Source organism: Mesorhizobium sp. B1-1-8 (assembly GCF_006442795.2).
GTDB lineage: Bacteria > Pseudomonadota > Alphaproteobacteria > Rhizobiales > Rhizobiaceae > Mesorhizobium.
In genome coordinates, this window is sequence record NZ_CP083956.1 from 2,034,203 (window position 1) to 2,490,389 (window position 456,187).

The 456,187-nt window shown below is 62.9% G+C and carries 430 protein-coding genes, 2 tRNA genes and 12 pseudogenes (1 of these 444 only partly in view); 227 read left to right on the forward strand and 217 right to left on the reverse strand.

Going from position 1 to position 456,187, the window contains the following annotated elements:
- Positions 1-49 precede the first annotated feature (49 nt).
- On the forward strand, positions 50-1,429 hold the full coding sequence (gene ltrA / locus FJ974_RS09950) for a group II intron reverse transcriptase/maturase (RefSeq protein WP_226891292.1): 1,380 nt from the start codon (positions 50-52) through the stop codon (positions 1,427-1,429).
- A 232-nt stretch (positions 1,430-1,661) separates the two neighbouring features.
- A complete protein-coding gene (locus tag FJ974_RS09955) occupies positions 1,662-2,207 on the forward strand; it encodes an adenine phosphoribosyltransferase (protein ID WP_140537195.1) in 546 nt (181 codons plus the stop codon).
- 199 nt (positions 2,208-2,406) lie between these two features.
- On the opposite strand, the gene FJ974_RS09960 is transcribed toward FJ974_RS09955, so the two are convergent.
- The 6 genes from FJ974_RS09960 to FJ974_RS09985 all read right to left on the reverse strand — a co-directional run bounded on the left by FJ974_RS09960 (position 2,407) and on the right by FJ974_RS09985 (position 7,084).
- The gene (locus FJ974_RS09960) at positions 2,407-2,877 is read right to left on the reverse strand and encodes a MaoC family dehydratase (protein ID WP_140537197.1); all 471 of its coding nucleotides are present in this window, start codon (positions 2,875-2,877) and stop codon (positions 2,407-2,409) included.
- Positions 2,874-3,335 (reverse strand): MaoC family dehydratase, encoded by a 462-nt coding sequence (locus FJ974_RS09965; protein WP_140537199.1) that lies wholly within the window; start codon positions 3,333-3,335, stop codon positions 2,874-2,876. The genes FJ974_RS09960 and FJ974_RS09965 overlap by 4 nt, the downstream gene beginning before the upstream one ends.
- Before the next feature lie 334 nt (positions 3,336-3,669).
- Positions 3,670-4,773 (reverse strand): redox-regulated ATPase YchF, encoded by a 1,104-nt coding sequence (gene ychF / locus FJ974_RS09970; protein ID WP_140537200.1) that lies wholly within the window; start codon positions 4,771-4,773, stop codon positions 3,670-3,672.
- Positions 4,774-4,866: 93 nt separating this feature from the next.
- The gene (pth, locus tag FJ974_RS09975; protein ID WP_140537324.1) at positions 4,867-5,589 is read right to left on the reverse strand and encodes an aminoacyl-tRNA hydrolase; all 723 of its coding nucleotides are present in this window, start codon (positions 5,587-5,589) and stop codon (positions 4,867-4,869) included.
- 39 nt (positions 5,590-5,628) lie between these two features.
- Complete coding sequence (locus FJ974_RS09980) at positions 5,629-6,273, reverse strand: 50S ribosomal protein L25/general stress protein Ctc (protein ID WP_140537202.1); 645 nt, start codon at positions 6,271-6,273, stop codon at positions 5,629-5,631.
- A gap of 373 nt (positions 6,274-6,646) precedes the next feature.
- Positions 6,647-7,084 carry a MarR family winged helix-turn-helix transcriptional regulator gene (locus FJ974_RS09985; protein WP_140537204.1) on the reverse strand — a complete coding sequence of 146 codons (438 nt, stop codon included), beginning with the start codon at positions 7,082-7,084 and terminating at the stop codon, positions 6,647-6,649.
- A gap of 146 nt (positions 7,085-7,230) precedes the next feature.
- Here FJ974_RS09985 and FJ974_RS09990 point away from each other — a divergent pair, with 146 nt between their 5' ends.
- The gene (locus FJ974_RS09990; RefSeq protein ID WP_140537206.1) at positions 7,231-8,094 is read left to right on the forward strand and encodes an alpha/beta fold hydrolase; all 864 of its coding nucleotides are present in this window, start codon (positions 7,231-7,233) and stop codon (positions 8,092-8,094) included.
- Positions 8,095-8,170: 76 nt separating this feature from the next.
- Here the strand turns inward: FJ974_RS09990 and FJ974_RS09995 are convergent, their stop codons facing one another.
- Positions 8,171-9,412 (reverse strand): MFS transporter, encoded by a 1,242-nt coding sequence (locus tag FJ974_RS09995; protein WP_181177247.1) that lies wholly within the window; start codon positions 9,410-9,412, stop codon positions 8,171-8,173.
- Positions 9,413-9,524: 112 nt separating this feature from the next.
- On the opposite strand from FJ974_RS09995, the gene FJ974_RS10000 reads away from it, so the two are divergent.
- Positions 9,525-10,367: an AraC family transcriptional regulator gene (locus FJ974_RS10000; protein WP_140537209.1), complete on the forward strand. Its 843-nt coding sequence runs from the start codon at positions 9,525-9,527 to the stop codon at positions 10,365-10,367.
- 32 nt (positions 10,368-10,399) lie between these two features.
- Here FJ974_RS10000 and FJ974_RS10005 read toward each other — a convergent pair whose 3' ends face one another.
- The 8 genes from FJ974_RS10005 to FJ974_RS10040 form a co-directional block, all read right to left on the reverse strand.
- Positions 10,400-11,335: a ribose-phosphate pyrophosphokinase gene (locus FJ974_RS10005; RefSeq protein ID WP_140537210.1), complete on the reverse strand. Its 936-nt coding sequence runs from the start codon at positions 11,333-11,335 to the stop codon at positions 10,400-10,402.
- 223 nt (positions 11,336-11,558) lie between these two features.
- Complete coding sequence (locus tag FJ974_RS10010; RefSeq protein WP_140537212.1) at positions 11,559-12,158, reverse strand: hypothetical protein; 600 nt, start codon at positions 12,156-12,158, stop codon at positions 11,559-11,561.
- Positions 12,159-12,213: 55 nt separating this feature from the next.
- Positions 12,214-13,365 (reverse strand): M24 family metallopeptidase, encoded by a 1,152-nt coding sequence (locus FJ974_RS10015; RefSeq protein WP_140537213.1) that lies wholly within the window; start codon positions 13,363-13,365, stop codon positions 12,214-12,216.
- Positions 13,365-14,153, reverse strand: coding sequence for a peptidoglycan editing factor PgeF (pgeF, locus tag FJ974_RS10020; RefSeq protein WP_140537215.1), 789 nt, complete (start codon positions 14,151-14,153; stop codon positions 13,365-13,367). Before pgeF ends, FJ974_RS10015 begins: the two co-directional genes overlap by 1 nt.
- A 98-nt stretch (positions 14,154-14,251) precedes the next feature.
- Positions 14,252-15,319 (reverse strand): class I SAM-dependent methyltransferase, encoded by a 1,068-nt coding sequence (locus FJ974_RS10025; protein ID WP_140537216.1) that lies wholly within the window; start codon positions 15,317-15,319, stop codon positions 14,252-14,254.
- Positions 15,316-16,200 (reverse strand): prolipoprotein diacylglyceryl transferase, encoded by an 885-nt coding sequence (gene lgt / locus FJ974_RS10030; protein ID WP_140537218.1) that lies wholly within the window; start codon positions 16,198-16,200, stop codon positions 15,316-15,318. The genes FJ974_RS10025 and lgt overlap by 4 nt, the downstream gene beginning before the upstream one ends.
- A gap of 96 nt (positions 16,201-16,296) precedes the next feature.
- Complete coding sequence (locus tag FJ974_RS10035; protein ID WP_319023057.1) at positions 16,297-16,503, reverse strand: type II toxin-antitoxin system RelE/ParE family toxin; 207 nt, start codon at positions 16,501-16,503, stop codon at positions 16,297-16,299.
- Positions 16,504-16,594: 91 nt separating this feature from the next.
- Complete coding sequence (locus FJ974_RS10040) at positions 16,595-16,855, reverse strand: type II toxin-antitoxin system ParD family antitoxin (RefSeq protein ID WP_140537219.1); 261 nt, start codon at positions 16,853-16,855, stop codon at positions 16,595-16,597.
- A gap of 139 nt (positions 16,856-16,994) precedes the next feature.
- On the opposite strand from FJ974_RS10040, the gene FJ974_RS10045 reads away from it, so the two are divergent.
- From FJ974_RS10045 to FJ974_RS10060, 4 genes are all read left to right on the forward strand, one after another.
- A complete protein-coding gene (locus FJ974_RS10045) occupies positions 16,995-17,297 on the forward strand; it encodes an accessory factor UbiK family protein (RefSeq protein WP_140537221.1) in 303 nt (100 codons plus the stop codon).
- Between the two features lie 315 nt (positions 17,298-17,612).
- Entirely contained in the window at positions 17,613-18,113 is a 501-nt protein-coding gene (locus tag FJ974_RS10050) for a YbjN domain-containing protein (RefSeq protein WP_140537222.1), read from the forward strand.
- A gap of 18 nt (positions 18,114-18,131) precedes the next feature.
- Complete coding sequence (locus FJ974_RS10055; RefSeq protein WP_140537224.1) at positions 18,132-18,491, forward strand: tRNA-binding protein; 360 nt, start codon at positions 18,132-18,134, stop codon at positions 18,489-18,491.
- Positions 18,492-18,648: 157 nt separating this feature from the next.
- On the forward strand, positions 18,649-19,161 hold the full coding sequence (locus FJ974_RS10060; RefSeq protein WP_181177248.1) for an alpha/beta hydrolase: 513 nt from the start codon (positions 18,649-18,651) through the stop codon (positions 19,159-19,161).
- 43 nt (positions 19,162-19,204) lie between these two features.
- Here the strand turns inward: FJ974_RS10060 and FJ974_RS10065 are convergent, their stop codons facing one another.
- The 4 genes from FJ974_RS10065 to FJ974_RS10080 all read right to left on the reverse strand — a co-directional run bounded on the left by FJ974_RS10065 (position 19,205) and on the right by FJ974_RS10080 (position 23,306).
- Entirely contained in the window at positions 19,205-20,227 is a 1,023-nt protein-coding gene (locus FJ974_RS10065; RefSeq protein ID WP_140537227.1) for a glycosyltransferase family 4 protein, read from the reverse strand.
- A 274-nt stretch (positions 20,228-20,501) separates the two neighbouring features.
- Positions 20,502-21,917 carry an ATP-binding protein gene (locus FJ974_RS10070; RefSeq protein WP_140537228.1) on the reverse strand — a complete coding sequence of 472 codons (1,416 nt, stop codon included), beginning with the start codon at positions 21,915-21,917 and terminating at the stop codon, positions 20,502-20,504.
- A 149-nt stretch (positions 21,918-22,066) separates the two neighbouring features.
- Positions 22,067-22,786, reverse strand: a complete 720-nt coding sequence (locus tag FJ974_RS10075; protein ID WP_140537230.1) for a response regulator — start codon at positions 22,784-22,786, stop codon at positions 22,067-22,069.
- Positions 22,773-23,306, reverse strand: coding sequence for a MarR family winged helix-turn-helix transcriptional regulator (locus tag FJ974_RS10080; protein WP_140537232.1), 534 nt, complete (start codon positions 23,304-23,306; stop codon positions 22,773-22,775). Before FJ974_RS10080 ends, FJ974_RS10075 begins: the two co-directional genes overlap by 14 nt.
- Positions 23,307-23,566: 260 nt before the next feature.
- On the opposite strand from FJ974_RS10080, the gene FJ974_RS10085 reads away from it, so the two are divergent.
- The 3 genes from FJ974_RS10085 to FJ974_RS10095 all read left to right on the forward strand — a co-directional run bounded on the left by FJ974_RS10085 (position 23,567) and on the right by FJ974_RS10095 (position 25,725).
- Positions 23,567-24,460: a branched-chain amino acid aminotransferase gene (locus FJ974_RS10085; protein ID WP_140537234.1), complete on the forward strand. Its 894-nt coding sequence runs from the start codon at positions 23,567-23,569 to the stop codon at positions 24,458-24,460.
- A gap of 147 nt (positions 24,461-24,607) precedes the next feature.
- The gene (locus FJ974_RS10090) at positions 24,608-24,925 is read left to right on the forward strand and encodes a hypothetical protein (RefSeq protein WP_140537236.1); all 318 of its coding nucleotides are present in this window, start codon (positions 24,608-24,610) and stop codon (positions 24,923-24,925) included.
- Between the two features lie 158 nt (positions 24,926-25,083).
- Positions 25,084-25,725: an MBL fold metallo-hydrolase gene (locus FJ974_RS10095; RefSeq protein WP_140537237.1), complete on the forward strand. Its 642-nt coding sequence runs from the start codon at positions 25,084-25,086 to the stop codon at positions 25,723-25,725.
- 70 nt (positions 25,726-25,795) lie between these two features.
- Here FJ974_RS10095 and FJ974_RS10100 read toward each other — a convergent pair whose 3' ends face one another.
- From FJ974_RS10100 to FJ974_RS10110, 3 genes are all read right to left on the reverse strand, one after another.
- Positions 25,796-26,200: a BA14K family protein gene (locus FJ974_RS10100; RefSeq protein ID WP_140537239.1), complete on the reverse strand. Its 405-nt coding sequence runs from the start codon at positions 26,198-26,200 to the stop codon at positions 25,796-25,798.
- Positions 26,201-26,397: 197 nt separating this feature from the next.
- Positions 26,398-26,610 (reverse strand): cold-shock protein, encoded by a 213-nt coding sequence (locus FJ974_RS10105; RefSeq protein ID WP_006202521.1) that lies wholly within the window; start codon positions 26,608-26,610, stop codon positions 26,398-26,400.
- A gap of 229 nt (positions 26,611-26,839) precedes the next feature.
- Positions 26,840-27,052: a cold-shock protein gene (locus tag FJ974_RS10110; protein WP_006202520.1), complete on the reverse strand. Its 213-nt coding sequence runs from the start codon at positions 27,050-27,052 to the stop codon at positions 26,840-26,842.
- Between the two features lie 462 nt (positions 27,053-27,514).
- Between FJ974_RS10110 and FJ974_RS10115 the strand changes: the two genes are divergently transcribed.
- Positions 27,515-27,901, forward strand: coding sequence for a Kazal-type serine protease inhibitor domain-containing protein (locus FJ974_RS10115; protein ID WP_140537241.1), 387 nt, complete (start codon positions 27,515-27,517; stop codon positions 27,899-27,901).
- 75 nt (positions 27,902-27,976) lie between these two features.
- Here FJ974_RS10115 and FJ974_RS10120 read toward each other — a convergent pair whose 3' ends face one another.
- Entirely contained in the window at positions 27,977-30,844 is a 2,868-nt protein-coding gene (locus tag FJ974_RS10120) for an ATP-binding protein (protein WP_140537242.1), read from the reverse strand.
- Positions 30,845-31,092: 248 nt separating this feature from the next.
- Here FJ974_RS10120 and FJ974_RS10125 point away from each other — a divergent pair, with 248 nt between their 5' ends.
- Entirely contained in the window at positions 31,093-32,727 is a 1,635-nt protein-coding gene (locus FJ974_RS10125; protein WP_140537244.1) for a tetratricopeptide repeat-containing sulfotransferase family protein, read from the forward strand.
- Positions 32,728-32,762: 35 nt separating this feature from the next.
- On the opposite strand, the gene FJ974_RS10130 is transcribed toward FJ974_RS10125, so the two are convergent.
- From FJ974_RS10130 to FJ974_RS10160, 7 genes are all read right to left on the reverse strand, one after another.
- Positions 32,763-33,116: a DUF1428 domain-containing protein gene (locus FJ974_RS10130; RefSeq protein WP_140537246.1), complete on the reverse strand. Its 354-nt coding sequence runs from the start codon at positions 33,114-33,116 to the stop codon at positions 32,763-32,765.
- Between the two features lie 109 nt (positions 33,117-33,225).
- Positions 33,226-33,642, reverse strand: coding sequence for a VOC family protein (locus tag FJ974_RS10135; protein ID WP_140537247.1), 417 nt, complete (start codon positions 33,640-33,642; stop codon positions 33,226-33,228).
- A 244-nt stretch (positions 33,643-33,886) separates the two neighbouring features.
- Positions 33,887-34,063 (reverse strand): hypothetical protein, encoded by a 177-nt coding sequence (locus FJ974_RS10140; protein ID WP_140537249.1) that lies wholly within the window; start codon positions 34,061-34,063, stop codon positions 33,887-33,889.
- Positions 34,064-34,202: 139 nt separating this feature from the next.
- Positions 34,203-35,729 carry an ABC-F family ATP-binding cassette domain-containing protein gene (locus tag FJ974_RS10145; protein WP_140537250.1) on the reverse strand — a complete coding sequence of 509 codons (1,527 nt, stop codon included), beginning with the start codon at positions 35,727-35,729 and terminating at the stop codon, positions 34,203-34,205.
- Between the two features lie 292 nt (positions 35,730-36,021).
- Positions 36,022-36,357, reverse strand: coding sequence for a hypothetical protein (locus FJ974_RS10150; protein WP_140537252.1), 336 nt, complete (start codon positions 36,355-36,357; stop codon positions 36,022-36,024).
- A 43-nt stretch (positions 36,358-36,400) separates the two neighbouring features.
- Positions 36,401-39,541: an excinuclease ABC subunit UvrB gene (gene uvrB, locus FJ974_RS10155; RefSeq protein WP_140537254.1), complete on the reverse strand. Its 3,141-nt coding sequence runs from the start codon at positions 39,539-39,541 to the stop codon at positions 36,401-36,403.
- A gap of 108 nt (positions 39,542-39,649) precedes the next feature.
- A complete protein-coding gene (locus tag FJ974_RS10160; protein WP_140537255.1) occupies positions 39,650-40,897 on the reverse strand; it encodes a hypothetical protein in 1,248 nt (415 codons plus the stop codon).
- 153 nt (positions 40,898-41,050) lie between these two features.
- Here FJ974_RS10160 and FJ974_RS10165 point away from each other — a divergent pair, with 153 nt between their 5' ends.
- Positions 41,051-42,100, forward strand: a complete 1,050-nt coding sequence (locus FJ974_RS10165; protein ID WP_140537257.1) for a CapA family protein — start codon at positions 41,051-41,053, stop codon at positions 42,098-42,100.
- 126 nt (positions 42,101-42,226) lie between these two features.
- On the opposite strand, the gene FJ974_RS10170 is transcribed toward FJ974_RS10165, so the two are convergent.
- From FJ974_RS10170 to FJ974_RS10185, 4 genes are all read right to left on the reverse strand, one after another.
- On the reverse strand, positions 42,227-42,748 hold the full coding sequence (locus tag FJ974_RS10170; protein WP_140537258.1) for a hypothetical protein: 522 nt from the start codon (positions 42,746-42,748) through the stop codon (positions 42,227-42,229).
- Positions 42,749-43,572: 824 nt separating this feature from the next.
- A complete protein-coding gene (locus FJ974_RS10175; RefSeq protein WP_140537260.1) occupies positions 43,573-44,490 on the reverse strand; it encodes an NAD(P)-dependent oxidoreductase in 918 nt (305 codons plus the stop codon).
- On the reverse strand, positions 44,487-45,701 hold the full coding sequence (locus FJ974_RS10180; protein ID WP_140537262.1) for a mandelate racemase/muconate lactonizing enzyme family protein: 1,215 nt from the start codon (positions 45,699-45,701) through the stop codon (positions 44,487-44,489). Before FJ974_RS10180 ends, FJ974_RS10175 begins: the two co-directional genes overlap by 4 nt.
- Positions 45,698-47,314 carry a GMC family oxidoreductase gene (locus tag FJ974_RS10185; RefSeq protein WP_140537263.1) on the reverse strand — a complete coding sequence of 539 codons (1,617 nt, stop codon included), beginning with the start codon at positions 47,312-47,314 and terminating at the stop codon, positions 45,698-45,700. Before FJ974_RS10185 ends, FJ974_RS10180 begins: the two co-directional genes overlap by 4 nt.
- A 189-nt stretch (positions 47,315-47,503) precedes the next feature.
- Here FJ974_RS10185 and FJ974_RS10190 point away from each other — a divergent pair, with 189 nt between their 5' ends.
- Both FJ974_RS10190 and FJ974_RS10195 read left to right on the forward strand, forming a co-directional pair.
- A complete protein-coding gene (locus tag FJ974_RS10190; RefSeq protein WP_140537265.1) occupies positions 47,504-47,899 on the forward strand; it encodes an acyl-CoA thioesterase in 396 nt (131 codons plus the stop codon).
- A gap of 116 nt (positions 47,900-48,015) precedes the next feature.
- Positions 48,016-48,219: a hypothetical protein gene (locus FJ974_RS10195; protein ID WP_140537266.1), complete on the forward strand. Its 204-nt coding sequence runs from the start codon at positions 48,016-48,018 to the stop codon at positions 48,217-48,219.
- Between the two features lie 169 nt (positions 48,220-48,388).
- Here the strand turns inward: FJ974_RS10195 and FJ974_RS10200 are convergent, their stop codons facing one another.
- The gene (locus FJ974_RS10200) at positions 48,389-48,757 is read right to left on the reverse strand and encodes a winged helix-turn-helix transcriptional regulator (protein ID WP_140537268.1); all 369 of its coding nucleotides are present in this window, start codon (positions 48,755-48,757) and stop codon (positions 48,389-48,391) included.
- A gap of 90 nt (positions 48,758-48,847) precedes the next feature.
- On the opposite strand from FJ974_RS10200, the gene FJ974_RS10205 reads away from it, so the two are divergent.
- Positions 48,848-49,453 carry an NADPH-dependent FMN reductase gene (locus FJ974_RS10205; RefSeq protein WP_140537270.1) on the forward strand — a complete coding sequence of 202 codons (606 nt, stop codon included), beginning with the start codon at positions 48,848-48,850 and terminating at the stop codon, positions 49,451-49,453.
- A 57-nt stretch (positions 49,454-49,510) separates the two neighbouring features.
- On the opposite strand, the gene FJ974_RS10210 is transcribed toward FJ974_RS10205, so the two are convergent.
- Positions 49,511-49,921: a winged helix-turn-helix transcriptional regulator gene (locus FJ974_RS10210; RefSeq protein ID WP_140537272.1), complete on the reverse strand. Its 411-nt coding sequence runs from the start codon at positions 49,919-49,921 to the stop codon at positions 49,511-49,513.
- 97 nt (positions 49,922-50,018) lie between these two features.
- Here FJ974_RS10210 and FJ974_RS10215 point away from each other — a divergent pair, with 97 nt between their 5' ends.
- Positions 50,019-50,996 carry a quinone oxidoreductase family protein gene (locus tag FJ974_RS10215; RefSeq protein WP_140537274.1) on the forward strand — a complete coding sequence of 326 codons (978 nt, stop codon included), beginning with the start codon at positions 50,019-50,021 and terminating at the stop codon, positions 50,994-50,996.
- 31 nt (positions 50,997-51,027) lie between these two features.
- Here the strand turns inward: FJ974_RS10215 and FJ974_RS10220 are convergent, their stop codons facing one another.
- The 4 genes from FJ974_RS10220 to FJ974_RS10235 all read right to left on the reverse strand — a co-directional run bounded on the left by FJ974_RS10220 (position 51,028) and on the right by FJ974_RS10235 (position 54,825).
- Positions 51,028-52,338, reverse strand: a complete 1,311-nt coding sequence (locus FJ974_RS10220) for a hemolysin family protein (RefSeq protein WP_140537275.1) — start codon at positions 52,336-52,338, stop codon at positions 51,028-51,030.
- A 137-nt stretch (positions 52,339-52,475) separates the two neighbouring features.
- Entirely contained in the window at positions 52,476-53,300 is an 825-nt protein-coding gene (locus FJ974_RS10225; RefSeq protein ID WP_140537277.1) for an extensin family protein, read from the reverse strand.
- A gap of 96 nt (positions 53,301-53,396) precedes the next feature.
- Positions 53,397-54,383 carry an extensin family protein gene (locus tag FJ974_RS10230; protein ID WP_413468338.1) on the reverse strand — a complete coding sequence of 329 codons (987 nt, stop codon included), beginning with the start codon at positions 54,381-54,383 and terminating at the stop codon, positions 53,397-53,399.
- 16 nt (positions 54,384-54,399) lie between these two features.
- Positions 54,400-54,825, reverse strand: coding sequence for a DUF3775 domain-containing protein (locus FJ974_RS10235; protein ID WP_140537279.1), 426 nt, complete (start codon positions 54,823-54,825; stop codon positions 54,400-54,402).
- Positions 54,826-55,020: 195 nt separating this feature from the next.
- Here FJ974_RS10235 and FJ974_RS10240 point away from each other — a divergent pair, with 195 nt between their 5' ends.
- On the forward strand, positions 55,021-55,557 hold the full coding sequence (locus tag FJ974_RS10240; protein WP_140537280.1) for a tetratricopeptide repeat protein: 537 nt from the start codon (positions 55,021-55,023) through the stop codon (positions 55,555-55,557).
- A gap of 274 nt (positions 55,558-55,831) precedes the next feature.
- Positions 55,832-56,305 carry a transcription elongation factor GreA gene (greA, locus tag FJ974_RS10245; protein ID WP_140537282.1) on the forward strand — a complete coding sequence of 158 codons (474 nt, stop codon included), beginning with the start codon at positions 55,832-55,834 and terminating at the stop codon, positions 56,303-56,305.
- A 138-nt stretch (positions 56,306-56,443) separates the two neighbouring features.
- Here greA and waaC read toward each other — a convergent pair whose 3' ends face one another.
- Genes waaC through rfaD form a run of 3 tightly spaced genes read right to left on the reverse strand, consistent with a single transcriptional unit; the run spans position 56,444 to position 59,345 of the window.
- On the reverse strand, positions 56,444-57,418 hold the full coding sequence (waaC, locus tag FJ974_RS10250; RefSeq protein ID WP_140537283.1) for a lipopolysaccharide heptosyltransferase I: 975 nt from the start codon (positions 57,416-57,418) through the stop codon (positions 56,444-56,446).
- On the reverse strand, positions 57,415-58,422 hold the full coding sequence (gene waaF, locus FJ974_RS10255) for a lipopolysaccharide heptosyltransferase II (RefSeq protein ID WP_140537285.1): 1,008 nt from the start codon (positions 58,420-58,422) through the stop codon (positions 57,415-57,417). Before waaF ends, waaC begins: the two co-directional genes overlap by 4 nt.
- Positions 58,395-59,345: an ADP-glyceromanno-heptose 6-epimerase gene (gene rfaD, locus FJ974_RS10260; RefSeq protein ID WP_140537286.1), complete on the reverse strand. Its 951-nt coding sequence runs from the start codon at positions 59,343-59,345 to the stop codon at positions 58,395-58,397. The genes waaF and rfaD overlap by 28 nt, the downstream gene beginning before the upstream one ends.
- A 152-nt stretch (positions 59,346-59,497) precedes the next feature.
- On the opposite strand from rfaD, the gene FJ974_RS10265 reads away from it, so the two are divergent.
- From FJ974_RS10265 to FJ974_RS10280, 4 genes are all read left to right on the forward strand, one after another.
- Complete coding sequence (locus tag FJ974_RS10265; RefSeq protein WP_140537288.1) at positions 59,498-60,130, forward strand: LysE family translocator; 633 nt, start codon at positions 59,498-59,500, stop codon at positions 60,128-60,130.
- A gap of 137 nt (positions 60,131-60,267) precedes the next feature.
- Positions 60,268-61,752 carry a D-glycero-beta-D-manno-heptose-7-phosphate kinase gene (gene rfaE1, locus FJ974_RS10270; RefSeq protein ID WP_140537329.1) on the forward strand — a complete coding sequence of 495 codons (1,485 nt, stop codon included), beginning with the start codon at positions 60,268-60,270 and terminating at the stop codon, positions 61,750-61,752.
- Between the two features lie 8 nt (positions 61,753-61,760).
- Positions 61,761-62,333 carry an SIS domain-containing protein gene (locus tag FJ974_RS10275; protein ID WP_140537289.1) on the forward strand — a complete coding sequence of 191 codons (573 nt, stop codon included), beginning with the start codon at positions 61,761-61,763 and terminating at the stop codon, positions 62,331-62,333.
- The gene (locus FJ974_RS10280; RefSeq protein ID WP_140537291.1) at positions 62,326-62,973 is read left to right on the forward strand and encodes a D-glycero-alpha-D-manno-heptose-1,7-bisphosphate 7-phosphatase; all 648 of its coding nucleotides are present in this window, start codon (positions 62,326-62,328) and stop codon (positions 62,971-62,973) included. The genes FJ974_RS10275 and FJ974_RS10280 overlap by 8 nt, the downstream gene beginning before the upstream one ends.
- Positions 62,974-63,447: 474 nt before the next feature.
- On the opposite strand, the gene FJ974_RS10285 is transcribed toward FJ974_RS10280, so the two are convergent.
- Entirely contained in the window at positions 63,448-63,924 is a 477-nt protein-coding gene (locus FJ974_RS10285) for an Lrp/AsnC family transcriptional regulator (RefSeq protein ID WP_140537292.1), read from the reverse strand.
- Between the two features lie 252 nt (positions 63,925-64,176).
- Here FJ974_RS10285 and trxB point away from each other — a divergent pair, with 252 nt between their 5' ends.
- Complete coding sequence (gene trxB, locus FJ974_RS10290; RefSeq protein WP_140537294.1) at positions 64,177-65,151, forward strand: thioredoxin-disulfide reductase; 975 nt, start codon at positions 64,177-64,179, stop codon at positions 65,149-65,151.
- 71 nt (positions 65,152-65,222) lie between these two features.
- Positions 65,223-66,119 carry a LysR family transcriptional regulator gene (locus tag FJ974_RS10295; RefSeq protein WP_140537295.1) on the forward strand — a complete coding sequence of 299 codons (897 nt, stop codon included), beginning with the start codon at positions 65,223-65,225 and terminating at the stop codon, positions 66,117-66,119.
- Between the two features lie 15 nt (positions 66,120-66,134).
- Here FJ974_RS10295 and FJ974_RS10300 read toward each other — a convergent pair whose 3' ends face one another.
- From FJ974_RS10300 to FJ974_RS10310, 3 genes are all read right to left on the reverse strand, one after another.
- Positions 66,135-66,632, reverse strand: a complete 498-nt coding sequence (locus FJ974_RS10300; protein ID WP_140537297.1) for a methyltransferase family protein — start codon at positions 66,630-66,632, stop codon at positions 66,135-66,137.
- 782 nt (positions 66,633-67,414) lie between these two features.
- On the reverse strand, positions 67,415-69,466 hold the full coding sequence (locus FJ974_RS10305) for an elongation factor G (RefSeq protein ID WP_140537298.1): 2,052 nt from the start codon (positions 69,464-69,466) through the stop codon (positions 67,415-67,417).
- A gap of 151 nt (positions 69,467-69,617) precedes the next feature.
- Entirely contained in the window at positions 69,618-71,147 is a 1,530-nt protein-coding gene (locus tag FJ974_RS10310; protein ID WP_140537299.1) for a putative bifunctional diguanylate cyclase/phosphodiesterase, read from the reverse strand.
- A gap of 299 nt (positions 71,148-71,446) precedes the next feature.
- Here FJ974_RS10310 and FJ974_RS10315 point away from each other — a divergent pair, with 299 nt between their 5' ends.
- A complete protein-coding gene (locus tag FJ974_RS10315; protein ID WP_140537301.1) occupies positions 71,447-71,842 on the forward strand; it encodes a cupin domain-containing protein in 396 nt (131 codons plus the stop codon).
- A gap of 57 nt (positions 71,843-71,899) precedes the next feature.
- Here FJ974_RS10315 and FJ974_RS10320 read toward each other — a convergent pair whose 3' ends face one another.
- A complete protein-coding gene (locus FJ974_RS10320) occupies positions 71,900-73,102 on the reverse strand; it encodes a pyridoxal phosphate-dependent aminotransferase (RefSeq protein WP_140537302.1) in 1,203 nt (400 codons plus the stop codon).
- A gap of 204 nt (positions 73,103-73,306) precedes the next feature.
- Here FJ974_RS10320 and FJ974_RS10325 point away from each other — a divergent pair, with 204 nt between their 5' ends.
- From FJ974_RS10325 to FJ974_RS10335, 3 genes are all read left to right on the forward strand, one after another.
- Complete coding sequence (locus FJ974_RS10325; RefSeq protein WP_140537304.1) at positions 73,307-74,194, forward strand: EAL domain-containing protein; 888 nt, start codon at positions 73,307-73,309, stop codon at positions 74,192-74,194.
- The gene (locus FJ974_RS10330; protein ID WP_140537305.1) at positions 74,191-75,051 is read left to right on the forward strand and encodes an EAL domain-containing protein; all 861 of its coding nucleotides are present in this window, start codon (positions 74,191-74,193) and stop codon (positions 75,049-75,051) included. The genes FJ974_RS10325 and FJ974_RS10330 overlap by 4 nt, the downstream gene beginning before the upstream one ends.
- Before the next feature lie 84 nt (positions 75,052-75,135).
- Positions 75,136-75,744: a glutathione S-transferase family protein gene (locus FJ974_RS10335; RefSeq protein ID WP_140537307.1), complete on the forward strand. Its 609-nt coding sequence runs from the start codon at positions 75,136-75,138 to the stop codon at positions 75,742-75,744.
- A gap of 51 nt (positions 75,745-75,795) precedes the next feature.
- Here the strand turns inward: FJ974_RS10335 and FJ974_RS10340 are convergent.
- From FJ974_RS10340 to FJ974_RS10350, 3 genes and pseudogenes are all read right to left on the reverse strand, one after another.
- Positions 75,796-76,045 (reverse strand): annotated as a pseudogene (locus FJ974_RS10340) (type II toxin-antitoxin system RelE family toxin).
- Positions 76,042-76,242 carry a hypothetical protein gene (locus tag FJ974_RS10345; protein WP_140537331.1) on the reverse strand — a complete coding sequence of 67 codons (201 nt, stop codon included), beginning with the start codon at positions 76,240-76,242 and terminating at the stop codon, positions 76,042-76,044. Before FJ974_RS10345 ends, FJ974_RS10340 begins: the two are co-directional and overlap by 4 nt.
- Positions 76,243-76,489: 247 nt before the next feature.
- Positions 76,490-76,702 carry a cold-shock protein gene (locus FJ974_RS10350; RefSeq protein ID WP_140537332.1) on the reverse strand — a complete coding sequence of 71 codons (213 nt, stop codon included), beginning with the start codon at positions 76,700-76,702 and terminating at the stop codon, positions 76,490-76,492.
- Between the two features lie 286 nt (positions 76,703-76,988).
- On the opposite strand from FJ974_RS10350, the gene FJ974_RS10355 reads away from it, so the two are divergent.
- A complete protein-coding gene (locus FJ974_RS10355) occupies positions 76,989-77,315 on the forward strand; it encodes a hypothetical protein (protein WP_140537309.1) in 327 nt (108 codons plus the stop codon).
- Between the two features lie 10 nt (positions 77,316-77,325).
- Here the strand turns inward: FJ974_RS10355 and FJ974_RS10360 are convergent, their stop codons facing one another.
- A complete protein-coding gene (locus FJ974_RS10360; protein ID WP_140537310.1) occupies positions 77,326-77,895 on the reverse strand; it encodes a methylated-DNA--[protein]-cysteine S-methyltransferase in 570 nt (189 codons plus the stop codon).
- A gap of 167 nt (positions 77,896-78,062) precedes the next feature.
- Here FJ974_RS10360 and FJ974_RS10365 point away from each other — a divergent pair, with 167 nt between their 5' ends.
- From FJ974_RS10365 to FJ974_RS10405, 9 genes are all read left to right on the forward strand, one after another.
- The gene (locus FJ974_RS10365) at positions 78,063-79,010 is read left to right on the forward strand and encodes a lytic transglycosylase domain-containing protein (protein ID WP_140537312.1); all 948 of its coding nucleotides are present in this window, start codon (positions 78,063-78,065) and stop codon (positions 79,008-79,010) included.
- A 354-nt stretch (positions 79,011-79,364) separates the two neighbouring features.
- On the forward strand, positions 79,365-80,633 hold the full coding sequence (locus FJ974_RS10370; protein ID WP_226891545.1) for an ABC transporter substrate-binding protein: 1,269 nt from the start codon (positions 79,365-79,367) through the stop codon (positions 80,631-80,633).
- Between the two features lie 29 nt (positions 80,634-80,662).
- Positions 80,663-81,577 carry a carbohydrate ABC transporter permease gene (locus tag FJ974_RS10375; RefSeq protein ID WP_140537336.1) on the forward strand — a complete coding sequence of 305 codons (915 nt, stop codon included), beginning with the start codon at positions 80,663-80,665 and terminating at the stop codon, positions 81,575-81,577.
- 1 nt (position 81,578) lies between these two features.
- Positions 81,579-82,403: a carbohydrate ABC transporter permease gene (locus FJ974_RS10380; RefSeq protein WP_140537313.1), complete on the forward strand. Its 825-nt coding sequence runs from the start codon at positions 81,579-81,581 to the stop codon at positions 82,401-82,403.
- A 138-nt stretch (positions 82,404-82,541) separates the two neighbouring features.
- Positions 82,542-83,285 (forward strand): DUF899 family protein, encoded by a 744-nt coding sequence (locus tag FJ974_RS10385; RefSeq protein WP_140537315.1) that lies wholly within the window; start codon positions 82,542-82,544, stop codon positions 83,283-83,285.
- A 143-nt stretch (positions 83,286-83,428) separates the two neighbouring features.
- A complete protein-coding gene (locus FJ974_RS10390; protein ID WP_140537317.1) occupies positions 83,429-83,992 on the forward strand; it encodes a DUF4142 domain-containing protein in 564 nt (187 codons plus the stop codon).
- A gap of 339 nt (positions 83,993-84,331) precedes the next feature.
- The gene (locus tag FJ974_RS10395; RefSeq protein ID WP_140537318.1) at positions 84,332-84,796 is read left to right on the forward strand and encodes a cupin domain-containing protein; all 465 of its coding nucleotides are present in this window, start codon (positions 84,332-84,334) and stop codon (positions 84,794-84,796) included.
- 235 nt (positions 84,797-85,031) lie between these two features.
- Positions 85,032-85,424: a Rid family hydrolase gene (locus FJ974_RS10400; protein ID WP_140537320.1), complete on the forward strand. Its 393-nt coding sequence runs from the start codon at positions 85,032-85,034 to the stop codon at positions 85,422-85,424.
- Positions 85,425-85,642: 218 nt separating this feature from the next.
- On the forward strand, positions 85,643-86,686 hold the full coding sequence (locus tag FJ974_RS10405) for a branched-chain amino acid ABC transporter substrate-binding protein (protein WP_181177249.1): 1,044 nt from the start codon (positions 85,643-85,645) through the stop codon (positions 86,684-86,686).
- A gap of 1 nt (position 86,687) precedes the next feature.
- Here FJ974_RS10405 and carB read toward each other — a convergent pair whose 3' ends face one another.
- From carB to FJ974_RS10420, 3 genes are all read right to left on the reverse strand, one after another.
- Positions 86,688-90,191 (reverse strand): carbamoyl-phosphate synthase large subunit, encoded by a 3,504-nt coding sequence (gene carB / locus FJ974_RS10410; RefSeq protein ID WP_140537323.1) that lies wholly within the window; start codon positions 90,189-90,191, stop codon positions 86,688-86,690.
- Positions 90,192-90,484: 293 nt separating this feature from the next.
- Complete coding sequence (locus tag FJ974_RS10415; RefSeq protein ID WP_140531839.1) at positions 90,485-91,282, reverse strand: SH3 domain-containing protein; 798 nt, start codon at positions 91,280-91,282, stop codon at positions 90,485-90,487.
- Positions 91,283-91,425: 143 nt separating this feature from the next.
- Positions 91,426-91,782 carry an ArsR/SmtB family transcription factor gene (locus FJ974_RS10420; protein ID WP_140531837.1) on the reverse strand — a complete coding sequence of 119 codons (357 nt, stop codon included), beginning with the start codon at positions 91,780-91,782 and terminating at the stop codon, positions 91,426-91,428.
- Between the two features lie 206 nt (positions 91,783-91,988).
- Between FJ974_RS10420 and FJ974_RS10425 the strand changes: the two genes are divergently transcribed.
- Positions 91,989-93,167 (forward strand): MFS transporter, encoded by a 1,179-nt coding sequence (locus FJ974_RS10425; protein WP_140531835.1) that lies wholly within the window; start codon positions 91,989-91,991, stop codon positions 93,165-93,167.
- 35 nt (positions 93,168-93,202) lie between these two features.
- Here FJ974_RS10425 and FJ974_RS10430 read toward each other — a convergent pair whose 3' ends face one another.
- Positions 93,203-93,667, reverse strand: coding sequence for a MarR family winged helix-turn-helix transcriptional regulator (locus FJ974_RS10430; protein WP_140531833.1), 465 nt, complete (start codon positions 93,665-93,667; stop codon positions 93,203-93,205).
- Between the two features lie 181 nt (positions 93,668-93,848).
- Between FJ974_RS10430 and FJ974_RS10435 the strand changes: the two genes are divergently transcribed.
- Entirely contained in the window at positions 93,849-94,643 is a 795-nt protein-coding gene (locus tag FJ974_RS10435) for an SDR family NAD(P)-dependent oxidoreductase (protein WP_140531831.1), read from the forward strand.
- Positions 94,644-94,820: 177 nt separating this feature from the next.
- On the opposite strand, the gene FJ974_RS10440 is transcribed toward FJ974_RS10435, so the two are convergent.
- A complete protein-coding gene (locus tag FJ974_RS10440) occupies positions 94,821-95,420 on the reverse strand; it encodes a LysE family translocator (protein WP_140531829.1) in 600 nt (199 codons plus the stop codon).
- Positions 95,421-95,519: 99 nt separating this feature from the next.
- Here FJ974_RS10440 and FJ974_RS10445 point away from each other — a divergent pair, with 99 nt between their 5' ends.
- Entirely contained in the window at positions 95,520-96,386 is an 867-nt protein-coding gene (locus FJ974_RS10445) for a LysR family transcriptional regulator (protein ID WP_140532044.1), read from the forward strand.
- Between the two features lie 47 nt (positions 96,387-96,433).
- On the opposite strand, the gene FJ974_RS10450 is transcribed toward FJ974_RS10445, so the two are convergent.
- From FJ974_RS10450 to FJ974_RS10460, 3 genes are all read right to left on the reverse strand, one after another.
- The gene (locus FJ974_RS10450) at positions 96,434-97,084 is read right to left on the reverse strand and encodes a dihydrofolate reductase family protein (RefSeq protein WP_140531827.1); all 651 of its coding nucleotides are present in this window, start codon (positions 97,082-97,084) and stop codon (positions 96,434-96,436) included.
- Positions 97,085-97,178: 94 nt separating this feature from the next.
- On the reverse strand, positions 97,179-98,021 hold the full coding sequence (locus FJ974_RS10455; protein ID WP_140531825.1) for a protein-L-isoaspartate O-methyltransferase family protein: 843 nt from the start codon (positions 98,019-98,021) through the stop codon (positions 97,179-97,181).
- Between the two features lie 38 nt (positions 98,022-98,059).
- Complete coding sequence (locus FJ974_RS10460) at positions 98,060-99,409, reverse strand: Nramp family divalent metal transporter (RefSeq protein WP_140531823.1); 1,350 nt, start codon at positions 99,407-99,409, stop codon at positions 98,060-98,062.
- A 219-nt stretch (positions 99,410-99,628) separates the two neighbouring features.
- Between FJ974_RS10460 and mntR the strand changes: the two genes are divergently transcribed.
- The 3 genes from mntR to FJ974_RS10475 all read left to right on the forward strand — a co-directional run bounded on the left by mntR (position 99,629) and on the right by FJ974_RS10475 (position 102,675).
- Positions 99,629-100,084, forward strand: a complete 456-nt coding sequence (gene mntR, locus FJ974_RS10465) for a manganese-binding transcriptional regulator MntR (RefSeq protein ID WP_140531821.1) — start codon at positions 99,629-99,631, stop codon at positions 100,082-100,084.
- 143 nt (positions 100,085-100,227) lie between these two features.
- A complete protein-coding gene (locus tag FJ974_RS10470) occupies positions 100,228-101,151 on the forward strand; it encodes a neutral zinc metallopeptidase (protein WP_140531819.1) in 924 nt (307 codons plus the stop codon).
- Between the two features lie 255 nt (positions 101,152-101,406).
- Complete coding sequence (locus FJ974_RS10475; protein WP_140531817.1) at positions 101,407-102,675, forward strand: TCR/Tet family MFS transporter; 1,269 nt, start codon at positions 101,407-101,409, stop codon at positions 102,673-102,675.
- Positions 102,676-102,687: 12 nt separating this feature from the next.
- Here the strand turns inward: FJ974_RS10475 and carA are convergent, their stop codons facing one another.
- Complete coding sequence (gene carA, locus FJ974_RS10480) at positions 102,688-103,890, reverse strand: glutamine-hydrolyzing carbamoyl-phosphate synthase small subunit (RefSeq protein WP_140531815.1); 1,203 nt, start codon at positions 103,888-103,890, stop codon at positions 102,688-102,690.
- Between the two features lie 275 nt (positions 103,891-104,165).
- On the opposite strand from carA, the gene FJ974_RS10485 reads away from it, so the two are divergent.
- A complete protein-coding gene (locus FJ974_RS10485) occupies positions 104,166-104,615 on the forward strand; it encodes a GatB/YqeY domain-containing protein (protein WP_140531813.1) in 450 nt (149 codons plus the stop codon).
- Positions 104,616-104,630: 15 nt separating this feature from the next.
- Here FJ974_RS10485 and FJ974_RS10490 read toward each other — a convergent pair whose 3' ends face one another.
- Positions 104,631-105,638 (reverse strand): hypothetical protein, encoded by a 1,008-nt coding sequence (locus FJ974_RS10490; RefSeq protein WP_140531811.1) that lies wholly within the window; start codon positions 105,636-105,638, stop codon positions 104,631-104,633.
- A 130-nt stretch (positions 105,639-105,768) separates the two neighbouring features.
- On the opposite strand from FJ974_RS10490, the gene FJ974_RS10495 reads away from it, so the two are divergent.
- A complete protein-coding gene (locus FJ974_RS10495) occupies positions 105,769-106,326 on the forward strand; it encodes a GNAT family N-acetyltransferase (RefSeq protein WP_140532042.1) in 558 nt (185 codons plus the stop codon).
- A gap of 12 nt (positions 106,327-106,338) precedes the next feature.
- Here FJ974_RS10495 and FJ974_RS10500 read toward each other — a convergent pair whose 3' ends face one another.
- The 3 genes from FJ974_RS10500 to FJ974_RS10510 form a co-directional block, all read right to left on the reverse strand.
- The gene (locus FJ974_RS10500) at positions 106,339-107,520 is read right to left on the reverse strand and encodes an MFS transporter (protein WP_140531809.1); all 1,182 of its coding nucleotides are present in this window, start codon (positions 107,518-107,520) and stop codon (positions 106,339-106,341) included.
- A 178-nt stretch (positions 107,521-107,698) separates the two neighbouring features.
- Positions 107,699-107,914: a DUF2061 domain-containing protein gene (locus FJ974_RS10505; protein WP_140531807.1), complete on the reverse strand. Its 216-nt coding sequence runs from the start codon at positions 107,912-107,914 to the stop codon at positions 107,699-107,701.
- Positions 107,915-108,020: 106 nt separating this feature from the next.
- A complete protein-coding gene (locus FJ974_RS10510) occupies positions 108,021-109,685 on the reverse strand; it encodes a Na/Pi cotransporter family protein (RefSeq protein ID WP_140531805.1) in 1,665 nt (554 codons plus the stop codon).
- Positions 109,686-110,050: 365 nt separating this feature from the next.
- On the opposite strand from FJ974_RS10510, the gene FJ974_RS10515 reads away from it, so the two are divergent.
- The 8 genes and pseudogenes from FJ974_RS10515 to FJ974_RS10545 all read left to right on the forward strand — a co-directional run bounded on the left by FJ974_RS10515 (position 110,051) and on the right by FJ974_RS10545 (position 117,402).
- Complete coding sequence (locus FJ974_RS10515) at positions 110,051-110,422, forward strand: RcnB family protein (protein ID WP_140531803.1); 372 nt, start codon at positions 110,051-110,053, stop codon at positions 110,420-110,422.
- Positions 110,423-110,567: 145 nt separating this feature from the next.
- Positions 110,568-112,505, forward strand: a complete 1,938-nt coding sequence (gene dnaG / locus FJ974_RS10520) for a DNA primase (protein WP_140531801.1) — start codon at positions 110,568-110,570, stop codon at positions 112,503-112,505.
- Between the two features lie 425 nt (positions 112,506-112,930).
- A complete protein-coding gene (gene rpoD / locus FJ974_RS10525) occupies positions 112,931-114,961 on the forward strand; it encodes an RNA polymerase sigma factor RpoD (protein ID WP_140531799.1) in 2,031 nt (676 codons plus the stop codon).
- 122 nt (positions 114,962-115,083) lie between these two features.
- Entirely contained in the window at positions 115,084-115,605 is a 522-nt protein-coding gene (locus FJ974_RS10530; RefSeq protein WP_140531797.1) for a hypothetical protein, read from the forward strand.
- A pseudogene (locus FJ974_RS30390) lies at positions 115,575-115,667 on the forward strand (RNA polymerase sigma factor RpoD); the annotation flags it as partial. The gene FJ974_RS10530 and the pseudogene FJ974_RS30390, both read left to right, overlap by 31 nt.
- Positions 115,668-115,860: 193 nt before the next feature.
- A complete protein-coding gene (locus tag FJ974_RS10535; RefSeq protein WP_140531795.1) occupies positions 115,861-116,154 on the forward strand; it encodes a GYD domain-containing protein in 294 nt (97 codons plus the stop codon).
- A gap of 59 nt (positions 116,155-116,213) precedes the next feature.
- Entirely contained in the window at positions 116,214-116,594 is a 381-nt protein-coding gene (locus FJ974_RS10540; RefSeq protein WP_181177052.1) for a thiol-disulfide oxidoreductase DCC family protein, read from the forward strand.
- Between the two features lie 136 nt (positions 116,595-116,730).
- Complete coding sequence (locus tag FJ974_RS10545) at positions 116,731-117,402, forward strand: PadR family transcriptional regulator (protein WP_140531793.1); 672 nt, start codon at positions 116,731-116,733, stop codon at positions 117,400-117,402.
- A gap of 83 nt (positions 117,403-117,485) precedes the next feature.
- Here FJ974_RS10545 and FJ974_RS10550 read toward each other — a convergent pair whose 3' ends face one another.
- Positions 117,486-117,746, reverse strand: a complete 261-nt coding sequence (locus FJ974_RS10550; RefSeq protein WP_140531791.1) for a YiaA/YiaB family inner membrane protein — start codon at positions 117,744-117,746, stop codon at positions 117,486-117,488.
- A 51-nt stretch (positions 117,747-117,797) separates the two neighbouring features.
- Positions 117,798-118,475 (reverse strand): PspA/IM30 family protein, encoded by a 678-nt coding sequence (locus tag FJ974_RS10555; RefSeq protein WP_140531789.1) that lies wholly within the window; start codon positions 118,473-118,475, stop codon positions 117,798-117,800.
- A gap of 177 nt (positions 118,476-118,652) precedes the next feature.
- On the opposite strand from FJ974_RS10555, the gene FJ974_RS10560 reads away from it, so the two are divergent.
- Both FJ974_RS10560 and FJ974_RS10565 read left to right on the forward strand, forming a co-directional pair.
- Positions 118,653-119,294 carry a TetR/AcrR family transcriptional regulator gene (locus tag FJ974_RS10560; RefSeq protein ID WP_140531787.1) on the forward strand — a complete coding sequence of 214 codons (642 nt, stop codon included), beginning with the start codon at positions 118,653-118,655 and terminating at the stop codon, positions 119,292-119,294.
- A 52-nt stretch (positions 119,295-119,346) separates the two neighbouring features.
- A complete protein-coding gene (locus FJ974_RS10565; RefSeq protein WP_140531785.1) occupies positions 119,347-119,637 on the forward strand; it encodes an HlyU family transcriptional regulator in 291 nt (96 codons plus the stop codon).
- A gap of 73 nt (positions 119,638-119,710) precedes the next feature.
- On the opposite strand, the gene FJ974_RS10570 is transcribed toward FJ974_RS10565, so the two are convergent.
- Entirely contained in the window at positions 119,711-120,355 is a 645-nt protein-coding gene (locus FJ974_RS10570; protein ID WP_140531783.1) for an FMN-dependent NADH-azoreductase, read from the reverse strand.
- Positions 120,356-120,466: 111 nt separating this feature from the next.
- Here FJ974_RS10570 and FJ974_RS10575 point away from each other — a divergent pair, with 111 nt between their 5' ends.
- The gene (locus FJ974_RS10575) at positions 120,467-121,414 is read left to right on the forward strand and encodes a LysR family transcriptional regulator (protein ID WP_140531781.1); all 948 of its coding nucleotides are present in this window, start codon (positions 120,467-120,469) and stop codon (positions 121,412-121,414) included.
- Positions 121,415-121,423: 9 nt separating this feature from the next.
- Here the strand turns inward: FJ974_RS10575 and FJ974_RS10580 are convergent, their stop codons facing one another.
- Entirely contained in the window at positions 121,424-122,017 is a 594-nt protein-coding gene (locus tag FJ974_RS10580; RefSeq protein ID WP_140531780.1) for a TetR/AcrR family transcriptional regulator, read from the reverse strand.
- A gap of 65 nt (positions 122,018-122,082) precedes the next feature.
- Between FJ974_RS10580 and FJ974_RS10585 the strand changes: the two genes are divergently transcribed.
- Positions 122,083-122,553, forward strand: coding sequence for a VOC family protein (locus tag FJ974_RS10585; protein ID WP_140531778.1), 471 nt, complete (start codon positions 122,083-122,085; stop codon positions 122,551-122,553).
- Here FJ974_RS10585 and FJ974_RS10590 read toward each other — a convergent pair.
- Positions 122,513-123,463 (reverse strand): S1C family serine protease, encoded by a 951-nt coding sequence (locus tag FJ974_RS10590; protein WP_140531776.1) that lies wholly within the window; start codon positions 123,461-123,463, stop codon positions 122,513-122,515. The two genes, FJ974_RS10585 and FJ974_RS10590, sit on opposite strands and share 41 nt — an antisense overlap.
- Before the next feature lie 170 nt (positions 123,464-123,633).
- Here FJ974_RS10590 and FJ974_RS10595 point away from each other — a divergent pair, with 170 nt between their 5' ends.
- From FJ974_RS10595 to FJ974_RS10605, 3 genes are all read left to right on the forward strand, one after another.
- The gene (locus FJ974_RS10595) at positions 123,634-124,509 is read left to right on the forward strand and encodes a S1C family serine protease (protein ID WP_140531774.1); all 876 of its coding nucleotides are present in this window, start codon (positions 123,634-123,636) and stop codon (positions 124,507-124,509) included.
- Between the two features lie 8 nt (positions 124,510-124,517).
- Positions 124,518-125,165, forward strand: a complete 648-nt coding sequence (locus tag FJ974_RS10600) for a helix-turn-helix transcriptional regulator (RefSeq protein ID WP_140531772.1) — start codon at positions 124,518-124,520, stop codon at positions 125,163-125,165.
- Between the two features lie 119 nt (positions 125,166-125,284).
- Complete coding sequence (locus FJ974_RS10605) at positions 125,285-126,151, forward strand: SDR family oxidoreductase (protein ID WP_140531770.1); 867 nt, start codon at positions 125,285-125,287, stop codon at positions 126,149-126,151.
- A 278-nt stretch (positions 126,152-126,429) separates the two neighbouring features.
- Here FJ974_RS10605 and FJ974_RS10610 read toward each other — a convergent pair whose 3' ends face one another.
- Entirely contained in the window at positions 126,430-128,634 is a 2,205-nt protein-coding gene (locus FJ974_RS10610; RefSeq protein ID WP_226891548.1) for an OmpA family protein, read from the reverse strand.
- Between the two features lie 197 nt (positions 128,635-128,831).
- Between FJ974_RS10610 and FJ974_RS10615 the strand changes: the two genes are divergently transcribed.
- Complete coding sequence (locus FJ974_RS10615; RefSeq protein WP_140531766.1) at positions 128,832-129,278, forward strand: YcgN family cysteine cluster protein; 447 nt, start codon at positions 128,832-128,834, stop codon at positions 129,276-129,278.
- Positions 129,279-129,535: 257 nt separating this feature from the next.
- On the forward strand, positions 129,536-129,889 hold the full coding sequence (locus FJ974_RS10620; RefSeq protein ID WP_140531764.1) for a hypothetical protein: 354 nt from the start codon (positions 129,536-129,538) through the stop codon (positions 129,887-129,889).
- A 128-nt stretch (positions 129,890-130,017) separates the two neighbouring features.
- On the opposite strand, the gene FJ974_RS10625 is transcribed toward FJ974_RS10620, so the two are convergent.
- Complete coding sequence (locus tag FJ974_RS10625) at positions 130,018-130,728, reverse strand: SIMPL domain-containing protein (RefSeq protein WP_140531762.1); 711 nt, start codon at positions 130,726-130,728, stop codon at positions 130,018-130,020.
- A 225-nt stretch (positions 130,729-130,953) separates the two neighbouring features.
- Here FJ974_RS10625 and FJ974_RS10630 point away from each other — a divergent pair.
- Positions 130,954-131,029 (forward strand) — tRNA-Ile (locus FJ974_RS10630).
- Between the two features lie 107 nt (positions 131,030-131,136).
- On the opposite strand, the gene xerC is transcribed toward FJ974_RS10630, so the two are convergent.
- From xerC to FJ974_RS10650, 4 genes and pseudogenes are all read right to left on the reverse strand, one after another.
- Positions 131,137-132,327, reverse strand: a complete 1,191-nt coding sequence (gene xerC, locus FJ974_RS10635; RefSeq protein WP_140531760.1) for a tyrosine recombinase XerC — start codon at positions 132,325-132,327, stop codon at positions 131,137-131,139.
- A gap of 29 nt (positions 132,328-132,356) precedes the next feature.
- The gene (locus FJ974_RS10640) at positions 132,357-132,578 is read right to left on the reverse strand and encodes a helix-turn-helix domain-containing protein (protein WP_140531758.1); all 222 of its coding nucleotides are present in this window, start codon (positions 132,576-132,578) and stop codon (positions 132,357-132,359) included.
- A gap of 62 nt (positions 132,579-132,640) precedes the next feature.
- Positions 132,641-132,892 (reverse strand): hypothetical protein, encoded by a 252-nt coding sequence (locus FJ974_RS10645; RefSeq protein WP_140531756.1) that lies wholly within the window; start codon positions 132,890-132,892, stop codon positions 132,641-132,643.
- A gap of 354 nt (positions 132,893-133,246) precedes the next feature.
- Positions 133,247-134,436 (reverse strand): annotated as a pseudogene (locus FJ974_RS10650) (helix-turn-helix domain-containing protein).
- A 354-nt stretch (positions 134,437-134,790) separates the two neighbouring features.
- On the opposite strand from FJ974_RS10650, the gene FJ974_RS10655 reads away from it, so the two are divergent.
- The 3 genes and pseudogenes from FJ974_RS10655 (at position 134,791) to FJ974_RS10665 (ending at position 136,229) form a co-directional block, all read left to right on the forward strand.
- Positions 134,791-135,759 carry an ArdC family protein gene (locus tag FJ974_RS10655; RefSeq protein ID WP_140531754.1) on the forward strand — a complete coding sequence of 323 codons (969 nt, stop codon included), beginning with the start codon at positions 134,791-134,793 and terminating at the stop codon, positions 135,757-135,759.
- Positions 135,747-135,836: pseudogene (locus FJ974_RS10660) on the forward strand (DUF2958 domain-containing protein); the annotation flags it as partial. The gene FJ974_RS10655 and the pseudogene FJ974_RS10660, both read left to right, overlap by 13 nt.
- A gap of 189 nt (positions 135,837-136,025) precedes the next feature.
- Positions 136,026-136,229 carry a hypothetical protein gene (locus FJ974_RS10665; protein WP_140531752.1) on the forward strand — a complete coding sequence of 68 codons (204 nt, stop codon included), beginning with the start codon at positions 136,026-136,028 and terminating at the stop codon, positions 136,227-136,229.
- Between the two features lie 484 nt (positions 136,230-136,713).
- Here FJ974_RS10665 and FJ974_RS10675 read toward each other — a convergent pair whose 3' ends face one another.
- Entirely contained in the window at positions 136,714-136,899 is a 186-nt protein-coding gene (locus tag FJ974_RS10675; protein WP_140531750.1) for a hypothetical protein, read from the reverse strand.
- Between the two features lie 401 nt (positions 136,900-137,300).
- Between FJ974_RS10675 and FJ974_RS10685 the strand changes: the two genes are divergently transcribed.
- The 7 genes and pseudogenes from FJ974_RS10685 (at position 137,301) to FJ974_RS10715 (ending at position 147,584) form a co-directional block, all read left to right on the forward strand.
- Complete coding sequence (locus FJ974_RS10685) at positions 137,301-139,427, forward strand: ParB/RepB/Spo0J family partition protein (protein ID WP_140531748.1); 2,127 nt, start codon at positions 137,301-137,303, stop codon at positions 139,425-139,427.
- A gap of 90 nt (positions 139,428-139,517) precedes the next feature.
- Positions 139,518-140,024 carry a hypothetical protein gene (locus FJ974_RS10690; RefSeq protein ID WP_140531746.1) on the forward strand — a complete coding sequence of 169 codons (507 nt, stop codon included), beginning with the start codon at positions 139,518-139,520 and terminating at the stop codon, positions 140,022-140,024.
- Positions 140,005-140,273: pseudogene (locus FJ974_RS10695) on the forward strand (DUF6117 family protein). The gene FJ974_RS10690 and the pseudogene FJ974_RS10695 overlap by 20 nt, the downstream one beginning before the upstream one ends.
- A 172-nt stretch (positions 140,274-140,445) precedes the next feature.
- Entirely contained in the window at positions 140,446-144,765 is a 4,320-nt protein-coding gene (locus FJ974_RS10700; protein WP_140531744.1) for a strawberry notch family protein, read from the forward strand.
- Positions 144,765-145,817 (forward strand): toprim domain-containing protein, encoded by a 1,053-nt coding sequence (locus FJ974_RS10705; RefSeq protein WP_413468349.1) that lies wholly within the window; start codon positions 144,765-144,767, stop codon positions 145,815-145,817. Before FJ974_RS10700 ends, FJ974_RS10705 begins: the two co-directional genes overlap by 1 nt.
- Positions 145,818-146,133: 316 nt before the next feature.
- Positions 146,134-147,063, forward strand: coding sequence for a DUF2493 domain-containing protein (locus FJ974_RS10710; protein WP_140531739.1), 930 nt, complete (start codon positions 146,134-146,136; stop codon positions 147,061-147,063).
- Between the two features lie 353 nt (positions 147,064-147,416).
- Entirely contained in the window at positions 147,417-147,584 is a 168-nt protein-coding gene (locus tag FJ974_RS10715) for a hypothetical protein (protein ID WP_181177046.1), read from the forward strand.
- Between the two features lie 149 nt (positions 147,585-147,733).
- On the opposite strand, the gene FJ974_RS10720 is transcribed toward FJ974_RS10715, so the two are convergent.
- The 5 genes from FJ974_RS10720 to FJ974_RS10740 are packed head-to-tail and all read right to left on the reverse strand — an operon-like array spanning position 147,734 to position 152,446.
- The gene (locus FJ974_RS10720) at positions 147,734-148,633 is read right to left on the reverse strand and encodes a 5'-methylthioadenosine phosphorylase (protein WP_140531737.1); all 900 of its coding nucleotides are present in this window, start codon (positions 148,631-148,633) and stop codon (positions 147,734-147,736) included.
- Positions 148,634-148,652: 19 nt separating this feature from the next.
- Complete coding sequence (locus tag FJ974_RS10725) at positions 148,653-149,444, reverse strand: ABC transporter permease (RefSeq protein WP_140531734.1); 792 nt, start codon at positions 149,442-149,444, stop codon at positions 148,653-148,655.
- A gap of 3 nt (positions 149,445-149,447) precedes the next feature.
- Entirely contained in the window at positions 149,448-150,338 is an 891-nt protein-coding gene (locus FJ974_RS10730; protein ID WP_226891550.1) for an ABC transporter permease, read from the reverse strand.
- Positions 150,335-151,375 carry an ABC transporter ATP-binding protein gene (locus FJ974_RS10735; protein WP_140531732.1) on the reverse strand — a complete coding sequence of 347 codons (1,041 nt, stop codon included), beginning with the start codon at positions 151,373-151,375 and terminating at the stop codon, positions 150,335-150,337. Before FJ974_RS10735 ends, FJ974_RS10730 begins: the two co-directional genes overlap by 4 nt.
- Positions 151,376-151,402: 27 nt before the next feature.
- Positions 151,403-152,446 carry an ABC transporter substrate-binding protein gene (locus FJ974_RS10740; RefSeq protein WP_140531729.1) on the reverse strand — a complete coding sequence of 348 codons (1,044 nt, stop codon included), beginning with the start codon at positions 152,444-152,446 and terminating at the stop codon, positions 151,403-151,405.
- A 137-nt stretch (positions 152,447-152,583) separates the two neighbouring features.
- Here FJ974_RS10740 and FJ974_RS10745 point away from each other — a divergent pair, with 137 nt between their 5' ends.
- Positions 152,584-153,735, forward strand: a complete 1,152-nt coding sequence (locus FJ974_RS10745) for a LacI family DNA-binding transcriptional regulator (protein ID WP_226891551.1) — start codon at positions 152,584-152,586, stop codon at positions 153,733-153,735.
- A 297-nt stretch (positions 153,736-154,032) separates the two neighbouring features.
- On the opposite strand, the gene FJ974_RS10750 is transcribed toward FJ974_RS10745, so the two are convergent.
- On the reverse strand, positions 154,033-154,803 hold the full coding sequence (locus tag FJ974_RS10750; protein WP_226891553.1) for a GntR family transcriptional regulator: 771 nt from the start codon (positions 154,801-154,803) through the stop codon (positions 154,033-154,035).
- Positions 154,804-154,938: 135 nt separating this feature from the next.
- Between FJ974_RS10750 and FJ974_RS10755 the strand changes: the two genes are divergently transcribed.
- The 10 genes and pseudogenes from FJ974_RS10755 (at position 154,939) to FJ974_RS10805 (ending at position 167,907) form a co-directional block, all read left to right on the forward strand.
- On the forward strand, positions 154,939-155,526 hold the full coding sequence (locus FJ974_RS10755; protein ID WP_140531726.1) for an amino acid synthesis family protein: 588 nt from the start codon (positions 154,939-154,941) through the stop codon (positions 155,524-155,526).
- On the forward strand, positions 155,519-157,315 hold the full coding sequence (locus FJ974_RS30290) for an alpha/beta fold hydrolase (RefSeq protein WP_140531723.1): 1,797 nt from the start codon (positions 155,519-155,521) through the stop codon (positions 157,313-157,315). The genes FJ974_RS10755 and FJ974_RS30290 overlap by 8 nt, the downstream gene beginning before the upstream one ends.
- The gene (locus FJ974_RS10770; protein WP_140531721.1) at positions 157,312-158,349 is read left to right on the forward strand and encodes an LLM class flavin-dependent oxidoreductase; all 1,038 of its coding nucleotides are present in this window, start codon (positions 157,312-157,314) and stop codon (positions 158,347-158,349) included. Before FJ974_RS30290 ends, FJ974_RS10770 begins: the two co-directional genes overlap by 4 nt.
- Positions 158,350-158,361: 12 nt before the next feature.
- A complete protein-coding gene (locus FJ974_RS10775; RefSeq protein WP_140531718.1) occupies positions 158,362-159,834 on the forward strand; it encodes an aldehyde dehydrogenase in 1,473 nt (490 codons plus the stop codon).
- Positions 159,835-159,900: 66 nt separating this feature from the next.
- On the forward strand, positions 159,901-160,905 hold the full coding sequence (locus tag FJ974_RS10780) for an ABC transporter substrate-binding protein (RefSeq protein ID WP_140531716.1): 1,005 nt from the start codon (positions 159,901-159,903) through the stop codon (positions 160,903-160,905).
- A gap of 61 nt (positions 160,906-160,966) precedes the next feature.
- Entirely contained in the window at positions 160,967-161,827 is an 861-nt protein-coding gene (locus FJ974_RS10785; protein WP_140531713.1) for an ABC transporter permease, read from the forward strand.
- A 1-nt stretch (position 161,828) separates the two neighbouring features.
- Positions 161,829-162,629: an ABC transporter permease gene (locus tag FJ974_RS10790; RefSeq protein ID WP_140531710.1), complete on the forward strand. Its 801-nt coding sequence runs from the start codon at positions 161,829-161,831 to the stop codon at positions 162,627-162,629.
- On the forward strand, positions 162,626-163,699 hold the full coding sequence (locus tag FJ974_RS10795) for an ABC transporter ATP-binding protein (RefSeq protein ID WP_140531707.1): 1,074 nt from the start codon (positions 162,626-162,628) through the stop codon (positions 163,697-163,699). Before FJ974_RS10790 ends, FJ974_RS10795 begins: the two co-directional genes overlap by 4 nt.
- 159 nt (positions 163,700-163,858) lie before the next feature.
- A pseudogene (locus FJ974_RS10800) lies at positions 163,859-164,436 on the forward strand (tyrosine-type recombinase/integrase).
- 300 nt (positions 164,437-164,736) lie between these two features.
- Entirely contained in the window at positions 164,737-167,907 is a 3,171-nt protein-coding gene (locus FJ974_RS10805; RefSeq protein WP_140531704.1) for a CheR family methyltransferase, read from the forward strand.
- 3 nt (positions 167,908-167,910) lie between these two features.
- On the opposite strand, the gene FJ974_RS10810 is transcribed toward FJ974_RS10805, so the two are convergent.
- Complete coding sequence (locus FJ974_RS10810) at positions 167,911-168,249, reverse strand: response regulator (protein ID WP_181177045.1); 339 nt, start codon at positions 168,247-168,249, stop codon at positions 167,911-167,913.
- A gap of 1,046 nt (positions 168,250-169,295) precedes the next feature.
- On the opposite strand from FJ974_RS10810, the gene FJ974_RS10815 reads away from it, so the two are divergent.
- The 12 genes from FJ974_RS10815 to FJ974_RS10870 all read left to right on the forward strand — a co-directional run bounded on the left by FJ974_RS10815 (position 169,296) and on the right by FJ974_RS10870 (position 178,152).
- On the forward strand, positions 169,296-169,622 hold the full coding sequence (locus FJ974_RS10815; RefSeq protein WP_140531698.1) for a DUF736 domain-containing protein: 327 nt from the start codon (positions 169,296-169,298) through the stop codon (positions 169,620-169,622).
- Between the two features lie 192 nt (positions 169,623-169,814).
- A complete protein-coding gene (locus FJ974_RS10820) occupies positions 169,815-170,075 on the forward strand; it encodes a DNA -binding domain-containing protein (protein ID WP_140531695.1) in 261 nt (86 codons plus the stop codon).
- 123 nt (positions 170,076-170,198) lie between these two features.
- Positions 170,199-170,510 carry a transcriptional regulator domain-containing protein gene (locus FJ974_RS10825; RefSeq protein WP_226891554.1) on the forward strand — a complete coding sequence of 104 codons (312 nt, stop codon included), beginning with the start codon at positions 170,199-170,201 and terminating at the stop codon, positions 170,508-170,510.
- The gene (locus FJ974_RS10830; RefSeq protein WP_226891555.1) at positions 170,419-170,964 is read left to right on the forward strand and encodes a DUF2285 domain-containing protein; all 546 of its coding nucleotides are present in this window, start codon (positions 170,419-170,421) and stop codon (positions 170,962-170,964) included. The genes FJ974_RS10825 and FJ974_RS10830 overlap by 92 nt, the downstream gene beginning before the upstream one ends.
- A 127-nt stretch (positions 170,965-171,091) precedes the next feature.
- Positions 171,092-171,373 carry a helix-turn-helix transcriptional regulator gene (locus tag FJ974_RS10835; protein WP_140531689.1) on the forward strand — a complete coding sequence of 94 codons (282 nt, stop codon included), beginning with the start codon at positions 171,092-171,094 and terminating at the stop codon, positions 171,371-171,373.
- Positions 171,374-171,457: 84 nt separating this feature from the next.
- A complete protein-coding gene (locus FJ974_RS10840; protein WP_140531686.1) occupies positions 171,458-171,976 on the forward strand; it encodes a DUF2840 domain-containing protein in 519 nt (172 codons plus the stop codon).
- Positions 171,973-172,515 carry a S26 family signal peptidase gene (locus tag FJ974_RS10845; protein WP_140531683.1) on the forward strand — a complete coding sequence of 181 codons (543 nt, stop codon included), beginning with the start codon at positions 171,973-171,975 and terminating at the stop codon, positions 172,513-172,515. The genes FJ974_RS10840 and FJ974_RS10845 overlap by 4 nt, the downstream gene beginning before the upstream one ends.
- Positions 172,516-172,584: 69 nt before the next feature.
- On the forward strand, positions 172,585-172,920 hold the full coding sequence (locus tag FJ974_RS10850) for a DUF736 domain-containing protein (protein ID WP_140531680.1): 336 nt from the start codon (positions 172,585-172,587) through the stop codon (positions 172,918-172,920).
- 3 nt (positions 172,921-172,923) lie between these two features.
- Positions 172,924-173,697, forward strand: coding sequence for a lytic transglycosylase domain-containing protein (locus tag FJ974_RS10855; protein ID WP_140531677.1), 774 nt, complete (start codon positions 172,924-172,926; stop codon positions 173,695-173,697).
- A gap of 243 nt (positions 173,698-173,940) precedes the next feature.
- A complete protein-coding gene (locus FJ974_RS10860) occupies positions 173,941-175,695 on the forward strand; it encodes a relaxase/mobilization nuclease domain-containing protein (protein WP_140531675.1) in 1,755 nt (584 codons plus the stop codon).
- A 22-nt stretch (positions 175,696-175,717) separates the two neighbouring features.
- Positions 175,718-177,706: a conjugal transfer protein TraG gene (locus tag FJ974_RS10865; protein WP_140531672.1), complete on the forward strand. Its 1,989-nt coding sequence runs from the start codon at positions 175,718-175,720 to the stop codon at positions 177,704-177,706.
- A 5-nt stretch (positions 177,707-177,711) separates the two neighbouring features.
- Entirely contained in the window at positions 177,712-178,152 is a 441-nt protein-coding gene (locus FJ974_RS10870; protein ID WP_140531669.1) for a CopG family transcriptional regulator, read from the forward strand.
- A 110-nt stretch (positions 178,153-178,262) separates the two neighbouring features.
- Here the strand turns inward: FJ974_RS10870 and FJ974_RS10875 are convergent, their stop codons facing one another.
- Together FJ974_RS10875 and FJ974_RS10880 are read right to left on the reverse strand one after the other, a co-directional pair.
- Positions 178,263-179,573 (reverse strand): type II toxin-antitoxin system HipA family toxin, encoded by a 1,311-nt coding sequence (locus tag FJ974_RS10875; RefSeq protein ID WP_140531667.1) that lies wholly within the window; start codon positions 179,571-179,573, stop codon positions 178,263-178,265.
- A complete protein-coding gene (locus FJ974_RS10880) occupies positions 179,573-179,827 on the reverse strand; it encodes a helix-turn-helix domain-containing protein (RefSeq protein WP_140531664.1) in 255 nt (84 codons plus the stop codon). Before FJ974_RS10880 ends, FJ974_RS10875 begins: the two co-directional genes overlap by 1 nt.
- Positions 179,828-180,160: 333 nt before the next feature.
- Here FJ974_RS10880 and trbB point away from each other — a divergent pair, with 333 nt between their 5' ends.
- Genes trbB through trbE form a run of 4 tightly spaced genes read left to right on the forward strand, consistent with a single transcriptional unit; the run spans position 180,161 to position 183,542 of the window.
- Entirely contained in the window at positions 180,161-181,144 is a 984-nt protein-coding gene (gene trbB, locus FJ974_RS10885; protein WP_140531661.1) for a P-type conjugative transfer ATPase TrbB, read from the forward strand.
- Complete coding sequence (locus tag FJ974_RS10890) at positions 181,141-181,473, forward strand: TrbC/VirB2 family protein (RefSeq protein WP_140531659.1); 333 nt, start codon at positions 181,141-181,143, stop codon at positions 181,471-181,473. The genes trbB and FJ974_RS10890 overlap by 4 nt, the downstream gene beginning before the upstream one ends.
- A complete protein-coding gene (locus tag FJ974_RS10895) occupies positions 181,473-181,754 on the forward strand; it encodes a VirB3 family type IV secretion system protein (protein ID WP_140531656.1) in 282 nt (93 codons plus the stop codon). Before FJ974_RS10890 ends, FJ974_RS10895 begins: the two co-directional genes overlap by 1 nt.
- Positions 181,755-181,763: 9 nt before the next feature.
- Positions 181,764-183,542 carry a conjugal transfer protein TrbE gene (trbE, locus tag FJ974_RS10900; RefSeq protein ID WP_226891556.1) on the forward strand — a complete coding sequence of 593 codons (1,779 nt, stop codon included), beginning with the start codon at positions 181,764-181,766 and terminating at the stop codon, positions 183,540-183,542.
- On the opposite strand, the gene FJ974_RS10905 is transcribed toward trbE, so the two are convergent.
- The 3 genes from FJ974_RS10905 to FJ974_RS10915 form a co-directional block, all read right to left on the reverse strand.
- A complete protein-coding gene (locus FJ974_RS10905) occupies positions 183,457-183,987 on the reverse strand; it encodes an SOS response-associated peptidase (RefSeq protein WP_140531654.1) in 531 nt (176 codons plus the stop codon). The two genes, trbE and FJ974_RS10905, sit on opposite strands and share 86 nt — an antisense overlap.
- 147 nt (positions 183,988-184,134) lie before the next feature.
- The gene (locus FJ974_RS10910; protein WP_140531651.1) at positions 184,135-184,320 is read right to left on the reverse strand and encodes a hypothetical protein; all 186 of its coding nucleotides are present in this window, start codon (positions 184,318-184,320) and stop codon (positions 184,135-184,137) included.
- Between the two features lie 39 nt (positions 184,321-184,359).
- Complete coding sequence (locus FJ974_RS10915) at positions 184,360-185,094, reverse strand: hypothetical protein (RefSeq protein ID WP_226891557.1); 735 nt, start codon at positions 185,092-185,094, stop codon at positions 184,360-184,362.
- 111 nt (positions 185,095-185,205) lie between these two features.
- On the opposite strand from FJ974_RS10915, the gene FJ974_RS10920 reads away from it, so the two are divergent.
- Entirely contained in the window at positions 185,206-185,523 is a 318-nt protein-coding gene (locus FJ974_RS10920) for a hypothetical protein (RefSeq protein WP_140531646.1), read from the forward strand.
- A gap of 678 nt (positions 185,524-186,201) precedes the next feature.
- Here the strand turns inward: FJ974_RS10920 and FJ974_RS10925 are convergent.
- From FJ974_RS10925 to FJ974_RS10940, 4 genes are all read right to left on the reverse strand, one after another.
- On the reverse strand, positions 186,202-186,519 hold the full coding sequence (locus FJ974_RS10925; protein ID WP_140531643.1) for a YMGG-like glycine zipper-containing protein: 318 nt from the start codon (positions 186,517-186,519) through the stop codon (positions 186,202-186,204).
- A 181-nt stretch (positions 186,520-186,700) separates the two neighbouring features.
- Positions 186,701-186,964, reverse strand: a complete 264-nt coding sequence (locus FJ974_RS10930; RefSeq protein ID WP_140531640.1) for a type II toxin-antitoxin system HicB family antitoxin — start codon at positions 186,962-186,964, stop codon at positions 186,701-186,703.
- A gap of 614 nt (positions 186,965-187,578) precedes the next feature.
- Positions 187,579-188,397 (reverse strand): SDR family NAD(P)-dependent oxidoreductase, encoded by an 819-nt coding sequence (locus FJ974_RS10935; protein WP_140531638.1) that lies wholly within the window; start codon positions 188,395-188,397, stop codon positions 187,579-187,581.
- 474 nt (positions 188,398-188,871) lie between these two features.
- On the reverse strand, positions 188,872-189,543 hold the full coding sequence (locus FJ974_RS10940; protein WP_140531635.1) for a DUF1236 domain-containing protein: 672 nt from the start codon (positions 189,541-189,543) through the stop codon (positions 188,872-188,874).
- 288 nt (positions 189,544-189,831) lie between these two features.
- On the opposite strand from FJ974_RS10940, the gene FJ974_RS10945 reads away from it, so the two are divergent.
- The 8 genes from FJ974_RS10945 (at position 189,832) to FJ974_RS10980 (ending at position 199,904) form a co-directional block, all read left to right on the forward strand.
- Positions 189,832-190,557, forward strand: coding sequence for a GntR family transcriptional regulator (locus FJ974_RS10945; RefSeq protein ID WP_140531632.1), 726 nt, complete (start codon positions 189,832-189,834; stop codon positions 190,555-190,557).
- 3 nt (positions 190,558-190,560) lie between these two features.
- Complete coding sequence (locus FJ974_RS10950; RefSeq protein ID WP_140531630.1) at positions 190,561-191,598, forward strand: ADP-ribosylglycohydrolase family protein; 1,038 nt, start codon at positions 190,561-190,563, stop codon at positions 191,596-191,598.
- Entirely contained in the window at positions 191,595-192,578 is a 984-nt protein-coding gene (locus FJ974_RS10955; RefSeq protein ID WP_140531627.1) for a PfkB family carbohydrate kinase, read from the forward strand. The genes FJ974_RS10950 and FJ974_RS10955 overlap by 4 nt, the downstream gene beginning before the upstream one ends.
- 39 nt (positions 192,579-192,617) lie before the next feature.
- Positions 192,618-193,679, forward strand: a complete 1,062-nt coding sequence (locus FJ974_RS10960) for an ABC transporter substrate-binding protein (protein WP_140531624.1) — start codon at positions 192,618-192,620, stop codon at positions 193,677-193,679.
- Positions 193,680-193,743: 64 nt separating this feature from the next.
- On the forward strand, positions 193,744-194,616 hold the full coding sequence (locus tag FJ974_RS10965; RefSeq protein WP_140531621.1) for an ABC transporter permease: 873 nt from the start codon (positions 193,744-193,746) through the stop codon (positions 194,614-194,616).
- Entirely contained in the window at positions 194,616-195,404 is a 789-nt protein-coding gene (locus FJ974_RS10970; protein WP_140531619.1) for an ABC transporter permease, read from the forward strand. Before FJ974_RS10965 ends, FJ974_RS10970 begins: the two co-directional genes overlap by 1 nt.
- Positions 195,404-196,468: an ABC transporter ATP-binding protein gene (locus FJ974_RS10975; protein WP_140531616.1), complete on the forward strand. Its 1,065-nt coding sequence runs from the start codon at positions 195,404-195,406 to the stop codon at positions 196,466-196,468. The genes FJ974_RS10970 and FJ974_RS10975 overlap by 1 nt, the downstream gene beginning before the upstream one ends.
- 721 nt (positions 196,469-197,189) lie before the next feature.
- A complete protein-coding gene (locus tag FJ974_RS10980) occupies positions 197,190-199,904 on the forward strand; it encodes an EAL domain-containing protein (protein ID WP_140531613.1) in 2,715 nt (904 codons plus the stop codon).
- Positions 199,905-200,552: 648 nt separating this feature from the next.
- On the opposite strand, the pseudogene FJ974_RS10985 reads toward FJ974_RS10980, so the two are convergent.
- Positions 200,553-202,381: pseudogene (locus FJ974_RS10985) on the reverse strand (acyltransferase family protein).
- 1,010 nt (positions 202,382-203,391) lie between these two features.
- Positions 203,392-204,216 carry a hypothetical protein gene (locus FJ974_RS10990; protein ID WP_140531611.1) on the reverse strand — a complete coding sequence of 275 codons (825 nt, stop codon included), beginning with the start codon at positions 204,214-204,216 and terminating at the stop codon, positions 203,392-203,394.
- 215 nt (positions 204,217-204,431) lie between these two features.
- Here FJ974_RS10990 and FJ974_RS10995 point away from each other — a divergent pair, with 215 nt between their 5' ends.
- Positions 204,432-205,619 carry an FkbM family methyltransferase gene (locus FJ974_RS10995; RefSeq protein ID WP_140531608.1) on the forward strand — a complete coding sequence of 396 codons (1,188 nt, stop codon included), beginning with the start codon at positions 204,432-204,434 and terminating at the stop codon, positions 205,617-205,619.
- 110 nt (positions 205,620-205,729) lie between these two features.
- Here FJ974_RS10995 and FJ974_RS11000 read toward each other — a convergent pair whose 3' ends face one another.
- The 3 genes from FJ974_RS11000 to FJ974_RS11010 are packed head-to-tail and all read right to left on the reverse strand — an operon-like array spanning position 205,730 to position 212,875.
- Positions 205,730-208,030, reverse strand: coding sequence for a glycosyltransferase family 25 protein (locus tag FJ974_RS11000; protein ID WP_140531606.1), 2,301 nt, complete (start codon positions 208,028-208,030; stop codon positions 205,730-205,732).
- Positions 208,027-209,109 carry a hypothetical protein gene (locus FJ974_RS11005; RefSeq protein ID WP_140531603.1) on the reverse strand — a complete coding sequence of 361 codons (1,083 nt, stop codon included), beginning with the start codon at positions 209,107-209,109 and terminating at the stop codon, positions 208,027-208,029. The genes FJ974_RS11000 and FJ974_RS11005 overlap by 4 nt, the downstream gene beginning before the upstream one ends.
- A 25-nt stretch (positions 209,110-209,134) precedes the next feature.
- On the reverse strand, positions 209,135-212,875 hold the full coding sequence (locus FJ974_RS11010) for a glycosyltransferase (RefSeq protein ID WP_140531601.1): 3,741 nt from the start codon (positions 212,873-212,875) through the stop codon (positions 209,135-209,137).
- A gap of 1,016 nt (positions 212,876-213,891) precedes the next feature.
- Here FJ974_RS11010 and FJ974_RS11015 point away from each other — a divergent pair.
- Complete coding sequence (locus tag FJ974_RS11015; protein WP_140531598.1) at positions 213,892-214,206, forward strand: hypothetical protein; 315 nt, start codon at positions 213,892-213,894, stop codon at positions 214,204-214,206.
- A 91-nt stretch (positions 214,207-214,297) separates the two neighbouring features.
- Positions 214,298-214,741 (forward strand): annotated as a pseudogene (locus FJ974_RS11020) (DUF4347 domain-containing protein); the annotation flags it as partial.
- A 3,906-nt stretch (positions 214,742-218,647) separates the two neighbouring features.
- On the opposite strand, the gene FJ974_RS11025 reads toward FJ974_RS11020, so the two are convergent.
- Complete coding sequence (locus tag FJ974_RS11025) at positions 218,648-218,896, reverse strand: hypothetical protein (RefSeq protein ID WP_226891670.1); 249 nt, start codon at positions 218,894-218,896, stop codon at positions 218,648-218,650.
- A gap of 54 nt (positions 218,897-218,950) precedes the next feature.
- Between FJ974_RS11025 and FJ974_RS11030 the strand changes: the two genes are divergently transcribed.
- The 6 genes from FJ974_RS11030 to FJ974_RS11055 all read left to right on the forward strand — a co-directional run bounded on the left by FJ974_RS11030 (position 218,951) and on the right by FJ974_RS11055 (position 227,051).
- Positions 218,951-219,115, forward strand: coding sequence for a hypothetical protein (locus FJ974_RS11030; protein ID WP_226891671.1), 165 nt, complete (start codon positions 218,951-218,953; stop codon positions 219,113-219,115).
- Positions 219,116-219,393: 278 nt separating this feature from the next.
- Positions 219,394-221,700 (forward strand): peptidase domain-containing ABC transporter, encoded by a 2,307-nt coding sequence (locus FJ974_RS11035; RefSeq protein WP_140535568.1) that lies wholly within the window; start codon positions 219,394-219,396, stop codon positions 221,698-221,700.
- The gene (locus FJ974_RS11040) at positions 221,654-223,120 is read left to right on the forward strand and encodes an HlyD family type I secretion periplasmic adaptor subunit (RefSeq protein ID WP_226891559.1); all 1,467 of its coding nucleotides are present in this window, start codon (positions 221,654-221,656) and stop codon (positions 223,118-223,120) included. The genes FJ974_RS11035 and FJ974_RS11040 overlap by 47 nt, the downstream gene beginning before the upstream one ends.
- 1 nt (position 223,121) lies before the next feature.
- The gene (locus FJ974_RS11045) at positions 223,122-224,852 is read left to right on the forward strand and encodes an SEL1-like repeat protein (RefSeq protein ID WP_140535571.1); all 1,731 of its coding nucleotides are present in this window, start codon (positions 223,122-223,124) and stop codon (positions 224,850-224,852) included.
- Positions 224,853-225,063: 211 nt separating this feature from the next.
- Complete coding sequence (locus FJ974_RS11050) at positions 225,064-225,264, forward strand: exopolysaccharide production repressor protein (RefSeq protein ID WP_226891614.1); 201 nt, start codon at positions 225,064-225,066, stop codon at positions 225,262-225,264.
- A gap of 1,298 nt (positions 225,265-226,562) precedes the next feature.
- A complete protein-coding gene (locus FJ974_RS11055; protein WP_226891560.1) occupies positions 226,563-227,051 on the forward strand; it encodes a dienelactone hydrolase family protein in 489 nt (162 codons plus the stop codon).
- 322 nt (positions 227,052-227,373) lie between these two features.
- On the opposite strand, the pseudogene FJ974_RS11060 reads toward FJ974_RS11055, so the two are convergent.
- Positions 227,374-228,572 (reverse strand): annotated as a pseudogene (locus tag FJ974_RS11060) (IS256 family transposase).
- 499 nt (positions 228,573-229,071) lie between these two features.
- Here FJ974_RS11060 and FJ974_RS11065 point away from each other — a divergent pair.
- The 3 genes from FJ974_RS11065 (at position 229,072) to FJ974_RS11075 (ending at position 230,372) form a co-directional block, all read left to right on the forward strand.
- A complete protein-coding gene (locus FJ974_RS11065) occupies positions 229,072-229,263 on the forward strand; it encodes a hypothetical protein (RefSeq protein WP_226891562.1) in 192 nt (63 codons plus the stop codon).
- Positions 229,264-229,459: 196 nt separating this feature from the next.
- A complete protein-coding gene (locus FJ974_RS11070) occupies positions 229,460-229,621 on the forward strand; it encodes a hypothetical protein (protein ID WP_181177210.1) in 162 nt (53 codons plus the stop codon).
- A 541-nt stretch (positions 229,622-230,162) separates the two neighbouring features.
- Positions 230,163-230,372 (forward strand): hypothetical protein, encoded by a 210-nt coding sequence (locus FJ974_RS11075; protein WP_140535577.1) that lies wholly within the window; start codon positions 230,163-230,165, stop codon positions 230,370-230,372.
- A 7-nt stretch (positions 230,373-230,379) separates the two neighbouring features.
- Here FJ974_RS11075 and FJ974_RS11080 read toward each other — a convergent pair whose 3' ends face one another.
- A complete protein-coding gene (locus FJ974_RS11080; RefSeq protein WP_140535580.1) occupies positions 230,380-230,628 on the reverse strand; it encodes a DUF982 domain-containing protein in 249 nt (82 codons plus the stop codon).
- A complete protein-coding gene (locus tag FJ974_RS11085) occupies positions 230,629-230,853 on the reverse strand; it encodes a hypothetical protein (protein WP_226891563.1) in 225 nt (74 codons plus the stop codon). It abuts the gene before it with no gap.
- A 664-nt stretch (positions 230,854-231,517) separates the two neighbouring features.
- Here FJ974_RS11085 and FJ974_RS11090 point away from each other — a divergent pair.
- Positions 231,518-231,694 (forward strand): hypothetical protein, encoded by a 177-nt coding sequence (locus FJ974_RS11090; RefSeq protein WP_181177211.1) that lies wholly within the window; start codon positions 231,518-231,520, stop codon positions 231,692-231,694.
- A gap of 1,190 nt (positions 231,695-232,884) precedes the next feature.
- On the opposite strand, the gene FJ974_RS11100 is transcribed toward FJ974_RS11090, so the two are convergent.
- Entirely contained in the window at positions 232,885-233,445 is a 561-nt protein-coding gene (locus FJ974_RS11100) for a hypothetical protein (protein WP_140535586.1), read from the reverse strand.
- Positions 233,446-233,691: 246 nt separating this feature from the next.
- Here FJ974_RS11100 and FJ974_RS11105 point away from each other — a divergent pair, with 246 nt between their 5' ends.
- Positions 233,692-234,867: a Fic family protein gene (locus tag FJ974_RS11105; RefSeq protein WP_140535589.1), complete on the forward strand. Its 1,176-nt coding sequence runs from the start codon at positions 233,692-233,694 to the stop codon at positions 234,865-234,867.
- Positions 234,868-235,471: 604 nt separating this feature from the next.
- Positions 235,472-235,669 (forward strand): hypothetical protein, encoded by a 198-nt coding sequence (locus FJ974_RS11110; protein ID WP_140535592.1) that lies wholly within the window; start codon positions 235,472-235,474, stop codon positions 235,667-235,669.
- Between the two features lie 793 nt (positions 235,670-236,462).
- On the opposite strand, the gene FJ974_RS11115 is transcribed toward FJ974_RS11110, so the two are convergent.
- Positions 236,463-237,491, reverse strand: a complete 1,029-nt coding sequence (locus FJ974_RS11115; RefSeq protein WP_140535595.1) for a LacI family DNA-binding transcriptional regulator — start codon at positions 237,489-237,491, stop codon at positions 236,463-236,465.
- 352 nt (positions 237,492-237,843) lie between these two features.
- Between FJ974_RS11115 and FJ974_RS11120 the strand changes: the two genes are divergently transcribed.
- From FJ974_RS11120 to FJ974_RS11185, 14 genes are all read left to right on the forward strand, one after another.
- On the forward strand, positions 237,844-239,457 hold the full coding sequence (locus tag FJ974_RS11120; RefSeq protein WP_140535598.1) for an extracellular solute-binding protein: 1,614 nt from the start codon (positions 237,844-237,846) through the stop codon (positions 239,455-239,457).
- Positions 239,458-239,538: 81 nt separating this feature from the next.
- The gene (locus FJ974_RS11125) at positions 239,539-240,399 is read left to right on the forward strand and encodes a carbohydrate ABC transporter permease (protein WP_140535601.1); all 861 of its coding nucleotides are present in this window, start codon (positions 239,539-239,541) and stop codon (positions 240,397-240,399) included.
- Positions 240,396-241,352, forward strand: a complete 957-nt coding sequence (locus FJ974_RS11130) for a carbohydrate ABC transporter permease (RefSeq protein ID WP_140535604.1) — start codon at positions 240,396-240,398, stop codon at positions 241,350-241,352. The genes FJ974_RS11125 and FJ974_RS11130 overlap by 4 nt, the downstream gene beginning before the upstream one ends.
- Positions 241,349-242,434, forward strand: a complete 1,086-nt coding sequence (locus FJ974_RS11135; RefSeq protein WP_140535607.1) for an ABC transporter ATP-binding protein — start codon at positions 241,349-241,351, stop codon at positions 242,432-242,434. The genes FJ974_RS11130 and FJ974_RS11135 overlap by 4 nt, the downstream gene beginning before the upstream one ends.
- 3 nt (positions 242,435-242,437) lie before the next feature.
- Complete coding sequence (locus FJ974_RS11140; RefSeq protein ID WP_140535610.1) at positions 242,438-243,499, forward strand: ABC transporter ATP-binding protein; 1,062 nt, start codon at positions 242,438-242,440, stop codon at positions 243,497-243,499.
- 35 nt (positions 243,500-243,534) lie between these two features.
- Positions 243,535-244,623 (forward strand): Gfo/Idh/MocA family protein, encoded by a 1,089-nt coding sequence (locus FJ974_RS11145; protein WP_140535613.1) that lies wholly within the window; start codon positions 243,535-243,537, stop codon positions 244,621-244,623.
- Between the two features lie 77 nt (positions 244,624-244,700).
- Complete coding sequence (locus FJ974_RS11150; protein ID WP_140535615.1) at positions 244,701-245,615, forward strand: sugar phosphate isomerase/epimerase family protein; 915 nt, start codon at positions 244,701-244,703, stop codon at positions 245,613-245,615.
- A gap of 68 nt (positions 245,616-245,683) precedes the next feature.
- The gene (locus tag FJ974_RS11155; protein ID WP_140535618.1) at positions 245,684-246,628 is read left to right on the forward strand and encodes a substrate-binding domain-containing protein; all 945 of its coding nucleotides are present in this window, start codon (positions 245,684-245,686) and stop codon (positions 246,626-246,628) included.
- 129 nt (positions 246,629-246,757) lie between these two features.
- The gene (locus tag FJ974_RS11160) at positions 246,758-247,708 is read left to right on the forward strand and encodes an ABC transporter permease (RefSeq protein ID WP_140535879.1); all 951 of its coding nucleotides are present in this window, start codon (positions 246,758-246,760) and stop codon (positions 247,706-247,708) included.
- A 2-nt stretch (positions 247,709-247,710) separates the two neighbouring features.
- Positions 247,711-248,487 carry an ATP-binding cassette domain-containing protein gene (locus FJ974_RS11165; protein ID WP_140535621.1) on the forward strand — a complete coding sequence of 259 codons (777 nt, stop codon included), beginning with the start codon at positions 247,711-247,713 and terminating at the stop codon, positions 248,485-248,487.
- A 4-nt stretch (positions 248,488-248,491) separates the two neighbouring features.
- Entirely contained in the window at positions 248,492-249,673 is a 1,182-nt protein-coding gene (locus tag FJ974_RS11170; protein ID WP_140535623.1) for an aldose 1-epimerase family protein, read from the forward strand.
- Between the two features lie 82 nt (positions 249,674-249,755).
- Positions 249,756-250,838: a fatty acid desaturase family protein gene (locus FJ974_RS11175; RefSeq protein WP_140535882.1), complete on the forward strand. Its 1,083-nt coding sequence runs from the start codon at positions 249,756-249,758 to the stop codon at positions 250,836-250,838.
- Between the two features lie 25 nt (positions 250,839-250,863).
- A complete protein-coding gene (locus FJ974_RS11180; protein WP_140535626.1) occupies positions 250,864-251,178 on the forward strand; it encodes a MocE family 2Fe-2S type ferredoxin in 315 nt (104 codons plus the stop codon).
- Positions 251,179-251,210: 32 nt separating this feature from the next.
- Positions 251,211-252,011, forward strand: a complete 801-nt coding sequence (locus FJ974_RS11185) for a 3-methyl-2-oxobutanoate hydroxymethyltransferase (RefSeq protein ID WP_140535628.1) — start codon at positions 251,211-251,213, stop codon at positions 252,009-252,011.
- A 340-nt stretch (positions 252,012-252,351) separates the two neighbouring features.
- Here FJ974_RS11185 and FJ974_RS11190 read toward each other — a convergent pair whose 3' ends face one another.
- From FJ974_RS11190 to FJ974_RS11205, 4 genes are read right to left on the reverse strand one after another with little or no spacing between them, the layout of a single operon-like run.
- Positions 252,352-252,525 (reverse strand): hypothetical protein, encoded by a 174-nt coding sequence (locus FJ974_RS11190; protein ID WP_181177212.1) that lies wholly within the window; start codon positions 252,523-252,525, stop codon positions 252,352-252,354.
- Positions 252,526-252,557: 32 nt separating this feature from the next.
- Positions 252,558-253,685: a WD40 repeat domain-containing protein gene (locus tag FJ974_RS11195; RefSeq protein WP_181177213.1), complete on the reverse strand. Its 1,128-nt coding sequence runs from the start codon at positions 253,683-253,685 to the stop codon at positions 252,558-252,560.
- 14 nt (positions 253,686-253,699) lie between these two features.
- Positions 253,700-254,008: a hypothetical protein gene (locus tag FJ974_RS11200; protein WP_140535634.1), complete on the reverse strand. Its 309-nt coding sequence runs from the start codon at positions 254,006-254,008 to the stop codon at positions 253,700-253,702.
- A gap of 11 nt (positions 254,009-254,019) precedes the next feature.
- Positions 254,020-254,496, reverse strand: a complete 477-nt coding sequence (locus FJ974_RS11205) for a hypothetical protein (protein WP_181177214.1) — start codon at positions 254,494-254,496, stop codon at positions 254,020-254,022.
- A gap of 550 nt (positions 254,497-255,046) precedes the next feature.
- Between FJ974_RS11205 and FJ974_RS11210 the strand changes: the two genes are divergently transcribed.
- The 9 genes from FJ974_RS11210 to FJ974_RS11250 all read left to right on the forward strand — a co-directional run bounded on the left by FJ974_RS11210 (position 255,047) and on the right by FJ974_RS11250 (position 264,842).
- Positions 255,047-256,720, forward strand: a complete 1,674-nt coding sequence (locus tag FJ974_RS11210; protein ID WP_210240718.1) for an aromatic/alkene/methane monooxygenase hydroxylase/oxygenase subunit alpha — start codon at positions 255,047-255,049, stop codon at positions 256,718-256,720.
- Positions 256,721-256,820: 100 nt separating this feature from the next.
- Positions 256,821-257,879 (forward strand): NADH:ubiquinone reductase (Na(+)-transporting) subunit F, encoded by a 1,059-nt coding sequence (locus tag FJ974_RS11215; RefSeq protein WP_140535640.1) that lies wholly within the window; start codon positions 256,821-256,823, stop codon positions 257,877-257,879.
- Between the two features lie 52 nt (positions 257,880-257,931).
- Positions 257,932-258,990, forward strand: a complete 1,059-nt coding sequence (locus FJ974_RS11220; RefSeq protein WP_140535643.1) for an aromatic/alkene monooxygenase hydroxylase subunit beta — start codon at positions 257,932-257,934, stop codon at positions 258,988-258,990.
- Between the two features lie 17 nt (positions 258,991-259,007).
- Positions 259,008-259,376: an MmoB/DmpM family protein gene (locus FJ974_RS11225; protein WP_140535648.1), complete on the forward strand. Its 369-nt coding sequence runs from the start codon at positions 259,008-259,010 to the stop codon at positions 259,374-259,376.
- 87 nt (positions 259,377-259,463) lie between these two features.
- On the forward strand, positions 259,464-260,486 hold the full coding sequence (locus FJ974_RS11230) for an amidohydrolase family protein (RefSeq protein WP_140535651.1): 1,023 nt from the start codon (positions 259,464-259,466) through the stop codon (positions 260,484-260,486).
- Between the two features lie 5 nt (positions 260,487-260,491).
- Complete coding sequence (locus FJ974_RS11235; protein WP_140535654.1) at positions 260,492-261,289, forward strand: iron-sulfur cluster assembly protein; 798 nt, start codon at positions 260,492-260,494, stop codon at positions 261,287-261,289.
- A gap of 77 nt (positions 261,290-261,366) precedes the next feature.
- The gene (locus FJ974_RS11240) at positions 261,367-262,998 is read left to right on the forward strand and encodes a molecular chaperone GroEL (protein WP_140535657.1); all 1,632 of its coding nucleotides are present in this window, start codon (positions 261,367-261,369) and stop codon (positions 262,996-262,998) included.
- Positions 262,999-263,037: 39 nt separating this feature from the next.
- Positions 263,038-264,081 carry an NAD(P)-dependent alcohol dehydrogenase gene (locus tag FJ974_RS11245; RefSeq protein ID WP_140535659.1) on the forward strand — a complete coding sequence of 348 codons (1,044 nt, stop codon included), beginning with the start codon at positions 263,038-263,040 and terminating at the stop codon, positions 264,079-264,081.
- A 71-nt stretch (positions 264,082-264,152) separates the two neighbouring features.
- Positions 264,153-264,842, forward strand: coding sequence for an MIP family channel protein (locus FJ974_RS11250; RefSeq protein ID WP_140535662.1), 690 nt, complete (start codon positions 264,153-264,155; stop codon positions 264,840-264,842).
- Between the two features lie 76 nt (positions 264,843-264,918).
- On the opposite strand, the gene FJ974_RS11255 is transcribed toward FJ974_RS11250, so the two are convergent.
- The 3 genes from FJ974_RS11255 to FJ974_RS11265 all read right to left on the reverse strand — a co-directional run bounded on the left by FJ974_RS11255 (position 264,919) and on the right by FJ974_RS11265 (position 268,038).
- Positions 264,919-266,940 (reverse strand): sigma-54-dependent Fis family transcriptional regulator, encoded by a 2,022-nt coding sequence (locus FJ974_RS11255; protein WP_226891564.1) that lies wholly within the window; start codon positions 266,938-266,940, stop codon positions 264,919-264,921.
- Between the two features lie 146 nt (positions 266,941-267,086).
- Positions 267,087-267,560: a hypothetical protein gene (locus FJ974_RS11260; protein ID WP_140535668.1), complete on the reverse strand. Its 474-nt coding sequence runs from the start codon at positions 267,558-267,560 to the stop codon at positions 267,087-267,089.
- A gap of 172 nt (positions 267,561-267,732) precedes the next feature.
- The gene (locus tag FJ974_RS11265) at positions 267,733-268,038 is read right to left on the reverse strand and encodes a ribbon-helix-helix domain-containing protein (protein ID WP_140535671.1); all 306 of its coding nucleotides are present in this window, start codon (positions 268,036-268,038) and stop codon (positions 267,733-267,735) included.
- 220 nt (positions 268,039-268,258) lie between these two features.
- Between FJ974_RS11265 and FJ974_RS11270 the strand changes: the two genes are divergently transcribed.
- The gene (locus FJ974_RS11270) at positions 268,259-268,654 is read left to right on the forward strand and encodes a VOC family protein (protein ID WP_140535674.1); all 396 of its coding nucleotides are present in this window, start codon (positions 268,259-268,261) and stop codon (positions 268,652-268,654) included.
- Positions 268,655-268,835: 181 nt separating this feature from the next.
- On the opposite strand, the gene FJ974_RS11275 is transcribed toward FJ974_RS11270, so the two are convergent.
- The 5 genes from FJ974_RS11275 to FJ974_RS11295 form a co-directional block, all read right to left on the reverse strand.
- On the reverse strand, positions 268,836-269,615 hold the full coding sequence (locus FJ974_RS11275) for an SDR family oxidoreductase (protein WP_140535676.1): 780 nt from the start codon (positions 269,613-269,615) through the stop codon (positions 268,836-268,838).
- Positions 269,608-270,498, reverse strand: coding sequence for an aldose 1-epimerase (locus tag FJ974_RS11280; RefSeq protein ID WP_140535679.1), 891 nt, complete (start codon positions 270,496-270,498; stop codon positions 269,608-269,610). The genes FJ974_RS11275 and FJ974_RS11280 overlap by 8 nt, the downstream gene beginning before the upstream one ends.
- Before the next feature lie 13 nt (positions 270,499-270,511).
- The gene (araH, locus tag FJ974_RS11285) at positions 270,512-271,462 is read right to left on the reverse strand and encodes an L-arabinose ABC transporter permease AraH (protein ID WP_140535681.1); all 951 of its coding nucleotides are present in this window, start codon (positions 271,460-271,462) and stop codon (positions 270,512-270,514) included.
- An 11-nt stretch (positions 271,463-271,473) separates the two neighbouring features.
- Positions 271,474-272,985, reverse strand: coding sequence for an L-arabinose ABC transporter ATP-binding protein AraG (gene araG / locus FJ974_RS11290; protein ID WP_140535684.1), 1,512 nt, complete (start codon positions 272,983-272,985; stop codon positions 271,474-271,476).
- Positions 272,986-273,069: 84 nt separating this feature from the next.
- Positions 273,070-274,059: an arabinose ABC transporter substrate-binding protein gene (locus tag FJ974_RS11295; RefSeq protein ID WP_140535686.1), complete on the reverse strand. Its 990-nt coding sequence runs from the start codon at positions 274,057-274,059 to the stop codon at positions 273,070-273,072.
- Positions 274,060-274,312: 253 nt separating this feature from the next.
- Between FJ974_RS11295 and FJ974_RS11300 the strand changes: the two genes are divergently transcribed.
- Positions 274,313-275,002, forward strand: coding sequence for a FadR/GntR family transcriptional regulator (locus FJ974_RS11300; protein WP_226891615.1), 690 nt, complete (start codon positions 274,313-274,315; stop codon positions 275,000-275,002).
- Positions 275,003-275,012: 10 nt separating this feature from the next.
- Positions 275,013-276,161 carry a galactonate dehydratase gene (dgoD, locus tag FJ974_RS11305; protein ID WP_140535690.1) on the forward strand — a complete coding sequence of 383 codons (1,149 nt, stop codon included), beginning with the start codon at positions 275,013-275,015 and terminating at the stop codon, positions 276,159-276,161.
- Between the two features lie 108 nt (positions 276,162-276,269).
- On the opposite strand, the gene selD is transcribed toward dgoD, so the two are convergent.
- Positions 276,270-277,319, reverse strand: coding sequence for a selenide, water dikinase SelD (gene selD / locus FJ974_RS11310; RefSeq protein WP_140535887.1), 1,050 nt, complete (start codon positions 277,317-277,319; stop codon positions 276,270-276,272).
- 217 nt (positions 277,320-277,536) lie between these two features.
- Between selD and fdnG the strand changes: the two genes are divergently transcribed.
- The 9 genes and pseudogenes from fdnG (at position 277,537) to FJ974_RS11355 (ending at position 288,026) form a co-directional block, all read left to right on the forward strand.
- Positions 277,537-280,623, forward strand: coding sequence for a formate dehydrogenase-N subunit alpha (fdnG, locus tag FJ974_RS11315; protein ID WP_140535692.1), 3,087 nt, complete (start codon positions 277,537-277,539; stop codon positions 280,621-280,623).
- 12 nt (positions 280,624-280,635) lie between these two features.
- Entirely contained in the window at positions 280,636-281,586 is a 951-nt protein-coding gene (gene fdxH / locus FJ974_RS11320; RefSeq protein WP_140535695.1) for a formate dehydrogenase subunit beta, read from the forward strand.
- Positions 281,573-282,277 (forward strand): formate dehydrogenase subunit gamma, encoded by a 705-nt coding sequence (locus tag FJ974_RS11325; RefSeq protein WP_140535697.1) that lies wholly within the window; start codon positions 281,573-281,575, stop codon positions 282,275-282,277. Before fdxH ends, FJ974_RS11325 begins: the two co-directional genes overlap by 14 nt.
- A 101-nt stretch (positions 282,278-282,378) precedes the next feature.
- A complete protein-coding gene (fdhE, locus tag FJ974_RS11330; protein WP_140535700.1) occupies positions 282,379-283,296 on the forward strand; it encodes a formate dehydrogenase accessory protein FdhE in 918 nt (305 codons plus the stop codon).
- A 7-nt stretch (positions 283,297-283,303) separates the two neighbouring features.
- A complete protein-coding gene (gene selA, locus FJ974_RS11335) occupies positions 283,304-284,725 on the forward strand; it encodes an L-seryl-tRNA(Sec) selenium transferase (RefSeq protein WP_140535702.1) in 1,422 nt (473 codons plus the stop codon).
- Positions 284,712-285,501, forward strand: a pseudogene (locus FJ974_RS11340) (tetratricopeptide repeat protein). Before selA ends, FJ974_RS11340 begins: the two are co-directional and overlap by 14 nt.
- A pseudogene (gene selB / locus FJ974_RS11345) lies at positions 285,498-287,327 on the forward strand (selenocysteine-specific translation elongation factor); the annotation flags it as partial. The pseudogenes FJ974_RS11340 and selB, both read left to right, overlap by 4 nt.
- Positions 287,328-287,450: 123 nt before the next feature.
- Positions 287,451-287,543, forward strand: a tRNA-Sec gene (locus FJ974_RS11350).
- Between the two features lie 42 nt (positions 287,544-287,585).
- Positions 287,586-288,026 (forward strand): hypothetical protein, encoded by a 441-nt coding sequence (locus FJ974_RS11355; RefSeq protein WP_140535737.1) that lies wholly within the window; start codon positions 287,586-287,588, stop codon positions 288,024-288,026.
- A gap of 458 nt (positions 288,027-288,484) precedes the next feature.
- Here FJ974_RS11355 and FJ974_RS11360 read toward each other — a convergent pair whose 3' ends face one another.
- Both FJ974_RS11360 and FJ974_RS11365 read right to left on the reverse strand, forming a co-directional pair.
- Positions 288,485-289,612, reverse strand: coding sequence for an NAD(P)/FAD-dependent oxidoreductase (locus FJ974_RS11360; protein ID WP_140535740.1), 1,128 nt, complete (start codon positions 289,610-289,612; stop codon positions 288,485-288,487).
- 53 nt (positions 289,613-289,665) lie between these two features.
- Positions 289,666-290,667, reverse strand: coding sequence for an SIS domain-containing protein (locus tag FJ974_RS11365; RefSeq protein WP_140535743.1), 1,002 nt, complete (start codon positions 290,665-290,667; stop codon positions 289,666-289,668).
- Between the two features lie 100 nt (positions 290,668-290,767).
- Here FJ974_RS11365 and FJ974_RS11370 point away from each other — a divergent pair, with 100 nt between their 5' ends.
- From FJ974_RS11370 to FJ974_RS11390, 4 genes are all read left to right on the forward strand, one after another.
- Positions 290,768-291,622: a PfkB family carbohydrate kinase gene (locus FJ974_RS11370; RefSeq protein ID WP_140535746.1), complete on the forward strand. Its 855-nt coding sequence runs from the start codon at positions 290,768-290,770 to the stop codon at positions 291,620-291,622.
- Positions 291,623-291,790: 168 nt separating this feature from the next.
- Positions 291,791-292,627: an ABC transporter substrate-binding protein gene (locus FJ974_RS11375; RefSeq protein ID WP_140535889.1), complete on the forward strand. Its 837-nt coding sequence runs from the start codon at positions 291,791-291,793 to the stop codon at positions 292,625-292,627.
- A 78-nt stretch (positions 292,628-292,705) separates the two neighbouring features.
- Positions 292,706-294,235 (forward strand): amino acid ABC transporter permease/ATP-binding protein, encoded by a 1,530-nt coding sequence (locus FJ974_RS30295; protein WP_140535749.1) that lies wholly within the window; start codon positions 292,706-292,708, stop codon positions 294,233-294,235.
- Between the two features lie 110 nt (positions 294,236-294,345).
- Positions 294,346-295,446 (forward strand): LacI family DNA-binding transcriptional regulator, encoded by a 1,101-nt coding sequence (locus tag FJ974_RS11390; protein ID WP_140535752.1) that lies wholly within the window; start codon positions 294,346-294,348, stop codon positions 295,444-295,446.
- Positions 295,447-295,664: 218 nt separating this feature from the next.
- Here the strand turns inward: FJ974_RS11390 and FJ974_RS11395 are convergent, their stop codons facing one another.
- From FJ974_RS11395 to FJ974_RS11495, 21 genes are all read right to left on the reverse strand, one after another.
- Entirely contained in the window at positions 295,665-296,798 is a 1,134-nt protein-coding gene (locus FJ974_RS11395; protein ID WP_140535755.1) for a substrate-binding protein, read from the reverse strand.
- A gap of 90 nt (positions 296,799-296,888) precedes the next feature.
- Positions 296,889-297,161 (reverse strand): hypothetical protein, encoded by a 273-nt coding sequence (locus FJ974_RS11400; protein WP_091581466.1) that lies wholly within the window; start codon positions 297,159-297,161, stop codon positions 296,889-296,891.
- Positions 297,162-297,251: 90 nt separating this feature from the next.
- Positions 297,252-298,829 carry an HD domain-containing phosphohydrolase gene (locus FJ974_RS11405; protein ID WP_140535758.1) on the reverse strand — a complete coding sequence of 526 codons (1,578 nt, stop codon included), beginning with the start codon at positions 298,827-298,829 and terminating at the stop codon, positions 297,252-297,254.
- A gap of 280 nt (positions 298,830-299,109) precedes the next feature.
- Positions 299,110-299,922, reverse strand: coding sequence for an NAD-dependent epimerase/dehydratase family protein (locus FJ974_RS11410; RefSeq protein ID WP_140535762.1), 813 nt, complete (start codon positions 299,920-299,922; stop codon positions 299,110-299,112).
- 3 nt (positions 299,923-299,925) lie between these two features.
- A complete protein-coding gene (locus FJ974_RS11415; protein ID WP_140535767.1) occupies positions 299,926-301,128 on the reverse strand; it encodes a pyridoxal phosphate-dependent aminotransferase in 1,203 nt (400 codons plus the stop codon).
- Positions 301,125-302,744 carry a hydantoinase B/oxoprolinase family protein gene (locus FJ974_RS11420; protein WP_140535772.1) on the reverse strand — a complete coding sequence of 540 codons (1,620 nt, stop codon included), beginning with the start codon at positions 302,742-302,744 and terminating at the stop codon, positions 301,125-301,127. The genes FJ974_RS11415 and FJ974_RS11420 overlap by 4 nt, the downstream gene beginning before the upstream one ends.
- Entirely contained in the window at positions 302,741-304,837 is a 2,097-nt protein-coding gene (locus FJ974_RS11425; RefSeq protein ID WP_140535776.1) for a hydantoinase/oxoprolinase family protein, read from the reverse strand. The genes FJ974_RS11420 and FJ974_RS11425 overlap by 4 nt, the downstream gene beginning before the upstream one ends.
- Positions 304,834-306,504 carry a thiamine pyrophosphate-dependent enzyme gene (locus FJ974_RS11430; RefSeq protein WP_140535779.1) on the reverse strand — a complete coding sequence of 557 codons (1,671 nt, stop codon included), beginning with the start codon at positions 306,502-306,504 and terminating at the stop codon, positions 304,834-304,836. The genes FJ974_RS11425 and FJ974_RS11430 overlap by 4 nt, the downstream gene beginning before the upstream one ends.
- A 98-nt stretch (positions 306,505-306,602) precedes the next feature.
- Positions 306,603-308,027, reverse strand: a complete 1,425-nt coding sequence (locus tag FJ974_RS11435) for an FAD-binding oxidoreductase (RefSeq protein WP_140535781.1) — start codon at positions 308,025-308,027, stop codon at positions 306,603-306,605.
- Between the two features lie 50 nt (positions 308,028-308,077).
- A complete protein-coding gene (locus FJ974_RS11440) occupies positions 308,078-308,842 on the reverse strand; it encodes an amino acid ABC transporter ATP-binding protein (protein ID WP_140535785.1) in 765 nt (254 codons plus the stop codon).
- A 12-nt stretch (positions 308,843-308,854) separates the two neighbouring features.
- Positions 308,855-309,934: an amino acid ABC transporter permease gene (locus FJ974_RS11445; RefSeq protein WP_140535789.1), complete on the reverse strand. Its 1,080-nt coding sequence runs from the start codon at positions 309,932-309,934 to the stop codon at positions 308,855-308,857.
- A 3-nt stretch (positions 309,935-309,937) separates the two neighbouring features.
- Complete coding sequence (locus FJ974_RS11450; protein WP_140535794.1) at positions 309,938-311,101, reverse strand: ABC transporter permease subunit; 1,164 nt, start codon at positions 311,099-311,101, stop codon at positions 309,938-309,940.
- A gap of 82 nt (positions 311,102-311,183) precedes the next feature.
- On the reverse strand, positions 311,184-312,212 hold the full coding sequence (locus tag FJ974_RS11455; RefSeq protein WP_140535797.1) for an amino acid ABC transporter substrate-binding protein: 1,029 nt from the start codon (positions 312,210-312,212) through the stop codon (positions 311,184-311,186).
- A gap of 84 nt (positions 312,213-312,296) precedes the next feature.
- Positions 312,297-313,247: a LysR substrate-binding domain-containing protein gene (locus FJ974_RS11460; RefSeq protein ID WP_140535801.1), complete on the reverse strand. Its 951-nt coding sequence runs from the start codon at positions 313,245-313,247 to the stop codon at positions 312,297-312,299.
- 83 nt (positions 313,248-313,330) lie between these two features.
- Positions 313,331-314,080, reverse strand: coding sequence for an SDR family NAD(P)-dependent oxidoreductase (locus FJ974_RS11465; protein WP_140535806.1), 750 nt, complete (start codon positions 314,078-314,080; stop codon positions 313,331-313,333).
- A gap of 10 nt (positions 314,081-314,090) precedes the next feature.
- A complete protein-coding gene (locus FJ974_RS11470; RefSeq protein WP_140535808.1) occupies positions 314,091-314,801 on the reverse strand; it encodes an SDR family oxidoreductase in 711 nt (236 codons plus the stop codon).
- Between the two features lie 290 nt (positions 314,802-315,091).
- Positions 315,092-315,880: a FadR/GntR family transcriptional regulator gene (locus FJ974_RS11475; RefSeq protein ID WP_140535811.1), complete on the reverse strand. Its 789-nt coding sequence runs from the start codon at positions 315,878-315,880 to the stop codon at positions 315,092-315,094.
- Positions 315,881-315,936: 56 nt separating this feature from the next.
- On the reverse strand, positions 315,937-316,284 hold the full coding sequence (locus FJ974_RS11480) for a RidA family protein (RefSeq protein WP_140535814.1): 348 nt from the start codon (positions 316,282-316,284) through the stop codon (positions 315,937-315,939).
- Between the two features lie 14 nt (positions 316,285-316,298).
- Positions 316,299-317,105: an SDR family NAD(P)-dependent oxidoreductase gene (locus FJ974_RS11485; protein ID WP_140535817.1), complete on the reverse strand. Its 807-nt coding sequence runs from the start codon at positions 317,103-317,105 to the stop codon at positions 316,299-316,301.
- Positions 317,098-317,910 carry a shikimate dehydrogenase family protein gene (locus tag FJ974_RS11490; RefSeq protein WP_140535821.1) on the reverse strand — a complete coding sequence of 271 codons (813 nt, stop codon included), beginning with the start codon at positions 317,908-317,910 and terminating at the stop codon, positions 317,098-317,100. The genes FJ974_RS11485 and FJ974_RS11490 overlap by 8 nt, the downstream gene beginning before the upstream one ends.
- Positions 317,911-317,914: 4 nt before the next feature.
- Positions 317,915-318,805: a 2-hydroxy-3-oxopropionate reductase gene (locus tag FJ974_RS11495; RefSeq protein ID WP_140535825.1), complete on the reverse strand. Its 891-nt coding sequence runs from the start codon at positions 318,803-318,805 to the stop codon at positions 317,915-317,917.
- A gap of 113 nt (positions 318,806-318,918) precedes the next feature.
- Here FJ974_RS11495 and FJ974_RS11500 point away from each other — a divergent pair, with 113 nt between their 5' ends.
- Positions 318,919-319,683 carry an HpcH/HpaI aldolase family protein gene (locus tag FJ974_RS11500; protein WP_140535828.1) on the forward strand — a complete coding sequence of 255 codons (765 nt, stop codon included), beginning with the start codon at positions 318,919-318,921 and terminating at the stop codon, positions 319,681-319,683.
- Positions 319,684-319,697: 14 nt separating this feature from the next.
- Positions 319,698-320,915, forward strand: a complete 1,218-nt coding sequence (locus FJ974_RS11505) for an NAD(P)/FAD-dependent oxidoreductase (RefSeq protein WP_140535831.1) — start codon at positions 319,698-319,700, stop codon at positions 320,913-320,915.
- Between the two features lie 354 nt (positions 320,916-321,269).
- Here FJ974_RS11505 and FJ974_RS11510 read toward each other — a convergent pair whose 3' ends face one another.
- Entirely contained in the window at positions 321,270-321,473 is a 204-nt protein-coding gene (locus FJ974_RS11510; protein ID WP_140535836.1) for a CsbD family protein, read from the reverse strand.
- Between the two features lie 431 nt (positions 321,474-321,904).
- On the opposite strand from FJ974_RS11510, the gene FJ974_RS11515 reads away from it, so the two are divergent.
- Entirely contained in the window at positions 321,905-322,342 is a 438-nt protein-coding gene (locus FJ974_RS11515) for a DUF2267 domain-containing protein (protein ID WP_140535839.1), read from the forward strand.
- Between the two features lie 133 nt (positions 322,343-322,475).
- Here FJ974_RS11515 and FJ974_RS11520 read toward each other — a convergent pair whose 3' ends face one another.
- Positions 322,476-322,913 carry a CBS domain-containing protein gene (locus FJ974_RS11520; RefSeq protein ID WP_140535841.1) on the reverse strand — a complete coding sequence of 146 codons (438 nt, stop codon included), beginning with the start codon at positions 322,911-322,913 and terminating at the stop codon, positions 322,476-322,478.
- Positions 322,914-323,239: 326 nt separating this feature from the next.
- Here FJ974_RS11520 and FJ974_RS11525 point away from each other — a divergent pair, with 326 nt between their 5' ends.
- Entirely contained in the window at positions 323,240-324,523 is a 1,284-nt protein-coding gene (locus tag FJ974_RS11525) for an Nramp family divalent metal transporter (RefSeq protein WP_140535844.1), read from the forward strand.
- Between the two features lie 127 nt (positions 324,524-324,650).
- Positions 324,651-325,235, forward strand: coding sequence for a sigma-70 family RNA polymerase sigma factor (locus FJ974_RS11530; protein ID WP_140535847.1), 585 nt, complete (start codon positions 324,651-324,653; stop codon positions 325,233-325,235).
- A gap of 9 nt (positions 325,236-325,244) precedes the next feature.
- Here the strand turns inward: FJ974_RS11530 and FJ974_RS11535 are convergent, their stop codons facing one another.
- From FJ974_RS11535 to FJ974_RS11590, 12 genes are all read right to left on the reverse strand, one after another.
- The gene (locus tag FJ974_RS11535; protein WP_181177216.1) at positions 325,245-325,421 is read right to left on the reverse strand and encodes a hypothetical protein; all 177 of its coding nucleotides are present in this window, start codon (positions 325,419-325,421) and stop codon (positions 325,245-325,247) included.
- Positions 325,422-325,605: 184 nt separating this feature from the next.
- A complete protein-coding gene (locus tag FJ974_RS11540; protein WP_140535849.1) occupies positions 325,606-325,824 on the reverse strand; it encodes a hypothetical protein in 219 nt (72 codons plus the stop codon).
- A gap of 64 nt (positions 325,825-325,888) precedes the next feature.
- Complete coding sequence (locus FJ974_RS11545) at positions 325,889-326,803, reverse strand: class I SAM-dependent methyltransferase (RefSeq protein ID WP_140535892.1); 915 nt, start codon at positions 326,801-326,803, stop codon at positions 325,889-325,891.
- Positions 326,800-327,789, reverse strand: a complete 990-nt coding sequence (locus FJ974_RS11550; RefSeq protein ID WP_140535852.1) for a GNAT family N-acetyltransferase — start codon at positions 327,787-327,789, stop codon at positions 326,800-326,802. The genes FJ974_RS11545 and FJ974_RS11550 overlap by 4 nt, the downstream gene beginning before the upstream one ends.
- Positions 327,786-328,850, reverse strand: coding sequence for a glycosyltransferase (locus tag FJ974_RS11555; RefSeq protein WP_140535855.1), 1,065 nt, complete (start codon positions 328,848-328,850; stop codon positions 327,786-327,788). Before FJ974_RS11555 ends, FJ974_RS11550 begins: the two co-directional genes overlap by 4 nt.
- Positions 328,847-329,605: a PIG-L deacetylase family protein gene (locus FJ974_RS11560; protein ID WP_226891567.1), complete on the reverse strand. Its 759-nt coding sequence runs from the start codon at positions 329,603-329,605 to the stop codon at positions 328,847-328,849. Before FJ974_RS11560 ends, FJ974_RS11555 begins: the two co-directional genes overlap by 4 nt.
- A gap of 94 nt (positions 329,606-329,699) precedes the next feature.
- Positions 329,700-330,632, reverse strand: a complete 933-nt coding sequence (locus FJ974_RS11565) for a beta-xylosidase (RefSeq protein ID WP_140535895.1) — start codon at positions 330,630-330,632, stop codon at positions 329,700-329,702.
- Positions 330,625-331,386 carry a TIGR04290 family methyltransferase gene (locus FJ974_RS11570; protein WP_140535860.1) on the reverse strand — a complete coding sequence of 254 codons (762 nt, stop codon included), beginning with the start codon at positions 331,384-331,386 and terminating at the stop codon, positions 330,625-330,627. Before FJ974_RS11570 ends, FJ974_RS11565 begins: the two co-directional genes overlap by 8 nt.
- A gap of 2 nt (positions 331,387-331,388) precedes the next feature.
- Positions 331,389-332,189: a sugar phosphate nucleotidyltransferase gene (locus FJ974_RS11575; protein WP_140535863.1), complete on the reverse strand. Its 801-nt coding sequence runs from the start codon at positions 332,187-332,189 to the stop codon at positions 331,389-331,391.
- Positions 332,189-333,289 (reverse strand): glycosyltransferase, encoded by a 1,101-nt coding sequence (locus FJ974_RS11580; protein WP_140535864.1) that lies wholly within the window; start codon positions 333,287-333,289, stop codon positions 332,189-332,191. The genes FJ974_RS11575 and FJ974_RS11580 overlap by 1 nt, the downstream gene beginning before the upstream one ends.
- A 13-nt stretch (positions 333,290-333,302) precedes the next feature.
- The gene (locus FJ974_RS11585) at positions 333,303-333,899 is read right to left on the reverse strand and encodes a histidine phosphatase family protein (protein WP_140535867.1); all 597 of its coding nucleotides are present in this window, start codon (positions 333,897-333,899) and stop codon (positions 333,303-333,305) included.
- Positions 333,896-334,999, reverse strand: coding sequence for an inositol-3-phosphate synthase (locus FJ974_RS11590; protein ID WP_140535898.1), 1,104 nt, complete (start codon positions 334,997-334,999; stop codon positions 333,896-333,898). Before FJ974_RS11590 ends, FJ974_RS11585 begins: the two co-directional genes overlap by 4 nt.
- A gap of 234 nt (positions 335,000-335,233) precedes the next feature.
- Here FJ974_RS11590 and FJ974_RS11595 point away from each other — a divergent pair, with 234 nt between their 5' ends.
- From FJ974_RS11595 to FJ974_RS11620, 6 genes are all read left to right on the forward strand, one after another.
- Positions 335,234-335,686 carry a c-type cytochrome gene (locus FJ974_RS11595; protein WP_140535869.1) on the forward strand — a complete coding sequence of 151 codons (453 nt, stop codon included), beginning with the start codon at positions 335,234-335,236 and terminating at the stop codon, positions 335,684-335,686.
- A 92-nt stretch (positions 335,687-335,778) separates the two neighbouring features.
- Complete coding sequence (locus FJ974_RS11600; RefSeq protein WP_226891568.1) at positions 335,779-336,852, forward strand: c-type cytochrome; 1,074 nt, start codon at positions 335,779-335,781, stop codon at positions 336,850-336,852.
- Between the two features lie 424 nt (positions 336,853-337,276).
- Positions 337,277-338,110 carry a cytochrome c oxidase subunit II gene (gene coxB / locus FJ974_RS11605; protein ID WP_226891570.1) on the forward strand — a complete coding sequence of 278 codons (834 nt, stop codon included), beginning with the start codon at positions 337,277-337,279 and terminating at the stop codon, positions 338,108-338,110.
- Positions 338,107-340,020: a cytochrome c oxidase subunit I gene (gene ctaD, locus FJ974_RS11610; RefSeq protein WP_140537175.1), complete on the forward strand. Its 1,914-nt coding sequence runs from the start codon at positions 338,107-338,109 to the stop codon at positions 340,018-340,020. The genes coxB (FJ974_RS11605) and ctaD (FJ974_RS11610) overlap by 4 nt, the downstream gene beginning before the upstream one ends.
- Positions 340,021-340,617, forward strand: a complete 597-nt coding sequence (locus FJ974_RS11615; RefSeq protein WP_140537173.1) for a cytochrome c oxidase subunit 3 — start codon at positions 340,021-340,023, stop codon at positions 340,615-340,617. It begins immediately after the preceding gene.
- Positions 340,599-341,549, forward strand: a complete 951-nt coding sequence (locus FJ974_RS11620; protein ID WP_226891571.1) for a cytochrome c oxidase assembly protein — start codon at positions 340,599-340,601, stop codon at positions 341,547-341,549. Before FJ974_RS11615 ends, FJ974_RS11620 begins: the two co-directional genes overlap by 19 nt.
- A 28-nt stretch (positions 341,550-341,577) precedes the next feature.
- Here FJ974_RS11620 and FJ974_RS11625 read toward each other — a convergent pair whose 3' ends face one another.
- The 9 genes and pseudogenes from FJ974_RS11625 to FJ974_RS11665 form a co-directional block, all read right to left on the reverse strand.
- Positions 341,578-341,736: a DUF3309 domain-containing protein gene (locus FJ974_RS11625; protein WP_140537172.1), complete on the reverse strand. Its 159-nt coding sequence runs from the start codon at positions 341,734-341,736 to the stop codon at positions 341,578-341,580.
- A 421-nt stretch (positions 341,737-342,157) separates the two neighbouring features.
- Positions 342,158-343,129 (reverse strand): annotated as a pseudogene (locus tag FJ974_RS11630) (UDP-glucuronic acid decarboxylase family protein); the annotation flags it as partial.
- Positions 343,130-343,152: 23 nt separating this feature from the next.
- On the reverse strand, positions 343,153-344,262 hold the full coding sequence (locus FJ974_RS11635) for a glycosyltransferase (RefSeq protein ID WP_140537168.1): 1,110 nt from the start codon (positions 344,260-344,262) through the stop codon (positions 343,153-343,155).
- The gene (locus FJ974_RS11640; protein WP_140537167.1) at positions 344,259-345,353 is read right to left on the reverse strand and encodes a glycosyltransferase; all 1,095 of its coding nucleotides are present in this window, start codon (positions 345,351-345,353) and stop codon (positions 344,259-344,261) included. The genes FJ974_RS11635 and FJ974_RS11640 overlap by 4 nt, the downstream gene beginning before the upstream one ends.
- Positions 345,350-346,480 (reverse strand): glycosyltransferase, encoded by a 1,131-nt coding sequence (locus FJ974_RS11645; RefSeq protein ID WP_140537166.1) that lies wholly within the window; start codon positions 346,478-346,480, stop codon positions 345,350-345,352. Before FJ974_RS11645 ends, FJ974_RS11640 begins: the two co-directional genes overlap by 4 nt.
- 2 nt (positions 346,481-346,482) lie before the next feature.
- Complete coding sequence (locus FJ974_RS11650; protein WP_140537164.1) at positions 346,483-347,583, reverse strand: glycosyltransferase family 4 protein; 1,101 nt, start codon at positions 347,581-347,583, stop codon at positions 346,483-346,485.
- Complete coding sequence (locus FJ974_RS11655) at positions 347,568-348,860, reverse strand: TIGR04295 family B12-binding domain-containing radical SAM protein (protein WP_140537163.1); 1,293 nt, start codon at positions 348,858-348,860, stop codon at positions 347,568-347,570. Before FJ974_RS11655 ends, FJ974_RS11650 begins: the two co-directional genes overlap by 16 nt.
- The gene (locus tag FJ974_RS11660; RefSeq protein ID WP_140537162.1) at positions 348,857-349,930 is read right to left on the reverse strand and encodes an NAD-dependent epimerase/dehydratase family protein; all 1,074 of its coding nucleotides are present in this window, start codon (positions 349,928-349,930) and stop codon (positions 348,857-348,859) included. Before FJ974_RS11660 ends, FJ974_RS11655 begins: the two co-directional genes overlap by 4 nt.
- The gene (locus FJ974_RS11665; RefSeq protein WP_140537160.1) at positions 349,927-351,033 is read right to left on the reverse strand and encodes an NAD-dependent epimerase/dehydratase family protein; all 1,107 of its coding nucleotides are present in this window, start codon (positions 351,031-351,033) and stop codon (positions 349,927-349,929) included. The genes FJ974_RS11660 and FJ974_RS11665 overlap by 4 nt, the downstream gene beginning before the upstream one ends.
- A 179-nt stretch (positions 351,034-351,212) precedes the next feature.
- Here FJ974_RS11665 and FJ974_RS11670 point away from each other — a divergent pair, with 179 nt between their 5' ends.
- Together FJ974_RS11670 and FJ974_RS11675 are read left to right on the forward strand one after the other, a co-directional pair.
- Complete coding sequence (locus FJ974_RS11670; protein WP_140537159.1) at positions 351,213-351,485, forward strand: hypothetical protein; 273 nt, start codon at positions 351,213-351,215, stop codon at positions 351,483-351,485.
- A 191-nt stretch (positions 351,486-351,676) separates the two neighbouring features.
- On the forward strand, positions 351,677-351,916 hold the full coding sequence (locus FJ974_RS11675; RefSeq protein WP_140537158.1) for a hypothetical protein: 240 nt from the start codon (positions 351,677-351,679) through the stop codon (positions 351,914-351,916).
- Between the two features lie 338 nt (positions 351,917-352,254).
- On the opposite strand, the gene FJ974_RS11680 is transcribed toward FJ974_RS11675, so the two are convergent.
- Positions 352,255-352,485 carry a hypothetical protein gene (locus tag FJ974_RS11680; protein WP_140537156.1) on the reverse strand — a complete coding sequence of 77 codons (231 nt, stop codon included), beginning with the start codon at positions 352,483-352,485 and terminating at the stop codon, positions 352,255-352,257.
- 155 nt (positions 352,486-352,640) lie between these two features.
- Between FJ974_RS11680 and FJ974_RS11685 the strand changes: the two genes are divergently transcribed.
- Complete coding sequence (locus FJ974_RS11685; RefSeq protein WP_140537155.1) at positions 352,641-353,066, forward strand: hypothetical protein; 426 nt, start codon at positions 352,641-352,643, stop codon at positions 353,064-353,066.
- A gap of 141 nt (positions 353,067-353,207) precedes the next feature.
- The gene (locus FJ974_RS11690; RefSeq protein ID WP_140537154.1) at positions 353,208-353,810 is read left to right on the forward strand and encodes a diguanylate cyclase; all 603 of its coding nucleotides are present in this window, start codon (positions 353,208-353,210) and stop codon (positions 353,808-353,810) included.
- A gap of 293 nt (positions 353,811-354,103) precedes the next feature.
- Here FJ974_RS11690 and FJ974_RS11695 read toward each other — a convergent pair whose 3' ends face one another.
- Entirely contained in the window at positions 354,104-354,307 is a 204-nt protein-coding gene (locus FJ974_RS11695; RefSeq protein ID WP_140537152.1) for a DUF2934 domain-containing protein, read from the reverse strand.
- Positions 354,308-354,474: 167 nt separating this feature from the next.
- Here FJ974_RS11695 and FJ974_RS11700 point away from each other — a divergent pair, with 167 nt between their 5' ends.
- From FJ974_RS11700 to FJ974_RS11720, 5 genes are all read left to right on the forward strand, one after another.
- Positions 354,475-354,792, forward strand: coding sequence for a hypothetical protein (locus FJ974_RS11700; protein ID WP_140537151.1), 318 nt, complete (start codon positions 354,475-354,477; stop codon positions 354,790-354,792).
- 302 nt (positions 354,793-355,094) lie between these two features.
- Entirely contained in the window at positions 355,095-355,358 is a 264-nt protein-coding gene (locus FJ974_RS11705) for a hypothetical protein (RefSeq protein ID WP_140537150.1), read from the forward strand.
- A gap of 216 nt (positions 355,359-355,574) precedes the next feature.
- Positions 355,575-355,736: a hypothetical protein gene (locus FJ974_RS11710; RefSeq protein WP_181177243.1), complete on the forward strand. Its 162-nt coding sequence runs from the start codon at positions 355,575-355,577 to the stop codon at positions 355,734-355,736.
- A gap of 192 nt (positions 355,737-355,928) precedes the next feature.
- Complete coding sequence (locus FJ974_RS11715; RefSeq protein WP_140537191.1) at positions 355,929-356,735, forward strand: nucleotidyltransferase; 807 nt, start codon at positions 355,929-355,931, stop codon at positions 356,733-356,735.
- A complete protein-coding gene (locus FJ974_RS11720; protein ID WP_140537149.1) occupies positions 356,728-357,474 on the forward strand; it encodes a metallophosphoesterase family protein in 747 nt (248 codons plus the stop codon). Before FJ974_RS11715 ends, FJ974_RS11720 begins: the two co-directional genes overlap by 8 nt.
- 71 nt (positions 357,475-357,545) lie before the next feature.
- On the opposite strand, the gene FJ974_RS11725 is transcribed toward FJ974_RS11720, so the two are convergent.
- The 3 genes from FJ974_RS11725 to FJ974_RS11735 all read right to left on the reverse strand — a co-directional run bounded on the left by FJ974_RS11725 (position 357,546) and on the right by FJ974_RS11735 (position 362,766).
- Positions 357,546-358,514 (reverse strand): alpha/beta fold hydrolase, encoded by a 969-nt coding sequence (locus tag FJ974_RS11725; protein ID WP_140537147.1) that lies wholly within the window; start codon positions 358,512-358,514, stop codon positions 357,546-357,548.
- A gap of 668 nt (positions 358,515-359,182) precedes the next feature.
- The gene (locus FJ974_RS11730; protein ID WP_140537145.1) at positions 359,183-360,274 is read right to left on the reverse strand and encodes an FAD-dependent oxidoreductase; all 1,092 of its coding nucleotides are present in this window, start codon (positions 360,272-360,274) and stop codon (positions 359,183-359,185) included.
- A 35-nt stretch (positions 360,275-360,309) separates the two neighbouring features.
- Positions 360,310-362,766, reverse strand: coding sequence for a membrane-bound PQQ-dependent dehydrogenase, glucose/quinate/shikimate family (locus FJ974_RS11735; RefSeq protein ID WP_210240722.1), 2,457 nt, complete (start codon positions 362,764-362,766; stop codon positions 360,310-360,312).
- A gap of 186 nt (positions 362,767-362,952) precedes the next feature.
- On the opposite strand from FJ974_RS11735, the gene FJ974_RS11740 reads away from it, so the two are divergent.
- The 12 genes from FJ974_RS11740 to FJ974_RS11795 are packed head-to-tail and all read left to right on the forward strand — an operon-like array spanning position 362,953 to position 374,749.
- Entirely contained in the window at positions 362,953-363,609 is a 657-nt protein-coding gene (locus FJ974_RS11740; RefSeq protein WP_226891572.1) for a cytochrome c3 family protein, read from the forward strand.
- The gene (locus FJ974_RS11745) at positions 363,593-366,568 is read left to right on the forward strand and encodes a TAT-variant-translocated molybdopterin oxidoreductase (protein ID WP_140537141.1); all 2,976 of its coding nucleotides are present in this window, start codon (positions 363,593-363,595) and stop codon (positions 366,566-366,568) included. The genes FJ974_RS11740 and FJ974_RS11745 overlap by 17 nt, the downstream gene beginning before the upstream one ends.
- Entirely contained in the window at positions 366,561-367,919 is a 1,359-nt protein-coding gene (gene nrfD, locus FJ974_RS11750) for an NrfD/PsrC family molybdoenzyme membrane anchor subunit (protein ID WP_140537139.1), read from the forward strand. Before FJ974_RS11745 ends, nrfD begins: the two co-directional genes overlap by 8 nt.
- Positions 367,916-368,443: a DUF3341 domain-containing protein gene (locus tag FJ974_RS11755; protein WP_140537136.1), complete on the forward strand. Its 528-nt coding sequence runs from the start codon at positions 367,916-367,918 to the stop codon at positions 368,441-368,443. Before nrfD ends, FJ974_RS11755 begins: the two co-directional genes overlap by 4 nt.
- Entirely contained in the window at positions 368,440-368,985 is a 546-nt protein-coding gene (locus tag FJ974_RS11760; RefSeq protein ID WP_413468339.1) for a c-type cytochrome, read from the forward strand. Before FJ974_RS11755 ends, FJ974_RS11760 begins: the two co-directional genes overlap by 4 nt.
- Positions 368,982-370,097 (forward strand): hypothetical protein, encoded by a 1,116-nt coding sequence (locus FJ974_RS11765; RefSeq protein ID WP_140537132.1) that lies wholly within the window; start codon positions 368,982-368,984, stop codon positions 370,095-370,097. Before FJ974_RS11760 ends, FJ974_RS11765 begins: the two co-directional genes overlap by 4 nt.
- Before the next feature lie 40 nt (positions 370,098-370,137).
- Entirely contained in the window at positions 370,138-370,536 is a 399-nt protein-coding gene (locus tag FJ974_RS11770) for a hypothetical protein (protein WP_140537129.1), read from the forward strand.
- Positions 370,533-371,282 (forward strand): SCO family protein, encoded by a 750-nt coding sequence (locus FJ974_RS11775; protein ID WP_140537125.1) that lies wholly within the window; start codon positions 370,533-370,535, stop codon positions 371,280-371,282. Before FJ974_RS11770 ends, FJ974_RS11775 begins: the two co-directional genes overlap by 4 nt.
- Entirely contained in the window at positions 371,279-372,232 is a 954-nt protein-coding gene (coxB, locus tag FJ974_RS11780) for a cytochrome c oxidase subunit II (RefSeq protein WP_140537122.1), read from the forward strand. Before FJ974_RS11775 ends, coxB (FJ974_RS11780) begins: the two co-directional genes overlap by 4 nt.
- Entirely contained in the window at positions 372,229-373,872 is a 1,644-nt protein-coding gene (ctaD, locus tag FJ974_RS11785) for a cytochrome c oxidase subunit I (RefSeq protein WP_140537119.1), read from the forward strand. The genes coxB (FJ974_RS11780) and ctaD (FJ974_RS11785) overlap by 4 nt, the downstream gene beginning before the upstream one ends.
- Entirely contained in the window at positions 373,869-374,504 is a 636-nt protein-coding gene (locus FJ974_RS11790; protein ID WP_140537117.1) for a cytochrome c oxidase subunit 3, read from the forward strand. Before ctaD (FJ974_RS11785) ends, FJ974_RS11790 begins: the two co-directional genes overlap by 4 nt.
- On the forward strand, positions 374,501-374,749 hold the full coding sequence (locus tag FJ974_RS11795; protein WP_140537114.1) for a cytochrome C oxidase subunit IV family protein: 249 nt from the start codon (positions 374,501-374,503) through the stop codon (positions 374,747-374,749). Before FJ974_RS11790 ends, FJ974_RS11795 begins: the two co-directional genes overlap by 4 nt.
- Positions 374,750-374,876: 127 nt before the next feature.
- Here FJ974_RS11795 and FJ974_RS11800 read toward each other — a convergent pair whose 3' ends face one another.
- The 4 genes from FJ974_RS11800 to FJ974_RS11815 all read right to left on the reverse strand — a co-directional run bounded on the left by FJ974_RS11800 (position 374,877) and on the right by FJ974_RS11815 (position 379,489).
- A complete protein-coding gene (locus FJ974_RS11800; RefSeq protein ID WP_140537111.1) occupies positions 374,877-376,076 on the reverse strand; it encodes a mandelate racemase/muconate lactonizing enzyme family protein in 1,200 nt (399 codons plus the stop codon).
- A 9-nt stretch (positions 376,077-376,085) separates the two neighbouring features.
- Positions 376,086-377,444: a mandelate racemase/muconate lactonizing enzyme family protein gene (locus FJ974_RS11805; protein ID WP_140537109.1), complete on the reverse strand. Its 1,359-nt coding sequence runs from the start codon at positions 377,442-377,444 to the stop codon at positions 376,086-376,088.
- A 119-nt stretch (positions 377,445-377,563) separates the two neighbouring features.
- Complete coding sequence (locus FJ974_RS11810) at positions 377,564-378,730, reverse strand: mandelate racemase/muconate lactonizing enzyme family protein (RefSeq protein ID WP_140537106.1); 1,167 nt, start codon at positions 378,728-378,730, stop codon at positions 377,564-377,566.
- A gap of 48 nt (positions 378,731-378,778) precedes the next feature.
- Positions 378,779-379,489: a GntR family transcriptional regulator gene (locus FJ974_RS11815; protein ID WP_140537103.1), complete on the reverse strand. Its 711-nt coding sequence runs from the start codon at positions 379,487-379,489 to the stop codon at positions 378,779-378,781.
- Between the two features lie 214 nt (positions 379,490-379,703).
- Here FJ974_RS11815 and FJ974_RS11820 point away from each other — a divergent pair, with 214 nt between their 5' ends.
- The 6 genes from FJ974_RS11820 to FJ974_RS11845 all read left to right on the forward strand — a co-directional run bounded on the left by FJ974_RS11820 (position 379,704) and on the right by FJ974_RS11845 (position 386,185).
- Positions 379,704-381,185, forward strand: coding sequence for an ABC transporter substrate-binding protein (locus FJ974_RS11820; protein WP_140537101.1), 1,482 nt, complete (start codon positions 379,704-379,706; stop codon positions 381,183-381,185).
- Positions 381,186-381,261: 76 nt separating this feature from the next.
- Positions 381,262-382,221: a carbohydrate ABC transporter permease gene (locus FJ974_RS11825; protein ID WP_140537098.1), complete on the forward strand. Its 960-nt coding sequence runs from the start codon at positions 381,262-381,264 to the stop codon at positions 382,219-382,221.
- Complete coding sequence (locus FJ974_RS11830) at positions 382,218-383,108, forward strand: carbohydrate ABC transporter permease (protein ID WP_140537096.1); 891 nt, start codon at positions 382,218-382,220, stop codon at positions 383,106-383,108. Before FJ974_RS11825 ends, FJ974_RS11830 begins: the two co-directional genes overlap by 4 nt.
- A gap of 9 nt (positions 383,109-383,117) precedes the next feature.
- Complete coding sequence (locus FJ974_RS11835) at positions 383,118-384,215, forward strand: ABC transporter ATP-binding protein (RefSeq protein ID WP_140537093.1); 1,098 nt, start codon at positions 383,118-383,120, stop codon at positions 384,213-384,215.
- A gap of 33 nt (positions 384,216-384,248) precedes the next feature.
- Complete coding sequence (locus FJ974_RS11840) at positions 384,249-385,412, forward strand: mandelate racemase/muconate lactonizing enzyme family protein (RefSeq protein WP_140537090.1); 1,164 nt, start codon at positions 384,249-384,251, stop codon at positions 385,410-385,412.
- 23 nt (positions 385,413-385,435) lie between these two features.
- Positions 385,436-386,185: a ribonuclease activity regulator RraA gene (locus FJ974_RS11845; RefSeq protein ID WP_140537088.1), complete on the forward strand. Its 750-nt coding sequence runs from the start codon at positions 385,436-385,438 to the stop codon at positions 386,183-386,185.
- A 39-nt stretch (positions 386,186-386,224) separates the two neighbouring features.
- On the opposite strand, the gene FJ974_RS11850 is transcribed toward FJ974_RS11845, so the two are convergent.
- From FJ974_RS11850 to FJ974_RS11875, 6 genes are read right to left on the reverse strand one after another with little or no spacing between them, the layout of a single operon-like run.
- The gene (locus FJ974_RS11850; protein ID WP_226891573.1) at positions 386,225-386,725 is read right to left on the reverse strand and encodes a sarcosine oxidase subunit gamma family protein; all 501 of its coding nucleotides are present in this window, start codon (positions 386,723-386,725) and stop codon (positions 386,225-386,227) included.
- A complete protein-coding gene (locus tag FJ974_RS11855) occupies positions 386,718-389,666 on the reverse strand; it encodes a sarcosine oxidase subunit alpha family protein (protein WP_140537085.1) in 2,949 nt (982 codons plus the stop codon). The genes FJ974_RS11850 and FJ974_RS11855 overlap by 8 nt, the downstream gene beginning before the upstream one ends.
- Positions 389,659-389,940: a sarcosine oxidase subunit delta gene (locus FJ974_RS11860; protein WP_140537082.1), complete on the reverse strand. Its 282-nt coding sequence runs from the start codon at positions 389,938-389,940 to the stop codon at positions 389,659-389,661. Before FJ974_RS11860 ends, FJ974_RS11855 begins: the two co-directional genes overlap by 8 nt.
- 12 nt (positions 389,941-389,952) lie before the next feature.
- The gene (locus tag FJ974_RS11865) at positions 389,953-391,209 is read right to left on the reverse strand and encodes a sarcosine oxidase subunit beta family protein (protein WP_140537080.1); all 1,257 of its coding nucleotides are present in this window, start codon (positions 391,207-391,209) and stop codon (positions 389,953-389,955) included.
- Between the two features lie 9 nt (positions 391,210-391,218).
- Positions 391,219-392,367, reverse strand: a complete 1,149-nt coding sequence (locus FJ974_RS11870; RefSeq protein ID WP_140537077.1) for a M24 family metallopeptidase — start codon at positions 392,365-392,367, stop codon at positions 391,219-391,221.
- Positions 392,368-392,404: 37 nt separating this feature from the next.
- A complete protein-coding gene (locus tag FJ974_RS11875; protein WP_140537074.1) occupies positions 392,405-393,595 on the reverse strand; it encodes a M24 family metallopeptidase in 1,191 nt (396 codons plus the stop codon).
- 234 nt (positions 393,596-393,829) lie between these two features.
- Between FJ974_RS11875 and ehuB (FJ974_RS11880) the strand changes: the two genes are divergently transcribed.
- The 6 genes from ehuB (FJ974_RS11880) to FJ974_RS11905 all read left to right on the forward strand — a co-directional run bounded on the left by ehuB (FJ974_RS11880) (position 393,830) and on the right by FJ974_RS11905 (position 398,933).
- A complete protein-coding gene (gene ehuB, locus FJ974_RS11880) occupies positions 393,830-394,693 on the forward strand; it encodes an ectoine/hydroxyectoine ABC transporter substrate-binding protein EhuB (protein WP_226891574.1) in 864 nt (287 codons plus the stop codon).
- Between the two features lie 56 nt (positions 394,694-394,749).
- Positions 394,750-395,478: an ectoine/hydroxyectoine ABC transporter permease subunit EhuC gene (gene ehuC, locus FJ974_RS11885; protein ID WP_140537069.1), complete on the forward strand. Its 729-nt coding sequence runs from the start codon at positions 394,750-394,752 to the stop codon at positions 395,476-395,478.
- Positions 395,475-396,134 (forward strand): ectoine/hydroxyectoine ABC transporter permease subunit EhuD, encoded by a 660-nt coding sequence (gene ehuD, locus FJ974_RS11890; protein ID WP_140537067.1) that lies wholly within the window; start codon positions 395,475-395,477, stop codon positions 396,132-396,134. Before ehuC (FJ974_RS11885) ends, ehuD (FJ974_RS11890) begins: the two co-directional genes overlap by 4 nt.
- A complete protein-coding gene (gene ehuA, locus FJ974_RS11895) occupies positions 396,131-396,910 on the forward strand; it encodes an ectoine/hydroxyectoine ABC transporter ATP-binding protein EhuA (protein ID WP_140537064.1) in 780 nt (259 codons plus the stop codon). Before ehuD (FJ974_RS11890) ends, ehuA (FJ974_RS11895) begins: the two co-directional genes overlap by 4 nt.
- On the forward strand, positions 396,907-397,644 hold the full coding sequence (locus FJ974_RS11900; protein ID WP_140537062.1) for a GntR family transcriptional regulator: 738 nt from the start codon (positions 396,907-396,909) through the stop codon (positions 397,642-397,644). Before ehuA (FJ974_RS11895) ends, FJ974_RS11900 begins: the two co-directional genes overlap by 4 nt.
- 155 nt (positions 397,645-397,799) lie before the next feature.
- Complete coding sequence (locus FJ974_RS11905; RefSeq protein ID WP_140537059.1) at positions 397,800-398,933, forward strand: acyltransferase family protein; 1,134 nt, start codon at positions 397,800-397,802, stop codon at positions 398,931-398,933.
- Between the two features lie 95 nt (positions 398,934-399,028).
- On the opposite strand, the gene FJ974_RS11910 is transcribed toward FJ974_RS11905, so the two are convergent.
- The 8 genes from FJ974_RS11910 to FJ974_RS11945 all read right to left on the reverse strand — a co-directional run bounded on the left by FJ974_RS11910 (position 399,029) and on the right by FJ974_RS11945 (position 406,344).
- Entirely contained in the window at positions 399,029-399,511 is a 483-nt protein-coding gene (locus FJ974_RS11910) for a MaoC/PaaZ C-terminal domain-containing protein (RefSeq protein WP_181177244.1), read from the reverse strand.
- Positions 399,508-400,581: a Gfo/Idh/MocA family protein gene (locus FJ974_RS11915; RefSeq protein WP_140537054.1), complete on the reverse strand. Its 1,074-nt coding sequence runs from the start codon at positions 400,579-400,581 to the stop codon at positions 399,508-399,510. The genes FJ974_RS11910 and FJ974_RS11915 overlap by 4 nt, the downstream gene beginning before the upstream one ends.
- Positions 400,574-400,903 (reverse strand): L-rhamnose mutarotase, encoded by a 330-nt coding sequence (locus FJ974_RS11920; protein WP_140537051.1) that lies wholly within the window; start codon positions 400,901-400,903, stop codon positions 400,574-400,576. Before FJ974_RS11920 ends, FJ974_RS11915 begins: the two co-directional genes overlap by 8 nt.
- 11 nt (positions 400,904-400,914) lie before the next feature.
- Positions 400,915-402,027 carry a mandelate racemase/muconate lactonizing enzyme family protein gene (locus FJ974_RS11925; RefSeq protein ID WP_140537049.1) on the reverse strand — a complete coding sequence of 371 codons (1,113 nt, stop codon included), beginning with the start codon at positions 402,025-402,027 and terminating at the stop codon, positions 400,915-400,917.
- Positions 402,028-402,032: 5 nt separating this feature from the next.
- Positions 402,033-403,130, reverse strand: coding sequence for an ABC transporter ATP-binding protein (locus FJ974_RS11930; protein WP_140537046.1), 1,098 nt, complete (start codon positions 403,128-403,130; stop codon positions 402,033-402,035).
- A gap of 5 nt (positions 403,131-403,135) precedes the next feature.
- On the reverse strand, positions 403,136-404,002 hold the full coding sequence (locus FJ974_RS11935; protein ID WP_140537043.1) for a carbohydrate ABC transporter permease: 867 nt from the start codon (positions 404,000-404,002) through the stop codon (positions 403,136-403,138).
- Positions 404,003-404,019: 17 nt separating this feature from the next.
- Entirely contained in the window at positions 404,020-404,919 is a 900-nt protein-coding gene (locus FJ974_RS11940) for a carbohydrate ABC transporter permease (protein ID WP_413468350.1), read from the reverse strand.
- A 105-nt stretch (positions 404,920-405,024) separates the two neighbouring features.
- Positions 405,025-406,344, reverse strand: coding sequence for an ABC transporter substrate-binding protein (locus FJ974_RS11945; protein WP_140537041.1), 1,320 nt, complete (start codon positions 406,342-406,344; stop codon positions 405,025-405,027).
- Between the two features lie 169 nt (positions 406,345-406,513).
- On the opposite strand from FJ974_RS11945, the gene FJ974_RS11950 reads away from it, so the two are divergent.
- On the forward strand, positions 406,514-407,299 hold the full coding sequence (locus FJ974_RS11950) for an IclR family transcriptional regulator (RefSeq protein ID WP_140537038.1): 786 nt from the start codon (positions 406,514-406,516) through the stop codon (positions 407,297-407,299).
- Between the two features lie 63 nt (positions 407,300-407,362).
- The gene (locus tag FJ974_RS11955) at positions 407,363-408,202 is read left to right on the forward strand and encodes an amidohydrolase family protein (RefSeq protein ID WP_140537036.1); all 840 of its coding nucleotides are present in this window, start codon (positions 407,363-407,365) and stop codon (positions 408,200-408,202) included.
- 6 nt (positions 408,203-408,208) lie between these two features.
- On the opposite strand, the gene FJ974_RS11960 is transcribed toward FJ974_RS11955, so the two are convergent.
- The 8 genes from FJ974_RS11960 to FJ974_RS11995 all read right to left on the reverse strand — a co-directional run bounded on the left by FJ974_RS11960 (position 408,209) and on the right by FJ974_RS11995 (position 415,775).
- Positions 408,209-409,180 (reverse strand): ABC transporter permease, encoded by a 972-nt coding sequence (locus FJ974_RS11960; protein WP_140537034.1) that lies wholly within the window; start codon positions 409,178-409,180, stop codon positions 408,209-408,211.
- A 1-nt stretch (position 409,181) separates the two neighbouring features.
- Positions 409,182-410,132 (reverse strand): ABC transporter permease, encoded by a 951-nt coding sequence (locus FJ974_RS11965; protein ID WP_140537031.1) that lies wholly within the window; start codon positions 410,130-410,132, stop codon positions 409,182-409,184.
- Positions 410,129-410,872, reverse strand: coding sequence for an ATP-binding cassette domain-containing protein (locus FJ974_RS11970; RefSeq protein WP_140537029.1), 744 nt, complete (start codon positions 410,870-410,872; stop codon positions 410,129-410,131). The genes FJ974_RS11965 and FJ974_RS11970 overlap by 4 nt, the downstream gene beginning before the upstream one ends.
- Positions 410,865-411,602: an ATP-binding cassette domain-containing protein gene (locus FJ974_RS11975; RefSeq protein WP_140537027.1), complete on the reverse strand. Its 738-nt coding sequence runs from the start codon at positions 411,600-411,602 to the stop codon at positions 410,865-410,867. Before FJ974_RS11975 ends, FJ974_RS11970 begins: the two co-directional genes overlap by 8 nt.
- A gap of 88 nt (positions 411,603-411,690) precedes the next feature.
- A complete protein-coding gene (locus tag FJ974_RS11980) occupies positions 411,691-412,878 on the reverse strand; it encodes an ABC transporter substrate-binding protein (protein ID WP_140537024.1) in 1,188 nt (395 codons plus the stop codon).
- A gap of 25 nt (positions 412,879-412,903) precedes the next feature.
- Complete coding sequence (locus FJ974_RS11985) at positions 412,904-414,049, reverse strand: extracellular solute-binding protein (protein WP_140537182.1); 1,146 nt, start codon at positions 414,047-414,049, stop codon at positions 412,904-412,906.
- A gap of 17 nt (positions 414,050-414,066) precedes the next feature.
- Positions 414,067-415,221, reverse strand: a complete 1,155-nt coding sequence (locus FJ974_RS11990; RefSeq protein WP_413468340.1) for a CaiB/BaiF CoA transferase family protein — start codon at positions 415,219-415,221, stop codon at positions 414,067-414,069.
- A gap of 2 nt (positions 415,222-415,223) precedes the next feature.
- Positions 415,224-415,775, reverse strand: a complete 552-nt coding sequence (locus tag FJ974_RS11995) for a MaoC family dehydratase (protein ID WP_140537022.1) — start codon at positions 415,773-415,775, stop codon at positions 415,224-415,226.
- A 200-nt stretch (positions 415,776-415,975) separates the two neighbouring features.
- On the opposite strand from FJ974_RS11995, the gene FJ974_RS12000 reads away from it, so the two are divergent.
- A complete protein-coding gene (locus FJ974_RS12000; protein ID WP_140537019.1) occupies positions 415,976-417,070 on the forward strand; it encodes a lactonase family protein in 1,095 nt (364 codons plus the stop codon).
- Positions 417,071-417,653: 583 nt separating this feature from the next.
- Positions 417,654-418,070 (forward strand): lysozyme inhibitor LprI family protein, encoded by a 417-nt coding sequence (locus tag FJ974_RS12005; protein ID WP_140537016.1) that lies wholly within the window; start codon positions 417,654-417,656, stop codon positions 418,068-418,070.
- A 123-nt stretch (positions 418,071-418,193) separates the two neighbouring features.
- Here the strand turns inward: FJ974_RS12005 and FJ974_RS12010 are convergent, their stop codons facing one another.
- Genes FJ974_RS12010 through FJ974_RS12020 form a run of 3 tightly spaced genes read right to left on the reverse strand, consistent with a single transcriptional unit; the run spans position 418,194 to position 421,393 of the window.
- Positions 418,194-419,561, reverse strand: a complete 1,368-nt coding sequence (locus tag FJ974_RS12010; RefSeq protein WP_226891575.1) for an epoxide hydrolase family protein — start codon at positions 419,559-419,561, stop codon at positions 418,194-418,196.
- Positions 419,480-420,013: an NADH-quinone oxidoreductase subunit B family protein gene (locus FJ974_RS12015; RefSeq protein WP_140537014.1), complete on the reverse strand. Its 534-nt coding sequence runs from the start codon at positions 420,011-420,013 to the stop codon at positions 419,480-419,482. The genes FJ974_RS12010 and FJ974_RS12015 overlap by 82 nt, the downstream gene beginning before the upstream one ends.
- A 27-nt stretch (positions 420,014-420,040) precedes the next feature.
- Positions 420,041-421,393 carry an NADH-quinone oxidoreductase subunit C gene (locus tag FJ974_RS12020; RefSeq protein WP_226891577.1) on the reverse strand — a complete coding sequence of 451 codons (1,353 nt, stop codon included), beginning with the start codon at positions 421,391-421,393 and terminating at the stop codon, positions 420,041-420,043.
- Between FJ974_RS12020 and FJ974_RS12025 the strand changes: the two genes are divergently transcribed.
- Positions 421,394-421,609 carry a hypothetical protein gene (locus tag FJ974_RS12025; protein WP_226891578.1) on the forward strand — a complete coding sequence of 72 codons (216 nt, stop codon included), beginning with the start codon at positions 421,394-421,396 and terminating at the stop codon, positions 421,607-421,609.
- On the opposite strand, the gene FJ974_RS12030 is transcribed toward FJ974_RS12025, so the two are convergent.
- The 7 genes from FJ974_RS12030 to FJ974_RS12060 form a co-directional block, all read right to left on the reverse strand.
- Complete coding sequence (locus tag FJ974_RS12030; RefSeq protein WP_140537009.1) at positions 421,574-423,028, reverse strand: hydrogenase 4 subunit F; 1,455 nt, start codon at positions 423,026-423,028, stop codon at positions 421,574-421,576. The two genes, FJ974_RS12025 and FJ974_RS12030, sit on opposite strands and share 36 nt — an antisense overlap.
- Positions 423,025-423,687, reverse strand: coding sequence for a hydrogenase-4 component E (locus tag FJ974_RS12035; protein WP_140537006.1), 663 nt, complete (start codon positions 423,685-423,687; stop codon positions 423,025-423,027). Before FJ974_RS12035 ends, FJ974_RS12030 begins: the two co-directional genes overlap by 4 nt.
- Positions 423,687-424,643, reverse strand: a complete 957-nt coding sequence (locus FJ974_RS12040) for a respiratory chain complex I subunit 1 family protein (RefSeq protein WP_140537004.1) — start codon at positions 424,641-424,643, stop codon at positions 423,687-423,689. Before FJ974_RS12040 ends, FJ974_RS12035 begins: the two co-directional genes overlap by 1 nt.
- Positions 424,634-426,652 carry a hydrogenase 4 subunit B gene (gene hyfB, locus FJ974_RS12045; RefSeq protein ID WP_413468341.1) on the reverse strand — a complete coding sequence of 673 codons (2,019 nt, stop codon included), beginning with the start codon at positions 426,650-426,652 and terminating at the stop codon, positions 424,634-424,636. Before hyfB ends, FJ974_RS12040 begins: the two co-directional genes overlap by 10 nt.
- A complete protein-coding gene (locus tag FJ974_RS12050) occupies positions 426,649-426,957 on the reverse strand; it encodes a helix-turn-helix domain-containing protein (RefSeq protein WP_140537001.1) in 309 nt (102 codons plus the stop codon). The genes hyfB and FJ974_RS12050 overlap by 4 nt, the downstream gene beginning before the upstream one ends.
- A 322-nt stretch (positions 426,958-427,279) precedes the next feature.
- Entirely contained in the window at positions 427,280-428,260 is a 981-nt protein-coding gene (gene ftsZ / locus FJ974_RS12055; protein WP_140536999.1) for a cell division protein FtsZ, read from the reverse strand.
- Between the two features lie 273 nt (positions 428,261-428,533).
- Positions 428,534-429,442 carry a dihydrodipicolinate synthase family protein gene (locus FJ974_RS12060; protein WP_140536996.1) on the reverse strand — a complete coding sequence of 303 codons (909 nt, stop codon included), beginning with the start codon at positions 429,440-429,442 and terminating at the stop codon, positions 428,534-428,536.
- A gap of 188 nt (positions 429,443-429,630) precedes the next feature.
- Between FJ974_RS12060 and FJ974_RS12065 the strand changes: the two genes are divergently transcribed.
- Complete coding sequence (locus FJ974_RS12065) at positions 429,631-429,915, forward strand: KTSC domain-containing protein (RefSeq protein WP_140536994.1); 285 nt, start codon at positions 429,631-429,633, stop codon at positions 429,913-429,915.
- 15 nt (positions 429,916-429,930) lie between these two features.
- On the opposite strand, the gene FJ974_RS12070 is transcribed toward FJ974_RS12065, so the two are convergent.
- Positions 429,931-430,212, reverse strand: a complete 282-nt coding sequence (locus FJ974_RS12070) for a hypothetical protein (protein ID WP_140536991.1) — start codon at positions 430,210-430,212, stop codon at positions 429,931-429,933.
- 145 nt (positions 430,213-430,357) lie between these two features.
- A complete protein-coding gene (locus tag FJ974_RS12075) occupies positions 430,358-431,371 on the reverse strand; it encodes an ATP-dependent DNA ligase (protein WP_140536988.1) in 1,014 nt (337 codons plus the stop codon).
- A gap of 149 nt (positions 431,372-431,520) precedes the next feature.
- Here FJ974_RS12075 and FJ974_RS12080 point away from each other — a divergent pair, with 149 nt between their 5' ends.
- The gene (locus tag FJ974_RS12080) at positions 431,521-432,129 is read left to right on the forward strand and encodes a cysteine hydrolase family protein (protein ID WP_140536986.1); all 609 of its coding nucleotides are present in this window, start codon (positions 431,521-431,523) and stop codon (positions 432,127-432,129) included.
- Positions 432,130-432,145: 16 nt separating this feature from the next.
- Here FJ974_RS12080 and FJ974_RS12085 read toward each other — a convergent pair whose 3' ends face one another.
- The 7 genes from FJ974_RS12085 to FJ974_RS12115 form a co-directional block, all read right to left on the reverse strand.
- Complete coding sequence (locus FJ974_RS12085; RefSeq protein WP_140536983.1) at positions 432,146-432,589, reverse strand: PPC domain-containing DNA-binding protein; 444 nt, start codon at positions 432,587-432,589, stop codon at positions 432,146-432,148.
- Positions 432,586-434,211: a DHA2 family efflux MFS transporter permease subunit gene (locus FJ974_RS12090; RefSeq protein WP_226891580.1), complete on the reverse strand. Its 1,626-nt coding sequence runs from the start codon at positions 434,209-434,211 to the stop codon at positions 432,586-432,588. The genes FJ974_RS12085 and FJ974_RS12090 overlap by 4 nt, the downstream gene beginning before the upstream one ends.
- On the reverse strand, positions 434,208-435,416 hold the full coding sequence (locus tag FJ974_RS12095) for an HlyD family secretion protein (RefSeq protein ID WP_140535027.1): 1,209 nt from the start codon (positions 435,414-435,416) through the stop codon (positions 434,208-434,210). The genes FJ974_RS12090 and FJ974_RS12095 overlap by 4 nt, the downstream gene beginning before the upstream one ends.
- 246 nt (positions 435,417-435,662) lie before the next feature.
- Positions 435,663-436,763, reverse strand: coding sequence for an alcohol dehydrogenase family protein (locus FJ974_RS12100; protein ID WP_140535030.1), 1,101 nt, complete (start codon positions 436,761-436,763; stop codon positions 435,663-435,665).
- Between the two features lie 11 nt (positions 436,764-436,774).
- Entirely contained in the window at positions 436,775-438,154 is a 1,380-nt protein-coding gene (locus tag FJ974_RS12105; protein ID WP_140535033.1) for an aspartate aminotransferase family protein, read from the reverse strand.
- 179 nt (positions 438,155-438,333) lie between these two features.
- On the reverse strand, positions 438,334-439,827 hold the full coding sequence (locus FJ974_RS12110) for an NAD-dependent succinate-semialdehyde dehydrogenase (RefSeq protein ID WP_140535036.1): 1,494 nt from the start codon (positions 439,825-439,827) through the stop codon (positions 438,334-438,336).
- A 137-nt stretch (positions 439,828-439,964) separates the two neighbouring features.
- Entirely contained in the window at positions 439,965-440,456 is a 492-nt protein-coding gene (locus FJ974_RS12115; protein ID WP_140535039.1) for an Lrp/AsnC family transcriptional regulator, read from the reverse strand.
- Positions 440,457-440,540: 84 nt separating this feature from the next.
- On the opposite strand from FJ974_RS12115, the gene FJ974_RS12120 reads away from it, so the two are divergent.
- From FJ974_RS12120 to doeB, 10 genes are all read left to right on the forward strand, one after another.
- The gene (locus FJ974_RS12120; RefSeq protein WP_140535041.1) at positions 440,541-441,926 is read left to right on the forward strand and encodes a PLP-dependent aminotransferase family protein; all 1,386 of its coding nucleotides are present in this window, start codon (positions 440,541-440,543) and stop codon (positions 441,924-441,926) included.
- A 136-nt stretch (positions 441,927-442,062) separates the two neighbouring features.
- Complete coding sequence (gene ehuA / locus FJ974_RS12125; protein WP_140535044.1) at positions 442,063-442,848, forward strand: ectoine/hydroxyectoine ABC transporter ATP-binding protein EhuA; 786 nt, start codon at positions 442,063-442,065, stop codon at positions 442,846-442,848.
- Between the two features lie 167 nt (positions 442,849-443,015).
- Positions 443,016-443,816 carry an ectoine/hydroxyectoine ABC transporter substrate-binding protein EhuB gene (gene ehuB / locus FJ974_RS12130; RefSeq protein WP_413468351.1) on the forward strand — a complete coding sequence of 267 codons (801 nt, stop codon included), beginning with the start codon at positions 443,016-443,018 and terminating at the stop codon, positions 443,814-443,816.
- Positions 443,817-443,974: 158 nt separating this feature from the next.
- A complete protein-coding gene (ehuC, locus tag FJ974_RS12135; RefSeq protein WP_140535280.1) occupies positions 443,975-444,634 on the forward strand; it encodes an ectoine/hydroxyectoine ABC transporter permease subunit EhuC in 660 nt (219 codons plus the stop codon).
- A 16-nt stretch (positions 444,635-444,650) separates the two neighbouring features.
- The gene (gene ehuD / locus FJ974_RS12140; protein WP_140535050.1) at positions 444,651-445,310 is read left to right on the forward strand and encodes an ectoine/hydroxyectoine ABC transporter permease subunit EhuD; all 660 of its coding nucleotides are present in this window, start codon (positions 444,651-444,653) and stop codon (positions 445,308-445,310) included.
- A gap of 5 nt (positions 445,311-445,315) precedes the next feature.
- Complete coding sequence (gene eutA / locus FJ974_RS12145; protein ID WP_140535285.1) at positions 445,316-446,092, forward strand: ectoine utilization protein EutA; 777 nt, start codon at positions 445,316-445,318, stop codon at positions 446,090-446,092.
- 4 nt (positions 446,093-446,096) lie between these two features.
- Positions 446,097-447,104 carry a hydroxyectoine utilization dehydratase EutB gene (gene eutB, locus FJ974_RS12150; RefSeq protein WP_226891581.1) on the forward strand — a complete coding sequence of 336 codons (1,008 nt, stop codon included), beginning with the start codon at positions 446,097-446,099 and terminating at the stop codon, positions 447,102-447,104.
- A complete protein-coding gene (locus FJ974_RS12155; RefSeq protein WP_140535052.1) occupies positions 447,101-448,093 on the forward strand; it encodes a cyclodeaminase in 993 nt (330 codons plus the stop codon). Before eutB ends, FJ974_RS12155 begins: the two co-directional genes overlap by 4 nt.
- A 135-nt stretch (positions 448,094-448,228) precedes the next feature.
- Entirely contained in the window at positions 448,229-449,407 is a 1,179-nt protein-coding gene (doeA, locus tag FJ974_RS12160; protein WP_140535055.1) for an ectoine hydrolase DoeA, read from the forward strand.
- 5 nt (positions 449,408-449,412) lie between these two features.
- A complete protein-coding gene (gene doeB, locus FJ974_RS12165; RefSeq protein WP_140535058.1) occupies positions 449,413-450,414 on the forward strand; it encodes a N(2)-acetyl-L-2,4-diaminobutanoate deacetylase DoeB in 1,002 nt (333 codons plus the stop codon).
- Between the two features lie 30 nt (positions 450,415-450,444).
- Here doeB and FJ974_RS12170 read toward each other — a convergent pair whose 3' ends face one another.
- The 4 genes in view from FJ974_RS12170 to FJ974_RS12185 are tightly spaced (at most 53 nt apart) and all read right to left on the reverse strand, a layout consistent with a single transcriptional unit that may run on beyond the window.
- Positions 450,445-453,114, reverse strand: a complete 2,670-nt coding sequence (locus FJ974_RS12170; RefSeq protein WP_140535060.1) for a nitrate reductase — start codon at positions 453,112-453,114, stop codon at positions 450,445-450,447.
- Between the two features lie 3 nt (positions 453,115-453,117).
- The gene (nirD, locus tag FJ974_RS12175) at positions 453,118-453,447 is read right to left on the reverse strand and encodes a nitrite reductase small subunit NirD (RefSeq protein WP_140535063.1); all 330 of its coding nucleotides are present in this window, start codon (positions 453,445-453,447) and stop codon (positions 453,118-453,120) included.
- Positions 453,448-453,500: 53 nt separating this feature from the next.
- Complete coding sequence (gene nirB / locus FJ974_RS12180; protein WP_140535065.1) at positions 453,501-455,951, reverse strand: nitrite reductase large subunit NirB; 2,451 nt, start codon at positions 455,949-455,951, stop codon at positions 453,501-453,503.
- A 16-nt stretch (positions 455,952-455,967) separates the two neighbouring features.
- On the reverse strand, positions 455,968-456,187 hold the 3' end of the coding sequence (locus FJ974_RS12185; RefSeq protein WP_140535068.1) for an MFS transporter. It continues 1,082 nt past the right edge of the window; 220 of the gene's 1,302 nt are visible here — the last part of the coding sequence; the start codon falls outside the window, past its right edge — the gene reads right to left on this strand; its stop codon occupies positions 455,968-455,970.

Genomic DNA, 456,187 nt, shown 5'->3' on the forward strand with positions numbered 1-456,187 from the left:
GGGCTCGAACGGTTGGAAGGACGAGTAGGACGGAGTTCTCGCATTGGCCATGCGGCGGAAAACCCAGCTTGAGCTGGCCTTCTCCGAGATGGGAGCGGGTGAAGCCCGCGACCGCTCTGGGGCAGGGACCGAAGCCCGTGCGGCGAACGCCGCCTCCGAAAGCCCGGCGGCGATGGCCGGACCGTGCATGGAAGCGATTGTCGAGCGCGACAATCTGAGGAAGGCGCTGGCGCAGGTCCGGCGCAACAAGGGAGCGCCGGGGATCGACGGCATGAGTGTCGAGGCCTTGGCGCTGCATCTGAAAGACCACTGGCCCGAACTTCGTGCCCAATTGCTCGAAGGCTCCTACAAGCCGCAACCGGTGCGGCGCGTCGAAATCCCGAAGGCGTCCGGCGGCACCCGTCCGCTCGGCATCCCGACAGTGCTCGACCGCTTTATCCAGCAGGCGGTGATGCAGGAGCTGCAGGACGCATGGGATGACGGGTTCAGCGCGTCGAGCTACGGGTTCCGACCCGCACGCTCGGCACATCAGGCGGTTGCCGCGGCGCAAGCGTTCATCGCGTCGGGCCACCGCATCGTGGTGGACATCGACCTGGAGAAGTTCTTCGACCGGGTCAACCACGACATCCTGATGGGGCTGGTGGCCAAGCGGGTATCCGATCCGCGCCTCCTTCGTCTGATCCGGGGCTTTCTGACCTCGGGAGTGCTCGAAGGCGGGCTGGTCGGCCCAATCGATGAGGGAACGCCGCAAGGCGGCCCGCTCTCGCCGCTGCTGTCGAATCTGATGCTGGACGAACTCGACAAGGAACTGGAGCGACGCAAGCATTGCTTCGTGCGTTACGCCGACGACTGCAACATCTATGTGCGCAGTGTGCGGGCGGGTGAACGGGTGATGGCCAGCGTCGAACGCTTCCTCGACAGGCGTCTGAAGCTGAAGGTCAACACGCACAAGAGCGCGGTCGCCCCGTCGCACCGGCGCAAGTTCCTCGGCTTCAGCTTCACGGACGAGAAGACGCCAAGGCGTCGGATCGCGCCTGAGGCGGTCGCCCGGTTCAAGGAGCGCGTGCGGGTGCTGACGATGCGGACGCGGGGCGCAAGCCTCGTGCTGATAGCCAAGGAGCTGTCGACCTATCTGAAAGGATGGCGCGGCTACTTCGGCTTTTGCGAAACCCCGTCGGTGCTGCGCGACCTCGACCGGTGGATCAGGCGAAGGCTGCGATCCATCGCATGGAAACAGTGGACGCGCGGGCGCACCCGCTTCGCGGAGCTGCGGCGCCGGGGTGTCGGGCGCGAGCTGGCGGCACAAACCGCCGGCAGTGCGCACGGTCCCTGGCGCATCAGCAACAGTCCCGCGCTCGCCATTGCCCTGCCAAATGCTTTCCTCGCAAGCATCGGCCTCGCTTCCATCGAACCCGCCAAGACCGCATAACCAATCGAACCGCCCTGTACGGACCCGTACGCAGGGTGGTGTGGGAGGGGAGGAGCCGCGAGGCTTCCCCCTATCCCGATTGAACCGCCGAGACGGCGAGAGGTCGATCATTTGCCAGACAATTTTCCGGCAAGCCCGTTACAACGTGGTAGCCGTTGTCCTTCGGGGCGGCTACGATCGACCTGTTCATGTCATTGCTCGAATCTCAGACCCAAGGGCCGGGAGCTGCCTGATGAAACCGTCGCTCGAAGACACGCTGCTTGCCTCGATCCGCACCATCCCCGACTATCCGAGGCCCGGCATATTGTTTCGCGACATCACCACGCTGCTTGGCGACGCGCGCGCCTTTCGCCGCGCCATCGACGAATTGGTGCATCCCTATGCCGGCCTGAAGGTCGACAAGATCGCCGGCATCGAGGCGCGCGGCTTCATCCTGGGCGGCGCCGTGGCGCACCAGCTTTCAGCCGGCTTCGTGCCGATCCGCAAGAAGGGCAAATTGCCCTACGAGACCGTGCGCGTCGCCTACAGCCTCGAATATGGGCTGGACGAGATGGAGATGCACAAGGACGGCGTTTCGCCGGGCGAGAAGGTGATCCTGGTCGACGACCTGATCGCCACCGGCGGCACGGCGGAAGCGGCGGTGAAGCTCTTGCGGCAGATCGGCGCCGACATCATCTCGGCCTGCTTCGTCATCGACCTGCCCGACCTTGGCGGACGACAGAAGCTGGAGGCGCTCGGCGTGCCGGTAAGGACGCTGATCGGGTTCGAGGGGCATTAGTCAATTTAGTGAATAGTGAATAGTAAATAGTGAATAGTGAATAGTGAAAGATGGATATTCAGTGGTAAGCGCTCACTACTCACTACTCACTACTCACTACTCACTACTCACTACTCACTACTCACTACTAATACTAACTACTCACTACTCACTACTAATACTAACTACTCACCATTCACCATTCACCATTCACCATTCACTACTCCACCTTCACCAGCACGGCGCTTTCGAACTCGATGACCTTGTCGCCGGTCGAATCGAAGGCTTCCGAGCGCAGCGTGAGCAGGTTCCAGCCGGGGCGTGCGGCGAGCGGGCGGTGGGCAAGCGCGGTTCGGGTGAAGGTCACCGTCTCGCCGGCGTAGACGGGCTTCAGCCATTTCAGGTTGCGGAAGCCGGGCGAGGGGCCGAACTCGGGCTTGGGGCCGGGGCCGGTCCAGCGGACGCCTTCAGTCTCCATGCGCTTTTCGAGGTTGTATTTCATCCAGGTGGCGGCGGTGTGCCAGCCGGAGGCGCAGAGACCGCCGAGCACGCTCTTCTTCGCCGCCTCCTCGTCGACATGAAAAACCTGGGGATCGTATTTGCGGGCGAAAGCCTTGATTTCTTCCACGCCGAATTCGTGCGCGCCCAGAGTTACCGCTTCGCCGATCAGGAAATATTCGTCCAATGTCACGCGGCGGCCTCGCGGGTCAAAAACATGCCGGTGTTCTCCAGCTCGAAGACGCATTCGCCGCGCTGGTTGACCAGCTCGCTGTGCATGGTGACGAGGCCGAGCTGAGGCCGCGACTTCGACTGGCGCTTGGAAAGTATGGTGACCTTGCCGGTCAAGCGGTCGCCGGCCAGAACCGGCTTCTTCCATTTGACGTGGTCGATGCCGGGCGAGCCTTGCGAGGTCGAGTCGAGCAGGAAGGCGTCGCACAACAGGCGCATGAACATCGCGCAGGTATGCCAGCCCGAAGCCGACAGCCCGCCGAGAATGCTCGCCTTGCCGGCCGCCTCGTCGAGGTGCATCGGCTGGGCATCGAATTCTGAGGCGAATTCGATGATCTCGGCCGCGCTGACGGTCTTGCTGCCGAGGTCGAGCGAGGCGCCTTCGACGAAGTCCTCATAGGCCCAAGTCTTTCCGGTCATAATGTCATTCCGGTCATCGTCGGCTTCGGTTGAAAACGCAGATCCCAGGGGATCGGGCAAACCGGATGCAGGCGCAAGGCGATTTGGTCAAGTCCTTTCTGGTAAGCCAGCCAAAGGCCGCCGACGGGCAGCGCCGTCAGAGCCAGCCGCGGCGGCGGAAATACCAGAAGGGCAGGATCGCCGGGTCTCCCTTGCTGGGATCGTTTTCTGTCGGTTGCGCCGTTGCGGGATACCGCCCCGTGAGCACCAGCCGATTAGCCCCGCGATATCACTAGGTCAAGTCGCACGGCCAGCCGGGAGGCGGCGCACGCGCGAGGCGCGAGCAGCCGCAATATCAGGTGTTGAACTTGAACAGCATGACGTCGCCGTCCTGGACGACATACTCCTTGCCTTCGTCGCGCGCCTTGCCGGCTTCCTTGGCCGCCACTTCCCCGCCCAGGGTGACGAAGTCGTTATAGGCGATGGTCTGGGCACGGATGAAGCCGCGCTCGAAATCGGTGTGGATGACGCCGGCCGCCTGTGGCGCCCTGGCGCCCTTGTGGACGGTCCAGGCGCGCGTCTCCTTCGGCCCGGCGGTGAAATAGGTGATCAGCTGCAGAAGCTCGTAGCCGGCGCGGATGACCTTGTTGAGGCCCGGCTCGTCGAGCCCGAGCGAGGACAGGAATTCCATCTCCTCCTCATCGCTGAGCTGTGCGACCTCGGCCTCGATCGCCGCCGAGATGACGACGGTGCGGGCGCCTTGCGCGGCGGCCATCTTTTCCACCGCCTTGGTGTGCTCGTTGCCGGTGGCGGCGTCGGCCTCGGCGACGTTGCAGACATAGAGCACCGGATGCGAGGTCAGAAGGTTCAGCCCCTGCAGGATGCGCAGGTCCTCGGCCGAGATGCCGTTGAGCAGCATGCGCGTCGGTTTGCCGGCCTGCAGCAATTCGAGCGCCGCCTCCATCATCGGCAGCACGGTCGTCGCTTCCTTGTCCTTGCCGGCGGCGCGCTTCCTGATCTGCGCGATGCGGCGCTCGAGGCTTTCGAGGTCGGCGAGCATCAGCTCGGTCTCGACGGTCTCGGCGTCGGCGACGGGATCGATGCGGCCTTCGACATGGGTGATGTCGTCATCCTCGAAGCAGCGCAGCACATGCACGATGGCGTCGACCTCGCGGATATTGGCGAGGAACTGGTTGCCCAGACCTTCGCCCTTGGAGGCGCCGCGCACCAGGCCGGCGATGTCGACGAAGGAGATGCGGGTCGGGATGATCTCCTTCGACTTGGCGACCGCCGCGATCTTCTGCAGGCGCGGGTCAGGCACCGCCACCTCACCGGTGTTCGGCTCGATGGTGCAGAACGGATAGTTGGCGGCCTGCGCCGCCGCCGTCCTGGTCAACGCGTTGAACAGCGTCGACTTGCCGACGTTGGGCAAGCCAACGATGCCACATTTGAAACCCATTTTTCGTCCGGTCCTGTCGGGAATTCGAATTAACGAGGGCTATGGGCGATAGGGGTAACGATCGTCAAGCCCTCGGCGCGATCGTTTCGACGCTCAGTCTTTTCCGAACAGCTTCTTCAGCATCGCGGCCATCGGGCCGGTTTCGGGCAGCTTGGCCGGCGCCTGCTGCGGGCGTGCCTGGCGGATGTGGCTTTGCGCCTTCGGCGCCTTGGGCGGTGGGCGGTCATCGTCGCCGGTCGGCACGAGCTTGTCGCGCAGGGCGAGCGTGATGCGGTTCATGAAGGTGCTGTCATCGCCCTTGGCCAGCAGCCCGGCGTCATCGGCGATCGCGCCCAGCAACACATCGAGCCACTCACGGTCGGCCTTGGCGAAGTCGCCGAGGACATGGCCGTGCACCATCTCCTTGACGCCCGGATGGCCGACGCCGATGCGTACGCGGCGATAGGCATTGCCGACATGCTGGTCGAGCGAGCGGATGCCGTTGTGGCCGCCTGCACCGCCGCCGATCTTGATCCTGACCTTGCCGGCGGGAAGGTCGATCTCGTCGTAGAAGACGGTAAGCGCCGATGGATCGAGCTTGTAGAAGCGCAGCGCCTCGCCGACCGACTGGCCGGACAGGTTCATGAAGGTCTGCGGCTTGATCAGCAGGATCTTCTGGCCGCCGAGCGAGCCGTCCGAAATCAGCCCCTGGAATTTTCTCGACCAGGGCGAAAAGGAATGGCGGCGGGCAATCGCGTCCGCCGCCATGAAGCCGACATTGTGCCGGTTGTTCTCATATTTCGCACCCGGATTGCCGAGGCCTGCAAAGACAAGCATTGTCTTTTCCGGCATCGTCGCCTCCGGGTGCGGAAGAAATTACTTCTCTTCGGCGGCCGGGGCCGCTTCTTCGGGCGCTTCCGCTTCCGCTGTTTCTTCGGTCTCCGGCCTCATCGCCGAGGAGCCGGCAATGGTCGCGATGGTGAAGTCGCGGTCGGAGATCACCGGCTTGACGCCGGCCGGCAGTTTGACCGCCGAGATATGGATCGAGTCACCGATATCGGTGCCGGTGAGATCGACGGTGATGAATTCCGGGATCGCATTGGCCGGGCAGTGGAACTCGACTTCGTGGCGAACGATGTTGAGCACGCCGCCGCGTTTGATGCCGGGCGACCTGTCCTCGTTGATGAAGTGGACAGGCACGTCGACATTGACCTCGGTGTCCTTGCCGATGCGCAGGAAGTCGACATGGACCGGGAAGTCCTTGACCGGGTCGAGCTGGAAGTCTTTCGGCAGGACCTGGATCTTGCTGCCGCCGACATCGATCGTGGCGACCGTGGTCAGAAAGCCGCCGCCATGGATCTTGTAGTAGAGATCCTTGTAGTTGAGGGCGATCGCCAGGGGAGGCTGCTTGTCGCCGTAGATAACTGCAGGCACTTTACCGTCACGGCGAACTGCACGGGCGGACCCCTTACCGACCTGTTCGCGCGCTTCGGCCTTGAGCTCGTAAGTATCGTGGCTCATGGCATTTCCTTTCGCGTGTTGTGGAGCGTTCGCGTCGGGCACAGGCCCGGCCACAAACGTCGAAAGCCGTCATGGCCTTGCATGGCCTTTCCAAATGCGTTTGGCTGTCCAAATGCTTTGGGATCATGCGAGGCCCAGCCGGCCTTCCTCCGCGTTGCCTCCAAGGGTGTCTACGCGGGTGGCGGCTCTATAGCGGAAGGTGACGGCAGGCGCAAGCGGTTGGCCGGCGGTCTTTGGACGGCGAGCTATGCGTCGAGCCCATGTGCTCGGTTATGCAGGAACGGACGAATTTCAATCGGCCGCCAAGCGTCAATAAGCGAGTCGCGCCCGCCTTGATGATCGGCTAGGTACTGGAACCGCTGCCGACTATCAACTAGCTGGCAGCCCGGTCGCCGCTCAGAGCGTTGCGAAGGGCCTGGACCTGCCGGTTGAGGGCATCGAGCTCGGCCAACGTCATGCCCGAGCGCTCGATCAGGGTCTCGTTCAGGCAGTTGCAGCGGACAAGCAGCTTGCGGCCGGCGGCGGTCAGGTCGACCTGCACCTGGCGCTCGTCGATCTGGCTGCGCTGGCGGGTCACCAGCCCGGCCTGCTCCATTCGCTTCACCAGCGGCGTCACCGTGCTCGATTCCAAAGCGAGCCGGTGCGCGATGGTGCCGACCGACATGCCGTCAGCCTCACCCAGCGCGTTGAGCACGAGATACTGCGGATAGGTGATGCCCATCTCGTCCAGCATCGGCTTGTAGGTACGATTGATTGTCATGCTGGTGGCGTAAAGGGTGAAACACAGCTGATTGTCCAAGGGAAGAGGCACGGCGCATTCCTTTTGCCGACTGAGCATCGATTATGTACCACGGAAAATGTTATCGTGATACATTTTTTCATAGACAACCCCTTCCGCTCGCGTTACGCATATCATTATCGCGATATTGTTTATCGCGAAAATAATAGGAGATGGAGATGACTGAAGCTTCGCAATCCAAGACCGGCTCGGGCAGCGGCACGATCACCACCGAGGACGGAACGCAGATCTTCTACAAGGACTGGGGAACCGGTCAGCCGATCGTTTTCCACCACGGCTGGCCCTTGAGCAGCGACGATTGGGACGCCCAGATGCTGTTCTTCCTGGCACAGGGCTACCGTGTCATCGCCCATGACCGTCGCGGCCATGGCCGTTCGACGCAGACCGACATCGGCAACGAGATGGACACCTATGCTGCCGACGTCGCCGCGCTCGCTGCGCATCTCGACCTCAAGAACGCCATCCATGTCGGCCATTCGACCGGTGGCGGGGAAGTGGCGCGTTATGTCGCCCGGTATGGTTCAGGCGGCCGCGTCGCCAAGGCAGTGCTGATCGGCGCGGTGCCGCCGATCATGCTCAAGACGCCGGCCAATCCGGGCGGTCTGCCGATCGACGTGTTCGACGGCTTCCGCTCCGCCCAGGCGGCCAATCGCGCCCAGTTCTTCCGCGATGTCCCTGCCGGTCCATTCTATGGCTTCAACCGTCCGGACGCGAAAGTCTCGCAAGGCGTCATCGACAATTGGTGGCGCCAGGGCATGATGGGCGGCACCAAGGCGCACTATGATTGCATCAAGGCCTTCTCGGAAACCGACTTCACCGAGGACCTCAAGAAGATCGAGGTGCCGGTGCTGGTCATGCATGGTGACGATGACCAGATCGTGCCGATCGCCGACTCGGCGCTGCTTTCGATCAAGCTGCTCAAGAAGGGCGAGCTCAAAGTCTACAAAGGCTATCCGCACGGCATGGCCACGACCCACGCCGACGTCATCAACGCCGACCTGCTGGCCTTCTTCAAGGCCTAGAGTCGTCCTAGCTGGATAGACAAGGCACCCGCCGTCAGGCAGGTGCCTTTTTTATGTCGCAACCAACGCTGGCCTATCAGCTCGCGGCCTGGAGCTTTTTTGCGTCCTTCATATTCGGCAGGAACACCGTCAGCAGGCCGAGCAGCGGCAGGTACGAGCAGACCTGGAAGACGAAGTCGATGCCTTTCATGTCGGCGATGACGCCGAGCACCGCGGCGGCGATGCCGCCCATGCCGAAGGCGAAGCCGAAGAAGATGCCGGCTATCGTGCCGACGCGGCCGGGCACCAGCTCCTGCGCAAATACGACGATGTTGGAGAAGGCCGACGACAGGATCAGGCCGATGATGACGGTGAGCACCATCGTCCATTCCAGATTGGCGTAGGGCAGCGCCAGCGTGAACGGCAGCACGCCGACGATCGAGAACCAGATCATCGCCTTCTGTCCGTAACGGTCGCCGAACGGCCCGCCGAGCAGGATGCCAAGCGCAGACGCGCCGAGGAACAGGAACAGCATGACCTGGCTCGTCTGCACCGAAACGCCGAACTTATGGATGGCATAGAAGGTGAAATAGCTGGAAAGCGAGGCGATGTAGGCATTCTTGGTCAGCACCAGCAATGTCAGCACCGCCAGCGCCCACATCACTTTGCGGCGCGGAAAGGGCGAGACGAAACTGGAGGTCTTCCGGTTCGCCTGCGTGGCACGCAAGCGGCTGTACCAGCCGCCGACCTGCCACAACACGACAATGCCGATCAGCGAACCGGCAGCGAACCAGGAAATGCTTGTCTGGCCGAACGGCACGACGATGAAGGCAGCCAGCAGCGGACCCATCGACTGGCCGAAATTGCCGCCGACCTGGAACAGCGACTGCGCCAGGCCGAAGCGGCCGCCGGAGGCGAAGCGGGCGATGCGCGAGGATTCCGGATGGAAGATCGCCGAGCCGATGCCGATCAGCGAAGCGCCGATCAAAAGCAGGGTATAATGGCCGGCATAGGCGAGCACGACCAGGCCGACCAGCGACGAGGCCATGCCCCAAGGCAGGGAATAGGGCATCGGCCGCTTGTCCGTGACCGCACCGATCACCGGCTGCAGCAGCGAGGCCGTCACCTGGAAGGTGAAGGTCAAAAGGCCGATCTGCCAGAAATCGAGACCGTAGTTCTCTTTCAGCAACGGATAGATGGCCGACAGAAGCGACTGCATGATGTCGTTGATGCAATGGCAAAAGCTCACCGCAAGAATGACGGTGAAGGCCGTCGCTTGCGCCGAGGTGTGGCTCGCCGTCGCTGGCGTGGCGACGGAGGTGGCAGTCGTATCGGTCAAGGCAATGCTCCGAGGTCTTTTTGGCGGCAAGCCGCAGGCAGCCTTATAGGATGCTTGCCGGGCGACTTCTTTCGTGGTTTGGTCCAATAGTTTCGCAAATGGGCCACATCCAATGCCGCACGGCCGGGAAATCTTCAGGGGAAACGTCGCCGAGCTCGGACGGCTGCATGAGAGTCGCTGGCAATGGCTGGAGGAGGCTGTCGGACCGGCGGTGGCGCTGCCGACCGAATATCCCGACGGCTACCATGTGCCGCTGCATCGGCACAGCCGTAGCCAGTTGCTGCATGCGCTGGTCGGCGTTGTGCTGGTGACGACGAAGCACGGCCGCTGGATGGTGCCTCCGGATCATGCGATGTGGATCCCGGCCGGCATCGAGCATTCCGTCGAGATGCTCGGCGATGTCTCGATGCGCTCGGTCTATGTCATGCCGGATGCCATAGCCGGCCTGCCGGAAGGCCTGCGCGTCGTCGGCATCACCGAACTGATGCACAGCCTGATCGTGGAATCGGAAAAGCTGCCGCAGGGCGGTAGGCTGGAAGGGCGCGACGGACTAATCATGAGTCTGTTGCTGCACGAGATCCCCAACCTGCCGGAACGGCCGCTCGGCCTGCCTTTTCCGTCGGATCCGAAGCTGGCGGCGCTCTGCCGGCGCTTCGTGGCGGCTCCTTCGCCGCATGCGACGATCGACGAATGGGCGGATGCCGCGGGGATGAGCCGTCGCTCCTTCACCCGCGCCTTCCACCGCCAGACCGGGCTGTCGCTCTCGACATGGCGCCAGCAGGCATGTCTGTTCGCGGCGCTGCCACGGCTGGCCGATGGCGAGCCGATCACCAGGGTGGCGCTCGACCTCGGCTATGACAGCGTGCCGGCCTTCATCACCATGTTCAAGCGCATGCTCGGCACCTCGCCGCGCGGCTATATGCGCGGCGCCCGCGAGGCGGCGAGGGCATCTTGATGGCCCGGCTCGGGCCGGGAAAAAGCGTCGCTTTAATCGAAAAGGCTGGAGACCGACTCCTCGGTGGCGGTGCGCGAGATCGCCTCGCCCATCAGGTCGCCGATGGAGATGACGCGGATGTTGGGGGCGTCGAGCACGGCCTGGGTCGGCTGGATGGAATCGGTCAGCACCAGTTCCTGCAGCTTCGAGCCGCAAATGCGGGCGACAGCGCCGCCCGACAGCACGCCGTGCGTGATGTAGGCGGTGACGCTGGTGGCGCCGTTGGCAAGCAGCGCATCGGCGGCATTGCAGAGCGTGCCGCCGGAATCGACGATGTCGTCGATCAAAAGGCAATCCTTGCCGGCCACGGCGCCGATGATGTTCATGACCTCGGATTCGCCGGGGCGCTCGCGACGCTTGTCGACGATGGCCAGCTGGGCGTCGAAGCGCTTGGCCAGCGCGCGGGCCCGCACCACGCCGCCGATGTCGGGCGACACGACGACGACATTGGCGAGCTGCTTGTACTTCGCTTTCACGTCGCGGGCCATCACCGGCACCGAAAACAGATTGTCGGTCGGGATGTCGAAGAAGCCCTGGATCTGCCCGGCATGGAGATCGAGCGTCAGCACGCGGTCGGCGCCGGCGCGGGCAATCATGTTGGCGACGAGCTTGGCCGAGATCGGCGTGCGGCCGGAGGCGCGGCGGTCCTGCCTGGCGTAGCCGAAATAGGGAATGACCGCGGTGATGCGCTTGGCCGAGGAGCGCATGAAGGCGTCGATCATGATGAGCAATTCCATCAGATGATCGTTGGTCGGGTAAGAGGTCGACTGCAGGATGAAGACATCCTCGCCGCGCACGTTTTCCTGGATTTCGACGAAGATTTCCTGATCGGCGAAGCGCCTGACGCTGGCCTTACCGAGCGGGATGTTGAGATAGCGAGCGACCGCTTCGGCCAGCACCCTGTTGGAATTGCCCGCAAAAAGCTTCATGCACCGTTCCTGGTGAAGGATGGAGAGACCGGACAGACTCTCAAGAGCCTTTGATGCGGGCTTTTAGCGGCCCGCGCCGGTATTGCAAGCCTCGTGATCGGGAATCCTTCAGCCAGCCGCAACAAACGCTCTCGCCATCGCAAGCCGGCAACAGGTTTTTTCAGTTATTTGCCTTGTCGCAATTCCGGACGGAAAACCGCTAAACACTTTTCCTGGAATTGCTTCAGCCGCCGCTGCCGAGCCAGGCGGCAAACTGGTCGATCGTCTGGTCGGCGATCGCCTGCATCGTCGCCGGCGCCACCGCCGGCCAGCCCTCGCTGCTGCCGACGGAAGGCGCCTTCTGCTGGCCGTTGATGCGATGCAGCCGGTTGCCCGCGGGGTCGTAGACGTCCCAGACATAGATGACGGTCGTGTCCTTGCCTTCCGACATGGTCGAGAAATAGCCCTTCATCACATGTGTCGGTGTCTGGTCGGTGCTGCCGACGAGAGTCAGGCCGCGCTGCTTGGCGCGCGTCTGCAATTCCGCCGTCAAGGGTGCTGCGACTTCCACCGAGGCGCCGACGATCGGCGCTACCTGCAGCCGGGTCCTAGCAAGGGCCGCAGTCTGGGCCGGCGTCGCCGGCGCTGAAGCTGCCGTTGTCGAGACCGGCGAAGTCGTGGTCGGGGACGTGACAGCCGACGTGCCCTGGGCAGCCGGCAATTGCTGAGCCGAACTCGCCGGCGGCTTGATCGCCGAAGGGTCGAGGACATCCTTGGTGTTGGTGCAGGCGGCAAGCGCCAGCGCGGCAAACAATGACACGCTCGTCACCTGCGATCGTCTCATTTGCCCGAAAACTCCCTGGCGGCGAACGCCCCCGCGCGAACCTGCCATTATGGATTCACTGTACGATCAAGTCGAGATCATGGCGCGACAGCGGCTTGGGCTGCGATTCCGTGGTGAGGTAAGTGCGGCCAAGCGTCATCGCCGTCTCGGTTTCGGAATCCATGATGATCATATGTGCGAACAGCGTCATGTTGGGCGCGATCGGCTCCGGATTGCCCTGGTAGAACATCGGCATATCCATCCAGGACGGTGTGAAGCGGGCGCCGACCGAATAGCCGCAGGCGTTCAGCCGGTGCTTGGTGAGATTGTGCGCTTCGAGCGTGCGGGCATGCGCATCGAAGACGTCGCCGAAAGTGTTGCCGGGCGTCATCGCCTTCTCGACCGCAAGCAGGGCGGCGCGGGAGGCATCGAACAGTTCCTGGTGACGTTTCGACACCTTGCCGGTCAAAACGGTGCGCATCATCGGCGCATGATAATGATGGAAGACGCCGGCCCATTCGAGCGTCAGCTGGTCGTTCTTGGTGAGCTTGCGGCGTCCCGCCTTGTAGCGGCAGAGCAAGGCATCGGCGCCGGAACCGATGATGTATTCATTTGCGGGATAATCGCCGCCGCCGGCAAAGACCGCGCCTTGCATGGCCGCCAGGATCAGCCCTTCGTCGCCGCCCTGCTTGATCAGCGGCAGCGCCGCATCGAGCGCGTCGTCGGCGAGATTTGCGGCCTTTTCCGCCTTGGCGATCTCGGCCGGACTCTTGAACAGGCGCAGCCGCCCGACGATCCCCGACGCATCGGCGATCTGGCCGAAAGTCTGCAACTGCTCGTCGAGACGGCGGCCGTTGTAGGCGGTCAGGCCGTGGGTATCGTATTCGACGCCGATGCGGGCGCCGAGCAGGTCAAGGTCGTTGAGCAGATTGCGCAGGTCGATCGCCGGATTGGCGCCCTGGCGGTCGGTCCACAGCACGATGTTGTCGATGGTCGAGGTGTGGCGTGCTTGTCTGAGATCAGCGGAGCGGGTGAGCAGCACCATCGAGCCGTCGGCCTTCACCACCAGGCACTGGAAGAAGCAGAAGCCGAACGTGTCGTATCCCGTCAGCCAGTACATGCTCTCCTGCGCAAACAAAAGCACGGCGTCGAGCTTCTTCTCGGCCATTTCGATCAGCAGCCGGTCGCGCCGTGCGTCGAATTCCGAACGTTCGAAATGCAACGCCATTATTCTTTCTCCAAAACGATTGCCGAGACCTGCCGCCCGTAATCCGCTTCCTTGCGGTGGGTGGTGCGTCGGTAGGAATAGAAAAGATCTTCTTCCGCGTAAGTGCAGCGGCCGAGCCCCTCGGCCGTCACGCCGGCCTTGCGCAGCCGGTCGACCGTATATTGGTTGAGGTCGAACATCGAGTGGCCGGTGTTCACCGACGGCCTGAAATAACGCGCATTGCCGGCGTCGGCGTCGATAAAGCGGGCGAGGAACTCCGGCCCGACCTCGTAATTGTCGGGTCCGATCGAGGGGCCGAGCACGGCGACGATGCGGTCGCGGCGGGCGCCGAGGCCTTCCATGGCTGCAATGGTGTTCTCGAGCACGCCGGTGAAGGCACCCTTCCAGCCGGCATGCGCGGCGCCGATGACGCGCGCCTCGGCATCGGCGAACAGCACCGGTCCGCAATCGGCCGTCGAGGCGCCGACGGCGATCCCCGCACGGTCGGTGACGATGGCATCGGCCCTGGGGCGAGGCGTCGGGAAAGGCTCGTTGGCGATAACGACATCGGGGGAGTGGATCTGGTTCGCGGTGAGCAGATGATCCGCAGGAACCCCCATCCAGGCGGCGACGCGGCGGCGGTTCTCGGTCACCAGCGCCTGATCGTCGTTCGAGCCGGTGCCGATGTTAAGCCCCTGGTAGATGCCGCCGGAGACGCCGCCGACGCGGGTGAAATAGCCGTGGCGAATGCCTTGCGCCTTCTCCAGGAGAGGCGAGCGGACCGGATCGGGTTTGGTCTGATTCAGCATGGCTGGGTTTGTCGTCCGCGCGGGGCGGGTTCGTCAAGGCGGTTCGGGGCGAGTTCGGGCAAGTGGCCGGACCAGCTTGCACGGAGCGGCGGGCGATGTCAGGTCTTTTTCGCCGCCGGCAGGATCTTCAGCACCTTGAAGAGCTGACCCATGGCGGCGGGGCCGGCAAGGCGTTCGACGGCGTCGGAGATAACTTGCCGTGTCTTAGCGTCTGCGCCCGCGCCCAATGAGCCGGCGCGCTCGAGCAGACCCATGTCGAGCAGGAATTCGCCCTGCATGGTCAGTTCCACGCCCAGCCCATGCGCGAGCACGGCTGCGGCGAGAGCGGCGAAATCGACATGAGCGGTGAGGTCGGCTTCGCCGGGATTGGCCAGCACATCCTCGTGATCGTGCCTGCGCAGGGCCTGCAACGTGTCGCCCACGCCCGGCCGCAAATAGCCATAGTCGATGAACAGGCCTGCGCCGCCAGGCCTGGCGATACGTTCGGCAATTGCGGACATCAGCGCCGTGCGGGCCGGCGCTATCTCGGCGATCGCGCCTTGCGGGGCATCGGCCGCGTCGGCCGGCAGCAGCGCAGAATCGACGGAGCCGGCGCCGGCGAAGAAAGCGAGCCTGTCGTTGTCGTCGAGGCCGACCACCCGTTCGCGCCAGCCCTCGCCGGCGCGAATGAATTGGCGGATCGGCACGGCGTCGAACAACTCGTTGCCGACGACAAAGAGCGGCTGTTGCGGCAGCGTGTCAATGGTCTGATGCCAGTGCGGCTTCACGTCCTGGCCGGCAAGCGTTTGTTTCTGGATGTCCGTCAGGCGCGGGCTGGTCTCGATCATGGCAAAGGATGCGCCGGCGGTGAGCGCCGGGTCGAGGCGCTGGAAAGTCCGCAGCATGTCCTTCATCAGCGTGCCGCGGCCGGGGCCGATCTCGGCGATGGTGACCGGAAGCGGGCTGCCCGCATCCTGCCAGGCCTGGTAGAGCCAGACAGCGACAAGTTCGCCGAACATCTGGCTGATCTCCGGCGCCGTGACGAAGTCGCCGGCGGCGCCGAACGGCTCGCGCGTCGTATAATACCCATGCTCTGGATCGAACAGGCAGAGCGCCATGTATTCGCTGACGGGGATCGGCCCCACCGCGCCGATCAGGTCGACGATGCGGTCCTTGAGCCGGGTCATGCGGCCTGTGGCTGCGTCACCGGCTTTGCCGTGGCCATCGCCCAGATGCCGGCGAGCACCATCGGCGAAGACAGGATCATGCCCATGGTCAGCCAGCCGCCGAACAGATAGCCGAGCTGGTGGTCGGGCTCGCGGAAGAACTCGACGAAGATGCGCGACAGGCCATAGCCGCAGATGAAGGCGCCGCCGACGAAGCGCGGCGTCTTCAGCTTGAGGCGCGAATGGGTGAGAAAGCGCAGCACCAGGAACAGCACGAGGCCTTCGAGCAGCGCCTCATAGAGCTGGCTGGGATGGCGCGGATCCATGCCGGCGGGACAATTCCCCAGCGCCTGCTGGATCCGATCGTTGCAGAAGACGACGCCCCACGGCATGTCGGTCGGCCTGCCCCAGAGCTCGGCATTGACGAAATTGGCGACGCGCACCAGGCCGAGGCCGACCGGCACGCCGGCCGCGACCACGTCGAACAGCGTCCAGGTGTGTATGCCGCGCTTGAGCGAAAACAGGGTCATGCCCAGGATGACGCCGAGCAGGCCGCCATGGAAGGACATGCCGCCTTGCCAGACGGCGAAGATATCGAGCGGGTGCGCGATATAGCGCGGCAAGTCATAGAACAGGATGTAACCGATGCGTCCGCCGAGCACCACGCCGGCCGCCGCCCAGACGATGAAATCGTCGAGATCCTCGGGCTTCATCGGCAGATTGCCGTCCGGCCAGAGCTTCGGATTGGTGACGAGCCGCCTGGCATACCACCAGGCAAACAGAATGCCGATGATGTAGCCGATCCCGTACCAGTGCACCGCCAGCGGCCCGATATGGACGAGGACCGGGTCTATGTTGGGAAAAGACAGGGAGGCCAGCGGCAGCAGGAAATGTTCGCTCAACAGGATCTCCCAGGCGCGGTCATGTTCGGGCGCGGACCATGCGGCAGGGTTTTGGCAGGGTCAAGGCAGGTTTAGCGCCCAGCGCAAGCGGCTTGATCAGGTCTCGGGAAACAGAATCTGCTCGTAATCCATTGCGCCGTGAAGGATATGCAAGATTTCGATAGCGTCCGAGCTGACGCGAAAGAAAATCAAATAGCTACCGTACACCCTGCGTCGGATGCCGGAAGATTGGTGGCGTGGTATCAGCGGACAGCGCTCCGGCATGGCGCGCAGCTCCGTGCAAGCGCTGCGCAATTCCTGCACAAAGGTGGCAGCCCGGACCGGGTTGTCGCCGGCGATGTGGTCGCCAAGGCCTCAAGGTTTGCCACGGCCTCTCTGGCGAAGACCAGGCGCCTCACCTGATCTTCTCGGCCATCGCTTTGTATTTGGCTTCCAAGCGAGCAAACACATCCTCAGCTGGCTCAGTGCGTCCTGCATCGGCATCGGCAATGCCTCTGGCAAGCGCGGCGTCAAGCGAAGCAAGTCGCTTCTCTCGCTCTTCAACCAGACGAACCCCCTCGCGCAGCACTTCGCTTTTCGAATTATAGCGGCCGGTACTAACCAGCCGGTTCACAACATCCTCCAGACGATGACCTAGATCTGCGCTGATGGCCATGGTGGTGCTCCTTGCAAGTTTTCGCGGTATAATAATAGTTATTGGGCCAACAGGCTAGTGCAGATGACAGGTCGCATCAGACACGCTTGCATTCCGCGTCGCGCGCCACTACGTCAAATTCAGCAAGCGAGGATCTGCCATGTCGAACGGACCGAACCGCATTCTCGATGAGTTCGCCAAGCTGATGACCGACGCCGCCGGCGCCGCGCAAGGGGTGCGGCGCGAGATGGAAACGGCCTTCCGGGGTCAGGCCGAGCGCCTGCTCAATTCGATGGATGTGGTGCAGCGCGAGGAGTTCGAGGCCGCGCGTGAAATGGCCGTTAAGGCGAGGGAAGACAATATCGTGCTTGCGGCGCGCATCGAGATGCTCGAGGCGAAGATCGCCGAATTGACCGGCGAGACCGCACCGGCGGCCGCTGCGAAGCCAAAAACAAAAAAATAATCGTTAAACTTTTCCACAAAGCGCGAGCCGGAAAATCGCTTTGCCGTGAATCGCTTAACGGCATTGCATGAATCTTTGTGACAGCGCCTTTCCACATGCGAATGACGCAGTGCGAAAAATTGGGCTGGTCACGCGACTCCCGATCAATAGACTGAATTTGTTGCATGATTCGGAGCAGGGATCATGCGCCGGGCGGTGGGTCCGGTCTGGGTCTTTTGCGTTGAGAAGTTCCTGGCCGTCCGAGTTCTAGACAAGATTGTTCGTCGTGTGTGCCCCGCGGAGCGTGTGGCGCTCCCCTGAACACAGGAAGCATCCATGGAACTTCTCGAACTCGAATTCTCCCGCGAAATCCATCCCGTGGATGTCATTGAGCAGGTGGCCCACAACAATGACTGGTCCTTCGAGCGCGTCGGCGACGACGAGATTTCGATTTCGGTGGCCGGCAGCTGGACCGACTATCATGTCTCCTTCTCCTGGATGGAGGATTTCGAGGCGCTGCACCTGGCCTGCGCCTTCGACATCAAGGTGCCGGACGCGCGCACGCTGGAAGTGATGCGGCTGCTGTCGCTGATCAACGAGCAGATGCTGTTCGGCCATTTTGACCTGTGGGAGCAGGAGGGCGCGATCATGTTCCGCCAGTCGCTGCTGCTTGCCGGCGGCGTCGAGCCGTCGAGCCAGCAGGTCGAGGTGCTTCTGTCCTCGGCGTTGGAGGCCTGCGAATGCTATTTCCAGGCCTTCCAGTTCGTCGTCTGGTCGGGTACATCGGCCAAGGACGCGCTCTCCAGCGTGCTCTTTGAGACCCATGGGAACGCCTGAACCAAACCGATATTGCCGATGAGTTCGAGCAGCGAGCGCAAGCCCGAGATCAGCTTTGCCGATTTCGACCGTGTCGACATCCGCGCCGGCACGATCATCGAAGCCGAATCGTTTCCCGAGGCACGCAAGCCGGCGTTCAAGCTGAAGATCGATTTCGGCCCGGTGATCGGGGTTAAGAAGTCATCGGCGCAGATCACCAAATACTACGCGCCGGAAACGCTGATCGGACGGCAGGTCTTTGCCGTGGTCAATTTCCCGCCGCGCCAGATCGGCCCGTTCATGTCGGAAGTGCTGACGCTCGGCTTTCCGGACGAGGAAGGCGCCGTGGTGCTCGGCGCCATCGAGCGTAAGGTGCCGGACGGCGGGCGTCTGTTTTAGGCTGGGCCAAAGGTCAATTCGTCTTTCATAGAACGGCGGTCTTGCTGCAGTGCCTGACCCGACACACACTCACTGCTTCCTTCCAGGCACTGACTCAATCAGGGCGCCGCTCGTTCTGCTGCATGGGTCTAGCGGCAACGAATTCGATCTCATGCCCTTGGCCGGTGAACTGGCACCAGGGGCGGCGAAGCTTGGCATCCGCGGCACAGTTGCCATGGACGAGGGATATGCGTTCTTCCATCGTTTTCCAGATCGCCGGGTGGACGAGGCGGATATTGCAGACAGGGCGCCTGGGTTGGCGGAATTTATCGACGCGGCCTGCGGCCGCTACAACTTCGGCAGACGGCCCATAGCTATCGGCTTTTCCAACGGCGCGATCATGGCAGCAGCCTTGCTGTTGACCCATCCTAGCCTGTTGGCGGCGGCGGTCCTGTTTCGCCCCCTTTCCCCGTTCTCTCACGATCTCCCGCACCGCCTGGATAGAACCCCGGTGCTGATCGTTGACGGAAACAGGGACGGCCGCAGATCGCCGGGCGATGGCTTGCGACTGGCTGGGCGGCTGGCCGGTGCCGGGGCGCTCGTGACCCATCATGTATTGCCGGTTGGCCATTCGATCACCGCCGAGGACAGGCGAATTGCGAGCGGGTGGCTTCAGGTGATAATACGTTGAACAATTCGGGTGACAGCAGCCCGACGCTCGCCGGGGTTAGGGATCAGGCCGCCAGTTTGCGCGGCATCCCCAGCGCTTCCTCGACGCAGTCGAGGAACATTTCCGCACAGGCCTTCCAGCTGTAGCGCATGGCGCGCTGACGTGCCTCGGCGCGGTCGACGTTGAGAGCGGCAAGCGCCGCCTCGCGCAGGTCGTTTGAAACCGCGCCGCCGACGCCGTCGCCGACAATGTCGATCGGCCCGGTCACCGGATAGGCGGCCACCGGCGTGCCGCTGGCCAGCGCCTCGATGATGACGTTGCCGAAAGTGTCGGTGCGGCTCGGGAAGACGAAGACGTCGGCCGAAGCGTAGATCTCCGCCAGTTCGTCATTCGGACGATGGCCGAGAAAGTGGACGTCCGAGTAGCGCGCCTTGAGCCTGGCCAATTCCGGCCCTTCGCCGACGACCACCTTGCTGCCGGGCAGGTCGAGATCGAGGAAGGCGGTCAGGTTCTTTTCGATGGCGACGCGGCCGACGCACAGGAAGACCGGGCGCGAGAAGCTCGTGTCCTTGCGCTTGTCCGGCCGGAAATGGTCGGTGTCGACGCCTCGCGTCCAGGGCCTGAGCTTTTTGAAGCCGCGCGAGGCGAGGTCGTCCGCCAGCGACTGGGTTGCGACCAGCGTGCCCTGTCCGGAATTGTGGAAGTCGCGCAGCCAGTTATAGGCCCAGCTCTCCGGCACCGGCAGGCGGGCGCTGAGATATTCGGGAAAGCGCGTGTGGTAGCTGGTGGTGAAGGGGCGGCTGACCTTGCGGCAATAGCGGCGCGCCATGATGCCGAGCGGACCCTCGGTGACGATGTGGACATGATCGGCCTTGCGGGCCTCGATCAGCCGCGCGACATGGCCGGGCGTCGTCAGCGCCAGGCGGATATCCGGATAGGTCGGCATCGGCAAGGTGCGGAAGATGTTCGGCGTCAGGAAGTCGAGCTCGACGTCGAGGGATTTCAGCGTTTCGGTGAGCCGCTCCAGCGTGTGGACGACACCATTGACCTGCGGCCGCCAGGCGTCGGTGACCATCAGGATGTGCATGGCGGTCCTTTGCTGGAAAGGCTCCTGGCGGCGCCCCTGCGGTGGCGGAACGGCGACCGGCCGGCAGTTCTCGCTTCGCTCCAGCGCACCCGCGCGGGCACCGGATCGAAGCAAGGCGGCAGGGCCGAATCGAACTGGGTCGCGCGCTTCATGCGCGCTCTTGACCATTTTTTCATGACGGGCGGATGAAGCAATATCTGCTGGAGCATGATCTTTTTGAAAACCGGTTCCCGCTTTTTGCTGCGCTGACCTCCGGTTCGCGATCACACTCCGGTCAAGCGGGAACCTTGATCATGGCGCGCAGGCCGCCAAGCGGACTGTCCTCCAGCGTGATGTCGCCGCCGTGGCTGCGGGCAATGTCGCGCGCGATGGAGAGGCCAAGGCCGGTGCCGCTGGCATCGAGGTTGCGCGCCTCGTCGAGCCGCAGGAAGGGTTTGAACACCTCTTCGCGTTTATCGGGGGCAATGCCCGGACCGTCGTCATCGATGGTGACGGTCAGCGAGCCGCGGCCGTGGTTGGCATGGACCTCTACCGTCTTGGCATAGCGGAAGGCGTTGCCGATGATGTTGGACAGCAGCCTGGCAAAGGCGTTCGGCCGCACATGCACCGTCGGATCGCCGGTCAGCGTGGTCGAGAGCCTGCATTTTCGCAGCTGCGCTTCCTCGCCAAGCTTCTGGAAATAGGCATCGAGATCGAAGCGGCCGGTGTCTTCCGCCGCCTCGCCGCGGGCAAAGGAGAGATAGCCCTCCAGCATCGATTGCATGTCGTCGATGTCCTGGTTGAGGGCGACTTTGGTTTCCGACTTGCCGCCGGCTAGCGCCAGCTGCAGCTTGAAGCGGGTTAGAATGGTCCTGAGATCATGGCTGACACCGGTCAGCATGGCGGTGCGCTGCTCGATCTGGCGCTCGATACGCTCGCGCATCTGGATGAAGGCAAAGCCGGCGCGGCGCACCTCTTCGGCGCCGCGCGGGCGGAAATCGCGAGGCATCGGCCGGCCCTTGCCGAAGCTTTCGGCAGCCTCGGCAAGCGTCAGGATAGGGCGGATCTGGTTGCGCAGAAATGGGATGGCGATCATCAAAAGCACCAGCGAGGTGCCTACCATCCACATCAGGAAGATGTGGGTATTGGACGCGTAGGCCTGGCTGCGGCGCACGAAGACGCGCAGCACCTTGCCTTCCAGCTGGATACGCACTTCGACGATGTTGGAATTGCCGACCGTGTCGATCCAGAACGGACGGTTGATCTGCCTGGTGATCTCCGACGACAAGGCCTCGTCGAGAATGGAGAAGAACGGTTTTGGACCAGGCGGCGGCAGCGGATCGGGCGGCAGCAGGTCGACCTTCAGCTGCATGCGGTCCTGGGCGATGCGGATGATGTTGGCGTAGTCGGCGTCGTGCGGATAGGTCTCCATCATGTCGATGATGGCGGCGATGTCGCTGATGGTGGCCTGCGACAGGCGCTGGGTGACAGTCTGCCAGTGGCGCTCCATGAAGACGAAGGCGACGACCGACTGCAAAAGGATCATCGGCGCGATGACGATGATCAGCGAGCGCGCGTAGAGCCGCTTCGGCATATAGAGCGCGACAAGGCGCCAGAACCGGTTCCAGGCGCGCGGCATCGCCCGCAGCGTGCGCATGGCGATATCGCCGCGGCGGCCCCCTCCCGGTTGTTCCAGTTGCGTGGTCGCCATTCGCCTTTCCGCTGGTCGATGGCCGTTAAGTTACACCAGGATGACGTTTCGCTGAGCCGACATCCTGATCTAACTCTTTGTTCGAGCATGTTTTCCGAAAAAACGATATCCACTTTTCGGGACCATGCTCCAAGGCCTTCGCAAACAGTTTATTCCACGCTGAGCCGATACCCAATACCGCGCACCGTCTGCAGCCAGACCGGATTGGACGGATCGCGCTCGATCTTGCGGCGTAGCCGATTGATCTGGACATCGATGGTGCGCTCGCCGACGTCCGATTCATCGCCGACGAGTTCGTGGCGCGGGATGGTTTCGCCGGCGCGAGCGGCGAAGATCGCCAGGATCTCCTGCTCGCGGTCGGTCAGCTTCAGCGCCTCGCCGCCACGTTTCAATTCGCGCTTGGCGATCTGGAATGTATAAGGGCCGAACACCAACTGCTCGACCTTGGGCGTCGACGCCGGGCCGCCGCGGCGCAGGATATTGTTGATGCGCAGGATAAGCTCGCGCGGGTCGAACGGCTTTGGCAAATAGTCGTCGGCGCCGGCCTCCAGCCCATCGATGCGGCTGTCGGTTTCAGACAGCGCCGTCAGCATCAGGATCGGCACGTTCTTCTCGGCCCGCAGCGCCTTGGTGAGGTCGACGCCGGTTTCGCCGGGCATCATGACATCGAGCACCAGCATGTCGAAATCGAGCCCGGCGAGTTTGCGGCGGGCCTCGTTCGAATTGCCGGCGACGGTGACGCGAAAGCCGTTTTCGGACAGATACTGCCTGAGCAGGTTGCGGATGCGGGTGTCGTCATCGACGACCAGCAGATGCGGCGCGTCATCGTCGGGTGCTGCCGGATGATCAACCCTCTCAATGGTCTCCATGGTTCTTCCCCGATGTTTGCGCAGGCACAATGTCGATCTGCGCTCTTAGTTCCGGATTGACCATCGCTTCCAGGAATCGTTCGATCGTGGGGCGTTCAGCCGTTCCGGAATCCTCCAATGCCGCACGGATGCGGCGCGACTGTGGCCGGGCCAGCGCCAGCGCCAGGGCGCGGCCCTTGGCGGTGGGGTAGAGCTCGCGCTGGCGGCGATCACGCGGGCCTTGCAACTGGACGATGTGATCAGTGTCGATCAGCTGTTTCAGCACCCGCGCCAGGCTCTGCTTGGTGATCTTCAGCACATCGAGCAGTTCGGCAACCGTCAGGCCGGGCCTGCGGTTGACGAAGTGCAGCACCCGGTGATGGGCGCGGCCGAAGCCGTAGTCGGCCAGGATCTGGTCGGGATCGGAGGTGAAGTCGCGATAGGCGAAGAAAAACAGTTCGATGAGGGCGAAGTCGATGCCGTCCTCGTCGGTGACCGCCGTCCTGATCGGTTGTCCGGCGGAAGGGCTTCGATCGCTCATCTCTTCTCCATGCAAAACGGGAAATTATGTCAGTACTATTGACGTAATTTCCCGGCAACGATAATTTTTGACAAGCTTTTCGGAGGATTGCGAACAAAAAGGCAAGAGGGAGCCGTTTTTCCGGAACTTCCTGAGTTTGCTATGCCTTGAATATCAGCCTACTTTTTCAGGCACCGCCAGCGTTCCAGCCCTATGGCGCGGCTGACGCAACGCGCTATATGACACAACGATATGCGGGCCGCCGCCCGCGGGAGGTTACCATGGCATCCGTTCCCTTCGACCAACTGGACGGCTTCATCTGGATGAACGGCGAGTTCGTCAAATGGGCCGACGCCAAGATTCACGTGCTCACCCACGGCCTGCACTATGCCAGCGCCGTGTTCGAGGGCGAGCGTGCTTACGGCGGCCAGATCTTCAAGCTCACTGAGCACAATGAGCGCCTGCACGAATCGGCGCGCCTGCTCGGCTTCAAGATTCCCTATTCGGCCGCCGAGATCGACGACGCCTGCCGCACGTTGCTGAAGAAACAGGGCTTTCAGGACGCCTATGTGCGCCCCATCGCCTGGCGCGGCAGCGAGCAGATGGGTGTTTCGGCGCAGAACAACCGCATCAACTGCGCCATCGCCATCTGGCAGTGGCCGAGCTATTTCGATCCGGCGCAAAAGCTGAAGGGCATCCGTCTCGATGTCGCCGAATGGCGCCGGCCGGATCCGCGCACGGCGCCGTCCAAGTCGAAGGCCGCCGGCCTCTACATGATCTGCACCTTGTCCAAGCACGCCGCCGAGGCCAAGGGTTATGCCGACGCCATGATGCTCGACTGGCGCGGCCAGGTGGCGGAAGCCACCGGCGCCAACATCTTCTTCGTCAAGGGCGACAAGATCCACACGCCGACGCCCGACTGCTTCCTCGACGGCATCACGCGGCGCACGGTGATCGGGCTTGCCAAGGACCATGGCTGGGAGGTGGTGGAGCGCGCCATCATGCCGGAAGAACTCGAAGGCTTCGAGCAGTGCTTCCTTACCGGCACGGCTGCCGAAGTCACCCCGGTCTCGGAGATCGGTCCGTACCGATTCGAGGTCGGCGAAATCGCCAAGACATTGATGAACGACTATTCTGCCGCGGTGCAACCAAAGCAAGCGATCGCCGCAGAATAGCGATAGTCACAGCTTTTTTGTGCAACAGGGGGCGGTTTTCGGGCCGCCCTTTTTATTTAAGCTTTCACGCATTTGACTTTCGAACGGTTCGGCGTCTCATGATGATGCCGGCCCGTGGAGGCAGGCGGCTATGGAGGGACTGGTTACATGGATACGAACACGCTCGTTGCGATCGTTGTGCAGGTGATTGCGGGTGTTATCGGCGGACAGGCAATCGGGGTGGCGTTCAAGCAGGCTGCGATGGGTCAGCTGACCAAGATTCTCGGCGGCGCCGTCGGCGGCGTCGGCGGTGCGTGGATCCTGGGCCACCTGCTGGGCGGCGGCGCCGTCGACACGGCGGCGGCCACAGCGGCGGCGGGCGGACTGGGCAGCACGCTGAACCTGCAGAACATTATCGGCGGCGCCGGTGGCGGTGCTATCCTGACGGGCATTATCGGCGCCGTCATGAACGCGATGAAGAAATAAGGCCCTCTGGCTTTTCATTTCAGGGCTTTTCGTTTGGGCGGCTTCGGCCGCCCATTTCGATTTGGTTCCGCGAAATCACTACCGGCGGTGGACGCCGTTCACCCCTGCCTCTACATCAGACCCATCGAGAACGCGCCTCCAACGGCGAAAGGATAATCATGGGTCAGCTCAATGCCGGCATCGTGCCGGTCACGCCGTTCCAGCAGAACTGCACCATCCTCTTCGACATGGACGACAGACAGGGTGTCGTCGTCGATCCCGGCGGCGATGTCGACCAGATATTGGCCGCGCTGAAGGACAATGTGATCACGGCGGGGGCGATCTGGATCACGCATGGCCATATCGACCACGCCGGCGGCGCGATGGAGCTGAAGGAGGCGCTTGGCGTCGAGATCATCGGTCCGCATGTGGCCGACAAGATGTTGCTCGACAACCTCGAGAACCAGGGCAGGCGATACGGTCTCACCGATGCGGTGCGCAATTGCGTGCCGGACCGGTTCCTGAGCGAAGGCGAGACGGTGTCGTTCGGCTCGCATGTTTTCGAAGTGCTGCATTGCCCGGGGCACGCGCCGGGCCATGTCGTCTACTACAGCAGGGCCGCCAAGTTCGCCCATGTCGGCGACGTGCTGTTTCGCGGCTCGGTCGGCCGCACCGACCTGCCGGGCGGCGACCACGCCACGCTGATCGCCTCGATCAAGGACAAGCTCCTGCCGCTCGGCGACGACATCGGTTTCATCTGCGGGCATGGTCCAGGCGGCCGCTTCGGCGAAGAGCGCCGGACCAACCCGTTTCTGGTCTGATCATTGCAATCAACCACAACAAAAAGCGCCGCTCGAAAGCGACGCTTTGTGTGGGGCAGGGAAGCCTCGGTTAATTGGCGACGCAGAAATGCTGGTCGCCATCGCTGCCGGTGAAGGTGCCGGTGCGGGAGTTGAAGGTGCGGTAGCGGTCCGAGCAATACTCGTACCAGGCGCGGGTCCACGGTTCGGCGTAGCGCTCGGCATAGACGACCCGCGGCTGCGCGTAATAACGGCGAACGGGCGGATCGACATAATAGCTGTCGTCATAGGCCGGATCGTAGTATCTCGGCCCCGGATTGCTGAGCGCGCTGCCGATGAGGGCACCCGCCGCTAGGCCGACGACGCCGGCGGCGAGCGCATCGCCGCGATGATGATGATGCCAGCGCCAATCATCGGCATTGGCGGCCGAGAAGGTGGCCAGCGTGGTCGCGGCAATGCCCGCGGTCAGGATGGCGCTCTTGAGAATTCGGTTCATTTTCGGTCTCCTTCGCGCCGGCCCGTGCAGTGTCTCGGGGATGCGGACCGGCTTTAGCAAAGATTAATAAAAGACCGTGGCTGAACGGAGGCTGAACGAAACCGGCTGGACGATCTGGTCGCTCAAACAAAATGATAGCCGCGGCGGGAGCGCCCTCCGCCTGCTCAATCTCCGTCGGATCCGTCTTGAAACCGGCTTCAGCCGATCGACAGATTGACGGCCTTCGGACCCTTGCCACGCTTGTCCGGCTCGGTGTCGAATGTCACTTTCTGCCCATCCTCAAGACCGGGAAGGCCCGACGCCTGCACGGCCGAAATGTGGACGAAGACATCCTTCGCGCCATCATCGGGCGTGATGAAGCCAAAGCCTTTGGCGTGGTTGAAGAATTTGACGGTGCCGGTCTGCGGCATGGGAGGCTCCTTTGATCCCATCAAGTCCATCTCGGGCCGGCAAATGCCCGAGAGGAAATTTGTCCTTTATTTTAGCGCTATCGGCAAGAAAAAGTTTTTGCGTGCCCGTCCAAGCATTTGCAACACGAAAAAGGCGCGACCGTTCCGTCGCGCCCTCGAATTTTTCACACCCGGCCAGAAGCCGGTTGCCCTGCCATTTTATGCGCAGAGGGCAGGCGATGCTGGCCGATCAGGCGGCGCGGAGGTTGACCGCCTTGGGGCCCTTGCCCATGCGGTCCGGCTCGACGTCGAAGGTGACCTTCTGGCCGTCGACGAGCGTGCGCAAGCCGGAAGCCTCGATTGCGGAGATGTGGACGAACACGTCCTTGGCGCCGCCGTCGGGCGTGATGAAGCCGAAGCCTTTGGTGGCGTTGAAGAACTTTACGGTGCCGGTCTGGGCCATTGGGGAAACTCCTTCACCCGTCAGTCTTGTGGTTTGCCCGCTGCCTCTCGCCTCGAGCAAATCCCGGTGGTTGCTTCGGCAGTCATGCATTCGCGCATGGTCAAACCCCCCGCCGAATACGGGGCCGTCAGAGATTCACACTTATCGGGGAAAGGTCGTCCAAAACGCGCCGCTCTCCGGGTCGCAAATGCCCGAACGCTAAATTTATTACACGGAAACGTGATGGTTGCAAGACGGCGACGCGGGCGGCCTTCGGCGCGTCCAACGCAGGGCATCGATAGACCCGGCGCCAGGGGAGGTCATGGGCCCAGAGACGGGCCACGCATAGGCCAGCAAGGAGACTTGCGCAGAGTGGCTTTTGCGGCTGTGGCAATCCACTAACCAGGGGTTGCGTTCGATGCAGGAATGGCGAGGATTGCTGTTGGCCGCGCCTCTGTGCCGGGCAGTCTTGGAGAGGGATTCATGCGATTTCCTGCAGCCTCGAGGCAGGGCTTCGTCGCCTTGCTTTTGCCCGCACTACTGGCCGCCTGCACGGTTGTGGTCGACGACGGACCGCGGCCGCGCCCGCCAAGGCCCGAGCCGCAATTCTGCACCAGGCAATACGAACCGGTCTGCGCCCGGCGCGGCGGCGACCGCCAGACCTTCGCCAATGCCTGCCTCGCGGAGCGGGCAGGCTACCGCATCGTGCGCGAGGGGCCGTGCCGCGACAGCGGCGGCGGCGAACAGACTTTCTGCACGCGCGAATACGCGCCGGTCTGCGCCAGGCGCCATGGCGAGGCGCGCACCTTCCCGAACGCCTGCGAGGCGCGCGCCGCGGATTACCGCATCATCGGCGACGGACCGTGCTGAGGCTGCAGTCGTTTGCTTTTCAAAGGAGAACGGTCGAGTCGTTCTCTACTTTGTCTTACCTAGAATTCGGGTTCATTATGCCTTAGGTGATGGAAAGAAGTTGGTCCATCTGTCCGCGAAGCATCCTTTTGTTTCCGCTTTTTCTCGGTAGTTTTCAAAGGAAAACTCGGATGTTTCTGAGTGGTAAGCATCAAGAACACCCGAATTTATAGTTCTTGCAACCGACACAACTCTCTCGTATAGATCATTTACTCTTTTTCCAAATTCTAACACTGCGTGCTGACCTCCAGGCCTCTTTATTCTTTCAGAGTCTCTAACAAGATCAACCATCCAGCGTGTTGGCTTAACCAGTTTCTTTAGGCTTTCTGCTGTCTTAACGGGTAAGATCTTAACAATGTAATCATAGTCGCCATATTCGACTAGAGCACGTGTCTCGCGAAGATCATGAGACAAAGTTGAGGGAGAGGTCGGTGCGGCCCCCCTGCACGTGAACCATAAATCCCGAAAATTCGCGTTAACCTCTTCCGAACTATCGTATGATTTTCCGATGTTTATCACCGATTTGATACCGATCGCCCGGACCATGTCGTAGTCATATGGAATAAAATCCGATCCTCTAAAAATAAATGTCCCTCGATTAAAGTAAACATATGGAGAATCTGATTCTGTAACCTTAAAATCCTTCATGCTTCTGACGTCAGATTCATTAGATACCACCGAATTTACAAACGATGAGAATAGGTAGTCATCAATATTGTCGGTCACGTCTCGGTCAAAAGAGTTAAATTGGGTTCTCGAAAGATTCAAGGGAGCAAATGCGTCGGGATCTTCGAAAGTAATCCAGAAGTACCCGCGCCTCTTTATAGAGCTTTCTCCATAAAAAAGGCGATCTTTGTTAAATGATAAGGAATTGAAAATCTCTCCAAACCTATACAAACTGTCTATTTGCGTATACGGGGTAGATCCATCTATCTGTCTAACTGCAATGCCATTCACAAAATTGGGCCTATCGACTCTTTCTTCAGCTATACCCCATCTGACATTCCTAAATTTCGTAGTATTAAATGTGTTCACAGGGTTTGCATGCTTCTCTCCTATGCGCACAGACTCTTCCTTTGTTCCAGATCGTAAAAAGTGAAGCGAAACTCTGGGAGAAAGGTCGTCAAAAGAGTAATAATCTTTATGGTTTGTTAAATATCTGCCGATTTTTTCTGCCCGTGACAGGTCCGTTTCAATTTTGACTTCACATCCAATATCACAATTTTGAGGCTTTATCTCAATCTCTTTGTCGTGCAGACCGGCAGTGAACGCAAAGCCTGCACCGTCGGCTGAGTTCCACCGGCGCGTTCTCACCGAAATCTTAGGCCCAATCAAAAAGGCTGCAAGGGCGCCTACGCCAAATCGACCAGAACGAGCAATAGTCGAATGGCCGTCTTCGTTAACGTAGTCTGATTGCCAACTCCGAGACGCCCGATAAGAAGCTCCAGCGTTGAGAAAATAATTCTTTAATACATTGACATCCATTCCAACACCATTATCCACGATGCGGAATATTGCCTCTGATTCTCTAATATCGAAGTAGATGTTTATCTCGCCGACGTCTTTTCTTAGGTGTGGTACATCAAGGGCCTTAGCCTCTATTACGGCATCGCGCGCGTTCTGAATCAACTCGCGAACTCCATAACCTGGGTGGTCGCCATATAAGGGAGATAAAAGAAGCGACAGCATCTCGGTTTCGGCCACCTTGAACGAGATGCTTTCAGGTACAAAATCCGGCGAGTTAAAATTTTCCAAGATATTGCTTCGAATTCGGCGCACGGACAGATTCAAGCGATCTAACCCTGAGACTCCTTGCCGCCCATAAATTTCTCCTAGAACTGCCCACGTTTTATCCATCTCCGATTGCAGATCTGTCAGCCATCCCTTAACACGAAGAAAATCCGAAACATTTGTTGGCCGACTATCTATTAGGAGTGCCTCGGGGTCATCATGGGTCCGTGTAATGTTTACTACGCTTTGGTGAACTCGCCATTCGCGTTGCGAGATGGGGCTCTTAATCGGGTGAATTCTCGTTCTGAGTGAGGGGGCGCGCGTGGCTTGAATCTGCGCGTAGTCGGCTAGCCGAATTAATCCCATAAGGTAGACAATATGTATCCGATTAAAATCACGAATATCAAATTCAGAGTTGATGTAAGGAAAAGTATCGCGAAGGTTCATTCCATGGCTGCGGGCCACATAACCTATCAAGTCGCGGATTCGAATATCGAATCCCAGTAACATTTGTGGTAGAGACAAGTTTTCATCAAGCCCTAGTGCAATGTCATGAGCTAGGCGGGGATGGTTTCTACGAAGAAATTCCCCAATTAGTAATCGCTGCCTGTCTGTAAAATCCAGAATGTTAGACGGTAGAGTAGGTATTGGCTCGATGTCACCAAATATTGATATCAATGTACTTTGATTAAACCTCTTTGCCTCCTGGATATAAGATTGCCAAGATTCTGGCCAATTGACTTTGTCGATTTTATTGTACAGCTTTGTGTGACTCGGGTTTACTAACCTGAGAAATTGGTCCTCCGTAAGGTGCATTCCGCAGTCATGGCAATAACTAGAGCACAACAAGGTAGACAAATCTTCAGCGGTTATGATATCAAAAGACGATTTATCTATAAATTCGATTGCCGAGCTAAATACTTCAAGTGAGTGGCGCTCGGAATGATCCGTGTAATTTTTAAAGAAGGGTATTCCTGCTGCTTGGAACCAATCTGAGAAATGGTTCGAAGATGTTATAGCCTTGGGCGCATGCTGAGGGTCCGCCTTGAAAATTGAGGCTAGCTCTTCTGGCAATATCTGTTCAACCTTCTCAATTGTTATAGACATTTTGCCCGCGACAAGGATGGAGTGGTAATGATCAGCCTGTTTATCCGAACAGAGACTGATGTTCAATCTAGAGGCAGTCCCCTACATCCGGTTCTGGTGACATGGTTGGGGATAGTCGATGCGCTGCAAATTCTCAGCGTGTGGTGTCGAAGGCGAGGTGGCCGGGAAGCCAGGGAGGCACTCTTGAATCTCACGCCCGTTTGGCTTAGGTCCGGCCAGCGGACAAACACGGCAGGTTTCCCATTAACAGAGATCAGAGAAGAGCGGCAGGAGCGAGCGGCAAGGCTAATCCAGCCAGCCCTCTCGATCCCTATGTGCAACGGGCGCTGCAACTGCACCAGGCGGGGCGTCGCCAGGAAGCCGAGGGGCTCTACCGGCAGGTTCTGGCGCAGCAGCCCAAGCATGCGGCGGCACTGCATTTCCTCGGGCTGTTGCTGCATCAGACCGGCAGAAGCGAGGAGGGGCTCGACCTCATCGAACAATCGGTGACGCTGCAGCCCAACAATGCCGATTTGCTCAACAATATGGGCACGGTGATGCGCGATCTCGGTCGTGTCGCCGCTGCCGTCGATTTCTTCCGCGGCGCGGTGGATGTCCGCCCCGAGCAGCTTGCCGCACGTGACAATCTCGGCTCGTCGCTGAAGCAGCTCGGCCAGTTCGAGGCAGCCGAGGAGATCTATCGCGGCACCATCGGCCGCAACCCGTTCCATGTCCGCGCCCGCATCGGCCTTGCCGAAACGCTGCAGGAAGCCGGGCGGCTCGACGCGGCGATCGCCGTGTTCCGCGAGTCATTGTCGATCCGGCCCAAGGATGCCGAGCTGCTCTATGGGCTGGGCGTGGCTATGATGGAGAAGGGCAAGCTTGCCGAGGCGACCGATCTCGCCCGCCAGGCGCTGGCGGTCGCTCCCGGCATGGCGAAGGCCTGGCTGTTGCTGACGCAGGTCAAGCGCCAGACCGAGCGCGATGCCGAGCTTGCCGGCATGGAAGCCGAGCACGCCAAGGCGCCGCAAGGCAGCTTGGCGCGCATGCAGCTTTCCTTCGGCCTCGGCAAGGTCAATGACGATCTCAAGGATTATGCACGTGCCTTCGACTATTTCGCCGAGGGCAATGCTATCCGCCGCGGCGGCATCGACTACGATCCGGCAAGGACCCGCGACGAATTCGAGGCGATGAAGGCGGTTTTCGATGCGGCTTTCTTCGAAAAGCACAGGCCGAGCGACATTTCGGACGACGCGCCGATCTTCGTCGTCGGCATGCCGCGCTCCGGCACGACGCTGGTCGAGCAGATCATCGCAAGCCATCCGCAGGTCTATGGCGCCGGCGAGCTCAGCATCCTGAGAACGGTCGTCGGCAAGCAATTTCCGATGAGCATGCAGGGCGGCTTCCCCTGGGGCATCGCGGACATGCAGGACGAAGCCTTTGCCGAAGCCGGCCAGGCCTATCTCGACATGCTGCATGCCCGCTACCCGGGCTTCCGCCATGTCACCGACAAGATGCCGGGCAATTTCCTTCTGGTCGGCATCCTTCACATGATGCTGCCGAAGGCAAAGATCATCCATTGCGCGCGCGACGCGGCGGCCACGTGCCTGTCGATCTTCAAGGTGCATTTCCGCGGCGACAGCCACCGTTACGGCTATGAGCTCGGCGAGCTCGCCGATTTCCATAACCTCTACGCCGACATCATGGCGCATTGGCACAAGGTGCTGCCGGGTGTCGTGCACGATGTGCGCTATGAGGATTTCGTCGCCGACCAGGAAGGCCAGACACGCGCCCTGATCAACCATCTCGGCCTGCCGTGGGACGATCGGGTGCTGTCGTTCCACGAGACCGACCGTCCGGTCCGTACCGCATCGGCCGCGCAGGTGCGCCAGCCGATGTATCAGGGCTCGGTCGATCTGTGGAAGCGCTATGGCGAGCGGTTGAAGCCGCTGCTGGATAAGCTGGGCTGATCTGAGGTGAGGCCGGCCTGCGAACGGGCCGCGCCTTACAGCTCGATGAACGGCTGAAAGCCGCCGAAGATCATGCGCTTGCCGTCGAACGGCATGGCGGACCAGTCCATCTTGAGACGTTCGTCGGCCATTACCTTAGCCATAACCGCGTCGCGGCTCTGCTTCGATTCATAGACGACCCAGGAGAAGATGACGACCTCGTCGTCCTTGGCCTGCACGGCGCGCGGGAACGAGGTCAGCTCGCCATAGGGCACGTCGTCACCGATGCATTCGACATAGGCGAGGGCGCCGTGCTCCATCCAGACGGCACCGCCCTTTTCGGCCATCTTCTTGTAGGCATCGAGATTTGCCTTCGGCACGGCAAGCACGAAGCCATCGACATAGGACATGGTGAACTCCTTTGCTGAAAACGGGCGCCGGGTCGGCGGGGATACGACCCGGCGCGGGTGAGCGCGTCAGCCCTGGCGTTGGCGGGCGACGCTTGCTCGCTAAGAGAACCTATTTTACCGGCGCGTTCATCGCCCAGGCGACGCCGAAGGGATCCTTCACCTGACCCCAGCGATCACCCCAGAACATGACCTGAAGCGGCGTGACGATCTCGCAGCCGGCGTCGACCGCGCGCTGCCACCAGGCATCGATGTCGTCGCTGCCGAGATGAAGCTGCAGAGTGTAGCCCTGCGGCGCCTGGTGCGGATGGCCGTGTTCGGGATAGGCATCGCCCAGCATCAGTGTCGAGCCGTTGACGTAAAGATGAATATGCATGGTGCGGCCCTTGTCGTCCGGCGGGTAGGCAAAGACCTCCTCCGCGCCAAAAGCCTTCTTGTAGAATTCGGCGGCCTCGATGGCGCCGTCGACCTGCAGATACGGGGTCAGTCCACCAAGCACTTGCGCCCGGGGCGGAGTCTGGTCGGTCATTCTCGTGTTCCTCTTCACGGTTGATTGGCCTTGCGCGCCAAAGGACGGATGAAGTGGTAGCGGTCCTACATGGCCTGCGAAAATTTTTTAAAGGGCCGGGCCTAAAGCATGTCGCGTGAAAAAGGATTCACGCCACATGCTTCAGGTCTTTGATTTGAAGCCTGTCTTTGTCCCGAAACCGCCGCACACTTTCGGGAGACATGCTCCGGCAGACCGGGCAGCCGACGCTTGCCGACAGGCCACTTCAAATGACCTTGCCCGAGAAGGTGTTGCGGCCGTGGCGCGTTTCGAAAAATTCCGGAAAGCCGATGTCCTTGCGCAAGTCCGCGGGCAGCGACAGCAGGATGCGCTCGCTGCGGCGGCGGGCACGGGCCGCCGTGTATCGGGTCGCGATGCGGCCGATGGATGACAGTACCGACATGGTTGTTCTCCCTGGTTGATGCCGGCATCATCGTGTCGGCATCCCAAGGACGGGGCAGGCAGAGGCGACCCGACAGATCGCCTGATTTATTTCTGATGTCCGCAAAGCCGGCCCACAAGAGCCGCCCTTTGCAGTGCTCTCAGCGCTCCGTTTCGGCGACAGAGCGGAAGAACTCCTCCGGGTCGTCGACCTCGGTCAGCCGCCGTTTCTCGATCAGCCAGAAGCGGTTGCCGACGGCGCGGATGAAGGAGCGGTCGTGGGAGGCGAGCAGGCAGCTTGCCTGATGCTTCAGCAATTCGGCCTCCAGCGCTTCCTGGCCATCGATGTCGAGGTGATTGGTCGGTTCGTCGAGCAAATAGAAATTGGGATTGATGAGCCGCAGCGCCAGCATCATCAGCCGCGACCGTTGCCCGCCCGACAATGCGCCGATCTTTTTCTCCTGCATCTCGATGGCGACGCCGGCGCCCGCCAACAGAGAACGGGCGCGCTGCTCGCCGACCTCGAAGCGTCGCGAAACCATGGCCAGCGGCGTGTCGTCGCCGCTGATGCCGGACAGCGCCTGGTCGCTGTGGCCGAGCACGGTCGACGGCGTCACCTTGACGTTCTGCGCCGTCCCCGGCTCAACGACGGCGTTGCGGATCAACGAGATGAATCGCGACTTGCCGGCGCCGTTGCGGCCCAGCAGCACGATGCGATCGCCCTGGCAGATATGGCGCTTGCCGGTCTTGAACAGCAGCGTGCCGTCGGGCGTCTGCACCGCTGCCTCGTCCAGGGTGATCAGCACCTTGGCGTGGGTGCCGCGGTTGGCGAGCCGGATCGCGCCGGCCGAGCGCTCGCGATGCGCCGGCAGCGCCGCGTCTTCCAGCTTCTCGGCTCGCTCTCTTAGCTGCCTGGTTTTCACGATCAGCAGGTCACTGCCGGAGTTGATGCCGATGTTGTTGAGCTTGGCGGCCTGCTTGCGCAGTTGCTGAGCGACCTTGATGTCGCGCTCGAACTTGCGCGCCATCGAGGCGTCGACCTCGTCCAGCGCCTGCCTGGCGCGCGAATAGGGCAGCGCAAACACCGGCGACTCTTCCGGGCGCAGGAACAGCGTGCGGTTGGTGGTGGCGTCGAGGAAGGCGCGGTCGTGGCTGGCGATGACCACCGGCACCTCGCGCGGCAGCGCGTTGAGCCAGCTTTCCAGCTGGCTGATCCTGGCGAGGTCGAGATGGTTGGTCGGCTCGTCGAGCAGGAGCACGTCCGGATCGGTGACCCAGACGCGGGCGATCAGCGCCAGCCGCTGCCAGCCGCCGCTGAGCGCCCGCATCGACCGTTCGCGCATGCCGTCGGGGACATCAAGCGAATCCAGCACGACGTCGACGCGCCAGAGCTCGCTGTCCGCCTGCTCCGGCGGCAAGGCATCGGCAACCGCTTGATGGAAGGAGCGGTCGAGAAGCGCGTCGGCGACGGCCTGCTCGACATGGCCGATGCGCAGGCCACGCGTGCGGGTAATGTCGCCGGAGGTCGGTTCCAATTCGCCGGCCAGGCATCTGAGCAGGGTGGATTTGCCACGCCCGTTGGCGGCGACGATGCCGAGCCGATCGCCGGCGCCGATGGTGAGGTCAAGATTGGAAAAGAGCGGCGCACTCATGGTGACGCCGAGGGATTTGAGGCTGATCAGGGCCATGTCGATTTTCTCTGGTCTTGCCGGAGTCCGGCTCAATGCACTTTGACCGTGCGCGTGCCGGGCCATCAGGCTCGGCGTTACGCACCACGAAGGGCAGACCAAAAATCGAAGCGGGAAAAACCCGGACCGTCCCGGTCAGCCCTGCAAGCAAGCTCGCAGGGCAGAGACAGGGCCGCGCTGACGGTGGTGATCGATATGCACGCAGCCCTCCATTCCAGATGCTTTGAACTGAGGAATCTGGGTATACGAGGGGAGGGTCGGAAGCAAGGGGGCGCAATGGAGCGACGGCTGGTCAGACGGACTTCAGGTGACTACCGGTCGTTCCATATTCCTTGTTCAAATCGAGCAGGAAATGCCCGTGCACAGCGCTTTTCGCCAGATCGACCACGATCACTAGAAGGGCGTTGAACCTGCCGGTGCCAATCAAAACCTGATCGAAACGGTTGTGGGCGTCCCGATAGACATAGTGGACATCGTTGAGGTAGGGCACGCCGATTTCGTCCAAATCCAGCGCCTCGACATATGACCATATGTCGACTGCGGCCTCCGCAGTGGCGGTGACGTCCCGCATAGGCTCGGCGAAACAGGCCCTGAATTCGTCTTCCTGAAGTCTGCGGACAACGATCATCGGGCCAGTCTAGACGCCGTTGGAATGCATCCGCAACAACGTGCTAGCTTCCCGGTCGCCCGGTCTTACTCGGCCTGCGTTTTTGACGGCGCTCCTCGGCCGAATCCTCGTAGGAGCCGATGCCGGCCCGTTGGCGCACAATCGGCTTGTCGGAATCGCTGCGTTCCTTCGCGCCCCCCTCTGTCCTGCCGGACATCTCCCCCACTTGGGGGGAGATTGACTGCGGCTTCGCCGGCTTCGTTCCCTCGACCGGCTTTTCGGTACGGCGCACCGTCATCTCGTCGAGCGAATTCTTCCTAAACAGGGACTTATTGCGGTCGCCCGGGATGCCGAAATCCGAGCCGTGCGCCTCCTGCGCGCTCTGCTTCTTGAACAGCGAGCGCGATACCGCGCCTGACGGCGTCGGCATGTCGGTGCCAGGCCCCATATCGTCCAGTGAGGGCTTGGCGAAGAGCGGCTTCTTCACCGGCACGGCGCCATCGGCGCCCATCTCGTCCAGCGCCGGCTTGCGGAAGAGGTTGGGCCGGGCAGCCTTGGCCGCCTCTTCAGCGGCACGTGCTTCATCGAGTTTGCGGAAACGCTCCTGTTCTTCGGCTGTACGATGTCTGGCCACGCCCTTGTTGTGCTTACCCTTTTCACGGCCCGAGGCGGGACTTTGGCTTTCCACCTCGCGCGCCAGCGGATCGTCGGATATGGCAAGCTCCATCTCGCGCAGCCGCTTGATCTCGTCGCGGATGCGGGCGGCCTTCTCGAAGTCGAGATTGGCGGCGGCGTCGCGCATCTGCTTGTCCAGCGCCTCGAGATGGGTTTTCAGATTGTTGCCGATCATCGCCCCGGCATCGTCGGTGAACTGCGAGATGTCGGCGCGGACGTGGTCCTTCTCGTAGACCGAGTCGAGAATGTCGGCGATGCGCGACTTGACCGATTCCGGCGTGATGCCGTTGGCGGCGTTCCATTCCATCTGCTTCTCGCGGCGGCGGTTGGTCTCCGCCATCGCCCGTTCCATCGAGCCGGTGATCTGGTCCGCATAAAGGATGACCTTGCCGTCGACATTGCGGGCGGCGCGGCCGATCGTCTGGATCAGCGACGTTTCCGAGCGCAGGAAACCTTCCTTGTCGGCATCGAGGATGGCGACGAAGCCGCATTCGGGAATGTCGAGGCCTTCGCGCAAAAGGTTAATGCCGACCAGTACATCGAAGGCGCCGAGGCGCAGGTCGCGCAGGATTTCGATGCGCTCAAGCGTGTCGATGTCGGAATGCATGTAACGGACGCGGATGCCGTTCTCATGCAGGTACTCGGTCAGGTCCTCGGCCATGCGCTTGGTCAGCACCGTCACCAGCGTGCGGTAGCCGGCCTTGGTCGTCTCGCGGATTTCGCCGACGACATCGTCGACCTGGGTCTTGGCCGGACGCACCTCGACCGGCGGATCGATCAGGCCGGTCGGGCGGATGACCTGCTCGGCGAAGACGCCGCCGGACTGGTCCAACTCCCAGCCGCCGGGCGTCGCCGAGACGGCGACCGAGAGCGGGCGCATGGCGTCCCATTCCTCGAAGCGCAGCGGCCGGTTGTCCATGCAGGACGGCAGACGGAAACCGTACTCGGCCAGCGTCGCCTTGCGGCGGAAGTCGCCGCGATACATGCCGCCAATCTGCGGCACGGTGACATGGCTCTCGTCGATGAAGATCAGCGCATTGTCGGGTACATATTCGAACAGGGTCGGCGGCGGCTCACCCGGCTGGCGGCCGGTGAGATAGCGCGAATAGTTCTCGATGCCGGCGCAGGAGCCGGTGGCCTCCAGCATTTCCAGGTCGAAGCGGGTGCGCTGCTCCAGTCGCTGCGCCTCCAGCAGGCGGCCGGCCCGTTCCAGTTCGGCCAGCCGGTGCTTGAGCTCTTCCTTGATCGACTTGATAGCCTGATTCAAGGTCGGGCGGGGCGTCACATAGTGCGAGTTGGCGTAGATCTTGACGCTCTTCAACTCGCCCGTCTTCTGGCCGGTCAGCGGATCGAATTCGGTGATCGACTCGATCTCGTCGCCGAACAGCGAGATGCGCCAGGCGCGGTCTTCCAGGTGAGCCGGGAAGACCTCGATCGTGTCGCCGCGCACGCGGAAGGAGCCGCGCACGAAGTTAATGTCCTGGCGCTTGTATTGCTGGGCGACGAGATCGGCGAGCAGCGCGCGCTGGTCGAGCCGGTCGCCGACCTGCATCTGGAAGGTCATCGCGGTATAGGTCTCGACCGAGCCGATACCGTAGATGCAGGAGACCGAAGCGACAATGATGACGTCGTCACGCTCCAGCAGCGAACGCGTCGCCGAGTGACGCATGCGGTCGATCTGCTCGTTGATCGAGGATTCCTTCTCGATATAGGTGTCGGTCCGGGGCACATAGGCTTCCGGCTGGTAATAGTCGTAATAGGAGACGAAATACTCGACCGCGTTCTCCGGGAAAAACTTCTTGAACTCGGCATAGAGCTGCGCGGCCAGCGTCTTGTTGGGCGCCAGGATCAGGGCAGGACGCTGCGTCTCCTCGATCACCTTGGCCATGGTGAAGGTCTTGCCGGAGCCGGTGACGCCAAGCAGCACCTGGGTGCGGTCGTTCTGCTCGACACCCTCGACCAGATCCTTGATCGCCGTCGGCTGGTCGCCCGCCGGCTCGAAATCCGACACCATCTTGATGGCGATGCCGCCTTCCGACTTCTCGGGCCGGGCCGGGCGGTGCGGCGTCCACAGCTGGCCATCCTTGTGCAGCGGATTGCCGGATTCGATCAGCGCCGAAAGCGCGGCGACGGTGGCGGTGACGCCGCTCGACGAAACCGACTCGGCATCTTCGAGGCTGATGTCGAGGCCGGGCACCGGGTTGAGGCCGGCGGCCGCGCGCTCCTTGGCCGACGCCGCGCCGCCCATCGAAGTGCCGCGCGCCGTGCGACCGGGGGCGGAGGAACGTTCGGGGATCTTCTTCGGCGCCTTTGCCTTCGGCTGCTTTTCGGCCTCGCGTTCGATCTGGCCGGCCCAATCGGAAATCGAGCCGGTCAGCGGCGCGCCGGAAAACTCGCTTTGCGGCGCCTCGGAAAAGCCCTTCGGCTCGAGCGGTTCGGCGGCGTCGAGAAATTCGGTCAGCGGGCTGCGCCGTTTCGGCGCGCCATCTTGCGCCGTCGAAGGCGTTTTCTTGTCAGAAAGTTTGGCCATGTCCCGAATATGGGAGGACTCGGCCGAAATGGAAAGAGCAGAGTGAATAGGCGGGCGGCGGCCGCCGAAGCTGCTGACAGAAGGCTGTCAGCAGCGGCGTCACACTGGTCAATTGAACCACAGCGCGAAGGTCAAAAACCCGGCGCCGCCGAACTCGCGCTGGATCTGGTCGAAATCGTCGCTGCTGAGGATCTTTCCACTCTCGAGATAGGGCGTGATGGCCGGGCCGGTGATCGACAGCACGAGGTCGAAAGGCCTCGGTTCGTCGAAGAAGCGCTTCATGTTGATGCCTTTGCCTGTAATGCGGAAATGCGGCAGGAGCACGCGGCCTTCGAGCAGGTCCTCGGCCATGGTCAAGGTGGCGAGCCAGGCCTGCACCTGCTCTTCGCCGACTTCGAGGCCGGTGAGCGGGTTCTCGCCCTTCTGCTGCGGGCCGGGCAGCCATTCGCGGTCGTTGTCGGTCTCGGCGCGGATCGCCTTCCAGTCCTCGCGTGACAGCCGGATCATCTCCAGCAAATGGCGGCGCGCCGCCTGTCGCCGCTCGGGTTCGACCACTTGCCAGTTGACGAGGTGCACCAGCGAGACGAAGTCGGCAATGCGCCATTCGGATGCCAGCATGCCGCCGCTGCTGCCGCCGTCCAGCGGGACGAGCGCATCCTGCAGCGGCAGTTTGGCGCGCGGGAACAGCATATGGAACGAGCCGTCGAACATGTTCCTGAAATCATGCGCCAGCCAGAAATCGGCTTGCGCCATCAGGAACTCGGCATAGCCCTGCAGCCAATATCCGTCGGCGCGGTCGAAGCGGAAGGTGAGCGATGGCACCGGTCCATCCGACGCTCCGTTGCGCGACAGCGCGGCGATGATCGCGGCGAAGCTTTCGTCCGGGGCGATGTTGCCGTCCTCATTGAGATCGATGCCGGCACGGGTGAGATCGAGCACCATACCGATGTCGGCATTGGCGGGGACGGATCCGAGCGTGGCGGCGGATTTCTCCAGCCGATCGCGGAAAGCGACGAGAATGGCGCGGAATTCCTCATAGGTCAGCGGCTCTGGATTGGGATTGTCCGGCACCGGCAGCCGCATCAGCGGCAGCATGAAGGATTGCGGGCTCTCGAAGCCGTGCCGGTGCAGGCCGCTTGCGAGGATCTCCAGCGCGGTGAAGAATTCGCCGGCGCCGGCGGCGTAGGCCGATGCCGGATCGCCTGGCGCCGCGGCCTCGAGCGTGGCGAGCGCGGCGTTGCGTTCGGCCACGGTCTTCGCCTCGAACAGCGCGGCTGGGTCCGGCGCTGCCGTGGCGCTGGCAAGCGGCAGGAGCAGACCGAGAGCGGATGCCAGAAGCAGGCTGAAATGTCTCATCATGTCCTCCCCTTTTCAATCCTGCCGTGACCATACACTCATTCGGTCCGCCGCGCTTGCAGTCCTGATGGACCCTAGGGAGCTGATGCGTGGGAATGGGCGCTTCAATCGATCCGGCGGACGGTCTACACAAGGCAAACAATCGGGCCTCGCGTGTCGAATTATCCACTCTCCTACAAATTGTCATGGCTGCCGTGTTTTCTGAAGCCGTCGCTCGGCGGCGACAGCAGCGGCTTCGCTGCGCCTGCGGCTGTTCTGATGGATCCGCCGCCGGCGCGGGCGGTGCGGCTAGCCTTCGTCGGCGACATCTCGGCCGTCGCCAATCGCATACCGCCGGAATGTGACTCGGCGATTGCGGCGCTGTTGGCTTCCGCCGATCTAGTGGTCGGCAATTGCGAGAGCCCGATCGTCGAGCGACCGAGTGCTGTGTTGGGCACGCGGCTCGGCACCCATCATGCAATGCGCGAGCGCTTTCTGGCTGACGCGCTGGCGGCTGCCGGGATCGCCCGCGACAAACTCGTGCTGTCGCTCGCCAACAATCACGTGCTCGACCAGGGCGTCGCCGGCTTTGACGAGACGGTCTCGGCGCTGGCGCGGCTCGGCATCCGCAGCATCGGCACGGCCGCCGGCGGGCCTGTCCAGCACCTCGTTATCGGGCCGCTGACGATCGGCTTCGCCGCCTTCACGCTTTGGCGCAATGCCGGCGAAGCGGTGTTTGGAGAGCGCGTGTCGATGAGCGGCGATCCGGCTCAATGGTCAAGCGAAGTCGGCGCAGGCGTCGATCTGCTTTGCGCGGTGCCGCATTGGGACTGGGAGTTCCGGCATTTTCCGCGGCCGGTGACACGGGCGCTGGCAAGGCAACTGGCCGGCCACGGCGTCCGGCTGATCGCCGGCCACCATGCCCACGTCGTGCAGCCGGTCGAACGGATCGGTGACAGCCTTGTCGCCTATGGCCTTGGCGATTTCCTCGGTACCGCCCTTGCCAGACAACCATGGCCCGGGCGCATAGGCTCAGTCCTGGTCGTCGACATCAGCGCCGATGCCGCCACGCGCGGGACGATCGCGGCCTATCGGATGCATTTCTTCATGCGGCTCGCCGCGGGCGGTCACGAGCGGCTGGTGCCGGTGGAGGCGCTGCAAGGGGTGGTGAAGCGGCGGGTTGCGGCGCGGCTGGATGCGATCTTTCAAACCGGGCAGATCTAGTTGCCGGTCGCTGCGGCCGCTGGCGAGTTTTCGGCTGATCAGCTCCAAGTTTTATTTAGGCAATTCTGGACGGAAGGCACGGCGAACTCGCCGAGCCTGACCGCTGCGCACTTTTCCTGGAATTGCCTAGAGACCGCTCGGCAGCAGCCCCGCCAGCCAGTTCGCCGACCGCTTCGCCACGTCGACGGTCGCGGAGGCGGCGCGGCCGAGATCGGTCCTGACCACGGCATAGCCGGTCCTGGTGCGGTAGAGCACGGCGCGTCCGCCATCGACCGCCGTTTCGTAGGCGACAGGTCTTGCGGCCTCCGTTTCGCTCGCCGTCGCCGGCGCGCCGACCGGAATGCTTGGACGGTGGCTGAGCTCGGGCGGCAGCGGCGCGGTGGTCTCGACGACGCGCCTGGCCGGCTTCAGCTCCGGCCGCGAGGCTTTCGCGGCAAGCTCTGCGGGCGATGCCGAGCCCTTGGTGCGGCAGATACCGGAAACCAGCGGATAATTGAAATTGCGCTGGTGCAGCATCTGGCTCTTCATCGCCGCTTCGCAGTCGGCGATGGTCGCCCATTTGGCCGGCGTCTCGCCGATGTATTCGCAAAGCTTGGCGTCGCAGTCGCAGCCGACGATGGTCATGGCGACAAGGGCGGTCTTGATCACGGTCTTGTCCCTTCGGAATTGTCCCCCGACGACAATCCATCGCCGCGGAACAAGGCGGGATTTGGCCGCCGCCGTGAAATCTGCATGACGGAGCGTTACGGAAGATTGCTTGGCCTTTTGACTGTGGCCGAAAAGCATCAGTAATCGTAATGCCAACCTGACCCGGGACGCCAACAGCACCGCGGGGAACTAGCGTGTGCGACGGATCAAAAGACAGTCGGCGCCGGGATTTCTCCCAGCGCCTCCCTGTCAGATCAGGACACAATCTCGGCAGCAACTTCCGTAAAGTCGTCGCGCCAGGCCGGCCTTGATTTTGACGGTCCTGCCAGTCGCCGCCCGAGGACAGCGCCCGTTCCAGACCACGCCGGTTTCCGCTCTCGCGAGCTTTGCTCAGCGTGCCATCGAAGGTCTTCACCGGGCCTTCATGGCAGCATCGGTCCGCCGTCGGCGTTCGCACGCTTTCCGCGGCCCCGTAGGTCTCGGCATCCGTCCCTCCAACAGGCGAACCTGATCTCGTTCCGGGCCGTACGGGCCTCAGGAAATCCGCCTTGCGCTTTTGCCTTTCGGCTGGGGCGTTCGGTAGCCGCCTGAGATGGGTTGAATGTACGTCGGATAAGGGGTTTGCGGAATGCCTGCGGGCCTGTGGATAGCGGGATTATCGGGGACCGATGCCGGGAATTTGTCGGACAAAACCGTTAGACAGCCTGCCCCCCGCCAACGCCGCCGCCGTCCACCCCTGGGCTGAGAAGTTGAATCAAGTGCTTCAGCGTCTGATTCCAAGGCCGCAGCTAAATCGCTGGAATAGCTGGCTAAAAATTCGCCGGCTATTTTTCGAGCCGGGCTGGGAAGCCGGGCGCGCGCAGGTCCGTGCCGACGGCGTCCTCGAGCAGCTTAACGATCCGGCTGGACCAGGCGTCGCCGCCATAGGCCGCCTTGCCCCGCTCGAAAATTGCGTTGACGCGCGACGCCAGTTCAAGCGGCACGCCCGATTCTTCACCCATACGAAGCGCGAAGCCGAGGTCCTTCAGTGCCAGGTCCATGGTGAAGCCGATGTCATAAGAGCCGTTCAGCACCAGTTGGCTTTCGGTCTCGTGGACGAAGCTGTTGCCGGACGAGGCGACGATAGCGTGGTAGGCCTGGGCGAGATCGAGGCCGCCTTTTTTGGCCAGCATCAGCGCTTCGCCGGCGGCGACGAGATGGATGAAGGCCAGCATGTTGGTGATGACCTTGATCACCGCCGCCGAGCCGACCGGGCCCATCAGGAATGATCTGGCGCACATCGCCTCGATGGCCGGGCGGTGCCGTTCGTAAAGTGCTGCGTCGCCGCCGACCAGCGCGGTTATCTTTCCAACTGCCGCCAGATGGACGCCGCCGGTGACGGGACATTCCAGGGTCTCGATACCCTTTGCCAAAGCAAGCGCCGCCAGCCGCAGGATCTCGTCGCGGCCGTTGGTCGACATCTCGATCCAGGTGCCGCCCTTGGGCAGGCCGTCCAGCAATCCGTCGGGCCCGGCAAGCACCGCCTCGCTGACTTTCGGCGAGGGCAGGCAAGTTATGGCATTGCCGGCACGCGCAGCCGCCTCGGCCGGGCTTCTCGCGGCAGCTGCGCCAAGCGCCACGAGACGCCCGGCCGCGGCCGGATCGCGGTCGAAGACGGTGACGGCGAAGCCGTTGCGCAACAGGCTGGCGGCAAGGTTGCCGCCGAGTTGGCCGAGGCCGATGAAGGCGTAGCTTTCGCTCACGGCATCAGCGGCGTCTGCATCATCTGCAAATGCAGGTCCTTGCCGGAGTAGGGGTGCGCGTCGCAGACATCCTCGTTGAGCTCGACGCCGAGGCCCGGCTCCTTCGACGGAATGACATTGCCGTCCTGCCATTCGATCTTCTTCTTGAGCAATGTGGCGTGGAAACCGTCCCACTGCTTCAGCGATTCCAGAATCAGGAAATTGGGCAGCGTCGCCGCAAGCTGGATGTTGGCGGCGCCGACGATCGGGCCGCAATAGCAGTGCGGCGCGACCTGGATGTGATAGGCCTCGGCCATGGCGGCGATCTTCTTGGTTTCCAGAATGCCGCCAGAACGGCCGAGGTCGGGCTGCAGGATGGTGGCAGCGCGGTTCTCGATAACGCGGGCGAACTCGAACTTCGTCGTCAGCCGTTCGCCGGTGGCGATCGGGATCGAGGTCGCGCGGGCGACCTGCGCCATCACCTCGGGCATATCCGGCGGCACCGGCTCCTCGAACCAGAGCGGATCGTAGGGCTCGATGGCGCGGGCGAGCCGCAGGGCGCCCGAAGCGGTGAACTGGCCATGCGTGCCGAACAGGATGTCGGCCCTGGTGCCGACCGCCTCGCGGATCGCCTTGATCATGCTGGCGGAAATATCGATGTCGAGCAGCCGCGGCTGGTGGCCGTCGAAGGCGGTGTAGGGACCGGCTGGATCGAGCTTGACGGCGTTAAAGCCCTGCTCGACATATTCGAGCGCGCAGGCGGCGGCCATCTCGGGGTCGTTGTAGACGTTCCTGCCGCTCGGCGCGTCCTCGGAATGGACGCTGCCGGTGTGCGGATAAAGATAGGTGTAGGAGCGCAGCGTCTCGTGCACCTGGCCGCCGAGCAGCTTATAGACCGGCTTGTCGGCTTCCTTGCCAATGATGTCCCAGCAGGCCATTTCAAGCGCCGAGAAGCAGCCCATGCCGGAGACATCGGGGCGCTGGGTGAAGCCGGAGGAATAGGCGCGGCGGAAGAAGTTCTCGATGTCGTGCGGATCGCGGCCGACAAGATAACGCTCGGCCATGTCCTCGATCATGCTGGCGGTGACATGTGCCGAGAAGGTCGCATTGTAAGCCTCGCCATAGCCGACCACGCCGCCGTCGGTGGTGAGCTTGACGAAGATGAAATATTTGCCGCCGATGCCGGGCGGCGGGTTGCCGACAACCCAGGTCTTGACGTCGGTGATCTTCATTTGTGTTCCTCCAGAACCAGATCGGCGCCCTTCCATCCGGTCAGGATCGAGGCGGCGTTGGTGTTGCCGGTGATGTTGTCGGGGAAGATCGAGGCGTCGATGATGCGAACGCCCTGAAGCCCATGCACCTTGAGCCGCGGATCGACGACCGCGCGCGAGGCGTCCGGTCCCATGCGGCAGGTCGAAACGGGATGATAGACGGTGCCCGAGCGCTTCCTGAAATCCTGGACGAGGTCGGCGTCGGACTTGATCGACGGCCCCGGCAAAACCTCTTCCTCGATGATTTCGGCCATCGCCGGCATCGAGGCGATCGTGCGCACGAATTTCACCGCCGCGAGCATTTCGTCGACATCGTGGTTGGTGGAATAGGCGTTGGCCGTGATCCTCGGATGGTCGCGCGGGTCCTTCGAGCGGATCATGATCTCGCCGCGGCTCGACGGGCGGCAGTTGGACAGGCCGATGGAGAAGCCCGGCCATGGGTCCGGCGTCAGGATCGGGCGCTCGCCGTTCTTCGGAATGACGGTGGAGAAGGCCTGGAAATAGAGCTGCATGTTCGGCCGGGCGAGGGCCGGGTCGGTGCGGAAGAAGCCGCCGGCATTGTTCATCGACAGCGACAGCGGGCCGGAGCGGGTGAGAATGTACTGCATGCCGACGCGCAGCTTGCCCCACCACGGGCGCAGGACCTGGTTCAGCGTCGGCAGCCTGCCCTTGAAGGTGTAGTTGATGCCGACATGATCCTGCAGATTGGCACCGACATTCTCGTTGGCCTGGATGACGGGTATGCCGACGCTGCCGAGCAGCGCCGACGGGCCGACGCCGGAGAGCTGCAGGAGTTGCGGTGAATTGATCGAGCCGCTGGACACGATCACCTCGCGGCCGGCGCGGGCCGTCCTCGTCTCACCGTTCTGCTCATATTCGACGCCGACGGCGCGCTTGCCCTCGAACAGGAGCTTCGTCGCCAGCGCATTGGTCTCGACACGGACGTTGCGGCGTTTCATCGCCGGGCGCAGGAAGGCGCGCGCGGCGGACATGCGGCGGCCGTTCCTGGTGGTGATCTGATAGATGCCGACGCCTTCCTGGGAGGCGCCGTTGAAATCCGGATTGAACGGCAGACCGGCTTGCTGGGCGGCGACGAGGTAGCGCTTGGTCAGCGGATGCACCGCGTTCGAGCAATCGGTGATGTGCAACGGACCGCCGACGCCGCGCCATTTGTCGGCGCCGGCCTCGTTGTCCTCCAGCGCCTTGAAGGAAGGCAGGAGATCTGCATAGCTCCAGCCCGGATTGCCGGCGGCCGCCCAGGCATCGAAATCCTCGCGCGCGCCCCTGATATAGACCATGGCGTTGATCGAGCTCGAGCCGCCGAGCAGCTTGCCGCGCGGCCAGTGGTCGGCGCTGCCGGCGAGGCCGGGATCGGGCTCGGCCTTGTAGTTCCAGTTGACGGCCGGATCGAAGAAGGTCTTGCCGTAGCCGAGCGGCATCTGGACATAGAAGCGCCGATCGCTGCCGCCGGCCTCCAGCACCAGCACCGAGAAGCGGCCCGAAGCCGAGAGCCTTTCCGCGACGACCGAACCGGCGGAGCCGGAGCCGACGATAATGAAATCATAAGTCTGCATGATGGGCGGGCGCGCTCCGAAATCCGGCGCTTACCCTAGACATTGCCTGCTCGCCGCGTCGCCGGGGCTTCCGGCATGCCTTGTGAAAAAAGCGACCGGCCAAACGGTGGACTTTGGCTTTCACCAAAGCTTGCGACGTGGCAACCGCATTGCTACGGGATCAGGCACAACAGCTTCGAGGACCTTGTCATGGTGCATTACGCGGACGGAAAACCGCTTGGCGATCTGACGCTGCGGACGCTCGCCATGCCGTCCGACGCCAACGCCGCCGGAGATATCTTCGGCGGCTGGGTGATGGCGCAGATGGACCTTGCCTGTGGCATCCGCGCCGCCGAGCGCGCCAAGGGCCGCGTGGTGACGGCGGCGGTGAAGGAGATGTCCTTCGCCAAGCCGATGAAGATCGGCGACACGCTGTGCATTTATACCCATGTCGAGCGAGTCGGCCGCACCTCGATGATGCTCAAGGTCGAGGCCTGGGCGCAGCGCTATCTCACCGACCTGATGGAGAAGGTCACCCATGCCGATTTCGTCATGGTGGCGCTCGACAGCGAGGGCAAGCCTAAGCCGGTTCCGGCGGAGAGCTGACGCAGGCCGATTCTCCAAACTCGCGGTTTTGTAACAACGCCCGCGTGGTGGAATGCGCCGGGCGACATCCAGTGGTTGCCTCCACGCTCGATTCTGTCAGGGTTGGAGAAAAGACAATGCGTCAACATATACTGAACGGCTGCCTTGCGGCAGCCCTTGCCGCCATGGTGTGCCTGCTCGGCGCAACGGCCTATAGCGAAGTCAGGAAAGACATTCCGCATACCCTCTGCTCCCACGACAACAGGAGCGCCAAGGTGCCGGGCGAGGGCTGTGAAGTGTGCGGCCGGGCACCATGCGACAAGGTCGCGCCAAACGCCTGAGCGATCGCTGTTAGGTCACCGGCATCGCGCCGGGCTGCCGATTACCTGTCAGGTCGAGGGCAAGCTCCAGCCGCGGCATCCGAAAAGCGTTTCCGAGCAAGCCAGAGGTTGGCTGAGAGCCGGCCGACCTTATGCTGCGAAATTCTGAAACCTTTGTGTCGTACGGGCTTCAGGCCATTGCGCTGTCGAATCTCGCGCGCGCGGCCTTGACCCGTTCGGTATTCTTGCGTGCCCATTCGCCGAGCGCGCCGACAGGCACGAGCAGCTCGTGCCCAAGCTCCGTCAGCTCGTAATCGACGCGCGGCGGGATGGTCGGAAACACTTTTCGGGTGACGAAGCCGTCACGCTCCAGGCCGCGCAAGGTGGTGGTCAGCATCTTTTGCGAGATGCCGCCGACGGCGGTGCGCAGTTCGTTGAAGCGCATCGGACCACCGCCCAGCTTGCCGACCACCAGAACGGTCCATTTGTCGCCGACGCGCTGCAGGATCTCCGACACGGCGCGGCAGTCTTCGGTGTTGTGCGGGTGCCTCAGTAACAAAAACGTGCCTCCTTGCGCGTCGCTTTGTCAGTATCACATATAGCGCCGGTATCCAAACGATACCAGCAATTCCCGCAAGGAGAGCCCCTTATGTCCAAACCCAAAATCGCCATCATCGTCGGTTCGACGCGCGCCGCCCGCTTCGCGGACGTCCCGACGCAGTGGATCGCCAAGATCGCCAAGGCGCATGCCGACATCGACGTCGAGATCGTCGATCTGCGCGACTTCCCGCTGCCGTTCTTCGACGAGGTCGCGTCCTCCGCCTGGGCGCCCTCGCAGAACGAAGTGGCGCAGCGCTGGCAAAAGAAGGTCGCCGAGTTCGACGGCTTCATCTTCACCGCCGCCGAATACAATCACGGCCCGACGGCCGTGCTGAAGAACGCCATCGACTACGCCGCCAATGAGTGGAACAAAAAGCCGGCCGGCTTTGTCGGATACGGCAGCGTCGGCGGTTCGCGTGCCATCGAACAGCTCCGGCTGCATGCCGTCGAGCTGCAGATGGCGCCGGTGAAGTCAGCCGTCCACATCGCCTGGGGCGATTTCCTCGCCGTGCGCCAGGGCGACAAGAAGCTCGAGGACCTCGAGCATCTGAACCAGGCCGCCGCCGCGCTGGTCAATGACGTCGCCTGGTGGGCAAAGGTGCTGAAGGCGGCGCGCCTGGCTGACGTGATCGACGAGGAAGCCCGGGCTGCCTGAGCGGCTTTTTGGAATATCCTCCCAAGCATATGGGGCGGCGCTTGCGCCGCCCCTTTTTCAATGTCCGGGAGCGGCCTCGGCGAGCTGTCTTGGTCTGATGATACAGTCGGCCAGGCGATCCTTCTCGTTAAGCTCATCCGCATGGTGCTGGCCCCATTGGCAAAGCGCCAGAAGGATGGGCTCCAGGCTGAGACCGAGCGGCGTCGCGGAATATTCGACGCGCGACGGGACCTCGGCGAAGATCTCGCGGCTGACCAGCCCGTGTTCCTCCATCTCGCGCAACTGCTCGATCAACACCTTCTGGGTGATGCCCGGCATCAGCGCCTTCAGCGCCGAGAGCCGTCGCGGGCCATCGAAGAGGTGATAGAGGATCACCGCCTTCCAGCGACCCGAGATCACCTTCAAGGCGCGCTCCGCCGGCAACATCGGCAGTCGTTTCATTGCCCTCTTCTTGCCGGATTGGGTCATGGTCACCTCCTGGTGAGCAGCGGACAAATGAGTGTGTAGCGGCAACCGCGCAGATAGTGGCAAAGGGCGGCCGGTGCCATAGCCATCGGAGCCTGCCATGAAAGCCGTCCAGTTCAGCCGCTTCGGCGGTCCAGAGGTGCTCGAAATCGTCGACGTTCCAACACCCGCTGCAGGAGCCGGAGAGGTTCTGGTCAAGGTTGGAGCTGCCGGCATCAATTTTTTCGAGGTGCTGATGCGGGCGGACCGCTACGCGGTTACGCCAAGCCTGCCGATGTTTCCGGGTGTCGAGGCGGCCGGCATCGTCGAGGCCGTCGGCGAGGGCGTGGACAAGCGGCTGCTGGGAAGGCGCGTCGCAGCACCGCTGTTTGTCTTGGCACGGCCGTTCGGCGGCTATGCCGAGTATGTCACGATCGATGCCGAGCTGGCCGTGCCGTTGCCGGACGCGGTTTCGTTCGAAGAGGCCTGTGCCCTGATGGTGCAAGGGCTGACGGCCTTCCATCTGCTGCGGCAAAGCCCGGCGGCGAACAAAACGGTGCTGGTTCCGGCTGCCGCCGGAGGCGTTGGTTCGCTGCTTGTCCAGTTGGCAAGAGGGCAGGGGGCCCGCCGCGTCATCGCGCTGGCCGGCGGCAAGGCCAAGCTCGACCTCGCCCTGTCGCTTGGCGCCGAAGCAGCAATCGACCATCGTGCCGCAGATTGGGTGACTGGGGTTAAGGATGCCGCGAACCGCCACCTCGATACGGTCTACGACACTGTCGGCGGGTCGATGACCAGCGATTTCCTGAAAGTGCTTTCGTCCGGCGGCGAACTGGTGTTCGCGGCACTTGGCCGATTTGCGCTTTCCTCCCCCGATCTGGAAGCGATGATCGGCCGCAATCAATCGCTCAAGGGCTTCGCGCTGCTGCCGCTGTTGTCTCCCGATGTGCTGAAGGCGAGCCTGTCGGAGCTTTTCGAACTGGTTGCGAACGGCCGGCTGAAGATTGAGATCGGCGACCGCTTCCCGATGGATCAGGCAGCCGAGGCGCACCGGCTGATCGAAGAGCGCCGGTCGACCGGCAAAGTTGTGCTTATCCCGTAGCGGGCCGGTTTCGGCGAGAACGTGCCAGCCGTCACCGCGCCACCGGGCGATGCCCGTCCGGCAGTCGCGTCGCGATCAGCTTGTCGATGCGGCGGCCGTCGAGGTCGACCACTTCGAAGCGCCAGCCTTGGGCGTCGACGCATTCGCCGGTCGCGGGCAGATGGTGCAGATGCGACAGCACATAGCCGGCGACGGTCTCGTAGTCGCGGTTCTCTGGCAGGTCGATGCCCAGCACCTCGGCCATCTCGTCGGCCTGCATGTAACCGGCGAGCAGCCAGGAGCCGTCCTCGCGCTTGACGGCGTTCTCTTCCTCGCCGGCATTGAGATCGGAGCGGAAAACGCCGGTGATGGCTTCCAGTATGTCGGCCGGCGTGACGATGCCTTCGAAATGGCCGTATTCGTCATGGACCAACGCCATCGGCACGTCCGATTCCTTCAGCTTGGCCAGCACGTCGAGCGCGTCGGCCTGGTCATGCACGATGGGAGCGGCGCGCACATGCTGGCGCGGATCCAGCACCCTGCCGGCGAGCAGGGCAGCCAGCACGTCGCGCGTCTGGATGACGCCGACCATGGCATCGACATTGCCGTCGCCGGCAGGCAGGCGCGAATGCTGCGTCTCCATCAGCAGCCGTTTGATGGCCGCCTCGTCGGACTGCAGATTGATCCAGTCGACCTCGGTGCGCGGCGTCATCACGGCGCGCACGGCGCGGTCTCCAAGCCGCATGACGCCGGCGATCATGCGCCGCTCGTCGGATTCGATGGTGCCGTGATGCTCGGCCTCGGCGACCAGCATCTTGATCTCTTCATCGGTGACCTTCTCTTCCGTCTCGCCGCCCTGGCCGAGCAGCCAAAGGACGGCGCGGCCGGAAATGTCGAGCAGGAAGACGACCGGCGCCGAGACGGTGGCAAGGATGGTCATCGCCGGTGCCGCCCGGACGGCGACGCGCTCCGGATCCTTGAGCGCGATCTGCTTCGGCACGAGCTCGCCGACGATCAGCGAGGCATAGGTGATAAGCGCAACCACGATGCCGACGCCGAGCGGGTCGGCGATGTTCTCGCGGACGCCGATCGAGGCGAGATATTGCGCCAATCGCTCACCCAGCGTGGCGCCGGAGAAAGCGCCCGAGAGAACGCCGACCAGCGTGATGCCGATCTGCACCGAGGACAGGAATTTGCCGGGATTGGAACCGAGCGCCAGCGCGCGGCCGGCGCCGTTGACGTTGCGGTCGATCATCGCCTTGAGGCGGGCCGGCCGCGACGAGACGATGGCGAGCTCCGACATCGACAAAAGGCCGTTCACGCAGATGAGGACGGCCACGACGGCGATTTCAACGTAAAGCATGCCGGGTCAATAGCATTGCTGCAGTGCATTCGAAAATAGTCGGTCGTTATTTTCGGAGCATGACAGACGAACCGTCAGCGTCATAATCGGCCGCGTCGATGTCTGGACAGACGGATCGGCCTCGCCTCCGAAGCCCTTCAGCGGCAGGCGCGATAGCCGTTTTTGCGGTTCTTGATGTCGAAATGGAAGTGGTTGCGGTGATCGTAATTGTAGCCGGGGCCGAGCACCGTGGTGAAATACTGGCAGCCGTCGGCGCGCACATTGTTGAGGAAGCCGCGGGTGCGGAAAGCGAACAGACCGGGCTTGCGCACGTCGATGTCGTCGCCATTGTTGAGCTCGATGCTCATGACGTCGAGCGCGTTGCCCTTGCCGTGCTCGGACAGGACGCCTTCGCCGGCGATGTTGCGACAGGAATAGCTCGAGCCCTGGTGGATTGTCCTGACGCCGGAGAAATAGCGCCAGCGGGCGGCCGGAACGAGTTCATTCTTCGTCCAGGCGGCGAAGGTCGCCGCCATGTTGCAGGTCAGCGTGGCGGCGGGCTTCATTTCGACGCTGCCGACGGCCGAGACCTTGACCGGATAGTCGATGCCGCACTGGCCTTCGTGGATCGGCGCCACGTCGGTGTAGACGACGCCGAGCCGCTTCAGCTCGTTGCGGCAGTCGATTTCGCCGGCCGGCATCTGCTCTTCCGGCGGCATCGGCTCATCCATGCGCGGATAGGCGGCCTGGGTCATATAAGGATTGGAGGGAACGAGCCGCTGCATGCCGGAATATTGCGGCACCTCAGGCACCGCCGCGGTCTGGTTGCCGACATCGACGGCCGGCTGCAGCGAGAAGACGTCGCCAGTGGTGCAGGCCGATGCCGAAGCGACGGCAAGCGCCGTCGCCAGCCTGACGGCGGTTAGGCGCGCAGCCTTGTTTTGTCGCGCCACGGCAAGCATGGCGACAAATCTTCCGGCCATCGAAAGGCATCCTGTCCCCGGATGGGACAAGTCTAGTGAGCAAGGGTAAAGGAAAGGTCAGTGCCGGCATTCATGCCTGGGGCCGAATTGCGGCGATCATTGGCAGAAGGTCCCACCGTGCCGGCGCGGCTCGAGATCGAGGTGGAAATGCATGGCATGGTCGGCGTCCGCGCCTGGTCCAAGCACGGTCTTGAATGGCCCGCAGGCGGCCTTGCGTACCGCGTCGAGAAACTTGCCGTCCTTCTCCGGCGGCGCCGGGCCGACCTCGATCTTCGTGCCGTCCGAAAGGCTGAAGGAGGCGATGTCGAGCGCGTTGCCGAAGGCATGTTCCGACAGTTTGCCCGGGCTATGACGCGGGCGGCAGACAAAGGCAGACGCCTGGCCGATCGATTTCAGGTCGGCGCCGAATTCGGCCTTCGCCGCCGGCTGGATGACATCGGCGGCAAAGCGCGCTGCTGCCTCGGCCATCTGGCAGTTGAGTTCGGCGCCGGGGCCGACATCGATGGATTTTCCAAGCGTCTTCAAAACGATCGGGTAGGGAATCGAGCAGCCGATTTCGGCATCATGCTCAGCCTTGTGCTCCTCGAATTCGACGCCGAGCGCCTTCAGCCGCGCGCGGCACGCCACTTCTTCGTCAGGCATTTTATCGGCTGGCAGGTCGGCGGAACGCGGATCAGGAAGCATTTTCTCCTGCTCCGGCTTGGCCGGTTTTTCCGGAGGTTGCGGCGCGGTCTCAGGCGGTTCCGGCTCCAACTCGGACGGTTTTTCCGGCGGCGTCGGGGCGACTGCCGGCGTCTCGGGCTCCGGCTGCGATCCCGGAGTGGGCTTGGCAGCGGGACGCGGCTCGGGAATAGGTGCGGCCGCCGGTGTTTCGGGTGCCGGCGTGGCGCTCTGGCTAATCGAAGCCGGATGCCCTTTGTGTACCGGGCGATGGTGCCTGGCTATGGCCGGGGTCATCAGCAAGATTGCCGCCGTCAAAGGCAGTGCCACCCTGCAGAAAGCGGAAAAGCCCAGCGTTGCCATCATCCGCAAACGGTGCCGGCATGGCCGGAGTTGCCTTGGAAGCGGGGTTGCTGCGATCAAAATCGGTTACCGTCGCTCACGCGCCGATCGCCTCCAGCCCTTCTTCCAGCCAGTCGGCAAGCAGCGGCATGCCGAGCAGATATTTCGCCGTGCGCCTGTTGGCGCGCTCGCGCGCCGCGGCCAGCGCGTCCGCCCACTCGGAAGCGTCGTAATCGCCGCGGCCGACCCAGGCCAGCGCCACGAGCTCGGCCGCTTCATCGATATTGAGATCGTTGATCAGCTCGCGAAATTCTTCTTCGGTGAGGTTTTCCGAGGCTTCCTCGGCGAGGCCGTCATGGTGATGGTTGTCATGCGTATCGCCGTCGAACTCGATCTCGTGCTCGGCGCCGTCGTCGTAATCCTCGTTGACGGCGGCGCTCAATGCCTTGGCCTTGAGAATGAACAGGCGCACGGTATCCGGGCCGATCGAAAGCTCCCATTCTTTCTCGAGGCGCTGCTGCACTGACCTTTCTCCGCGTAGTACGTTCCGCCGGTGGCGATGATAGCGGATTTGCAGCGCACGTCACGCCCGTTCGCGAGAAGCAGAAACTGACTACACAAGTCTCCAAAATAGTTTGATCGCCGCCGGCTTTTCAGGATGAAACCCGATCGAGGCGGCGTTAGTCTGGCATTGTCACGCTCATCATGGAGGCTTTCGATGCGCAGACGTTTGCTTGTTCAAGTCATGGCTGTTGCCGCCCTGCCACTGTTCGTAGCGCCTGCATTCGCGGCCGGCAGCGGCGGCAGCTCCGATACTCAGACCACCACGCAGTGCAAGAAAGGCGAAGTTTGGGACAAAAAGAAGAAGAAATGCGCTGTGCCGAAGTATGGGATGCTGGATGACGACAACATCTACGACGCAGGCCACGATCTGGCGATGGCCGGACGCTACGACGAGGCGATCGCCGTGCTCAGCCTCGCCGCCAACAAGCAGGATCCGCGCATCCTCAACTATCTCGGTTATTCGCACCGCCACTCCGGGCGCGTCACCGTCGGCCTCGGCTATTACGAGGAAGCGCTGCGCATCGACCCGAACTACACGCTGGTGCGCGAATATCTCGGCGAGGCGCATCTGCAGATCGGCGATCTGGCCGGCGCCCAGCAGCAGTTGATGGAGATCGAAAAACGGACCGGCAAGGGCTCGCGCGAATACGGCATGCTGTCCGAGCAGATCGACCATTTCCTGAGAAGTTGATCCGACTTGCAACGCTTCTCTAACCGGCTGCGAGCGATCGCAGCCGGCTTTTTGCTGTCGTCTGCCGCATTTGCCGGGCTAGGCGCCCGGCGAAAGCCATGAGATTTTGCTAAAGTTGATTTTTTGGACGTGAAAATCGCGCAAAGATCGCTATATTCGGGGAAATTGCGGTGAGACGGTTCCGTTAGCCCGAGGCTGCCGGACCGTTTTCTTTTTGTACCCATTGACAAGGCCATTCCCGAAAGCGGGGGTGGCGGCAGGAAAGGTCAGGCATATGATCAAGGTTCCGATGACAGGCGAGGGGTTCGCGTCATTGAAGGAAGAATTGCGCTGGCGCCAGCAGGCAGAGCGTCCGCGCATCATCGAGGCGATCTCGGAAGCGCGTTCACATGGCGACCTGTCCGAAAATGCCGAATATCACGCCGCCAAGGAGTCGCAGAGCCACAATGAGGGCCGCATCAACGAACTCGAGGACCTGATCGCGCGGGCCGAGGTCATCGACGTCTCCAAGCTCAGCGGCGACAAGGTCAAGTTCGGCGCCACCGTGGTGCTCGTCGACGAGGACACCGAGGAAAAGAAGACCTATCAGATCGTCGGCGACCAGGAAGCCGACGTGAAATCCGGCCGCATCTCGATCTCCTCGCCGATCGCGCGCGCGCTGATCGGCAAGGAAGTCGGCGACGCCATCGAGGTCAACGCGCCCGGCGGCGCTCGCGGCTATGAGATCGTCCAGGTGCAGTTCATCTGAGGATCTTTTGATAATTCTACTCTGGCGGCCGACTAGCGCGGTTTTCTGCGCTTCCGGTGCTCACGTACTTTAGTACGCTCCGCTCCGGTTCTCGAAAACCACGCTATTCGACTCGCCAGAGCGAATTCTGAAAAGATCCTACGCTGGCGTGTTCGATCTTTGCGCCAGCAGCCTTTCTGCTTCCGCTAGCACATCAGCTGGCGTTACCGGGCTTCCCGGTTTCGCCTGCAACGTCGATGAGAACGGCCCGCGCGGGCCGGTGAGGCTAGGCTCGGTCGCGAGGAAAATGGCGACGGTCGGCAACCCGAAGGCGCTGGCGAGGTGGGTGAGACCAGTGTCGGCGCCGATCACCAGGGTCGAGTGGCCGAGGATCGCGGCGATTTCGGCCAACGGCGACTTCGGAACCAGCACGGTCGATGGAACGGCCTCGGCGATTGCCTCTGCCACCGTCTTTTCCGCCTCGTTCGACCAGGTGGTCACCGGCGTAATTTGCCTGGCTGCCAGGTGCCTGGCGGTCTCGATCCAGTCTTCGGCCGGCCATTTCTTGTCCTCCCGGCTGGTGCCGTGCAGCAGGAAAGCCGTCTTGCCGTCGACGCCGGAACGGCCGCCCACCGGCGTCACGATGCCGGACTCAAGCATCGAGAGATCGGGCTCATAGCCGAGCGCCAGGCCGAACAGCCGCCGCGTGCGCTCGATGGCGTGCAGGTCGCGGGATACCGCGTATTTGCGGTCGTAGAACAGCGTTGCCGAGGGCTCCCGCACGCTTGAACGGTCGAAGCCGGCAATGGGCGCGCCGGCCTGCCTGGCGACGACGGCCGATTTCAGCAGTCCCTGCGCGTCGATGACCAGATCATAATGACCGGCGCGTTGCGCGCTGCGCAGGCCGGTCATCTCGCGCCACGTGCCCCCGGCAAAAGGCTTCTTGCGCCACCGCCGGATCGCAACCTTGTGGATGGTCCGGATGGCCGGATGGAGCGCGACAATGCCGGCGAAAGCCTCTTCCACACACCAGTCGAAGCTCAAGTCGGGGCGGTGTCGAACCGCATCCTCGACAGCGGGAAAGGTATGGATGACATCACCCATCGACGACGTCTTGACGATCAGGATCTTCATGCTGGCGCCGCAACCTGAAGCAGCCGGTCGGCGGCAGCCGCGACGCGCGCGACGTCGAGCGTCTTCAGGCAGTTGAGGTGGCCGAGCGGGCAGACCTTGCGGTGGCAGGGCGAGCAGGAGAGGCCGAGCCAGATCAGCTCCGAACGGTCGGACAGCGGCGGGGTATTCTCGGGCGAGGTCGAGCCGTAGACGGCGACGATCGGGGTGCCGACGGCAGCCGCGACATGCATCAGGCCGCTGTCGTTCGACACGGCGAGCTTCGCCGCGGCGATCAAGTCGATGGCGTCCTCCAGCCGCGTCTTGCCGGCAAGGTCGGCGGCGCCCGGCGCCAGGGCGGCGATCTCGGCGGTCACGCCGGCGTCGTTCCTGGAACCCAGCAGAGCGACCCCGAGACCCTTCGCCATCATCGTGCGGGCGAGCTCCGCATAATGTTCGCTCGGCCAGCGTTTTGCCGGGCCGAACTCGGCGCCGGGCATCAGGACGACGAATTTTCGCGCAGCCAGCCCGTGCCGTGCCAGCAAATCCATCTGGTTGGCCGCATCGACGGTGAGCTTTGGAGCGCGGAAAGTGCCGCCGCGGGCGAGGCCGAAATAGGCCTGCGCCGTGCGCCGCTTGAGCGCGTCGGGCAGGGGAACGACATCGGTCAAAAGCCCGTAGCGCATTTCCCTCAGATTGCCGATGCGGCGCGGGATACGGGCAAAGAACGGGATCAGCGCCGATTTCCAGCTTCCCGGCAGCACATAGGCCATGTCGTAGCGGCCACGCAACAGGCGGCCGAAGCGCCGGCGGCTGCGAAATTCGAGCGCGCCGGGCATCAGCGGAAAGTCGATCTGGTTGCGTATTTCGGGCATGCGCTTGACCAGGGGCGCCGCCCAGGCCGGCGCCAGCACGTCGATCGCGGCGTTCGGGTATTGCTCCTTCAGCGCCGAGAACAGGCATTGCGCCATGACCATGTCGCCCACCCAGCGGGGGCCGATCACGAGGATCGTTGGGCTTTCAGCCATTCGACATAATCTCTGACGCCGGTTTCGACGCTGCGGAATTGGCCATTGTAACCGGCCGCGCGCAAACGGGACATATCCGCCTGCGTAAAACTCTGATAGCTGCCCTTGAGGTGGTCGGGGAACTCGACGAATTCGATCTCACCCTTGCCCAGCGTGTCGATCACCGTCTCGGCAATGGCCCGGAACGGCTGGGCGCGGCCGGTGCCGCAGTTGAAGATGCCGCTCGCGCCGCGCTTCCACAGCCACAGATTGACGTCGGCGACATCGCCGACATGGATGAAGTCGCGGCTTTGCTCGCCCGGGCCGAAACCGCCATAGGCGCCGAACAGTTTCGGGTTCTGGCCCTGCTCGACCTGGTTGAACAGATGAAAGGCGACAGAGGCCATGGCGCCCTTATGCGCCTCGCGCGGACCGTAGACGTTGAAATAGCGCAGGCCCGCGACTTGCGAATGATCGGTGTCGAAGACATTGCGGCGGACATAGTCGTCGAACAGTTTTTTGGAGTAGGCGTAGACGTTGAGCGGCCGCTCGCATTCCGGCTCCTCGCGAAATTCGGAACCGCCGCCATAGACCGACGCCGAGGAGGCATAGAGGAAAGGCACGCGCAGCGCGAGGCAGGCATGCAGCAGGCGCTTCGAATAGGCGTAGTTCACCTCCATCATGAACTTGCCGTTCCATTCGGTGGTGGTCGAGCAGGCGCCCTGGTGGAACACGGCCTCGATGCGGCCAAGGCCGCCGTCTTCGAGGCGCGCCAGGAAATCGTCCTTGTCGAGATAGTCGGCGATTCTGAGGTCGGCCAGGTTGGCGATCTTGTGGCCGTCGGTGAGATCGTCGACGACGACGATGTCGTCGTGCCCCTCGGCATTGAGCGCGGCGACGATGTTGGAGCCGATCATGCCGGCGCCGCCCGTGACAATGATCATGAGTGCCTCTGGTTTTTCTGGTCGATTCCGGCCCTTATAGGGGAGGCACTGCGGGCTGTCGATAAAGCAGGCCCGGGCAATTGCCACAGTCGCGCCGCAAAGCTCCCGCTTCAGTCGGCACGCGCCGTCCGGCGGATCGTGAGGGACCAGCAATGCCTTCGATGGAACTGCTCATCGCGTTTTTCGCCACCACGGCGATCTTCGCCTATATCCCGGGGCCGGCCATGCTCTATGCCGCTGCGCAGACAATGGCGCGCGGGCGATGGTCCGGCCTGACGGCTGCGCTCGGCATCCATCTTGGCGGCTATGTGCATGTCTTTGCCGCCGCCGCCGGTCTGTCGGTGCTGTTCCACGCCGTGCCGACGCTCTACATGGCGGTCAAGCTCGTCGGCGCTTTCTACCTGATCTGGCTGGGCGTTTCCCTGTTCCGCAAGCGCGCCGAGGGCGATGCGGCTCTGCCTGCCATCGAACGGAAGTCGGCCCGCCGCGCCTTTTTTGAAAGCATCTCCGTCGAGGTGCTCAATCCCAAGACGGCCATTTTCTTCATGGCGTTCCTGCCGCAGTTCATCGACGCCTCGGCGGCATTCCCGGTCTGGCTGCAGTTCGTCGTGCTCGGAACGATCGTCAATCTGATGTTCTCGTCGGCCGACATCGCCTGCGTGTTCCTGGCCGGCGCGGTGATTGCCCGGCTGCGACGCTCCGGCCGCGCGCAGCGGCTGATGCAGCGCGCGGGTGGGGCGGTGCTGGTCGGGCTGGGCGTGCACGTCGCCTTGCAGAAAACCTGATCCGTCGCTTTTCGCCGAAACCGGCGCGAAGTTGCGCTGGCTTAAATTGCGGTATATCGGCATCGCCATGAACGACCGGTCCTGCGAACCGAACCGCGAATATCATCAGGGACCGGCCATTGCGCATCGCCAGTGACATGATCAAGCACCATTTGCCTTCTCCCGAACCCTTGCACCGCGCCATCGCCGGCTTCGGCAGCGCCACCGTCCTGGTGGTCGGTGACTTCATCCTCGACCGCTTCGTCAGCGGCGTCATCGAACGCATCTCGCCGGAAGCGCCTATCCCCGTGCTGCATGGAAAGGGCGAGATGCTGGCCATGGGCGGCGCCGGCAACGTCGTTTCCAACATCGTCTCGCTGGGCGCCGCCGCGATCCCGGTTTCGGTGATCGGCGCCGACCAGGCGGGCGGCCATCTGATGCGCATGCTCAGCGAGATCGGCGTCGAGACCGACGGCCTGTTGCGGCAGAACGGCCGCATGACCTCCTCGAAGAGCCGCTTCAGCGCGCTCAACCAGCAGGTGCTGCGTTTCGACGAAGAGGAGATCAAGCCACTCTTTGCCGCCGAGCGGGCGACGCTGATCGAATATTTCCAGGCGGCGCTTATGCGCGCCGATATCGTCATCCTGTCCGATTACGGCAAGGGCATCCTGCTCGCCGGCGTCGCCGCCGAACTGATCGCGATCTGCCGCGATGCCGGGAAGCCGGTGCTGGTCGACCCGAAGGGGCGCGACTATGCGCGCTATGCCGGCGCCACCGCGGTCACGCCCAACCGCAAGGAACTTGGCGAGGCGGTCGGACGCAAAGTGTTCGGCGATGACGAGATCGTCGCGGCCGCACGCGACCTGATCGCGGTGCATGATTTCGAATTCATCGTCGCCACGCGCAGCGAAAAGGGCATGAGCGTGGTGACCGCCGAGGATGCTCGCCATATTTCCACCCAGGCGCGCGAAGTGTTCGACGTATCCGGCGCTGGCGATACCGTCATTGCGACTTTCGCGCTTGCGCTCGCCGCTGGTGCCGACCGTGTGCAGGCCGCTACAATCGCCAATGCCGCCGGCGGCGTCGTGGTCGGAAAACGCGGCACCGCGCGGCTGACGGTCGAGGAGCTCTCCGGCGCGCTGTTCCGCTCGCATGGGCCGGTGGCGCACAAGGACGCCATTCTGGACGCCAACGCCGCGGCGCGGATGGTGGCGGCGTGGAAGGAGGAAGGCTTGAGCGTCGGCTTCACCAATGGCTGCTTCGATATCCTGCATGCCGGCCATGTCAGCCTGCTGCACGCCGCGCGCAGCCAGTGCGACCGGCTGGTGCTGGGCTTGAACAGCGATGCATCGGTGCGCCGGCTGAAAGGGCCTGGACGTCCGGTCAACGACCAGCATGACCGCGCCTGCGTGCTGGCCGCACTTGCCTCGGTCGATGCCGTCGTCGTCTTCGAGGAGGACACGCCACTGGCGCTGATCGAAGCCTTGCTGCCGGATATCCTGGTCAAGGGCGCGGATTATACGATCGAGACCGTGGTCGGCGCCGATGTAGTCCAGAAGGCGGGCGGGCGCGTGGTGTTGGTCGACCTCGTCGCCGGCAAGAGCACGACGAGCACCATCGGCAAGCTGCGCGCCACAAGCTGAGGATTTTGATGTCCGAACTGAACGATTATCTGGTCCGCTCCGCGGCGGTGATCTCGGCGATGGTCGAGCGCGACCTCACGAAAGAGATGGAGCGTGCCGTCACCACCGTCGTCGAGGCGTTGTCGCAAGGCAAGGCGCTGCTGATCTGCGGCAATGGTGGCTCGGCCAGCGATGCCATCCATATCGCCACCGAACTGGTCGGCCGCTTCCTAAGGGAGCGCAAGGCCTACAATGTCATCGCACTATCGGCCAACGCCGGGGTGCTGACCGCCTGGGGCAATGATTACGGCTTCGACACCGTGTTCTCGCGCCAGGTCGAGGCGCATGGCTCGCAAGGCGCAGTGCTGCTCGCCATCTCGACCAGCGGCAACTCGCCGAGCATCCTTGCCGCAGCCGAGCAGGCGCGGGCGATGGGCATGACGGTGATCAGCCTGACCGGCGACACCGGCGGCAAGCTCAAGCCGCTGACCGATATCCTGCTCAACGTGCCGTCGACCTCGACGCCGATCATCCAGCAGGGGCATGTGTGCCTCTACCACCACTTGTGTGAAGCGGTCGAAGCGCGTCTCAGCGATGGCTGACGAAAAGAGCGGCTTTCCGCTCGTCGAGCCCGGCCTCTGGGTCGAGCGCGTCGGCACCAGGGATTTTCCGAGCGGCCGACCGGCGCTGTTCCTCGACCGCGACGGCACCATCAATGTCGATACCGGCTATCCCGACGATCCGGCCGACGTGGTGCTGCGCGACGGTATCGCGCCGGCGATCGAGGCGGCTAACCGGTGTGGCGTCCCGGTGGTCATGGTCAGCAACCAGTCCGGCATCGCGCGCGGCTATTTCGGATGGGATGCGTTCGCGCGGGTCAACCGGCGCGTGCTCGACCTTCTTGGTGAGAGGAACGCCTTCGTCGACATGGTGCTTGCCTGCGCTTACCACGAGGCCGGCTCCGGCCCGCTGGGCGTAGCCGACCATCCCATGCGCAAGCCCAATCCGGGCATGCTGATCGAGGCGCAGAAGCGTCTTGGCCTCGATCTCCAGCGGTCACTGATCGTCGGCGATAAAGCCGCGGACATGGAGGCAGGCCAGCGCGCCGGTCTGGCGCGCGGATGGCTCGTCGACGGTGAAGCCATCAAGGAAGCAGGCTTTGAGGTTCTGTCGCTGCGGGACAACGGCGACCGGGATGGGCTGCTGGGGGCCATGGAGGCGCTCAGGTCGAGACTGAGTTAGCTGACCACTTCCGGACCCGTTCCGCCAACGACCACAATATGCGGCTTTTGCAGAAAAACTGCAGAGATGAGACATCATTCAGGCAAAAAATTTCAGACTTATTCCCTCAATAAAAGCGGGGAAATCCATTGACCATGTTTAAGCAATCTGACCTAGGATACCCTACGATTTTGCCGCCAGAATTCGCGGTCTCGCTTATATTCGTCGTGAACATAATTGCGCTTGGCGCGGCGTTTCTGGCCTCCATGAACATGTCCCGTCTCAAATGGTTGCCGCATGTCATCACAATCGCCTGGCTTGTTTGCTCACCTATTTTGGTAGCTTTTTTAGCTTTGCCGGACATGTCCCCTGGCGAGAGCCCTGGACCTGGCGACGGCTTCGTTCTCTTGCCAGTTATTGGAGAGGTAGCAGCATGTCTATTGGGATATGTCTTAGTCAGCGCTGCGCATGCTTTTCGAAGTTAATCTCGCTTTATCAGGTCCCGAACGCCACCAGCCCCTCGTCCTTGACGCGGCGGATGGTCAGCGCGGTGCGCACCGTGTCGACATTCGGGGCGGAAGCCAGCTGCTCGATGACGAAAGTCTGGAACGTGCCGAGATCGCTTGCCACGCAATGCAGCAGGAAGTCGGATTCGCCCGACACCATCCAGGCGTCGCGCACGATCGACCAGCCGCGCGTGCGCTCGGCGAAGGTCTTGAGCTCGGCGTCGGCCTGGTGGTGAAGGCCGATGAGGCAGAAGGCGACGACGTCCATGCCGAGCGCCGGGGCGTTGAGAAGCGCGCGGTAGCCGCGGATGATGCCGGTCTCCTCGAGCCGCCTGACGCGGCGCAGGCAAGGCGGCGCCGAGATGCCGACCCGGTTCGACAACTCGACATTGGTCATGCGCCCGTCATCCTGCAACTCGCGCAGGATCTTCCAGTCGATGGCATCGAGATCGGCTTTGAGCGGCATGGCAGTCTCTCGGCTCGGCGCAAGAATCTTTCGTGGTTTTGTAATTAAACGACTTTTACGTCCCTGCCAGCCCTCCCATGTGCGATTTTAGGCCTGTTGCAAAAACCGCTGTTCCGCGACTATTCACAGCGTTGAAGCTTTCCGGGGACGAACGCCAACCTGCCTTGCTGGCATCGTAGGCAACACTTACATTACCCGCGACGTCGGACGGGATTTTCAATGCTTCCCGCTGTCCCCTTCGCAGAGGATCTCATGACAACCAAACACGCGCCTGTTCTCATCATCGGCTCCGGGCCGGCCGGCTATACGGCGGCGATCTATGCCGCCCGCGCCATGCTGAAGCCGATGCTGGTCGCCGGGCTGCAGCAGGGTGGCCAGCTGATGATTACCACCGACGTCGAGAATTATCCGGGCTTTGCCGATCCGATCCAGGGCCCGTGGCTGATGGAGCAAATGCTGAAGCAGGCCGAGCATGTCGGCACCGAGGTCATCAACGACATCATCACCGAGGTGGATCTCGAGGTGCGGCCGTTCCGCGCCACCGGCGATTCCGGCACCGTCTACACCGCCGATGCGCTGATCATCGCTACCGGCGCGCAGGCCAAGTGGCTTGGCATTCCGTCGGAGCAGACCTTCATGGGCTTCGGCGTGTCGGCCTGCGCCACCTGCGACGGCTTCTTCTACCGGGGCAAGGACGTCGCGGTGGTAGGCGGCGGCAATTCGGCAGTGGAGGAAGCGCTCTATCTGTCGAACCTCGCCAAGACCGTCACCGTCATTCACCGGCGCAGCGATTTCCGCGCCGAGCGCATCCTGCGCGAACGGCTGTTCAAGAAGGACAATGTCCGCGTCATCTGGGACACGGTCGTCGACGAGATCACCGGGCAGCCGGGAAGGGCGCCGCTGCCGCCTTCGGTCGAGGGGCTGAAGCTGCGCAATGTGGCGACCGGAGAGGCGTCGCGGCTTAAGGTCGACGGCGTCTTCGTCGCGATCGGCCATGCGCCCGCGGTTGAGCTTTTCGCCGGCAAACTGAAGCAGAAGCCGAACGGCTATCTGTGGACGGCGCCGGATTCGACCCGCACCGATGTGCCCGGCGTGTTTGCCGCGGGCGACGTCACCGACGATATCTACCGGCAGGCGGTGACGGCGGCCGGGCTTGGCTGCATGGCCGCGCTCGAGGCGGAAAAATACCTGGCGGGAATAGAAGTTCACCGCGAAGCGGCGGAATAAGCAATCGGCCGAAAGCCGTTTAAAAGCCTGATTTTTCATTCAGACGCCAAACAGGCAACGCGAGGGGAATCATGGCGCTGGACTGGGACAAGCTACGCGTGTTTCACGCTGCGGCGGAGGCTGGGTCGTTCACCCATGCCGCCGAGACGCTGCATCTTTCGCAATCGGCGATCTCGCGGCAGGTCAGCGCGCTGGAGCATGATGTCGGCGTGGCGCTGTTTAATCGCCATGCCCGCGGGCTGGTGCTGACCGAGCAGGGCGAGATGCTGTTCCGCACGGCACATGACGTGCTGATGAAGCTGGAGACCATCAAGACACGGCTGACCGAGACCAAGGATCGGCCCTCCGGCGTGCTGCGGGTGACGACCACGGTGGGCCTCGGCGCCGGCTGGCTGACCGAGCGCGTGCAGGAGTTCATCGAGCTCTATCCCGAGATCAGCCTGCAACTGATCCTCGCCAATGAGGAGCTCGACCTCACCATGCGCCAGGCCGATTGCGCCATTCGGCTGCGCCAGCCGCAGCAGCCCGATCTCATCCAGCGCCGGTTGTTCACCGTGCATTTCCATCTCTACGCGGCACCGTCCTATGTGGCGAAGTTCGGCAAGCCGGCCTCGGTCGCCGAGCTCAGGAACCATCGCATCGTCACCTTCGGCGTGCCGGTGCCCTCGCATTTGTCGGAGCTGAACTGGCTGGAGACGGTCGGCGATTTCGAGGGCGGCCAAAGAGTGCCGACGCTGCAGATCAACGATATTTTGTCGATCAAGCGCGCGGTCCAGGGCGGCGCCGGCATCGCCATGCTGCCCGACTATGTGATCAACAAGGATTCCGGTCTGGTGCAACTTTTGCCGGAGACGGAGGTGCCGTCCTTCGACACCTATTTCGCCTATCCCGACGCGATGAAGAACCAGGCCAAGCTGCACGTCTTCCGCGATTTCATCATCGCCAAGGCGCGCAGCTGGTCTTACTAGGTCATTGCGACAGGCTTAGCCCCGCCAGGGCGTGATGCGCGGCAGCCAGCCGGGGACCGCGCGGCGGTAGGTTTCATATTCGGCACCGTAGCGGCAAGCGAGCGTCGGCTCTTCGTAGACCTTGACGAAGGAGATCATCGCCGCGCCGGCGATCATCCCATAAACAATGACGGCCCAGCTCGAAAACAGCAGCGCCTGGCCGAGAATGATCGACAGCACCGCGACATACATCGGGTTGCGCACATGGCGGTAGATGCCGCCGATCACCAGTTTCTCGGTCGGCGCAACGGGAGCCGGCGTGCCCAGGCCCTCCAGGGCGAAACGGGCGAAGGCATGAAGCAGGATCGCTGCTGCGGCGACCACCAGGATCCAGCCTGCCGGCGCAAAGCCCGGAATGGTCGACAGCGGCATGCGATAATGTTGGGTCAGCAGCCAGGGCACCAGCCCGGCGACGACGCCAGGCGCGGCGACAAGGAACAGGGCGCTGCCGGCGATTGCCGAAAAAGTCCGCATCTGACTCTCCTGCCGCAAAAATATACGCTGGCTGCCCGAATCCGCATCATTTGGTATTTCACGTATTTCCAAGCAGAATCGGCTCCGCTTTGCATTTCAGCAATCGCTTTAGGTCCGAAGAGGCTTCGGAATCGGCAATTTTTCTGGTCCTATCGGTTCTCGGGAGGGGTTGGACCACAGCCTGCCTCTTTTTGCATGCGTGTGTTGCAAAATAGATGCTTGTTTCTTGGGCATGATGAGCACATATATAGTTCATCTCCAGGGCGCGTTCTCCTCCCATTAGCGCCCTCGAGTGTTCCCCTCTGGAGGTTAGCCTTAATCGGCACTTCCAATCAAACTCAGCCGGATCTTTATTGATCCGGCTTTTTTGTTGCGCGCAGGTCACGCAGCGGCTGGAAAAGCGTTCCCGAGGCCCACGTAACAGTGACATGTAACATTGGGTAACATGTCGCAGACGCACTCTATGGATTAAGTAGATCATAGGACGCGGTTGGTCGGTTCGGGAGATGGGGGCATCACTCGAATAGACCGGGCTCAGGCAGCTGCCGCGTCCGAACCATTTTTCCTGCTGCGGCGGACCTGCCGTTTGCCTCCCAGGAAAACGGTCCGCAAGACGGCGTCCGGATGCTCCGGGCGCCGTTTTCATGTCTCCAACAGAAGCCTGTCAGGTAGGCCGACCTGCTAGTGCGGTTCACCGTTTCACGGAAACGGCGAACCGCACAATCTCCTTGTTCTCACGCAATTCCGGACGGAAAACCGCTCACACTTTTCCTGGAATTGCTCTAGGCGGCTTTGCCGTTGGCGTTCATCGCCTCGTCGGCCAGCCGGCCGGTGAGCTCGGCCATGTGGTCGAACGCGGCCCTGTAGCTGGCGACGCCGGCCGTTGCCGAACGCAACTCGATGATCAGGTCGCCGATTTCGGCCTGCGGCATCGTCGCCTCGACCACGTCCCATCCCGGCCAGTCGGGCCGCGCGTCGTAGCCGAGGATCTGGCCGCGCCGCTGCGGGATCAGCGCGATGATCTTCGAGGTCGCATCGGAAGGCGTGACGATCTCGACCTTCATGATCGGCTCCAGCAGGACCGGCGAACAGGCCGCCATGCCTTCCTTCATCGCCAGTTTCGCCGCCATCTGGAAGGCCATGTCGGACGAATCGACGGCATGGTAGGAGCCGTCCGATAAGTTGACCGCGACATCGACGACCGGGAAGCCGAGCGGGCCGGATTTCAGATAGTCGCGAATGCCTGTCTCCACCGACTGGATGTAGGTCTTGGGCACGACGCCGCCGGTGATGGTGTCGGTGAACTGGAAGCCCGAGCCGCGCGGCAGCGGCTTGATCTCGATCACCACGTCGCCGAACTGGCCGTGACCGCCTGACTGCTTCTTGTGGCGGCCGCGCTGCTGCGCGCCTTTGCGGATCGTTTCCCGATAAGGCACCGCCGGGGTGTGACCCTCGATCGGGATCTGGTTCTTGCCCTCCAGGCGCTCTCGCACCACGCGCAGATGCATTTCGCCATGCCCCGACAGCACGGTTTCAGCCGAGTCCTGGTTGTGTCGCAGGCTGAGCGAAGGATCCTCCTCGGCGAGCCTTTGGATCGCCGCCGACATCTTGACCTCGTCCTTGCGCTCCTTGGGACGCAGCGCGAAGGCAAAGACCGGCTGCGGCGCTTCCAGCGTGACCAGCGGCCTGATGCCCCCTTTGGCCGAACTCAGCGTCTGGCCGGTCTTGACGTTGTCGAGCTTGCCGAGCGCAACGGTATCGCCAGCCTTGGCGGAGGCCAGCTTGGACTGGTCCTTGCCGAGCATCCTGTAGATGCCTGAAACCTTCGCCGTGTCGCCATTGGAGAGGAAAAGCTCGGCCGCGTCGGCCAGTTGCCCGGAAAGCACCCGCGAGACCGACAGTTTGCCGCCATGCGCCGTGTGGATGGTCTTCATCACCTGCACGACAGTCTGGTTGCCGTCGGGCGCGCCCAGGTGCTTGCGGGTCGCCTCGACATCCGGCGCATCATGACGGATCGTCTTCAACAGGCGCAGCACGCCATTGCCTTTCTCGGCGGTGCCGATCAGCACCGGCGTCACCGCGCCGATGCGCAGGTCTGCGGCAAGGTCGTCGAAAATCGCGTCCTTTGGCGGCTCGATCTCCTCCAGCAATTGCTCCATCAGCTGGTCGTCGTGGTCGGCCAGCGTCTCCAGCATCGAGAAGCGTGCCTCCAGCTCGCGCGCCTTGTCGTCGCCCGGTATCTCGGCGACCTCGCTCTCGGCATATTCGCGATAGATGTAGGCGCGCTCCAGCGCCAGATCGATCGAGCCGATGACGACGCCATCCTTGCGCAGCGGAATCTGGCGCAACAGCAGCGGCACCGAACTTGCCGGCTGCAGCATCTTCAGCGTGTCGCGCACGCCGGCGATAGCCTTGTCGACCTTGTTCAGGAACAGGATGCGCGGCACGCCGAGATCGTCGAGCTTGCGCATGATGAGCTGCAGCGCCGGGATCTTCTTCTCGTCGGCCTCGGCCACGACCACAGCCATGTCGCAAGCGGCAAGCACCGGCTCGGCCTCGAAGGCGAATTCGATCGAGCCGGGGCAGTCGACGAAGGTGAACGGTTCGCCCATGAATTCCGTGGTGGCGAAGGTCGCCTCGACGCTCATGGCGTGGGCGCGGGCCTCGGGCGAATGATCGGAGACAGTGTTGCCCGATGAAACCGGATTCTGGCGGGGAATGGCGCCCGTTCGGGCGAGGATGGCTTCGAGAAGTGTCGTCTTACCGCTTGCGAAGGGACCGACTATGGCAATGCATTTCGGTCCCGTGCGTCGTCCTCCGGCGCGAGTACCCATGGCTGACCTCCACTCAGGCGTTTCCCTGGGAGCGGCGGCCGGCCTGCTCGGCCGTCGCGGGCGGGGTTTATTTCACCACCTGCCCAAAGGCATCGTCACACGGGTTTGCGGGGAGGGCAAGAAAAATAGGAATTCGCCGGCTTTGGGTTTGTCAGGCAATCAGGGCAAGCGGCTCGTTGCCGGCGGCGCACAGGGCGCTGATCTTGTCGCGCGGTGCTGGCCTGCCGAAGAAATAGCCCTGGAAACGGCTGCAGCCGGCCGTGCGGGCAAGGGCGAATTCCTCCGACGTCTCCACGCCTTCGGCAACGATGGTGATGTCCTGGATGCGCGCGATCTGGGCCAGCGCCGAAACGAAGATCTGCGCCACCTGGTCGTGCGCGAGGCTGCGGATGTAGGACCGGTCGATCTTGACGCAGTCGATGGGCAAGGTCTTCAGGTAGTTGAAGCCGCAATGGCCGGTGCCGAAATCATCGAGCGCGATGTGGAAGCCGAGGCCGCGTAGGGCTTCCAGGCGCCTGAGGATCTCCGGCGTGGCGGCGGTCGCAACCGTCTCGGTGATCTCGATGATGAACTCGGATGCCGACCTGCCGCTCTCTCGCAGTATGCGGTCGCACATGGTCACGATCTCGTCGCGCTTCAGCTGCTCGCCTGACACGTTGACCGAGATTCGCCGTCCTGGAAAGTGGCCAATGTCGGCGCAGGCGCGCTTGAAGACCCACTCGCCGATCATGTCGATGAGGGTCGAGCGCTCGGCGATCGGGATGAATTCGGCCGGCGAGATCAGGCCGCGGACGGGATGGCGCCAGCGGATCAGGCCCTCGAGCGAGTCGATGGAGCCATCGGGCTCGACGATCGGCTGGTAATGGAGCTCCAACTCGCCGAGATAGATGGCGGCGCGCAACTCGCGCTCGACCAGCCGGCGATAGCGCTTGTCCGACAGCATCTCCTCGTCGAACACGGTGATACGGCCCCGGCCACCGGCTTTGCTCTCATAGAGCGCGAGGTCGGCCAGCAGCATCAATTCCGTCGCGTTGGAGGCGTGCAGCGGAGCAAGTGCGACGCCCACCGAGATCGAAAGCGGAATGACCTTGCCCTCGTGCCGTTTTCCGGCCCGCATCGTTTCCAGCAACCGCCGCACATCCCTTTGGATGAAGGCCATGTCGCCATGGGGCAGAAAGACGCCGAACTCGTCGCCGCCGAGCCTTCCAATGACCCCGTCGGTGAAGATGCGCTCGGCTTCCTTGACCAGATGCGCCAGGGCGATATCGCCGAACTGGTGGCCGAAGGTGTCGTTGAGCTGCTTGAAATGGTCGACGTCGATCAGCAGCAGGGCTGCCTCCCGCCGGTTGCGCAAGGTGCCCAGCCTGTCGCGCAGCGCCTCGATGAAATAGCGGCGCGTCATGGCGCCGGTCATCGCGTCGATCGTCAGAAAGCGGTGCTTCTCGGCCTCGGCGGCCTCCGCCGATTGCAGGCGCTGGACGACGCTCGAGCGCATATACATCAGCACCACAAGCGCCAGGCAGGTCGATGCCGCTGACATGGTAAGGGCACTGGCGCGCGAGGCGTTCTCGGTCAGCCCGAAAGCGGCAAGCGCGATGGCGCCAATGCTGACCACAAGCAATGCCTGAATGCCGCGGTAAATCCTGCCGCTATGGTCCTTGATCGTCGCCAAAATGCTCATGTCCGCGCCCCCACAGCACGCGCCATGGCTAGAGCCTAGCCGTTAAGAAACATTAAGCGCGGCGACCGGCGCGCCATATTCCTGCGCGCCCTTTTGGGGGGGCGCAGTTTATGGTTAAAAAGCAACAGCTTGTGACGAGGTTTTGCGGGATTTGATGAAACGTGCCGTTCGTGCCGCAAAGGCGGCCCGACGCCATTCCGGCAGCGGCCTGTTGCACCAGTTCCGATATCGGTTGAAACTGGGATAACGAGGCGCCGCGCTTGCGGCTGCACCATCCGACAAGCCTTGAGGATTTCAACGTGAAGATCATTGTATGCGGCAGCGTGCCGACGATCATCGCGCCGGATAAATATTTCACCGGACGAGTGCTGCAGACGCCGATTATCGAGAAGGAGGCGCCGGCGCGGCTGAGGGCAACGCTGGTCAGCTTCGAACCCGGCGCGCGAACTCATTGGCACACGCATCCGCTCGGCCAGACGCTCTATGTCACGGCCGGCTCCGGCCTGGCGCAGACGTGGGATGGGCCGGTCGAGGTGATCAGGGCTGGCGACGTCATCTCCTTCGCGCCCGGCGAAAAGCACTGGCATGGCGCCGGCGCGAAAACAGCAATGACGCATATCGCCATGCAGGAGGCGCTCGAGGGTGTTCACGCCGAGTGGCTGGAAGAAGTCTCCGCCGAACAGTACGGCAGCTGACCGGCGCCCATCCCGGCCCTGAGCCGGGTTCCCGGATGCCGGTGATGGCTTTGCCGATCAGGTCAGCGACGCGGTAAAGCGCTGGATGCGGGTGCAGGCTTCCTCCAGCAGCGCTTCGGAGGTGGCGTAAGAGATGCGGAAGTTCGGGCCGAGACCGAAGGCCGAACCGAACACCACCGCCACGCCCTCGGCCTCGAGCAGCTCCGAGCAGAAGGCCTCATCGGTTTCGATCACCTTGCCGCTCCTCGTCTTCCTGCCGATCAGCTGCGCGCAGGAAGGATAGACATAGAAGGCGCCTTCCGGCGACGGGCAGGTGATGCCGCGCGCCTGGTTGAGCATCGATACGACGAGGTCGCGCCTGCCCTGGAAGATCGCCTTATTCCTGGCGATGAAATCCTGAGGGCCGTTGAGCGCCTCGACCGATGCCCATTGCGCGATGGTGCAGGCGCCCGACGTCTGCTGGCCCTGGATCATGTCCATCGCCTTGATCAGCTGCACGGGACCGGCTGCATAGCCGATACGCCAGCCGGTCATGGCGTAGGCCTTCGAGACGCCGTTCATGGTCAGCGTGCGCTCGTAGAGGCTCGGCTCGACTTCGGCGATGGTCCTGAAGACGAAGTCGCCATAGGTCAGGTGCTCGTACATGTCGTCTGTCAGCGTCCAGACGTGCGGATGCTTCAAAAGGACATCGGCGAGCGCCCGCAATTCGGCTTCCGTGTATGCGGCGCCCGACGGATTGGACGGCGAATTCATCAGCAGCCATTTGGTCTTCGGCGTGATCGCCTTTTCCAGCATTTGCGGTGTGAGCTTGAAGCCGTTGTCGATCGAGGTGTCGGCAAAAATGGACGTGCCGCCGCAGATCGCCACCATTTCCGGATAGCTCACCCAATAGGGGCGCGGAATGATCACCTCGTCGCCTGGGTTCAGCGTCGCCATGAAAGCGTTGAACAGGATCTGCTTGCCGCCGGTGCCGACGATGGTCTGCTCCGGCCGGTAGTCAAGATTGTTCTCGCGCTTGAATTTCCTGGCGATCGCCTCGCGCAGCGGCGCGATGCCCGACACCGGCGGATATTTGGTCTCGCCACGGCGGATCGCTTCGATCGCCGCGTTCTTGATGTTGTCGGGCGTATCGAAATCCGGCTCGCCGGCGCCAAGGCCGATGACGTCACGGCCGGCATTTTTCAGCTCGCGCGCTTTCTGCGTCACCGCGATGGTCGCGGAAGGCTTTACGCGGGAAAGGGCGTCGGCGAGAAAGGCCATGACTGGAGGTCTCCTGGAATATCGGGCGGCCAGCAGCGGCCGCGGCGCCTCTCATGTCGCATCATCTCGCCAAGCGCAAGCATTGTCGGATGAGCCAGAGGTCAAGGTGGCGTGAGCGGCAACCTTAAATTCATCAACGACCGGTAAACCCTTCACTGGCAGGATCGCAGATTGAATTCCGCCATGTCGCGGAGCGAGGGACCCTTGTCGCGCAGCATCGGGCTTGCTCACATCATCCGTCATGATGACGGCACCTCCAGCGGTGTCTGGGGAATCTATACGCTGCGGAGCGCCTTCCAGCCGATCTTCGCCTTCAACGAGGGCAAGCTTTCGGTCGTCGCCTTCGAGGGGCTGATCCGGCCATTCCGCGACGGCGAGCCGCAGTCGCCGATGAGCTTCTTCAGCACCTGTCCGACCGGCGACCGGCTGCATATCGAGGCGCTGACGCGCACGCTGCATCTGTTGAACGCCGGCGCCTGCCTGCCGCAGGAGGCGTCGATCTTCATCAATTTCGACCCGTCTGTCTTCACCGACCGCGGCATTACCGACAAGGCGTTGCGCGACATGCGCCTGGTGCTGCACGAAGCAGGCATCGATCCGCGCCGCATCGTCTGCGAGGTCACGGAGCAGAAATCGGCTTCGCAGGAGACGCTTTACAGTTTCGTCGAGGCGCTGAGGGCCAACGGTTTCCGCATCGCCGTCGACGATTATGGCGCTGATGATTCCGACATCAACCGCATCAAGGAATTGCGGCCGGACGTCGTCAAATTCGACGCCCTCTGGATCACCCAGCTGATGGAGTCCGGCGCCGGCTTCGCGCTGCTGACCGCCATGGTGAAGGGTTTCGAACAGCAAGACATCCGCACCGTATTCGAAGGCATCGAGGAAGGCTGGCAGCTCGAACTGGCGGAGAAGTCAGGCGCCTCGATGGTGCAAGGCTACGTGCTTGCCCGGCCGGAACTGGCCCCGACCAGTTTTCGGGTTTTCGGCAAGGGCCCGCCGCCGGTCGAGGACAGCAAGGCCACAGCCAGCCCAGCGCCGGAGTCGCCGGCGCGGCCGGCAAAGGCGTTCGGGCGCAGGACCGCGCCGTGAGCGCGCGGCCGGACAGGCGGCGGAACGCCGCCGAGGCGATCTTCGCCGACGAGATCGGCATTCAGTTCGGTGTTTATGGCGAGTTCCGGCTGTGGAGCGCCTATCAGCCGATCTTCGCGCCGCAGGGCAGGACACTTCAAGCAGTCGCCGTCGAAGCGTTGATCGAGCCGCGCCGCGCCGCGAGGCCGGTGGCGACGCCTGTGTTCTTCGACAGCGTACCGGCATCGGACCGCCTGTTCGTCGAGACGATGTGCCGGATGCTGCATCTCGGCAATTACCGGAACATCGGCGTCGACGGGCTCTCCCTGTTCTTCAATTACAATCCGCTGATCAATGATCATCTCGGGCGGGCGCTGGCCGAAATCCGGGTGATGACCCGGCATCTCGGCGATTTCGGCCTGGAGCCGGCCATGCTGGTTTGCGAGATCACCGAACAGGCGGCCGACAACCAGGTTCTCACCCGCCTCGTGCGGGAAATGAAACGCGACGGCATCCGTATCGCCATAGACGATTTCGGCACCGGCCATTCGACCGAGGAGCGCATCGGCCTGCTTTCCCCCGATATCGTCAAGATCGACGGCGCCTGGTTCGCCGAGTTCTGCCGGCATGCCGCCGCCGAGCGGTTCTTCCGGCCGCTGGTCTCGATGCTGCACGACCACGGCGCCAAGGTGCTTGTCGAAGGCATCGAGCAGGCCACGCATCTGCGCGTCGCGCTGGATGGCGGCGTCGACCTCCTGCAGGGGTTCCATCTGGCGCGCCCGGCGCTCGCCGGCACGATCTTCAACGAAGAGCCGATGTCGGTCGATGCGCTGCTCGGGATCGACAACAAGGTCGTGCCGTTGCATCAGCGCCGCTGATGTTTTTACCTAAAAACAAATCACTGGATGAGACCTGCGCAGGCGAGTTAAAGCCTTTCCGATCGACTGCACGGGGACAATGGCATGATCCTTTACGACATGATCGACAGCGGCAATTGCTACAAGCCGCGTCTGTTGATGGCCAAGCTCGGCACGCCCTTCACCCGCGTCGAGGTGAATTCACATACCGGCGAGACGCGCAAGGCCGACTATGTCGCCAAGAATCCGAACGCCATGGTGCCGCTGCTCGAGCTCGACGATGGCAGGCGCATCGCCGAATCCAATGCCATCCTGCTCTATCTCGCCGAAGGCACGCGCTTCCTGCCGGCCGACAGATACGAGCGGGCGCTGGCCTACCAGTGGCTGTTCTTCGAACAATACAGCCACGAGCCCTATATCGCCGTGCGCAAGGCGCTGCTCACCTTTCCCGAGCGGGCCAAAGATGCGACGCCGGAACGGCTGGCGCTCACATTGGAGCGCGGCAACAAGGCGCTCGGCGTGATGAACAGGCATCTGGAGACAGACGCCTTCTTCACCGGCGGCGCCTTCAGCGTCGCCGACATCGCGCTCTATGCCTACACCCACACCGCCGAGATGGGTGGCTTCCAGCTCGATGCCTATCCGGCCGTTGTTGCCTGGCTGAAGCGGGTCGAGGCCGACAAGGGCCATGTGCCGATCGAGTGGGTGGGGTAGTTTTCTCTCGCTACCGTCACTTCCCTGCGGCAGCAGCGTTCGCAGGCGCACCTATTTAACAAGCCGGTCATACTCGGAATGGGTGCCGATCCAGAACCAGATCGTCATGGTCGCGGACTGACACAGCGCGGTAATTCAGGTCAACCCGCGCCGACCAGTAACGTCCAACCAACTTCAAATGCAGGGAAGGGTGAAAGGGATCAGCGCGTAATCTGGCGAAACTATTGTCCGCCTTTGTCCGGATTGAGGAGGGCAATTTGCCGTAAGCCTCCCAGAAAGAGGGAGCGGCAAAGTGATTCACAGAGGCCGGGTCCGGCCGGCGCGATGATCGGCCAAAGCCTGTTCCGCAAGTTTGTCCAGCCGTCCCGCTTTTGCGTCGGCCCCGATCTGCCGATCCCACATATCCGCCTGAAGCTCCTCGAACCAGGCGGCAAACGCCTTCAGCTCGTCAGGGCTCAGTTCGGCGATGGACTTTTCGATCTGTTCTAGCTTGGTCATGGCGAGCAAATAACATAATTGCCTCGGCGAGGCCAACAACCGTGATACAGACAAATAAAAAGGCGGGACAATGCCCGCCTTCCCATTTCGGTAGCCTGATCGGGAGCGTCCGGTCCGGGCTGGCAGCTATCTGCTGTTCCAGCTTGTCGGTTCTTTTCGCTCCGGCGCGCTTCTCACGCGACCGTCAGTACATCCGTGACTTGCCGCGCGCCCCGAACCTTCGTCCGGCGCGCGCCATTCGCAAAAATCAGGCTGCCTTGCTCAGAGATCCAGCCGCGGACTTGCCGGTGCGGCGGTCCTGCTCGATCTCGAAGTTGATTTTCTGGCCCTCGACGAGGGTGCTCATGCCAGCGCGTTCGACAGCGGAGATGTGGACGAAAACGTCCGCGCCGCCGGCGTCAGGCTGGATGAAACCGAAGCCCTTGGTGGCGTTGAACCACTTGACCGTACCAGTTGCCATTAGAGTGTCCTTCACATTTGCTTTGGTTTGACCGGACCGAAGTCCAGCCGGTGGTATCGAAATTTTGGAGATAGACGTCAGCAAACGCGAAGGATCGCGAGGCCCGATCGATCGGCCAAATTCAATACCGGGGATATAGGATGTTTTGCGGACGAAAACAAGACGGTATGGTGGGAAGCACCGGGATGCCGTCGAATGGCCGCGCCGATCGCGTGGAATTTTTGCGGCCGGGCGCGCGTTGTGGAGGCAAACGGCACGTTCGCCGCCGCGGTTTTGGGAGACGATCATGAAAGCCATTCTGCTTGCCGCCTGCCTGATGCTGGTGGGCGCCGAGGCGCAGGCGGTCTCGCGCTACGACCCGACGCGCATGAGCTGCGACAGGGTGCAGGCGACGATCGCCAGGCAAGGCGCCGTCATCCTGCGCTATCAGTCGACGCGCGTGCCGGGGCTGCCGCTCTACGACCGCTATGTGCAGGACGAGCGTTTCTGCAACATGGGCGAGATCAGATCGAGGGCCTATGTGCCGAGCGCCGACACAAGGTCCTGCGCGGTCTATGTCTGCAAAAGGCCCGACTTCGACCGGCATTTCCGCCGCCGTATCCTCAGGCACTGAGGCCCTGGAATCAGAAACCGAACGAAGCCTGCGCGGCCGGCGGCGGGCCGACGCGCACGCCTTCCATGGCCAGCATCTTTTCCTTGGTGGTCGAGCCGCCCGGCGCGGAGAAGCCGCCGATCTTGCCGCCCGCGGCAAGGATGCGGTGGCATGGGATGACCAGCGGCACCGGGTTCGAGCCCAACGCCGCCCCGGTTTCGCGGGCAAGCCCGGCATGGCCGGCACGCTTCGCCAACTCGCCATAGGTGGTGGTCTCGCCGAAGGCGAGCTTGCGCGCCGCATCATAGATGGCAAGGCGGAAATCGTCGACGCCGGCGAGATCGACCGGGACGCCGGAGAAATCGACATCCTCACCCGCGGCGTAGGCCTTGATCGAGGCGATCAGATCGACAACCCATTGCGGCTCGGCGGTTGATGCGGCGACGGCGGGATGCTTGTGCAGCCGGCGTTCCACGGAGTCGCGATTGCGCTGCGGCAGGCAAAGCCGGATCAGCCCTGCCTCGCTCCAGGCGATGCCCATGAAGCCGAGCGCCGTCTCGAAGACGGCATGGCCGGCGGTGGTCCGAGCGGCGGTTTCCATGACATTCTCCTTTCCGTCCCACGGAGGAAATCCGATACATATCGGGAACAATATGGCGCTTCGGACGGCCATCCACCACCCGAAAACCATCGCTCTACCCGGATTGCCGGGGAAAAAGCGCTGGTGTAAGGACTTCTTAACAGCCCGACAAACCGGACCCGCACGGCTTGCCAGTTAAAATCATCCTTACCGCGATCGGCGTGCTCGTTGCAGCGGCCGGTCTCAGCGGCTGTACTTCGACCTCGCAGACGAAGGCCGCGCCGGCGCTTGCGGCGGCTTCAACCCCGACGGTCGAGGACGACACACCGACCGTTATGCTGCCTGAAACGGTGGCGGTGCTGCCTGAATCCTCCGGTCTGGTTCCGGTGCAGACAGCCGTGCTGACAGGCGATGCCGCAGCGGCGCCGGCTGGCACGTCGCTGCCGGCGCCCGCGCAGCCTGGGGCGCCATTGCCGCCGCCCGCGCAGCCGGCGGCCTTTGCCGGCTCGACGCCCGTCGCCGGACAGTTTCCCTCGGCGCCGGCGCTCATAGCGGCCGCGGTGCCGACCAGCCCTGCCGCACTCAAGGCGGCGCCCGTCTACGCAACGGCCGCCGTCGCCATGCCGGTCACCGGCCAGTCGGTGAAGGCCGTAGCAATGCCGGGCGTCCAGCAGGTCGCCTATGTCGTGCCGCAGAACCCGGCACTGCTCGCTCCCCCGGGGCAGCCCGAGCAGCATGCCAGCGGCCCGCGCGCCGAGATCGAGCGGCTGATCGAGAAATATTCCGCGCTCTATGAAGTGCCGATCGACCTGGTTCGCCATGTCGTCAATCGCGAGAGCACCTTCAACCCGAAAGCCTACAATCACGGCCATTGGGGGCTGATGCAGATCAAGCACACGACGGCGCGCGGCATGGGCTATGACGGACCGGCGACCGGCCTCTTCGACGCCGAGACCAATCTCAAATACGCGGTGAAATATCTGCGCGGCGCCTGGCTGGTGGCCGGCGGCAACGCCAAGCGCGCCGACCAGCTCTACCAGACCGGCTATTACTACGACGCCAAACGCAAGGGTCTGCTCGATGCGACCGGCCTCGGCGCCGACCGCAAGGGGCACCGTCTGCCGCCCGACGCCTGAGCGGAAGTCCCTTGGTTTGTGAACTCCTTCACATTGGCTGACCTTAGGGAATGCTAATTCATCGAGATGCCGGGCGGCGATCGGGGATCGACGCTGGCAAGGCGTCGGAGGAGGCTGCGCCGGCATGTGTCAGCCACTCCTAAGGCGGGCTCCGGGGCGGCGGGTTTCGGAGCCCGCCCGCTTTTGCTCCGCGGAAGCATCGATCCCGCTAATCTCCGACCGTCTTCAGGCGGCTCGGCCACCGAATAGCCTGTGTCGGGAACCCAAAGCGCCGCCCCGCATTCAAGGGGCTGGGTGGGCATCTGACGAGCTGTTGACGCGCTAGGGTCCCAGCTCCGCGGGAGATCCGCCGCCGTGAAGCTCTTTCACGCCTTTGTTGCGCTTGCGCTCGGCATCATGCTGATGGCCGCTCCGGCCCGCGCGGTCGATCTGTCGATCGTGTCGGGAGACACCGGCAATGGCATCAAGGTGCTGCGCGAGATACTCGACCGCTATGAGAAGCAAAGCGGCAACAAGGTCACTATCGTTGTCCTGCCACCATCGACGACCGACCAGTTCGGCCTTTACCGGTTGTGGCTTGCCGCCGGAAACACCGACATCGACGTCTACCAGACCGACGTCATCTGGGCGCCGCAGCTCGCCAGCCAGCTCGTCGACCTGACGGAGGCGACCAGGGATATCGTGGCTGAGCATTTCCCGTCGATCATCCAGTCGCAGACCGTCAATGGCAGGCTGGTGGCGCTGCCGATCTTCACCGATGCGCCGGCGCTCTATTACCGCAAGGATCTGCTCGACAAATACGGTGCCAAGGTGCCGGCCACCTGGAAGGAGCTGGCCGACACCGCCAGGCTGGTCGTGGACAAGGAGCGCGCGGCCGGCAACAAGGATATCTGGGGCTTCGTCTTCCAGGGCAACGCCTATGAGGGGCTGACCTGCGATGCGCTCGAATGGGTGATGTCGAATGGCGGCGGCCAGATTATCGAGCCGGACGGAACGGTTTCTATCAACAACCCGAGAGCCGCGGCCGCGCTCGACATGGCCAGGGGCTGGATCGGCACCATCTCGCCTCCCGGTGTGCTTGCCTACCAGGAGGAGGAATCGCGCGGCGTCTGGCAGACCGGCAATGCGGTTTTCATGCGCAACTGGCCTTACGCCTATGCGCTCGGCAACAGCGCGGATTCGCCGATCAAGGGCGAGTTCGACGTGGCGCCGCTGCCGGCTGGCACAGGCGAGGGCGCCCGCCCCGTGGCGACGCTCGGCGGCTGGAACCTGGCGGTCTCCAAATATTCGAAACACCGGGATGCCGCGATCGAGCTGGTCAAGTTCATCGCCTCGCCGCAGATGCAGAAATACCGCACGCTGAAGACGGCCAATCTGCCAACCATAGAGGCGCTCTATGACGATGCTGATATCGCCAGGCAACAGCCGATCGTGCCGCGCTGGAAGCAGATTTTCCTCAACGCGGTGCCGCGCCCGTCGGCCACCGTCAAGATCAAATACAACGAGGCGTCGAGCCAGTTCTGGACGGCCGTGCACAACACCATGTCGGGCGAAGGCAGCGCCGCCGGCAATCTGGCAGACCTTGAAGCGAGGCTGACCAAGTTGAAGGGCAAGGGCTGGTGAGCGTCACGCCTGCGAGGCGACCGCGGCTGATGGCGCAGCGCGTGCGCTCTGCATGGCTGTTCCTGGCGCCGATGCTTGCGGTGCTGGCCGCCGTTGCCGGCTGGCCGCTGCTGCGCACCGTCTATTTCAGTTTCACGGACGCTTCGCTGGCAGACCTCGATGCCCGCCAATTTGTCGGCTTCGCCAATTATTTCTCGGTGCTGCGCCTGCCGAGCGGCCGGGTGCTCTATGACGGGCTGCTTGTCGATCCGGTCTGGTGGGGCGCGGTCTGGAACACCGCACGCTTCACTGTGATCTCGGTGACGTGCGAGACGGTGCTCGGCACGATCGTCGCCCTGGTGCTCAACGCCAACTTCCCCGGCCGCGGCATCGTCAGGGCGGCCATCCTCATCCCCTGGGCGATCCCGACGATCGTCTCGGCCAAGATGTGGCAATGGATGCTCAACGACCAATTCGGCATCATCAATGTCGTGCTGGTCAATCTCGGCCTGATCAGCCACAAGATCGCCTGGACCGCCAGGGCCGACACGGCGATGGCGGCCGTACTCATCGTCGATATCTGGAAGACGACGCCGTTCATGGCGCTGCTGATCCTTGCAGCACTGCAGATGCTGCCGCGCGAGATCATCGAGGTCGCCAGGCTCGACGGCGCCAACCCATGGCAGATTTTCTGGAAAGTGACGTTGCCGCTCATCCGCCCGGCGGTGATGGTGGCCGTCATCTTCCGCGCGCTCGATGCGCTGCGCATCTTCGATCTGATCTATGTGCTGACGCCCAATAATGTGCACACCAAATCGATGTCGGTGTTCACCCGCGAGAACCTTTTCGAGTTCGACAAGTTCGCCTACGGCTCAGCCGCCTCGACCCTGTTTTTCCTGATCCTCGCGCTGCTTACGATTTCCTACATACGGATCGGCCGCATCAGCCTCGACGGAGGCCGTTGAGATGAGAATCCTGAAGCGCGCGGCCTTCTATCTGCTGGTTTTGATGATCGTCTTTGTCGCGGTGTTCCCGTTCTACTATGCCATCGTCACCAGCCTGAAGTCGGGAACAGAGCTGTTCCAGGCTGACCTGTGGCCGAGGACGTTCAGCCTCGGCAATTACAGGAACGTGCTGACCGAGGGCGCTTTCGCGCGCAATCTCGTGAACTCGCTGATCGTCTCAGGGGCGGTCGTCTCGGTCTCCCTGCTGCTCGGCGTCACCGCGGCCTACGCGCTGGCGCGCATCCGCTTCCGCGGCCGCTCGGCCCTGCTGCTTGCCATCCTGTCGGTCTCGATGTTCCCGCAGGTGGCGGTGCTGGCCGGCCTGTTCGAGATTATCCGGATGTTCGGCCTCTACAATTCGCTCGTCGCACTGATCTTCTCCTACATGATCTTCACCTTGCCGTTCATCGTCTGGGTGCTCACCACCTTCGTGCGCGACCTGCCGGTCGAGGTCGAGGAAGCGGCGATCCTCGATGGCGCGACGCCGTGGATCATCGTCACCCGCGTCTTCCTGCCGCTGATGTGGCCGGCGCTGGCGACGACCGGCATGCTCGCCTTCATCGGCGCCTGGAACGAGTTCCTGTTTGCGCTCACCTTCACCTCCAATAATACGCAGCGGACCGTGCCGGTGGCGATCGCGCTGCTGTCCGGCAATTCGCAGTTCGAAATCCCGTGGGGCAACATCATGGCCGCGTCGGTGATCGTCACCGTGCCGCTGGTGGTGCTGGTGCTCATCTTCCAGCGCAAGATCGTCTCCGGCCTCACTGCCGGCGGCGTCAAGGGATGAACATCGACCGGTGGAGAATGCCGCGAAGCGGGTTGGTTTTCGGGGTGAAAAAATGTCGGAAGCGATCGGGCCGGCACGTCCTTAGGGCGTAAAGCCATCCGCGCCGGGACGCCGGCGCGGCGATCCAAGGAGCCGATCATGATCACCTTTCCCAATGAATCCGCCAAATACCGCACCGCCCGCGAAAAGCTGCTGCAAAAGGAAATCGAATTGCGCCGCGCCATGGAAGCCGTTGCCGCGGCAAGGCGCGCGCTGCCGCCCGGCGGACTGGTACCGCAGGATTATGTCTTCGACGGGCTGGATGCCGAGGGCAAGCCCACGGAGATAAAACTGTCGGAGCTGTTCGCGCCGGGCAAGGACACGCTGATCCTCTATCAGATGATGTTTCCGCGCCATCCGCAAGAAACCCGCGATGTGGCTACCAGCGGCGAGACGGCGAAGCTCGAGCGGCGGGACCAACTATGCCCGTCCTGCACCGCGCTGCTTGACCAGTTCGACGGCGCCGTCGGCCATTTGCAGGCGGCCGGCTTCAACTTCGCCGTGGTAGCGAAGACGGCCCTCGACAACCTGACGGCGCTCGGCCGCGATCGCGGCTGGCAAAACATGCGGCTTGTCTCGTCGGCCTGCAACAGTTTCAAGCGCGACTACAATTCCGAGACGGCTGACGGCGCGCAGGTGCCGCTGCTTTCGGTGTTCCATCGCGATGCCGAGGGGATCCGCCATTTCTGGTCGTCGGAGCTTGGCTTTGCGCCGACCGACCCCGGCCAGGACCCCCGCGCGATCGGCACCTGCGAGATCCTGTGGAACCTGATGGATTTCACCCCGGAAGGCCGGCCGGACTGGCACGAGCAGCTGCAATATTCCGGCGCGTGCTGCCATTAGGATAGAGCGGCGGCAGGGGCGTTGCATACCGAACGGTTCCGGCGAACTGGCTGCTTACGAGCTGCTTCGCAGGGCTCGACGCAACCCTGCTGCCGATGCCGCGTTGGAAGATCAGAGGGACCATTCCGGATCGGAGATTTCTCATGAAAACGCTTCTGACCGTGGTCGCAGCCGCCCTGCTCGCCGGCGCGCCTGCAGCCCTTGCCCAATCGGGCAACAGCAATTCCACCAAGGCCGCGCCGATGGCGGCCGACAGCAAGGTCGACACCCAGACCTTCATCAAGACGGTGCCCAACGCCAACGAATTCGAGATCCAGTCGAGCAAGCTCGCCGAGCAAAAATCGGCGTCGAAGGACGTCAAGGCTTTTGCCAGCCAGATGATCAAGGACCACACCAAGGCCGGCAAGGATTTCAAGGCGGCGCTCGCCCAGGGCCAGACCACCGGCTCGACCGAGCCCGCCGGCCCCGCCCTGCAGCCGAAGGAACAGCAGATGCTCGACGAGCTGAAGAGCGCGAGCGGCAAGGATTTCGACCAGAAATACATCACCATGCAGACCGACGCGCATAAGGACGCTGTCGCCCTGTTCAGCACCTATTCGAAGTCAGGCGACGACCCGGCGATGAAGGAATTCGCCAAGAAGACGCTGCCGGTGCTGAAGATGCACGAGACACATGTGAAGGAGCTGGCGGTGGCGCATCAGGGGTGAGGGCCGATTGAGATTGGCCGAGCCGCCTACGCTTCGTCATCCACGGGCGAAGCGAGGAGCGTAGCGACGCAGCGCAGACCCGAGGATCCATGCCGTTACTCTGGAGCGCTGCTACGGCGCAGAATTCTGCTCCGCTGCGACCTTCGGCCGACGTCACGGAATGGATCCCAGGGTCTCCGCGACGGAGCTTCGCTCCTGCTTTGCCCTGGGATGACGACGCTGGGGGAAGCCTGCGCCAAGCTCCAAGTGTTGCGACAACTGGCGAACCGAGCGCCGCAAGCTGGCTCTGTGTTTGCGCCCGCCGCGGGTTAGACTTGGAGTATCAATCCGGGAGTGCCCATGCCCAAGATCGACCTATCCGCCGTGCCGGTCCGCAAAGGCTCCGGCTATCCGCCACCTTTCGACCAACCCTGCGCCGAGCGCATCCGCCGCCGCCTGGGCGATGCCGGCGGGCTGAAGGATTTCGGCGTCAACCTGATGACGCTCCCGCCGGGCGGCTGGTCCAGCCAGCGCCACTGGCACAGCCATGAGGACGAGTTCGTCTACGTGCTGGAGGGCGAGCTGACGCTGGTCGAGGACGGCGGCGAGACGCTGCTCAAGGCAGGCGACTGCGCCACCTTTCCCAAGGACAGCGGCGACGGCCACCACATGATCAACCGCTCGTCGGTGACGGCGCGCTATCTGGAGGTCGGCTCACGCAACCCGGACGATCTCATCACCTGCTCCGACATCGACATGATGAGCCCGAGCTCGGACGGACGCTTCCTGCACAAGGACGGGATGCCTTATCCGGGGCAGGGGTGAGCTCTGGATCATGCGTTGCTGCTGGCGTTCGGCCGGTGGGAGGATAAGCTCCTAAACCAAGGTGTGGCGCAGGCCCCCTCATCCGGCCGCTTCGCGGCCACCTTCTCCCCGAGGGGAGAAGAGGTGGGCGCCGGCGCTGAAAGCCTCCTCTCCCCTCGGGGAGAGGTCAGCCGAGCGAAGCGGAGGCTGGGTGAGGGGCCTTGGCGCCGACCTGACCAGCAAAGGGAGGATTGCCATGAAGAAGGAAGTCGTCGAAGTACCCGTAATGTCGGCCAAGGTGCGGTCGCTCGGCTTGCCGTGCTCGACGGCGGTGAAGGCCAACGGCTTCGTGTTCATCTCGGCGACGCCGCCGGTGGACATGGTGACCGGCGAGATGGTGCGCGGCGACATCGAGGTCCAGACAGAGGCGTCGCTGAAAGCGCTGAAACATTGCCTGGAAGCGGCCGGCACCTCGCTGGAAAACGTGGTGATGGTGCGCATCTATGCCGCCAATTCCGGCTTCTACAACGCGATAAACCGGGTTTATGCGAAGTACTTCAGCGTCAACCCGCCGGCGCGCAGTTTTGTGCCGGTGGCTTCGTGGCCCATGGAGTTTGACATCGAGATTGAGTGCGTGGCGGTGGGGTGAGCCTGTCGCGTGGATCCTTTCGCCGCGGAGGCTTTCAATTTACTAAAGACGCGTGTTAGCTTCCTTTCTCGGAAGACTACTTCTTAAATACTGTTTGGGGAGCGGACATGCGTAATTCGGGGGCCGAGTTGGCTCGGCTTTTCACAATATTGGCGTTGGGATTATTGACGGCGTCAACGACTCCCCTGTTAGCGGTCGCCGCATGTCCGGATATTCCGATGGCAGTGGTCGGCCCCATGACGGGGGACTGGGCGTATGACGGTGAGGAGATGAGGCGGGGTGCTCAACTCGCGGTAGACGACATCAATGCCAAGGGCGGGGTGCGAGGATGCAAGATAGCACTCACCGTGCTTGATGATCAGTATACACCCGCCACCGCGATAGCCCTTGCCACGAAACTGGCGAAAGACGGAGTTCGCTTTGTCATCGGCCACTTCAATTCGGGCAGTTCTGTTCCCGCCGCGATGATCTACGCCAAGAACAATACTTTGATGATCAGTCCCGCATCGACAAATCCCGCTCTCACCGAATTCAAACTCTGGAATGTTCTCCGGACCGCAGGTCGCGACGATGTTCAAGGGACGTTTGCCGGTGAATATATGGCCGCTCATTTCACAACAAAGAATCTTGCAATCGTTAGCGATGGTACGCCCTATGGCGATGGCTTGGCGAACAAAGCAAGAAAAGCGCTGCGGGCAAAGGGGAACCCTGAAAAGCTTGCCAAAAAGATCAAACCTGGCCAAGGAGATTTTGCGGACCTTATCGGCGAACTCAAATCCATGAAGATCGATGCTCTCTTCTTTGCTGGTCTTGCCGGCGATTTTGGTCCGCTCGTTCGCCAAACCAAAGAAGCAGGGTTGAAGGTTCAGTTCATCTCAGGAGATGGAGCTCTAGTCCACGATTTACCGGGGAAAGCAGGACCCGCATTGGAAGGTGTCCTCATCGCGTTTTCGCTTGATGACCGCGGCAATCCCTCCGCGGCGGACGTGGTCGCGCGCTTTCGGTCTCAAGGGTTTGAGCCAGCAGACTATACGCTGAAGTCCTATGCTGCAGTCCAAGTGGCGGCTAAGGGTATCCAAATGGCAGGCAGCCAGGCCCCAAGGGCCGTTGTGGCTTCCATAAAGTCCGGTCAGCCAATTCCGACCGTGTTGGGGGATCTTACCTTCGATGACAAGGGAGACAGGATTCAGCGTGACGTAACAATGTACGTCTGGAAGAAGCGGGGGGACGGCACCCTCACGATGGATTTCCAGTCGCAATAATCTAAGCAAAATACTCCTGCAGCGGCCGAACCTCCAAATTCCCCGCCCGTAGCGCGGCAATCGCCTCGGCCACCGCGGCAGCCCCCGACAGGGTCGTATAATACGGCACCTTCTGCATCAGCGTCGCTCGCCGCAGCGACTTCGAGTCCGACACCGCCTTCTGGCCGTCAGTCGTGTTGAAGACGATCTGGACCTGGCGGTTGCGGATGGCGTCCTCGATGTGGGGGCGGCCTTCCAGGACCTTGTTGATTTTCTCGGCGACGACGCCGTTCTCGGCGAGGAAACGCTGTGTGCCGGAGGTGGCGAGCACTTTGAAACCCTGGCCGGCTAGGCGCTTCACGGCGGGCAGGATGCCTTTCTTGTCCTCGTCGCGGACCGAGACGAACAGCGTGCCGGAGCGGGGCAGGTCGACATTGGCGCCGAGCTGGCTTTTGGCGAAGGCCAAAGCAAAATCGCGGTCGAGGCCCATGACCTCGCCGGTCGAGCGCATTTCCGGGCCGAGCAAAATGTCGACGCCAGGGAAGCGGGCGAAGGGGAAGACGGCTTCCTTGACCGCGATGTGGCCGGGCCGCCTCGGGTCGGGCATGGCGCCGTAATGAGCGAAGGCGTTTTCCAGCGTCTCGCCGGCCATAATGCGGGCGGCGATTTTTGCAATGGGACGCCCGATGGTCTTGGCGACGAAGGGCACGGTGCGCGACGCGCGCGGGTTGACCTCCAGCACATAGACCGTGCCGTCCTTGATGGCATATTGCACGTTCATCAGGCCGCCGACATTGAGCGCGCGGGCGAGCGCCGCTGTCTGGCGCTCCAATTCGTCGACTAGGTCAGGGTGCAGTGAATGCACCGGCAGCGAGCAGGCCGAGTCTCCGGAGTGAATGCCGGCCTCCTCGATGTGCTCCAGAATGCCGGAGACGAAGGTCGCCTTGCCATCGCACAGGCAGTCGACATCGACCTCGATGGCGCCCGACAGATAGGTGTCGAACAAAAGCGGGTTCTTGCCGAGCAGCGTGTTGATCTGGCCGGTCTTGTCGTTGGGGTATTTCTGCTTGATGTCCTCCGGCACCAGGCCGGGCACGGTGTCGAGCAGATACGTCTGCAGCATACTCTCGTCATGGATGATCTGCATGGCGCGGCCGCCGAGCACATAGGAGGGGCGCACGACCAGCGGGAAGCCGAGCTCGCCGGCGATGAGGCGGGCCTGCTCGACCGAATAGGCGATGCCGTTCTTCGGCTGGGTGAGGCCGAGCTTGTGCAAGAGCTTCTGGAAGCGGTCGCGATCTTCGGCCAGATCGATCATGTCGGGCGAGGTGCCGAGGATAGGGATGCCGGCCTTCTCCAGCGCGTCGGCCAGCTTCAGCGGCGTCTGGCCGCCGAACTGGACGATGACGCCGGTGAGCTCGCCGGAGGCCTGCTCGGCGCGCAGGATCTCCAGCACGTCCTCGGCGGTCAGCGGATCGAAGTAGAGCCGATCGGAGGTGTCGTAGTCGGTCGACACCGTCTCCGGGTTGCAGTTGATCATGATCGCTTCATAGCCGGCATCGCGCAGCGCGAAGGCGGCATGGCAGCAGCAATAGTCGAACTCGATGCCCTGGCCGATGCGGTTCGGACCGCCGCCGAGGATGACCACCTTCTTGCGAGACGACACCTGCGCCTCGTTGGCTAAAGCGCCGGCGAAGGGCACCTCGTAGGTCGAGTACATATACGCGGTGGGCGAGGCGAATTCGGCGGCGCAGGTGTCGATGCGCTTATAGACCGGATGAACGTCGAGCGTTCGCCGAATCTTCTCAACCACTTCGGCGTCGGTCTTCGTCAATGAGGCGAGGCGGGCGTCGGAAAAACCCATCGCCTTCAGCATGCGCAGATTGTCGGCGTCCCGCGGCAGGCCATGCTCGCGCACGCGCTCCTCCATGGCGATGATGCCGGCGATCTGCTCGAGGAACCACGGGTCGATCTTGCACATGGCGTGCACGTCTTCGAGCGAGGTGCCCATGCGGATCGCCTGCGCCACCATGCGCAGCCGATCGGGCGTCGGCGTGCCAAGTGCTGCGCGAATGGCGTTGCGGTCGTCGACGTGGCTGGCAGGGGCGCTGCCATGGCCGAGGCCGGGGATCTCGATCTCGTCCAATCCCGTCAGGCCGGTTTCAAGTCCGCGCAGCGCCTTCTGCAGCGATTCCTGAAAAGTGCGGCCGATGGCCATTACTTCGCCGACCGATTTCATCGCGGTGGTCAGCACCGGCTCGGCGCCGGGGAATTTTTCAAACGCAAAGCGCGGGATTTTTGTCACCACATAATCGATCGACGGTTCGAACGAAGCCGGCGTGGCGCCGCCGGTGATGTCGTTCTCCAGCTCGTCCAGCGTGTAGCCGACGGCGAGTTTGGCGGCGATCTTGGCGATCGGGAAGCCGGTCGCCTTGGAAGCCAGGGCCGACGAGCGCGAGACGCGCGGGTTCATCTCGATGACGACGAGGCGGCCGTCGGCCGGATTGACGGCGAACTGCACGTTGGAGCCGCCGGTCTCGACGCCGATCTCGCGCAGCACCGCGATCGAGGCGTTGCGCATCATCTGGTATTCCTTGTCGGTCAAGGTCAGGGCAGGGGCGACGGTGATGGAGTCGCCTGTATGCACGCCCATCGGATCGATGTTCTCGATCGAGCAGACGATGATGCAATTGTCCGCCTTGTCGCGGACGACCTCCATCTCATATTCCTTCCAGCCGAGCACGCTCTCCTCGATCAGCACTTCGGTGGTGGGCGAGGCGTCGAGGCCGGACTGGACGATGTCGTAGAATTCGGCGCGGTTGTAGGCGATGCCGCCGCCGGTGCCGCCCATGGTGAAGGAGGGGCGGATGATGGCGGGCAGGCCGACATGGTCGAGCGCCTGGGCGGCGATCGCCATGGCGTGGCTGATATAGCGCTGCTTGCGGTCGCCCTCGCCGAGGTTCCAGCGGGTTTCCAGCGCATCGAGCGCGGCATCGAGGTTGTCCGGGTTCTCCGCCTTCAGCGCCGCGCGCTCGGCCTCGTGGATCTTGCGGTCGGCGTCCTTGACCTCGGTGGCGTTGGCCAGCATCGACTTCGGCGTTTCGAGGCCGATCTTCTTCATCGCCTCGCGAAACAGCGCCCGGTCCTCGGCCTTGTCGATGGCTGCTGCGTCGGCGCCGATCATCTCGACATTGTAACGCTCCAACACGCCCATGCGCCGCAGCGACAGCGCGGTGTTGAGCGCCGTCTGGCCGCCCATGGTCGGCAGCAGCGCGTCCGGCCGCTCTTTGGCGATGATCTTGGCCACCACTTCGGGCGTGATCGGCTCGATATAGGTGGCGTCGGCCAGTTCCGGATCGGTCATGATGGTGGCCGGGTTGGAATTGACCAGGATGACGCGGAACCCTTCTTCCTTGAGCGCTTTGCAGGCCTGGGTGCCGGAATAGTCGAACTCGCAGGCCTGGCCGATGACGATGGGGCCGGCCCCAATGATCAGGATCGACTTGATGTCGGTGCGTCTTGGCATAGGCTTAAGAATTCCGTTCGGCGAGCGGCTTGCACGAAAAACCGGGCGGGGAGGACCCGGCCGGTTGTGCTTGCGATTCTGGTATCAGGCTAGGAGGGCCTTATAGGGAAGAGTTTTGGCGGATGTAACCCCGAAAATGAGGGAGTAGGGCAGGGAATAGGGGAGTAGGGGAGTAGGGGAATAGGGGAATAGGGGAATAGGGGAATAGGGGAATAGGGGAGTAGGATAGGTGTGTGAAGGTTCGATCGCTTAACTTACTCCCTTACTCCCTTACTCCCCTATTCCCCTAACACCTAATCTCCCAACGCCAGTTCGTCGGTGATCTCGAAGCGCTCGGAGACGCCGATCCGGATCATGTTCAAGCTGCCTTCGCGGGTGAAACGGAAGTCGTCGGACGAGTCGGAGCCGACGGGCAGGCCGCCATGAAAGCTGATGACGCGGGTGCCGCCGTCCGGCCAGGTCACGGTCACGGCGCTGTCGCTGCCGGCATGCGCGACGCTGACCTTGCAGCGGGTCATCGGCTGGCCGACATGGCGCGCGCAGGGAATGCCGCCATCGGGGGCAGGGGCGTCGGAACCGGGAAGTCCACCCGCAGACGCGGCGAAGGCGAGGATATAGGCATCCTGCATGGCGGTCCTGCCGATGTCGGCAGCGGTCAGCGGTTCGGACGGCTCGCCGCCGAGGCGAGCCGCAATGTCGGACGGCGGTGCATCGGGGATCTGAGGCGCGACGGCCTCGGCCGCCGGCGCGGCGGTGTCTTCAGGTGCCGGCGCCGGATTGTTGGGGGTGAGATAGCGGGCAGGCGCCCATCCGACGATGCGAGCGTCCTGGGTATCCTCGACCTTGCACCAGGGATAGCCGTTGACGACGTTGCAGCCGAGATTCTTGACGGCTGCACCGTTGGGCAGGCGCACCGCGACCTTCCCCATGGCCGATGCCGTGGCGCGGATGTTGAGGAGATCGTCGGGCGCCAGGCCGCTAACGATGGAAATGATCGTCCCCGGCGCTTCCTCAGCGATCGCCGGCAATGCAGCAATCAGCAGCGGAGCGGCAATCAACAGCGTTGTGCGGATTCTGAATTTACGCCTCATCACCTTGCCGTGGCGATAGATTTTGCGTTGGCACGACTCGCACCAACGGTGTGGTCCGCCGAGGCGGTTTTATAAGAGACGGCGGCGCGATGTCATCGGAAAACTTTGCCGGGTCCGTCTCGTCCGGATAAGGAAGCGGGATTTTAGGCGATAACGTCGATCTCGGACGTGCCGACGGCGGGCAGCGCCGGATCGCCGTCCGCGGCGGCTATCACGCTGTCGAGCAGGCCGGGGAAGCGCCTGTCGAGGTCGTCGCGGCGCAGCGTGATCAGCCGGCTGGTGCCGACTGCTTCGCTGCGAGTGACGCCCGCCTCGCGCAGTTTGGCGAGGTGGTAGCTGAGATTGGTCTTGGAAGCCAGGTCGAGGAATTTGCTGCAGTTCAGCGGCACGCCTTCCTTGCTGGCGAGATAGCGCACGATGGCAAGCCTGGTCGGATCGCCGAGCACGGCGAGCACGATCGGCAGGCTGATTTGGTCGGTTGTCGGATGGGGCAAGCTCATGGCCCAGAATTAAGCACAAACGCTCCCAACTTCAACGCGCCTCCTCTTCTCGCCCGTTTACATAGCATCTTCATCGCCTCTTCGATTTCCGGTCCGTCCTGACACAGTGCTGTCAGCAGGGTTCAGCTATTTTTCCCAGGATGGTTGACATCATGCCCTGTTATGTCCAATTGTTCAACAACCTTTGAACTAAGGACATCTCCCCAATGGACAAGCGCCTCTACTGGCTTGCGCTCGGATCGTTCACGATCTCGACCGAAGGCTTCGTCATCTCCAGCCTCCTCCCCGACATCGCCGCCGATGCCGGCATTTCCATTCCACTCGCCGGCACGCTGATCACGGCCTTCGCGCTCGCCTACGCTTTCGGCACGCCGATCCTGGCGACCCTGACCGGCGAATGGGATCGCCGCCGCGTCATCCTGTGGACGATGGCGTTCTTCGTGCTCGGCAATCTCGTCGCGGCGCTGAGCTCCTCCTTCGAACTGCTGCTGATCGCCCGCATCGTCATGGCGCTGTCCTCCGGCCTGTTCGCGGCCACCGCGCAGGGCACGGCGGTGGCGCTGGTCGACGACCATCACCGGGCCCGCGCCATTGCCGTCGTCGTCGGCGGCACCACGGTTGCGGTCGCAGTCGGTGCGCCGCTCGGCGCGTTGGTCGCGGCCATCGCCGGCTGGCGCGGCGCTTTCTTTGCCATTGCCGGGCTCGGCGCGCTAGCGGGCGCCATCCTGTGGTACCGGCTGCCGCGTGGCATTATCGGCACAAAGCTGTCGCTGCGGGCAAGGCTGGCGGCCGCGGTCCGCCCTGGCGTGATGCCGATCCTGGCAACGACCGTGCTCGCCCTGATCGGCGCGTTCACCGTCTTTGCCTTCATTGCGCCTTTGGCCATCGAAAGCGGCGGTTTGAGCCCGCTGGCGCTGCCCGCCATGCTGCTCGCCTTCGGCGTCGGCGCCGTCATCGGCAACATCGCCGGCGGCCAGGCGGCCGACCGCTTCGGCGCCACGCGCACCGTCTTCTGGTCGCTGGCGCTCTCCGCCGCCATGCTCGCCACCTTCTCGCTGATCCCGACCTTGCTGCCGCAGGCGATCGCCGGGCCTGCGCTGATGGGCATGATGGTGCCATGGGGCATCGTCGGCTGGGCCTTCCCGCCGGCGCAGGCCAGCCGCATCATCAAGATAGCGCCGGACGCAGCTCCCATCGTGCTATCGCTCAACGCTTCGGCGCTCTATCTCGGCGTCGCACTTGGTGCGGTGGTCGGTGGTGCGGTACTGCGCTTCGGCGCGCCGGCCGATCTAGGCATCGTCGCGGCAGTGTTTCCGATCGTCGGCCTTGTCGTGGTGCTGGCGGGTCGGGCGCTGGCCCGGCCGGTGGCGATGCCGGCGGAGTAGAGCTTTTTGACAGAACCGATTTGACGGCCGCTCCTTTACATCGAAGGGGCGGCCGTCGGCGTTTCGAATTCCAGCGCCGCGATTTCGTTCAGCGCTGCGCGCATCTCCGCCGCCCGTTTCTCGCCGACCATGGCCTCGAACCGCTGCTGGGCAACGTTCCATAATTTTATGGCTTCCTCGAGCTTGACCTTGCCCTGCTGCGTCAGCCGCACGCGCTTGACGCGGCGGTCGTTCTCGTCGGCGAAGGTTTCGACATAGCCGTCGCGGATCAGCGGCTTCAGCGTGTGGCCGAGCGCCGACAGGTCCATGATCAATGCTTCGGCGACGGCACCCATCGCCGGCTCGCCGCCGATGTGGATCTGATGGAGCAAGCCGTATTGCGTGCCCTTCAGGCCCGACGGCGCCAGCGCATCGTCGTAGAAGCGGCCGAGCCTGCGCCCGGCGCGCCGAAGCGAGGCATTGTTGCATAAGCTAAGCGTCGGCAGCGCAGCTTTGGTCATGACGGCTCCTTGCCGGCGAACGGTTCGCCGGCCTTCTCCAAAATAGTTTCCGCCATCGCCGTTGACAAGATAGTGGCATATGCCTACTTCACGGAAAGTGGCATATACCACTAATAGCACCGGTAAACGAGATGGAGAGCGTCTGCCTCATCTTGCCGCGACAGCGAAAAGGAACAGGACAATGAGCACGAAGGACAACAAGGGCACGGCCATGATCACCGGCGCCTCGTCGGGGATCGGCGCGGTCTATGCGGACCGGCTGGCCGGGCAGGGCTACGATCTTGTGCTGGTGGCGCGGCGTGCCGACCGGCTGCAGGACCTGGCGGAGAGGCTGCAATATGCCTATGGCCGCAAGGTCAAGGTGATTGCCGCCGATCTCGCCGACGACGCCGACCTGCGCCGGGTCGAACAGGCGGTCGCGACCGATGAGAACGTGACGCTGCTGGTCAACAATGCCGGCCTCGGCGGCCAGCAGGTGGTGGCGACCGCCGATGCCGATGCGGCCGAGCGCATGATCAGGGTCAATGTCGTGGCACTGACCAGGCTGACGCGCGCGGTGCTGCCGGTGCTGCTCAAGCGCAACCGCGGCGCCATCATCAACATCGCCTCGGTTGTTGCCTATAGCACCGCCGTCGGCGGCATCTACAGCGGCACCAAAGCCTATGTTGTCAATTTCAGCGAGGCGCTGCAGCGCGAGATTGCCGGCACCGAGGTGAGGGTGCAGGTGGTGCTGCCCGGGCCGATCCGCACCGAGTTCTGGGAACTCGCCGGCGTTGATCTCGACGCCCTCAACCAGGACTGGGTGATGACGGCGGACGATCTGGTCGACGCAGCGCTTGCCGGCCTTGCCCAGGGCGAGACGGTTACCGCGCCGGGGCTTGCCGACCCGGCCGGATTGGATGCCTATCTCGGTGCCAGGGATAGTTTCTACGGCAGCCTGATCGCCGGCAAGCCGGCGCCGCGCTACGCCGTCTGAGCGCCAGTTCCTCGCCCCGCAAAGCGGGGAGAGGTGGCCGCGAAGCGGCCGGAGAGGGGCTTTCGTAGGGCAAATCCCTTCGCCGGATAATCGGTGACCTTGGGCGCCAGTCCCCCCTCTCCGTCTCGGCTTCGCCGAGCCACCTCTCCCCCACCTTCGTGGGGGCGAGGAACGGCGCTACACCGGCCGCCACATCGGGACAATCGAGGCGGCCAGCAGCAGGCCGAGCACGATGTTGAGCGCGCGCCACTGCCGCTCGCTCTTGAGCAACCGGGCGAGCAGTGCGCCGGCCACGCACCACAGTGACAGCGAGAAGGCGGCGGCGAGGCCGAAGGTGGCGCCAAGCAGGAGGGCAAGCTGCAACGGGCCGTCGGCAAATGCGGCGAAAGATGCCGCGGCGCCCAGTCCCATGGCCCAGCCCTTGGGGTTCATCCACTGGATGCCGGCGCCGGCGAAGAAGCTGTTCGGCTTGGCCATGGTGACGTCGAGATCGGGCGCTCCGGCGCGGCCGATCTTGAGCGCCAGCCAAAGCAAATAAAACGAGCCTGCGATCTTCATCGCCAGCTGCAGGGAAGGAACGGCGGCAAGAAGCCCGGCGAGGCCGGCCGCACCTGCCGCAGCCACCGAAGCCAGCCCGGCGGCGCTGCCGGCCATCAGCGGCACGGAGCGGCGAAAGCCAAACTGGGCGCCGGACGCGGTCGACAGCGTCGTGGCGATGCCCGGCGTCGAGGTCGAGACCAGCGCGAACAGGATAAGAGGGATGACGGTCTCGGACATGCAGGTTTCCCGGTCGAAGGAACTGGCATGCTAAGCCTGCCGTGGCATCAGTAAATGCAATGTTTGATATGATTTGCATTAGGAACTATAATGCCAAAAATGATCCGCGATCTCGACACCACGCTCATCCGCACCTTTGTCACGGCGGCCGACAAGGCGAGCATGACGGCCGCCGCCAATGCGCTGCACCTGACGCAAGGCGCCGTCAGCCAACAGATCAGGCGGCTTGAGGAGGTTCTTGGCCAAAGCCTTTTCCAGCGCGACCGGCGCGGCTTGCGGCTGACACGCACGGGCGAGCGGCTGCTCGACAGGGGCAGGCGGCTGCTTGCGCTCAACGACGAGATTCTGGCGGAGGCCAGGGGCAGGGCGGTCGCGGGGCAGGTGCGGCTCGGCGTGCCTTACGATCTGGTCGGCACGCTGCTTCAGCCGGTGCTGAAAGCCTATGCCGAAGCCCATCCGCAGGTGGAGGTCTCGCTGGTCTGCGCCTCTTCGCCGGAACTCGCGACGGCGCTGGCGGCGGGCACGATCGATCTGGCCGTCATCGAGGAGCGGGTCGGCCCCACCGCCGGCGAATGCCTGCTGGTCGACCGGCTGGTGTGGGTCGGCGCCAGGGGCGGCGCGGCGCGGGCCAAGCGCCCGCTGCCGGTCTCGATGGTGGCCGACACCTGCGCGTTCCGGCCGGCTGTGCTAGCGGCGCTCGGCGCGCATGAGCTCCACTGGCGCACCGTGTTCGAGAACGGCAACATCGACGCAACGACGGCGACGGTGCGCTCCGATCTCGCCGTCACCACCTGGCTGGCTTCGACGGTTCCCGCCGACCTCGACATCCTGGCCGATGCCGAGCTTCCCGCCTTGCCGAATTTCTCGGTCAGTTTGCATCTGCCGAAGCATGCCATCGCGCCGGCCGCACAAGCCTTCGCCGCTCAGATCCGCGACGGTCTTTCCCGCTACCGCCAGGCAGCGTGAGCACTGTTCCTCGCCCCCTGTTCTGAGAGGGCGAGGAAAAGCCCGCGCTATTTCCAGTTCCTGCGCCGCTCGAGCTCGGCTGCGGAAGGCTCCTGCGTGGCAAAAGAGCCGACCTGGATGTCGCCCGCGCGCTCATAAGTCGCCATGATGACACCGGTGCTGGAAGTCTGCGACTTCGTGAGCTTAAAGGCGGCGGGCATCGCGCTGTCGCCGAACAGCCGCTTGCCCTTGCCCAGCAACAGCGGGAAGATCATCAGCCGGATCTCGTCGATCAGCCCGTTCGCGAGCAGCGTCTGGATCAGGTTGCCCGATCCCTGGATGAGCAGGTCGGGTCCGTCTTCCCGCTTGAGTTCCTTAAGCCTTGCAACGATGTCGGGCCCGAGCGACTGGGTGTTCTGCCAGGTCAGCGAATCCGGGCGGTGCGTCGCCACATATTTGGTCGCCGGGTTGAAGGCATCGCCGATCGGATCTTTCTGATACGGCCAGTAGGCGGCGAAGATGTCGTAGGTCCTGCGGCCGAGCAGCAGCGCGAAGGGCTTGGAAAATAATTCGTTTATGGCCGCACCCGCCACCTCGTCAAAATAATGGAAGGTCCAGCCGCCGAACTGGAAGCCGCCGACCGGATCTTCTTCCGGCCCGCCGGGGGCCTGCATGACACCGTCAAGGCTGACGAAGGTGGCGGCGATGATCTTTCGCATCTGTCTTCTCCGTTTGTGATCCGCGCCGTTGCGGCCGGATTTCGATCCAAGGACGAACGACGAGGCTCCTGTTCGACACGAGCCGACAAAATTTTCAGCGCTTGCTTTTGGCTTGAATGTCGCGTGACGAGAACCAGACATCGCCGAAGACGGCGGTGGCTGTGCGGTCCGGCGCCTTGTCTTGCATCAGCCAGATCGAGCGTGTGCGCGCGGCGCGTTCGCGGGTCGGGATCCTTGCTTGAGGGCCGGCGACCGAGGCGCCGACGCAAGGGATGAACCACGAACCCATGAGCGCCCGGCAAGCAAAGCCAGCTTCCATCCGGGTTACCAGCATGGCAAGGCCGACGCGCTCGGACGGACGCCAGGGGAAAATCATGCGGCCGCCAGGCTTCAGCGCCTTTAGCCACGCAGCGGGAGGCGCTGCGACGCCGGCGTTGACATAGACGATGTCGGAAGGCGGTAGCGGGGTGGCGACTGCGTCGCCGTGGATCACTTCCACATTGGCGTAAGCCGCGAGGCTCTGCCTGGCGCGCGCGGCGAGACCGGCCTCGAGCTCGAAGGCGATGACACGGCCGCCCGGCACGACCAGCCTGGCCAGCAGTGCGGTGTAATAGCCGGTGCCGGCGCCGATATGGGTGACGGCCTCGCCTGGCTTGGGTTCGACCCTGGCGATCCAGATGGCGTGCAGAAGCGGCTCGCCGTTGTTGATGCCCTTATCGGCATCGAGCACGACGAGCACGTTCTGGTAGATGTAGCTTGGGTCGGCGCTCGGCGTTTCAACCCGGCCGTCGCCGGCAAAAACGGTCCATGGTCCCGGACCGAGAAATGCCTCACGGGGCACCGAGGCGAACACTTCCTCGATGCGCGGATCGGCGGACCTCGCATGAGCGGCCATCAGCTTGGCGTAGAATCTGCGGGCCTCGTCCGATCCGGTCATGGTCGAGAAGATAGCGCGGCCGGCGCGAATGTCGCGGTTCAGCCGGCGAAGGCGTCGTAAAGCAGCTTGAAATTGAGCACCAGGATGATTGAGGCGACAACCCAGGCCAACGCAGCAACGCCGCGCGGAATGGCGAAATTGCCCATCTTCTTCTTGTCAGAGACGAACTGGACCAGCGGCACCACCGCGAAGGGCAGTTGCATCGACAGGATCACTTGGCTGAACACCAGCAACTGGCCGGTGCCCTTCTCGCCATAGAGCGCCGTGACGATCACCACGGGGACAATGGCGACACCGCGCGTCAGCAGGCGGCGCGCCCATTGCGGGATACGCAGGCGCAGAAAACCTTCCATTACGATCTGGCCGGCAAGCGTGGCCGTGACCGTCGAGTTGAGGCCGGAGGCAAGCAGCGCCACCGCGAACAGGATCGAGGCAATGCTCAAGCCGAGCAGCGGCGACAAGAGCTCGAAAGCCTGGCCTATCTCCGCGACGTTCTGATGGCCGCTGTTGTGGAACGCCACCGCCGAGACGATCAGGATGGTGGCGTTGACGAAGAGGGCCAGCATCAGCGCGATGGTGGAGTCCGCCGTCGCCCATTTGATGGCGTCGCGCTTTCCGGCGTCGGTGCGTTCATAGGCGCGGGTCTGCACGATCGAGGAATGCAGATAGAGATTGTGCGGCATCACGGTGGCGCCGATGATGCCGATGGCGATGTAGAGCATCGCCGGGTTGGTGACGATCTCGGAGGACGGCACGAACATCGAATGCAGGATCGAGCCGGCCGGCGGGGCGGCGACGAGTATCTGGATGGCAAAGCAGCCGAAGATGATGATCAGCAGCGCCACGACGAATGCCTCGAGGTAGCGGAAGCCCCTGTTCATCAACATCAGCACCAGGAAGGCATCGAGCGCGGTGATGAGGGCGCCGCCGATCAGCGGAATGCCGAACAGAAGCTGCAGCGCGATCGCGGTGCCGATCACCTCGGCGAGGTCGCAGGCGATGATCGCCAACTCGCAGGCGATCCAGAGCAGGAGATTGACCGGGCGCGGATAGTAGGCGCGGCAGGCCTGCGCGAGATCGCGGCCGGTAGCGATGCCGAGGCGCGCGGCCAGCGCCTGCAGCAGGATCGCCATCAGGTTCGACAGCATGATGACGAACAGCAGCGTGTAGCCGAACTGGGCGCCGCCGGCGAGGTCGGTCGCCCAGTTGCCCGGGTCCATATAGCCGACCGAAACCATGTAGCCTGGGCCCATGAAGGCGAACAGGCGGCGGAACCAGAGTCCCGTCTGTGGCACGGAGATCGTGGCGTTGACCTCGCGCAGGCTCGGCTGCTCGGCCTCATCGGGCCGCGCAAAACGCCATGAAGAACGGGACACAACGTCAGACATCAGGGATTTCCGCTGGATTGTCATGATGACGCCTCTTATCTACGACATGGCTCAACATTATGCAATATGCTATATTTCATTGTTTATGCTTTTTGTCCGAAGTTCCCGCAAGCGCTGGTTGCGCCCACCCGGGAATGCGAATAAACGGCCAGACCACCGGGTCCGTGCTATGACTACAGACCCGATTCAAACTTCGGGGCAGCTAAGGAGGAGCGCGTATTGGCGCTGAGGAACAGACCGGTTCGACGCGAAAAGCCGCTTCCCGATGCCGAGGCTCATTCGGAAGGGTTCCGGCAGACGCGTGAGGCGCGCCGCAGCGCGCTGGTCGAGGACTATGTCGAACTGATCGCCGACCTGATCGAGGACGGCAACGAGGCGCGCCAGGTCGATATCGCGGCGCGGCTCGGCGTCGCCCAGCCGACGGTGGCGAAAATGCTGACCAGGCTGTGCGCCGACGGGCTGGTTTCGAGAAAACCTTATCGCGGAGTGTTCCTGACCGAGGCCGGCCGCAAGGTCGCCAAGGAGAGCCGTGTCAGGCATCAGACGGTGGAAGCCTTCCTGCGCTCGCTGGGCGTCAGCGCCGAGACGGCGCGCATCGATGCCGAGGGCATAGAGCACCATGTCAGCGCCGAGACGCTCGAGGCTTTTCGCAGGGCGATGACGTCCGCACGCTGAGCGTCCGATGCGTTCGAGGATGGCGATGGAATCGCCGCGGCAACGCGAAAAATTGCTGTGACTTGGCGCAATCGTTGCGATAATTGTTGGGAGGGGCGGCGCGGGCCGGACCTTCCAGGATATTTGCATAGCGAGGAGTTGCCATGCTTTGGAGAGGCCGCCGTCAGAGCGACAATATCGAGGACGAGCGCAGCGACAGCGGTGGCGGCGGCTTCGGCGGCGGCAGCCCTGGCCAGTTCCGCATTCCGATCGGCGGCCGGGCCGGCGGCGGCTCGAGCATCATTTTTGTCATCCTGGTCGTCCTCGCCGGATGGTATTTCGGCTTTGATCCGTCGCAGATCCTGGGCGACGGCGGCGGGCTGCTGCCGGGCGGCGGTGGCCAGATCACCGACAACAGCGGCGCGCCCGACAGCACCGGCGCTCCGGCCAACGATGAGATGAAGCAATTCGTGGCGACAGTGCTGGCCGACACCGAGGAAACCTGGACCGGCATCTTCAAGTCCGAAGGTCTAACCTATGAGGACCCGAAGCTCGTGCTGTTCAGCGGCCAGACGCGTTCCGCCTGCGGCTTCGCTTCTTCGGCGGCAGGGCCTTTTTATTGCCCCGGCAACCACAAGGTCTATCTCGACATGACCTTCTTCCAGCAACTCGACCAGCAGTTCGGCGCTTCCGGAGAGTTCGCCCGAGCCTATGTGATCGCGCATGAGGTCGGCCATCACGTGCAGAACCTCACCGGCATCATGCAGAAGTTCAACCAGATGCGCCAGGGCGCGAGCGAGGCCGAGGCCAACCAGATGTCGGTGCGGATCGAGCTCCAGGCCGACTGTTTTGCCGGTGTCTGGGCGCACTACACGGCGAAGAAGGGCATATTGGAGCAGGGCGACATGGAAAGCGCGCTGAACGCCGCCAAGCAGATCGGCGACGACACGCTGCAGAAGAAGATGCAGGGCTATGTCGTGCCGGAAAGCTTCAACCACGGCACCTCGCAGCAGCGGCAGACATGGCTGGCGCGCGGCTATAAGAACGGCAGGCTTTCGGACTGCGATACGTTCAACAATCCGGTCTGAAGCGGCGTTGGGAACTTTAGCCTCCTGACGACAAGTCGCGGCACCTGATGTCAGGATGAGGCAGTTGCCGCCGTTCGCGTATTGTTCCAGGCGCCAGGCGCGCCTATAAGGTGCGTCCCGCCTTAGCCCTAAAGCGCGTTGCGCTGAACGGAGTCGGGCGACGCGCTTTAGGTTTTTGAATTTGCGCATGTCCTCATCCCGAAACCGGTTCCACTTTCGGGAGACATGCTTTAGGCGGCCGAGGAGCTTATCGTCATGATCGATCCCAAAACCGCCAGGCGGGGCCTTGCGCTCGTTTTTTCCACGCTGCTGCTCGACATTATCGGCTTCGGCATCATCATGCCGGTGCTGCCGGCCTATCTGCAGGAATTGACCGGGGTCGGCGTCAGCGAGGCGGCGATCGAGGGTGGCTGGCTGTTCTTTGTCTACGCGGCGATGCAGTTCTTCTTCGCGCCCGTCATGGGAGGCTTGAGCGACCGTTTCGGCCGGCGGCCGATCCTGCTTGCCTCGGTGCTCACCTTTTCCATCGACAATCTGATTTGCGCCGTCGCCTGGTCCTACCCGATGCTGTTCATCGGGCGCGTGCTGGCCGGCATTTCGGGCGCCAGCTATTCGACGACATCGGCCTTCATCGCCGACATCTCGACCGACGAGAACCGGGCCAAGAATTTCGGCCTGCTCGGCATCGCCTTCGGCGTCGGCTTCGTCATCGGGCCGGTTTTGGGCGGGCTGCTCGGCACGTTCGGGCCGCGCGTGCCGTTCTATTTCGCAGCCGGGCTTGCCCTGGTGAATTTCCTGATCGCGACGTTCTTCCTGCCGGAAACGCTGGACGAAAAGCACCGCCGCCGCTTCGAATGGAAGCGCGCCAATCCCGTCGGCACGCTCATCCAGATGCGCAATTACCAGGGCATCGGCTGGATCGGGCTGGTCTTTTTCCTGATGACGCTTGGTCACATGATGTATCCAGCGGTATGGTCGTTCGTCTCCACCTACCGCTATGGCTGGAACCAACAGCAGATCGGCTTCTCGCTCGGCGCCTTCGGCCTGTGCGGAGCGATCATCATGGCGACGGTATTGCCACGGGTCATTCCCATGCTCGGCGAATGGAGGACGGCGGCGATCGGCCTGACCTTCACCGCGCTCAGCGCCTTCGGCTATGCGTTTTCGACGCAAGGCTGGATGATCTATGCCGTCATCGTCGCCGGCTGCCTGGAGGCGCTGGCAGACCCACCTCTGAGAAGCCTCGCCGCCGCCAAGGTGCCGCCCTCGGCGCAGGGCGAGCTGCAGGGCGCGATGACCTCGATCTTCTCGATCACCTCGATCGTCACGCCGCTGCTCTATACGGGGATATTTTCCTGGTTCACCGGACCGAGCGCACCGGTGGTGTTCGGCGGTGCGCCTTACGTGCTCGGCGCGATTTTCTTGACGCTAGCGGTCATCGTCTTCGTCACCAAAGTGGCTAAGCCGACGCCGAAGGAAGTCGAGCGCATGCACACCCAGGAGGCTGTGACGGACACGGCTTGAGGCCGTGTCAAGTCACCCCCGCTCGGCCAGCGCTGGCTCGCTGCGCCGCTCGCGGATGAGATTGACGAAGCGGCGGAAGAGGTAGTGCGAATCCTGCGGGCCGGGCGAGGCCTCGGGGTGATGCTGGACCGAGAACACCGGCCGGCCGGTCAGCGCGATGCCGCAATTGGAACCGTCGAAGAGCGAGACATGGGTTTCCTCGATGCCATCGGGCAGCGAGTCGGCGTCGACGGCGAAGCCATGGTTCATCGAGACGATCTCCACCTTGCCGGTGGTGTGATCCTTGACCGGATGATTGGCGCCGTGATGGCCCTGGTGCATCTTCTCGGTCCTGCCGCCGAGCGCCAGCGCCAGCATCTGGTGGCCGAGGCAGATGCCGAACACCGGAAGCTCGGTCTTGAGCAGGTCCTGGATGACCGGAACGGCATATTCGCCGGTCGCTTCCGGATCGCCGGGCCCGTTGGAGAGAAAAATCCCGTCCGGCTGCATGGCCAGGATCTCTTCCGCTCCGGTCTTGGCCGGCACGACGGTGACCTTGACGCCGAGACCGGCGAGCAGGCGCAGGATGTTGCGCTTGACGCCATAGTCGATGGCCACGACGTGCATCGTCGGCTCGTCCTGCTCACCAAAACCTTCGTTCCAGATCCAGGGCGTCTCGCGCCAGACCGAGGACTGGCCGGAGGTGACTTCCTTGGCAAGGTCTAGCCCGATCAGGCCCGACCAGGCCGCGGCGCGCCGCTTCAGATCGTCGATGTCGAAGACGCCGTCGGGCGCATGGGCGATGACGGCATTCGGCATGCCCTTTTCACGGATCAGCGCGGTCAAGGCGCGGGTATCGATACCCGAGAGCGCCACGATACCGCGCTTCTTCAGCCACTGGTCGAGATGTCCGGCGGCGCGGTAGTTCGACGGGTTGGTTACATCGGCCTTGAAGACGGCGCCGACGGCGCCCGCGCGGGCAAGCGGGTGCAAATCCTCGATGTCCTCGTCGTTGGTGCCGATATTTCCGATATGCGGGAAGGTGAAGGTGACGATCTGGCCGGCATAGGAGGGATCGGTGAGGATCTCCTCGTAACCTGTAAGCGCGGTGTTGAAACACACTTCGGCGACGGCCGATCCGGTTGCGCCCAGGCCACGCCCTTCGATCACCATACCGTCGGCGAGCACCAGAAGGGCGGTCGGCTTTTCGGTGACCCAGGGGGCGGTGGTGGCCATGGCGGCGCTCCTGTCAGGCTGCGCCGCATCGGCTCGGGACCGTTTGCGCAGCAAACGGCGCGCAGCAGCGATTTCTCGAGCCTCGGCGCGCCAACTCATCGTCTCATGCAAGGCCGAGTACATAGGGGAAGGCGCCGGAACGGTCAATGACGCGACCGCCGGGCCGCGTTGATTTTATTTCGCCGAACAATATCAGTGGTTTGCCCGCCGCCATCAGAATTTGCCTTGAACCTGCGCCAAGGCTATGGTCCGCGCCGATCGAAGGAGACAGAACAATGCGCGAAAAAATCGCCGAATCCCTGAAGAGCGCGATGAAGGCGCAGGACAAGCACCGCCTGCCGACTCTCAGGCTGATCCAGGCCGCCATCCACGATCGCGACATCGCCAATCGCGGCGCCGGCAAGCCGGCGGCGAGCGAGGAGGAGATACTGCAGATCCTGGCCAAGATGGTGAAGCAGCGCGAGGAATCGGCCAAGGCCTTCGAAGACGGCAAGCGGCCGGAACTGGCGGCGCAGGAGCGCGGCGAGATGGAGATCATCCGCGGCTTCCTGCCGACGCAGCTCGACGATGCCGCGGTGACGGCGGCGGCGCAGGAAGCGATCGCTGCGACCGGAGCGGCCAGCCAGAAGGACATGGGCAAGGTGATCGGCGCGCTGAAGCAGAAATATGCCGGCCAGATGGACTTCGCCAAGGCCAGCGCCATCGTCAAGGGACTGCTGCAGTAATGGTCACGCGGAGCCTCACGGCTCCTTGCAGATCGGCACCGGCTGCGGCGGCGGTGCCGGGTGGTCCTTCTTGTATTGAGCGATAATCGGTTCAAGGGTCTTTTTCGGCCAGAATTTCGGCGCGCCGATTTCCTTCAGGCAGGATGCGTTCCAGTAGAGGCCGGCGCCAGACAACGCCTGGCGGGCAGCGACACTATGCGCGACGGCGGCGATATCTCGCGATTCAGGATAGATGTAGAGCGTCGTCGGATTGTTCTTCACCATCGGGATGATCAGCTGCGCGTCCGCCGGCGACCAACTGGTGCAGCCATTGCTGCGGCCGCCGGCATAGTTCACCAGCTTGCCGAACGGCACGTAGCCGTCATGGTCGGCGTAAGAGCTGGTCGGGCTTTTGCGAAGGCACATTCCCCTCAACAATGCGGCCGGATGCCCGCCGATCACACGCTGCCTGGCGTTTGCGGTCTCGCCTTCGCCGTCGAACTGGATGAAGGTGCGCATGAAAACCGCATCCTGTTTGGCCGCGACGCGATAATAGCCCTTGAACGACGTCTTCGCCTCGGCGGTCATGTAGGCGCCGCCGGCCGTCAGTTCCGAATCCATCGCATTGCCAAAATTTTTCGCGCAGCGCCTGCTGTTGGAGAAATCCGCGACGCCCTTCAGGTTGCGGCCGCCGCCATGGCCCGACGAGACCGCGCGAAACGACTGCTCGGCTTCGCAGATGATGTAATAGCGCCGCCCCAACACACCGTTGCCCAGATCGCCGGGGCGCGTCGCATCCATGGCGAAATAGCAGGGATTCTTGACCGCGCCTTCGCTTACCTTTTTCAGGTAGAGCGCGCGCGCCCGCTCCAGGACCAGTTGCGAGATCTGACCGTCGCCGTCGCCGACATGGGCCTCCAGCCAGGCCGGAATGGCCGGCGGCCGCAGCGCGGCAAACGATCTGGCCGACACCGTCAAGGCGATGGCGACGATGAGCAGGCTGAAAATGCTGACAATACCCAGCGGGACAAATCTCGATCGCACCGGATCCATTCTCCTGTCGAAGTCTTTGCAATCCCTGGCGGTGAATCACCGGGCGCAACTATAAAAGGCTTGGTGCCGATCGGCGAAACACTTCTAGTTTAGCAGCCGCTGGAAAGCCGGGGATTACATGATGGTTGAAATCGTCAAACCTGCACTCGAGCATCTGCCGTCCTACAAGGCCGCGCTGGAACGCGGCTGGTCGCCGGACAATGTGCGGCTGCTCGAAGCGACGCGCGAGCAGCTCGCGGCGATCGCGGATGATCCGGTGGCGTTCCTGGCCAGCCTCGACGACCGCGAGGCGAAGGGGCCGCCGATAACGCTGCCGGATGGCAAGCAGGTGCCGCGCATACCCGGGTACCGGCGCTGGATCTGGGATGGCGAGGCCGCCGGCTCGATCGGCTTTCGCTGGCAGCCGGGCACGTCCGCGCTGCCTTCACATGTGCTTGGCCATATCGGCTACGCTGTGGTGCCGTGGAAGCGTGGCCGCGGCTATGCGACCGAGGCGCTGCGCCTGATGCTGGACGAGGCAAGGGTGGTGGGCCTCGACTATGTCGAGATCACCGCAAAGCCCGGCAATCCGGCATCGCACAAAGTGATAACAGCCAATGGCGGCAGGCTGGTGGAGCGCTTCTTCGAGGACGCCGCCTATGGCGGCGCCGAGAGTCTGCGGTTCCGGATCGATCTTTAGCGGCCTTATGCTCTACTCGGCCGCGGCAGGCAGCGGCGGCGTCGCTTGGCTGCGCCATTCCCAGGCTTGCGAGGCAAGCGCCACCACCACCGCCACCAGCATGGCCAGGGTGCCGGCGAGCGGCAGGCTGCGGTAGCCGTAGCCGGCATTCAGCATCGCCGCGCCCAGCGAGGCGGCGAGCGCGATGCCGACATTGAAGCCAGACGGGATCAAGGAAGAGGCGAGGTTCGCGGCATCGGCGGTCCAGGCGAGGATACGGGTCTGGATCGGTGCGCCGATGGCGAAGTTGAGCCCGCCCCAGATGACGATCGCGATGACCATCGGCACAGGATAGGGGCTGACGGCGTAGATGACGGCAAGCATCAGCGCCTGCAGGAACAGCATGGTGATCAGCGAAGGCATCAGCTTCCAGTCGGCGAGCCTGCCGCCGAGAAAGACGCCGATCGTGGCGCCGACACCGTTGAGCAGCAGCACCCAGGGAATAAGACTCGGGTCGAGGCCGGTGACCTCGAGCAGTGTCGGCGTGATGTAGGTGAAGAGGCCGAACTGGCCGATCATCAGCATCAGCATCAGAATGAGCGAGGTCCAGACCTGCTGGCGGCCAAGCACGCGCACCTCGCGTGCCAACCCGGCCGGCCGGGTTGCGCAGCCGGCCGTGCGCGGCAGCAGCGCAAGCATGGCGATGATCGCGACAATGCCAAGCGCGCCCATGACCCAGAAGGTCGCGCGCCAGCCCCACAGGCTGCCGATGGCGGTGCCGGCGGGCACGCCGATGACATTGGAGACGGTCAGCCCCGACAGGATGACGGCAACCGCGACGCCGCGCTGGTCCTCGCGCACCAGGCCGACCGCGACAACCATGGCGACGCCGAAATAGGCGCCATGCGCCACGGCAATGGCGATGCGCAGGACAAGCATCGAGGTGAAGTCTGGCGCGAGCGCGCAGGCCACCTGACCGATAGCGAAGGCGATCACCAGCCCTAGCAGCAGCATCTTTCGCGGTACCTTGCTGGTGGCGAGGGCAAGCAGCGGGCCACCAATCGCAATGCCGCAAGCATAGCCGGACACCAGATAACCGGCGGTCGGGATCGAAACGCCGAGGCCTTGCGCCACCTCCGGCAACACGCCGGCAATGACGAATTCGGTGGTGCCGAAGGCGAAGGCGGCGATGAACAGGGCAATCAGCGGCAGCATGGCGCAAAGACTTGAAAATGAATGCAGCACGTCAAACCATGGATGACCGCCGCCGGCAATGCAGAAATTATCGACGCAACTTTAGCTTTTCTTGACCGGGCGCGGCTGCTTTAGACCTTTAAGCATGTCTTTGTCCCGAAACCGCGGCACACTTCGGGAGACATGCTTTAGGTTCGTCTCAGGGATTGCGCTCCGTTTTGCGCCCATAGGGGATTTTCAGCCACGCCCGCTCGTGGAGATAATAGAGCAGCGACTTGGTCACGACTTCGGTGAGGCCGATAGTGGCGGCGAGCTTGATGCTGCCGGTCACCACCAGCGAGATGATCATGGTGTCGATCGTCCCGGTGGCGCGCCAGGAAAGCGCCTTGGCGAAGCTGCGCGAATGCGTGTCCATCGACCGATCGTCCTCCCAATGGATATCGGGCGATCCTTAGCCGACAGAGGCGAGGATGAGCAAAGCCTAAATTTTCGTGTCGTCAGGGATGTCGATCGCGACAATACTAACTTGCCTTCAGCCGTGAGCCGCCGAGCAGTCCGCGCTCCTCGAGCACGGGATAAGCAATCGAGGCAAGCAGCGAGTTGATCTGCTTGAGGTCGCGAATGGTATCCAGATGGATGGAACTGGTCTCGACGCTGCGGGCGGCGCCGTCACGCAGCCGCACGAAATGGCTGGCGCTGGTCTCCTTCTCGCGCTCGCGCAGCAAATCCTTTTCCAGCACCAGCTGTCGGGCGGTTTCGGGATCGCGCGAGACCAGCACGTTGAAAGCCAGTCGCGCGTTGGCGAGCACCGAAGCATGGAAGGCGCAGAGCTCACGCCAGCCTTCAGGCGTGAATTCCAGGCCGCGCTCCAGCTTCTTCCTCACATGCACCAGCATGTTGCGCACGATGATGTCGCCGACCTGCTCCAGCTTGACGCAGGCGCCGATCAGTTCCTGGCAGCGCAGCGCCTCATACTCGCCGAGCGGGTTCAGCGTGACCTTGGCAAGGTAGAGCTTGATCGCCGCGTGTTTGCTGTCGACCCGGTCGTCCAAGGCGGCAAGCGCCTTGATCTTGTCAGTATCGGCGCTCTCATAGAGTTCGATGATGCGCTTCAGCATGATCTCGACCGTCTCGCAGACCCGCACCACCTCGCGCGTAGCATTGGCGAGCGCCTGGCTTGGCGTATCGAGCGCGCTTTCGTTCAGCGCAGACAGTTCGATGACGTCGAGCGTTGCGGCCACCGCCGGCCTTGTGCCCAGTGATACGATCTTCGCCGAGACACGGTAGACGAGGCCGGCAAGCGGCAGACCGGTAAGCAGGATGATCACGTTGAAGAGGATGTGGGCGTTGACGATCTGGTCCGGCCCGGTCGCGCCCAGAAAGGCGACCGGCGGCTTGATCGTCATGAACAGGGCGAGCATGACGAGCGAGCCCATGCCGCGCATCAGGAGATTGCCGATCGGCACGACGCGAACGGCTGGATCGGCATTGCGGGTGAGGAGAGGCGCGATGATCGAGGAGCCGAGATTGACGCCGAGCACCAGCACGATGCCGAGTTCGGGCGGAATGAAGCCACGGCCGGCCAGCGTCACCAGCAACAGCACGGCGGCGATCGAGGAGTGGAACAGCCAGGTGACGAGCGCCGCAAGCAGATAGGCGCTGACCGGATCGCCGGAGAAATAGCTGACGATCATCGGCATCAGCGTGCTCTGGCGTAGCGGTTCGGACGCCTGGCCGATCATTTGCAGCGAAAGCAGCAGCAGGCCGATGCCGACCAGAATGCGGCCGAACTGGCGCCAATCGCGCCGCTCGGTGGCCATGAACATCACGGTCCCGGCGACCAGACAAAGCGGCACCAGCAGGGAAAGATCGAACGTGAGCAGCTTGACGACCAACGCCGAGCCGATCTCGGCGCCGCGCACGGCAAGCTGTCCGGCGGCGCCCGATACGATGCCGGCGCCGGCGAAGGAGCCGACCAGGAGCGTGACGGCGGTCGAACTCTGCAGCGCGATCGCGAGACCGCAGCCGGCCAGGACCGCCATAAGCGGATTGCGCATGGTGTCGCGCAGCCTGTGGCGCAGCACATCGCCATAGGCGCGCTCGACGCCCGTTTTGACCATGCGGGTGGCAAACAGCATCAGGGCCACCGCGCCGGCGAGATGCAGAAGGACGACGGATCCGCTCATGCCGAGCCTCGCAACCAGGCGGCCAGGAAGCGGAAAAGGGCGCGAATCGCGAGCATTTCAGGTATTGAGATTACTCCAAATTACTTTAGCCGGATAATAAATTTTGCCCGACTCGACCGCCTGTCGCCACGCGACGGCGTGTGTCGGAAATGGATTGGGGGCGCATTGGTTGCATGCGCCGGTGACATTGCGCGGACGGATACCGCGCGAGCGGCGAGCCGACGATCTGCATGGTTTCGGCAGATTGTTGAAGCTGCTTATATAACCATCGGAAATCATTACAGAAAAGTAAATGCACCTGTTCGGTCTCAGTTCATCGGTTGCTGGTTATCTCCTTATCTATCGACAACCAGGGAGCACCAACCATGAAGCGTCTCATACTTTCAGCCGTCGCCGCCTCGATGCTGGCTGCCTCGGTCGTTTCGGGCCAGGCCGCGCCGCTCAATCAGCCGAGCGCGCCGCAGTCGAATTACACGAAGGTCGACTGGCAGAAGCCCGGCACAAATCGCGACGTGAAGAAGCGTGTCATCATCAAGAAGAAGGTCGTCTTGAAGCGGAACAACTGGCGCAACGGCCAGCGCTATTCCGACTGGCGGCGTCACCAGGCGATCCGCGACTGGCACCGCTACGGCCTGCGCCGCCCGGGCCCCGGCCAGGAGTGGATCCGCGTCGGCAACGACTATGTGCTGGTCAGCATTGTCTCGGGCATCATCTTCGGCGCCATCGCGGCGCACTAAGTCTGGCCGGCACTGCGCCGGATTTCGAAGGAAGGCGGCCGGCCGCGGCCGCCTTCCCTTTGCCCTGTGGAAACCGGGTATCGGCCGCATTTGGGATCGTGCAGTCCGGCAAGCGTGATTATATGGACGGGAAAAGAGTTTCCCCATGCGCTTTCCGCCTGCCTTCCTCGATGAGATCCGCGACCGCGTGCCGATTTCGCAGGTCATCGGCCAGCGCGTCACCTGGGACAGGAAGAAGACCAACGCGCCGCGCGGCGACTATTGGGCGTGCTGCCCGTTCCATGGCGAGAAGAGCCCGTCCTTCCACTGCGAGGACAAGAAGGGCCGCTACCATTGTTTCGGCTGCTCGGTCTCGGGCGACCATTTCAAGTTCCTCACCGAGCTCGACGGCATGAGCTTTCCAGAGGCGGTCGAAAAGATCGCCGACATGGCCGGCGTGCCGATGCCGGTGCGCGACGCCGAGGAGGAACGGCGCGAGAAGGAACGCGCCAGCCTGACTGACGTCATGGAGATGGCGACCGCCTTCTTTCAGGAGCGGCTGCAGGGGCCGGAAGGTGCAAAAGCCCGCGCCTATCTGCGCGACCGCGGGCTGACGCCGGCGACACAACAGTCGTTCCGGCTGGGCTTTGCGCCGGATAGCCGCAACGCGCTGAAGGAATATCTTGCCGCCAAGGGCGTGCCGAAGGCCGATATCGAGGCCTGCGGGCTGGTGCGGCATGGCGACGACATTCCGGTCTCCTACGACTGGTTCCGCGACCGCATCATGTTCCCGATCCCGGATTCGCGTGGGCGGATCATCGCCTTCGGCGGGCGGGCGCTGGCGCCCGATGCGCTTGCCAAATACATGAACTCGCCGGACACGGAACTCTTCCACAAGGGCAACGTGCTCTATAATTTCGCCCGTGCCCGCAAGGCGATCGCGAAGGGCGGCACAGTCATTGCCGTCGAAGGCTATATGGATGTGATCGCGCTGGCGCAGGCCGGCTTCGAGAATGCCGTGGCGCCGCTCGGCACCGCGCTCACCGAAAACCAGCTGGAGCTGCTGTGGCGCATGGCCGGCGAGCCGGTGCTTTGCTTCGACGGCGACCAGGCCGGGCTGAAAGCAGCCTGGCGCGCCGCCGACCTGGCGCTGCCTTCGGTCCAGCCCGGTCGCTCGGCGCGTTTTGCGCTGCTGCCCGAGGGCAAGGATCCGGACGACCTGGTCAAGGCCGATGGTCCGGATGCTTTTCGCGCGGTGCTGGCGGAGGCCAGGCCGCTCGCCGACCTGTTGTGGATGCGTGAGACCGCCGGCGGCGTCTTCGATACGCCGGAGCGGCGGGCGGAGCTGGAAAAGACGCTGCGCGAATTGACCGGCCGCATCCGCGACGAAAGCCTGCGCTACCACTACAGCCAAGAGATGCGTGAGCGGGTGCTGACCTTCTTCGGCTCGCAACGCGCGCAGAGGCAAGGCCGACCAGGCGATCGTGACCGTGGCAAGGCATCGGCGCCCGGCGGAGCCTTCGCGCGAGGTGCCGCCGCCGGCGGGCGCGCGGCGATCACCGAAAGCCTCGGCCGCTCGGCGCTGATCAAGCGGGCCGGCGAGGGCATGTCGGTGCGCGAGGCGACCATCATCGTGGCGCTGGTCAACCACCCGGCGCTGATCGACGAGAATTTCGCCCATGTCGAATTCCTCGATCTCGCCAATTCGGACCTGCGGCGGCTGCATGCCGCCATTCTCGACGCGATGGCGCACAACATGGCCGATGACCGTGATGCGGTCATCGCGACGATCGAGCGTGCCGGATGCGGTCCCATCTGGGAGCGTGCCGTGGCGCTGATCAAGCGCGCGCGGCAGTGGCCGGCATTGGAAACAGCCGCACTCGACGATGCCCGCGACGCGTTCAACCAAGCGCTGCACTTGCAGCGCAGCGCGCGCACCTTACATAGAGAGCTGAAACAGGCGCAGGCGGCGCTCGATGCAGACCCTTCGGACGAAAACTTCCGGCATCTGGTCGAGATTCAAGCGCAATTCAACGATGTACAGGCAACGGAAGCGCTGATCGAAGGATTCGGCGTTTCATCTGGCAGGGCCGGCCGCGTTTAGGTCATGGGTCTGCCCTTAAAAATGAAGTGGAAACGGGCAGCGCGTCGAATCGACGCCCCTAAGTCGGGTAATTGATTCGCTTTTTTCATGCGAATCATGCCAGAGGCGCTTGACCTTCTGGCAGATTGGCGGAATCAGAACGATTCGAAACGTTAACCGTGCCCCGGCGTCGGCGCGAAATTTGGGCGATGTGAGGTAATGGTGACTGGACAGGCACAAGGCCTGCCACAGATACCAGGGTTAATCTGGACTTAATGCATGTCGCCCAAAAACGGAAACCGGTTTTGGGGCAACGACATGCATCAAACAAAGAGATGATGCGGTTACTGGTCCGGTGAAAATGCGTTCTGGTGCGAACGCGGCCGGTATGACCGGTCCGACAGTTTACGCGGCTTCGATATTGGGCCGCTTGGAGACGACAAAGAATGGCGACAAAGGAAAAGGAAGAGGTCGAAACCGAACGTGAAGGCGCCACCGATGGCCCTCTGCTCGACCTTTCCGACGATGCTGTCAAGAAGATGATCAAGGCCGCCAAGAAGCGCGGCTATGTAACCATGGACGAACTGAACTCGGTGCTGCCTTCGGAGGAAGTGACCTCCGAGCAGATCGAGGACACCATGGCCATGCTTTCGGACATGGGCATCAACGTCGTCGAGGACGACGAGCAGGGCGAGGAGGCCGAGGCCACCGACACCGCGGCCGACGCCGAGGAAGACGCCAACGAGCTCGCCGAGCAGACCGGCACCGCCGTTGCCACGACGACGACCAAGAAAGAGCCGACCGACCGCACCGACGACCCGGTGCGCATGTATCTGCGCGAGATGGGCTCGGTGGAGCTTCTGTCGCGCGAGGGCGAAATTGCGATTGCCAAGCGCATCGAGGCCGGCCGCGAGACGATGATCGCCGGCCTGTGCGAAAGCCCGCTGACCTTCCAGGCCATCATCATCTGGCGCGACGAGCTCAACGAATCGAAGATCCTGCTGCGCGAGATCATCGATCTCGAGGCGACCTATGCCGGCCCCGAGGCCAAGCAGGCGCCGGTGGTCGAACGCATCGAGGAAGCGCCGAAGGTCGACGAGAAGCCGCGCGGCCGCGGCGCTGGGCGCGAAGAAGAAGACGACATCACCAATGTCGGCGGCGACACCCGCGGCCTCGAGGAAGACGAGGACGACGAGGACGAGGCAAGCCTGTCGCTGGCGGCGATGGAAGCCGAACTGCGTCCGCAGGTGATGGAGACGCTCGACGTCATCGCCGACACCTACAAGAAGCTGCGCAAGCTGCAGGACCAGCAGGTCGAGAACCGGCTGGCAGCGGCCGGCACGCTGTCGCCCAGCCAGGATCGCCGGCTGAAGGAGCTGAAGGATCAGCTGATCAAGGCGGTGAAGTCGCTGTCGCTCAACACGGCGCGCATCGAGGCGCTGGTCGAGCAGCTTTACGACATCAACAAGCGCCTGGTGCAGAACGAGGGCAGGCTGCTCAGGCTCGCCGAGAGCTATGGCGTGCGCCGCGAGGAATTCCTCAGGGAATATCAGGGCTCGGAACTCGACCCGAACTGGACGCGCTCGATCGCCAACCTGACGTCGCGCGGCTGGAAGGAATTCACCAAGAACGAGAAGGATGCGATCAAGGAGCTGCGCACCGAGATCCAGAACCTCGCCACCGAGACGGCGATCTCGATCCAGGAATTCCGTAAGATCGTCAACCAGGTGCAAAAGGGCGAGCGCGAGGCCGCGATCGCCAAGAAGGAAATGGTCGAGGCCAATCTTCGTCTCGTCATCTCCATCGCCAAGAAATACACCAACCGCGGCCTGCAGTTCCTCGACCTGATCCAGGAAGGCAATATCGGCTTGATGAAGGCGGTGGACAAATTCGAATACCGCCGCGGCTACAAGTTCTCGACCTACGCGACGTGGTGGATCCGGCAGGCGATCACCCGTTCGATCGCCGACCAGGCGCGCACCATCCGCATTCCGGTGCACATGATCGAGACGATCAACAAGATCGTGCGCACCTCGCGCCAGATGCTGCACGAGATCGGCCGCGAGCCGACGCCGGAGGAACTGGCCGAAAAGCTCGCAATGCCGCTCGAAAAAGTGCGCAAGGTGCTGAAGATCGCCAAGGAGCCGATCTCACTCGAAACGCCGGTCGGCGACGAGGAGGATTCGCATCTGGGCGACTTCATCGAGGACAAGATGGCGATCCTGCCGATCGATGCTGCGATCCAGGCCAATCTGCGCGAGACCACCACGCGCGTGCTGGCTTCGCTGACGCCGCGCGAGGAGCGCGTCCTGCGCATGCGCTTCGGCATCGGCATGAACACCGACCACACGTTGGAAGAGGTCGGCCAGCAATTCTCGGTCACCCGCGAGCGCATCCGCCAGATTGAGGCCAAGGCGCTGCGCAAGCTCAAGCATCCGAGCCGCAGCCGCAAGCTGAGAAGCTTCCTCGACAGCTGAGGCTAGGCACCCCCATGGGAGAGGCGGTAGTAGTCAGACGGCCGTCGCGCCGTCTCCTCCCAAGGGTCTTCCTCTTCTGCCTGCTTGGCTTTGCAATCCACCTATGGATCCTGCTTGGAGCCATGATTTTCGGCCATCCTTTTTTGCCTTCGCAGGCTTATGTCAGCAGCCACGATATGATCGCGAAATCGGTAGCAATACCGGTTGGCTGCCTAATGTTGTTCTTTTGCTGCCGGAAGTTTGCGAAGGATTTCCAGAGCCCGAACTTATCCACCAAGACCTTCCTTGTTTCCGGCTTCGGTATTCTTGTCGTGCCTCTCGTTTTCGGGGTTTTTGCTCGGGCAATTGTTCTCACCGCATACCCGCTGTGGCTAGCGGCAGTGGCGGGTAGAGACACGCAGCTCGAATTTTCCATAGGCGATATCACGGGTTCATCAATGCGCTGTCCGTATAGGGTCGATCTCGCGGACATGCCGATAATGACTGGCACTCTATGCGACGTCCCGGAAGCTGTTCGTAAGACGCTTTATCCAGGCATGAGGGTTTTGTTGACCGGACGCGGCACGGTAAACGGGCTTTTTGCGGCGAGAATTAATGTTGCTCCTAGCGGGCAAGTATTACCCGGCGAGGATTGGCTTCGCTGACGCTGCGCAGGCTCAAGCATCCGAGCAGGTTGCGCAAGCTCAGAAGCTTCCTCGACAGCTGAGCGGAACGCAATCATACGAAGATCAAAAGAGCGCCGAGGCACCCTTTTGAGTTTTCGGCTATCTCTCATGCCACCTTGCCGGGTTTGCCCGACAGGAGGATAATCCGGCGTCGGATGCATTTTTCTGGGCGATAACCCGGATGCCCGCCCCGGCGAAGCCGCCGTGCTCCGTGGCCCCGGAGGGAGGTGTGCCATGACAACTTACATCGTGCTTATCAACTGGACTGAGCTGGGCGCCAAGAACGTGCGCGAGTCGCCTAAGCGGCTCGATGCCGCCAAGAAGCTGCTGGGAGACATGGGTGGATCGTTCAAGGCGTTCTATCTGACCATGGGCGAATGCGATATGGTCGCGGTGGTCGAGGCGCCCGACGATGCAGTGCTTGCCCGTTTCGCGCTGATGCTGTCGTCGGGCGGCAATGTCAGGACGCGAACGATGAAGGCGTTCCCGGAATTCGCCTATCGTGAGATCATTAGCTCGCTCGGATAACCGGCTGAAGGGACGGCGTGGCTATTGCGAAGCCGCGCCGCATTCCTGATAGTCGCGCCATGCCCGAGCCGTTGCTGACCGTCTGGTACAACACACGCCGTCCGGTGTGCGACGCCGGCATCAACCGGCAGAAGCGGCGGCTCATGGAGGCGGTCAAGGCTGGCCGCATCGAATTCCGCGACATTAATTTCGAACCTGAGGCGCTTTCGGCTTTCGGCGCCTCGCTGGAGGATATCCGCCGGCGCCTGCATGCGACCGATGCCGAAGGACGGCTGTTGGTCGGCGCCGATGTGGCGATCGCGGTCTGGCGGCTCACGCCGGACGAAGGCTGGCTGGCCAGGCTGTTCGGCAACGCCGTCATGCTGCCGTTGACCCGCTTCTGCTACGACCGCTTCGCCGACCTGCTCTATGCCTGGAATCGCCGAAGCGGCCGCTGGTAGCCCGACGAGGCCCTTCGCCTGCACATGCATAAATCATCCCTTGGTACGCACTTCGATACATCGTAAGATATATCTTGACTCCTTCAACGCCACGACCTAATTAAGATATATCGTAAGGTATAACTGAGGAGCAATCATGCACAGGCACAATCATTTTGGCGAGCGCATGTTCATGCACATGGCCGGCAAATTCGGCGGCCGCGGCGGCGGCTTTGGCCCGTTCGGCCATGGCGGCAGGGGCGGCGGACGCGGCGGGGCGGGCGACATGTTCCGCGCCGGCCGCATGCTGGCCGACGGCGATCTCAAGCTGATCACGCTATCGCTGTTGGCCGAGGCGCCGCGCCACGGCTACGACATCATCAAGGCGCTGGAGGAACGCTCCAGCGGCATCTACAGCCCGAGCCCGGGTGTGGTCTATCCGACGCTGACCTTCCTGGAAGAGGCCGGCTACGCCGTGTCGCAGAGCGAAGGCAACAAGAAGGTTTTCTCGATCACCGACGCCGGCAGGGCGCATCTCGACGAGAACCGCGAGATGATCGACAGCGTGCTCGACCATCTCGAGAGCTTCGGCCGCAAGATGGCCAAGGCGCGCGAATGGTTCGGCTGGAATGACGACGGCGAGGACCGGCGCGGCGGTCGGGGCGGCCGTGGGGATCGCTTGGAAGCGCGTGACCAGTTCCGCGCCCTGCGCCACCGGCTGCGCGCCGCCCTCGGCGACTTCGTCGATGCGCCGCAGGACAAGCAAGCCGAAGCGATCAGCATCCTTGAAGCCGCCGCCGATGCGCTGGAGGCGCTGTCGCGCCGCTAAAGACCAACGCCCGCTGAACGGAAAAAGCCCGGAGAGATCCGGGCTTTTTATTTGGTCGCCGATTTCATGCGGCAGGCGAGGCATCATTCCTTGCCGACATATTCGCTGATCAGCTTCTCGTTGCGGGCCCTTTCGATCTTGGCCGTGGTTTCCGCGGCAAGCCGCTCGTCGGTACGGTACTTGACCAGGTTCACCAGGCTGCCGGTGAGCAGCAGGATGCCCATGGCCCAGTAGCCCTTGGTCGAGAGGTCGACCGGGGCCAGCCATAGCGACAGGCCGAGCATGAAATAGGCGGCACCGACCGAGATGGTGTTGAACATGATGTAGGTCTGATTGGCGTTCATCGTATTGCTCCGTTGGTTTGGTCAGATTCTGTTTTCGGGAGAATGCGGGTTTCAGTTCTGGGATTTCAGACGGTCTAAAACATCCTTGGCGCGGACCCTGGTCGCGGGACCGTGCCCGGCCTCGGCAAGGCGGTCGCGGATCGCTTCGTGGCGCAACTCGCCGTCGATCTCGTCCAGGATGCCGGCCTCCTCGAACGGATCGCTGCCTTCCTTGATGCGGGCGAGCAGCTCCTCCGCCTCGTTGAGGCTTGCGGTGCGGCCGATCGACCGGTTGAGGCGCGACTGCGCCTTGCGTTCGGCATCGATCGCCCGGGCCGAGATCATGCCTTGGTTGAGATCGACGATGCGGCGGTGCGCACGCTCGACGGAAACGCGCATCCGCAATGTCTTTTCGCCAAGGCTTTGCACCGTGGCCCGGCGGACTTCGCGTTCATTCTCGAGTTCGGCAATGGCGGTGGCGCCGCCTTCTGCCAGCGTTTCGTTGTTGACGGCGAGCGCGCTCCGCGTGCGCGTTTCAAGGTCGGCGATGCGGCGGTCGAGCTGGTCGAGGCCCGCCTGCTCGGCGCGCTGACGCACAATCAGCGAGGCGAGCGTCTGCTTGGCGGCGGCAAGTCCGGCCTCGGCGTCGCGGATGCGCTGTGCCAGAAGGTCGATGGCAAAGCGGTCCTTCAGCCCGTCCTCGGCCCGCGCGCTGGCACCGTCCAGCAAGGTTCTGATCAGGCTAAGCATGGTTCTTCTCCCTTCGGTTGCTGCGTGAACGATGTTCACAAACTCAACATAGCAAGAAATGAACATTGTTCAAGCAAGATTTTGAACGCTGTTCACTTGAATGAAATAATGGTAAACGCTAGACCATGGAGAACCGAAAGACATGCTTTGCCGGCTCTCCAAGCATGGGACGAGAAAATGGCGCTGAACAAGGAAGAGATGAGCGAGAAGGTGCTCGCCATCGCCGAGACGCTGATCAACGAGGGCGGCGTCGACAATCTGAAGGCGCGCACGATTGCCGAGCAGGCCGGAATCTCGGTCGGCTCGGTCTACAATCTATTTGCCGATCTCGACGAGGTGCATCGCGCCGTCAACATGCGGCTTCTCGACCGGCTGGGCGCGGCGGGCGTGGCGGCCATGGCCGATCTCGAAAGGCAAGGGGTGACCGATGTCCAGCATCGCATCCTGGCGATGGCCGCAGCCTATGTGCAGTTCGTCGAGGCGCATCCCGGCAGCTGGCCGGCCGTACTTGCCTTCAACCGCCGCCGTGCGACGCGGCCAGGCCCGGATGCCTATGACGCGTTGCTCGACGAGTTATTCGGCATCATCGCCGGCGTGCTCAAGGCCGGCGACTTCGACCTCGACGACAAGCGCCGCGCGCTTGCGGCCCGAACTTTGTGGTCAAGCGTGCATGGCATCGTGACCAGCGGCTATGTGGCGAATTCGGACAGCCGCCAGGCCGAGGAGATCTGGCATCAGGTCGAGCTGCTGGTCGGCGTTTTCGTCAAGGGACTGGAACACGGCGGTGCATTCGCGCATGCTGAGACAAAGCCTGCATGAACAAGGGATGCCTTGAGTCCTCAGGTATCCGCGTGAATGGGAGTTTTGAGAAATGTCTTTTCTGAAGAAGCTTTTTGGCGGCGGTGGCGAAACGACGGAGGCCGGCACTGCCAAGCCGGCAAAGCAGGTCGAGCACAAGGGCTTCCTGATCAGCGCCACGCCCTACCAGGCCGAGGGCCAGTATCAGATCTGCGGCGTCGTCTCGAAGGAAGTGGACGGCGTGATGAAGGAGCACCGCTTCATCCGCGCCGACCGTTTCGCGGGTCTCGACGATGCCGTCGACATCTCGATCAAGAAGGGCATCCAACTGGTCGACGAGCAAGGCAAGAAGATGTTCGGCTGAACGGCGGCTTTTCGCAATACAAATGACAGGCGCCCGATTGGCGCCTGCCTTTTTCAGTTCCAGGACGTCCGCCTTACGCCGCAATGGCGATACCATCGGCTTTGCCGGCCGCGGCGGCGATCGCGCCGATCTTGGCGGTCGCCTTGGCGAGCGCGGCGGTGACCGCATCAGCGCCCATGCCGACGCCTTCGATGCGGATGACCTCGACATCTGTCATGCCGAGGAAGCCGAGCACGCTGCGCAGGTAAGGGATGGCATGGTCCATCTGCATGGCGGCGCCTTCGGAATAGATGCCGCCGGAAGCGAGCACGATATAGACCTTCTTGCCGGTGACGAGACCCTTGGGGCCGTTCTCGCCATAGGCAAAGGTCTTGCCGGAACGGGCAATGTGATCGACCCAGGACTTCAGCGTCGAGGAGATGTTGAAGTTGATGAAGCCGGTCGCGAGAATGACGGTGTCGGCCGCGAACAGTTCGTCAAGTGCTGCGTCCGACACGCCGACGACCTCGGCCTGGCGCGGGCTGCGCGCTTCGGCGGGCGTGTAGATGCCGGTCGCATAATCGGGATCGATATGCGGCAGCGGATTGGCGACGAGGTCGCGGACCACAAGCTTGGCCGACGGGTCGGCGGCAAGCAGCTTTTCCGCGAGGTCGTTGGCGATGCGGGTCGAATGCGAAGCCGCGCCACGCGGGCTTGAAGTGACGAGAAGAATGGACATTTGGGCTCTCCAGCGGTTGGAATGATTTTGTCCATCGATATATGGAGCGCCGCACCTATTTGAAAAACTGTGATATTCTATATACAATCCATCCATGAATTGGATATGGCTATGCAACCCAATCCGAAGCTCGACCAGCTTCAGGTCTTTGTCACCGTGGCCGAAACCGGCAGTTTCTCGGCCGCTGGTCGCAAACTCAACCGCGCCCAATCCGTCATCAGCTACACCATCGCCAATCTGGAGGCGCAGCTCGGCCTGAAGCTGTTCGAGCGCGACGGCACACGCGAGCCGCGGCTGACCGAGATCGGCCGGGCGACGCTGGAGGATGCGCGGCGCATGCTTGGCGTGCTGCAGCGGCTTCGGTCGCGTGTCGACAGCCACAGCCAGGGGCTGGAGGCCGAGGTCGCGTTGGCGGTTGACCCTGCGCTGCCTTCATCGGTGCTGGTCAGGGTGCTGAAGGCGTTCGAGGCGCAGTTCCCGACGGTGATGCTGCGGCTGCATATCGGGTCGCTCGGCCTGATCCCGGATCTCGTCGTCAACGGACAGGCGGATCTCGGCATTGGCGGGCTGCTCGGTGAAGTCGACGTGCATCTCGTGCGCATCGGCTTCATGTCGATGGTGCCGGCCGCCGCGGCAGATCACCCGCTGGCGCTGCTGCCTAGACCGGTGGCGATCGAGGACGTGCGCGAACACACCCAGCTGGTTGTCACCGATCAGTCAGAACGGACGCGCGGGCGCGACTACGGCGTCTTTGCCTATCGCACCTGGCGGCTGACCGACATGCGCACCAAGCACATATTGATGCGCGAAGGGCTGGGTTGGGGCGGCTTGCCGCGGTGGCTGATCGCCGACGACCTGGCGAGCGGCCGGCTCGTGGAACTCGATCTCGAACCCTACAGGGAGGAACGCGCGCCGCTCTATGCCATGCGCCGCACCGACCGCAGCCCGAAGCCGGTGGCGAGCTGGCTGATCGAACAGTTCAAGCGTGAACTAGGCTGCTTCAATGAATTCGAGCCGAACAAGGAGCAGGGTCCGGAAAGCCCCAATGCGCCTGCCTGAGACAGGCTCTCAGGCGAGAGACAGGCCGTCAATCAGTGCCATCAGAACGGTGCGATAGTCTTCGCCGGGCGCGCCGGCCTCGATGGCAAGGGCGGCGCGGTCGAAGGCGGCGGCCAGCAGCGCGGTTAACGCTTCGACCGGAAGTCTTATCATCGATTGCGCGCGCATGGCCGCCACAAGGCCTTCGCGCAGCGAGCGGTTGGCATGGCGGCTGTCGATCTCGTCCATGCCGGCGCGGCCAAGCACGGCCGGCCCGTCGATCAGCAGAAGCCGGGTGCGGCCTGGCACGCGCATGGCTGAAAGATAGGCGTCGGAGCCTGCAACCAGCGCGTCGCGGGCAGAAAGCGAAGGCGGCGAGGCGCGATCGACCTCGGCTGCGACCGAGGCCGCCTCCTGTTCTACCACGGCTGCAAATAGTGCACGCTTGTCGGCGAAGTGATGGTAAAGCGCGCCGCGCGTCACGCCCGCGGCGACGGCGATCTCCGGCGTGCCGGTCTCGGCATAGGTTTTTTCCGTGAACAGTTTTCGCGCCGCCCGGATGAGGTCGGCGCGCGTTGCTTCGGTGCGGTCGCGATTGGAACGGCGTTTTGGTTCCGGTTGCATACATGCAGCCTGTATGTTAGTGCATTTACATGCAGACTGTATGTTGTGTGACAGGAGAAGGAAAGATGAAGACGACGAGCTACTACCCGGTGCTGATGACGGACGACATTGCAGGCACGGCGGCGTTTTATGTCGAGCATTTCCGCTTCAAGCCGCTATTCGAAAGCGACTGGTATGTGCATCTGCAGTCGGCAGAGGACCGGCGCGTCAATCTCGGCATCGTCGATGGCGATCATGAAACAATTCCCGAGCAGGGGCGGGGCCGAACGTCCGGCCTGCTGATCAATTTCGAGGTGCGCGATCCCGACGCGATCTACCAGCGCATCACCGCCGCCGGCCTTCCGATCCTGCGGGCGCTGTGCGACGAGCCGTTCGGCCAGCGCCATTTCATCACGCGCGATCCCAACGGCGTGCTGATCGACGTCATCAAGCCGATCCCGCTCAGCCCGGAATTTCAGGCGCAGTTTGCCGAGGGCGGGAGACGAACTGAGGGACTCAGCTCGCCCGCGCCACAGGCGTCACCACAACCTGGCTGATGCCGGAGCGGCGAACGACGGTGCACAGCGTCTCGCGGCCGATGCGGTCGGCATCGAGCAAGCGCACGAGATCGTCGACGCCGGTGACTGGCCGGCCGTCGATGGCGGCGATGATATCGCCTTCCTTCAGGCCTGCCTTTGCCGCGGGACTGTCCCTCTCGACGCTGCGCAGGCGCACCGCCGTGCTGGTCGTGACCTGCGACAGGAGCGCCGCGCGGCGCGGCAGATTTGTCGTGTCGGCCGAGATGCCGATGAAGGCGCGGCGCACCCGGCCGAAGCGGATGATCTCGGAAATAACGAAGTTGGCGGTGTTGGAGGCAACCGCGAAGGCGATGCCTTGCGCGCCATGGATCATCGCGGTGTTGACGCCGATCACCTCGCCCGCCGACGACACCAGCGGGCCGCCGGAATTGCCGGGGTTGAGCGCCGCGTCGGTCTGGATGACGTCGTCGATCAGCCGGCCGGTCGAGGCGCGCATCGAGCGGCCGAGCGCGGAAACAACGCCGGCGGTGACGGTCCATTCGAAGCCGAGCGGATTGCCGATCGCAATCGCGATCTGGCCGCGCCGCAGGCGCTTGGAATCGCCAAGCGGCGCCACATCGGCAAAGCTGCCGTCGGCGCGCACCAGCGCGATGTCGGTATCGGGGTCGCGGCCAAGCACACGGCCTTCGCGAGATGCGCCGTCGGGCATGGTGACGCGCACGGCGCGCGCATCGCCCACGACGTGGAAGTTGGTGACGACCAGCCCGTCCTGCGCGATGACGAAGCCGGAGCCGTGGCCGCCGGCACCGCCGATGCGCTCGATGCGGCAGACGGCCGGACCGATGCGGTCGACAGCATCGGCCACCGTCGCCGAATAGGCGTCGAGCAGGGCGTCATCGGATTGCAGTTTCTCGGCGGCGAAGGCCATTGGCGGGCTCCGGTGTGATCTTGCAGAATGATGACTATATGTGCGGAGCGGCCACGGCTGCCGCGACCTGACCATATGGCCAGTCGGGCAGCCGACTAGCCGTCAGGCGAGTATCGGCGGGCGTGCCTTGGCGCGATATCTGGGTCACCGAAACCCAGGAGACCATTGACATGAGCAACTTCAATCTCAGCGCATTTTCAGACGCGATTGCCGATGTCGCGGCCACCGCCGCTCCGGCGCTGGCGAGCTTCGCCACGCATCACCACCGCACCGCAAGCGCCTTTCACTGGCGCGACGGCTTCTTTGTCACCGCCGAGGAGGCGGTCGAAGCGGGTGAGGAAATCGAATTGGCGCTTGCCTCGGGCGAAACCGTCAAGGCGGAGCTTGTCGGCCGCGATCCTTCAACGGGGGTTGCGCTTTTGAAGCCAGCCTCCGCCGCCTCTGACTTGCCGCAGCTTGCCCAGGCCGGCGCCGTGCGACCCGGCCATCTGGCGATCGCTGTCGGCAACAGCGAAGGTGCAGCGCTTGCCGTGTTCGGCACGGCCGGCGAGGTCGGCCCCGCCTGGCGCTCGATGCGCGGCGGCACAATAGACCGGCGCATCAATCTCGCCATCAACACCGGCGGCCGTTTCGAAGGCGGCCCGGTGCTCGACGCCAAGGGCGGCCTGATCGGAATGCTTTTGTTCGGGCCCCGCCGGCGGGCTCTCGTCATGCCCTACGAGACGATCGAGCGCGCGGTGGCGACGCTGCGCGAGAAAGGCCATGTCGCGCGCGGCTATCTCGGGGCCGGGCTGCATCCGATCCGCAACGGCGACACCCACGGCGCGATGGTGATGAGCCTCGACGACAACGGCCCGGCCAAGGCCGCCGGCCTGCATGTCGGCGACATCATAATTGCCTGGAACGGCGAAGCGGTGCGCGGCCCGCGCGAGCTGATCCGCAAGCTCGGGCCTGACAGCGCCGGCACGGCAGTGACGCTCGGCATCTTGAGCGGCGGCGCTGAGCGCGAGGTCTCGATCACCATCGGCGAGAAGCCGCTGAGCTGAGAAACCCGATGGCGGACAGCGCAACCCTGACGATCGCCAAAAACGAGGCTGCAACCCACCCGCTGACGGTGCTGATCGCGCTCGGCAATGCTGTGCGCGCCGAGCAGCTGGCCGACGCGCTTGCGGCGAGCGACGATCTGCTGCCGGTGATCGCTGGAACCAGCAATGGTCAGGCGCCGGATGTGGCCGTGGTCGATGAGGCGGCGCTGGAGAGCCGGGCCGTTGGCTCGGCCACGCCACGCGTGCTGTTGTCCCGGCGCGTTGGCCATGACCGGTTGGTCGGCAACGTGCTTGCCGTCCTGCCGGCCTCGGCCGATGGCCTGCTGATCGCCGCTGCCGCGCGGTTGGCGGCATCCGGTTATCGCATGACCAGGACAGGGCTGTCGGCGACAGCTCCGTCTGATGACTTCCATGGCGGGCCGGCCGAGGACGAGGCACACGACGATGCCGCGGTGCGTCCGGCGTTGTCGCCGCGCGAGGCTGAAGTGCTGGCGCTGCTGGCCGAGGGCGCGCCCAACAAAGTGATTGCGCGGCGGCTCAACATTTCCGTGCACACGGCGAAGTTCCATGTCGCCGCGATCCTGATCAAGCTCGGCGCGTCGAACAGGACAGACGCCATTGCCATTGCGATGCGGCAGGGCCTGGTGCTGGTCTGACCTTTATCGCCGGGCTTGCCCCGGCACTACGCTGCGTAATCACTGTCTGACGCCTCGGCCCTTGCGCCATGCCTGTCCGCCGCGCAAGTTGCCTCTCACATTGCAGAGGGAGGCGAGACATGTCGCTGAAGGGAAAGACGCTGTTCATCTCCGGCGGATCGCGCGGCATCGGGCTGGCGATCGCCCTGCGGGCGGCGCGCGACGGCGCCAATGTGACGATCGCGGCCAAGACCGCCGAGCCGCATCCGAAGCTGCCGGGCACGATCTATACGGCGGCTGAAGAGATCGAGCAGGCCGGCGGCCGGGCGTTGCCTGTGCTGTGCGATATCCGCGAGGAAGCGCAGATCGCCGAGGCGGTGGCAAAAACCGTTGAAAAATTCGGCGGCATCGACATCTGCGTCAACAATGCCAGCGCCATCCAGCTGACCGGCACGCTGGAGACTGACATGAAGCGCTACGACCTGATGCACCAGATCAACACGCGCGGTACCTTCCTGGTTTCCAAAATGTGCATTCCGCACCTGAAGTTGGCTAACAATCCTCACATTCTGAATCTGGCGCCGCCGCTCGACATGAAGGCCAAGTGGTTCATGAAACATCTCGCCTACACCATGGCCAAGTTCGGCATGTCGATGTGCACGCTGGGCATGAGCGCCGAGTTCGCCGGGGACGGCATCGCGGTCAATTCGCTGTGGCCGATCTCGACCATCGACACTGCCGCGGTGCGCAATCTGCTGGGCGGCGCGACAGTGGCGGCGATGAGCCGCTCGCCCGACATCATGGCCGATGCCGCGCACGCGATCTTCATGCGTCCGTCGCGCCAGGCGACGGGCAATTTCTACATCGACGAGGAAGTGCTGCGCGCCGAGGGTGTCAGCGACTTTTCCGTCTATGCGCCCGGCGCGACAGGGCCGCTGGCCGGCGACTTTTTTGTGCCTGACGATGTGTTTGCCAGGACGGAAACAAAGATCAAGAACATCTACTGATGGGAATCCCGCCGGCGGCGCTTCGTTTGAAGGCAAAAAAACCCCGCCGGAGAGGGGACCCGGCGGGGCTCAATGCGTCCCGCTGGAGTCGGGACGGGGCAGGGAACGCCCAGTCCGGAATCTGGGGACCGCAATGCGGCGATTCAATGAGCGCGCCGGGGCAGGGGGGACAATTCTTCTTGAGCCGGCAAGGCCAGCGCCCGTCCGGATCCGGGCGGGCCCTGGCCTTGTCGTGTTGATTCCAGAAAACGGTTCAGGGTTCTGAAATCAAACGTCGATCATTGCTCGCTGTTGCTCGCCACCGGCGCCACCAGCGAGGTGATGCGGCGGATGGCGACGCGGCGATTCTGACGATTCGGGCCGTCCGTGTTCACCTTGAGATATTGCTCGCCGTAGCCCTGCGTGGTGAGGTTCTCCGCCGGGATGCCGAACGCGTTGGTGAGCGCCTCGGCGACCGCCTCGGCGCGGCGATCCGACAGCGCGAGGTTCGCCTCCGGCGTGCCGACGGCGTCGGTGTGACCCTCGATCAGGAAGGTCTCCGCCGGGTTCTTCTTGAGCAGCTTCTCCATCGCGTTGGCGACGCCATCGAGCTTCTGCACCTCGGTGTCGGAGATCGTCGCCGAGCCGAAGTCGAAGTTCAGCGTGTCGAGGTCGATGCGGCGGGCGATGTCGCGCACCCGGGCCGAGCGCTTGACCTCGTCGATCGAGTAGAGCCGCTGCACCCTCTCTACCGGCGGCTGTTCCAGGAAGGTGTAGTACTCGTTCGGATCCTCGACCTCTTCTGAATCCAGGATGTAGTCCCGGCGCGGAATGTCGAGCCGCATCGGCGGCAGGTCGTCGCCCGGATCGCGCCATTCGTCGACATCGTTGTAGTAGCGCTCGTCGACATAGCTCAGCACATATTCGTGGCCATCCGGCGTGATGCGCGATCGCCTGATGACGTCGCCATTTCGGTTGCGGATGGTGACGATCTGGATGCCGTTGTCGCGCTCGACGATTTCGCGGGTTCGGCCGCCCGAAAGATCCTCGTAGTAGACATCCCTAGCGCCGCGCGTGATGCGAGGAGCCTCGTTGCTTTCCACGAACGTCTGGTTGTTGAACTGGAGGATCACGCGGTCGCCGAGCTGCTTCACCACGTCCGCGCCCTGCGGCCGGCGGCGCTCGCGGATAACCTCCTGGGGCGTGAGATCGACGCGCTTGCCTTTTTCCTCGGTGGCAGGAACAATCTTTCCAGGCTGGATCGCCTGCTGCGCCGTCTTGTCGTCGGTGGGTGGCGGGCCCTGATTGACGGGAGCCTGCTTCTCGGCTTGTTGGCCTTGCTGCCCGGCCTTGTTGCCGCCCTGCTCGACCTGGCCATTCTCGTTCTGGCCGGCCGGCTGGCGGCCCTTGCGTTTGCGCAAGACATCCTTCTGGCTATCGAGGATGGGGCTCTCGTTCGGGTTGGCGGGCGCTTCGCCTTGCGCGGCGTTGCCGCCAGTCGCGGGCTGATTGTTATTGGCCGGCTGTTCGCCCGTGGCAGGCTGCTGCTGCCCCGTTGCGGGCTGCTCCGTAAGCGGTTTCTTAGCCTGCTTCTTATTCTGGTTCGAAGGCTGTTCGCCTTGGGCCGGCGCCTGCTCGGTTCCGGCAGGTGCCTGCTCGGTCCCCGGAACCGGCAAGGGCTTGAGCTTGCGAGAGCCCTGACCCGCGGGGGCCTGTTCGGCCGGGGCCTGGCCTTGCTCGGCAGGTTGCTGGCCCGGCTTCCGTTTCTTCCCGGGCTGGTTGTCATTTGCCGGCTGTTCCGACGGCTGTTCCGCGGGCGCGGCTTCCTGCTGCTGATTGAGCTTCTTCTTGCGCAGTTGCTGCTGTTGATCGGGGGCAGCCTGCTCGGCCGGAGCCGTCTCGCCTTGCTGCTGCTGATTGAGTTTCTTCTTGCGTAGTTGCTGCTGCTGATCCGGGGCGGTCTGCTCGGCCGGAGCCGTCTCGCTTTGCTGCTGCTGATTGAGCTTCTTTTTGCGCGGTTGCTGCTGCTGATCCGGGGCGACCTGCTCGGCCGGAGCCGTCTCGCTTTGCTGCTGCTGATTGAGCTTCTTTTTGCGCGGTTGCTGCTGCTGATCCGGGGCGACCTGCTCGGCCGGAGCCGTCTCGCTTTGCTGCTGCTGATTAAGCCTCTTCTTGCGCGGTTGCTGCTGGTCGGGAGTAGCCTGCTCGGCGGGAGCCGATTCACTCTGCTGCTGCTTCCTGCGCGGCTTCTGCTCGGACTGAGCCGGCTGCTCGCCCTCAGCAGGCTGGGCCTGCCTCTTCTTACCGGGCTGCCCCTGCTTCTGGGCGCAGGCTTCCGCCGATTCGCCCTCGGCGCACGATGCTTGTGCCAGAATCATCGGCACCGCCGCACCGTGCGAGGGGCCGAACGCGGCACTCCCCTGCAGCGGGTACGCGCCCAACGGCGCGGATGCCATCAGCAGGCCGATTGCCGTACCCGCCAGAATCCGTGGTTGGCGTTTCATCTCAGTCTCTCCTTGTGGGGTCCCATCCCTGCCCAAACTTTCATCATCCGCAATTGGTTCCGTTTGCAAGCATTGGTGCCAGCCAAGGATGTCTGGCCGGCGTTTTGAAGGCAGTTTCATGTTTTTCTAATGTTGATATTGGGTCGCGGCCACAGCAATGCTTGACCCGAAGCCGCCGCGGGGCCAAATCCACAGGCATGGATGCGCCGTTCTGGAAAACCAAGACACTCGAGGCGATGACGCCGGCAGAGTGGGAATCGCTGTGCGACGGCTGCGGCAAATGCTGCCTGTCGAAGCTCGAGGACGAGGATACCGGCGAGATCTACTGGACGAGCGTCGGCTGCCGGCTGTTCGATGCCGACAAATGCCGCTGTTCGGACTATGCCAACCGGCTGGCGCGTGTGCCCGACTGCGTCGGGCTGACGCCGAAAAATGTGCGCACCATCACCTGGTTGCCAAAGACCTGCGCCTACCGGCTCGTTGCCGAAGGCAGCGATCTCTATTGGTGGCACTGGCTGGTTTCGGGTAATACCGAGACCGTGCATGAGGCCGGTATTTCAATCCGCGGCCGGGTCAAGGCCAAGGAAACCGACCTGGCCGAACCAGACGACTATTTTGACTTTATGCTGGACGACGAACCCTGACGGGTTCGCGTTTTGATGACGAGCCCTGAGCGGAACTGGTCGCGCCGTGCTTGCGGTTCGGCTCCAAATTTGAAGCGTATAGCGTGATGGACAAGGCAGGATTTGCTTTTCCCTGCCAGATGAACCGGACATGAATGGCCGGTTCGCAAAAAGTTCAGACAGGGACAGGCATTCTCCGATCATTGGTTCGCCAGCCATCGATTCAGCCAACCATCGATTCATTTGGGCGAAAGCCCTCAACAAGGAGAGACAAGACGATGTTCAACACGATCAAGACGGCAGCGCTTTCGGCCCTTGTCGGGCTTGGCATGCTCGGAACCATTCCGGCTCACGCGGACAGCCTCTATCTCGGCTTCGGCAACAACCACGATCCGCGCTTCGGCGTCTACACCGGCGACGACGACGGCTACCGCCGCGACTGGCGCCGCGACCGCGACTGGCGCGGTTGCTCGCCGGACCGCGCGCTCGACAAGGCCGAGCGGATGGGCCTGTATCGCGCCCGCGTCGTTGACGTCAGCCGGCGCACCGTCAAGGTGGCCGGCCGCCAGTACGGCGATCGCGTCGTGGTGGTGTTCGCCAACGAGCGCGGCTGCCCGATCATCTATCGCTGAGGCTGAAAGTCGGTCATCGATAGCGCAGCCTCTTCACCAATTTGAAGCGCGGGCTCGAAAAACCCCGGAGGATCGATCCACCGGGGTTTTTCGAGCCTCATCGGTTCACGCCATCGGGGCGGGGCCTATTATTTCAGCTCGAACGTGACGGTGACCTGGACATTGTAGGAATTCTCGCCGGCCTGCACCGGCACGGCGGCGCGGGCGGCATCGAACGACTTGGCGCTCATCGGCATCGGCACCGGCGCGACATTCTGGTCGGTGATTTCGATCACCCGGCCGAGGCTAACGCCGGCCGCCTCGGCGAGCGTTTTGGCCTTGGCCATCGCATCGGCTACCGCCTTCTTGCGCGCCTCGGTGACGGTGGCCTTTGGATCGTCATTGGTGAAGGCGATGCCGCCGCCCTGGTTGACGCCGAGCGACACAGCCTTGTCGAGGATGTCGCCGGTCTTGTCGACGTCGCGCACGCGCACCGACAGCGTGTTCGTCACCTGATAGGCGACAAGCTCGGCTTCCTGGCTGCCATCGGCCTTGTTGGTGTAGTTGTAGCGCGGGTTGATCTGGATGCCGGCGGTCTGCAGGTCGCGATCGGCGATACCGGCCGCTTTCATGGCCGAGATCACCGCCGCCATCGCATCGTTGTCGGCATCGAGCGCGGCGCGCGCGGTCTTGGCCTCGCGCATGACGCTCAGTGTCAGGATCGCCATGTCCGGCGTAGTTGTCGCTTCGCCTTCGCCGGACACCACGATGCGCGGCGGGGGCGGCGAATCGGCGGCGCTTGCCAGCGTCGGAAAGGCGATCGCGGCAGCGAGCGCCAGGGGCGAAAGGTGTCTGGTCATGAAAACTCCTCGAAATCTGCGATCCGCTATCCCTTGCCGGGCGATTGCCGCGGCACGAAAAAAGCCTGGTTTTCCGGCAGTATTGTGCAAGGACCCGGACCCTGTTCACGCCTGCATGGGCGCACGCCGCTGTAGGGTGCGAATATGGGCTGATTTTGGCGTTTGCCGCCAGCGCTTTCGAAAGCCTTGTGCGAGGAAAGGAAAAACACTAAGCCAACCCGCGTGGGGCCTGTAGCTCAATGGTTAGAGCCGGCGGCTCATAACCGCTTGGTTGGGGGTTCGAGTCCCTCCGGGCCCACCAAAACCATTGATTTCATTGATGAAAAGTGCCATCGGCCCAAAACGTTTTGGGCCCATTATGGGCCCGAGGATGCGAAGGCGGCCAGCGTTTGTTCCAATTCGATCTGATCATTTGACGACTCGCAGTATCGCTCGTTGCTTCATGGCGTCGCGTTTGGCCTCGCGATCATTGATCGCACGAGCGATATCGACCGCGATGCGCTTCTTGTTTGCCTCACGCACATAGTCGTCCGTTACGGTCATCGAGGAATGGCCCATTGCCTCCATGATGGCGCGCGCTTGAACGTTGCATTCCGCCAGGTATGTGCCGAAGGTGCGGCGCAATCCGTGAAGTGTGTAGCCGTCCGGAATTCCTGCCTGGCGCGTCCAATGCTGCATCATGCCGCTCAGGCTCTTTTCCGAGAATGCCCGATTGTAACCGCTCTTCAAGACCGTGCCACCTTGTGAGCGGTCGAGCGGTTCGAGTGCCGCTGCCAGCTTGTCAACGACTGGGATGAACATCTCTCGCCCGCCGTGGCGGTTGCGGTTCTTCTTCTGGCGGAAATCAAAGGCTTCGATCAGCTCAAGTGAGCCGTCGAATAATTCGATCTCCTCGGTGACAAGCTCCTCCCATTCCAGGGCGGCAATATCTCCGCGTCGGTTTCCAAGCCAAAAGCCCAGCGCGTAACATGTGCGAGCCGCCGTGCCGATCGGATGACGTGCCTCGAACTTCTCGCGGACCGCGATCGGCCACGCGGGGTTTTTGGATGATTTGGGCACGCGTACGCGGATGGATAGTGAAGGATCGTCTTGCGGCTTGATCCATTTCTCAACCTCAATCGCGACCCATAGCAGTTTTTTAATGGCGACCAGCATGTGCTTGGCGACAGTGCGGTTGGTCCCGAAGATCCCTTCGATGATGGTGCGAAGCCGATCTGCGTCGAGGTGTTCCACCGGAGTATCGCGCCAAGTCAGCGGGTATTTGGGATCGACCTTCAGATTGAGGAAGCGCTCGATCAATCTCACGTTCTTCAACCGGGTGGATTCGTCAAAATCCAGCCACTCCATTGTGGTCTCAAGCCGACGCGCCGCATGTCCGAAGGTTCTTGGCAGCGACCGACCGGGCAGATCGACAACTGCAGCCCTGTTCCCCAGACCTTGCGTCGCCTTCTGGTATTCGGCTTCGAACTCCGCATCACCGGGATTACCGGGAAGTCGAATTTCGGGCATGCCCTTTGCCCGATAGCGATAAACTGTTTTGCCGTTCTTGATGCGCGAAGAGACGCCGGGGTAGCGGGCGTCCTTGAAGGGTCTGGCCATTAAGCTCTCCTCCAGCACTTCAGCGGCAGCTAATCCTTGCGCGACAATTTCTCCTGCACTGCCCTGAGTGAAAGAGCATTGCTTTCCATCGCAACGCGCAGGAGGAGCGGATAGGGGAAGCCTCTGCTTTGCTCGATGCCCTCAAACGTGCGCTTCGGTATTCCCAACGCTTTGGCCGCTGCTTCGGCAGTGAACCCTTCTCTAGCCCGCCAGGCTTTCACATCTTGGGCAAGCTTTTCATTCTCGCTCACGTCGCGCCTTTTCCTCACTGGTTTACTACGCTTTCAGCGTATATGCAATTGGCGTGTATTTCTCATTTTTTTTGCCCATCTCGCCTGCTTCGCTCCAACAACTCTTGGAGGCCGTTGTCTTTGTCCGGCAGGGAAGTGAAACAGATGTCGAGGGCTACACGATCCCAGATGGCTCGACTGTTGATGCGTTTTGGTCTCGGCATGCGACCATCGGCAACCATTTCGTCAAACAGCGTTGAACCGACACCGACATATCTCGCGGCCTCCTCACGCGAGAGTCCTCGGGGAGGATAAGAGAGGGTATCACTCTTCATGAATGCTGTCTCGACGGTCTCAATGTGGACACGGCGCAGTGGCGTAAAAGCCAAAAGGTTTGTCCGCTCCGACAAGTACCGATCCCGACGAGCGGGACCGCAGCTCTGTCTGTCTAGCAAACCACATAGCCAGCACTATCGTTAGTAACGAGGTTATGCGTTCTAAATAGAGGATGTTTTCTCTTGCGGAAGTCGCCTCACTGACATGTGCGGCAAGAGCGCGCGGCAGCGTACAAATCGGATAGTTTGCGGGCCCTGCAGAGTGTTCGTGTTTCGCCCGTCGGGGGTTCGAGTCGCTAGAGCGCTACCGCCTTTCACCATGTCCGACCCGGAGACATAGGTAACAGAATGTACCTAAGACATGGGTGACAATCTCGTGCCGAACGGGTTGTCGATGGTCTGCAAGGTCCTCTGCTCCAGGTCGATATATCCCAGATCATAATGCATGAAGCTGACGAGCCAAATGCCGTCGTCGACTTCCTTGATGCCGAGCCTCTGACCGGCGAGCACGGTCGAGACGTTGATCTTCTTCCTCATCATGCAGATGCGGCCGCAGGCGGTGACCATGGTGTCCTTGTCACGAAAGGGATAGAACAGTTCGGGCAGTCCGCCGTAGGGCCTTGAAGAGGGCGTGTAGAGCTCGGCCGGCACCTTCATGGCGATGCCTTCGTGCGGCCTTTCGGCATTGAATTCGCTCATGAAGTCCTTGAACCTTGCCTGCTGCTGCAGGGCGTTCATGCCGGGCGGGCGTGTGGCCTCTTTCTTCAGCGTCAGATGCATGCGCTCATGGCGGCCGTTCTGTTGCGGGTTGCCTGGTTTGATGCGCTCGAGGCCGATCCCCAGCCGTAGCCACCAGACGGAGAGCCTCGAAAGGTTGTAGAGGCCATTGGGGCTGGCGAAGGGCACGCCGCTATCGCTTCTGATGGCGGCGGGCAGGCCGCGTTCCCTGAAGAGCCGCACGAAAGCCTCGATAACCGGAGCTTCCTTCGTCGATTCCAGCGCTTCGCACAGCAAAAGATAACGCGAGGCCTGGTCGGTGACCGTCAGGGGGTAACAGTAGCGGCCGTCGCCGAGTTTGAACTCGCCCTTGAAGTCGGCACACCACAGATCATTGGGCGCAACGGCTTGCGACAACGGCGTGCCTACGGCCTTGTTCGCCCGGTTCCTCTTGCGGGCCTGGCTCACAAGGCCGTAGCGGTCGAGCACCGCATGCACCGTGCTCCTGGCAGGAATCCGGACGTCGCCACCAGCTTGCGCACGAGCAACTCGCGTATCTTCCTGGCACCCCAATGCGGCTTCTCCCGCTTGCTCTCCACGATCAGCCGCTCGATCTGGTCGGGCAGCTGGTTGGCGTAGCGGACCGGCCGACGCGAGCGGTCGCATAGGGCTTCGAGCCCTTCCTACCTGTAGCGGCCGAAGATCTTGTAGCCGGTCTTGCGGGAAATCCCGAACTCCCGGCACACTTCGCTCATACCTTCACCATCCAGAAGGCGGGCGACAAAACGTAGACGTTCCTCCATCACCGAACACTCTCTCCACGGCATCAACACCTCCGGCCAAAAGCCAAAAGTGTTACCCATGTGTCCGGTACAAATCGTCACCTATGTCTCGGGTCGCTCACCACACTCGTCGGACTGTCAGTTCCGGCTTCGATGCTGCGGCTAAGCGAAATCAGTTTCCCTTACTGCGTATCTGGGGACAGAAGTTCGCTGGTCTTCGCTCTCCGAGCGTCAATCCTGACGTGCTGCAGAGTTGTGTCCTGGGATCCACTTGGCGGTGTGGGGTCGCATGGTGCCGGCAATCCTGCGGCTGGGCGAGAGTGAGGGTGCGGATCGCATTTGCCGTGACGGGTTGAGGGCTGGAGGAGAGGCCTCCGGCGCCCGTCGCGGAGAACCGCGATGTCCAGACGTCACGACAAAGCTCGAGCCGGCGCTAGCCGGGCGAGTCTCTATAACGATATTACCGACAAAATCGTCGCCGAACTGGAAGCCGGCCGCGTGCCGTGGGCCCAGCCTTGGGGAACTGCGGCGGCGAAGGCGCCGCTAGCCATGCCGAGGAACGCCGCCACGGGACGGCGCTACAGCGGCATCAACGTGTTGCTGCTCTGGGGCGCCGTGATCGAGCATGGCTTTCCCACACAGCACTGGCTTACCTTCCGCCAAGCCCTGGCACTCGGCGGTGCCGTAATGAAGGGCCAGCACGGCACCACCATCGTCTATGCAGATCGTTTCGTCCTTGGCAACGACAAGAGGCGCGCCGAGGAGACTGGAGACGAAGCCGCCGCCGTCCCATTCCTCAAGCGCTACACGGTCTTCAACGTCGCCCAGTGCGAAGGCCTGCCCTGCGACGTCGCGATCGCGGCGCCGCCGCCGCCCTGCCAGATCGAGCCGCGGGTCGAGGCACTGATCAAGGCGACCGGGATCGCCTTCCACATTGGCGGCGACCGAGCGTTCTACGACCTGGCGCGAGACTTTGTGCAGGTCCCTCCGCCGGCAGCGTATTTCGAGCCAGTCAACTGGCACCGCACGGCGCTACATGAACTAGGGCACGCCACAGGGCATCCCTCGCGGCTCGGCCGCGATCTGGGCGGCGGCTTCGGCACCAGGAAGTATGCCTTCGAGGAACTGGTCGCCGAGATGAACGCGGCGTTCTGCTGCGCTTCGCTTGGCATCGTCCCGACGGTGCGCCACGCCGACTACATCGCCTCGTGGCTCGAGGTCCTGCGCGAGGACAACCGCGCCATCGTTCGCGCTGCCTCGCAGGGCAGCAAGGCAGCCGATTGGTTGCTTGCCTTCCTGCCCGGATACGAGGGCGCGGCCGGTGCCGATGAGCCCGAGATCGACAGGAGGGCGGCATCATACTTCTGACCGACGCATTGCTGCTCGCCAACGGCCGCGTTCCCGGCGCCGACCACGTCCCGGTGGTCAAGTTCTTCAATCCGCTGGTAATGTCTCAGTTTGAAAATTGAGAAATGAAAAGCTCGCCTGGCCATGTTCATTCGAACGGAGGAGGCTACAGAAAAAATAGCCATCCTCCCGGACAGGGTATAGGGTCATTTGGTCGCCCGTTCCAATTCAGGCAATCGGACGTTTGGAAGAGAACATCATGCTTTCGCCCCAACGGGAGGAAAGCCATGGCTTCCATCAACGATCGCTATATCCAAATCGCCAGCCACTATGAGACCGCCATATCCATCCAGGATAGGCTCATTGAAGGTCGTCGCCGGCTCGGGCTTTCCATCGAAAAGGACGAAGCATTGTTGCAGCAATTGCGTGAGGGCCTAGACGGGTGCATCGTGCCCTTAAAGGGACCGGCGCTAAGTTTCCGGGTCCGGTGAAGGACTGAGTATCGCTTTCAGGTCCGCTCGCTTCAAAAGGTCGAGCGACTGCTCGATAAGCCGCCGGCTTTCGGCCATGACGTTCGCAGTCTCCTCAAGAAGCTTTCGCTTTTTCTCTTGAGCGCGCCTCGCCTGCGCCAGGGCAACATCCCAATCCACCATCGCGCGCAACGGGCATGCGCCAGAAATGTTCCAGACTTGGGCGAAATTTACTAGGGCAATGCAAAACCGAGGCGTCTTTCCCAGTCGTTAGTTCCCACGCTTTGTAAGGGCCGCGCTTCCCGGTTTGAGGCAGCGGCATCCATCTTCTCGCAAAGGTCTTCCATCGACCAGAGCGTCTTGGACACGCCGGCCGCCGGACTTCGTCCATGAAGGCGAGCGCATATTCGCCATCACGACCGCCGACCAGCCACGAAATGAAAAGCTTGCTGTCGCTGTCCAGAGCGGTCCGGGTCTATGTGTCACCAGGTCCGGTCGGCATTCTCTAGTTCTCCGTATGGCTAAAGACGACAGCGCCGTTGTCTTTGCGAACTTCAACGCAGACGACGCCATCGTCGCCCCTTCGGGTCTGGAACATCGAGATTGCATGGTTTTTGGCCGTCTTCTCAGCGTCATAGGTCACCTTGTCGATGACGCCCCGTCTATCATACCAGATGACAGTGTAGGCCATTGAAGCTCCCATGCTTTCCGCTAAGCATAGGCGCTTCCGCCTATGGGAGCAAACGCGATAGCCGCTTCCGCCTAGCCGTCAAATTTCAAACTGAGACACTACCCCTGTTTGCCACCGAACTGCCGCTCTCGGTCTGGGCGGAGGCTGCCCGGCAGACGGGAAGCATCCGCGCGGCGGAGCGCGTCCTCGCTTCCGCTTCACGGTCCGGCCGGACCGCTGCGGGCCTGCCTCCCGCCTGAAAATCGCACAGTCGTGGACGGGATGCACAAAGTAGTTTGCGGCCCCGTTTCTCCCTGGCTCTTGCATGCGGCGCCGTCCTCAGAGTGAGAGGGCGGTGCCGGTTTTCATGACGGGTTTGGAGGTCGAGAGAGTCTCGGCCGCCCGTCGCGGAGACAATTCCCATGGCTAGCGCCAAGCAGAAGATCACCCTCAACGCCTCGCGCGACATTCCCTTCAACAAGTTGGTGCTGAGCCAGTCCAATGTCCGGCGCATCAAGCGCGGCGAGACGATCGAGGACCTTGCGGGCTCGATAGCACGGCGCGGCCTACTGCAGAGCCTCAACGTCCGGCCGGTGCTGGACGCCGAGGGCAACGAAACCGGCATATTCGAAGTGCCTGCCGGCGGACGCCGCTATCGCGCCCTCGAACTCCTGGTCAGGCAGAAGCGCATGGCCAAGACCGAGCCGGTCCCCTGCGTGATCACCGACGCTAACAGCGCAGTGCCGATCGAGGAGGATTCCCTGGCCGAGAATTTCCAGCGCGAGGATCTCCACCCTCTCGACATGTTCCGCGCCTTCCAGACCCTTCACGATCAGGGCGCAAGCCACGAGGAGATCGCGGCGCGCTTCTTCGTGTCCGCGACCTTCGTGCAGCAGCGCCTAAGGCTCGCCAAGGTCTCGCCGAAGCTGCTTGCTACCTACGAGCAGGAAGGCATTACGCTCGAGCAACTGATGGCGTTCACCGTGAGCGACGATCACTCGCGTCAGGAGCAGATCTGGGAGGCGCTCGAGCATTCGTGGTCGAAGGAACCGCAGCAGATCCGGCGCATGCTGACCGAGACCACGGTTCGGGCCAGCGATCGCCGGGCCTTGTTCGTCGGCGTCGACGCCTTCGTCGCTGCCGGCGGCATCGTGCTTCGCGATTTGTTCGAAGCCGACAATGGCGGCTGGTTGCAGGACCCCGCGCTGCTCGACCGGCTGGTAGCTGACAAGCTCAAGTCGGTCGCCGCAGAGATTGCGGCGGAGGGTTGGAAGTGGGTCGTCGTGGACGTCGATCTGCCCTATGGCCATACTCACGGCCTGCGGGCACTCGCCGGCACGCCCGCCGATCTCACAGCCGAGGAGTGGGCGGAACGCGAAGCCCTGCTGGCGGAATACGATCGTCTCGAAGCCGAGCATGGCGAAGCCGACGAACTTCCCGACGAGGTCGACCAGCGCCTCGGCGAGATCGAGTCCGCGCTTGAGGCCTTCGATAGCAGGCCGATGAACTACGATGCTTGCGAGGTCGGCCGCGCCGGCGTCTTCATCAGCATCGACCGCGACGGTGACCTCGTCGTCGATCGCGGCTATATGCGCCCCGAGGACGAAACGTCGAAGACGGTCGACGGCGACGCCGATCGTGACGGTGCGACCGAGGGCGAGGATGGCGGGGAAGATCCCTCGGTTCGCCGCGTCACCATCACCATCGGCACGCCGGCCTCCGAGCCCGAGGAGGATGACGGCGACGCCATCAAGCCGCTGCCCGAGCGCCTGGTGATCGATCTCACCGCACATCGGACGCTCGCGCTCTGCAACGCCGTTGCCGAGAACCCGCACGTCGCGATGACAGCGCTGCTGCACCGGCTCGTTCTCGACAGCTTCGGCCACCGATCCTCGATCGGCTGTTTGGAAGCCTCGGTCCGGCACGTCTGCCTGTCCGCCCAGGATGCCGACCTCAAGCACTCTCCTTCCGCAAAGGCGATCTCGGAGCGCGAGCGGGCGTGGAGGGACGACATCCCGCTCGGGGACGACACGGCGCTGTGGATCTGGCTCGACGGGCTCGACGAAGCCAGCCGGCTGGCGCTGCTGGCGCATTGCGTCAGCTACGGGATCAATGCTCTCCATGAGCGTATCAATCCCTACGGCGCCGGCGTCAGCCAGCAGGGCCTGGACCAGCGGTTGCGCGAAGCCGACCGCCTGGCCCGCGCTACCGGCCTCGATATGGTGGACGCAGGCTGGCAGCCGACCGTCGCGAACTACCTCGGCCGTGTCACCAAGGCTCGCATCCTCGAGGCTGTCCGCGAGGCCCGCGGCGAGCAGGCGGCTCAGCTCATCGATCACCTGAAGAAGGACGAGATGGCGAAGGAGGCAGAACGCCTGCTGACCGATGCCGGCTGGCTGCCGGAGCCGCTGCGCCTGATCGGCGATGATCAGGCCGCCGATGCAGCCACCGGGACCGACGCGGCGCTGCCAGCATTCCTCGACGGCGACGACGAGGACAACTCGGACACGTCCGAGGAAGAGCCCGCGCCGGCAGTAGCCGCCGAATAGCAGCGAAATCCCGGAGCAGCTCCGCTCGCTCGGTTTCTTCATCCCTTGGCCCGGCGCCCTGCCGGGCCTTTGTCATCTTCAGGAGATTCTATGTCCGCTCACATCGTCTATGATACCGCCCCGCTCGGGTCCCTGATCCGCTATTCGGACGGAATGCCCCGACCGCCGGCCCGCTTCGCCAAGAAACTTGCGGCCTGGGAGCAGCGCAACGGGGTCGGCCGCCTGGTCAGAAGGGAACCGCCGCGAGAGCGGCCGACCCATCGCACTCAAGCCGCCATCATCCTCGACGAGGGCAATTTCGCTACGGGCAACGTGGTCCTCGTTACCGTGCTGCGGCAGCACCTCCTCGATAACGAGTTGCGCTACGAGATCGTCCAGCGGCCCGCCATTGGCATGATCCGGGTGCTGCTTCCGATCGGCGACAACCTCGAACTGCTGCATCTCGCCGCAAGCCGCGAGGCCGCCGAACTGTGGCTCGCCAAGACCCGCCACGACAGGGCCCGATTGGAGGAGGTGACCGCCGACGAGGTGTGCGCCGATTTCATCGAAGGCCGGGTGGCCGCCTTACGCGACCCCGATGCGCCTAAGGAGATATGAGCATCCCCGACTACGCCCGACGCTTCTCCGCGCCGCCAGCGACGCCAATCTCGCGCTCATGGAATGTGCCGATGCCGAGACAGGGCAGCCGCGCTACGTGCTCTGTGCCGTCGGCCGCGACGGCGCCGACTATACGTTCACGCCATTCGCCATCTGGCCGATGGCAATCCCTTCGACGCCTATCTGCCGCCTGATCCTGACGACCCTGCCGGCTTCCTGCCGAAAGAGGGGCCCGACAGGCGGGACTGATCGCGACCGCCGGACATCAGCAAGCGGCCCACCGCATGTCAGGGCGCTTGCTTGGTGTTGGCTTCCCTGCGGCCCCTGAGAGGGAGAGGTGAGCCCGGACGGATTTGAGCCGGCACGGTTTAGAGAGAGCGCCGCCTGGCTCGCTCCCGTTCCGCTCTCCGAGGTTCGATCCATGAACATGACACTATCATCCGCAGCAGCTCCGGCTCCGGTGGCCATCCCACTTGTCTCCGAAACCGCCGTCGTCGCGACGGCTAGCCTCCTTCTTCCACATCTCGAACGCGGTCAGCGCGTCGACGCCGCCAGGCTGCGCGCGGCGATGGAGGCTGCCTTCGGGTCGTCCGATGCCACAGGGTCCTGGGACTGGAAGACGGCCTACGAAGCCTGCGAGGCCGCGACGGTGCTGTTCCTCCGCAAATACGGAAAGGCGCTGTTCCGCAAAGCGGCGTCCCCGGCTTCACGGCTCTTTGCCCTGTCGAAGATCGCCAGCCTCATGCCGACGCACACCCGCCGCTCCGAAGAAGCACAGACCTTCCAGCAGTTCTCGACACCGGTCCCGCTCGGCCTGGTTGCGGCAACGGCCGCCGCCATCACTCCGGCCGACCGCGTTCTCGAGCCTTCGGCCGGGACGGGGCTGCTCGCTATCCTGGCCGAGATCGCTGGTGGCACGCTCATCCTCAATGAACTAGCCGGGCTACGCGCCGGCCTTCTCTCTTCCCTCTTTCCGGCCGTTCCGGTCACCCGCTTCGACGCCGCCCAGATCGATGATCATCTCGATGCGGCCGTCGTTCCCAGCGTCGTCCTGATGAACCCGCCATTCTCGGTCATGGCCCATGTCGAGGGCCGCATGGCCGATGCCGCATTACGCCATGTCGCCTCGGCGCTGGCGCGTCTCGCGCCCGGGGGTCGGCTGGTGACCATCACCGGGGCCAGCTTCGCGCCCGACAACCCCGCCTGGACGTCGGCGTTCGTGCGCCTACAGGAGCGTGGTCGGGTGGTGTTCTCGGCCGCGGTCGACGGCTCCCTCTATGCAAGGCACGGCACGACCATCGATACGCGCCTGACCGTCATCGACAAGATGCCGGCAGACAATCCCACGCTTTTCCCACCGGCACCGGGCATAGCGTCTGATGCCGCAACCCTCATGGCGTGGATCTGCGAGTACGTTCCCGCGCGCATGCCGGTGACACTGTCGACCGCAACGACCAGAGTGTCGGCCTCGTCCGCACCGCGAACCGTTCGCGGTTACACCGCCTGTTCTTCCAAGGTCGCGATCGCGGCGCCGCTCGCCTGTCCCGAAGGCGTCGATCTTACCTATGAGACCGTCGATCGGCACGTGACCGAAAGTGGCGCCATCAGTGATGCGATCTATGAGGAATACGAGCTCCAGGTGATCCGTATTCCCGGCGCACAGGCACATCCGACCCAACTCGTGCAGTCGGCGGCGATGGCAAGCGTTTCGCCGCCCAAGCCCACCTATCGGCCACGCCTGCCGCGCAACATCCTCGATCTGCTCTCCGACGCGCAGCTCGAGACCGTCATTTATGCTGGCGAGGCGCATGCCGAATATCTCGCCGGCGCCTGGGCAGTCGACAAGACTTTCGATGTCGTCACCGCCGCCCGCGACGATGCGGCCAACGCTGTCCGTTTTCGGCAGGGCTTTATGGTGGGCGACGGCACCGGCGTCGGCAAGGGCCGGGAATCTGCAGCAATCATTCTCGACAACTGGATGCGCGGCCGCCGCAAGGCGGTGTGGATTTCGAAGTCCGACAAGCTGATCGAGGACGCGCAGCGCGATTGGTCGGCTCTCGGTATGGAACGCCTGCTGATCACCCCCCTGTCTCGCTTCCCGCAAGGCAAGCCGGTCACGCTGCATGACGGCATCCTATTCACCACCTATGCCACGCTGCGCTCCGACGAGCGTGGCGAAAAGATTTCGCGGGTCAGGCAGATCGTCGAATGGTTGGGTTCCGATTTCGATGGAGCCATCATCTTCGATGAAGCGCACGCGATGCAGAACGCCGCCGGTGCCAAGAGCGAACGCGGCGATGTCGCCGCCTCTCAGCAGGGCCGAGCCGGGCTCCGGCTCCAGCACGCGCTGCCAAATGCCCGCATCACTTATGTCTCGGCGACCGGGGCCACCACTGTCCACAATCTGGCCTATGCCCAGCGGCTCGGCCTGTGGGGTGGCGAGCAGTTTCTATTCTCGACCCGCGCCGAATTCGTCGAGGCCATCGAGGCCGGCGGCGTGGCTGCCATGGAAGTGCTGGCCCGCGATCTCCGCGCCCTCGGCCTCTATACCGCGCGCTCGCTGTCCTTCGACGGTGTCGAATACGAGCTGCTCGAGCATGAACTCACCCCCGAACAGGTTCGCATCTACGACGCCTACGCCGGCGCCTTCGCCGTCATTCATAACAATCTCGATGCGGCGATGCTTGCGGCAAACATCACCGGCAGTACCGGCACGCTTAACGCTCAGGCCAGGTCGGCGGCTCGCAGTGCCTTCGAGTCCGCCGAGCAGCGCTTCTTCGGACATCTTCTGACGTCGATGAAGACACCGACCCTGATCCGGTCGATCACCCGCGACCTCGACGACGGCCATGCTGCGGTCGTTCAGATTGTCTCGACCGGTGAGGCGCTGATGGAACGGCGCCTGGCCGAACTGCCGACCGAAGAATGGAACGACGTTCGCGTCGACATCACGCCCAGAGAATACGTCCTGGACTATCTCGCCCATTCCTTCCCGGTGCAGCTCTACGAGCCCTTCACCGACAGCGAAGGCAATATGGCATCTCGCCCGGTCTACCGCGATGGGCAGCCGGTCGAGAGCCGCGAGGCTGTCGCAAGGCGCGACGAGCTGATTGCCCGGCTCGCTAGCCTGCCGCCGGTGCCCGGCGCACTCGATCAGATCGTCCAGCACTTCGGCTCGGATGTCGTGGCCGAGGTCACCGGCCGCTCCCGCCGCATCGTACGCAAGGCAGAGCGCCTGGTCGTTGAGAACCGCTCCGGTTCTGCAAATCTCTCCGAGGCCGCTGCCTTCATGGACGATCAGAAACGTATTCTGGTCTTCAGCGACGCCGGTGGCACTGGTCGCAGCTATCATGCCGAACTTGCGGCCAGGAATACGCGGCTGCGCGTGCACTACCTGCTCGATGTCGGTTGGAAGGCCGATACGGCGATCCAGGGCCTGGGCCGGACGCATCGCACCAATCAGGCGCAGCCGCCTCTGTTTCGGCCGATCTCGACCAATGTGAAAGCGGAGAAGCGCTTCCTTTCGACGATCGCCCGACGTCTCGATACGCTGGGCGCCATCACGCGTGGCCAGCGCCAGACCGGCGGTCAGGGGCTGTTCCGGCCCGAGGACAATCTGGAGAGCCACTATGCCCGCGACGCGTTGCGTCAGCTCTATCTGCTGATCGCGCGCGGCAAGGTCGAGGGCTGCTCGCTCGAGCGCTTCGAGGCGGCCACCGGCCTCAAACTCATGGATGCCAACGGCATCAAGGACGACTTGCCGCCGATTACGACGTTCCTCAACCGGCTCCTGGCGCTCACCATCGAGTTGCAAGGTGTCCTTTTCGGCGCCTTCGAGCAGTTGCTTGCGGCGCGGGTCGAGGGCGCCATCGCGTCCGGCATCTACGACGCGGGGCTTGAGACGCTGCGCGCCGAGAGCTTCGTCGTTACCAACCGGGAAGTCATCTACACCCACCCGCGCACGGGGGCAGAAACGCGACTGCTGACCATTGCCGAACGCAAGCGCAATCGTCCGGTCACGCTCGACGCGGCGCTCGACCAACTCGTTGATCCGCGCGCCAAGCTGCTCATCAACGAGAAGTCAGGCCGCGCCGCGGTGCAGATCCCGACCTCCAGCATCATGCTCGACGATGGCGAGGTAGAGCGCCGGATCCGGTTGGTCCGGCCGATGGAAAGCCAGAACATGCCGCTCAAGGCCATGGCCGAAACCCGCTGGATTGAGGCCAACCGCGAAGCGTTTTCGACGGCATGGACCGCGGAAATGGCTCAGGTGCCGGAGTTCACGGATTCCGTCCTGCATATGGTCACCGGCCTGCTGCTGCCGATCTGGCGGCGTTTGCCCAACGAGTCGACGCGCGTTTATCGGCTCCAGACGGACGAAGGCGAGCGCATCATCGGCCGCCGCGTTTCGCCTGTCTGGGCCGCCAATGCCACGACGACTGGCGTTGCGGCGCTCACTCCCGAGCAGGCCTTCTCGGCGCTGATCGACGGGCGGATCGTCCTCGATCTTGCCGAGGGTCTGCAGCTTCGCCGGGTCCGAGTCATGGGCGCCTGGCGTATCGAATTGTTGGGCTTCACCGACACGATGCGCGAACGCCTCATCGCCTATGGTCTCTTCCACGAGATCATCTCCTGGAAACTCAGGATGTTCGTGCCGACCGATGCGGCTGGCATGGCCGTCCTCGAACGTGTGCTCGGCCGCTTCCCCGTCGAACGCGTGAGAGAGCGAGAGGCGGCATGATGCCCCGGGAAGCCACTGAGCTCGCTCATCGTCTTGGCGAACACGCCGAGGCGGTGTGCCGGCGATACCTCTCCGCCGGACGCCGCTGTGGTAACTATTGGCAGGTTGGCGATGTCCGCAACGCACCGGGCCGGTCGATGTTCGTCCGGCTCAGCCATTCCACGAAGGGACCGCCCGGCAAGTGGACCGATGCGGCGACCGGCGAGCATGGCGACCTGCTTGACGTCATCCGCGAATCGCTTGGCCTGCTCGACTTCAAGGACGTCGTCGACGAAGCTCGCAGTTTTTTGTCTATGCCTCAGCCAATTTCCGATCCAACCGAACGTGGAATGCGAGCGGCTCCTGCGCCTGCTGGTTCCACCGAAGCGGCGAGGCGGCTGTTTTCCATGTCGCGATCGATCTCGCGGACGCTCGTGGAGGCGTACTTGCGCGCACGCGGAATTACAGCCTTGCACGAAACCGCAAGCCTTCGCTTTCATCCGCGTTGTTATTACCGCCCTGACGAGGAAGCGCCGACCGAGACCTGGCCCGCGATGATCGCGGCCGTCACAGACCTCAATGGCAAACTCACCGGCGTGCATCGCACTTGGCTCGATCCGGCCGGTTTCAGCGAGGCCCATCTCGGCCGCGCTCCGATCGATACACCAAGGCGAGCCATCGGCGACCTGCTTGGGCACGCGGTCCGCTTCGGCGTCTGCGGCGACGTGTTGGCAGCCGGAGAAGGCATCGAGACCATGCTTTCGCAACGCGTAGCACTGCCGGCCTTGCCGATGATCGGAGCCCTGTCGGCAGCGCATCTGGCAGCCATCCACTTTCCTGAAACCCTGCGGCGTCTCTACATTGCCCGTGACAATGATCGGGCGGGAGGTGGGGCGGTGGCGACTCTCAACGAACGCGCCAATACCGCCGGCATCGAAGCGATCGTTCTGACGCCGCAACTCGGCGACTTCAATGAGGATCTGCGTCTACTAGGCCCCAATGCTCTCAGGACGATCCTGCGGGCTCAGATCGCGCCGCAGGATGTCGCCCGCTTTCTGGCACAGCCGAACTGACCGGAAAGGAAGCGAGCTCTGGCATCGTCCTATCGATTGGCGTCGCCGCGTTCGGCTCCCTTGCGGGAGGTCGGCCCACGGCCTTCCAGAGGGCGATCTGTGCGCCGCTCGCCCGGGCTGGCAATGGCTGCGCCCGGCTATTTTCCGGCGGCCCTGCGGGCCTTTCCATCGCGAGACAAAACAGCCGGGCTTCGCCATCCTTCACTGACGTTCCGGCCCTTGGCTGAAACCGCGGGTGCAAGACCGGGCCGCCCGTCGCTCTCGTCGCTATGAAGGCCGCGATGGGCGCGGCCGAGCCAGCACAAGGAAAGCTGCCATGGGCGACCATCATCACGCCGACCACGAACCACCGCACGCGTCATCCCCGACTGATCACGCCCTCCAGGAACTTCAGCTTTATGGATACCGTCCGTTCGAGGACGAACCCGATCCCCGCCCGCTTCCCGAGCCCAATGTTGTCGCAGGCAGCGTAGCCGACATGTTCGATGCCCTCGTGGCGGCGCTCTCCGATACGCGCCTTGAACCCGACCTCGAGGACCTGCTCTGGGGAACGGTCAACCTGTTCCACCGCGCAACCAATCGGATTGAGCGCGAACTCGATGATAACGAATTGTCCCAGCAGCGCCTCCAGCGCGAGCAGGACGGATCGGAGGTCAAGTCGGTCGAACTTGAACGGCTCACCGCCCAGGGACAGACGCTGCTTGAACGCCGTAACGCCTTCGAGTTGATGCGCGACCAAGCCGCCGAGCACTTCGAACGCCATACCCACTCGATCTGGCGACCGCGCGCGGGCTCCAAGGTCAATCACAGCAATCTGACGGCCGCGATGATCGACAGCCGTGATTTCCTCGCTGCGAAGAAGCATGCCGACAGCCAGTTGTTGCTGCCACCCGGGCCGAAGGTCGCTTTTACCGGAGGGTTCGACTTCAACGACCATGGACTGATCTGGGCCAAGCTGGACCAAGTCCATGCCAAGCATCCGGACATGGTCTTGCTCCACGGCGGATCACCCAGGGGTGCGGAGTTGATCGCGGCCAAATGGGCTCACAACCGCAAGGTTCCACAGATCGCCTTCAAACCCGACTGGGCCAGGCACGCCAAAGCCGCTCCCTTCAAACGCAACGATGCCATGCTCGACACGCTGCCTATTGGCGTCATCCATTTCCCAGGCACAGGCATTCAGGACAACCTTGCCGACAAGGCGCGGAAGCTTGGCATCCCGGTCATGAAATTCTGCACCAGATGAGGGGTGCCTTCGATCGGCGCGCGAGACACCGGCATGCCGGTCGACAACTCGTCCGACACTTTAGTCCGGCCCTGGCGCGTGCTCGTTATGGCGGCGACGAGCGCGCGCCGGCGAGCCACAATCTCCATGTCCACGGCTCCCAAACTGGACGTGTGAACCATCACCGCGTTCATGGGCGCAATTCCTTGGTCCGGCCGCGCAGGCCTGATGCCATCAACCCATGAAGGGTCGGACTACGCGAAGCGTGCCGCCGCCTCGGCTTCGCCTTCACGGTGATTGCGGCCCCGGCCGGACACATCGGGCGCCTGTCACGCGGGGATTGGATCCCCGCTTCAAAACAGGAGCCGGAATCGATGTCCCTCGCAGAAGCAAACGCCTTCGCTTTCAGCCTCGCCACCAGCCTCATGGTCAGCATCGTCATCTTCCGCGCCGGCGACGGCACGCTTACTGTTGTGCCCGCAGACGAATATGACGGCGAGGTCTCGGAGATCGTCGGGGAAATTGATCCTCATGCCGAATAGCCGAGGGGCCTTCTCCTATGAACGGCCGCTTTGCGCCTCAGATCGGTCGTTGAGGTGATCTGGCCTGCTGCCCAATAGCAGACGCGCTGGTGACCGCGGGGAAGGCCTTAAAATGCCGCCAGGTCGAGCTACAGAATGAAGCCCGCCTGTTAGTACCGCTCATAACGTTCCGGCGGCTGTGCTGTCAGGAGAGCGTGACAGGTGCAGGGTTCTCCGACCGGAAGCGTGGCTGCGGTCGTCAGAGCGATCGTCGATGTGATTTGCGAGAGACGCTCAAGCACGCCGGCCTGCAGGAGCGTGCCGCGGTCTCGACCGAGGTAGTCGTTCATCGTCGCGGTCACAAAGGCGCAAGGTATGAAGCAGGCGCCAATCTCGCGCGACAGGGTCGCCTCCGGGGCGATCGAGTGGTTGATTATATCGGCGCCGAGCGTGCGGAACATCATGGCCTCGGCCGGTGTGGTCAGGCGCGGACCATAGGCATGGCCGGCGACCAGCCCTTGTTCGATACCGTGGACGCGCCCCTCCAATGGCCAAAGCCGGCTGGACGTCTCGGCCAGGATCGTGGCGCAGTTGGTGCAGACGATCTGCTTGCCGCTGGCGTCGAACTTCTGGCGTCCCGGCAAAAGGGAATATGGCGTCTGGGTTGGCTCGATAATGTCGGCCGCGATGACCAGGTCGCCGCCGCGGATCGCCCTGTTGACCGCGCCGACCGTCGAGCAGGTGATCACCCGCTTGACCCCGGCCTGTCGCAGCACCCAGAAAGCACGACGATGGCAAGCATGATCGACTTCGTCCCGCGGGTTGCCATGCGAATACATGCAGAGCGTCCGGCGTGGCTGCCTGTCGCTTGTGATCGCGCCGTCGAATTCCAGGAGCTTCCAGTTCTCCGTCCGCCCATAGGGCGTCTCGAACGCCATGTCGCGGGCCAGGACCTCGACGCCGGCCATCGACACGTCCTCCGGAAAGGCCAGCCCCCAACTCGCCGAGCCGGTGATGAGGGCCAGCTCGACTATTGGGATGGTCGCGGGGGCGGAGCTGTTCATGGTCATACGGGCATTCCTGTCGGGTCTAGGGCTTCTGGCGCGCGGCGAAGACGAGGACGACGGCAACGACGAGGCCGGTCCAGAGCGTCGAGATCGCGGCAATGGTCGGGTCGATCTGGTCGCGCAGCGAAATGAACATCAGCTTCGGCAGCGTGGTGTTGGCGCCGCTCGATACGAAGATCGATATGACGGCTTCATCGAGCGAGCTCAGGAACGCCATGAGCGCCGCCGAAACCAACGAAAGGACCATCTGCGGCAGCATGATGCCGACGATCGCGCCGCCCCAGCCGGCACCTAGGCTGCGCGCGGCCTGAAGCTGCACCCAGTCGAACCGGCGCACGGCGGGATAGAGCACGATGACGGCAACCGGCATGGCTAGGACGACATGGCCGAGGAGGACGCCGCCGAGCGTTCCGAGCAGCCGGAGCTTCGCCAGGACGAAGAACAGGCCGATCGCCAGCAGAATGCCGGGAATGACTGAGGGGATCACCGCGAAAGCATAGATTGCGCGGGCGAGCCGCCCGCCTAGCCGGTCCATTGCGATGCAGGCAAGGAATGCGGCAGGCACGGACACGGCCGCGGTCAGCCCGGCGAGGATCAGGCTCGTGCGCAGGGCGGCCATCCAGTCGGCCGAACCGAAGAAGCTCGCATACCAGCGCAGCGAAAAACTGCGCGGCGGGAATTCCAGCATGTCGGAGCCCGAGAACGAGATCGGCACCACGATCAACGTCGGCAGGATGAGGAAAGCCAGCACAAGCGCGCCGAACGACCAGAGCAAGGCACGGGCAAGACTGCTTTCGTGATAGACGTCCAGCATGGTTCAGTCCGCAGCCGGCTTCGACCGGATTAACCTGGCGGCTCCCAGCGCCGTCACGCCGAGGACTGCGACGATGAGCAGCAGCAGGATGCCGAGCGCCGCCGCGCCGCCCCAATCCTGCAGGGTCGAGAGCGTGCGGTCGATTCGGATCGCGATCGGGCTGATCCGGCCGCCGCCGAGGATCGCCGGCGTGATGAAGAAGCCCAGCGTATAGACGAAGACGATGACGGAGCCCGAAACGATGCCGCCGAAGGACAGCGGCAGGATCACCGTCCGGAAGCAATTCCAGAGGCTGGCGCCCATGCTGGCGGCGGCGCGGACCAGATTGCCGTCGATGTCGCGCATCGCCGCATAGGTGGGCAGCACGAAGATCGGCAGCATGTAGTGCACCATACCGATCAAGGTGCCGATGAAGTTGTAGACCAGTGGCACGGGCTCGGAGATCAGCCCGCTGCCGACCAGGAGATCATTGATCAGTCCGTCGCGCCGCAGCAGCACCAGCCAGCCATAGGTGCGGACCAGGATCGAGGTCCACAGCGGCAGCAGGACCAGCACCATCAACCGGCTGGCGATCCTCGGCGACGTGCTCGCCAGCAGAAAGGCAAGCGGAATGCCGAGCAGAAGACAGCAAAGCAGGGTCCCGCCGGACAGTTCCAGCGTCACCTGCAGGGATCGCCACGTGAGCCCATTCGTCAGAAGCGCCGTATAGTTCCCCGCGGTGAAGGCGCCCCGAGCCGTCGTCAGGGATTGTTGCACGATCCAGAACAACGGCAGGATTGCGCCGATCCCCACGATAGCAAGCGAGGGCAAAGCGAGCGACAGGAAGAACCTGCGCTCGATCGCGGCGTCGCGGCGCAGACCGGCGGCATTCATCGTTGCGGTCGTTGCGATCACGTTTCGGGGGCGCCGTCGAGCCTGTGGATGTGCCGGGCCGCGGCGTAGGCGGTCAGTCGCTGCCCGATCTGGAGGGCGGCCGGGTCGAGCGACTTTCCGGATGGAATGCTGAGCAGCAGTTGCCGTCCGCCCTCGACGCCGAGGCGCAAGTGCCAGGTTTCGCCGCGGAAGGCATGGGCGGCGACCCGTCCTTTGATTACGACTCCTTCATCGCCGGCCGCCTCGCGTTCCAGTGCAAGGTTCTCGGCGCGGATCACCAGGGTGCCCTCGAGTGGCGGAGCCGATCCCAACGGCTCCACGAGCGCTGCCGAAACGATGTTCGATTCGCCCATGAAATCGGCGACGAAGCGCGACCTTGGGCGTTGATAGATAGGCTGCGGCGCGTCGAGCTGTTCGATCCGGCCGGCATTCATCACCGCTATGCGATCCGACATGGTCAGGGCTTCGCGCTGGTCGTGCGTCACGTAGATCGTGGTGATCGCGAGATCCTGCTGCAGCTTTCGGATCTCGAATTGCATCTGCTCGCGGAGGTTCTTGTCGAGGGCCGAAAGCGGCTCATCCATGAGCAGGACCCGCGGCTCGAACACCACGGCCCTGGCCAGTGCGACCCGCTGGCGCTGGCCGCCCGAAAGCGCGGCGATATCGCGCGCCTCATATCCCTCCAGTTGGGCCCGGGCGAGGGCGGCCCGCGCCCGCTTGCGCGCCTCGGCGCGCGGCCGCCGGCGCAGGAGCAGGGGGTATTCGACATTGCTCAGAACGCTCATATGCGGGAAGAGCGCGTAATTCTGAAACACGATGCCTATATCGCGCTTGTTCACCGGAAGGCGCGTGACGTCGGCGTCACCGATCCGGATCAGCCCGGTCTCGGGCCTGACAAACCCCGCGATCGCCATCAGCAAGGTCGTCTTGCCCGAGCCGGAGGGACCGAGAAGCGTCAGGAACTCCCCCGGCCGAACATCCACGCTGACGTCGTCGAGGGCGACGTGGCCGCCATAAACCTTGCGCACCCGTTCGAGCGCTATGCGCGGTGAAGCCATGCTGGGATCCTTTCGGCTGGCAGCCGCCTACTGGTTCATCATGGCGTCGAAGGCGGCCTGGGCTTCGTCGGCGTGCTTCGCCCACCAGGCGGCATCCGCATAGACCACGCCAACGGCGTTGTCCGGCGCGGTGGCGAGCAGCGCCATCTTATCGGCCGGAACCTTGCCGCCGGCGTAAGCTGCCTGGTTCATCGGGCCATAGGCGATGTAATCGGTCAGCTTGGCCTCGCGCTCCGGTGACGTCATGGCGGCGATCAGCTTCATTGCGTCCGCCTTGTGTGGCGCGCCCTTCGGCACGGCAAGGCAATCGGTACCTATGATCGAACCGTGGAACGTGTATGCGGCCGCCCCGCCATCGTCCTTGGCGCTCTGCGCACGGCCGTTCCAGGTTTCGACCAGATCGGCCTCGCCGTCCTTGAGGATCTGTGCGGACTGCGCGCCCGAGGTCCACCAGACCGCGACGTGGGGCTTCAGTTCCGCCAGGCGGTCGATGGCGCGCTTGATGCCGCCGGGCTCGCTCAAGGCGCCATAGACCTTCTCCGGCGCGACGCCTTGCGAGAGCAGCGCCGCTTCGAGCAGGTCCTGCGCATTGGCCCGGAGCGCACGGCGGCCCGGGAACTTCTTCACGTCCCAGAACTCGGCCCAGTCCTTCGGCCCGTTCTGGCCGTAGGTCTTGGTGTTCCACGCCATTACAGTGCCATAGGAGGAGAACGGATAGCAGAATTTCGAGGCCGCCCCGGCGGGTAATGCCTTTTGATCGACCACGGTCTCGTCAAGCGGCTCCAGCAGGCCGAGACCGGCGGCCTGCGCGCCTTCACCGGAGCCAAGATGGATGATATCCGTCGTGACGTTCCCGGCGGAGACCTGCATGCGGAGCGCGGCCATGCCGTCGCTCTGGGTTTCGCCGCGCACGTCGATCCCAAGTGCCTTACCGGCAGGCGCCCACATCGCTTCCTTCATCCCGGTGCCGTAGTCGCCGCCGGCCGTAGTGATCGTGACGCTCTGCGCCAAAGCCGGAACCGCGGCCGAGAGAGCTAAGATCAGCGTCGAGAATTGCAAAAGCTTAGTCATGTCAGTCCTCCCTGTTGTGGCCGCGTGACCGTGTTGTCCGGCCTTGCGCGTGCCAAATCGTAACGTTACGATCAAATTTGTAACGTTACGATTGGCCAAATGCACGACACTGTCAAGCTGGATTCGTACGTACACGAATGATATTCGCGGCGGGGCCGGAGTTACGGGCAGCGGCGCCGGACGGTCGCCAAGCCGGCATTGGCTTCCCTTTCAGCCGATATTTGGCCATCCTGCCGCCTGAACGCATTGCACCGGACCAGACCATGGCGCCACCAGCCAGACCGAACCTGAGACAGATCGCCAACAGCCTCGGTCTGTCGGTGACCACCGTGTCGCGTGCTCTGAAGGAGGGGCCGGAAGTCCACCCCCGGACCCGGGCTCGGGTGCAGAAAGCGGCGGCGAAGGCGGGTTATACGCCGAACATCCACGGCCTGGCGCTCAGGACCGGACGTACCCGCACGATCGCGGCAATCCTGCCGCTGGAAACCCGAGCCTATGTGGCCGACCTCGCGAAGGTCCCGCTCATCGAGGGGATGACGCTGGCGGCCTCCGAGAACGGCTATGCGCTCTCGATCTTTTCCACCGGGCCGGAGGAGGACCAGCTCTGGTCGCTGCAGCGCCTGGTGCAATCAGGGATCAGCGATGGGATCATTATTACCCGCATGGCAGCGAAAGATCCCCGGATCGCCTTCCTTAAAGAACGAAGCATCCCGTTCGTCGCATTCGGTCGCTCGGCGACAAAGCCGGATTACGCTTATGTCGACGTCGACAATGAAGGGATGGTTCGGGATGCCGCGACCAAGCTGATCGCTCAAAAACATCGTCGGATAGCGCTCCACCTGCTGACGCGCGATGACGAGAGCTGCGAGCAGAGGCTGCGCGGCTATCGGCAAGCCCTTGCCAAAGCCAGGCTTCCGTTCGATCCATCGCTGGTCGGACATGAGGAGTTCACGATGGCGGCGAGCGAGAGGTTCTTCGAATCGGTGCTCGACCTGCCGAAACCGGCGACCGCCTTGATGTGTTCAAGCGAGCTCGGACTGCTGGGCGCGATCAGTGCCCTGCGCAAGCGGGGTCTGGTGCCGGGACGTGATGTCGGGCTTTTCGTCCGGGACAACACGCGGCTCAGTAAGTATCTGGCCGTGCCCTTGCTCGCGCATTTCGTCGATCTTGCCGAAGCCGGACGGTTGGCGGTTGACGCACTGCTGCGCCAGATCGAAGACCCAGGATCGCCCCTGACACAAATCATCATGCCGGGACATTTCGAGCGGTACGGCGGACCTGATGTGTAAGCCTTGGCAGCTTTAGGCGTGTCGGACCGTTCCTAGCTCAGGCACCCCAGAAACCGACTGTCCGCAACCGGCCCCTTCTCGTAGAGTAGAAGCCGGACGGCAACGCGCCTAATCTCTGCCGTAGGGATCGGCTTTATCCTTCCTGAAAGCAGACAATCATCACCGACCGCGCTGGATGTCATAATTGCGCCTGAGCCTTCGTAGGGTGAATAGGGCAGATCGCAGACATTGTTAGGTTGCTCCCCGGCAGCAGTGATCAACCTACTGCAATCACGAACCGAATCTTTATTTCGAAAATTATTGAATGGGCCGGTGCCCGCCCCTCTTGAGACGAGAGGCTGTGGGCGGTTCAGAGTCTGCAGAGTCGACAGCTTTCTCGGCAGCCGAACCAAACTCACCGTCCTGCTGCAGCGCAGTGCGGGCGATCTTCCAGGCGGATTCGACGTGCCGCCGCGCCGCGGCTTCGGCCTCATCCGGCTTGCGCGCCCTGATCGCATTCATGATCTCGTTCATTTCGGCGATCGCTGGCTCGCGCCGGTTCGCCGAGGCGATCGTCATCGATCGCAGCTGATTGATGCGTACATTGAGCCCGCTTACGATCTCCCAGGCGACGCGTTTGTCGGCCGCCTCGAACAGCGCTTCATAGAATTTCGTCGTCGCACGCATCACGGCCGGCGGCCTGCCCGAGGCCCAGGCTTCGAAGAGTTCGCTAAGCGCATGCTCCAGTGCTGCCAGCTGCCCATCGGTCGCAGACAGCGCGCAGGCGCGCGCCGCAATCCCTTCGAGCAGGGCTCGAAGCTCGTAGATTTCGTCGGTGCGGCCAAGATCCGGCTTGGCCACGGCCGGTCCGTGTCCGGGGATCATCTGGACCAGGCCTTCAGCCTCCAATTGCCGCAGAACCTCGCGCACAACCGAGCGGCTGACGCCGAGCTGGTCGCAAAGCGGCCGCTCGACCAGTCTTTCGCCCGGCTGGAAATGAAAATCCATGATGGCCTCGCGCATGCGCTCAAGAGCCAATGTTCTCAAGGTTTTGGCGCTGCGATCGATGCGAAGCGAGTCGTCCTGCATGTGTTTGCTCCCTGCGTCGCCACAAAAACCGATTCCGTGGCCGATTGACAAGTGATTTGGTGCTCCATAGTATGGTATACCATAAGACGATGAAAGGGATGGCGCAATTGGCAGCGCCGTTCGAAAGAGGTTTACATGCAGCCGGCCATTCGCAAGATCGTCACCTACACCGAGAACACGCTGATCGAAGGCGGCAAGGCGGCGCCTCGGCCGCTGCGTCTGATCGGCGTTGCCGCGGTGCTGACAAACCCCTGGGCGGGACGCGGCTTCACCGAGGATCTTTCGCCCGAGATCCGCGCCTGTGCACCCGTGCTCGGAGAAATCCTGACGCGCGAGATCATCGCCGCTGCGGGCTCGGGCGAGGCGATCGAAGGCTACGGCAAGGCGGCCATCTGCGGCACGTCGGGCGAGATCGAGCACGCCTCGGCGCTGATCCACACGCTGCATTTCGGCAACCATTATCGCCGCGCCGTCGGCGCCAAGACGTACCTTGCCTTCACCAATCTGCGCGGAGGACCGAACACGCCGATCATGATCCCGCTGATGGACAAGAACGACGAAGGCCGGCGCTCGCACTACCTAACCGTGCATTTCCAGGTCGGCGACGCGCCAGCGCCGGACGAGCTGGTCGTGGCGCTTGGCGCTTCGACCGGCGGGCGCCCGCACCACCGTATCGGCGACCGCTACCAGGATCTCAAGGAAGTGGGCGACCTGCATGGCTGACGTCGCGCTCGGATGGACCCGGGCCGCCGCGCCCGACGGCACCAGCTTCATCCGTGTCGGATCGGGCGCGCCGGTGCTGTTCATTCACGGCGTCGGCATGAACGCGGCGATCTGGCAGCCGCAGATCGAGCGCATGGCGGATCGTTGGGACGTCATCAGCTTCGATATGCTCGGTCACGGCCGCTCGCCGCTGCCGCCGCAGGCCCCGGAGCTGGCCGACTACGCCACGCAGGCGATCCGGCTGCTCGACCATCTCGGCTTCGACCATGTATCGGTAGTCGGCCACTCGATGGGCGCGCTGGTCGCGCAGGAACTCGCCCTGCTCGCGCCGGAGCGTGTCAGCCGCATCGTCTCGCTCAATGCTGTGTTCCGCCGTCCACCTGAACTGGCCGCGGCAGTCCGCGAGCGCGCGGCAGCGCTCACCGGCCGTGGCGACGCGGCGGGCGCCGCGCAGACCATCGCCCGCTGGTTCGGCGATCCGGTCCCGGCCGAGCTTGCGGCGGCCGCTGAAAAGGCGGCGGAGGCGTTGAGCGAAGTCGACCCCGAGGGCTATGCCCGCACCTACCGCTTGTTCGCCCGTGCCGACGGCGATCACGCCGAGCGCCTGCAGACGCTGGCCGTGCCGGCACTGTTCATCACCGGCTCAGAGGACAAGAACTCTTCGCCTGCAATGTCCGCTGCCATGGCGCGACTGGCGCCGCAGGGCCGCTGCACCGTGCTGCCCGGCGAACGGCATATGATGGCGGTGGCGGCGCCCGACGTCACCACGCGCCACATCGTCGACTTCCTCGCCGAAGGCGAAGTCGCCGAGCAAAGCAACGGGGCGCATACCAGTTTCAACAGCAGCGATTTCCGCCGCGCACTGGGTTCTTTCCTCACCGGCGTCACCATTGTCACAACGATCGGACCGGAAGGCGAGCCCCGCGGCTTCACCGCCAACTCTTTCACCTCCGTGTCGCTCGATCCGCCGCTAGTTCTCGTCTGCATCGCCCACAAGGCTCTGGGACATCCGGTCTTCGCGACCTCGAAAAGCTTCGCCGTCAATGTCTTGAACGAGGACCAGAAGGCGGCCTCCGGCATCTTTGCCTCGAAGGCAGCGGATAAATTCGTCCATGTCGACTGGCGCCCGGGACAGACCGGCAGTCCGGTTCTCGACGGCTCGGTCGCAGCCTTCGACTGCGATATGGAGCGGCTGGTCGAGGCGGGCGACCATTCGATCCTGATCGGTCGCGTCCGCGATTTCCAGCACAATTCCGCGCAGCCTCTCGGCTATTGTCGCGGCGCCTATATCACCCCCGGCCTCAGCCAGGAGGCACTCGCCGCCGCCCAGCCCGGCACCGATGTCGGCGCCATCCTCGAAAACGGCGGCAGGATCCTGTTCTTCGAAACGCCGGACGGTTCGTTCGAGCTGCCGAGAGGGCGAGGACTGGGCTTGGCTGCCGACAGCAAAAGTCTCAGGGGGCTCCTTGCCGCAAAGGCTATCGAAGCGCAGCTCGGCTTCCTCTTCGCTGTCTGGGATGATGCCGGCGACGCCTCGCGCACGCATGTCTATTATCGCGGCACCTTCGATATACCGGCGTCGAGCGATCGCGGCATCCGGCTGATCGACATCGACGCGATCGATGACTTGAAGATCGCCGATCCGGCGATCCTGTCCATGCTTGCCCGCTATGTGCGCGAGTGCACGCAGGATGCGTTCGGCGTCTATGTCGGCAACGAAGTCGAAGGCGAGGTGCGACCGCTTGCTAGGGCCGCTGCCGCTTCGCTCAATACAGGTGACCAGGGATGAAGTTCTCGCTCTTTGTGCATATGGAACGCACCGATCTCGCCAAGCCGCATTCGGAGCTGCTGAGTGAGCTCGGTGAACTGGTCGGTCTTGCGGAGGAGGCGGGTTTCGAGACCGCCTGGATCGGCGAGCACCACGGGATGGAGTTCACCATCTCGCCCAATCCCTTCATCAACATCGCCTATCTGGCGGCAAAGACGACCCGCATCCGACTCGGCACAGGAACCGTGATCGCGCCATTCTGGCACCCGATCAAGCTCGCCGGCGAAGCGGCAATGGCCGACGTCATCACCGGCGGTCGTCTCGATATCGGCATCGCGCGCGGCGCCTACAGCTATGAATACCAGCGTGTCTTTCCGGGGCTCGACGCCTGGGGCGCCGGCCAGCGCATGCGCGAGATCATCCCGGCGATCCGCGGCCTGTGGGACGGCGATTTCGAGTTCTCCGGCGAGTTCTGGCAGTTCCCTTCCACCACTTCCTCGCCAAAGCCCCTGCAGAAGCCGTATCCGCCAATCTGGGTGGCGGCGCGCGACCCGAACTCGCACGACTTTGCGGTAGCCAACAAATGCAAGGTGCAGGTGACGCCGCTGGCTTCCGGCGACGACGAGGTGGCAACCCTGATGCAGCGCTTCAACGCCGCCTGCGCCGCGCATCCGGACATCGAACGGCCGGAAATCATGCTGCTGATGCACACATTCGTTGCCGAGGACGCGACCGACACCGACCGCCTCAGCAAGCATTTGTCGAACTTCTACTGCCAGTTCGGCGCCTGGTTCCAGAACAAGAAGCCGGTGCGCCAGGGCATATTGGAGCCGCTGAGCGCCGACGAGATCGCCGCCATGCCGCAATATGCGCCGGACAAGATGCGCCAAAACCTGGTGATCGGCGAAGCAGACGAAGTCATTGGCCGGCTGAAGGCCTATGAGGCGCTTGGCTATGACCAGTATTCGATCTGGATCGACAGCGGGCTGTCGCACGAGCGCAAGAAGAAATCGCTGCGACTATTCATCGACCGGGTAATGCCGGCCTTCCTCTGATCGCGAGCTTGCATGACCGACGCTCTCTTCAGGAATTTCATCGACGGCCGCTTCGACGAGCCATCAGCTACCTTCGACAGCGTCGATCCGTCGACCGGCGCGCCATGGGCGAAGATGCCCGCGGCAAGCGAAGCCGACGTCGACCGTGCCGTCGAGGCCGCGCACCGCGAGTTGCACTCCGGACCTTGGGCCTCGATGACGGCGACCGCGCGCGGCAAATTGCTGGTCAGGCTCGGCGACCTCGTCGCCGCCAATGCCGGCCGTCTGGCCGAGTTGGAGACGCGTGACACCGGCAAGATCATCCGCGAGACCCGCGCCCAGATCGCCTATGTCGGCGACTATTACCGCTACTATGGCGGGCTCGCCGACAAGCACGAAGGCGCGCATGTGCCGATCGATAAGGCGGATCTCGACGTCACCATCCGCCGCGAGCCGATCGGCGTCGTTGCGGCGGTGGTGCCGTGGAATTCGCAGCTCTTCCTCTCGGCGGTCAAGCTCGGCCCGGCGCTGGCCGCGGGCTGCACGGTGGTGCTCAAGGCCTCAGAGGACGGCCCGGCGCCGCTGCTCGCCTTTGCCGAACTCGTACGGGAAACCGGCTTTCCCGCCGGAACCGTCAACATCCTCACCGGCTTCGGCCAGGATTGCGGCCGCCGCCTGACCAGCCATCCGATGGTCTCGCGCGTCGCCTTCACCGGCGGCCCCTCGACCGCCCGCGCCATCGTCCGGAACACGGCGGAAAACCTCGCCTACACGACCCTCGAACTCGGCGGCAAGAGCCCGGTCGTTGTCTTCGCCGACGCCGATCTCGACAGCGCCGCCAACGCCGTCGTCGCAGGTATTTTCGCGGCGACCGGCCAGAGTTGCGTCGCCGGGTCGCGGCTGCTCGTCGAAAGCGCTGTCAAGGACGAATTCCTCGCCCGGCTGAAGCGCAAGGCCGAGGGCATCCGCATCGGCGACCCGCAAGACCCGACGACAGAGATGGGGCCTTTAGCCACACAGCGCCAGCGCGACCGGATCGAGACGATCGTCGCCGAAAGTATCGCCGCCGGCGGCGCGCTGATCACCGGCGGCAAGCGGCCGGAAATCGGCGCGGGCTTCTACTACGCGCCGACGATCGTCGATGCCGGCAACATCAACCTGCCCTGCGTTCGTGAGGAGCTGTTCGGGCCGGTGCTAAGCGTGCTTGCCTTCGATACAGAAGCCGAGGCGCTGGCGCTCGCCAACGACACGCCCTTCGGTCTCGCCTCCGGCGTCTTCACCTCAAATCTCGGCAAGGCGCATCGCATGGCGCGCGATATCCATGCCGGCGTCGTCTGGGTCAACACCTACCGCGCCGTCTCGCCGCTCGTCCCCTTCGGCGGCTACGGTCTGTCCGGTCTCGGCCGCGAAGGTGGGCTCGACGCCATCCGCGATTACACCCGCTCGAAATCGGTCTGGATCAAGATCTCGGACGAGCCGATCCCCGATCCTTTCGTCATGCGCTGAGGCCGTATGACGAGGGTGCACAGACAAGAACAAAGAAACGGAACAGAGAAATCAGAGGAGAATGACATGAAACTGATCTTAGCCGGCGTCCTCGCCGGACTGCTTTCGGCGAGCGCCGCCAAGGCCGATGAAATGGTGTTCACCAGCTGGGGTGGGACGACCCAGGAGGCCCAGACCAAGTCCTGGGCCGAGCCCTTCACCGCCTCGTCAGGCATCAAGGTGCTGCAGGACGGACCAACCGACTACGGCAAGCTGAAAGCCATGGTCGACGCCAAAAACTTGACTTGGGACGTCGTCGACGTCGAGATGGATTTCGCCATCAAGGCGGCCAAGGACGGGCTGCTCGAGCCGATCGACTTCGCCGTCGTGCCGAAGGCAGACCTCGATCCCCGTTTCAGCAATGAATATGCCGTCGGCAGCTTCTACTATTCCTTCGTGCTTGCCTGGAACAAGGGCGCCGTCTCCGGCGAACCGACGAGCTGGGCCGACATGTTCGACACCAAGAAGTTTCCCGGAAAGCGCACCTTCTACAAATGGTCGGCGCCAGGTGTGATCGAGGTCGCGCTGCTCGCCGACGGCGTTCCGGCCGACAAGCTCTATCCGCTCGACCTCGACCGCGCTTTCAAGAAGCTCGACACGATCAAGTCGGACATCGTGTGGTGGGGCGGCGGCGCGGAGTCGCAGCAGCTCATCGCTTCGGGCGAGGCTGCCTTCGGCCAGCTCTGGAACGGCCGTGTCTTCGCGCTTGAAAAGGACGGCGCCGATGTCGGCGTCTCCTGGAACCAGAACCTCACCGCAGCCGACGTTCTCGTCGTCCCGAAGGGCGCCAAGAACAAGGACAGCGCCATGAAGTTCCTCGCCGCCGCCACCAGCCCGACCGGCCAGGCGAAGTTCGCCGAGGCGAGCGGCTACGCGCCGATCAACACCAAGGCCAAAGCCGAGATGGCCGCCGATGTTGTCAAGGGCCTGCCCGACGCCCATGTCGACGGCCAGATCAACCTCGACATGAACTACTGGGCCGAGCATCGCGACGAGATCGCCACGCGCTGGTACGCCTGGCAGACCAAGTAGCGCCATAGGAAACTGGCAGGGCGCGGCGCACCGCGCCCTGCCGGGACAGCGGAACCGCTCGATGCAAGGAATCTCTCTCAGACGCGGCTCGATCGCCGGCCTGCCGACCGGCAGCGGCGGCGCCTTGCCGGGCTTGATCCTTGTCGGCCTGTTCTTCATCGTGCCGGTCGTCGCTTTGCTGCTGCGCAGCGTCACCGACCCCGAGCCCGGCCTGCAGAACTACGCCGCGCTGTTCGGCAGCGGCACCTATGTGCGCGTGTTCCTCAACACTTTCCTGGTCGCTGCCGTCGTTACCGCCGTCACCATCGTCGTGGCGTTTCCGGTTGCCTGGATGCTGGCGATCATGCCGCCGGCGCTCGGCTCGATCGTCTTCGGTATCATCATCCTGTCGATGTGGACCAACCTTCTCACCCGCACCTATGCGTGGATGGTGCTGCTGCAGCGCACCGGGGTGATCAACCGGGCGCTGATGGGGCTCGGCATCATCCATGAGCCGCTGCCGCTCATCAACAATCTGACCGGCGTCACCATCGGCATGGTCTACATCATGCTGCCTTTCATGATCCTGCCGCTGGTCGGCACGCTGCGCGCGATCGATCCGATGACGCTGCGCGCCGCCGCCCTTTGCGGGGCTACCCCGTCCCAGGCATTCCGCCGGGTCCTCTTGCCGCTGTCGCTTCCAGGCATCGCCGCCGGCGGGCTGATGGTCTTCGTGATGTCGCTTGGCTACTTCGTGACGCCGGCTCTGCTCGGCGGTACGTCCAACATGATGCTCGCCGAGATGATTGCCCAGACGGTGCAGTCGCTGCTCAACTGGGGACTCGGCAGTGCGGCCGCTTTCGTACTCCTGGTCGTCACCATGGCGCTCTACGCGCTCCAGCTTCGCCTCGTCGGCGCCAGGCGCCCAGCCGGAGGGCTCTGACATGCTGCTCGACTATGAAAGGCTCGGATGGTTGCGCGCGGCGCTTGGCGGCTTCACCGCGCTGGTCGCCGCTTTCCTTCTGCTGCCGGTGGTCTTCATCGTCCTGCTGTCGTTCGGCTCGTCGCGCTGGCTGGCCTTTCCGCCGCCCGGCTGGACGCTGAAATGGTACCAGGAACTGCTGGCCGATCCGACCCGGATCGACGCGGCTCTGACCAGCGCGCGCATCGCCGCGATGACCGCCATCCTCTCGGTGCTGATCGGCTTGCTTGCATCCTTCAGCCTGGTCAGGGGCGAGTTTCCCGGACGACAGTTGCTGCGTGCGCTGCTGCTGACGCCGATGGTGCTGCCGGTCGTGGTTTTCGCCATCGCCGTTTACGCCTTCTTCCTGCGCCTCGGCCTTGCCGGCACCACGGTCGGCTTCGTCATCGCCCACACCATACTGGCGCTGCCCTTCGCCATCATTCCGATCGCGACCGCGCTCGAGGGCTTCGATAAATCCATCGAGGACGCAGCGATCGTCTGCGGCGCCAGCCCGCTGCAGGCGAGGCTCAGAATCACGCTGCCCTCGATCCGCATCGGCATCTTCTCGGCCGCAATCTTTTCGTTCCTCGCCTCCTGGGACGAGGTGGTGGTGGCGATCTTCATGGCAAGCCCGACATTGCAGACCTTGCCGGTGAAGATCTGGGGCAGCCTGCGCGCGGACCTGAGCCCGGTCGTCGCCGCCGCCTCCAGCCTGCTCGTCGGCCTCACCCTTTGCCTGATGATCGTGACCGCACTCCTTCGCAGAAAACTGTCCAGATGACCCGGCCATTCCTGTCCATACGCGCGGTGAGAAAGACGTTCGGTGGCTTCGTAGCCGTCCATGACGTCACCATCGATGTTCCCAAGGGCGAATTCCTAACCTTCCTGGGACCGTCCGGCTCCGGCAAGTCGACGACGCTCTATGCGATCGCAGGCTTCCAGGACCCGACGTCGGGCGACGTGCTGCTCGAAGACAAGTCGCTGCTTGCCGTACCTTCCCATAAACGCAATATCGGTATGGTCTTCCAGCGCTATACACTGTTTCCGCATCTGAGCGTTGCCGAGAACGTGGCGTTTCCGCTGCGCGTGCGCCGCAGGCCGGACCGCGAGGTGAAACGCAAGGTCGCCGACATGCTCGCGCTGGTGCGCCTGGACAGTTTCGCCGAGCGCTATCCGGGTGCGCTGTCGGGCGGCCAGCAGCAGCGCGTGGCGCTTGCCCGCGCGCTCGCTTACGATCCACCGATCCTTCTGATGGACGAGCCGCTGTCGGCGCTCGACAAGAAGTTGCGCCAGGAAATCCAGGCTGAGATCCGCCGCATCCACCGCGAGACGGGGGTGACCATCCTCTATGTCACGCACGACCAGGAGGAGGCTCTGCATCTTTCCGATCGGATCGCCCTGTTCAGGAGCGGGCGCATCGCGCAGATCGGCACCGGCGAGGACCTCTATCTGAGGCCCACGAGCGAATTCGTCGCGGGCTTCATCGGCAACTCCAATTTCCTGCCGGCGGAGCATCTGGAGACCGAGAGCGGCGCGGCCACCGTGCGGCTGGCCGATGGCTCGATCGTCAGGGGCGTAAAGACCACGCAAGTCCTCGATCGCGGCCAGAAGGCCAGGCTGATGGTGCGGCCGGAAGCATTCCGCCTCATCGCTACACCGGGAAACGCTGCGCTCACCGTTGAAATCGTCGACGCCGCCTTCTTTGGCGACCGCCGCCGCGTCGTGGCGCGCACTGCGTCGGGCGAGGAGATCGACGTCAGGCCGACCTCGGACGCGGCGCAACCGGACGGCCCGGCATCGGGTCGACGCATCTTCTTCGATCCTGCTTCCGCCTTCCTGTTTCCAGCCTGAATGCCTGATTTGGTCAGATCACGTCGATCGCCGCGGAGGCTGACGGATAGCTTCTGAAAGCTCGCATCTCGAAGCCGCCGGTCGGCAAACGGCCTATCCCAACCGAGTCACAGCCTAAGCGTTTCTCCCCTGGCCAATCATGGCCGAAGGAGAAACGAAATGGGACATTCGCATTATGACCCCATCGCTCCCGATCGCCGCGCGTGGAACGCGGGCAAGAAGGTTGGAACGAAACGCCCGCTGAAATCTCGGCAGATATGGGCGATCCGATTCTTTCTCGATCGGGAACGGCGCTTGCGCGATCGCGCCCTCTTCGATCTAGCAATCGACAGCAAGTTGCGAGGCTGCGATCTCGTCAAGATCAAGATCGGCACCTTGGTTCTCGGGCAGGAAATTCGGACCCGCGCGACGGTCGTGCAACAGAAGACAGGCTGGAACGGCGCGGCGGTACGGTCGACGACTATGCATTCCCGAGCAGGATCGACCCAAAAGGTCACATGAGCACGAGGCAGTATGCCCGCCTCGTGGACGAATGGGTTGTGGCTATCGGACTTCGACCTCAGGAATACGGCACACACTCACTTCGCCGAACGAAAGCCTCAATCATTTACAAGGCGACGGGCAATCTCCGAGCGGTTCAGATCCTGCTTGGTCACGCCAAGATCGAGAACACAATCCGGTATCTCGGTGTCGACGTAGAAGATGCCCTCGAACTCGCCGAGGCCACCGAAGTCTAACCAGAAGCGGCTCCATTTCCGAATGGAGCCGTGGATGCTAAGCGCCCATATCGGTCGCTAGACGGGCAGTTTGGGATTTCCGAAACCTGCCGTTCGTGCCCACCTCTACGTCACATCGTCCTTTGCCCAGCCCGCCCGCGGGGCGACTGTTTCCCAGTCCGGGAGACAGTCTTCGCCGCAGAAACGCCATCCGCGCGCCGCGCGCGAGCTGCTGGCCCGACAGCCGCTGTCGGGACGGGGGTCGCGGCCGAAGGGAAATATCTATAGGCTGGAAACGACGCCACCAAGGACGGCAAGAACATGGCAGGGGCACCACCCAACGACGGCGATAGGCCTGCCGACGATAACGCTGAAGCGAAAGCGAAGAACAACACGCCCCCCATCGTGGGTATCGGGTCATCGGCCGGAGGCGTGGCCGCTCTGCAGAAGCTTGTCAGCAACATACCGGCGGACAGCGGCATCGCCTGGGTGCTTATCCAGCACATGGCGCCGGATCGGCCGAGCGAACTCGCGAGCATTCTTGCGCGCAAGGCAGAGTTACCAGTGGAGGAGGTTACGCACGACACGCACATCGAGGCTAACAAGATCTATCTGATCGCGCCGGGGCAAGTGATGACGATCCGCGAGGGCGTGCTACGCCCCGCGCAGGACGGCGACCCACTCGCGCGGCGCACCAGCATCGACGCCTTCCTTGTCTCGCTCGCCGAGGATCAGGGGGAGCATAGCGGCTGCGCCCTTCTGTCAGGGGCGGGCACCGATGGGACTCTCGGCCTCAAGGCGGTGAAGGAGGCGGGCGGGCTGACCCTGACCCAGACGCTTCAGACGGCCGAATACGACAGCATGCTGCTGAGCGCCACGCGCACCGGCCTCGTCGACCGCGAGGCCGACGTCGCCGACATGCCCGGGCTCTTCGCCGACTTCCTCGTACGGCGGATGCCTATCACGCGCGATGTCGAGGTCGCAGATGGCGAGAGGCGCGAGATCTGCGACGTGCTTCGCCGCGCCACCGGCCACGATTTCACCGACTACAAGTCGAGCACGATCGACCGGCGCATCCGCCGGCGAATGCAGATGCAGGGCATCGACACGATGTCCGCGTATGTCGACCTGATGCGCGACGACCGGCGGGAGCCCGAGCGCCTGTTCCGCGATCTGCTGATCGGCGTTACCCAATTCTTCCGCGATACCGACTGGTTCGCGGCGCTGGCCGCGAAGGTACTCGGCCCGATGATGGAGGAAAAGACCGAGGACGACGAGGTGCGCGTCTGGGTTCCGGGTTGCGCCACGGGCGAGGAGGCCTACAGCTTGGCGATCCTGTTTCAGGAGACCCGGGCGCAGATGGAGAGCCCGCCGGAGGTGAAAATCTTCGGCAGCGATATCGACGAGGCCGCCCTGCATTTCGCCCGTATCGGCCGCTATCCGCACAGCATCGCCGCCGATGTCAACGAGGAGCGGCTGGAGCGGTTCTTCGAGAAGGAGGATGGCCACTACACCATCCGTCCGCAACTGCGCGAGATGTGCCTGTTCGCCCAGCACAATCTTCTGCGCGACCCACCGTTCTCGCGCATTGACCTGCTCTCATGCCGGAACGTGCTGATCTACATGAACCCGGGATTGCAGAAGCGGCTAATGCCGGTGTTCCATTACGCGCTCCGGCCCGGTGGCTTCCTGTTCCTCGGCCCTGCCGAGAACGCGGGGCATGACAAGCTCTTCGGTGAGTTCGACCGGAAGCACCGCATCTTCCGCCGGTTGGGCGAGACCGCGCGGCTGCCCGAGTTTCCTATCGCCGGCGGCGACGGCAAGAATCGTCAGCAGATGCAACGGCAGGACGGCGCCACGAAACCTGCCGTAAGCGATCCGGCATTCCGTACTGCGCAAAAACTGCTTGAGCGCTACACGCCGGCCTATGTCATAGTCGATGGCGACTTCGAGATCCTCGATGCTTCGACGGGCACCGGCGCCTTCCTCGAACTGCCGCGCGGCCGGCCGAAGGCGAATCTGGCCGCGATGGCGCGCACCGAACTGGCCGTGGACATCAAGGCGGCCGTCGCGAAGGTGCTGACCTCGGGCGAGCGGCTCGTGCGCGATGATCTGATCGTAGGCCATGACGAAGAGCGCCGCTACCTTACTCTGATCGTGGAGCCCCTGACCCGGGCCGACGCGAGCGAGCGCCGTTGTCTCGTCGTCTTTCAGGCAGGAGCCGCCGCGATGGCGGAGACCACCGAGCGGGCAAGGCAGCGAGGCGGCGACGAGGAACTCGTACGCGCGCTGGAGCTGGAGCTTCAGACGACGAAGGAACGGCTGCAGAGCACGCTGGAGGAGTTGGAAACCTCGAACGAGGAACTTCGCACCTCGAACGAGGAACTCTCGTCGGTAAACGAAGAACTGCAGTCCTCCAATGAGGAACTGGAAACCTCGAAGGAGGAACTGCAGTCGATCAATGAGGAGCTTCGCACGGTCAACAACGAGCTTTCGACGCGGGTTGAGGAGCTGAGCCGCGCCAACAGCGATCTGAAGAACCTTTTCTCCAACACCCGCATAGCGATGCTCTTTCTTGATGCCGAGTTCCGCATCCGCAATTTCACGCCGCCGGCCAAGCCGCTCTTCCGGTTGCGCGACCACGACATGGGGCGGCCACTGGACGAACTCGCCGGCGGCGTCGACCTCGGCCCCCTGAAGCAGCAGGTGGCGGAAGTCATCCGCAGCGGGGAGCAGATCGAGAAGGAGGTCGAGGTGCGAAACGGTGAGCCCCAGACGCTGATCATGCGCATGCTGCCCTATCGCGGCGAGAACGACGTGATTCAGGGTGCCGTTCTCACATTCATCGACATCACCGAGCACAAGCGGTCTGAAGAGCGGCTCTCAGACATGGTGTCCGAGCTGAACCATCGGGTGAAGAACAACCTGGCCAGTGTGCAGTCCATGATCCGTCAGGCGGCCAAACACACAGAGACGAAGGACGAGCTACACAAGGTGCTCACGGGCCAGCTACACGCAACGGCCGCATCGCACGACATCCTCTCGCGCGGCGACTGGAAGAGCGCCAGGCTGCGTGACCTCGTCGGCGCCGTCTTGTCCCCCTTCGTCGGCGAGGGGCTCGACGGGCTGAGCATCCAAGGACCCGAGGTCCATCTGACGCCGCAGGTCGTGGTCGCGCTCGGGCTGATCCTGCATGAGCTCGCCACGAACGCGTCGAAGTACGGCGCGTGGTCCACCGGGACGGGACGGGTTTCGTTGAACTGGACTCGAGTCACGACCGACGGCGACGAGATGAGGATCGAATGGGCGGAAAGCGGCGGCCCGCCCGTTGCGCCGCCCCAGAGCAATGGTTTCGGCCTCAAGTTCGTCTCGCGGTCTACCCAGCACGAACTTCGCGGCACCTGCGACCATCAGTTTCCCTCCGCCGGCTACCGCTGCGTCATAGTCGCGCCTGCAAAAGCCATGTTGATGGATCGCGATGAAAATCGCTGAGGCTCATCGCCGCGCGAGACCGAGCGCGTCGAGTGCAGCAAAGAGCGCGACCTCAGTGAGCGGCTTGTGCAGAACCTGACACTGTTTGAAGCGCTCGGGCACCTCCATCGTCGAATAACCCGTCGCGATTACAAAGGGAACGCCATGCTCATGAAGCAGATCGGCGACCGGCCAGACGCGCTCACCGCCGAGGTTCACGTCGAGGACCGCGCCGTCGAGGTCGTTCTGCCGCACTGCCAACAGCCCTGCCTCGACGTTGGAAACCGGCCCGACAGGCACGCAGCCGCACTCGCCGACCATGTACTCGACATCCATTGCGATGAGGACGTCATCCTCGATCACGAGGATTCGTGGCTTTCGGTTTTCAATTGGACGCACGTCCCGTGGCCCCCAAAGGAACGTAACCGCTTCGCCACGAGAAAGTTCCGACGTTCGTGTGGTCAGCCGTCGCTTCCAGGAACTGCTGGTGGCGACGTCGAAAACCGACCGGCAGCAGTCTAGAGCCAACTTGGGTCTGCACATAGCTTTCGAAGTAAAGGATTGAGCATGTTCGGTGGCTTCACCTGGAGAACGTCGGACCCGGTCCGTCTCCTCCGCCGGAGAACCCGCAAGCCAGGAGCTACGCGATAAGCCAGGTCCGGTTTCTCAATACCGCCAGCAAGACGAGACCGTCTGGACTCGGCCCCAATCCAGAGTTCCAATAGGTCATTGTCTGGCGACCACTTCCGGAAGTTGCGGCCAATGTCGGCATGGGCCCACCGAACTAAAGCAACTTTCGCACCCAGCGACGCGGGTGAAATTAGGTGCGGACCCAGACGGCGGAGCAAGTGTACAAGACACGCCGATAACAACTGAGTCGCCGCTTATCGTCGATATGCTGATGACGGGCGGGTGGTATCGCGTGAGTTTGCCTAGATACCGATTGGCCCATCCATTCGAGCCGCGAAGGACCGACGACATCTGCAGTGCCAGACGAAGTACGTGGCTACCGGGCGTTCACTATATGGCTCCAGTTCGGCGCTACGCATATGCGAGATCAAGACGAGAAACCTTCCCTTTGCGCAGAGCGCCTCTTGCGGGGCACCACGAGGCACCGGCCGCAACGGTCTCCTCGATCCGCGTGGCGAGCGCACCGATGCGGTCTCATCGATTGGTGTTTCTGTCCGAAGGGCGGCTTCGCCTCGACCGCCAGTGACGCAACGGCGCGACGCGACTTTCTTCCCCTGACGGCTGCGCCGTCATTCCTCGCGGCACAACAAAGTCGCTCTCGCGCCGTCCTCCGCTTCGCTGCGGCCCTTAGGTGCGCCGGCGGTTCGCCTCCGGCCTTGCGAGCACCATCGAGACCGCAATGGTGCGGCTCGTAACAGACAGGATCAAGGAGAACTACCATGGCTAACATCGGCACCTTCAAGAAGTCCGGCAACAACGAGTTCACTGGCGAAATCGTCACCCTCAGCGTCCAGGCCCGCGGCGTCCGCATCGTCCCCGAAACCCGCGCAAACGGCGAGAACGCCCCGAGCCACCGGGTCTTCGTCGGCCGAGCAGAGATCGGCGCCGCGTGGGCTAAGCAGTCGAACGAGGGCCGCAACTATCTGGGCCTCAAACTCGACGATCCGAGCTTTACCGCCCCGATCTTCGCCAACCTCTTCGACGACGAAGACGGCGAGGGCTACAGCCTGATCTGGTCCCGCCCGAACCGCCGCAATGCTGAGTAAGACAGCACAAAGAAGTCCCGCCCGGTCATCCGGGCGGGACACGGCGTAGTCAACAAAAGCTCCATCTCCCTGGCGCGCAGTAGCCTCACGGGGGCGATGCTCGGTCCGCATCGTGTGATGCCGCCAAGCCTCCTGCGCTAACGGCGTTACACCGCTAAAATTTGGCGTCACATCTCGAAGGGGAGGCAGCCCATGATTGAGCCGTTTGACGAAAGCGCCCCGACCGGCGACGAACTGACTGATTATGATCGCAGTCATATCAAGCTCTACATGCGCTTGTTTGACGCGGACGCAGACGGCGCCGATTGGCGCGAGGTGGTCAAGATCCTGTTCGGAATTGATCCAACAAAGGAGCCCCAGCGTGCCCGAAGCGTCCACGACAGCCATCTGGCGCGGGCACGCTGGATGACGCGCACCGGCTACCGCCATCTTCTGCACAAGAGCAACGATTAGCAGCGTAGCTTTGCGGGTGATGCCGAAAGAGCATCACCCGATGCCTGCGCTTTGGCTTCCGCCAATCGCCAGAGTTCGGAATCGATTCGAGCACAACTTGCAGTTTCGCAAGGGAGCCATTGGATGAAACCGAACACGTCGCGTTGGCGGGACGCCAACAGCTACGATTTCTTTGACAGCTTGCCAATCGAAGGTCTCGCCTGGGAGTGTCTGCGGCGCTCCGGTTCCTACCAGAAGTATTATCTGGCGCTTATGGCCGCCGGAACCGAGGAGACACCGTTCCCGCCGCAAGCACAGCGGCTCTGGGGGTTGCGATTTCCCGGCCAGACCCGATCTGTCGGCATTGACGCAAGACGTTCTCTGGTCACCGCTGGCCGATCCGGCCGTCCTGACCCTGATGCCTTCTCCGGATTTCCTGTCATCCGAGCCGTTTGAAGGTGCGGCGGGGCTCGGCCCGCACCACGAGGGTCCGCAAGGATATCATGCTGTTTATCGCGGTGATATCGCCTCGCAGCTTCTCCTTCTCCCCGGCAGCAAAGCGAGCCCTTCACTCGCCGCCCTGATCCCGCTGGATTCCCAGACGCTGGGGCGGGTTGAAGCTCTGCTCCGTTTCTGGCGCGGCTATCATAAACGACCTGTGCCGCCTGATACGCGAATGACGGTTCAGCAGAGGCGCCGCCTGCGCCTTATGCTGCGGGCCGCGGACGGCCGCACAAACCGCGCCAGTTATCGGGATATCGCCACCGCGTTTTTTGGGACGGAGCGTGTCGCTTCCAATCCGTGGAAAACCTCCTCTCTGCGCGACACTGTGATCGGGCTCGCCAGAGGAGGCGCAGCCATGATCGGCGGCGGTTATCTGGAACTGTTGCGCCACCGCCGCCGCTCCTAAGCGGACCGGGTGGTAATTTTAGCCCCCTAATCTTCCCCATCCCCTGCGACGCTGCCTTTCCGCCACCGTGATCTTAGCCCGCCGCTCAACGCCGGTGGTTCACCAAAGCTCCACGGAGGCCCGAAAGATGCGACCAGATCTAGCCGTTTTGCCCCCGCGCTTCCTGCGCACCAAGGAAGCCGCCGAATTTCTCAGCCTGTCAGCTCGCACGCTCGAGAAGCATAGGACGTACGGCACCGGTCCTGCCTATCGCAAACTCGGTGGCCGTGTCGTCTACGCCGTTGACGATCTTCAGGCCTGGGCCGAGCGCGGGGCCGTGACCTCGACCTCGGATCCGCGCGGCTCCGTGCTGCCTGCTAAGCGCCATTTTCCGGCGCCTCCAACCCACACCGCACGGTATGGGCGCTGAGCTGCAGAACATCTGCGCAGCGTCATCGGCAGAGCCACAGCGTGCAAGGCAGTTGCGCTCGGCCGCAAGTTCAAGAGGCAGAAAATGGCCATCATCGTTGACTTTCCCTCCGGCGGATCGTCGCTCGGCGCGATCCAGGACGAAGGCCTCACGCATGTCGAGTTGACGTGGGTCGAGAAGAGGATCGAATACTGGATCCGTTTCGGTTCGGTGGCTCGGGAGAAGATACTCGACCGACGCCGGCGCATTGTTTCCTTTCGTCCAGGCACTGCTTTCGCCTTCGTCCGCTGGGCGGCGAACGACTTCGGCACAATCATCTCGCGCCTCGATATCGTACGCGCAGTTGCTCAGGGCACCGCCCATCAGACACTGCCTTTCGTGCGCCCTGGTGGTGATATCCTGCTTAAGGTCGAAGGCTGGCCCAAGGTCGAGCGGGTGCTGCAGGTGATCGATGCCGTCGAGCAACTCGGCATCGATCCGGAAGCAGTATCGCCGGATCACTGGCGGCATATCCACAACCGGATGGCGGCTGGCCAGGATGCTCGCGCCTACACGCTCGACCTTCATCGGGCCTACCTTCTGCGCCGGCAGGTTCAGCCATGACACGGCCCGCAATTCTGCTCGCCACGGCGCTGACCACCATGGGCCTGCTCTGGCCGCGTTTTATCGCCTTGCCGCCGAAGCTGGTCTGGAATGCTTCGGCCAGCGCTCCGATTGGCCTCTACCGGATCGATGGCGAGCCATTTTCGGCGAACGATATGGTCGCCGTCGAGCCGCCAGAACCGCTCGCGACCTTGCTCGCCGACCGAGGCTACCTGCCGAAGGGTGTGCTGCTGCTCAAGCACATCCTCGCCCTTTCCGGTCAAACCGTCTGTCGGCATAAGCTCACCATTTCAGTCGATGGCAATGAAGTCGGCGCAGCGCTCGAACACGATCGGGCCGGTCGCGATCTGCCGAGCTGGCAGGGGTGCAGACGCATCCCCGTCGGCGCCGTTTTCCTGATGAACCGCCAGGTCCGGGACAGCCTCGACGGCCGCTATTTCGGCCTCGTCTCAACCGATCGCATCATCGGCCGCGCCGTCCCGCTGTGGACTGACGAGCAGGGCGACGGCCGCTTCGAATGGCGCGCACGAACGCGGTGAGCGCGCCAGCGGTAGCCCATTCGTGCTGCCCTCATTCATTACCGCGGACCTCAGTGAAGGAGATACGACATGCCCCAGATCGGAGAATTCATACGCAGCCAAACCGGCTATTCGGGGCGCATCCGGACGCTCAGCCTTGATCTCGATGTCGCGATCGTCGCGGCCGAAGCGAGTGATACGGAAAATGCTCCCGACTATCGCGTGCACGCTGGCAGCGAAGACGGCCCGGCGATCGGGGCCGGGTGGAAACGCTCAGGCGAAAAGGCCGGCGCGTTCGTAGCACTCCAGATAGACGATCCGACCTTCGTGCAGCCAATCCGCGCCAATTTGTTCCAGAACGGCGACGACAAGGCGTCCTGGTCTCTGCAGTGGTCGCGTCCACGTGACCGCGCCGAGAAGGACTAAGTGATGTCCGCGCGCCGTCGGTTGACGCACCATTCGGGGCCGCCAGCCTTGCGTTGCCCCGCCACACGGCCGGCTCTCGCATTGCTTCGCGGGCTCTGCCTCACATGCGTTGTTCCTGCGATCGCACTGGCGCAGAACCCGACAGTCGTCACGCCGTCGGCGCGCAATTCCTACGAGTCTCATATCGCTGAAGCGGCTAGGCGCTTCCGCCTTCCGGCGGCCTGGATCCGCGCCGTTCTCGGCGTCGAGAGCGCCGGCGATCTGCGCGCCACCTCGCGCAAGGGCGCCATGGGCCTCATGCAGATTGTGCCCGAAACCTGGTCCGATCTGCGCCTGCGGTACCGCCTCGGCGGCGATCCTTACGATCCGCACGACAACATCATCGCGGGTTCGGCCTATATCCGCGAGTTGCTTGATCGCTACGGATCGCCCGGCTGGATTGCCGCCTACAATGCCGGTCCCGGACGCTATGAGATGTCGTTGCAGGGGCGGCGACTGCCTCACGAAACGCGCGCCTATGTCGCCGCCGTTGCATCCGCCATCGTCAACGATGGCACGATGAACGCCATCAGCCCGGCAGTATCCGCACGGCTTGGCTGGAAGCACGCACCGCTCTTTTTCGCGCAGCCGAACGGCGGTCCAGCCGGCGATTTGGTGCAGCAGGGACGTCCGCGCGACGACGCCTCAAGGTCCCTGATAGCCGACGAAGCGCTTGGTGCAGTACCCCGGCCAGATGGCCTGTTCGTGCCCAAGGCGAGCGACAGGTCCACGCCATGAGCCGTCGCGGTGCATTTTCCATCATCTCGTACTCCAGCGTGCCGTGGCGTTGGGAGGGGATGGGCGCAGGCAAAACGACCGGGGGACGGCAGGATAAAAGGGCGCACATTGCGCGCGGGTCGGTTGGTCGGTTTTGTCCGGCTTCCCGCCGCACTTCGCACCTTGCGGGGCTTTGGCGCAATGTGCACCGAAGGCCCGAAGCCCTGTATCCGCGTCCTTCCATCCACATTGCAGGACCGCGTCATGGCCGATGAGCGCGAGTTTCGGGTACGGCCTGGCCGCATTCGCTCGACCCGTGCCCAGCAGGCACGACCCTTCGTCGCCCAAGCATTGGCGGCGGCGAAGAAGGCTGGTGGTGGCATCGCACGCTCGGGCCGGATCATTGCCGGCAATCGCTCCCGCTTTGGCCATGGCCAGCGAGCCAGCATCCAGGCCAATCGACTCATCACGTCGCGGTCGCGCGGCGCCGTCGTCAAGGCTCGCGTCGTTCGTCATTCCGTACGTGGAACTCCACTCTCCACACATCTCAGCTATCTGCGTCGCCAGGGCGTGACCCGGGACGGAGAGAAGGCGCGGTTGTTCGGGCCGGGGAGGGAGGAGGTCGATGGCGCGGTCTTCGCGGCGCGAACCGAGGACGACCGGCATCATTTCCGTTTCATCGTCTCGCCGGACGATGCCCTCGAGATGGCGGATCTCAGGTCGTTCACGCGCGATCTCGTCGGCCGGATGGAGAAGGATCTTGGCACACGGCTCGAGTGGGCGGCGGTCGATCACTGGAACACCGAGCATCCGCATGTTCACCTGATCGTGCGCGGGGTGCGCGACGACGGCGAGGACCTTGTCATTGCGCGCGACTACATCAAGGAAGGGATGCGCGACCGGGCGCGCGATCTGATTACCCAGCAACTGGGACCGCGAACCGATCTCGACATCCGCCGCTCCCTCGAAAGCCAGATCCAGCCCGAACGTTGGACGCAGCTCGACCGTCAGTTGCTTCGCGACAGCCGCGCCACCGGCATCATCGACCTCGCGCCAGGTCCCCACAGGCAGCCGGATGAGTATCGCGCGCTGAAGCTCGGCCGCCTACGCAAGCTCGAAGCACTTGGCCTCGCTGATCAGGTCGGGCCAGGCCAATGGGTAATCGACGACAAGGCCGAAGGCACGCTGCGCGAGCTCGGCGAGCGCGGCGACATCATAAAACGAATGCACCGTGCACTGACCGAGCGAGGCATCGAGCGCAGCTCAGCCAGCTATGTTCTGGCCGCGGAGAGCCTCGATACGCCCGTTGTCGGCAGGCTGGTCGATCGCGGGCTCGAAGATGAGTTGGGCGGCACGGCCTATGCCATTGTCGACGGGATCGACGGACGCACCCATCACATCAAACTTTCCGATCTTGAAGCGGCCGGTGACAGCGCGCCGGGATCGATCGTCGAGCTGCGCAAATTCCATGATGTGCGCGGCCAACGTCGGGTCGCGCTCGCAGTGCGTTCCGATCTCGGCGTGGAGGAACAGGTTTCGGCATCTGGTGCGACCTGGCTCGACCGCCAGGCCATCGCTCGCAACCCCGCCACGCTGTCCGAAGGGGGCTTCGGCGCCGAGGTTCGTGACGCGCTGAGCCGGCGGGCCGAGTATCTGGTCGATCAAGGACTGGCAGAGCGGCAGGGCAGCCGGATCGTCTTCGCCCGCAACCTGCTCGACACGCTTCGCCGCCGCGAACTGGAGGTGGTTGGCGATAAACTCGCAGCCGAAACCGGACGACCCTTCAACCATGTAGCCAGCGGCGACTATGTGGCTGGCGCCTATCGCCAGCGTTTATCGCTCGCCTCCGGCCGTTTCGCCATGATCGAGGTCATAAGTGGGGATGGGGGGCTTGGTTTCCAGCTCGTTCCCTGGACGCCCTCTCTCGAAAAGCATCTCGGTCAGCACGTCTCCGGCGTCGCTCGTGGAGACGGCGGCATCGACTGGAACTTTGCCCGCAAGCGCGGGCTCGGTCTGTGACAGCACGTGAAAGGATCATGCCATGTCCGCCACGAAAATCCTCTGGGGTCAGATCCTCACCGTCTTCCTGATTGTCCTGTTGACGACCTGGATGGCGACGCAATGGACCGCATGGCGGCTGGGCTTCCAGCCTCAGCTCGGCCCGCCCTGGTTCGAACTCGCCGGTGTGCCCGTCTACTATCCGCCCGCCTTGTTCTGGTGGTGGTATTTCTACGACGCCTATGCACCCGGTGTATTCGTGGAAGGCGGACTGGTCGCGATGTCAGGCGGTTTCCTGTCGATCGTCGTTGCAATCGGCATGTCGGTGTGGCGGGCGCGCGAACTCAAGAACGTCCACACCTATGGCTCGGCGCGATGGGCCGGGAAGAAGGAGGTGGAGGCCGCCGGTCTGCTCGGCGCCGACGGCGTGGTGCTCGGGCGCTATGAGCGCCACTACCTTCGCCACGACGGCCCTGAGCACGTGCTGTGCTTCGCGCCGACCCGATCCGGCAAGGGCGTCGGACTGGTGGTGCCGTCGCTGCTTACCTGGCCGGGCTCAGCAATCGTCCATGACATCAAGGGCGAGAACTGGCAGCTCACCGCGGGGTTTCGTGCGCAGCATGGCCGCGTTCTGCTGTTCGATCCGACCAATTCGAAATCGTCAGCCTACAATCCCCTGCTCGAAGTCCGCCGCGGCGAATGGGAGGTCCGCGATGTCCAGAACATCGCCGACATTCTGGTGGACCCGGAGGGAAGCCTGGAGAAGCGGAACCACTGGGAAAAGACCAGCCACGCGCTTCTTGTTGGCGCAATCCTCCATGTCCTCTATGCCGGGGAGGACAAGACGCTGGCCGGCGTCGCCGCCTTCCTCTCCGACCCGAAGCGGCCGATCGAGTCGACGCTGGCTTCAATGATGAAGACCGCGCATCTCGGCGAAGCCGGTGCGCATCCGGTCATCGCAAGTGCTGCGCGCGAACTGCTCAACAAGTCCGACAACGAACGCTCGGGCGTGCTCTCGACAGCAATGTCCTTTCTCGGCCTTTATCGGGATCCCGTCGTCGCCGAGGTAACCCGGAGCTGCGATTGGCGCATCGCCGACATCGTCGGCGGGAAACGACCGACAACGCTTTATCTCGTTGTGCCGCCCTCGGATATCAATCGGACCAAACCGCTCATTCGCCTTATCCTCAACCAGATCGGGCGTCGCCTGACCGAGGACCTGAACACAAACACGAACCGCCGCCGCTTGCTGCTCATGCTGGACGAGTTTCCGGCTCTGGGCCGCCTCGACTTTTTCGAGTCCGCCCTGGCCTTCATGGCAGGTTATGGGCTGAAGAGCTTTCTCATCGCGCAGTCGCTGAACCAAATCGAGAAAGCCTATGGCCCGAACAACTCGATCCTCGACAACTGCCATGTGCGCGTAAGCTTCGCCACGAACGATGAACGGACCGCCAAACGAGTGTCCGATGCGCTGGGCACCGCAACCGAGATGCGGGCGATGAAGAACTATGCCGGCCACCGGCTCTCGCCGTGGCTGGGGCACCTCATGGTGTCGCGGCAAGAGACAGCGCGCCAGTTGCTGACCCCCGGCGAGATCATGCAGCTTCCACCGGCCGACGAGATCGTGATGGTGGCGGGGTTGCCGCCGATCAGGGCGAAGAAAGCGCGCTACTACGAGGATGTCCGTTTTCGCGATCGTCTCCTGCCGCCTCCCGAGCCGGCCCGATCGCAAAATGTCGATCTGGACGACTGGAGCCACCTGCCGGTCCTAGCTCGGGCCGAACTCAACGAAACGTCAGGCGCGCCGCGGCAGGACGATGAGGATGCGACTGAATCGGAGCGCCGGTTGCAACCGGAACTCAGCCGTGCCCGGCCAGTCGAGAAGACGGCGCCGATCGACAACGAGTTCGAGATCGATCCGGCCGATGATGCCGACGATGATGCCGCGATCGGCAATCGTCGCCTGGCACGCCTCATGCAAGGCGTGGCGCGACAGGTTTCCCTCGACCCTGATGACGGCATGGAGTTGTAGGTGCCATGACCAGCCGCAAGAAGAAGGCCCAGATTTCCGTCTATCTCGATCAAGCCGTCATGAAGATGCTAGCCGACTATGCGGGGCGGCGCGATCAGTCCCAATCGATGATCGCCGAGGCTGCGATCGCTTCGTTCCTTTCGCCGGATGCCGATGAACGTCGCGAGGCGGCGATTGCCAAACGCCTCGACCAGGTCGATCGCCGATTGACCCGGCAGGAGCGGGACATTGGCATCGCGGTCGAGACCCTGGCTGTGTTCGTCCGCTTCTGGCTCGCGACCACGCCTGCCCTGCCGGAGCCGGCCGCACACGCCGCGCGCGCCAAGGCGGCCGAACGCTACGAACGCTTCGTCACGGCGCTGGGACGGCGCCTGGCGAAGGGGCCGAAGCTGCGGCAGGAGATTTCGGAAGATATCGATCCGGACGCCGAGAAGAGACAGCCCTAGCAGCGGCACCGAGATTCTTGCCGATACCCGAGTGCATGTGGCTTGCGCTGATGACGTCGAATGCCCGATCCGGTAGCCTGGATTCTTGTCCGGCCGTCCTTCGAGTTTGATCAGTGCGTCTCGGTGAGAAGCATCGCGCGCCTGGTTATTGCCGACCTGGCCGACTCGACGAGGGGCGCGGGAAACTGACGCGGCAACGAAGAAATCACGACCTCGACCCGCCTCTCGGCATTTGCGGCGATGTCTTCGAAAATTCTGCGCATGACAGGTGTGCCCACCCCGGCAATCTCAGCGGTCTGCATGAAGTGACGCGGCATGACCTCATGTACAGAATAGTGCCGGCTCTTGCCGACCGACATTGCCAGCTTGAATTTCTTGCGGGGAATCTGTCCAGCATCAAGGCTGGGCTGCGCACTAAGTACATCATAGAGCGGCGTCATCCGAAACCGCCCACCGGGCGCGAGAAAAATGCTGAAATTCTTGGCGTGGCCATCGGTCGCGCCGATCAGCCAGAATACGATGCATGCACGCAGAAAGATCGCTATGTCGTCTTCGGGCCTGTCACTGCCCTTCAGAAGCTCGATGATCTCCCGCATTCCGGGACCGCCCTCTGACTGGTATTTGCGTGTTGGCGGGACCGACAATGCTTGACACATATCCTCCTGCGGCAGGCGCAGGAGACGGCCGTCCCTGGCCCACAAACGGTCGAACCGCTCGATGATCAGCGTGCGGCGCTCCCCGAAATCGGCGATCTCCGTCTTGGCGGCGGGAACGCCGAACGCCTCGATCAGCTTAAGGCACAGATATTCGTTCTCAACGCTATTGGAGAGATCGATGCCGTTCGGCAACCTGCCGATCTGCGGTTTCAGGATGTGGGTGGTCGCCGCCGTGCCGAGCGGCTTGAACCAGCGTCCGTCCTTGCGTAGCAGCGCCGTCTTTTCCTGGGCGCCGGCGATCGAGATGCGGAAATCCTCGTCCTCACCGAGGCCGAGAGGAGCGGCCGCGAGGTTTTCGATTATTTCCGCGATGCCCTTTTTGCTGACCGGCTTGCCGTCGCTGCTGCCCGGATTGCCAGGATCGATACCGTCAGGCAAGAACTGCAGCGCTCCGACGCAATCATGGCCGAGTACGGCAAGCAGGCTGTAGGCATCGGTGCCAGCTGCGCCGACGCGTTCGGCAACCCGGTTGCGGATAGCTTCATTGTCAGGAAGCAGGTTGTCGAAGACGTTGATCACCGGCGCGCCGATATAGCGGTCCTCCCGCAAAGGAAGCGAGAGGGAGACCGGGAAAGTGCTTTGCCAGTCCAGCCATTCACGGGCGTATTGGAAGTCTACGGCGCCGGTTGATTGCCTGCGCAGCACGCCCACAAGGCGCCCGTTCAGGAAGACGTTGAGCGGTGTGTGAGCCGGCCGCCGCGCCATCAGAACAGGTCCTCGATCTCCGTGGCGTTGCTTTTGCTGCGCGGGCGAACGACAAGCTCAAGGTCGAGGGCGGAGAGGGCAGCCATCAACGTACTGAGCTGCACCGCCGGCTCGCCGGCTTCAAGGCGAGACACCGTGGCCTGGCGCAGGTGGATTTGATTGCCAAGCGTCTCTTGCGTGAGGTCGGCCTGCCTGCGGACGCGACGCAGGATGGCACCGAGTTGCTTTTCGTTGCGGGCGATCTGGTCGGTCATGACAAGCCTCCGGAATTTTGTATACGCATTCGCGTATGATTTGTCAATATACGCGATCGCGTATATACGACAGATATACGCAAACGCGTATAATTAAACGAAATACGCGATCGCGTATGACGTCCACCACTGAAATCCCCAATCCAATGGAAAGGCCCTAAGCGCGCCCGTGCCGTTCCCGGGGCCGAGCAGGCGCGGCACCGTCCTTCTCCTGTATTTGCACGCCAGACTACTACGCCATGATAAAGCTGTTGCAGCAGCCCAAAATACCATTCTCTTAATCATCCCCGACCGGGGACCGCATGAATTGTTCCCGACCGAAACGGGGACGAGATGGCCGCTTCACACAACAGCACCGAAGGACGAGCGCGCAGTTCGCGCATGCTGCGCACAGCATTTGGCTCCGCCATCACCCGCTTCCTGGACGATCCTGCCATTGTCGAGGTGATGCTGAACCCCGACGGTCGCATTTGGGTTGACCGCCTCGTGGAAGGGCTGGCCGAGACGGGGGACACGCTCTCAGCCGCCGACGGCGAGCGCATCGTGCGCCTGGTCGCGCACCATGTCGGCACGGAAGTGCATTCGCGGTCTCCGCGCGTCTCGGCCGAGTTGCCGGATACCGGCGAACGCTTCGAAGGGCTGTTGCCGCCCGTCGTAGCGGCACCAGCCTTCGCGATCCGAAAACCCGCCGTGGCCGTGTTCAGGATCGACGACTACGTCGCCGCCGGCATCATGACCACCAGCCAGGCAGCGACATTGCGCGCCGCCGTCGCCGCCCGTGCAAACATCCTCGTCGCCGGCGGCACATCGACCGGCAAGACGACGCTGACCAATGCTCTGCTCGCCGAAGTGGAGAAAAGTGCGGATCGGATCGTCATGATCGAAGATACGCGCGAACTGCAATGTGCGGCGCCCAACCTTGTCGCCATGCGGACCAAGGATGGCATCGCCACTCTTTCCGACCTGGTCCGCTCCTCGCTGCGTCTGCGGCCCGACCGCATTCCGATCGGCGAGGTCCGCGGTCCCGAGGCCCTGGACCTTCTGAAGGCATGGGGCACCGGACATCCCGGCGGCATCGGCACCATCCACGCGGGATCCGGGATCGGCGCCCTGCGTCGCCTCGAGCAACTGATCCAGGAAGCTGTCGTCACCGTTCCGCGCGCGCTGATTGCGGAAACCATCGACCTCGTCGCTGTTCTGTCCGGACGCGGTTCCGCGCGTCGGCTCACCGAACTCAGCCGCGTCGAAGGGCTCGGCCCCGACGGCGATTATCGCACTTCCCAAGCCACCTCAGACACCACAGGAGAAAATTCATGATCGCCGCTATCTCGCGAGCCTGCCGCCATATCGCTGCCGCAGCCACGACCGTTGCTCTTTCTCTCATGGTTGCTCATCCGGCCCATGCGGCCGGCTCTTCCATGCCTTGGGAGCAGCCGCTGGAGAAGATCCTCCAGTCGATAGAAGGCCCGGTCTCCAAGATCGTTGCGGTCATTATCATCATCGTGACCGGCCTGACGCTTGCTTTCGGCGACACTTCAGGTGGCTTCCGGCGGCTGATCCAGATCGTCTTCGGTCTGTCGATTGCCTTCGCGGCGTCAAGCTTCTTCCTGTCGTTCTTCTCGTTCGGCGGCGGGGCACTGATCTGATGATCACCGTATTCGAACAACTCGACGCGGTGCCGGGCTTCACCGTTCCCGTCCACAGGGCACTGACCGAGCATATCCTGCTTGGCGGCGCACCGCGCTCCGTCGCCATCCTCAACGGCACGCTCGCCAGCGCGGTAGGCCTTGGGCTGCGCCTCTGGCTGGTGGGGCTCCTCATCTGGGCTCTCGGGCATTTCACAGCGGTGTGGGCCGCCAGACGCGATCCGCTTTTCGTGGAAGTCGTTCGCCGGCATCTGCGCATTCCCGGTCATTTGTCGGTTTGAGGCGCGGCCATGATGAACCTTGCCGAATTTCGCCGCACCGCCAACCGCCTTGCCGACTATCTGCCCTGGGCCGCGCTCGTGGCGCCCGGCATCGTGCTCAACAAGGATGGGAGCTTCCAGCGCACCGCAGAGTTTCGCGGACCCGACCTCGATTCGGCCGTCGCGGCCGAACTGGTCGCCGTGGCTTCGCGCATCAACAACGCGTTGCGCCGCCTCGGCTCGGGGTGGAGCATCTTCGTCGAGGCGCAGCGGCATGAAGCGTCGACCTATCCGCAGAGCCAGTTTCCCGATCCGGCCTCCGGCCTGGTCGATGCCGAACGCAAAGCCGACTTCGAGCAGCAAGGCATCCATTTCATATCGAGCTACTTCCTCACCTTCCTCTATCTGCCGCCGGCTGAGGATACCGCACGCGTGGAGGGATGGCTCTATGAGGGGCGCGAACAATCCGGTGTAGACCCTCATCAGACCGTGCGCGCCTTCATCGACCGCACCGAGCGCGTGCTCTCCCTTCTCGACGGCTTCATGCCGGAGTGCCGGTGGCTCGATGACGGCGAGACGCTGACCTATCTGCACTCAACCGTTTCGACCAAACGCCATCGCGTGCGCGTTCCCGAGACACCGATCTATCTCGACGCGCTGCTGGCGGACCAGCCGCTGACCGGTGGACTGGAGCCGCGCCTCGGCGACCAGCATCTGCGCATGCTCACCATCGTCGGCTTTCCGACCGCGACAACGCCAGGCCTTCTCGATGACCTCAACCGGCTCGCCTTTCCCTATCGATGGACGACGCGTGCGATCCTGCTCGACAAGATCGACGCCGCGAAGCTGTTGACGAAAATCCGGCGGCAATGGTTTGCCAAGCGCAAGTCGATCGCGGCGATCCTGAAGGAGGTCATGACCAACGAGGTGTCGGTGCTCGTGGACACTGACGCCGCCAACAAGGCGGCCGACACCGATATGGCCTTGCAGGAACTTGGCGCCGACGTGTCGGGCATGGCCTATGTCACGGCGACCATCACGGTCTGGGACGCCGATCCGCGCCTGGCGCAGGAGAAACTGCGACTCGTCGAGAAAGTCATCCAGGGCCGCGACTTCACGGCAATGATCGAAACGGTCAACGCCGTCGACGCCTGGTTGGGCTCGTTGCCCGGACATGCCTACGCCAATGTCCGCCAGCCGCCCATCTCGACGCTCAATCTTGCCCACATGATTCCCCTCTCTGCCGTGTGGGCGGGGCCGGAACGGGACGAGCATCTCGGTAGTCCTCCCTTGCTTTACGGCAAGACCGAAGGCTCGACCCCGTTCCGGTTGTCCCTTCATGTCGGCGACGTCGGCCACACCCTCGTGGTCGGCCCCACGGGCGCCGGCAAGTCGGTTCTGCTTGCATTGATGGCCTTGCAGTTCCGCCGCTATGCGCGCTCGCAGGTCTTTGCCTTCGACTTCGGCGGCTCGATCCGTGCAGCGGCACTTTCGATGGGCGGAGACTGGCACGATCTCGGGGGCGGGCTCACCGATAGCGCGCAAGCATCCGTCTCGCTCCAGCCTCTCGCGCGCATCAACGACACTTATGAGCGCGCCTGGGCAGCCGATTGGCTGATGGCGATCCTCGCGCGCGAAGGCGTCCTGATCACTCCGGATGCCAAGGAACATATCTGGACCGCGCTGACGTCGCTCGCCTCGGCACCCGTCGAGGAGCGCACCATCACTGGCCTGAGTGTGCTCTTGCAGGCCAACGATCTGAAGCAGGCTCTGCGGCCTTACTGCGTCGGCGGCCCCTATGGCCGATAATCGTGCAGCTGGTGACATCAAGGTTCGAATTGTAGGCCCATAGACCAGCGAACGAGAACGGTGCGTGGCCGGGCTGGAAGATGTGCCAGGGGTCTCTGCCTTTGTCGGCCGGAGAGATGGTCCACTCGTAATAGCCGTCGGCGGGAATGAGGCAACGTTTCGATTTGAAGGCGTCCCGAAAGGCCGGCGTGGTGTCCACCGTCTCGATACGCGCATTGAACGTGGCAGCCTTGGGCATTTCCTTCGCCCAGAATGGAACCAGCCACCAACGGCCGTTCCGAAGCTTGTGATTGCCGTCGTCGCCTGCCGTGATGAAAGGCACTTCTTCGGTCGGAGCGATGTTGTAGCGCGGCGCATCGTTGCGGCCGATCTCCGCCGGCGCCGTCAGCCTATAGAGGCGGTGTATCTCAGACCAGGAGAGGTATCTCGTGTATCGACCGCACATGATCCAACCTTAGCTCGCAGGGCCTCCGGCACGCTGAGTGGCCCAAAGTCCAGAATTCGCTCGCACGCGCCCTTGCGCCGCCAGACGCCGCGTGCGCGCCCGTTCTCCCTATCGCGCTTCGGATCGAACACGACGCCGCCGAAGTGGTCAAGGAACGCCTTTGCCGCCGGGCGAAGCACTGCAGGCGGCATTGCTGTTTGCGTTTTCCCAGATCGCAATCACCGCCCTGGTCCGGCACGACAGGCCACGCCCTTCAAGGACGCGCCTGATCGGCGTGAAGTTGCGATCGGTGCAGATGTCGTCGCGCTGGGCGACCTGGTTGTGGCCACTCATGCTCGATGATCGATGGCGCCGGGATGCCACGGCTGCGCCTTACCATGCCTGCGGCAGAAAACTGTCGGCCTGAAGGCGCATAGCCGCCAGCGTCAGGGCAATGGCGGTGTTGGCCGGCGGCTTCTCCATATGCTGATAGCCGCTAGCACAGCGCCATGCAGCCACGCTCGTATCGTCGGCGTCTGCATCGCGTCTCGGCTCGATGATGCGGGCGTCGCAAGGGCTCTGGTCGATCTCGATCTTCCAGCCTTGCAGCGACTTCCGGGTGATTTCGGCGACCTCGGCCAGATTGGCAGTGAGATAGGGCAGGCCTATTTCGGCTGCTTCTTCTGGCGTGCCCGGTTCGTTGACCCAACCCATGACATAGCAGATGTCAATATCGAGCTGCCGGTCGGGACCGGTGGCCGTTTCCAGTCGTTCTATGATTTCCCGGTATCGTCGCTGTCTGTCTGGCCAAGTCGTCAGATTGGCGGTTTTCACCTTTGGTTCGACCGGTCCAATGCCCAAGGCCCTGCGCCTGACTATCTTGTCTTCGGGCCAGCCGGCACAGCATGCTTCGCAGCCGGCGCGCTCGGCGTCGAACCAGACCTTGGCTGCCGCCCGCTGCTCTTCGGTAGGCTCTTTGACTTTTGGAAGTCCGTCCGTCTCCCAAAGGTCGACCGCAAACATGGCGCTCACAGCGTCCTCGATAGATACTCCAGATCGTGCAAAAACTGCCTCCGCAGCGGCAACGCCGCGGGAAAGTTCTTCCCAAATCGCGTTCTCAATGGCCAATCGAAGTGGCATTTCCGCCTCCTGTGGCTGTCCTGCCAGTAGTGAACAAAAAGAGAACTCCGGAGTCAAGGTCCTCTTGACCAGGCAGGAATAGGTTCCTCATTTTAGCGTATGCCGGAACAACCCGAGAAGTGGCCGCGAGGTGTTGCCTGGACCCTGACGCACGCCCATGATGCAGGGCAGGTGGCCGGCATCCAGTGCGGCCGCTGCAACCTCAAACGCTTTTACAAGCCGCTCGAGCTGCGCGAGGTGATCGGCAACGTCACGATCGATGAGGTGAGGGAAAAGGTTCGCTGCCAGAAGTGCGGAAGCCGAGAGTGGATGGACGCCGAGCTATTTCACCCATCGGGCGAACAGGCCCTTTCAATCAGATATCGGCGGCTGGTGCAGATCCGGTGGGAGAAGCGCGTCATCTGGCGGGATGAATGACAGCAGACGTCCCGAAAGGGGCGGAGTTTGGGGTAGCCCAAGAGGCGCTGGCCGAGGCGGGCTCAGGTCCGCCGCCGACCCTGCGCGCCCACTCAATTGGAAGTCGGAGGCTTCATGCTTGCAGATTGATGCACCGGAAGGCGCCCAGCAAAAAGCCGCTGATAAACCGGCGAAGCGACGAGCTTTCGAAAGCGCGGCGCCTGGTCAATCCCGACTCCGCCGGGGTGGAGTTCCGCCGCGACGGGAATATGCTGAAGTTAGTGGCGGGTTTTTGACCGGGGGACAGCCAGCCATATCCCCGCAAAGAGCTCCGGCCATCGATTTCAGCAAAAAAATCAGCCGTTCAGGACGCCACCCGTCCTTCGGCGATATTCGCGGATGACGAACCACTGAGCATCGCCATGACGATCGCTCTCGCGCCGGCGGAGCAGCATTGAGGGAACGCTATAGGCGAGAGTGACGAACTGGATGCTATTGGTGGGGCATTCGGCTGCTCGGACTGGACCGCAAGACTAGCCAACTGGAAGCGCCGACATGGGACTGCCACCGTCGCCGGTATAGCGGGCGGCAACAGAGGCCTGCCCGCACAAATCCTCTTATTCCGCAAAGCGGATAAAAGAACGACAGCGCGAAGGAGCCGGTGCAGAACGCGCCGGTCTCCCGCTGTTCGGAATTCAATCAATAATTGCCGTTGTAGTACCGGTCGTCGCATGGCGCGGTGTAGATGCGGCCGTAGCGGTCCTGGTAACGACAGAGCTGGTCGCCCCGGCGCTGCGGCGTGGTGGCGCTGCCGACGACGGCGCCGAGCAGCGCACCGCTCGCCGCGCCAATCACCGTGCTCTTTGTGTTGCCGCCGATCGCCTGGCCGACCAGCGCGCCACCGGCGCCGCCGAGCAATGCGCCGGTGGTTGCCCGCTGCTGGCCTTCGGTCTGCGTCTCGCATCCGGCGAGCGCCGCAGTCATGAAAACCGCGATAATGGCCTTCTTGATAAACATCACTCGAACTCCTCTGAAGCCCCGGGGACTGACAGACAGGGCGAACGAAGCCCGAGTGCGGTCGCATTACGGCGGAACAGCGGCACGCAGGCTCACGAAATGAGTCAAGGTTTCCCAGCTGTTGAAGGCCATGGTTGCCAAAGGGGAAAGACGGTTCTTCCGGCGGTAACCAATCTCGCCTTTAGCGGGTCTTCAACGGAACCAGGAGAGTCGTGAGGGCGCTGTGGTCGCTGCTTGCCAGCACCTGATCGAGCGAGGAGGGCTCCGGAACGGCCTCGCCATCCTCCAAGATTCCGGCGACGTGAAGCGCAAGTGCCTGCTTAGCGAGCCTACGCGCTTCGTCTATGGTTGGAGCGGCCGTAACGACGCCCGGAAAGTCGGGAAAAGACAACAGGCGTGTTAACGATTCATGATTTTGCCCTGTCCAAACGAATAAGTTTGCCATGGCGGCGCGGGCCGAGTTGTGAATCGGCGGTTTCCTTTAGTGATTCGCAACGCAGGGGACGCCTTCAGGTCGCGCTGTTACTTGGGAAAACCAGCATCCCTTGCTACCCGATCTGTTCTAAAAAACGGACGACCGATTTGCGCCTCCATGCTCGTCATTCAACGTGACGTCGCCGGTCATCCAAAGCGGACGCTGCAGGCTTGGGTGGCAGGTCGCGATTGCGGAGACTTCAATTTTCGCCAATGATGTTCGACGGAGATCAAACTAAGCAGGAAAGCCGCCCCTCAAGATTCCCCCCGGCTCTCGCGATAAATCAGCTCATCGAGCAGCGGCCGCTGCCGCCAGTCGCGACAGTACCCTTCTCGGCATCGAGCATCATTTGCTCCCGACAGCGCTGTTGGCAAGCGCAACACCGTCCGCGCGGGGGTGCTCAATATCGCTTGACCAGTCCTGTGACTCCAGTTCGCCTAGATCGCGCGCCTTCCCGGTTTCCCAGTGGAATCGATGCGCGACCCATCCCCGACGCAGCATTGGGCGCGTCGCCTACCTCCGCGGCGCTCCGGACACCAGACCGGCAGAGCATAGGCTTTCGAGTCGCTGCGCCGCAAGGCGCTTCAGCCGCCCTTTCGGTAGCGGGGCGAAAGCTCGCTGCCGCGTCCGCTGCCGAAGAGGGTCCTTCGAGCCTCCAGTTCATCGTCCAGCAGGCCGCGATCGTCCAGTGCCGGAACGCAGACGACGTCATCGAGCTCAAGGCCGGCCAGAGAAGCCTGGACGACGGCCTCCGGCTCCATGATCGGCACGTTCGGCCGCAGGACCGGCTTGCCGTCGACGTCGTGGAATTCGGTGCGGACGACACCCGGGCACAGGGCTTGCACCTTCACTCCGGTCCCGGCGAGTTCGCTGGCAAGGGTCTCGCTGAAGGCATTGACGAACGCCTTCGTCGCCGCATAGACGGCCCGTTTGGGCAGAAACGCGTTGTCCAGCCCAGCACTGAATGCCAGCATCGAGGACACGTTGATGATCGCGCCCGACCGGCGCCCAAGCATCGCCGGCAGGACCGCCCGGCTGAGGCGCATGACGGCTGTCACCTGAACCGAGATTTCGGCCTCACCGACAGCCGGATCCAGCTCGACGAAGGGCATATAGGTCTGGAATCCGGCGTTGTTGACCAGCATCTCCACGTCGCCCACCCGTGCTCGCCTTTCGACCTCGCTCAAGCCCTCTGGTTTGGACAGGTCCGCCACGAGGATCTCGCAGTCCGCGCCGAGCGCCTCGAGTTCTTCGGCGAGACCACGCAGCCGCTCCTCCCGGCGGGCAACGAGGACCAGATCGTAGCCATCGGCCGCAAGCCGTTTTGCGAAGGTCCGCCCGATGCCCGAGGAAGCTCCCGTTACCAGCGCGCGTGCGCGCGTCACCCGATCCGTCGACACCATGGATGGCTCTCCCGACAGAAATCTCGAGGCGGCACTATGATCGGGGCTGCGAGGACAATCAAGCCGCAGTCCGAATCTCGGATGCTTGATTCCAATGTGTTGATGACCTTGCCGACATTCGGAGGCTCATCCGTAGGCGATCGGTTTCGCGCCTGATGTCGACCGTTCCGAGGCTTCCGGCTGTTCCCTGAACCAGACATCGGGTGTGCCGCGCTGTGGCCTGCTGTAGTGATCCAAAACGCTCCCATCTGCAGCCGCCGACGCTCTTGTGAATAATGAACAAGGCCTCCTTGCCGGAAAGCTGCGCGCCCCGCCCCGGAGCGCTGCCTCCAGTGCCGTCAATCAGATTGGTCCAATACGGTGAACGGGCGCTTGCTATCTACAGCCGAGCCAATTGTCTTGCGGCCAACAGCCCGCCTCGGCTTGACCGCCGGGCAACTCGCCCGACGGTCCGTGTTCATGCCGATCGTCACCTCAGCCTTCAACATAGACGATGCGGCGCGTTGATGGCTCAACCAGCACCGGGCGGTTGTTCACGTACACATATCGATACCGGTAGTTCGGGATCTTCTGTAGGGCCACCGTGTCAGGCAGCGTCGCGCCGGTCACAACCTTACCTTGAAGGTAAACAGGCTTGACCCGATGCGCACTGATGTAAGTGCGCACCTGTTCGGGCGGATTGATCACGGTGCCGGCTGCGCCGCCGCCGACGACCCCCGCCGCGCCGCCCACAGCAGCGCCAACCGGCCCTCCGATAATGGCGCCGGCGATCGCTCCGGTAGCGCCGCCGGCGACGGCTCCGGCATTGCCGCCTTGATTGCGAGGAGGTTTCACGACCGCGATGCCGGAATCGGCCGGCCGCTCGGTTAGGATCACCCGATTGCCGCCGAATTCTGCGGTGACGTAGTCGGAATAGACCCAGCCTTGGCCACCGGCCTCGGCGATGGTGCACCATTTGGAGTTTTGCAGGCAGCCGTTCAGTGTGGCCGTCTGGCCCGCCCGCAGCACGCCAATGACCGGATACTGTGAGCCCGGACCGGCGCGAACGTTAAGGTTTGTAGCGGCGGATACGGGAGTGTCAGCAAAAGCTGCGCCAGACAGCGCGACAAGCGCGCCTGTTACAACGGGTAACAAAAGCCTTTTCATCGTTCTCTCTCCGTTTCATGGTTCCCTCAGAGCCAAAAACGAGGAACAACCATGTGCGTTCCGGCTAAAATTCCGCGTGCTTGTATTAAGGCATGCATTCGCGACGACATAGGCTGAACATCGCAGCCTAAAATTTGAGTAATTCCGATGCAGTGTTGACGCCTCAACGCGTCCGGCATTTTACGCCGCCTTTTTTTAGCGCTCAAACCACCCAAGAAATCGCATTGACGGGAAGGCAAATGAGCGTTATTGAACAGGATTATACAAGTATATTGGACAGGTTCACATATGGCTCGATCTCCATTTCCCCTGTCGCCTGGCGTTGCGAAGCCGGAGAAGATCGCGACCGTTCTCGAAAAGGAAATTCGCTCCGGCGTTCTGGGCTTTGGCGACCGTCTGCAGAGCGAGAACGAGCTGGTGCAGCGCTTCTCCGTCAGCCGCAACACGGTGCGCAAGGGATTGGAGGAGCTTTCCAATCGCGGCCTCATCACGACCCGCGTCGGCATCGGCTCATTCGTCACCTTCGACGGAAAGAGGGTTGACGATTCTATCGGCTGGTCAAGGGCGTTGGCCAATGCCGGAGCGAACGCCGAGACGCGCACGCTACGACTGGAGGTCATCGAGGATGCTGAATTGGCTGCGAAGCTGGGTATAAACAACCCAGCTTTCATCGCTGTCGACCGCGTGCGCAGCAATGCCGCTGACGGTCATGCAATCTCTATAGAACGCAGCCGCATGCCTCTGTCCCCGGAGTTGGAGGAAGTCCCGCTCAAGGGTCTGCGCGAGGGCTCTCTTCACCAGACACTGCGCAGCGCTGGTCTGGTGCCCGATCACGGCGAGGAGTGGGTCGATATCGAGATGTTGAGCGGTGAGGACGCCGCGGTCCTCAATTGTCCACCGGGCACGCCGTTCCTTCGTGGCCGGCGACTAACGCGGGCCGCCGACGGCCGGCCGATCGAATATGTCGTCAGCCTACTCAATCCCCAGCACTTCGCCCTGCATCTGGAGTTTTGAGCGATGACGGAGAGGAACAGGGAGGTGGTGGTTGATCGGGCGATGGGCGCGCTGCTGGGCGGCGCGCTTGGCGATGCTCTGGGCATGCCGACGCAGCTTCTGTCGCCAATCGAGATCAGGTCGGCATATGGCTTTGTCGACAGGTTCGTCGCGCCGGTGCCGGATCATCCGGTCTCGCGCGGCCTGCCGGCAGGCGCCATCACCGACGATACGGAACAGACCCTGTTGCTCGGCCGCATCCTATTGGAATCGCGGCCCGCCTTCGACCATCGCCGCTGGGTGAACGCGCTGCTCGACTGGGAGCGCGACGTCAAGGCTCGCGGCTCCTACGACCTGCTCGGGCCCTCAACCAAGCGCGCCATAGACGCCATCAATGACGGGATCGAGCCCGAGGAAGCCGGGCGCAGCGGCGACACCAACGGAGCGGCGATGCGGATCGCCCCGGTCGGCATCTTAATGCCGCCGGGATCCCTGGATGCATTGGTCGCCAAAGTGGACGAGACATGCCGCGCAACCCACAACACCTCCATTGCCATCGCGGCCGCGGCGGCTGTTGCGGCCGCAGTCAGTTGGGGCGTATCCGGCGCGAGCTGGCGAGAAGCGTCCGGCCATGCTGCCGAGGCGGCCAGGCGTGGTGCGGCTCTCGGGCGTTGGACCACAGGCGGCAACATAGCTGCGCGCATCGACTGGGCGCGGGCGCTTGTGCGTGGCAAGCCGTATGACGAGGCCATAGCGCTGATTGTCGATCTGGTCGGCACCGGCGTCATCAGCCAGGAGTCGATACCCGCCGCTTTCGCGGTTTTGGAAGTAGCCCGGGGCGATCCGTGGCAGGCGGCCGTCATCGCCGCCAACCTCGGCGGCGATACCGACACGATCGGAGCAATCGCTGCTGGCATGGCTGGCGCATGCGCTGGATTTTCCACGCTGCCGGGGGACAGGATTGCCGAGTTGAAGGGTCTCGATCTGGACGAGGTACGCCGGCTCGCCGGCGATCTCGTTTCGGCACGTTTGGCGCAAGGCGGTGGGAAGGCGGCAGTATGAGCGGGCGTCTCGTCCATATCGGCAGCGCGGTGGTCGATTACGTCTACCGCATCGACGCCTTGCCGGCGTCCGGGACGGAGAAGACTGCTTCGAGCTATGCGCAGGTCGCCGGCGGCGGTTTCAACATGATGGTCGCGGCCAGCCGCACCGGCATGAAGGTGGTATTCGCAGGCCAGCTCGGCAGCGGACCTAACGGCGACTTCCTGCGCACCGCCTTCGCCGAGGCGGGGATCGAAACGCTGACGCCGCCATCGCCTGTCATGGACAGCGGCAATTGCGTCGCCATGATCTCGGACGATGCCGAGCGCACCTTCGTGTCGTGGCCGGGTGCCGAAAGCGTGCTGAGCCTCGACATGATGGCGCCGGTGATGGTTGCGCCGGGGGACTGGGTGTTCACTTCAGGCTATACGCTGAGCTACCCTGGGAGCCGCGACGCCCTGACCGACTGGATCGAGGCGCTTCCGGCCGGATCACGTTTCGTCTTCGACCCGACGCCGGTCATTTCAGACATTCCGCGCTCCATCCTGTCGCGGGTGCTTGCCCGTGTCACCTGGTTGAGCTGCAACGCCACCGAAGCGGCCGAGATTGCCGGTCCGGGCGATGTGGGAGCACTCGCGGCGCGGCTTCTCGCCGACCATTGCCCACAGGCGGCCGGCGTCATCATCCGCTCTGGCGCGAAGGGCTGCCATGTGCGGCTGGCAGACGGCTCCGCCCGGACCATTCCCGGTTTCAAGGTTCCGGCCATCGACACCAACGGCGCCGGCGACACCCATATCGGCGCTTTCGTCAGCGCGTTGGCGCGCGACACGCGCCCCTTCGAGGCGGCGCACTACGCCAATGCGGCGGCGGCCATTTCGGTTACCCGTCACGGCGGTTCATCGGCGCCAACCGAGGAGGAAATACAGACTTTCCTGAGCCATGCGGGCGGTCCTTCGACCGGTGCGCCAGGCCAGACCCAGAAGGCCCACAAGACAGCCTGAAAAGCCCGGGAAGCGGGCGTACACAGAGAGGAGCAAACCATGCGCATGCCTGACTTGACTGCCCTGCTGACGGCCACCGCCGTCTTCACCTCCGCGCTCGCCTTTGCGGCCAAGGCCGACGAAGTGCATGTGCTCAACTGGAAGGGCTATGGCGCCGACGAACCCTGGGCCATTGCAGCCTTCGAGAAGGCGACCGGCAACAAGGTCGTCAACGACTTCTTCAATTCCGAACAGGAAATGCTGACCAAGATCCGGACCAATCCCGGGCTCTACGACGTCGTCATGATCAACGCCGCCTTCAATGACCAGGCGATGGCGGAAAAGCTGATCCAGCCTATCGACACCTCCAAGTTGCCGAACTATGCCGACATCAGCAGGGACAAGGCTAGTTCGCCGATGCTCGACCATGACGGCAAGGTCTATGGCGTGCCGTGGGTCTGGGGCCTGACGGCGCTCGCCATCAACGACAAATCCTTCGACAAGCCGCCGACGTCCATCGCCGAGATGTGGAATCCCGCCCACAAGGGCCGCGTCATCATCCGCGACGACGCCGTCGAAGCGGTCCAGTTCGGCGCTATCGCCACCGGCCAGAACATCAACGACATCAAGGATATGGGTGCGGTCAAGGCGAAGCTCACCTCGCTGATGCCGCAGATCAAGACCTTCTGGAGCTCGGAGAACGACTGGAACCAGATGGTCGCCTCCAACCAGATCGACATCGGAACCTATTGGAGCGGCTCGGCCGACCGCGCCAAGACCCACTTCAAGCTGCCGGTCTCGCTGGTCATCCCTCAGGAAGGCGCGGTCGCCTGGCTTGACGCCTTTTCAATTCCGGTCGGTTCCAAGAACGTCGCCGGCGCCGAGGCCTTCATCAACTACATGATCGACCCGAAATTCTATGTCGAATGGGTCACCAAGGTTGGCGCTCCGGTTTCGGCTAACACCAAGGCGGTGGGAGCGTTGCCCGAAGATGCCTTCAACCGCAAGGTGATGGGCAGCCCCGAGGTGGCCAAGCGCATCCAGTTCCAGGCACCGATCACCGATGCCCAGCGAAAAGCCTATCTGGCGCTGTGGCAGCAGCTGAAGGTCGACGTGAAGTAACCAGACGCTGAGATCAGCCGACCATCAGGTTGGCTGATCCTTCCTATCCTAGGAGGAAGGTATCATGACAGCACAGGCTGCGACGGCGTCACGCAGCGGGCTGAGATCGGCTCTGCCGCTGCTGGCGCCCGCCTATCTGTGGCTGACGCTGGCGATCTTCCTGCCGCTGTCGGCCATGGCGTTCTTCTCCTTCATGACCGACCTGCCGCTGTCGGGAAAGCCGTGGGCGTTCACGCTCGGCAATTATGCCGCCTTCTTCTCGCAAAGCCTTTACCTGACGTTGCTGCTGGCCTCGCTGCGCCTCGGCCTCGAGGTGACACTGTGGTGCGTCCTCATCGGCTACCCGGCGGCCTATGTCCTGGCCAAGGTGCTGAAAGGGCGCAGCCGCGAGGCGATCTTCCTGCTCGTCATCCTGCCCTTCTGGTCGAACGGGCTGGTGCGCATCTTTTCCTGGGCGATGGTTTTGCGCGAAGGCGGCATTCTCGATACAACGCTAAACGCGGTGCTGCCGTTCAAGATCAATATCGACCTTATGTATTCCTATCCGGCCGTCGTCATCGGGCTGGTGCACTCCTACGTGCCCTATATGGTGCTGACCTGCTATCTCACCCTGCAGGCGATCGACGACTCTCTCATTGAGGCCGGGCGCTCGCTTGGCGCTTCGCGGCTGCAGGTTCTGTGGCGAGTGATCATCCCGCTGTCGATGCCGGGGCTGGTGGCGGGCGCCGCGCTCATTTTCGTTCCCGTCGTCGGCTCCTTCATGGAACCGCGCATCCTTGGCGGGCGCACCGGCACGTTCTACGGCACGCTAATCGAGGACCAGTTCGTCGCCGTGTTCAACTGGCCGCTGGGAGCGGCACTCTCCTTCATTCTGCTCGCCGTCGTGCTGGTTATCTTGGCGATTGCCTCTCCGGTGCTGCGGAGGGCTGCCGCTTGATGGCGACGATGCGTATCCTGGAATGGCTGGGCCGGGTCTACATCTTAATGCTGCTCGCCTTCCTCTATCTGCCGATCATCATCATGGCGCTGATGTCGTTCAACGTCTCGCCCTTCTACCAGCTGCCGTTCGAATGGACGACGGAGTGGTACGCTTCGCTGTGGCAGAACGACCAGCTGATCGCGGCCACCCGGAACAGCATCGAGATCGCCGTTATCACGACCATCATCTCGACCGTGCTCGGCTCGGCGGCGTCGCTGGCGCTTTACCGCTACGAATTCCGCGGCAAGAAATTCCTGCAGGCGCTGCTCTTCCCGCCGATCGCCATTCCATGGCTGATCACCGGCACGGCGATGTTGATCTTCTTCTTCGGCATCGGCATCGGGCGCGGCCTGTTCGCCATCCTGCTCGGCCATGTCGCACTGGCGCTGCCCTATGTCATCGTCGTCGTCTCGGCCCGGTTGCAAACCTTCGCGCCGGAGCTGGAAGAGGCGGCGCGCTCGCTTGGCGCCAACCAGTGGCAGGTGACGATGCGCATCACGCTGCCCTGGATCATGCCCGGCGTCATTGCCGGTGGGCTGTTTGCCTTTGCCGTGTCGTTCGACCAATTCGTGGTGTCCTACTTCCTGGCGACACCCGGCCAGACGACACTGCCGGTCGAAATTTACGCCGCGATCCGCAAGGGGTTCACGCCCGAGATCAACGCGGTATCGACAATCATCATCGTCGTGTCGATGGCGCTGATGCTGCTTACGGCGCGCTTCTTCAGGTTCGGCGGAGAGAAGTAATGGCCGAGGTGCAAGTCCGGAACGTCTCGCGCAGCTTCGGCGCTATGAAGGCACTGGATGACGTGTCGATCGACTTTCCCGACGGCGGCTTCTATGCGCTGCTCGGGCCATCGGGCAGCGGCAAGACCACGCTCCTGAGGCAGATCGCCGGTTTCGATTTCCCCGACAGTGGCCGTATTGCCATCGGCGGCGACAACGTCGAGCAGGTCCCGGTCGAGAAGCGGCGCATCGGCATGGTGTTCCAGAATTATGCGCTGTTCCCCAACATGAGCGTCGCCGACAACGTCGCTTTCGGACTATCGGTGCGCGGCGAGGCGAGGGCCACCGTTCAGGCCGAGGTTCAGCGTGCGTTAGACTTGGTTCAATTAGCCAAGCTCGGCGGCCGGCGTCCGCATCAGCTTTCCGGGGGCCAGCGTCAGCGCGTTGCGTTGGCCCGCGCCATAGTGACGAAGCCTCGCGTGCTCTTGCTCGACGAACCGCTCTCGGCGCTCGACAAGGCGCTCCGCGTCGACATGCAGGTGGAATTGAAGCGTATCCAACGCGAGGTCGGCATCACCACCATTTTCGTCACCCACGACCAGGAAGAAGCGCTGACCATGGCCGACCGAATCGGCATCCTGCGCGATGGCCGTCTGGTGCAGGAAGGCCCGCCAGAGGACATTTACGATCAGCCGAAGAGCGAGTTCGCGGCCATCTTCCTCGGCGATGCCAACATCCTGCGCGGCGAAGCAACCGGGACCGGCATCAGGTTGGCCGACGGCACAGCAATCGCCACAGCAGCCGATATGCACGCAGTCGCAGGCGGCGAGGCAAGTTGCGCGGTGCGGCCAGAGCGCATCCAGATCGTTCCCGCCTCAGCGGGCACGGGCTTGGCCGGCAACATATTGAGCGGCCGCGTCTCGAAGCGCATCTTCGCCGGCAATTCCAGCACCTACTTCGTCGACCGCGCTGGCGACACGATCAAGGTGTTAGTCAAGAATGACGGTTCCCAGAAGCTCGTGGAAGGACAAGATGTGCTGTTGCGTTGGTCGGCTGAAAGCACGGTCATGATCCAGCGACGATAATTGCCCACTGTCGTCAGTAATGCGCCGCATCTCGGTTATTGTGCCGCTCCTGGCCTCCCTCCAAAAGCGCACATCGCAACGCCATCGGCTTGGTTGCGCCACTTTGGATGTTCTTCACGCAGCGCCTTGTTTGGGTCGTCGCTGCACGATCCGGTCGATGATCATGGCGCAAACCTGGGGCAAGGCCCGCGAGCAGCCTTTCCTGTGTGCTTTCCGTTGTAGCGATTCTGGCTGGGCGCTTCCGCTACGTCGAATATCTCATTCCAAGCGGCCATAAGCCTCCAGCCAGCCTGTCGAGGAAGAAACGGCGGAGACCATCGAAGACAGGCGGGCCGCGTGGGCGGGGCCCCACCTGAGACAGAACATTCGAACGTGCATGTTGTAAAAGTTGCGGCTGGGCTGTGATCGACTGTGCGGTACGAACAAAGCAGGTTCGGAATTTGATGGACTGTTAAACCGGTGGCGCTGCTGCGCAAAGCACATCGAAACCCACGCGGCAATCGACGTGATTGACCGCAAGTGGAAGGATCCCGCCAAGAAGATCACGATCAATCGCGCGAGAAAAGCCAATATTTTCGGTCGCCGCTCGACTAGCTGGCCCCAGCGCGGATGTGAAAGCCCGTTCACCGACAATTAGTAGATCTCAATTACCTTGCACGGGACCTTTGTTCGTTCTCGGCCAGTTTTATTTACTCAGCAGGTCGAACCGGAGGAACTCTGTTTGGCTACGAAATCATCCAGGCGCGCCGCCAAGCCGATGGACCAAGCCGGACTGGCCACGCTGTCGAAATTGGCCCTTGCCTACTATGAGAATCTGGAGAACGAGCTGCGGGCCACGAAAGCGACGCTCGAAGCACAGTCACGGCGCTTCGAGACGGTGATCGACAACATCTCGCAAGGCATCTGTTTTTTCGACGCCGACGAACAGCTGATCTTGTGCAATCGCCGCTACGCGGAAATCTATCGCATCGCGCCCGAGAAACTGGATGCCGGCGTGAAGCTCAGCGAAATCCTCGAGCTGAGGCTCGCCGCCGAAACGTCGCCGATGGCCGGCGAGGCCTATCTCGCTTTCGCTCGCTCGATCAATGCGAGCAGCGGTTCGAAAACCTGGACCGCCGAACTTAAGGACGGCCGCACGATTCAAGTGTGTCATCAGCCGATGCCCGACGGCGGATGGGTGGCGACGCATGAGGACATCACCGAACTCGCCGCCAGCCGCCTAGTCGCCAACGAACGCGTTTCACTGCAAGCGCTGATTGACTGGGTTCCTGATTATCTGTGGGTCAAGGATGCCGAAAGCCGTTTCGTCGTGGTCAACCGGGCGCTTGCCGCGGACAGCGGCCGGCAGACCGGCGAAATGATCGGTCTGACCGATTTCGACCTGCATGCGCCTGAACTCGCCCGACAGTTTCGAGCCTGCGAGCAGGATCTTTTGCGCCGCGGCCAGCCGATGGTCGACGAGGAAGAATTCATTGTCGATGCCTCAGGCGGCGGCAAGTGGCTGTCGTCGACCAAGGTGCCCTTGCGCAATGCACAGAACGAGATCTTCGGCCTGGTCGGCATAGCCCGCGACATCAGCCAGCGCAAGCGGGCGGACGACCTACTGAACGGTCAGGCGCAGATCCTGGAAATGATTGCGGCAAGTGCTCCGCTCGAGAACGTGCTCGACCGCCTCATGCGCCTCATGGAAACGCAGTTGAATGGCATATTCGGCTCCGTGCTGCTGCTCGACAAGGATGGCAGCCACTTGCGGCATGGAGCGGCACCCAGCCTGGCAAAGGACTACACAAGCGCCATCGACGGCATCCAGATCGGTCCCAAGGTCGGCTCCTGCGGCACTGCCGCCTATCGCCGCGAGCCCGTCATCGTGACCGATGTGATGAGTGATCCACTCTGGGAGGATTATCGCGGCATCGTGGAACCGTATGGCTATCGCTCGTGCTGGTCGACGCCGATCCTGGCGCATACCGGCGCAGTGCTGGGCGTCTTTGCGATGTATTCGAAAACGGTGCGCGGGCCGGTCGATGCCGAGATCAGTCTTATTGACTTCACGACCCGCATCGCTGGCATTGCGATCGAGCGCAAACTTGCCGAAGACCGCATCAATTTCATGGCCAACCACGACACGCTGACCGGGCTTCCCAATCGCGCCCTGCTTGGGGACCGGCTTTCGCAAGCGATCCTGTATGCGCAGCGCTATCACCGCTGGGTAAGCGTGGTGTTCATCGATGTCGACAATTTCAAGCTGGTCAATGACACGCTCGGGCACAATGCCGGAGACATGCTGCTGAAGACTATTGCCGGCCGGATGGTCGAATGCGTGCGGGCGACCGACACCGTTGTGCGGCTCGGCGGCGATGAATTCGTCATTGTGCTTTTTGACCAGGCTCCGGATGCTGACCTTATTGCCGCGACCGTGCAGAAGATCCGTGCGGCGATCGCAGAGCCGGTTCAGCTGGGCGAACATCGTCTCAGGATGACAGCCAGCATGGGCGTGGCGAACTACCCCAAGGACGGGGCGAATGCCGACGCCCTGCTGGCCAATGCGGATGTAGCCATGTACCGGGCCAAGGAGCTCGGCCGCGACAATTTCCTGTTCTACGCGCCCGAGTTCAACGCGACGGTCCACGAAAAATTCCTGTTGCAGGAGGAATTGCGAAACGCCCTCGCGCGCGCGGAGTTCACGCTTTTCTATCAGCCGCAGGTCGACCTTCGCTCCGGTCAGGTCTTCGCGGTCGAGGCGCTGATCCGTTGGAAGCATCCGACGCTGGGCCTGATCTCGCCGATGAAGTTCATCCCGATGGCCGAGGAGACGGGCCTGATCGTCCCAATCGGCGACTGGGTGCTGCATGAAGCCTGCCGCCAGAACAAGGCCTGGCAGGATAACGGCCTGCCACCGATGATGGTCTGCGTGAACGTCTCGGCAAGGCAGTTCAAGGAACCCAACCTGATCAGCCGAGTCGTCAACGCGCTCAAGGACAGCGGTCTTGAAGCGCAATATCTCGAGCTTGAACTAACCGAGAGCCTGATCATGCAAAATGTCGAGATGGCGGTTGCGACGATGAATCAACTGCAGAGCCTCGGCGTGCAGATTTCGATCGACGATTTCGGAACAGGCTATTCCAGCCTTAGCGCACTCAAGACCTTCCCGGTGGCAAGGCTGAAAATCGACAAGTCGTTCATCAACGACCTCGCCACCGACAAGGACGACCAGGCCGTCGCCAGTGCTGTGATTTCGCTCGGCCAGAAGCTGAACCTCAGGGTCATTGCCGAAGGAGTTGAAACGGACGAGCAAATAGCGTTCCTGCGCAAGAACAACTGCGACGAAATGCAAGGGTATCATTTCAGCAAGCCGGTCTCTGCCCAGGATATCATGACATTGCTCAATCGAGATCGAGGCGGTCCCACCTCACCTGAACTGGGTCGCCACCGCTAGAAGGACCTGCGGCGTGTTAATTTGCGGCATTGGTCGCCGTTCGGCGCGCCACGGACAGCAGCTACACCGAAATCAAAAGATCCGGTCAACGATCTGCTAAGGGGCAGTTCGCGTCGAAGGAGTGCCTGAAAGTCTGGTCTTGACTATCAGCGCCGAAAAGCTGCCCATCAGCTTGCGGTCCCGAAGCGGCAGCACTGAGCCTCGTTGCTCCTTGAGATCGGGCCTTCCTCCGATTGACTCCGATAGCACGCGAAGCCTCGAAAAAATTTCGCCGAAAATTTCCCTTTAAAACCAAGACCGTAAGCTTTTGGCGGTCCGTGCGACGGAAATTTGAGTGAAAACAAAGAAAAAAACACAGCTAGATCAATAGCCTAGCAGGGTCATAAATAATGCCTCGTCTATCATACCAGATGACACTGCAGGCCATTGATGCTCCCATCTCTTTCGCCAGCAGAGCATCAAAGCCAACGCTTGGCGGCCATAGCGGCGGCCATCGCGCTTTTGGCCCCCTTTGCGGACGAACAAAGCCTCCATGCTGCCCGCTCGGCCACGGATTATGGGCGCGGGCTACGTGGTCATCAGGGGATGGACACTTGGGCAAAAGTTTGAGGCAATGACGGCGAGCCACCGCTACATGGCGGTGGCTTTCTATGCGCCCTCCGGGCTCAGAGAACCGATATACGATGGTATTGTGCCGCCGTTCTGCGGTGGCAAACGGACTTCCAACCTCGTCCAGCGGTTCCGCCCGGCGTCGACAAGCTCATGCTCGTCTGTCAGGCCATTCATAAACAACTGAAGCAGGTGTGAGGCTACGCGCTGCGCCTCTCCTGATTGAAGTGAAACGCCGTTTTCTTTGCAGACGGTTCGGCACACGCGAGACAGCAAATCGATCTCGCACGGCTCAAGGGACCGACCAGGATACAACATGGACTTTCCTCCTCGAAAGCTACGAAGCGCGAACAGTGCGACAAGCGTGTGAATTCTGTAATCAATTTTGACGTGATCGGCGGACGAAGCGGGACGGAAGCGGCTTAGCCCGGAGGAGTTGCCGGCCGTGATCGTCCCTGCCGGATCGAAGACCGGTTTCAATCGGCCTAGCCCTTCGATGGTGGTCGCGGATTGGGATGTTCGTCGCGGTCGACGACGACATTGCCTCGCGTACTCTTTGCCGAGACAGGGGCGATCTCGTCGTCGAACCGTCCCGCCCGGATCGCGGCATACGCCTTCTCCTGCGAGCGCAGCGCGAAGCGGTCCTGTTCCTCGCGGGTGATCTGGTAGCGCGGCGCCAGCGAATCGGCATCTCGCCCATTTGCGATATGTGGAAGGCATCCCAGCCCATCGGCGGCCAAGCAATCCCTGGCGGTCTGGTCGCCCACGCGCACGCCATCGAGTATTTCGGAGATGAAATGGGGCGGCGACATCATTGAATTCTGACGTCGATAGAATCTAGCCATCAAGCTTCTCTCGCGAGGTGCGGAACGCCTGTGTTCTAGGCGCTTGTTGATGTAATGACGTGCAGGCTTCTCGACGAAAAAGTAACTCAACACCGACAGTGCAATGGCCGCTCCGAGTCCAAGCGCCCTTCCGAGTTTCCCAGGGAGTTGGGCAAAGGGCCGCTGCCACAGGTAAATCGAGAAGGAGAGAACGCCTATCGCAGCGAGCGGCTTCGATCCTAACACGCGAAGAACGGAGGCGGGCGCCTGCCCAATGAAGATCAGAGCCAATGCAAGGAGGGCAGTTCCCAACCCGTACTTGAGCGGATCGGGAACTTGTTCGAAATTGAAAATTATTGCAGCCACCCCAAGTGTAATTGGCATCCACGTTGGGACTTTATGAGAACGAAGTAGAAGGTAAACGCCCGCACCCATCAGGATCGAGGCGGCACGTACATCAGTGCGCCAGTAGACGGTATAGTAATCTCCACCATGCTGTGTTTGGATGGCGCCGTTGCCCCAGGCGAGCGCCGCAAGCGACAAGCACACGATGCCGCCAGTTTCCTGAGATCGCCGACTGACTACTGCAATGACAGCTAGCACGACGTAGGTGTGTTCCTCAACACAGAGAGTCCATATGTGGTCGATGAACTCGCTTCGTCCGGCTTCGATCTGATAGTAGTTATAGGTGAACGTGAATGCGCTGACCATTTCTAGCCAGCCCACGCGCCAAAGCCCGATGGCGGCGGCCACAATCATCGCGGACAAGAACACAAAGAGCGCGGGGTAAACGCGCGCTATCCGCCGACCGAAGAATTTCGATAGGGACATCTGTCTCACAAACAGGATGTCTGCCATTAGCAACCCGCTGAGGACGAAGAACATCTCGACGCCAAAGCGGCCGAGATTGATGATCCGAGTTGTGAGATAGTGATCGACCAGAACGCCTATGATGGCAAAGGCGCGCCAACCGTCGAGATAAGCCAGGTGCGGCAGGCGTGCTGAAGGATCGTTGTCGGACACAGCCCAGGTTCCTTCCCGCATGGAACATGATCGCGCAGGCGATGCGTTCGCAAGTTGGACGCAGGACCTAAGTTGAAATCAACACAAGTAGTGGGAAGCGTTGGACTTCGGTCGAGGAGAAGTTCGAACGTTCGGCCACTTTTCGTGACGATCTTGTATTGAAGCCCGCGCCAGCGCGGCACAGCCGGACCTGTCTGGCGATGAAGTAATCGTCCACTTCCTGGATCTGCTGTTTGCCAGTCCCACGGCAATTATTGCTGCGTGTCGATGGGGCCCGTCCGTTGAAGTTCATACCGTCCCAAGCTCGGAGGCCCCAGGCGGCATGGGCGAGGCCGGAACCTCGGCTATCGTGCCGGCCGCGACCAACGCGATCTTCGCAGCCACGGGAAAGCGGATGCGCAAGCTGCCGGTGGACCAAGAGGAGTTGAAGCAGTCAGGTTGATCCGGAGTGAAGTGATGCTTGCGGTCTCGGCACGACGTATGGAAGGGCGCTTTGGGTCTGGAGCTTTGGTGGGACAGACATATCGAAAAATATGCGCAAGGATTCGAATGGTTTACTGTCCAACTCAATCATAACTGATCGATTTTGCGGCATTTACAAAGTCCCTCCGGGTTCGCTAAATTTATTATATATCAATGGCTTACGATCAGCTCTTCGAAGTTAAATTGAACGTTGTCGGATAAAGTCACCGAGTTTGAAGGAAATGATTTTGGACCTGTTCGTCCATTTTCTGCTTCTCGTTAATGACACCTGTCACACGTAGCTCAAGACCGCCAGTCTCGAAAGACCTTGCTACGATCCGTGATTGGCGGCAACGACGTGCGAAAGGTATGGTTTGTCGCTTGCTCAGAGGCGTTCAAATCGCGCACCCAACGTCTCAAAGGGCTCGCGACGCGGACATTCAGTCCGAGTCCGTTCTGCTTCCGGAACTGCGATTGTGAGAGAGGACTGCCTGTGCGACACCGATCGCCGACAGTGCCTGCTATAGATGACCACGACGGCCGCCTTTGACTTTACCGAGCGCGCACTTTCACTTGCGCCGAAGCGGAATGCGCAAAAGGTCAGCCAAGCGTAGGGGCAGTTGCGGCGATGCGTGCAACTCGGCGCAGCTCCGTTGCCATAGCTGAAGATATTCGTCGGCTGGAACGCCGCTGCGCCCTGGCCAGCGGTTGAGCGCGCCGAGCGCCTCGATGCAACCTGGCGCCCGCTCATATTCCGCCAGAATGGTCCCCGACATTGCTTGTGCGAAGGGATTGAGACTTGGAATTTCGATTTCGCTTCGGTGACCGGCGAACCACGCCGCGGCATCCCGGGTGAGCCCCTGGCTGTCAGCGAGCGAGGCATAGCGCTTGACTATGTTCTCGCGATAGGCGGCAATCGCATCGCCAAAGGCGTTGTCGCCGGCGAAGGGCGGGTCCTCCTTCCAGTCTTTCGCCAGGCGACCCAGGCCGCGCAGCGAAAAGGCCTCCACCATCGCTTCCTCAAGCCATTGGCAAGGTGCCGCGGGCTTGGCGTCCGCCTGCCAGCTGTTGGCAAGCACATGGCCCAGCTCATGGCCGAACTGGTAGGCAAGCTTCGACCAGTCGCGTTCACCGATGTCGATGATGATCCACGCCATGCTGCTGCCGTCCGGGTGCAGCCAGACGGCCGGTGGACCGGATCTGTGCTCATCGACGCGAAGCCGCGCGGGCTGGCGATCGGAGACGAGGCGGACATCATCCAGGCAGGCCTGGCGCATGCGTTCCACGACCAGATCCGCGGAATGGGCAAGCATACGGCCCCAATCACCGGCGAGCTCGATGGGGGCGGTCAGGAGGGTGGTGGGAGAAGAGATCGAAGAAGCGCGCTTCGGCATGGTGAGAAAGCCTTTGTCCAAACCAACCCAACGCAAAGGCGATGAAAAGGTTGGACCTGCTGCCACCACACAGCATGCCGATAGGATGAACCTGCGTCGGTGCACTACTCTTCCGCTAGCTGCTTGCACGGGATTGAGCTATCATTTCGGCACGCGGGTCTCAAAGAGAAAAAAAGAAATGAGCACCGCTCGCAAGTCACTAGGGGGGCCGGACAGTGACAGGAGCGATTTATTCCAGGACCTTTGTTGGTGACAGCCTGTCAACTTGGCAGGTGGCCCACGAGATGTCGGTTCGAATCGAGGACGGATCATTCGTGGTCTCGGATTCAGACCGACCAAGCTATCACCTCCTGAGATTGCATGGTCCGGAATTCGTCTTTCGAATAGTTACGATTAGATGCCTCGTTAAGTTTCGTCCGACCGCCTCGACGAACTTTTATATCCACCATTTCGGCAACTTGAACGTCGCGGAAATAGATGCACGAGGAACCGTGGTTGACCAAGGAATCAGCCGCAAAATATCCGTCCACACCCGCGAGAGTGGCTTGCTCGACATTGAGGTCACATTCCTCAACTGCCACCCTACAATCTCTATAGGCTGTTCCGATAGCGGCCACCCTGTCTATGCGGGAACCGGGCACGACCAATTCGCTCTGGCGAGTATCACCGTCGAAACCTTTGATGCGACTGCTGAGTTGTCGCAGATATCGCCGGAGGACCGCATCACGCTTGTCGATGTCGGAGGGCAGGGCGGCTTGCAGACGAAGTGGATGCTGAAGGCCGATCAGATTACACCGATCGTATTTGAGCCGATAGCTTCCGAAGCGGCAGCGGTTAGGGAAACCCTCTGCAGGATCCCTGGCGCGAAGGTCGTAGAGAAAGCCTTGGCCGACATTTCCAGTAAGCGGAAATTGCACGTTGCCGCCGCATCCGATTGCTCGTCCCTGCGGGAACCCAATTTAGAAATCTTGCAGCACTATTCGATAGGCCCCTTATTCAACACGATCATGACCGAGGAGGTTGAGTGCGTTCGATATGATGAATTATTCCGCATCGACAGTGTTCCCAAGCCGGATTTCATAAAAATAGATGTCCAAGGTCTCGAGTACGAAGTCCTGATCGGTATGGGGTCTCTTCTGGAAGGGTGCCTGGCGATAGAACTTGAGACCCATTTCGTTCCGATATATCGCGGCCAAAGGCTAATTGGCGATATCGTCGGTTTGTTGTGGGATTGGGGCTTCGTGTTGCGAAATATCGGGCAGGTTCCACACTTTGACGGCGATGCCGTCGAATTTGACGCGCTCTTTTTAAAACGACGAGACAAACTAGTCGCATTGTCGGAGAAGGCTAAGAGAAAGCTATCGGCAATTTGTGGTGTTCTGGAAGTTAATCCATACAAATGACCGGATATCCATTCGAAACAAATTGGGAATATTGCTCCTGTTTTGCAAAAACGAAGCGCGGTCGTCTTTAGATACGGCTTCTCACAAGATCACTGCCGATTAGTACATAGTCACGATGAGTGATCTGCTATAACCCGATCAGATGGTTGTGTATCGTCTGGGATAACGAGCGGTGGAACGCAAACAAAAGCTTGCATTGAGCTGTACGCCGCACACATCGCGCAGTCGATGCCGGTGTCTTCTAGAACCACACCAGTTCCGGGAAATGGGATTAGCCTCTTCTGCAATGGCAAACACTTCTCAAGCAGTATTCGTGCTCCGCGAGGCGTTATCGTGTATGCCTGAAGACCAAATGAATGAGCTATCCTGAAAAGTGATCTAGAATAGGAGTCAGTTTGAAACTGCCGCGGATGTTTGCTAGCTTGGCGTTCATAAAACTCTAGTTTCGCCTTAGAGAAGCCCATATCCAGCCAGAGGAATAAAGGATCGAATATAAATCCCCATTTTATTAGATCCCAGTCAGCAGGTGCCTTAGAAGTTAAAAGCGCGGATTCTCTAAAAAAGTCAACTGAGGCGTAAACATCGTCTTCGAAAATTGTTATCGGCCTATTCTCAGATATAGCGAATTTCCACAAGCTTATATGCGACAGTGCACATCCCAATGAACCAGGCCGATAAGTGCAGTCTTCGGCGATGGTTCCGTCCCTGACCAACTTTGATCTATCAACGGAGGCACCTTCAATTGCAGAAACTCTTACAGTACCGTTAGAAAGGTGTGGATTATTTTCCATATAGTGAGAAAGGCGACCGATGCTCTTATCTAGGTTTATGAGGTAAATTTTCGGCGGCTCGACAGTGCGATCGGCTTGGGCGGACTCGGGTTTCGGGCGAATGGTCCCAAAAATTCCACGCTCAAACCAACGATTGTCAAAGTCCGCTGAATGCCCGGATTGTCCGGGTTGCTCTATCAGTTGTATCCAATCATCGATAAAGTAGCTCCAGTCGAATTTGAGTGCGGCCTCTCTCGTTGCTCGACACTTATCGACGAAAGCCGCGGGGTTATCCCTATAATAACGTAGGACATAGCTGGCGAAAGCGACGAATTTTTTGGGCTCTATCGGCGCGACGAGTCCCGCGCCGTGATAGGCCTTCAAGGGGAAATGGCCTACAGGCGTTCCTATCACGAGCCTTCCTGCGGCTGCTCCTTCAAGCACCGATAGCGGGCCGGATTCATTAACGGAAGATGACAGCACCGCGTCGACGCCTCGGTAGAAATCCGGCATGTCGTGGAATGAGATCTGATTGGCCGTGGAGCCGGCTACCTTGAATACTAAACCGGCTTCTCTTACAGCCGTTTCGGCGAGCTCACCGCGCTTCCACTCGACGCCATAAGTCGTCACAGACAGGGAGGTCGTATAGCCGACTGTCGCCAAGCGCTCGGGTAAGGTTGAAAAAAAGGAGAGGGAGTCAACACCGAGCGGTGCTACCATCGGAGATCGAGCAATGCCGCGCATCGCTGATGCCGAGTAAAGAGATTCACTCACCACACCGTAATTGGCGAATCTTTCGAAGACTTCGATGCCCTTCTGCTCGATCAGCATCCGCATGTCGAATTCGTGATGCGAAATGGCTATGATTTTATCGAAGGGCACGTCGTACGTGTCCACCAGTGTGGAGATTCCGTCCAGGGCTGAGATGACGAAGTCGTAGTACGGAAACAGCTCTCGGGCATATTCGACGTGATTCTGCTGCCAATCGAGTATGTCGACTAGGTAGCCTCGATCATGCAGATGCCTGCACAGATCGTAGTAGACGCGGCCGTGCGACCACTTGGTGTAGCCGTAGATCAAGATCTTCTTGGCCTGCGGCTGGCGAACTGATTTCATCCGGGTCAAGGGATCAACGATGTGCCTCGCGATATTGCCTTTGTTGAAAGCAGCCTCGTCGCGGCGCCAGGCGCCATTCAGCGCAAGCCCGAGGCTGTTGGTGCACCAGCTTTCGGATGCAATGAACAATTCCCATGTGCTGCAAATGGAAGCCCGGTGCATCACCCTGCCATCCGGTATCGCGGACAGGAAAAGGTCGCCGGATTTCAGTGTAAGCAGGCCACGTTCAAGAGGGATCAATTCTAGAGTCGTGGCGCCATCCGATCGATCTTGATGCCGCGACTGCGAGGTCGTCAGGCAAATGTCGGGGTAGCAATGGATCGGCTCGGGCGAGCCGTCGGCGACATAGACCAACCGGCCCTGCCTATAGCCGCCAGCGGAACCATCTTCGGATTCGAAATATGCGTTCGCTGGACTGACCTCGACGGCACCGTGCCGCAACTCGCCGGTGGCGGGATCGACAAAGAATACCGTGCCGAAGGCCGTAAACAGTCGTGCGCGCAAAAACTTGGGGAACTCGGTCATTTTTGCAGCCGCACCTCTTCCCGCCGCCGAACGAAGAAATCCAGATTGTCCTTGAGGCGCTGGTTGTTTTGGTCCAGCTCGAGCGCCTTCTGTCCCCACTCCACCGCTCGGTCCATGGCGTTCAGATGCCAAGATGCAATCGCCCCGAGATCATACAGCCGGAAACCCCAGCAGCTCAAATCGTCGAGGTAGCTGTTGGTGCGGCGTGTTTTCTCGATTCCATTGCCGGCGGCCCAGAACAGGTTGAGCCAGTCGGCCTTGCCGTGGAACTCCTCGGCAAGGTCGAGCCAGATCTCCCTGCGATGGGGCGCTTCGATCCTCGCTTTGTCGAGCCAGAGCAATTTGTCCTGCGGTTGCATTCGGGCGATGTAGCGCAGGGCTTCGGAACGTTCCTCGCCCCAGGCGCTCGTGGGCAGCGAAAGATAGTGCTTGAGCAGCTCTACAGCCCGCTCGTGCTGATCGGCCCACATCAGGTCCCGCGCGAGCCAGAAGCAGATTTGCCCGTCGTCAGGGTCTTCCCGGTTAGCTACTTCCATCAGGGGCAGATAGCTGCTTCGCGTGGGCTTGGAATGATCCTGTACTTCGTACATGACGATATCGTCGCGGCTGGCGGCCACCTCCCTTTCTCCGCTGAACAACAGAGCCTCGTGGACGGGCCGACGGAACCGGTATCCCCACCGGTGATGAAAGTTCTTGGCTTGCCAGCCGCGCAACTCGACGGGGTGGTCGACGCTCGACCGATAGGATACGCGGCAAAAAAGCGCTGTCGTGTCAGCGCCCCAGGCCGTTTCGAGCTTGGCGCGCCAGCCTGGTTCGAGAAACCGGTCCATGTCCATGGTGCAGCAGACATCGACGTCGGGCGGGATCAACGCCATTGCGGCATTGCGAGCGGTGTCGAAACGCCACGGACGGACCGCGATCTGGTGCACGATGACACCAGCCGCGATCAGCCGCTCCACCGTATCATCCGTGCTACCGGTATCGGCTACGATGCGGTAGTCGGCATCGGCGGCCGAACTGGCCCAGCGCTCGGCGTTGGCAGCTTCGTTCAAGGCGATGGTGTAGACTGCAACCTTCAAGACGGCTTCCTCGCCCGGTGAAGTCCTATCCCGACACGCCTGATCTGACGCGCTTGCGAATGGCCACCAATCCACCGAGCAACCTTGCCCGGTTGAGCTCATAATGGCTGTCGAAGAACAGGATTTCGGCGAACTGTTCCGCGAGCGCGCCGACACCGAGCGGATCGATCGAGCTCGCCGCCCCGTGGTCCTTGATCTGGCGCAACAATGTCTTGGTCAGCGTGATCTTGGCGGCATCCTCGCCGGGCGGCTGCCAGTCGAGATCCTCGATGAAGTACCATCCGCCGTCGGCCAGCAGCGGGAAGAACTCCCGCAATGTGAGTTGCTCGTCGAAGGATGCGTGACTGCCATCGTCGATGATGATATCGAGCGAGCCCGGTTCGATCGTCGCCACGACCCGGCGGAGATCCTCCACCTTGGACTGGTCGCAGACGAAGGACTTGAACCGGTCGTTATTGAGCCGCGAAAAATCCGTCAGGTCGACGCCGATCACCTGGCAGAACGGGAAATAGCTCCGCCATAGCGAGACGGATGGTGTCTCGGCCTGATTGCCTTCCGCCAATCCGCGGCAAAGGCCGATCTCCATCAAACGCCGCATGGACAACCGTCGCGCCGACAGCAGCCGATCGTAGATCCTGGCATAGCAATGGCGGTTGCCGGTGTGCCGGTTCTTGTCGGTGTTGAACCGGTCGGCAAGGCTCGTGAGGGCGGGAAAGCCCTCCAGCGGGCTGATTAATTGCGAGATGAAAGGAGCGTTTTTTTCGTCGGGGCTGGCTGCATTACGCGCCGTCCACAGATGAACGCCGAACGCGCGCTCGTCGTTCAGGTAGTCGGCCAATTCCGTTATCGGCTTTTCAAACCTGTCGATTTCCATCCAGTCGATCGCGTTGAAGAACATCGGGCTGAAGACCTGATCGCGCAATTCGGCGCCGGCGTCCGATGCGATATAGTCGGACAGAAGCTTGGGACCGACATCGCCGAAATCCTTGCCATGGCCGGCATGGAAACGCTCGATCGACATTTCGTAGAGGGCTCGCATGTGCCGGCTGTAAGGCTTGGCATGAATGACGTTGCCGCAGATGAAATGGCCCTTGTGCGATCCGCGCCATTGCAGGTTGAAGAAATGATCGCCCCGGAACGGGAAGGGCCGCAGCAGGATGATGTCGGTATCCATCCATAGCCCGCCATGCTCATAAAGCACCGCGTAGCGGAAGACGTCGCTGAAGTAGCGGATCTCGGAGCCGGCCACGATCCGCTCGAACAAGGGCCGCGGCATGACGTCCTCGGCGTTTCGAACGTCGATGCCATGTTGGAGCAGAAATTCGAGCTTCTTCGGCGCATAGCTCCAAATACGTACCGGATGGCCCGCGGCCCGCATCGATGTCACGGCTGCAATCAAGGTCCGGTGCTCGGCCTTTTCCGACGTAACTTCATAAAAGCAATTGATCTGCGCAAGCGTGGCATCGTCGGTGTCCAGCAAAGTCGTGATCCGCGCATCGAATTCCCGGGATTCATCGCGGCGCTGTCGCGGCGAGGAGACGTCGCGCAGGAATGGCGCCATCTCGTGAAAGATCTCATCCGTCGATTTCCCGTTGGCAGAACCCGAGGATTGTCGGATCGGTACCTCGCGCTTGTCGGCGGCCGCCGGGTTGCCGGCACGATTGGGCATGCCAGCTTGCCCCGGGGGGACTTTGGACGCCGCGGTCGCTGGCCTCAAATCAGTGCCCACCTCCGGCAGGCCGGATTGCAGCCGATCCACATCTTCCAGCAAGGCCTCGACGTCCGCCGCGTCGACGGTCGCGAGCCAGGATTCGCAGTCGGCAACGCTGTAGGAAATCAGCAGTCGCCGTTCATCGGGGTGCCAGGCCAAGCCTGCGGCGAATTCGACGCCTTTTTTGGTGAAGAAGAAGGGGCGACTTACTTTGCGAAGCGAATTCTGCTCGTCGAACCAGACGAACCGATGCAGGTAGTAGCGCCGGCTTTCCGCGGCCCTCCATTGCACCTCATGGATCAAGGCGAGCCGCCCATCGGCGAATTCGATCGCTTGGCTGCCGCCCCGGAATCGTTGGGCGGCAATCGCGGGCGTGGTTTCGCTGAGGGTGCCGGCCTGTTCGTCCAGTATCCTTGTGGGATCGCAAAGGTAGACGAACTGCAGCGTTTCGTCCGCCGTCGCCGCGCCGGGCTTCACCAACGGCATCCAGTTCTTTTCATGCACGCGCGGTCCGGTCGGACGAAGCACGCGCCAGTCGGTCAGCCGGCAGGGGCCGCCTTCGTCGATGCGGGCGATAATCTGCTCGCACCAACCTTCCGGCGTGAGCTCTCGCATGCAAGAGACGCCCCAAAGCTGATCGCGCCAGACGAACGGGCGCATGTCCTCGAACCCAAGCACGCGATCGTTGGACGGTGCCGGCAAATCGAGTGGCGGTAAAATCTCGCTGGCGGACTGGACACCCAGGTCATCGTCCAATCGGAGCAGGAAGTTGCGCGTATGGACGGATGCCTCGCCCGGCGTATGGTATTGGAGGTTGTCCTCGGCGAGCGAGTAGTTCACCGCCCGCTGGAGGAGAATGATCTGATCGTTCCGACGAGCCACCGATGGGTTCGACGGCCGGTAGCCATCCGGCGCCGTGAATTCGACTGGGCGGGCGCTGAAGGACGGCATCATCGTCTTGGCCGGCTGGACATAATAGAACAGGTTTGACCAGGCCAGGTCCCTCGGGCCGTCGCCGATGTCGCGGTTGAGCGCCAGCCAGTTGCAGGCGGCGAAGCCGCGGTCCTTGCGCGCGGGATCGGGGGCGTAGTTTGCCGCGATCGCAAATTCCTCGCGCAGGCCCGAGGTGTAGATCTGGTCCTCGATGAACAGGATATCCTGCTCCGGCCGCTTGTTTGAAAGCCCCAGCTCCGAAAACAGGATGCTCGCCTCGTTCATGCCTTTCTCACGATAGTAACGAGCAAGGTCATAGAGCGGCTCGGCGCGCTGCGGGCGCTGGTTGAAGGCCGCCAGCGCCTGGCAGATGAAGCCTTCCTCGTCGCCGAGTTTGCGTAGGCAGCGCGCCTGCTGCAGGCGGGCGTTCCATGCCTCTTCGTCCCATCCACCCATGGCGGCGCGCTTGGCATAGGCGACCGCTGCTTCCGCCGTCCGTCCGGCGTCCCGGTAGGACTGCGCCAGGTAGAACCAGGAGCGGTGATTGTCGGGGTCCTTTTCCAGCGCCTCCAGGAGGAGCCTCGCGTCGCGCTCGAACTTGTCGGCGCGGTTGGAGCCGCTGGCATGGTCCTTGTACCAGATGCCGGCGAGTTCGCTGACGCCGCCCGGAACGTCGAGATATTCGTGGGTCACGCCGTGATAGCGCGCCCCGGCGTCGCGCCTTACCAGGCGCGTGTTCCAATAGGCGAGGACCGAACTGCGCTGCAGCAACCTGTAACCCGGCGCCGTCAGCCCTTCGCGGAAGCTCTTGTCCTCGACCACCAGTTCCATGTCGGCATCGTCGAAGAGCAGGTAGTCGAAGTCGAGCGGCGAGGCGTAGGCGCGGTCGAGCGCCTCGTTGCGCGCCTGCTCGAAATTGTGGAACGGGAACTCGTGCAGCTCGCCCTGCAAATTGCGGGCCGAGAAGAACGATCGGATGAAATCCTGGGTACCGTCGGTCGACCCGGTATCACCGATGACCCAGCAGTCGATATGGTCGGCGACTGCTCCGAGACAGCGCTGCAGGTTCGCCATCTCGTTCTTGACGATCATGTTGAGACAGACGCGCTTGCCATATCTCATGGGCCGGCCGTTTGCTCCCCGGATGATTGCGTGCGGTCGTGATGGCGCTGCCCTGGCTCCTGGAAGCGCAACAGGCCCGAAGGAAGAGTCATCAGCCGCCATGCCCTTGCGCGCTCCGCCATGCTGGCTGGTTGCCTGGTCCCGCGCAAGATGGTCTGGCTTTCTCGCGTTGGTTCCAGCATCGCTGCGCGCAGAATGCCTTGGCTTCACTCATGATAGCCAGCGCCTGCTTGACCGCAAGGGCGCGGAACTTCGGCCGCACAGCCTGAACTGCCTATCAAACCCCGGCCGCATCGCAAAAATTTTCGTGATGATCCATTTCAACCTTAAGCCCCGAATTTACAAAGACATTCGGACAGAAGCCAGTCGTGTCTCTGCCAACTCACGAGCTCATCAACAACGGTTCCAATTCATAAATTGTTAACTAACCCATTTACAAGTCTATAATTTTCGAATTTACTAATAGCTAATGCAACTGAGGGTGGACGCAGATCGAGCGAAGGGCCGCTGTTTGCGGATGTCTGCGAACTAGGAGAGGATCGGGGACGCAAGCCACTTTCGTGCTTGAGGGCGTAGTGTTCTGGTGGCGTGCCAGTGTGCTGTCGTTTGACATCGGCCTTTTGAACAAAAGGCCGATGGTTCCTGATTTGTTTTTTCCTCGCAAGTAGTCGGTTCCCTCGTTGGTCGTCGCCGAGAAGTCGCGACAGGCGTGATGGAGTCGACAGTGGTTCGAGTGTTGCTGCCTTCAGAGCAGGGTAGAACCCACGGAGTTCCCCGCTCCGACTTATCCCTCGCTTGTCCGAATATTTTTGCTCGCAAAGGCCGCATGGCGGCCGATGCCGTTCATGCCGCGGCGCGGCCCTGGGATCGCGACGCTTTCTTGCTGGAATTCGACGATTCCCAATGCCTGCCGCCGCGGCCCGCCTGGTCCGGTCGCGGGCGTTCGGCCCTGACTGAAACCTGAAAGCACCAGACGAGAGAGGCAGCGGCGCAGCCGCCGCCGATTGGAGGACATGATGAGCTACACTGCGGGATTTGCGGTTATGGAAGTCACGGTCAGGGGCGTTTTGCCCATCGGTGACGCGTCTGAAAATGTAACTTACTTCATTCTGGACACGTCAAAGAGCTCGATCGTTGGTCAGGTCGTTCTTCCTAAAGCCGTCAAACGAAGCCTCGCTGTCGCTCTCACGGTCAAGGTCCCAAGCACCGCCGGCTCATATGCGATTGGCACGTTTGACGATGGCGGGAATTTCCAGGCCGCCAGCTTCCTCCGCGTAGAGATCCCAACAGTTGACAGTCCCGACGGCGCCGTCGGGCCGTCGGGAAGATGATCCCTCCCCAACTTGCTTGCCCCGTCGCTCATCGGCCAGGCCGGTAGGCGATTTGCCGTTGAATTGAATTCGAAGCCAACAGGAGCCAGTCATGGCCCGTGCCTCTGAAATTCTCTTTGTGGATTCTTCAGTCTCCAACCTTGAGACGGTTCTTGGCAACCTGAGGCCCGAAGTGCGGGCATTCGTGCTGGATGACCGCCGACCGGCGGCGCAGCAGATCGCTGCCGCGCTCACAGGGCACAGAGGCCTCGACGCGGTGCACATTATCGCGCACGGCGCAGCGGGTCGGGTTCAATTTGCAGCAGGAGAGTGGTCAGCCGCCACTTTGAAAGAGACGGCCGAGGATTTCGCCGCGATCGGCAGGGCGCTTGCCTTGGATGGCGGGCTGCGGCTGTGGAGCTGCCAGACGGCGTCGGGCAATGCTGGCGAAGCTTTCATAGACGCGCTGGAAAAAGTGGTGGGCGCGGACGTCTGCGCGTCTCGGTCGCTTGTTGGCGCAGCCGCCCTGGGCGGCGCGTGGGAGATATCTGCTCGCGCGTCCACACCCTTGCCGCCGCTGACCACAGATGGGGTGGCGAGTTACACCGGCGTGCTTGCAGCGGGTGATCTGACACTTACTGGCACTGTAGATTCTGGTTCAAGTAATAATATTAACACATACTACCTGGTCGATACGAATGGTACGGTTCCCACCACTGACGACACACTCGTTGGTAGCTTTCAACTTCCATCAGCGGCCAATAGTGCCGCTCCGAAATTCTCGATAACTGTAACAGTTCCAGATACTACTCACACTTACCTCATTTACGACTCTGGCTTCCACTTATACGGGACGCTTACTCCTGTTGTTCCTGCTACTAATCCTCCGACTTATAATTTCACAACCACGCCTATCAATAGCGTCGGCGGCTCGGGCAATGATGGCGATCACTTTACTGGCGGCCTTGTAAGCGTTGCGAGTGCCGGGACCCCGGGCCCAACCGGCCCAACAGGTGCGACCGGAGCCACCGGCGCGACAGGTGCCACGGGCGCGTCTGGTGGGACCGGTGCCACAGGTGCAACGGGCGCTTCCGGTGGGACGGGCGCCACAGGTGCTACGGGCGCCACGGGTACAACCGGAGCCACCGGTGCGACAGGCGCTACGGGCGCTTCTGGTGGGACCGGTGCTACGGGGGCAACCGGAGCCACGGGTGCGACCGGCGATACCGGAGCAACGGGCTCCACCGGCGCCACGGGTGACACTGGAGCGACTGGATCAACTGGTTCTACCGGCTCAACCGGAACAACAGGCGGTACCGGGGCTACGGGTGCGACCGGCTCAACTGGAGCGACCGGAGCCACGGGTGCGACGGGCGACACGGGCGCAACTGGCTCGACCGGCGCAACGGGCGATACCGGTGCGACGGGTTCCATAGGCGCGACGGGTGCTACCGGGGCCACAGGCTCGACTGGAGCCACCGGCTCAACCGGCGCCACCGGCTCAACCGGCGCCACAGGTGCAACCGGGGATACTGGAGCCACCGGCTCAACCGGCGCCACCGGCTCAACCGGCGCCACAGGTGCAACCGGGGATACCGGAGCGACAGGCTCGACCGGAGCAACTGGTGCGACCGGTGCTACCGGATCCACAGGCGCGACGGGCGATACCGGGGCGACTGGTTCGACTGGCGCCACTGGCTCGACAGGTGCAACTGGCTCGACCGGAGCCACCGGAGCCACGGGTGCGACCGGTGATACAGGAGCCACAGGTTCGACTGGTGCGACTGGCGCGACAGGCGCCACAGGTGCGACCGGTGCTACGGGATCCACAGGCGCGACGGGCGATACCGGGGCGACTGGCTCGACTGGCGCCACTGGCTCGACAGGTGCAACTGGCTCGACCGGAGCCACCGGAGCCACGGGTGCGACCGGTGATACAGGAGCCACAGGTTCGACTGGCTCGACCGGAGCAACGGGTGCGACTGGCGCGACAGGCGCCACAGGTGCGACCGGTGATACAGGAGCCACAGGTTCGACTGGTGCGACTGGCTCGACCGGTGCAACCGGTTCGACTGGTGCGACCGGCGCAACCGGCGCGACCGGGGCCACAGGTGCCACTGGAGATACTGGTGCAACGGGCTCGACTGGCGCGACCGGAGCCACAGGTGCTACCGGGGCCACCGGAGCCACGGGTGCGACCGGTGATACAGGAGCCACAGGTTCGACTGGCTCGACCGGAGCAACGGGTGCGACTGGCGCGACAGGCGCCACAGGTGCGACCGGTGATACAGGAGCCACAGGTTCGACTGGTGCGACTGGCTCGACCGGTGCAACCGGTTCGACTGGTGCGACCGGCGCAACCGGCGCGACCGGGGCCACAGGTGCCACTGGAGATACTGGCGCAACGGGCTCGACTGGCGCGACCGGAGCCACTGGTGCTACTGGCGCAACCGGAGCCACAGGCGCGACCGGTGATACAGGAGCCACAGGTTCGACTGGTGCGACTGGCTCGACCGGAGCAACCGGTTCGACTGGTGCGACCGGCGCAACCGGCGCGACCGGGGCCACAGGTGCCACTGGAGATACTGGCGCAACGGGCTCGACTGGCGCGACCGGAGCCACTGGTGCTACTGGCGCAACCGGAGCCACAGGCGCGACCGGTGATACAGGAGCCACAGGTTCGACTGGTGCGACTGGCTCGACCGGTGCAACCGGTTCGACTGGTGCGACCGGCGCAACCGGCGCGACCGGGGCCACAGGTGCCACTGGAGATACTGGTGCAACGGGCTCGACTGGCGCGACCGGAGCCACAGGTGCTACCGGGGCGACCGGAGCCACAGGTGCGACCGGTGATACTGGTGCAACTGGCGCCACAGGTGCGACTGGCTCGACCGGCGCAACCGGCTCGACTGGTGCCACAGGTGCGACCGGTGATACAGGAGCCACAGGTTCGACTGGTGCGACTGGCTCGACCGGAGCAACGGGCTCGACTGGCGCCACCGGAGCAACAGGTGCGACTGGCGCCACTGGAGCAACAGGTGCAACCGGCGCGACTGGAACCACGGGTGCGACCGGTGATACAGGAGCCACGGGTTCGACTGGCTCGACCGGTGCGACGGGCTCGACTGGTGCTACTGGCGCAACCGGAGCCACAGGCGCGACCGGTGATACAGGAGCCACAGGTTCGACTGGTGCGACTGGCTCGACCGGAGCAACGGGTGCGACTGGCGCGACCGGAGCTACAGGTTCGACCGGGGCGACCGGCTCGACCGGGGCGACTGGCGCGACCGGTGCAACGGGCGCAACCGGAGCCACAGGCGCGACCGGTGATACAGGAGCCACAGGTTCGACTGGTGCCACAGGCGCGACCGGTGCAACTGGCGCGACCGGAGCAACCGGCTCGACTGGCGCCACAGGTGCGACTGGCGCCACAGGTGCGACTGGCTCGACCGGCACAACCGGCTCGACTGGTGCTACCGGAGCCACAGGTGCGACCGGTGATACAGGAGCCACAGGTTCGACTGGTGCGACTGGCTCGACCGGAGCAACGGGTTCGACTGGTGCGACAGGCGCGACCGGAGCAACAGGTGCGACCGGAGCTACAGGTTCGACCGGGGCGACCGGCTCGACCGGGGCGACTGGCGCGACCGGAGCCACAGGCGCGACCGGTGCAACCGGCGCGACAGGCGCCACCGGAGCAACAGGCGCGACCGGAACCACGGGTGCGACCGGTGATACAGGAGCCACGGGTTCGACTGGCTCGACCGGTGCAACGGGCTCGACCGGCGCGACTGGCGCAACCGGAGCCACAGGCGCGACCGGTGCAACTGGCGCGACGGGTGACACCGGCGCAACGGGTTCGACTGGGGCAACGGGAGCGACCGGTGCCACTGGCGCCACGGGCTCAACTGGAGCAACCGGAGCTACAGGTGCGACCGGTGGTACAGGAGCCACAGGTTCGACTGGCGCGACTGGCTCGACCGGAGCAACGGGCTCGACTGGCGCAACCGGAGCAACTGGAGCCACTGGTGCGACAGGCGCCACCGGAGCAACAGGTGCAACCGGAGCTACAGGTTCGACCGGGGCGACTGGCTCGACCGGGGCGACTGGCTCGACCGGGGCGACTGGCGCAACCGGAGCCACGGGCGCGACCGGTGGTACAGGAGCCACAGGTTCGACTGGTGCGACTGGCTCGACCGGGGCAACGGGCTCGACCGGCGCGACTGGTGCTACCGGGGCAACCGGAGCCACAGGTGCGACCGGCGATACAGGGGCCACAGGTTCGACTGGTGCGACTGGCTCGACTGGCGCCACGGGCTCGACTGGCGCGACGGGTGCAACGGGTGCGACCGGCTCTACCGGGGCAACCGGATCTACGGGTGCAACTGGTTCGACCGGAGCGACAGGTGGCACCGGTGCGACAGGCTCGCCGGGTCCGACGGGGCCGACGGGAGGAACTGGTTCAGGCGGTGAAACCGGTAGCCATGCCAACAATGGCCACGGCAACGGGGAACAGCCTGCACCGGGTAATTCCGGCGACCATAACAATGGCGATAACGGAATCCACCAGGGACAGGGTAACTCCGCCGGTGGTCAGGGCAACGGAAACGGAGGCGGTAACAACGCCACCGTCACCGCCAGTTCGCTGGGACTCAAGGACACCACGCAGTTCCTGCAATCGGCTTCGTCCGGCGGTGGCAATGACGGCCATGGCTCGTTCCGCCAGCTCGTCAACCTGGCGGTCGGTTCGGCGACGACCGATCTCTTGAACATTCTCAGTTCGGTCAAGGGTGTGGGTCAGACCCAGAACAAGCCGTCCGGTGCCGCCTCCGACCTGACTGCGGACAAGGGTAAGCAGGGCGCCGGATACAGCCAGACCGACGATACGTTGAAGAATGCCTTGAAGAATATCCTGAAGCCGCACGATTGAGCGGACGGCGGCCCTTTAGGGTCCGCTGGAAGGCGGGGAAAGGGCGCGGGGCCTTGCGGAAACGCAGGGTCCCGCGCCTTGGTCGTTTCCGCACGGGACGGAAGCGGCGAGCGCTTTGGCGACCCGGATGCTCGCCGTTCACGGCGGGCGAGGGGCTGTCGGGCAAGGGGCTCGCACGGCCGGACCGTCCGGGGTATAGTGCAGCTTGCCGGAGGAGGTGGGGGATCGGCCCGTTTCGGCAGTTTCGAACGCTCGCCTTCGCGACGGAAGAAAAGTAGATGGCTAGTGTACCTGTGAACGCCGAAGGCCAGTTGATCGCGATCCAGGCCGGCACGGAAGCGGATGCAACCGGGACGGTCGCGCGAGAGAGCGACGCGGCGCGGATTCCGGGTGGGCCAGCCGAGTTCGACCAGCTTGCGCCGCGCCTCAAGGCGATGCTGCGGGTCGCCCGTTATCACGGCGTCGAGCTCGACCCCAACGAATTAAGGGCCGCGAGCGCCGGCCCGGTTCCGAACGCCGCCGATCTTTCCCAATGGGCGCAGGACGGCGGCATGTGGGCGCGCGCGGTCCGCATCCGCTGGTCGCATCTCCTGCGCTTCGAGCAGACGGGGCCGGTCGTTCTTTTGTTCAGCGACGGCGGCGCGGCCCTGCTTACGGGAGCCAGCGCCGAGCGGAACATCGTCTTCCTCAAGAGTGTCGACGCGCCGGACGATGCGCAAGGCGTGCCCATCGACGAGCTCCGTCTGCTACAGGTGTGGTCGGGCGAGGCCGTGCTGTTGCGGCCGACGCGGTCCTACATCGCGGCGGACGCGCCCTTCACCTTCCGCTGGCTGGTCGATCTCGTGCGGATCGAGAGCCGGCCGCTGCGCGACATCGGCACCGCCTCGTTCACGCTCAGCATCCTGACCATTCTGCCGCCCCTCATCGTCATGACGGTGGTCAACAAGGTGCTCCAATTCAACAGCACCTCGACCCTGGCGCTGCTGGCCGCGGTGATCGCCGTCGTCTTCGTCTACGAGACGCTGCTCGGCCACGCGCGGCGTATGATCATCAACGTCGTCGGCGCCCGCCTGGACACCAAGCTGCACCTGCACATCTTCAGCCGGCTGCTGCGCCTGCCGCTCGACTATTTCGAGCGCCATCCGGCCGGCGAGACCATGTACCACCTCGCGCAGGTCTACCGCATCCGCGAGTTCCTCACCGGCAAGCTGCTGAGCACGTTGCTGGACCTGATCACGCTGTGCGTGCTCGTACCGGTGATGTTCTACATCAACACCACGTTGGCCTGGATGGTGCTTTTCTGCGCCGGCGTGATCATGGCCATCATCTTCACCTTTCTTGCGCCGCTGCGTCAAAGATACCAGCGCGTGGTCGATGCGGAGACCTGGAAGGCGGCCGCGCTCGGCGAGACCGTCGTCGGCATCAAGACCGTCAAGGCGCTCGGTCTCGAACCGCAACGCAAGGCGCTGTGGGACGAGCGGGTGGCAGAAGCCGGCAAGGCACGGCTCTCCTTCGGACAACTGGCGAATTGGCCGCAGACCCTCGTCACGCCAATCGAGCGTGTCATGGTGCTGGGCACCATGCTGATCGGCGCCTATCTCGCGATGAACGACCGATCGGGCTACATGGTCGGCAGCCTGTTCGCCTTCATGATGATCGCGCAACGCGTCGCCCAGCCGCTGGTCGGCCTGGCAAGGCTGGTCGAGGACTACGAGGAGGTCGGGGCGGCGATCGGCGAGGCCGCCTCGGTCCTCAACCGACCGCTGGAAAGCGCGTCCAATTCCGCGGGCTTGCGGCCAAGACTTGTCGGCCATATCGCCTTCAGCGATCTGACCTTCAGCTATATCGGTACCAAGACTCCGGCGCTCGACCGCGTCAGCTTCGAGGTCCCGGCAGGCTCGATGTTCGGCATCGTCGGGCGCAGCGGTTCGGGCAAATCGACGATTGCGCGCCTTTTGCAGGGGATCAATCGCGACTACAGCGGATTCCTCAAGCTCGACGGCGTCGACCTCAAGGAAATCAACCTTCGTCACCTTCGCCAGGGGCTTGGCGTCGTCCTGCAGGACAATTTCCTCTTCCGCGGCTCGATCCGCGACAACATCATCGCCGGGCGGCCCGGCCTGACGCTGTCCGACGCCATGCGCGCCGCCCACCTTGCCGGCGCGGCGGAATTCATTGAACGCATGCCGAATGGCTACGACACATACATCGAAGAAGGGTCGCCCAACCTTTCGGGCGGCCAAAAGCAGCGCCTGGCGATCGCGCGGGCGCTGATCCACGATCCGACCATCCTGATCCTCGACGAGGCGACCAGCGCGCTCGACCCGGAAAGCGAGGCAGTAGTCAGCGCCAACCTGATGCGGATCGCCAGCGGCCGCACCATGGTCATCGTTTCGCACCGGCTGGCCTCGCTCACCGAATGCGATCAGATCCTGGTCATGGACCAGGGCAAGGTTCTCGATGTCGCGCCGCACTCCATCCTGCTCGAGCGGTGCGGGCTGTACCGTCAGCTGTGGTTCCAGCAGAACCGCCATCTCGATGGGCGACATGGCCGCCTGGCGGCCGTGCCGCCTCGCGTCGTTTGAGTTCGGGGCGGCCATGAGCAGCACCACCTTCTCCAACCTCCCTGTCCGCCGGCGCCGCGTGGAAGCGAGCGATCCGACGGCGCCTGCCATTCTCGAATTCCAATGGCCGTCGACGGCAGTCGCGAATGCGCCCATTCCCCGGGTTGCGCGCAGCATTGTCTGGATCATCTCGAGCCTGGTCGTTGCCCTGATCACCCTCGCGGCGCTGATACCGGTTGACCAAGTCGTCACGACGAGAGGCCTGGTGGTCTCGCAATCGCCCAACATCATCGTCCAACCGCTGGAGACGGCGATCGTCCGCTCGATCGAGGTGCGCGAAGGGCAGCAGGTGAAAGCCGGTCAGTTGCTGGCCCGTCTCGACGCCACCTTTGCCTCGGCCGATCTCACGGCATTGGCTACCCAGGTCGCGACGCTGGAAGCCGAGGTGGCGCGCCTGAAGGCCGAGTCCGACGGAAAGCCCTTCAGCTATGACGGACTGGACCCCAGCTGGACGCTGCAGTCCTCGATCTTCGACCGCCGCAAGGCGGTCTATGACGCCAAGCTGGAAAGCTTTGACCGGCAGAGCGACGAGCTCAGTTCCGTTATCTCCCGCTCCCAGTCCGACGCCGACGGCTACCGGGCGCGGCTGGCCGTCGCGGGATCGATCCAGCAGATGCGCAAGCAGCTCGAAGAAAGACAGGTTGGAAGCCGTCTCAACACGCTCATTGCCGAGGACAATTCGGCGGAAATGTTGCGCTCGCTCACCAACGCCGATCAGACGACGGAGGCCGCCAAGCGCCAGCAGGCGGCGGTCGCGGCCGAGCGTGACGGCTACATCCAGAGCTGGCGTGCCGAGGTTTCGCAGAGCCTGTCGGATGCCAACTCGCGCATGTCCGACGCCCGCGAACTGCTCAACAAGGCGAAGCTGCGCAAGCAACTGGTGGAACTGAGGAGCGAAGCCGACGCCACCGTCCAGTCTGTGGCAAAGGTCTCCGTTGGCTCGGTCCTGCAGTCCGGGGAGCGGTTGATCACGCTGGTGCCCGCCGACGCGGTGCTCGAGATCGAAACGAACATAATCGGTCGCAGCAGCGGGTTCGTCCATGTCGGCGATCCCGTGGCGATCAAGTTCGATACGTTTCCTTATTCGCAGTATGGGTTGGCGCACGGAACGGTTCGCACGGTCAGCCCGGACTCCTTCTCGGCCAGGGAACAGGCGCGCGACCCCAACAGCTCTTTGGCCATGCTGCCCTCGGATGCAGACCTGTTCTATCGCACGCAGATTTCGATCGACGACATCGCCCTGCATGGCGTGCCCGCGGGCTTCGCGATCAGTACCGGCATGCCGGTCACCGCGGATGTGAAGGTAGGGCGCCGCACGGTCCTCAAATACATTCTCGGTGCGATGCTGCCGATAGGCCAGGAAGCGATGCGGGAGCCGTGAGATGGCGATCCTGGATCGGCTGACCGGATTGCGTCCAGCGCTGGCGCTGCGCAGGGCGGTCCAGCTTGCCGAAGCTGGAAAGGCCGCGCAAGCTTTCCACCTTATGGCGACCGCTGCTCGCGCCGACATCCCGGAAGCGGAGTACCGCGTCGCCCGCTGCTATCTCGAAGGTTCGGGCGTACCGCCGAGCCTATCGGAGGGCGCGCGCTGGCTGCGGCGGGCAGCCGATCACGGAAACGCCGACGCACAGGCGCTTCTCGCCGCCCTGTTCGTGGCCGGGCTGGCAGGCCAGGAAGACGACGCGAAGGGCAAAAGTTCGCAGAGTCTGTTCCAGCAGGAATCCTCACAGGCGCCGGATTTCTCGATGGCACTCCTCTTCGCCCGCAAGGCGGCCGAAGCAGGGTCGGCAACCGGGCAGGCGGTTCTAGGCTACGTCCTGAGCAAAGGTCCCGCGGACCTGCGTGATCTTGATGAAGCCCATGTCTGGTATGAGAAGTCTGCGGCCGCGGGCTGTCCGGAGGGATGTCTTGGCTTTGCCCTCTCGCTCGCCAGGCGCAAGCGGCCCGAGGATAGGGGCAGGATTGCCGCCGAGGTGCGGCGCGCGGCGGATGCGGGCTTGCCGACGGCAATGTATCTTCTGGCAGCGCTCACCGAGCACGGCGTGGGCGTACCGGTCGATCACGACGCCGCCAGGCAGCTCTATCAGCTCGCGGCGGAGCGGGGTCTGGCATCGGCCCAGCTCCGGCTTGGGTTGGGGCTGGTCGACGGCAGCCTGGCGGTTCAGGATCCCGTTGCCGGCGAGGCATGGATGCGCCGCGCCGCGCTGGCCGGAAATCTCGACGCGGCCTATCGCCTTGGCGAACGGCATGTGAAGGGCCCTCAGCTTGACTACGCTGAAGCCGCGACGTGGTACCGGCGGGCCGCGGAAGCCGGTCATCAGGCGGCCGCGCGCGCCTTGAGCTCGCTTTATCTGTCGGGAAATGGGGTGGCTCAGGACGCCGAGGAAGGAAAGCGCTGGCTGCGCGCCGCTGCGAAAGGGGGCAACCGGGAATCGCAAGTCGACCTCGCCAACCTCGTCCTCGAAGGTGCCGGTAAGCTCGACGACGGTACCGATGTTGCCGGCTGGTTCGAGGTGGCGGCCTTGTCCGGCGATTTGATAGCGGCCTTCAACCTCGGCCTCTGCTTCAACGAAGGGGTCGGAGTGGGCAAGGACCAGGAGCGAGCGGCGCAATGGATGAGGCGCGCGGCCGAGGGCGTCACCCAGGCGCAGTATATGTACGCACGCATGCTTCAGGACGGGCGCGGTGTGCCCAGCGATCTCGCGCAAGCCCGCTTGTGGTTCAAGCGAGCGGCCGATGCCGGCATGGCGGACGCGCAGGCGGCTCTGGCGGAAATGCTGCTGAACGGGCGCGGCGGCGAAAGTTCTTCGGTACCTGCGGCGCACCTTTTCAAGCAGGCCGCGGCCGCCGGTCACGTCGGCGCCATGTTCGCAATCGGTGCATTGTTCGAGGCTGGCCAGGGCCTATCACTCGATCACAAAGCCGCGCAGAAATGGTTCGCCGCCGCCGCCGAGCGAGGACATGCGCCGGCCCAACTCATGCTCGGCCGATATCTCATCAAAGGTGTCGCCGGGGAGCACGACCCAGTCGCCGGCCGTGTTTGGCTTGAGCGAGCAGCAGCGCAAGGTGTCATTGAAGCCGCCGACGAACTCGCCGATTTCGCGCTGAGTTAAGCCCACCGACGCGACCGCATTGTGTCGTCATTCCCAATCAGTCGACTCGCGCGGCGAGAATTCTGATCAAAATAAACTCGACATCATAGTTGAGTAATTGCTAAATTAGCATTTTGTTAACCTTCTGCTTCCGGTATTCAACCCGATGTATTTTCCGCAGTTTCTGATTGGGATGCTCACGACGTCGGGCATCGTTGCGTTCTGGAGCTACATGGCCACAGGGTCGATCTGGCAGGCTTTGGGCTGGACTATCGTGGCCGCGGTTTTGTTGCAGGTCGCATACTTCGTGCTGACAACTTGGCTTGTTTCCAAACGGCGCGATTTGGAAAAGACAGGTGCAGACAAGGATACAGCCCGAGTGCCCCCCAGCCCGATTCGGCCGACGCGTAATAGGGATGGTCGCACGCACTAGGCGCGATAGACGCTACTTTGGAACTGAAATGCGACCCCTTACCTAATTCCGCGAGACTACGCGTGGGCAATATGATGACTGAGAAACTGGACCAGTGCTCTTCCCCGTATAGTGGAGTGGCCCAACCCGCGATGTCACTGGACGTCGGTCTTGATGAAACATCGGCGACTGCAGGTCATGGCCTATTTTCGTAGCCCGGCCAAGTGTCAGCAGAATTGGGCAACGGCTCGCCTTCTGGCGAAGAGAAAGCAGCACGACGCGGTCGAGTTCGCCGCTCATCGCGATTGCTCCACTTATCGACAACAAAGGCTTTCTTCTCTTCAGCCGTTCCGGTCGCCTTTGTAGGTTTCATATCCCCTGCGTGGCGACCAAAATGGCGACCCGGTTGCACTCGGGGCTCGCGGGGTGCGGGGAGAAATGCAACCGGGCCATGCCGGAAGTCCTCCCGGCGATTTAAGAATGACTTTTATTTTGATAAAATACAAGAGATTGCTAATATATCCAGCTGGGACTCCAATGAGCATCTTGGCCGCTTCGAGGAGCGGGAGTGCTTTAGCGTAGAATGGCGTGCACAAGGGCGGGTCTGCTTCGCGCCAGCAACTCAGACGTAGAGCCCGCCTTTGCGACATCCCATAAGCGGACACGTGCGCGCGGTATGAGGTGGCATACTGCCAGAACCGGAGACCGACGCCATCGAAGCTCTCCACGCAAGCTGGACGCATGGCCACAGCGAGTATACGACCTTCTATGCCGGGAGCCCGGTTGGATCCGCGATCGGCGGAAAGCTTTCCACGTCGGCTCCGCGAGCGCCGCGCTCGACTTCGGCGCCGTCCTACTCCTGGTTTGCCCAGCCATTCTGTGGGTATTCCACCGTATCGTCGCTGGCCAGAATCGGCCGGCTATTCCATCGATGTAAAAACTCGCAAGCAAGCCTTATGTGACATCCCGGGGCATGGTGTGGTGCCTAGCGCGGTGGTCATCGACGCTTTACTGTAGGTGTTAGTGTCTGTCCCAAATCTTAATGAGCCGGCAGAATCGGTTAGTGGATTTCGGTTTGCGCGGCTAGGCATCCCCCCTCACACACTCTCGCCGATTGGGTATGTCTCCATGACGAATATGAACACGAGGCTTCGAAGCATGAGCGTCCTGCCGAGGATGCAGGATGTTGCCACTAGCAAGCGGCGATAGCGTTTCAGCCGCTGGCCCGGGCCGCGAAGGAGTAAGGATAGCTTCTGTGGTTCTCTTTCATTCGGTTCTTGGCTTGCGGCCAGTGGAGTTGGCCGCCGCGGAGATGATCCGTGCGGCGGGACACAGCGCCAGACCTCTATGGCGGCGCGATCGCTGATACGGTCGAGCAAGGCATGAAGTTGAAGGACGATATAGGCTGGCTCCGCATTTGCGAGCGGGCGAAGTCCGCTTTGGCGGACCTGCCCGCATCAACGATCCTGGCCGGCTTCTCCATGGGGTGTGGCGTGGTAGCGTCCGTCTGGCCGAGCCGCCCCGAAACCAAGGGCATCTTGTTGCTGCACGCGTTGGCAGAGATACCGAGCGCAATGGACCTTGCCGGCTTACGAGTGCAGTTGCGTGTGGGCGAGTACGATGACTTCTGGCCTGCAGAGGAGCTCGCGAATTGGCAAGCCGAAGCGAAGCGAGCGAAGATTGCCGCCGAGCTGTTCGTATACAGCGACGCCGGCCACTTTTACACCGATGGAAGCGCTGCGGAGCATCAAACTACGGCGGCCGACCAGACATGGGAACGGGTGCTACGGTTCCTTGACGAGGTTTAGCCAAGCCTTGCGAGCAGACATGCTCTTCGGTTGCCGCCCATCACTTTTAGGAGAGGTGCCATGTGGACCGTTGTGCTCAGGGGCAAGAAATATGCGAAGCGCGAAGACGCAGACGGGTTCTGGGAAGTTTTTTGACGTCGCAACCGGCGAGGTAGCGAAGTTTGGTGGCCTGATTCTGTCGCATCTTGACCTAGAGATGGCGACTGGTGCGCTCGATATGTTGCAAAATCAGGTTCTGCGAGAGAACGGCCAGGATCGTGTCCCGCGGCGTGGTGTAGTTGGCGGCCGTGGTCGCCGTGCTCTCCGGCATGGGCCGGGCTGATCAGCGCGCCACGGCTGGCAGGCTGATCAGGGGATCATCGCTCATCTGGCTGATCGTTTCTAGCGTCATGTATCTGGCCCGCTGCACGGCCCATTCGTCGTTCTGTTCGAGCAGGATTGCGCCGACCAGGCGCACGATCGCATCGTCGTTCGGGAAGATTCCGACGACCTCGGTGCGCCGCTTGATCTCGCCGTTGAGACGCTCGATCGGATTCGTCGAGTGCAGCTTAGCGCGATGTTCCTTCGGGAAGGTCATGTAGGCCAGCACGTCGGGCTCGGCGTCGTCCATGATTGTCGCCAGCTTCGGCACCTTCGGCCGGATCTGGTCTGCGACGGCGCGCCATTGTACGGACGCGGCCTCGGGCGTCTCCTGGGCGAACGCGGTGGCGATGAAGGCTGAGACGACCCTGCGACCGCTCTTGCCGGCGTGGGCCAAGACGTTGCGCATGAAGTGGACGCGGCAGCGCTGCCATGTCGCCGACAGAACCTTGGTGACGGCGCTCTTGAGGCCCTCGTGGGCATCGGAGACAACGAGCTTGACGCCTCGCAGGCCGCGACGGGTCAGCTTGCGCAGGAACTCCGTCCAGATCGGCTCGGCCTCCGACGTGCCAATCTCCATGCCCAGGACCTCGCGCCGGCCGTCCGCGTTGACGCCGACGGCGATGATGACTGCGACCGAGACGATCCGCCCACCGCGGCGGACCTTCAGGTAAGTGGCGTCGATCCACAGATAGGGCCAATCGCCCTCGATCGGTCTTTCGAGGAAGGCCTTGACCTTGCCGTCGATCTCCTCGCACAGCCGCGAGACCTGGCTCTTGGAGATGCCGCTCATCCCCATGGCCTTGACCAGATCGTCGACCGACCGTGTCGAGATGCCTTGCACGTAGGCTTCCTGGATGACGGCGGTCAGCGCCTTTTCGGCCATGCGGCGCGGTTCGAGGAAGCCCGGGAAGTAGCTTCCCTTCCTCAGCTTCGGGATGCGCAGCTCGACCGTGCCGGCCCGCGTCTCCCAGTCCCGGTCGCGGTAGCCGTTGCGCTGGGCTGTCCGCAGCGGGGTCTTTTCGCCATAGCCGGCGCCGGTGGCCGCGCCCACCTCCATTTCCATTACCGCTCGGCTGCAAAGCCGATCATCTCGCGCAGCAGATCGGCATCCGGGGTCTTCTCCACGAGCGTGCGCAGGTTCATCATGTCGTCGGTCATCGGTAGTCCTTCCGAACTGGTTTGGCGTCAACAACCAAACCCTACCGGAAAGCGCCGATGACCACCGACAAGCCGCTCACTCGCTACAGCGCTACTAACGGCGCGCTCGCGAGCGGCTTCATAACCGCCGAGCTACACCACCCGATGGGACACGACCACGGCCAGCCCCCCAGAAACCGGTAGCATCTAACCTCCGACGATTTTGGGAACCCATCCCAGCTCCATGGATTACTCCTCTGTGGGTTGGTTCCCATAAAGAGCCGTCTTGCGCAACAAGCCCGATGTCAGTCCCTTGTCTGCGTCGGGCTTTTGTCATTAGTCCACTTGGACGATACAACAAATCTCCTTGGGGCGGCGGTAGAGAACCCCGCTGTCGCATCCGCTACTGCCTTTCTCTATTCTTATCGGAAAGCACGGAGGAGATTTTGCGATGAGACTTGGCGCTCAACAAGCCTGAGGATGCCGCGACCGCCTTTGCCGATGCCTGGAATTGGCATGAATGGGCGATTTCGCAGCGCTGTTCGCCGACGATGCAAATTTCGTCAATGTCGTACGCGTGAGGTGGAAGAACCGCACCGAAGGGTCCCTTGCTCTACTGATTGTTGAAGCCAAAGAAGGCAAAATATTCCGGCCAACTATTCGCGCCGAAAGCCAGGGATGTTGCGGCGTGAGTCACGAATGCCGGTTTTAAGCAGATACAACATCTCGCGTGGGTAGCCTCGTCAACGACCCGAGGGCAAGGTGATTCCAATCGGAATCCCTGTCAGAGCCAGCACGACCCCATTCGAAGGCATCGTCAAGGACATCCGTGGCGGCCCCGGTTGAGACCACTGGCACAAAGTCCAGACTCTGTGCTGCCATGCGGCCGATGGTTGCCGGAAAGCGAGTTGGAAGAAATCGATGAACCGGTCAACCAGCCACACGCCGCTGGCGACGAGGTTTATTGCTTCCCCCAAAAATGCACGGTGATTGGCTTCAAGGAAGCGGGCGCTACCTATGATCCCTCGGCGAACTTGCCCTGCCGAGCGGAGGACGTATTTTCCCACTAAAGGGTAGTAGGCCTCACCCGCCGAAACCCACTTCCCCTTCGCCGTCTCCTCCATCGCCTACGAGCTTGCGTCGTCTGTTTCCTCTTTTCGCTGATCCAGCGCCTCTAGCAATTCAGTGAAGGACGCCGGCAGCCTCGGTTCGACACCCAAGCCTAGCCGCCTGCGCAAAATCCGACGGTAGTCTTCTGAAGTGATCAGCTGCCGGAAGGCTTGGCCAGACTCCCGCTCTGCATTGTTAAGCGTGGACATTAATCGGGCATCCAAACGGGACCCTCAACGGCGGAACTCACCCGTGAGGGAATCGTTCCCCACATGGAATCGCCCATAAGGCGTGCACTTGCTCGTATTCCCGTGTGAGCGGACCGAATTTGGATGGAAGCATGCCGTCACCGGGGCATTGGTCGAACTCTTATCCACTGGCGCGATTGGATTGAGCGAGAAAACGTCGGAAGGCCGCCCAAGCTGTGATTACCGAGTATTACTGGTAGGCCGAATGTCTGCCATATTTGGGGTAGAGGCTGCGGCATTCGGGAGAAATTCAATGCCGGCACTCACCCTGGCAGTCGAGATTGCAGACGCGATAGCCGCAGCAAAGAAGCGGCGGCAACCTTCCTTTGATGTGAAATCCAAGGCACGGGAACTGGCAAAGGCTCACCCCAAGGCGGGGGCCAGCGTCGGTGATGTCACAGATATTCTCGAAGAGGAAAGCTTGGCTGCTGGCATCATACCGATATCTGAGCCGGGCCATTAGGCTGCGATCAATCGAGCAGCATGCCTTCTTCATTGGCGGCAGTCTCGAAAGCGGTGCGGACATCGTCGGGAGACAAATCGCCGGCTAATGCGGCTAGGCAAGCTTGTACGGCCTTGTTCCAATGACGACCACGCCTGGGCCACTCAAGTAGGTTCTCGGCAGCTGCCTGGACGTTGTTGACCTCATAGCGGGCGCCCGGCTGCCTGGTCTTCACCGAGACCGGCGTCGAAAACCATAGGACGCCATGGATGCGCATCTATTCGTGTATGTCGAAGGCGACGAAACGGCCAAGGAATATCGCCTCGAGCATGATGAGTTTGGTGAGTTGGCAATCGCTCTCACTGAGTTCGGGGCCGAGTTCACGGACCGCCGCGATAGTTTCTTTGATCGAGACCGTTTCGCCAAACGGCGCGTTTAGGAGCGCTGCATGAACAAGCTCTTTGGCGGTGCCTGCCGGCCTATGATCGACTTTAACGTCCACCAGCCCAACTCCACCCAAAAACCCGAGTGCCCATCGTTGAGGCAAGGCTTACAGAAATCAATCAAAATCTGCGTGAAAAAGAAGAGGACCAGTCTACCCGGCTGGCCCTCTAAGCCCGCAGCCCGTTCCAAGGAGGGGACTCCCAGACTGGCGGGCTGGTGGAGAGGATAGCGGCATTGTGTTTGCAAAAGGAAGAGGGTCAACCCAGACGCTTATGCCCTGCGGCGCTTCGAAAGCGCTCGCAATAGGTCGGCTTCGTCGGTGGTGCCGTCATCGAAAAGTTGGAACAGTTCCTTAACCAGATATTCCCGCTGCTCCCGGTCTTTTTTGGCTAGGCGACGCTCATCGCACAAGCGGTCAAACATCCCTGGAGCAAAACCAAATCAGCAGGCCAATAGATACCACTGCGACGCTACAGACATGGCCGCCGCCCTCAGCGCGGCTTATGCAGACTATCTCATAGCCAGGTTCGGGCGCGAAGAAAAATGTCCCATTTTGGAACGAATTCAAGGCTTGGTGAGTTACAAGCTAAGCGGTCGATCCCTCCGGGTGCAGCCGCTTCCAATCGCAGGAAGCCCGTCGCCAACGCTCATTAGCTGCGACGGGCTTTTCTCTTGGAACAAATTCGTTGGCGCCGAGTTCCGGCTGACTAGGGGACTTTCCTATGGCCGAGAACAAACAAGAACGCGCCGAGCGCGTGCAGGCGGAGAAGGACTTTCGGGTGCAGTTTCTCATGGGGGAAACCGGCATTGCCGAAGCTCAAGCGCGTGATCTTATCAAGATGCACGGCGACAATCCGAACTCGCTTCTTCGCGAGGCGCGTTTGCTGGCAAAAAATTAGCAGATAGCCCGCTTAGGCGAGCAGGGTTTTGGAGTGGCGAGGGCCAGGCTCAATCACCGTCAAGCAACATACCTTCTTCTCTTGCTGCAACCTCGAATGCGACGCGTACGTCATCGGCGGATAGATAACCGGCGAGAGCGGCTAGGCAAGCCTGGGTCGACCGGCGGCGAGAACCATAAGACGCCATGGGCGCGCATCACTCATGCAGATCGAAGGCGATGAACCGGCCAAGGAATATCGCCTCGAGCATGATGATTTAGTGAGTTCGCAATCCGTCTCGGTGAGCTCAGGACCGAGTTCCGCCGAGCGGCGCGCTCAAGAGCACTGCATGGACGAGCTCTTTGCCGGGGCTTGCCTGCCTATGATCGATAGCTGTTGCCAGATGGATGGAGTCTGTCACGCCGCGCGCTAACATGCCCTGCCTCCTGGTATCGGGGGCGAAAGCATGGTAGCTGCTTCCAAGCATCCGCGTGCCTCTACTCGGTACGGGGCGACGTGAAGACGATAAGCCCAAAAAAGTCAGAAACGGACTGAGGTCTGACAGACGAAGCCAGCCGCCCTGCTGCACCAGGCACCCGTTGGGCCTACGAAAGCAAAAGTCCGGCGACGAGCACGGTCAGGATAAGCGACGCGGGCACGGCAAGAAGCCAACGAGCTTCCAGAACGCTGTTCCGATGGTCTTCCATACCCGTCACTCCTACCCAGCTTTGAGACGGCTCCAGCGCATGCCTCCGCTTAAGCGCTGGAGCCTCTGCTCGCGCTCAACCGTCGCAGCGGGAGCTTTCGGCGTTTGGTCAACGGAAGATCTGTGCGTTCGTTCCGAGCGCCGGCACCTAGTCAGCTACAGGTTCCGACTGAAGTCGCACCTCAAAGTGCATAGGTCCCAAGGATGAAACATATAGCCCGCTATCTCGTTGGCTCCACGACTGTCGATTGTGAGTCCCTTTATCGTCAGTCGTGTTGCCACAATTAACACCCGCTGCTCCTGCGATGCAGCGGGTGTTTTTGCCTGCAGGGCTAGAAAGCTATGGACGCATCCAGCCTGGCGCGATCGGTTTGCGCCGCCGCCACATCGCGGTCCGCATACTCCTATGCTTTTGTAAGCCGCCAGATCATCGCCCGACGTATTGGCTTCGTCTCAGGCACTGCCCCTCTGGCGGATTATCACCGGATCGAACCGCATCAGAATATCAGCGTGGGGAGCAATACGGTGAATGATCTCGTGGGGTCGGTCGTCGGATGGGCTCAGCGGAATGTCTGATGACTTCACGCATATGCAGTTTCAGGGCTTCCTGAAATGTCGGCGGATCAATCCATTGATCGAAGAGAGCCGTCGGAAATTCCTCGATGGCGCGAGGCTTCATCCCGGGCTTTTGTCGATTGGCTTTTTGTGAGGCCGATTCCTTGGGCAACTCGCTAGGCTGACCAATTGATCGCTCGCCTGATGATCGTTTGCCCCGATGGCTTCGAGCCTCGCCGGGTGGATCTGGCAGGCGCAGCCGCGGCGCGCGAAGTGCAGGCTTTGCTGCATCTTTCAGGGCGCGCGCAATAGCGTCGAGCCCCGCTCGATAGCTTTCCGTGCGCGGGCCAATGCATCTGTTTCGACTGCGCAGTGACAGGCGGGGCGGCTGCCGACGCTGTGCAATCAGATCCAGCATATACTGCCGAATGCGCTCAGCCTCATGGGGCGGCAGAACGCTGGAGATACGGAGACGACAGAAATCGGATATTTTGCGGGAAAGCAGTTTCATATCGAAATTTCAGGCACTGATAGCGGCATTGGGAGATGCGGGGCGGCCAATAGCCGATTCTTTCGGTTTGGCGTCGTCAAAATTTGCCAGGCAACGTCCTGTGGACGAAGCCGTTTCCAGCGGCTTTCGCTAAGAACGATTTCTTGACTAATGATCATTGTTAGTAAAGAGATTGTACCCAATGCATCAGGCAAGGAACATGACCATGCCTTGTGCTTCCGGATCGTTTCTTCATAGGGTTGCGTGATGCCGACGCGTAAGACGGGTCGATATGAAAGCGTCATTGTCGGCGGGGAGAAGGTCGCTGCCTTTGTTCCCTTCGACCTGCCGCCCGCGCGCCCGGCGCTGGTCATCGACGACAAGCTCGAACATCGTCTCCGCGAAGCCGAGCAGGCGCTCGTTCGGCTCGATCTCGCAGGCGAGATGGTGCCCTCACTCGATTGGTTCATCTATGCCTTCGTTCGCAAGGAAGCAGTGATTTCGTCACAGATCGAAGGCACGCAGGCATCGTTAGTCGACCTCCTCGCCTTTGAGGCCGAGGAACATCCCGCAGCCAATGCGGACATCGAGGAGGTCACGAACTATCTCGACGCTCTGGCCTACGCGCGTGGCCAACTGGCAGCGAAGCGTGGCCTTCCACTTTCGATGCGGCTCCTCAACGAGGCTCACAAGCGGCTGATGCGTGGCGGGCGGGGATCGAACAAGCAGCCTGGGGAGATTCGCCGCAGCCAAAATTGGATCGGAGGAAGTCGGCCGGGGAATGCGACGTATGTGCCGCCGGTGCCCGACAAACTTCCTCAGCTGCTCAGCGAACTCGAGAAGTACATGCATATTGAGGGGAAACTGCCCGCGCTAGTGCGTGCGGGGCTGTTGCATGTCCAATTCGAAACCATCCATCCTTATCTCGACGGCAACGGTCGGATCGGACGATTGTTGATCGTGCTGCTGCTGGAGCACTGGAAACTATTGAACGCTCCGCTTCTCTATCTCAGCCTATTCTTCAAGCGTCACCGCGAGGAATATTATCGGCGGCTCAACAATGTGCGGCTGGAAGGGGATTGGGAGGGCTGGACAGACTTCTTTCTGGATGGTGTCGCCACGATTGCCGATGAAGCAGTCGCCTCGGCGCGCGAGTTGTTCAATCTCGTCAGTACGGACCGAGCCCGGCTGTTGAGTGCAGACTCCGCTTCCGTCTCGGCATTGCGGCTATTCGAGCAGCTTCCCCGACATCCAATCGTGACGGTCGTCTCTGCTATGAAGATGATTGATGCCAGTAAGCCAACGGCAACCCGTGCGATCGAAGCATTGGCTGAAGCTGGCATTCTCGTCGAAACAACCGGCAAGAAACGTGACCGCAGCTTTGCCTACCGAACCTATATGGAGCGTCTGCGGACAGGGACGGACTTGCCTGAACGCAGATGACACGAACGGGCCAGGGCTGGCGAGTGGGACCTCACATTGCGTAACTTTGCAGCATGCATTGCTACAATCATCAATTACTTCGACGCGCAAGAAGCGGACGTTTGCGCCACCCTAATCAGAGAATGTCCGCTTCGCGCCTTCATCTCGGTCATTCTGTCGCGACAACGCGCATCTCGAGAGCTGACATTGACGACGCTGGCTATCTCCTGAGTCCTTCCATCAGCCGCCGATGGTTGAGTGCAGGCGACAGCTTACAACCGGAAGACTCAAAGAGGTCCGCTTTGACCATAACAGGTTATTCGGCTCAGTCGATTGGGCGCCTTGCGCTCATATTGGCTGTGAGGTCCGCGTGTCCATCGCATAAGAACTCCTTGTCGTGCTGGCGGCGTTCCAGTCGGGCTGCAAGAGGCACACGGGGTCAATGCCCCGATCTATGACGCAATGAGGGGAATTCGCCGCCGCGCGAGAAAGGGCGATCATAAGTGAAATATCAATATTGCCTTGATAGGCCGGCACTTCGTTGGACTCGCGAAACGTGCTGTACGGAGTATACTTTGCCTCGAGCGGGGAATGGTTTTCGCCCCCGCCGTGCGTTGGGGGAACGATGGCGAAAAACGGACTATCTGCGCTCGACGCCGACATCCTGCGGACGACCTTCCATAAGGCAGTTACGGAAGAGAATATTCCAAAGAGTAAGTGGCGAGAATTTGCCGCGCAGCTGATAGCGACATACACCGGCTCTCCGACCATTCATCCCAAATTGGTGGAGTGGATTGTGCGGAGTGAAGGCCCCGGCAGCTGATCCGTGGCATCTCACCCTATGCCTTGATAAGCAGCTTGGCCTCTCTGACTAGAGACGACCAATTCAGGCCTATTAGGATGATCAGTTCAATGGCTTGCGCTTCGGTGACGCCCGTCTCTTTGACAAGCTTCCGAACAGCGCTGTCTCGTGTCGAATCGAACGCCATGTGCAGTTCCCCACGAACTGCAACGCTAACATATGTTAATTGTTCCCATATGAAGGAAGATTTCCCTCACCGGATTTTTTTTCATTTCAGTTTTTTCGGATTCGGTTTTTCGGCCGAAGTAGCCTCGAATTTGCACGTCGCCTCCGCAAACGCCGGAGTTGCGGGTGGAGCGTGTTGGGCTTGATCATCCAAAGCCGTTCTTCGACCGACAGCAGAACTGACGTCGCCGCTTGCATCGTCGGCGGCGAAACGCTGTTGATCAGCCAGCGAAGTGCGAACTACGAGCCTGCAGGACGCGCTCGAAGTGGTCGCGCCATATTGTCGATCTTCGAGCTAATGATCCCTATCAGGTTCGCCAGACCATACGAGATGATAGGAAGGATATGGGGTGGCTAACTATCCGCTAAACCATTGACCTTGTTGACGAATATCACATCCTCGGCGACTAAGGTAATCTTTATGAATCAATCCTTGCGAAGCAGTTCGCCAAAGTCGATTCAAGGAACGGATCCCCGCTCGGCGGTCGCATTGTCTTCTGGCGGACACCTGGGATTTCGCGGGCAGTTCCCTCAACCGGACACAAGGCCTGTCACCCTACATGACCCCAGGATCGGAAGATTAGGTACCTCAAATCTCCGGAATGCTCTCGCGAAAGATCACTTGCAACCGCGGTTGATGCACATCGTAAGGCAACCCCTTCACAGCGTGGGAAAGGATGTTGAGCGCCTCTCTCGCCTCGACGCGCGGGTTTTGATCGATCACAGCATCAAGCGTGCCGTCCAGCAGCAGCTCTTTTGTGCCGTCTGTCACCTCGTGGCCGAGGAACAGGATACCTCGCGAACGCCCTCGTTCTTTGAGCGCGCGAGCGATGCCAGTGTTGCCGGCGCCGACGTTGTAAATCGCAGCGAGGTCGGGATGGCGTTGCAGTAGGGCGGAGGCCTCTGAATAAGCCTTCTCTCGGTCGTCGAGCATTTCGCGCATCTCTACGATTTCGAGGTTGGGTGACTCCTCCGCGAGTATATGGCGAAAACCCATCTCTCTTTCCTCGTGGCCGCGATAAGCGAGCGAGCCGGCGAAAAGCGCGACCTTGCCAGGTCGCCCGGCACCCATGAAGCGGTTGAGGAGATAGCCGGCGAGACGGCCCGCGGCGCGGTTGTCGATGCCGATATAGGCGACGCGCGGCACATGCAGGATGTCGGAGGCGATGGTGACCACCTTGACGTCGCTGGCGGACAGTGAGCGGATGGCCTCGCGCACCGTCGGGTGGTCGAGCGCGATAACGCCGACGCCTTGCGTCTGGCCATGCAAGTCCTGCAGCAGGCGCGCGAGCCGGTCGGGGTTGAAGCCTTCGATGGTCGTCACGCGGACGTCGAGATCGGGCCGCGCCAATGCCTGCGCTTCGATGTGCCGATGCAGCAGCTTTATGAAGGAGTTGGTGCCGGCCGGCAGCGCGAAGTCGAGCCTGATCGTCTGCCCCGGTACGGCTCTCTGTGGCACGCCATTCGGCGTTTCGGCGATGTAGCCAAGCCGCTGCGCCATCTCGATGACGATCTCGCGCGTACGCGCCCGCACGCCCGGCCGGTTGTTGAGCACACGGTCGACCGTGGCCGGAGAAACGCCGGCTTCCCGGGCTATGTCTGTCAGGGTTGGCCGCACGTCGAGCACCTCATCGCAAGCATCAAAATCACGCAGCTTCCACTCAGTTCCGGAAAACGCCTCAGCAGCGACCGCGATTCTGATGTGAAATGATGTAACCGCCCTTGGCTTGCGCGCAAGCCGGCGCGGTGCATAAGGCGGCGAAGGTCCGGCCACGCCGGTCGGATCGAGACCAAAGCCCCTCAAATCCAAGCAATGGGTGCGACCTGATGGGTTCGGCGGACTGCATTCTTTCCCTCATTTGCGATCTTATGACGTATTTTGAGGATTTATGATGTTGACAGGCTTCATGTACTGTCGTCAATATCCCTCACGCGGGCCATGGAGGAACAGGCCCCGAGGGAGGAATTCGATGTCTCAATTGATCCGCATGTCGCGGCGCCGCCTGTTGGCGTCCGGAGGAAAGGCGGCTGTGTTCGTCGCCGCGACTGGTATTGCACCACAGTTCATTCGCCCCGGCCGCGCCTTCGCCGCTGACGCGCTGGCGCCCGGCATGATCGGCGGGCCGACCGGCTTCGACGGCGCCGAGCGCTATCAGTACGGTCCCGACACGCCGGAAGGACGCGCCGTCGAGGCGGCCAAGGCGCTGAAGGCGGCCGGCAAGGCGCCGGCAAAGATCGTGCTCGGCCTGTCGGACGGCTCGATCGGCCAGCTGACCAAGCCTTTCCCGGCCGGCGCGCCGTCGATCAAGGACCTGTGGGAAAAGGAAACCGGCATCCAGATCGAGATCGTCGGCCTGCCGAACGGCCAGGAATTCACCAAGACGATGCAGGACATCTCCACCAAGGGTGGGGCCTACGACATCTACTCGACCGAATGGAACCGCCTTGGCGATCTCGCCGAGACCGGCGGTATCGCCAAGCTCGACGACTTCGTCGCCAAGCACAAGCCGGAATGGGACGACCCGAAGCAGGGTTACGTCAACGGGGCCAAGGGCGTGTCGCTGCTCAACCAGTATCGCGGCTCGACCTATGGCGTGTCGCTCGACGGGGACTTCCAGACCTGGGTCTATCGCACCGACTTGTTCGGCGATGCCGCCGAACAGAAGGCGTTCAAGGACAAGTATGGCTACGACCTTGCCCCGCCCAAGACCTGGAAGCAGCACAGCGACGTCGCGGCCTTCTTCCAGCGGCCGGACAAGGGCCTGTTCGGCTCGACCGACCTGCGCAACCAGGGCTGGGGGTACACCAATTGGTACCAGCGCTACGTCTCGACGGCCTCGCCCAACCAGTTCCTGTTCGGCGACGACGGCAAGCCGCTGATCAATTCCGAGCAAGGCATCGCCGCCAGCAAGGAATATGTGGAGTCGCTGGCGCATCATTCACCCGACGCGATCTCGTGGGGCTGGCCGGAGCAGTATGGCAACTTCGCCAAGGGGGGTGCTGCGATGACCTGCGCCTTCTCCAACCTGCCGAAATTCCTCGACAATGCCGGCAACAAGGATTCGGCCGTCACCGGCAAGATCGGCTCGATGCTGCCGCCGGGACGCGAGATCGACGGCAAGCTGATCAGCCGCTCGGTGCTGTGGTTCTCGCTAACCGGCATGGTCTCGTCGCAGTCGAAGAATCCGGAGGCCGCCTACCTTCTGCTGCAGTGGCTGGGTTCTGCCCGCATCTATGCGTGGATGAGCGCCAATCCCGGCGGCTATCTCGATCCGTTCCGGCTCTCGGACTTCTCCGATCCGCTCGTACGCCAGACCTATCACGCTTACCACATGGACGTAGTGCGCGAGACGGTGGCGCGCACGGTGCCGACCATCAACTATCCAGGCGCCACGGCTTTCCACAACGCGCTCGACGAGAATCTTGTGGCCTCGCTGACCAAGGCCAAGACGCCGGAGCAGGCGATGGCCGACACCGAGCGGGAGTGGAAGAAGATCGCGCGCCGCATCGGCGAGGACAAGCTCCTCGAAGCCATCAAGACCAACAAGGAGGCCTGGCCCACGGTTCTCGATCCGATCAGCTGATCCACCTCCCTGGATCAGAGCCGGAGGGGAGGGGCGTCAGCTCTTCCCCTCCTTCCTTAACGCCGCCAGCAAAGCAGCCAGATGAAGCGTTCCGTTCCCTTCGAGATATTCCGCTACGCCGCGATCCTCGCAGCGATGGCGGTGACGCTGGTGCCTATCCTGTGGATGGTGTCGATGGCCTTCAAGCCGATCGGCGAGTGGTCGGCGACCGGCGCCGACCTCACCTGGTGGCCGAAGCAGCCGACGCTCAGCAATTTCCGCTTCGTCTTCGGCGAATCCGACAACGACCTGATCGTCGCGCTCGACCATACGGCGCTGAAGCCGATCCTGTCGTCGCTGCTCTCGGCGGTGTTCGGGACCGCGATCGCCATGTCGGCGGGCACCGCCGCCGCCTACGGCCTTTCGCGCTTCGGCTCCGGCCAGAACCTTCCACTGGCGCTGATCCAGCTCAGGCTGTTTCCGCCGATGGCAGTGATGATCCCGGTGATGATCATGTGGGCTTTCCTCAACCTCAACGACACGTGGTTGGGGTTGGCGCTGATCTATGGCATCGTCACGCTGCCCTTCGCCTTCTGGCTGATGAAGACCTTCTTCGACGACATGCCGCGCGAGATCGAGGAGGCCGCACTGGTCGAGGGCTGCTCGCGGCTGCGCGTCTTCACCCGCATCACGCTGCCGATGATGCGAGCGCCGCTGGCGAGTGCCGCGCTCTTCGTCTTCATCCTCAACTGGTCGGATTATCTCATCGCGCTGCTGCTCACCACGCGCGAATGGGTGACGATCCCTGTCTACATGGCGTCATTGTCGTCCTCAATGACCGGGCAGCTCTACGGCGCCAAGGCCGCGCTCGGCCTGATCGCGGCGGTGCCTCCCGTCATCATCGGCATCGCCATCCAACGCCACTTGGTGCGCGGGCTGACCTTCGGAGCGCTCAAGCAATGAGCGCGGTGACGGCGACGATTTCGGAGGACAAGATGGGCGCGCGGACAAAGCCCGCCACGCCTGACGAGGGCGCGCGGCTGGGTTTCCGCCTGACGTTGCCAGCGCAGATCCTGGTGCTGTTCATCTCGGCCTTTCCGCTTTTGATGCAGCTCTACATCAGCGTCACCGACTGGTCGCCGCTCTCCGGCATCGGCTGGTGGAACGCCTGGGAGATGTGGAACAGCTTCGCCAACTACACCGACCTTGCGGCCGATGCCCGCTTCTGGAGCGCCTTGCAGCGCACGGCGATCGTCATGCTCGTCTGTGTGCCAGCCGAGTTCCTGCTGGGTCTCGCGCTGGCGACGCTGTTTGCCGACGACTTTCCGGGCAAGCGCATCTTCTATTCGATCCTTTTGATGCCGATGATGGTCGTGCCTGCGGTCGCCGGCTACATGTTCTTCATGCTATTCCAGTCGGGCGGCCCGGTGAACGACATCCTTTCGCGGATCGTCGGCACGCCGGTCACGATCGCTTGGCTGTCCGATCCGAACCTGGCTTTGATCGCGGTCATGATCGCAGACATCTGGCAGTGGACGCCGCTGATGTTCCTTATCCTGCTCGCCGGCCTGGTCGGCGTGCCGGAGGACCAGATGAAGGCGGCGACGCTGCTCGGCGCCAATGCCTGGCAGCGCTTCATCACCATCGTGCTGCCGAAGATGAAGACGATCATCATCATCGCGCTGGCGATCCGGGTGATCGAGAACTTCAAGATCTTCGACACGCTCTACATCATGACCGGCGGCGGCCCCGGCGTCGCCACCGAGACGATCTCCGTCTACATCTACAAGGTCACCACGCAAGACCTGATCTGGGGTTATGTGGCGGCCATCGCTTTAGCCATCCTGATCGTGCTTTCGATCGTCGCGGTCTACGCCATGAAGCGCATGACCAAGGCACGGGAGGTGCCGGCATGAGCGCGATCCAGCTCCAGAACCTGGTCAAAAAATTCGGCGACTTCACCGCGCTGAAGACGATGGATCTCGAAATCGCCGATGGCGAGTTCATGGCGCTGCTCGGGCCTTCGGGCTGCGGCAAGTCGACGACGATGAACATGATCGCCGGCATGGAGGAACCGACCAGCGGCAAGATCCTGTTCGGCGAGCGTGACATGGCCGGCGTGCCGATGGGGGGGCGCGGCGTCGGCTTCGTGTTCCAGAACTACGCCATCTTCACCCATATGACGGTGCGCCAGAACCTGGCCTATGGGCCGAAGATGCGCGGCGCCGCCAAGGCCGAGATCGACCGCCGCGTCGGCGCCATCGCCGAGATGCTGCAGCTTTCGCCATTGCTCGACCGCAAGGCGGACCGGCTTTCGGTCAACATCCTGCAGCGCGTGGCGATCGGCCGCTCGGCGATCATGGAGCCGGCGATTTTCCTGCTCGACGAGCCGCTCTCCAATGTCGACGCGGCGTTTCGGGCGGTGATGCGCACCGAGCTCAAGCAGCTGCAGCGCCAATTCAGGCAGACGATGGTCTATGTCACGCATGACCAGCTCGAAGCCATGACCATGGCCGACCGCATCGCGGTGATGGACCATGGCGTGCTGCAGCAGGTCGGCACGCCACTCGAAGTCTATAACAATCCGGCCAATGTCTTCGTTGCGCGCTTCATCGGAGCCCCGGGCATGAACCTGCTCAAGGGCAGGCCGGCGACAAGCGATCGCGGGCTGGTGATCGATCTAGGGCCACTCGGCGTCACGCCGCCTTTACCGGATGAACTCGCTTCGGCTGTGCGCGCAGTACCCGGCGACGTGCTCTACGGCTTCCGGCCGGAGCAGGTGACGCTTGCCGAGCGCGGGCTGTCGATGCCGGCGAGCTTCGTCGAGCGGATCGGCGCGCGCACCATCGTCCATCTCGGCGAAGGCGAGAGCGCGGTGAAGGCGGTGTTCGAGAATGATGTCGGGCTGTCGGTCGGGCAGACGGCGATCGTCGCGCCGCCGGCCTCCTCGGTACGCGTCTTCGACGCCGCGACCGGCCTTGCAGTGAGGGCGGGCTGAGTCATGGCCGATATCGTTTTTCGCAATGTCACGAAGCGCTACGGCGCCACGCTTGCCGTCGACGACGCTTCCTTCACCGTCAACGACAACGAGTTCTTCTGCTTCTTCGGTCCGCCGCTGTCGGGCAAGTCGACGATCCTGCGCCTTGTGCTCGGCTTGGAAATGCCGGATCAGGGCGAGATTCTGATCGGCGGCAAGCCGGTCAACAGCGTCTCGCCGGCCGAGCGCAACGTCGCCATGGTGTTCCAGAACCTGGCGCTGTTCCCGCATATGAGCGCGCGCGACAATATCCGCTTCCCGCTGGTCGAGCGGAAGGTCGCGGAAGCCGAGATCGAGAAGCGCCTCGCCGACATCGCGATCAAGCTGCATATCGGCCATATCCTGCACAAGCCGCCGGCACAGCTTTCCGGCGGCGAGCGGCAGCGCGTGGCGATCGCGCGGGCCCTGGTGCGCGACCCGGCCGCCTATCTGATGGACGATCCGATCTCGGCGCTCGATGCGCGGCTGCGCGAGGAGACGCGCGTCGAGCTGAAGCGCATCCAGCGCGAGCTCGGCAAGACGCTGATCTACGTCACGCACGACCAGGAAGAGGCGATGTCGGTCGCCGACCGTATGGCGATCCTGGAGAACGGCCGGATCAGGCAGATCGGCGCGCCGGCCGAGATCTACGATCGTCCGGCAAGCGCCTATGTGGCGCGCATGCTCGGCTCTCCGATGATGAACATCCTGCTCTCGGTGCGTGCTGCGGGCGGCGTCGAGGCGGCCGAAGGAACAATCCGCATAGCCGACGCGAAGGCACCGGCCGAGGCGATCGAGATCGGGCTGCGGCCCGAAGACATAAAGGTCCGGCCATGGACGGACAGCGGGACGGCGGAAGGCCGCCCGGCGCGGGTGTTCGAGGTCGAGCCGCTCGGCGGCTACACCGTGGTGACACTTGCCGCCGGACAGGCGCGCGTGAGGGCGTTGCTGCGCGGCCAGCCTGACATCAGGCCGGATGCCATGGTGGCGATATCCTGCGAGCCAGCCCGCGTGCATTATTTCGGTCAGGACGGAGGCGCGTTGTGACGGCAGCCGCGAGGACAGAATTTCGGGAGGAAGACATGGTACGCAAAGGCTTCGAGCCGGACGTTAAGGTTCGCGCCAGGGAATACCGGATCGGCTGCGTCGGCGCCGGCATGATCATGGCGGAGTGCCATCTGGCGGCCTACAAGGAGGCCGGCTTTCCGGTGGTGACGATCGCTTCGCGCACCAAGGCCAATGCCGAGAAGGTCGCTGCCCGCTGGGGCATCCCAACCGTGCACGACACGCCGGAGCAGCTGATCGAGGACACCGATGTCGAGATCGTCGATGTGGCCTTCCCGCCGGACCGGCAGCCGGCGCTGATCCGCCACGCGCTGAAGCAGAAGCACATCAAGGCGATCCTGGCGCAGAAGCCGCTGGCGCTGTCGGTCGAAGAAGCGATCAAGCTGCGCGACGAGGCGGCTGCATCGGGAAAGATCCTCTCGGTCAACCAGAACATGCGCTACGACCAGTCGATGCGGGTGCTGAAGCAGATCCTCGACAGCGGCGCGCTCGGCGACATCATCTTTGCGCAGATCGACATGCATGCGATCCCGCACTGGCAGACCTTCCTTGCCGATTACGACCGGCTGACGCTTGCCAATATGAGCGTGCATCATCTCGACGTGCTGCGCTTCCTGTTCGGCGATCCGGACGAGATCACCACGCTGACGCGCAAGGACCCGCGCACGAAATTCGAGCATTCCGATGGCATCACGGTGTCGACGCTGCGTTTCCCCTCCGGCGTGCTTGCGGTGTCGCTGGAGGACGTGTGGTCCGGTCCGCGCCAGGAAGGCTATCACGACGACCAGCACATCGCCTGGCGCGTCGACGGCACCAAGGGCGTGGCCAAGGGCATGATCGGCTGGCCGAAGGGTGTGGCTTCGACGCTGACCTTCGCCTCGACCGAAACGACTGATGGAAAGTGGGTCAGCCCGAGCTGGGAAACGATGTGGTTTCCGCACGCCTTCATCGGCGTGATGGAACAGCTGCAGCACGCCGTGAAGACAGGCACGCCGCCGGCGCTCTCCGTCGCCGACAACGTCAAGACTATGGCGCTGGTCGAGGCCGGCTACCGCTCGATGGCAGCGGGCCGGACGGTCAAGCTCTCCGAAATCCCGATCACCTGAAAACACTGGCAACTGAATCAGCCCAATCAACTGAAATCACTGGCAACTGAATCGCTTACAGGGAGGAATTCAAGATCATGATGCAGGCAGGTATTTTCACGGGTTATTTCCCGTACGGTCTCGAGGGGACGGCGCAAAAGATCCGCAGCCTCGGTTTCAACACGGTGCAGCTCGACCTGCATTTCAAGGATATTGACCTGTCGGCCGGGCAGATCACCAAGGACAAGGCGAAAAAGGTGCGCGACACCTTCCGCGACCATAACCTGCCGATCTGCTGCGTGTCGGGCTATACCAACATCATCCATCCGGATAAGGGGGAGCGCGAGAAGCGCGTAGACTATCTCAAGGAAATCATCCGCAATGCGCGTGACTTCGGCTCGCCTTACGTGATCTCGGAGACCGGCACCTACAACACCGAGTCCGACTGGGTGCATCACCCGAAGAACAAGACCGAGGAAGGCTTCGAGGAGTGCCGCAAGGTGATCGCCGACCTTGCCCAGACAGCTTACGACCACGGCGCGGTCTTCCTGCTCGAAACCTATGTCAACAACGTCGTCGGCTCGGTCGAAGAGACGGTGAAGATGTTCGCGCAGGTCGACCATCCCGGCCTCGGCCTGCTGATGGACCCAACCAATTATTTCGAGACCCACAACATCGACCGGATGGACCAGATCCTGAACCAGGTCTTCGACACGCTGACCGACAAGATCAGGATCGCGCATGCCAAGGACGTGAAGCGCTCGGGCGACGACAAGTCGGAGAAGCATGCCGATATCGGCGATGCGGACGCGAAGGAAAGCCACACCTTCCGCGGTGTCGGCGAGATCGAGCTGCCGGCGCCGGGCCTGGGTTCGCTGAACTACGACCTCTACCTCAAGCGTCTCGCCCAGAAGCATCCGAACATTCCGATAATCATCGAGCATCTGTCGGAAGACGACGTTCCGCGCGCCAAGAAATTCCTCGACGGGAAGCTACGCGCCAACGGCCTCTAAGGGTCGCGCCGGCGCCGTCGCTCGGACGGCGCCCGCGGCTTGCACGAACACAAGGTGGAGGAAACGAGATGTTGAAATTCGGATTGAAACTGGCGGCCGCGGCGACCGTATTCGCCGGCGTTGCGTTCGGCTCGGCCGCGCAGGCCGCAGATGGCCAGAAGACATTCTATCTCCTGTCGCATGGCGGCCCGTCCGACGCGTTCTGGATCGACTGGAACGCCGGCGCCACCAAGGCCTGCGACCAGCTCAAGGTGACCTGCAAGATCTCGTTCAGCGGCGGCGACATGGCGGCGCAGAAGGAGGCCTTCAACTCCGCGCTCGCCGCCAAGCCGGACGGTATCGCCACCACCTCGGCGCAGCCAGGTCTGTGGACAGAGGAAGTGAAGGCTGCCAAAGCCGCCGGCATTCCAATCGTGTTCTTCAACACGGACGATCCGGCCACCGGCCGCCAGGCCTATGTCGGCGCCGACCTCAAGGAAGCCGGCGCCATCTGGGCGAAGTATCTCGTCGACCACAAGATGGTGAAGCAGGGCGACAAGGTCTTCCTGCCGGTCGAGGTGCCCGGCGCCAGCTACCAGCAGCTCGAGACGGAAGGCATCGCCGGCGTCTTCGATCCGCTCGGCATCAAATATGATGTGGTCGACTGCGGCACCGATCCGGCCGGCATCATCGCCAAGATGACCGACTATATGGTCGCCAACAGTCCGCCGGCGATCATCGCGCTCGGCGATTCCGTGGCGGCCAGCGTCAAGCGGGTGTTCGACGGCGCCGGCATTCCGGCCGGCAAGATCCCGGTCGTCGGCTGGGGCAATTCCAAGGAGACGGCCCAGGCGGTCAAGGACGGTTTCGTCAATGCCGCCGCCTGGCAGTATCCTTCGGCACAAGGCTTCATGCCGGTCGCGTTGCTCGGTCTCGCCGCCTCTGGCGAGCCGATCGGTTATGACATCCACACCTTCGGCCTCTACGACGCCTCCAGCGTCGAGCCGATCCTGAAGCTCTACGACAAGAAGTAAGGAAATCGGCGCCCGCCGTTCCAACGGCGGGCGCCATGCACAAGTATGGTTCAGCAAGTCATGGTTCAGCAAGTCGGGGCAGTCACCTCGGAAAACAGCGTTGGGCGCGCGAAAGGCAGGTCGAGCCTGATGCGCTCGCCGCAATTCTCCTCCTTCGTCATCCTCATCGTGCTCCTGGTGGTGTTCGCGCTCGCCGACGGCAATTTCCTGTCGCCGCTCAACATCTCCAACATGATGGCGTTCCTGCCGGAGCTCGGCATCATCGCGCTCGGCATGACGCTGCTTCTGACCGCCGGCGAATTCGACCTGTCGGTCGGCGCAGTCTTCGCGCTCGCCCCGGTGGTGGTGATGCTGCTGGTGCAGAATGCCGGTATCGACATCGGCGTCGCGCTGCTCGCCGGACTTCTGCTGTGCATCGCGATCGGCGCGATCAACGGCGTGATTGTCACTAAGATCGGCATCTCGTCCTTTTTGGTGACGCTGTCGATGCTGCTTATCGTGCGGGGTGCGGCGCTCTACATCACGCAGGGCTTTCCGCTGAAGTCCTGGGATCAGCCGGGCTTCTTCGTCACGCTGCTGGCCGGCAGCTTCAACATCGGCGCGTTCCGCTTCTACACCTCGCTCTGGTGGTTCATTGGGCTGTCGCTGCTTGCGGTCTATGTGTTGCGCTACGCCAAGCTCGGCAACTGGATCAGCGCCATCGGCTCCAACCGCAACGCGGCGGTGGCGCGCGGCGTGCCGGCCGACGCGGTCAAGATCTGGCTGTTCATCCTGACCTCGGTGCTCGCCGGGCTCGCCGGCATGATCAGCGCTTTCCGCATCTCGGCGGCTTCGCCGGTCGCGGGCACGGGCTACGAGCTGGAGGTGATCGCCATGGTCGTGGTCGGCGGCACGGCCCTGACGGGCGGCCGCGGCACGATCCTCGGTACCATCGTTGGCGCGCTGATGCTGCGGGCGATCCGCAACGGCATCGTGCTCGTCGGCGTGCCGGGGCTGGCCTACAACATCTTCGTCGGCGTCATCATCCTCGCCATGCTCATCCTGCACGCGCTGCTGCAGAAAAACGCCGCAAGGAGCTGACGATGATGCAGGAAGTGCTCCGGCTGCAGAATCTGCAAAAATCCTTCGGCAGCGTGCGCGCGCTGAAGAACGCCTCGCTGACGCTCAAGGAAGGCGAGGTGGTGGCACTGCTCGGCGATAACGGGGCGGGCAAATCGACGCTGATCAAGGCGATCTCCGGCGTCTTCCCGGTCGATCGTGGCGATATCTATGTGCGCGGCGAGAAGGTCTCGATCCGCTCGACGCGCGAGGCGATGGACCTTGGCATCGAGACCATCCATCAGGACACCTCGCTTGCGCCCGACCTCAGCATCGCGCGCAACCTGTTCCTCGGCCGCGAGCCGGTCAAGCTCAAATGGCTCGGCGTCTTCGCGCCGCTCGACCTCGCCAAATTGCGCGATGCGGCTTCAGCGCTGCTCAAGCGTGTAGGCATCTCGAAGAAGCTCGACGCCAATGCACTAGTCTCGACGCTTTCCGGCGGCGAGCGGCAGTCGATCGCGATCTCGCGCGCCATGCAGTTCGCCGCCAAGGTGATCATCCTTGACGAGCCGACCAATAATCTCGGCGTCGAGGAAACGCATGGCGTGCTGCGCTTCGTGAAAGAGATGCGCGCGGCCGGGCATTCGGTGCTCCTGATCACCCACAACATCCACCATGTGTTCGAGGTTGCCGACCGCATCATCGTCATGCGCCGCGGCGAGATCGTAGCCGAGCAGACGGTCGCCGACACCGATCTCCTGACCGTGGAAAGCCTGATAACCGGCGCCGATCTGTTGGCCCTGATGAAAAGGGCGCACTGACGGCATGGTGAAGCTCTATGGCCAGACGCTTTCGCGCCGGCAGGTCGCCGAACGCTCCGGCATGCTGTCGCAATTCGCCGGCGTGCGGCTGATGACGCTCGGCGACGGCGTCGAGCGCGGCATCCGCATGCTCGAATTCCGCACCGGTTCCGGCCTGCGCTTCACCGCGCTCATCGACCGCGCGCTCGACATCGCCGATTGCGAGTACAAGGGCCAGGCGATCGGCTGGCACTCGCCGAGCGGTTTTCGCAACCCCGGCCTGCACGACTATGAAGGCGAGGACGGCTTTGCCTGGGGCCGGTCCTTTTCCGGACTGCTGGTCACCTGCGGCCTCGACCACATTCTCGGCCGCAGCGAGGTGCCTGCCGAAAACTATTATTATCCTGGACGCAAGACGGTGACGCATTCGCTGCATGGCCGCGTCGGCACCATTCCGGCGCGGCTTACCGGCTATGGCGAAAGCTGGGAGGGCGACCGCTGCATTTTGTGGGCTGAAGGCATCGTCCAGCAGGCCAGCGTATTCGGCGAGGATCTGCATCTCATCCGCCGCATCGAGGCCGATGTCGGCGGCAGCGAGATCCGGCTCTCGGACCGCGTCGTCAACCACGGCTTCCACCGCACGCCGCATATGTATTTCTACCACATCAATCTCGGGCATCCGCTGCTCGACGAAGGCTCGCGCTACCTGGCGCCGATCCGCGACGTGGTCTGGGCCGCGCATGAAGGCGAGCGCTACGAAGCGCAGAAGGTCGGCTATCGCACAGTGCCAGCACCGCAGCCTGGCTTCAGCGAGCAGGTCTGGCAGCATGAGCTTGGCGCCGACACCAATGGCGAGGTGCCGGTCGCCGTCGTCAACGACCGGCTTGGCCTCGGCTTCGACGTCGTCACCCGCAAGGACCAGCTGCCTTGTTGCTATGAGTGGCAGAATTTCCAGGCCGGGCAGTATGCGCTTGGCATCGAGCCCTCGACGCACCATGTGCTCGGCAATCTTGCCGCGCGCGAGCGTGGCGAGATGATCTGGCTGGAGCACGGCGAAGCCAGAGCCTATGACGCCGTGTTTCGCGTCCTCGACGGCAAGGATGCGATTGCCGACGCAGAAGGCAGGATCATGGCCGTCGCCCGCCAGCCCGAGCAGGATTATCCTCGGCCTTCCAGCAATTTCCCAAGACTGGCGGGCAGGGGATGAGCGCGACATTTATCCACAGCAAGCCCTCCGGCCGGCGGACCGGATTTCCAGCGCTCAGTGAAGATTGGAGGCCCATGTGACGATGGCAAAGAAGCGCGACTACAGCCTTGTCGGCGAGAGCACCAGGCTGGCGATCGAGACCGGGCTTGCCTCGGCCGAGTGGTACCATACCGATGTGCCGCGCAAGGTGATGAAGGAATTGATGCAGCGCTCCGACGGGCCGGCGCTTCGCGACACCATCATCTGGATCGCCGCGATCCTGGGATCTGCCGCCGGCATCATCTGGTTCTGGGGCACGTGGTGGGTGGTGCCGTTCCTGTTCGTCTACGGCGTGCTCTATGGCTCGTCGAGCGACTCGCGCTGGCACGAATGCGGCCACGGCACGGCGTTCCGCACGCGCTGGATGAACGACGTCGTCTATCACATCGCCTCGTTCATGCTGATGCGCAACCCGGTCCAGTGGCGCTGGAGCCATGCCCGCCACCACACCGACACCGTCATCGTCGGCCGCGACGCCGAGATCGCCGTCATGCGGCCGCCCGACCTGCTGAAGGCGGCGCTCGCCTTCATCGGCATCCTCGACTTCCGCTATTCGCTGCCGACGCTGGTGCGCCAGGCGTTCGGCAAACTGTCGGACGACGAGACAAGCTACGTTCCGGAGACGGAGCAGCATAAGGCCGTGATCGCGGCGCGCTGGCATATCGCGGTCTACATCGCGACGATCGCTCTCGCGATCGCGCTTGGGTCATGGCTGCCGCTGGTGCTGATCGGCCTGCCGCGCCTTTACGGCATGTGGCACATGGTGATGACCGGACTGCTGCAGCATATCGGACTCGCCGACAACGTCACCGATCACCGGCTGAACACGCGCACCGTCTACATGAACCCGATCAGCCGCTTCATCTACTGGAACATGAACTACCATGTCGAGCATCACATGTTCCCGATGGTGCCCTATCACGCGCTGCCGAAGCTGCATGAATTGATCAAGCACGATTTGCCGGCGCCGAACCCGTCGATCTGGCATGCCTATCGCGAGGTCTGGCCGGTGCTGCTCAGGCAGCTGAAATACGAGGACTATTACCTCAAGCGCGAATTGCCGCCGACGGCCAGGCCCTATCGCGGCGAGTTTCATGAGATCGATATGTCGGCGGCGGCCGAATAGCCGGACGGGACTGCAGGAGGCGGAAATGGCCGATTGGGTTGAGGCATGCGCCGTGGACGACGTCGAGGAAGAGGATGTGATCCGCTTCGACCATGGCGGCCGCAGCTTCGCGATCTACCGCTCGCCGGACGACGAGTTCTTCGCCACCGACGGGTTTTGCACGCATGAGAAGGCGCATCTGGCCGACGGGCTGGTGATGGACGACATCATCGAATGCCCCAAGCACAATGGCCGCTTCAACTACAAGACCGGCCAGGCCAAGGGAGCGCCGGTCTGCGTCAACCTCAAGATCTATCCGGTCAAGGTCGAGGCCGGTAAGGTGATGATCGAGATCGATTGATCGCCCGCCCAAGCCACAAGGATCCAGATACGATGAGCCGAAAGAGACCGACCGTCGCCGACCTGCGCGCCATGAAAGGCAAGCGCCAGCTGACCATGCTGCGCGTGCTGACGATGGACGAGGCGGAGGCCGCCGAACGGGCAGGGGTCGACATCGTCTCGGTGCCGCCGGAGCTGGTGCTCAATCCACAATATCGCGATGCCGCGCCCAGCCTGTTCACCATGCCGGGCGAGAATTTCTTCGAGATCGGCACGGCGGACGATTTCCTGCGCTGGGCCTTCCGCCTCTACAAGGCCAGCGCCGATGCGGTCTATTGCAGCGCCGGATACGCGACCATCAAGCGGATGGCGGACGACGCGATCCCGGTAATCGGCCATGTTGGCCTGATCCCGTCGCGCGCGACCTGGACTGGCGGCTTCAAGGCCGTCGGCAAGACCGCCGACACGGCCATGCAGGTGTTCGAGGCGGTGAAGCAATTGGAGGCGGCCGGCGCGGTCGGCGCCGAGATCGAGGTGGTGCCGGTCGAGGTGGCCAAGGCCATCTCCGAGCGCACTTCGCTGATCATGCTGTCGATGGGGGCGGGCACCGGCTGCGATGCGCAATATCTGTTTGCCGACGACATTCTCGGCCAGAACAGGGGCCACATGCCCCGTCATTCCAAGGTCTATCGCAACTTCGCCGCCGAATATGATCGGCTGCAGGCGGAGCGGGTGGCGGCATTTTCCGAATATGTCGCCGACGTCAACAGCGGCGCCTATCCGGAAGACAGGCATATCGTGCGCATGGACCCGAATGAGCTCAGCCTCTTCATGAAGAAGATTCATCGCAGCTAGCGACGCTTTCGGCCCCAAATCGGCCGCGCGTACATCGTTATAACAGGTTCACCAGACCATACGAGATGATACGAAGAATATGGGTTGGCTAACCATCCCGTAAGCCATTGGATTTGTTTGGAAGACTCACATCCTCCGGGCCCACCAAAAATATCACTGTAACATATTGATATCCTTATGCTTTTTCGATATGGCCCAAAACGTGGACTCGAACCCCCTCGATCGCCCTTCGGAAGTGTGGTCGGCACAGCACCTTTCGAGACAATAGGCTGTTTCGATCTTGCCAGCGAATTTCGAGGAGCTGATGTTGAAGCGCGACCTGTCACGAGCGCCTTGATAGTCAATTGGTCTTCAATTGACCGACACGGTTCTCCGCAATCCAGCGGGCAGCCAGCACCAGCGCGCCCATGCTGAAATCCTTGCCGTGCCTGGCGACCATTTCTTCCGACAGTTTGGCGAGTTTTTCGAAAAATACGTCCTTGCTCTTGTCCTCAGTGGTGGGTTCGGTCTGCATTTTTTCCTCCAGTTTCATCGGGGTTGCTTTCGTTATTTGAACATCTGCGCGGGAAAGGTGACGATCGCGGCGGTGCCGTCGACGGAACCTACTGCCAGGTGCCGTCCATCGCCCGACCAAGCAAGCGCGGTGATCGCACCGCCCAGGGGTCTGACGAGCAGTTCGTCCGGCGCGCCGATCTGGGCAATGGTGATGCGGCCACTGGCATAACCGGCCGCGATGAGTCTCTTGTCCGGATGGGCAGCCAGCGTCTCGACCGGAACCAGCCCTATGCGGCCCGTTTCGAGAGCGCCGGAGGTTTCACCGTCGAGCGGCGGGGCGGTCATGGACCAGCCGGCGATCCGGAAGGCGCCCGAAGCAAACAGCGCATTCCCCGGCGGGCTCCAGCATACCGTCCGCACCGGCGACGGAAATCCAGCGACGGCGCCTACGCGGCCATCAGCCACGCTGACCAGCGCGAAGCCTCCGGTTTGGAGTCCGCAGGCCAGCCAGATGCCGTCGCCACTCCAGCGAACCGTTGTCGGGCGCGCTGAAAGCGAAAACTCGGCTATGGGACCAATGTCGGTGTCGGTCGCCCAGATCCCCAGTCCGGTTTCGCCGCCACAGGCGAGGTGCCGTCCATTCGGCGAGAACGCGAGCGTGTGGGCGGGCGATGCTGTTCCGCGTGGCAATCGTGACGCGTTGCCTTGTCCGTGCGACAGGAAGACATCCAACCCGTTGCTGACGGCCGTCATGGCCGCCCGGGGACTGTAATCCATGGCGACGATTGGTCCATCGACCTTGACCGGCGTCTCCGCAATGTCACCTAGCGCCGTCAGATGCACTGCCTCGCCAGCCGCCGTGCCGACGAGGAAGCCAGAGTGATGGTATCTGGCCAGCGGGACATCGCCGTCTGCCAGGGCTCCGGTGGCGATCAATGGCGGCGATGGCTTTTCCCTGGGGCGGATCGTGGTCTGGCCAAGATCACCGCTTACCCTGATACGCGACTCCGGCGGCTCCGGGTCCGCGACCGCAGCAATCGCGACCGTTCCATCCACGCTTGAGAACGCGACGGCCGAGTCGTCCGCGCTGAAGCGCAGATCGGCGATCGCCGACGGACGACGCCAGCTGCGCCCCAGCACGTCGAACAGGGTCAGGTTCTGTAATGCGTGCTGGTTCATGGCCATTCCCTTCGTCAGTTGCCGTTCTTCGCCAGGCCGCGGTCGACCTCCTCGATGCCGGCTTCAGCGGCGACGATGCCTTCCTCGCACGTCTTGTATGCCTGCCTGATTGCCGCGGCGCCTTCTTCGGCGTCATGCAAATCCTGCACCAGTTGCTCGGTGGCGCCGCTCCTGCCGATCTCGAGTTCCAGGCGCAGCGCATCCATCTCGATGCCGGCGAGCTTCTGGTTGAGCCGCAGCGCCTCGGCGGTGAGCGCCGAGACCTGGGCGACAAGATCGAGCCGGCGAACGAGCAACGCGTCACGCGCAGCGGCTTGGTCCATCGGATCCTCCGTCATGTTTCGCGCCGAACAATCGGGCCGGGCGGCTTTTCGAAAGCCGAAAGCATTTTTGGCAATGTGCCGGCTTGTGACTGGAACTGCTTTTCGGCCGTCTCGATGTGACTCTTGAGCTGGTCCCAGATGTCGACGCGCATCATCGCAGTCGTGTCCCCGGTGAGACGCTCGATTTCTTCGACGCGGAACTGGCGCGACAGCGAAACGCGGGAAAATACGAAGTCGCGCAGCAGGATGGCATGGCTCTCGATGAACAGATGGATCATCGGATGCGTTTCCGCGGTGACGCCGCCGGCCGCAAGTTCGGCCCGGATGAAGTCCTGGAAGTGGCTTTGCAGGCGCAATTGGCTCTCGCCCGTGAAGCGCATGACAAACACCAGGTCACGGGGCATCAGCCTGACCAGATCGCCGGCAACGGCATTGGACAAATCGGATGGCGGCGGCGGTCGGCTCCGGTTGTCCCTGTCGTTCGGCATAGCCTCTCTCCTGCTGAGCCGCATGAGCGTCGCGCTGAAATAATAGAGAGAGCGGAAGAATTGAATAGATGGCGTGTACTTTTCTGTATGCTGCAGGTGCTAAGTAAATATATTGCGATTGCGAATAGAAGAAAACCATTACAGCCGTAAGTTACAATTGTAAAATAACGTTACAGTTGATGGCGATCTCTGCCGTCGAAATGCGCGTGGGTTGTTTCCAGCGGCCGGATGCGCCCTTATTTCCAAACTGGCACGGCGCTTGCTTTGTCTGTTTCCATAAGAAGCCCATCGCGCTCTCGTCGCGGTGCTAAAAGAACGAAGGAACGGAGGAAGCAGGTCCGCTTCGATACGCCCATCGCAAGTGCGGTTGGCGTAGCGAGCCGCGCCAGACCCCTCACAAACCTTTGCCGCGATCCACTTGAACAGCCCGGCCCTCGGTCGCGCCTGAATGCGCAACCCTTTGTCGTGCCGTTCGCACTCTCACTGGCGGCGCTGTTTGCCGTCTCACGTCCGGATCAAGGGATCCGCGGCTCAAACCTGGTGGAGGCTTATGACGATGTCGTCTTTGACGCTCAACAAGATTACCTCGCAACGCGGCATTTCCGTAGGCGAGGCGACGAAGAAGATTTCCGACCTCGGTTGGAACCCGACCTATGTCCAGGAAGCGATGACGTTTCCGACCGACTACAAGATCGCCAAGGCGCCGCGCGATCCGATGAAGCAGGTGCTGCGCTCCTATTTCCCGATGCAGGAGGAGAAGGACAATCGCGTCTATGGCGCGCTCGATGCCGCTCTTCGCGGCGACATGTTCCGCAATGTCGAGCCGCGCTGGGTGGAATGGATGAAGCTCTTCCTCGCCATCATTCCCTTCCCGGAAATCTCCGCCGCCCGTTCGATGGCGATGGTGGCGCGGCTGGCGCCCGGCGAGGATCTCAGGACCGGCTTCACCATGCAGATGGTCGACGAGTTCCGCCACTCCACGATCCAGATGAACCTGAAGAAGTGGTACATGGAGAACTACATCGACCCGGCGGGCTTCGACATCACCGAGGAAGCCTTCGGCAAGTGCTATGCGACGACCATCGGCCGCCAGTTCGGCGAAGGCTTCATCACCGGCGACACGATGACGGCCGCGTGCATGTACCTGACCGTCGTCGCCGAGACGGCATTCACCAACACGCTCTTCGTCGCCATGCCCTCCGAGGCGGCGCGCAACGGCGACTACGCGCTGCCGACCGTCTTCCTGTCCGTGCAGTCCGACGAGAGCCGGCACATCGGCAACGGCCACTCGCTGCTGATGGCTGCGCTGAAGGAGCCTGAGAACCACCTGCTGCTCGAGCGCGACATGCGCTACGCCTTCTGGCAGAACCACGCCATCGTCGACGCCGCCATCGGCACCTTCATCGAATACGGCACCACCAATCGCGACAAGAACAAGGAATCCTACGCGGAGATGTGGCACCGCTGGATCTACGAAGACTACTATCGCACCTACATGCTGCCGCTCGAGAAGTACGGCATCAAGATCCACCATGACGATGTCCAGGCAGCCTGGGAGCGCATTACCAAGAAGAACTACGTCCACAAGGTCGGCCAGTTCTTCGCGGTCGGCTGGCCGGTGAACTTCTGGCGCATCGAGGCCCAGACCGACAAGGACTTCGAGTGGTTCGAGCACAAATATCCGGGCTGGTACGCCGAGTTCGGCGACTTCTGGAAATGGTACGCCAAGCTCAGCCACAAGGGCGAGAAGGTGCTCTTGTTCAACAGCGATGTCGGCTACGTCTATCCGCACCGCTGCTGGTCCTGCTTGGTGCCTTGCCTGATCCGCGAGGACATCGTGGTCGACGAGATCGACGGGCAGCTGCACACCTTCGCCCACGAACTCGACCGCTGGACCGCCGTCGAAGCCTTCGCCGATGAGTATCAGGGCCGTCCGACGCCCGCGATGGGCCGCTTCAGCGGCAAGCGCGAGTGGGAGACGCTCTATGACGGCTGGGATCTCGCCGACGCAATCAAGGATCTCAACTTCGTCCGTTCAGACGGCAAGACGCTGATCCCGCAGCCGCATTTGCGTTTTGGCGCCGACGAGCAGTGGACGCTCGACGATGTGCGCGGCAACGTCCTCGGATCGCCGTTAAAGGCGCTTCGCGGCATGTCGCCGGCCGATCGTGAAAAGCACCTGGCCGAGTATCGGGCCGGCTTCACCATCACGTCCTTCAACTGACCATACGAGCGCGGGGGCCGGGTTCCGGCCCCCGCGACATTCCAAAGGAAGGCCATCTCCTGTCCTGCGGACGGGCCGGAGAGGAATTGGGAGGTTATCGATGACTGGTGCTCACACCGTGCGCCTGGAGCCGGTCGGCGTCGAGTTCGAGGTCGAAAACGGCGAGACGGTCCTGAACGCGGCATTCCGCCAGGGGATTGCGCTGCCGCATGGCTGCAAGGAAGGGCAATGCTCGGCCTGCAAATGCGTGCTGCTCGAAGGCGAGGTCGACATGCTGAAATACTCGACCTTCGCCCTCAACGACACCGAGAAGGATGCCGGGCACATCCTGTTGTGCCGGTCCATCGCCTATTCCGACATGCATGTCGAGCTTCTCAACTACGACGAGGAGGTGCTGGCGAAATCAATCGCGGTGAAGACGTTCAAAGGCCGGATCTCGAAATTCGAACATCTGACCCATGACATCCGCGGCATCGAGATCGAGCTCGGCTCGCCGATAAAATTCTGGGCTGGGCAATATGTCGACATCACGGTCACCACGCAAAAAGGGGAGACGATTACGCGCTCGTTCTCCATGGCAAATACGCCGGACCAAACCCAAAAACTTTCCTTCATCATCAAGAAATATCCCGAAGGAAAGTTCTCCGGAGAGCTTGATTCCGGAGGCATCCGCGTCGGAGCCGAAGTCACTGTCGCCGGACCCTATGGAACCTGCTTCCGGCGGGAGGAACGGCAAGGTCCCCTGATCCTGGTCGGCGCGGGCTCCGGCATATCGCCGGTTTGGTCGATCCTCAACGATCACCTGAACAGCGGCGAGAAGCGGGACGTGTTCTTCTTCTACGGCGCGCGGACCCCCACCGACCTGTTCTATCTCGACAGGATCGCCGAGCTTGCCGGCCGCCACCCGGAGCTGAACTTCATCCCGGTGCTGTCGCATGTGAATGGCGAGGCTTGGGACGGCGAGCGCGGCTTCGTCCACCAGAGCGTCGACGCCAAGCTCAAGGAACTGGCGGTCGACGGGCAGGGCGACGTCTATGCCTGCGGTCCGCCGCCCATGATCGATGCGCTGCAGCCGGTCCTGTTCATGAACGGCTTCGAGACCGAACGCATCTTCTTCGACCGGTTCACCACGTCGTCCAGCGCCACCCCGGGCCATTGAGACGGCCCGGAGCCAACGACACCAAAGCAACTGCAACAAGGGAGTGAAGACAATGGTAGCAACGTCGAGTTCAGTCGGATCGGGAGCCGCGGGAGCCGCGATCTTCGCCGATTCCGACAGCCGCAAATATCGGTATTTCGATCCGAAAGGCCAGCGCGCCACCCATTACGAGGATGTCACGGTCGACGTGCAGCCCGATCCCGAGCGCTACCTGATCCAGGACTGGATCATTTCCTTCTCGAACGGCAAGGGCGCCTACATCAAGGACAATACCGCCGCCAGGAGCTCGAACTGGCATGCCTTCCGGGCTCCCGACCAGGAGTGGGAGCGCACGCATTATCAGCGCCAGTCGAAGATCGAGACGATGGTGCAGAGCGTCATCACCAATGCCCGCCGCGCCGGCGCGCCGAAGACCTTCGACAAGGTCTGGGCCAAGCTCCTGCAGGCGCATCTTGGAGCATGGAAACATGCCGAGTTCGGCCTCGGCACTTCGCTGATGCAGGCGCAGCGCTACGGCTACACGCAGATGATCAACAACGCCACGCTGACCAATTCGTCCTACAAGCTGAGGCTCGCCCAGGACATCACGCTTTATCTCGCCGAGATCGGCATGGATATCGCCGGCTGGGACGACGAGCTCGGCAAGAAGCACTGGCTGGAGGACGGTGTCTGGCAGGGCACCCGCGAGGCGGTCGAAACCATCATGGGCACGACCGACTATCTGGAACAGTACTTCGCCATCAACATAGTGTTCGAGCCGCTGGTTGGCGAACTGTTCCGCTCCGGCTTCCTAATGCAGGCGGCAGCGGCCAACCACGACTTCATCACACCGCCGGTGATCTCGGCGGCCGAAGCCGACTACGAGCGCAACCTCGCCAACACCATCGACCTGATCTACCTGCTTGCCAATGACGAGAAGCATGGCGCGGCGAACAGGAAGCTCTTCCAGGGCTGGGTGAATAAGCACGGCGTGCTTGCCGACAAAGCAGCCACCGGCCTTCAGCCGATCTGGTCGATGCCGCATTCCAAGCCGATTTCCTTCACCGACGTTCGCGCCCAATCCGAGGAACGGATCGGCCAGATTCTCGGCGAACTCGGCCTCAAGCGCTGAACAGGGAGAAGACTAACATGTCAGTAGCAGCACGCGACGCCTCGCAGTCCAACATCTTCAAGTCGATGAAGGACATCACCTTCGAACAGACGATTTCGCACCAGTGCGGCGTCACCATGAACGACTCGGTCGAGGCCCGCGCCATCGCCGAATTCATGGGCAAGAAGCCGGGGGTCATCGTCACCTACCAGCCGGCCATGATCCGCATCGACGGCGACGGCAAGCTCATCTTCAAGATGGACGAGATCAGCGAATATCTCGGACGCGACATGACCGCGGAGATCTTCGAGGTCAACACCTCCACCCATTACGGCCGCATGGTGCGCGTCGACGACAACACCGTGATCCTGTTCGGGAACATGGACGAAGTCTTCGAATACATCTGACGAAGCCGGGCACCGGCGCGCCTCGCGGACGCGGCGCGCCGACTCAATCAACACGACGGCATCAACGCGACGATTGCGGAGGCAAAAATGTACAGGACACCTGAAGGCAAGGACATCTTCGTGGTCGATGGCCACACTCATTTCTGGGACGGCAGCCCCGAGAACCAGAGGAACATCCACGGCAAGCAGTTCATCGAGTGCTTCTACGCCTATCATACCGGGCTGAGCCCGAAGGAGCAGCTGTGGGAGAAAAGCAAGTTCGAGAAATACAGCGCCGACGATCTCTATCGCGACCTGTTCATCGACGGTCCCGACGACGTGGCGATCGTCCAGTCCACCTATCTGAAGGATTTCTACAAGAACGGCTTCAACACGATCGAGCGCAACGCGGCCGTCGCCAAGCGCTATCCGGAGCGCTTCGTCGTCAACGGCGCCTTCGATCCGCGCGATGGTGAGAAGGCGCTGGAATACATCCACTTCATGAAGGAGACTTACGACATCAAGGGCGTGAAGATGTACACGGCCGAGTGGAACGGCGCCTCCAAAGGCTGGAAGCTCACCGATCCCGATGCCTACAAGTGCTTTGAGCTGTGCGACAAGCTGGGCATCAGGAACATCCACGTCCACAAGGGCCCGACGATCATCCCGCTCAGCAAGGACGCGTTCGACGTGCATGACGTCGACCATGCGGCGACGGATTTCCAGGGCCTCAACTGGATCATCGAGCATTGCGGGCTGCCGCGCCTCGACGATTTCTGCTGGATCGCGACGCAGGAAACCAATGTCTATGGCGGCCTTGCGGTGGCGCTGCCCTTCATCCATTCGCGCCCGCGCTATTTCGGCGAGGTCATCGGCGAACTGCTGTTCTGGATCGGGCCGGAGAAGATCCTGTTCGGCTCCGACTACGCGATCTGGACGCCGCGCTGGCTCGTCGAGAAATTCTGGGCGTATCAGATCCCCGAGGACATCGCTGCGGAACGCGGCGTGCAGCTGACCGACGAGATCAAGGAGAAGATCCTCGGCCTCAATGCCGCGCGCCTCTACAACATCGACATCGAAGCAAAGAAGAAGGCGCTCGCGAGTTCGCCCTTCAGCATCGCGGCGGAGTAGGGGCCATGGCAACCGCCAGCGTTTCCGACAGCCGCGAGAAGGAACTCTGGCGGCGCCTAGGCGAGGTAAACGATCCCGAACTCGACGAACCGATCACCGAGATGGGCTTCGTCGAGCGGGCCGGGATGACGGGAGATGGCAGCGTGGAGGTCGACTTCCGCCTGCCGACCTACTGGTGCTCGCCCAACTTCGCCTTTCTCATGCTTGACGGCATACGCAAGGCGCTCGAGCAGCTCTCCTGGTCGCCGGCCTATCGCGTGAAACTGCACGATCACATGTTCGCGGAGGAGGTTAATGGCGGCATTGAAGCCGGCAAGGCATTCGGCGAGATATTCGCCGAGCTTGCAGGAGATACGGATCTCGGGGCCGTGCGCGAAACCTTCAGGATGAAGGCTTTCAAACGGCGCCAGGAGGCGGTCCTGCGCGGCCTTCGGCAGCACGGCCTGACGGATGTCGAAATCCTCGGCATGGATCTGCCGGCATATGATGCGGCCAGCTTCGAGCCGGGCGAGGCGGCCATGCAGAAGCCACGGTACCGGGCAGCGCTGCTGGAGCGGTTTCCCGATCGCCGCATGGACGATCCCGTCTTCATGACCTGGGAGGGGCGGCAAATTCCGCCGGCCGCGCTCAGCGCCCATCTCGCCGAATTGCGCGGGGTGCGCGTCAACATGGAGTTCAATGGCGCGCTTTGCCGCGGGCTCAAGCAGACAAGGTACAAGGAACTCGGTGTGGTCGATGGCGAGCCGACGCTGGTCGATTTCATCATGGATCGCGTGCCGGCGCGAAACGCGCCGGCCGTCTAAGCAACGCCGAAAGCAACGGCCTCCCTTCGCACGAGGCCCCCAACCAACAACCCGCCCGTAAGGCGGAAGGAGGAATCATGCCTAAAATTATGCTTCACAATTCCGAGGCCCGCCGGGCCCTTGCCCGTGGCGTCTTCAGGCTGGCTGCGGCAGTCGAGCCGACGCTCGGTCCCAAGGGCATGAACGCCATGATCGACCGGCCGATCGGAACGCCGATGGTGACCCGCGACGGCGTCAGCATCGCTTCCGAAATCGAGCTGCATGACCGTTTCGAGAACATGGGCGCGCAGGTCGTCCGCGAAGTGTCGATGCAGACCAACGAGGTCGCCGGCGACGGCACGACGACCGCCATCGTGCTCGCCAACGCGCTGATCCAGGGCGGCATCGAGGCCAATGAGCGCGGCGCCAAATCAGTCGATCTCTGCAAGGGCATCAACCTTGCCGTGGCCGCTGTGGTAACAGCCCTCAAGGCATCGGCCAAGCCCGCCAAGGGCAACGGCATCCTCGCCTCGGTTGCCAACATCGCCGCGACCGATGCCAAGCTTGGCGCGCTGGTGGCGCAAGCGCATGAGCGCGTCGGCGCGGAAGGAGTCATCACCACCGATTTCAGCGTGACCACCGAGACCACGCTTGACGTGGTCGAGGGCATGTCCTTCGACCGCGGCTACCTCTCGCATCACATGGTGACGGACCAGGAGAAGATGGAGGCCGTGCTCGAGCGGCCCTTCATCCTGATGACCGATCTCAAGATCAAGGAGCCCACGGCGCTCGAGACTGCACGCCGTATCGCCGACGAGGCGGGGCGCCCGTTGCTGATCGTGTCCGAGGAAGTGTCGCCGGAAGTTGTGGTCACGCTGCTCGGCAAGCAGGGGCCAGGCAAATACCTCGTCGTCCATCCGCCGGAATATGGCCATTGGCGCAAGGCCATGATGGAGGACCTGGCGATCATTACCGGCGGTAGGGTGATAGCCCGCGACCTCGGCGGCCGGCTGGAGGACATCACGTTCGACGATCTTGGGACCGCCGACCGGGTGAAGACCAGCTCATCCTACACCTCGATCATTCGCGGCGGCGGCGACCATGACGCGATCGCGGCGCGCCGCGCCCAGGTGCAGCGGCAGTATGAGGCCGCGCCGCCGAACATCGAGCAGGACAAGCTGCGCGAGCGCCTGGCCAAGCTCTCCGGCGGTACCGCGATCCTCTATGCCGGCGGCGTCACGCCGGTCGAGCAGAAGCGGACCATCCAGTTGATCGAGGATTCGCTGAATGCGGTGCGCGCGGCGTCCGAGGAGGGCGTGGTTGCCGGCGGCGGCTCGGCGTTGGCCCAGATCGCGCCGCTGCTCGACAAGGTGGCGACCGGTGTCGACGGCGATGTCGCCGAAGGCGTGGTCCTGGTCCGGTCGGTGCTGACACGGCCGCTCTGGCGCATCGCCGCCAATGCCGGCGCCGATCCCGAAGCCGTGGTGGCCGAGGTGACGCGCATCAACGGCGGCTACGGCTATAACGCATCCGCCGGCAGCTACCAGAACATGTTCGAAGCCGGGATCATCGATCCTGTCCGCGTCACCTACACCGCGCTGGCCAATGCTGCCTCCGTGGCGACGCTGATCCTGACCACCGAGACACTGATCGGCGATCTTGCCGAGGATGAGGACCCGACGGCCGGGCCGGCGCTCGGCGGCGGCGCGGAAAAGCTTGGCCGCGCCTGACGTGGCATTCCACTGGAACGATTTCGAAAGGACACGACGATGAAAGCCGCAAGACTTTACGAATACGACCCGCACATGAACGTCAAGCTCAAGATCGAGGAGGTCAAGGCGCCGACGATCACGGCCCCGGACGAGGTGATCGTGCGGGTGGGTGCTGCCGGCCTCTGCCGCACCGACCTCCACATCATCGAAGGCGTTTGGAAACCGACCATGGACCCCGACGGCAGCCTTCTGCCCTACATCATGGGCCACGAGAATGCCGGCTGGGTCGAGGAGGTCGGCAGCGGGGTAAGGTCGGTCAAGCGTGGCGATGCTGTGATCTGCCATCCGTTCCGCTCGTGCGGCATCTGCCTCAACTGCCGGCACGGCGAGGATATGTACTGCGACAATGGCCAGTTCCCCGGGCTCGGCATGAATGGCGGCTTCGCCGAATATTTCATCACCAGCGAGCGCTCGCTGATCAAGCTAAACGCCAATGTCACGCCGATCGAAGTGGCGCCGCTGGCCGATGCCGGCATCACCGCCTACCGCGCCGCCAAGCGGGCCGCGAAGCTGTTGCGGCCGGGAAGCTACTGCGTCCTGCTCGGCATCGGCGGGCTTGGCCACATAGCGTTGCAGTCGCTGCACGCGATTTCGGGCTGTCGGATCATCGCCGTCGATCGCGAGCCGGCGGCGCGCGTGCTGGCCAAGGATCTTGGCGCCGACTTCGTCCTCGATGGCGGGCCGAACGTCGTCGAGGAGGTAAAGGCGATCACCGGCGGCGGTGCCCATGTCGTCATCGATTTCGTCGGCGAGCTCGGCGTGGAAAACATCTGCTGGAAGATGGTGCGCAAGGGCGGCCAGCTGTTCGTGGTCGGTTACGGCGGCGCCGTCAACGTGCCGACCGCGCATCTGGTCATCGAGGAAATCAACATCGGCGGCAGCCTGGTCGGCAATTTCACCGAGCTTGTCGAGCTGATGGAGCTCAATGCCGACGGCAAGGTGAAGATGCACTACACCGAGTACAACCTTGCCAGCATCAACACCGCGCTCGACGACTTCAAGAACCGGCGCTTCACCGGCCGCGGCGTCATCGTTCCCTGAAAGCCTTGGGCCCGAATGGCGCGCGGAAAGCCGCGGTATCCGGTCCAGGCGTCACAATCCGAGAGGAAAAAATGAACAAATACATCTGTGAATTCATCGGAACCTTCGCGCTGGTTTTCTTCGGCTGCGCGACGGTTCTGTTCATGCGTTCCGAGGTCGGGTTGCTCGGTGTCGCAATGGCCTTCGGCCTGTCGGTGATTGCGATGGCCTATTCGATCGGGCCGATTTCCGGCGCGCATCTCAACCCGGCCGTGAGCCTTGGCGTCTTCGTTTCCGGCCGGATGAAGGCCAATGATCTCGCCGGCTACGTGGTCGCGCAATGTCTGGGGGCGATCGCCGCCTCGGCGGTACTCTACGTGATGGCGCAAGGCAAAGGCGGCGGCTATGACGTCGCCGCGAATGGTTTTGCCCAGAACGGCTGGTCGGCCTATTCGGCGACTTCGGCGTTCTTGTTCGAGGCCGTCGCCACATTCCTCTTTCTGCTCGTCATCTTGCGTGCCACGGCGGAGGACGGCGCGGGTGCTCTGGCCGGCCTGGCGATCGGTTTGACGCTGGTCATGATCCACCTCGCCGGCATTGCCGTGTCAGGATCTTCGGTCAATCCGGCCCGCTCGCTAGGGCCTGCGTTGTTTGCCGGCGGAAGCGCGCTGTCGCAGCTCTGGCTCTATATCGTGGCGCCTTGCCTTGGCGCTGCCGCGGCCGGACTGGTGCTGCGCACCGGCATGATCGGCGCCGGCGAACCAGCACCGCAGCTCGCCTGATCGGCCGCTGCCTTTTTGTTGGTAAGATTCCCAAACCCATGGCGCGAACGCCATGGGTTTCTTTTTTGCTGCGTGTTCAGACGAAGCCGCGCCGGATGCCATATTGCTCGAGCTTGCGGTAGAGCGTTGGCCTGGAGATGCCGAGCCGCTGCGCCACCCGGCTGAGATTGCCGCCCTCCGCGGTCAGCGCATTCTTCAACGCCTGGTGTTCCGCCTCGGCTAGCGTGCCAGCAGGCTCTTCGGGGGAGACGGCCGTGTTGCTGCCCGGCTGCGGCTCGGAACCGCGATCCGTGATTTCCTCGGGAAGGTCGTGCACTCCGATGCCGCGGCCGCGCGCCAGGACGTGCAGCCGTCCGACGAGATTCTTCAGCTCACGCACATTGCCCGGCCACCGATAGGCGAGCAATGCAGCGACAGCTTCCGGCGAGAATTCCAGCGGCTCGTCGCCTGATGCAGCGCCGATCTTTCGGTTGAAATGTTCGATCAGCAGCAGCACGTCCTCGCCGCGATCGCGCAGCGGCGGCACTGTTATCGAGACGGCGCCGATCCGATAATAGAGGTCGCGGCGGAAACGACCCACAGCGACCTCCTGCTTGAGGTCGCGATTGGTCGAAGCGACGAGCCGAACGTCGACTGGCCGGCCTCGGTTGTCGCCGATGCGGTGGACCACGCGCTCTTCCAGGACACGCAGCAGAAATGGCTGGATTTCGAGCGGCATCTCGCCGATCTCGTCGAGGCTGAGCACACCGCCATTGGCAAGCTCGAAAACACCCGGTTTGCCGTCGCGCGATGCGCCGGTGAAGGCGCCGGCGACATGGCCGAACAGCTCGCTGCCGAACAAGTCCTTTGTGATGGCGCCGCAATTCATCGCGATGAACGGGTCGTTTTCCGTACGCCGACTGCCGGCATGGACAAGCCGCGCGAACAGCTCCTTGCCAACGCCGGTCTCGCCTTCGACCAGCAGCGACGCGACGCTTTTCGATCGCGCGACGCGGCAGGCGATATCGACCGCGGCAAGCAGTGCCTCGCTGTCGCCGACGATCATTGCGGCTGCGTCTTGAAGATGCTTGTCCGCCTCCCGGTTGATCACGGTCGGGCTCGAAACCGTCGGCGCTGACGGGAACACCAGCGCTGCGCCGCGCAAGTCGCCATCGAGCTTGAGCGGTGTGATGTGGCAGGAGCGCAGATGAGCCGGCAGGGCCCTGGCGATATCGGCCTCCGAACCGGACGACGGAAGGTTCATCAGCCAGCGGCCGCGGCCCGCGTCTATCGGGCCGCTGGTCATTTCGGCGACTTCGCCGTCGGGCACGTTGTTTCGGTAGATCGCGCGACCGCGATGATCGAGGATCACCAGTCCATCTTTTCGGCGATAGCCGGGAGCCGAGGAAATGAAAGCTTCGAGCAGGCGTGTGCGCTGCTCCTGCTGCTGCTCTGCCAATGCTTTTTCGATCTGGCGGGCCGTGGCGGCGACAAGCGCGGTGTTGTGCGGTCGGAAGATCGGCGAATAGCCTGACAGGTCGACGACCCCGACTATCTTGCCGTCCAGCGGGTCGCGGATCGGCGCGCCGGCGCAGGTCCAGGACTTGATGCCGGCGCAGAAGTGCTCCGCCGCATGGACGAAAGTCGGTTCCCCGGTCCACAGGGCCGTGCCGATGCCGTTGGTTCCGACGGCGCCTTCATTCCACTTGCCGCCGATGGCCAGATGAATATCCATGCCGTCATGCAGGGTCTTCTTGTCGCCGATGGCATCAATCAGCACGCCGTCGCTGTCGGCAAGAACCAGCATCGCGCCGGTGCCCTCCAGCAACTGACCGATGGAGGCGAAGGATCGGCGCGCCGCCGCGAGCAGTTCGGCATTGGCCCGGGTCAGGTACTCGATCTCGTCGCGATCGCTGCTCAGCGGCGCTTCGATCCCCTGAGCGTTGATGCCGCCGGTGGCGCTGCGATACCAGGAGTCATGAATGAGGGAGCGGACGTGGCTTGGGCGGATCGGATCGCGGACACATTTGGGTTCGTCCGCCAGAAAATCTTCCCAAGCGCGCATAGTGGCGCGCTCGTCATAGTCGATGCTGCCCAGAGCGATTTGATTGCTGGCCAACGACGCACGCGTCGGAACAGCATCGATCTTCATCTGATTAGGCCCAGGATCGCGTTTCATTCAGTCGTTACGGAACCTTCGAGGCATGCCAATGCTGCATTCTGTCTTGGATCTGACGTGCCGAAGCCGGTCCAATCGCTTGCCGGTCAATTGATGCCTAGTTTCGCGCCGATGTCGGTGGCGAGCTGTTCTTCGGAGTAGGTGGCGGTGAGGCGACGTCCGTCCATGTCGGCAAGCTTCGCGGCGACGGCTTCGTCGACCGGCGCGAAGTAGCGGTTCTGCTTGGTGGCCAATACGAAAATGTGCTCGCCGCCGCGATCACGGATATCGCCAATATGATGAAGCTGACGGCCTGTGTTTTGATCCTTCGAGATCACACGCCCATTGATGCTGACATGCACGGACGGGTTGGCCTCGGCCACAGATCCGGTTGCGCCGCCAACATGAAAGATAAGGCCTTGAGCCTTCGGTTTCTGACGTGGCTGTTTCGAAGCTGAATAACCTCCGGCGCTGAGCTGGTCGGCAAGGCGCACGATGGTTGAGCGGTTCTGCTCAATCAGCCCTTTGACTTGAGCATCCTCGCGCCGCGGGCCATCCCGCTTGGAGATGATCTCGACCATGAATCCTCCCAGATTCGTCGGCAGTGCCGGTATGGCAATTTTTCTTGCTTGCAGCGGACCTTACACTGCCGCAGTCGGGTCCGCCATTCATATTAGTTAGCGCCGAAATGGGTGTCGTTGGTAGCAGGTGGCTGCTACACCGGGGGTATTCGTACGTTGAGCAATGCCCGTGTCATGCCGCCTTGCTCTTCGATTCCGAGGGTTCGCTGTTGAATGGGTGCCTGTCGCGCAGGTAGAGCGCGCACGTGGTGCGCAGCATCGAGGCAAAGTTCGGGATATGGCCGTTGATCTCGATCGCTTCATCGTAAAGCGTCGAGAGGAATTTCGGTGCCGTCATCCCCTGTCCATGGGCGATCTCGTCCAATAGCGTCCAAAAAGCGCCTTCGAGCTGGATGCTCGTCGAATGGCCGCCTATTCGAACTGAGCGATTGATTAATCGATACCCTTCCGGAGCCTGCCCGGCAAAGACCCTACACATGCGAAGACCTCCCGTTTGATGTCGCTTTTGGGCGAAGACCTTCCGCGTCCATTCTCCGGGACGATACCGACCCGGTCGCGCATTTTCCCCTCAATTTGCGGTGACTGCAATCGGATCTTGGTGCGTGAGCCAGCCCACTCCTCTCGACGTGGTAACCGGCTGCTACCCGTTTTGTAACGGTGGGCGGTATCCCAGACCACATGCAGCGCGGGAGGTTTCTTTGGCGAAAGCAATACATTCGATGATCCGGGTGGTCGACGAGAACCTGTCGGTCAGCTTCTACAAAAGCGCATTTGGGTTCAATGTTGCGGACCGGTTGGATTTCGACACGTTCACATTGGTTTATCTGCGTGGTGCAGAATCCGATTTCGAGCTTGAATTGACGATCAACAAGGGCAAGAGAGAGCCCTATGCGCTTGGCGAAGGCTATGGCCACTTGGCCTTTTGCGTCGACGATCTCGATGCCGAATACAAGCGCTTGGCTGCAGCAGGCTTCAATCCGCGAAAAATTGTCGAGTTCAAGCGCGAAGAAGCGCTGCTCGCGCGGTTCTTTTTCGTGGCCGACCCAGATGGCTACCAGATCGAAGTGCTGCAGTGTCACGGGCGCTACAAATAGGAGCGTTCGATGGGGGCGCGCCCGTTACTTGCAAAACCGCGACTTCTTGAACACCGGCATGATTGCTCAGGAGATAGCCCATCGGCCACGAGATGGCAGTGCCCCCGGCAATTCGTATGCGAAGAGGATGACTTCGACGCCGTCCGGGACTGCGCTGTGGTCACTGAGAACGGATCCAGCCTTACAGGGCGTGTTGAAGCTGGCTGAGCCCGCCATCGACGACAAGGCATGCGGCATTCATGAAGGGGCATTCGTCGGAAATCATAAACACCGCTGCAAGGGCGATCTCGCGGACCGAAGCGATGCCACCGCCGGGATGCAACGCCATTGTTTTGGCCCGTGCTGCGGCCGGATCGGGAAAGCTGTTCCAGTAGTCGATCACCTTTCGCGTCTCCACATAGCCAGGCGCCAGCGCATTCACCCTTATACCCCGAGCGGCGTATTCGAGAGCCAGCGATCTCGTTAGGCCGAGCAGCGCATGTTTGGCGACCGGGTAGGGGAAGGTATGCGGGATGATCGTGAAGCTGTGGGTCGAAGCGATGTTGAGGATGGTGCCGCCACCGTTTTCAATCATTCCCGGAAGTGCCGCCTTGCTGCAGTTCCAGGCCCCTTTGACGTTGACATCGAAATTGCGGTTCCACTCTTCTTCGGTCGCCTCCAGCGGTGTTGAAAACACGTTCATTCCCGCATTGTTGATCAGCGCGTTGATAGGGCCGATTTCCCCCTCGGCCCTCGTGACGGCATCGGCGATAGCGGCCCCGTCACTGACATCCGCGGTGGTATGTCCGATATGACCTTGCGGCGCGGACAGGCCGGCGACGGTCCGGTCGAGCAGGTCCCCATCGCGGTCGACCAAGAACAGCCTTGCCCCTTCGGCAAGGCACGCCTCGGCTATGGCCAATCCGATGCCTTGCGCGGCGCCCGTCAGGAAGATGCGTTTGCCGAACAGCCGATCAACCATGGTTGTTACTCCAGTCGAAGACAGTCATTGCGAATTCCGCGCTGAAAATGCCGCCGGGAGCAAGCATTACAAGTCCCATTGGGTCGGTCTCTAAATGCTTCAGCGCATTAGGGGCGTGGCTCATCGGCTCCAGACAGAAGAAGCTGCGGTCGCTGTCCGGCGCATAGAGCATGTAGCGGCGGAGTGCCGGGCTTGCCTCGATTTCAAGTCCCAGCCTTTGTTCCGGCCAAGCGATCCGCGCCTGTCCGCTCCAGCCTTCGAAACAATTGTTCAGCCAACGGTTGGGCAGTCGGCGCGGCGTGGAGAAATCGACGTCGTCCGCCAGCGCAACCCGCTCCGCCGGCAGATGCCCTGCGCGTTCGGTCCACCAGTCGCTGGCAGGCGCGAAAAGGGTGGTCAGCGGCGTTCGTGGAAAGAAGGGATGAAAGCCGAGGCCGAAGGGAAGGGCGATTTCGCCGGTGTTGGTGACCGAGATCTGGAGCGCCAGGCGCGCGCACGCAAGGCTGAACGACTGCCGCGCGTGATAGGCATGAGGCGAACCGAAACCCTCCGGCTTGTCAAAGCACAGCTCGACATGATCGGCTCGGCGCTCGGTCACCTCCCAGGCCTCGAGCCATCCATCTCCATGGATGAATAGAGGATCGGCCGCATTGGGCGCCAATCGGAACGTCCGGCCGCCGCAGGAGAAAGAGTTGCCTTCAACGCGATTGCCGATCGGCACCAGCGGAAAGCAGGCGCAATCCGCAATGTCGAATTCGGCCTCACCTTTGTAGGGGCGCAGGAATGGCACCCCTTCGGCCGTATGCCCGTCGACGACAGCGCCTCCCTGCGGGCTGATCCGGACACTCAGCCGATCGTTCTCGATGAGTGTCCAGGGTGACATGCGATCGCCCGGCTCAGCGCCTTCCGAATGCCGACGAGCGGAGATTGTCGAGCAGCACCGCGAGCAACAGGATCACTCCGCGCACGATGTATTGGTAGAAAGCCGCGATGTTGAGCAGGTTCATCACGTTCTCGGCGATACCCATGATCAGCACGCCAACGATGACGCCCGACATGGCGGCGCGACCGCCGGCCAGCGAGACGCCCCCGAGGACGCAAGCCGAGATAACGGAGAGCTCCAGGCCAACCGCCGCGTTGGGCTGGCCCGAAGTGATGCGCGAGGCCAAAAGGATGCCCGCGATGCCGCAGACGAGGCCCTGCAGCGCGAAAATCCAGATGCGCGTCCTGTCGACATTGACGCCGGCCAGCCGCGAGGCTTCCGGATTGCCGCCGATGGCCAGCGTGTTCTTGCCGAAGACGGTTCGGTTGAGCACGAAGCCGAAGATCCCGAACAGTATCGCCAGCACCCAGATCGGCGTCGGTATGCCGAGCAGTTTCGACAGTGCCAGCTGGTAGAAATCCGGGCTGTTGATGCCAACGGCGCGGCCGTCGGACGAAATCAACGCGAGGCCGCGCACGATCTGCATTGTGGCCAGCGTCGTGATCAGCGCGTTGATGCGGAATTTGGCGATGACGACGCCGTTGATGAAGCCGACAAAGGTGCCGCAGGCGATTGCAGCGAGAAGCCCGAGCAGGATCGAGCCCGACGCGTTCGATGCCATCACCGCGACCATACCGGCGAAGGCGACGATCGAGCCGACCGACAGATCGAAGTCGCGCGCGGCAAGGCAGAACATCATGGTGCAGGCGACGATACCGACGGTGACCACCGATTGCAGCAGGCCAAGCATGTTGCGGTCAGTCAGGAAGTTCGGCACCAGCAGCGAGACCAGCGCGAAGGCAACGACGAAGATGACGACGAGCCCCTGTTCGCCGAGCACGATCTTCTTCAACTGACCGGTCATGGCAGATGTCCTCAGGATGCGATCGCGTCGGGGGTTTTCTTGTCGGGAAGAGCTGCGGCCAGGATTGCCCTCTCGGCGAACTGGCCGCGGGTGAGTTCGGCGCTGATGCGCCCGCCGCACATCACCAGGATGCGGTCGCAAATGCCCATCGCTTCCGGCAGTTCGGACGAGACGACGACGATCGCCATGCCGTCTTCGGCAAGCTGGTAGAGCAGTTCGTAAATTTCCGATTTGGCGCCGACATCGATGCCGCGCGTCGGCTCGTCGACGATCAGCACGCGTATGTCCTGTTCGGACAGCCAGCGGCCGAGGATGACCTTCTGCTGGTTGCCGCCGGACAAGTTGACGATATCCTGCTTGCGCGAAGGCGTGCGCACCTTGAGCTTCTTGATGAAGGTTTCGGCTGTCGCGATCTCGCTGGCACGGTTCAAAATGCCGAAGCGCGTGTGATGGCGCCTGGACGAGATGTTGATGTTCTCCTCGATCGAGCGCCCCTGGACGATGCCGTCATACTTGCGGTCTTCCGAGCACAGCACGATACCGGCCCTGATCGCATCATGCGGACTGGCGGCGGCAATTGTCTTGCTGTCTACGGCGATTGTGCCGCCCGAGCGTGGATCGGCGCCAAAAACGAGCCGCATCAGTTCCGAGCGCCCGGCCCCGATCAGGCCGAAGAAGCCGACGATCTCGCCGGCGCGGGCTTCGAAGCTTGCCGGCGTCCGCAGCCTGGCGCCGCTCAGGCCATCGACCTTCAGCCGGACCCCGCCGGTCTTGCGCGGACGAAAACCCCAGATGTCGGAAATCTCGCGGCCGACCATTTCGGCGACGACCTGGTCGCGTGTGATACCCCTGAGCGTAGCGTGGTGTGCCGCGAGCCTGCCGTCGCGCAACACGGTCAGGCCGTCGCAGAGCCGGAACACTTCATCGAGCCGGTGCGACACATAGATGATCACCTTGCCTTCGCCACGCAGCCGGTCGATCAGGGCGAACAGGATTTCGCTTTCACGTGAGGACAAGGAAGAGGTCGGCTCGTCCAGCGCGATGACGCGCGCATCGAGCATGATCGCCTTGGCGATCTCGACCATCTGGCGTTCGCCGATCGACAGCGTCTTGATCTTGCGGCGCATGTCGATGTCGATGCCGGCCGATTTCAACTTGGCGCCGACATCCTCCAGCATCCTGCCGCGCGCGATGACGCCGGCGCTGGCGGGAAAGCGCCCGAGGCTGAGATTCTCGGCGACGGTGAGTTCCGGAACAAGCTGCAATTCCTGATGGATGACGATGACGCCATTGTCGAAGGCGTCGCGGGTCGAGGCATAGGCCTGGACCTTGCCGTCGATGGTTATTTCGCCGGCATCGGCATGCTGGTCGCCGGACAGGATCTTGATCAGAGTTGATTTGCCAGCGCCATTCTCGCCCATCAGCCCGTGCACGGCGCCCCTTTCGACGCCGAACGTCACGTCGGACAAAGCCGTGACGCCCGGGTAGGTCTTGGTGATGTTCGAGAAGTCGAGAAATGACACGGGCTCCGATCCTTCTGCGCATCCTTGCCGAGTCATGTCAAACTGGCGGCGGCATCAAGCCGCCGCCTGTTTGTACAGGAAGGATTATTCGATGCCGAGGTCCTTGCGCACCTTCTGGTAATCGTCGCGCTTTGCCAGCGCGCCGGAGGTCAACGTAAGCTTCGCCGGCTCCTTGTTGTTGGCGATCCAGTTATACATGTTGAGCGCGGTCTCATAGCCATGCCGCTTCGGCGAGATGATCACGGTGCCGACGAAGCCGGTCGCGGCGGGCTTCTTGAACTCGTTGATCGCCGATTCCGCGCCGCCGATGCCGACGCCGATCATGCCGTCGGCGGGAATGCCGACACTTTCGGATGCGCGAACGGCGCCCAGCACGGCCTCGTCGTTGAGGCCGAAGGCAATCCACTTCTTGATGTCGGCATGGGCATTGAGCACCACAGTCGCGGCGTTGAGGGCCGCTTCCGTGTCGGTCTTGGCTTGCGGGGCGTCGAAGATGTTCTGGGTCTTGAAGCCGGCGGCTTTCAGCACCGAAATCGCGCCTTCAACACGGTCGACGGCTGTCGGCAGCTGATCGTATGAAACGCGGATCGCGCCGACCTCGTCCATCTTCCAGCCGCGCGCCTTCATCTCGTCGACGATGGCCTGACCAACCGCCTCGCCGATCTTGGTGGCCGAGATGCCCATATGCGGCACGTCTTCCAGCGGCTTGCCGTCGGCGCCGACGAGGCGGTCGTCCACCGTCATCAGCTTGAGATTGTTGGCGGCGGCCTTGGCGACGATGCCTGGGCCGAGTTTCACGTCCGGCGTGCAGACGACGAAGCCCTGAGCGCCCTGTGCACCGAGATTGTCGATCGCCGACATCAGCTTCTCGCCGTCTTCGGCGCCGATCTTGACGAGGGTGAAACCCTTTTCCTTGGCGGCCTGGTCGGCGAATTTCCATTCGTCCTGGAACCACGGCTCCTCCGGCTGTTTGACGATGAAGCCGATCTTGGTGTCCTGAGCATAGGCAGCGATGGTCGTGACGGACAGCACGGCAAGCGCGCCCGCGACGAGCGCGGTCTTCAAAAGTCGCATGATTACCTCCCAGCGATGGCCGGGCGCTTGAGCCCGGGTGCCGGAGTTTCTAGTTGTTTTTATCATACTCGTCAATTGATCTGGTATGATAATTAAGATACATGCTCTGACCAGGGATCGCTGGCGCAATTGACCCGCATCCGGTAAGGCCGGTTGTGCGAAACCGACAGGTTCGCCGCCTTGGAGGAGGGCTGAGGTGACCGAAACTTCGAAGAAGGCACAAGGCGACACCGCTACCCGCCGGCCGCGCGTGATGCCCGATGTAACGAAGGCGCTTGCCTCGGACATTTTTTCCGGGCGCTATCCGGCAGGCTCCTCCCTGCCGACCGAAAATGATCTCGGCGTCGAATACGGCGTCAGCCGCACCGTCATCCGCGAGGCTCTCAAAGTGCTGGCCGCCAAGGGACTGGTGCTGTCGCGGCCACGCATCGGCACGGTCGTATGTGAACAGGACAACTGGAACATTATCGATCCGCAGGTGCTGGCCTGGCACGCGCCGCATGCGCTCGACGACAAGCTATTCGACGCCATCCTTGAAACGCGCCGCGCCATCGAACCACTGGTTGCCGAACTCGCCGCCACGCGTGCGACGCTGCAGGAAGTTGCCGACCTCGAGGCGGCGTGGCGCGGCATGGCCGGCGCAGGCGAGGACCTCGCCGCCTTCTCGCGCAGCGACATTGCCTTCCACCAGATCGTCTATGCCGCAAGCCACAACCCGATCTTCCGGCAGATCGGCAATCTGATCGACACCGGGCTGAAGTTCTCGCTGGAAGCCTCAGCGACGATCTCGCTGGAAAGGCGCATGGAAGCGGTGGCGGCGCACCGCGAGGTGGTGGAGGCGCTGCGCATGCGCGATGCGACCGCGGCGCGGTGCGCGGCGAGCAATATCCTCGACCTTGCGGCGCGCGATCTGCTCAGCGCCAAAAAACTCAAGAACAACTGAGACGGATCGCATGAAAATCACCTCGCTCACCACCTACATCGTGCCGCCGCGCTGGCTGTTCCTGAAGATCGAGACCGATGCCGGCGTCACCGGCTGGGGCGAGCCCGTCATCGAAGGCCGGGCGCTGACCGTCGAGGCGGCGGTCAAGGAATTCGCCGACTACCTCATCGGCAAGGATCCTCGCCTGATTGAGGATCACTGGACGGTGATGCATCGCGGCGGCTTCTACCGCGGCGGGCCGATCCTGATGAGCGCCATCGCCGGCATCGACCAGGCGCTGTGGGACATCAAGGGCAAGGCGCTCGGGGTACCCGTGCACGAACTGCTCGGCGGCAGACTGCGCGACACCATCAAGGTCTATTCCTGGATCGGCGGCGACCGGCCGGCGGAGGTCGCGGCGGGCGCCAGGGAAGTGGTGGCACGCGGCTTCCATGCGCTCAAGATGAACGGCACCGAGGAACTGCAGATCGTCGACAGCCACGATAAGATCGACGCCGTGGTCGAGCGCGTCGCCATGGTGCGCGAGGCCGTCGGCCCGAATATCGGCATTGCCGTCGATTTCCATGGCCGCGTGCACCGGCCGATGGCGCGCATCCTGGTCAAGGAGCTTGAACTCTACAGGCTGATGTTCATCGAGGAACCGGTACTGAGCGAAAACCGCGAGGCGCTGAAGGAGATCGCCGCGCTCGGCTCGACACCGATCGCGCTCGGCGAACGGCTCTACAGCCGCTGGGACTTCAAATCCGTATTCGAGGAAGGCGTCGTCGACATCATCCAGCCCGACCTGTCGCATGCCGGTGGCATCACCGAATGCCGCAAGATCGCGGCGATGGCGGAAGCCTATGACGTGGCGGTGGCGCCGCACTGCCCGTTGGGACCGATCGCGCTCGCCGCCTGCCTGCAGCTCGACGCAGTCAGCTACAATTGCTTCATCCAGGAGCAGAGCCTGGGCATCCACTACAACGCCGGCAACGACCTGCTCGACTATGCCGCCAACAAGGACGTCTTTCGCTATGAGGATGGCTACGTCGCCATTCCCGACGGCCCGGGCCTGGGTGTCGTGATCGACGAGGACTATGTCAAGGAGCGCGCCAGGGAAGGCCACAACTGGCGCAACCCGATCTGGCGCCACAAAGACGGCTCCTTTGCCGAGTGGTGAACGGCACGGTCGCCGGCCGGCTTGACCCAGTATCGCCTACCACGCCTCAGTTCCCTGCTGGTTTCCCCCGATGTTCGACACCGGCGACAGCAGGAGATGCCGGGTCGCTCAGTCCTCGACCACGATGGCAGGTTGGCCGCGCTTGACATATCCGATCATCGCTGCCGACGGATAGCCGCTTGCGACAATTCTCCCGACCAATGCACCGGCACGGTCAGGATCGCAGGCTATCAGCAGCCCACCTGAAGTCTGTGGATCGGCAAGAAGATGGCGCCGCCACTCCGGCATATCCGACGGCAGGAGCACCGCATCGCCATAGCTCGACCAGTTGCGCCGCGATGCGCCGGTGACGAAACCTCGCTCCGCGAGCGCTGCCGCTTGTTCAAAGACGGGAACGTCGTGGTCGCAAATGACGAGCGCGCAGTCGGAGCCGCGCGCCATCTCAAGAGCATGTCCGATCAAGCCGAACCCGGTCACATCGGTGATCGCATGCACGCTTGCGTCCTCGGCGAGCTCCGCTCCAATCCGGTTGAGAAGGGTCGTCGAGGCGATCATCTCTTCGTAGCAGCCGGGCGGCAACGCCTGCTTTTTAATGGCCGCGGAATAGATTCCAACACCGAGACCTTTCGTCAGGATCAATGCATCGCCGGGCCTGGCTCCTGAATTGCGCCGGACGTCCGCTGGCCGGCAGGTGCCGATTACGGCAAGCCCGTAGATCGGTTCCGGCGAGTCAATCGAATGGCCGCCGGCGATGGGTATCCCGGCTGTGGCGCAAATGTCGTGGCCGCCCTTCAAGATTTCCTGGATGATGTCCGTCGGCAGTTTCTCGATCGGCATTCCAAGGATGACCAGGGCCATGATTGGCCGCCCGCCCATTGCATAGACGTCAGAAAGTGCATTGGTCGCCGCAATCCGGCCGAAGTCGTACGGATCATCCACCATCGGCATGAAAAAATCGGTGGTCGCAATCACGCAGGTCGTGTCGTCGATCTGCCAGACCGCGGCATCATCTCCGGTTTCGGTGCCGACAAGGAGTTGCCGAAAGGGATTGGGTTCCGTCTGCTTGGCAAGTAGTTGCTGCAGGACCGAGGGCGCCAGCTTACAACCGCAACCGCCGCCATGAGCAAGGCTGGTAAGGCGCAAAGGCGCTTCGGTGATATCGCCCCGCAACGCGGAAGCCGGTTCCAACACCACGCCATACAGTAGGGTCACATTCCGAAAAGCGTCAATCACATTTTCTTGCGCAGAACATTTGCCAGCTCCGATCCGCGCCCTAGGTCTTCGTTAGTTTGACATTGCGCCAATTCGGCTCAAAGCGGCGTCCTTATTCCTTGGTTCTGGATGCCCATGGGCGTGGAATTCGGGAGGAATCCAGATGGACGTTGAACTCTCACGGCGCGCGTTCCTGCAGTCGGCAGGCGCGGGTCTCGCCGGCACGACCTTAGGGGCTCTTGGTTTCGCCGACGTCGAGGCCACGCATGCGGCGGCGATACGGCCCTTCAAGCTCGCGACCATGGTCGAGACGCGCAACACCTGCCCCTACTGCTCGGTGGCCTGCGGCATCATCATGTATTCGAAAGGCGACCTCAGGAAGGGCGAAAAGGCCGAGATCACCCATATCGAGGGCGATACCGACCATCCGACCAATCGCGGCACCTTGTGCCCCAAGGGATCGGCTCTGCTCGGCTTCGTGAAATCTCCGACCCGGCTGCAGCATCCAATGATCCGCAAGCCCGGGTCCGACAAGTTCGAGCCGATAGGTTGGGAGGAAGCGCTGGACCGCATCGCCCGCCTGATGAAGGACGATCGCGACAAGAACTTCGTCGCCAGGAACAATGACGGCGTGACGGTCAACCGGTGGCTCACCACAGGCTTCCTCGCCGCCTCGGCTTCGACCAATGAAACCGCGTTCGCGACCTACAAGGTAGTCCGCAGCACGGGCATACTGGCGTTCGACAACCAGGCACGTGTCTGACACGGCCCGACGGTGGCGAGTCTCGCCCCAACATTCGGCCGTGGCGCAATGACCAATTCCTGGACCGACATCAGGAACACGGATCTTGTTGTGATCATGGGCGGCAATGCCGCCGAAGCCCATCCGTGTGGCTTCAAATGGGTTACGGAAGCCAAGGCCAACCGCGGCGCCAAGCTCATCGTCATCGATCCGCGCTTCACGCGCTCAGCCTCGGTGTCAGACGTCTATGCGCCGATCCGCCAGGGGACGGACATCGCCTTCCTGCTCGGGCTCATCAACTACTGTATCCAAAACAACAAGGTGCAGTGGGATTATGTGAAGGCCTTCACCAACGCGTCCTATGTCGTCAAGCAGGGCTTCACTTACAAGGACGGCCTGTTCTCCGGCTATGACGAGGCGAAGCGCGACTACGACAAGTCGACCTGGGATTACGACATCGGCCCCGACGGCTTCGCCGTTGTCGACGAAACCCTGGCCAATCCACGTTGCGTCTGGAACCTGCTCAAGAACCACGTCGCGGTCTATACGCCCGAGATGGTCGAACGCATCTGCGGCACGCCGAAGCAGAAGTTCCTGCAGGTCGCCAAGATGATTGCGGAAACGTCCGCGCCGAACAAGGCGATGACGTCGATGTATGCGCTCGGCTGGACGCAGCACTCGAAGGGCTCGCAAAACATCCGCGCCATGGCGATGCTGCAGCTTGTGCTCGGCAATATCGGCATTCGCGGCGGCGGCATGAACGCGCTCCGCGGCCATTCCAACATCCAGGGGCTGACCGACCTCGGACTGATGTCGAACCTGCTGCCGGGTTATCTCACGGTGCCGACGCAGAAGGAGCCGGACCTCGCGACCTACATGTCGACGCGCGGCTTCAAGCCGCTGCGGCCGAACCAGATGAGCTACTGGCAGAACTACAAGAAGTTCTTCGTCAGCTTCCAGAAGTCGATGTGGGGCGATGCGGCAACGCCGCAGAACGACTTCGCCTATGACTATCTGCCGAAGCTCGACGTGCCGGGCTACGACCTGCTGCGTACTTTCGAGCTGATGCACCAGGGCAAGATGAACGGCTATTTCTGCCAGGGCTTCAACCCGCTGCAGGCGGCACCAAACAAGAAGAAGGTGATCGAGTCGCTCTCGAAGCTCAAATTCCTCGTCATCATGGATCCGCTGGACACGGAGACGGGGCGGTTCTGGGAGAACCATGGGGCATACAACGATGTCGATCCGACGAAGATTCAGACCGAGGTCTACCAGCTGCCCTCGACCTGCTTTGCGGAGGACGACGGCTCGCTGGTCAATTCAGGGCGCTGGCTGCAATGGCATTGGGCCGGCGGCACGCCCCCCGGGGAGGCCAAGCGCGACACGTGGATCATGGCGCAGCTCTACCTGCGCCTGAAGGAGCTCTACACCAAGGAAGGCGGCGCCTTCCCCGATCCGATCGTCAAGCTCACCTGGCCTTACGCCGATCCCGGCGATCCGAAAGCCGAAGAGCTTGCCCAGGAGATCAACGGCAGGGCGCTCGCCAGGGTGACCGACACGGCCGACCCGACGAAGGTGCTGGCCGAGGCCGGCAAGCTGCTGCCGGCCTTTGCCGCGCTGCGCGACGATGGCTCGACCGCCTGCGGCTGCTGGATCTATTCCGGCTGCTTCAACGAGAACGGCAACAACATGGCAAGGCGGGATACGAGTGATCCGGACGACGCCGGCTTCTATTCGAAATGGGCGTTCTCATGGCCCGCTAACCGCCGCATACTCTACAACAGGGCGTCGGCTGATCTCACCGGAAAACCCTGGGATCCGAGCCGCAAAGTCATCGAATGGGATGGCACGAAGTGGTCGGGCTACGACGTGCCCGACATTCTGCCCACTGCCAAACCCGATCAGGTCGGCCCGTTCATCATGAACCCGGAAGGCGTCTCGCGCTTCTTTACCCGAACCATGATGCGCGACGGACCGTTCCCTGCGCATTACGAGCCGTTCGAGTCGCCGATCGTCAATCCGGTGGCACCCAAGGTCCGCGGCAATCCCGCGGCGCGGGTGTTCCAGGGCGATATGGCCCAGTTCGCCGAAGCGGCCTCGCCGGAGTTCCCCTATGCGGCGACCTCCTACCGGCTGACCGAGCATTTCCACTTCTGGACCAAGCACGTCATCGTCAATGCGGTGATCCAGCCGGAATTCTTCGTGGAGATTTCGGAACAGCTGGCGGCCGAGAAGGGCATCACCAAGGGCGGCTGGGTCCGCGTCTGGTCGAAGCGCGGTTCGGTTGTGGCGAAGGCCATGGTCACCAAGCGGATCAGGCCGCTTACCTGCGACGGCAAGACCATTCACATCGTCGGCATACCCCTGCACTGGGGCTTCACGGGAGCGGCGAAGAAAGGCTTCGGCCCGAACATGCTCACGCCCTTTGTCGGCGACGCCAATATCGAGACGCCCGAGTACAAGGCGTTCCTGGTCAATATCGAGCCCGCGCCGGGCCCGGTGGCATAGGAGGGGCAAGCGATGTTTCCTCCCATTCCCAACCCTTCGACGGCGCAGACGGCCCCGCGTCTCTCCGAGAAGGACCTCATCCGCCGCTCTGCGTCGACCGTGCCTGCCCCGGAAAAGCAGCTGACGGAAGTCGCCAAGCTTATCGATGTCTCGAAATGCATCGGCTGCAAGGCCTGCCAGACGGCCTGCATCGAGTGGAACGACACGCATCCGGAGGTCGGCGTCTTCGCCGGCGCTTTCGAGAATCCGCCCGATCTGACGCCGGACATGTTCACGCTGATGCGCTACAGCGAATGGGACAACCCCGAGACCAGTGAGCTCGAATGGCTGATCCGCAAGGACGGCTGCATGCACTGCGCCGATCCCGGCTGCCTCAAGGCCTGCCCGGCGCCGGGCGCGATCGTGCAATATTCGAACGGCATCGTCGATTTCGTCCATGAGAACTGCATCGGCTGCGGCTACTGCATCAAAGGCTGCCCGTTCAACATCCCGCGCATCTCCAAGGTCGACCACACGGCCTACAAATGCACGCTCTGCTCCGACCGCGTCGCGGTCGGCCAAGGCCCAGCCTGCGCCAAGGCCTGCCCGACCCAAGCGATCGTGTTCGGTACGAAGGAGGAGATGAAACAGCATGCCGACGGCCGCATCAAGGACCTCAAGTCGCGCGGCTTCGTCAATGCCGGCCTCTATGATCCGCCGGGCGTCGGCGGGACACATGTGATGTATGTGCTGCATCATGCCGACAAGCCGGAGATCTATAGCGGCCTGCCCAAGGATCCGAAGATCAGTCCATTGGTCGAGGCTTGGAAAGGTGTGACCAAATATGCAGGCCTCACGATCATGGGTGTGGCGGCCGGTGTCGGCTTGCTCCATCATTTGATCATGGGACCGAACAGGGTAACCGAGGCGGATGAGGAGCACGCCGAACAGCTGACGGAAGGCGACAGCCATGGCCGGGGATGACCTCAAGCCGAACGAACAGGTCCATCCCGGCAAGCCGGTGATCGTGGACCGCTACACGGTGGGGGCACGGATCAACCACTGGATCACGGCGGCGAGCCTGGTCCTACTCGCCCTGTCCGGCCTTGCGATGTTCCACCCGAGCCTGTTCTTCCTGTCCGGCCTCTTCGGCGGGGGCCAGTTCACGCGCTTCATTCATCCCTGGATCGGCGTCGTGCTCTTCTTCAGCTTCCTTGGACTTTTCCTTCGATTCTGGAAGGCCAATCTGTGGAGACGCGAGGACGGGACGTGGCTCGGCCGTTTCCGCGACGTGCTGGCCAACCATGAGGATAATGTTCCCGAGGTCGGCAAATACAATGCCGGCCAAAAACTCGTCTTCTGGTCAATGTCGGTGCTGATTGTGATCCTCATCTCCAGTGGACTGGTGGCATGGGATCAGTATTTCTCCCAGTATACGACAATCGATCAGAAGCGTGTGGCCATACTTGTCCATTCCATAGCGGCGGTGGCGATCATCGGCGTCTGGATCGTCCATTTCTACTCGGCCATCTGGGTGCGCGGTACCATTCCGGCCATGACACGTGGGCGGGTGACCGGCGGCTGGGCCTGGCGGCATCACCGCAAATGGCTGCGGGAGCTCGTCACCAAATCGAGCAAGGAAACAGGATCATCGGGATCAAACCCCGCCGAATAGAGCGGGTGCTGGTCGGATGACTTTCCCGCCCTAGTTTTGTGTTTGCACATGATTTTTGCCGGTCAGGCAACCACGTGACCCGTGCGGTTCGTGAGGCTCGAATGCCAAGACAGATAATTCCGGCCGGTTCCGACCCCACCGCCATAGGCGAGGTCTCCGCCCCTCCCTTTGCCCGCCTTCCAGAGCCCGCAAGTCTGTTTTCTCGTCGTGCGCAGCGGTGGAACGCGCTGGCTGCAGGCCATGAGCTGCGTCCCTATCTTGGCTTTCTTGCCGCTCTCGCCGATGTGCAGCACCGCATCCAGGAGGGCCTGGCGGAGCCAGAGATACCTGACGGCGCGGCGCGCGAGCGCGCGCGCAGTTTTGGAATGCCGCCGCTCGACCGCAACAGCCTCGCGCTCGGCATGGCCGCAGAGACGCTCGACCGCCTGGTCGCCGCGGCATTGGAGATCGAGAAGCCAGGCGCCGCGGCCGATGCGCTGGACCGTTTGAGGCAGGCCACTCCCGCGAAGCGTGTCGGCATGATGCGCAATGTGCTCGCCGGTGCGATCCCGATGGAGGCGCTCGCCGAGCACGTCTATGCCGCGGCCGCGCTGCAGGTTCACTTCGCCCGTCTCGCCGCCCGACTGGACGCCCATGCGCTGGTGCCGGTGGGCGAAGGCGCATGCCCCGCCTGCGGATCCCCGCCGGCATCCTCGATCATAGTCGGCTGGCAGGGGGCCCATGGGTCGCGCTTCTGCGCATGCTCGCTGTGCGGCACATTGTGGAACTATGTGCGCATCAAATGCATGTTGTGCGGCTCCACCAAGGGCATCGGCTATCAGGAGATCGAGGGCGGGCCGGGAACGGTGAAGGCAGAGACCTGCGATTCCTGCGGCTGCTACGTGAAGATCCTGCATCAGCACAAGGATCCCGATCTCGACCCGATCGCCGACGACGTGGCGACGCTTGGCCTCGACATGCTCGTGCGCGAAACGGGCTATCGCCGCGGATCGTTCAACCCGTTCCTGATCGGCTACTGAGGGTGCGATGTCCGGTCTTCCCGCAAGCCGCCTGCGCGATCTCCCTTCAGTCGATCGCGTGCTGAAGACGCCACTCGCGGCTGCGGCGGTCGAGCGCTTCGGGCAGCAGTCCACGACGCGGGCCATCCGCGATGCGCTCGAAGAAGTGCGGGCGGCGTGCCGCAACGGGGCCGCCGTGCCTGATCCGTGCGATCTAGCCGCCGACGCGCTTGTCCGGCTCAAGGCCGCCGAGCACCCATCGTTGCGCCCGGTTTTCAACCTGACCGGCACTGTGCTGCACACCAATCTCGGCCGCGCGCTGATTGCGGGCGAAGCCGCCGAGGCGATGCGCGCCGTCATGCGCGAGGCAGTGGCGCTCGAGTTCGATATCGGGACGGGCAGACGCGGCGAACGTGACGATCATCTGCGCACGCTCATATGCGAGCTCACGGGGGCGGAGGACGCGACCATCGTCAACAACAACGCGGCTGCGGTCCTGCTCGTCCTCAACACGCTCTCGCTCGGCCGCGAGGCGATCGTGTCGCGTGGCGAGCTGATCGAGATCGGCGGCGCTTTCCGCATGCCGGACATTATGGTCCGCGCGGGTGCGAAACTCGTTGAGGTCGGGACCACCAACCGGACGCATCCCCGGGACTATCTGTCGGCCATCGGTCCGGCGACCGGGCTGGTGTTCAAGGTGCATACGTCCAACTATCGGATCGAGGGGTTCACGGCGGAGGTCCCGGCGCGCGAGCTTTCGGCAATCGCCAGGGAGCGCGGCGTGCCTCTCGTCCACGATCTCGGCTCGGGCACGCTCATCGATCTTACCCAATATGGCCTCAGGCACGAGCCGACCGTGGGCGAGGCGATCGCGGACGGCGCCGATCTCGTCACCTTCTCGGGCGACAAGCTGCTCGGAGGGCCGCAGGCAGGTTTCATCGTCGGCAGGAAGGATCTTGTTGCCAAGGTCAACCGAAACCCGATGAAGAGGGCGCTTCGCATCGACAAGCTCCGGCTGGCGGCGCTGGAGGCGACGCTGAAGCTCTATCGCAACCCGGATCGCCTGGCCGAGCGTTTGCCGACTCTGAGGCTGCTCGCGCGCCCCGCCGTCGATATTGCCGCGCAGGCCCAGCGTCTGGCTCCCCTGCTTTCCCAGATGTTGGGAGGTCAATTTTCAGTGCAGGTGATGGAGTGCCGCAGCCAGGTCGGATCGGGCGCAATGCCGCTCGATACTTTGCCGAGCGCCGGGCTTGCCCTCAGCCCCCATTCGGGAAGCGGTCAGGCTCTGGAAGCGCTTGCAGCCGCGTTGCGGGCGCTGCCTGTTCCGGTGATCGGACGGGTCGAAAAGCGGGCGCTCGTGCTTGATCTGCGTTGCCTTGAAGACGAAGCCGGCTTTGTGGCCAATCTCGCGAACTTCACTCCGGGAGGAGATGGTGGTGCGGTGGCTTGATCATCTCGCGCGCAAGCCCGCCCGGACACCTGTGGCCGTCCAGTTGGCGGCTGCCCTCGACGCCGCCAAACGGGGCGACTATGCCACAGCTCTCTGCATTTGGGAGCCGCTGGCGCGGTCCGGATCGGCTCGCGCCCCAAAACAATATCGGCGCCTGCTTCGCCGAGGGACTCGGCGTCGAGCGTGACCGAAGTCTTGCCGTCCGCTGGCTGGCGCTCGCCGCCGACGCCGGCGATCCGGTCGGGCAGCGGAACCTCGCCTCGCTCTGTTTCCGTGGCGAAGGGGTCGAACAGAACTACCGCCGCGCGGCCGAGCTCTATCGGGCAGCGGCCGAGCAGGGCGACGGACCGGCGCAGGACATGCTGAGTTGGATGCTGCTCGAGGGTGAGGTGATCGAGCCAGACATTGCCGAGGCGCGGCGCTGGGCGCTGGCAGACGCCGGGCGAGGGATCGCATCGGCAATGACCCGTGTCGGCATGCTCTATCACGATGCGCTCGGCGTGCCGCGCGATCCTGCGGAAGCGGTCCGCTGGTGGCGCAAGGCGGCATTGCGCGGCGACGCGGACGGTCAGGCCATGCTCGGCGCCGCCTGCCATCTCGGGGCCGGTGTTCCCGCCGACGCTGTCGAAGCCTATGCCTGGCTGCTGCGTGCGCGCGAAGGCGGCAGTGCTCTCGCAGGCCGATACATGGACGCGGCGCGCGCCGCGCTCACCGCGGACGATATCGCCGAGGCCGAGCGCCGCGCCGCGCTGCCGCTCGAGGAGCCCGCGCCATGATCGTCGGCACGGCGGGACATGTCGACCACGGCAAGACGGCACTGGTGCAAGCACTGACCGGCGTCGACACGGACCGGCTCCAGGAAGAGAAGGCGCGCGGCATGACGATCGATCTCGGCTTCGCCTATCTTCCGACGCCGGGCGGGGACATCATCGGGTTCATAGACGTTCCGGGTCACGAGCGCTTCGTGCACACCATGGTCGCCGGCGCCAGCGGCATCGATTTCGTGCTGTTGGTCGTGGCGGCCGACGACGGGGTCATGCCGCAGACGCGTGAACACCTGGCTATCATCGATCTCCTTGGCGTCAGGCGCGGGCTGGTCGTGCTTTCGAAATGCGATTTTGCCGACCCGGCGCGACGCGCAGCCGTTGCCGCTGACGTCAGAGCCGCCCTCGTCGGCACCGCCTTGGAAGAGGCTGAGGTCATCCCGGCCTCTACCGTTACCGGGGAAGGCATCGATGACCTTCGACGCCTGCTGTCCGAAGAGGCATCGCGCTTCGCCAGGCGCTCAGCCGCGGGGCGCTTTCGATTGGCGGTCGACCGCTGCTTCACCCTCAATGGCATCGGTACTGTCGCGACCGGCACCGTCCTCTCAGGTTGCATTGATGTCGGCGACAGCGTGGTGGTAAGCCCGCCAGGGCTTGCCGCGCGCATTCGCTCGATCCACGCTCAGGACCGCGCGGTGGAGCGCGGCCGAGCCGGAGACCGCTGCGCGCTCTGTCTGACAGGCGACGGCGTCAGCAAGGAGGCGATCCGACGCGGAGACGTGATCCTCGATCCCGCGCTTCACGCGCCGGCGGATAGGATCGACGCCGAGTTGCGCCTGCTGCCCCGCGAGCCAAGGCCGATCGGGCAGTGGTTCCCGGTGCGGCTCCATCACGCCGCGGCCCAGGTCGGGGCGAGGATCGTGCTCCTCGGCGACGAGCCTATAGCGCCGGGCGGCACGGCCAAGGTCCAGATCGTTTTGGAGAGCCCGATCGCCGCTGCGGCCGGCGACGCCTATGTGATGCGCGACACCTCCGCCCAGCGAACCATAGGCGGGGGGCGCTTCATCGACCTCAGGGCCCCGAGCCGGAAACGCCGCTCACCGGATCGGCTGACCATGCTCGAAGCATTCGCCATTCCGGCTCCGGAAAAGGCCGTCTCTGCGCTGCTCGACACGCCGCCCCGCTATCTGAACCTCGCAGCCTTCGCACGCGATCGGGCGCTCGGCGCCGGCGAGATCGCCAGCCTGATCGACCGCCTTGGCCTTGTCACGATTCCCGTCGGGGAGACGCAGTTCGTGGTCTCGTCGACGCGTTGGACCCGGTTCACGCGCGACCTGACCGCAATCCTGGAAACTTTCCATGCCGACAGCCCGGATTTGCCGGGCATCGGAATGGAAAAGCTGCGACTTCAGCTTGATCCCTGCCTTCCTGCGCCGGCCTTCGCTGCTGCAATGCGAAGCCTCGTCCGCGCCGGGCAGATTGAACTTTACGGCGCCTGGATACGGCTTCCGGGCCATCAGGTCCGTCTGGCGCCCAGGGAGGAGGCTCTCTGGCGTGAGATCGAGCCGTTGATAGCCGGCTCGGAGCGATTCCATCCCCCAAGAGTGCGCGACATCGCAGAGGAGCTTGCCAGGCCGGAAGCCGAAATCCGCAAGCTTCTGAAGCTTACTGGACGGATCGGCACGGTGCATGAGGTCGCGCATGATCACTTCTTTCTTCGCTTGGCGCTGGCCGAGATCGTCGAGATTGTCTGCAAACTGGCGGCCGAGCATGACGGGCAGTTCAGCGCCGCACAGTTTCGCGATCGTGCGGGCAGCGGGCGCAAGGTCGCTGTCCACATCCTCGAATTCCTCGACCGGCACGGCGTCACCTTGCGGCGTGGTGACCGGCGGCGCGTCAACAGGCAGCGGCTGGACCTGTTTCGCCACCAGGATGACAAAGCGCCAAAGGCCGAAGATTCTGGAGGAGCATCGTCCCCGGTGGGGCGTCCGGACTTCAAATCCGGGAAGGGCCGCGAGCCGGTCCTTGGTGGGTTCGACTCCCACTCTCTTCCGCCGTCCTGAAAATCTATCGGACCTTTCCGAGGAGATGAAGCGATGCCAGCATCCTTTCTGCTCGAACTGAGAACTTCGGCCGAAGCCGCCAAGGCTGCGGAGACGAGTTTCAGACACGAGGCCGCAAGGCAGATCGCAGCGCTGGAGCAAGAGCGCGCATTCGCCTTCAGGCGGCTTAACCTGATGCAGCTACTCGGCGATGCAATAGCCCCGGCGGAAAGCGAGGATATCGCCGTGGCGAGCGCCTTCGCCGCCTTGCGCACGCGCCTCGGCTGGAATGCAGACAGCGAGGCGCGCTCGGAAGTGATCTCGCATTTTGGCCCGGTTGCGCTGGCAATGTTCCGGGATTCGAGCGGGGACCAATCCGCCGACACCCATGCCGCCCTTGCGGATTTCGAGCACTGGTATTCCGAAACCCGGGGCTCACCGTTCTGGACCCTATTCGAGCAACAGATGCCGGACACGCCTGTCGTCGATTTTTGAAGAACGCAAATCCACGGAAACCGACGGCTGCCTTCGAGGCGCATGCCAATAGGCGTGTTCCGCGCACGTCCTCAATTTGAGCGCTGTCGGCGATCTCTTCGTCATCCTGCCGGAGCTCGAAAAGGCAATCCAACAATAGCGCACATTCCGCGGTGTCCTGATCTGCTATTCCCGATAGTGCGCGCGGTGGCGCGACGGCGTCTTTGATACAGTCAATTTCCCACGCGCGCGGTAGCCGGAACAATACGGAACGACATGGGGTGATATCTTGTTTTGGCCCACGAAAAGAACAATGAAATCAATAACATTGAGACACCCTCCCGGGCCCACCAAACCATCTGCATAAGCCACTGGCATTAAGCTTTTCGAGAATGGACCGACAGTGCAAATCAAGCCGTTGGTTCAGCATGATAGCGGTTCGCTACCCGCAGGCTAGTCGGACAATTTGACCTCGCCTCTCAACTGAAACGGCTAGCGCGGAAGGCTGCAAGCATCGGGTGCGGTTTGCCCGAGACGATTTCGTTGGCAAGCAACTCACCGACGATCAGCCCAAGCGTCGCGCCGCTGTGGCTGAAGGCAACGTGGACACCACCGACAGCCTCGACAAAGCCCAGCACCGGCTCGCCGTCGCCCGGGATCGGCTTCGGGCCAACGCCATAGCTGGCGAGTTGGAGCTGCGGATTGCCATCAAGCACGGCACTCGCTTCGTCGAGGAGTCCCCGGACGGTCTTATCGTGCACAGTGTAGCTGCCATCCGCGTTGGCCACGACTTCTTCCTCCGACCATGCCGAATCCAAGACAAGTGCGCCATCCGGCGTCGGACGCACCGCCACGCGCGGCGTGTTCAGCACGGCACGAAGGTTGGTTTTGATCGATTGGGTCTTCAAAAGGAGTGAAATCGGCGTGGCGTCGGGCACATGAACGCCGATCTCGGCGAGCATGGCAGGCGTGGCCGGTCCAACGGCAAGCAACACCGCATCCGCCTCGATCGGCGCATCGCCGGCAATGACGACGCCACGTGCGCGGCTGCCTGCAGTATCTATCCGCACACGTCCCGCATCCTGAACAAGCTTGCCCCCACGAGCGCGAAATTCGTTGAGCAGAAGATCGATCAGGGACGGCAGGTCGACCCATCCCTCGCCAGGATTGAAGATGGCGCCCTGCGGACTGATCGCACCGGCATTGACGCCCGGCGTCGCGGCACCGACTTCAGCAGGGCTGAGCAACAGGGCGTCATAGCCGATATCCTGCTCCAACCGGCAGATCGAGGCGATCTGGTTTGTGTCCTCGTCCGCATCCCAGGTGAGGCCGCCGTCAAAGCGCAGCCAAGATGCCGTTTCCGGCTTGGTGGCGGCCAAGGTGCGATAGCGATCGATACCGGCCAGCCTCAAGCGGTGATAGGCGGTGTCTGCCCGTCGCGCCGAGTTCAGCCAGGAAAGCGAACGGCCGGACGCGCCATTGGCCGGTGCGCCATTGTTGACGATGGTGACATCGACGCCATGACGGGCGAGGTGCAATGCGGACGAGACGCCAAAGATGCCGGCACCGACGACGATGACATGGCGCGGCTTTTGCGAGACGGACATGGGGAAAATCTTTCGACCAGTTGATGGGCAGGGCGGTTAAAAATGTTGCTGATCTAGTAGTCCGTCAGCTTCTTCATGTAACGCCGCCCATCGAGCATCGGCCGACCACGTAGATCTGCCAACCTGTAGGCAAAACGCCATAGAGTGTCGAAGAACACCAAGGGCGCGAGGTAGGGCTTGATGCGATCAGCCATGCCGGTGAGGTCGAGTTCCGCTCCGTCGAGAACGAGGATGTTCTCACGAGTGCCGTATTTGAAAAGGAAGTCGCGGGCGCGTTCGGCAAGCCGCCGCGTCTCGTCCAGGCCCAACATCACGATGAAGGCGGCATCCTTGTCCACCACCTCAAAGGGACCGTGGAAGAATTCGTTGGCATGTATAGGCTGCGAATCGTATCGCTGCATCTCCATCAACACGCAAATGGCGTACGAATAGGCAGCGCCATAGCTGGCGCCGCTGGCGAGTGTGTAGATTGCATCGCGCCGCGCGAAACCGGGGACAAAGGCTTGAAACCGGCTTTCATAGGTCCGGTGCGCGCGATCGATCGCCGGCTGAAGATGGCTGAGGCTCCTCAGCAGGTCTGCGGTCAACCCGGCGTTCTCCCGGGCATCGATCAGGCCAGCGAGCAGCATATAGAGCACGCCGTAGTTGCTGCAGGCGGAATCGATTGCTTTGCCGGTCGTATAGGAGGCCTGGTAAGCGACTGCGCGGTCGGCCGTGCGCGCGAGCGGCGACGTCTGGTCGAGTGTCATGCCAATCGTCGTGGCACCTCGCTCCCGTGCATGCTTGGCCGCACGCACCGTTTCCTTGGTGGTTCCTGTCTGCGAGCAAAGGATAACGAGCGCGTCAGGTCCCAAACGTCGCGGATCGCGGCAGACGAATTCATCCGCATTGTAGATGTCACAGGCCAGCGTGCCACTGTGGCGATCGGCGAAGTATTTTCCAGCCATCATGATGGAGAGCGAGCCGCCGCACGCCACGAGAAATAGATGCGAAAACCCTCTGCCGGCGGTGGCGGCCAAGGCACGTTCGACATCGGCGGGCAGGGCGGCGATCATGGACTTCCTCTTTCGTTGGCAAAGCTTTGAGGCCGGCGCGCATTGACAAAGATCGGCCTGTGTGTGAACGTTCTCACACCTATAAACTGAAAGTTCTGCCATGGTCAAGATTGCCGCGATGGGCGACAACGTAGTCGATTGCTATCTTGCTCGCGGCCAGATGTACCCTGGCGGCAACTGCCTCAACGTCTCGGTATATGTGAGCCGCTTCGGCGGGCAATCGGCCTATGTCGGGGCGATCGGCAAAGACCGGGCCGGGGACCTGATCCACGCCGCACTGATATCGGAGCACGTGGATGTCAGCCGGCTACGGCGCGTCGATGGCCCGACCGCCTACTGTCTCATAGGCCACCACGACGCCGACCGGATTTTCCTGGATTTCGATCTCGGCGTCTCGATGTTCACGCCGAAACAAGAAGATCTCGATTTTCTCTCAGACTGCCAGGCTATCCATATTGGTCAGTCCAGCGGGTTGGATGCCTGGATCCCGGATGTCGCTCGTAAATCGCTCATTTCTTATGATTTTTCAACGCGCAGGGAATCGGAACATCGAGCCGCGATCGGGCGCCATTGCTATCTGGCCTCCGTCTCGGGCGACGGTCTCGACGACAAGGAACTGGGCGCGATCGCATCCGAATTGCTGGCGTATGGTTCCAAATGGGTTCTGGTAACTCGTGGTCGAGCCGGCGCGGCGCTTCACAGCGGCTCCGCCTCCTACCGCACCCCGGCGCGACTGGTCGAACCCGTCGACACCCTGGGCGCAGGCGACACCTTCATCGCCCGCACGCTATTCGGCCTGCTGAAAGAAGAGGCGCCTCTGGAGATTCTTGGCCATGCCGCAGAGGCAGCGGCTGCGACTTGCCAGTATTACGGCGCTATCGGCCATGCGGCAGCGATCGATATAGGGAAGGTCACGTCCGAGGTCCTGCTCCGAGCGGAGCGCGTTCAAGATTAAGACGACGTAGTTTGCAAAATGCTCAGCACGATTGACGCAAGAGACAGGCGATGCTAAGTGAGAACGTTCTCATTCATCAGATCAAGTGTCGCCTGAGAGCGCCGGTTGGTGGATGGGACGTCGAGTGGGATCGCAGGCCGAGGTCGGCCAACAATGAGAGGAGAAGACATGCAGACGAATTCAAGCAGGCGCCGACTGATCAAATGCGGTCTGGCAGCAACTATTGCCCTGGTGACGGGGCTTGGCGCGTTGGCCGCGTCAACGCAGTCAAAGGCGGCCGACAATCCCTACAACCTCATCGACCCTTCGACGATCAGCGTCGGAACGATGGGCGACGCGAAACCTTATGTCTTCACCGACGCCAATGGCAATTTCACGGGCTTCGACGCTGAACTTTTCCGTGACGTAGCGCGTCGGATCGGATTCAAGGACGAGCAGGTCGTTTTCACCGGCCAGGAATTCTCGGCGCTGCTGCCATCCGTTGCGAACGGCCGCTTCGACGTGGCCGTTGCCGCCATTGGCACGACTGCGGAGCGCAAAAAGACCGTCGATTTTGGCGACGGCTATCTCGCTGGCTACCTTTCGATCATTTCGGCCGATCCGGCCCTGACCAGCAACGAGAGCACCGCCGGAAAGCGCATCGGGGTAATCCAGGGAACACTGCAGGAAATCTACGCCGAGAAGAACCTGAAGGGCGACATCGTCAAATTCCCCGACAACAACACCGCGGTGGCGGCGCTGAACAACGGAACGATCGATGGCCATTTCACCGACTACGAGTCCGCCAAGCAGTACGTGGAGCGCTATAAGAGCCTGAAGATAACGATGAATGTGCCTTCCTTTGATGCGCCAGCCGGGTTCGTGGTCAAGAAAGGCAATGATGCCTTCCGCGAGGCGCTGAACAAGGCACTGCGGGAAGCCATGGACGATGGCACCTGGAAACGGCTGCACGAGAAATGGTTCCCGGGCACCCCGATGCCGGATCAATATCTGCCCAAGAAGTGAATTCGCGCGTATTCGTTATCATTTTCCGGCCGGGTCCCGCGAGCAGCGGAGCCCGGTCGAGTTATAGACAGGCTTGATATGAGCTGGTTGGACACCTTCTCGCGCAGCTTCCTTGATTTCCAGGCGATGGCAGACGTTCTGCCAAACATGATCACGGTCGGCCTCAAGAACACCCTGATCCTGGCCCTTGCCTCGACGTTTTTCGGAACGCTGATCGGTATCGTGCTCGCCGTCATGGGGATATCGGAGAACCGCGTCCTCAAACTCCTGGCACGGGTCTACACCGATATCTTTCGTGGGCTTCCCGCCATAGTCACCATTCTGATCATTGGCCAAGGCTTCGCGCGGCTGGGCCGAGATCTGTTCGGTCCATCGCCTTATCCACTGGGAATTCTAGCCCTCAGCCTGATTGCCGGCGCCTACATCGGAGAAATCTTCCGCGCCGGCATTCAGAGCGTCGAGCGCGGGCAACTCGACGCTACGCGCACTCTCGGCATGACTTATGGCCAAGGCATGAGGCTGGTGATTATTCCGCAAGGTATCCGCCGTGTGCTGCCTGCGCTGGTCAACCAGTTCATCGGCAACGTCAAGGATTCCAGTCTCGTCTACTTCCTCGGCCTTCTCGCTTCGGAGCGCGAACTGTTCCGGGTTGGGCAGGATCAGGCCGTTCTGACCGGCAATCTCTCACCGCTTTTGCTGGCCGGCATATTCTATCTGGTGATCACCGTACCCTTGACCCATCTTGTCAACTACATCGATTCGCGGATGCGCGTCGGCAAGCGTATCGTGGCTGTGCAAAGCGGGCTCAAGGAAGTCGCCGAGCTTGCCGAAGCGGGCGCGCCGGACATTGCAAAGGCATCCGTCACGACGTCTACGCCCTTCAAGGGCGGCAGCATTGAGGTCAAGAACATCGACATGGCCTACGGCAACCTGCAGGTCCTGCATGATGTCAGTCTGAAAGTAGAACCAGGGACAGTCACCTGCCTCATCGGGCCGTCCGGCTCCGGCAAATCGACACTGCTGCGATGCCTGAACCGGCTCGTCGAATGTCGCGCGGGTGATATTTTGCTCGATGGCGAAAGCATTCACAAATCGACCCCCGACCAGCTTCGCCGTCGCGTTGGCATGGTTTTCCAGCAGTTCAACCTGTTTCCCGACCGCAGCGCGCTCGCCAACATCACTTTGGCACTGCGCAAGGTCAAAGGTATGTCGCGCGAAATGGCCGGCAGCCTGGCCAAGGCAAGACTGCAGGAGGTCGGGTTGCTGGAGCGCAAGGACCATCGGCCGGCCAATCTTTCGGGGGGACAACAGCAGCGGGTGGCAATCGCGAGGGCATTGGCGCTCGAACCTGAAGTCATGCTCTTCGACGAGGTTACCAGCGCCCTTGATCCGGAACTTGTGAAGGGCGTGTTGAATTTGATGGCCGACCTGGGGCAACGGGGAATGACCATGGTCGTCGTTACGCACGAGATGAATTTCGCGCGCAAGGTCGCGAACCAGGTCGTGTTCATGGACGAGGGCCGGATCGTCGAGGCAGGGCGACCGCAGGATCTTTTCGACAATCCGCAAAGCCCACGCCTTCGGCGCTTTCTGTCCGAGGTGCTGTAACTGCAATGGTGTGCGCAACGGCGGGTGTCGCCGTGTTCGGCCTTGCGGGGCAGGGATAACTGCCGCTAGCTCGGCGTCACGACGGGCTCATGGGCGGCGAGGATTGCTGAGTGACTGAACGATCGTCGAAGAACCCAACCATCATCGAAGTCGCTCGCCGCGCCGCTGTAAGCTCCGCCACGGCGGGGCGCGTGCTTGGCGAGTATGGCTACAGCAGCCCCGAGGTTCAGCAAAAGGTGCGCGCCGCCGCGGCAGAGTTGGGCTATCGCCCCAATCGCCTGGCCAAAGGTTTGATTACCGGCAAGACGCAGACCATCGGAGTTGTAGTCGGCGACATCGAAAGCCCATTCTACGCGAGCGTGCTACGCGGAATAGGGGATGTTGCGCGCCCGGGAGGACTCGGGGTCATCGTTACCAACAGCGACGAAAATGCTGAACTTGAACGAGAGGCGGTGCAGCTGCTGTTGGAAAAGCAGGTTGACGGACTGATCGTCTCATCGACTTTCGTGGATGAGCCAGAGCATCTTCGTGAGGCCGTCGCGGCGCGCTGCCCGATCGTGCAGTTTGATCGCATGGTGGCGGGGTTGGAAACTGATTCAGTGACCGTGGACAACGTTTCTATAACGCGTGACAGCATCGCGGCGATGATAGCGGCCGGACACAGTCGCATTGGCATATTGGCGGAACTCGGGCCGGGGGAGCGCGATGAGGTCGGCTCGTTTGTGGCGAACCTTGATCTCACGAGCTCCGATATTCGCTATCACCATCCAAGCTGGCAACGGCTGCTGGGTTATCTCGAAGCCCATCGTGCCGCAGGCATCGAGCCGGACATGCGGTTGATACGCCGCGTGGCGGTCTACTCCAGCGAGGCAGCCCGGAAGGAAGCGCTCGATCTGTTGACGATGCGCAATCCGCCGTCCGCGCTGTTTACTGCCGATGGCGTGATGTCGACGGGCGTTTTGGAGGCGACTTCCGCGTTGAAGCTCGCAATTCCTGAGGACGTTTCGCTGCTTTGCTTCGACGATCTCGACTGGATGCAATTCGTGGCCCAAGGTATCACCGCCATAGCGCAGCCGGCGCATTTGATTGGAGCGGCAGCGGCCGAACTCCTCTTGAAGAGGCTGGCGGAGGCCACGGCACCCTTCGAGCACCGTATTCTGTCGGCCCATCTTGTGGACCGCAATTCGATCGCAGTTCATGCCGGCCGGTAGTCGGCCTTCCGGGGAAGCGCTGAAGCTCCAGACATTCCGCCTAGACATTGCTTAGATCTGAATCGAGCCCGAGTGAGCGACAGCTTTGCGCCTATTAGCAGCCGTTGAGGTGAGCTTTGTCACCACGGTGACTGAAACGGCAAACTGTCGGCAGGTTGGTGGCAAGGCGGCAATCCAGCCGCCCCGACACCTGGAACAACAGTGATCGGCACCGCGGGTCACCGGGCATTGCTTGATTGGAATTCGCCTGCAAGCACGCGTTCGTTGGGATTGATCGGACCCAGGTTCTTCACGACCCGGAAACGGCCGCCATGCGCCTGCGCGATGTACATGTTCATGCGAACATGGTGCTGGCCGGGAACCATTTCGGCCGGGCCGCCCGGGCCCTCGCTGATGCGGGCATGATCGAGCGCCCGGATGACCGCGTCGCGCTCAACCGTGCCGGCTTCCCTCACCGCCGCTTCCCACATCCTGATCGCCCGGTAGTGGCCGGTGCAGCCGCTGCCTGCGGTCAACATCGCGCTGCCCGGGAACCGGTCCTCGTAGCGACGCAAGAGCGCACGGCCAAACGGATCGTCGAGTTCCTGATAGTAGTCGAGGCAGCTGTAGAGGCCCTCGATCTGCTCGGAAGGCACGAGATTGAAGAAGTTCTCGTCGAAGTAGGTGCAGACGATCTTGCCGCCGCGCTTGCCGAAACCGGCTTTGTGAAGCTCGTCGAAGAATGGCGTCAGGCCCGGCGGAACGATGGTGTTGAAGACGACGTCGGCGCCACTCGCCATGATCTGCTGCACGGTCCGCCGGAAATCGATGGTATCGAGGGGGAAATACTCCTCGCCGACGATCTCGCCGCCATTGGCGCGCACCACCCGGCTCGCGGCCTTGTTCAACAAATGCGGCCAGATGTAGTCGGCCGACGGCAAATAGAACCGCTTCGCCCCGGTGCTCTTCATCAGCCACGGGATCAGCGGTTCGACCTGCTGCGCGGGGACGGGGCCCGTGCAGAAGATCAAGGGATCGTTTTCCTGTCCCTCATACTGCTCGGTGTAGATGTAGAGTGTCTTGCCCCGCGTGACCGCCTCGCTCTTGATGGCCAGGCGGGTCGAACTGTAGATGCCGCCGACGACCAGATCGACCTTGTCGACATCGATCAGTTTCGCGGCCCTTGCCTTGGCGACGTTTTCGGTGGTCTCGCCGTCCTCGATGACGAGTTTCACCTGCCGGCCGAGTAGGCCGCCGCTAGCGTTGATATCGTCGACGAGCATGGTCGTGAGGTTGGCGTTGGCAATGCCCATGAAGGACAATGGGCCGGTGAGTTCGGCGATGAGGCCGATCTTGATGGATTTTGGGTTCATTTTGGTTCTCCGATTCGCGGGTTCGTCTTCTGAGGTCTTTGTCGGGCGCGCGCCGCTGCCACACGGCAGGCGGCGCAAGCAGTGTGGACGTCAAGCCTCGTAGTGGCCGAGCAGGAGTGCCGCCTGCGGCTTGCCGACATGGCCGGCCTCTTGCAGGATCGCCGGTACCTCCGGATCCGAAACGAAGTTCTTCCAGCCCTCGGCGTCCCAGTCGAAGATCGCCCAGACGCGGTCGGGCTCGCTGGGGTCGCGGAATACGGTCGCACCGTTCGAGCCGTGCAGCCGGCGCTTGTCGGCGCCCTTGGTGGAAAAGATACGAATGAAGCGGTCGACGTCCGCCACCTTGGTCGTTGCGAGAAGCATCTGATTTCCTCCTGTCGGTCGCGGCCACCATTGGTCCGTCGACAGGGTCACGATGCGCGCCTCGCAGCGGGCGCGCATGGGGTGGATTCCCTATGCCTGCGTTTCACCCGGCCGGACAAGCCCGTGCTCGACCGCGTAGAGCGCGGCGGCTGCGCGGGTGGTCACGCCGATCTTGGAATAGACGCTCTGGATATGGTGATCCGCGGTCTTGGGTGAGATATCCAGCTTCCGCGCCGCCTCCTTCGCGGTGGCGCCGGCGGCGATCAGGCGCAACACCTCGATCTCGCGCGGCGTCATGCCGGCCAGCGGCCGGGGCAGCGCACGGCGCGACGGCTGTCCGGCGAAGGACAGTACAGCCTCGGCGGCGTCGGAACAGATACAGCCCTCACGAACGGCAGTGCGCAATTGCGCCGCCGCCGCCTCGCTGGATAACGCCTTTCTGTGCGGGCGCTCCTCGCGCGATGTCTGGAACGCTTCGGCAGCGGCCAGAATCCTCGCAGCCGGGGACAGATCGGAGCCGCCGACCTTGCGGTGGTATCCCGAGCCATCCAGGCGTTCGTGATGGCGCAGCACGAGCCCGCCCATCGCATCGCCGTCGCGGCCGAAGGAAGCCAGTGCCCGCTCGCCGTAATAAGCGTGCAGTTGTGCCGCGTCGCGTTCTCGCACCGACAGCGGACCATTCCGCATCCAGGTCGCCACCGGCACCACGAGTTCGCCGATGTCATGGATGCAGCCCGACCAGCGCAGCGCGCGGATGTCGGGGATGGGCAGCCCGATAGCCGCCCCCGCACCTTCGGCCAGTTCCGCTACCATCCGCGAATGGCCATGGGTGAACGGCATGCGCATGTCGATCATGTCGGCGATAGCGAGGAACGCCTCGTCGCAAGCCGCCTCATCCAACGTCACCGGCGGATCCGGCTCCAGTGCCAAAATGGTTTCGCGGTCGACCGTCGCGCCGATCCCCTCCATCAGCGCGGCAGCGTTGGCGGCGACGAGTCGGGCCAAGTCCCATTCGTATGGACCATCGCCGCGACTGGCAACGGTTTCGGCCATCGCGTCGATACCGACGGCATCGCTGAGCGCAACCACATCCTGCGCCAATGTGATCAGACGCACGGCCGGCAGCACATCCTCGCCGCTCAGCCCACGCGGCAGACCCTTGCCGTCCCAACGTTCGTAGATCTGTCCAAGATTGCGCCGGATCTCTTCGGACAGGCCGAGCCGCTCGCCGATCCGCTGCGCGACCTCGCAATGGGCTGTCAGCACCGGGCGGGCCACCGCCAGCGCCTGCGACATCGCGGCCTCGATCGCCCTGGCCTGCGCGTCAGGCTCAAGATCGTAGTAGAATCGCTTGAAGGCCTGCACGAAGACCCTGCCCAGTTCCGCACGGTTGCCCATGTCGAGACCGACAAGATCCCGGCGGAGCGCGATTTCGTCACCGAAGGTGGCCGCCAGAAGATCCGTGTCGGCATTGCAGCCGACATAGCGAAGCATCGACTGGTGGTATGCATTGCGCCGAACCTGTTCGGAAAGGCCTGCAAGCTCAGCGATCCGCATTGCCAGCACGCAGGATTTCAGCGCGAAGTCGCGAGAATGGCCCGTCGCAAGGTCCGACGCATAGGCGAGGACCATCATGAAATCCGCCCGGCGGATCGTGACATCAGTCATCGCCCACCTCCCGGGCGCATGCTAGTCCCGCGTCACGTAAATACCTAGCGAAGATTTCACGCTCCACGCGCTATGTAGCGACGGCAACGATATGCGAAAGAGTTGCCGCTTAATCAACCGCCCACGCGACGTCTCCAAAGGCTCGCGATCCGGACATTCAGTCTGCGAACAACGGCGGCGTTGGACCAGGTTTTGCTCGCGCCAGCTTGACCGATGGCATGCTTGCGCTGCGCGCTTGGAACTATTGTTAAGCCGCGTGGCAGCCCACGGTCCTAGGACGTCATTCTTGCTTGTCGTCGGGGTGCCCAAGCTCGCAGAACCAGCCGCCGAGATATTTTACGGATGGCCTGGTAGGATCGGGCACAGGCGTCTTCGCCTCGACCGCGGCACGGAATGGCTCGGCGCTGTCCTGCGCGATGAATCCGAGGTGGTCCGCGCCGCTGTTGTCGACCATCTTCAGCTTGTTGTCGGAAATGCCGTAGGAGATGGTGTGGCCGACGCGCGGGGCGGTCAGCGATGCCTCGACCAGGCGCACGCAGTCGGCGAAGGAGAGATATGACCAGAGCATGCGGCGGTCCGCCGGCTCTGGGAAAGACGAGAAGATGCGCAGGCATGCCGTCTCGATGCCGAACTTGTCCCAGTAGAGGCGGCTGAGGCTTTCGACGAAGTTCTTCGACACGCCGTAGAGGCTGTCGGGGCGCACCGGCGCGTCGACGCCGATATGCGCCTCGATCTCGTGATAGCCGATGGCATGCACCGAGGAGGCATAGATGACGCGCTTCACGCGGTGTTTCCGGGCGCCTTCATAGATGTGGTAGGAGCCGCGGATGCTGGAATCGAGGATCTTCTGCCATTCGCATTCGAGCGGCGCGCCGCCGAAATGCACAATGGCATCGCAGTCCTTGGTGGCCGCGATCGTCGCTTCCATGTCGGCGAGGTCGAAGACCGCTTCTTCCTCGTGAGGGGCAAGATCACCGAACGAGTGGCGCCCCGCCAATCGGATCGTTTTTGCCAGCGGCACCAGCCCCTTGCGCAGCTCCGAGCCAAGTCGGCCGGCGGCGCCGGTGATCAGGATACGTTCGTAATGCGGCATGTTCTACTCCACTAGCGCGACGGCGCCATTGATGCGCGAGATCGCCTCGCTCAGCACGTCTTCTGCGGTCGCGGTCGAAATACGGAAATAGGGTGAAAGTCCATAGGCGACGCCGGGCACAGACGCCACGCGGCCCTCGTTCAGCAGGTAATTCGCAACCGCCATATCGTCTTCCAGCACGATGCCTTTTGGGGTCTTGCGGCCGATCAGGCTGGCGCAGCCGATATAGGCATAGAAGGCGCCTTCCGGTGGCGAGAGCGTCAGCCCGTTGATCTTGCGGATCCCGTCGACCACCAGATTGCGGCGCATCTCGAAGGCCTGGCGGAAACGCGCCACTTCGTCCTGCGGGCCGTTGAGCGCGGCAACGGTCGCGGCCTGCGCGATCGAGCACACCGAGGTGCACGATTGGCTCTGGATCGTCGACATCGCCTTGACGAGCGGCGCGGGTCCCGCCGCATAGCCGACACGCCAGCCGGTCATCGCGTAGGATTTCGACACGCCGTTGACGATGAGCGTGCGATCCTTGAGCTCAGGGCAGGCCTTGCCGAAGGAGACGAATTCGCGCCCGTCGAAGAGGATGTGCTCGTAGATCTCGTCGGACAGGATGAGCACTTGAGGATGCCTGGCCAGCACCGCGCCCAGCGCCGTGAGATCGGCCCCGGAGTAAGCCGCGCCGGAAGGGTTGCCCGGCATGTTGAGGAACAGCCACTTGGTCTTCGGCGTGATCGTCTTTTCCAGCAGCTCCGGCGTCAGCCGGAAGCCTGCGGTCTCCGGGCATTCGACGACAACAGGCGTGCCGCCGAGCAGCTTCACCATTTCCGGATAGGAGACGAAATAGGGCGCCGGCAGGATCGCCTCGTCGCCGGATTCCAGCGTCGCCATCAGCGCGTTGAAAATGATCTGCTTGGCGCCGTTGGCTACGACGATGTCGTCGGCCGTACAGTCCAGCCCGTTCTCGCGGCGGAACTTGCCGGCGACGGCTTCGCGCACCTCGGGCGTGCCGGCGGCAGCCGTGTAGAGCGTCTGGCCGGCCTTCGCTGCGAAATGCGCTGCATCGATGATGTGCATGGGCGTCGGGAAATCGGGCTCGCCGAGCCCGAGATCGATGACGTCGACGCCCTTGGCACGCAGCGCCTTGGCGGCCTGCGAGGCAGCCATGGAAGCGGAGGGCTTCACCACCGACAGGCGCGAGGCAACATAGCTCATTTGTCTTTCTCCGAAATGTAACCCTTGGAGCGGTCATTGGCCCGCGCCGCAGCGCCGCGCCTGGCCGGATCGCCATAACCGCCGCCGCCCGGCAATTCGAGGATCAGCCGGCGGCCGGCCGGAACATGCTGCCAGCCCTTGGGCCGCATCCTCGTGCCATCGTCGAGCTTGACCACGCCGGCGACGCCGGGCTCGCCGCCATTGCGGCCGCGCGGCGGGTGATTGACGCGGTCGAACATGGCCGAAAAGTCGAACTCGTGGCCATCGGTCGCCGCGATCTCGATGACCTGGCCCAGGCCGCCGCGGAACTCGCCGTCCCCGCCGGAGTCCGGGCGTAGCTCCTTGCGCCAGATCACGATGGGGCCGGTATGCTCAGTCGCCTCGATCGGCATAGTGTGCACGCCGGAAGGGAAGGCGGTCGCCGACAGCCCGTCGAGCTCGGGTCGCGCGCCCATGCCGCCGGAGTTGAACATCAGCACCTCGGCGCGCCGGCCAGGACCGCCCGCGACAGGACGTACCGAGATGTGGATGTTCCACAGCGCGCCGGCGCCTTCGGCGAGGATCTTGCCGGGTAGGGCTTGCGAGATCGCGCCCAGCACGAGGTCGGGGACCATATGGCCGAAGATGTGCCGGAGCGCCACCGGTGCCGGCCGCACGGCGTTCAGGATGTTGACTGGCGACGACACGGTGAAGAAGGCGAGCGAAGCGGCGTTGTTCGGAATGTCCGGTGCCACCACGCATTTCAGTGCGTAGCAGGCATAGGCCTTGCTGTAGATGATCGGGCAGTTGATGCCCCAGCGGCTCATCGGGTCGGTGCCGGTGAAGTCGACCTCGACATGGTCGTCGCGGATCGAGACCGTAGCCGCGAGCTTGACCGGCTCGTCATACCCGTCGGTGACGAGTTCGTTCGACCAGCTTCCCTTGGGCAGCGCCTCGATGCGTTCGAGCATGGCGTCGCGGGTGCGCGAGAAGATGAAGTCGCCGAGCCCGTCGAGCGAAGTGAGGCCGATCTCTTTCATCATGTCGACGAGGCGGCGATGGCCGACTTCATTGCAGGCCGCAAGCGAATAGAAATCGCCGACGACTTGGTTAGGTTCGCGGACATTGGCGCGCAGGATCCGGACCAGGTCGAAATTGACCTTACCCTTCTCGGCGAACTTCATGATCGGGATCTGGATGCCTTCCTCATAGACCGACTTGCCGTCGGCGCCGAAGCCGCGGCCCCCAACATCGACCACATGCGCGGTACAGGCAAAGAAGGCGACGAGCTCGCCATTGAAGAAGGACGGCGAGACCATGGTGATGTCGTGCAGGTGGCCTGTGCCCAGCCAGGGGTCGTTGGTGACATAGGTGTCGCCCTCGAACATGTTGTCGCGAGGGATTTCGTTCATGAAGTGCAGCACCGCTTCGGCCATGGTATTGACATGGCCGGGTGTGCCGGTCACCGCCTGCGCCAGCATCTGGCCGCGCGGGTCGAACACGCCGGCCGACAGGTCGCCGGATTCGCGCACCGAGGTTGAAAACGCGGTGCGCAGCAACGTGAGCGCCTGCTCCTCGACCACCGAGATCAACCGGTTCCACATGACCTGCATGCGGATTTCACTGATATCGCTCATGCCTGGCTGCCTTTGCGGATCAGAAGGATGGCGCCGTCGCTCTGGATGACGGCGTCGAAGCTGGTGGTGACGACGGTCGACGTCTCGCGCTCGACGATGACGGCCGGGCCCGCGACTCGATCGCCGGCGCAGAGCGTCTCGCGCTCGATGATGGCATGGGTCTGCGGTGCGCCAGTCGCGGCATCGAAGACCGCGCGGGTCGTTGTCGGTTGGCTGGTCTTCTGGCCGGCGATGAGCTGGTGTCTCGTCCCAACGGGCCGCACATCCGTCGCCTTGACCGACCAGGTGACGATTTCGATCTCCAGCCCATCGAGCCCTTCGATGGCGCGGCCGAAGAAGCGCTGGTAGTTCTCCTCGAACAACCCCTTGAGCTTTGCCACGGCATCGTCGCCGAACGGTTCGTCCGCCAGCGGCACGGGGATCTCCCAGCCTTGGCCGGCATAGCGCATGAAAGCGGTGATCTCGCAGACGATCCTGCCGCTCGCGCCGGTGCGCACGAAACCTTCGGCGGACGCCTTGAGGTCTCCAAGCAGGACGTTCACCTCGGCCGGCTTGAACCGCGACAACCGCGTCAGCCTCGACGCCAGCGCCTCGTAGCCGAACGGAGCCTTGAGGAAGCCGATCGCCGAGCCGACGCCGGCGCCTCTCGGCACGATGCACTGATCGATGCCGAGCTTTTCGCAGAGCCTTGCTGCGTGAAGCGGAGCCGCGCCGCCAAACGCGATCATCAGATTGTCGGAAATATTCTTGCCATTCTCGACGGCATGGACGCGCGCGGCGTTGGCCATGTTCTCGTCCACCACCTCGCAGATGCCGAAGGCCGTCGACATCGCATCGAGCGACAGGCGCTCACCGACGTCGCGCATGATCGCCTGCTCGGAGGCGGATGTGTCGAGCCGGATCGCGCCCCCGGCGAAATTGTCGGGATCGAGCTTGCCGAGCACCAGGTCGGCGTCGGTGATCGCCGGGCGCCTGCCGCCGCGGCCATAGCAGGCGGGGCCGGGCTCCGAGCCGGCGCTCTCCGGTCCGGTCTGGATGCGGCCCATGGCGTCGACCCAGGCAATCGAGCCGCCGCCGGCGCCGATCTCGATCATCTCGATCACGGGGATGGAGATCGGCATGCCCGAACCTTTCGAGAAGCGATAGGTGCGCGCCACTTCGAATGTCCTGGCGGTGCGCGGCGCGTAATCCTCGATCAGGCAGATTTTTGCGGTGGTGCCGCCCATGTCATAGGAGACGACCTTCTCCAGCCCGAAGCGCTTGGCTATGTCGGCGGCAAAGATGGCGCCACCGGCCGGTCCGGACTCGACCAGCCGTACGGGAAATTCCGATGCGGTCTCCACCGAGATCAAGCCGCCGCCGGAATGAATCATGAAGACCGGGCATTCGGCGCCCATATCCTTCAGGCGCGTCTGGAAACGGGCGAGATAGTCAGCCATCTGCGGCCGCACATAGGCGTTGGCGCAAACGGTATTGAAGCGCTCGAACTCGCGCATCTGCGGCGAGACTTCGGCGCTGATCGAAATCGGGATGCTGAGCTTGTTGGAGAGGATTTCGCGGGCCCGGTGTTCATGGTCGGGGTTGGCATAGGCGTGGATGAAGCCTATCGCCACCGAACCGAAGCCGCCGGCCGCGATCCGCCCGGCGATGTCTTCCAGCGCTGCCTCGTCGAGCGGCTGCAGTTCCTGGCCTTCGGCGCCGATGCGGCCTTTGACGGTGAAGCGGTCCTCGCGCGGGATGAGCGGCGTCGGCAGTTGCAGGTTCAAGTCGTACTGCTCGAAACGGTTCTCGGTTCGCATCTCGATCACGTCGCGAAATCCTTCGGTCGTGACCAGCGCGGTCTTGGCACCTCGGCGCTCGATGAGGGCGTTGGTCGCCAGCGTCGTGCCGTGGATGATGATGCCGATGTCGGCAAGCGAGATGCCGGCTTCACGGGTGACGATGGCAATACCGTCGAGGATCGCCTGTTCGGGCGCCGCATAGTTGGTCAGCACCTTCGTCGAGTACAACGTGCCGTGCAGGTCGAGAGCGATGTCGGTGAACGTGCCGCCGATGTCCGCGCCGAGACGGATGTCGTCAGTTCTGGAGGTCATGCCTTGGCCTTCTGGGAAGCGAGCGCGGCGTCGCGCATCTGGGACAGGGTCTGTCGCGGCGTGAGCGCTTCCGCCGAGATCGCGATGTCGAGAACGGCACCGGTGGTGGACTTTTGCGCGCGGTCGAACGCTGCCGCAAAATCCTGCGTCGCCTCGACCCGCTCGGCGTGGAAGCCATAGGCCTTCGCCAAGGCCACGAAGTCCGGGTTCTCAAGCGAGGTTCCCGAGACGCGCGTCGGATAGTGGCGTTCCTGATGCGCGCGGATCGTGCCGTAGATGCCGTTGTTGAGGATCAGCACGATCGGCTGCGCGCCGGCCTGCATGGCTGTCCCGAGTTCCTGGCAGTTCATCTGGAAGTCGCCATCGCCGGCAAAGCAGACCACCGTGCGCCGCGGGTACGCGACCTTGGCGGCGATCGCGGCCGGCAAGCCATAGCCCATCGCGCCGGACTGTGGCGCAAGCAGCCGCGCCTCCGGTCCGAACTTGAAGAACTTGTTCGGCCAGACGGTGAAATTGCCGGCGCCATTGGTGAGGATGACGTCGCCCGGCAGGGTCTCGCGCAGCCAGGCGCTGACCGCGACCATGTCGACCGGCCCGGGCTGCACGGGCGCAGTGAAGGTCCCCTCATAGGCCTTGCGCGCCGCTGCGCGCCAATCGGCCCAGGCGCCTTTGATGGGGGCGAGCGCCTTGGCGAATGCGTTCGGGCCGGCTTGAATGCCGATGGTGGGCACATAGATTTTGCCGATCTCGCGATCGGACGCATGGACATGGATCAGCTTCTGGCGCGGTTCCGGCACCGATAAAAGCGTGTAGCCATCCGTGGTCATCTCGCCGAAGCGGACGTTGACGGCCAGGATCACATCGGCATCGCGGATCAGGTTTTTCACATGCGGCACCATGCCGACGCCGGCCTCGCCGACGAAGACGGGCGAGTGATTGTCGAACTGGTCCTGGTAGCGGAAAGCGGCGACGACCGGGATGTCGGAAGCCTCGGCGAAAGCCTGGAGGGCCGCGCGTCCATCCTCCGTCCAGTTGGCGCCGCCCATGAGCAGGACTGGCCTCTCGGCAGCCGCCAGCAGCGTGAGCGCCGACGCGATCGCATCCGGGGCAGGCGCCGGTTCGAAAATCGCCGCGGGCCCGCTGAGTGGAGCCGCCTCGGTCATGGTGGTCAGCATGTCCTCGGGCAGGGCGACCACGACGGGGCCGGGCCGTCCCGTCAAGGCGGTGGTCCACGCGCGCGCTACGATCTCGGGGAGCCGCTCGACGTCTTCGATCTCGACCGCCCATTTGGCGACGGTGCCGAACATCGCACGGTAATCGATCTCCTGGAACGCTTCGCGCCCTTTCATGTCGGTGCCGACCTGACCGACGAACAGGATCATCGGCGAGGAGTCCTGCATTGCCGTATGCACGCCGATGCTGGCATTGGTCGCGCCCGGGCCGCGGGTGACGAAGCAGATACCGGGCGATCCCATCAGCTTACCATGGGCCGAGGCCATGAAGCCCGCGCCGCCTTCGTTGCGGCATAGCACATAATCCAGTTTGCCTTCGGTGTCGTGCAGCGCATCGAGGACAGCGAGATAGCTTTCGCCGGGCACGCCGAAGCTCTTGGTCGCGCCCAGGGCGATCAGGCACTCGACAAGAAGGCGGCCGCCATTGCGGATCATGCTTCAACATCCTCTTGAAACTGGCGGCCGGACCGAGCCTGCCTTTTCAGATTCATACCTGCACTCTGGCGGGTTGGTGCGAAATCAAGAAATGCGGACTATTCGAAAGTTTTTCTTTGTTGTGGCGGGCGCACCAGAACGCCGGGGTTCATCGTGCCCCGCGGATCAAACGCGTCCTTCAACCGAGACATGAGGTCACGCTCCACCTGACTTCTATTGCGGTCGGCGATGGCGATCTTGGCACGGCCAAGCCCATGCTCAGCCGCGAAGCTGCCGCCCATTTCGGTGGCTAAAGATGCCAGCGCCTCGGCGAACGCTCCAGCCGTGCCATCGAAATCGGCACGACCTTCCGGCGGCGACAAATTATAGTGGATGTTGCCGTCGCCGAGATGGCCGAACGGATTGATGCGCACGTCCGGAAGAATGTCGTGGCATAGTTTCGCGCCCGCCTCGATGAAGCGCGCGATCGCGCCCGGCGGCACGGAGATGTCGTGCTTGAGCTGCTCGCCCTCCAGCCGCTGGCCTTCCGGCTGCTCCTCGCGCAACCGCCAGAACTGCGCCCGCTGCGCGCCCGATGTCGCCAGCGCGCCGTCCAGGACAAGGCCTTGCTCCATGCCCCATTCCAGCGCCGAAGTCAGGATATCGTCCAGCGGAACGCGGGGCGAGCCCGATGCCAGTTCGACGAGCAGATAGACGTCGCCGCGCATATCCAGCTGATAGGCGAGATCGGGCAGATGCTTGAGCGCCAGTTGCAAGCCGAGATCGCAGAAAAACTCGAGGCTGGTCAGGAATTCGCCCGCCTCGCCGCGCAGGAAGGCGCCGAACGAAACGGCGGCGGCAAAGTCGGGCATCACCAGAAGGGCGCTCGCCTGCTGCCGAGGCCTGGGATGGAGCCGCAGGATCGCGCGCGTCACGATGCCGAGCGTGCCTTCGGCGCCGCAGAACAGCTTGCGCAGCTGATACCCGGCATTGTCCTTCTGCACCGCGCGCATCCCGTCCCACACCGCGCCATCCGGAGTCACGACTTCGAGGCCGAGAACCAGATCCTGCATCATGCCGTAGCGAAAAGCCTGGCTGCCGCCGGCGTTGGTGCCGATCAGGCCGCCGATCCTGGCGCTGCCCTCCGCGCCGAGATGCATCGGAAACATCAGACCGTGCGGCTCCAGCACTTCGTGCAATGCGGCAAGCACGACGCCGGCCTCGACGGCGATCGATCCGCTGTCGAGATCAGGTTTGCCGATCGCCGCCATGCGTGAGAGCGAGACGATCACCGCGTTCGACTGTTCGGCCACGGCACCGCCGCAAAGACTGGTGTTGCCGCCTTGCGGCACCACCGCCAGTCCTGCCTCCCGGCATGCGGTGACGACCGCGGCCACTTCCGTGGTGGTGGCGGGCCTGGCGACGCCCAAAGGCGCGACGCCATAGCGATCGAGCCAGTCGCGCTGGTAAGGCTCGGCATCTCTGCCCGAAAGCCAGCCTTTCGGTCCGAGTATCTCGTGCAACCTGGTTGCGGGGTCAGTCATTGAATACCAGAGCGGCTGCCTTCAGCACGTTGCATCTTCCCCAAAGCCGTTCAATGATCCAGCACCTGCGACAGGAACTGCCTCGTGCGCTCGTTTTGCGAAGCGGTGAAGAACTCTTCCGGCGGTGCCTCCTCGACGATCTGGCCTCCGTCCATGAAGATCACCCGGTCGGCAACCCGGCGCGCGAAACCCATCTCGTGCGTGACGCAAATCATCGTCATGCCCTCGGAGGCAAGCGTGACCATGACGTCCAGCACCTCGGAGATCATTTCGGGATCGAGCGCTGAGGTCGGCTCGTCGAACAGCATGATCTGGGGCTGCATGCAAAGCGCACGCGCGATCGCGACCCGCTGCTGCTGTCCGCCGGACAGCTGGCCGGGAAACTTCAACGCCTGCTCGGGGATGCGGACCTTTTCGAGATAGCGCCGGGCGGTTGCCTCGGCCCCCGAGCGCGGCTGCTTGCGCACGAGCATCGGCGCGATCATGCAGTTCTCCAGAACAGTCATGTGCGGGAACAGGTTGAAGTGCTGGAACACCATGCCGACCTCTCGCCTGATCCCGTCGATGTTGCCGACATCGTCGTTGAGCTCGGTGCCGAGCACGACGATGCGGCCGCCATTGTGCTGCTCGAGCCGGTTGATGCAGCGGATCATCGTGGATTTGCCGGATCCGGAGGGTCCGCAGATGACGATTTTTTCACCCCTCTCGACCGAGAGGTTTATATTCCGCAGCGCGTGGAACGACCCATAATATTTGTCGAGGTTCTCGATGCGGACGGCAGGCCCGCCGGACTCACCCGAACCAACTGCGATCATTTGCGCGCCTCCTTACCGTTCGCCGACCGACATGCGGCGCTCGAGATAGGCGCCATAGCGGGAAAGGCTGAAGACGAAGACAAAATAGATCATCGCGATGAAGGCATAGACTTCGATATAGGCGAACCGCCATTCGCCGGTGCCGTAAGCGGCATTGCCGGAAGCCAGGATCTCGAAGAAGCCGACAATGACCACCAGCGAGGTCTCCTTGAAGGAGATGACGAACTGGTTGATCGTTGCCGGCAGCGCGTTGCGCATGGCCTGGGGCAGGAGAATGCGGCCGATACGCTGCCAATAGTTCATGCCGAGCGCCATGGCGGCCTCTTCCTGTCCGCTGGGAACGCCCTGCATGCCGCCTCTGACGATCTCGGCCTGATAGGCCGAGAAGAACAGGGCGGAACCGAGGATCACCCGGTACAGCTTGTCGCCTGCCAGCCATTGCGGCAGGGCGAAGGGCAGGACGATGGCGAATGTGAACAGGATGGAGATCAATGGCAGCGAACGGACACCATCGATGATGAGGCCGGTGGTGCGGGATATCCAGGGCAGTTCCGACCGGCGCAGCAGCGCCAGGCAGATCGCCAGCGGAAAGCCGATCAGACAGGTCGTCACGAAGATGAAGAGGGTCAGCGCCAGGCCGCCCCACGCTTCCTCGCCAACATGGGCGAGCCCAAGCACGCCGCCTTTCATCAGCACGTAATAGAGCGCCGCTCCGGCGCCCCATACCAGAGCGATCCGCCGGCCGGTCCAGAAGGCCGGGATACAGCTCAGCACCGTCATCACCACCACGGTGACGCAGGCCAGCGCCGAGCGCCATTGCTCCTCGAAGGGATAAAGACCGAACAGAATGATCCGCCATCTGGCGGCGATGACCGACCAGCAGGCCCCTGACGCTGCCTGGCAGGCTTCCGGCCCGCCGCTGGTGGTGAAGACGGCCGAGAAGATCGCCCAGTTCAGAAGCTTCCAGCCCAGGAAGACAAGGATCGCCAGGGAGACCAGCGACAACAGCGCCTGAAGCGGCGTCGCAAAGAAGCGGCGCCTCAGATCCTCGATCTTTCCCGGAGCGGGGGGCGCGACAATGACCATCTCCATCTCTCATCCCCTCAGTTGATTGCCCTTGAGGGCAATGGCTTTGTTGATGCGGTTGAACATGGCGGCCAGGCTGAGGTTGATAGCGAGGAAGCCTGCCATCAGGATGCCGATTGCTTCCAGCGTCTGGCCGGAATGGTTGATGGCCAGCGCCACGATCATGAAGAAATCGGTGAAGCCCACCGCGATGCCCATCGTGGTCGCCTTCATCAGCCAGACATACTGGTTGGCCAGGATCGGCAGCATGGCACGGAGCGCCAGCGGCAGCCGCACCAGCGTGAAGACGCGCCAGGGGCTCAGGCCCAGCGAGCGCGCGGCCTCCATCTGGCCCTTGCCGACGGACTTGAAGCCGCCGCGCACGATCTCGGCAATATAGGAACCGCCATAGATCGCGATCGCGACCGCAAGCGCTGAAAATTCCGGCGGAATGCGCAGGCCGCCCCTGAGGTTGAGGCCTTGCAGTGCCGGGAAGTCGAGCAACGGCACGTCAGGCAAGCGCCCGGCCACCAGTATGCTGGCCGCGCAGGCCAGCGCCGCCGCCGCGCCTATAAGCTGGATGGTGACGCGCTGGCCGACCGGCTGGCTGAGGCGCGACGTCCTGCCCAGCCATACCGGCAGCACGATTGCCGCGACCACGGCCAATGTCGCGGCGGCCATCGCCGCGCCGCCGACATTCGGGACCGGCACGTAGAGGCCGCGACTGGTCAGCAGAAGGCCCCAGGCTTGGTGCGCGCTGCGCGGCGGAGGCAGATGCGTGATGAGCGCATACCAGAAGAAAACCTGCAGGATCAGCGGGATGTTTCGGAAGATGTCGACATAAGTGCGGCCGAGCAACTGCGCCAGTTCATTCGTAGAGGTCCGGGCCAGGCCGACGACCGTGCCGACGATGGTTGCAAGCATCAGCCCGACGCTTCCCAGGAACAGCGTGTTGAGGATGCCGATGAGGAAGTACCACCAATAGGGATCGTTGGCGGTCGCCGGCAGGAGCGAGAAGTTGACGTCCCAGCCGGTCGACTTGAACAGAAAATCAAAGCCGGAGGTGATCCCTTGCTCGGCCAGGTTCCGTCGTGCGATCACAACGCCGGCAAGCACCAGCGCGGCGATCGAGCCGACATACAGGACCTGCACGAATGCGTTGCGGACCTTCTGATTTCTCAGCAGGCTGCTCATTTTCCGACCCTTCCCGAATTGTCGCTTGCTCCGCCCGGCGCGAGCCGGGCGAAGCCTGAAGCGAACTCCGTTGAAAAACGGATCAGTCGATCACCAACGGGAACAGGACGCCGCCATTGTTCCACAGGTTGGTCAGTTCGCGATCCATCTTGTAGGGCGACCCCTTGCCGAGATCGCGATCGAAGATTTCGCCGTAGTTGCCGACCTTCTTGATGACGTTGTAGGCCCAGTCGTCGGGGAGCCCGAGACCCTTGCCCATGCCCGGCGAGGCGCCGAGGAACTTGGCGACTTGCGGCGAGGTCGGCTTTGCCTTGATTTCGTCGACGTTCTTGGACGTGATACCTTCCTGTTCGGCGAACAGCAGGGCGGTCAGCGTCCAATTGGCGATGTCGACCCAGTTATCGTCACCCTGGCGCACAATCATCACTTCCGGCTCGACCGCGAGAACGTCGGGCAGGATCACGTGGTCGTCCACCTTGCCTTTGGCGACGCGAGCTATCGCGAGGACCGGTCCCCACTGGGCGTACATGTCGCAGCGGCCGGAGAAATATGCCTGCTCGAGTTCTTCCGTCTTCTCGATGACGACCGGTTCCAGCTTGATCCCGATCTTTTGCGAATACGCCGCAACCTGCTGCTCGATCGTCGTGCCGGCAGGAATGCAGATAGTGCCGCCCGTGGCGTCCTTGAGCGACTTGAGGTTGAGCTCCTTGTGCGCCATCACCTTGGTGGTTCCGAGGTAATAGGACATGGAGAATTGCAGCCCAAGCTCGGTGTCGCGGCTGAGCGTGCCGCCCGACGCCTTGATGATGATGTCGACATCGCCCGATTGCAGGGACGGCCAGCGCTGCGCCCAGCTGATAGGCACGACCTTCAGCTTTGACGGGTCCCCCAGCACGGCCGTGGCAACGGCCCTGCAGAGGTCGATGTCCATGCCCTTCCAGTTGCCCTTGTCATCCACCTCGGCAAAGCCGAGATAGGAGCCGTCATGGCCGGTGCAGTTGAGCGTTCCGCGCGCCTTGACGGTGTCGAGCGTCTTGCCGCCCGCGGCCTCTGCCGGGGCTGAAAAATGCACGAGGCCAAGGGCCAGGGCCCCCCATTTGATCATTTTCATATTCTTGTCTCCACTGTTGAGTTGTTCCGTTTCTTGTTGTTGGAGGTCCGAAGAAGACTTCGGACCTCAGTCACGATGCCGCTCCTAGTCGGAAAGCGGGGTTGGTTTCGGCAGGGCGGAAATCTTCAGGTCGCTTCCCCAATCCTGCTGGACCAGCCATCGGTGCAGGGCGGCCACCGCCTTCGCACGCAGATGGCCGCGCGGGACGATCAGGTAGAATCCGGGGACTTCCTCCGGTTTCATATCGGCGAGGGCGTCGCGGCCGATCGGCGCGACCAGCGCGCCGGACTTCAGATCCTCCACGGCATCGATGACGGAGACCAATCCGACGCCGATGCCTTGCATGGTTGCACGGCGCATGGTTGCCGCATCGTCGAAGCCGATACTGCGGTCGCCTTCCGTCTGCTCGACGGCAAGGTGGCGCAATATGTCCGGCCACAGGCGCTTCGACTTGACGGTGTCGAGCAGCGTGAACCGCGTCAGGTCCTGCGCCGACTTGATCTTTTCGCCGATGGCCGGCGTGCAGCAGATGATCTTCGGGTCCGGCACCAGCAGCGTCGTCTCGTAGTCCGGCCAGTTGCCGTAGCCCCACTGCACGGTCATATCGATGTCGTCGCGTCCGAAATCCGGCAGGTCGACCATCGTCGTCAGGCGCAGATCCGCGACCGGCAGGATCTCGCGAAACAGCGAAAGCCGCGGCAACAGATAGTGGGTGGCGAAGTAGGGGCTCGCATTGAGGTTGATGCGATCCCGATAGTTCGACTTGGTGACGCGGCGAACGCCTTCGGAAAACTCGTCAAAGCCTGCCTTGACGTAGTGCGACAGAAGGATCGCCGACTCAGTCAGTTCGATCGACCGGCCCTTGCGCTCGAACAGCGTCACTTGCAGCGTGTCCTCAAGCAGCTTGATCTGCTGGCCGACGGCCTGCGGCGTCACCAAAAGCTCATCGGCGGCCTGGCGAAAGCTCTTGTGCTGCACGACGGCATGGAAGACCCGCAGCGCATTGAGCGAGGGAAGGCGAAGCTTGCCGGCCATGGTGAAGTCCGCCTCCTTTCTTTCGAGACTCCGTTGATCATGCACTGCGCTATTTCAGACGCCATCGGCTTCTGACGATTGATTTACGCGTAAATGTAACCGCCTGAGACGATTACGTTTTCGCCAGTCATGTAGGTGTTCTTAGGCCCACCGGTCATGAGCACCCATTCGGCGATTTCCGTCGGCTCGGCGCCACGGCCGAGCGGGCTTGCCTTGGCGAGTTCCTCAAGGAAGCCGAGGGCTTTTGCCTTCTCCGTGGCCATGCCGGCCGGCGCAACGGAGTTCACCAGGATGCCATCCTTGGCGACGTAATGCGCGAAGGATCGCGTCAAGCTGACGACGGCCGCCTTGGTCGCCGCGTAATGGGCGTTCTGCGGATGCGCCTTGAAGGCGTCGACGGACGTCAGGTTGACGATGCGGCCGCGCACATGGGCTTTCGGCTCCTGCGACTGCATGTGGCGAACGGCGGCCACCATCATGTGGTAGGTGCCCTTGATGTTGATGCCGTTCGAAGCGTCCCACTCGGCGTCGGTGATCTCGAGGAGCGGGCGACGCGGATAGATCGCGGCGCAGTTAATCAGCGTGTCGACGCGCCCGAGCTTCGAAACGATGGCGTCGAAGGCTGCGTGGCACTGCGGGCCGACCTGGATATCGCAAGTCGCGGCAGCGGTCGGCAGGCCCTTGGCCTTCGCGGGTTCCAGCGCACCCTCGGCGGCCTCCTGGTTGATGTCGATGATGCCGATCTTCGCCGCTCCCGCCTCGACAGCCATGCGAGCCAGGAGCGCGCCGAGGCCGGCGCCGCCGCCAACGATGAGCACGGAAAGATCTTTCATCCTATTTTCCTCACTTGGTGCCGCTCGGCGAGGTCGGCCAAGTCGGCATGATGTCGAAGCGGGTAACATCGGCCCACGCGGGCAAGGCGAGCAGCGCGACGACCATCCTGGCCAGGTCATCCGGCTGCACCACTTTTCCGGCGTACATGGCCGCACGGGCCTCGGCGCCGAGGATGTCGTTGTAAAGCTGCGTCTCGACGCGGCCGGCGACGATCTCGGTCACACGTATTCCGAACTGGGAGAGGTCGGCGCGCAGCGCGGCGGCGAAACCGGAGATCGCCGCCTTGGTGGCTGAATAGACGGCAATGTTGGAGAATGGCGCGTGGCCCGCAACGGAGCCGGTGAACATTATGTGCCCCGACTGACGATCGCGCATCTGCGGCACGACAAGGCGAGTGAGCATGATCGCCGCGCTGAGGTTCACCTCCAGCGTCGCGTCGATGTCGGCGATCGTCATGTCGGCGAAATTGCCGAGTGGCGGCATGATGCCGGCATTGTTGATCAGCACGTCGATGGTGAGATCGGCCAGCACCGATTCCAGCGCTTCTCGGTCGGTGACGTCGACGGCAATGGGCACGATACCGGGCCGCTCGGCCTGCAGTTCCTTGAGAGGGGCCTTGCTGCGCCCAACCGCATAGACGTCGTAGCCGGCGTCGCTCAACGCAATCGCGATGGCTCGCCCTATGCCGCTCGTCGCACCTGTGATGAAGGCTGTCGTCACGTGGGCTTCCCCATTTGCCTGGCTTTCAGTCTGCGGCCTGGGCCGCCGCCGCGAAACCAAGAAAACCAGCAAAAAGGAAAGATAAACTTTCGTAATTGGTTCCTGCGTCCAGAATTTTTCGAGCCGGCAGTGCGATTTAGAAAGCTGAAAATCCCAAGAAACCGCGGGAAAGCGACGTGCTCAGCCGCATTGCAAGGGTCGCTGCCGGCCAGCGGAGCAAAAACATGGCTTTCGCAAGCGTGGTGGGCGGCGAAGCCGGTCCCGCAAAAAGGCCCCGAACAGTCGAGCTCTCACGCACCTGTCGAGGCAGGCCTCTTCATGCCTTTGAAGAGCGAGGCTGCGGCCGCTTTCTGATCGACATCCGTCGCCTCCACGCCTGAAGCCCGGGCCAGGGCGCGGACGCGCCCCAGGCTGTTGTGCAGGTGCTTGCGCATGGCCTGTCGCGCCTTGCCACCGTCCTGCCTCTCGATGGCATCGACGATGGCTTTGTGCTCGCTGTGGATACGGGCGTAATAGCTGTCCTTGAGCGCGGGTTCGACCACATAGCCCAGCTGGAAGCGCGGCACGATCATGGGCCCGAGATAGCTCAGGAAGCCGTGGATGAACTCGTTGCGCGCGGCTTTGGCGATCGCCAGGTGGAAATCGTAGTCGTAGTGGATCTGGACGGCTGAGGGATCGGCCTGCTGGGCGTCAACCTGTTCCATCATGGCGCGGATATCGCGCGCGTCCTTGTCGGTGCGCCGTTCCGCGCAAAGCCCGGCGGACTCCACCTCGACGCTCAACCTCAATTCGAGCAGCGCGATGGTCTCCGGCAGGGTGCGCAGCGCCTCGTCGGGAATCGAAAAATTGCGCGGCGCCGGCGTCTCACTGACGAACATGCCGCGCCCCTGCTGCGGCACCACCATGCCCTCCGAGCGAAGCCGCGCAACCGCTTCGCGCACAACGGTGCGGCTGACGTCGTATTCGGCGCAAAGCTCCGCCTCGGTCGGCAATTGCGCGCCGGGCTGCAACCGACCTGAGCGGATCTTCTCGGCCAGGCCCTCCGCCACGACGGTGGAAAGCGGCTTGCGCTTCGTCATTTAGGCCCTTCCGTTCAAGTTCAGATTCGGGATCATGCCCGAACCGGCAAGACCATTCAAACCGCCGCCGTGACGATGAGTTCAACCAGCATGCCGGACTTGGCCATCCGTCCTTCGCCGGAGGAGCGCGCCGGTGCGTGCTCCTTCGGCATCCAGGCGTCCCAGACCGGGTTGACCTCGTCGAAATCCCGCACGTCGTCCAGCCACATCTGAACGTGGAGGATCCGGGTCTTGTCGGTGCCGGCCTTGGCGAGCAGCGCGTCGATCTTGCCGAGCACCTCGCGCATCTGGTCGGCTGCGGATTGTCCCGGCCTGGCGACTTGGCCGGTGAGATACAGCGTGCTGTTGTAGATGACGCCGTGATGGATGCGGGTGTCGAAGTCGAAACGCTGGATATCGCCCACTGGATTCTTCCTTGTCAGATTGCCGGTGTCTGCCGGATGGGGTTGCCCTGCAGGTATTGCGCGTACGGCGCCTGGACGAGCCAGCCGGCATCGATGGGAAGCGTGACGCCGGTGATCGACGCGGCGCGGTCGGAGCAGAGGAACAAGGCTGCTTCGGCGACATCGCGCGGCTCGACGAAGCGGCGCAGCGCAGTGGTTGCCTGTATCGCTTCCGGATTGCGCTCGCCCTTGGCGATTTTGGCCTTCAGCCCGTCGGATAGCGTATATCCCGGCGCCACGGCGTTGACGCGAACGCCGTGCGGGCCAAGCTCGGCCGCAAGCATCCGGGTGAGCGCCAGCACCGCATGCTTTCCCGGTGTGTAGGCGGGCAGCGACAGCGGCGCGAAGGAGGCGAGCGAGCCAACATTGAGGATCGCGCCGCGTCCGGCGGCCGACATCAGTCGGCCGAAGACCTGACAGCCCAGCAGCGTGCCGCGATAGTTGATGCGCCACATCTTCTCGTCTTCGTCGAGGTCCTGATCGAGGACATGCTTGCCGCTCTGCAGGATGCCGGCGCAGTTGACCACCACATCGGGTGTGCCGAACGTGCCCACGACCTCCCGCGCCAGCGTCTCGACGGAGGCCGGATCGGCGACATCGGTCTGCACGAAGCGGGCACTCGGCGCACCCGCTGCCTCGCTGGCGCCCGCCGCTTCCTCGCCTCGAACGGCATCGCGGCCTGCGACGGCCACCTGGAAGCCGTCCTCGGCGAAGCGCAGCGCGATGGCGCGTCCGATGCCGGACGTGCCGCCGATGACGACCGCTGTCGATGCCTCAGCCATTGCCGCGATCCTTCCGCTCGATGTCGAAGAATTCGGACATGGCCTCGACCTGGAAATCCATCATCGGGCGCCCCGGCTGGATGCGACAGCCGATCTCCTTCGCCGCCTTGAGCAGCGCCGTCTCGGCCGGCTCCATGATGATGTCGACCACCGTCATCTCCGGCGTCAGCTTGGTCACGTCCATCGGCAGCGGATCGGTGGGCTTCAGTCCGGAAGGTGTCGCGTTGATCGCCATGTCCATTCCGGGTGGATCAGGCTCTCCGACCTCGATCCGGCAGCGGGGGAAAGCCTTGTTGACCAGCGATGCGAGTTTTTGCGCGCGTCCCCTGTCGATATCGGCCAGGCGGATTTCCGCCGCGCCTTCTTCGGCAAGGCAATAAGTCAGCGAGGCGCCCGCGCCGCCGGCGCCGACCTGGAGGATGCGCTTGCCGGCGATCCGGTGTTCGCCGGCCTTCAGCCCCTCGATGAAGCCGACGCCGTCGAAATTGTCGGCATACCAGCTGCCATCCGCCTGCCGGCGCACGGAATTCGCGCTCTGCACGCGTGCGGCGCGATCGTGGGCCGTCGCGCATTTGTGAAAGACCGCGACCTTGTATGGCACCGAGATGATCACGCCGCGAATGTTCTCGGCCGCCGTGATGCCGGCCCAGAAGGTTTCAAAATCCTCCGGGCGGCAGCTCAACGGCACCATCAGGCTGTCGAGGCCCTTCTGCTCGAAGATTTCGTTGAACATGCCGGGGCTCTTGGCATGCCCGACTGGATGGGCCAGCATCACGAAGACATCGGCCTTGCCGGTTCCGCGCATCGGTTCATTCCTTCTCTTTTGACAGTTCATGATTACTCATGGTCTCGATCGCCCGGACGAGGGACGAGTGGTCGGCCTCAGCACCTCCCGCTCGCGCCGAACAGGCATTCATCAATTGCTGCGCCATCGCCGTGTTCGGCAGGGAGACGCCAAGCGCATGTGCGCTTTCGAGCGCAAGGTTAAGATCCTTCTGGTGAAGCCGGATGCGAAAGCCCGGAGCAAAGGTCCGGGCGATCATACGTTCGCCATGCACCTCGAGCACACGGGAGGAAGCGAAGCCGCCCATCAGCGCGCTGCGCACCTTCGCCGGATCGCAGCCGGCCCTGCTGGCAAAGACCAGCGCTTCGGCGACGGCCTCGATATTGAGCGCGACGATGATCTGATTGGCGATCTTGCAGATCTGCCCGGCGCCATTCTGCTCGCCGATCAGGGTGATATTCTTACCCAGCCTCTGGAAGATCGGCTGCGCCCGCTCGAACTCGGCAGCCGGTCCGCCGACCATGATCGTGAGGCTTGCCGCCTTGGCGCCGACCTCGCCGCCGGACACCGGCGCGTCGAGATAGCCGGCTCCGGCCTCTCTGAATTTCGCCGCGAATTCGGCCGTCGCGATCGGGCTGATCGAGCTCATGTCGATGACCAGCTTGCCCGGCGATAGTCCTTCCAGGACGCCGTCCGGGCCAAGCAGGACGCGCTCCACGTCTGGCGTGTCGGGCAGCATGGTCACGATGACTTCAGACTGCCGCGCGACCTCGGCGGCGGAGGCGACGACCGATGCTTCAAGGTCTTGCGGGAGAGGGGAACGATTGAGCACCGTGACGATCTCGTGCCCCGCATCGGCAAGATGCCGCGCCATCGGCGCACCCATGACGCCCAGCCCGATGAAACCGGTCTTCATTCTCAAACTCCTACTTGCTGCGCGCGACGCATCTTGCGGTCAAGCTTGGCCATATGATATAGGACATCATACAAATTTTACTGCGCCTTTGTCCATGGGAGATTGATCGCAAAATGCAGGAACGCCTCAACACGTTGAAGGCGGCCGTTCAGGCCGGCCGGGCTCATATCGGCATCTGGTGTTCGCTGGCTTCGGCGCTTACCACCGAGGTGGTCGCGGGCTCCGGAGCGGGCTGGCTGCTGATAGACGGCGAGCATAGCCCGAACGATCTGCGCAGCATCATGGCGCAGTTGCAGGTCGCGGCGGCGTTTCCTTGCGAGGCAGTGGTGCGCCTGCCGTCGGACGATGCGAACCTGATTAAGCAGGCGCTGGACGTCGGCGCGCGCAGCCTGATGATCCCGAATGTGCGCACGGCGGAGCAGGCCCGTACAATCGTCGCCGCGATGACCTACGCGCCTGGCGGCTTCCGCGGCTTCTCGGTCGGTCACCGCGCCAACGCGTTCGGCCGCATCGCCGGCTATCACGCCAAGGCACGCGAGCAGCAGCTTCTCGCAGTTCAGATCGAGGACAAGATCGGCGTCGCCAATGCCGCTGAGATCGCTGCGGTGGAAGGTGTCGATGTTCTCTTCGTCGGACCGGGCGACCTTTCCACGAACATGGGCGCGATGGGCAATCCCGGCGCCGCGCATGTGCGGGAGGCGATCGCATCCGTGTGCAAGGCCGCGGCTGCGGCAGGCAAAGCCAGTGGCATACTCGCACCCATCAAGGCCGACGCAGACCGCTATCTTGCCGATGGTTTCACGATGGTGGCCGTCGGTTCCGACCTCGGCCTGTTGGCGCGCGGCTCGGACGCTCTGATCGCTTCGTTCAAGCAGTAGGCGGAAGAAACGTCATGGCGATCCCTTCCTACAAGGCCCCGTCACGCAGCGCCTACGACATCGTGATCGTCGGCGGCGCAGTCATCGGTTCCTCGATTGCTTACTGGCTGACCCAGGCGCTGGGCAGCGGCGCCTCGATTCTCGTGGTCGAACGCGATTCAAGCTACGAATTTTCCTCGACGGCCCTCTCCACCAGCGCAATCCGCCAGCAATATTCCAATCCGATCAACGTGAAGATCAGCCAGTTCGGCATCGAGATAATCCGCGGCTTCCAGGAGCGGATGGCGCCCTTCTACAAGGACGAGCCGGCGCCCGACCTCGGCTTCCGCGAGCACGGCTATCTCTACTGCTGTTCCCCCGAAGGGGTGGAAGCCGCCCGGGAGCGGGTCGAGCTGCAGCGCAGCCTTGGCGCCCACACCGTTTTCCTCGAGCCGGGCCCGCTGAAAGAGCGCTTCCCCTGGCTGAACGTCGACGACCTAGGCGGCGGCTCCTGGGGCTCGCGTGAAGAGGGCTGGTTCGATTCCATGGGCATGTTGAACGGCTTCCGCCGTGCGGCGCGGACCCGCGGTGTCGAATATATCGATAACGCCGTGACCGCGCTGGAGCTTGCCGGTGGACGGGTCGTCGCAGCCCGCCTCGCCACCGGCGAGAGGATCACTTGCGGCACGTTGGTCAACGCCGCAGGCCCGCGGGCGCAGCAGGTGGCGGCGATGGCCGGCCTCTCCATCCCGGTCGCGCCCTACAAGCGTTACAGCTTCGTCTTCGCCAGCGCCAACCCGATCCCCGGCCGGATGCCCAATGTCATCGACCTGTCCGGGACTTTCGTGCGTCCGGAGGGCGAGCTTTTCCTCACCGGCAACACGCCGCAAGGCGACGGGCCCGCCGACTACGACGACTTCGAGATGCACTTTGAAGAGTTCGACGACTATATCTGGCCCGCGTTGTGGCACCGCATCCCGGCCTTCGACGCGCTGAAGGTACAGACCAGCTGGACCGGCCACTATGAATACAACATGCTCGACCACAACGGCATCGTCGGCTTCCACCCCGAGGTAAAGAACTTCATGTTCGCCAATGGTTTCTCCGGACACGGCCTGCAACAGTCTCCGGCGGTCGGCCGGGCGGTTTCGGAGCTGATCGTCCACGGGGCTTTCCAGACGCTCGATCTGTCGCCGTTCTGCTATGAGCGCATACCGCTCAACAAACCGTTTCTCGAGGAAGCGGTGATTTGAGCCGTGTCAAAACCGAGCCGGCCAGCACGCCGCCGCCGCTAATGTTTGCGTTTTCCTGCCGACCGGTGCCTGGCTCCCTGCCGTCTCTGCGCCTCGCGCATCATTCCTAGCGCTTCGTCAGGTGTGAGACCGCATTTGCGGGCAAAATAAGCCGCTTCGAAAGCCTCCGATGGGGAGGCCGTCGCCATGGCGGGCAAGGCAGGTTTCGATTTTTTCTTGGCCATCCGTTCACCGCGTCACGAATCATCAAGTCAGCTGTTCATGTTGCCGTTGTTCGGCTCCGAAAATCCCTCGATTTTTTGATGCCGCTGCCCAGCATGAGGGCTGCGGTATCGTTCATTTGAGCGGCGGGTGTTACCAGCCCTGGCGGTTCGCCCAGTCGTCGACGTCGCGGCGTACACGATCCTTCTCGATGCCGTAACGTTCCTGGATCTTGCCTTCGAGTTGGTCGCGCTTGCCGGCGATGCGGTCGAGGTCGTCGTCGGTGAGCCTGCCCCACTGCTCCTTGACCTTACCCTTGACCTGCTTCCAATTACCTTCGACGCGGTTCCAATCCATGATCCAAAGCCTCCTTGGGATTAATACTGAATACCAACGACGGCGGTGTCAGGGAGTTCCTGCTGAAGCCGCGAATTGCGGGGGCGGTGAACTTTCTCGGCTGCCGGGCCAATTTCTCTCCTCATCGTGGCAGGTCGCCGATGGGCCGGTACATCGGCAGCAGTTCGATAGCGACGTCCCCAAAAGCGCCGCCGGCGCGCCGAGGGTGGTGCTGCTCCGGGTCTGTTACTCGGCTCAGATGTTTTTTGCTCGGCGCGGAGATCACGCGGGCCTTCAGTGAGGACCAGCAGCCATGCCGCCGCCATGAAGCCCGGTGCCAGAAAGCAAAAGAAGGTAACGTTCTAGCAATCGGCCGGATGAACGAAACAATACGCTTTGTCGAGTGTTGTGTCCGTAACGGGCATGCGGAGGGTTGCAAACAGGAGGCGATGATGAGCGCTAACGGCCTTGAGGTTTTCGACAAGACGGTGCAGATCACCAACATCTGGCTGAACGAGATCATGGAGGGCCTGGGCGAGGACCGGAAGCTCGCATGGCATGCGCTCGGCGTGGTTCTGCGCACCTTGCGCGACAGGTTGCCAGCCGAACTGGCGGCGAACCTGGGTGCTGAGTTGCCGCTCCTGATCCGCGGTGCATATTACGATCAATATCAGGCATCCGGCCTGCAGAACCGGGATCGCTCGGTCGAAGAGTTCCTCAGTCCGATCGCGTCGGGTCTGAAAAATGGGCGGCAAGTGGACGCCGGCGAAGCGACAAAGCTGGTGTTCAGGGCGCTAGCCCATCATATCGACCTCGGCCAGTCGGCGAAGGTACGCGATGCTCTGCCTAAAGAGATCCAGGCACTGTGGCCAGACAGCGTTGGTGCATAGGCAGACAGCCTGAGAAGCGACCATTGCCGGTCGATTGCCTGACAGCGCGGCGCCGCGGAGGCCGTCTTGTGGCAGCCGCGGCGCAGTCAGGTGGTTCCGCTTGGCTGGCGTAGGCTCGATGCCGCCGTCGTCATCAATGGATGGATTGCGAATGATCGCCGCCTGGCGCCGAGATGCCGCTCAAAGCCTGTCCGGCCTGCCGCGTTTCACCACTTCTTGCGAGGTCGCCAAGTGAGATGATGCCGACGAGCCGTTTGTCCCGGTTGAGAACCGGTAGCCGGCGAACCTGAAGGTCGCGCATGTTCTCAAGTACATGCTCGACGTCGTCATCATCAAAGCAATATTTTACCTCCGCGCTCATGACATCGCGCACCATGGTATCGGCACCTTTGCCCAGCGCTATCCCGCGGATGACGATGTCCCGGTCGGTGATCATCCCGACCAGCCGGTCATTTTCACCGACAGGCACCACGCCAGCATCAAGCCTGCCCATCATCTGCGCCACCTCGCGGATCGACTGTTGGGGATTCGCGACCGCGACGTCCTTTGTCATGCAATTGGCGACCTTCATGGCTATCTCCCGTTAGTTGCGCAGCCCGACGCCGAATGAGTGTTGAGAACAAATCCTGGGCGCTATTGTTCCATCAAATCGGGACTGAATGGCAGTCCATCTCAACGGCAGGCCCGACCCGGTTCAATCCGGCGTCTTCTGCGAGCGGCAGAGGGTCGTGAAAATTCCGCCCATGGGAGGGCGCACGGCGGCGACAGTGCGCAGGCGGACCCGCTCTTGCGGCGGAACAAAATGCCTGATGGGGCAGTTCGGCCCCGCGAAGCAAAGGGCGGCACCCACTCGCGCATGTTCGGCCGAACCTTTTCCGCTGGCACCGAGCGCAAGTGATGATCGAACAAGCCGACAACGGGACAAACAGGCCGAAGCAAGGTTTCGGGAGAGCCGTTGGTTCGGCCTTGATCGTTGGTGCGGCCGACGACGATTGCTCGGCAATCGGAACCTATGCCAGCGCGGGAGCGAAGTTCGGGCCTGACCTGCTTTGGACCGCACCCGTGACGCTGCCGATGATGTACATCGTCGTGTACCTCTCATCGAAGCTCGGCCAAGTTTCGGGGCGGGGATTGTTCCAGGTTATCGCAGATTTCTATCCGCGATGGTTGCTATGGTCGGTTCTGGTAGGAGTCCTGATCGGCAACACGATTGAAGCGGCCGCGGATCTTGGTGCGATGGCAGCAGCGATCAACCTGTTCGTGCCGTTGCCGATTCCGGTGATCGTCGCTTTCGTCGCAGCATTCATGTTCGCTCTGCAAGTCTTCGGTTCTTACGACCTCCTCAGAAATATATTCCGAGTGCTGGCGCTTGCACTGCTCGCCTACGTCATCTCGGCTATCCTCGCAAAGCCGGAACTGGTTCCGGTGCTAAGCGGTACATTGTTGCCGAAAGTACGGTTCAGCCGTGAATATCTGTCGATTCTCGTGGCGATAATAGGAACAACGCTTTCGGCCTACATGTATACTTGGCAATCCAATCAGGAGGTCGAAGAGGAGATCGCCAAAGGCCGGACCAGTCTTGAGAAACGGAAGGGAGCAACAGAGGAAGAGTTGAGCCGGTCGCGGCGGGATATTCTCATCGGCATGACGTTTTCCAACCTGATTATGTACTCCATAATTCTTTCGACCGGTTCGACGCTCCACAAGGTCGGTCAAACCCAGATCGAAACGGCAGCCCAGGCGGCCGAAGCGCTGCGGCCACTTGCCGGCGATGCGGCAGGCATAATCTTCGCAGCCGGTGTGATCGGTGTCGGCTTTCTGGCAGTCCCGGTGATGACGACCGGCGCTGCTTTCGATGTCGCGCAGGCGATGGGCTGGAAAAACGGCATGAGTGCGAAACCGCTCGAAGCACCGGGCTTCTACCTGGCAACGGGAGCATTCACGCTCATCGGAGTTACGCTGAATTTTTTCGGCTTCAATCCAATGCAGGCATTGGTCTGGGCAGGCATCGTGCAAGGCTTTTCCACGCCTCCGCTGCTGCTGTTGATCCTTTTGATGACGAACGATCGCAGGATTATGGGCGACCAGGTCAATAGCCGTAGCGCGAACATCCTCGGGGGCATCACAACGGCGGTAATCTTTGCGGCCTCGGCGGGCCTGGTGGCGAGTTGGTTCCTCTAACCAGCCCGAACAGCGAGGCCATTGGCTGGTCCGGGCGTTCAAGCAGTTCGTTTCCAACAGGAACGATCATCATCGTCACGCATTCTCCCTGATCAATGCTCATCAACTCTTTGCAGGGGTCAGAACCGTGTTATCCAAAGGCCATGCCGCGCCTGACTGCGTACCGGGCGAGATCGCCGTCGTCGACCTCATTCCTGCCTTGCGTGCTTTCGCGCGCACTTTTTGCCGTGTGCCCGATGATGCCGACGACCTGGTGCAGGAGACCTTGACCAAGGGGCTTGCGAACTTGGACAAGTTCGAGCCCGGAACGCGCTTGAAGTCCTGGCTTTTCACGATCATGCGCAATACCCACTATACGCGGGTCAAGGCCGCGGCCAGAGAGGCGCCTGGTCTGCTCGACTGCGCCTCGAGCCGGCCGATCTCGGAAGCCTCCCAGGATTGGTCCGTTCGGAGCAAGGAAGTTTATCAGGCCATCCAGAAGCTTCCCGCTCATCAGCGCGAAGTCTTGATGCTGATCGGTGTGCTGGGCGTCAGCTACGAAGAAACGGCTGAGATATGCAAGTGCGCAGTCGGAACCGTCAAAAGCCGTCTCAACCGCGCGCGTGCAAGCGTCCTGGAATTCCTTGATGAAAGCTCATCGCAAGCGTTGGTCGAAAAACGTGACCATCTCGCGGAAGATCACTGGGACAGAGGTGCTGACAGACAGCGGTAAGGGTTTGCGTCAGGTGTCCTTTTTGCAGCCACGCTTCTGGATCAGTGCATTCTGCAACTCTATCGCGAGCTTATTCAGCCGGTCAGGAACTTTTTCCTGCTCAATGGCGGTCAACAACGACGCAATCTCTTCGTCTATGCCCAGGTTTGCCTGGCTGACGGGATCGCGCTGGCTCGGACGAGACATGGCATTCTCTTAGCAAATGTGGTCCCTTCGAGATCCACTTGAGACCATACGCGGCCAGAGTTTGCAAGGGCGCTTCCAGCCGCCGATCACCTTCAGCTCCGCAGCAGATTACGGCAGGGCGAAACCCTTTCGCCTGAACTGATCCGTTGCGAGCCTGGGAAGTCTTGCGATAGTCGCCGCAAGATCAGTCTTCCGGGATCCGGTTTGCCGCGTGGTCCTGATACTGATCGGACTTGACCCGATTGCTGTCGAGGCCGCGTTGTTTTGTATGCTGCTTTTTATCCCGGTTCGACAGGACGTCATTTTCGCCAATCATGTCTTTCGGAATATTCGTCTTCGCTCCGGTCCCGGCACCCTTGCCCTGACTGCCGCGGCCCATGTGTTTCTTACCGCCGGATGCCATCTTCTTCTCCCAGGTCTTCCAGCTTCTGCGCAAGTGGTTCGGCGTCCGAACTCCGGTCCGTGCGTTATGTTCCGCCGGTACTGCGAATAAGAAAGGCGGTGCCGTCCCAGTGACGGAAAGGCATCTCGCCATCGATGACGAGATCCATGCCGTATATACGGGCGAGATGACGGATGTCGGAGGAATCGGCGGCCGGCGACATCCGGTATGAATAGTTGAGGATCGCCGCCATCCCTCCCGGCCGCAGCACACGCGCCATTTCGCTGAAGTGCCGCTCGGCGACGCCGGCGAGCACCAGGTAGGGGAAACTGTCTACCGCCAACACGCTATCGAAGCCGGCGTCGGCGAATTCGGCGAGGTCGAGGCCGGAGGTCTGGCGGAACTCAACATTGCCAAGGCCGGCGCAGCGTCGGCGCGCGACAGCGATCATCCTGGAGGAGATATCGATGCCGACAATATGCTTCGCCCTGGCATGGAGCGCGCCTTCGAAGCGGCCGATGCCGCAGCCGATATCAAGTATCGTCTCGTCCGCCCCGGTAAAGTCTTGTCGCTCAAGCCAAGAGACGATTTCGGCGGTTGTAGCCGAAAGCTTTTCCTCATCACCAAGGGAGGAAAGTTGGACGCTGGCCGCCGCAGAGATGGCGACCGCCTCGTCAAAACCGCCCGCCAGCCGTCGGACCGTCATTTCGCCCGTTTCATCGCCCTGACGGTCATGACAAACCGAAGCCGCCGTTGAGCGGAGATTGTCGAAGGCATCTGCCTTGCCCGACAGAAGCACGGCTATGTTCTCGAGCCAGCCTTTGCAATGGGAGGCGTTTGCCCGCATGTCCAATGCCAGATCCGCCAATTCTGCCGCATGGATTTCCGTCTTGAGATTGACGGCCAATCTGGCGACCGCGACTGCGGCGGGCAGGCCGTTCGCCATGCAATTCTCGAGGATACGCCGCGCGATCATCCGCTCTCGTTCTGCCGCGGTCATGGCGCGTTCCGGGTCCAGACCCTTTGCACCGTCCACCGGTCCTCTGCCCCCCAGCCGTATTTGTAGTTCTCCCGGCCGCGCAGAAAATCGAACTCTCGCGCGCCGTCCTGCACGGCTTCGGCGATAGCCTTGCCGATCAGAATGGCGCCGGGGCTCTCCTGCGCATAATCAGGGTCGAAGCCGCCGAGATAGGCATAGGCGCGGTCGCGGTGGTGAAAACCATAGTAGGCGCCGACCACAGCGCCGTCGATTTCGATCAGCCAACAGCGCGCCAAATGCTTCGCGGCGAGGCGTGGCAAGGCATTGCGATGAAACTCGATCGTGCTTTGCGTCAGCACGCCGCCGCCCTGTCCGGCCCAGCGGGCGTTGTGCAGGCGGATCAACTGAGCGAGAAATGTCTCCGAAGCGGCCTCCGTCCGCATGATCGTCAGCCGGCCTCTCCGTTGCGCGGCTCTCAGAGCGCGACGCAGCTGGCGCCTCCGCCGCGCGGGAACGGAAGATGTAAGCGTGTCGTCGCCAGACAAGGCAAGCACGGGGCAGGCGGCATGGCCGGCGGATCGGCTCTCTTCAATATCGGGCAGCACAAGGCCCAGCGATGTGGCTTCAGCCGAAAGGTCGGGCAGGATCCATTGCGACCATTGGAGCGAAAGCACCGTTTCGGTAATCAAAGTCCCGACGGCTTCTTCAAAACCGGGCGCGCAAAGAATATCGAGATAGTCGCTCAGCGATATTCCAATCGGAAGCAGGCGCGAACCGGAAGCGTGCCGTTCCATGTAGAGGGGTGCCAGGCCGACGAGATCATTTCCGCTCCACACGGCGATCGCCGAAAGATCGCCCGGCGCGAATGTCTGCCACCATGGCAGGAGCCAGGCGGGTGACTGGAAGGGCGTGGCAGAGCCGCATTGCGACCAGAGCGGCCACCAATGCCGTTCGAGGTCGTCGAGCGCATCTTGATCGCGGATGACATCGGCACGCAGGCTGCTCACCGCGCGGCTCCCAACCGTGCATGGGAATCACCGAGCTTTGCCAGTGCCCGATAGGCATTCATATAAGCCGAAACCATGCGATCGAGCGAAAACCGAGCTTGCGCCTCCGCTCGGCATGTCTCGTTGTCGAGATCGGCCGAGGCATCTATGGCTATCGCCATCTCGTCGACGTCATTGACCAGAAAGCCGGTCTTGCCGTGCTCGACGACATGGGGCAGGGCGCCATTCGGAAAGGCCACAACGGGCGTGCCGCAGGCGAGCGCCTCCATGGCAACGAGCGAGCTCGTTTCGGCGGCAAGGCTTGGAATGACCAGACAGCGGGCGGCGTTGAGAAGCCGCCGCTTGGCGGAAAAGCCGAGCGGTCCCAGGAAGCGTCGCCGCCTGTCAAGGCGAGGCTTCACCTCGTCGGCGAAATACTGAAGATGGGTCTGATAGGGATATATTTGCCCTCCTATCGCAAGCGGCACTCCGGCGCGTTTCGCGGCGTCGATCGCCAGGTGGATGCCTTTTTCCGGGCATATTCGGCTTAGCACGAGCGCGAAATTGCGACGCGACCGCACATCGTTCAGCGCATCAACGTCGACCCCATTCGGGATGGGCGCGATCAGCCTCGATCCGGGCGGCGCGGTTTTCTGCTGCGCCTGCGAGACCGCGTGCAGCCACAGATTCTCACGAGCCGGCCTCAGCACCTCGGGGGGATACCAGGCGAGCGGCAGGTGCAGTGTCACGAGCGTGGGGCCGTCATTGGGAAGATAGGCGTCGAAATCGATGCCGTGCAGGTGAACCACATCGATCGGCCAGCGCGCCCGGGCGGCTGCGATCGCCACGCGATGTGCGCGCTGGGCGCGGTTCTTTGCCGTCTCGTCGAGCGCGCCCGTTTCGGCAGGCGTCTCGACCAGGGTCCCGGCTGCGCTGGAACCCCGGCAGGCGACAACGATGGAATGATGGCCCTGCCGCATCAGCGCGCGGTCCAGCATCGACAAAACCTGCTCGGCGCCGCCGACCGCATCGGGCCCGACAGGCGCAAGCGGATAGGCAACGTTGAGCACGGTTAGCGTCATGGCTGATCGAGCCGAAGCTCCTCATGCGCGACAGCCGCGGCGCTCAGCCACGTCGAGGGCTCGAAGCCCAGCGGCAGCGATTGATAGTAGAGCCTGCCGTTATTTGGCAATGCGCGGAAGTCATAGGCGGGCGCCAAGCGGAACCGCTCGGTCGACCCGAAGAATGGTGCAAGCGTCCGCTGCTGCGTCTTATGGCTGGCCAACATCGCCCGCTTGCGCCGAAAGGCCGGTTCGGTCAGGCAGACCTCGATGCGATCTGTCCCGCGATCATCGGCGAAATCCTGGAAGATCGGGCCTTCCGGCCCCGCGGCATAGAATGCCATCTCGACAATGGTGGGGGCCGGACGCCGGTCGCGGTGCAGCAAATGGCATGCCGCGTGAACCGCAAAAGCTGTGGCGTCGTGGTCGGGATGCCCTCCTTCAAAGGGATGCGTGCAGGCGAAGCGGGTCCCGGCGGCAGCGAAGAGGCAGGCCAACTCCTGCGCGAGCGGGACGAGATGCATGACCGCTTGCGTATCAGGATAGTCGAGACCGGTAAGGTTTGCGCACGACAGGCCCGCCGCCGACAAAGCGGCCTCCAATTCCGCGCGACGGGCATGGGCGTAGTCTTGCCATGTCTCGAACCCATGGGCTCTTGCGTCGGCAAGATTGCGCGGCGCTCCGTCCGTTACATGCACGATGCGGCACCCGGGCAGTCCGGCAAGATGGCCGCCGATACCGATCGTTTCGTCATCCGGGTGCGCCACGACAATCATGATGCCGGCACCTGGATCGATGTCGTTGCCGATCAGCCGGGTGGCGAATTCAGCCAGCTGATTTGACGACTGGTCGACGGACGACATGGTGACCTCATGCGGCCGAGACCCGCCGTTCAGGCATCGTGGCGTTGCGCACGCCAGGTGCGTAGCGGCGCATCATGCTCGCGCAGAATTCGGCGAATTCTTCTGGCGCCTGTGGCGGGCTGGTGTGATGAGGCTGCAGGCCCCGGTGCTCGGGCGTGAAGCAAAAAGTGATGGTGACGTTGAAGTCCGCCAGGGCTTCCATCTGGCGGTCGAACCAATCGAGGGCATTCGGTCTGAAGCTGTCGGCCCAGGAAAGGCCCGTGCGCAGATTGGTGACGCCCAGCCGCTTCATCCAGGCGACGGCGTCGTCCAGCCGGTGGTCCTCGAAATGGAACCACTGGACGAGACCCATTTCCGGCGTGTGGCGCAGGAACTCCTCGAGCGCCGGCTTGGGCGTGCCATCCTCGCGCAGCAGACCCATGTAGAAATGGCGGTAATAGGAGGAGCCTTCCACCTCGCGGTGGCGCGTGGTCGCTCCCCAAGCGTGAGGCAAATCATATAGACTGTACCATTGCACGCGGGGCACGTTGCCAAGCAGAAGTTCCGCGGTCCGCCGCAGGCCCCAGACCTGGACCTCCTCCGCGCCGAAACTCGAGACGCCCGCTTCGCTGACCCAAATCGGCAGATCCGTGACTTGGGCTATCTCGGCGAGCTTTTGCGGCCATTCATGCATCTGCCAAAGGTTCCAGTCGAGTGGAAAGCCGTGAACGGCGACGGCATCGACATGATCCAGCACGCCGTACCCCTTCATCAGCGACATGAAGCCGGCATCGATCGGCGAAATGCCGCCAAGGACCCTGGTGATCGCCGGGTTTTCAAGCTCGATCGCGTCGGCCGCCAGGATGGTCATGCTGGCGAAGCGGCTCCAGTCCGGATCAAGCTCGGGGTCCCAATGCGACTTATTGTTGGGCTCGTTCCAGATCATCGCGGCTTCAATCATCATTTCGTCCTTTCGAAGGATAGACCGCACCTTCACCCAGGGGCTTGGCTGACGCACGGCAGAAATAGACCTCGTCCTCCGGCTGAAGCAGGATCTCGAAACCGGCGCTGCGCAGCATCGCCTCGATGCAGCCGCGGTTCGGGATCCACCAGTTGGTCGGATCGTCGGCGTAGCGGTGCTCGATGAAGTGCAGCTTCGGGAATTCAGGTCGATCGAACAGATCGTGCGTCCAGAAGTGGTAGTTCTCTTCAAGCGCGAGGACCTCGCCGCTGCCGCGTTGCATCGACTGGAAGATCATCAGATCCCGGGCGACGTGCTCGCGGATCAGGTCGAGCGCCAGCAACGGGTGGCGCAGGTGGTAAAGCACACCCATGAAGAGCACGATGTCGAAGGTCTCACCCAGCGCCCCGACGTCATAGACCGACAGCTCGCGGAATTCGATGTCGCAATCCGCGATCTCGGCGGCAAAGCGCGCCTGCGTCAGATAGGCCACGTCGAAGTCGATGCCGAGCACGCGGTCTGCGCCCCGCCGCTTCATTTCTATGGAGTAGAAGCCGGCATTGCAGCCAATGTCGAGCACGGACTTGCCCGACAGATCGGCCGGGATCGCATCGGCGAATTTGCGCCATTTGATCAAGGGATAGTTGCCGAGGAAATGGTCCGGAGCGGTCTGCACGCCCGCCAGTTCCATGTTGTGGAACCACGGTCCAAGCGCGTCGATGCGGCGGCGAATTTCCGCGTCTGAATGCAGCATGGTCAGCCTCCTTCGCCTGGCAACGACGGCACCTGCGAGCGGCCCGGCGGCAAGAATATCGGCGTGCCTTCTTCCGAAGTGTCGTTGTTTTCAAGCAGCCGGAGCGCCGTGCGGTAGCCGTTGAAGGTGCCGACATCGACATAGGCCGAGCCCGCGTTGACGCCCCAGGCTTCACCGCCGGCGGCCAGGTAAGCATTGACCAACGTTCCGAAATACTCGTCGCAGCCGTCCCGTTCGCGCCATAGCGCCGCGAGCCGCTGAAAGATGTGGCCCGGCATCTTGAACGCGCCCCAGACCCAGTCCGTGGCTGCGCCCTGCTGCTTGACCTGGATCTGCTCGACGCGGCCATCCTGATCGACGACCACGGCGTCGAAAAGCTCGGGCCGGTCCACAGGAAACAGCAGGAAAGACAGCCGGTCGTCCGCAAGGTGGCAGAAACCGTCCTCGGGAAACCAGATCGTGTCCGGCAGACCGATCAGGACGGTCTCTTCCGGCGCGACGAGGGGGGCGGCGCGGAAGATCGCGTCGCAAAGACCAACCGGAGACGGCTGGGCCACGAAGATCGCGGCCGCGCTGTCATAACCGGCGGCATAATATTCGAGGATATCGGACTTACCCGATCCGATGATGAAGCAGATCCTGTCGACGCCGTTGCGGACCATTCGGCGCACCAGATATTCGCTGACGGCACAGGGACGCTCGGTTTGCCCATCCATCCGGCTGCCCACCGGCAGCAGTTCCTTGGAAAACCCAAGCGGTTGAATGCGGCTGCCGCGCCCGGCGGCAGGCACGATACCCAACATCAGACGGCTTCCTTCATCGGTTCGTTTGCTGGCGCCCGGGCCGTGTCGTTCAGGATCCGGTCCAGTTCCGCGGCGCGGCGCGCGGATGTGTGTTCGTCGAGGACGCGCTCGCGGGCTCGGCGGCGCAGCGCCTCGAGCTCGGCGTCCGGCAAACCGAGCGCGGCGACCACGTCGTCGGAGGAATGTGCGAGCAGGATTTCGTTGCCGGGCTCGAAGAAGCTATCCAGGCCCGGCCAGTCATCGGAAATGATGGCGGCGCCGCAGGCTGCCGCTTCGAACAGCCGGCCCGAGGGGCACCAGCCCTTGCGCGCCATCGCCTCTCGGGTGACGTTCAGGGTCAGGCGCGACGAGCAGAAGAAGGCCGGATGATCGGCAGGCGGCAGATGCCTGACAAAGAAGATGTTATCGCTCCACGGAAAATCCTGCGGGTATTGCGCGCCGCCGATGACGAAGCGGCGCTCCGGCAGCCGGACAGCGGGCGCGACGAGCAGCTTCTCGACGCCGGCCTGGCGATCCGCGGCATAAGTGCCGAGATAGGACAGATCGCCGGCAAATTCGGCCCTGGCCTGCGCTGGCCGATGACGGTCGGGATCAACATGGCCGTAGAGCGGCACGACGAGACGCGCGCCCAGCATGGTCTTGAGCGCATCGAGTGCCGGGCCGCCGGTGTAGCTCAGCACCAGGTCGAAATCGCGAAGTCCTTCCGGACCGAAATAGGATGGTTGGTCGCCTTGTTCGATGCGCGCCAGCGTCACCGCGGTGTCAAGGTCGTAGAACACTTTCAACCCGGGACAGTTCTCCTGCGCAAGGCATGAGGCTTCGACGGCGTCCGGGCAGTAGGAGGTAACGACGACAACGTCAGCTTCCCGCACCGCGATATCAGCGGCGCGCGCAATGTCTTCCCAGGCGCGATAGAGAACCACGTCGCCGCCGTCCAGATGATCGAGATCCCTTGCGCCGGCGTAATAGGGCGTGTCGCGTTCGAAGAAGCTGATGCACCAGCCGAGTGGCGCCAATGCGCGTATCAGCCCGCGCCAGAGCGTGGCATGTCCGTTTCCCCAGGAGGAGGTGACAGTGAGGCCGAAGATCACCATCCGCATCGGACAGCTCCCGTCAGGCGATTTCGTTCAGGCGAATGAGCTTTGAACCCCAGTCGCCATGGACGATGGTGGTGATGGAGGCGGGCTCGATGTCGAAGCGGAAACAGTCGCCGAGCTGAAGGCCAAGGACCTTGCACACCGCGGCCTTGATAACGTCCGCGTGGCTGATCAGCGCAACGCATCGGTTTGGGTTTTGTTGGCGCAGCGCATCCATCAGACCGATAACCCGCTGCTGCGTATCGTGCATGGTCTCGCCGCCCGGCGTGCGGGCGTTCTGTCGCTGGTCGTTCCACATTCGCCAGGCGGCATCGCCATTCAGCTCTTCGAACGTCTTGCCGGACCATGCACCGAAATCGATCTCGTCCAGTTCCTGACGGATCGAGATCTGTTCGATGTCGCAGGCGATAGCGATAGGTTTCGCGGTTTCCAAGGTGCGCTTGCGCGGGCTGCTCAAGATCCCGGCAAGCGGCTCTCTGGCCATGCGGCGCGCCAGTTGCTGCGCCTGTGACCAGCCCGCGCCGCCGAGATCGACGTCCTCCAGGCGACCGGGCAGGAAGCGGCCGACATCGTCGTGCTCCGCATGCCGGATGAGAAAGAAGATTGTGGTCATTCGGCGGCGTCGAGCATCGGCTCGTCCCTGCCGGCGATGAAGGCGAGCGTGCGCAAGCGAGCCTCGGCGTCGGTGAACTGCTCCGGCGGCGACTTCATGAAGTAACTGCAAGGCCCAGTGAGTGCCCCTGCAATCCCGCGATCGAGGGCAAGCTTGGCGCAGCGCACGGCGTCGATCACCACGCCGGCGGAGTTGGGCGAGTCCCAGACTTCCAGCTTGAGCTCGGCATTCAGCGGCACGCCGCCGAAAGTCGTGCCTTCGACGCGGATGTAAGCCCATTTGCGATCGGTGAGCCACGGCACATGGTCGCTGGGTCCGACATGGATGTTGCCTGGCTCGAGCGGAACATCGATCTGGCTGGTCACCGATTGCGTCTTGGAGATCTTCTTGGATTCCAGCCGCTCCCGCTCCAGCATATTGAGAAAGTCCGTGTTGCCGCCGAAATTGAGCTGATAGGTGCGGTCGATGCGTACCCCGCGCTCCCGGAACAGATTGGCGAGCAGCCGGTGAATAATGGTGGCGCCCACCTGGCTCTTGATGTCGTCGCCGACGAGCGGGAGCCCGCGCTCCTCGAAACGCCGACGCCATTCCGGCCGCGAAGCAATGAAGACCGGTATGCAGTTGACGAAAGCACAGCCGGCTGCCAGCGCGCATTCTGCATAGAAGCGGGTGGCCGCTTCCGAGCCGACCGGCAGATACGACACCAGCACCTCGGCTCCGCTTTCGCGAAGGCCCGCTGTCACGTCGGCGACGGGTTCATCCGCTTCCTCGATCTCGTCGCGCAAATATTTGCCGATGCCGTCGAGCGTGGGCCCGCGTTGCACGCGCACACCGATCGGCGCTACATCGGCAAACCGGAAGGTGTTGTTCGGGGCGCTGTAGATTGCCTCGGCTACGTCTTGCCCGACCTTGCTCTTGGCGACGTCGAAGGCGCAGGCGACCTCGATGTCCTCAACATGATAGCCGCCCAGATCGGCATGCATCAGCCCCGGGATCGGCTCGTTGCTTTTTGCCTGGCGATAATAGGTGAGGCCTTGCACAAGGGAGGATGCGCAATTGCCGACGCCGACGATGCCGATGCGAACTTTTTTCGATGTCACGAAACCGCCGCCTCTGTTGTTGGAGGTAAGTTCCTCGCGCCGAACTGTGACCAGCCAGGAATGTTCCTTGAGAGCTGGAAAAATCGCCGGGCCGCTTGTCATTCGACGCTCCTGCTGCCGCGTTCACTCCGAACGGCCACGCAGGATGCAGCGTTCGGAGTGCCGGGCAATGGAACCTCGCCGACCCCTGCCAAGTTAAAGCGCGGGCCAAGTTAAAGCGCGGGAGGGAAAGTCATGTCCGCGAATGTCGGCTTCTCCCTTCTGGCGGGCTGCGCGTTTTGGCTTCTCGCGGGGAGCAATAGCTGGGCCGCGGCAGAGGAGTTCGAGCGGCATGCGATGGCCATCGATCCTCCAATCGTAGAGACAATCCCAATCGCACAAGTTGAGGACCCGACTTCACCTCAACATGCGCCGGATAGCGGGCTGTCGCTGTTCCTGCGCAACGGTTGCGGCGCATGCCATACCATAAGAGGCAGCGAGGCGCGCGGGACGATCGGCCCGGACTTGTCCCATGTCGGGTCGCGACGAACGATCGGCGCCGGAGTCCTGCCGAATACCGAGGAAGCCATTGGACGGTTCATCGCCCGGCCTGACCTGGTGAAACCGGGCGTGAAAATGCCAGCATTCGATATGCTTCCACAAACCGAAATCCGGACGATCGCGAAATATCTGAAGGCCTTGCAGTGATGCCCGGGGCTCGCTCTCATTCCCGGGCAAAGCCGTCCAACACTGCTTCAGATGCAGAAGATGAAATCGGCAGGGCGGCAAACGAACCGATAATGGTCCGGCTGAAGCACGTCGCCATCGGCGCCGTAGGTTTGCCTATTCTCATACTGCTCGGAGCATGGATCGGCTTTTTCAATGTCGGTGCCAGCAGCGGCCATTGGAAGGTGACGGCCTGGTTCCTTCAATTCGCTATGCGCTCGGCCGTACGCACCTATGCTTTGGCAGTGGACGCCCCTAAAACTCTCGACAGGCGGGGGCTGCCGGCGGCAGCCGGCCATTTTGCGCGAGGCTGCGCGATCTGCCACGGCGCACCTGGCCAGCTCCGTTCGCCGGCGGTGCTGCGTATGCTTCCGCAACCGCCGGATCTCGCACTGACGGTCAGAGATTGGACCGACGCCCAGCTTTTTCGGATCGTCAAGCATGGAATACGTTTCACGGGCATGCCCGCCTGGCCGGCCCGCGACCGTGACGACGAGGTCTGGGCAATGGTTGCCTTCCTGCGGGAACTCCCGAAACTCGATGCGAACGAATTTCGAGCGCTGTCCTTCGATGGCAGCGATGCAACCGGCAGCGACCGCCAACCTGCCGTTCCAGATGCACTCGCCGACTGCACGCGCTGCCATGGCAGCGACGGCGGGGGCCGTGGTGGTCTCGTGCCTGCGTTGGCCGGGCAGAAAGAACCCTACCTGATCGCCAGCCTCCGGGCTTATGCCAAAGGCGACCGCACGAGCGGCTTCATGGCTCTGCCGGTGACCGGCATCGCTCCTGACGAAATGGCTGCGCTTGCCCGGCATTTTGCCGCACTGCCGCCGGTCCCGGGGGATCACGATCAAATCCCGGCGGAGACCATCAGCAGGGGACAGCATATCGCGGAGGTCGGAATTCCAGAAAAGAACGTGCCCGCCTGTTCCGGCTGCCATACCGGCCCCAACCGAAATCCGATCTATCCGCGGCTTGACGGCCAGCATGCGGCTTATCTCGAAGAGCAACTGAAGCTGTTCCGGTCCGAGGGCCGAGGCGGCACCCAGTTCTGGCGTATCATGGCGACGGCAGCCCAACGCCTCACGGATGACGACATACGGGCAGTATCGAGCTATTTCGCCAGTCGATCTGAAGGCCCGCAATAGACGACATCCGGGTTCGCAGAAGCTCTACCAAGCCAAGAGGGCAATGTTGCGCGGGCGGGATCGAGGCCGCTCAAGGAACTTTATCTTTTCCTGTCGGTTCAACAGAGCGCGGCGGGCCGCATAGGCGGACAGCCGACTGAAGCATCCTTCCCGCGAGTGACCACGCTGAATGGACTTCCGGCCGGCTTACGAGATGCAGAATTTCGGGGTTGGCGACTGCTCCCGGCATCCGCCACAGCACCTACGGTGCGTAGATACCGCAAAACAGAAGAACGCCGCCTATCAGGCCGAAGGCAAGGAGCGTTGCGACGTAGAATCCGGGCTCGCGGAAAATCCTCGTATCGCGCTCCAGACCCACCGCTCCGCCTCCTTGGCACCTGATGAGGCCAACAACACGAAACGGCATTGGAGAGTTCCGGATGCCGTGCTCTCGCTGTTTGTGAAAGCCTGCGAAAGGGGCGCGAGCGCGCTGGCCGGCCTCCTGGGTGCCGCCGGTGGCGCCGCTTTCATCTCGGGCTGCGTCGGCGAGCAGTCGGCCCTTGATCCGCATGGCCGGCAGGCCGACGCGCTGGTTGTTCTGTTCTGGGCCTTTACGGCGGTGCTCGGACTTGTCTGGCTCGTTACCATGGCCGGCTTGCTCTTGGCGCTAACGCGTCGGCGGGAAGGTCGCGGCGAACCGGCAGAAGCGCGTCCAGCCGTAAAACGGCCGATGCTTATCGCCTTTGCTGCGATGCTTACATCGACCATCATCATTCTCTCAGGCCTGGCCGTGCTCAGCTTCGGCGGACAAAGGACGATTTTCGGGGGTGAGGCCGGGGCTGCGCTGACGATCTCGGTCATCGGACACCAGTGGTGGTGGCAGGTGCGCTACGAAGGAGACGGCGGCTTCGAGACGGCAAACGAGATTCGCATCCCGGTTGGAACCCCGGTCGATATCAATCTCGCAACGGCCGATGTCATCCACTCGTTTTGGATACCAAGCCTCGCCGGCAAGCTCGATCTCATCCCCGGCAAAATGAACGAGCTCCGCATAGAGGCGAGCAAGCCTGGCATATACCGCGGCCAGTGTGCCGAATTCTGCGGTCAGCAGCATGCGCATATGGCCATCTTCGTCGTGGCGCTGGAGCCGCATGAATTCGAACGCTGGCGCGCCGATCAAGCCAGGCCGGCGACGTCGATGGCTCAGCTTGCGACGCAACACGCCGTCGGCTCAAAAGGAGCGGCTCGACCTGCCACTCTGTTGGAGAGCTCGCAATGAGCCCTGCGGTTAAACAGCGTCATGATATCCGCGATGCCGATCTGGGCGACGAGGAACTGCAGGCACGATTGAGCAAGACCTGGGGCACGGCGCGCGGCCTGATCGGCGCCCTCTCGGCAGTCGATCATAAGATCATCGGGATCCGCTACGCCGTGACCGCCTTTGTCTTCCTGTTGGCCGGCGGCATCCTGGCGATCATCATGCGGTTGCAGCTTGCGCGGCCGGACAGTCATCTCGTTGACGCCGAACTCTACAACCAGCTTTTTACCATGCATGGCACGACGATGATGTTCCTGTTCGGAGTGCCGGTCGGCGAGGCGTTCGCCGTCTATCTGGTGCCGCTCATGGTCGGCACCCGCAACATCGCCTTTCCGCGTCTCAACGCCTTCTCCTACTACGTCTATCTCTTCGGCGGCCTGATGTTGTGGGGCGGATTCGCGTTGAGCATCCGCCCGGACGTCGGCTGGTTCTCCTATGTGCCGCTCGCGAGCCTGGATTTCACCCCGGGCAAAGGCCCCGACTATTGGGCGCAGATGATCACTTTTACCGAAGTCGCCGCGCTCGCCGTATCGGTGGAGATCGTCGTCACGGTTCTGAAGCAGCGCGCGCCGGGCATGACGCTTGACCGTATCCCGCTCTTCGTGTGGACGATGCTTGTCCATTCCTTCATCATCATTTTCGCCATGCCGGCGGTCATGCTCGCCTCGTCGATGCTGATCATGGATCGGCTGGTCGGCACGCAGTTTTTCAATGCCAATGCAGGCGGCGACCCGCTGCTTTGGCAGCACCTTTTCTGGTTCTTCGGCCACCCGGAAGTCTACATCATCTTCCTGCCCGGGACCGCGTTCGTGTCGGCGATCGTTGCAACGTTCTCCAGACGGCCGGTTTTCGGTTATCTGCCTATGGTGCTGTCGCTGATCGCTATCGGCTTCCTGTCCTTTGGCCTGTGGGTACACCATATGTTTGTAACGGGCCTGCCGCAGGTGGGCGCGGCATTCTTCACCGCCTCCAGTATGGCAATAGCCATTCCGAACGGCGTTCAGATATTCTGCTGGATCGCTACGCTCTGGGACGGCAAGCCGGTGCTCAAGGCGCCGCTGATCTTTGTGCTCGGCTTCTTCTTCATCTTTGTCGTCGGCGGGCTTTCGGGCGTCATGCTGGCGTCGGTGCCGATCGATACGCAGGTGCACGACACCTATTTTGTCGTCGCCCATTTCCACTATGTGCTGATTGGCGGCACCCTGTTTCCGCTGGTCGCGGCGGTCTATTACTGGTTCCCGAAGGTGACGGGGCGGCTGATGGACGAGCGGCTCGGCAAATGGCAGTTCGCCCTCGCCTTCATCGGCTTCAACACCGCCTTTTTTCCCATGCACCTGCTCGGCCTGCTTGGCATGCCGCGCAGGGTCTATACCTATCCCGCCGAGATGGGCTGGGGCGGGCTCAACCTGCTCGCCAGCGCCGGTGCGCTGCTGTTCTTTGCAAGCTTCCTGCTGATGTTTTACAACATCGTCGCCAGCGCCCGCTCCGGTGCCGCCGCCGGCGACAATCCCTGGGGTGCCGACACGCTGGAATGGGCGACCACGTCGCCGCCTCAGCCGCAGAATTTCGACCGCATTCCCTATGTCACAAGCGGCTCGCCGCTCTGGGATCACGGCAACGACAAGCTGGTGATCAGCGGCCTCAAGGTCGATGAGCGCGAACTGGTCGTCACAAGCATCACCGAGGCTCAGCCCGATATTCGCGAGGAATCGCCGGCGCCCTCAATCTGGCCCTTTCTGGCGGCATTGGCCACCGCCGTTGCCTTCATCGGTTCGATCTATACGCCATGGGCGATTACCTGGGGTTCGCCTGTCGTGGCGATTGTGCTCGTCGCCTGGTTCTGGCCGAAGACCGCCGAGGAGAACGCCTAGATGGCTCGCAGCGTTATGGACGTCTCCGGTTTGCCGACCTATGCCTTCGGCTCGCGTGTCACCCCCTGGTGGGGCACCTTCTCGTTCTGTCTGCTGGAGGGAACCGGCTTCGCGCTCGGCATTGGCGGCTATCTCTACCTTGCCGTCACCAATAAGCATTGGACGAAGGACGCGGTTCCTTTGCACCTGGACTGGTCCGCGCTCTTCACGCTGGTCCTGGTCGCCAGCGCGCTGCCGAATTTCCTGACAAAGCGAGCAGCGATGCGGGAGAATTTGCGCGCGGTCCGTCTGCTGCTGCTGGTCATGAGCGCGGTCGGCCTGGTGCTTGTGGCGCTACGCATCCTGGAATTCTCGGCCCTGCCGGTCCGCTGGAGCGACAATGCCTATGGTTCCTTTGTCTGGCTCCTGCTCGGCCTGCACGGCGTGCATGTGCTGACCGACGTCGCCGACACGCTGGTCCTGACCGTGCTGATGTTCACGCGGCACGGGATGGGTAAACGCTTCAGCGATGCAGAGGACAATGCGTTCTACTGGTATTTCGTCGTGCTGTCGTGGTTCCCGCTTTACGCGGTGCTCTATTGGCTGCCGAGGTTCTGATGCGGGTTGTTCCTGCCACTTGCGAGGCGCGGTCGCTCGGGCTGCTCGTTGCGGTGCAGTGCATGGTGCTGGCGCCGGCCGTCGCATTCGCGCATGGCGCGCATCAAGAAACTGGCGGCTGGTCCGTCTCCGGCACGATCGTCATCCCGTTTGGCGTTGTGCTGCTACTCTACAGCGCCGGCGTTGCACGGCTTTGGCGGCACGCGGGAGTGGGGCGCGGCGTCGCCTGGTGGCAATTGGCCTGCTTCGCGACGGGGTGGGCACTGCTGGTCGCGGCTCTTGTGTCGCCGCTGCATGAACTGGGCGAGCGGCTCTTTACGGCGCACATGATCGAGCACGAGGTGTTGATGGTCGCCGCGGCTCCTGCGCTCGTTCTGTCGCGGCCGCTCGGCGTCATGCTATGGGCGTTCTCACGCGCTGTACGGCGGCACCTTGGCGGGGCCGTGCGATGGGCCTTTTTGCGGATGATAGGACGAGGCCTGACCGAGCCGGCCTCCGCGACGATTCTCCACGGCCTCGCCATCTGGGTGTGGCACATGCCCGTCCTGTTCAATGCCGCACTTGCGAGCGAGCCGGTCCACTGGCTGCAGCATTTCAGCTTCCTGGCAAGCGCGCTGCTCTTCTGGTGGGCCTTGCTTAATGGCCGCGCGCGCCGCAAAAGCCGCGGCGCGTCGGTGTTTTATCTGTTCTTCACCTCCATGCATTGCGGCCTGCTCGGCGCGATAGTGGCCCTGTCGAAAAACCAAATCTTCCTTGGAAACGATTCAGCTGCGCCGCAATGGAACCTGACGGCGCTTCAGGACCAGCAGCTTGGGGGCTTGATCATGTGGGTCGGCGCCAGCGTGTTCTATTTGGCGGCCGCATTGATCCTGGCGGCGCTTTGGATCGGAAGTGGGTCGCCCGCACAGAAGAAGTCGGCCAGCGCGAGTTGAAGGATCGCGATGCGCTTTAGGCCCGGCCTCAAATCCGGCCCATGAGCGCCATGATCACCAAGATGATAAGTATGACACCGAGCAGGCCCGAAGGCCCGTAGCCCCAGCCCGACGAATACGGCCAGGTGGGGATTGCGCCGATCAGCAGCAAGATCAGGATAATAATGAGGATTGTGCCGAGACTCATATCAGTTCCCCTTCATTGACAAGGTGAATGCTCGGACCTGGGACGGAGCTGTCCACGTTGTTCGTCCAAGGTTCAGGGCTAGTCCAGCCTGCGCAGCATGTCAGCTTCCTGCTCGAGGATGGTTGCGACTTCTTCGCGTTGAAGATGCGTCATCATCAGGCTGACGCAACATTCGAGATACGTGATGGAGGCTCGTCGCAGGAAAGCGGCGGTTTCCGCGGCCGCCATCTGGTCGATGTCCTTGGTTGATCGCTTCGGCTGCACGACTGCTTTCTCCGTGGCGGTTATCGGGCCCAACCAGAATCTCGGTCGGTTGTTCCGCTTTGGTGAAAAGAACCCGCGATGTGTCGGGGTTCTCCGGACTGCCGGTCTCAAATCCGTTTGTTCCGGACCTGTTGATCGCGGCGGCGGCCGGCACGGTGGCGCTGCCGTCGAGTTCGGCGAAGTGAACGATCGTTTGCAGCAAACCCTGCCGGAGAGGCACCTTGGGCGACCAGCCGAGAAGCGCCTTCGCACGAGCTATGTCGGGGCGTCGCCGGCGCGGATCGTCTTCCGGCAAAGGCAGGAATTTCACGGGCGACCTGGTGCCGGTCAATTCCCTCACCAGGCCCGCCAATTCGAGGACGGTGAATTCCCCGGGATTGCCAAGATTGACCGGTTGGCGCGGATTGGGTTCGACGTCCATGAACTTCAGCAACCCTTCGACCAAGTCGGTGACGTAGCAGAAGGATCGCGTTTGTCGGCCATTGCCGAATATCGTCATTGGCCGCTTTTCAAGTGCCTGCATGACCAGATTCGAGACGATACGACCGTCAGCCGGGTCCATCCTTGGGCCATAGGTGTTGAAGATGCGCGCGACACGGACGTCGACCTTGTCGGCTCGGAGGTAATCGAAGCAAAGCGTCTCCGCAGCGCGCTTGCCTTCGTCGTAGCAGGCGCGCGGGCCGGTGCAGTTCACATGGCCGAGATAGTCTTCGCGCTGCGGATGCTGCTGGGGATCACCGTACACTTCGCTCGTCGATGCCTGCAGGAACCGTGCGCCGTGGCGAACGGCAAGCTCGAGCAGATTGAGCGATCCGATCACGCAGGTGCGCGTGGTGTGAACGGGATCGGCCTGGTAGCGGGGCGGCGATGCCGCGCAGGCGAGGTTGAAAACACGGTCCACCGGCTCGCCGAGCTCGAGCGGGCTGCAGATATCCTGCTCGATTAGCCGGAAGCGCGATTGGCCGATAAGCGACGTAATATTCTCCATTCGACCGGTGAGAAAGTTGTCGATACAGATCACGCGATAGCCCATGCCGAACAGGGCTTCGCAAAGGTGCGAACCGAGGAAACCGGCACCGCCGGCGACAAGCGCCGTCCGTGTCTGTTGGGCCTTTCGTGAACGCCGCATCGCTGTGTTCTCCTGTCTGCCTGTCATGCTGCACTTTCGACATCCAGATCGAGCACCGGACGTACCGATCTTGCCTGCGTAAGCGCGGATGTGAACTCTCGTGCTCGAGCGGCTCCGGTGTGTTTTGCCAGGACCAGCGAATGGGCCTGCCTGGCCATAGAGTGCCTGGCGCGGTCAGACTGCCCCAGAAGGATTCCCGTCACATCATCTGCGCTGCCGGCCGTCTGTATCGCCGTAGCCGGAAAGAAACTGTCGAGGCCGGGCCAGCAATCGCTGATGATCGGCGTTCCGCATGCCGCGGCTTCGAAAAGCCGGACGCTGGGCGACCATCCGGCTGCGATCATCGAGGTGCGTGTCACGTTCAGCGTGTATCGCTGCCGGCTATAGAACCCGGCATGCTCGGCGGGCGGCAGGTGCTCGATCCGCTCGACATTGTCGGGCCAGGCAATATCGTGCGGGTATTGCGAGCCCGCGACGACGAAACGTCGATCCGGGAGACGACGCGCTGGCTCGAGCAGAAGCGTTTCCAGGGTCTGCTGGCGGTCCGGACTGTAGGTGCCGAGATAGCCCAGATCCCATTCGATCGTATTTCGGTTTCGGTGGTGCCGCTCGGGGTCGACGGAGCAGTATAGCGGTTCGGCCCGACGCGCGCCGAATTCGAGCTGCAGGCGTTCGAGGGTCGGTCCGCCCGTGAAGGAGAAATAGACATCGAAATAGGGTATCTGCCGGCGGGCGAGATAGTCGCAATCATCTTCGGCAACCCTGGCCAGCGTCACCGGCGTGTCGATGTCATAGAAACAGAATTGCCCGGTGCACAGCGAAGCGAGGTCGTCGATGACCGCCCTGCCTTCAGGCACAAACGAGCCGACGACCACGACATCGGCCTGCCGAAGGTCTCGTTCATGGTTGCGGCGGAGCTCTGGGACCGTGTCGTAATAGCGCAAGTGGCAAAAATCCGGGTCGCGCAGGTCGCGGTGATGCGCGTACCAGGGCACGTCGCGTTCCAGGAACGTGATGCGATGGCCGAGCTTGTTGAGCGCCCGCAGCAGTCCCCGAAAAGTCGTCGCATGGCCGTTGCCCCAGGAAGAGGACAGCGAAAGACCCAGGAACACGATGTCGAGTGCCTTTGTCATTCTGCGGCCTCCACGGTCCGGCGCTCGAAATGCGCCTTGAAAATTGCGTCAACCAGTTCAGCCCTTAGCGTGTAGGTATGCTCGGCCAGAACGCGCCGAAGCGCCGCCGCGCCGATCGCCTTCGCTCGCCGTGGCGTGAGCGTGCACATGATCTCGGCGACATCGGCGCCGTCCCGCGCGACCAGGATTTCCTCGCCGGGCGCCAGGAACATCTCGATGCCGACCCAGGCATCCGTGATAAGGCATGCACCGGCGCCTGCCGCCTCGAACACCCGCGTTGCCGGCGAAAAGCCGTTGCTGGCCATGCTGTCGCGGTTGATGTTCAGCACCGCCTTCGGGGTGACGTTGAAGGCGTTGTGGTCGCGCGTACCGACGTGGCCGAGCCAGGAGACATTCGCAGGCAATAGCTTGTCACCCCAGCCGGACCCGCCGAGCAGGAAGCTTTGGCCGGCCAGGGCACGGGCGGGCTCGAGAAAGAAGGAATCGACCCGCGCCTCGCGGTCCGGCAGGCGATTGCCAAGGAAGGCCAGATCGCAAGCAAAGCGGGAGTCCATCGCGACAGGGTGATGCGTTTCGGGATCGAGCGCGTTGTAGATCGGCACGCATTCGGCCGCGCCAAGAGCGCGATAATCCCGCACGACGGGATCGCCGCCGCCATAGGTCAGCACGAGGCCGATCCTCTTCAGCGCTTCGTGGAGAGGATGGCCGGGATGGCTCCGCAATTCGCTGAGCGTCGCCGGGGCGTCGACGTCCCAGAACACCGTCAGCGCGTCCGGGCCAGCGTGGTCCAGCACTGCGCTCAACAGCGCTTCGTCTTCAAAGCCGACACCACTTGCCTTGACCACGATGTCAGCCTGCGCAGCGCATGAAGCGGCCTGCATCAGCGCATCCGGCGTCGCCTCGTAGACGACGACGTTGCACCAGTCGGGAACCTCGATGTCACGGTGCTTCTGCCGGTCAAAGGCGTCCGGCTCGTAGAAGACGATGTCGTAACCGCGCCGGGAAAGCGCCTTCAGCAGGCCGCGATAATAGGTAGCGGCGCCGTTCCAGTAGGACGACAGCAGGCTGGACCCGTAAAAGGCGATTTTCATGCGGCGGCCTCCTTTGCCGGCACCCTATCGGCCGCACGGCGATTGCCGCATGCGGCGAGTATGTCGAACAATTCGTCGGCGCGGTGCCGGCATGTGTGCCGCGCGAGAATGGTTTCCAGTCCTGCTGCCGCCAGAGCCTTCGCAAGGCAGGCGTCGTGCAGCACGTCGCGCAGGTGCCGGCGCATCTCGGTGCCGCCGCGGGCAAAGAGAAAGTCCTTGCCGGGGCGGAACAGCCCTTCGGCGTCCGACCATGGCGCCGAGATAAGGGGGATGCCGCAGGCCAATGCCTCGAACATGCGGATCGTGGGAATGCCGGGCAGGTGTTCCCGGTAGGGCCGGCGCGGGATGTGCACTGTGACGCTATGCTGCGCGAACGCCTTCGGGACGTCGGCATTGGCGATCCAACCCTCATGACGCAAGCCGGCGTCGGCGAGCGCGGCCCGTGCTTGCGCTGGGTAGCGCACGCCATGAACGGTTCCCGACAGGCCAAGCTCGCCTGCCGGTTCGACAAGGAATTCCTGGATTTCGGCGCTGCGTTCGTCATCGCCCCAGTTGCCGATCCAGACCAGGTCGGATACGGGATCGACGTCGGGAAATGGCTTGAACAGGCGTTCGTCCGCCGCCTCATGCCAGGTGAAAGCCCGTTTGCCCCAGCCGGCGCGAAGATAGCTCTCCCGCAGTGTCTCGCCGAATACCAGGACGCCGTCATAGTGCTCGAGATTCAGCGCCGACATCGACTGCGTCGCCGATACGGCGCGGTGATGCGTGTCGTGGAACAGCAGCGTGAAATTGCCGCCATTGAGCCTGGCCCGCCCGATACGCGCGACAAGCTCCGGATCGGTCCATTCATGGACGATCACCACATCCGCGCCCGCAATCCAGGCCTCGTGATCGAAGGACGCGTCGTAGGTCACCGGCATCAGCTCGGGAAAGTCCTTCCTGAAACGCTCGACGGCGAAGGGGCCTTGCTCGGCCAGCAGGTTCGAACGGCTCCAACCGTCCGCGGGTTCGAGCGCGATCGCATGATGCGCGCCCGCGACAAGCTCGCGCATGATGCCGCGCTGGAAATGCGCATTGCCGTGGTTCCAGTCGGATACAATGGAATGGGTGTAGAATACGAAATGCATGGTCAGCGCCCCGCAACGGCCATCGCCGCGCGATCGTAGATTTCACTCATCGCGGTCGCCTGCGCGTGCGGCGAGTATTTGCGCGCGCGACGGGCGGCGCGCCGGCCGAGCTGGCGCCGCAAGCCTTCGTCGCGGGAGAGATGGGCGATGCATCCGGCAAGCGCATGCGGATCATGCTTGTCGAAGAACATAGCCGCGCCGTCCCAGAGCTCGCGATACGTCGCAGTGTCGGCGAGGACCAGCGGCGCGCCCGAGAACGCGGCTTCCAGAGCGGCAAGGCCGAAGGGCTCGTAGATCGATGTCGAAACGAAAATGCCGGCCCGCGCCATCCGCTGACGTACTTGGGCATGGCCGATCGAGCCGAGCGCGATGCAATGATCGAGATGCGCCGTCTGCCCGTCCGGCCCGTCGAGCGGACCGGCTGCGTACACCGGCCATTCAGTGATTGCAGCCGCGGCATCCAGCACAGCAGCGTTCTTTCCTTCATCCCACCAGCGGGCGGCGGCCAGGACGAAAGGCTCGCGCCGCACGGCGATCGGGCCGGGAAGTGCACTGTTGTGGACGACGCTCAACCGCTCTACCGGCCCGTAGCAGGCCTCAAGCATGTCGGCGTGGCTTCGGCTGGGCGCCACCACAATATCTGCGCGATTGAAACCGGCCCTGTTGCGGTCTTTCTGCCAGGCCCAGCTGCCGCTCGGGGTTTGACCGCGCACGGCATGCAGCCACGTCACGACGCAGGAATGCGAGACCGCGAGGACGGGGCAGGGCAGATCGACCTTGGCGGCCTGGGCCGGAGCGTTAAGATGAACGAGGTCCGCCGCATAGGCCGTTGCAAGCTTGCGAAGCTCGCCGGGCAAGCCGTCGAGATCGCTCTCGTTGCGCGTCATCCAGTCCGGAGGGCTCTCGAGCCATGCGAGCGTTGCGAAGGATTGCGCCTCTTGCGCCTGCTCCTGGGAAGGCCGAGGCCCCAGCCCGGCTAACATAACGCTGTGGCCTCGGGCGGTGAGTTCGCGCGCCAGGTCCAGCGAATAGCGCCAGACCCCACCCACGGCGTCGGTGGTCATCAGGATGCGCCGCGGGCGATGGATCAATGATTGCAGCATGAGGACTCCAACTCGGCCAGGGCGCGCGGGCGCTGGTCCTGGATGTCGCTGAACGTGCGGAACGAGGCCAGGTAGTGCTCATGCGCACGCTCCCAGGCCAAATCGTCAGGCTCGCCCCACAGCTCGCGGTAGCTTGGCGAGCTCGGATAGGGATAGAGCGGCACCGGCTCGTTGGCCCAGACGCCGTTGTCGATGAGGTGCTTGCGCCAATACTGCACCAGCGCCGGATCGTCCTCGACCACGCCGATCAGATTGGCCTGGACGAAAGGAACATGGCGGCGGGCATCGACCAGCAGCGCGGCCAGTTCCTCGGTGCCCAGCCGACAGCGCTTGGCCAGCATCTCGCGGCCTTCGACGGTCAGGCTCTCGAGGCCGGCTTCGATCGAGACGCAGCCGGCCTCGCCCAACAATTCCAGCAACTCCGGTTTCCAGAGATCGATGCGCGTCTGGACGCCGAATTGGATATCTCGGTCGATAAGGGCCTCGAGCAGCGCCTTCTGCGGCAGGAAAATCTCGTCGATGAAATAGATGTAGCCGATGCCTTGCCCGATCAGACCGTCGATCTCGGCAACGATGGCATCGTGATTCCTGCGACGGTAAGCGTCGCGAAAATCGATCTTGGCGCAGAAGCTGCAATTATAGGGGCAGCCGCGCGAAGCCTCCACCTCTGCCCCGGCGCCCTTCCGGTCCGCGTCGAACCGATGATGGTGGTGCGAGTGGACGGCAATCCAGTCGGACGGCCAATGAAGTGCCGGGTGGTCGACGAAGCGGCTGACGCTTACACTACCGTTGCAGGCCAACGCGCCGCTCTCGAGCCGCGCCGTGTGAGGGACGGCGCTCCAGTCGCTCTGCCCGGCAAGCTCCGCCACCACCTCCTCGCATTCGCCGCGCACGACAGCATCGACGCCAAGCTTGCGCAGCGTAGGGGTGGGCGTCGCAGAGCCATGCGGCCCGACGGCGACGGTGCGCCCGCCGCGCCCCTCGAGATGGTTCAGGAATTCCGCCGGTACCCGCAGCTCCGGCGGTGCGCAGCGCCAGAAGAGGTAAGTCGGCGCGGTGGTCACGACGGTCATGTCCGGCCCGAACGCCGCCACATGCTCGGCAAGTTCCGCGTTGTCGAGGTTCTGCAATTGCCCGTCCAGCATCAGCACGGCGTGACCGTTGGCCTCCAGCAGGGCTTTGCAGTAGCCAAGCTCCAGCGGCAGATGCGGCTGGCGGCAGCCGAAATAGATGCTGTGCTCGTATGTCCAATGCGGATTGACCAGTGCGACTTTCATGCGACGTACCTCGCGACTTCGGGGCGCGGCTGGAGACGATGCCGCAACAGCCAGCCGGCAAGGTCGCTGACGCCTTCGCGCCACGGGACACGCGCCCGCCAGCCCAGCGCCGCCTCAATCTTGCGGGTGTCGGCGACAAAGAAGGGCTGGTCGCCGGTACGTTGCGGATCGTAGCGAAGCGCGATGTCGCGGCCGGTTATGGCGGCGATCTCGGACAGCAGCATTCGCAGGCTGACCGCATTATGCGGTCCGCCGCCGAGGTTGAAGGCCTGACCCTTGAGATCTTCGATGCTGGCCACCACGGCGCGATAGGCGGCAACGGCGTCGGACACGTGCAGGATGTCGCGCACCTGTTTGCCGTCGCCGTAGATCGTTATGGGCCGCCCGCTGAGCACGCTCAGCAGGAAATGCGCGACCCAACCCTGGTCCTCGGTGCCGAACTGCCGCGGCCCGTAGATGCAGCTCATGCGCAGCACCGCCGTCGACAGGCCGTAGGATTTGGCATAATCGAGGACATATTGGTCGGCCGCACCCTTCGAGCAGCCATACGGAGTGCAGAAATCGAGGCCGATCGTCTCATCCACGCCATTGGCGCGGATGGCTTCGCTGGTAGGTTCGTAACGATCGTCCCCCTCCCGCACCGCGAGCTGGGGCAGGCTGCCGTAGACCTTGTTAGTGCTGGCGAAGATTACCGGAGCGCTCATTCGCCGCGCCGCCTCAAGCACATTGAACGTGCCTTTGAGATTGATGTCGAGGTCTTCCGCAGGATCAACCAGGCTCGTGGTCACGGCAGTCTGGGCGGCCAGATGGAAGATTGCCCTGGCGGGCGCCAAGGCCGAAGCCAGCCTGTCCCGGTCGCGTATATCGACGGTTTCCACGCTGAGATGGCCGCCGTGCTTTTGCGCCAGCCATTCGAGGTTCTGCTCGACGCCGGGACGGCTGAGATTGTCGATGACCAGCACCGGCTCGCCATCCGACAACAGGCTGTCGGCAAGATTGGAGCCGATGAAGCCACTGCCGCCCACAATCGCCACCGGCGCCTTGCGAAGGTTGCGATGCCGCTCACTCATGACACCAGCCCCCGCTCCTCAAGCTCGCGCTTCATATCCGCGCCGCGGTCGATGACGACGGTGTTGCGAACCCAGGCCGCGAACTCACCGAGCGAATTCTCAAGCTGGTGGCGCGGCTCGAAGCCAAGCAGCTCGCGCGCCTTGGCAATGTCGGCAAAGCAGTTGCGGATGTCGCCGGAGCGCGCCTTGCCGAGGATTTCGGGCGGCCGCTTCGGAACGCCCATCGCTTCGGCAAGCAGCCGGGCGACCTCGCTGATGGTGTAGGACCGTCCGCTGCCGATATTGATCGCATGACCGGCGGCCTGGCGTTGCTCCAGCGCCAGCCGGAAGGCGCGGGCCGCATCCCGCACATGGACGAAGTCGCGCTTTTGCTCGCCGTCCTCGAAGATCATCGGCCGCTTGCCGTTGGCGAGCCGCGAGGCGAAGTTGGCGAGCACGCCTGTATAGGGATTTGCGAGCGCTTGACCGGCGCCGAAGACGTTGAACAGGCGCAACGCCACTGCATCGACGTTATATGCCTGGCCGAAGATCAGCACCGCGCGCTCCTGCGCATATTTGGTCAGCGCGTAGATCGAGGCGAGGTCGGGACGCTTCTCCTCGTCAGTCGGAATCGGCGACAGCGTTTCGCCCGCAGCCGACAGCGGCTCCCATTGGCCGTTCCTGATATCGCTTGGGTTACGATGGGCATTGTCGACACGCTGCCCGTCCGGTGTCTCGTAGAGGCCTTCGCCGTAGATGCTCATCGACGAAGCGACGACTATCCGTTCGACCGGTTTCTTGATCAATGCCTCGAGCAGGGTCGCGGTGCCGAGATCGTTGGCGCCGACATAGCGGGCGATCTCGTACATGGATTGGCCGACGCCGACCTCGGCAGCGAGGTGGATGACGGTGTCGACATCCAATACCGCCTCGGCGACCGCGTCCCGATCACGCACGTCTCCCCTTATCAGTTCGGCACCCGCTGGAATGCTGACGGTTTCGCTGCCATGCACCTGGTCCAGAAGTGCGTCCAGGACGCGGACCTCGTAGCCATGTTCGATGAGTTCCTGGGCGACATGCCGGCCAATAAAACCGCAGCCTCCCGTAACCAGGACACGTTTCACGAGAACTCCTTGCGGATTTTGCGTTGGGCTCCCGAACTGCGGGACAAAAGGTTTGTTCCCTGCATCATCAAAGTTCCCTCTGTGGCGCAGGCGTCGGCAGGCCGCCTGCACGCTAGGGAACTTTGCCCTTTGCGCGCCGTTAGGGCCGCTCACCGACATGCGGCGAGAAAGGGAAATCCATGTCCGAGGCGAAGACGACCACCAATCACGACGAGATCCGCAAATGGGTGGAGGAGAGAGACGGCCATCCCGCGGTGGTTCGCACGAAAGGCGAGGGCGGCATCCTGCGCATCGACTTCGGCGAACCGGAGGAGACGCTCGAACCCATCGAGTGGGATGAGTTCTTCCGGATATTCGAGGAGAACGATCTTGCCTTCCTGCGCCAGGACCAGTCCGGGAGCGGAGGAAAGAGCCGCTTCAATAAATTCGTCGAGCGCAGCCGGAAGACCTGAACGCGCGCCGGCATTGCTGCACATTGCGTTGCGACGAGATCGACGTTACGCGATCTTACGGCCAGTTGTGTATCGCCAAAAGCAGCGCGGATATCCGATTGAAGACTTGAGATATTGGCCAGATGTGGCCGCCGCGGGACGGAACCAATCCCAGGATCCGGCCGTTCCAGCGTGAGCGCGGAGCGTCAGCCATGGGCACCTTTTCTGATCTGGACAAAAAGCTGACCGAAAACATCTATGATCACGGAAGTCGGTTGACCGACCCCAGCGCTGATCTGCCAAGGCAGATCAAAGAAACGGTCGATCTTCTCATGCCGTTCGTCCAGCCGCAGGCGCGTGAAGCGGTGAGGCTGCAAATCCTCGGCATCATTCACGAGCACATATTTGACGAGACCGAGACTGGACCGGCAGATCCTGCGGCCAAGGAATGAGAGAAGCTTTGCTGCTCGCGGCATCGATTTCTGCGGCGGCGCGGCTCTTGCCGTGATCCGCGATGCGCTGGCCTAAAGAAGATGGCTGGTCTCGCCCGCATCGTGCTCTGACGAACAGCGCAGGCTAACGCACGGTAGCCGTGGCAGAAGAGCATGGGATCGAGTCACTACCGGGCAAGATCCAAAACTTTACCCTTTGTCACCGCGCAATTCCCGGTGCTCGGTTTCACGCAGCAGCCGCACGATCGCATCGACTGGAGACGGATCGGCCGCCGGTTGCATTTTGTGTCGCCAAAGATGGCGAAGAAGCCTTTTCAACGTGGGCATAAGAATACTCCCTAAGCTACCAAACTTGCATCGGGGACGTATGTTCCGGCCGGCGCACCGCTTTCCATATTTGCCAAAGCCAGCTGCGATCCCTGGCGATCATTGCGAACCAGATGATCGACGAGCGTCGTACCTTGATCGGGCTCGGGACCCGTAATTGAAACGCTGTGCATCCCTTGCACTTGCGCATTCGCTCGATCCTCGGTTTCCAAACGCACGAAATCGATCTTCTTCCGGAACATTGGCGACGGCTGTCAGTTCAATGATGTGCAGGCGCCGCTGTTTGGCGCCTGCCGGAGATCGGTGGGAACACTGATCGGCCCGCGCCCTCCTCCGACGCGGGCCTGCCGACCCCGCCAGGACGAACCGGTCAGACAAGGATGGACGGGAGCCAATCATGAGATACCAAACACTCGACCAATTGCACGCAGTCGCTGATATCAATCCGCTCGTGCCGCTCACGACAAGGACTGAAAAGATTGAGAGGTGGGCAGAACTGCTCGACAAGAATCCGCTGCGCTGTCTCGCCGCGCTTACCGGTACCGAGTATCTCTATCCGGGGATGCGGGAAGAAGCGCGGGCGGCGGGATCCCCGCTCACGGTTGCTTTCGAGGACCCGCTGCTCAGGGTCTCGGGCCTGCAGTCCGATACCTATGGCGAAGCCAAACGCTTCTTCCAACTTTCGGATTGGGAATTGCATGAAATCGTCTGCAGCTGCCACGCCGGCGCAACCATGCAGGCCAGTTGGGCTGCAGGACGCGTCCGGAGGATCATCACCGGCAATCGTATTCTTGCCTGGCTGAGAAGTCGCTTCGTGCACTGACTGCATCTCAACCTGTTCGCTGCCGCGGCTATTGCGATAGCCGCCGGCGGTGCTCGGACGTTAATCCAGCATGACCCGCGGAGCGGCGAACCTCATGAAGGACCTAAGAGTGCAAACAGCTCAGGGCCGGAGCGCTGCTCGATGCTGAACGATCCGATGGTGCTGATACTGATGTACTTCGTCCTGCCTGTCTGGTTGATCGCCGGATTTGCCGACTGGCTCTGCCATCGCGCGACGCATATCGAATCGACAACCGGAGCCAAGGAATCGCTGATCCATCTGCTGATGTTCGTCGAAGTCGGCATTCCGCTGCTTGCAGCGATGTTCCTGGAGATCAATTCCCTGATCATCGCCGTGATGATGATCGTTTTTCTCATCCATGAAGCGACCGCCATATGGGACGTGCGTTATGCGACTACCGCGCGTATCGTAAGTCCGATCGAGCAGCACGTGCACAGTTTCCTGGAAATGATCCCGCTGATGGGTCTTGTCAGCGTGGTCTCGTTGCATTGGGGCCAGTTCCTGGCGCTGTTCGGATTTGGGCCTGAGACGGCGCGCTTTGACCTCGCCTGGAAACAGCAGCAGCTGCCGGTGGGCTATATCGCGACGGTCATGAGCGTGATCCTGCTGTTCGAGCTGCTGCCGTATTTAGAGGAGTTCTTCAGAGGCTTGCGAGCGAACTCCGGCCGGCTTGTCCCTCCCAAGGCCCGGCAAAACAAAGCTAGCGAGACTGCAGTGCGGTGAGCAAGCGGCAGGTCGCGCTGAGGCCTATCTCAACCGCTCTGGTTGATCGCATGGGGCGGGGCCTGCTGGCCGGGTGGGCTCCTGGGCTCTCTAACCATCCAAGCCCAGACGGCTATCAGCACAAGGACAACTACCAGGGTCATAACCCATGCAACGGTTCGCGACATCGGAGATCCTCGCGTTAGCGGCTCCTAGAGCGTTTCACCGTTTCCCAGAACCGGCGAACCGCTCTACCCCTTTTTCTTTACGCAATTCCGGACGGAAAACCGTTTCACACTTTTCCTGGAATTGCTCTAGCCACCCGGCTTGTCTGCGTTGGGGTCCGAGGCCGTGCCGACTGTCGGGTCGGGCGCGACCGGGCCGCGCTCGGCCTCGGAGCCTTCAGATTCGATCTCCTGGACCGCCTGGTCCCAGTGCTCCTGTTGCCGCCCCTCCGGCCGTCCTTCCCGCTCCCAGATTTCGTAGGCGCGGCGTCTGATGCGTTCTTCCCTGTCCATGACTGCTGCCTTCTTGGGCCGGACCGTCGTCTATTCGCCTAATTGGGCGGCAGGGTGTTTGTTCCACCGGATTTGATGATAGGCCTGATTGCCCACGTCCCGATTGGCCGAGTGGGGGAACGTTCTTCGGATGATCTTGTTTTCCTTCACATCAACCGGAGGACGTCATGGGTAAAGAAGAGAACCGCCGCGAAACCGGCGCCAGGAAGTACCCGGCCAATACCGATCCGGATCCCTCAGACCAGTTTTCGCAGGCTGCGGCCAACAACGCTAAGCCTCACGATCGATTTGGGCTGACCCGCAAGCTGGGCGAGGTGGAAGACAAGACTCATCAGTCCGAAGGCCAAAACCCTCCAGAACGGGTTACGCCCAGCCCTGCGACAGAAAAGAGTTCCGGAGCCGGCCCATCGGTCGCCGAGCATTCGACGGATGCAAAAGCGCCCAAGGGCGGCCGACAACGTGGTGCTCATGTGAAGAAGTCGTAGCGCTCGCTTGCTGCGTCGCTTGTTCGTCCGCAGGTTTTGCCGTGGATTGATCCTCCGGTTTCGGTGGTGTCATTTTCGATTTCAGCTTAGACTGTGGTCTCGCCTCGCTCCAGTTCGTCACCAAAGCAGGTGGACGAAATGATAGAGGAATTTTTGATCGCTTCGAGGCAACAAAGATCGGGAGAATAGTGCCCCGAATCTTACCAGGAGCGAATTTGCGGGAACGAGCGAGCCGGACGCGGATTGAATCCTCAGTCGCTGCGAGCAAGCGGCAGAAATGGCGACAGATCCGGAGGATCATCATGAGCGAGCCACTAAAGACCACAAATCACGAGGTGATCCGGGCATGGATAGAAGCCCGCGAAGGCAGACCTGCGGTCGCGCGGACTGCGGCAAAGGGCGCGGTGCTGCGTGTAGATTTCGGTGAGCACGAAGACGATTTGGAACCGGTCGAATGGGAAGAGTTCTTCACGATATTGGATGACAACAAGCTTGCCTTCGTGCACCAGGACATAACCGCCGAAGGTTTGCCCAGCCGTCTCAACGAATTCGTCGAGCGCGGATGAGCGAACTGCCAGACGTCCGGAAAGCGAAACGGCTGGCCAAGGAACTTGCAAAGCAGCTGTGAGCGGCACGGCGGGTAGAGCTGCCGACTGGGCCGTAGATCGCGTGGGGCACATCGGCGCAATCCCGAAGGTGGAACGTTTGTCGCCCTCACCGGTTAGCCAAAGACCGGCAACGAAGTTCCAAGAGAAGCAAGCGTCAAATCAGGAAGGGAGGCCATGTTCGGAAGCGATTTATGGTTATTTGCAGTGATTGGCGGACCGGTCATTCTTTTGCTTGTGATTGTCTATGCGCTCGCCGCCCGCCGCCGTAAAAGCCCGGTCGAACGGCGCGAGAGCGACGAGGCGACCGAGCGCTTATATCGCGAGCAAAAGGACTAGCGCGTCAGAAAAGCTGTTTGCCAAGCCACTGTTTTCACGCGATTTTCGGAGATGCGCACACAGCTCACCTCTGATTTTCCGCATTGGCGGGCATTGCTGAGCCATCTCACATATCTCCGACGGCGGAACACGGCAGGGCTCCCGGCTGTTATCAAACCAAGCGGACAAGGTCCGAAATCGGAGCGGCGGTTCATGACCAGTGACGAGTTGCCGGGTCTGCCGGCATCGCTTCCGGAGATCAATGCAAAGGCGGAGCCGAGCCTGAAAAGCACCGAGGCGGAAGCGTTCTACACGCATTCAATCCGCGAGCTTGCCGCTACCGGGATTCCTTTTCTCGTCGCCGGAACCTACGCCGTGAGCGCATATACCGGCGTTGTCCGCCAAACCAAGGACCTGGACATCTTTTGCAAGGCGGGGGATTTCGCGCGCATACTCGCCCATTTCAAGGATCTCGGCCATGAAGTCGAGATCAGGGACGACCGGTGGCTCGGCAAGGTCTTCAAGGGAAAGCAGTTCTTCGACGTGATCTTCGCCTCGGCCAACGGTACGATGAAGGTCGGGGACCAGTGGCTGGAGCATGCCCGCCAGGTCGAGCTGCTGGGCAGCCGGGTTCGGATTATTGGCCCGACCGAACTCATCTGGTCCAAATGCTTCATCCAGGACAGAGGTCGCCATGACGGGGCAGACATCGCCCACACCATCCTCAAGGCGAACGATCAGATCGATTGGCAAAGGCTGCTGTCTTACCTCGACATCCATTGGGAGGTGCTGTTGATGCAAGTGCTCAATTTCCGATGGATCTACCCTAGCGAGCGGGATCACATTCCAGACTGGCTGCTCGACGAACTGCTGGCGCGGCTTGCACGGCAACGGCAATTGCCATCGCCCAGGACGAAGATCTGCCGCGGCCGTTTGCTGTCGCAGGTAGATTACGAAATCGACGTCAAGGAATGGGGGTTTGCCGGCGTCGGCGGGGTTGGAGAGATGCGCGATGCCTGACCTGGCCAAACCAGTAAAAAAGAGCGGCAACGGTGTTATCAAGGTCGCCGCCATAGGTGACCTCCATGTCCAGGAGGATGCCCAGACCTCGTACCGCGACCTCTTCGGCGAAGTGTCGCGCGAAGCCGACATCCTGGTGCTTCCAGGCGATCTCACCAATCTCGGAAAACCTCGTGAAGCGGAACTCCTCGCCGAGGATATGCGCGCGTGCTCGATTCCCGTGGTCGCGGTTCTCGGCAACCATGACTACGAATCCGCTTGCGTCGAGCAGGTCGCGGGAACGCTCCGACAGGCTGGGGTCCATCTCCTCGATGGCCAGGCGATAGAACTGAACGATGTCGGCTTCGTTGGCGTGAAGGGGTTTATCGGCGGCTTCGGTCCAAGGATGCTGGGCTCCTTCGGTGAGCCGGCCATCAAGGCGATGGTGGCAGAGAGCATCAGCGAGGCCATGCGGCTCGAGAACGCCATGCGGCAGGTCCGCGCCAAGCGCACGGTCGTGGTCCTCCACTATGCGCCGATCCCTGAGACCTTGGCGGGGGAGCCGCCGGAAATCTTTCCGTTCCTCGGCTCCTCGCGGCTGGCCGAAACGATCGATCGCTTCAAGGTGAGCGCGGTGGTGCATGGGCATGCCCATCGCGGCTCATATGAAGGCCAGACGCCGGGCGGCGCCAGGGTCTATAACGTCGCCAGCCATGTGACGAAGCCGACAGGCCGTCCTTACGCGCTGCTCGAAATCTGAGACGCTGCCTGCGGACGCACCTCTTCGGGAACGATGCCGGTGCCTAGCCCCAGCCAACAGCAGCAATGCCTTCAGGTGCCTTTTGCGGCGGAGGGCATGCGCTCCGCGACTTTGTCCATTATTGCGAGGACCGCGTCCGGATCGGTGTGATGCACCATATGCCCGGCATTCGCCACGATATGGATCGTCGATCCCGAAATCTCGGTCTGCAGCCTCTGAGCATCGGCACCGGCATTGAACAGACGATCGCCGGCGCCGGCGACGATGCCGGCAGGTGCGCGAATTTCCGCGTAGTTCCACGATTTCGAGATCGCGGCCACCAGCATCAGGAAGGATTCCCCCGAAATCGAGCGCAATTGCGAGGGCCGGGTGGCCACCTCTTTGGTTCCCATGCTGAACTCTGCCGAGACCGCCGCCGGGCCGAATATCCTGCCCATTGCCCCGCGCCAACCAGCCCTCACGAGGCAAGGCAGCAAGGTGTGCCGGATAACGGTGCCGATGACGGGCAAGGCGGGCAGCGCCGCCAAGGCGAGATCGAGCCTTGGCGGCGGATAGTGATAACCGGAGACCATCACGATGCCCGCAACGGAACCAGGATGCCGACGCGCCAACTCGAGCGCGACCGCCGCTCCCCAGGAATGGCCGCAGACGATATAGCGTCCGATCCCGAGCTTCGCCGCGGCTGCATGAAGAAGATCCGCTTGCGCGCGAGCCGACCAGATTCTGCCACGCGACCGTGAGCTTCGACCGAAGCCAGGCCGATCGAAAGACAGCACCCGGTATTTGAGCGCTGCCTTGTCGAAAATGCCGCTTGTGATGAAGTCTTCAGCCGTTGAGCCGTTGCCATGAAGCAGAAGCAGAGGCAATCCCTGGCCGGCCTCGAAAAAGTGTAGCCGCGCTCCGTCGATCTCGATGTAACGCCCCCGTGGATGACGGATGAGAGCGCGGTGAGCGCGAAGGCAATTGTAGACCGCCAGGCCGACCAGTCCGGCCGTGACGATCGCCGGGCTATGTCGCGAAAAGCTCTTTAGGAATTTCAAGTCGATTCCCTCCCGCCATGGATGCTGGCAAGTCCGAGGGCAATAGAATTGGCGAAGGCCGCCACGAACGCCACTCCAGCGGACGCCGACCACACCGGCTCCAGCATCAAGGCCTACGATGATGCGAGGTGGCGGCGTCCAACGCAGCTCATCTGGCCGGAAATGCTCGCGGATGAATTATCTCGGCGAAGATTAGCTATTGGACATGTTCATTTCATGTCGCCGTCCGATTCGCTGCCTTGGCAGAGGCAGTAGGCTTCGCGTCTTTGGGGCGCTTACAGCCTATTCTATTCTTCTGAATCGCCCCTTTTCAATTCGGAATACGCCCGTGCTGCCGCCCTGGCGCTCAAAGTCCGTCAACAGCTCGTCCCACGTCCCGAGATATTCGCCGCAATCATCACAAAAAATCGCTGTTGATGGCTGCGCGCTGACCGGGATACGGAGCCTTATCGTCAGGCAATAGGGACATTCCAACAGGTGGTTGAGGTACTGCTGCGTCATCGCAGGGGAGCATGCGCTCTAAGCCCGGAAAATGCCAGCGCCGATTGAAGCACTGATAACGGACGAGGCAGCGGACCAACGAGCCGGAAGCGATGTTTGCGTTGAATAGCAACGGAGAAGCGAGATGCCTGCCGAATACGAGAACGGCACCTTGTCTGACACACCTGCTACTCCTTCAGACCGGCAACGCGCTCGATGAGGGGCTTTTGCAGGGCCGGGAAGCGGCCAATGGTCATCATCGCCAGGTTTCTGAACGTTTGGACGAGCCTGTTGGTCGACTGCACCGTGGACAGGATGCGTTCGCTGAGCTCGATCCAGCGGTGACCCACGGGCCGGCGTTCGTCCGTGTATCCAGCCAGCGTGCCGTCGCCGAAACGCCGGGCGAAGGACGCGGCATCCTCAATGCCGAGATTCATGCCACGGGCGCCAAGAGGCGAGTGGACATGCGCGGCATCGCCGCCGAGGAAGACGCGGGCGGTCTGGTAGCGGATCGCCTGCTTTGCCGGAATATGGAAATGATCGGTCCGCAGCACCTGCGACACGCGATAGTTGCCCGGCACGCGAGCCAATGCGTCGGGCGTGTTGGAGACCGAGCGGAAGCGGTTGCCACCGATCGGTATGATGAAGCCGACGTCGCCGCCACCATGCACGAATGCCTGCGCAGCACCCGGCTCGTAAGGCCAGGATGCGATCTCGGCATCGGTGATGCTCCATTGCCGCCTGTGCGTGTAGCCCTCGAATGCGATGCCGGATGACTTGCGCACCGAGCTGTCGGCGCCGTCGGCGCCGAAGACGATGTCGAAGCTGTGCTTTTCCTCCTCTTCACCGCTTCGGCTGATCCTGCCCTCCACCTTGCCGTCCTGCTGGGTAAGGCCAACCAGTTCGGTGCGCCATTCGACTTCGATGCCGAACGTCGCCAGCGTGTCGGCCATGATCCTTTCAGTGTCGCGTTGCGGCAGCGACAGGAGGAAATTGTAGCGGTGCGGCAGCAGCGAGAAATCGATCGTGGCGAGCTCCCGCGTTTCGGCATGGAAATGCGCGCGGCGGACCTTGATGCCCTCGGCCAGCAGCTTGCTGCTCACGCCGGACGCTTCGAGAATATCGAGGCTGTGTGCGCTGATGCCCACGGCCTTGCTGAGCGGCGTGGGTCCGTCCTTCTTGTCTATTATGCGCGGCCTGGCGCCGCGTCGCGCCAGTTCGAGCGCCGCGGTCAAGCCGGTTGGGCCGGCACCGGCAATCAGGATCGATCTATCCTCCATCGATACATCCTCCAAAGACGTGACCGCTGCCTGTCTCAGCCCGGCGGCAGCGCGTAGGCGATGACTTCGTCGCCGACCTTGGTTTCCATGAAATGATGGCCGCCCGGAGCGATGACGATGTATTGCCTGCCGTCGACCTCATAGGTCATTGGGGTCGTCTGGCCGCCGGCGGGAAGGCCGGTCTGCCATACTTCCTTGCCGGTCTTGATGTCGATCGCGCGCAGCTTGTTGTCGGTGGTCGCGGCGATGAAGATCAGGCCACCGGCAGTGACCAGCGGGCCGCCATTGTTCGGCGTTCCGATGGTGAGCGGCAGCATCGAAGGAATGCCGAACGGCCCGTTATTGTCGGCACTGCCAAGCGGTTCGTCCCACAGCGTCCTGCCGGTCTTGAGATCGATAGCGCGGATGTGGCCGTAAGGTGGCCTTGAACAGAGGAGGCCCGTGGAGAGCCGCCAGCCGGCATTCACCGCGATGGCGTATGGCGACCCGGCCTGCGGATCGCCGATATCCTTCACCTTCTTCGGGCTGCCGCCCTTGTCGATCGGTTTGAAGCCCATCTGGTCCGCCTTCTTGCGCGGAATGAGCTGGTCGTAGTTCGGCATATCATTGTAGTTGGCGACCAAGATGCCGCTGTCGGTATCGACGGCGACGCTGCCCCAGTCCGAGCCGCCATTGTAACCGGGATATTCGATGAAGGGCCGGTCGACCGTTGGCGGCGTGTACTCGCCCTGATAGGAGGCGCGATGGAACTGGATGCGGCAATATAGTTGATCCAGCGGACTCATGCCCCACATGTCCTTTTCGGTGAGCACCGGCTGGTCGAGATGCGCGTAGCCGGAGTAGGGCTGTGTCTCGGAAAGCTTGTCCGGTTCGACGCCGCCCGAGGGGGCCTTGCGCTCCTCGACCGGGAAAAGCGCCTTGCCGGTCTTTCGATCCAGCACATAAATCTGTCCCTGTTTGCTGGGGACGATGATGGCCGCAATCTTTCCTGTGGCCGTCGGGAAATCGACCAATGCCGGCTGCGAGCCGAGGTCATAGTCCCAAAGATCATGATGGACCGTCTGGAAATGCCAGACCGGCTTGCCGGTCGTCACGTCGATGGCAACGATTGATGAATTGAACTGGTTTTCGAAATCCTTGCGGTCGACGCCATAATAGTCGACGGCGGCATTGCCGAGCGGCAGATAGACGTAGCCGAGCTGCGGGTCGGCGGCCGCGACGGTCCACATGTTGGGCGTGCCGCGGAAGTAGGTGTCGCCGGCAGGTGGCACGCCAGTGCGATCGGGATGCCCCATATCCCATGCCCAGGCGAGTTTGCCCGTCGTAGCGTCGTAGCCGCGAACGACGCCCGAAGGCGCGTTCTCGGCCTGGCCGTCCTTGACTTGTGCGCCGACGACGGCGATGCCGCGCACGATCGTCGGCGGCGCGGTGACCGAATACCAGCCCGGCACCGTCTCGCCGATGCCCTGGTTGAGATCGACGCTGCCTTGCTGGCCGAAATCCGGGCAGGGCTTGCCCGTCCGGGCGTCGATGGCGATCAGTCGCGCGTCCAGCGTTCCGAAAATGATCCTTGTGGCACAGGCCTGGTCCGCGCTCGCGCCAGGGACGGTGAAGTAGGCGACCCCGCGGCAACTCGCACCGTAAGGTATGGCGTTGTCGGGAACTTTCGGATCATAGCGCCACTCTTCCTTGCCCGTCCTGGCATCGGCGGAAACGATGATGTCCTTGGCCGAGCAGGCGTAGAGATGGCCGCCGATCTCCAGCGGCGTGTTCTCGGGCGAATAGAGATCCTTGGTTGCCCCGTTCGGCATGTCGCCCGTGTGGAATGACCAGGCGCGGGTGAGCTTGGAGACATTCGCCGCCGTGATCTGGTTCAGCGGCGAATAGCGCGTGCCAAGTTCCGAGCCGCCATAGACGGGCCAGTCATTGTCGGCCTGGTGAATCGCGGTGTCCTGCGACGCCGGCGCGCCGTTCGGCGCGGGCTGCGCGGCAGGCGCCGGCGGTTGCGCCGGTTGTGACTGCGCCAAGGCAGTGATGTGCAAGAAGCCGAACGCGCCTAGCGCCATGACCGGCAACAGCAAGCCGGTCACATAGGCTGCGTTCCGGCTGCCTCGTCCTGTCGTCCCACGGAAGGCGGGGATGGCCAGTAGAACGAAGATGAGCACGACCGTGGGGGCGAGGACGCGTGGCATCAGGGCCCAGCCGTCGAAACCCACCTCCCAATAGGCCCAGGCGAGCGTGGCGAGCCAGGTCAGCACGTATAGCCAGACGCCGCCCATATTTCCAACCAGCAGGAGGAGGCCTGCGAGCAGCAGTGCGATGCCTGTAGGCAGGTAGTACCATGAGCCGCCAAGTGCGATCAGCCAGGCGCCGCCGCCGCCAATCAGGATGCCGAGAATGACCAGTAGTATGCCGACCAGCACTCTCCACCAGAAGGCGACGCCGCGATGGTGCACAGGGCGATGAGCGTTGATTGCGGCGGTGTCGGTCATGGCATTTTCCAGCGTGAAACAGATCGTGATAGTTGGCGAACGCATGCGACCGGCTGTGGTTGCGGAGCCCTGTCCGCGGCGACAGTCACCATTCTGTGATCCCCGCAAGGCTTCGGAACTTTCGAGGCGAAAGCACCGTTAGGTGTCGTCAACTCTGGGTTTGCCTTCAGCAGAATCGGCGAGAGGATGCCGCAGATCTTCTCGAAAAACGCCAATGGCGTTGCGCGCTTCGTCATCTGGGGAAGCTGTGCACTTCTGCTGATAGCCGCCGCGATCGGGATAATCCTCCCCCGCTCGGACCTGGTAACGGGAGTAGGGGAGCCGTTGGCGCAGCCAGTGCCATTCAGCCACAAACACCATGTCGGCCAGCTCGGCATCGACTGCCGCTATTGCCACAGCGGTGTGGAAACCTCGGCTGCGGCGGGCCTGCCGGCAACCGAAGTCTGCATGACCTGCCATTCGCAGCTTTTCACCGATGCCGGCATGTTGGCGCCGGTCCGCGCAAGCCTCGCCGGCGGCCAGCCCATCGCATGGCAGCGCGTCAACAGCGTCCCCGACTTCGTCTTCTTCAACCACGCGATCCACGTAACCAAGGGTGTCGCCTGCGAGACCTGCCATGGCGAGGTGGACGAGATGCCGCTGACGAGGCGGGCCCATACGCTGAGCATGGAATGGTGCCTCGGCTGCCACCGCAACCCGGAGCCCAACCTACGCCCGCCGCAGGATGTATTCCTTATGCACTGGCAGCCACCCGGGGACATCGAAGAGGTCAGGCGAAAGCTGATCGGCATGCTCGACATCCACCCCGAGACGATGACGGATTGCTATGTCTGCCATCGCTGACGACAGGCCTGGTTTCGCCATCGACATCGCGGCTCTGCGCAAGCGGCTGGCGCTGGGCGGAGAGACATGGCGCAGCCTTGACGAGATCGCGGGCACGGCCGAATTCCGACGTTTTGTCGAAGCCGAGTTTCCGGCAATCGCCGAGCGTCTGCCGGCAAAGCCGAACCGGCGGACCTTGCTGAAGCTGATGGGCGCTTCGCTGTCGATGGCTGGGCTGGCCGCCTGCAGCAGGGCGGAGAGCATCGTACCCTATGTGCGTCAGCCAGAGATGCTGATCCCGGGTAGGCCGGTCTATTACGCGACAACATTGTCGAGCGACGGCTTCGGCATCGGCGCCATCGTCGAAAGCCATGAAGGACGGCCGACGAAAGTCGAGGGCAACCCAGACCATCCGGCATCGCGCGGCGCCACCGACGCGGTGATGCAGGCAGCGGCGCTGACGCTGTTCGATCCCGATCGGTCGCGCACGTCGCTCAAGGACGGCGAACCGGCATCATATGGCGATTTCCTCAAAGACATGGCGGCGCTCGTTTCGCGCTGGACGGCATGGCAAGGGAAGGGAGGGGCCCTGCTCCTCGATGCCTCGACGTCGCCGACGCTCGCGGCGCAGATAGATGCGCTGCGAGCGCGCTATCCGAAGCTGAAAATCTACCGCCACGGTCCGCTAGCGACGCCGGCATCGGCCGAGGCGTCGCAGGCGCTGTTCGGCTCGGCGCTGATACCGATCCACCACTTGGACCGTTCAGAGGTGATTTTCAGCTTCGATGCCGATTTCCTCGGCGAAGGGCCGGGGCGACTCGCCTATGCACGCGACTTCGCGGCGCGGCGGCGCGTGCGCAATCCGTCCGACCGGATGAGCCGGCTTTATGCCGTGGAGTCGACGCCGACGATCACCGGCGCGGCAGCCGACCACCGGCTGGCGATCAGGCCAAGCGAGATCGAGACCGTCGCTGTCGAACTGAACGCGGCGTTGGGTGGCCAGGCCGGAGCTTCCGGCTCGCCGGTCGACCATGCCTGGATGGCGGCGTTGGTCGATGATTTAAGGGCAGCGGGCCGCGATGCGCTGGTCATTGCCGGGGCGCATCAGAGCGCCTTCGTTCAAGCCGCCGCGCTGGCCGTCAATGCCAAGCTTGGCGCGCTTGGCAACACGGTGGAGCTGATCGAGCCGCCGGATGCGTTGCGGGTGGATGGCGACCTGGGAGCGCTGTGCGAAACAATTGGCGATGGCGCAATCGATACGGTCGTGGTGCTGGGCGCAAACCCGCTGCACACCGCCCCGGCGAGCCTCGATCCGCGCAAGGCCTTTTCGGGTCTGAAGCTACTCGTCCATCACGGATTCTACCGCGATGAGACCGCTTTCCTGGCGCATTGGCATGTGCCCGCTGCACATGAGCTCGAGAGTTGGAGCGATATACGTGCCTATGACGGCGCCGCCTCGCTGGTGCAGCCGCTGATCAGGCCGCTCTACGACGGCAAGACCGTGCATGAATTGCTTGCCGTGCTTGGCGGCCAGTTCGAAGCCGATCCGCTTTCGCTCCTGCGGCAGCATTGGACCGAGCTCGATGACGATGCCTGGAAGAAGGCGTTGCGCGACGGCATTGTGCCGAACGGCGCTGCCAGGTCCGTATCCGTCACCGTGCCGCCGGATCTGGGTGGACTAAGGCCAGCGGCGAAAGCGGCCGATGGCATCGAGATACGGTTCGTCGCCGATCCGTGGCTGCGCGACGGCCGCTTTGCCAATGCGTCGTGGCTGCAGGAATTGCCGCGGCCGCTGACCAAGATCGTCTGGGGCAATGCGGCGCTCATCTCGCCCGCCACCGCGGAGCGGCTGAAGATCGCAAATGGCAAGGTCATCAACGTCGCATCCAACGGGGCGGACATCGATGCGCCGGCCTGGATCGTGCCCGGCCACCCCGATGAAACGGTGACGCTCTCGTTCGGCTTCGGGCGCAAGGTGGGTTCTGTTGCCGCGCTGTCGGCGGGCTACAACGCCTTCCGGCTGCGCAGCGGCACAGAGTGGATCGCGACCGGCGCCGCAACCGCGTCGCGCGGCAGCAGCCTGCGGGTCATCACGACACAGCATCACCAGGCGATGGAGGGACGCGCCATCGTGCGCCACGCGTCGCTCGAAGCGTTCCGGCTGATCCCGGATTTCGTCCGCAACAACGCGCCGCCGACGCCGACGGAATCGCTCTATCCCGATTGGCGCTACGATCAGGAGGCCTGGGCGATGGCGATCGACCTTTCGGCCTGTATCGGCTGCATGGCCTGCGTTTCGGCCTGCCAGGCGGAGAACAACATCGCGCCGGCCGGTCCGGAAGAATGCGAGCGCGGGCACGAGATGCACTGGCTGCGGGTCGACCGCTACTATGCCGGGTCGGTCGATGCGCCCGAGACGTTTTTCCAGCCAGTGCCTTGCATGCATTGCGAGAAGGCGCCCTGCGAGGTGGTCTGCCCGGTCAACGCCACGGTCCATACGCATGACGGGCTGAATGCCCAGGTCTATAACCGCTGCATCGGCACGCGCTATTGCTCGCAGAACTGCCCCTACAAGGTTCGGCGCTTCAATTTCCTCGACCATCAGTCCTTCGACAAGCAAGAGGCAGGCCCGGAGCAGGGCGTGCACAATCCCAATGTCAGCGTGCGCTCGCGGGGCGTGATGGAGAAGTGCACCTACTGCGTCCAACGCATCAGCGCCAAGCGCATCCAGGCCCAGATCGAAAACCGCGCCATTTCCGACGGCGAGGTGGTCACGGCATGCCAGCAGGCCTGTCCGACGCAGGCGATCAGCTTCGGCGATCTGAACAGGAAGGACGCGCACGTCGCCCGGGAAAAGGCCGCGCCACAGAACTACACGCTGCTCGAGGAGCTGAACACGCGGCCCCGAACGACCTATCTCGGCAAGATTTCCAATCCCAACGGCAAGCTGGCCAAGCCGGGTGAGGCGAGTGATGGCTGAAGCGAGCGCCGAAGGCCCGGCGGTCCTGCGCGGCCGCCACGATTTTCCCGAAATCAGCGGCCGCATCGGCTCGATCGTGCTTGGCGGACGGCTGCCGCGTCATTTCTGGACCGCATTTTTCCTGTGCTTCCTGCTCGTCCTGTTGCTCCTGTATTCCATCAGCTATCTGATCTCGGTCGGTGTCGGCGCGTACGGCATCGATATCCCGGTGGCATGGGGTACGATGATTTCCAACTTCGTCTGGTGGATCGGCATCGGCCACGCCGGTACGCTGATCTCAGCGGTGCTGCTGCTGCTGCGCCAGCCCTGGCGGGCCTCTATCAACCGCTTCGCGGAAGCCATGACGCTGTTTGCCGTCGCCATGGCCGGACTGTTCCCGATCCTGCATCTGGGCCGGCCATGGTTCTTCTACTGGTTGCTGCCACTGCCCAATGTGCATATGCACTGGCCGCAATGGCGCAGTCCGCTGGTCTGGGATTTTGCGGCGATCGCTACGTATGCGACCGTCTCGCTGTTGTTCTGGTATATGGGGTTGTTGCCCGACCTGGCGGTGTTGAGGGATCGCGGCAGGTCGAGACCTGCTCAGCTCTTCTACGGAATACTGGCGCTCGGATGGCGCGGGTCGGCCTACCATTGGGCGCGCTACCAGACCGTCTATTTCCTGCTTGCCGCGCTCGCGACGCCGCTGGTCGTGTCGGTGCATTCGATCGTCTCGCTCGACTTCACCTTCGCGATCACGCCCGGCTATCACTCGACCATCTTCCCGCCCTATTTCGTCGCTGGCGCGCTGCTCTCCGGCTTTGCCATGGTGCTCACAATCGCCATCCCGCTGCGCTGGGCTTTTTCCGTGAAAGACCTGATCACCGTCAGGCACATGGACAATGCCGCCAAGCTGATGATCGCCGCGGGAATGGTCGTCGCCTACGGCTATGTCTCGGAAGCGTTCTTCGCCTGGTATTCGGGTAAACCTTACGAACGTGCAATGATGTTGCAGCGCGCCATTGGCCCGTACGCGCCTTTGTTCTGGACAATGCTTGGCCTCAATTGCGGGGTGCTGCAGCTGCTGTGGTTCAGACGCATCCGGCGCAACATGCCGGTGCTGTTTGCGATTGCCGTGGCGATCAACATCGGCATGTGGATCGAGCGCTACATCATCGTCGTCACAGGACCGAGCCGGGATTACCTGCCGTCCGCCTGGGGCGAGCAGTCGCTGACGTGGCTCGATTTCGGCATCCTGTTCGGTTCGATCGGCACTTTCTTCGCGCTGGTGTTCCTGTTCATCCGCATCCTGCCGGCGATCACCATCTTCGAGGTCGAGGAACTGGCGGAAGAGGAGGGCAAGCTCCGATGAGCCTCTACGGCCTTGTGGCGGTGTTTGCCGATCCGCAAGCGCTCATAGAGGCGGCGCGCGGCATGCGCGAGCGCGGCTATCGGCGCATGGATGCCTTCTCGCCATTCCCAATGAAGGAGCTGGACGGGATACTGGGTATCCGGAAGACGCGCCTGCCTTGGGCCGTACTCGCCGGAGGCATCGCCGGCGCCGCTCTGGTCTATGCGTTGATCTGGTATTCGGTCGAGATCGACTATCCGGTGAATGTCGGCGGGCGGCCGCTGCATTCCTGGCCGCCCTTCGTCGTCATCGCCTTCGAAGCCGGCATTCTCGGCGCCGCCTTCGCCGGCTTCATCGGAGTGCTCGCGGCCAACGGGCTGCCTTGCTACCACCACCCGGTCTTCAATGCGGAAAGCTTCAGCTATGCGCGCGGCGGCAAGTTCTATCTGCTGATCGAAGCGGGTGATCCCAAATACCGCAAGGGCGTGACCAAGGGCCAGCTGACACGGCTCGGCGCCGAGATGGTCGAGGAGGTCGAGGCATGATGAGCCGTCTGCGCCTCGTGCTCTTGCTCGCCGCATTGCTCGTCGCCGGCTGCCGGCAGGATATGGAGGATCAGCCGCGCTACGACCCGCTGGAGGCCAGCGATCAGTTCGCCGACGGCATGTCGGCGCGAACGCCTGTCGCCGGAACCGTTGCCCGCGACGCCGACCTGACGCCAACGCCGGACCGGATCCCTTATCCGGTCACCATCGAGCTTCTGCGGCGCGGACAGCAGCGCTTCGACATCTTCTGCTCGCCCTGCCACGGCCGCTCGGGCGACGGTCACGGCATGATTGTCCAACGCGGTTTCCCGGCGCCGCCGAGCTACCATCAAGACGCGCTGCGCAAGGCCGCCGACCGGCATTTCTACGACGTCATCACCAATGGCTACGGCGCCATGTATTCCTACGCGGCGCGGGTGCCGCCGCGGGACCGCTGGGCGATCGTCGCCTATATCCGCGCGCTGCAATATTCGCGTGACGCCCCGGTCGCCGAACTTCCGCAGACATTGCGCGCGCGGCTCGAAGCGGAGGCTTCGCCATGAGGCGTGCCGAGCAAAGTTTTCTGTTGGCCGGCGCCGCCGGAATCGTCCTCTGCGCGCTCGGCGCATCGCTCGATGCCAAGGCGATGTCAGGCGCCTGGCTCGCGGCCGCCATCTTCGCGCTCAGTCTACCGCTCGGCGCGTTGACCATACTGATGGTGCATGGGCTGACCGGCGGGCGCTGGGGCGAAGCAGTCCGCCAGCCGCTGCGCACGATCGCAGCGACGCTGCCGCTGGGTTTGGTCTTTCTCGTGCCTGTCCTCACAAGGCCCGGCCTCGTCTTCCCGTGGGTCGAAGCCGATGCGGCGAAGCTGCCGGAGATGGTCCTTCAGAAGCTTGCCTATCTCAACGTGCCGTTCTTCCTGCTGCGCTTCGTGGTTTGTTCCGCGATCTGGCTTGTTCTGACCTGGGTGGTGCTCGGTTCGACCAACGCTCCAGCCAATTCGAATGATGGCAACGGCAAGAAATTCGCCCTTGGCCTGATCCTCCACGCGCTTGCCGTCAGCGTCTTTGCCATCGACTGGATGCTTTCGATCGAGCCTGAATTCACCTCGACCGTCTACGCACTTTGCGAGGCGGCAGCGGAAGTAGTCGGTGCCATGGCGCTTGCCATCCTTGTTCTGGCGGCAAGTCGAGCGCTGCAGCTCATGCCCGGCGGCGAAGAAGAGGTTGCTCTCAGCGAAGACCTTGCCAACATGCTGCTCGGCTTCGTGCTGGCCTGGATCTATCTCACCTTCATGCAGTGGCTCGTCGTCTGGGGCGGCGACCTTCCCGATGAGATCCACTGGTACATCGCTCGCGCCACGGACGGCTGGCAATATCTGCTGTGGCTGCTGATCGTGTTCCATTTCGCTGCACTTGCAGCGTCGCTCAGCCATCGGTTGAAGCGCCGTCGCAACGGCCTGGTCTGGCTGGCGAGTGTGGCTCTGGCCGGTCACTTCGCCGACGTCTTCTGGCGCATCCGGCCACCACTATTTTCTGGCGGCTTGCTGGCATTGTGGCACGACGTTGCGGCCGCGATCGCGCAGACCGGCCTGTGGCTAGCGCTGTTCCTTTTCCTGCTCCGCCGGCCGGACAGGATCGTCTGGTGGAAGCGGGAGGCCGCCCATGGCTAAGGCGCATCGCCATCCCGAGACCCGCGATGTCCGGCCACGTATGCTGCTCGCTTTCGGCGGCGGGCTGCTGCTGTTTATCGCTTTGGCCGCAATCGGCATGAAGCTGGCCTTCAACACCAAACCGACATGGCTGCCGCTGCCCGCGAACGTCAGTCCGGAAAACCCCGACTTACAGATCACCCCGAAGCAGGACTTGGCCAGTCTCCGCGCCGAGGCGGATCGCCAACTCAAAATGCTTGGCTGGGTCGACCGCAATGCCGGCATCGCTCACATCCCGATCGACGACGCCATGTGGGCGGTGGTGAGCAACGGCTTGCCGGATTGGTCAGAACCGGGCGCCGCAGCAGCGGCACCCGACGACTGCGCCTTGATCACAGCGGCGGCGCCTCGCGCGCCGCAGGCTCAAAATTGTCGTCCGCAAAGCGGGGCAGGGCGATGAGAAGCTTGCTTGCGGCGCTTGGCCTGTTGCTCGCTGGTGCGGCACTCGCCAGCGAGCGACCGACCTTCGACCCGAAAATCGGCGCTCAACTTAGCCTTGGCCGCGAATTGGTCGATGCAAACCGCCAGAGGCGGACGCTTGACGGAACCCTGGGCGGCCATCCAGCGCTCGTCATCTTCGGCTACGACAGATGCCCGAATCTTTGCGGTGTCACACAGCAGGCGGTCGCTTCCGATCTGAAGAAGACGTCGCTTCGTCCTGCCGACTATCGCGCGCTGTTCATTTCGATCGATCCCGAAGAGACGCCCGCCGATGCCGCGGCGGCGCAGGCGGAGATCGCGTCCGCTGCCGGTCCGTCCGCACCGGCGTGGCGGTTCCTGACAGGCAGCGACGGCGCCGGCGCGGCGCTTGCCAATGAGGCCGGCATAACTTTCGACCGACGTAAAGGCATCGACCAGTTCGTGCATCCGATCGCGGTCATCGCGCTCACACCGTCCGGCCGGATTGCGCGGGTGTTGCCGGCGCTGAGCTTCACGCCGCGCGACCTTGAGCTCGCGCTGGTCGAGGCGTCGGCCAACAAGCTCGGCTCTATCGCCGATCACGTCTTCCTCCTCTGCGCCGGCTTCGACAGTTCGAAGGGGCAGTATTCGCCTGCGATATGGGTGGCGCTGAAATTGGCAAGCCTGGCGACGGTGCTCGGCCTGGGCGCGACCGTGCTCTGGCAGACGCGGGGGAGGGCAAGGTGAGCTTCGGCATTCCCTTCTTCCCGCAGGAAGCCTCATCGGAAGCCGGGTATGTCGATGCCCTGTTCTACACGCTGCTCGCCTTCTCGGTTGTTCTCGGACTGGCGCTCACCGGTCTCGTCGTCGGTTACGCTGTGAAATACCGCGTCGGCTCGCTGGCGGATCGCACCGGCTCGCGTTCGCGCAACATGCCGCTGGAAATGACCTGGACGATCGCAAGCCTGATCATCGCCTTCATCTTCTTCGGCTGGGGCGCGGCGCTTTTCGTGCGCCGCGACCATCCGCCGGCGGACGCGCTCGAGATCTCGGGGCTTGGCAAGCAATGGATGTGGGAGTTCAGGCAACCGGGCGGCCAGCGCGAGATCAACGAATTGCATGTTCCGGTCGGCAAGCCGGTCGTGGTGTCGCTCGCCTCGCAAGACGTCATCCACTCCTTCTACGTGCCGGCCTTCCGCATCAAGCAGGACGCGGTGCCCGGGCGCACGACGCATATCTGGTTCATCGCCACCGAGCCTGGCCGCTACCATCTCTTCTGCGCCCAATATTGCGGCACGCAGCATTCCGAAATGGGCGGCTGGGTGACAGTGATGGCTCCCGAGCAATATGCATCCTGGCTGAACGGCCAAGGCGAGGGAGAGACACTTGCCGCGAGCGGCGAAAAACTGTTTCGTGCGCTTGGCTGCTCAGGCTGCCATGGCGCGAGCAGCAAGGTGAGGGCGCCGCCCCTCGAAGGCATCTTCGGCCGGCCGGTGGCGCTCGACAACCAGCAGACGGTGATCGCCGACGAGCGCTATCTGCGCGACTCCATCCTCAACCCGAAGAAGGAGATCGCCGCCGGCTACCAGCCGGTCATGCCGAGCTTCGACGGCCTTATCGACGAAGGCGAGCTGCAGATGCTGCTTGCCTATCTGAAGTCGCTGTCGCCTCAACCAGCGGCTGGAGCCAAGTCATGAGCAACGCAGCGATGCCCGGCACTTATCTGGGGAAGGGGAGCGGGCCTCGCGCGTGGCTGCTCACCACCGACCACAAGCGCGTGGCGTGGCTCTACCTGATGTCGCTGACCGCCTTCTTCTTTCTCGGCGGCGCCATGGCGGTGCTGATGCGGATCGAGCTGGCGACACCGGCAGGCGACCTCGTCTCCGACGATGTCTACAACCGGCTGTTCTCGCTCCACGGCATCATCATGGTCTGGTTTTTCCTGGTGCCGTCGATCCCGGCGACCATGGGCAATTTCCTTTTGCCGCTGATGATCGGCGCGCGCGATCTTGCGTTTCCGCGGCTGAACCTCGCCAGCTGGTATGTCTTCATCTTCGGCAGTCTGTTCGCGTTGTTTGCGGTGGTAGCCGGCGGCGTCGATACCGGCTGGACCTTCTACACGCCGCTGTCGACGCTCTATGCCAACGGCTTCGTCTCGACCGCCGCGTTCGGCGTCTTCATCGTCGGCTTCTCGACGATCATGACCGGCATCAACTTCATCGTCACGGTGCACACGCTGCGCGCGCCGGGGCTCACCTGGTTCCGTCTGCCGATTTTCGTCTGGACGCTCTACGCCACCAGTCTTGTGATGGTGCTGGCAACGCCGGTGCTCGCCGCCTCGCTGATCCTGATCGTGCTGGAGCGCGTCTTCGGCATCGGCATCTTCAATCCCGATCTCGGCGGCGATCCGCTGCTCTTCCAGCATCTCTTCTGGTTCTATTCGCACCCCGCAGTCTACATCATGATCCTGCCCGGCATGGGCGTGGTGTCTGAGGTCTTGCCCTGCTTCAGCCGCCGGCCGTTGTTCGGTTACAAGGCGGTAGCGATGTCGTCGATGGCGATCGCCGTCTTCGGATTCCTGGTCTGGGGCCATCATATGTTCGTCAGCGGGCAGTCGGCCTATGCCGGCGTGGTGTTCTCGTTCCTGTCCTTCTGCGTCGCGATCCCCTCAGCGATCAAGGTCTTCAACTGGAGCCTGACGCTGCGCAAGGGCGAGATCAGCTTCGAGACGCCCATGCTCTACGCGCTGTTCTTCCTGGCGCTGTTCACCTTCGGCGGATTGGCCGGGCTCTTTCTTGCGGCGTTGGCGGTCGATGTCCATGTCCACGACACCTATTTCGTCATCGCGCATTTCCACTACATCATGGTCGGCGGCATGGTGACCGCCTATATGGCCGGCCTGCATTTCTGGTGGCCGAAGCTGACCGGCCGCATGTATTCGGAAACGGCGGGGCGCATAGCGGCAGCCGTCACCTTTATCGGCTTCAACCTGACCTTCTTCCCGCAATATGTGCTGGGCTTCAACGGCATGCCGCGGCGCTATCATACCTATCCGCCGGAGTTCCAGTTCTGGAACGTACTGTCCTCCGGCGGCGCGGTGGTACTGGCGATCGGGTATCTAATGCCGTTGTTCTATCTCGGCTGGTCGCTGCTTCGCAGCGCCCGCGCGCCCGACAATCCGTGGAATGCCACCGGGCTGGAATGGCAGACAAGCTCGCCGCCGCCGCCGCATAATTTTGAGACGATGCCGGTGGTGACGCGGCCAGCCTATGCTTACGACATGAAGGGGCTCGAGCACGAGCGTTTCAGTCCGCACCGGGAGGAGGCGGCGGGATGAGCGGCACCGAAAGCGTCGCTTTCGACACACCCCAGCGCGAACGGCGTGCCGGCACTTTTGCGATGTGGGTATTCATCGGATCGGAAGCGATGCTGTTCGGCGCGATCTTCCTGGTTTTCCTCTTCGCGCATATCGATTTCGGCCCCGCCTTCGCGGCAGCCTCGAAACATCTTTCGTTGCCGCTCGGCACCTTCAACACCGCAGTCCTGATCACCAGCAGCTTCACCATGGCGCTGGCGCATATGCTTGCGCTTCATAGACGTTGGCGCGCGACTGTCTGGGCGTTGGCCGCGACCTCGGCGCTGGGTGGGTGTTTCCTTGTCGTGAAGGGGGTCGAATACGGCAAGGAGATTCACGAAGGCCTGGCGCCGCTCCTCGGCTTGCCGTTCCACTATACCGGGCCGGATCCGGTCCACGCGGAATTCTTCTTCGGCCTTTATTTCACGATGACCTCGCTGCATGCACTGCATCTGATCGGCGGCATCGTCGTGATCGCCGGCATGATTGCGCTATGGCGGACCGCCAGCCCCGCCAGCCGCCTTCGCCGGGTCGTGGCCGTTGGTCTCTACTGGCATTTCGTCGATATCGTCTGGGTTTTCATGTTCCCCGTTCTTTACCTGATCAACCGATGAGCGACCTGCGCAAACTCACCGCCGGCTATGTCGGGCTCCTCGCGCTCCTGGCGCTGACTGTCGGCTCGTCCTTCCTCGATCTCGGCGGCTTCAATGTCGCGCTCAATCTGGCGATCGCTGCCGCCAAAGCGGCCTTGATAGCGGTTTTATTCATGCATCTGACCGGCACCTTGCCGAGACTAGCCGTTGCGGCTGCCGGGCTTTGGCTCGTCATCCTTTTTGGACTGACGCTGATTGGCCGATGAGCCGGGGGAATGTCATCCATCAAACGCTTGGCACACTCGACAGCCGGCTACCCATCGGCAGGCCAAGGATGGAAATGCCGCCGGGCTTGGTAGTTCGCCAAGCAGCTATCGAGGCAATCAGGCCTCTTCAGTCGAAGAAGCCGGCATCCTCTTCCCTGAGATACTTCCTGGCCGCTTCGGCGTCGATATCGAGGCCCAGCCCCGGCGCTTCCAGGAGCTCCACCATGCTGTCCTTCACGATCTGCGGCGGCAGGCCGATTACGAGGTCCTCCCACCAGGGGTCGGAGGCGCTCGGGTATTCGAAGGCGATGTAGTTGGCGGGCAAGGTGGCGCAGACGTTGATCAGCGCGCCGAGGCCGAGCAGGCCGTTCGCGGTGCCGTGCGGTGCCATCAGGATCGAGTGCATGTAGGCGTGCTCGGCGACCCATTTGAGCTCGGCGATGCCGCCGATATCGGCGGGATCGGGGCCGATGACGCGCACGGCCTGCGTCTCGATCAGCTCCTTGAAATTGTGCCGCAGATAGATCTGCTCGCCGGTATGGATAGGCGTCGAGGTGGAGGTGGTCAGCTCGCGATAGGCCTGCGGATTGACCCACGGTACATAGTCGCCGGTCAGCATGTCCTCGAGCCACATCAAATTGTACTTCTCGACCGCTTGGGCGAACTTGATGGCATCGGGCAGCATCCAGCCCGGGCCGCAATCGAGCGCCAGGCTGACCTTGTCGCCCAGCACTTCCTTCATCGCGATCACGCAGTCGAGCATGTGATTGAAACCGCGCTCGCTGATCACGCCCTGATCCATGGCGCCGTGATAGCCGGCTTTCTTCTGCGTCACGCCGTAATGGAAGTCCTCGACGGTGTCCTTCATGTTGGAGTGGAAGGAGATTCCCTGCTTGATCATGAAGAAGTTCTGCGGCTGCTCCATCATCCATTTGACGTCGGCGGCGTAGTCCTCGGGCCGGTCGCCAGTGCGCTTGCGGCGGATCGAGCCGTTGTAGACGCGGACCTTGTCGCGCACCTTGCCGCCGAGCAGCTTGTAGACCGGCACGCCTGCGGCCTTGCCGGCAATGTCCCACAGCGCATGCTCGATGGCGCTTACCGCCGCCCCATAGGGCTTGAAGGAGCCGCGCTGGCGGATCTTCAGCATCACCCGCTCGACGTCGGTCGGGTCTTCGCCGATCAGCGCCTCACGGAAATGCAGCACAAAGGGCTTGAGGTAGGTCTTGGTGTACTCCACTTCACCCAGGCCGTAGAGGCCCTCATCGGTGACGATGCGGACGATCGGGTGCTTGCCGATGACGGCGCAGCGCAGGTCGGTGATCTTCATCTTTTCGGCTCAGCTCCAGGTGCGGTCCCAGGAATACTCGTTGTCCCAGTGATCCGTCGGCTGCCAGATGCCTGTGACGCCCGGCTGCAGATGCCGCGAAATCACCTCGTCGACGACGTCGTCGATCCCAAGGCCGGGCTTGTCCGGAACGGTGATGAAGCCGTCCTTCACAAGCGGCCTTGGAAGGCCGGTGACGATGTCGTCCCACCAATCGACATCGGCGGAGTGGTATTCGAGCGCCATGAAGTTTTCGGTCGCGGTCGCGACATGGGCCGCGGCCATCGCAGCGATCGGGCTTTCGGCCATGTGGATGGCCATGGCGACGCCGTAGTCCTGCGCCATGTCGCCGATCTTCTTGGTCTCGAGGATGCCGCCGCTGGTGAGCAGGTCCGGGTGGATGACGGAGAGGCCGCCGCTCTTGAGCAGAGGCTCGAAGCCCTCCTTGAGGTAGATGTCCTCGCCGGTGCAGATCGGCACCGTGGTGGCCTGCTGCAACTGCCGGTACTGCTCGGTGTACTGCCACGGGATCACATCCTCGAGCCAGGCCGGCACGTATTTCTCGATGCGACGCGACAGGCGTATGCCGTCCTGCAGCGAGATGTGGCCGACATGGTCGATGGCGAGCGGGATCTCGTAGCCGATGACCTCGCGAACCTCGTGGATATACTGCTCGAGCAGGTCTATCCCCTTTTCGGTGAGATGCAGGCCCGTGAATGGGTGCTGCACGTTCTGCGCATCGTAGGCGAGATTGCGAGCCTTGCGCTGCTGAGGCGTGCCGCCACGGCCGCGCGGATTGGCGCGAAACCCTTCGAGCGCGCCGGCGGGCGCGACCACGGCGCCTGGGATATGGGCGACCTGCATTAGGCCCAGGTCCATCTTGAGGAATGTGAATCCGCGCTCCATGCGCTGCTTGAGGCGCTTGCCGGTCTCGGCGCCGCTCGGTTTCTCGGCGTCGGTATCGCAATAGACGCGCACGTGATCGCGAAACTTGCCGCCCAGCATCTGATAGATCGGGACGCCATAGGCCTTGCCGGCGAGATCCCAGAGCGCGATCTCGACAGCCGAGACGCCGCCGCCCTGCCGCCCATGGCCGCCGAACTGTTTGATGCGGCGGAACAGGCGGTCGATATCGCAGGGATTTTCGCCGAGCAGCCGGCTTTTGAGCATCAGCGCGTAGGTGGCGCTGGCCCCGTCGCGCACCTCGCCAAGCCCGACGATGCCCTGGTTGGTGTAAATCTTGAGCAGCGCCGAGGTGAACGGCGCGCCGACGATTTCGGCTACCCGCATGTCGGTTATGCGAAGCTCGGACGGTGTGGAATTCGTGTTGATGCGATTGAGAGCCTCGTCGGCTCCGCCCGTATTTGGCATGATTTGTCCTCGTTCTGGTCGGCGGAGTTTGTCGCCCATGCGCCGGGCGGCATGGAGTGCTGCTAGTGTTGGAGCATGATCTTTCCCGAAAACCGGTTCCCACCTTTCGGGATCATGCTTTAGCCCAACTCAATCTCGTGGGCTTGCAAGTAGTCGCGGTTCATCTCGACACCGAGACCAGGCTTCGACGTCAGCTTGAGGCTGCCGTTCGAAACGTCGAGCGGCCTGTCGATGAGATGATCGTATTTGGAGAGGTTCCACGCCGACGTTTCGAGTTTGTAGAAGTTGGGGACGGTCATCATCACCTGCGCTCCCGCAATCACGTTGATCGGTCCCGCGGCGTCATGCGGCGAGACCGGGACGTAATAGGCTTCGCACAGGGCGGAAATCTTCTTGAGCTCGGTAATGCCGCCGGTCCAGGTGACGTCCGGCATGATGTAGTCGGCGAGCTTGTTCTCGAGCACCGGCACGAAATCCCACTTGGTGTGACCGCGCTCGCCCCACGAGATAGCGGCGCTGACCTTTTCACGCACCTGCTTCAGCGCGTTGAGGCTCTCGGGCGGGCAGGGCTCCTCAAACCAGTCGATCTGGCCGGCTTCCTCGAGGCTCCGACAGAGGCGAATGGCCGTGGGAACGTCGAAGCGGCCATGCGCATCGATGAGAATGTCGACATCGGGCCCGGCGGTTTCACGGATCAGAGCCGTGAGTTCGGCGGCCTCGCGCTCGTCCTTGCGGGTCATGCTGCCGTCGAGATAGCCGTCCCGTCTTTCGCGGGGCACGCCGTCGACGATGCTGCCCTGGTGAGGGAAAGGATCGAATTTGAGCGCGGTGTGCCCGGATTCGACGATGTCCCGAATTTCGCGGACCACACCCTCCTTGCTGGTGAATTTGGCCTGGTTGGGATGGGTATAGAGCGCAATTTCATCGCGCACCGGTCCGCCAAGCAATTCGTAGATCGGCTTGCCGAGAACTTTGCCGCGGATGTCCCAGAGGGCTATGTCGATGGCGCTCACGCATTCGACGGCCGCGCCGCGGCTGCCCATATAGGTGAAGCTGCGGAAAATCTTGTGCCAGAGATGCTCGATGCGCGCCGGATCCTCGCCTGTCACGGCGGCGCCTATCTGCCGCAGGATCGTGCACAGAGCGCGGTTGGCGAGCCTTGTCGTGGTGGTGATCTCTCCCCAGCCACTTACGTCCTCGTCGGTCGTCACTTCGACGAACAGGAACTCTCCCCAATAAGAAGCATCTGACTTGATCAGCCACGGCCGAATGCTCGTAATTTTCATCTCAACAACCTCTCTCTGATTGGTCAGGCTGACGATGTTGCCGATTGGCTAGCCGGCCCGGGCCGCGTTGCGGGCGCGCATTTGTTCGAGGACATGCCGGCCGGAACCCTCGACATGGTGGGCAATGAGTTCGGCCGCCGCGTCGGCATTTCCCGCCTTGACGTGCGCGATGAGCTCGCGGTGCTCGCGAAGGATTGCGGCACGCCGGGCGAGCGTGAAATTGAAACGCCGGCTGACCGCCCGCAGCACTTCGCGGTGCTTCCACCAGAGCTCGGCGGCATGGCGGTTATAGTGCCGCTGGTACATCACGGTGTGGAAGGCGGTATCCAGCTCGCTGTGCCTGAATGTGTCGGCGAAATTGTTCTCTTCGATCAGACCCTGGAGACGTTCGAGTTCGGCAATGTCCTCGTCGGTAGCCATGTTGACGAACCATCGCGTCAGGGCTGGCTCGATCAGGACGCCGATCTCGTAGATATCCCGGACGAAATCCTGGTCTATGGGTCGGACGCGCGCCCCGCGGTTGGGAAGAAAGATGACAAAGCCCTCTCCGCGCAACAGCTGCAGAGCCTCGCGCACGGGGTTGGTCGAGGTGCCGTGACGCCGGGCGAGATCGGTGACCACAAGCCGTTCGTTGGCGGCGAGCCGCCCTTCGATAATGTCCTCCCTGATCAGTTCATAAACCGAGGCGCCCTCGCTGGAGGCCCCGATGGGGTCAATCCCCTCAGGTGGCTCTGCTTTGAAATCGCTTGTTTCGGCCAAGGCCGGCTCTCCCCCAAAATAATACACAGTCCGCCCAATTATCACGCACGGTTTCCATAAACAATGTACGATTCTGCGCGTTGACAGGAAATCCGCGATCTGAAAACGTACAAAATGATCGAAGGGATACATGGAACAGTTCCCCGCGATCGAACGAGCAAGGACCGCTTGCCCCGACGCAAAGCGGCACGGGAGAGAAACCTGGAGGATACCTATGACGAGGATTACACTCGGCGGTGCCGTCCTGCGCGGCACTGTGTCCACTGCTTTGATGGTATCGCTGATGTCCGCATCGGCGCTGGGTGCGCCGCCGGTCGACCTGAGTAAATGGTCGCCGGAATATGTGCGCTCAATCGCGGGCACACAGGATTTCGACACGGCCGCCGATTGCGCCAAGGTCACCCCGCTCGACTACAAGGGGCGACTGACCTTCTGGTATCAGGGCGTGTTCGAAGGCGACCCCGACCTCTTGCGCCAGTACTACAAGGATTTTTTCGCGACCTTCCGCAAGACCTATCCGAACATCCAGCTCGAAGAACAGGCCCTCACCTATAACGACCTTCTCGACAAGTTCCGCACCGCGCTCCTGGGCAACGCCGCGCCGATGGCGGTCCGCCTGCAAATCCTGGGCGGTACCGAGTTCGCCGCAAAGGGATATCTGCAGCCGCTCAAGCCCGAGGACGTCGGGTATTCGACGGAAGATTTCTGGCCCGGCGCCATGAAGGCCGTGACCTGGGACGGCGTGACCTACGGCATTCCAACCAACAACGAGACGATGGCGTTCATCTGGAACGCCGACATCTTCAAGCGTGCGGGCCTCGATCCGAACAAGCCCCCGGCGACCTGGGACGACGTCGTCAAGTATTCCAAGCAGATCCACGACAAGCTCGGCATTGCCGGGTATGGCCTCGTGGCTCGCAAGAATGCCGGCAATACGCCGTACCGCTTCATGCCGCAGCTGTGGGCCTATGGCGGCGGCGTCTTCGACGAAGCCACCGCGAATCCGACCTACAAGGAGGTCGAGCTCAACAGCCCGCAGAGCAAGGCGGCGCTGCAAGCCTCATACGACATGTATGTTCGCGACAAGTCGGTTCCGGTTTCGGCGCTCACCAACCAGCAGGCCGACAACCAGCCCCTGTTCCTCGCCGGCCAGGTCGGCATGATGATCTCGCACCCGTCCGACTACAACGTCATGCTCGACCTGCAGAAGAAGGCGACGGGCGCCGACAAGGCCAAGGCGCAGACCGTCATCGACAACATGCGCTACGGCCTGATTCCGACCGGCCCCGACGGCAAGCGCGCTGTCGTGTTCGGCGGCTCGAACATTCACATCCTGAAGCCTGAATATGTCGAGGGCGGCAAAGTGGACGAGCAGGCCGCGAAGGCTCTCATCTGCATGTGGACGAGCCCTGAATGGTCGCTGAAGATGGCCTATGCCGGCTCGAACCCCGGCAATCTTAACGGCTTCAAGACCAAATGGATGAAGGAACGTCTGGACAATATCAAATTCCTGGATGTCACAACCTCGATGCTGCCATACGGCATCCCGTTCCCCGCGCTGCCGCAGTCGCCCGAGATCATGAACATCATCATCCCGGACATGCTGCAGAATGCCCTGACAGGCGCGATGACCGTCGACCAGGCAGCGGATGACGCGGCCAAGAAGGTCAAAGACCTGATGGGAGGCGGACTCTAGTGCCGGCCTGACTTGCGATCCGACCGGCTGCGCCCTCGGCGCAGCCGGTTCTTCCCGAAAATAAGGGCACGCAACAGTGACGATCGTGACCGGCAAGGCCGAGGCCCGCCGAAGATTGCAACCCGGCAGGTCGGGCGTGCTGCGCAAAATCTGGGAGCATCGCGCCGATTACGCGTATGTACTCCCCGCGATCGTGGTGATGCTCATCGTCATCGCCTATCCGATCTACTATACGATCGAGCTGTCATTCTTCAACACGCCTCCCGGCCTGCAGCTCCGCGACAAGATTTTCATCGGCTTCGACAATTACAAGGCCATTCTCACCAGCGAGGTGTTCTGGAAGATCACCTTGAACACCCTCATCTGGACAGTGGGATCCACGTTCTTTTCCTTTGTCCTGGGGTTTGGCGCCGCGCTGGCGCTCCACCGCGACTTTGCCGGCCGTGGTGTTCTGCGCGCCATCCTGATCATTCCCTGGGTCATCAGCGCGGTTGCCGCCTCTTATATCTGGAAGTGGATCTACCATTCGGACTTCGGGATCATCGGCGCGGTGCTGGTCGGTCTCGGATGGGCCGACCGGCCACCGAATTTCATCGACAGCGTCAGTACGGTCTTGCCCTCGCTGATCGTCGTCAACATCTGGCGCGAGTTTCCGTTCGCCATGATCATGATGACGGCCGGCCTGCAGACAGTCCCAGACCAGTTGCTGCGCGCCGCAAAAGTCGACGGGGCCAACGCATGGCAGCGCTTCTGGCACGTCACCTTCCCGCACTTGCGCAACGTCTCGACGGTGACGATCCTGCTGCTGGCGGTGGCCAACTTCAATTCCTTCATCATCCCCTGGATCATGACCGGCGGCGGGCCGTCGAACGCATCGCATATCTGGATCACCCACATTTATGAGCTCGCCTTCGGCCGGCAGCGCTGGGGTGTGGCAGCGGCCTATTCGGTGCTCCTGTTCATCATCCTGATGACGCTGGGCTGCTTCTACGTCCGCGCGCTCAGCGGCAACGAACGGAAAGAGGGGAACGCATGAGCGCCATTGCCGAGACAGCTCCTCGAGGCCAGACCCGTCGCCGCATGCGCGTCGACGGATGGCGGTGGGCCGGTCGCGTCTTCCTCATCTTCATGCTGCTTTACACCGCGTTGCCGATGATCTGGATGCTGATCACCTCGATCAAGTCCGGGTTCGCGGCGATGCAATTCCCGCCGCAATGGTGGCCTGACCAGCCTACCCTTGCCAGCTACCAGAAGCTGCTCGATCCGCAAAACAGCGTCGGCCAGGACTTCCTCCGCTTCTTCTGGAACAGCCTTTTCGTCTCGACGGTGACGACGATCCTTTCGGTGATCGTGGCCGTTCCGGCGGCCTACGCGTTCTCGCGCTTCACTTTCCCGGGCCGGAACTTCCTATTCTTTGCCGTGCTGCTGCGCAACATGTTCCCGGCGGTGATCTTTCTGGTGCCGCTCTTCATCCTGATGCGCGCGCTCGGGCTGGTGAACACGCATGGCTCGCTAATCCTTACCTATCTCACCTTCGGCCTGCCGCTGGCGATCTGGCTGCTCAAGGGATTCTATGACAATATCCCGGTGCAGCTCGAGCAGGCGGCGCGCATCGACGGGGCAACGCGGTTCCAGGCCTTCATCATGATCGTGATGCCGCTTTCGGCGCCGGGAATCATCGCCACGGCGATCTATTCCTTCATCGGCGCCTGGAACGAGTACATCTACGCCTACACCTTCCTCTCCAAGAACGAACAGTTGACGCTGCCGGTCGGCATCCAGCGCTTCTTTTCGGAAAATACGACGGACTTTCCGGGCCTGATGGCGGCCAGCTTCATGATGAGCGTGCCTGTCGTGGTGCTGTTCCTCGTCCTGCAGCGATACTTCGTACGCGCCCTCACAGAAGGCGCGGTCAAGCATTAGGAGTTGCCGGTGGCCCACGTGGTTCTCAAAGATCTCGTCAAGACCTATGGCGGCTTCAAAGCCGTCAACGACGTTTCGTTGACGGTCAATGATGGCGAATTCGTCGCGCTCGTCGGCCCTTCAGGCTGCGGCAAGACGACCACGCTCAATCTCGTGGCGGGGCTGATCCCGATCACATCGGGCGACATCGTCATCGGGGACAGGGTAGTCAACGACCTCGACCCCAAGGACCGGGACATCGCAATGGTGTTCCAGAACTACGCGCTCTATCCGCAAAAGTCGGTCTACATGAACCTCGCTTTCCCGCTGCAGATGCGCAAACTGCCCAGGGACGAGATCGACAGGAAGGTCAAGGAAGCGGCGCGCGTGCTCGATATGACGCAGCTGCTCGAGCGCAAGCCGCGCGAGCTTTCGGGCGGGCAACAGCAGCGCGTGGCGCTCGGCCGCGCGCTTGTTCGAGATCCGGCGGTATTCCTGATGGACGAGCCGCTCTCTAATCTCGACGCAAAGCTGCGCGTTCAGATGCGGTCCGAGATCAAACGGTTCCATCAGGACCTCAAGGCGACGATCATCTATGTGACGCACGACCAGCTCGAGGCCGTGACCATGGCGGACAGGATGGCCGTGATGAATGGCGGCTATCTGCAGCAATACGATTCGCCGGCAAAGGTTTTCGCCCATCCCGTCAACATGTTCGTGGCGAGCTTCGTCGGCAGCCCGGCGATGAGCCTCATTCCGCTGCAGGCATCGACGGCAAATGGCGATACCGTTCTGACCAGCGCGGAAGGCTGGAATCTCACGCTGTCGCAACTCAACGCGCGCAAGGTCCGGAGAGCGACCACCAGGAAGGTCGTGCTCGGGGCGCGACACTCGACGATCAAGCTGCACAAGAACGCGGTCTCCAGCGCCATTCCGGCCAAGGCCTATACGGTGGAACCGACCGGAGACGTCACCTTCGTGCAGGCGTTCCTCTCCGGCGCCATCGTCAACATCAGCGTGTCCCCCAACATCGCCGTCAAACCTGATGAGCAGATCTGGCTCGAATTCGACCAGGAACGCACGCACCTGTTCGACGGCGAAACGGAAATGGCTCTCGAGGCCGACTGAGACAGGGCGGGTGCGTGTGGAACCTGGGCGTGAATGACTACGAAACTTAAGATCACTGTGATCAAGCCCTATCCGGTGTGGGTCGGGACCCGCAATCAGATGCTGGTCAAGGTCGAGACCGACCAGGGCATCTTCGGCTGGGGTGAGAGCGGCTTGAGCGGCCGCGAGAGGGCCGTTGCCGGCGCGGTCGAGCACTATCGCGAGTTTGTCATCGGCCGCGACCCGATGCAGATCGGCCGGATCTGGCAAGAGCTTTATCGCAGCCAGTATTTCGAAGGCGGGCGAGTTCTGCAGGCGGCGATTTCCGCCATCGACATCGCCCTCCACGACATCAAGGGCAAGGCGCTTGGGGTGCCGGTCTACGAGCTGCTGGGTGGCAGGCAGCGCGACCGCATCCCCACCTTCGCCTCGACCGGAGACGAGGCGGAGGGCGATGTTGCCATCGAACGAGCCAGTGAACTGCGCGCGCAGGGATGGCACGCGATCCGCTTCTTCCCCATCGGGCAAAACAACAGGGACATCTTCGAGCCGCGCGAGTCGATTGGCGCCACCGCGAGTATGCTGAACAAGGCGCGCGAGACGTTGGGCGACGATGTCGTGCTCGGCGTCGACTATCATCATCGGCTGTCGGTGGCGGAGGCGGCGAGCTTCTGCAACAAGCTCGGCCGCGGTGTGCTCGATTTCCTCGAGGAGCCGATCCGCGACGAGACTCCGGAAGCCTACGAATCGCTGCGCAAGATGACCGACATCCCCTTTGCCATCGGCGAGGAATTTGCCAGCAAATGGCAGTTCCTGCCCTATATCGAGCGCGGCATCCATCAGTTCAACCGGCTCGACGTCTGCAATGTCGGCGGGCTCACCGAGGCGATGAAGGTCGCCGGCTGGAGCGAGGCGCACTATGTCGACCTGATGCCGCACAATCCCCTTGGTCCGGTGTGCACGGCTGCAACCGTGCATCTGGCCGCCGCGGTGCCCAACTTCGCGTGGCTCGAGACCAGGGCGCCGGAAAGAAAGCTGGGCTTCGACAATTCCGAGTTCTTTCCCGTGCAACCACGGCTCGACGGGACCGATTATCCGGTCGGCGATCTGCCGGGGCTCGGCGTCGAGGTCAACGAGGCGGCGATCCAGGCGCAGAGTTTTCGTTTCTGGGAAGCGCCTCACCTCAAGCGCCGCGACGGTTCTGTCACCAACTGGTAGTTCCATTCAACCGGAGTCCGATAATGACGCATACTCCCGACATCACGCGACCACCCAGGGACCTGATCGACGCCCTGCGGGAGATCGGCGCCGCGACAGTAGCCGGCACGCTTGGCCACATGGGCTTCCGCAATCCGCACATGGTCGGTCCGGTGGCGCAGAACCACGGCAAGTCGATCGTCGGGCCTGCGTTGACGCTGCAGTTCCTGCCGCAACGGCCGGACCTCTTCACTGAGGGAGAATATGCCGATCCGGAGACACAACTGCACCGGCACGTGCTCTATCACGCGCAGCAGGGCGATGTGGTCGTGGTCGACGCGCGCGGCGACATGAGTTCGGGCGTCTTCGGCGATATGATGTCGACATATTTCAAGGGCAGGGGCGGCGCGGGCATCGTCATCGACGGGTGCATGCGCGACCGGCCCAATGTCGAAAAGCTCGACCTGCCGCTGTGGCTGCGCGGCTGGACACCCAACTATCACGTGCAAACCAGCATCTATCCGAACGCCGTCAACGTTCCGATTGCCTGCGGCGGTGTCACGGTGATCCCCGGTGACATCATCGTCGCCGACGACGACGGGGTGGTGGTGCTTCCCGTCGCGATGGCCGCGAAGGTGATCGACGAGGCACAAAAACATCACGATTGGGAGGAGTTCTCACGAGCGAAACTCATGCAGGGCGCGCCGCTGCAACGCTATTATCCGCTGCATGACGATGCCCGCGGAGAGTACGAGGAGTGGCGCAAGACAAACCGCCTGGAGAACCCAAATTAAACGAGCGCGAGCCTTGACGTGCCCATGCGCCCGGTGCGGCTAACCGGCGCTGTCGGCGATCCAGTCCGCGAGGCTGTGCGCAAAGCTTCGTGGCACGATCATATCGCAGCCGGTCTCGCTCGTGCGCAGCACGAGCACCGGTACGTGATGGAAGGCCGTTTGCAATGCGCGGCCCGGCGCTGAACCTGGCGAGCGCCAGTCGACTGCGATGCAGCTGGAGAGGATTTCCAGGACGCGCGCGCCGCTCAGGCTGAAGCGCACGCGGCCTTCGCCGAGGAAAACCGAACAGCCCAGTTCGGGATCGATCGCGGGCTGCGGCGGTTTTGCGCCCGCCTCGGTCGTCAGCCAGAGCCGGCGGGGGGAGACCCGGACGATGAGAGTATCGGCATGGCGGACCGTCTCGCCGACCGAGCCGGGAAGGTCCGTGCCCAGCATTGGCGAAACACTCGACTCGAACCGGGCGTCCCAGCCCTCGATCTGAACGATCGGGCAATCGGATGCCGACAGATTGAAATCTTTCAATGCCAGAGCCTCAGCCATGCAGCCGCTCTCCTTTCGGATCCAGAAAGACGGGCGAGACGATGCGGGCGCGAACGGTTTCGGCCTTCATCGGATAGGTGGCGAGGACTTCGCCTCCCTCCGCCGCGACATCGCCTGCCAGCAGGGCGAGGCAGACATAGCGGCCAAGCTCCGGGCTGAACGTTACCGACGTTATCCGGCCGCGCCCGTGCCCGGCGACGGTGTCGTCGGGCATGAACAGTATGGCGCCGCCGCGCAGGCGTTTGCCCTCCTCGGCGCATTCCAGGCCCACCAGACGCTGGCGGTTGGGCGCCTGAAATGCCGGACGCCGCCGCAGGACATCGCCAACAAACCCGGTGCGTTTTGCGGCCATGCGGCCAAGGCCGAGATCGTCGAGCGTGGTGCGGCCATCGATCTCCGGTCCTGCGACATGGCCCTTTTCGACGCGCAGCGCGCCGAGCGCCTCAACCCCGTAGGGTCTCAGGCCGAAGGGCGCGCCGGCCTCAAGCAAATGGCGCCAGGCCTTCTCGCCGGCAGTGGCGCCGACATAGATCTCGTAGGCGCGCTCGCCGGAATAGCTGAGCCGCATGATGCGCAATGCCCGACCGTCGAACTCGCCTTCGGCGAGGCCCATATGCGGCAGCGCTTCGTTCGAGACGTCTAGCTCCGGAAAGGCGGTGGCAAGGATATCGCGGCTCTTCGGCCCGGCGACCGACATCGCCGCCCATTCGTCGCTGACCGAGGTGACCGCGACGCGCAGGTCCGGCCAGGCGGTGTCGAGCAGGAATTCCAACCGCGACAGGACATCGGCCGCCCTGGCGGTCGAGGTGGTCATGAAGAACTGGGTTTCCGAGAGCCGCGTCGTCGTGCCGTCGTCGAAGACGATGCCGTCATCGCGCAGCATGACGCCGTAGCGGGCGCGGCCGACCGGCAGCCTGGCGAAGCCGTTGGCATAGACACGGTCGACGAAAATGGCCGCGTCCGGCCCTTGCACGTCGATCTTGCCGAGGGTGGAAATGTCCATCAGCCCGGCGGCTTCGCGCACCATGCGCATCTCGGCGACATAGGCCTCGTTCACGTCGCTTCCGGCGGCGCGGTAGAAGTACGGACGCATCCAAAGCCCGACCTCGAGCATTTCGGCGTCATTCGCCACATGCCAGTCGTGCATGGGCGTGCGGCGGATCGGCTTGAAATGATGGCCGACAGCGCGCCCGGCGAGCGCGCCGATGGCGACGGGCGTGTAGGGCGGGCGAAAGGTCGTGGTCCCGGTTTGCGAAATCGTCGCCCGGCGCAGCGCCGCCATGGCCGAAAGTGCTGCAAAATTGCTGGTCTTGCCCTGCTCGGTGCCCATGCCGAGCGTGGTGTAGCGCTTCAGGTGCTCGACCGATTCATAGCCTTCGCGATGGGCGAGCTCGATGTCCTTCGTGGTCACGTCCATCTGGAAATCGACAAAGGCCTTGCCGCGCCCGGCGGACGGGATTGCGCGGAACGGACCGGTTGCTGCCTCGCCGAGATCGAGTTTGAGCGGCGCCGGCACCGCTGCCGATTTCCCGCAGGACGACGCCGCTTCGGTGCCGGCGCGGTGGCCGTCCTCGATGGCGGTGACAGTCGAAAAGCGGCCCATCATCGCGCCGGCGCCGAACTGGCCTGACGGAAAGCCGCCGGGAATGAAGCCGTCCATGTCGTCGCGATAGACAGGCCTAACACCGAGATGCGAGGTGAGATGCACCGTCGGTGACCAGCCGCCGGACATGCAGACGAGGTCGCACGCGATTTCCGAATTGCCGCCCGGCCCGGCAAGCTTGGCGGCCTTGACCGCATGGCCGCCACGCAGGTCGGCGATTTGCGTCCCGGACCGGATCGCTATGGTCAGGCGCCTGGCTTCCGCAACCAGAGCGGCAGGTGGGGTGCTGCGCTGGTCCGCGAGGGTCACTTGCGCACCGGCGGCGGCAAAGTCGATGGCGGTGCGATAGGCGCCGTCATTCGTGGTCGCGACCAGGATATTCTTGCCCGGCAGGACGGCGAAGCGGTTGAGATAGGTCCGGGCGGCCGATGCCAGCATGACGCCCGGTCGGTCGTTGTTGGAAAACACCAGCGGCCGCTCGATGGCCCCGGCGGCAAAGACGACCGAGCGGGCGCGCAGCATGGTGAAGACCTGGCACGCAGCGCCTTCCGCAGCCGGATCGTCGCGTCGCTCGATCAGCCCCAGCGTGTTGCCGTCATAGGCGCCGAACGTCACCGTCCTGCGCAGGACGGTGACGTTGGGCAGTCCTGCCAGTTCGGTCTCGACCGCCTGCAGCCAGGCTGCCGCCTCGCCATCGGAACGCTCCGAAAGAAGCTGACCGCCGAGCAGGAAATCCTGCTCGATCAGCACGACGCTCGCGCCGGCGTGCGCCGCGGCGCGCGCCGCTGACAGACCGGCAGGGCCGCCGCCGACAATGGCGACGTCGGCAAATGCGTGGCGCAGCTCGTAGCGGCCGGGATCTGGTTTGGTGCCGGCCCGGCCGAGGCCTGCAGCCCGGCGGATGAAATGCTCGTAGAACATCCAGGCGCGCCGGGTCGGGCCCATGAAGGTCTTGTAGTAGAAGCCGGCGGAGAGGAAGGGCGCAAACAGCCCGTTGATGCTCTGCAGGTCGAAGGCGAGCGAGGGCCAGCGGTTCTGGCTTTCGGCGGTCATGCCTTGCGCCAGCTCGAGCGTGGTGGCCGGCAGGTTCGGTTCGCGCCGTCCGCCGGTTCCGAGCGTGACCAGCGCGTTCGGCTCTTCCGGGCCAGCCGAAAATATGCCGCGAGGCCTGTGATATTTGAAGCTGCGGCCGGTCAGCATGATGCCGTTGGCCAGCAAGGCGGAAGCGAGCGTGTCGCCCCGACAGCCAGCCAGGTGGCGGCCATCGAAGGCGAAGCCCAGCGGCTGTGTGCGGTCGATGCGGCCGCCGGCGGCAAGGCGATTTCCGATTCTATTCATACGGACATTTTCCTGGCCGTTTCCGGGCAAAGCCGACCGATAGGATGGTGTGGTTTGTGGTGTCGCGCTCGACGACCAGCCATTGCCGGCAGCCGGTCACGTGCTGCCAGAATTCGCGGTGCGATCCGGCCGGATTGTTCCGCACATAGACGTAGCGGTACCAGGCTTCCGGATCGGGATCGTCATGCGCCGGACGCGCAACCGAAGCGTCGCCGCCGTAGCGGAACTCGTCATGGTCGCGCGGGCCGCAGCAAGGGCATTCGATGCGAAGCATTTGTCTTGCTCTCTATTGCAGCCAGGCCGAGGGGCCCGCACCGGCCTCGTCGAGCGTATGGCCGGTACGAAAACGGCCGAGCCCGTAGGCGGCGATCAGCGGATGCGGCTTGCCCGTCGCCAGCGTGTGCGCGAAGCACCAGCCCGAGGCAGGCGTCGCCTTGAAGCCGCCATAGCACCAGCCGCCGTTGAGATAGAGCCCGTCGATCGGCGTCGGGCAGATGATCGGGCTGGCGTCGGGCGTCATGTCCATGACGCCGCCCCAATGGCGCAGCAGCCGGACGCGCGAGATGCAGGGCATCAATGCGATCGCGGCCTCCGCCACCTCGCGCACGACGCCGAGATTACCGCGCTGGGCATAGGAATTGTAGCCGTCGAGATTGCCGCCGAAAACGAGCCCACCCTTGTCGGACTGGCTGACATAGAAATGATCGGCGCCGTAGGCGACGACATGGTCGACCAGCGGCTTCAGCGGCTCGGTGACGAAAGCCTGGAGCACATGGCTTTCGATAGGCAGTTCCAGGCCGGCCTTCTGTCCGAGCACGGAGGTATGGCCGGCAACGGCGAGGCCGACCTTGCCGGCGCCGATCCGGCCCTTGCTTGTCTCGACACCGACGATCCTGTCGCCGTCGCGGACGAAGCCGGTTACTTCGCAGTTCTGGATGATGTCGACGCCATGACCGTCGGCGGCGCGTGCATAACCCCAGGCGACGGCATCGTGGCGGGCGGTACCGGCACGACCCTGCAGGATGGCGCCATATATCGGAAATCGCGCCGTTTCGGAGAAATCCAGATAGGGCACCAGTCGCCGCACCGCATCGCGGTCGAGTATGTCGGCATCGATGCCGTTCAGCCGCATGATGTTGGCGCGATGGCTGAACGTGTCGAGCTGGTCCGCCGAATGGGCGGTGACGATCTGGCCGCGCTGCGAGAACATGACGTTGAAATTCAGCGCCTGCGACAGGCCTTCCCACAGCTTGACTGAGAATTCGTAGAACTGGGTATTGCCGTCGAGCAGGTAGTTGGAGCGGATGACCGTGGTGTTGCGGCCGACATTGCCGCCGCCGACATAGCCCTTCTCCAGCACGGCGACATTGCGGATGCCGTGGTTCTCGGCCAGATAGAAGGCTGTAGCCAGCCCATGTCCGCCGCCGCCGACGATAACCACATCGTAAGCCGGCTTAGGCTCGGCGGCGCGCCAGGCGCGCTGCCAGTTCTTCTGGCCGGACAGGCCGTTGCGAAAAATCGATAGGGCCGAATAGCGCGACATGTTCATGGTCTAGCGGACGATCGGACCGGCCGGGGTGCGCGTCAGCACCTCCGCCCCCGCATCGGTCAGCAGCACGGTGTTGGAGATGAAATGGTCGCCGCGGCCAGTGCCCATCAGCCAGGACAGGATGTGGAAGCTCATGCCGGTCTCGATCTCCAGATCGGAATCGTGCCGTAGGCCCGTCACCGAATTGCCGCCTGTCCAGGATGGCGGCTGGCCGATGCCGACCAGATAGCCGCAATGGTGGCGGCGATAGTGCGACAGGCCGGCTTCATCGGCGACGCCCTGCCAGGCGGCATAGACGTCGCGGGCCCTGACGCCGGGTTTGAGCGCCTTGACGACGGCGTCGAATGCTTTGGCCGTGACCCCGGCCATCGCTGCGTCTTCATCCTTGATGCTGCCGATGCGGATCAGCCGGCCGAGCGGCGCATGATAGCGCGAGACGCAGCCGGACAGCTCGACGAACACCGGCTCGCCGCGGCGGTAGACGCCGTCACCCCAAGTCGTGTGCTCTTCGCCGAGCCTGGCGGCAGGACGGATGAACGGACCGAAGCCTGGCGCATGGCCTCCGGCGCGCGCCATCGCCGCGACGCATTCGGCGGCGACCTCCTGCTCGGCGGCGCCGTCATAGATCGCCGCGATCGCGGCGCCCGCGGCGGCGTCCGTGACCTTGGCGGCGCGGCGCATCAGCACCTGTTCCTCGGCGCTCTTCACCAGCCGCATCTTGTCGACCAGACCGGAAATGTCGCTCCATTTGGCGTCGGCCTGCGCCTCGAGCTTCAGCGCGAGGCCGTGGCTGAGACCCGAGGTCCAGTATTCGAGACCGGTGCGCTTACCCGCCAGGCCGAGCTCGGCAAGGACGCGCGCGGCGAGATCGGCGGCCGTCTCGCTGTCGGAATGGCCGCGGAATTGCGCCGCCTTCACCTGGTTTTCGATCGTCACCTTCTCCATCGATCGGGTGACCATTACCGGTTGCCTGTCGAGCGTGACGATCAACAGGTGCGGCGCGAAATAGCCCCAATGGTCGAGGCCGGTGAGATAGAAGATGTTTTCCGGCGAAGCGAAGACGGCGGCATCAAGCCCGCGCTCGGCCAACGCCTTGCGCACCTTCGACAGGCGGGCAGCGACTTCTGCTTCGGAAAAGGGATTGCGGTCCATTGGGTATCCTTGAAATTGCCGGTTCTTCGCTGGCGGGTCAGTCGATTACGATGAGGTCGCGGGTGACGTTGCAAAGCCGCTCGCCGCCGCCCTCGGCAACGACGAAGGACTCCGAGATGGCGACGCCGAAATCGTCGAGCCAGACGCCGGCCATGAAGTGGAAACACATGCCGGGCCGAAGCTCGGTCTTGTCGCCTGGCCTCAGGCTAGCGGTGCGTTCGCCCCAGTCCGGCGGATAGGCGAGACCGACCGGATAGCCGACGCGGCTTTCCTTCTTCAGCCCGTTTTTGCGCAACACCGCCTGCCAGGCGGCTTCGACCTGTTCACAGGTGTTGCCGGGCCGCGCCAGATCGAGACCGGCATCGACGCCTTCGACGATCACCTTGGCCATATCGGAGAGGGCGGCCGGCGGCTTGCCGAAATGCACCGTCCGGGTCAGCGCCGCATGGTAGCGCCGCCGCACGCCGGCGATCTCGACGATGGCCAGCCCGCTGTCCGGAAGCGGCGCGTCCGACCAGGTCAGGTGCGGCGTGCTCGTGCCTTCGCCGACCGGCATCAACGGGCAGATTGCGGCGTAGTCGCCGCCGGCGCCCGGCACGCCCATGATCTGCGCATGATAGATCTCGGCAATCACGTGGTTCTGCGGCACGCCCGGCCGCATCTTTTCGACGGCGCGGTTCATGGCGGTGCTGCAGATCGCGCCGGCCTTTCGGATAAGCGCCAGCTCGGCGTACGATTTCACCAGCCGGGCCCAGTTGACGAGGTCGTGATTGTTGCTGAAGCGCGCCGCGGGCAGGCCGCCGACAAGATGGGCATGGCAGCGCGCCGTGTAGTAGTGCGCGTCCATCTCGACGCCGATGCGCGCCTGTTCCCAACCGCGTGCCCGGATCAGGCGGGCGAGCTCGTCATAGGGATGCTCGATGGGCTGCTGCACCAGCCGCTCCGAGAACGGGACGATGTTTTCTTCGGGCAGGCCGGTGGTCATGCGGGCGCTCCTGGCGTCCTGCGCCCTGCCGAACCAGATCGGCCGATCTTCCTCCAGATGGACCAGCACGCATTGCGGCACGTAGAAGGACCAGCCGTCATAACCGGTGAGCCAGCACATGTTTGCCGGATCCTGGCAGACGATGAGATCGTAGCCGGCCTTCTCCATACGGTGCTTTACGTCGGCCAGGCGCCGTGCGTATTCCGCCTTGGTGAACCCGTCCGACCCGCCCAAAACCGTCATCCCTCCCATTGCCGCGCCCGGATGCGGCTTGCGGCCGCAATTTCAGGAATTGTGCACAACTGTTGAATGTTTCAGCCGCAAACCGGTGAGCAAACGGCTATTTTTCGAGATTCGTACAGCGCATCTTGCGATATGTCCAGATGAGTTGTATACGTCTTATACGCTCGATGCGACGGAGGAGAAACGTCGCCCGAGTCAGACAATCGTCAAAAAGAAAAAGGGGAATACATGCTCATGTCACACATATCTCGCCGTGCGGTTGTGAAGGCCGCCGCCTGCCTCGCGCTAGCCGCGACCGCATTGACGTCGTTGCCGGCCCATGCGGAGACGACGCTGGAACGCGCCAAGAAGGACGGCTACATCCGTGTCGGCTTCGCCAACGAGGCGCCGTTCGGTTTCGCGACGCCCGACGGCAAGCTGACCGGCGAGGCTCCCGAGGTCGCCAAGGCCGTGCTCGCCAAGATGGGCATCAAACAGGTCGACGGCGTGCTGACCGAGTTCGGCTCGCTTATCCCCGGGCTCAAGGCTGGCCGCTTCGACATCATCGCCGCCGGCATGTTCATCACTCCGAAGCGCTGCGCCGAGATCAATTTCTCGGAGCCGTCCTACGGCATCGGCGAGGCCTTGTTGGTGACAAAGGGTAATCCCAAGGGCATCAAGGACTTTTCCAGCATCAAGGACAACCCGGATCTCAAGCTCGCCGTGATGGCCGGCGCCGTCGAGGGCGGCTTCGCCAAGGACGCGGGTGTTGCCGAAGGGCAGATCGTCACTTTGCCCGACCAGTCCAGTCTCGTCGCCGCCGTCCAGGCAGGGCGCGCCGATGCGGCCGCGCTCACCGCGCTGTCGATCGCCGACATGGCCAAGAAGGCCGATGGCGTCGAATCGACCAAGCCGTTCGGCGAGGTTGCCGGCAAATCGGTGAAGGGCCATGGCGGCTTCGGCTTCCGTAAGCAAGACACCGATCTGCAGAAAGCGTTCAACGCCGAGCTGAAGAAGTTCATCGGCTCGCCCGAGCACATCGCCCTGGTCGAGCCGCTCGGCTTCGGGAAGGATTATTTGCCGAACAAGACCACAGCGCAGCTCTGCAAGGGCGAATAGTTCCCAACTGCTGGGCGGCGCGAAAGCGCCGCCCTCTTTTTTCTTCGGAGAAGCAGATGGGAATCCGCACGCTCGTTGCCATGCTGGCCGCCTCGCTGGCTGTGATCGCCGTGCTGGCAACGCAGGCCACGTACAGGCTGTTCCTGCCGGGACTGCTGCAAGGTGCCGTACTGACGATCGAGATCGCAGTCCTTGGCAGCCTGCTGGCGGTTGTCATGGGCGTGCTCGCCGCGCTGGCACGCATGTATGGTCCGGCGCCGCTTAGATGGCTGGCGACGGTCTATGTCGAAATCTTTCGCGGCACTTCGGCGCTGGTGCAGCTGTTCTGGCTGTTTTTCGTGCTGCCGCAATTCGGCGTCACGCTCGACGCATTCCTGGTCGCCGTGCTGGCGCTTGGCCTGAATGTCGGGGCCTACGGATCCGAATGCGTGCGCGGCGCCATCCAGTCGGTCGCGCGCGGCCAGTGGGAAGCGGGAACGGCGCTCAACATGAGCCGATCGCAGATGCTGCGCCGGATCATCCTGCCGCAGGCCTTCATCGCCATGATCCCGCCCTGGGGCAATCTGTTCATCGAGCTGCTGAAGTCGACCGCGCTGGTGTCGCTGATCACGCTCACCGATCTTGCCTTCAAGGCACAGCAAATGAACCAGAATACGTTCAAGACCATTCCGATCTTCACGCTTGTGCTGCTGATGTATCTGGCGATGTCGCTCACCGTCTCCATCGGCATGCGGCTCCTCGAAAAACGGGCCTCGCTCGGCCTGGCGCGGGGGAGGGCGGCATGATCTGGGATTGGGGTTTTACTCTGGAGATCCTGCCGGTGCTGGCGCACGCGGCCATCGTGTCGATCGAGGCGACGCTTCTCGGCTTCGTCATAGCGGCGACGCTTGGCATGGTCCTGGCCGTGATCCGCATCGCCGTGCCGTGGACCGCCTGGACGATCTCGGTGCTGGTCGAGCTGATCCGCTCGACGCCGCTGCTCATCCAGATCTTCTTCATCTATTTCGTCTTTCCGAAATTCGGCCTTGTGCTCGACGCGTTCACGGCCGGCGTCATCGCCATCGGCATCCACTACGCCGCCTACTGCTCGGAGGTCTATCGCGCCGGCTTCGACAATATCCATCGCGGTCAGTGGGAAGCCTCGATCGCGCTCAATCTGTCGTCCTGGACGACCTTTCGCGACATCATCATCCCGCAGGCCATTCCGCCGATCGTGCCGGCGCTCGGCAACTATCTCGTCGCGCTGTTTAAGGAGACGCCGCTGCTTTCGGCCATCGCCGTGCTGGAGCTCATGCAGACCGCCAAGATCATCGGCTCCGAGACATTCCGCTACACCGAACCGATCACCTTGGTCGGCCTGTTCTTCCTCGCGATGAGCCTGGTTTCGGCCGCGCTTATTCGTGCCCTCGAACGCCTGCTCAACCAGAGGAACGCCCGATGACGGAACAACCGATGGTGCGCTTCGACAATGTTTCCAAACGCTACGGCTCATTGACTGTCCTCGATGGCCTGAACCTCGAAATCGCGCGCGGCGAGAAGGTCTCCGTCATCGGTCCGTCCGGCTCCGGCAAGACCACCGTCCTGCGCATGCTGATGACGCTGGAGACGATCAACGACGGCGTCATCTGGGTTGAGGGCGAGCCGCTGACGCATATGAAGCAGAACGGAAAGCTGGTGCCCGCCAACCTCGCCCATATCAGGCGCATCCGGGCGAAGATCGGCATGGTGTTCCAGTCCTTCAACCTGTTTCCGCATATGACGGCGATGGCCAATTGCATCGAGGCGCCGATAACCGTGCTTGGCATGAAACGGGCGGATGCCGAGGCGCGGGCGGCGGAGCTTCTCGACATGGTCGGGCTGTCGCAGAAGAAGGATCATTATCCCTCCCAGCTCTCCGGCGGCCAGCAGCAGCGCGTCGCCATCGCTAGGGCGCTGGCAATGCGGCCCAAGATAATGTTGTTCGACGAGGTGACGTCGGCGCTCGACCCCGAACTTGTCGGCGAAGTGCTGCAGGTGATAAGGCAAATCGGCCGCGAGCATGATTTGACAATGCTCATGGTCACCCACCAGATGGGCTTCGCCAAGGAATTTTCCGACCGCGTCTGCTTCTTCTACCAGGGAAAGATTTGCGAGCAGGGACCGCCGGGCGAGCTGTTCGGCGCGCCCAAGAACGAGCGGACGCGGCAGTTCCTGCACGCTGTCCTGGAGGCTGGATGACGCTGGAGACGGAGGCCTCGGCCGCGACAATGACCGCGTCGCGTCCGCTGTCGGCGCGGGAACGGTTCGAACGCATCTACCTGATCCTGCGCGACCGCATCTGCCTGCTCGACTACCCGCCGGGAAGCCGGCTCTCCGAGGAAGAACTCGCCCAGGAATTCGAGATCAGCCGCACGCCGGTCCGCCGTGTGCTGGCGCGGCTTGAATCCGAAGGCCTGGTTCAGTCCGTGCATGGCGTCGGCACCATAGTCACCGATGTCGATATCGAGGAACTGCAGCAGGTCTATCATCTGCGCCTGGAACTGGCGCTTCTGGTCGGCAAGCTCTCGCCTATACCGCGTACGGCGGCCGACCTCGATCGGATCCGGGCGCTCATTGCGCGCTGCGATTCCGACATGGTCAATCCGGATCAACGGGCTTTCCTGCAGCTGAACATGGATTTCTTCTCCGAACTGACCGCCATGACCGGGAACCAGCCGCTGCGCGAGATCAGCGAGCGGCTGTATTTCCAAGTGGCGCGCGTCGTCCTGAAGATGATGCCGCAGCTGGGCCTCGTGGAGGAGTTCACGGCGTTCCGACGCGAAATGGAGGAGGTCCTGGCCGCGGCAGAGATCGGTGATTGGGAATCGATCGGGCATATACGGCGCGCCCACATCTCGATGAGCTTTCGACGCATGATGCGCCATGCTGGTCATGCCAGGGACGGCGATCGCTTGGTACGGCAAGAGGAATGATCCGAACATTGGCCTGGACAAACGCCATTGAACCAGGATCTGATTCAGAATTCCCGAAAAGCCATATTTTAATGAATTATAGATAGTTCTCGCCAAACGATGAGCCGCTCGGTCGACTTTGAGGGACCGGCAAGGCGCGGGGCGCGTGATCTCAAATGAAATCCTCGACCGGAGAGCACTATCCAGCGCTGGATCATATCCGTGGCCTGGCGGCCTTTATGGTCTTCACTTTTCACTTCCTCCACGCATCTCCGGATGCGCCGGTAGCCTATAGCTTCGTACCGGCTCTGCCCTTGTTCAGCATCCTGGACGAAGGGCACACCGGCGTTTCCTTGTTCATGGCGCTTTCCGGTTACCTGTTTGCCAAGCTTCTTGACGGCAAGCAGGTCAGATATCTGCCATTCTTCGCCAACAGGGCGCTCAGGCTGCTGCCCTTGCTGCTCGCCGTGATTTGCGTCGAGGCTTGCCGCAGATATCTGGCCGGTCAGGATATTGAGAAGTATTTCACCGATGTCGGCAAGGGGCTGATTTTCCCCACGCTTCCCAATGGCGGCTGGTCGATCACCGTTGAAGCCCATTTCTACCTGTTGCTGCCGTTCCTGCTAATGGCGTCCAGGCGATTCCTGTTCGCCCCGCTGCTGTTCATCGCTGCAGCCATTTTGCTGAGGATCGTTTTGTATGAGCAACTCGGCGAGGTGCAGTCCGCAGCATACTGGACGATCATAGGACATGCGGACCAGTTCCTGGCCGGCATTCTTGCCTTCCACCTTCGGGTCTATGCGAACGGCAGGCACTGGCTGGCGCTGGCCGTTCTCGCGGCATTTTCGGGGTTCTTCTGGTGGTTCGACGCTGCGGGCGGTTTTTACCGTCTAGCGCCCCATCCGTCGCCGCGTTGGATATGGGTGATCCTGCCGACCCTGGAGGCGGCCGTCTATTCCTTCGGGATCGCCTATTACGATACGACTTTTACCAAGAAGCGGACGAGCCTGCCGTTCAGGATCATGGAGAAGGCCGGATCGTACAGTTATTCGATCTATCTGCTGCATCTGTTTTTCGCGTTCGAGCTGGCCGCCTTCATCAACGATAACGTCATGAACATCAGCAATTTCTACGTCGCGTGCCTCTGGTCCGCAGTGTGCTTCCTCGCAACCATTCCAATCGGTTACCTCAGCTATTCCTGCATCGAAGCGCCATTCCTGCGCCTGCGTGTGCGATATGTAATGCCGGCAACCGCCGATCCGACCCCGGTCAGAGCCGCGCCGGCCGCGGCAGCTTCCCAGTTAGGCTGAGATAGCAACTGGGCCATGGCAAGCTCGTCTAGCTGCTTGATGCGGTTGCTAGGATCGCAACTTCCATCAGAGCGCCGCCGGCCGGCTGCTCCATCTCAACCGGCGTCCCCCTGTCGATCTCTTGCCATCGGTTTTTCCCGGCGTTCGACGATGTAGATGTGGTCGGCGGCCAGCACCACCTCGCCGCGCTGGTTGATCACCTCGCAGCGTTCGATCACCCGTCCTGAATCCGGCCGCTTGGGATCGTCTTGCTTGGCCGCGATGGTGGTGCGCGTGCGGATCGTATCGCCGATGAAAACCGGCTTGATGAAGCGCAGCCGGTCATAGCCATATGAAAAGGCGACCGGGTTGACGATGTTTGCCGTCAGGCCGATGCCGACGGAGAACACCAGCGTGCCATGCGCAATGCGCTGGCCGAACGGTGTCGTCTTCATGAACTCGGCGTCCATGTGGTGCGGGAAGAAATCGCCGGTGTGGCCGGCATGGACGATGAAATCCGTCTCGGTGATGGTGCGGCCGCCGGTGAGGCGCGAGGAACCGATCTCGTAGTCCTCGAAATACTGGATCTGTTCCATCAGGGTCTTTCCGCGATCGGCGTCGCCAGCGCCGCGCTCGACCGGTAGGCGGCCTCAACCAGCGCCATCGTGCTCCAGGCGTCCTCGACCGGACTGATCAGAGTTGCATCTTCGCCGGCAGCGAAACGCTGGACATTGGCCATGCGGCCGACGAAGGCGTCAGGAAACCATTCTCCGGCCAGTGGCACGGCAATCCAGTCCGATCCGCCTTTGGGAAAAATCTCCAGAATGTCCGGCTCGCCGCGCGGGTAGTCGAGATTGAGGCCGAGCTTGAGATAGGCCGCGCCTTCGGTGCCGCAGATGCGGAAGTCGCAGGCCTGGTGCCGGCGGCCGAATTTGTGGTCGTGGTTGATCGACAGCGCGCAGCGCACGGTGTCGCCATAGTCGAGGATGGCGCTGGTGCGCGTCTGCGCCACCGCGTGGTTAGGATGGCCAAGCGTCTTGGCGTGGACGCCCCTGGGATCGCCGAGCAGCTGCCGGATCAGATCGAGATAGTGGATCGAATGCATGGCGATCTCGACGCGCGGTGCTTTCAGCAGGAATTCCCAAAGCTGCCACGGTGTCGCCAGCGCCAACCAGGCGTCGAAGTCGACGACCGCGCCGAGCCAGCCCTTGGCGATGGCATCTTTCAGCGCCAGCATCATCGGCGCAAAACGCAGCTGGAAATTCACCGCTGCCTTGAGTTTCTTGGCGCGGCAGATTTCGAGGATTTCTGTCGCCTCGCCGAGATAATTGCCCATCGGCTTCTGGATCAGCGCTACCGCACCATCGGGCAGAGCCCTCAGGATCTCGGCGTGCCGTCCCGGCGGCGTCGCCAGATCGAAGATCGCGTCCTTGACGGCTGCGGCTTCGTCCACCGAGCGGAACGCCGTCACGCCCCATTTCTCGGCCAGCGTCTGTGCCTTGGCCTGATCCGGATCATAAAGTCCGGCAACCGGGAACCCCGCCTTTCGGTAGGCGGGGAAATGCGCGTCGCCGACGATCGAGCCTGCGCCGAAGGTGACGATCGGGCGCGGCTTCGACGGCTTCGGCCAGGATTGGGTGAGCGAGGCGGGGTCGAAACCCTCAGTCATGATGGAAGACCTCGTCCATCGTCGCCCACCATTCGCCTTCCTTGCGCGTCGCAAGCGGCTCCTGGCATGGCATGCAGAGCGCCCACCATTCCTGTGTCTTCGGGTCGGCCGCCATTTTGGCCATGTCGGCGGCGTAGTCGGTGCCGTGATATTCGAAATAGGAGAACAGGAGGTTCTCCGGCCGTTTCAGGTAGATCGAATAATTCTTGATGTTGCAGGCCGAGATCATGGTCAGCACGTCAGGCCAGACTGCGGCATGCAGGCCGACATATTCCTCGACCTTTTCGGACTTCAACCCGAGCACCATTCCCATCCGCTGCATGTCCGCTCCCTTTATGTCGTGATCGCCGTGGTAAATTCGGCGATGCTCATGGCGTTGACCGCGTCCCAATCCCAGTCGATGCCGATGCCAGGCTCGTCGGGCGCCAGCGCCTGCCCATCCTCGATGCGCATATGTGTGCCGGTCAACTGGTCGAGCTGCGGAATGTACTCGACATATCGGCCGTTCTGAACAGCGCAGGTGAGGCTGACATGCAGTTCCATCAGGAAATGCGGGCAGACCGGGATGTCGAAAGCCTCCGCCGCATGGGCGATCTTGAGCCAGGGCGTGATGCCGCCGATGCGGCCGACATCGACCTGGACGATCGAGCAGGCGCCTTTCTGCATGTATTCGCGAAAGTGGCGCATGGAATAGAGCGACTCGCCGATGGCGATCGGCGTCGCGGTCGAGCTCGATAGCCGCACATGGCCGTCGATGTCGTCGGCCGGCAGCGGCTCCTCGATCCAGGCGAGATCGAGCTCGCGCAGCTTCGCCGCGCGCCGGATCGCCTCGTCGACAGAAAAACCCTGATTGGCGTCGGTCATGATCTCGTAGCGGTCGCCGACCGCCTTGCGCACCGCCGACAGCCGCGCGAGGTCCTCCGATCCGTGCGGCTTGCCGATCTTGACCTTCGAGCCGCGAAAGCCCTTGGCCTTGGCAGCCAGCGCGTCGTCGACCAGCGCCTGCGTCTCGATATGAAGCCAGCCGCCCTCGGTCGTGTAGAGCGGGCAGCGGTCCCTGGCGCCGCCGGCGAGCTTCCACAACGGCAGGCCCTGCTTCTTCGCCCGCAGGTCCCAGAGTGCGGTGTCGATCGCGGCGATGGCGATGGCCGTGATCGCGCCGATCGTCGTGGCATGGGTGGCGAATTCGAGATCGTGCCAGATCGCCTCGATCATGTCAGGGTCGCGGCCGATCAGGCGCGGCGCCAGATGGTCGGACAACAGCCGCATCACCGACGAGCCGCCGGTGCCGATCGTGTAGCTGTAGCCGGTGCCGACCGCGCCGTCGGAATCGGTGATCGTTACGATAGGCGTCTCCTGGCTGACGAAACTCTGGATGGCGTCAGTGCGCTTGACCTTGGGCACAAGGTCGACCATGCGCAGTTCTATCTTCTCGATCTTTGCCATGTCGGTCAGCTCCGCAATGTCTTCCCGGTCCCGGCGTCAAACAGATGCGCCTGCGGCATGTCGAGGCTCATCCCCACCCGCTCGCCCGGCTTCAGCGGTTTCTGATTCAGCATGCGCGAAACCCAGTCGCTGCCGTTGAATTCGACGAATACCAGCGTCTCGTTGCCGAGCGGTTCGGTGACCGTGATCGGCAGCTCGATCTGGTGGACGTCCGCCGCCGCGCCGGAACTGATGCCGTGGCCGGTTGGATAGATGTCGTCCGGCCGCAGTCCGAACACCACCTTGTCGCCGGCCGCGACATTGGCCTTGAATTGGCCGGGCAGGGGCAGCTTTTCACCGCTGGCGAAAACCAGCTGGCCATCGTCGACCGTTGCCTCATGCAGGTTCATCGGCGGCGAGCCGATGAAGCCGGCGACGAAGCGCGTCGCCGGCCGCCGGAAGACCTCGTCGGGCGTGCCGACCTGTTCGATGTAGCCGTCGCGCATTATGACGATGCGGTCGGCAAGCGTCATCGCCTCGACCTGGTCATGCGTGACGTAGATCACCGTCGAGCGCACCTTGGCGTGCAATTTCTTGATCTCGGTGCGCATCTGCGTTCTGAGCTTGGCGTCCAGATTGGAAAGCGGCTCGTCGAACAGGAAAACATCCGGATCGCGGACGATGGCGCGGCCCATGGCAACGCGCTGGCGCTGGCCGCCAGACAGTTGCGAGGGGCGGCGGTCCAACAGCGCATCGAGGCCGAGAATGGCCGAAGCCTCGGCGACGCGGCGGTCCATGTCGTCCGTGGCGGCGCCCGCGATCTTCAGGGAAAAGCCGAGATTCTCGCGGACTGTCATGTGCGGGTAAAGCGCATAGGACTGGAACACCATCGAAATGTTGCGCGAGCGCGGCGGCAGGTCGTTGACGATGCGCCCGCCGATCTCGATCGAACCGGCGCTGATCTCCTCCAGCCCGGCGATCATGCGCAATGTCGTCGACTTGCCGCAGCCGGAGGGGCCGACCAGCGCGATGAATTCGCGATCGGTGATATCGAGATCGATGCCGTGCACGATTTCGATATTGCCGTAGCGCTTGGTCAGGCTTTTGAGGGAAACAATTGCCATGCAGGTCAGCCTTTCACCGCGCCGGAGGTCAGGCCGCCGACAAGGTGTTTTTGGACGATGTAGGTGAGGGTAAGCGCCGGGATGATCATCACCACGGCCAGCGCGCACATGCCGCGCCAGTCGATGGTGAACTCGGCGGTATAGTCGAGCAGGCCGACGGGCAATGTCTTGGCGCTCACCGAACGGGTCAGTTGCGAGGCCAGCGCGAACTCGTTCCAGCAGGTCAGGAAGGCGAAGATGGCGGCGGACGCGATGCCGGGTCTGGCGAGCGGGAACTCGACCTGCCAGAAGGCCTGCCAGCGCGTGCAGCCGTCGATCTGCGCTGCTTCGGCGAGATCCTTCGGCACCTGGCGGAAGAAGCCGTCGATCAGCCAGATGGTGAAGGGCACGTTGAGCGCGACATAGGCAAGGATCAGGCCGAAATGCGTATCGATGATGCCGAGCCTCACGTAGAGGAAGAACAGCGGCAGCGACAGCGCGATGCCCGGCACGGTGCGCGTCAGCATCAGGCCGAGGAAGACGCTCGACTTGCCGCGGAAGCGATAGCGGGCGAAGGCGTAGCCGCCGGCCATGCCGATGGCGACCGCAATGATGGTCGAGGTCACCGAGATGACCAGCGAATTGCGGAAATATTCGATCACCGGGATGCCTCCCTTGCCGATGCCGCTGAACATGGCGACATAGGCATCGAACGAGATCTCCTGCGGAATCCACACCGGCGGCTTGGCCATGATCTCGACTGTCGGCCGCAGCGACGAGATGACGATCCACAGGCCGGGCAGGCAGATGGTCAGCATCGCCAGGAACAGGCCGATGCGATAGACGATGCCGGCAAGCCGGCGCTTCAGGCGGGCGGCAGAATTCTCGTCCATCTTCACCGCCCCGCCCTTCACCACTCGGCACCGATCTGCGTGCGCGCCGCGGCGAGCTTGTTGAAGAAATAGACGGTGAAGGCGATCGACAGCAGGATCGAGAAATAAGCCATCGCGTTGGCCATGCCCATGCGCCCGTCGCTGTAGGCGGTGCGCGCCACCAGCGTCCAAAGCAACTCGGTGCGGCCCGCCGGTCCGCCATCGGTCATGATCTTGACGATGTCATAGGCGCGCGCCACGTCGAGCGAGCGGATGGTCATGGCGATATAGGCGAAGGGCATGACGAACGGCCATGTCACATAGCGGAAGGTCTGCCATGGCGTGCAGCCGTCGACGCGCGCCGCCTCGACCGGCTCCTTGGGCATGGCCAACAATCCGGCGAGGATCAGGATGGCGAAGATCGCCGTCGACGACCAGATCTCGGCGACCGAGATGGCGATAAAGGCGAGATGGCCTTCGATCAGCCACGGTATGGCGTCCTGGGTGAGGCCTAGCGATTGCAAGACGTTGTTCACCAGGCCGATATTGTCGTTGAACATGAACTTGAACTGGAAGCCGACGAGGATGGGCGAGAACATCATCGGAAACATCATCAGCGTGCGCAGGACGCGCTGGCCGCGCGTCGCCTTCTCGACCAGCATGGCGAGGCCGAGGCCAAGCAGCATTTCGAGATTGAGCGCGATCGTCAGCAACAGAACGGTGCGGCCGAAGGCCCACCAGAAGTCGGCGTTGGACAGGATCGACAGGTAGTTCCGAAAACCGATGAAGACGAAGAACGTCTCCGGCCGGGTCAGGCGGAAAGGCGTGAAGCTGGAATAGAGCGACAGAAGCAGCGGCACCACGACGACCGCCGCCAGCACGATCATGGCCGGCAGCAGCAGCAGGAATGGCGCGGATGGCTTGAGGCCCTTCATCAGGATCCTTTGCGGGTCGTGCACTTGGTCGATTGTCTGACGTTTGCCCCACAAACGCGATCGCCTCCCCCATTTCCGTAATGGAGGAGGCAGCCTTGGGAGCAATGCTTAGAGCTTGCCGGCGTCCTGGAGGATTTGCGTCGCCTTGGCGGCCGCTTCATCCAGTGCCTGCTTGGAGGTCTTGTCGCCGAGGATCGCCGCCTGCAATTCGGGATAGACGGCGTTCGAGATCTCGATCCACTCCGGCGTCTGCGGCACGGCGAAGGCGTGCGTGGCCTCTTCCTGGAAGGCGGCAAGAACCTCCTTCTTGTAGGGATCGTTTTCGGCCTGCTTCAGGTCCCAGTCCCAGACGGCGGTGCGGGTCGGCAGCGGGCCCGCGGCGGCCTCGAGCTTCTGGCTGTCCTCGTTGGTCAGCCACCACACAAGCGAGGCGGCGGCCTGCTTGTTCGGGCAGTTCTCGGTCACCGAGAAGCCATGGAAACCGGACCAGCCGGTGCGCTTGCCGGAGGAGCCCTTCGGCGCAACTTTGACGCCGACATTGCCGGCGACCTTCGATGATTTCGGATCGTTGAAGAAGCCTGCCCAGCCCGGCCAGTCGAGATTGATGGCGACGGTTCCGGAAGCAAAGCCCTGGCCGAGATCGTCCCAGAGATAGTTGGTGGTTCCGGCCGGCACGGCCTTGGCCTTGTAGAGATTGACGAACCAGTCGAGCGCCCGGACGCCGGCCTCGGAGTTGAAGACCGGCTTGCCGTCCTTGTCGAGATATTCGCCGCCTTCGGCAACGACCATCTCGTAGAAGCGGCCGTTGATCGCCTCTTCCTTGCCGGCGAACTGGGTGCCGTAGAAATTGGGCGGGTTGGCGAAGAACTCGGCCTGGTCGGTGACTTCCTTCCAGGTGTCCGGCGGCACCAGGTCATAGCCGTATTTGGCCTTGAACTTGGCCTTGTTGTCGGCGTTGTCGTAGAGGCTCTTCTGGTAGTAGAGGGCCGAGACGTCGAACTGGGCGCGCGGCAGCATCTCCAGCTTGCCGTCGATGGTCGCCGCCTTGATCGTCGAGGGCACGAAGGCGTCGATCTCTTCCTTGGGCAGCAGCTTGCTGAGGTCGGTGTAGAGGCCCGTATATTGCGGCGCGAAGGAGGAATGGTTCCAGCCGACGCACCAGTTGGTGCTGCCCGAGGCGATGTCGGATTTCAGCTCCTTGTCGATGTCGAAGCCGTTCTTCTTGGTCAGGATGTTGACCTTGGCGCCGGTCGCCTTCTCCCATTCGGGAATGCGCTCATAGAGCTTTTCGTATTGCTGGCCGCCGATCAGCTTCACGTCGACGGTGACGCCCGCGAACTTGCCGGGCAGATCGGCGGCAAGCGCCGCACCTGCACCGAACGCAAGCAACAATGCGCCGGCGGAGACGCCGGAAAGCAGTCTGTTCATTGGTATCCTCCCTTGGCGCGCCTCAAGCGCGACCGCAACGCGTCACGTGACAAGAAGTGCTACATTCATATACAAACAAAACATTCACGGATACGTCAAGGCGAAATTTGTTTCCGCCGGCCATGTTCCTGCGTATATGAAGAACGAAATTCACTGGAAGGGATAAGCCATGGATGACAGCGAAGACGAGCGTTATCGCGCGCCGGCGCTGGACAAGGGGCTCGACATCCTCGAACTGCTGGCGGGGGTGGACGGCGGGCTGACGCAGGCCGAAATCGCCAAGAAGCTCGACCGCAGCCCGAACGAGTTCTACCGTATGCTGGACCGGCTGGTGCGGCGCGGCTATGTCACGCGCCTCGACGGCGACCGCTATTCGCTGACGCTCAAGCTGTTCGGCCTGGCGCAGTTGCACGCCCCGGTGCGGCGGCTGGTTTCCTACGCCACGCCATTGATGGGCGAACTTGCCGAGACATCGCAGCAGGCCAACCAACTCGTTGTTTTTGATCGTGGTTCCGCAGTCGTGATCGCCCAGCAAGAGGCGCCGAACTACTGGGGCATCTCGATCCGCGTCGGCGCCCATATCAGCCTGTTCGACACCGGGTCAGGGCATGTGCTGCTCGCCTTCCGTTCGCAGGAAGAGCGGCAGATGATGATTTCCGAGCATGTCCGCAGCACCGACAAGACGGTGCAGTCGCCCGAGTTCTTCGCCCGTCTCGACCAGATCCGCGACCGCGGCTACGAGATGATGGCCTCGATGCAGACCGCCGGCGTCTTCAACCTCTCAGCCCCGGTGCGCAGTTCCGACGGCAAGGCGATCGCGGCACTGTCGATCCCCTACATCACCGTGATCAACACGCCTTCGGCACCCGATATCACCCGGACCATAGAGCTTTTGCTGGCGACGGCCGAGAAGCTGTCGCGCCTGGCTGGATCGGCTGTCGGCTCATCGGCTTGAATTCTTATTTGAATGAAGAATTCCTCCGTGAGATGATTTGACCAGCGACGAGGAGGAGCCGCCATGATCATCGACACCCATCTGCATCTCATCGATCGTTCGGTGCTGCGCTACCCCTGGCTTGCCGGTGTGCCGGCCCTCAACCGCGATTTCTCCTATGAGGAATATGCCGTGGAGGCGCACCGTGTCGGCGTCGGCCAAGTGCTGCATATGGAGGTCGATGTCGATCCGGCCGACATCGAGGCCGAGACCGACCGCGTCGAAGGCCTGTCCCGAGAGGCCGGCAGCATGCTGGTGGGAGCGATCGCATCCTGTCGTCCGGAAGAGCCTGACTTTCCGGCCTATATCGAGCGCCAGAAGGCAAATCCCTTTGTCAAGGGTTTCCGCCGCGTCCTCCATGTCGTGCCTGATGACCTTTCGGAGGGCGCGCTGTTTCGTGACAACATCAAGCGACTTGCCGGCACCGGTCTGACCTTCGATCTCGTGGTGTTGCCGCATCAGATTCCCAAGGCGATCGCGCTGGCCGATCTAGCGCCCGATGTGCAGTTCGTTCTCGACCATTGCGGGGTTCCCGACATCAAGGGCAAGGGCGAGCATCCCTGGCGCGAGCATATGAGCGAGATCGCGCGGCGTCCCAACGTCGTGGCCAAGATCTCCGGCGTGGTCGCCTATGCCGATCCCGGCAGTTGGTCGGTGGCGACGCTGCGGCCCTATGTCGAACACACCATCGGCGCGTTCGGCTGGGACCATGTCATCTGGGGCAGCGATTGGCCGGTCTGCACGCTTGGCGGCGGCCTGTCGACCTGGGTGGCGGCGACGCATGCGCTGCTTGCCGGCTGCAGCATTTCGGAACGCGACGGGCTGCTGTCAGCGAATGCCCGCAAGCTGTGGCGGTTGAAGTAGCAGCCTTCAGATCGTCGTCGAGACGTGCCGCTCGCGACCATAGAGCGAGACCAGCAGCACGATGATGAAGCCGAGCGCGGCCTGCACGGCCGAGGGCTGGAATCCGAGGCCGATCAGCAGCGTGTTGATTTCCGTCAGCACCAGCACGCCGGCGATCGTGCCGAGATAGCTGCCGCGGCCGCCGACCAATGCTGCGCCGCCGACCACCACGGCGGCGATGGTCTGGAACAGATAGGGCTGACCGACATCGCCATAGGCCGAGCCGGTGAAGCCGAGCAGCAGCACGCCCGCTACGGCGGCGAAGAACGCGCTCGCCGCATAGGTGATGACCCACATGCGAACCGGGTCGATCAGCGCCAGCGGCGCGGCGCCCGGGTTGCTGCCCAGCGCATAGAGCCGGCGCCCATAGGGTGTGCGCTCCAGCACCAGAACGACGAGCGCCGCCAGCACGACCAGGCTGGGCACCAGCCACGGAACGGGCAGGGGGCCCGCCGATCCGCCGATCGACACGAAGCTGGAGATAGCTTGCGGCGCGGAGCCGGACGGGAAGCCGGCGGTCCACAACAGCACCAGCCCTTGCACGACCATGCCGATGCCGAGCGTGACGATGAGCGGCTGGATATCGAGGCTACGTGAGATCAGACCGTTCAGCCCGCCGATGGCGAGCGCCAGCGCGCCGACGAGGCCGCAAACGACGAAAAAATTCCAGCCGTCGCCATAGAGCTGCGCGGCCACGACGTTGGCGAAACCGATGACGAAGGGAATGGACAGGTCGATGCCGCCCATGATGACGACCAGCGTCTGCCCGATCGAGGCGACGGCGAGCAGCGAGGCGAGCACCAGCATGGCGCGCACCGCGAACGGCGCCGAATAGCCTGGAATGAGAACAGTACCGCCAAGATGCAAAAGAGCCGCGACGCAGAAGGCGCCAATGACGCGGGCGTTGGTTGTCGCGAACAGGTTTCGGCCGGCGGCCATGTCAGCGTCCCCTCATGGCAAGACGTTCCTGCAGCGCGGTCAGCATGACGGCCAGCACCAATATGGCGCCATAAGCGATCTGCAGCACGAAGGTCGAGACGTTGAACGTGGTCAGCACGCTTTGCAGCAGGAAGATGTCGACGGCGCCGATCGCGGCACCGGCGATGCCACCGCGCCCGCCGGCGAGGCTGACGCCGCCGAGCGCAACGGCAGCAATGGCGATCAGCGTGTAGGTGGGGCCGATATTGGGGTCGGCCGAGCCGATCAGCGCGGTCAGCATCAGCCCGGCGCAGCCGCCGAGCAGGCCGGTCATGACATAGGCGATGAAGCGCACGCGCGTGACGTCGACGCCGGCGGTGTAGGAGGCACGGTCGTCGCTGCCGACAGCCATCAGTTGGTCGTAGTAAGGTGTACGCCGCACCAGCCACCAAGCGAGGAACATTGCCGCCAGCGGCAGCGTCGATAGGGGGCCGGACAGCGCCTTCAGCCATGCCGGCGCCGGGCCGATCGGCGCCGGCAGGATCGTCAGCGTGACGCCGGTGAGGATCAGGTAGGTGCCGAGCGTGGCGACGATCGGCTGGATGCGGATGACGGTCGCCAGAAAACCGTTTGCCGCACCGACCAGCGCGCCGATGAGCAGCGCTGCCGGGACGAGGATCACTGGCGAGGACATCCCGGCTCGCAGAAAGAGGACTTGGATCACCACGGCGTTGACGAAACCCATCAGCGGCCCGACCGAAATGTCGATGCCGCCACGGCCGGCGAGAATCACCGGCGTCGAGGCGATGGCCGCGCCGATCAGAGGGGCGGCCAGTCCGATCAAAGCGCCCCAGGATGCCGGCTGGAAACGCGCCGGGCTGAGGATGAGATTGACGGCCAGCAAGACGATCAGCAGCACGGAAGCGAAGCCGACATTTCGCCAGAGAGAAGGCAGGCGCGAAATAGGGTTCATGCCGCGCGTCCGAACATGGCGGCGATCACGCTATCGGCGTTCATCGCCTCGTCGGCGATCTCGGCCGCAATTTCGTTTTCGCGGAACACTAGAACGCGATGGCAGAGGAGCAAGATCTCCTCCATCTCGCTGGACAGGATGACGAGGCCCATGCCGTCGCCTGCCAGGCCGCGAAAGACCTCGTAAAGAACATGCCGCGTCGCCACATCGACGCCGCGCGTCGGATCGTTGAGAAGCAGGATAGCCGGCTCCAGCGCCAGCGCCCGCGCCAACAGCACCTTCTGCTGGTTGCCGCCGGAAAGCGTGGTGATCGGCGCATCGGGCTGCGGCGCTGAGATCGACAGTTTCTCGCGGTAAATGTCATAGCGCGCCTTGCGCGCCGCCGGGTTGATCAGGCCAAGCCTCGTATCGCGCGACAGCGTCGAGACGGCGAAATTGTCGAGCACCGACTGCGTCGGGAAAATGCCGTTGGCGCGCCGGTCGCGCGGCAAATAGGCAATGCCGCTGGAGACGGCCTTGCGAAAACCGACGATCCTGCGCGGCCCGCCAGGCAGGTCGAGCACGATCGACCCGCCAAGCGGTGGCGCCAGGCCGGCGAGCATTTTCAGGAACAGCTCCTGGCCGTGGCCGTCGAGGCCGGCAAGCCCGACGATCTCGCCGGGAGCGATGGCTTGCGTGACTGGGCTGGCGCCGCGTGCGATGACGAGGTCGCGGACGGCGAGGGCAGCGCGATCAGCCATGCGCCAGCTCCGCCGCCGTGCGTGGCGCCATGGCCTTCAACAGTTCAGCCGCCGTCGATGCGCCGCGCTCCTCGGTGCGCACCACGCTGCCGCCGCGCAGGATCGAGATGCGGTCCGAGAGCGACATCACCTCGTCCATACGATGGGTTATGAAGAGGATGAGACAGCCTTCGCCGGCAAGGGCGCGCATCAGCGAAAAGACGGATTCGCGGTCGGCGAAGTCGAGCGCGGCGGTGACTTCGTCGAGGATCAGGATTTTTGGATTGCGCACGACCGCACGGGCAAGAACGACCAGCTGCTGCGCGGCAAGCGGCAGCAGGCCGGCGCGCAGGTCTAGAGGCACGTCGGTGATGGCAAAACGCTTTAGCGCGGCGGATGCCCAGTCGCGACGCTCGTTGCGCGGAACGGAACGCCGGACCAGCCCGTCGAGGCCAAGCAGGATGTTGTCCGTGACGCTGCGGTCGGGTGCGATCAGCACTTCCTGGAACACCGTGGCGAAGCCTTGCGCCTGGAAGGCCGAGGGGTTGGCACCCGAAAAGGGCTTGCCGTGCAAAAAGATTGCGCCGTTGTCCGGCTGGACGATGCCGGAGAGCAGCTTCACCGTCGTGCTCTTGCCGGAGCCGTTCTCGCCCAGGATGGTGTGGATGGTGCCGGCGCGGAACGCGATCGAAGCGTCCGCGAGCGCGACCGTCTCGCCATAGCGTTTGGATATGCTTCTGATTTCAAGCATGTCGCATTTTCAAAACAGGGTTAGCCGGCTCCTAGAAAGGAGCCGGCTTGCTCAAACTCACTCGAGCCGGCGTCACTTCGCGCAGGCGTCATTTTGCACAGGCGTCTGGCACCTTCGAATAGTCCCAGCCCTTGGTCGGCGCCGGATTCGAGAAATAGGCGTCGAGCCATTCGTCCGGCATCGGATCCTTCGGCGGGATCGGGAAGATCGAGACCGCATCCGTCGTCATGCAGTCCTTGTACCAGGCGCCAAGATCGGCGCTGTGGACCGGCGGGATCGGGATCAGCAGCGTGTTCAGCTTCGGCTTCTGGCCGTCGAGCATGCGCTCGCCGACGCGAAACAGCGTCTCGGCGGTCCAGTGCGGCAGCACGGCATGGCCCTCGAAACGGTACTTGTCGGGATTGGCCTTCCAGTAGCCCAGCGCATCGCCAGTGATCGAACCGGTGATCAACGGCGCCGGCCGTCCGGCTTCGGCGAAGGCCTCGGCGACGACGCGGCTTTCGCTGCCCGTGGTCCACACCGCATCGATCGGTGCCGGATTGGTGGCGATCGCCTGCAGCACGACCGTCTTGGTGACATTGGCGGTCCAGTTGCCGTTGACGGTGCGCGCGATCTTCAGCTTCGGGTTTTCGGCCAGCGCCTTGTCGGCGCCCTGGCGTTCCTGCACCACGATCGGGTGGCCGGCAATGCCTTCTACCAAAAGGATGCTGGCGCCGTCCGGCTCGGCCTTGCCGATCGCCGTCATCATGTCATAGCCCCAGCGCGCATAGTTGGAATCGACGTTGATCGCGTTCGGGCTGGTCACCGAACCGGCCGCGGTGATGAACGGGATGCCGGCCTTGGCGGCTGCATCGATCGCATCGTCAAGCGCGGTCGCCGAGCCGGGGATCGAAGTAATAATCGAGCATTTCTTGTCGATGAAGGCGCGGATCTGGTTGATCTGCTGGCTGGCGTCGTTGTTGGAATCTGCCACTTCGAAGCTGGAAACGCTGCCGTCGGCGATGAGCCCGTCGACCAAACGCTTCAGCTCCTTGGTCACGGTGACGCGCCAGGGATTGCCCTGATAGGATTCCGAGTGGCACCATTTCCACGGCTTCGGCGGCGGGGTGAAATTGTCCCAGGCCGAAGGCAGCACCTTCTGCGGCGCGCCGTCATACTGCGCCTTGAGTTCCGTCGGCAGGCCGCCGATGACGCCTTGCACATCTTCGGCAAGGGCGGTCGTCGCAAGCGAGGCCAGAGCGGTTGCGGCCAGCAGGCCGCGGATCATGCTTTTCATTTTGTCTCCTCCGTTCGGTTTTCTTTCAGGCTCCTCCACCGGCAGCGCCGGACACCTGTGCCGGGCTACCCTCCCGGAACAAGCGATTGAGATCGGCAACGACCTGGCCGGCCCGATGCCCTGAAGTCAGGCCGTCATTGATGCGGTCGGAAGCCGCCTGCTGGAACGCCATGTAGCCGTCATGGCGCGGCCGCACCCATGCGCCTTCCAGCGTCGCGCGGGTATCCCGGTAGAAATTGCCGGTCGCCGCGTTGACGGCCTGGTCTTCCCAGGCCGCGGCATGGCCGGGCTGCCCGCCGGCCGAGGCGTATGGGCCGCGCTGAACCTCACCGCTGGATATCCAGTAGGCGAAGTCGATCGCGGCCGCTTTTGACTCTGAGAAAGCCGACACGGCGATCCCGGTGCCGCCGAGCGCCGAGCCGACCGGGCCGCCGGAACCGGTAACCGGGATGTCGGTGAATGCCAGGCGGTGCGCACGAAAGCCGGCCACCGCATAGGAGACATAGCCGTAGATCAGTGGCGCGCAGACGAACCGGGAGCCGGCCTCTGTCATGCGTTCAAAAACGGCGATCGGATCCATCGCGAAACAGGCCGGGTCGACCAGCGTGGCGATCTCACGCATGGTCTCGAAGGCCTCGCTGCCGGCCGCGACGTCGATGAGATCTCGCGACGGATCGGTGGCGCAGGGATGCCCGCGATTGCCGGCCAGCGTGAAGAAGGTCATCAGGCAATGCGGCGGCCGCAGCGGCAGCAGCACGCGGCCCTGCCGGACGAGGTCGAGCACTTCGCTCCACTTTGCAGCCGGCGCATCGAGCGCATCCGGACGCCAGACCTGGACCTGTGTCGCCGCATCGATCGGGAAGGCCCATTGCCGCCCTTGCCATGTGTAGCTCGGATAGGACCGGCCGACGCTGCCGGAGGCAAGTGCGGCACGGTCCGCTTCGCGGCCGGCGACGTCCAGCGGCTCGAGGCAGCGCTCCGCCGTGATCTGGCCGACATGCGGATGGTCGATGACGATGAGGTCGTAGGCGCGCGCCAGTTCCTCGACCGGGAAGGACTCGAAATCCTGCAGCGAGCGCTTGTCCCATTCGACCGCAACGCCGGTCCGCGCCCGCCACAGGGCCGAGCAGGCGACCATCGGATCGTAGCCGCGCGGATGGCTCCAGGTCATGCCCTTGAGCTTGAGCCTCACAGGCCGAACTCCTCGCGGATCGCGGCGCTGTGCTCACCGATGCGGGGGGCTGCCCGATCGACCTTGGTGCGGACGCCGTCGACGCGGAGGGGCGAGCTGGTGGTGAGGATGGAAACATTGTCCTCGCGCGTCACCGTCTGCAGCATATTGAGCGCCTGGAAGCCCTCGCTCGCCAGCATTTCGGGCCAGGTCAGCACCTTGGCGCACCAGATGTCGGCCGGCTCCAGAATGGCCAGCCATTCCTCGATCGTTTTGGTCGCGATCCTCTGCGCGATAATTGCCTTGATGTCGTCGCGCGCGGTAAACCAGGATGCCGGTCTGTCGCGATAGGGTGCCAGTTCCTCGAGCGACAACAGGTCGGCCAGTTTGGGGATCGGCGTCATGGCGATGGCGAGGTAGCCGTCCTTGGCCGGATAGACGCCGTAGGGCGCCGACAGATAGGCGTGCGCGCTGCGGAAACTGGAGCGCCTCGGCAAACGGCGGCCGTCATTGAGATGCGTGGTCAGCACCTCGAACTGGAAATCGACCAGCGCTTCCAAAAGGCTGGTTTCGATATGGCTGCCCTCGCCGGTGATGCCGCGCCGCACCAGCGCGGCCAGGATGCCTTGCGCGCAGGCAGCGCCCGCCAGCATGTCGCCGATAGCGAGGCCGAAGGGCACCGGCCCCTGGTCCTCGTCGCCGTTCAGCCACATGACGCCGGAACGCGACTGCGCCAGCAGGTCCTGGCCCGGCCGTTTGACCCATGGCCCTTCCTCGCCATAGCCGCTGATCGAGGCGTAGACCAGGCGCGGGTTGATCTTGCGCACAGCGCCGTAGTCGAAACCGAGCCGCTCGATGACACCCGGCCGAAAATTCTGGACCAGCACGTCGGCCTTGGCCAGCAGGCCGCGCAGTACAGCCAGGTCGGCCTCGTTTTTCAGATCAATGGCAAGGCTTTCCTTGGCCCGGTTGATCGCATGGAAGATGGTGGAATCGCCGCCGATCTCGGTGTCGCTGAGATAGAGCCGGCGCGACAGGTCGCCGCCGTCAGGGCGCTCGATCTTGATGACGCGGGCGCCGAGGTCGAGCAGCCTGAGCGAGCAATAGGGCCCGGACAGGAACTGGCTCATGTCGACGACGACGAGACCGGCGAGCGGCAATTCGGCTGCCATCGCTATTTCTCCGTCTTGCCGACGAAATCGGCCGGGTTGCGATACTTCACCGTCTGCAGATGCTCGCAATAGAGAACGAGCTCGCCTTCGCCCTTGAACACCTCATAGCTGGCGCGGATCAGCCCCATCTCCTTGTAGCGGGGCTTCTTGTCGAGGTTGGAGCGGATCGAATAGATCGTGTCGCCGATGAAGACAGGTTTTATGAAGCGCAGCTTGTCATAACCGTAGGAAAAGGCGTTGACGCAGTTGGTGGCGACCAGCCCGAGGCCAGCCGAGAAGACAAAGGCTCCGGCGATCAGCCGCTTGCCGAAAATGCCTTCGGTCTCGGCAAACATCTGGTCCTGCACGTAAGGGTGGATGTCGAGCACCAGCGTGTTGAACAGATAGCTGTCGCCTTCGGCCATGGTTCGCCGCAACGAGCGGATTTTGTGGCCGACCGGCCAGTCTTCGTAGAACCAGTTTTCGGCGTTCCACACCGGCAGGGCAGCGTGATCCTCGGGCATATTTTTAGGGTATGTCGAGGCGACGCCGACCGTCGGGGCGAAGTCGGTCATGAACGACTCCGCAGGCGCTGCGCCAGGCACGGCAGCAGGGCGTGAGCATGCATCAACGCGTCGAAAAGCACGACGTCTTCCTCCCGTCAATCTTCTTTTGTAAATAGTATTTTCACATATGGGGTTGCGTTGCAAGCGACTACAGGCGAAATTTTGGCCGCTCCCGCGCGCCGAAGCGCCGCGGGGCAGGGAGGAAAAACATGGCGAACGGTCATCTGGTTTTTGTCGGCAGCCTGAACCGCGAGGCGCCGTATTTTCAGGGCGCGCGCGGCCTCGGTCTCAGCGTCTACAGTTTTGACGAAAGCACGCTGGAGATACAAAAGCTGGCCGAGACCAATGACGTCGACAATCCGACATTCCTGTCGGTGACTTCGGACGGCTCCCGCCTCTATGCCAATTCGGAAGTGTTCACCTGGCGCGAAGGGACCGTGTCGGCTTACAGCTTCGACCGCGCCTCGAGCACGCTGGGCTATCTCAACAAGCAGCCGTCTCTGGGCAGCATCACCGCGCACAACACCATTACGCGTGACGGCACCAAGCTGCTGGTCGCCAATTACGGCATGGGCAAGGGCGGCCCGGATCGGGCAGTGGCGGTCTATGGCTTTGATAAGGACGGTGCCCTGTCGCCGCCTTTGGCCAGCGTTTCGCATAAAGGCACCGGTCCGAATACGGCGCGGCAGGAGCGCTCGCACGCCCACAGCGTGACGGAGACGATCGCCGGTGGGACGGCGATCGTCGCCGACCTCGGCATAGACCGGTTGGTGTGCTATCGGATCGAGCGCGATGGCGGCCTGACCAGGCTCGCCGAATCCGCATTGGCGCCAGGCGCCGGCCCGCGTCATATAGCCTTGCATCCGAACGGACGCTTCGTCTTCATCATGAACGAGTTGGATTCGACTGTTGTATCGATGGCTCTCGACGCCACAGGCAGGTTGTCGCTGATCGATGCCAAGCCGGCGGTGCCGGCCGAGGCGCGCGACGGCAACCACTGCGCCGATATCCAGATCGCGCCGGACGGGCGCTTCATCTATGGCTCCAACCGTGGCCACGACAGCGTCGTCATCATGGCGGTCGACCAGCAGACCGGCGCCCTGGGCTTGGTCGACTACATCCCTTGCGGCGGCGCGACCCCGCGCAATCTGGCGCTGACGCCGTCTGGCGGTCATCTGTTCTCCGCCAACCAGAATGCCGACCGCATCTCGATCTTCGCCCGCGACGCCGACAGCGGCATGCTGACCGATACCGGGAGGGCGATCGAGATCGGCACGCCGATGTGCGTCAAGATCGTGCGTTGAGCGCTTGCGCCCTCAGCCATGATCAGATGGTGTTGTCGGACCGGCTAAATCTGGCCGCCAGCGCGATTGATGCATTTTATATGGACTGCGCAATTTGGCGATAAAGCTTTCGCAAACATGCAACAAAAGAATAAACTGGCGTATGTTCTAACATAATGCTGTTTGTTATAATTAAGTTACTTCTAAAATAGCCGACGCTCACTCTGACTATTAATCATTTTCCAAATTCTGCCCGAAATATGGCATTTTTTCCTTGCTATGAGCAGATTTCGGATGCAGTTTTTGGCAATGGCAACCGCGTAGCGGGATTGTTTATTGGCATGCTTGGGCGGATGGGCGCTAAGCATGGAGAGTGAAATCGACACTCGTTGGTGCGCCTCCCCCTGGGGAGCTTCCCCTCGACGCAAGAGATTACGACAGCAAGCCTAAGTCGTCGAATGGCCTGTAGCTCACTCATTTCGAGAGCCGGCGAAGCTCTGTCCTTCTCGGATGGGCGCAATCAGCATCAGATCGGAAGGCGCCTGTCGGGCGACGGCGATTCCGGCTGATACACACCCCGCAGATACCAAACGGAGGACAAACTATGAAAACCGCGATATTGACTGCCGTGCTGTTTGTGTCGATGCCGGCTTTCGCATTCGCCCAGGACGAATGCTATAGCAATGCCAAGGACCAGGCCAGCATGGACCAGTGTGCCGACGCTGCGTTCAAGAAATCCGACAAGCAGCTCAACGAACTTTATAAGCAGATAGAAGCGCGCCTCAAGGACGACGCGGACACCAAAAAGCTTCTGATTCAAGCCCAGCGCGACTGGGCCAAATTTCGCGACGCCGAGTGCGATTTCCAGACCGCCGGGGCGGCTGGAGGAAGCATGATGCCAATGCTGGTCGCGCAATGCATGGGCGGCCTGACACAATCCCGCGTCGAGGCCTTCGAAGGCTACCTGAACTGCAAGGAAGGGGACATGAGCTGCCCCATTCCGGCAGCTGCCGCTCCGTAACGCCTAAAGCATGTCTCCCGAAAGTGTGCAGCGGTTTCGGGACAAAGACATGCTAAACATCAAAGACTTAAAGAATGTCACGTGATCCTTTTTCACGCGACATGCTTGAAAGAGCCTTACCGTCTACTGCGAGCCGGCCCTGAAAGGTCTGAAGAAGGCGCGGATATCGCCGGCGAGCAGTTCCGGTTGCTCCATAGCCGCAAAGTGACCGCCCTTTGCCATCTGCGTCCAACGCACCAAATTATAGCATCGCTCAACCCAGCTGCGCGGCGGCATGGGCAGTTCATGCGGAAACATCGCCACCGCGGTTGGCGGCGTGATGCGGTCGCCGGCAACAAAATGCAACGGGCGCCGGCGGCCCTCCTTGTAGAGACGAAGAGAAGAAGCAAGCGTCCCGCTAAACCAGTAGAGCGAGATTTCCGTCAGCAGGTCGTCCAGGGTAAACGCCCGCGTCACATCGCCATCGCAGTCGCTCCAGGAGCGGAACTTCTCCACCATCCACGCCGCGAGGCCGACCGGCGAGTCCGTCAATGCATAAGCCAGGGTTTGCGGCTTGGTGCCGTGCTGATGCGCGTAGGCGCCCTCGGCATCGGTCCATTTGGCGGAGTTTTCGAGGAAAGCCTGCTCCTCCTCCGAGACGGGCGCCAGCCCGCCGCCAAGCGGCGGTCGATAGCTTCCCGGGATGTAGTTGAGGTGCAGCGCGATCACGTCCTCGGGGAACCGGTGCGCCAGCCAGGTCGAAACGCCCGCGCCGATGTCGCCCCCTTGCAGGCCGAAACGATTATAGCCGAGACCTGCCATGAGCTTGTGCCACAGCTCGGCGATATGATGCGGCCCGACGCCGGGCTGCCTCGGTGCGTCCGAGAAGCCATAACCAGGCAGAGACGGCACGACGACATGGAAGGCGTCCATGGCGTCTCCACCATGCGATGCCGGATCGGTCAACAGCGGTACGATCTTCTCCATCTCGAAGAAGGAACCCGGCCAGCCATGGGTGAGCACCAGCGGAATCGGCGATGGGCCGTTGCCCCGCTGATGGATAAAGTGGATCGAGAGCGAATCGATGTCGGCAAGAAACTGAGGCAGCCGGTTCAGCCTGGCTTCCTGCGCGCGCCAGTCGAACCGGTCGCGCCAGTAGGCGATCAGTCTTTTGAGAAAAGCGAGACTGGCACCGTCATCCCAGCTTTCCGCGTCGAGAGCCGACGGCCACCTGACCGCATCAAGCCGCATCCGAAGGTCCGTGAGTGCATCGTCGTCGATCGCAATCCGGAATGGACGAACATGCATGAAGCGGACCCCAAGGTTGGGTCGAGACCATGGCAGAACGTCGGGAAGGTGGCAATTCGCCGGGAGCGGCGCGTGTCCGCGAGGCTTGCAATCACGCCGGATCTTGCAAATTGTTGCGCCTGTCAGGAAGCGCCGGCCTTTACATCCACGCGATCGAGCAAAGCGAGCAATCCTTGCAGAATCCTGATCGGCGGCGGCGGGCAACCGCCGATATGCAGATCCACGGGTATCACCTCGGATATTCCGCCGACGATGGCATAGCTTCCTGCGAAGCAGCCGCCGTCCTTTGCGCAATCGCCGATCGAGACCACCCATTTGGGATTGGGCGTTGCGTCATAGGTTCGCTTCAGCGCCTCGCGCATGTTCCTGGTGACCGGTCCCGTGACCATCAGCACATCGGCATGACGTGGCGAAGCCACAAAACGGATACCGAAGCGCTCGATGTCGTAAAAAGCATTGTTGAGCCCATGCATTTCAAGCTCGCAGCCGTTGCAGGAACCTGCGTCGACCGCACGGATCGACAGGCTTCGCCCGAGCCGCTTGCGGGCGGCGCCGTCGAGCGCGCGGGCGAGTTCATCGATCGCCGACTGGTCCGCCTCTGGCGGCATCTCGGTGAGAGGAGGCCACATCAGGCCCTGGAAGAGGTGCTTGCGCATGACAACCTGTCTTGGAGCCAAATGAGCCTAGAGATCATGGCCGGAATAGGAGCAGTTGAACGACTTGTTGCAGAGCGGAAAGTCGGCAACGATGTTTTCCTCGATCGCTGCTTCAATGAGCGGCCATTGGAACCACGACGGATCGCGTAGGCGACATCGCTCGACCACACCGTTTTCAGCCATACGGAGCCAGACCAGAACGTCGCCCCGAAATCCCTCGACGAGCGCCAGTCCCTCACGCGGCTCGCCCGCGTCCGCGACATCGACGCGGATAGGGCCGTCCGGCAGCCGTTCCAGGATTTGTTCGACCAGGGACAGGCTCTGCTCGACCTCGCGGATGCGTATCCAGACGCGTGCGTTCACGTCGCCCTCCTGAAGCAGGGGCACATCGAAGGCGAGCTCGCCATAGGGCGGATAGCCAAGATTGCGCCGCGCGTCGAAATCCCGGCCGGAGGCTCGTCCGACAAAGCCGCCCGCACCGTATTGCCGTGCCAGACCGGCCTTGAGCCGACCGGTGGCGACGGTGCGGTCCTGCAGCGATGCGGTGTTGTCGTAAAGTTCGACCAGAGCGGGGAAGCGTCGCCTGATTTCCACGATCAATGCGCGAACAGCGTTCGTCCCTTCATCGTCGAGGTGGCCCGTTACCCCGCCCGGCACGATTCGATCGCGCATCAAACGATGGCCGAAGGCGGTGTCGTTTGCGCGCAGCACGCGCTCGCGCAGCACGCCGCAATGCGCATGCATGAGTGCGAAGGAAGCGTCGTTGCAAATGGCTCCGATATCGCCCAGATGATTGGCCAGACGCTCCAGCTCGGCCATAAGCGCGCGCAACCACACGGCGCGCGGCGGCGGCTCGACGCCCAATGCCGCTTCGGCCGCGCGGGCAAAGGCAAAAGAATATGCCACCGTGCTGTCGCCGGAAACCCTGCCTGCCAGCCTGGCGGATTGGTCGAGCGTCGACCCCGTCATCAGGCCCTCAATGCCCTTGTGCACATAGCCGAGGCGTGCCTCAAGCCGGACGACCGTTTCGCCGCTCGCCGTGAACCGGAAATGCCCCGGCTCGATTATGCCGGCATGCACGGGGCCGACAGGGATCTGGTGCAGGCTCTCTCCTTCAACGGGCAGGAAATGATAGGAATGCGCAGCGGCGGCCGCAGTCTGAGAATGCGCTGCCAGCGGATGGCTGACGCCCCATTGGCCGTGATCCAGCCACGGCCGGGTGTCGGGCAAACCCTGCGGCAGGAGCCCGAACAGATCGGCGGCCGCACGCTCAAGACGTATTGCGGGCGGATGCAGCCGGCCGACCGATGGATAACGGCCGTCCGGGCATTCGAGGCTGACGACCCCGACGTTCCCGGCATTTTCGTCGAGAAGCGCCATATGGACAGCTCCCGGCTCGCCCCAGAGATCGAGCAGGCTCCAGTCGTTCTCGACCAGCTGTTCGATGGCATAGCTCCAGATTTTCGGGGCAACCGCGGCGCGCGCCCAAGGCATGTGATTGTCGACGCGGCGGCCGGCCAGGATGAGATCGATCAGCGCGGGCACGGTTCTTCCCTTCCTTCATCCAAGAATGTCGGCGATATGCTGGAACCATGAGACCAGCGGCGGCGGCAGATAGATGCCGGCTGCAAACACCAGCATCAGATGGGAATACATCGGCACGTAGGACGCCTCGGCGGGCGCCGTGTTGCCGTGCGGCGCGCCGAAGGCAGCACCTGTCAGTCGCAGCAACAGTGCGCCAAAAGCGACCAGAAGCCCGAAAACCAGAGGAATGGCCAGAAACGGCTGCCTCGCAAATGTCGAGCTCACCACCAGGAATTCACTCATGAAAATGCCGAGCGGCGGCAGGCCGGCAATGGCGACGACGCCAACGACCAGTGCCCAGCCAAGCCCGGGATGGGTTTCCGTAAGTCCCCGTATGTCGGCGATCCTTTGCGTGCCCTTGATCTGGGCGATGTGACCCACCGCGAAAAATATGGCCGACTTGGTCAGGCTGTGCATGACCATGTGCAGCAGGCCGGCAAAGTTGGCGAGCGGGCCTCCCATGCCAAAGGCAAACACGATGATGCCCATATGTTCGATCGAGGAATACGCGAACAGGCGTTTGATGTCGCGGCGGCGGTAGAGCATGAAGCCGGCGAAAATCAACGAGGCGAGGCCCATCGCGATCATCAATGGTCCAGGTGCTATCGCGTCCGGGCTTGCGGCGAGCAGCAACTTGAAGCGCAGCACGGCATAGAGGGCAACGTTGAGGAGCAAGCCCGACAGCACCGCGGAAATCGGCGTCGGACCTTCGGCATGCGCGTCTGGAAGCCAGGCATGCAAAGGGGCAAGTCCGACTTTCGTTCCGTAGCCGAGCAACAGGAAGATGAATGCGACGTTGAGCAGGGCCGCGTCGAAGTCCTTGGCCCGCCCGATAAGCACCGTCCAGACCATCGCGTTCGTCCCTTCGCCGACCACTGGTTGGGCGGCCATGTAGACGAGGATGGTGCCGAACAGCGCCAATGCGATGCCGACGCTGCCGAGGATGAAATATTTCCAGGCCGCTTCCAGCGCCTCGTGCGTGCGGTAGATACCGACCATGAGCACGGTGGATAACGTGGCAAGCTCGACTGCCACCCACATCAGACCGATGTTGTTCGAGACGAACGCCAGGTTCATGCCGAACAACATGATTTGGTACATCGCGTGGTAGAACCGCAGGTTTGTCGGCGTCAGCCGTCCAGTGTCCAGTTCGTGCGAGATATAGGAGGCGCTGAAGACGCTGGTGGTGAAACCGACGAACGTGTTGAGCACGATGAAAACGATATTGAGATCGTCGACCAGCAGGTATTGACCCGGCTCCGGCCGATCCATGACGAAGAGCGACAGCGCGGCGAGCAGGGTAAGAAAGCTCGCGGCGACGTTGACCTTCGCACTCACCTTGTAGTTCGGCAGCGTTGCCAGAAGGGCGGCCGCGCCGATGGGAACCAGCAATATGGCGGCTACCGCGTCGAAGGGAGGAAGCCCGGTCATTGGCGTTCCCCCCGGTATTCGTCAAGCGCACCGACATCGACCGAGTCGAACCGTTCGCGAATGCGGAACAGGAAGACGCCGATGACGATGAAGGCAATCAGGATCGAGAAGGCGACACTGATCTCGACGACGAGCGGCATGCCCTTTGCACCCGTGGCTGCCAGAACCAGGCCGTTCTCCAGCGACATGAACCCGACAACCTGACTGACGGCATTGCGCCGGGTGACCATCACCAGCAGCCCAAGCAGGATGATGGACAGCGCGAACGCCAGATCCTCGCGGGCAAGCGGATCGGCAGCGGCCGTGACCCGCAGCATCAGCACCATGGACAGGGCCACCAGGCCAATTCCGGCGAGCATCGTCGGGCCGATGCCGACGGCAGTCTCGATGTCGCGGTGGATGCCCAACTGCTGAATGATACGGTGAAGCCCGACGGGAATGACGATCGCCTTGAAGACGAGCGCGATCGCCGCCGTCACATAAAGATGGTGCGCGTCCTGGATGTAGGCCTGCCAGGCGACGGAAAGCGCGAGAACGACTGCGTGAAGCGCAAAGACATTGATCAGCGCAAAGAGGCGGTCCTGATAGAGCATCATGAAGCTGACCAGCACCAGGCTGCCGGCGAGCAAATGGGCGATGTCGAATGTGAGGCCGTTCATCAGAGGCTCCGCGAGACGAACAGCAGGAGCGTGCCGAGCAGGGCCAGCATCAGCGCCGCCCCCAGGAAATCCGGAACCCGGAAGACGCGCATCTTGGCGATAGCGGTTTCGAACACGGCAAGCAGAACGCCGCCCGCGGCGAGCTTGCCGACATAGGCTACGATGCCGAAAACATAAGGCGTCGGTCCGGCGCCGGCGGCAGCCAGTCCCCAGGGAACGAAGACACAGGAAATCAGCGACACATAAAGCAGGAGCTTGAGTGACGCGGCGAGCTCGATCATCGCCAGGTGGCGGCCGGAATATTCCAGCACCATCGCCTCGTGGACCATCGTGAGCTCAAGATGCGTTGCCGGGTTGTCGACCGGTATGCGGGCGTTCTCGGCGATTGCCACCATGACGAGAGCGATGAGCGACATCCCGAGCGAGACGCGCAATCCAACTTCGGACGAGCTCATGAAAGCCGCCACAGTGGACAGTTGGGTGGCTCCCGCAACCAGCGCCAGGCTGAACACGATGAGCAGCATGGCGGGTTCGGCCAGCGATGCGATCATGACCTCACGACTGGAACCGATGCCGCCAAAGCTGGTGCCGACATCCATCCCCGCCAGGGCCAGGAAGAAGCGCGCGCTGCCGAGAAGGGCGACGATGGCGATCAGATCGGCGGTCCAGCTGAAGGTGAGGCCGGTCGCGAAGGTAGGAATGAGCGCGGCTGCAACCCAGGTGGCGGCAAAGATCAAGTAGGGCGTCACCCGGAACAGCCACGATGCGTTGTGCGCCAGGACGACCTCCTTGCGCATCAGCCGTATCAGATCGCGATAAGGTTGGACGAGGGGAGGACCCCGGCGCCGCTGCAGCCTTGCCTTTACCTTGCGCACGAAGCCGGTCAGCAGCGGTGCGAGCGCCAGCACCAGCACCATCTGCGCTCCCTGCACGATCAAGGCGAGGATCAGGGCCATAGCGCGAGTACCAGGAGTAAGGCGACGAGGTAGAGAAAGACCAGGGTCAGGTAGCGCCGGATCGTCAGAAACTGGAGATGGTTGAGCCGGTCGGTTGCAAAGCCGACGGCACCGGTGAGCGGCTGATAGAGCCTCTCCCAGATGAGATCGTGCATCTCGACATCCAGGCGGGCCGGTCCGGTCCCGCCAGGCGGCGGCATGTCGACCTTTTCCCGTGCGCGAAATGCATATGTGCCGAAGACCCGACGAATGGGTTGCGCGAAGCTCACTGCCGTGTATTGCGCCGCCGGCGTCACATCCGTGAAGCCGCAACTCCAGGCGGGACCACGACGAAGCGCACGCGATGCGAAGCGATGGATCGCAAGCGCCGCCAGCGATGCCGAAAACGCGATGAAGACAAATACCAGCAAGCCGTTGTAGGAACTGCGGCTCTCGGCGATCGGGACGATCGACAGCCATGGCTGTGCCATCTGGACCGGCATGCGGTTGCCGACGAGCGAAAGCGTCACCGATGACAGGCCGTCTATGACAAGCCCCGGCAGGATGCCGGCAAGCAGGCAAAGCACCGCGAGGATGAACATCGCCGCCAGCGAGAGGCGATCGACTTCATGCGCCTGTTCGACCACCGCAGTCCGCGCCCGGCCGAGGAAAGTTATCCCGAACGCCTTTACGAAGCAGGCCGCTGCCAAGGCCGCCGATAACGCCAGCAGGCCGCCTACGGCGGGCACGATGACCTTCAGGCCCCATTGCGGCAGGTCGGGGCTTTGCAATATTGCCTGGAAGGCCAGCCATTCCGAAACGAAGCCGTTGAAGGGCGGCAGCGCGGAGATCGCGACACAGCCGATGAGAAAGACGAAGCTGGTGAGAGGCATGTTGTGGATAAGGCCGCCCAGCTTCTCCATGTTGCGCTCGCCGGTCGCCGTCAGCACGGCGCCGGCGCCGAAGAAAAGCAGACTTTTGAAGAATGAGTGGTTGAGAACGTGGAAGAGCGCCGCGGTCAGCGCCAGTGCCGAGGCCAGCGGCATCGCGTTCGCCTTGAAGGCGAGCGCCAGACCAAGGCTTACAAAAATGACGCCGATATTCTCGATCGTGCTGTAGGCGAGGAGACGCTTGAGGTCCTTTTCCATCAAAGCGTAGAGGATGCCCAGAACCGCGGTCAGGCCTCCAAGGGCGAGCACGACCACGCTCGACCACCATGTCGGCGCGCCGAGCAGGTCGAAAACGACGCGAATGAAGCCGTAGACGGCAACCTTGGTCATGACGCCGCTCATCAGCGCCGAAACGTGACTTGGCGCTGCGGGGTGAGCCAGGGGCAACCAGACGTGCAAGGGAACGAGGCCAGCCTTGGATCCTGCGCCGAGCAGCACGAGGACCAGGACAATCGTGGCGACGAGCGGGGTGGGTCCGACGGCGCGCATCGCTTCGAACGTGTAGTTCCCGCCTGGTCCCGACAGCAGACCGAAAGCGAGCAGCAACGCCAGCGTGCCGAAGCTCGCCATCAGCAGATAGATGAAGCCGGCTCTTGTGTTGGCCTGTTCGCGATGATGCGCCATGACCAGGGCCCACGAGGCGAGCGACATGAACTCCCATGAGAGCAGGAAGGTGAAGGCATCGTCCGCCAGCACGACCATATTCATCCCGGCGAGGAACGCGGGAAAGAACGGCAGCACCCGATGCGGCGCGGGCTCGTGACGGCCATAGCCAAGCCCGTAGAGGCTGGCGACCGTGGCGCCGAGATTGACGACGACGAGAAAGAAACCCGAGAGCGCGTCCAGGCGGAAATGCGCGCCGATCCAGGGTAGGCCAAGCGGTAGCGTGACAGCCGATATGGCGCCCGGATCGGCAGCAAGGCGGCTTATTGCAATCGCGAATGCCAGGGCCGAGCAATAAAGGGTCGCGCCGTAGACCAGACTGGTTGCGCGGTCCTTTCGACCGGCGGCGACAGCAAATACGGCGATCCCCAGAAATGCGGCGACACTCCACAAAAGGAGCGCGACAGCCGAAATCACGCCACGCTCCTCACATTGGCTTCCGCATCACGGTCGCCCAAAATTCGGGCGGGATTGAAATCCGCCTTTAGCCTCACGCCGCGCCCGCCCGCGACGCTCGCCGCGCCTTCGCCGATCAGTTCGACGCCGGCGCTGTCGAGCGCCGCTATCAACTTCATCAGGGAATCGACGTTGCCGCGGATCACTCCGTCGCTGGCCTCCATGCGCTGGATCGTCGGCACCGAGAGGTCGGACAACTCGGCCAGCTTGCGCTGATCGATGCCAAGGAGCGCCCGTGCGGCCCGCAACTGAGGAGCAGTTATCACGCTCGCTCTCCCATAGATCAAGTCTCAGGCATGGTCTCTACAAGTTGCAGCATATATAGAAATGCGCCACAGTCAACTACTGATGGCTGAGATATCATTATTAATGGCAGGTGACGCGAACTAAGCCTCCGTCCCCAAGGAACCAAACTCAGCCAGGACGATTGGCGGACGGCCGGTCGCCGCCGGGCTTCCGGGGCGCTTCCGGCCTGACAATTATGGGATTTCGAGCATGTCTCCCGAAAGTGTGCAGCGGTCTCGGGACAAAGACATGCTTCAGGCAAGGGGCTGGCTCGCCGCCGGCCCTTGCGCATTCTGGATCCGCTTACAGCGGTACTTCGGCTCCCTGCCGCAATCCCGTCGCGACGACCGACACCCTGAATTTCCCGGCCAGCGCCTGGTCGAATATGGCGCCGACAATGATGTCGGCATCAGCGTCGACCTCTTCGCGTATGCGGGTGGCGGCCTCGTCGACTTCGAACAGCGTCATGTCGTTGCCCCCGGAGATCGAGACGAGGACGCCCTTGGCGCCGATCATGGAAGCTTCGTCCAGCAGAGGGTTTGCAATGGCAGCCTCGGCAGCCTTCTTGGCGCGGCCTTCGCCCGTGGCTTCGCCGGTTCCCATCATTGCGCGGCCCATGTCGCGCATTACCGACTTCACATCGGCGAAATCGAGATTGATCAGGCCCTCCTTGACGATGAGATCGGTGATGCAGCCGACGCCCGAGTAAAGGACGCGATCGGCCATGGCGAAGGCATCGGCAAATGTCGTCTTGGCGTCGGCGATCCTGAAGAGGTTCTGGTTCGGGATGACGATCACCGTATCGGCGCATTCGCGAAGCCGCTCGATGCCTTCCTGGGCCGACTGCATGCGGCGCTTCCCCTCGAAGGTAAACGGTTTGGTGACGACCGCCACCGTCAGGATTCCGGCTGCGCGCGCAGCATTCGCGATGACGGGCGCAGCGCCGGTTCCAGTCCCGCCTCCCATGCCTGCGGTCACGAAACACATGTGCGTTCCCGCAAGGTGGTCCATGATTTCGTCGATCGATTCTTCTGCCGCGGCGCGCCCTACTTCGGGCAGCGAGCCGGCGCCCAAGCCTTCCGTGATGTGAGCCCCCAATTGGATCCGCCTCGACGCTTTCGACATCGCGAGCGCCTGTGCGTCGGTATTGGCGACGATGAACTCGGCGCCCTGCAGCTTCTCGGCAATCATGTTGTTGATCGCGTTTCCACCACCACCGCCGACACCGACGACCGTTATCTGCGGCCTCATTTCCGAAATTGCAGGCCGTGTCGCGGTGTTCATCGCCGTGTCTCCTTGGAATGCACCTGGCGTATTGTTTTCCAGGTACGGCGCGATCCTTTGGACACGCCAAGAGCAGAATCAGGCTCTATAGCCTCGGTATAGGGAAACAGAGGGTGGACCTGGCTGCAAGCCAAGATGTGGCGCGTCATGCCCGCTCCGGACTGATCGGCGCGCCGATGTGCGTCAGCCGGCTCACATGTGCGTCGACCAGCCCGGGCAGCAGCAGGCAGCCCGAAGCATCGACGTTCGTCCTGGCCCGACATGATGCTGGCCTCAATTCCGGCCGATGTGGTCGGCCAAAGGACCGAGAGCAGCGACCAGGGCCCTGCCGCTCTCCAGCGTCGCGTTCTCGTGCGGGGCGCGCAGGTTCAGCCAGCGGCTGTCGCCGGATTTCACCGCCAGCACGGCCTTCATCGCCAGGATGAGGCCGGCGTCCTGGATGATTTTGCGGAACGCCTTGATCGCCGCATCCGCCTCGGCGGTGTCCTGTCCCGCCAACGTCGCGTCGTAGAGGGCGCGGATCGCCCTGGCATTCAGGTTGACCGTCGCCGAGATGCATCCGGCTGCGCCGCCGGCGAGCCCCTTGGTCAGTTGCGCTTCCGAGCTCGGGAAGACCGAAACGTTGCGCGCGGCGGCGATGACGGCGGCGGTATTGTTCCAGTCGCCGGCGCTGTCTTTGTAAGCGACGACGGTGTCGGGAAACGCCTCGTTCAGCCGGGCGGTGAGGGCAGGGCTCACCGGCACGCCGGAATTCTGCGGGATGTGATAGAGGATCACGCGCAGCGCCGGGCTCGCCACCCGCTCGATCAGTTCGCTGTAATAGCGCGCCTGGCCGTTGTCGCCGACGGCCGTGTAGAAGAACGACGGCAGCACCATGACGCCGGCGCAGCCGAGGCGCGCCGCATGGGCCGACAGCTCGACGGTTTCGGGCAGCGCGGTGACGCCGGTGCCGGGCATCAGCCGGCCAGGCGAAATGCCGGCGTCGACCAGCCACTCCAGCGCCTCGATGCGTTCGCGCAGCGACAGCGACAGCGCCTCGCCGGTGGTGCCGAACGGCGACAGGAAATGCGCGCCCTGATCCAGCACCCATTTGGCATGCGCTATCCAGAGGTCGCGCGCGATGCCGCCGTCGTTTTCGAACGGCGTCAATATCGGCGCTATGGTTCCTTGCGGGCGGGTCATATCAGTCCTTTTGCGTGAGGCATACCGGTGCGGTGCGGCCACCGCGCGGGCAAAGTAGGCCAATGCGGTGTTGTCGAAAAGCACATCGAAGCCGGCCTGCGATCGGAGCGTAACAGTCTGCGGGGTAAGGCTGTCGGAACCTCCTGATTGCCCGGGGATTACGCATTGGCAAAGCAAGGATGTCCGAGATGCCTTCCACCGCCATCCGCAACACGTATTACGATCCGTCGACCAAGACCCTGTCGGTGTGGTTCGTCCCGAGCGGCAACCGCTATGATTACGAGGAGGTGGAACCAGAGACCTATGCGGCTTTCAAGGCGGCCTCTTCGAAAGGACGGTTCTTCAACGAATTCGTGCGCGACCGCTACAAGTTTCGTCTGGTCGAGCAGGGGGCGCCTGATCGGTCGCTTCGCAATGGCCAAGCACCCAGTCAGAAAGCGTTCATCAAACGAACGCTGGGACGTGGCGGGTAAGCTGGAACCGGGGGATTAGACCTCGTCGAACCGGCTTCCTTCCTTCGAGGGATCCCGCGACAGCGCGCGTTCTTCCTCGTCATCCGGCAAGGCTTCATCGCTGTTCTGATAGGGGTTGTCGTCGTCTTCCTCGGGAAGGGCGCCTTCCGCTTCGACGTCATCCTGCGGATCGCTATTCACGACGACGCTGTCGGGGAGAATTCTGCTGCCCTCGATGTCGTCCCGATCCTGCTGTTCGATGGTCGGAGCCTCGGCTTCATCCTGTTTTGCGGATCGTTGCTTGTTGCGCGGTTCCATCCCGTTCTCCAATGCTGACGCTTGCACGCGTTTTGCTCCATTCAAGGAACCGCCGAGCGGATCAGTTGTTCCTTCGGCTATTCGGCAAACCGCTCCGGGCCCGCCTTCCGATCCTTGCTGCGGGAGAAGACATCGCGGTTCGAACCTACTCGATCTGTTCGAAGGTGCATTGGCGCGGCGCTTTGTCGGGCCGCCAGCGCAACAATTTTGTGCCGTGCCGGAAGCGGTCACCGGTGACATGGTCGAAGCGGACCTCGACGACGAGTTCCGGCCGCACGGGCTCCCATTCTCCGCTGCGTTCCGTGCTCCAGCGGCTCGGCCCGCCAGGCGCCTTGCCGGTGAAGCCGGGAGGTTCGCGCAATTTTTCCAGCTTGTCGGTGATCGCCGGACGCTCGTCATTGCCTATGGTCGAAGTGAAGCCGACATGGTCGAGCAAGCCGCTGTCGTTGTAGAGACCAAGCAGCAGCGAGCCGACCTGCCGCCTGGCGCTGAGATAGCGGAATCCACCGACCACGCAGTCGGCCGTGCGCAGGCGCTTGACCTTGATCATGGCGCGCTCGCCCGGCTGATAGGGCTCCGACAGCGCCTTGGCGACCACGCCATCCGTGGAGCCGTGACCGGCGCCTTGCAGCCATCGCTTGGCGGTCGCAAGACTTGTCGTGGAAGGCGAAAGCCGCATGGCCGGGCGGTCAGATTTGGCGGCCAAGTCTTCGACAGCCGCTCGTCGCTCAGGCAGCGATCTTTCGAGCAGGATCTTGCCACCTGGTGCTGCCAGCATATCGAACAGGATCAGCTGCGCAGGTATTTCCTGGCTCAGCTTGCGGATGCGGCTCTCCGCCGGATGAAGCCGCATTTGCAGGGCGTCGAACGAAGCCCGCCCGTCAATCTCGATCACGATTTCGCCGTCGATGACGAAATCTCTTGCGTCGAATTCGCGCAACATGGCTGTCAGTTCGGGAAAATAGCGGCCGAGCGGCTTGCCGGATTTGGCCCTGAGATCGACGGCTGCGCGCCCCTTGAAGGCAAGGCAGCGAAAGCCATCCCATTTCGGCTCGTATTGCCAAACACCATTGTCATCCGGCAGCAAGTCGGCGGTCCGGGCTTCCATCGGAGGCGTGTCCAGCGGCAGCGGGAATGTGTCGGCCGCTGCCTTTACCATCGCTCTTCCGTTCCACGGTGATGCCTTGGGTGGAAATCTCGGTTCCCGTCCATCCCGTTGGAACGTTCGACCGGAAATCTGGTTGCCGGCTCAGGAGGAACGAGTGCCAAGGGGTGGCGTTCAACCGAGGCCATGCTGGAGTCGAATTGATGTCCTTTCCGGGCTTGACCTATGGTCCTTTGGGCGACCACTGCGCGCATCTCTGCGTCGACATGCAAAAACTGTTCGCCGAACCATCGGAATGGGCGACGCCCTGGATCACCCGCGTCCTTCCGAAGATCGTCGGCCTGGTCGAGAGGAAAGCGGAGCAAACAATCTTCACCCGTTTCCTGCCCGCTGAAAGGCCTGGCCAGGGTGCCGGCACCTGGAAGCGCTATTACGAGCGATGGGCGTCGATGACGATTGAGAAGGTCGGCCCCGAGATGGCCGAACTGCTGCCGCCGCTGTCTTCCCTCTGCCCGCCGGCGCTGGTCATCGACAAGCACGTCTATTCGCCCTGGCCGGAAGGCAGGCTGCAGGCGGTGCTCGCCGAGCGCCGGATCGATACGCTGGTCGTCACCGGTGGCGAAACCGATGTCTGCGTGCTGGCCACCGTGCTGGGCGCGATCGATATCGGCTATCGCGTCGTGCTGGTCACCGATGCGCTTTGCAGCTCTTCGGACGCGACGCACGATGCACTCATGACGGTCTACCATCAACGCTTCGCGCAACAGGTGGAAACGGTCGAAATGGAAGCCGTTCTCTTGGCCTGGAGCTGATCGAGACTGGCTGCCGTCAGGCCTCGAGATCGATCAGGGCGATGCCGAGATCGGAACGCTTCCTGCGGCGCAGATGACCTGGCGTTTCCAGCACCGTGATCTCGAGCGTCGGCTGCACGACGCCTTCCAGAAGATGGCCGCCGCGTGTCGTGCCGTTTCTCAGGCCAAGCACCGTATGGACGTGGAGACTGGGCTTGCCGCTGTCGTCGACGGCAATGTCGCCGATGGCGCTCAGCACCTCGCATTGCTCGTCGACCGGGATCTTGCGATAGGATTTCGATTGAAAATCGAACCAGCCGACGGCCGCCCGCTCGAACGCTCCGATCGCCGTCAAGGACGCGCCGGCAATTCCGTTCTGGCCGGCAAAGGCAGTTAGCGCGGCGATTGCCTCCTCGCCAGGCTCAAGCACGACGACGAAGGTCCGCTGTCCGGAAGTCTCGGCAACAAGCTTCGATTTCATGTCATACCCTCGGCGTTGGCTCCTTTCGCCGTCTTCCCCGGCTTGGGCGAGCGCAGCAACAGGGCGAGCGGCACGAGCAGTGCGGTCGCGATCGCCGAGTAGCGGAAGACGTCGACATAGGCGAGCAGCGTCGCCTGGCGGCCGATAAGCTGGCCTATCCAGCCGACCGCCTGCGCCTTCGCCTCGATGGCCGTCGAGCCCTGGCCGATGAAATAGTCGCTGACCTGCCGCAGCGTCTCCTGATAGGTGGATGACGATTGCGCGGTGTGCGCGACCAGGTTCGACTGATGCACCTGCGCGTTCTGGGCAATCACCGTGTTGGTCAGCGAGACGCCGATGCTGCCGCCGTTGTTGCGGGCAACGTTGATCAGCGCCGAGGCCTGGTTGGTCTTCCGCGGCGGTAGGCCGACATAGGCCGCCGTCGAGATCGGAATGAACAGGAAGGGCAGGCCGATCATCAGGAAAACACGGGCATAGGCAAAGAAGCTGAAACTGGCATCGGGCGCCAGAGCGGTCATGTGCCAAAGCGCCACCGCCACTACGGACATGCCAAGCATGATTAGATATTTCGGCTGCACGAAGCCGGAAACGATGCCGGAAACCGGCATCAGCATCAGCAAGGCGATGCCGCCCGGCATCAGCGAAAGCCCCGACAGCGTCGCGGTGTAATCGAAGGCGGTCTGCTGCAGCTGCGGCATGAGCTGGGTCGTGCTGAACAACACGGCGCCCACCGCCATCATCACCAGGAACGAGGTGCCGAACTGACGCGTGAACAAGAGACGCATGTCGACGATCGGATCGCGGCGGGCAATCTCCCACGGGATCAGCAGGAGAAACGATACGGTGGAGATCACGGCGAAGGTGGTGATGAAGTTCGACGCGAACCAGTCGTTGCGCTGGCCTTCATCGAGGAATACTTCGAGGCAGCCAAGCGCCAGCGCCACCAGCACGAAGCCTATCCAGTCGACCTTCAGGCCGCCTTTCAGCCGCTCCTGGCGTTCACGCTCCAGCACCGCGGGTTCGGCCACCAGCCACTGCACGAGTGCCAGCGACAGAATGCCGAAGGGCACGTTGATGAAGAAGATCCAGTGCCAGGAGAAATTGTCCGTCAGCCAGCCGCCGATCGTCGGACCGACCGTCGGTGCGACAACGACCGCGATGCCGTAGAGCGCGAAGGCCTGCGAGCGCTTTTCGGGTGGAAACGTATCGGCCAGGATCGACTGCTCGCTCGGCGCCATGCCGCCCCCGCCGAGACCCTGAATGACCCGGAACACGATCAGCATCGGCAGGTTCGGCGCCAGCCCGCAGAGCAGCGATGCGGTCGTGAAGGTGGCGACGCAGAGCATGTAATAGCGCTTGCGGCCGATGATATCGGCGAGCCAGCCGCTGATCGGAATGACGACCGAATTGGCGACCAGATAGGTGGTGATGATCCAGGTGCTCTCATCCATGCCCGCCGCAAGGCTGCCGGCAATGTTGCGCAGCGCGACATTGGCGATGGAGGTGTCCAGCACCAGCATGAAGGTGGCGATGGAGACGACGACGGCAATGAGCCACGGATTGCGCCCGCCGGCTGCCGAGCGGCTTTCACCGCCATGGGCTGTTGCCGTCACGTCAGTCATCGCACCTTGACCGTCGGCACGACGGACATGCCTGGACCGAGATAGGCGTCGGGCGGCTGGTCGAAGACGATCTTGACCGGCACGCGCTGCACCACCTTGACGAAGTTGCCGGTGGCGTTTTCGGCGGGCAGCAGGCTGAAAGCGGTGCCGCTGCCGGCCTGGACGCTGTCGACACGGCCGTGGAAGGTCTTGTCCGGATAGGCGTCGATGGCGATGTCGACGGGTTGTCCCGGCCGCATCAGGTCGAGCTGCGTTTCCTTGAAGTTGGCCCTTATCCACACATCCTTGGGGACGAACATCATCAGCACCTGTCCCGGCTGCGCGTAGGTGCCTTTCGCGGCGGTGATGTTTGTGGCACGCCCGGCAACCGGGGCGACGATTGTGGTGCGCGTCAGCGTCGTGCGGGCCTGATCCTCGGTGGCCTGTGCCTGCTGCAGCTTGGCTTCAGCGCTTTTGCCCTGGGCCTGCAGGACAGCGAGTTGGCTTTTCGCGGCCTCCGCATTGGCCATGGCCGTGTCGAGGGCGGCCTGATCCTGGCGCAGCGTCGAAGCCGCCTGCTCGGCCTGCTGCTGCGTCGCCGTGCCCTTGGCCAGCAATTCGCGGTTGCGCTTGTCCTCGGCCTTGGCGAATTCGAGCGCGGCCTCGGCTTGCGCGACCTGCTTCTGAGCGGCGTCGATCTTGGCGTTCTGCGCGACGGTCTGGGCCTGCACGTCAGTTATCCCGGCCCGTGCCGCCACCACGCCGGCCTCTGCCTGTTTGAGCGAAGCCTGATAGTCGCTGTCGTCGATGCGCAAAAGCACGGCGCCGGCCTCGACGGGCTGGTTGTCGGTGACGGCGACGTCGGTGATGCGTCCGGCGATCTCGGCGCCGACGGTAACCGTGCGCGCATCGATGAAGGCGTCGTCGGTCCACTCATAGTTGCGCGCGTTCAGCCACCAGAGCACTACGCCTGCAGCCACCAGCAGCACGACGAGCAGAATAGCTCCGGTTACGAAAGGATGGCGCCTGATCGATCCGAACAGGTTGCGGCGCTTGTCCTGGGAAGCGCCAGATTCTTCTGGCGAGGCATCCTGTTCCGGTGGGGCGTCGGCCTTCGATTTTCTTTCCGCATCGGACCGCCGCGGGCCTTTGCCCTGCTTGTCAGCACGACGCGCGGGCTGCTGCCTTTCATCGACGGGTTCGGCGACTGGAGAATTCGTATCCATGAGGAATCGCCTTCAATCGACCTGGGGATCTGCGCGAATGGCGCAATTCGGGGTCAACAGCGCGCGCCGGGAAAAGTTCCTCCGCTCTGCTTGAGCCGTGGCGTCCCGATCCACAGGAAGCCGCGCGCCGGTATCTGCCGAGCGGGTCACTCTTTTGTGAAATAGCTTCGAATTTTGCACTGGCAAATTCGAAACAGTGCCCGCCTCAGCGCGTTTCTGACCAGCCGGTCTGATCGACAGATGATCTCAGCTGTTGTCGAATGTCGCGTCCGGCACCACCACCAGCTTACCGACGAAATCCTTGGCCATGAAGTCGGTCTGGGCGCGGTGGAAATCCGACAGTTTGTAGACGCCGCCGACCAGCGGGCTGATCTTCTTTTCCTCGATATAGCGGACGATGCGGCGGAAGTCGGCGCGCGTGCCCTGGCTCGATCCGTGGAGCTGCAACTGTTTGAGATACATCGTGCGGAGATCGAGCTGCACCACCGGGCCGGCGATCGCTCCGGCAGTCGTATAGCGGCCCTCGGGCCGCAGGATGCGCAGCAGGTCGTTGAAGATGGCGCCGCCGACCAGATCGGCGACGACGTCGATGGGTTGGCCAGCGGTTGCTTCGGCAACGGCGGCGGGCAGGTCGGCCACGCCGCGCGTGATCACCTTCTCGGCTCCGATATCGAGCACCGCCTGTTCCTTGCCCTTGCCGACAACGGCATAGGGAATGGCGCCGCGGGCGCGTGCCAGCTGCACGATGCCGGAACCGACACCGCCGGAGGCGCCGGTGACCAGCACCCGCTCGCCGGCCTTCAGGCCGGCGCGCTCCAGCATCTGCTCGCCGGTGAGGTAGGCGCAGCAGAAGGTTGCCAATTCGATGTCGCTAAGGTCGGTATCGACGACATGGGCATTCTCGGCCGGGAGCGTCTGATATTCGGCGTAACCGCCGTCGCGGCCATGGCCCATATAGTCGATGTCGGCAAGTGAATCGTCGTCACGGTTATAGATGGAGAAATCGACCATGACGCGCTCGCCGATGCGGTTCGCAGGCACGCCGTCGCCGACGGCGACGATGGTGCCCACCGTGTCGGTGCCCTGGATGCGGGGAAAGGTCAGCGTGTTGCCTTGCCGGCGCCAGGTCGACACCGCCCCGGCATCCTCCTCGGTGCCATAGGCGCCCTGGCGCACCCAGACGTCGGTGTTGTTCATCCCGCAAGCGCTAACCCTTATCAGCACTTCGCCCGACGCAGGCACCGGCACTTTAACGTCGGTGCGGTAGACGAGTTTTTCCAGTCCGCCGTGCCCGGTGAGCAGCACGGCCGACATGGTGGCGGGGAGGGTTTTGGTCATGGAATTCACAGTGGTCGATTTCAGATGCTGGCAAACACGCCGTTCACGGCATCGGCCGTCTTGGCGACGATCGTGTCGGCCTCCGCGCGCGTCAGGCAGAGCGGTGGCGCGAAGCCGAGAATGTCGCCCTGCGGCATGGCGCGGCCGATGACGCCGCTGGCGGCAAGCGCCGTGGCGACCTGCGGTCCGATCTTGAGCGAAGGATCGAAGAAGACGCGGTCGTCGCGGTCCTTGACGAACTCGACCGCCGCCAGCATGCCGTCGCCGCGCACCTCGCCGACATGTTTATGACCGCCGACGGCCTTGGCGAGCTCGGCGCGGAAATAGGCGCCCGTCTCGCCGGCATTCCGCACCAGATCCATCTCGTCGATCAGCTCGAGATTGGCGACACCGGCGGCAACGCAGATCGGATGCGCCGAATAGGTCCAGCCATGGCCGAGCGAGCCGAGCTTGTCGGAGCCTTGCACCAGCACCTGCCAGACCTTGTCGGCGACGATGACGCCGGAGAGCGGCGCATAGGCCGAGGTCAGGCCCTTGGCGATGGTGATCAGGTCCGGCTTGATGCCGTAATGGTCGGAGCCGAACATCGTGCCGAGACGACCGAAGCCGGTCACCACCTCGTCGGCAACGAGCAGCACGTCGTATTTCTTCAGCACGGCCTGGATTTTTTCCCAATAGCCGGCGGGCGGCGGCACAATGCCGCCGGTGCCGAGGATCGGTTCGCCGATGAAGGCGGCGACCGTTTCGGGGCCTTCTGCCAGGATCATCTCGTCAAGCTTGTCGGCGCAATATTGCGAGAACTGCTCCTCGCTCATCGAGCGGTCGGCGCGGCGGAAATAATAAGGCGCCTCGGTGTGCAGGATCGGCGCGCGCGGCAGGTCGAAGGCGTTGTGGAACAGCTCCAGCCCGGTCAGCGATCCGGTCATCACGCCCGAGCCGTGATAGCCGCGCCAGCGCGAGATGATCTTCTTCTTTTCCGGCCTACCCAGCACGTTGTTGTAGTACCAGATCAGCTTGATGTTGGTCTCGTTGGCGTCGGAGCCGGAGAGGCCGAAATAAACCCTCGACATGCCCTTCGGCGCGCGGTCGATAATCATCTTGGCGAGCGTGATCGACGCCTCGGTGCCGTGCCCGACATAGGCGTGGTAGTAAGCGAGGTTCTTCGCCTGCGCGGCGATCGCATCAGCAATCTTCTGGCGGCCATAGCCGACATTGACGCAATAGAGGCCGGCGAAGGCATCGATGCTCTTTTTGCCGTTGTTGTCCCAGACGGTGACGCCTTCGCCGCCGGCCATGACGCGGGTCGGAGACTCACCGCGCGCGTGGGTGCCCATATGGGTCGAGGGATGGAAGAAATGGTCGCGATCCCAGGCGGCGAGTTCATTGGACTGATCGAGCATCTTTTTCTCCTAATGAAAATGTAGACCCAGCGCGGCTTGAGGTGTGTCGAGATTCAGGTCAGGCCGAGACGAAAACGGCGGTTTCCGAGAACCGGAGCGGAGCGTACTTAAGTACGTGAGCACCGGAAGCGGAGGAAGCCGCCGTTTGCAGGCCGGCATCACCTGAATATCGGCACACCTCAGGCGACGTCCAGGCAGAGGTATTTCAGATCCGTGAAAGCCTCCAGCCCGTGGCGCGAGCCTTCGCGGCCGATGCCGGACTGCTTGACGCCGCCGAACGGGATCGGCGCGCCGGTGATCTTGACGCGGTTGATGGCGACCATGCCGTAGTCGAGGGCGCGGCCGAGGCGCTGCTGGCGGGCACCGTTCTCGGTCACGACATAGGCGACGAGACCGTATTCGGTGGCGTTGGCGCGGGCGACGACTTCCGCTTCGTCCTCGAAGGGCGTCACGGCGGCGACCGGGCCGAAGGTCTCCTCGCGCATGATCAGCGCGTCGTCGGGAACATCGGTGAGCAGCGTCGGCTGATAAAACAGCGGCCCGGCCTGATGCCGCTTGCCGCCGGTCAGGCAGCGCGCGCCATGGGTCAGCGCATCGGCGACCTGCTCCTCGACCTTCTTGACGGCGCGCTCATGCATCAGCGGCCCGATGTCGGCGCCGTCCGAGAGGCCATTGCCGGTCCGCAACGCCTCGATGCGCCTGGCGAAAGCGGCGCAGAAGCGGTCATAGACCGGCCGCTGCACATAGATGCGGTTGGCGGCAAGGCAGTCCTGGCCCGAGGTGGCGAATTTGGCATCGACGGCGATGCGGACAGCCTTGTCGAGATCGGCGTCGGCAAAGACGATCAGCGGGGCGTGGCCGCCGAGTTCCATCACCAGCCGCTTCATCGTCGGCGCGCTCTGCGCGGCGATCAGCCGGCCGATCTCGGTCGAGCCGGTAAAACTCATGGCGCGGACGCGCGGGTCTTCGCACATCCTGCCGACAATCGTTGAAGCCTTGCCGGTGAGCACGTTGAAGACACCGGCCGGCAGTCCGGCGCGCTCGCCGAGTTCGGCCAGCGCCAGCGCCGACAGCGGCGTCTCCGAAGAGGGATGGGCGACGATGGTGCAGCCGGCGGCGAGGGCGGCGGCGGCCTTGCGGGTCAGCATGGCCGAGGGAAAATTCCACGGTGTGACGACACCGACAACGCCAAGCGGCTCGCGCCGCACCATCATCTCGGCGTTCGGCAGATGGCTGGTAACGCTCTCGGCGTTGAGCCGTTTGGCTTCCTCGGCGTACCACTCGATAAAGGAGGCGGCATAGTCGATTTCGCCCAGCGATTCCTTCAGCGGCTTGCCCTGCTCGAGCGTCATCAGCAACGCCAGATCTTCCTTGGCGGCGATGATCAGTTCGAACCATTTTCGCAAGATCCTGGAGCGTTCCTGCGGCAACTGCGACCGCCAGGCCGGAAAGGCGCAGGCGGCCGCGTCGATGGCTTTCGTCGTCTGCCCGGCATCGAGCGCGGCAACAAAAGCTACGGTCGCGCCGGTCGCCGGATCGGTAACTTCAAAACTTTCCGCAGCCTCGCTTGCCGTCCAGTGGCCATCGACATAGGCGAGCTCGCGCAGCAGCTTGCGGTCGGCGAGGCGGTCGAGCGCTTCGTGGCGGTGCGAGCGGGCAAAGTGCGCGGACATAATCGGCTGCTCCGGTTGGTGTGATGCCGCAAGACTAGAGGTATCGCGCAAAGGATGAGACTGTTTGGGCGCTGTTGCGTAGAGAGATTCTCTCTACTGCGCCGCCGGGCCAGACGATCTCTCCACGAGGGAGATCTTTACGACTGCACCGGCAGCAGGTCGGCGAGCGGCACCACCGCCTCGTCCTTCACCGTCTTGATGACGATGTAGGTGAAATAGCGGTCAATGCCGATTTCGCGCTCGAGCAAGGCATCGACCAGCCGCTGATAGGTGTCGATGTCACGCGCCATCACCTTCAGCACATAATCGACGCCGCCGCCCACCGACCAGCAGGCGACGATCTCGGGAATGTCGCGGATGACACGCTCGAAGCGGTCGAAATCGGCTTGGCGATGGCTGGCCAAGGTCACCTCCATCAGCACAGTCGCCACCGGCGCGATCGTGCGCATGGCGATCGCGGCATGGTAGCCGGAGACGATGCCGGCCTTTTCCAGCTTGCGCAGCCGCATCCAGCACGGCGTCGGCGACAGGCCGACCTTTTCCGCCAGCGCCAGCTTGGTGATGCGCCCGTCGCGCTGGATCGCTTCGAGAATCCTGAGGTCGATCGGGTCGAGTTTCGCGGCGGCCATCGATGTCCACTTTTTGGGTCCGGCGTACCATGACGATGCATTATTTCGATTGTCAATTGCACTGATTTCGATCTCTAATAAGTCATGACATTGTGGCAACCCGATCCCGCGCTCATTCGCCGGCCGGCTTATCTGTCGCTGGCCGACCAGTTCGCCCGCGCGATTCATGACGGGCGGCTCGCCAACGGCGCCCGGCTGCCGACGCATCGCCGCCTTGCCGACGATCTGAAACTTTCTGTGCAGACCGTCAGCCGCGCCTACGAGGAACTGATCCGCCGCGGCCTGATTTCCGGCGAAGTCGGCCGCGGCAGCTTTGTGCAGACGCAGCGCCGCGAGCCGGAGCCGCCCTATCTTCCGGAGCGGCTGGGTGAGGTCATCGACCTGTCCATCCTGAAGCCGGTCTGCGAGCCGATGCATCTGGAGAAGCTGAAGCAGGCGCTGGGCTGGCTGGCCGAGAACCTGCCGTCGAGTTCGGCGCTGTCGTTCCGGCCCAACATGGTGTTTCCGCGCCATCGCGCGGTGGCGGTCGAATGGCTGAAGCTCTGCGGCCTCGATGCCTCGCCGCAGAACGTCAACCTGACCAATGGCGCCACCGCCGGCATGACGGTGGCGCTGATGAGCGTGGCGCCGCCGGGCTCGACGGTAGCCACGGAAGCGATCGGCCACCACACGCTGATACCGCTCGCCCGCTATCTCGGCTTCAACCTCGAAGGCCTGCCGATCGACGAAAACGGCCTGATTCCCGAGGCGCTGGACGAGGCCTGCCGTCTCTCCGACATTCGCGCCGTGTTCGTGCAGCCCTCGGTGATCAACCCCACGGCGACGCTTATGGATGCCGCGCGGCGCGAGCAGATCGCGGCGGTGGCGCGCAAGCACGACATAGCCATCGTCGAGAACGATGTGCTGGGGCCGCTGGTCGAGGACCGGCCACCGGCGGTTGCCGCTTTCGCGCCCGAACGCACACTCTACGTCACCTCATTCACCAAGATCATCGTGCCCGGCCTGCGCATCGGCTATCTCGCGGTGCCGGACCGCTATGTCGCGGCGGTCGCCAACCGTCATCTCGTGTCGAACTGGATGGCGACGCCGATGGTGGCGGAGATCGCAACGCGCTGGGTGACCGACGGCACGGCGATAGAATTGGTGCGCTGGCAGCGCGCGGCGCTCAGACGACGCCAGGATATTGCGGCGGAAGTGCTGACGGGTGTCGACTACCGCGTCCATCGCGACGGGCTGCATCTGTGGCTTGAACTGCCCGCTGACCGCGCCGAGGAAAGCTTCGTCGCGCAGGCGCGTCTGCGCGGCGTGGCGATCGCGCCGGGGGCTTCCTTTCGCATCGCCGACACGCCATGGCATCCTGCCGTGCGCATCTCGCTGGGTTCGACCACCGAGGGGGAACTGCGCGCCGGGTTGAGCGTTGTCGCCAAGCTCCTGCTTGGCGATCCGGAACATCTCCTGCTCGCCATTTGATCCACAAAGGGGAGCGCAAATTGCCCTGAAATCGTGCGGTGCCGCAAATATTGTCATGATATTATTTTCCCAATTGACATGATTTAGCGCGTTTCGCATCGTTAAAGGCACAGGCTTCTCAGAACGGGGAAACGGATTGCCCGCACCCATCATCAAGGTCGATGCCATTTCGAAAAGTTTTGGCACCTTCAAGGTGCTGGACGGCCTGTCGATGCAGGTCATGCCGGGCGAGAAGCTGGCGCTGATCGGTCCCTCCGGCTCGGGCAAGACGACGATCCTGCGCATCCTGATGACGCTGGAGAAGATCGACGCCGGCCACATCCAAATCGATGGCGAGCAGCTCTATCACATGGAGCGCAACGGCCTGCTGCTGCCGGCCGACGAGCGGCACCTCGCCAAGATGCGCCAGAAGATCGGCATGGTCTTCCAGCTCTTCAATCTGTTCCCGCACAAATGCGTCATGGATAATGTCACGCTGGCGCCGATGCTGACCAAGGGCATGCCACGCGCCGCCGCCGAGAAGCGGGCGATGGAACTGCTCGACATGGTCGGCCTGGCCGACAAGGCGAAGGCAATGCCGGCGCAGCTTTCCGGCGGCCAGAAGCAGCGCGTGGCGATCGCTCGCGCGCTGGCGCTGTCGCCAAAGATTATGCTGTTCGACGAGGTCACCTCGGCGCTCGATCCGGAGCTGGTCGAGGAGGTGCTCAACGTCATGCGCAAGCTCGCCGCCGAGACCGACATGACGATGCTGCTCGTCACCCACGAGATGGGTTTTGCCCACGACTTCGCCGACCGGGTGCTGTTCTTCGACCGTGGCCGGATTGTCGAAGAGGGCAAGCCCGACGAGATTTTCCGCCATCCCAAACAGGAGCGCACGCAAGGTTTCCTGAAGAAGATCATCGCGGCCGGACATCGCGTCTGACCGCTATGCAAAAGGCGATGAAGTCGTCCTTAGGGCGACAAAGTCGTCCCTAAAAAAGGCGGCGACGCCGTCCTGAGATCAACGCAAACCAAGAAGCAAACAAGGAGTTGGGAACAATGAAGAAACTTGGCATTCTGGCCGGCGCCGCCGGCCTGGCGGTGAGCGCAATGCTGCTCGCCTCCGGTGCGCGTTCAGCAGACGACGCAAAGCTCGAGCAGCTCAAGCAGCAGGGCTTTGCCCGCGTCGCCATCGCCAACGAGCCGCCCTATACGGCGGTCGCTGCCGACGGCAAGGTTTCGGGCGCCGCACCGGACGTGGCGCGCGAAATCTTCAAGCGCCTCGGCGTCAACGATATCGTCGCCTCGATCTCCGAATATGGCGCCATGATCCCGGGCCTGCAGGCTGGCCGCTTCGACGTCGTCACCGCCGGGCTGTTCATGAAGCCGGAGCGCTGCGCGGCGGTCGCTTATTCCGAACCGGTGCTGTGCGACGCCGAGGCGATGCTGGTCAAGAAGGGCAATCCGAAAGGCTTCAAGAGCTATGCGGATATCGCCAAGGATACTTCCGCCACCGTTGGCGCGCCGGGCGGCGGCACCGAGGAGAAGCTGGCGCTCAATGCCGGCGTGCCGCGCGATCGCGTCATCGTCGTGCCGGACGGCCAGAGCGGCCTCAAGATGGTGCAGGACGGTCGCATCGACGCCTATTCGCTGCCTGTCCTGTCGATCAACGACCTGATGAAGAAGGCCAACGATCCGAACCTCGAAGTCATCGCGCCGGTGCAGGGCGCGCCGGTCTACTGCGACGGCGCCGCCTTCAAGAAGGGCGATGAGGCGCTGCGCGACGCTTATGACGTCGAGCTTGCCAAGATGAAGAAGTCCGGCGAGTTCGCCAAGATCATCGAGCCCTACGGCTTCTCGGCCAAGGCGGCGATGTCGACGACGCGCGAGAAGCTCTGCGCGGCGAAATAGCTTTTTGCCTTCTCCCCGTTCACGGGGAGAAGGTGTCACGAAGTGACGGATGAGGGGCGGCGCCAGGTTCTGGCAAGTTCGCGCTGCCCCTCATCTGCCTCCGGCATCTTCTCCCCGTAAACGGGGAGAAGATGGCTAACCGCAAACGTTGGAACCCAATGATCCAGTGGTCCGGCTATATCGGCCTGATATTGCAGGGAGCGCTTGTCACCATCGAGCTGACGCTGATGGGATCGGTGCTGGCCCTGATCATGGCCTTTCTCGCCGGCATGGGACGGCTGTCGCGCTTCTTCATCATCCGCGCGCTCGCCACCGCCTATATCGAGTTCTTCCGCGGCACCTCCATCTTCGTGCAGCTGTTCTGGGCCTATTTCGTGCTGCCCTTCGCCGGCCTGTCGCTGACGCCCCTGCAGGCAGGCGTGCTGGCGCTGGGTCTTAACGTCGGCGCCTATGCTGCCGAAGTGGTGCGCGGCGCCATCCAGTCGGTCGGCCGCGAGCAGCACGAGGCCTGCACGGCGCTCAATCTCGGACGCTGGCAAGGCATGCGCCATGTCATCCTGCCGCAAGCGCTTTTGGTGATGCTGCCGACCTTCGGCAACAACGCTATCGAGCTGCTCAAGGCGACGTCGGTCGTGTCGCTGATCTCGCTCGCCGACCTCACCTTCCAGGCGCAGGTGGTGCGTTCGCAGACCGGCAGCACGCTGATGCCGTTCACCACCATCCTGGTCATCTATTTCGTGCTCGCGCTGATCATCTCATGGGGCGTGCGCTCGCTGGAGCGCCGCATGGCGCGCGGCCTCGACGGAGTGCGCGTCTGATGGATTGGGCATCGTAATGGATTGGGACTGGGATTTTGTCCGGCAGATCCTGCCGACGCTGATCCAGGGGGTGAAGATCACCATCCTGGCGACGCTGCTCGGCTCGATCCTTGCAGGGATTGTCGGCCTGGCCATTGCCCTGGCGCGCCGCTCGCCGAACAGGGCGGTGTCGCGCAGCGTCGGCTGGGTGGCCGAATTCATCCGCGGCACGCCGCTGCTGGTGCAGCTATACTTCATCTTCTACGTGCTGCCCGATTTCGGCATCCTGCTGCCGCCGCTCGTGGCCGGGGTCATCGGCCTCGGCCTGCATTATGGCACCTATACTGCGGAGGTCTATCGCGCCGGCATCGACAATGTGCCGCGCGGCCAGTGGGAGGCCGCCAAGGCCTGCAATCTCAGTGCCCGCCAGACCTGGAGCCATATTATCATTCCGCAGGCGATCCCGCCGATGATCCCGGCTTTGGCCAATTACTTCATAGCCATGTTCAAGGAGACGCCGCTCTTGTCGGCGATCACCGTGCTGGAGCTGATGAACCAGGCCAAGAGCGTCGCCAACACCTACTACCGCTATATCGAGCCGATGACGCTGGTCGGCGCCTTCTTCCTCGTCATCAGTCTGTTTTCAGTCGTGCTCCTGCGCTGGCTGGAGCACCGCTACGGCAGGATCGAGAGATGAAAGTCATGAAACCGTTGCCCGAAATCCGGCTGGCGCCGAGTCGGCCCGCCCTCGACGCGCGTCCGCTCGAAAAACGCGTCGGCTTGATCGCTCTAGCCACCGACCACACCAGCGAGGTCGACTTCCGCCGCATGGTGGCGAGCGAGCGGATCGGCATCTATGTCGCGCGTATCCCCTATGCCAATCCGACGACACCGGAAAACCTGCGCAAGATGCAGCCGCAGCTTTCGGCGGGCGCTGCGCTCATTCTGCCGGACGAGCCGCTCGACGCCGTCTGCTACTCCTGCACGTCGGCCTCGGTGGTGATCGGCGATGCGGAGATCGAAGCCGCGATCCAGGCAGCCAAGCCCGGCGTCGCCGTGGTCACGCCGCCCATGGCGGGCGTGCGCGGCCTGAACGCTTTCGGGGTGAAGCGGATCAGCATTCTCACCCCTTATACCGTCGAGACCAGCCGGCCGATGGCCGCCTATTTCGCCGCGCACGGCTTCGACATCGAGAGCTTCAGCTGCCTCGGCTTCGAGGACGATCGTGAGATGGCGCGGATCCCGCCGGCTTCCCTCGTCGAATTGGCGCGCCAGGCGATGGACCCGCAGGCGGAGGGACTGTTCGTGTCCTGCACGGCGCTGCGGGCGGCGCTAGCGGTTCCCGGCATGGAAGAGGCAATCGGCCGCCCGGTGGTGACCAGCAACCAGGCCAGCGCCTGGAACTGCTTGCGGCTGTGTGGCGATGAGACGCCGCGCCCGGAATTCGGGCGGCTGATGACGATGGCTTTGGGACGGTAAGACTATGTCCCGCTCGATGACACGCGCCGTCGCCCTTCGCGACATCCGCACAGCCCGTGAGCGTATCGCCAGCAAGATCGAGAGGACGCCGACCGTCTTGTCCGAGACTCTATCGGAGCGGCTTGGCTTCCCCGTCCATCTCAAGCTCGAACATCGCCAGACCACCGGCAGCTTCAAACTGCGCGGCGCTTCGAATGCCATTGCCTCGCTGGGCGCTGAGGAAAAGGCCCGCGGCGTGGTCGCCGCCTCGACGGGCAACCATGGCCGCGCGCTCGCATATGCAGCGAAACTCGAAGGCATGCGCGCGGTGATCTGCATGTCGAGGCTGGTGCCCGAAAACAAACTCGACGCCATCCGCCGCCTTGGCGCGGACATCCGCATCGTCGGCGACAGCCAGGACGACGCCCAGCAGGAGGTCGAGCGGCTGGTGGCGGAGGAGGGGCTCATCATGCTGCCGCCTTTCGACCATCCGGCCATCGTCGCCGGCCAGGGCACGCTCGGACTGGAGATGATCGAGCAGGTTCCCGACGCCGCGCTGGTGCTGGTGCAGCTGTCCGGCGGCGGGTTGGCCTCGGGTGTCGCGGCGGCCGTCAAAGGCATCAGCCCAGGAACAAAAATCGTCGGCGTGTCGATGGCGCGCGGTGCTGCGATGAAGGCCAGCCTCGATGCTGGCCGACCGATGCTGGTCGAGGAGTTGCCGACGCTGGCCGATTCGCTCGGCGGCGGCATCGGCCTCGACAACCAGCTGACCTTCGCCATGTGCAGCGACCTGCTCGACGATGTCGTCCTGCTCTCCGAGGAGGAGATCGCCGCCGGCATCCGCCACGCCTATGAGCAGGAGCGCGAGATCGTCGAGGGCGCCGGCGGGGTCGGCATAGCGGCGCTGCTTGCAGGCAAGGTCCGGGCGAATGGACCGGTGGTGGTTCTGCTATCCGGTCGCAACATCGACATGGGACTGCACCGCAAGATCGTTTGTGGAGAGACCCCCTCATTCGCGGAGCGCGCAGCATGAGCAGCATGACCATCCTCACCGAAGCGGAACTGCGTGAAATCGTGACGCTCGATCTCGATGCCGTCGCCTGCGTCGAAAACGCTTTTCGCGCGCTGGCGACCTTGCCGGTGGCGATGCCGCCGATCCTGCGGCTCGACATTCCCGAGCATCGCGGCGAGGTCGACGTGAAGTCCGCCTATGTGCCCGGTATAGACGGCTTCGCCGTCAAGATAAGCTCCGGTTTTTTCGACAATCCGAAGCTCGGCCTGCCCAGCGGCGGCGGCATGATGGTTCTGCTCTCGGCAAAGACCGGACTGGTCGAGGCGCTGCTGCTCGACAATGGCTATCTGACCGATGTCCGCACCGCCGCCGCTGGCGCGGTCGCGGCGAAGCATCTGTCGCGGGAAGATTCCGCCGTCGCCGCGATCTTCGGCGCCGGTGTTCAAGCCGGACTGCAGCTCGAAGCGCTACGCCTGGTGCGGCCGATCGAGGAAGCCCGCATCTGGGCGCGCGACCCAGCCAAGGCCGGGGCGGCGGCCGCCCGCCTGCGCGAGAAACTGGGCATCATCGTGCGCGCCGAGCCTGACGCGGCAAAGGCGGCTGCCGGCGCCGATATAATCGTCACCACGACCCCCTCGACCGAGCCGCTGATCAAGGCCGGCTTCGTCTCGGCCGGCCAGCATATCACCGCCATGGGCTCGGATGCCGAGCACAAGAACGAGATCGCGCCGGCGATCCTGCGCATGGCAGATCTCTATGTCGCCGACAGCGCGAGGCAGACGCGGCGGCTCGGCGAACTTCACCATGCCATCGCGACGGGCGTGATGCCGGCGGACGCCGAGGTGACCGAGCTCGGCCAGATCATCGCCGGCACAAAACACGGCCGGCGCTCGGCCAGCGACATCACCATTGCCGATCTCACCGGCACCGGCGTCCAGGACACGGCAATCGCCACGCTCGCCCGCGACCGCGCGCTGGCCGCGAGAACCGGAACCGCTTTCGACAGCTGATGCCGGCCAAAGCGTGATCCGGAAAAGTGGGACCCGGTTTTTCTGAAAAGATCACGCGCAAAGAGAAACAGACGACGAGCCGGATTCAACAAAGTTGAAACCGGCTCAGGCCCAACAAACGAGGACCCAAGAACTATGCAGCCAAACCTGAAATTTTCGCGAAGCGAATTTGCCGATCGCCTCGCCAAGACCCGCAAAGCCATGGAGGCCAAGGGTGTCGATCTGCTGATCGTCAGCGATCCCTCCAACATGGCCTGGCTGACCGGCTATGACGGATGGTCCTTCTATGTGCACCAGACGGTCATCGTGCCGCCCTCGGGCGAGCCGGTCTGGTACGGCCGCGGCCAGGACGCCAACGGAGCCAAACGCACCGCCTATCTCGCGCATGACAACATCGTCGGCTATGCCGATCATTATGTGCAGTCGACCGAGCGTCATCCGATGGACTTTTTGTCCAGCGTGCTCACCGATCGCGGCTGGGGCAAGCTCACCATCGGCGTCGAGATGGACAATTACTGGTTCTCGGCCGCTGCCTTCGCCTCGCTGCAGAAGCACCTGCCCAATGTCCGCTTCGTCGACGCCACCGCGCTGGTCAACTGGCAGCGCGCGGTCAAGAGCCCGACCGAGGTCGACTACATGCGCAAGGCCGCCCGCATCGTCGAAGCGATGCACCAGCGCATCGTCGACAAGATAGAGGTCGGCATGCGCAAGAACGATCTGGTCGCCGAGATCTACGACGCCGGCACACGCGGTGTTGCCGGCATCGGCGGCGACTATCCGGCGATCGTGCCGCTGCTGCCGTCGGGCGCCGATGCCTCGGCGCCGCATCTCACCTGGGACGACAAGCCGATGAAGTCGGGCGAGGGCACCTTCTTCGAGATCGCCGGCTGCTACAACCGCTACCATTGCCCGCTGTCGCGCACCGTCTTCCTTGGCAAGCCGACGCAGGAATTCTTGGACGCCGAGAAGGCGACGCTGGAAGGCATGGAGGCCGGCCTTGCCGCGGCGAAACCCGGCAACGCCTGCGAGGACATCGCCAACGCCTTCTTCGCGGTCCTGAAGAAATACGGCATTGTCAAGGATAACCGCACCGGCTATTCGATCGGTCTTTCCTATCCGCCGGACTGGGGCGAGCGCACGATGAGCCTGCGCCCTGGCGACCGCACCGAGCTGAAGCCCGGCATGACCTTCCATTTCATGACCGGCCTGTGGCTGGAGACGATGGGGCTGGAAATCACCGAGTCGATCCTGATCACCGAGACGGGTGTGGAATGCCTGGCCAATGTGCCGCGCAAGCTGGTGGTGAAGGATTGAAATCGATGTCAGCTCTGCGTCCATCGCCGATCACGCCGACCGTCGATTTCGAGCGCGACGGCGTCCAGCATGGCTTCCTGCGCCTGCCCTACAGCCGCGACGATTCCGCCTGGGGTTCGGTGACGATCCCGATCTGCGTCATCCGCAACGGCAAGGGGCCGGCGGCGCTGCTCACCGGCGGCAATCATGGCGACGAGTATGAGGGGCCGCTGGCGCTCTACGAACTCGCCCGCACGCTCGACCCGAAGGACGTTTCCGGCACGGTGATCATCGTGCCGGCGATGAACTATCCGGCGTTCCGCGCCGGCACCCGCACCTCGCCGATCGACAAGGGCAACATGAACCGCTCTTTCCCCGGCAGGCCCGACGGCACAGTGACGGAGAAGATTGCCGACTATTTCCAGCGTGAGCTGCTTCCCCGCGCGGATATCGTGTTCGACTTCCATTCCGGCGGCAAGACGCTGGATTTCGTACCGTTCTGCGCCGCGCACACGCTGCCGGATAAGGCGCAGGAGAAAAAAGCCTTTGCCGCGGTCGAGGCTTTTTCAGCGCCGTTCTCGATGCGCATGACCGAGATCGATGCGGTCGGCATGTACGACACGGCGGCCGAGGCGATGGGCAAGATCTTTGTCACCACTGAACTCGGCGGCGGCGGGACATCACGGGCTGAGACGGTGCGCATTGCCCGGCGCGGCATCCTCAACGTGCTCCGCCACGCCGGCATTGTTTCCGGTGCGGTCGAGAAGGGCAGAACTCAATGGCTGGATATGCCGTCGGGCGATTGTTTTGCCTTCGCCGAGGGTGACGGCATGATCGAGACCATGATTGATCTTGGCGAGAAGGTAGAGGAAGGCCAGGTCGTGGCGCGCGTCCATTCGACCGGCCGTACCGGCGCCGCACCGCAGGAGATCAGGGCCGGGATGTCGGGCCTTTTGGCCGCGCGTCATTTCCCGGGCCTGGTCAAGGCCGGCGATTGTGCTGCTGTGCTTGCCGTGCTGGTGCCCTGACGATAGCGCAACCGCATCGTTGCGGCGACTTCACTCCGCAGCCTGCATTCCGCGCGCGTCGATGATCGCTCTAATCTCGGAGCGACAGGAGCCGCAATTGGTGCCGGCGCGCAGCGTCGAGCCGATCGCCTCAAGGCTGTCGCATCCCGCGGCGACCGCCGAAGCGAGCTGGTTGACGCCGACATGGAAGCAGGCGCACACGACGCGCCCGATGGCCGGCATGGGCACGGGTGACCGGCCGGACAGAAGCGCGTTGCGATCGGTCGTCGACAGCGGCTGGCGCGTGGCTAGCAGCGACACCAGCCAGTCCCGTGCCGGCAATTGGTCCGGAGCAGCGACCAGTAAGGCTTCGGCCATGGCGCCGGCATCGTCAATGGCGGCGGCGCGATAGGCGAGCCCGCGGCGGTCGGTGTATTCCAGGAGCTGATCCCGCCGCTGGACGCCGAGCAGCTTGCGCGCCAGCAGAATGCCCTGGTCCGGCGGCTCGGTTCCGGTCAGGTCGTAAACCCAGCCGCCCTCGACAGCATGCCGGCTCCAATGGACGAAACCGGTTGGCCTGAGATCGCGCCGTGTGATCAGCACGCCCGCCCAGCCAGTCTCTTCGCGCACGATCCTCACCGGAACATGCTTGAGTTCCGGCTGGCCGGAATGCGGATCGGTGACAGGCGAGGACAAGAGGCCGGCTGCTGCCCTGGCCGCGAACTGACCGCTCCAATGCATGGGCAGGAAGGCTTGGCCGCGCCGCTGTGCGTCGGCCACACGCACCCTGGCGCGAACGAAGCCGACGCGCGTCGAAAGACGGGCGAGGTCGCCATCCTTGAGCTGATGCGCGGCCGCGTCCGCCGGATTGAGGTCGACCGCGGGCTCCGGCGCGTTCGCCATCAAACGCGGCACGTTCCCGGTGCGCGTCATGGTGTGCCACTGGTCACGCAGCCGGCCGGTGTTCAAGGCAAGCGGATAGTCGGCATCGACCGTGAAGGCCGTCGCCTCCTGCCGCACCGGCACGAAACGTGCGCGGCCGTCTTGTGTCGCGAAACGACCGTCGGAGAAAAGTCTCGTCTGCTGCACGTATCGCTCGGACGCGGGCCAATGGCGCGGCGCGAAGGCGGAATAATCTTCATCGCTGAGATCAGCCACGCCACCGAGGTCGAACAGGCGCTTGCCGTCGTTCTCGAAAGCGGAAAGCGCGGCATGCTCGCGGAAGATGTCGGCCGGCGTCCGGTAGGCGAAGGCGTCACCGAAACCCATGCGCGTCGCCACCTCACAGATGATGCGCCAGTCGGCCATCGCTTCGCCCGGCGGCGGCAGGAACGGCCGCTGGCGCGAGAGGCGCCGCTCCGAATTGGTGACGGTGCCGTCCTTCTCGCCCCAGGTGGCGGCCGGCAGCAGCACGTCGGCATAGCGCGTGGTGTCGGTGCCGGTCACATCCGAGACGGCGACGAAATCGCATTTGGACAGAGCGGCGCGCACGCGCGAAGCGTCCGGCATGCTGACGGCAGGATTGGTGCCCATGATCCACAGCGCCTTGATGCGCCCGTCGGCGACCGCCTGGAACATGTCCACGGCCTTCAGGCCGCCGCGCCGGGCGATGTTGGGCGCCTTCCAGAAGCGGGAGACCCGGTCGACGTTGGCCTCGTCAGCGAAGTCCATGTGCGCGGCGAGCTGGTTGGCGAGACCTCCCACCTCGCGGCCGCCCATGGCGTTCGGCTGCCCCGTGACCGAGAACGGCCCCGTGCCGGGCTTGCCGACGCGGCCGGTGGCGAGATGGCAGTTGATGATGGCGTTGACCTTGTCGGTTCCATGCGCCGACTGGTTGACGCCCTGGCTGTAGACGGTGACCGTTCGCTCGGTCTCGGCGAAGAGATCGTAGAAGGCCTGGACGTCGGCTGCCGCCAGTCCGCAGCCTTTTGCGACGCGTGCGACCGACGGCGCATCGGCGCCGGCGAGCGAAGCAGCCGCATCGAAGTCCGACGTGGAATCGCGGATGAAATCGGCATCGATCTTTCCGGCCTGGACGAGATGCGCGAGCAGCCCGTTGAACAACAGCACGTCCGTGCCCGGATCGAGCGCCAGATGCAGGTCGCACTCGTCGGCCGTTGCGGTGCGGCGAGGGTCGATGACGACGATCCTGGTTCCGCGCTCCGTGCGCGCCGCGAGCATGCGCTGGTAGAGCACGGGATGGCACCATGCGGTGTTGGAGCCGGTGAGCACGATGAGATCGGCGCACTCGAAATCCTCGTAGACGCCAGGAACGATGTCCTCGCCGAAAGCGCGGCGGTGGCCGGCGACGGACGAAGCCATGCAGAGCCGCGAATTGGTGTCGATATTGGCCGAGCCGATGAAGCCCTTCATCAGCTTGTTGGCGACGTAATAGTCCTCGGTGAGCAACTGGCCGGAGACATAGAAGGCGACAGAGTCCGGGCCGTGCTCGGCTACCGCCTGCGAGATTTTCGCGGCCACAAGGTCCAGCGCTTCGTCCCAGCCCGCCGGCTTGCCGCGGATTTCCGGCCGCAGCAAACGTCCATCGAGGCCGAGCGTCTCGCCGAGAGCGGCACCTTTCGAGCAGAGCCGGCCGAAATTGGCCGGGTGCTCGGGATCGCCGCGGACGGTCTTCTTGCCGTCCGCGGCGATCTCGGCCAGCACGCCGCAGCCCACCCCGCAATAGGGGCAGGTGGTCCTCACCTCGCGTGCCTCTTCCATGCCTCAGGCCGCTTTCGAGGCCAGCGCTTCGAGCGCGATGAACAGCCGGCCGCCCTCGACCTTGACCGGTATCGCCCTGACCGAGCCTTCGTCCGCGCCGAGTGCCTTGCCGGTTTCCAGCGAGATCACCCAGTTGTGCAGCGGACAAGTCACCGCCGCGCCATGGACGATGCCTTGGCTGAGCGGTCCGCCCTTGTGCGGGCAGTGGTCGTCGATGGCGAAGACCTGGTCCTCCGCGGTGCGGAAGACAGCTATCTTGCCTTGCGGTGTGTCGACGCAGCGCGCACCGCGGCGAGGGACGTCGGAAAGGGAGCCGATCAGTGTCCAGGTCATTTGAAGAGGCCTTTTTGCTGTGGGCTCCGAGCTAGAATTCGCAAACCTCTCCATCATTCCGCCGCCTCGGCGAAACCCACCGACGCCATCGGCCTGAACTCGTGCTTGTCCTTGCCGGAGACGCGCTCCGACCAGGGATCGACCTGCGCGAATTTTTGGGAAAAGACGAAGCGGTCGAAGAGGCCTCTGCGGCGCTCGACGTCATCCAGGATCTGCTTCTTGATCTCGGCGGTGCCGATGCGCTTGGCCCATTTGTAGATGCGCTCCAGGTAGCGGGCTTGCTCGCGATACATCTGGACGAGGGCGACGATCACCTCCAGCGCCTCGTCCTCGGTCTTCACGAGACCCAGCACTTCGGTGCCCTTGATGTCGAGGCCAGCAGCGCCGGCGAAGTGGATCTCGTAGCCAGAGTCGACACAGACCACGCCGACATCCTTGCAGGTCGCCTCAGCGCAGTTGCGCGGGCATCCCGACACCGCCATCTTCACCTTGGCCGGCGTCCAGGAGCCCCACATGAACTTCTCGATCCGGATGCCGAGCCCGGTCGAATCCTGCGTGCCGAAACGGCACCAGTCGGAGCCGACGCAGGTCTTCACCGTGCGCAGGCCCTTGGCATAGGCATGGCCGGAGACGAAGCCGGCCTTGCCGAGATCGGCCCACACCGCCGGCAGGTCTTCCTTGCGGATACCCAGCATGTCGATGCGCTGGCCGCCGGTCACCTTCACCATCGGGATATCGAACTTGTCGACCACGTCGGCGATGGCGCGCAACTCGCCGGCGCTGGTCACCCCGCCCCACATGCGCGGCACCACCGAATAGGTGCCGTCCTTCTGGATGTTGGCGTGCACGCGCTCGTTGATGAAGCGTGACTGATAGTCGTCGGCATATTGGTCCGGCCAGTCGCAGACGAGATAGTAGTTGAGCGCCGGCCGGCACTTGGCGCAGCCGCAGGAGGTCTTCCATTCGAGCTCCTGCATGACGGCGGGGATCGTCTTCAGGCCTTTCGCCTTGATCAGGCGCCGCACATCGTCGTGGCCAAGGCTGGTGCAGCCGCACATCGGCTGCACCGCCGCCGGATTGTAAGCCTCGCCCAGCGTGAGCTTCAGCAGCTGCTCGACGAGACCCGTGCACGAGCCGCACGAGGCCGAGGCCTTGGTGTGGGCGCGCACGTCGTCGAGCCCGGTCAGGCCCTTGGCCGTGATCGCGCCGGTGATCTTGCCCTTGCAGACGCCGTTGCAGCCGCAGATTTCCGCATCATCCGCCAGTGCCGCAACGGCCGCCAAAGGGTCCGAGGAAGCGCCTCCCTGGAACGCCTGGCCGAAGATCAGCGTGTCGCGCATCTCCGATATGTCGGTCGCCTTCTTCTTGAGGTCGTTGAACCAGGCGCCGTCGGCGGTCTCGCCGAACAGCACAGTGCCGATGATGCGGTTGTCCTGCAGCACGACGCGCTTGTAGATGCCGGCCGACGCGTCGCGCAGGATGATCTCCTCGCGATCGTCGCCGTCTGCGAAGTCGCCCAGCGAGTAAAGGTCGATGCCGGTGACCTTGAGCTTGGTCGGCGTGTCGGAATGGACAAAGCGCCTGTCCTCACTGTCCGTCAGCCTGGCTGCCGCCACCCGCGCCATTTCGTAGAGAGGTGCAACCAGCCCGTAGACGTGGCCGCCGACCTCCGCGCATTCGCCGAGCGCCATGATGGCCGGATCGGAGGTCCGCATGCGGTCGTCGACGACGATGCCGCGATTGACCTCCAGCCCTGCGTCCTTGGCCAGGGCGACGTTCGGGCGGATGCCGACCGCCATCACGACCAGCGTCGCGGGGATGATCGTGCCGTCCATGAGCTCGATGCCCTCGACCTTGCCGTTGCCGACAATTGCCTTGGTGTTGGCCTTGGTCATGACCTTGATGCCGCGCGCCTCGACGGCTTTCTGCAGCAGGTAGCCAGCGGCCGGGTCGAGCTGGCGCTCCATCAGCGTCGGCATGACATGCAGCACGGTGACATCCATGCCGCGTTCCTTCAAGCCCGCCGCGGCTTCCAACCCGAGCAGGCCACCGCCGATGACGACCGCCTTGGCGCGCGACTGCGCCGCAAGCAGCATGGCGTTGACGTCGTCGAGGTCGCGATAGGTGATCACGCCTGGCAGGTCTTTGCCGGGCACCGGAATGATGAAGGGAACAGAGCCAGTGGCAATGACGAGCCTGTCGTAGCTCTCGGTCACGCTATGGTCCGAAGTTACGGTCTTCGCTTCACGGTCGATGGCGACGATCCTGTGGCCCTTGTAGAGGGTGATGCCGTGCTTGATGTACCAGCCGTCGCCATGGATGACGATCTCCTCGAAGGCCTTCTCGCCCGACAGCACCGGCGAAAGCATGATGCGGTCGTAGTTCACGCGCGGCTCGGCGTTGAAGATGGTGACGGCGTAGCGGTCGGGCGCGGCCTCCAGCAGGTGCTCGAGCATCCTGCCCGGCGCCATGCCGTTGCCGATGATGACGAGTTTTTCGCTCATGTCGGTCTGCTCCGATCTATTCGGCGGCGTAGGAAAGGGACGCAGGCTTGACGGCGGCCGCGCGCTCCATCCGGCGGATGGTGACGTGCATCCAGATGAGGCAGGAGACGACGATGAGGAAGAGCAGCATGAAGCAGCTCGACCAGACGCCGGTGAGATCGTTCAGCGCGCCGAAGGCGATCGGCAGGACGAAGCCGCCGAGGCCGCCGATCATGCCGACGACGCCGCCGACCGCG

Coding starts and splice junctions, on each gene's coding strand:
- ltrA (WP_226891292.1), top strand. CDS start 50: ATGCGGCGGAAAACCCAGCTTGAGCTGGCCTTCTCCGAGATGGGAGCG.
- FJ974_RS09955 (WP_140537195.1), top strand. CDS start 1,662: ATGAAACCGTCGCTCGAAGACACGCTGCTTGCCTCGATCCGCACCATC.
- FJ974_RS09965 (WP_140537199.1), bottom strand. CDS start 3,335: ATGACCGGAAAGACTTGGGCCTATGAGGACTTCGTCGAAGGCGCCTCG.
- ychF (WP_140537200.1), bottom strand. CDS start 4,773: ATGGGTTTCAAATGTGGCATCGTTGGCTTGCCCAACGTCGGCAAGTCG.
- pth (WP_140537324.1), bottom strand. CDS start 5,589: ATGCTTGTCTTTGCAGGCCTCGGCAATCCGGGTGCGAAATATGAGAAC.
- FJ974_RS09980 (WP_140537202.1), bottom strand. CDS start 6,273: ATGAGCCACGATACTTACGAGCTCAAGGCCGAAGCGCGCGAACAGGTC.
- FJ974_RS09990 (WP_140537206.1), top strand. CDS start 7,231: ATGACTGAAGCTTCGCAATCCAAGACCGGCTCGGGCAGCGGCACGATC.
- FJ974_RS10000 (WP_140537209.1), top strand. CDS start 9,525: ATGCCGCACGGCCGGGAAATCTTCAGGGGAAACGTCGCCGAGCTCGGA.
- FJ974_RS10005 (WP_140537210.1), bottom strand. CDS start 11,335: ATGAAGCTTTTTGCGGGCAATTCCAACAGGGTGCTGGCCGAAGCGGTC.
- FJ974_RS10010 (WP_140537212.1), bottom strand. CDS start 12,158: ATGAGACGATCGCAGGTGACGAGCGTGTCATTGTTTGCCGCGCTGGCG.
- FJ974_RS10015 (WP_140537213.1), bottom strand. CDS start 13,365: ATGGCGTTGCATTTCGAACGTTCGGAATTCGACGCACGGCGCGACCGG.
- pgeF (WP_140537215.1), bottom strand. CDS start 14,153: ATGCTGAATCAGACCAAACCCGATCCGGTCCGCTCGCCTCTCCTGGAG.
- FJ974_RS10025 (WP_140537216.1), bottom strand. CDS start 15,319: ATGACCCGGCTCAAGGACCGCATCGTCGACCTGATCGGCGCGGTGGGG.
- FJ974_RS10040 (WP_140537219.1), bottom strand. CDS start 16,855: ATGGCCATCAGCGCAGATCTAGGTCATCGTCTGGAGGATGTTGTGAAC.
- FJ974_RS10045 (WP_140537221.1), top strand. CDS start 16,995: ATGTCGAACGGACCGAACCGCATTCTCGATGAGTTCGCCAAGCTGATG.
- FJ974_RS10050 (WP_140537222.1), top strand. CDS start 17,613: ATGGAACTTCTCGAACTCGAATTCTCCCGCGAAATCCATCCCGTGGAT.
- FJ974_RS10055 (WP_140537224.1), top strand. CDS start 18,132: ATGAGTTCGAGCAGCGAGCGCAAGCCCGAGATCAGCTTTGCCGATTTC.
- FJ974_RS10065 (WP_140537227.1), bottom strand. CDS start 20,227: ATGCACATCCTGATGGTCACCGACGCCTGGCGGCCGCAGGTCAATGGT.
- FJ974_RS10070 (WP_140537228.1), bottom strand. CDS start 21,917: ATGGCGACCACGCAACTGGAACAACCGGGAGGGGGCCGCCGCGGCGAT.
- FJ974_RS10075 (WP_140537230.1), bottom strand. CDS start 22,786: ATGGAGACCATTGAGAGGGTTGATCATCCGGCAGCACCCGACGATGAC.
- FJ974_RS10080 (WP_140537232.1), bottom strand. CDS start 23,306: ATGAGCGATCGAAGCCCTTCCGCCGGACAACCGATCAGGACGGCGGTC.
- FJ974_RS10085 (WP_140537234.1), top strand. CDS start 23,567: ATGGCATCCGTTCCCTTCGACCAACTGGACGGCTTCATCTGGATGAAC.
- FJ974_RS10090 (WP_140537236.1), top strand. CDS start 24,608: ATGGATACGAACACGCTCGTTGCGATCGTTGTGCAGGTGATTGCGGGT.
- FJ974_RS10095 (WP_140537237.1), top strand. CDS start 25,084: ATGGGTCAGCTCAATGCCGGCATCGTGCCGGTCACGCCGTTCCAGCAG.
- FJ974_RS10100 (WP_140537239.1), bottom strand. CDS start 26,200: ATGAACCGAATTCTCAAGAGCGCCATCCTGACCGCGGGCATTGCCGCG.
- FJ974_RS10105 (WP_006202521.1), bottom strand. CDS start 26,610: ATGCCGCAGACCGGCACCGTCAAATTCTTCAACCACGCCAAAGGCTTT.
- FJ974_RS10110 (WP_006202520.1), bottom strand. CDS start 27,052: ATGGCCCAGACCGGCACCGTAAAGTTCTTCAACGCCACCAAAGGCTTC.
- FJ974_RS10115 (WP_140537241.1), top strand. CDS start 27,515: ATGCGATTTCCTGCAGCCTCGAGGCAGGGCTTCGTCGCCTTGCTTTTG.
- FJ974_RS10130 (WP_140537246.1), bottom strand. CDS start 33,116: ATGTCCTATGTCGATGGCTTCGTGCTTGCCGTGCCGAAGGCAAATCTC.
- FJ974_RS10135 (WP_140537247.1), bottom strand. CDS start 33,642: ATGACCGACCAGACTCCGCCCCGGGCGCAAGTGCTTGGTGGACTGACC.
- FJ974_RS10140 (WP_140537249.1), bottom strand. CDS start 34,063: ATGTCGGTACTGTCATCCATCGGCCGCATCGCGACCCGATACACGGCG.
- FJ974_RS10145 (WP_140537250.1), bottom strand. CDS start 35,729: ATGGCCCTGATCAGCCTCAAATCCCTCGGCGTCACCATGAGTGCGCCG.
- FJ974_RS10150 (WP_140537252.1), bottom strand. CDS start 36,357: ATGATCGTTGTCCGCAGACTTCAGGAAGACGAATTCAGGGCCTGTTTC.
- uvrB (WP_140537254.1), bottom strand. CDS start 39,541: ATGGCCAAACTTTCTGACAAGAAAACGCCTTCGACGGCGCAAGATGGC.
- FJ974_RS10160 (WP_140537255.1), bottom strand. CDS start 40,897: ATGAGACATTTCAGCCTGCTTCTGGCATCCGCTCTCGGTCTGCTCCTG.
- FJ974_RS10180 (WP_140537262.1), bottom strand. CDS start 45,701: ATGAAGATCACCGACGTCAAGACCTGGGTTGTCGGCAACCCGCCGCCC.
- FJ974_RS10185 (WP_140537263.1), bottom strand. CDS start 47,314: ATGCAGACTTATGATTTCATTATCGTCGGCTCCGGCTCCGCCGGTTCG.
- FJ974_RS10190 (WP_140537265.1), top strand. CDS start 47,504: ATGGTGCATTACGCGGACGGAAAACCGCTTGGCGATCTGACGCTGCGG.
- FJ974_RS10195 (WP_140537266.1), top strand. CDS start 48,016: ATGCGTCAACATATACTGAACGGCTGCCTTGCGGCAGCCCTTGCCGCC.
- FJ974_RS10205 (WP_140537270.1), top strand. CDS start 48,848: ATGTCCAAACCCAAAATCGCCATCATCGTCGGTTCGACGCGCGCCGCC.
- FJ974_RS10210 (WP_140537272.1), bottom strand. CDS start 49,921: ATGACCCAATCCGGCAAGAAGAGGGCAATGAAACGACTGCCGATGTTG.
- FJ974_RS10215 (WP_140537274.1), top strand. CDS start 50,019: ATGAAAGCCGTCCAGTTCAGCCGCTTCGGCGGTCCAGAGGTGCTCGAA.
- FJ974_RS10220 (WP_140537275.1), bottom strand. CDS start 52,338: ATGCTTTACGTTGAAATCGCCGTCGTGGCCGTCCTCATCTGCGTGAAC.
- FJ974_RS10225 (WP_140537277.1), bottom strand. CDS start 53,300: ATGGCCGGAAGATTTGTCGCCATGCTTGCCGTGGCGCGACAAAACAAG.
- FJ974_RS10240 (WP_140537280.1), top strand. CDS start 55,021: ATGCGCAGACGTTTGCTTGTTCAAGTCATGGCTGTTGCCGCCCTGCCA.
- greA (WP_140537282.1), top strand. CDS start 55,832: ATGATCAAGGTTCCGATGACAGGCGAGGGGTTCGCGTCATTGAAGGAA.
- waaC (WP_140537283.1), bottom strand. CDS start 57,418: ATGAAGATCCTGATCGTCAAGACGTCGTCGATGGGTGATGTCATCCAT.
- waaF (WP_140537285.1), bottom strand. CDS start 58,422: ATGGCTGAAAGCCCAACGATCCTCGTGATCGGCCCCCGCTGGGTGGGC.
- rfaD (WP_140537286.1), bottom strand. CDS start 59,345: ATGATCATTGTCACGGGCGGCGCCGGCATGATCGGCTCCAACATCGTC.
- FJ974_RS10265 (WP_140537288.1), top strand. CDS start 59,498: ATGCCTTCGATGGAACTGCTCATCGCGTTTTTCGCCACCACGGCGATC.
- rfaE1 (WP_140537329.1), top strand. CDS start 60,268: ATGATCAAGCACCATTTGCCTTCTCCCGAACCCTTGCACCGCGCCATC.
- FJ974_RS10275 (WP_140537289.1), top strand. CDS start 61,761: ATGTCCGAACTGAACGATTATCTGGTCCGCTCCGCGGCGGTGATCTCG.
- FJ974_RS10280 (WP_140537291.1), top strand. CDS start 62,326: ATGGCTGACGAAAAGAGCGGCTTTCCGCTCGTCGAGCCCGGCCTCTGG.
- FJ974_RS10285 (WP_140537292.1), bottom strand. CDS start 63,924: ATGCCGCTCAAAGCCGATCTCGATGCCATCGACTGGAAGATCCTGCGC.
- trxB (WP_140537294.1), top strand. CDS start 64,177: ATGACAACCAAACACGCGCCTGTTCTCATCATCGGCTCCGGGCCGGCC.
- FJ974_RS10295 (WP_140537295.1), top strand. CDS start 65,223: ATGGCGCTGGACTGGGACAAGCTACGCGTGTTTCACGCTGCGGCGGAG.
- FJ974_RS10300 (WP_140537297.1), bottom strand. CDS start 66,632: ATGCGGACTTTTTCGGCAATCGCCGGCAGCGCCCTGTTCCTTGTCGCC.
- FJ974_RS10305 (WP_140537298.1), bottom strand. CDS start 69,466: ATGGGTACTCGCGCCGGAGGACGACGCACGGGACCGAAATGCATTGCC.
- FJ974_RS10310 (WP_140537299.1), bottom strand. CDS start 71,147: ATGAGCATTTTGGCGACGATCAAGGACCATAGCGGCAGGATTTACCGC.
- FJ974_RS10320 (WP_140537302.1), bottom strand. CDS start 73,102: ATGGCCTTTCTCGCCGACGCCCTTTCCCGCGTAAAGCCTTCCGCGACC.
- FJ974_RS10335 (WP_140537307.1), top strand. CDS start 75,136: ATGATCCTTTACGACATGATCGACAGCGGCAATTGCTACAAGCCGCGT.
- FJ974_RS10345 (WP_140537331.1), bottom strand. CDS start 76,242: ATGACCAAGCTAGAACAGATCGAAAAGTCCATCGCCGAACTGAGCCCT.
- FJ974_RS10350 (WP_140537332.1), bottom strand. CDS start 76,702: ATGGCAACTGGTACGGTCAAGTGGTTCAACGCCACCAAGGGCTTCGGT.
- FJ974_RS10355 (WP_140537309.1), top strand. CDS start 76,989: ATGAAAGCCATTCTGCTTGCCGCCTGCCTGATGCTGGTGGGCGCCGAG.
- FJ974_RS10360 (WP_140537310.1), bottom strand. CDS start 77,895: ATGGAAACCGCCGCTCGGACCACCGCCGGCCATGCCGTCTTCGAGACG.
- FJ974_RS10375 (WP_140537336.1), top strand. CDS start 80,663: ATGGCGCAGCGCGTGCGCTCTGCATGGCTGTTCCTGGCGCCGATGCTT.
- FJ974_RS10380 (WP_140537313.1), top strand. CDS start 81,579: ATGAGAATCCTGAAGCGCGCGGCCTTCTATCTGCTGGTTTTGATGATC.
- FJ974_RS10385 (WP_140537315.1), top strand. CDS start 82,542: ATGATCACCTTTCCCAATGAATCCGCCAAATACCGCACCGCCCGCGAA.
- FJ974_RS10390 (WP_140537317.1), top strand. CDS start 83,429: ATGAAAACGCTTCTGACCGTGGTCGCAGCCGCCCTGCTCGCCGGCGCG.
- FJ974_RS10395 (WP_140537318.1), top strand. CDS start 84,332: ATGCCCAAGATCGACCTATCCGCCGTGCCGGTCCGCAAAGGCTCCGGC.
- FJ974_RS10400 (WP_140537320.1), top strand. CDS start 85,032: ATGAAGAAGGAAGTCGTCGAAGTACCCGTAATGTCGGCCAAGGTGCGG.
- FJ974_RS10405 (WP_181177249.1), top strand. CDS start 85,643: ATGGCAGTGGTCGGCCCCATGACGGGGGACTGGGCGTATGACGGTGAG.
- carB (WP_140537323.1), bottom strand. CDS start 90,191: ATGCCAAGACGCACCGACATCAAGTCGATCCTGATCATTGGGGCCGGC.
- FJ974_RS10415 (WP_140531839.1), bottom strand. CDS start 91,282: ATGAGGCGTAAATTCAGAATCCGCACAACGCTGTTGATTGCCGCTCCG.
- FJ974_RS10420 (WP_140531837.1), bottom strand. CDS start 91,782: ATGAGCTTGCCCCATCCGACAACCGACCAAATCAGCCTGCCGATCGTG.
- FJ974_RS10425 (WP_140531835.1), top strand. CDS start 91,989: ATGGACAAGCGCCTCTACTGGCTTGCGCTCGGATCGTTCACGATCTCG.
- FJ974_RS10430 (WP_140531833.1), bottom strand. CDS start 93,667: ATGACCAAAGCTGCGCTGCCGACGCTTAGCTTATGCAACAATGCCTCG.
- FJ974_RS10435 (WP_140531831.1), top strand. CDS start 93,849: ATGAGCACGAAGGACAACAAGGGCACGGCCATGATCACCGGCGCCTCG.
- FJ974_RS10440 (WP_140531829.1), bottom strand. CDS start 95,420: ATGTCCGAGACCGTCATCCCTCTTATCCTGTTCGCGCTGGTCTCGACC.
- FJ974_RS10445 (WP_140532044.1), top strand. CDS start 95,520: ATGATCCGCGATCTCGACACCACGCTCATCCGCACCTTTGTCACGGCG.
- FJ974_RS10450 (WP_140531827.1), bottom strand. CDS start 97,084: ATGCGAAAGATCATCGCCGCCACCTTCGTCAGCCTTGACGGTGTCATG.
- FJ974_RS10455 (WP_140531825.1), bottom strand. CDS start 98,021: ATGACCGGATCGGACGAGGCCCGCAGATTCTACGCCAAGCTGATGGCC.
- FJ974_RS10460 (WP_140531823.1), bottom strand. CDS start 99,409: ATGTCTGACGTTGTGTCCCGTTCTTCATGGCGTTTTGCGCGGCCCGAT.
- FJ974_RS10470 (WP_140531819.1), top strand. CDS start 100,228: ATGCTTTGGAGAGGCCGCCGTCAGAGCGACAATATCGAGGACGAGCGC.
- FJ974_RS10475 (WP_140531817.1), top strand. CDS start 101,407: ATGATCGATCCCAAAACCGCCAGGCGGGGCCTTGCGCTCGTTTTTTCC.
- carA (WP_140531815.1), bottom strand. CDS start 103,890: ATGGCCACCACCGCCCCCTGGGTCACCGAAAAGCCGACCGCCCTTCTG.
- FJ974_RS10485 (WP_140531813.1), top strand. CDS start 104,166: ATGCGCGAAAAAATCGCCGAATCCCTGAAGAGCGCGATGAAGGCGCAG.
- FJ974_RS10495 (WP_140532042.1), top strand. CDS start 105,769: ATGGTTGAAATCGTCAAACCTGCACTCGAGCATCTGCCGTCCTACAAG.
- FJ974_RS10500 (WP_140531809.1), bottom strand. CDS start 107,520: ATGCTGCCGCTGATTGCCCTGTTCATCGCCGCCTTCGCCTTCGGCACC.
- FJ974_RS10505 (WP_140531807.1), bottom strand. CDS start 107,914: ATGGACACGCATTCGCGCAGCTTCGCCAAGGCGCTTTCCTGGCGCGCC.
- FJ974_RS10510 (WP_140531805.1), bottom strand. CDS start 109,685: ATGAGCGGATCCGTCGTCCTTCTGCATCTCGCCGGCGCGGTGGCCCTG.
- FJ974_RS10515 (WP_140531803.1), top strand. CDS start 110,051: ATGAAGCGTCTCATACTTTCAGCCGTCGCCGCCTCGATGCTGGCTGCC.
- dnaG (WP_140531801.1), top strand. CDS start 110,568: ATGCGCTTTCCGCCTGCCTTCCTCGATGAGATCCGCGACCGCGTGCCG.
- rpoD (WP_140531799.1), top strand. CDS start 112,931: ATGGCGACAAAGGAAAAGGAAGAGGTCGAAACCGAACGTGAAGGCGCC.
- FJ974_RS10530 (WP_140531797.1), top strand. CDS start 115,084: ATGATTTTCGGCCATCCTTTTTTGCCTTCGCAGGCTTATGTCAGCAGC.
- FJ974_RS10535 (WP_140531795.1), top strand. CDS start 115,861: ATGACAACTTACATCGTGCTTATCAACTGGACTGAGCTGGGCGCCAAG.
- FJ974_RS10540 (WP_181177052.1), top strand. CDS start 116,214: ATGCCCGAGCCGTTGCTGACCGTCTGGTACAACACACGCCGTCCGGTG.
- FJ974_RS10545 (WP_140531793.1), top strand. CDS start 116,731: ATGCACAGGCACAATCATTTTGGCGAGCGCATGTTCATGCACATGGCC.
- FJ974_RS10550 (WP_140531791.1), bottom strand. CDS start 117,746: ATGAACGCCAATCAGACCTACATCATGTTCAACACCATCTCGGTCGGT.
- FJ974_RS10555 (WP_140531789.1), bottom strand. CDS start 118,475: ATGCTTAGCCTGATCAGAACCTTGCTGGACGGTGCCAGCGCGCGGGCC.
- FJ974_RS10560 (WP_140531787.1), top strand. CDS start 118,653: ATGGCGCTGAACAAGGAAGAGATGAGCGAGAAGGTGCTCGCCATCGCC.
- FJ974_RS10565 (WP_140531785.1), top strand. CDS start 119,347: ATGTCTTTTCTGAAGAAGCTTTTTGGCGGCGGTGGCGAAACGACGGAG.
- FJ974_RS10570 (WP_140531783.1), bottom strand. CDS start 120,355: ATGTCCATTCTTCTCGTCACTTCAAGCCCGCGTGGCGCGGCTTCGCAT.
- FJ974_RS10575 (WP_140531781.1), top strand. CDS start 120,467: ATGCAACCCAATCCGAAGCTCGACCAGCTTCAGGTCTTTGTCACCGTG.
- FJ974_RS10580 (WP_140531780.1), bottom strand. CDS start 122,017: ATGCAACCGGAACCAAAACGCCGTTCCAATCGCGACCGCACCGAAGCA.
- FJ974_RS10585 (WP_140531778.1), top strand. CDS start 122,083: ATGAAGACGACGAGCTACTACCCGGTGCTGATGACGGACGACATTGCA.
- FJ974_RS10590 (WP_140531776.1), bottom strand. CDS start 123,463: ATGGCCTTCGCCGCCGAGAAACTGCAATCCGATGACGCCCTGCTCGAC.
- FJ974_RS10595 (WP_140531774.1), top strand. CDS start 123,634: ATGAGCAACTTCAATCTCAGCGCATTTTCAGACGCGATTGCCGATGTC.
- FJ974_RS10600 (WP_140531772.1), top strand. CDS start 124,518: ATGGCGGACAGCGCAACCCTGACGATCGCCAAAAACGAGGCTGCAACC.
- FJ974_RS10605 (WP_140531770.1), top strand. CDS start 125,285: ATGTCGCTGAAGGGAAAGACGCTGTTCATCTCCGGCGGATCGCGCGGC.
- FJ974_RS10610 (WP_226891548.1), bottom strand. CDS start 128,634: ATGAAACGCCAACCACGGATTCTGGCGGGTACGGCAATCGGCCTGCTG.
- FJ974_RS10615 (WP_140531766.1), top strand. CDS start 128,832: ATGGATGCGCCGTTCTGGAAAACCAAGACACTCGAGGCGATGACGCCG.
- FJ974_RS10620 (WP_140531764.1), top strand. CDS start 129,536: ATGTTCAACACGATCAAGACGGCAGCGCTTTCGGCCCTTGTCGGGCTT.
- FJ974_RS10625 (WP_140531762.1), bottom strand. CDS start 130,728: ATGACCAGACACCTTTCGCCCCTGGCGCTCGCTGCCGCGATCGCCTTT.
- xerC (WP_140531760.1), bottom strand. CDS start 132,327: ATGGCCAGACCCTTCAAGGACGCCCGCTACCCCGGCGTCTCTTCGCGC.
- FJ974_RS10645 (WP_140531756.1), bottom strand. CDS start 132,892: ATGAAGAGTGATACCCTCTCTTATCCTCCCCGAGGACTCTCGCGTGAG.
- FJ974_RS10655 (WP_140531754.1), top strand. CDS start 134,791: ATGTCCAGACGTCACGACAAAGCTCGAGCCGGCGCTAGCCGGGCGAGT.
- FJ974_RS10665 (WP_140531752.1), top strand. CDS start 136,026: ATGGCTTCCATCAACGATCGCTATATCCAAATCGCCAGCCACTATGAG.
- FJ974_RS10675 (WP_140531750.1), bottom strand. CDS start 136,899: ATGGCCTACACTGTCATCTGGTATGATAGACGGGGCGTCATCGACAAG.
- FJ974_RS10685 (WP_140531748.1), top strand. CDS start 137,301: ATGGCTAGCGCCAAGCAGAAGATCACCCTCAACGCCTCGCGCGACATT.
- FJ974_RS10690 (WP_140531746.1), top strand. CDS start 139,518: ATGTCCGCTCACATCGTCTATGATACCGCCCCGCTCGGGTCCCTGATC.
- FJ974_RS10700 (WP_140531744.1), top strand. CDS start 140,446: ATGAACATGACACTATCATCCGCAGCAGCTCCGGCTCCGGTGGCCATC.
- FJ974_RS10705 (WP_413468349.1), top strand. CDS start 144,765: ATGCCCCGGGAAGCCACTGAGCTCGCTCATCGTCTTGGCGAACACGCC.
- FJ974_RS10710 (WP_140531739.1), top strand. CDS start 146,134: ATGGGCGACCATCATCACGCCGACCACGAACCACCGCACGCGTCATCC.
- FJ974_RS10715 (WP_181177046.1), top strand. CDS start 147,417: ATGTCCCTCGCAGAAGCAAACGCCTTCGCTTTCAGCCTCGCCACCAGC.
- FJ974_RS10720 (WP_140531737.1), bottom strand. CDS start 148,633: ATGACCATGAACAGCTCCGCCCCCGCGACCATCCCAATAGTCGAGCTG.
- FJ974_RS10725 (WP_140531734.1), bottom strand. CDS start 149,444: ATGCTGGACGTCTATCACGAAAGCAGTCTTGCCCGTGCCTTGCTCTGG.
- FJ974_RS10735 (WP_140531732.1), bottom strand. CDS start 151,375: ATGGCTTCACCGCGCATAGCGCTCGAACGGGTGCGCAAGGTTTATGGC.
- FJ974_RS10740 (WP_140531729.1), bottom strand. CDS start 152,446: ATGACTAAGCTTTTGCAATTCTCGACGCTGATCTTAGCTCTCTCGGCC.
- FJ974_RS10745 (WP_226891551.1), top strand. CDS start 152,584: ATGATATTCGCGGCGGGGCCGGAGTTACGGGCAGCGGCGCCGGACGGT.
- FJ974_RS10750 (WP_226891553.1), bottom strand. CDS start 154,803: ATGCAGGACGACTCGCTTCGCATCGATCGCAGCGCCAAAACCTTGAGA.
- FJ974_RS10755 (WP_140531726.1), top strand. CDS start 154,939: ATGCAGCCGGCCATTCGCAAGATCGTCACCTACACCGAGAACACGCTG.
- FJ974_RS30290 (WP_140531723.1), top strand. CDS start 155,519: ATGGCTGACGTCGCGCTCGGATGGACCCGGGCCGCCGCGCCCGACGGC.
- FJ974_RS10770 (WP_140531721.1), top strand. CDS start 157,312: ATGAAGTTCTCGCTCTTTGTGCATATGGAACGCACCGATCTCGCCAAG.
- FJ974_RS10775 (WP_140531718.1), top strand. CDS start 158,362: ATGACCGACGCTCTCTTCAGGAATTTCATCGACGGCCGCTTCGACGAG.
- FJ974_RS10780 (WP_140531716.1), top strand. CDS start 159,901: ATGAAACTGATCTTAGCCGGCGTCCTCGCCGGACTGCTTTCGGCGAGC.
- FJ974_RS10785 (WP_140531713.1), top strand. CDS start 160,967: ATGCAAGGAATCTCTCTCAGACGCGGCTCGATCGCCGGCCTGCCGACC.
- FJ974_RS10790 (WP_140531710.1), top strand. CDS start 161,829: ATGCTGCTCGACTATGAAAGGCTCGGATGGTTGCGCGCGGCGCTTGGC.
- FJ974_RS10795 (WP_140531707.1), top strand. CDS start 162,626: ATGACCCGGCCATTCCTGTCCATACGCGCGGTGAGAAAGACGTTCGGT.
- FJ974_RS10805 (WP_140531704.1), top strand. CDS start 164,737: ATGGCAGGGGCACCACCCAACGACGGCGATAGGCCTGCCGACGATAAC.
- FJ974_RS10815 (WP_140531698.1), top strand. CDS start 169,296: ATGGCTAACATCGGCACCTTCAAGAAGTCCGGCAACAACGAGTTCACT.
- FJ974_RS10820 (WP_140531695.1), top strand. CDS start 169,815: ATGATTGAGCCGTTTGACGAAAGCGCCCCGACCGGCGACGAACTGACT.
- FJ974_RS10825 (WP_226891554.1), top strand. CDS start 170,199: ATGAAACCGAACACGTCGCGTTGGCGGGACGCCAACAGCTACGATTTC.
- FJ974_RS10835 (WP_140531689.1), top strand. CDS start 171,092: ATGCGACCAGATCTAGCCGTTTTGCCCCCGCGCTTCCTGCGCACCAAG.
- FJ974_RS10840 (WP_140531686.1), top strand. CDS start 171,458: ATGGCCATCATCGTTGACTTTCCCTCCGGCGGATCGTCGCTCGGCGCG.
- FJ974_RS10845 (WP_140531683.1), top strand. CDS start 171,973: ATGACACGGCCCGCAATTCTGCTCGCCACGGCGCTGACCACCATGGGC.
- FJ974_RS10850 (WP_140531680.1), top strand. CDS start 172,585: ATGCCCCAGATCGGAGAATTCATACGCAGCCAAACCGGCTATTCGGGG.
- FJ974_RS10855 (WP_140531677.1), top strand. CDS start 172,924: ATGTCCGCGCGCCGTCGGTTGACGCACCATTCGGGGCCGCCAGCCTTG.
- FJ974_RS10860 (WP_140531675.1), top strand. CDS start 173,941: ATGGCCGATGAGCGCGAGTTTCGGGTACGGCCTGGCCGCATTCGCTCG.
- FJ974_RS10865 (WP_140531672.1), top strand. CDS start 175,718: ATGTCCGCCACGAAAATCCTCTGGGGTCAGATCCTCACCGTCTTCCTG.
- FJ974_RS10870 (WP_140531669.1), top strand. CDS start 177,712: ATGACCAGCCGCAAGAAGAAGGCCCAGATTTCCGTCTATCTCGATCAA.
- FJ974_RS10875 (WP_140531667.1), bottom strand. CDS start 179,573: ATGGCGCGGCGGCCGGCTCACACACCGCTCAACGTCTTCCTGAACGGG.
- FJ974_RS10880 (WP_140531664.1), bottom strand. CDS start 179,827: ATGACCGACCAGATCGCCCGCAACGAAAAGCAACTCGGTGCCATCCTG.
- trbB (WP_140531661.1), top strand. CDS start 180,161: ATGGCCGCTTCACACAACAGCACCGAAGGACGAGCGCGCAGTTCGCGC.
- FJ974_RS10890 (WP_140531659.1), top strand. CDS start 181,141: ATGATCGCCGCTATCTCGCGAGCCTGCCGCCATATCGCTGCCGCAGCC.
- FJ974_RS10895 (WP_140531656.1), top strand. CDS start 181,473: ATGATCACCGTATTCGAACAACTCGACGCGGTGCCGGGCTTCACCGTT.
- trbE (WP_226891556.1), top strand. CDS start 181,764: ATGATGAACCTTGCCGAATTTCGCCGCACCGCCAACCGCCTTGCCGAC.
- FJ974_RS10905 (WP_140531654.1), bottom strand. CDS start 183,987: ATGTGCGGTCGATACACGAGATACCTCTCCTGGTCTGAGATACACCGC.
- FJ974_RS10910 (WP_140531651.1), bottom strand. CDS start 184,320: ATGAGTGGCCACAACCAGGTCGCCCAGCGCGACGACATCTGCACCGAT.
- FJ974_RS10920 (WP_140531646.1), top strand. CDS start 185,206: ATGCCGGAACAACCCGAGAAGTGGCCGCGAGGTGTTGCCTGGACCCTG.
- FJ974_RS10925 (WP_140531643.1), bottom strand. CDS start 186,519: ATGTTTATCAAGAAGGCCATTATCGCGGTTTTCATGACTGCGGCGCTC.
- FJ974_RS10930 (WP_140531640.1), bottom strand. CDS start 186,964: ATGGCAAACTTATTCGTTTGGACAGGGCAAAATCATGAATCGTTAACA.
- FJ974_RS10935 (WP_140531638.1), bottom strand. CDS start 188,397: ATGGTGTCGACGGATCGGGTGACGCGCGCACGCGCGCTGGTAACGGGA.
- FJ974_RS10940 (WP_140531635.1), bottom strand. CDS start 189,543: ATGAAAAGGCTTTTGTTACCCGTTGTAACAGGCGCGCTTGTCGCGCTG.
- FJ974_RS10945 (WP_140531632.1), top strand. CDS start 189,832: ATGGCTCGATCTCCATTTCCCCTGTCGCCTGGCGTTGCGAAGCCGGAG.
- FJ974_RS10950 (WP_140531630.1), top strand. CDS start 190,561: ATGACGGAGAGGAACAGGGAGGTGGTGGTTGATCGGGCGATGGGCGCG.
- FJ974_RS10955 (WP_140531627.1), top strand. CDS start 191,595: ATGAGCGGGCGTCTCGTCCATATCGGCAGCGCGGTGGTCGATTACGTC.
- FJ974_RS10960 (WP_140531624.1), top strand. CDS start 192,618: ATGCGCATGCCTGACTTGACTGCCCTGCTGACGGCCACCGCCGTCTTC.
- FJ974_RS10965 (WP_140531621.1), top strand. CDS start 193,744: ATGACAGCACAGGCTGCGACGGCGTCACGCAGCGGGCTGAGATCGGCT.
- FJ974_RS10970 (WP_140531619.1), top strand. CDS start 194,616: ATGGCGACGATGCGTATCCTGGAATGGCTGGGCCGGGTCTACATCTTA.
- FJ974_RS10975 (WP_140531616.1), top strand. CDS start 195,404: ATGGCCGAGGTGCAAGTCCGGAACGTCTCGCGCAGCTTCGGCGCTATG.
- FJ974_RS10990 (WP_140531611.1), bottom strand. CDS start 204,216: ATGCCGAAGCGCGCTTCTTCGATCTCTTCTCCCACCACCCTCCTGACC.
- FJ974_RS11000 (WP_140531606.1), bottom strand. CDS start 208,030: ATGACCGAGTTCCCCAAGTTTTTGCGCGCACGACTGTTTACGGCCTTC.
- FJ974_RS11010 (WP_140531601.1), bottom strand. CDS start 212,875: ATGAGATATGGCAAGCGCGTCTGTCTCAACATGATCGTCAAGAACGAG.
- FJ974_RS11015 (WP_140531598.1), top strand. CDS start 213,892: ATGAGCTACACTGCGGGATTTGCGGTTATGGAAGTCACGGTCAGGGGC.
- FJ974_RS11025 (WP_226891670.1), bottom strand. CDS start 218,896: ATGGCCGTCATTGCCACCGCCGGACGAAGCCGATTGCAGGAACTGCGT.
- FJ974_RS11035 (WP_140535568.1), top strand. CDS start 219,394: ATGGCTAGTGTACCTGTGAACGCCGAAGGCCAGTTGATCGCGATCCAG.
- FJ974_RS11040 (WP_226891559.1), top strand. CDS start 221,654: ATGGGCGACATGGCCGCCTGGCGGCCGTGCCGCCTCGCGTCGTTTGAG.
- FJ974_RS11045 (WP_140535571.1), top strand. CDS start 223,122: ATGGCGATCCTGGATCGGCTGACCGGATTGCGTCCAGCGCTGGCGCTG.
- FJ974_RS11050 (WP_226891614.1), top strand. CDS start 225,064: ATGGCCACAGGGTCGATCTGGCAGGCTTTGGGCTGGACTATCGTGGCC.
- FJ974_RS11065 (WP_226891562.1), top strand. CDS start 229,072: ATGGGCGATTTCGCAGCGCTGTTCGCCGACGATGCAAATTTCGTCAAT.
- FJ974_RS11075 (WP_140535577.1), top strand. CDS start 230,163: ATGCCGGCACTCACCCTGGCAGTCGAGATTGCAGACGCGATAGCCGCA.
- FJ974_RS11080 (WP_140535580.1), bottom strand. CDS start 230,628: ATGCGCATCCATGGCGTCCTATGGTTTTCGACGCCGGTCTCGGTGAAG.
- FJ974_RS11090 (WP_181177211.1), top strand. CDS start 231,518: ATGGCCGAGAACAAACAAGAACGCGCCGAGCGCGTGCAGGCGGAGAAG.
- FJ974_RS11100 (WP_140535586.1), bottom strand. CDS start 233,445: ATGAAACTGCTTTCCCGCAAAATATCCGATTTCTGTCGTCTCCGTATC.
- FJ974_RS11105 (WP_140535589.1), top strand. CDS start 233,692: ATGCCGACGCGTAAGACGGGTCGATATGAAAGCGTCATTGTCGGCGGG.
- FJ974_RS11110 (WP_140535592.1), top strand. CDS start 235,472: ATGGCGAAAAACGGACTATCTGCGCTCGACGCCGACATCCTGCGGACG.
- FJ974_RS11120 (WP_140535598.1), top strand. CDS start 237,844: ATGTCTCAATTGATCCGCATGTCGCGGCGCCGCCTGTTGGCGTCCGGA.
- FJ974_RS11125 (WP_140535601.1), top strand. CDS start 239,539: ATGAAGCGTTCCGTTCCCTTCGAGATATTCCGCTACGCCGCGATCCTC.
- FJ974_RS11130 (WP_140535604.1), top strand. CDS start 240,396: ATGAGCGCGGTGACGGCGACGATTTCGGAGGACAAGATGGGCGCGCGG.
- FJ974_RS11135 (WP_140535607.1), top strand. CDS start 241,349: ATGAGCGCGATCCAGCTCCAGAACCTGGTCAAAAAATTCGGCGACTTC.
- FJ974_RS11140 (WP_140535610.1), top strand. CDS start 242,438: ATGGCCGATATCGTTTTTCGCAATGTCACGAAGCGCTACGGCGCCACG.
- FJ974_RS11145 (WP_140535613.1), top strand. CDS start 243,535: ATGGTACGCAAAGGCTTCGAGCCGGACGTTAAGGTTCGCGCCAGGGAA.
- FJ974_RS11150 (WP_140535615.1), top strand. CDS start 244,701: ATGATGCAGGCAGGTATTTTCACGGGTTATTTCCCGTACGGTCTCGAG.
- FJ974_RS11155 (WP_140535618.1), top strand. CDS start 245,684: ATGTTGAAATTCGGATTGAAACTGGCGGCCGCGGCGACCGTATTCGCC.
- FJ974_RS11160 (WP_140535879.1), top strand. CDS start 246,758: ATGCGCTCGCCGCAATTCTCCTCCTTCGTCATCCTCATCGTGCTCCTG.
- FJ974_RS11165 (WP_140535621.1), top strand. CDS start 247,711: ATGATGCAGGAAGTGCTCCGGCTGCAGAATCTGCAAAAATCCTTCGGC.
- FJ974_RS11170 (WP_140535623.1), top strand. CDS start 248,492: ATGGTGAAGCTCTATGGCCAGACGCTTTCGCGCCGGCAGGTCGCCGAA.
- FJ974_RS11175 (WP_140535882.1), top strand. CDS start 249,756: ATGGCAAAGAAGCGCGACTACAGCCTTGTCGGCGAGAGCACCAGGCTG.
- FJ974_RS11180 (WP_140535626.1), top strand. CDS start 250,864: ATGGCCGATTGGGTTGAGGCATGCGCCGTGGACGACGTCGAGGAAGAG.
- FJ974_RS11185 (WP_140535628.1), top strand. CDS start 251,211: ATGAGCCGAAAGAGACCGACCGTCGCCGACCTGCGCGCCATGAAAGGC.
- FJ974_RS11190 (WP_181177212.1), bottom strand. CDS start 252,525: ATGCAGACCGAACCCACCACTGAGGACAAGAGCAAGGACGTATTTTTC.
- FJ974_RS11195 (WP_181177213.1), bottom strand. CDS start 253,685: ATGAACCAGCACGCATTACAGAACCTGACCCTGTTCGACGTGCTGGGG.
- FJ974_RS11200 (WP_140535634.1), bottom strand. CDS start 254,008: ATGGACCAAGCCGCTGCGCGTGACGCGTTGCTCGTTCGCCGGCTCGAT.
- FJ974_RS11205 (WP_181177214.1), bottom strand. CDS start 254,496: ATGCCGAACGACAGGGACAACCGGAGCCGACCGCCGCCGCCATCCGAT.
- FJ974_RS11210 (WP_210240718.1), top strand. CDS start 255,047: ATGACGATGTCGTCTTTGACGCTCAACAAGATTACCTCGCAACGCGGC.
- FJ974_RS11215 (WP_140535640.1), top strand. CDS start 256,821: ATGACTGGTGCTCACACCGTGCGCCTGGAGCCGGTCGGCGTCGAGTTC.
- FJ974_RS11220 (WP_140535643.1), top strand. CDS start 257,932: ATGGTAGCAACGTCGAGTTCAGTCGGATCGGGAGCCGCGGGAGCCGCG.
- FJ974_RS11225 (WP_140535648.1), top strand. CDS start 259,008: ATGTCAGTAGCAGCACGCGACGCCTCGCAGTCCAACATCTTCAAGTCG.
- FJ974_RS11230 (WP_140535651.1), top strand. CDS start 259,464: ATGTACAGGACACCTGAAGGCAAGGACATCTTCGTGGTCGATGGCCAC.
- FJ974_RS11235 (WP_140535654.1), top strand. CDS start 260,492: ATGGCAACCGCCAGCGTTTCCGACAGCCGCGAGAAGGAACTCTGGCGG.
- FJ974_RS11240 (WP_140535657.1), top strand. CDS start 261,367: ATGCCTAAAATTATGCTTCACAATTCCGAGGCCCGCCGGGCCCTTGCC.
- FJ974_RS11245 (WP_140535659.1), top strand. CDS start 263,038: ATGAAAGCCGCAAGACTTTACGAATACGACCCGCACATGAACGTCAAG.
- FJ974_RS11250 (WP_140535662.1), top strand. CDS start 264,153: ATGAACAAATACATCTGTGAATTCATCGGAACCTTCGCGCTGGTTTTC.
- FJ974_RS11260 (WP_140535668.1), bottom strand. CDS start 267,560: ATGGTCGAGATCATCTCCAAGCGGGATGGCCCGCGGCGCGAGGATGCT.
- FJ974_RS11265 (WP_140535671.1), bottom strand. CDS start 268,038: ATGTGTAGGGTCTTTGCCGGGCAGGCTCCGGAAGGGTATCGATTAATC.
- FJ974_RS11275 (WP_140535676.1), bottom strand. CDS start 269,615: ATGGTTGATCGGCTGTTCGGCAAACGCATCTTCCTGACGGGCGCCGCG.
- FJ974_RS11280 (WP_140535679.1), bottom strand. CDS start 270,498: ATGTCACCCTGGACACTCATCGAGAACGATCGGCTGAGTGTCCGGATC.
- araH (WP_140535681.1), bottom strand. CDS start 271,462: ATGACCGGTCAGTTGAAGAAGATCGTGCTCGGCGAACAGGGGCTCGTC.
- FJ974_RS11295 (WP_140535686.1), bottom strand. CDS start 274,059: ATGCGACTTTTGAAGACCGCGCTCGTCGCGGGCGCGCTTGCCGTGCTG.
- FJ974_RS11300 (WP_226891615.1), top strand. CDS start 274,313: ATGCCCGATGTAACGAAGGCGCTTGCCTCGGACATTTTTTCCGGGCGC.
- dgoD (WP_140535690.1), top strand. CDS start 275,013: ATGAAAATCACCTCGCTCACCACCTACATCGTGCCGCCGCGCTGGCTG.
- fdxH (WP_140535695.1), top strand. CDS start 280,636: ATGTTTCCTCCCATTCCCAACCCTTCGACGGCGCAGACGGCCCCGCGT.
- FJ974_RS11325 (WP_140535697.1), top strand. CDS start 281,573: ATGGCCGGGGATGACCTCAAGCCGAACGAACAGGTCCATCCCGGCAAG.
- fdhE (WP_140535700.1), top strand. CDS start 282,379: ATGCCAAGACAGATAATTCCGGCCGGTTCCGACCCCACCGCCATAGGC.
- selA (WP_140535702.1), top strand. CDS start 283,304: ATGTCCGGTCTTCCCGCAAGCCGCCTGCGCGATCTCCCTTCAGTCGAT.
- FJ974_RS11355 (WP_140535737.1), top strand. CDS start 287,586: ATGCCAGCATCCTTTCTGCTCGAACTGAGAACTTCGGCCGAAGCCGCC.
- FJ974_RS11360 (WP_140535740.1), bottom strand. CDS start 289,612: ATGTCCGTCTCGCAAAAGCCGCGCCATGTCATCGTCGTCGGTGCCGGC.
- FJ974_RS11365 (WP_140535743.1), bottom strand. CDS start 290,667: ATGATCGCCGCCCTGCCCGCCGATGTCGAACGTGCCTTGGCCGCCACC.
- FJ974_RS11370 (WP_140535746.1), top strand. CDS start 290,768: ATGGTCAAGATTGCCGCGATGGGCGACAACGTAGTCGATTGCTATCTT.
- FJ974_RS11375 (WP_140535889.1), top strand. CDS start 291,791: ATGCAGACGAATTCAAGCAGGCGCCGACTGATCAAATGCGGTCTGGCA.
- FJ974_RS30295 (WP_140535749.1), top strand. CDS start 292,706: ATGAGCTGGTTGGACACCTTCTCGCGCAGCTTCCTTGATTTCCAGGCG.
- FJ974_RS11395 (WP_140535755.1), bottom strand. CDS start 296,798: ATGAACCCAAAATCCATCAAGATCGGCCTCATCGCCGAACTCACCGGC.
- FJ974_RS11400 (WP_091581466.1), bottom strand. CDS start 297,161: ATGCTTCTCGCAACGACCAAGGTGGCGGACGTCGACCGCTTCATTCGT.
- FJ974_RS11405 (WP_140535758.1), bottom strand. CDS start 298,829: ATGACTGATGTCACGATCCGCCGGGCGGATTTCATGATGGTCCTCGCC.
- FJ974_RS11410 (WP_140535762.1), bottom strand. CDS start 299,922: ATGCCGCATTACGAACGTATCCTGATCACCGGCGCCGCCGGCCGACTT.
- FJ974_RS11415 (WP_140535767.1), bottom strand. CDS start 301,128: ATGAGCTATGTTGCCTCGCGCCTGTCGGTGGTGAAGCCCTCCGCTTCC.
- FJ974_RS11420 (WP_140535772.1), bottom strand. CDS start 302,744: ATGAGCGATATCAGTGAAATCCGCATGCAGGTCATGTGGAACCGGTTG.
- FJ974_RS11425 (WP_140535776.1), bottom strand. CDS start 304,837: ATGACCTCCAGAACTGACGACATCCGTCTCGGCGCGGACATCGGCGGC.
- FJ974_RS11430 (WP_140535779.1), bottom strand. CDS start 306,504: ATGATCCGCAATGGCGGCCGCCTTCTTGTCGAGTGCCTGATCGCCCTG.
- FJ974_RS11435 (WP_140535781.1), bottom strand. CDS start 308,027: ATGACTGACCCCGCAACCAGGTTGCACGAGATACTCGGACCGAAAGGC.
- FJ974_RS11440 (WP_140535785.1), bottom strand. CDS start 308,842: ATGATCGCAGTTGGTTCGGGTGAGTCCGGCGGGCCTGCCGTCCGCATC.
- FJ974_RS11445 (WP_140535789.1), bottom strand. CDS start 309,934: ATGGAGATGGTCATTGTCGCGCCCCCCGCTCCGGGAAAGATCGAGGAT.
- FJ974_RS11450 (WP_140535794.1), bottom strand. CDS start 311,101: ATGAGCAGCCTGCTGAGAAATCAGAAGGTCCGCAACGCATTCGTGCAG.
- FJ974_RS11455 (WP_140535797.1), bottom strand. CDS start 312,212: ATGAAAATGATCAAATGGGGGGCCCTGGCCCTTGGCCTCGTGCATTTT.
- FJ974_RS11460 (WP_140535801.1), bottom strand. CDS start 313,247: ATGGCCGGCAAGCTTCGCCTTCCCTCGCTCAATGCGCTGCGGGTCTTC.
- FJ974_RS11465 (WP_140535806.1), bottom strand. CDS start 314,080: ATGAAAGATCTTTCCGTGCTCATCGTTGGCGGCGGCGCCGGCCTCGGC.
- FJ974_RS11475 (WP_140535811.1), bottom strand. CDS start 315,880: ATGACGAAGCGCAAGCCGCTTTCCACCGTCGTGGCGGAGGGCCTGGCC.
- FJ974_RS11485 (WP_140535817.1), bottom strand. CDS start 317,105: ATGGCTGAGGCATCGACAGCGGTCGTCATCGGCGGCACGTCCGGCATC.
- FJ974_RS11490 (WP_140535821.1), bottom strand. CDS start 317,910: ATGCGCGGAACCGGCAAGGCCGATGTCTTCGTGATGCTGGCCCATCCA.
- FJ974_RS11495 (WP_140535825.1), bottom strand. CDS start 318,805: ATGAAGACCGGTTTCATCGGGCTGGGCGTCATGGGTGCGCCGATGGCG.
- FJ974_RS11500 (WP_140535828.1), top strand. CDS start 318,919: ATGCAGGAACGCCTCAACACGTTGAAGGCGGCCGTTCAGGCCGGCCGG.
- FJ974_RS11505 (WP_140535831.1), top strand. CDS start 319,698: ATGGCGATCCCTTCCTACAAGGCCCCGTCACGCAGCGCCTACGACATC.
- FJ974_RS11510 (WP_140535836.1), bottom strand. CDS start 321,473: ATGGATTGGAACCGCGTCGAAGGTAATTGGAAGCAGGTCAAGGGTAAG.
- FJ974_RS11515 (WP_140535839.1), top strand. CDS start 321,905: ATGAGCGCTAACGGCCTTGAGGTTTTCGACAAGACGGTGCAGATCACC.
- FJ974_RS11520 (WP_140535841.1), bottom strand. CDS start 322,913: ATGAAGGTCGCCAATTGCATGACAAAGGACGTCGCGGTCGCGAATCCC.
- FJ974_RS11525 (WP_140535844.1), top strand. CDS start 323,240: ATGATCGAACAAGCCGACAACGGGACAAACAGGCCGAAGCAAGGTTTC.
- FJ974_RS11535 (WP_181177216.1), bottom strand. CDS start 325,421: ATGTCTCGTCCGAGCCAGCGCGATCCCGTCAGCCAGGCAAACCTGGGC.
- FJ974_RS11540 (WP_140535849.1), bottom strand. CDS start 325,824: ATGGCATCCGGCGGTAAGAAACACATGGGCCGCGGCAGTCAGGGCAAG.
- FJ974_RS11545 (WP_140535892.1), bottom strand. CDS start 326,803: ATGACCGCGGCAGAACGAGAGCGGATGATCGCGCGGCGTATCCTCGAG.
- FJ974_RS11555 (WP_140535855.1), bottom strand. CDS start 328,850: ATGACGCTAACCGTGCTCAACGTTGCCTATCCGCTTGCGCCTGTCGGG.
- FJ974_RS11560 (WP_226891567.1), bottom strand. CDS start 329,605: ATGATTGTCGTGGCGCACCCGGATGACGAAACGATCGGTATCGGCGGC.
- FJ974_RS11565 (WP_140535895.1), bottom strand. CDS start 330,632: ATGATTGAAGCCGCGATGATCTGGAACGAGCCCAACAATAAGTCGCAT.
- FJ974_RS11570 (WP_140535860.1), bottom strand. CDS start 331,386: ATGCTGCATTCAGACGCGGAAATTCGCCGCCGCATCGACGCGCTTGGA.
- FJ974_RS11575 (WP_140535863.1), bottom strand. CDS start 332,189: ATGTTGGGTATCGTGCCTGCCGCCGGGCGCGGCAGCCGCATTCAACCG.
- FJ974_RS11580 (WP_140535864.1), bottom strand. CDS start 333,289: ATGCGGATGGTGATCTTCGGCCTCACTGTCACCTCCTCCTGGGGAAAC.
- FJ974_RS11585 (WP_140535867.1), bottom strand. CDS start 333,899: ATGACCACAATCTTCTTTCTCATCCGGCATGCGGAGCACGACGATGTC.
- FJ974_RS11595 (WP_140535869.1), top strand. CDS start 335,234: ATGTCCGCGAATGTCGGCTTCTCCCTTCTGGCGGGCTGCGCGTTTTGG.
- FJ974_RS11600 (WP_226891568.1), top strand. CDS start 335,779: ATGGTCCGGCTGAAGCACGTCGCCATCGGCGCCGTAGGTTTGCCTATT.
- ctaD (WP_140537175.1), top strand. CDS start 338,107: ATGAGCCCTGCGGTTAAACAGCGTCATGATATCCGCGATGCCGATCTG.
- FJ974_RS11615 (WP_140537173.1), top strand. CDS start 340,021: ATGGCTCGCAGCGTTATGGACGTCTCCGGTTTGCCGACCTATGCCTTC.
- FJ974_RS11625 (WP_140537172.1), bottom strand. CDS start 341,736: ATGAGTCTCGGCACAATCCTCATTATTATCCTGATCTTGCTGCTGATC.
- FJ974_RS11635 (WP_140537168.1), bottom strand. CDS start 344,262: ATGACAAAGGCACTCGACATCGTGTTCCTGGGTCTTTCGCTGTCCTCT.
- FJ974_RS11640 (WP_140537167.1), bottom strand. CDS start 345,353: ATGAAAATCGCCTTTTACGGGTCCAGCCTGCTGTCGTCCTACTGGAAC.
- FJ974_RS11645 (WP_140537166.1), bottom strand. CDS start 346,480: ATGCATTTCGTATTCTACACCCATTCCATTGTATCCGACTGGAACCAC.
- FJ974_RS11650 (WP_140537164.1), bottom strand. CDS start 347,583: ATGCTGCAATCATTGATCCATCGCCCGCGGCGCATCCTGATGACCACC.
- FJ974_RS11655 (WP_140537163.1), bottom strand. CDS start 348,860: ATGAAAGTCGCACTGGTCAATCCGCATTGGACATACGAGCACAGCATC.
- FJ974_RS11660 (WP_140537162.1), bottom strand. CDS start 349,930: ATGAGTGAGCGGCATCGCAACCTTCGCAAGGCGCCGGTGGCGATTGTG.
- FJ974_RS11670 (WP_140537159.1), top strand. CDS start 351,213: ATGTCCGAGGCGAAGACGACCACCAATCACGACGAGATCCGCAAATGG.
- FJ974_RS11675 (WP_140537158.1), top strand. CDS start 351,677: ATGGGCACCTTTTCTGATCTGGACAAAAAGCTGACCGAAAACATCTAT.
- FJ974_RS11680 (WP_140537156.1), bottom strand. CDS start 352,485: ATGTTCCGGAAGAAGATCGATTTCGTGCGTTTGGAAACCGAGGATCGA.
- FJ974_RS11685 (WP_140537155.1), top strand. CDS start 352,641: ATGAGATACCAAACACTCGACCAATTGCACGCAGTCGCTGATATCAAT.
- FJ974_RS11690 (WP_140537154.1), top strand. CDS start 353,208: ATGCTGAACGATCCGATGGTGCTGATACTGATGTACTTCGTCCTGCCT.
- FJ974_RS11695 (WP_140537152.1), bottom strand. CDS start 354,307: ATGGACAGGGAAGAACGCATCAGACGCCGCGCCTACGAAATCTGGGAG.
- FJ974_RS11700 (WP_140537151.1), top strand. CDS start 354,475: ATGGGTAAAGAAGAGAACCGCCGCGAAACCGGCGCCAGGAAGTACCCG.
- FJ974_RS11705 (WP_140537150.1), top strand. CDS start 355,095: ATGAGCGAGCCACTAAAGACCACAAATCACGAGGTGATCCGGGCATGG.
- FJ974_RS11710 (WP_181177243.1), top strand. CDS start 355,575: ATGTTCGGAAGCGATTTATGGTTATTTGCAGTGATTGGCGGACCGGTC.
- FJ974_RS11715 (WP_140537191.1), top strand. CDS start 355,929: ATGACCAGTGACGAGTTGCCGGGTCTGCCGGCATCGCTTCCGGAGATC.
- FJ974_RS11720 (WP_140537149.1), top strand. CDS start 356,728: ATGCCTGACCTGGCCAAACCAGTAAAAAAGAGCGGCAACGGTGTTATC.
- FJ974_RS11730 (WP_140537145.1), bottom strand. CDS start 360,274: ATGGAGGATAGATCGATCCTGATTGCCGGTGCCGGCCCAACCGGCTTG.
- FJ974_RS11735 (WP_210240722.1), bottom strand. CDS start 362,766: ATGACCGACACCGCCGCAATCAACGCTCATCGCCCTGTGCACCATCGC.
- FJ974_RS11740 (WP_226891572.1), top strand. CDS start 362,953: ATGCCGCAGATCTTCTCGAAAAACGCCAATGGCGTTGCGCGCTTCGTC.
- FJ974_RS11745 (WP_140537141.1), top strand. CDS start 363,593: ATGTCTGCCATCGCTGACGACAGGCCTGGTTTCGCCATCGACATCGCG.
- nrfD (WP_140537139.1), top strand. CDS start 366,561: ATGGCTGAAGCGAGCGCCGAAGGCCCGGCGGTCCTGCGCGGCCGCCAC.
- FJ974_RS11755 (WP_140537136.1), top strand. CDS start 367,916: ATGAGCCTCTACGGCCTTGTGGCGGTGTTTGCCGATCCGCAAGCGCTC.
- FJ974_RS11760 (WP_413468339.1), top strand. CDS start 368,440: ATGATGAGCCGTCTGCGCCTCGTGCTCTTGCTCGCCGCATTGCTCGTC.
- FJ974_RS11765 (WP_140537132.1), top strand. CDS start 368,982: ATGAGGCGTGCCGAGCAAAGTTTTCTGTTGGCCGGCGCCGCCGGAATC.
- FJ974_RS11770 (WP_140537129.1), top strand. CDS start 370,138: ATGCTGCTCGCTTTCGGCGGCGGGCTGCTGCTGTTTATCGCTTTGGCC.
- FJ974_RS11775 (WP_140537125.1), top strand. CDS start 370,533: ATGAGAAGCTTGCTTGCGGCGCTTGGCCTGTTGCTCGCTGGTGCGGCA.
- ctaD (WP_140537119.1), top strand. CDS start 372,229: ATGAGCAACGCAGCGATGCCCGGCACTTATCTGGGGAAGGGGAGCGGG.
- FJ974_RS11790 (WP_140537117.1), top strand. CDS start 373,869: ATGAGCGGCACCGAAAGCGTCGCTTTCGACACACCCCAGCGCGAACGG.
- FJ974_RS11795 (WP_140537114.1), top strand. CDS start 374,501: ATGAGCGACCTGCGCAAACTCACCGCCGGCTATGTCGGGCTCCTCGCG.
- FJ974_RS11800 (WP_140537111.1), bottom strand. CDS start 376,076: ATGAAGATCACCGACCTGCGCTGCGCCGTCATCGGCAAGCACCCGATC.
- FJ974_RS11805 (WP_140537109.1), bottom strand. CDS start 377,444: ATGCCAAATACGGGCGGAGCCGACGAGGCTCTCAATCGCATCAACACG.
- FJ974_RS11810 (WP_140537106.1), bottom strand. CDS start 378,730: ATGAAAATTACGAGCATTCGGCCGTGGCTGATCAAGTCAGATGCTTCT.
- FJ974_RS11820 (WP_140537101.1), top strand. CDS start 379,704: ATGACGAGGATTACACTCGGCGGTGCCGTCCTGCGCGGCACTGTGTCC.
- FJ974_RS11830 (WP_140537096.1), top strand. CDS start 382,218: ATGAGCGCCATTGCCGAGACAGCTCCTCGAGGCCAGACCCGTCGCCGC.
- FJ974_RS11840 (WP_140537090.1), top strand. CDS start 384,249: ATGACTACGAAACTTAAGATCACTGTGATCAAGCCCTATCCGGTGTGG.
- FJ974_RS11845 (WP_140537088.1), top strand. CDS start 385,436: ATGACGCATACTCCCGACATCACGCGACCACCCAGGGACCTGATCGAC.
- FJ974_RS11850 (WP_226891573.1), bottom strand. CDS start 386,725: ATGGCTGAGGCTCTGGCATTGAAAGATTTCAATCTGTCGGCATCCGAT.
- FJ974_RS11855 (WP_140537085.1), bottom strand. CDS start 389,666: ATGAATAGAATCGGAAATCGCCTTGCCGCCGGCGGCCGCATCGACCGC.
- FJ974_RS11860 (WP_140537082.1), bottom strand. CDS start 389,940: ATGCTTCGCATCGAATGCCCTTGCTGCGGCCCGCGCGACCATGACGAG.
- FJ974_RS11865 (WP_140537080.1), bottom strand. CDS start 391,209: ATGTCGCGCTATTCGGCCCTATCGATTTTTCGCAACGGCCTGTCCGGC.
- FJ974_RS11870 (WP_140537077.1), bottom strand. CDS start 392,367: ATGGACCGCAATCCCTTTTCCGAAGCAGAAGTCGCTGCCCGCCTGTCG.
- FJ974_RS11875 (WP_140537074.1), bottom strand. CDS start 393,595: ATGACGGTTTTGGGCGGGTCGGACGGGTTCACCAAGGCGGAATACGCA.
- ehuB (WP_226891574.1), top strand. CDS start 393,830: ATGTCACACATATCTCGCCGTGCGGTTGTGAAGGCCGCCGCCTGCCTC.
- ehuC (WP_140537069.1), top strand. CDS start 394,750: ATGGGAATCCGCACGCTCGTTGCCATGCTGGCCGCCTCGCTGGCTGTG.
- ehuD (WP_140537067.1), top strand. CDS start 395,475: ATGATCTGGGATTGGGGTTTTACTCTGGAGATCCTGCCGGTGCTGGCG.
- ehuA (WP_140537064.1), top strand. CDS start 396,131: ATGACGGAACAACCGATGGTGCGCTTCGACAATGTTTCCAAACGCTAC.
- FJ974_RS11900 (WP_140537062.1), top strand. CDS start 396,907: ATGACGCTGGAGACGGAGGCCTCGGCCGCGACAATGACCGCGTCGCGT.
- FJ974_RS11905 (WP_140537059.1), top strand. CDS start 397,800: ATGAAATCCTCGACCGGAGAGCACTATCCAGCGCTGGATCATATCCGT.
- FJ974_RS11915 (WP_140537054.1), bottom strand. CDS start 400,581: ATGACTGAGGGTTTCGACCCCGCCTCGCTCACCCAATCCTGGCCGAAG.
- FJ974_RS11920 (WP_140537051.1), bottom strand. CDS start 400,903: ATGCAGCGGATGGGAATGGTGCTCGGGTTGAAGTCCGAAAAGGTCGAG.
- FJ974_RS11925 (WP_140537049.1), bottom strand. CDS start 402,027: ATGGCAAAGATCGAGAAGATAGAACTGCGCATGGTCGACCTTGTGCCC.
- FJ974_RS11930 (WP_140537046.1), bottom strand. CDS start 403,130: ATGGCAATTGTTTCCCTCAAAAGCCTGACCAAGCGCTACGGCAATATC.
- FJ974_RS11935 (WP_140537043.1), bottom strand. CDS start 404,002: ATGGACGAGAATTCTGCCGCCCGCCTGAAGCGCCGGCTTGCCGGCATC.
- FJ974_RS11945 (WP_140537041.1), bottom strand. CDS start 406,344: ATGAACAGACTGCTTTCCGGCGTCTCCGCCGGCGCATTGTTGCTTGCG.
- FJ974_RS11950 (WP_140537038.1), top strand. CDS start 406,514: ATGGATGACAGCGAAGACGAGCGTTATCGCGCGCCGGCGCTGGACAAG.
- FJ974_RS11955 (WP_140537036.1), top strand. CDS start 407,363: ATGATCATCGACACCCATCTGCATCTCATCGATCGTTCGGTGCTGCGC.
- FJ974_RS11960 (WP_140537034.1), bottom strand. CDS start 409,180: ATGGCCGCCGGCCGAAACCTGTTCGCGACAACCAACGCCCGCGTCATT.
- FJ974_RS11965 (WP_140537031.1), bottom strand. CDS start 410,132: ATGAACCCTATTTCGCGCCTGCCTTCTCTCTGGCGAAATGTCGGCTTC.
- FJ974_RS11970 (WP_140537029.1), bottom strand. CDS start 410,872: ATGGCTGATCGCGCTGCCCTCGCCGTCCGCGACCTCGTCATCGCACGC.
- FJ974_RS11975 (WP_140537027.1), bottom strand. CDS start 411,602: ATGCTTGAAATCAGAAGCATATCCAAACGCTATGGCGAGACGGTCGCG.
- FJ974_RS11980 (WP_140537024.1), bottom strand. CDS start 412,878: ATGAAAAGCATGATCCGCGGCCTGCTGGCCGCAACCGCTCTGGCCTCG.
- FJ974_RS11985 (WP_140537182.1), bottom strand. CDS start 414,049: ATGACCTGGAGCCATCCGCGCGGCTACGATCCGATGGTCGCCTGCTCG.
- FJ974_RS11990 (WP_413468340.1), bottom strand. CDS start 415,221: ATGGCAGCCGAATTGCCGCTCGCCGGTCTCGTCGTCGTCGACATGAGC.
- FJ974_RS11995 (WP_140537022.1), bottom strand. CDS start 415,775: ATGACCGACTTCGCCCCGACGGTCGGCGTCGCCTCGACATACCCTAAA.
- FJ974_RS12000 (WP_140537019.1), top strand. CDS start 415,976: ATGGCGAACGGTCATCTGGTTTTTGTCGGCAGCCTGAACCGCGAGGCG.
- FJ974_RS12005 (WP_140537016.1), top strand. CDS start 417,654: ATGAAAACCGCGATATTGACTGCCGTGCTGTTTGTGTCGATGCCGGCT.
- FJ974_RS12015 (WP_140537014.1), bottom strand. CDS start 420,013: ATGCGCAAGCACCTCTTCCAGGGCCTGATGTGGCCTCCTCTCACCGAG.
- FJ974_RS12020 (WP_226891577.1), bottom strand. CDS start 421,393: ATGGCGCTTCTCGACGAAAATGCCGGGAACGTCGGGGTCGTCAGCCTC.
- FJ974_RS12025 (WP_226891578.1), top strand. CDS start 421,394: ATGGACAGCTCCCGGCTCGCCCCAGAGATCGAGCAGGCTCCAGTCGTT.
- FJ974_RS12030 (WP_140537009.1), bottom strand. CDS start 423,028: ATGACCGGGCTTCCTCCCTTCGACGCGGTAGCCGCCATATTGCTGGTT.
- FJ974_RS12035 (WP_140537006.1), bottom strand. CDS start 423,687: ATGAACGGCCTCACATTCGACATCGCCCATTTGCTCGCCGGCAGCCTG.
- FJ974_RS12040 (WP_140537004.1), bottom strand. CDS start 424,643: ATGGCCCTGATCCTCGCCTTGATCGTGCAGGGAGCGCAGATGGTGCTG.
- ftsZ (WP_140536999.1), bottom strand. CDS start 428,260: ATGAACACCGCGACACGGCCTGCAATTTCGGAAATGAGGCCGCAGATA.
- FJ974_RS12060 (WP_140536996.1), bottom strand. CDS start 429,442: ATGACCCGCCCGCAAGGAACCATAGCGCCGATATTGACGCCGTTCGAA.
- FJ974_RS12065 (WP_140536994.1), top strand. CDS start 429,631: ATGCCTTCCACCGCCATCCGCAACACGTATTACGATCCGTCGACCAAG.
- FJ974_RS12070 (WP_140536991.1), bottom strand. CDS start 430,212: ATGGAACCGCGCAACAAGCAACGATCCGCAAAACAGGATGAAGCCGAG.
- FJ974_RS12075 (WP_140536988.1), bottom strand. CDS start 431,371: ATGGTAAAGGCAGCGGCCGACACATTCCCGCTGCCGCTGGACACGCCT.
- FJ974_RS12080 (WP_140536986.1), top strand. CDS start 431,521: ATGTCCTTTCCGGGCTTGACCTATGGTCCTTTGGGCGACCACTGCGCG.
- FJ974_RS12085 (WP_140536983.1), bottom strand. CDS start 432,589: ATGAAATCGAAGCTTGTTGCCGAGACTTCCGGACAGCGGACCTTCGTC.
- FJ974_RS12090 (WP_226891580.1), bottom strand. CDS start 434,211: ATGACTGACGTGACGGCAACAGCCCATGGCGGTGAAAGCCGCTCGGCA.
- FJ974_RS12095 (WP_140535027.1), bottom strand. CDS start 435,416: ATGGATACGAATTCTCCAGTCGCCGAACCCGTCGATGAAAGGCAGCAG.
- FJ974_RS12105 (WP_140535033.1), bottom strand. CDS start 438,154: ATGCTCGATCAGTCCAATGAACTCGCCGCCTGGGATCGCGACCATTTC.
- FJ974_RS12110 (WP_140535036.1), bottom strand. CDS start 439,827: ATGTCCGCGCACTTTGCCCGCTCGCACCGCCACGAAGCGCTCGACCGC.
- FJ974_RS12115 (WP_140535039.1), bottom strand. CDS start 440,456: ATGGCCGCCGCGAAACTCGACCCGATCGACCTCAGGATTCTCGAAGCG.
- FJ974_RS12120 (WP_140535041.1), top strand. CDS start 440,541: ATGACATTGTGGCAACCCGATCCCGCGCTCATTCGCCGGCCGGCTTAT.
- ehuB (WP_413468351.1), top strand. CDS start 443,016: ATGCTGCTCGCCTCCGGTGCGCGTTCAGCAGACGACGCAAAGCTCGAG.
- ehuC (WP_140535280.1), top strand. CDS start 443,975: ATGATCCAGTGGTCCGGCTATATCGGCCTGATATTGCAGGGAGCGCTT.
- ehuD (WP_140535050.1), top strand. CDS start 444,651: ATGGATTGGGACTGGGATTTTGTCCGGCAGATCCTGCCGACGCTGATC.
- eutA (WP_140535285.1), top strand. CDS start 445,316: ATGAAACCGTTGCCCGAAATCCGGCTGGCGCCGAGTCGGCCCGCCCTC.
- eutB (WP_226891581.1), top strand. CDS start 446,097: ATGTCCCGCTCGATGACACGCGCCGTCGCCCTTCGCGACATCCGCACA.
- FJ974_RS12155 (WP_140535052.1), top strand. CDS start 447,101: ATGAGCAGCATGACCATCCTCACCGAAGCGGAACTGCGTGAAATCGTG.
- doeA (WP_140535055.1), top strand. CDS start 448,229: ATGCAGCCAAACCTGAAATTTTCGCGAAGCGAATTTGCCGATCGCCTC.
- doeB (WP_140535058.1), top strand. CDS start 449,413: ATGTCAGCTCTGCGTCCATCGCCGATCACGCCGACCGTCGATTTCGAG.
- FJ974_RS12170 (WP_140535060.1), bottom strand. CDS start 453,114: ATGGAAGAGGCACGCGAGGTGAGGACCACCTGCCCCTATTGCGGGGTG.
- nirD (WP_140535063.1), bottom strand. CDS start 453,447: ATGACCTGGACACTGATCGGCTCCCTTTCCGACGTCCCTCGCCGCGGT.
- nirB (WP_140535065.1), bottom strand. CDS start 455,951: ATGAGCGAAAAACTCGTCATCATCGGCAACGGCATGGCGCCGGGCAGG.